Raw genomic sequence first — 369,570 nt, 5'->3', positions numbered from 1 at the left:
GGGCCCGCCGCCCGCCCCCCCCCCCCCTCCGCCGGGGTGGGCGTCTTGGGGTGTTGTTTGGGGGGGTTGCTTTGGGGGGGGCGGCGCCCCCGCGCCCCCACCGCGGACTGCTTCTTCGTCACAGAGAAATGATTACTCTGCGTTCGCGTCGACCGCAGCAGAGGTCGCGGAGTTGTCCGAATCCTCGTCGATCGGAACCAGCGAGATCTTGCCGCGGTTGTCGATGTCGGCGATCTCGACGCGGATCTTGTCACCCACGTTGACCACGTCCTCGACCTTGGCGACGCGCTTGCCGTTGCCCAGCTTCGAGATGTGGACCAGACCGTCGCGGCCCGGGAGCAGCGACACGAACGCGCCGAAGGCGGTGGTCTTGACGACCGTGCCCAGGAAGCGCTCGCCGACCTTCGGCAGCTGCGGGTTGGCGATGGCGTTGATCGCGTCGATCGCGGCCTGCGCCGACGGGCCGTCGGTCGCACCGACGAACACGGTGCCGTCATCCTCGATGGAGATGTTGGCGCCGGTGTCCTCGGTGATCTGGTTGATCACCTTGCCCTTGGGTCCGATCACCTCGCCGATCTTGTCGACCGGGATCTTGATGGCGGTGACGCGCGGAGCGTAGGGGCTCATCTCGTCCGGGGTGGCGATGGCCTCGGCCATCACGTCCAGGATGGTGTCGCGGGCGTCCTTGGCCTGGTTCAGCGCGCCGGCCAGCACCTGCGACGGGATGCCGTCGAGCTTGGTGTCCAGCTGCAGGGCGGTGACGAACTCGCGGGTACCGGCGACCTTGAAGTCCATGTCGCCGAAGGCATCCTCGGCGCCCAGGATGTCGGTGAGGGCCACGTAGCGGACCTCGTCCTCACCCTTGTCGTTCTTCACGGTGTCCGACACCAGGCCCATGGCGATACCGGCGACGGGGGCCTTCAGCGGCACACCGGCGTTCAGCAGCGACAGGGTCGAGGCGCAGACCGAGCCCATCGAGGTGGAACCGTTGGAGCCCAGCGCCTCCGACACCTGACGGATGGCGTAGGGGAACTCCTCCTGCGAGGGCAGCACCGGCATCAGGGCGCGCTCGGCGAGGGCGCCGTGGCCGATCTCGCGACGCTTGGGCGAACCCACGCGACCGGTCTCACCGGTGGAGAACGGCGGGAAGTTGTAGTGGTGCATGTAGCGCTTGGAGGTCTCCGGGCCGAGCGAGTCGACCTGCTGGGCCATCTTCACCATGTCGAGGGTGGTGACGCCCAGGATCTGGGTCTCGCCACGCTCGAACAGCGCCGAACCGTGGGCGCGCGGCACCACGGCGACCTCGGCCGACAGCGCGCGGATGTCCGCGAGGCCACGGCCGTCGATGCGGAAGCTGTCGGTCAGGATGCGCTGGCGGACCAGCTTCTTGGTAACCGAGCGGAAGGCAGCGCCCAGCTCCTTCTCACGACCGGCGAAGGACTCGGCCAGCTCGGAGAGCACGGCCAGCTTGATCTCGTCGGTGCGCTCGTCGCGCTCCTGCTTGCCCGCGATGGACAGCGCTTCGTTCAGCTCGCGCTTGGCGGTGCCCTCGACGGCCTCGTAGGCGTCGGGCTGGTACGGCAGGAAGATCGGGAACTCTTCGGTCGGCTTGGCCGCCAGGGCGGCCAGGTCGGCCTGCGCCTTGCACAGGCGGGCGATGAACGGCTTGGCGGCCTCGAGGCCTTCGGCCACAACGATTTCCGTCGGGGCGGAGGCGCCGTCGGCGATCAGGGCCAGCACGTTGTCGGTGGCCTCGGCCTCGACCATCATGATGGCGACGTCACCGTCGACCACGCGGCCGGCGACGACCATGTCGAACACGGCGTTCTCGAGCTGCTCGACGGTCGGGAACGCGACCCACTGGCCCTCGATCAGGGCGACGCGCACGCCGCCGACCGGGCCGGAGAAGGGCAGGCCCGCGATCTGGGTGGACGCCGAGGCGGCGTTGATCGCGACCACGTCGTACAGATCCTTCGGATCCAGCGACATGACGGTCACGACGACCTGGATCTCGTTGCGCAGGCCGTCGACGAAGGACGGGCGCAGCGGCCGGTCGATCAGGCGGCAGGTCAGGATCGCGTCGGTGGAGGGGCGGCCCTCACGACGGAAGAACGAGCCGGGGATGCGGCCCGCGGCGTACATGCGCTCCTCGACGTCCACCGTCAGCGGGAAGAAGTCGAACTGATCCTTGGGCTGCTTGGAGGCCGTGGTGGCCGAGAGCAGCATGGTCTCGTCGTCGAGGTAGGCGACGACGGAACCCGCGGCCTGCTTGGCGAGGCGGCCGGTCTCGAAACGGATGGTGCGAGTACCGAAGGCGCCGTTGTCGATCAGGGCGACGGACTCGAAAACGCCGGGCTCGACCTCGGCGGCGGAACTGGTCTGGGTGTCGGACATCTTTGTTATCTCAACCTCTCGTCTTCGCCGGATCCGGCACGTGTTCGTTCACGTGCCCACCGGCAGGCAGCCGTACCCGGCATGGGCGCGTGGCAGCCCTCGTGGCTGCCGCAACGCACACCCGGCCGGTATCCCCTTGGATACGGCGACGCGGAGGCGGTCATCGATCGAAGCCCTCCGGGCGCGCATGGTTCATCTCATACTTCGCGCCCCGAAAAGCCACTACCGAAGACCGACGCCACGCGACGGGTGCATACGGCTCGTGTCGGCGTATATCCGGCCGTGTTCCCCCTCGTGGGGAACCTCCGGCCACATATACGAAAGGCCAACGAGAAGGATTCTATGCCTCCCCGTTGGCCGGTTCGTCAACTACCTCTGCAAACAGAGGTCATGTCCCTCGGCTGGCCGAGAGAGTATCCCTCGGCGGGCCGAGGGAACGCCACTGAATTCAGCGACGCAGGCCGAGACGCTCGATCAGCGAACGGTAGCGGTTGATGTCCTTGTCCTGCAGGTACTTCGACAGCCGCTTGCGACGACCGATCAGCGCCATCAGACCGTGGCGGGTGTGGTGGTCGTGCTTGTGCTTCTTGAGGTGCTCGGTGATGTCGGCGATCCGCTTCGACAGCAGCGCGATCTGCGCCTCCGGGGAACCGGTGTCCTTCTCGTGGACGCCGTACTCGGCGAGAATGGCCGACTTCTGCTCAGTGGTGAGAGCCACAGATACTCCTTGTTTCAGACCGCGCTCGGAAGTGACCGGGAAAACCCGGTTGGGCGCCACCGCGGACCGCAGCAAACCCGACGGGCCAGCTTACCGGAGCACCTGGTGTCGCGGAAATCGGCCCTGGCGTGCCCTACTCCTCGGCTTCGCCGCCGAGGACCTTGCGGGCCTGATCGCAGTCGCGGCGGATGGCCTCGACCAGTTCCTCGATCGACTCGAACTTGCGCATGCCGCGCAGCTGCTCGACGAAGTCGACCGCCACGTGCTTGCCGTAGAGGTCGGCGTCGAAGTCCAGGATATGGGGCTCGACGGTGCGGTTGCGGCCGTCGAAGGTCGGGTTGGTGCCGACCGAGATCGCGGTCATGTGGCGGGTGCCCGCCAGCGGGTCACCGGGCTCGAGGACGGTGAACCAGCCCGCGTACACGCCGTCGGCGGGGATGGCCGCGTGCATGGTGGGGGCCACGTTGGCGGTCGGGAAGCCCAGGCCCTTGCCGCGGCCGTCACCGTGCACGACCACGCCCTCGACGCGGTGCGGTCGGCCCAGCGCCTCGGCGGCGGCGCCCACATTGCCCTCGGACAGGCAGCCGCGGATGTAGGTGGAGGAGAAGGTGACCGCGTGCTCGCCCAGCAGCTGCACGCCGTCGACCTCGAAGCCGTAGCGGTTGCTCAGCTCGCGCATGGTGTCGAGGGTGCCGGCGGCCTGCTTGCCGAAGGTGAAGTTGTCACCCACCACGACCTCGGACACGTGCAGGCGGTTCACCAGCAGTTCCTCGACGTACTCCTCGGGGGTGAGCTTCATGAAGTCGCGGGTGAACGGCATCACCACGAAGACGTCGATGCCGAGTTCCTCGACCAGTTCCGCGCGCCGGTCCAGGGTGGACAGCTGCGGCGGATGCGTTCCCGGGCGCACCACATCCACCGGATGCGGGTCGAAGGTCATCAGCACCGACGGAACGCCGCGCACCGCAGCGGATTTCACCGCGCGGCTGATCAGCTGGGTATGCCCGCGGTGCACGCCGTCGAACACCCCGATGGTGAGGACACACCGGCCCCAGTCCGCGGGCATCTCCTCGAGGCTTCGCCATCTCTGCACACCGGAAGCCTACGCAAAGCGCGTCTCGGACAATATTCCGCCGTGCGGAAGACCACGGCCCGAAGCATGCCCGTCACCGTGTGTTCACCGGTCCGGGGCGCTCGGCGGCGGGTGCCTCTACCAGCGAGCGCGCCGATGTGTGAAACCGCGCGGCATGTGCCTAAGCTCGGTTACGTGCCCGGAAAACGAGACATCGCCACCCGCCGCGAGCTGGCCGATCCGTCCGCACCTTCCGAATCTCACGGGACCACCCTCACCGCCGCGAGCGGGGCGTCCAGCGTGGCGCCGGTGCTGTCGTCGGTGGCCCAGGACTATCTGAAAGTGATCTGGACCGCGCAGGAGTGGTCGCAGGAGAAGGTGTCGACGAAGCTGCTGGCCGAGAAGATCGGCGTGTCGGCGTCGACGGTGTCCGAGGCGGTCCGCAAGCTGGCCGATCAAGGGCTGGTCGAGCACGCCCGGTACGGGGCGATCACCCTGACCGAGGACGGACGGCGGGCCGCCATCGCCATGGTGCGGCGGCACCGGCTGATCGAGACCTTCCTGGTCAACGAGCTCGGCTACGGGTGGGACGAGGTGCACGACGAGGCCGAGGTGCTCGAGCACGCGGTGTCGGAGACCTTGATGGAGCGGATCGACGCCAAACTCGGGCATCCGGACCGGGATCCGCACGGCGACCCCATTCCGTCGGTGGACGGGGCGGTGCCCACTCCCCCGGCGCGACAGCTCAGCGATTTCGGCGCGGGTGAATCCGGGCGGGTGGCACGGATTTCCGATTCCGATCCGGCGATGCTGCGGTACTTCGATTCGCTGGGGATCGCGTTGGATACGCCGATCGCGGTGGTGGAGCGGCGCGACTTCGCGGGAACCATCGCGGTGCGGGTCGACGAGCGGACCATCGATCTGGGCAGCATCGCCGCCGAAGCCATCTGGCTGAGCGAAGCCCACTAGTTCGGCACGGACACCGCCGGTCAGTACTCGCCCTTGATGACGAAGAAGGACCCTCGAATGGTGCCCGCCAGCTTCGACTTCTGACGGGCGAATTTGAACGAGTCCAGCTCCTCGGGGATTTCCATGCCGTCGGAGAGTTTGAATCCGACGGCGCGCTTGCCGGAGTCCTCGAGGGTGTACATCACGTTGATCGACAGGCCGCTCTCGTAGAAGACATAGGCCATGCGAATGCCCTCGACCTCGAATTCCGTTGCCTCGAGCGGCGTCGACTCGATGACGATCCCGCGTTCGTCGGCGAGAATCTTGCTCACCCACGCGATGGTCTTCTTCGCCTTGCTCGCGGGCTCGACCGTGAAGACGTGGTCGTATTTGTTCTTGAAGTAGCGGGCTTCGTTGGCCCGCAGGCCCGCCAGGGCGGGTGCGACCGGGGACGACTCCAGGCCGACGGTCGAGACCGTGGTGAAATCCACCGCATAGGACATGCCGAATCTCCTGAACGTGTCGGTCGCTTCGTGCCGGACCCTGCTCTCGAATTCTGCGCAATCCTAACTTCTTCGGACGGCTGTCCCGGTTAACCCGCGCCCGGGACGTCCGATTAGTACTCTTTGCCGCGGCATCACCCAGATGCCGGTGCAGCACAGCCATATCCGAAGGACCCGTATGAAGCGCGTATTCGTCACCGGCGCGGCCGCCGCCGCCCTCACCCTCGGCACCGTGGCCTCGGCCGCCGCCGCTCCCCTGACCCTCGAGCCCGCCCCGGTCGCGGACAGCGGCAGCGTCGGGGGCGGGGGCGGCAGCGTCGGTGTGCTGGAGTACGCCTACCAGCACGGCGGCATCCCCGAGCTGGCGAGCAACCTGCTCAGCTACGCGCTGCTCTCCCCGTCCGCGGTGGCGTGCGGGCTGTCGGTGGACTGCACCCACATCACCCTCTGACGTGCGCCCGGCACCGGCTCACACCAGCCGGTGCCCGCCGTCCACGTGCGCCACGGTCCCGGTGACGAACGCGCTGTTCAGGAGCGAAACCACCGCCACCGCAATGTCTTCCGGCTGCCCCAGCCGCCGCGCGGGCAACTTCTCCGCCATCGCCCGCCACCGCTCCTCCTTGTCCGGCCACGGCATCGCCTCCCAGATCCCGGTCATCACCCACCCCGGCGACACCGCGTTCACCCGCACCGGAGCCAACTCCACCGCGAGCGCCCGCACCAGTCCCTCCAGCGCCGCGTTCACCGCCGCCACCATCGCGCCACCCGCCGCGGGGCGATACGCCGCGATACCGGAAACGACAGTGAGCGACCCGTTCTCGCTGAGCCGCGCATGCTTCGCCAGCAACATCGACCCGATCAATTTCGTCTCGATGAACCCGCGCCCCTTTTCGAAGTCGAAAGTGGCGATCGGGCCGTACGCCCCCGCCACATCCGCCGCGGTGCTGATCACATGATCGACGGTCCCCACCGTCTCGAATACCCGCGAAACCTGCGCCTCGTCACCGACATCCGCCGCGACCGCGGTGACCTTCCCGTCCCCCAACTCCCGCACCGCATCGGCCAGCCGCTCCGGCGACCGCCCGACGATCACCACCTCGTAGCCCTCCGCGAGCAGCGATTCGGCAATGGCGAACCCCATTCCCGACCCACCCCCCACGACAACCGCACGCCCAGCCCGCTGCCCAAACCCGTTATCCGTCATGCCATTCAGCCAACCGCCGCGAGCACCCCCGGTCCACGACGCTCCCCCGAACCCGCCTTAGCCCCGACCTAACACCCCCGGTCACCCCGATCGAGGCAACCCGTTCACCTCGTGAAAACTGATCCGAGGCTCCCCGATGATCCCGACCCACCCGGCCACGTCACCGAACCGCACCGCCGAGAACCGCCGAAACATCTCCTCCGACTCCCACACCTCCGCAATCCGAATCCCGCTCTCCGTGGCCGCGACCCACCCGAACAATCCCCCGTCCGGCATCGGCCCACCCGCGGGCACCCCCAGCCTCCCCATCACCCGGTCGTACTGCTCGACGGTCACCCCGTCGACCTGAATCTCCACCCCGACCACCATGGCCGTCCCCCTTTCACCGCCGAACCCCATTGGGCCAGATTCCCCCCAGCCCAGCACGACCCCGAAACACGGGGCAACCGGCCGCCGCGCCGCACGCGAATGCCCCGAGCACCGCCGAGGTGCTGGGCCTGTGATCAGGACCGGGTGACCACACCGAGCTGTGGCACGAGTTGTGTTGCGACAGTGGAGACATGCTTGACGAACGCGGCGCGATCGGCGCCGAGGCTGCCTTCGGTCCACTCCACGAACAGGGAGATGATCGCCCCGAACAGCGCGGAGAACTGCATCCGGATCGCCGGGTCATCGGGTGATCCGGCGACGAGGTCGCCGAGCGCGGCGGTGGTGATCGCCGGAAGGGTGTCACGGACGTATCGGCGCAGGCGGGCGTCGGCGACGGGTTCCATCAGCAGGATCCGGCAGATTCGCGGGTCGGACTCCATCAGCCGGGCGGCCGCGTCGAACAGCCCGGCCAGATCGCGGGCCCCCATGGCGGGCCGGATGGCCTCCTCGAGTCGCACGAGCGCCGCCACGTACACCGCGTGCAGCAGATCGTCGATGTCGGCGAAGCTCTCGTAGAAGAACTTCTGGCTCAACCCGGCCGCGCGGCACACGGCCCGCATGCCCAGTGCGGCAACGCCTTCCGTTCCGACGATCGCGGTTCCGGCCTGGATGAGCCGGAGGCGGCGGTCCGCCACCCGGTCGTCGGTGCTGCGTCCGCCATAGCTTCTTGACACACTCGGACGATATCAGGAAGCATCTGCTTCAGAAAGCAGTTGCTTCCCGATGGAGTCGCGATGTTCACCGACCACCAGTTCCAGCAGGCCCTCGCACAATCCCGCCTGGCCCAGCCGATCCCGAAGATCCTGAGCAACCGAGCCGCCCCGGTCGAAGTCCTCGACGAGCAGGCCCTGACCGCCATGACCACCCGATGGTTCGACGAATACGAGCAGAAGATCGCGTTCTACGCCGACCACGGCCTGGACATCGCCTGGACCCTGGACTGGGCCAAGAAGTACTGGTGGAGCTGGCAAGCCCGCGACATGAGCTACAACCACGAGCTCTACACCCCCGACCTCCGCTACAAGGACGTCACCACCCTGGGCGCCACCATCGTCGGCCTCGACGAGTTCGTGGCCTACAACTTCGCCTTCTTCGACGCCATCCCCGACTGGCGCTACGACCCCATCCCCGGCCAGTCCTTCGTCGACATCACGCCCGGCGGCGAGGTGCGAATAGTGGTGCGCTACTACGGCAGCGGCCATCTCCGCGGGCCCTTGAAACTGCACCCGTACGGTGACGACGCCGTCTCCATCCCCGGCAACGGCGCCTTCGTCCAGTGCACCGCCGTGGACCGCTACCACTTCAACACCGACCATCTCATGTACGAGGGCGAAACCCTCTACGACCTGGTCGACGCCGTGCAGACGGCCGGCTTGCTGCCGGGCCCGAAGACGGGCTCCTTCCGGTGGATGATGCGCGGCGCGGCCCTCGCGACGCGGGCGGCGACGGCTCTCGGCCGCACTTCCCGATGACTCTCAGTTCGACGCGCCCCCGGCGGCGGGGAGTTGGATATTGCGCATGGTGACCAACGCGGTCGCGCACAAGGTCTCCTCGCCCTGGTCGACGCCGTAGACGTCGGCCGCCGCGACCGTGATCGCCTTGCCGGGCTTCACCACCCGCCCACGCGCCACGATCATTTCGCCGCGTGCCGGCGCGAGCAGTTTGACCGTGTAGTCGACGGTCATGTTCACCCACCCGGCCGGCAGCAGGGTGCCCGCCGCCGATCCGCCCGCGAAGTCCGCGAGCGAACCGATCACCCCGCCTTGAAAGTTGCCGTTGTGCTCGGTCAGTTCCGCGCGGTACGGCTGAATGATCTCCGCCTCCCCCGCGGCCACCCGGCCGAACGAGAACCCGAGGTGCTTCGCCGCCGGCATGCTGAGAACCACCGCCCGCACGGCCTGTAGGACTTCCGGATTCGCCGTCTGCCATTCGCTCATACCGCCACCGTACCGCCCGAATCTGACCTGAACTTGAACTCAGCGTCAAGTCTGGACACCCGACTCGGCGACGCCACAGCCCCGGCGTGGCACAACCCACACCCGCGCCCCGACCTGGATCCTCTATAAATGTAGAGGGAGCCCGATATCGATCGGGCGGGCGAAGGAGTTGAGCCGAATGTCGTTGCAACCGCTGGTCACTCACGTGTCCGACACCGCACGGTGGGTGGCCGCGCACCGCGCCATCGAGTCCGCCCGGCCGGACGCTTTGTTCCGCGACCCGCTGGCCGACCGCCTGGCCGGTCCGATCGGCCGCGAGATCGCGGCGGCCGCCGGGCAGTCGATGGCGGACGACTGGTTCCTGGTCACCCGCACCCGGCTGATCGACGACCAGATCACCGAGGCGGTCGCGGCCGGTTGCGATCTCGTGCTGAATCTCGGCGCGGGCCTGGACGCCCGGCCGTATCGGATGGATCTACCGGCCGAGCTGCGGTGGATCGAAGCCGATCTGCCCGGACTGATCGCCGAGAAGAACGCGCTGCTCGCCGCGGAGACGCCGCGGTGCCGGCTGACCAGGACCGCCCTGGACGTCACCGATTCCGCCGCCGTCACCACCTATCTCGACGCGGTACTCACCGATGTCCGCCAGGCGCTGGTGATCTCCGAGGGATTGGTGATGTACCTGCGCGAGGCCGACGTGACCGCGCTGTCCGCGGCGCTGACCCGGCCCGAGATCGCCGGATGGTGTCTCGACTTCAGCTCGGCCGGTGTCGCGCACCTGATGACCGACCGCAACGAAGGCCTGCTGCGGCGCGCACCGTGGACGTTCCTGCCCGCCGAGGGCGTCACCTACTTCGAGAACCTCGGCTGGGACGCGACCTACCTCGAGTCGATCGTCGTCGCCGCCGCTCGCTTCGATCGGCTCGCGCTCCCCGTCTCCCCCGAGGAACTCCAAGCCCAGCAGCCGGACCCGCGGGCGCCCGGCGACCAGCCCTACAGCGGCGTCGTCCGCCTGACCCCTGCTCGATCCGGGGCCCGCACTCGCTAGCGGCGGAACTCCTCCACGGGCGTGAATTCGGCCTCACGGTCGCCGACTTCGTTGCGGTACCACTGTTCTCGGCGGTGGCGCTGGACGCGGTCGGCGACCGCGTCGAGGCCGGGAATGGCGCGACGGAGGGTCTCCGCGCCGAATATCAGCGGTGCTTGGAGGATCGGGTGCAGGACCCAGGGGAATCGGCGCGGCATGGCGTGGCGGGCGTAGGTCGCCGGGGGCAGCCAGAAGGCCGTGTAGCCGATCTGGATTCGGTAGTTGATGTGGTCGCGCATTCGCTTGGGCCAGGGGCTGTCCGGGTTCGGTTCGAAGGCCGGGAGGTAGGACTCGACCAGCTCCGCCCCGTCCGCGCCCGCCGTGTACGCGCGTTTGACGAAGGCGGCGAACATGATTTGCACGGACTCCTGGAAGTCGCGCGGATACCAGGTGGGCTGCACGCCCAGGAGGTGACCCACGTAGCGCCAGAAGTGCAGGGTGGCCTCGATTTCGGTGATGGTGGTCTGGTGGCCGATGCTCCACAGTCCGAGGCCGGGGACCACGCTTCCGGCCAGCAGGGTGAGGGTGGCGTCGCCGATGCTGATCGGGACGCCCCAGGCGGCGTGGTCCCATTCGGGACGCCGCATGAGCTTGCGGCGGATGAAGACGTGCATGATCCGGACTCGCATGGCGGTCTGCCGGCCCCGGGCGCCCGGGTCGAGGCCGCCCGGGTCGGAGACGTCGATCCAGAATCGGACGGTTTCCAGTTGGCGTTTGTGCGCGCGGTCTCCGGCGTAGCCGCCGGTGTAGGAGAGCGGTTTGGCAACGGAGCTCTCCGAGTAGATCTCCAGGGTGCTGGTGGTGGCGAAGCTGAAAACCGATGTGCCCCAGCGGCGGAACACCTTCGCGCCCTGCGCGACCAGGTCGGGGTCGAGCCATTCGGGGTCGGTTTCGAACTCCTCGAACAAGCGGATCAGGGTCGGGGGCGCGTCCGGAACCGATTCGATGCCGTGGGCGAGGGCCTGGTCCAGCATGGCCCGCCCCGCTGTCGGGCCGATCTCGCCCAGGTACACCTCGTCGACGAAGGCTTCCGCGACCGGGTCGGCCTGGTAGTAGGACTCGCCGAAGGCGCGTACCAGGTCGTCGGCGGGCTGCGGGTCGAAGCGGAAGACGGTGCGCCAGGCGCGACGGGCGCGCTGGACTCGCGGATCGTCGAGCTGCTCCCAGTATCGGAATTCGGCCGGAATCGCGCCTGCCGCAGCAACATCGATGGTTGCCGGAACCTTGTCCCTGGTCATGGGGCCAGCGTAAAATGAGCTTGTGCTCACTTTCTACTCACTTCTGTGGCGGCGGGGTGCTCATGGCTGAAACCCCGGCTGTACGGCGCAAGAAGCCGAGCCAGGAGCGCGCCAGGGAGACCAAGGAGCGGGTTCTCGATTCCGCCGCTCATCTTTTCGCCGAGCACGGCGTCGCCGATGTGTCCACGAATCGCATCGCCGCGCACGCCCATATCAGTATCGGGTCGCTCTACCGATACTTCGATGACAAGGCCGCGATCGTCGATGTCCTGCGCAACCGGCTGCTCACCGAATTGGAAGAGTGCTTCACCGAAGCGGTGCTCGGCAGCCTGGGGCTTCCGCTGCGCGAGTCGGTGCAGAGCAGTCTGCGGGCCGTCATGCGCGCCTTGACCGCCCGGCAGGGTCTGGTGCGCGCGCTGGCCGCCGACGCCACCGTGGCGGGTATCGGTTTCGGCGGTCTGGAACGTCGGCTGCTGGTACTGACCCGCGGCTACCTGCTGCAGCAGCTCGGCCCGCGCCCCGACGACGAACTCGATACCCGCGCCTTCGTGATGGTGAATGCGGGCTTGGCCGCCAGCCTGCGGATCGCGCTGCATCCGCCCGAGGGGCTCGACCCGGACCGGCTCGTCGAGGAGACCGCGAACATGCTGGGCGACTGGCTAGCCGCTGGAATCTGATCGTCCGACGAGGCGGCGAGGGCGAATGTCGTTACGATCGCGGCATGGGGAGTCACAGTGTCGATCACATGTCCGGTGGGGCCGTGCGGCGTTCGGTTGTTCTGGGTGGGGGCGGTGTCCCCGGTTCGGCGTGGATGGCGGGATTGGCCGCCGAATTGCGCCGCCGGGGAATCGATTTGGCCGCGGCCGACTCGATCGTCGGCACCTCCGCGGGCGCGATCGTCGGGGCCGCGCTGATCGCGGGGCGGGATCTGGACTCGTTCGCCGACGATCCACGCCGTCCCGGCAGCGCGGAATCGCCGAACACGGTGACACCGGAGCTGATCGCCAAGGTCTTCTCGCTGATGGCGGACCGGTCGCTGGATCGCGAGACCGCGCGCCGCGAGATCGGCCGTCTCGCAATGACAGTCGAGCCGGCTCGGGCAGCGCATATCGCTCCGATGGAGTGGCTGGTCGGCGGCAACGACTGGCCGGACGACAGGCTGCGGATCGTCGTCCTGGACGCGGCGACCGGTGAGCGCCGGGTCTGGGACAGCGGCAGCGGTGTCCCCCTGGCCACCGCTGTCGCCGCCAGCCGATCGTTCCCGGGAACCTTCCCGCCCGTCGTCGTGGCGGACCGCTACTACATCGACGGCGGGGTCTGGTCCCCCACCAACGCCGACCTCGCCGCGGACTCCGACATCCTGCTGGTCATCGAACCGCTGGCACACCGATTCCCGCCCCAGCTGCTCCAGTCCGAACTCGCGACCACGGTGGCCGGCACCGTCGTGCGCTTCGTCCCCGACGCGGCCATGATCGAGGTATTCAACTCGGCCGCAACCAATCCGGACGTCCTCGCGAGCTGGCCGGCAGCGTTTCGAGCGGGTGTCCGCCAGGCCGAGGACCTGGCACAACGCTTGATCGACGCCGGCTGGCAGTCACCGAGGCTCTGATCCGTCCCGAGTCCGGTATCGGAGCGGCCGGTCGACGGCCCGGACGGTTCGCCCGTGATCGGGGCGGGGATCTCCGAATAGCGGTTCCCGGCGGAATGGCCGGTAACCTGCCAGGCATGAGCGCAGGCCTGTTCGGACTCCTCGATGACGTGGCCGTGCTGGCCCGGCTCGCGGCTGCTTCCCTGGATGACATCGGCGCGGCCACCGGGCGGGCGACCGCCAAGGCCGCCGGTGTCGTCATCGACGACACCGCCGTGACACCGCAGTACGTCCAGGGCATCACCGCCGACCGCGAACTTCCGATGATCAAGCGGATCGCGATGGGATCGCTGCGTAACAAGCTGGTCTTCATTCTTCCGGCGGCCCTGATCCTCAGCCAGTTCGCGCCGTGGCTGCTCACGCCGATCCTGATGGTCGGCGCCGGCTACCTGTGCTTCGAGGGCGCCGAGAAGGTGCTGGGCCGGTTCCTGCACCACGACAGCCACGGCCCCGACACCGAGGGCGCCGCCGATGAGAAGGCGATGACCGCGGGCGCCATCCGCACCGACTTCATCCTGTCCGCCGAGATCATGGTGATCGCCCTCAACGAGGTCGCCCACCAGTCGTTCGTCCCTCGGCTGATCATCCTGGCCATCGTCGCCGTGGTCATCACCGCCGCCGTCTACGGCGTCGTCGGCGTCATCGTGAAGATGGACGATGTCGGGCTGTCCCTGGCCCAGCGTTCATCGACGTTCGTGCAGGCCATCGGCCGCGGACTGGTGACGGGAATGCCCAAACTGCTGTCGGCGCTGTCGGTCATCGGCACGGTAGCCATGCTCTGGGTCGGCGGGCACATCCTGCTCAGCGGCACCGACACGCTCGGCTGGCACACGCCGTACTCGTGGGTGCACCACGCCGAGGAGGCGGTCCGCGACGCCGTCCCCGGCGTCGGCGGGCTCATGGCGTGGCTGACGAACACCGGCGCCTCGGCGGTCATCGGATTCGTCGTCGGCACCATCGTGGTGCTGATCGCGCAGGCGCTGAAACGAGTCTTCGAGGACCGGGCGCGGTAGTCTCCAGCTATAGCCGTTTTCACCAGAATCTTTGCGGCCGGATCGGGGTAAGCAAACACCGGATCAGCACTCGCCGAAAAGGGGTTCGTTATGAAAGCCAGCGTAGGTGACCAGCTTCTGGTTCACGGCCGGACCGTCGGACAGCCCGACCATACGGCCGAAGTCATCGAGGTCATGGGACAGGAAGGCTCGCCGCCGTACCGAGTCCGATACGACGACGGGCACGAGACCATCATGAGTCCGGGACCCGACACCACCGTCCGGCACATCAGCGGAGACGCGTGATGGACCCGATGGCATTCCTCGAGGGCGGACCGGCCGACCTTCCCACTCGAATCGTTCCGCTCCCGTCACCGGGTGAAGAGGTGAAGATTCAGCACCGCGGTGGATACGAGCATTTCGAGAATTCCCCCGGACATATCGAGACTCCCGAAGGCCGGTTGCCCGTCTATCTGTGGTGCCGGCGAACCGAGATCGCGGAGTAGCGGAAACCTCCGCGACCATCGGTTCCACGAGGAATTCCCGGTCGGCCGCTACAGGCTGAAGGCCAGGAAGCTGACTTTCTGCTGATTGCCCAGATTTCGGTCGGCGGCGGTGGCCTTCACGCCCAATTGCGGGGTGACCCCGATCTGCGGGCCCTGTTTGTCGGGCCGGTCCGTCTGGTAGTCGACGAAGACCAGGCCATCGGGCGTACGGCGCGCGAAGTTCCAATGCCCGGCCGACACGACGAGGACCGCGAAGACGCAGCCGTCGAACTGCGGTTGCAGCATCGCTTGCACCGCGTCCGGGAACGACAGCGCGACGGCTTGCCTGCCCTGTTCGGCTACCCCGAATTGCTGCGCCACATTCTTGATGCCCTCGGCCGCTTTGACATTCACCTCCACGGTCTTCGCGATATCGGCGATATTGTTGCCGCCCTGGAGGTTGCGGCCGAAGCTCACGAACGATTCCGGGTGCTGGTAGATCGTGGCATAGTCGCGGCCCTGCAGACCCGCCCGTGCCGCGTCGACCAGGGTCGGGGCCGGGTGGATCCTCCGAACCACGTCGGCCGTGGTCACGAAATTGCCGGTGACCGCGGTGATCACGGCCGCGGCGGTGCACAGACCGCAGTTGATGTCGGCCGGGACGGCCGCCCTGGGCCGGTTGTAGTACCACTTGTCGGCGACCAGGTTCCATTCCTCCGTGGCGCCGGCGTTCAGGAGCATGGCGTGGGTCATCTTGTGGTACATGATCCGGTCACGGATGGCCACGACGGTCGCCGCGTCATTGGTCCCGCCGAATTCCCGCAGGTAGGCGTCGACCGCGAGCAGTACCGCGTCAGCGTGCTGGAAGCTCGGATCGCCGGTCATGGCCCGGTCGGCCCGATGCACCGTCGTGAGCAGCACCCGGCCGATCTCGGCGTACGCGTCGTCGCGCACCCTGGTCACCGCGGCATTCCGCTGTTCGAGCGGGTGCTGGATGAGTTGCTGTTGAGCCCGCTCCCGCACCTGACGCAGCACCGGCATCAGGGCCTGGTCGTCCGGGTCGGCCTTGCTGGAGACCTCGTAGAGGTCCAGCGCGGTCAGGAGTTGTTGGTACTGCGTATTCGATGCCTCGGTGTTTCCGACACCGGGAACGTCCAGATTCGCCCTGGTCCAATTGAGCATGCGACCGCCCACCTCGAATCACCTTGGCCCGAGCGAGTTCTCCGACCAAGTCGGCGTACCGCGCGTTCACATGATGCCCTGGCGAACCCCTACCGTCCGCGGGAGCCTTCCACCCGGGACCGGATGTCGGCGCCGTGCGGCATTGCCACGCTCAAGTGTGGCACGCTCAATTCGCTTGGGACAGAACAACTGTCGAGAAAAAGAGGAACCGACCGGTAGCGATGCGATCAGTGTCGCGCCTGGTCGACGACCCCGCCACCCCTGACCACTCCCCCGCAAACACACTCGTCCGGCCGGATACCGCGGCGAGAAAACGCCGGGTCGATTCGGCCCGGGATGTAGTCCGTGTGAAGCTCGCCGTCGAACAGCTTCCAGAGGAAGTCGTTCATGGTTGCGGCGGCCGGGGCGTGGCGAGTCAGGATTTCGGCCACGGCGGGAGGGACTTCGGACGGGATATGACCGGCGGCGCACTGGATTACGTATTCGTTGCGGGCTACCGGTCCGCCGGTGGCTGGGGTCGGGATTCCGCAGACGTCGGTTACCAGCCAGTTGACCAGGCGCATGGCGATGTAGGCGGCGTCGTGGGTGACATGGCGTTCGACGAAGTCGCGTTCGTCGGGTGACAAGTCGAAATGTGGTGAGGTGACCAGGCCGAAGTCGGTGAGATAGAGCTGCTCACCGTCGGTACGTATGTTGCCCCAGTGGGCGTCCATGTGCAGGAGCTGGTGGTCTCGCAGGAAGGTCACGATCTCGGCGAGCTGGTGCTCGATCGTCGCGGCCTTGTCGACGGGGTTGTCGCTCAACATATTCGACGCCGCGTGGGGGATGTATTCGGAGAACAGGACCAGCGAGGACGGGGCTGCGGCCACCGCTTCCATACGGGTGCGCACCGCCGGCGACCCGCCCTGGGCGGCGACGACCTTGTCGATGTCGGCGTGTTCGGCTGCGATCGGCGGGCGGCCCGGCAGCACCCGCCAGTGGTAGAGCATCGGGAACGACTCGGTTTCGCCGGCCAGGATCGCGGTGGTGACCATGGTGTTCGCGGCCAGCTCACGCCATGCGTTGAAGCTCGGGCCGCCGATTCCGTATTGGCACTGCAGCGGGAGGTCGAAGAGGTTCGCGGTGGAGGCCGGATCGGCCAGTTCCCGCTCGGACAACGGGATGCGTTTGGCGAATACCGGTACGCCGTCGACGTCGAGGACTGCCGCACTGCCGCCCACTCCCACGCTGACGGGCCGACCATCGCCCATGAGCTTGGTCAGCTCGCTGTCACTTCGAGATCCCAGCTGATCCGAGAGTCTTTGGTGCCGCTCTTTTCTGGGGGCCGTCACCGGACAAGTCTGCCAGCGGTCGTGGCGAGGCTGCTGGATCGCACACAGAATGGGAGAGGTCGGTGGATCCGGGTGGAAGGAATTTCTGTGGCCAGCTCCTCGGCTCCGGCGCGCTCCGACACGATCGTTCCCGGCCGCGCCGTGGGTGCGCTGACCGCTCTTGCGCTGGCCCTCGTCACCGCGCTGGTCCTGGCTCCTCCCCTGCTGGCCGATACCGGGAACCGCGGCTTCGCCGATCAGGACCAGCTGCGGCAGGCTTTGCGTGATGGCTTTGTGGCGTACTGGAATTCCGGTGGTTCGACTCGGCCGCCTGCTCTGACGAGCGTCATCGACTACTGGTTCCGCTTTCATGTGGTCAAAGGCATGATCGCGGCGCTGCTGCTGGTCACGCTCATTGCCCTGGCGGTGTTGCTCTGGAAGGCGTACTTGCGCGCTGGTGGGCTCGGCGCAGGCCGGCAATCAGCGCTGGCGACGGCGGGTGCCTCGGTCAGCCTGTTCGCTTTCGCGGCGCTTCTGGTGGTGATCGCGAACATCCAAGGGGCAGTGGCGCCGTTCTCCTCCTTGCTGCCGATGCTGCCGTCCGGCGCGAACGACCCCGAGCTGGCCTCCGCCTTCGACCAGATTCGGCGGCAGCTGAACGAATCCACCAGCGCCACACCGCCGGTGGACGACATGGTCGGCGATTTCGCCCGCTACCACGTCACCGTGGCCGTCATCGCCGCGGTCCTCGCGATCACCGCCGTCGGCCTCACCATCGTGTCGTGGAGACGGTTCGTGCGATCCGCGAATACCCGGAGCAGGCGTCTCCTGTGCGCGTCCGGGATCGTCACCGCCTTGCTGTCGGCGGCCTCGCTCGTCCTGCTGGCAGCGAACACTTCGGCGGCGATGAACTCCACGACTGCGCTGGCCGCCTTCTTCGACGGCAGCTGGTGAGCACCGCGGCGCGCTCAAGAATCGGTGGTCGGGAACACCGTTGCCCAGTCGTCCCGCATGCTGACGGTGGTCCAACCCTTGTCGGCAGCGGTCCGCAGGGCCTGTTCGGCGCCGGTGTCATAGGCGAACTCCCGGTCGGCGTCGTCGTGGCGGATGAGCAGCCGCAGGGCGTCGTCGCGGGCGAACTCGAGCATGGGCAGGTCTCCGTTGGAGTTTCCCGCGACCAGCAGCGGTTTGCGCCCGACCCGACTCCAGATTCGCACCGGCTTCTCGGGCCCGTCGTCGAAGTAGCCCATTTCCGAGGTGTAGGTGACCGCACCGTTGGCATACTTCAAACCCAGGCTGCTGCCGATAACCCGCTCGCTCGGGATCCCGTACAACGCGGTGCCGGCGGGACGCATGAAGTCGCGATCTCCGCCCGAGGCGATATAGGTGGTGAACCGGTGCGATTCGAGGTAGCGCAGCAATTCCAGCATCGGCGCGAACACGCATTGTGTGAATGGAAGTCCCAGGACCGGATGGGTCCCACCATCGAGAAACGTCTTCGCCTGCGCGGCGTAGGCTTCGACATCCTGACCCGCGGAAGCCCGCACCACCCCCGCCATCAGCGTCTTCATATCGGTGTCGTCACCGTCGTAGTGTTTGTCGACCGCGGCCGAGAGCCACCCGAAGTCCTTGGATTCCACAGCTTTGAACGGCTGCTGCTCGGCAAGAGCCGGATCGGCGGCGGCCATCTTCGCCCACAGCGTGAAGATGAACTGCAATTGGATCTGCATGGGCTTCTCGGTCCACAGGGTGCCGTCGTTGTCGAACACCGCGACACGCTCCGGTTGCGGCACCGAATCGGCCTCGACGCGAGCGACGAAGTCGACGATCGCGGTCCGCGCCGGACCGTCGTGCCATGAGGCCAGTTCGGATTGCGTCATCGTGTCTCCTGATCGGTAGATGTCGAATCGACGTCCGAGCGCTCGGGGATGCGATCGCCGATCAGGACATCCATCCACCTGGTGGCCGGGTCGATGTCCAGCAGCAGCGCTTTGACCAGCAGCGACAGCGGTACCGCCAGCAGCGCGCCCAGCGGACCCAGCACCCAGCCCCAGAACACCAGGGACAGGAAAGTCAAGGTGACGCTGAGCCCGACGGCGTCACCGACGAATTTGGGTTGGATAACGGACTGCACAACAACATTCAGCACGATGTAGACGACGATCACCCAGATCATCAGCCCCACACCGCCATCGAGCAGAGCCAGCAGTGCGGGCGGGATCAACCCGATCACGAAACCGACATTGGGAATGTAGTTGGTGATGAACGAGAGCAAACCCCACAACACCGGCAGCGGAACTCCCATCAACCACAGCGCCGATCCGTCCAGGACCGCGACGATCGCGCCGAACACCGTGGTCACGAGCAGGTACTTGCGGGTACCCCGGGCGAAGGTGTCGAAGGCCCCCGCGATATCGGGTCGTTCCCGCCGCATCAGCTCCACGCGCCGGCCGATCGTCATGCCGTCGACCGCCATGAACAACAGCAGGGCCAACAGGAACACCACATTCGAGAACAAGCCGAGCAGTCCCCGCAGGGTGTGGTCCAGGACCGTGACCACCTTGCCGAGATCCACTCCGCTGAGCATCTCGTGCACTTTGTCGGAATTCACGCCGATGTCGGCGAGCAGGTCGCGCAGGTGGCCGAGCAGCTCGTCGAGGCGGTCGGAGTACTGCGGCAGTTCACCGGCCAGCTGTGCGACCGATAACACGAGTGCGCCGATCAGTCCGGCGATCATCAGGTTGACCGCGGTCAGCGCGGCCAGCATCCCGGCCCAGGCGGGCCATCCCCGACGCTGCGCCCAATTCTGTATCGGCTGAACAGCAATCGTCAGCATCATCGCCAGGAACAGGGGTGCGAGCACCGCCGCGAAAGCTTTCGCACCCGCGACCGCCACTACCGCGGCCGCCATCGCCAGTAGAACGATCAGCCCACGCGGAATCGCCCATACCGCACCATGCTCGGTGGAACCGGTCTCAGAAGTCATGGGCCCCTATCCCTGTCACACAAGTTCGGTCTTCGCTCCCGCAGCCACGTCCGAGCGAGGCGGCCGGACCGAGCTCTGGTGGCGCGGCGACATCGTCGCCCCTGGTTGTCGGGCCGGTGGGTCAGGATCATTCGGTCGTTGTGACACAGCGGAAGCCGATGTGGCTCATGCCGGTGTCGATCATCTGCGGTCGACGTGCGGCGGGGCGGTAGCGTCGGCAGTAGCTGTCGGCGCACAAGAACGAGCCGCCTTTGATCACCTTGCGAGGCACCGCGAATTGAGGTTGGCGCGCATCGAGACTCTCGGCCCGCGCGACGCCGCGCGGGTTGCGCGGTGCGCAGCACCCGGACCCGGTGTCGCGATGGCCTTCGGCGTACCAGTCGGTGGTCCACTCCCAGACGTTGCCGGCCATGTCGTGCAGGCCGTAGCCGTTGGCCGGGAAGGAGCCGACCGGGCTGGTGCGGCCGTAGCCGGGCCGCGCCCGCCAGGGGAACTCACCGTGCCAGTAGTTGGCCAGCGCGGTCTCCGATTCCGGGTCCGCGCCCCAGGTGAACTCGGTGTGCTCGAGCCCACCACGAGCGGCGGCCTCCCACTGCGCTTCGGTGGGCAGGGCACGCCCCGCCCACTCCGCGTAGGCCTGCGCGTCCTCGAACGCGATGTGCACCACCGGATGGTCCGGGCGGTCGGCCAGCGACGAGCCCGGACCTTCGGGGCGTTTCCAGTGCGCGCCCGGCACCCATGTCCACCACTGGTTGAGGTGGCGTAGGTCGACCGGGCCCGGGGTCGGGGTGAAGACCATCGATCCCGGCTGGATATTCTCGGCGGGCGCATCCGGGAACTCTGCCGGGTTCAAGGGCCGCTCGGCGACCGTGCGGTAGCCGGTTTCCCGAACGAACCGCGCGAACTGGGCATTGCTCACCGGGGCGGTCTCGATGCCGAACGCATCGAGGCCGACCCGGTGCGCGGGTGCCTCTTCTGGGTAGTGGTCGTCGGACCCCATGGTGAAGGTTTGCGTGGGAACAACTTTCACCTCAGTGAGGCACAGCGTTTTCAACGATTTCCTCTTTCTCGGGCTCAGGCCTCGGTGATGGAGGGCCTGCGCTCACTCAGGTACTCGTGCAGCTTCCGCACCGCCTGGTCGACGGTGAACGACGCCGCCTCCTGCCGCGGCGGGAACTCCTTGAACGTCTCGAGGAACTGGGTGACGATCGCGCTGGCGTACATGGTGATGTAGTCGTGATCGAGGAACCAGTCCCAATACGTGTTCGAGGTGATGTCGGCACGTTCGTACGGGTCGGTGCGCAGGTTGAACAGCTTCGGCAACCGCAGCGGAGTGAACGGTTCGCCCCAGACACCCAGGGTGCCCTGCATCCGTTGCTCCATGAACACGACTTTCCAGTTGTCGAACCGGACGGCGAGCACGTCGCAGTCGTCGGAGAAGTAGACCAGGCCCTTGCGCGGGGAGGTGTCCGCCTCGCCGGTCAGATACGGCAGCAGGTTGTAGCCGTCGATGTGTACCCGGAAGTTCTTGTCCCCGGCGGCGTAGCCCTTCTTGAGCTTCTCGACGATGTCGGGGTCACCGGCCGCGGCCAGGAAGGTCGGCAGCCAATCATGGTGCTGCACGATCTCATTGGACACCACACCGGCCGGGATGTGCCCGGGCCAGCGGATCACCTCGGGTACGCGGAAGCCACCTTCCCAGTTGGTGTCCTTCTCACTGCGGAACGGTGTGGTGGCGGCGTCGGGCCAGGTGTTGGCGTGCGGCCCGTTGTCGGTGCTGTAGATGACGATGGTGTCCTCGGCGATGCCGAGTTCGTCGAGGTAGTCGAGCACGTCACCGACATTGCGGTCGTGGTCGATCATGGTGTCGTGGTACGGGGATTGCCAGCGCCCGGCCTGCCCGAGGCTCTCCGGCTTGGTGTGGGTGCGCAGATGCATGTGGGTGGTGTTCATCCACACGAAGAACGGGGTGCCGGCCGCATGCTGGCGGCCGATGAAATCCTTTGTGTGCGCGGTGATGTCGTCGTCGATCGTCTCCATCCGCAGCTTGGTCAGCGGACCGGTGTCCTCGATGCGCTGCTTGCCCCACGGGCCGTAACGCTCGTCGACCTCCCCGGAGTCCTCCTCGGTCGCCCACGAGTGGATCACGCCGCGCGGGATCGCCATCTGGTGCAGCCGGGGGAATTCCTTCAGGTCCGGGTAGTCGGGGAGCTCGGGCTCCTCCTCGGCGTTGAGGTGGTACAGGTTGCCGTAGAACTCGTCGAATCCGTGCACGGTCGGCAGGTACTTGTTGAGGTCGCCGAGGTGGTTCTTGCCGAACTGGCCGGTGGCGTACCCCAGCGGCTTGAGTAGTTCGGCGATTGTCGGATCCTCCGCCTGCAGGCCGACATTCGCGCCCGGCGCGCCGACCTTGCTCATCCCGGTGCGATACACGCTCTGGCCGGTGATGAACGCGGCCCGGCCGGCGGTGCAGCTCTGCTCCCCGTAGGAATCGGTGAACCGCATGCCCTCGGCCGCAAGCCGGTCGATGTTGGGTGTCCGGTATCCCATCAAGCCATCGCTGTAGCAGCTGATATTGCTGATTCCAATGTCATCACCCCAGATGACCAAGATGTTGGGTTTCGAATCCGGCACAGCGCTCTCCTCGTCTCGGCAATCGCCTGCGGGTCGAGCCCGCCGTCGGCGCATACTGACGTCGATTACTGAAAGGTTGCTAGTCCAGTTCTACAGCCTTGGAGCCCCCGACAGCGTCAGCCTCACCGCCAAGAGTGAAATGGGAATCTCCGCCCGAGATTCGGATCCGGCCGAGACAGCGACGGTAGGCGATACTGCACCGTGGCTCGATCGTTGTGGCAGAACGAGATCGGCTATCGTCCGACTCACCATCAACGGCATGCATGTGAGGGAATGTGGCGAGCGAGGCGAGGCGGGCAACTCCGGCCGATACGGATCTGGATCCCGGGTTTTTCGACGGTGAGGCGCAGCAGTCCGCGGCGTGGCTCGCGTGGAGCGACCGGGCTGCGATCGAGGCGCGGATCGAGGCACTGTTCGACGAGACGTTGCCGAGGCTGGAAGCGGTGCGGGGCAGCGATGGCCGCCCGTCATTGGATGACCGGTTCAGCGCTCGTGCGTACGACTGGGTCGTTTCACTGATCGATGCGGCTGTGCTCGACGAGAACGGGCGGTACATAGCCGAAAACAGTTATCTCGCGGAGCAATTCATCACCTACGTCGGTGAGTGGATGGTGCGGCGAGTCGAGGGCGTTTGGTTCAACTCGCCGGGCAACGGGGAGCCGATCTTCGATGGGTTCGGCCCGGCGATCGGCTTCCGTTGGTCGCAGGAGTCCTCGAACGATCTGCTGGTGTTGCTGTTCATGATGGCCGTCGAAGCAGACGACGCGCCCTACGCGTACTTCGTGGACCTTTTGTACGGGCGCGCACTGGAGTTCGCGGAGGAGCGGGACCGGCCGGATCTGCACGAGGAGCTATTCGCCTGAAAGTGCGCAGACCTCGAATGGAGTGCGGCCGGCGGGCCCGCGATGAGCGCAGACCTCGCTGCGCGAACGAGGTCTGCGCCGGCTTCAGTGTCGTAGCGACACCAGCTTCCGCACCCACGAACGCTTCGGATCCTCATCCGGCTGGTCGGCCGTCACTGCCGATTCGACCGATGCGAAGGGGCATGGGGACCCCGCTGCATTCGCCTCCAGTGGCGCTCGCCGCACGAAGGCCGGCCGCAGCAGGGGGTCTGGCGGGTCGTAGTACCGGTGGAAGGTCGGGGTCAGACTCGCCGACAGCGGCGGGTTGATCCAGCTCCAATCAGCCGGACATGCGCGGCCCGCGTCCGCTTCGCGCTCGACGTGATCGATGAACTGCTTGGCGACCGTGTGGTGGTCGACCAAGTGGACGCGAGACTGCTTGTAGCTGTGCAGGATTGCACGACTGAGCTCGACCAGCGCGCGGTCGCGCCACAGCGTCCGCTCGTTCGAGCAGTCCATTCGCGCGTGCTCGGCGATCGTCGGGAGCATGTCGTAGCGGTCGGCATCGCCGAGGTTGCGGCCGATCTCCGAGGAGACGTACCAGCCGTTGAACGGCGCGCACGGATAGCTGATGCCGCCGATCTCCAGGTCCATGTTCGACACCGCGGGCACCGCGGGCCACTGCAAACCGAGATCGCCGAACCAGGCGTGGTCGGGATGCGTCAGCGGAACCTCGAGGATGAGATCCGCGGGCACCGGGAACAAGTGCACCTGCCCATCGGGCGACTGGATCAGCAGCGGGAGCACATCGAATCGTCCCTGGTTGCGAGGCCGCCATCCTCTGGCCATCGCGAGATCGGTGAGTTCGACATTCGCGGGATCACCGAGCAGGCCGCCGGGAACTCGATAACCCGCGTATCTGATGAGCTGGGAGTTGAGAATTCGGAATGCCCGTCCCTCGGGATCGGCGGGCGGCCCGACGGTGATGAAGCAGCGGACCGCGCCGCCATTGGTGGCACGGCGCAGATGCTGCCAGCACGCCTGCGCGATATCGGCCGCGGTGCGTGCGCTGCGCGCATCGAGGACTTCCAGTGCGCGCCAGTGCTTTCGACCGACGCAGCGCTCATGGTTGCGCCACGCCAGCCGGGCGCCGACGCGGAGTTCGTCCACGGTGTGCCGGTAGGTGCCGGTACGCCGGAACTCGCGCAATGCGGTCTTGACCCGGTCGGAGGGCAGGTGCGCCAGTTCGGGGTGGGCGAAGAACTCCGCGCACTCGCGCAGGCGCTCACCATCCGCGCCGGTAGCGGGGGGTGAGTCGGCGTGACCGACTACCGCATCCTCGGGCTGGCCGGTCGCGGGTGTTCTGCTCCGCCGTGATCCAGATACTGCGGTGGAGATCGTCATGAAGTTGTCGCCTTCGCGCTCGATTCAATCTCGCCTGATATCCAGCCTCGGCCCCTTCCTGACTTCCTTTCCCGCCGCTGAATATCGCACACTTCGGCCAGGGCGCAGGGCCGGTTGCTCACGAATCCACACCTGCCCGGGAAGAGATTTCGAGTGTGAAGGGTTGACCAGGCCCATGACTCTCACCGCCATATCCACGTTGCAAGCTCGCCCCGGCAAGGAAGACCTGGTGCGCGCGCAGGCACTGTCGCTGATCGAGCCGTCACTGGCCGAACCCGGATGCCTCGGTTACCAGCCCTATCAGCACCCGACCCGATCCGGCAGCTGGGTCGTCATCGAAACCTGGGACAGCCGTGCAGCTTTCGAAGCACATCTGAACAGCCCGCATCTGCAGGAGGCGTTCGCGGCGGGGGCCGAGCTGTTGGCCGGACCGCCCCAGGAACAGGTCTTCGAGGTGCCCGATTCGCTCTGATCGGCTCGGCTTCATGGAGCTGGTCGTCAGGCGGCGCGCGAACACACCTTGCTCGGCCAAAGATAGAACACATGTTCGAACGTGGGGTATTCTCGGTCAGGTGAAGACACCTTCGACTGCACTGGCCCAGGGCGCTCCGGCACGGGGATGGTCGGACCTGGCTGATGTCGATTTGCTGCGCACCCTCGTCGAGACCGAACGGCACCGGCGTCGGCTCGGCGCGGCCATGGTCGCGGCCGTCGCCGAGGCCGAGCGGCGTGGTCTCGCCGCCGATACCGGGTACCGCGACACGGCGGAGCTATTGAGTGATCTGCTACGGATCAGTGCGTCCGAGGCGCGGCGGCGAATCGAATACGCCGCACCGCAGGTCCGCTCACGTTCCAGAAAGGCGTGGAGGGCGTTGACGGCGGCGGGCTGAGTTGTCGGCGTGGTCCGCGACGTCACCCACCGTGTCGCGGACCGACCGGATGCGTCACGCCAGACGGCCACCGCCGTCGACGTGCAGAGTTGTCCCGGTGATGAACGGGTTGGTGAGTGCGAGCAGTGCCGCGGCGGAGATGTCCGCCGGGGTACCGACCCGGCGGGCGGGGTTGCGTTCGGCGATGGCGGTGAGGAACGAGTCCTTACCGGGTCCGTCCCAGATGCCCGAGTCGACGATGCCGGGAGCCAGGGCGTTGACACGCAACGGCGCGAGTTCGACTGCGAGAGCTGCGGCGGCTGCCGCGGCGGCCGCGTTGGTCGCGGCCATCACTACCCGCCCGGGCGCCGGGCGCCACGCCGCGACACCGGAGAACAGCAGGATCGCACCGTCGGGCCGAAAGTGCGGAGCGAGGTGTTTGGCGAGCAGGATCGGACCGATCACCTTGGCATCGAAGGCGCGGTGGACGGCGTCATGGTCCAGCTCGGTCACCGGGCCGTTGGCATGGTCGGCGGCGAGTGACACCAGATAGTCCAGTTCGCCGACGCGCTCGGCGAAGGCGCGGATCGTCGCTTCGTCGGTGAGGTCGAGTTCCGGACGGCCGACCGAAATAACCTGTGCGCCTTGCGCTGTCGCGTCCGCGGCGATGCGCCTGCCGATACCCGATCCGGCGCCGACCACGACCATTTTCTTGTTCTGCAGTGTTGTCATGCTCGCTTCAGCACTGTGCCGCGGACGGATCATCCCTTCGCGACCTGAATGTATTCGATGCTTGCCATAGAATTTGCGAATGCCAACTTTGCGGGCAGTGGAATGCCTGGTCGCGGTCCTGGATGCCGGGTCGATCACCGAAGCCGCGGCAGCACTGCACATGTCACAACCGGCGTTGTCACATCAGCTGGCGGCGCTGGAACGCGAGATCGGGGCGCCGCTGCTGGAGCGCCTGCCGCGCGGGGTGCGAGCGACCACCGTCGGGCGGGCGGTGGAGGCCGACGCGCGCGCGGCCCTGGCCGCCGCCACCCGCATGGTCGGTGTTGGACGCGCCGCGGCGCGCGGCGAAGCCGGACGGCTGCGTCTGGCCTGCGCTGAGAGTCTGACCGTGAGTCTGCTCGCCCCGGTGCTGCGCGCCTGGCGGCGGCGCGCACCGGATATCGAGGTGGTGGTCGCCGAAGCCACCAGTGCCGACGCGCTCGCCCAGCACATCGAATCCGGGCGGGCCGACCTCGCGGTCGGACCGCAGCCGACGCGCTGGACGGGGGCGTCCGCGCTCATCGGCCTCGAGGAGATCGTGGCCGTCCTTCCCACCGATCATCCACTGTCCCACCACGATCGGCTCAGCTTCGAAGACCTGCGCGACCAGCCGATCGTGCACTACCACCGCGACAACGGTCTGGCCGGCTGGCTCGACACCGAAGCCGCCCGCCACGGCGTCACCCTCACCCCGATCATGCGGACCCGCCAGGCCGCCACCGCCGCACAGCTCGCCGCGGCCGGACTCGGCATCGCCTTGGTCCCGACCACCGCCCTCGCCACTGCCGTACCCGCTGACCTGAAACACTTCGATCCCAGGCTGACCCGAGAACTTGTGTGTCTCCTCGGCGCGCCCAGCGACCCATTGGTCCGCCGCTTCGCGTCCGACCTCACCGCCCGCGGCATACCCGTGCATCCACCGGTCAGAGCGAAACTCGGCTGACCACGGATCAGCCGCTGGTCCGATCCGAGCAACGATCGAGGCACAGCCGGTAGTTTCTCGGGTATGGACGACGAGAGACCCAGCCGGACGGCGCTCGTGACCGCCTACGCCCGTGCCTATCATCAAATTGCGGACCGGCCAAGGATTCTCACCGATCCACTGGCGGCACGACTGCTGGGTGTCAGCGCGGATGAGCTCACCGAATTCGGACAGCCCGCGGAGGATCGTCCGGGGACGGATGCGGGGGCCGGAATTCTGCGGCTCGGTGTCAGTGATCGACCGCGCCGCCTCTTCTTTGCCGCGCGTTCTCGTTTCGCCGAGGATCGTGTGACCGAGGCCGTCGCCGCCGGGGTGCGCCAGGTCGTGATTCTCGGCGCGGGCCTGGACACCTTCGCCTACCGCAACCCGCACCCGAGCCTGCGCGTGTTCGAGGTCGATCATCCCGCTACCCAGGCGTGGAAACGCCAACGCCTCACCGAATCCGGCATCGACCTGCCCGACCGATTGACTTTCGTGCCGGTCGATTTCGAAACCGACGCACTGGCAACGCGATTGGAAGCCGCCGGATTCGTTCGGACCGAGCCGGCCGTGTTCGTCTGGCTCGGTGTGGTCTTCTATCTGACTCCCGACGCCGCCCGGACCACCCTGGAATATATTGCCGGTCAATCGGAGCCGGTCGAGGTGATCTTCGACTACCTGCAGGCCGCGGACACCGAGGAGGATCGCGCGAAGCTGCGCGCCCGCGAACACCGAGCTGCGGCTGTCGGCGAGCCCTGGCTCAGCTATTTCACTCCCGACAACCTCGCCGCCCAGTTGCGCGCACTCGGCTTCACCGACGTCGAAGACCACTCCGCCACGGACCTCATCGCCGGATACCTCGATGAATCCGAGGAGTTCGAGGGCGAACCACCCCAGGCCCTGCGCCCGGTCCGCCTCCTGCGGGCAACCCGAAACCGCACCCCTGCCTGATCTGGCGATCGGTGCCCGAGTGCCTCTAAAATAGAGGCATGACGGACAGTCTCATACTGTCGATGTGGCAGTCGAAAGACTCCACGCGACTGCCGGACCTGCTCAGCGAGGAGGCGACCTTCTCGAGTCCGGTCGCCGACTACCACGGCCGCGCCCGCGCCGCACACCTACTGGCCACGATCGCGGCGGTGCTCGACTCGGTGCACCAGACCCGGCAATGGACCGACGGGCAGGAGAGCATATTCGCCTTCACCGCCCGATTCGCCGACCAGGAACTTCAGGGGATGCTGCGGGAAAAGCTCGCCGAGGACGGCCGCCTGACCCACATAACACTGTTCCTGCGCCCGTACCGCGCCCTGCGCGCGGCCATCACGGAAATGGCACGGCGACTGGAAGATTCACCCGCACCGCAGGAGGCGTGATCATGCCGACCGGAACACCGCGCCCCGGAATCCCCGTGCGCGGATCCACCACCGGCCGCCCGATCATGGCCCTGTTCGACCTGATCGGACGGCGCTGGATACTGCGAGTGCTCTGGGAACTCGACCGAGCCCCAACCCCCCTCACCTTCCGCGAACTCCGCACCGCCTGCGGCGACCTCTCCTCCAGCGTGCTGACCCGCCGGCTGGCCGAGCTCGTCGAGGCACGCCTCATCGAACATGAGGAGGGCTACCGACTGACCAACGCCGGGCACGCACTCGTCGAGCGGCTCGCCCCGCTGACGCAGTGGGCGAACGAGTGGCAAACGACGATAGCCGAGTCACCACCCCAAGCTGACCGGTAGCCCGGCGACACTGAACGTACGCTCATGCCGAGTTGAGTGCCTTCGAGGATCCCTATTGGGCGCGTCCTGACCGAGAACGCGGAAGGTGTCCGGTAGATACTGGCATCGCCCAGTTGGAAGGTTGAGAGCGTTGAAACGCTATCCCGAGGCGGACTTTCGCGTCTACGTGACACCCGAATGGGGGGAGGTCGACGTCGCAGAGGAGGAACGCGAGCTGTTTCACGGGGTGTACAGCGTGAATCTCAACGACCACATCGACATTCGCTTCGTCCCTGATGTGTCGGAGGTCGCTCCCCCGTGGGGTATCCATGTCTTCGGGGAGAACCATCCGATCGCGACTCCGATGCGTGCGCGTGTGTGGAGCCTGCGCACTGCGTGGGACTACTGCGTCACGCCGAACGTCAACCTGGCCGGTACCGAAGAACAGATTCCGTTGCTGGAGTACGAACCATGTGAACCTGGCGATCCCACCACGACAACGCTCTGGTACGTCGGAACCCCCGAGTGGACTGCGTTGGAGAACCAGCTGAGTGATCTCGTCGAACGTACCGGTCGTTACCACGTCGTGCGTTTCTCCGAACTCGGCCAGAGCCCGCTAGCGCGATTCCTGAACGAACGATTCTTGCCTTCGAATCACCTGACAGACCGAACCCTCGAAATCCTTTGCCGAACCCGGTGACGTCCAGCGTCGCCGCTGACGATGGGAAGTAACAAGCTCCTCAGCTCGAGACACCCTGTAATGCCGCTTACAAGGCCGTTCGGACCGGCCACCGCGGGCATCGGAAGGTCAACGGGTCGGAGTCGATGAGGCAGCACTGATCTGCCGATCAGCGCCTGACATGAGGGTGTCCTGGCTCGGGTTCGGGGCTGTTGTGGACCAGTGCACATTCACGCGAGGCGACGTTGATCTCTGGGTGACGCGTTGACCTGGTTGTCGGACTCGTTCGCTAGCGTTCAGCCGCGTGAACAAGCTTTTTCGTTTCGAGTTCTGGGTTTGGGAACCGCTCACCACTGAGCAGGCCAACCTCGTACTGCCCGCCGTCCGTGCGCTTTTGAAGCGGGAGGGGCTGGAGCCGAATCACGGAGAGCTTACGCCCACCGACGACGGGCAGTGGATGATGCGTGGCTCGACAGCCAACCTTGACTATGACGCCCTCCTGAAACGTCACATCGGAAGCGCAATCTACTACTGGCAGGAGTCGGTGGAGGCTGCCCTCAAAAAGATAGTGATGGACGCGAATTCGACAGCCAGGGCTTCCAGCTCTTGGCTCTACTCGGATGACGACGACTTCTACGACGAATGACCGGTGTTGACGAACTGCGGCCAGCGCATTGGCGACGATGCCGCGATAGATGCCGGCCGTACTCGTCCGAGAAGCTGGTCGCGGCCAATTGCCCTGTAATAGCCGCAACCCGAGCGTTGGTCGCCCGTCCAAACGGATGGGCCGACAGTGCTTCTGGGTGCGCGGTACTGCCTGCGGGCTCAGGCGGTCGTCGGCCTTGGAAAAGAGGCAGCTGGCTCCGGCCGGTACTGCTCGGCAACCTCAGTCGTCAGTCCTGGGTCGTTCGGCCACCGCGACTGTCACCAGTCACCTGCATGGTATTTCGCCTCGGCGTCGGCGGTTGCCTGCCACTCCCAACTGACGAGATGGAGACGAATGTCGCGCACGCCGACCTCGAGCCTGATCCAGACACGGTGGCGGTCCCAGAGCAAGGTCCCGTCTTCGTCCGGTTCGCGGCGGGTTGGCGGGCCCAGAGCATCGATCAATCGATCAGCGAACGCTCCGAACGTGTCGACGAGAGCTGTCCGCACCTGTTCCCACGGCAGCGACTGATCGAGCCGGTCGGTGACGGGGATCCAAATGTCATCGAACATTCGCTTCACGAACCCGACTTTTGCTGATCGCGATTGGATACGAAGATCGGTACGCAGGTCGTCACCGTATTCGGCGGACCCCGTGATCGACCACCCGGCGGCATCGCAGAAACGCTGCAAATCCTTTTCGATGTACCACGTCCAGTCGAATCCGGCAGCCAGCGTTGCGATTCGCACGGCACCGTCGTAGTCGGCCGACAGCCGCAACTGGTTCTCCGCGCTGCAACTCTGGGCCGCCGACGGCATGTCCTCCCGCACCGATTCGATCGTTCCATCGTCGTAGTACTGTTCGGAGCCCGATAGCCAACCCTGCTTGTCCACGCCATACCCTTCGCCAAAAGCCCGCTGCCAGAACAATAGATACCTGAACCGGCCGACAGTCGCGCTGCCCTGGACGTCCAGGCGAAGCCGCACAACGAACCGCAGCAGACGCACGCTCATGCCGCTGATCGTGTTGATCGATGGCAGGGCCCCGGTGTTGTTACCGCCCGACAGGGGTGTGTTGTCCGCGCAGTGCTTCTAGCGCTCCATGCGCACCGCCCCATGCTGCCGAACGGGCCGACCGCGCCGATGTCGGAACGTTCCCGCTTCATCGCTGCCGAAGCTGCGCCGACCGGGGTTCTCGCCGGCGACCTGCCGCAAGGTCGTCGCCCTCGTCGCCGGTTCCTTTGTGCGCCAGTACTATTCCGACGGTGGGTCGGTGGGTATCGACGTTCGTTGAGGGAATCGCCGGGCCGTTCAGTGGCTGCTGATCCTGGTCTCTCCGGGGACGAGGTAGGGGTTGTCCGCGGGGTTGGCGGCGGTGAAGAAGGCGTTCCATTGCGCCGTGGTGGAGGTCTGGTCGCGGGGCAAGGTCGGGGTAGCGAACCATGCGCGGGGTATGGCGGCTTCGCCGCTGTAATCGAAACTTGGTGCCCGGCGTACGAAGTCGGGGCTGCACGGATCGGTCACGGCCAGTGCGGTCAGCGCCCGCTCCAGCCAGGCTTCGAAGCCGCTGTCGGCTGGGAGGACGTGTCTGGCCAGCAGTGCGCAGTGGCCGGACTTGGTGCTCAACTGCGGCTTGCCCTTGCGATACAGCAGATCCAGCATTTCCAGACGCATCAACGCCTCTTGCAGCGGGCCCGCGGGGTCGCCGGGTACGCCGAGGTCGTTGCGGACGCTGTCGAGACCCAATGGGCGCGAGCAGGTTACGGACACCTGCGTCGCCCAGGCGGCCTCGACCCGATGTAACGCGTCGCGCACATCGGCCCACCCCGACAGGCGCCAGATCACCCACTCCAGACAGGCCAGACCGAGTGCCATTCTGGCCTTGTATCCGATCATCGCCAGCGCGCTGCCCAGATCCGGTGGCACGGCGTCGAAATCGTCGAGGCGCATGCTGATCTTGTTGCTCCACGGGAAGTCGAGCGGGGCGCGGGTGAGGGCGGCGGGGATGTGAGCGGGACGCTCCAGCATGCTTTTGTTCCAGTTCGACACGGTGGCGGGCAGCTCCGAAGATATCAACCGGAAGGGCGCGGAAGAGGGCGCGGATGTCGTCGGTCAATTCGACCGGCGCTGGACGGCCGCGGCGCCCGCCGGCGAACACACTGATCTGCTGAATCTGGGAACAGTTCCAGGCCGCGATCGACGCTGGGGCGGCCATCTTCGATTGGGCCGGAATCCAGCAGTTCGCGGACGGTTTGATTCAGATGATCGATGGCCACATCGTCGCCACCGATGCGAATGGCACGGTCGTGGTGATGGTCGATGCGCTGGACAGCACCGAGTACGAGATCGCCATCGACCCGGCCTCGAGCGACGCGACTTTCCTCGCTCGGCCTGGTGCTCCTGTCGACCAGTACGAACTGTGCCGGGTCCAACGCAACGGTCGGGGTCACTCCGCGCTGTTGCTCCGATCAGGTGACCGGGATACCCAGAACTGACAGGTCCGGGTCGTCGGCCTGGGAGTAGCAGTTGTAGCCGTAGACGGTCAGCTCGGTGGGTGAGTCGATCTTCGATGCACGCAGTCCGATCACGACCTGTTCGGCGAACTGTCGGTACGTGTCGATGTACCGGGGATAGCGCGCTGGCAGGCGGTATTCCCACACCGGGCCCCAGGATTCGTCGTGTGGAGACCAGCCGTGCTCGGCCAGAGCCTCGTCGATTTCCGGGGAGTCGCGTGTTTCATCGTCACGGAGAGATTCCACGATCAAGGCACCCTGTTCGTCGGTGAACTGGATTCCTCCGCGACTGCAACGCACCACCGCCATCGTGCCGACGGGACCGCCGTCCAGCAGCGCGACGATGTTCTCGGCGAACCGTTCCCACTCGGTCATGGCCTGACGCCGCTCCTCGGCGCGGCGCCGAAGCTCGGCCAGCTGGTGCGGGCCATGCTCGGAATTACCGCCTAATCTGCTCAGCGAGCCTTCACAGACGATCGACAGCAGCGGTGCGGCTTGGGCCACCAAATCAGCGTTGCGCTGCCAGTACTCGGCATCGACGAACCCGACAGCGTGATTGTCGGCACGAGTATCGAGGCTCACCATGACCATGCCTGCCCGCTGGCAATGCTCGCCGATAAGTTCGAGGAGCCGATCTATGCCATCCGAATGGTCCAGGAACGGAAGCTCGCTGACGTAGTCGCGGTACCAGCTCCAATCCATATCGCGCGGATAGCTCGACAGCGCACGAATATGGTCCAGGATCGCGCCGTGACAGTCGTCCAGGAGCACGAAGGTCAGGATGTCGTTGACCCACAGCAGGTCTGCCAGTCCGTCGGGGCTGTCGTCGGACAGCTCGGTACCGGGGGCGAGTAGTCGAAGGACGGCCCGCTCGGCGGCTGTCCGCTCGATATCGAATGACATGAAATCCCTTAGTTGGAAACAACTCTGCAGCGAGTCAGCCGTAGCGGGATCACACCGCGACAGGCTATATCGCTTCTACGACATCATGATCGACCGGAACCGCGGTGACCGTCAGTAGTCGACCTGAATCCCGGTAATCGCCGCCTCTTCAGCGACGATGGCGAGGTCGATGCCCGGATTCAACCGATAGACGAGATCAGTCGTGATCGGTGCGCCGTCCATGATCGCTTGCAGTGCACCATGATCAGGGGCAGTCGGCAGATCGAAATAGCGGAGGTAGTGGTCGGCTTTCGCCTCCGCGGACCAGTCGATGAGCTGGTCGAACAGCCAATCCGAGCCGTCGCCGTTCAAATCCTCATCGTCATAGTGAACGGTCTGGCTTGTCTGCCAGTCGCTGTCGGTGGAGAGTCGCCAGAGACAAGCGGTCATCGTCGGTTCCTCGTCGAGCCGGAAGGCCGCCTCGGTGACATAGGGGCGAAAGGGCGCGGGGAGCCCGTCGGTCAGCCCAGACCACAGCTCACCGGATTCGCTCTGGCCGTGGGTGTTCAGCTCGGAATGGTGATCGAACCCGCGGACGTATACACCTGCGTTGCTGAACACGATGGAGTACTCGTCACCGGCGCCGTTGTCCATCGAGGCCAGCGATTCCCCAGGGCGCCAGTCCTCGACGTAGCGGTACGTCCTGGTCGGATGCGTGTGTGCCATGCCGCCCAGGACGCAGTCCAGCAGCGCCAGTACGCGGGACCTGTGCCGCAGTTGGTCGGGTGCCGGAAGTGTCTGCAGTACAGCGATTTCAACCACGGTGGGACTGTAGCTTTCGCGGCCGACAGGCAGCCGTCGCCCAAGGCTTGCGCTTCGTGATTCGCGTCGTGCCGATCGGCGTGACAACTTCGATTACGTCGGCCATGCCAACGAGCGGGGAGGGCGGAGAGGCTGAGGCGGACGGCTTCGGCGCCGTAGTCGAGCAAGGCCACGAGCCGCGTGAGGCTGTAGGTCCCTCGGAGAACGTCCGGAACTGCCGCCGATCGAGCCAGCCAGCGCGGGTCGACTATCGACCGGTCTGCTGGCGCAGCTGACTCGGCAGAAGCCACCACCAATGGCCGTCGGGCAGGCCCTGCGGAATCTCGAAGTCGAGCAACGGCTCGACCTCCGGTGCGCGTTCACGAAGCATGTCGCTTGCCTCCGCGAAGACCTCGACCATCTCCGGATCGGCGTCGAACAGCTCGTCTGCGCCAGGATAGTCGTCGCGGAGCAACTGTAGGGCGGACCTGCTCAGGCAGGCCGGACCCCACCCGTCATCGATGGAACCGATTGCCGCATACAATGATTCAACGACATATGGCCAGAGTCCCCTGGTATTGGCCGCGATCGCGGCGACAACATCCCGGCGAAACTCAGCAGCCTCCGCATCCGAGAACATCTCGCCCGCCGCAACTCTGACCTGCACGCCGACCAGGATCTCCATCCCCCTCTCGAATGCAGCCTGGCGTCCCATCTGATTCTCGGGCTGATTGATGTTGAGCTCGAGCGACAGCCGAAATTCTTTCAGCGCGCCGCTGGCATAGCTGCTCAGCGACTCATGGTCGACAACCATTCCTGCATCGATCTCGGTCTGCACTTGCGGCATTCGGATCCGAATCGCATGCGCAATTCGGTGTAGCATCTCGGACCGCCACTTTTCCTCATCCTCAACCTGCTCGACAGCGATATCGATGAACTCGACCACGGCGCCGAAAAGTGCGTTCCGGCATACTGGACAGGTTCTGTGAACCGAATGAGCGCGCCATGTTTCGAGGTCGTAGAGGACGTGGGCGTGGCTACACAGGGTGAGTACCCGAAGCTGCGCACCGCAGGCGGAGTGTACGAAATGAGATTCGTGCCCCACCACTGCCCCGACGAAATCAGCCTCGCTCGCCCTGCCTGCCGTTACCAGTTCATCCAGGGCCGTCAGATCGATACCGGTGTCCCAGTGCAAGTAGTAAGCGAGAAGCGGCCCGTCGGGACGGGGGCGTATCAGGATCCGACGCACCCTCGGATGGTCGGCGAACAATTCCTGGGCATACCGCTCGTAGCAGCCGTGGATCGGTTCGGCCACGTCCATGGACTCCCCGGCGGAGAAGTACCGTACATCCCACCTACCGAGTCGCACCGTCGAACCGCCTGGGAGCGCGATCGGATCGGGACCGACCTCCGCCTCCAGCCGACCACCCCGGAGTCCGAGCGCTGACTTCACACCGTCAGTGATGAGCCGCCCGAACTGCGTTGCCCTACCCATGGTTTCGTCCCGCCCCTCAACATTGCCGAGCCTCGAACGGTACGGCGGAATGATCACGGTGTCGACAGCTAAGCCTTGCCATGTCGGGGGCCTATTCCGTTGTCTCACATAACGTGTGCGCGCACCATAGCGATGACCACCGACACCGGCCAGCTCGATGCCTGCCTCAGATTCGAACGCACTATTTTGCCGCATACCGCGCTGACCGAACCGGCCAACGTGGGGCATCGGAAGATCAACTGGCCGTGCCGATCCAAGGCCGGCCGAACGCACCATAATGCCGAAGAGCGGACAGGCCGAAAATAGCCCATCGCCCTCAGCGTCATTGCGGTTTGGCCTGGCAACAGGTGGTCCCTGGGATCAGCGAGGTAATCAGGACTTCTGATAGTCCGCTACAACCGGGTGCCCTCTTTGGCCTTTGCGATCGCCCATAGCAGCAGATCGACAGGAACCTCATTTACTGCCGGGCTGATGCGCACCACCGCATCGTTCCATGTTCCGTCGTCTGGGACTACAACGGCGAAGTGGGAGCCGGGCGCGGGTATGGCCGGGTCAGTGAACTCGAAGGCTCGCTGATCCACACTGAGATCGTCGACATCGAGTATCTGTATCTGTCGCCCCTGGAAGATATTGCCAGTCATGGTGTTAGTCCTCGATCAGTTCATCGACGTGGAAGTAGCCAACAATCTTCAGCCCTTCGGTGATGACAACTACCGAGCCGACCTGGATCGTGTATGCGCCGGTGTTCTCGACTATCAACCATGCCGCGCCCGCAGGTGAGCGCCATGCTGATCGGTCCTCGACTTGGAGGACGAACGACGCCAGCCCTTCCGCCGGATTATGGGGAGGTACGAAGGCGGTGGCCGCATAGTCATGGTCGGGTGGCGTGAGCGGTGGTCCTGACGAACGGCCGCCTTGATCCGGCGTGAGCCACAGTATCCAGCCGCGGAACGGGAGGCTGCCAGAAAAGCGCATGGGTGAGAGTCTGTCTCAGAGATGGCTACAAGTGCGAACGCCCGCTATTGCCGCTGATCGATCGGTTGTAAGGACTCCAAGAGCGTCACAGGGTTCTGACGCATTGCGTAGATGTTCACCTCGTGGTGAACGAGATCCCGGACCACACGCCTGCGCCCGCTGGGGGCCTAGATTCGGCCGGCCAGCAGCACCACACGGTCGGCGGCGGGGTCGAACCCCAGTACCGGGAATCGAGAGTCGAAGGAGTCGAACTCTGAGCACATGAGCACAGGTTTACGCAGCCGCCGCCCGATCGCGCACAGCACATCGCACAGAATGTCCACCCCGGCCTGGCCCTGCAACTCGCGAAGGTCGACATCGAAATCGATCTCGCCAGGCCAAGGCCGAAAGATCATCCGCACGTTCGAGACTGGCCAGACCCGCAGTGTGACGCAGTCGGCATCGTCCGGGCGGGACAGCACGTGCACGGCAGCGGGCAACTCTCGCTTGCGGTCACCCTCGTAGTACTCCCACGCCCACCCCTGCGTCCGAATCAGATCGAACACCGCCTGCCAATCCTCGACCGATGCCTCCCGGACGTACACATCCGGTAGGGAACCCATCGTGTCGGGGTCGAACAGCTCCTCGACGTCACCCCACTGCAAGTCCGGCATCCCGACATGCTGCCAGCCAGCGCATCGAAGCGCAGCCCGAAATCGTGGTCAGACGAGGGTATCTCGTTCTCCGCCACCCTCTGACCGGCACCCACGAAGCACCGGCTCCATGCCTGTACTTCGAACATCCTGTATTGCCGCGACCCGGGCATTGGTCGGCCGTCCAAATTAGTTGGCCGGCAGCGCTTCCAGCGCGCTCATGCCGAGAATTGCGTGAGCTGAGAACGCACGCTTCGGAATCGTCCAATCGCGATCCAGACGGCTTGGAAGATTTGGGTTGCGATCATGTGCGCGTCGTTCAGCGCGAACGTCGTCTCGAACGGCCGAGCATCTGGAATCCCGTCCAGCATCAGATCTCCAGTCGCCCGAAGAAGCGCAACGGAACGAAAAGTTACGCCAGGCGTTGATCTGGAGGCGTGCGGTGTGCGGAACGCTATGTGAGCGCCGATGGCGGAGATGCGATGGCTCAATCTCGTGGCGCCGAGATGTACATGCGAGCAGACTTTGTCAGGCGACAATGGCGGACGGCGGTACCTCGGTGTAAGTGACTTGTGGCTACTGTCGGCGTAGGTGCCGGAGATAGACGGTGGGTGTGACTCCGACGACGTGCTTGAAGTCGTTCAGGAGGTGCGTCTGGCTGCTGTAGCCGGTATCGGCGGCCAGGTCGGCCCAATCCGGACGTGCTGTGCCGGCGGTCGTGCCGATCGCCTTCAGTAGCCGTTGGCGTTTCAGGAGCCATTTGGGGCCGACGCCGACATGCTCGGCGAAGGTCGCCTGGAGGCTGCGTTCGCTGCGGAAAAGCTCTGCGGCAAGGGCTCTCACGGTGGTGGGGCCGTCCTCTCGCATGATGGCATCGACGGCGTCCGCGATGAGCTGTAGGTGCTGGAGGGAAGGCTGGACCGGCCTGGAGCGCAGGAGTCCGTCCAGGGCATCCGCAATCTGCTCCTCGGGCTCATGCAGGAGCTCGCTGTACAGACGCGTGCCGACGTCCGGGAACACAGTGCTCAGGTCGATGTGACCGCCGCGCAGCTGTCTCATGGGTTTACCCCAGTACGGCGCGAAACCGCCGGGCTTGAACGCGATGCCGGCCATGGCACCGACACCAGCCGTGTCATAGCTGAGGGCGCCGTCGGTGATCCCGTGTACGAAAGCGCCCTCTGCGGTGACGAAGGCGTGCACCATCGGCGTGGGGAGCACCTCGACCGGTCGATAGCTCACGTCGTAGGGCAGCCGCCATCGCATGACCCAGTAGTGCGACACGCACGCTGCCATGTCGGCGGCGGGCTCGAACGCTCGAACGGAGAAGTAGCGGTCGAACATATCCGGCTCCAGCAGCCCGCCCTGCAGCAAGACCCTGTTGCGGTCGGGCGAGCCTGCGGATTTCTGAGATATCTCACCCACTCGTTCTTTCTACCGTAGGAGGCATCATCCGAGACGAGAGGAAACCACGATGAACGACACCAGTCCGGCCCCGGCACCCAGCCCGGCCATGCAGTCGCTGGGCCGTCTGATCGGCACCTGGCAGCTCTCCGGCGACAGCACCGGCACCGTCAAGTACGAGTGGATGGAAGGCGGCTTCTTCCTCCTCCAACATGTCGACATGCACTTGTTCGGCAGCGATGTGAAGGCACTCGAGGTCATCGGCCACCTCCAGCCCTTCGGTGAGCCGCCGAGCCCCGAGGTCCGCTCGCGCGCATACGACACCCGGGGCAACACACTCGACTACGTATACGAAATGGACGAAGACGTCCTGACCATCTGGGGCGGCGAGCCCGGTTCTTCGTCCTACTACAAGGGCACCTTCGTCGACGAGAACACCGCGGTCGGCCAGTGGACCTTTCCCGGCGGCGGCTACACCTCGACGATGCACAGGATCGCCCGCTGAGCATCAGCACCTCTCCTGGCAGACCAGCACGACGGAGTGATCACCATGTCCACTACCGCAACCAGCCGCACGACCCTTCCTGCACCGCCCGACCAAGACCGCTCGAACCGTTCGAGTCTCGTCCGGTTCATGCTCGGCTGCGGTGCTGTCGCCGGCCCGCTGTTCCTGACAACCGTCCTGCTCCAGGAGGCGAACCGCGTCGGGTTCGACCCGTCTCGCCAGCCGCTCAGTGCCCTCAGTCTCGGCGACCTCGGCTGGATCCAGACCACGAACTTCATCGTCACCGGGCTGCTCGCCGCGACAGGCGCCCTCGGTGCCCGGCGAGCGCTCGACGTCGGCCACGCACGGACCTGGGGCCCTCTCCTGCTGGGCATCTACGGCCTCGCCCTCGTCGCAGCCGGCGCTTTCGTCACCGACCCTGTTGCCGGCTTCCCCACCGGCGCCGGGGCGGTGGCGCCGTCGTGGCAGGGGCAGGTGCACAACACAGCGGCCCTCGTCTCCGGGCTCGCCCTGGACGCAGCAAGCATCGTCTTCGCTCGAAGGTTCCTCAGCCGCGGCCAGCACGCGTGGGCGGCGTACTGCATCGTCGCCGTCGCCGCGGACCTGACCGCGGCCGGCATGGCAGCCACGACCGGCGACTTCCGGTGGTTGCTTCTCGGTGGAGCGGTCACCTGGACCTGGGCCTCCGCCGTCAGCCTCACACTGATGCGCCCGCGAAGACAGCTGGCAGGCGAAGCCCCTTTCGGCTGGTGCTGGAGGTGATCTCATGGCATCCGGAGTTCATCGAGCCGTTCACCCACTGTTGAGTCGCGACGATAAATGGCACTGATGGGGACCGATCTGGGTCAGGCCGATTGACCAGTGAGGAACGTCAGGCTGGTGACGACCTCGTACTCCGGCTGGCCGCTCTCGCCTACTTCGCCCGCTTCTCCGTAGTCTCGCGGATCCACACCAAATCCGATCTGCGGTGGATGCAGGAAGTGCGCCGCTTCAAACCCGCCACCGTCGCCCGCCGCTTGGCCGTCCTGGCGGGCTTCTACTGCACCTGCGTCATCGGCGGCGTCCTCGACAGGTCGCCCGCGGACTACGTGCGACGGCCACGCGTGTCGAACGAGTCACCGACACTGGGGCTTTCGCACCTGCAGTTCGAAGCCCTGCTGTGCGCGGCCCGGGACTCGGACAACCCGCCGGACTTCGCGCTGGTCGCCATGCTGGGCCTGCTCGGGTTGCGGATCAGCGAAGCGTGCCGCTGCGACATCGACGATCTCGGCGAAGAACACGGGCACCGCGTGCTGCGTACCGTCGGCAAAGGCACGAAGAGCGGGCGTAGATCTGCGCGATGTCCAGATCGCCGCGCGCCACGCCGATCCACGCACCACCATGCGCTACGACCGCGCCCGCACCAACCTCGACCGGCACCCGAACTACATACTCGCGGCCTACATAGCCTCTGCCACATGACATCTCAACCATCCGCACATGCCGAATGCCGTGTGTCGAGCGGACCCTTCAGGAACCTCGCAGCCCGCTGAACCTAGTCGTCGTCTTCCTCTTCGTCCTCGTCGTACATGAAGTCGCGAGCGCCCTCTTCGTCCAGGTCCCGCTGATATCTCGGGTTGACCAGGTCCAACTGGACGAAACCGTCGTACGCGGCAACAGTGATGACCACTTTGGGGAGTCGCCAGTAGTCGTAGTCCAGATTCTCTCCGAAGACGTACTCGGATACCGGCCCCAACTCCTTGACCAGACGGTCCCGGAGTTGATGGTGAAGCGCCGTGGACTGGGCTTTCGTGGGGTTCGCCTGTCCGGAATCGGCGACGTAGATTTCTATCTCGTCGATTCCTCCGCCACCTCCGCCCTGCCGGTCCATGAACCGCCTGGTGAAGACAACGTGACACCGAGGATGATGAATGTCGAGGTTGGTCTGAAGGGTGGGGCCGCTACCCCGCGCTCCGTCCACGATGCTCCACTGTGTGGCTTCACAGAAGCGAGCCACGTCCCGATCGGTCCACGTCCAGCGGAATTCGCTTGCGATGCGGGCAATGCGGGCTGCCCCATCGATATCTGCTTTCACGTGTCAACTCATACACAACACAGCTCGGCGGGGAACGTCGAGTATCCGCCCATGCCGCATACCGCGCTGACCGAACCGGCCAGCGCGGGGCAACCGAAGATCAACGGGCAGAGTGCCGTACGGCTGTCGGCTGTGCGCGCTCACGCCGATGAGCGGAAGTCACTGCTGTGCGCGGATGGGTTACCTACACCAATCGGGCCGAGTTGCCTTGTCAGTGGGTCGTTTTAGGATGCCGCCATGAGTTCCATCATGACCGTGTATTTGGTCGACCGCGCTACCGTCGAGTCCGCCATCGGTTCGAAGGATCAGTCACTGTTCGAGGCGATCACAGAACGCTGGCATGAGTCCGAGGAGGACGGCGAGCGCGTGTGTGGGTGTGGAGACGTGGCGCTCGATGCCAAGAGCGCGTTGCGTGCTGTCATCAACGGCGGGCCGTATACCGAGGACTGCGGATACGCCTACTTGGACGCCTGCGAGCGAATCTGTGCGTATTTCGGCGAGGACATCGATGAACAGGACTTCCACCACTCCTTCCAAGAGAGGCTCGACAAGGCTTTCGGGAAGTTGGGGATGGATGACGAGGGCAGGATCGATCTGCTCTACAGCTTCGCGTCACGCCATGGCCTGCCCGAACCCGACGGGGCCAATGGTGGCAGTTGGGGCAAGCAGCTGTGTGCCGACCAGCTTGAGCGGTGGGAAAGTTCGGATCCGGCGATGCGTGCCAGGTTGCGTGTCGACGTGCGCGAAGATCTCGAATCACGCATCAAGTGGATGCGCGCAGCGGAGGCCGCCAACAAAGACGTCATGGTGTTCTGGGCGGGATAATTCTCCGCACCGGCAGCAGCTCACTTTGGCTGACCGAAGTGAGCTCTCATGCCGCTTACAAGGCTGTTCGGACCGGCCACCGGCGGACTCTGCCACTGCGCCCGGAATGTGGTGTCCTATATGCCTTCGGAGTCCGCCGCCACCGGAGCAGTGGGATAGACCAGGTCGTAGACGAACGAGCGATCTCCCTTGAAGCTCACCCAGACTCCTTCGGGCGGAAGGGCACCCCGCCCGGCATCGTCGAACGGGCGACTCGACACTGCGCCCTCCGACGTGCACACCGCCCATCCGAAATCGGGCAGGCGCAGGCACCGGATGTCGAGGTCGACTCGCTTGTATGACGGGTAACCGTATGCGTCCCCGTCGCGGACGAACTCGTAGGTCAACCCGTCCACCCGGCGCACGAAGCGTATGCCCTGCATCAAGCCATCTTCGGCGGCGAGCTCGGCCGAGTTCAACCGCGTATTGGCATCTCAGCCGCATGTCCGGCTTGGCTTCGGCCAGGCCACGAGTTTGCCGGTAGATTGCTCCAACGCACGGCGGTATCGTGAATGCGAGCCTCCGCCGTTGGATGGGAGAGCACCGTGAGCGACGATCCGGCCCGCAAGAAATTCTCCGAGCTCAAGAAGCGCGCCGGACAGCGTCTGGTGACCGGACCACGGCGATTCCTCATCCCCGACGCCGACCTCGACGAGTTCTGGGCCACGCTGGAGCCCGCGACCGTCGACTTCATGATCGGTGAATGGGAGGGTGGCGAGTTCGACACCGGCCATCGAGAGAACGGAACGCTGGCCCAGATCAACTGGTTCGGCAAGACCTTCCATTCGGCCACCGACGTGCAGCCTCTGATCTGCGTGGACGCCGACGGCAACAAGTATTCGAACACCGAGAACGGCGAAGGCAGCCTCTGGATGGAGGAATTCCGTGGCGAGGTCACCGCGACGATGGTGTTCGACGGCCAGCCCGTTCACGACCATTTCAAGAAGATCGACGACGACGCCGTCATGGGCATCATGGACGGCAAGAACGCCCTCGACAACGGCCGGTACGCCTACTTCTATCTCGAGCGAGTCTAGGCGCGACCGGCGCGCATCGAATCACGCGGTGGCCGTGGCCCGCTCGAACATTTCGGGATCATGCGAGCACACCATCAGCAGGTCCGGGCCACTCGATCGATAGAGGTCGGCCAGGCGCGCGTGATTGTTCCGGACCAGCTCGCGGTCGTGGGCGAGCATGTTTTCCGCGGCGGCAAGCATCTCCGGCACCGGGGAGCGACCATCCACGGCGCCCGGGTGCAGGAAGGCATCACCGCAGTGCATGACCCAGCGGTGTCCGGCATCGACCGCGATCGCGGTGTGGCCGCGGGTGTGGCCGGGCATGGGGATCATCACGATGCCGGGGCTGATATCGGTCAGCTCCTGGGCCGTGAATCCACGCCAGCTCTCCCCCTCCGGCCGGTACTCGACGATCGTCGGATCGTGCTCCCACAGCATCGGATTGAACCGGAGTCGATCCCCCTCGGTCGGCCGGCGCATGGCGAGTGCCTCGGCCGCGGTGAGATGCAGTGTGGCGTGCGGAAAATCGGCGAGCCCGCCGACATGGTCGGAATCGAGGTGGGTGGCGATCACGTGCCGGACGTCCTCGGGCTCGAACCCGAGCGCCCGAATCTGATGCACCGCGGCCTCACTGGGATCCAGCACCGGCCGAATCAACATGCGCTCCACCCCGACCCGCCCCACGGGATCGGCGATATCCAGCAGCCCGAAGCCGCTGTCCACGAGCACGAGTCCTTCGTCGGTTTCGATCAGCAGCACATGACAGACCAGCGTCGCGTTGGGTGCGGACATGGTGCCGCAGTTCAGATGGTGAACCTTCATGAGATGAATTCTGACTCGACCGGTGTCAGCGTGCACCGATCTGGACAGTGCAATCTCAGAGTGCTACTCATGGTCTACGGTGCGTATGAGCCTGCACCGCAGCAGATTTCGGGGGAAATTGATGTCAGCATTCGTTCGGGAAGGTGCCGGCGAACCGGTACTACTGCTGCACGGGTTCACCCTGTCGCACCATGTATGGCGTGCCACGGCGACCGAGTTGTCGGCCGAGTACGACATTCTCGCGCCAACCCTGCCCGGCCACTGGGGCGGATCACCCCTGTCCAAGCACGACGGAGGTGTGCGCGGGATCGCCGATGGCATCGAGCGCCAGCTCGACGCCATCGGCTGGGAAACCTGCCATATCGTCGGGAACTCACTCGGCGGACATATCGCCTTCGAGCTCGAACGCCGTGGGCGTGCACGCTCAGTGGCCGCGATCAACTCCGGCATCGGAGCGAAGCGGTTCGACACCAACGGAATCCGTGTCGGCCTCTTGTTCACCCTGCAATTTCGCCTCGTCCTCGCGACCCGCATGTTCGGCGACCGAGTGGCCACTGATCCACGTTTTCAGAAACCGGTGCTGGCCAACAGCGCTCACGACCTGACCGCGGTCGACCCCGACGACGCTGCGGACATGGTGCGCGCCATCGCGTACTGCCCGACATACTTGTCCTCGATGCTGGCGTTCGCGCGTGACGGTCTCGTCGTCGACCTCGACCAGGTCCGTGCACCAACCTCGATCATGCTCTCCGAGTTCGACATCTACCCCAACCACGCACCGCGCATTCGCCAGATCCTCGACCACCTCCCCAACCACATCCGCGAGGTCGCACTGCCTGGCGTCGGACACATCCCGATGCTCGAGGCACCCACACAAATCGCGACGGCTCTACGGCAGCACTTCAGCTTCGCCAAGGCCAACACGCCACCAGGCTAGGACTCCCACCCGCCACTACACATCACTGCACTACAGCGCAGGTCGCGTACCAGCCGCACCCCGTCCCGCACTTCGGCCCGCCCCTACCGCCGCCGCGCAAGCGACACCTGGCCCGTCGGCTGTTGCGGCGGACCTATCGGTCCAGCTGACCGGACTTGATGAGGAAAGCGACGAAATCGCGGACAGACTGCTCCATCGAGTGCGGCTCGTAGCCGAGTTCGCGCTTGGCTTTCGAGTAGTCCACCCGCGGCGCAGCCGACAGTAGCCCTGGTCTTCGGATTCGGCATCGACTGGCTGGCTCAGGCGGTCATCGCAACACTTCGTCGAGTGCTTCTGATGGTGTGCGGAATCCGAGGGTTTGTCGAGGCCGGCCGTTGAGTTCGTCGGCGATGGCATCCAGGTGACTGTAGGCGCGTAAGTCGAGGTGGCGGGGAAGGTATTGGCGGACAAGGCCGTTGGTGTTGTCGTTGCTGCCGCGCAGCCAGGGCCTTTTGGGGTCGCAGACGTAGACGGGGACGCCGGTGGCGACGGTGAAGGCGGCGTGTTCGGCCATAGTGCACGCACATGCCGAGGCGCGCATGGCCGCTGGGCACGGGTCGGCTACGAGACCCGGCGGGCGACTCCGTCGGTTGCGGACTGCTCGATGGCGGCGAGGAGTCGGTGGTGGCGCAGGGCGGTCTCGAAGCTGGGATGTGGTTGCCGGGCTTCGGAGATGGCTTGGGCGACTTCCTGGTAGAGGGACGCGATGTTGGCGGGCGGGCCGTATCCGACGTCGGCGGGGGCCGTTCGGTAGGTCTCGGGCACGGCGAGGGTCTCGTTGTCGATTCGGATGTCCCAATCGCTCCAATGAATGAAGGCGCCGGGTTCGACGGGGGTGGCGGTCAGTACGCCGTCGCTGCCGATCAGTTTGAGCTGGAACCCTTCTGAGGCGGGTCCGTTGCCGCCGTGGATGGCAACCGACGCGGTGGCGCCGCCGGCGAGCAGTCCGTGCAGTAGTACATGGCTGGGCGTGGTGTTGGGTACCCTGCGGTCGGTCCCGGCTACCAGTACGTGATCGTGTGTGCGGGGCAGCAGTGCGGTGACTTCGACAAGCGGGCCCGTGACCCGTTCGAGTGTGGCCAGGAAATGACCGGCCATGATGGTCAGGATGTTGGTTCCCTCGGCAGAGTCGAGGCCGAACACCAGGCTCGGCCGAATTCGACTCCCGCCCCATGGGGCGCCGTCGGCGGTCAGCACGACCGTTTCGAGCGTGCCGATTCGGCCGTCGGCGAGCAGGTCCGCGGTGAAGCGGGCGCTCGGGGAGTGGTGGCCTTGCAGGACGACCGCGTGCACGACGCCCGCGGCAGTGGCAGCTGCGGTCAGCTCGCCCGCTTCGTCATCGTCGATGCCCAGTGGCCATTCGGACACAACGTGTTTCCCGGCCTTCAGCGCCGCTTTGATCACGGCGGCGTGCCCGGAGGCTTTGACCGATACGACGACCAGGTCGACCTCGGGGTGCGCGGCGAGCTCGTAGGCGTCGGAGAAGGCGTGCGGTACGCCGTGTGCGGCAGCTGCCCGGGTTGCGCTGTCCTGGTTGGTGGTCGCGACCGCGGTCACGTCGAATTGTTCGAGCGCGGTGAGTGCGGGTAGGTGGGAGCTGTCCGCCCAACCGCCGGCCCCGACGACTCCGACTCGGATCATGGATGACACTCCTTAGTTGTGTACCTTTCGGTATGAAACTAAGGGGCTCGACGTCTGCGCGCAAGGGGTAATGTACCGATAGGTAAAAAACTTGGACGGAGCACGGAGGAAGGCATGCCTGGAGGACGCCCACGCTCGTTCGACCCGGACGCCGCACTCGACCGCGCACTGGAAGTGTTCTGGCGCAACGGCTATGAGGGCACATCGCTGACCGACCTCACCACCGCGATGGGCATCAACAAGCCGAGCCTCTACGCGGCCTTCGGTAACAAGGAGGAACTGTTCTCCAAAGTCCTCGCCCGCTACCTCGAGGGCCCCGGCGCCTACGCCACCGACGCGTTGGACGCGCCCACCGGCCGCGAGGTCGTCGAGCGACTGATCCACGGAGCCATCGACCTGACCGCGGGCGACACCACGCCCCCAGGTTGCCTGTGCGTCAAAACCGTTCAAGCCTGCGCCCCCGACGCTCACGCCCCCCACGAGGACGCCGTGAAGGTACGCCAAGCTGGTGAGACGGCACTACGCAGGCGGCTCGAGCAGGCCACAGACCTCCCGTCCCATCACGATCCAGCGGTCCTCGCCGCACTTGTGCACACCATCTCCGACGGCATCGCCGTCCAGGCCGCCGCCGGGCGCAGCCGCGAGGCGCTTCGACAGATCGGCAACTCGGCGTTGCACGCCCTCTGGGGCGAAAGCGCGGATGCCGAGCAACGATGACCCGGTGCGTCAGGTTCGGTGAAGCACCGGTTGGGTGTCCCAGTTGGATCGACCGGGTTCGGCGATGCGGAGATCTTGCCGAAGGGTTGGGATCTGCACAGTGCGAAGATTCTCGCCGTGGATGCCCCGACACTCGTTGAACGCCGCTCGCCCTGGGTTGTCGTGTCCGCTGCCGCCGACCCCTGGGTGGCAACCGAACTCGCGGCGCTCGGTGCACAGGACGGGATCGTGATTCGTCTGGATGCTCGGGAATTGATGGAGCCGTTCGAGCTCTTCCGTACGTTTGCCCGAGATCTGTACTTCCCCAGCTACTTCGGCCACAACTGGGATGCTCTGGCCGACTGCCTGAAGGATCTCCATGGTCCTTGGCACGGTGACCGCGATGTCGCGGTTCTGATCGACCACGCCGATCTCCTGCTGTCGGCCGAGTATCTGGGCTTGTTCGTCGAGGTGCTCTGCCAGGCGGCGTGGCAGGTAAACCTGCGCCTGGACGCGGACGGTGAGCCGCAGGACGAACCGCCCTTGGCCCTGCATTTCGTCCTACTGCTCGACCTGATGGCCGCCGACGTGTTCACAGTCCCACTCCGTCGCCGGCCTGGCCTGGTGATCACGACCGCAGCGGGGCGGCTTCTGGCAACCTTGCCAGACGACTGGTTTTGACCGGCTGGCTACCGACGTGGCCACCAGCGAGTGCTGCTCTGAGCCGGCTGGCCATGAGGACACGTGCTGTCGGGATCGACTGTGGCCTTTGATGAATCGAACGATGGGTTGGCCCGCTCGAGTTTTTCGAGGGTTGACCCGGCCATGGAAAGCGGCAGGTCACCAGCCCGGGCGGGTGCCGGAACGAACTGGCCGCGCCGACGAGCCTGGAGGAGACCCGAGCTGAGCATCGCCTCTGCCAGCGCGCCTTCTTGCTCTATTGGCGATGCGATACCGAAGGCTGCTGCAAAGCTCAGCACATCGACACGGTCGCTGGCAGATCAGATCTCCACAAGCGCACCAATCTGCCGCATACCGCGCTGACCGGACCGGACAGCGCACACCGTATCGGTTTGCCCGCGGGCTACCGACTATGCCGATGAGCATGCAACTCGAAGCTGCCGCACCGTTCCAGTGGAAGCTCAACGGCCTGACAACCGCATGAGTATCAGGTGCCGAGTCCAGCTGCAGCGGCTGACCTCGGTGATGCCTGACCACCCGAGACGGAGCCCTCTTCCCGGGTTTCGTCGTCCCTGTCCGGCGCGGTCAGGGACGCGGTTGCCATCGCCAGGAGGTTCTGTTCGAACGCCCTCGCGCTGAGCGGTAATTCACCACCCTTGGCCAGATCGCGTGCGCGAGCCGACAGCATCGATGTCGTCAGTCGCAGGACCGTCCGCACACGCTCTTCCACCACCGGGTCGGGTAGGTGATCGATTGTCTGACCCATCAGCCTCACTGCACGCGCCATGCTCGGGTAGCTCACCGAGATGTAGTCCATCTGCGCCTGATCGAACCGATGGATCATCTGACCGAGGATCTGCAGATAATGCCGGCCCGATGCACTTTCGAGCTCTTCGGTGAGAGGGGCGACGATCAACACCACCGCGTCGCGCGCGGTACCTGGACCAGGCTCGGGCCACTGGGCGAGCAGCTGCGCTCGCCGTTGCTCCACCGCGCCCAGGTGCATGCTGAGGATTGCCTGCAGGACACCGTCCCGGGAACCGAAGTGGTAGCGCAACGCTGACGGGTTGCGTTGCCCCGCCCCCTGGACGATGTCACCGATCAGGGTCGCGTCCACCCCTCTTTCGGCGAATAGCTGCTCGGCAACGTCGAGGAGCTTGTCTCTCGTCGAATGCTCTCCAGAAGACATGCGGGCTATGGTACCTTCCCCGATCGTTAATACTAACTATTAGTAGGAAAGGTGCGACTGCATGCTCAAGCACGGCATGAGTTCCCTCGCCGTCATCGCCGCGGCATCACTTCTCACAGTGGTCGGCGCCGGGTCATCAGACGCAGGCGTCGGCAACCGCCCGCTTCCCTACGCCGACACCGGCTGGGTCACCCTGCACGGCGACGCCGGTAACCGTCGCGAGCAAATGAGCGCGACGCCGGCGGCGGACTACTCCCGCTGGACCGCACTCGAGGGAGCGACGCTGTTGACCGCCCCGGTGATCGCGCCGAACGGCAACATCGTCGTCACCACGGGAAAGGCCGAAGGCAACGCGAACCTCCACATGCTCGACCGCAACGGTGCGACCGTGTGGGACTCGCAACCATGGAACGGAAAGGCCGGCGTCGATTCCGGGGCCGTGATCTCGAGCCCGATCGTCGACGAGAACGGCGATATCTTCATCAGCGATTCCGACCAGCTGTGGTCGTACTCGAGCGACGGCCGGGTCCGATGGGTCATCGACCTTCCGCCGGCCCCCACACCCAACCCCTTCGCGGCCGGCTCCCGCTCCATCAACCCCTTCGTCACCGCGATCTTCACCAAAGACGGTGCGGTGATGGGGACGACGGCATTCGGTCAGGTCGTAGTCGCCGACCGCGCCACAGGAGCCCTTCGCGCCCCGGTGTTCCAGCTACCCGGAACCATTGCCGCACGGTCGACGGCGCAACCCATGTCACCGAGCCTGTGGTCGAACGGGCTCATGGACCCCGCCATCATCGACCCCATCTATCAAATCATCTTGGGCAGTATCGTCCGCAGCGCCAACACCCCTGCAATCGATTCGAAAACGGGCCGTGTATTCATCGCCGCCACCGCCGCGAACGAAGGTCGGGGCGCACTCTACGGTCTCGACGTGACCCCTCCACGAGGCCAGAAACAGGGGGAAGTCAAGATCGCCTTCGCCACCGAAATGGGGCCAGGAAGCGGATCGAGCCCCGTCCTCTCGCCCGACGCGAGGCGCGTTTACACCTGTGACGACGCCGGCGTCGTCTACGCCTTCGACACCAAGACCGGCAAAACCATCTGGACGGCGCCCTCGGACGGCACCGCCGCCGCATTCTCCGTGGCGCCCAACGGATCGATCTACGTGCTCACCAACCCGGGAGTGCTGACCGCGTTCAGCGACACCGGCACCAAGCTCTGGGACGCCGATCTGTCCGCGCAAGCTGCCGCCGCCCTCCCGGTCAACGACACCTACGGAAAGCCCATCGTGCGCGGTAACGGAAACCCCACCGTCGTGAACGGCGCCGTGCTGGTCCCGGTCTTCTACGGCTACGAAGTCCCAGCCATGGGGCACCAGGTCTCCGCCCCAATCAAGTCCGCGATCGTCGAGATCGATCCCACATCCGGCAAGGGACGCCGAGACCTCGCCTACGCAACCGACACCTCCGAGGGCATCATCGCGGTCGCTCCCGACGGCAGAATGTTCGCCACCATGGGCTCCATCACCTCATCGTCGACGGCCTCACTCGCTGCACTGGCCAACGCCCACCTGCCCGCCGACCTGCAAATGATCAAGCCGACCGGTGGACTGAACGGATTCACCCCGCGCGCAAAGGGAACCGGCAGCGCATCCTGACCCAACGGCGCATCCCGGCACCGAGCCCGGGGCTCATGCACCCCGGGCCAAATCACGACATGCACGAGAAACCCCCGGCAGGTCAATACCCAGATACCGGGAAACCTCACCCAGCGCGCGAGGCCGGCGAAAGACTGAGCCCCCACCCGAATATCGGAGGGGGCTCAGCAGAGTCTCTACCAGGCATCTTCGAGGATTGCGCCACGCAACTCGAGGTTGTGCGCAGCCCAGTCTGTCTTGCCGTTCGGTTGCAGGTGCGTTGCGATCACCCGGGTGATCGCGGAACGGACTTCCTGGTCGTCGCGCCGGTATGACCGGAGGTAGCCGCACAGGCTGTCGAGGCAATCTCAGTAACACGTGACAGACCAACGTCGGACATAGTGCCGCAGTTCAGATGGTGAACCTTCATGAGAAGAATTCCGTGACTTTCCGTGGTTGGTGTCATGCGGCGTTGAGACAAGCTGCGGCCCAGGCTTTCTGGATGCCGGCCGGTTGAACGTAGGTAACCGAACCAGCAAGAGGCGGGCCTCGGCCAAGAACCTGGTGCGGTTCAGAATGTCCGCTATTCCGATGAGCGTGACTCCGGCGCATCTCGCGTTGGTTCTAGAAGTGAACCCGCCGGTGGGTGTTGGCCACTGCGGTGACGGACGAAACTCCGAGGACGCCGAATTCGTCATAGAGCGTGGCGGAACCGACGGCGACACCGGCCGCCGCGTGCTGACCGTTCGATTCCAGACCCAAACCATCGGATTCAGGCATCCGGCAAAGGTTCAGAGTGACATCGGCGTTGATGAAAGGCACGCCGTCCTCGCTCCAGTTGGTGACGAAACTCGTGGCCTCGGCCAGAGTGGCGACGCGAGTGAAGGGGGTTGCTTTCTCGCCCGCGATGGCGGGAATCATCGTCGCGGTCCACATCCGTTTGCGGGCGTTGTTTCGGTGGTCGGCGAAGTCGGCCGACCAGTCGTCGGGGTATCCCGCGCTGCTGATCATCGAGGCCGATGTGGTTGGCACCGCCGGATCCGCAACGATGCCGGGACGGGAGAAGTCCGGGGCGGGTGTCCAGGCGTTGCCGTCGGCTTGGTCCGCCTCCAACGGGCGCACGAATAGCGCTGATGCTCGGACAACGACGTGATCGGACTGGACCAGGTCCAGATGCAGGAGCGCCAGTCGCGTGCTCGATCGGATGATTTCGGTCCGGGCTTGGATCGCGTCGAAGGTGGTGGGTCTGATGAAGTCGAGGGTTAGACGGCATCCGGCCGACTCGATCGGACAGTGTCGTTCCAGTTCCCGAGCCGCGAGCGCGGTCAGGGCTTGGCCGCCGATGGAGTCGGGTCTCCACGGTCCTCGTGCTGTTTCGAGTGCAGCGAACCCACCCTCGAGAGATTCAAAGAATCCAGTCGCCAAGTCAACGGCATTCGACATCCCACACGCCCCCTGTCACGTTCTGTATCGCCACGATACACATCGACGCTAGAACACGTTTCACTACGTCGTTGGGGTCGAAGCTTGAAGGCCCTGCAGCACAACGAAATCCGGATGCTGCATCGCCTTGTCGGCACCGCGTGGGAAACGCACGACCTTGCCGCATACCGCACTGACAGAATCGGCCAGTCGGGGCGCCAGCGGCCGGAACCTGGTGCGGTGCATAACGTCCGCTACGGCCGGTCGGGGTGTCCACTGACATGGTTGCGTGGCTGGACGGGTCGTTCGGCGGCGAGGAAGGGGATCAGGAGGTCGAGCAGGGCGTGTGGCCTGTCCAGCGGGATGATGTGGCCGCAGTCTGGAATGAGGTGGCCTGCGAGGTTATCGGTGATGGGGCGGAGTTGCTGTTCCAGGGCGGCGCCGACGGGGTGGGAGCCGATGGCGAGGGTGGGGGTGGTGAGGCGGTTGGATGCTGCGGCTCGAGCGAGTTGGTGGGCTGTGGTCGGAAGGGCGCGGTAGTAGGAGAAGGCGCAGCGTAGGGCGTCGGCTCCGGTGTAGGCGTTGGTGAATGCTTCGTGGATATCTGTGCGCACGCCTCGGCCGCGGGTGCCGGTGGTGAGGAACCATTCGATGTAGCGCGCCTCGTGGCCGAGCAGGACCGTTTCGGCGAGATCGGGGACGGCGTGGAATCCGAACCACCATGGCGGGCCCGCGGCGAGGAAGTCCTCGGCGCCGGGAAGACTGCCCAGCAGTGCCTCCATGACCACCAGCCGTCGCACTCGGGCGGGGTGGCGCAGGGCGAGCAGGACCGCGACGGGGGTGCCGGCATCGATCGCGACCACGGCGGCGGTGGGTTCGCCCAGCGCATCGAGGATTCCGGCGAGATCGGCGGCCAGCGTGCCGGCGTCGTAGCCGTCCGGCGCGCGGGTGGTGGCGCCGAACCCGCGGAGGTCCGGGGCGATGACCCGGTAGTGCGCGGACAGCGGGCCGATGATCTCGCTCCAGACTCGCCAGGTGTGTGGAAAGCCGTGCAGCAGAACGACTGCGGGACCGGAGCCGGCAATGGCGACATTGGCGCGGATGCCGTTGGTCTCGATCCGGCGCAGCTCGATGGACGCGGTACGGGGCGGCGACGTGCGGGACATCCCAACCTCCTGGTGGTTACCTTTGGTTACCAGAAAACGGTAGGTAACCTCAGTTGCCCTGCCAAGAAGGCACTTTGAACACAGGTGGTGAGGTCCAGGTGACTACTCGATCAGCGCATGCGAAGGCACCGGATCGCGGTGATCTGTTCGATCGCCAATGCCCGACACGCCAGTTGCTGGACCGCATCGGAACGAAATGGACGTCGATGGCGGTCAAGGTCCTCGCGCAGGCCGCCCCGGGCGAGGTGCGGTTCGCCGAGTTGCGGCGGCGGATGCCCGGTGTATCCCAGAAGATGCTGTCGGTGACCCTGCACAATCTGGTCCGGGACGGTCTGGTCATCCGCCGAGTGGAGCCGACAGTGCCGCCGCGCGTGCACTACCGGCTCACCGAATTGGGCTTGTCCCTGGAGATCCCGTTGGCGGCATTGCGCACCTGGGCGGAGGATCACATGGCCGAGATCGACTACGCCAACACCGTCAACGACGCACGAGCCGACCCGAGCGCCACCGAATAGCTCCTGTTCCCTGACCGTCAGTGCCGTGCTGCCACCACCTCGGTCGCCACCTCGAGGAATTTCGGGTCGGTGACGGCCGGGACCAGGATGAACTCGTCGCAGCCGGCCCGCTCCGCACCGTCGAGAATGTCGGCGAGCACCTCGGGGCTCGACGCCCGCGTCGAGGCGGCGACCGCCTCGGCCAGCTGGGGTCCGAGGAAACCGAGGTAGCGAGCGGTGAAGGAGCGCAGCGCCTCCGGCGCGTCGGCGACGCCCAGGGCGGTGAAGCAGCCGCTGACCTTGCGCGGGGTCGTCGCACGACCGGCCTCGGCCCAGCACCGGTCGGCGAGCTCGCCCGCCTTGGCGATCTCTTCGGCATTGCCCGCGACGCTGAAGCCGGAGATGCCGTCGGCCCATCGCGCCGCCCGGCGCATCGCCTTCGGACCCATCGCGCCGGCGAGGATGATCGGTCCGCCCGGCTGCACGCACGCCGGGCCGACCGGGTCCGCACCCTCGAATGGCGGCTCGCCGGCGAGCAGTGACTTCAACTCGGCGACCTTGTCGTCGAGCTGCTGGTGCCGTCCCTTGAACTCAGCGCCGAGAGCGCGGTAGTCGTGCTCACGACCGCCGACGCCGACGGCCACCTCGAGGCGGCCGTTCGAGAGCTGGTCGAGGGTGCCGATCTGTTGGGCGACCATCGCGGTCGGGTGCTGTGGAAGCACGAAGAGGTTCGCCAAGACCTGCACCCGCTCGGTCACCGCCGCGCAGGCGCCCAGCGTCGCGACCATCTCGGGGTTGGAGAACGTCACCCTCTCGCCCACCGAGACGCTCGAAAACGGGCCCGCGTCGATGCGCCGGGCCCAGTCGAGCGTCGTACCCGGTCCGTAGCCGGGAGCCATCTGCGGAAGTGCGACACCGATCTTCATGTGGCGACCTTCGCACGATTCCTTGGAGGACGCATAGTAGTGATCAGGCATGGGAAGGGGCGGAGTTGCGTATCGGAGTTTCCGGACCACACGGGACCGGCAAGACGACCTTGGTCGAAGAGCTGTGTGCGCGATTGGAACCCCGGCACACGGCGGTCGAGGAACCGTACGTACTGCTCGAGGAGCAAGGATACGAATTCGCGTATCCACCTGTGGCCGAGGACTATCGGGTGCAGTTGCGCTGCGCGACGCGTCTGCTCGGTGATCGCGCACCCGCCGCGGTATTCGACAGGACACCACTCGACTTCCTCGCTTACCTGGCGGCCGTCGGCGTCGATCCCGAAGCCGGGATCGACGAATCCGCGATACGCACCGCGCTGGCCTCCCTCGATCTGCTGGTGATCGTTCCGATCACCGCGGAGACCGAACGTGCACTACCCGCGCCGGAGCTGACCCGGCTCCGCCGGAGCGTGAACGATGCTCTGCTGGAACTGGTTTACGCCGACGCCATGGAACTACTCCAAGGCGTGCCCGTTCTCGAGCTGACCTGCCCGCTCGACGAGCGCGTCCACGCGGTGCTCGAAGCGCTGACAGGTCGCCGCGGGAATCCGCGGCAGTGATCGGGTGGCGTCGAGAATTCGGGCTGGGCTGACCGATGAATTCCGGAGGCACACGTCGTCGACACCTCTGGATACACCGACAGCGGTGGGCCGGGGCAGAAGCAATCGATCCGGGCAGTGGTCCGGCCGAGCGAGCGGGAGGCGCAGTGAGCGGAACGACGGTGTTGGTGGCGGGGGCGAGTATCGCGGGACCCGCGTTGGCCCACTGGTTGTATCGGCGGGGCGCCGCGGTGACGGTGGTGGAGCGGGCATCCGGACTGCGACCGGGCGGGCAGGCGGTCGATGCGCGCGGGGTGGCCAAGGAGGTCATCCGGCGCATGGGGCTGGACACGGAAGTGCGCGCGGCGCGCACCGAGACCGCGGGCGCGTACACCGTGGACGCGGACGGGACAGTGCTGGAGACGTTCCGCGCGGAGGACGACGGCGGCGACGGGTACATCGCGGACATCGAGATCCTGCGCGGGGATCTGTCGCAGGTGCTCCACGACGACACCCGCGACGGTGTCGACTACATCTTCGGCGACCGGATCGCCGAGCTCACCCAGGACGCGGACGGGGTCGACGTGACCTTCGAGAGCGGCGACCGGCGGCGGTTCGACCTGGTGATCGGGGCGGACGGACTGCATTCGTCATTGCGGGAGATGGTCTTCGGGCCGCATGAGCGCTTCGTCCGTCATCTCGGGCTGGCGCTGGCGTTCTACAGCGTCCCGAACGAGTTCGAGCTGGATCGCTGGCTGATCGACTGCCAGCAGCCCGGGCGTTCCGCCGGCCTGCGACCCATCCAGGACGCCACCCGCGCGATGGCCATCTTCTCCTTCACCGCAGCCGATCTCGACGTCGACTATCGCGACATCGAGGCCCAGAAACGCCTGCTGCGCGAGCGAATGTCCGGTATGGGCTGGCTGACCCCGCGCATCCTCGCGCACCTCGACGACACCCCGGACTTCTACCTCGACCAGGTCGCCCAGGTGATCATGGACCGCTGGTCGACCGGACGCGTCGGCCTGCTCGGCGACGCGGCGTTCAGCTCCTCACCGATGTCCGGGCAGGGCACCGGTCTGGCCCTGGTCGGCGCCTACCTGTTGGCCGGCGAGTTGGCCGCGGCCGGATGGGATCCCGAGGCCGGGTTCACCGCCTACGAGGCCCGCATGCGTTCGTTCGTCGAAGCCAACCAGGAAATCGGGCGGCTGCACGCGCACAGCCTCACCGCCCCCGCACCCGACTCCGAGCCGAGCGCCGAACCCGAGTGGGACCTCGAGCTGATCGACCGCGCGATCAACGGCATCGAACTGCCCGACTACGCAGACCTCCCGGACCGCAGGGCACCGGCCGGAACGCCGACCACCTAGTCGGACAACCGATTCCGGTGCGCCGACGGCAGGAGGTCAGAGTTCGGACCAGGCGATCTCGGACCAGGGGGCGATGCGGCCGGCGTGCAGGTGGAGGTGGAAGTCGGGCCCGTCGTGGGTCCGGTCTTCTTCGGGGTCGGTGAGTTGGGTGATGGTGCAGATGTAGTCGCCGTTGGGGAGTTCGATGCTGGAGCCGTAGATTTCCTTGTCGTCGTCCACGGCGGAATCGGCGTACTGGGCGGCCATGGTGACCGTGTCGAGGTTGACGACGACCAGCTCGCCGCCGGTCACGGTGATGGGGCCGGCGGTTTGCCTGATGATCGGGAGTCGGGGATCCACAGGCGAATCCGAGAGGTCGATTCGCCACTGCTCCTCGCCGCCGGTTCCCCAGAGCAGGATGGACTGCTGGGGCAGCGCTGATTCGATGTGTTCGAACAAGCTCTCCAACGTCCAGTCCTCGCCGACGAACGAGGTGTAGGCGTGAGGGTCGACGAGGCCGAGAAACCCTGATTCATCGGTTATTTCGTCGATCTGATGGTGAAGCTGCGCCATGCCGTAGGTCCTCCCGGATTGATCACCGGAACCATACCGGCACGCCGTACCGACCTGGCTGGTCGGTGCGGCATGGCGAGGCGGCGTAGCGAATTCACGCCGCGTGCAGGGCGGTGACGGCCGACTGACACGGTCACTGATACGCGGCGGGCTCGAATTGGGCAAGCATGGCCTGCAGCGCGCGTTGATCCGGTCCGACGAAGGCCGGTGCGCCGGGGGCCGTCACCGCCATGTCGAAGAGGCGATCGTTCATGCCCAGGGCCGGGGGCAGGTGGGTGCTGTAGACGCCCGAGGGATCGAGTCGGCGGATGGGATCGACTGTGGACAGATACTTTTCGGTATCGACCAGGTGGATCCAGGGGCTGTCGACCGATGCCCACAGCAGTTGGGCCGGGTTCAGGTCGCCGAGGGCGCGAGCGTCGGCGGAGGTCGCCAGTTCGGCGGTGGGCAGGGGCGCGCCGAAGCAGTCGGAGCTGAAGAACGCGCCGGAACCGGTGTCGAAAACGCCTACGGTGGCCGGGTTGTCGAACAACGGCGGCCGGACGCCCGTCAGTCGGCGGTCGCCGACGTCGAGGTGCTCACCGGGGTTGAGGAAGTAGATGCGGTCCATGGGCATCTCCCACTCGCAGGACATGAGGCCCATTCCGATGAAGGTGGTGACCAGCCGGGCGTGCGGGGCGGCGTCGAGGAGCCGCCACAGGCCTCCGGTGTGATCGCGGTCCGGGTGGGTGAGCCAGATCCAGCGCACGTCGGCGGGATCGAGGACGCGAGCCAGGTCGGTGACGAAATCCTTTCCGGGGGTGCTCAATCCGGTGTCGATGACGACCGGTTCGGCGGCGTGCAGCACGTAGGCGTTGGCCGGGACGAAACCGAGGCCCGGCGCCTCGATGGCGTCGCTCAGCACCGTCACGTCGGGGGTGATCGAATGAATGTTCATGGCGACTCCTGAAGTGGTCGGATACGGCCTCGGTCTCGGGGAATGATCAGAACGGGACTTGGGTGCCGAGCGGAGCGTCGAGGGAGCCGCGGCCCGACAGGGCACGGCAGAACTCGATCGCGTCGAGTTCGAAGGCGTCGCCGCCGCCGGGCGACGACCAGTCGCCGCCGGCGGGTCCGGTGAGGGTGAGGCGGTACGGCTTGCCATGGCGGGCAGCCCATTCGCGCACCACGTCGTCGACGATGCGGCCGTCGTGGTCGGCGGTGAGGGCGAGCGGGCGGCCGGTCGCGCGGCTGAGGTCGATGCGGTGCATCCACGGGTCGCGGGTCAGAATGACGTCGATGAGGTAGCCGAGGGTCCAATGTTCGCGCTCGCCGTTGACCAGCTCGGTGCCGCCCATCGCGCGGCGGCGCAGGAATCCGGGCGTGCGGCGGCGGCCCGTGGCGGCCTTGGGGCCGATCCGGCGGAGGTCGGTCACCAGCTCCGCCGGTGTGCGCCGGCCGAATTCGCGGACCTGCAGGGCGGTGAGCGCGTCGACCATTTCGGCTTCCCCTCCCAGCCGTTTGTCGGCGATGCGCATCTGGCGGCGGCTCTCGAAGGGCGAGGAGGCCATGGCGGCCATTCCCACGATGTGCGAGACCAGTTGGCGCACGGTCCATTCCGTGCATTCGGTGGGCCGTTCCCAGTCGCCCGGGGCGAGAGCGGCGACCGCGTCGGCGACTCTGGCGTATTCGTCGGCCGCCAGACGCATCGCGTCCGGGCGGGCGATTCCGGGCTGCAGCGGCGTCTCGACGGCGCCGCGCACGGTGGTCTGGTTGTCACGCATGGCTTCCCCTAATGCGGTTCGGGCCCCAATGTTTCGGAGTCCGGCGGCAGGCCCACGCCGTCGGCCCACATCTCCACGGCCCGATCCAGCAGGCGGCGACGGGTGTCGCCGCCGGGATCATTGGCCAGCTGCTGATCCACCAGGCCACCGATGATGGCGAAGAGGATCTCCACGTCGTCGCGGTCCACGACCCCGGCCGACCCCAGCAGGTCGATCGCCTGCTGGACGGTCCGCACCGAGGGCGCGAACGCCTCCTCGGACGGTACGAAGCCGGGGATCGTGCGCTGATTCATCAGCTGGTAGCGGGCCAGGTCCGCCACCGAGAACTCGAAGAACGATCGCGCCATGGCCCGCACCCGGCCCCGCGGGGAGTCCGGCAGGCGCCGCAGCTCCCGCCCGGAGACCTCCTCGTACTCCAGCCAGGCCGAACCGAACATGGCGTCGTAGATGGCGTGCTTGGAGGCGAAATGGGTGTAGAGCGAGGGCGCGCGCATCCCGACCCGATCGGCCACGGCCCGCAGCGTGAGCTGTGCCAGCCCGTGCTCGCGGGCCACCGACCACGCGACATCGAGAATCTCCCGCCGAGTCGCCTCACGGCGTTCGGCTTTCCTATCGCGCGTAGTTTCGCCTAACACAGTTAGGAGTGTGATCCGGGTCACATCAGAAGTCAATAGCCGAACGACATGATCGGAGCTCGGCGGTGTCGAGACCGGTCGGAATCAGTCCGGCGCTCAGCCCTCCGAACGCTCCGAGGTGAGGCGCAGGCCACCGGCGAGCACGTCGGCCATGGTGTGCAGCAGAGGGTTTCGGGTGGCGGCCCGCCAGGCGGCGGCGTAGGTGATCATCAGCGGCCGCGGGTCCAGTGGACGCCACACCAGCCCGGGAACCGACGCGGTGCGCGACGAGCCGACCCCGATGGCTTCGGGGCGCAGGGGCAGCAGTTGCAGCATCTGCGCGTGACTCATGGCGCTGTCACTGAGCACGACCGACGCCCCGCGATCACGCAACTGGGCCAGCACCGAGTCGTGTACCTCGGGGGCGGCGTCGCGCGCGAACATGATGAGCTCGTGGCTGCCGATGCATTCGGCGGTCACCGAACACGCTGTGGCGAGCGGGTTTTCGCGCGACATGACGATGCCGAGTTCCTCGTCGGCGATCGGCGTGGACGTCAGGTGCTCGGCAAGTCGCACCGGTAGCCGCACCACGGCCAGATCGACCTGGTCGCGATCGAGCAGCCGCGCCTGATCGCCGCTCGTGCCGGTGGTGAGCACGACCCGCACTCCGGGTTGTCGCGCCTTCAACAGCGCCTCGATCCGGCCGGGCAGCCAGGCGGGCGCGCCGTTCACGATGCCGAGCCGGAACACCGCATTGCCCGGCTGGGCGACCGCGCGTGTCTGGCTCAGCGCGTTCTCGGCCGCCTCCAACACATTTCGCGCCGTCGCCAGCAGCACCTCGCCGGCGGCCGTCAACTCCACCCCGTGATTGCCGCGAATCAGCAGCGGCCCGCCGACCTCGCGCTCGACGGCGCGGATCTGCTGGCTGAGCGTCGGCGTGGAGATGAACAAGCGCTCGGCTGCCCGCCGAAAGTGCAGTTCCTCCGCCACCGCCACGAAGTACCGTAACTGCCGCAATTCCACCACTGAACTGTAGGCGGCGAGCCCCGTGAGCCGGTAGCGCGACAGACCGCGCCGACCGACAGACCACAAGGTCTGTACGGCGCGCGCTGGTCCACGACCGGGCCGCCCACGATCCCCGAGCGGCCCGGCTCACGCCCAGCCCGCGTGGGGTGCGGGCGCGGTGACGGTCGCCCAGCGTTCGGCGATGCGGCGGCCTTGGAAGCGCCAGAGGACGAAACCTTGGAAGGTCATGGGCTGACCGGTCGCCTTGTCGGTCCAGCGCCAGATATTGCGGCACATGACCTTGTCGCCCTCGGCGAGCATGTCGACCACGGTGACGTGCAGGCCCGGCAGCGACTCGTACATGCCGAGCATCATCTTCTCGTCACCGATCAGGTCGGTGGGTTTCCCGCCGGGACCGTCGTGATCGAGGAAATCGGGGGTCATATTGCGATGGATGACGGCGGCGTTGCGCCGGTTGACGAACTGCTCGAAATGATCCGCTACGAACTGCTTCATGGAATCGAGGGAGAGGTCGGTGGGCATGTTCGCCTCCTCTGCACGGCCGGACGACCCTTCCATGGTGCCGCCCGATCGCTCACGCCGGTAAGCGATTGGGCGGCAACAGGTCAGAGGTTGGGCAGTGTCAGAGGTTGGCCGGTCGGACGACCATGACGGAGGAGGCGCGTTTGCCGGACTCCTGGAGGAGGGCGATGGCGTGGCCGGCGGGGTCCAGGGCCGCGTAAACGCCTGGGATACCGACCGGTTCGAGCCAGCGGCCGTTGCGGAGGTCGTTCGCCTGGTCGTCGGTGATGTCGCGGACCGGGAAAGCGGTGAGGACCGCGGCGTCGATGTCCAGATTGAGAACCGGTTCTCCGGCCTCGGCGGCGGCCTCGACCTGGGCCAGCGTACGGGCGTGGTCGAGGGTGAAGGGGCCGACCGCGGTGCGACGCAGAGCCGTGAGATGGCCGCCCACACCCAGCTTTTCACCGAGGTCGCGGGCCAGGGCGCGAATATAGGTGCCCGAGGAGCAGTCCACGGCGACGTCGAGATCGACGAAATGGGTGTCGCCGGTGTCGATGTCGCGGCGGGCCAGGATTTCGAAGCGGCTGACGGTGACCGGGCGGGCCGCCAATTCCACCTCCTCGCCGGCGCGGGCACGGGCGTAGGCGCGCTCGCCGTTGACCTTGATGGCGCTGACGGTGGCGGGGACCTGCTGGATATCACCGGTCAATTCGGCTACGCGCGCGGCGATCTCGGCGTCGGCGAGGTGCCCGGCCGCCGTGGTCGCGGTGACCTCGCCCTCGGCGTCGTCGGTGATGGTGGACTGACCCAGGCGGATGGTGGCCGTGTACGACTTGGTGGTCAGGATGAGCTGGCCGAGCAGCTTGGTGGCGCGCTCCACGCCCAGCACCAGCACACCGGTGGCCATCGGGTCGAGGGTGCCCGCGTGACCGACCTTCTTGGTGCGCAACAGCCTTCGGCTCTTGGCGACCACGTCGTGACTGGTCCAGCCGCCCTCCTTGTCGACGATCAGCAGACCGCCGAAGGCATCCACCAACGGCGGCAGCTTCTCCCGCTTGGGACCGGGCTGGCCGCGACGCTTCGCACCGCCCCGGGCCGCCGGCGCGGCCTCACCGTTCTCCGCCGCGCCGACCACGATCGATTCCTCGCCCATCAGGCCGTCACGATCGCGGTGAGGATGAGGCCGTCGCTGACGACCCAGCGGCCGTCGAACGAGGTCAGCGGGGTGCCGCCGTCGGTGACGGGGCCGGGGATCAGAAGATCGCTGTGGAAGGTGCCCGCGCCGCCGCCGGCCGACTCCTCGTCCACGGTGAAGGTGATGTGGGCGTCCTCGAAGCCGAGCCACAGGCCGGTCAGGGGGAACCACGCCTTGTAGGTGGCCTCCTTGGCGCAGAACAGCAGCCGGTCCAGGTGCAGGCCGGTGCCGGGGAGCACGGCGGAGAGCCACTCGCGTTCGGGCTCGAGGCTGACCGAATCCAGGACCCCGTCGGGCAGCTGACCGTGCGGTTCGGCGTCGATCCCGATCGAGCGGAAACGGAGCTTGTGGCCCAGAGCCGCGGCGCGATAGCCGTCGCAATGGGTGAGGCTGCCGACGATGCCGCGCGGGAACACCGGTTCGCCGGTGCCGCCCTTGCCGATGGCGACGGCGGGCTCACCCAGCTGGGTCAGGGCCTGGCGGGCGCAATAGCGGGCACCGATGAAATCACGGCGGCGCTTCTCGACCGCGCGAGCGATCAGATGCTCCTCGCCGGGATGCGGTTTCAGATCCTCCGGGTAGGCCGTCAGCTCGGCCGCCGCGACCCCGCTCGGGAGAATTCTGCCGAGTATGCGCGCCGACTCCGTCGCCGCGACTGCCCGCTCCTCGATGACCCGCCTCCTGCTCGCTTCCACCAACTGCCGCATCGAGCCTACCGGGCAGGCCGGTCACCGACCGCTTCGCGCGGACCTCCGCGACCCGGCCCGGCAGGCCGCGACGGATCAGACCAGGCCGCGACGGCGCTCGGCCTGCTCCTTCATCTTCACCGCGGCCGCCTGCATCTCCGGGGTGATCTTGAAGTGGCCGCCCCACTCGTTGAGGGTGTCGCCGTAGTCGGGGACCGGCAGGATCTGACGCAGCAGCTTGTCGGGCAGGCCGCGGCGCTGCCACTCGCGCGGGTAGCCGAGCGACACCTCCTCGAAGCGGACGCCGTCGTACCAGGTGGTGCGCGGAATGTGGAGGTGGCCGTAGACGGCGCAGACCACGTTGTAGCTGGTGTGCCAGTCCGCGGTCAGGTCGGTGCCGCACCACAGGGAGAACTCCGGGTACCACATCATGTCGACCGGCTTGCGCAGCAACGGGAAGTGGTTGATCAGGACCAGCGGCGTGTCCGTGGGCAGCGCGTCGAGGCGGCGCTGGGTGTACTGGACGCGGGCGTGACACCAGGCGTCGCGCGTCAGGTACGGCTCGGCCGACAGCAGGAACTCGTCGGTCGCCACCACATTGCGGTCGCGGGCGATGGCCAGGCCCTCGGCCTTGGTCTTGGCGCCCTCCGGCAGCCACGAGTAGTCGTAGAGCATGAACAGCGGGGCCAGGGTGACCGCGCCGCCGAACTCCTCCGCGCCCGCGCCCTCCCACACCGGGAACGGGTCCTCCGGGGTGACGACGTCCAGATCGCGGCACAGCGACACCAGGTAGTCGTAGCGGGCCGCGCCGTGCATCTGCACGGGATCCTTTGCGGTGGTCCACAATTCGTGATTGCCGGGCACCCAGATGACCTTGGCGAAGCGGCCGCGCAACGTCTGCAGGGCCCAGCGGATGTCATCGGTCTTCTCGCCGACGTCACCGGCCAGGATCAGCCAGTCCTCGGGGGAATCCGCGTGGATCGCCTCGACCACCGGCTTGTTGCCCTGATGACCGACATGGATGTCGCTCACCGCCATCAACTTCGGAATCACCCGGTTCCGCCTTCCTGTTCACGACCGTCCTGGCAGCAACCATCCCGGCCTCCACCAGATTCCCATGCGCGGGAGAAACCGACGTCACCGCACCCAGCGAAGGCGAGCCGCGGCACCGAATCCGGCCGCGACGGTGAGGGTTCCGGACGGCTCCCGGCGACACGACGCCACCGCCACATGGCAGGGGCGCGGGATCTCGGCGGGAATGCGGACGCCGCCCTCGATCTCGTAGCGCATATTGGTGACCTTCCAGCGCTGCGCCTGAGGATCGTCGGGGGTGATGGGCGGGGCGTCGGCGCGGGCCACCACCATGACCTCGGTGATACCGGTCGGCCACTGGAAGACCAGCAGGCCATTGCGCTCGGCGAGGCCGCGCACGGTCGGCAGGCCGGTGGGATCGGGACCCGCGGCGGTGGGCGTGCCGGCCCCGGCGGTCCGGTCCGAGCGGGTCATGTCCGAGGCTCGTCCCGAGATGGAGGCGACCACGCCGTACACCGGTACCGGTCCGGCGGGCGCGCCGCCGTCCTCCATCGCGACGCCGCGGGTGCGGCCGACCACGCGCCAGGAACCGTCCGCGAGCAGCCGGGTGATGCGGTACTCGGCCTGATCGGTGGTGGACGGGGTCCAGGTAATGACGACCGTGCCGTCCGGTTTGCGGCTGACGGTGACGTGTTCGGGCGCGGCGACGCGGAGTTCGGCCAGGGCCGCGCGGGCCTCGGCGTGGTCGGCGCAGACCTCGAGGACTTCGCGCACCGCCTGCATGCGCAGGCCGGGATCGGCGGGGAGGGCCTCGAATAGGCGGCCCGCCTCGACCACGGCGGCCCGCGCCCGGCCGATCAGCAGTTCCCGGCTCGCGCCGCGCGGATCCGGATTCGCGACATCGGCGGCTCGCCGGTCCAGGAAGTCCAGGTGCTCGGCCAGCGCCTCCACGAATCGCCGCCCCGCACAGCAGGACACGGCGGCCCGCCAGTGCACGACCGCCTCGGCGAGCACCCGCTCGACGTCCTCCCCCACCGCGCGCACCGAACGCGCGGCCGCCGCGTCATCGCCGACCAGTCGCCGGGCGTCGGCGATGAAAGCCGCCGCCTCCTTGGGCTTTCCGGCCCGCAGCGAGGCCCGCGCCGCCCGCAACGCGGCCTCCCACGGCCGCCCCGACTGGTTCGTGTCGTCGTAGGGCCTCCGCTGCCAGTGCTCGGGCTCCGGAGCTCGCGAGGAGTCCGCGCCGCCGCGCAGCGGCACGCCACCGCCCGAGGGCCCTTGCCCGCCGGCGGTTCCGGCCGCGCCGCCCGCCGATGCCGTGGCACCCGAGCTCGGATCACCGTGTGCCCCAGTGTTTCCCGCCGAGGGCTCGCCCGACGCGCCGCGACCGGACGTCGGCGTCGAGTGGGCCGACGATGTCGCGGGGTTGCCGGACTGCGCCGCACCCGCGGTTCGAGGCGGGGACGCGAGGTGCTCGCGGCCCTCGACGGTGGTGCCGAGTTCATCGGCGAGGCCGATGAGGATGCGTTCGGCGTTGGCACGGTCGAGACCGCCGGCGATGGCCACGCCCAGCAGGTAGTCGAAATCCGGTGCGACCAGGAGGTCTTCGACGAGCACAGCCGCGCGGACCTGCGGGCGCAGCTGGTCGGTGACGGTCTCGGTGATGGTCAGCAGGTAGGCGTCGACCAGCGGGCCGCCCGGCTCGAGCAGGTCGCCGATGTGGATGAGGAGTTCGTCGAGGACCACGCGCAGGCGGCCGGGCGGGAGCTCGCGGGTGCGGGCGCGCAGGGCCTCGGCGCGCAGGCGGATCTCGTTGCTGCGGTGGGCCGCCGAGAAGTCCATGTCGAGCAGCGACAGCAGGGTGGGCACCGGGTCACCGGCGAGGAGCCGCTCGTATTCGGCCAGCAGCGACCGGATCTGGCGGCGACGCTCGGTACTCAGCGCGGGCGCGGCCGGGGGCGGCGGCGCGGCGGGGGCCTCGTCGATGATGCGGTGGCGGCGCACCCGGGCGGCGACCTCGGCGACCGTCAGCCCACCCAGGCGGCCGATGTCCTCGAGGCCCGCGATCTTCCCGGCGGGAATGCCGTGGTGCCGCTGGATCAGCCGCTCGATGGCGGCATCGAGCATCTCGTAGCGTTCGGCGTCACGACGGTCGCGCAACTGCTTGACCCGGTCGGCCTCGATCAGCCGGGAACCGGTGTGCAGCAGCGGCTCGGACAGTTCCTGATGCGCCTCGACCAGCAACCCGGCCAGCACCCGGAACTTGGGGTGGTCGCGCAGCTTCTGCCACAGCGCCCACACCTGCTCGACGCGCGCGGCGACGTCGGCGTCACTCAGCCGGGACGCGTCGGTGAGCGGAATGTCGTACAGCTCGAAGGCATCCGACTCCGCGAGGCCGCCGCGGCGTTCGACGGCGGCGAGGACGCGTTTGCGATAGTCATTGGGATCGAAGGCGTGCATGGCTTTTCGTCGGACAGCGTATACCGGTCAGGAATTGCGGCGGCGGGTGCGCTGCAGCTGATCCAGCTCGCGCTCCACATCCGCCTGCGACAGGGTGGCCCCGGTCTGCACCGACAAGGTCAGCGGCAGATCGGCGTCCACATGGTAGGCCGTCACGTGCAGTACACCGTCGAATCCCATCTCGAAGGTCACCCGGACTTCACTACCCTCCGGATACCCCGGCGGAATATCGCGAATCCTGCCCTCCACCAGCACCTTTGTGTCCTCGGGCCGGGTCGAGGCGGCCTGCCCCTGCTGCTCGACGATGGTCAGCTCGATCTGCTCCTGGTTCGCGCGCACCGTGCCGTAGGAGCGCCGCACCTTGATCGGCAGCGTCTGGTTGCGGTGCACCAGCCAGCTCGCCGCCAGCCCGTTGAACGGATCCAGCGCCAGCACCCCGAACCCGCGCGACACCACGGTGTCGACCTGGATCTCGATCATGCGGCGCACCAGGCTCACCGGCTGGCCGAAGGACGCTGCCACCCGCACCAGCGAGCCCTCCAGGTCGCCGGGATCGGCGTCACCGAGCGGCGCTCCGTCGCGGAGCCGCCCGCGGGTCAGCAGGTCCGCGGCCACCAGCCGCTCCATCTCCAGCTTCTCGCCGTACAGCGCGGCGCCGCGGGCCACCGACAGGTCGGGGTCGCGCAGTTCGCCGGTGAGCCCGAATTCCTTCTGTAGCTGTTCGGCCACCATCGGCATGCGCGAGGAGCCGCCGACCAGCAGCAGCCGGTCCACCTGCCGCACCCCGCGCTTCTCGGCGGCGGCCAGCACGGCTTTGGTCAGGTCCAGGGTGCGCCGCATGAGCGAGGCGGTCAGCGATTCCAGATCGGAGCGGGTCAGCGGGATCACCGCCCGCGCGCCGTCGTGCGCGATCACCACCTCGGTGGCCTCGGCGGTGGTGAGCTCCTGTTTGGCCTGTTCGGCGGCCAGCACCAGCAGCTGGGAGCCGACCGAATCGTCCAGGGGGTCTTCGGCATCCGGGTTGGCCGCGCAGAACTGCTGCGACAGGTACAGCGCCAGCCGCTCGTCCCAGTCGGCGCCGCCGAGCTGATGGTCACCTTCCACCGCGAGCACCGAGATGCGGCGGTCGGCCAGTTCGATGACGGTGGCGTCGAAGGTGCCGCCGCCGAGGTCGTAGACCAGCACGGTCTCGCGCGTGGGTTCCTTGCCGAGGTCGATACCGCCGTCCAGGCGCCCGAATCCGTAGGACAGCGCGGCCGCGATCGGCTCCGAGAGCACACCCGCCACATCGAATCCGGCGTAGGTTCCGGCCTGGATGGTGGCGCGGCGCTCCTCGTCACCGAAGTAGGCGGGCACCGTGATGACCGCACGCCGCACCGGTTCACCACCGGAGAACTCGGCATCGGCGGCAAGGCTTTTCAGGATGAGCGCCGACACCGCGGGCGCGGACCACAGCTGCCCGTGCGCGCCGAACCGCCACTCGGCGTCGCCCATGCGGCGCTTCACCAGGGTGCACACATTGTCGGGGTCGAGCCGGGCCTGCCGGCGCGCGCCTTCGCCGACCACATGGTCGGTCGCGGAGGCGAACAGCACAACGGAGGGAACGGTCGGTTCCCCCTTCAATCCGACCAAGACCTGCGGCCGGCCATCTGCGTCAATTGCCGCAATTGCCGAATTCGTTGTGCCCAGATCGATTCCATAGACCCCCATGGCGGCGATGGTAGCAGTCACCGGCGACAGCTGGGTTTATCGTTCGTGCATGACCGATCCAGCCCCGGCGGCCACGATCCCCCTGGCGCCCCCAGCGACCGCGGAGGAGTCCGCCCCGACTCTCGACCGCATCACCGAACGCATCGACGACCTCGCCCGGGTCATCGCGCGTCAGGCTGCCACCATCGAGCGACTAGCCGACGCCGCCAAACTGAAGATCCGCGACGAGCGCGCCGAGGCCGACGCGCCACTGCTGCGCGATCTGTTCGCCCTGCACGGGCTGGCGCAGACCTTCGTGTCCACCTCGAATTCGGAACCGGACCGGCAGGGCTTCGAGGCCATCAATCGCCGGGTCGAGCGCATGCTGGCCGAGCGCGGCGGCGAGCTGGTGACGCCGTTCCGGGGCACGGCGTTCGATCCGGAGACCATGGAGGCCGCCGAGATCGTCGGCACCGACGACCGGGAGGCGGACAAGACCGTGGAGTCGGTCATCCAGCCCGGCCTGACCATAGGGGATCGCTCGATCCGGCCCGCGAAAGTGGTTGTGCGGCGGTATCGAGGGGCCTGATTCCGGACCAAAACTGACACGTGTTCTAGTAGGCTGCGAAGTGCACGGACTGATCGATCGCGGAGGACGCAGATGAGTCAGCACTATCGCAGCATCGATGTCGGCGAACCGATGACGCGGTTCGCCCGGGGGTGGCATTGCCTCGGGCTCGCCGAGAGCTTCCGGGACGGACAGCCACACTCGGTCAACGCCTTCGGCACCAAACTGGTGATCTGGTCCGACAGCAAAGGCGAATTGCACGCCCTCGACGGCTACTGCCGGCACATGGGCGCGGACCTCGCCTACGGCAGCGTCAAGGACGACAATATCGCCTGCCCCTTCCACGATTGGCGGTGGCGCGGCGACGGCAAATGCGCCGCCATTCCCTATGCGCGGCGCGTTCCGCCGTTGGCGCGCACCCGGTCCTGGACCACCTGCGAGGAGAACGGCCAGTTCTTCGTGTGGAACGACCCGGAGGGCAATCCCCCGCCGCCCGAGGTCGCCATTCCGCACATCGAGGGCATCGAGACCGACCAGTGGAGCGACTGGGACTGGAACTCACTGCTCATCGAGGGCGCGCACTGCCGCGAGATCATCGACAACAACGTCGACATGGCGCACTTCTTCTACATTCACTTCGCGTACCCCGTGTACTTCAAGAACGTGTTCGAAGGGCATGTGGCGACCCAGTTCCTGCACTCCAAGGGCCGGCCGGACATTCACGCCAAGTCCAACTATTCGCAGGAAATGTCGCTGCTGCGTTCGGAGGCCTCCTATTTCGGGCCGTCGTACATGATCAACTACCTGCACAACGACTTCGGTGACAACACCGTCGAGGTGGCGCTCATCAACTGCCACTACCCGGTTACCCACAACTCGTTCATGTTGCAGTGGGGCGTGAGCGTGCAGCGCATCCAGGGGCTGCCGCCGGAGAAATCCGAGAAACTCGCCAAGGCCTTCGGCAAGAGCTTCGGTGTCGGATTCCTCCAGGACGTCGAGATCTGGAAACACAAGACCCGCATCGACAATCCGCTGCTCACCCAGGAAGACGGGCCGGTCTACCAGCATCGCCGCTGGTACGAGCAGTTCTACGTCGACGTCGCCGACATCAAGCCGGAAATGACGGCCCGCTTCGAATACGAAGTCGACACCACCCACGCCAACGAGAACTGGCAGGCCGAGGTCGCGCAGAACCTCGAGAAGCAGGCCGCCGCCCAGGCGAACGGCGCCGCGGACTAGGCGAACCCCTGCCGGGACGGGCTACGAAACCCGTCCCGGCACCTCGGCCCCGACCCGCGCCCAGCGTCCCGACAGCGCTCGCCAGGTGACCGCGATCAGGCGCAACAGCATGAAAACGACCAGGCCCGTCCAGATTCCGCCGATCCCCCAGTCGTAGGCCAGCGACAGCCAGATCAGGGGCAGGAAGCCCACCAGCGCCGACCCCAGCGTGGCATTGCGCAGGAACGCGGCATCACCCGCGCCGAGCAGCACGCCGTCGAGCGCGAACACAACCCCGGCCACCGGGATCATGGCGACGAAGAACCACCACACCACGTGGGTGCGATCCAGGACCGACGGGTCATCGGTGAACAGCCGCGGGATCACCGTGTACCCCGCCGCGAAGACGCCGGCCAGGACCAGCGAGAACACCGTCGACCACCCGGTGATCCGGCGCGCCAAACCCTGTGCGCCCCGCGCGTTTCCGGCTCCCAGGGCCGCGCCCACCAGCGTCTGCGCCGCGATCGCCAGCGAATCCAGGGTCAGCGCCAAGAAATTCCAGATCTGCAGCACCAGTTGGTGGGCGGCCACCGACGCCGCCCCGAATCGGGAGGCCACCGCAGCGGCCGAGACGAACGACGCCTGGAACGCCAGACTCCGCACGATCAGATCCCGCCCCAGCACCAACTGCGCCTTCATGATCGCCGGGTGCGGCGCGATCGGCACGTGCGCCCGCCACAATGCCCGGACGAACAGCGCGCCCGCGACCGACTGCCCCGCCAGATTCGCGACCGCGGAGCCTTCGAGCTCCAATCGGGGCGCGCCCAGCAGGCCGTGCACCAGCACCGGACACAGGATGCCCGAAACCACCAGCCCCGCAACCACGTACAGCAGCGGCCGCCGCGTCTGCTGCACCCCGCGCATCCACCCGTTGCCCGCCATGGACAGCAGGATCAACGGCACCCCGAACAATGCGATCCGCACCCACGACTCGGCCTTGTCGGCGATATCGGCCCCACCCGCGATGGCCCGGGTGATCGGCCCCGCGAACAACTGCACAACCGCGACGATCGCCACCCCCGCGCCCACCGCGATCCAACTGGCCTGCACCCCCTCGACCACGGCGCCACGCTCATCCCCCGCCCCGTGCCGCCGAGCCGCCCGCGCCGTCGTCCCATAACTCAGGAACGTCAACTGCGAACTGACCTGCGCCAGAATCAAACCGCCGACCGCGAGCCCCGCCAGCGCCAATGCCCCGAGCCGCCCCACCACGGCCATATCGAACAGCAGATAGATCGGCTCGGCGACCAGCACGCCGAGGGTCGGCACCGCGATTCCGAGAATCCGCCGCGGCCCCGCGGCCGCCGCCTCCGCACCACGAGCCTCCACCCGCGCACGCCTGGCCGCGTCATCCCCCGCCGATGCCGGGGATCCGGGATCCTCCCCGCCATCCGCCACGATCTCCGCACCGCTCATGGGCCCACCATCCCACACGGGAGCCGGCCGCCGCGCCCGCCGAGAGCCGTGAACGGGCAAATATATGAGGTGGAACGCGGACACGCTCGGCGGGCAATGTTAGATGCGCATGTCCGCATTTGGACATGCCGCCCTGCCGCCGACCGATCGATGACAGCGCGCGCCGGACGCCGGGAGTGCCCGACGTTCAGGGACGGATCATCGACGCAGCCGAATTCGCCGGGTTGCCGACCCGTAAGCAGAAGTCCCGGTACGCCGAAGGCGGCCACTCCCCCGAACTTGGCCGCCGACGGCTTCATTCATCGGCGAGCGCGCCACCACAGTGCCGCAACGATGACGGCGGCAGCGGCGAGCGCCGGGCGGGTGTACGGGGAGCGCGAGCGGGGCGGGGTGTCGCCGCGGATGGCGGACGCGAGCTGCGGGGTCGGGTGGACGGGCCGTAGTTCGAAGATGCGGAAGGCGCGGCCGCCGGAGAGGTCGTGTTCCATCTCGTAGCCCGGCCAGAATTCGACGGCGGTGTCCCAGGCCCGTTTTCGTTCGACGCCGGTGATCTGGGTGACCGTGACCGGGAAGCGCCGGCCGCCGACGTGGACGGTGGCGGTGGTGGCGGAGCGCAGATTGGCCGACCACGACGGGTGGTCGGAGCTGCCCCAATTCGAGCCGATGAGCAGGATGCTGTCGTCATTGGGGACGTAGAGCAGCGAGGTGGTGCGGGGGAGGCCGGTCTTGCGGCCGATCACGGTCAGTTCGAGGGAGGGCAGGCCCGCGATATCGAGAACGCCGTTGCGCCCCCGGGTGATTCGCCGGACCGCGCGGTCGGATGCGAGAATCGTGCCGGACGCGTGCATGACCCAGCGCTGGGTGCCGAGACGGCGGGCGATGCGGGGCAGAACGGTGGACGCCATGGGAATTCCTCACCGGTATCGGGAGTTCCGCGAACGCGGTCGCGCATGCCTTCGCCCACTTCGAGAATGCTGAAACGTCCTTGTCATCAAGCGTATTCGCGCGGAAGCCCCGGACTGTTCCCCCGGCAAGCCGTCGGCGGAGGATGGTTGTCGCATCCACTGTAATCACAAAGCCTTAACCGCGTGTGGCGAGCCGGAAATCGGATCAGGCCGACCGCCGCGAGGCCGTCGGAGGGCCGGGGATCGCAGCGGCCAGGCCATTGGCGAAGGGGATGCCTCGAACGCTCTGGAACAGGACGTAGCTTGTGGTGTTCTCACCCATGTTCGGAAACCGCATTTGATCGGTCATGTAATCGTGACGCCACCATCGACGGCGAGAGTCTGTCCGGTGACGTACCCGCCCGCATCGGATGCCAGCCAAACCAGTGTTGCGGCGAGTTCGTCCGGGTCACCCGTCCGCCCGAGAACGATCCGAGGTGCCAGGCTGTCGAGATAGCCGTCGTGATACTGATCGGTCATCTCGGAGGCGAAGAATCCCGGAGCGATCGCGTTGACGCGAATACCCTTGCGCGCGCCCCACTGTTGGGCCAAGTCTCGCGTCAATCCCAGGATGCCGGCTTTGCTGGCGCTGTATGCGGCCTGCGGGAGGCCGGCAGTCGTGAGTCCCAGGATGCTGGAGATGTTGATGATGGAGCTGCCGGGCTGCATCACCTTTCCGCATGCCTGTGCGGCCCAGTAGGAGCCTGACAGGTTGATGTCGATGACGGAACGGAACTGATCCGGGCTTTCGCGGGTTGCGGGAACCGCGGTTCCGATTCCGGCGTTGTTGACGAGAATGTCGATGCGCCCGAACTCCGCCATGGCCGCGTCGACCATAGCGGTGCACTGGTCCGGGTCGGCGACGTCTGTTGCAACCGGGAGCGCGCGGCGTCCGCTCGCTCGAACCAATGCCGCAGTGTCATCCAGCTTGTCGATGCGCCGTGCCGCGAGCACGACATGTGCGCCGGCCTCGGCGAATGCCTTCGCGAAGGCGACGCCGAGCCCGGACGACGCGCCGGTGACGATGGCTACGCGGTCGTCGAGGCGAAATTTATCGAGAACACTCATTCCGGTCACCAGCCGTTGACGTGTAGCACCGTCTCGAGCGGAGCACGCTTGGCGGGTTTGAACTGCGTGCCTTTCGTGTACGCCACCGGCAGCAACACACCCTGCCGAATGTTCGCCGGGATGCCCAATGCGTCCGCGACCTCACGCTCGTACTCCAGATGCAATGTCGTCCACGCCGACCCCAGGCCACGCTCGCGCAATGCCAGTGCCAGACTCCATGCCGCCGGCAATAACGAACCCCACAACTGCGCCTGATTGCCCTGCGGGAACTCACCGCCCGGCACGTGGATGGCGCCGATCACCAGGGCCGGCACCCGCTCCATGATCTCGGCCAGGTATGTGGCGCTGGATGCCACCTTCTCCGCCGTCTCGAGGTCTTTCGGCGGCTTCGCTGACCGCGCCGCCGCACCGGCCTCGGCGTAGGCGAAGTAGGACTTCCGGTAGTACTCCGCCACGATCTTCTTCGGCTCCGGATCGGTCAACACGATCCAATGCCACGACTGCATATTGCTGCCCGACGGCGCCTGCAGCGCCACCTCGAGCGCGTCCTTCACCACCTCCAGCGGCACCGGCCGCTCCAAGTCGAGACGCTTGCGCACCGACCGGGTGGTGGTCAGGACGTCATCGGCGGACAGATCCAGATGCGGGAATTGTTCGGCCATACTGTTTCCTTCATGTGCTCGGTATCAGAACCCTCGCGGGCCTATTTCCAGGGCTAATGCGTTGTGTATCGTGCGAATTGGGAGTCGGGGAGATGAAGGGGCCGCCATCCCCGAGGGCAGCTCGCATGGCGCCCCGAGGTGACAGCGTCGGCCGCTATCGTTGGCGTTCGCGGGCCGATGCTCCGGCGCTGACCACAACCTGATCGTGCGCGACCGCGTGGTGGTCATGACTGCATTCGACGACCACCCGGACCGGGGCGCCGCAGTCGGCGTGGCGGACGTTGAGAAATGGCCCTTCCGGGTCGGCGGCGTGCTTGTCGCCCCACTGCATCAAAGAAACGATGATGGGCCACATATCCCACCCTTTGTCCGTGAGCACATATTCGTGGCGGATACGCCCGCCCGCCGGTCGATAGGGCCGAGTTTCGAGGATCTGCGCCGCTACGAGCTTGCGGAGCCGGTCCGCCAACACCGCCTCGGACACGCCCAGATGATCGCGGAAGTCATCGAACCTGCGGACGCCGTTGATCACCTCTCGAATGAGCAGCAGACTCCACTTTTCTCCGACGACCTCGAGCGTTCGCTTCACGGGGCAGTTCTCGGTGTCCAGGCTGAGCCAGTCCACGATGCACCTCACTTCGGTATTGACAGCCAGCCCCACTATAGCTAGCTTTCATCGCAGAAGCCAACCCTCGGGACGAGCCTCTCCGGATGGCAGGTCGCCGACTCAAATCTCTTGTGCAAGAACGATTCCCGAGAGATGCATGGCTTCTCACAGCATCGAAGCAACCAGGAGCCACCATGTTCGAGACCATCACACATCGCATCGACGACGGCATCCTGACCATCACCCTGAACCGTCCCGACAACCTCAACGCCTTCGTTCTCACGATGGGTGACGAGCTCGAGCGATCGTTTCGCGAAGTCAACGACAACGACGCCGTCCGCGCGGTGATCGTCACCGGCGCGGGCCGCGCGTTCTGCGCGGGAATGGATCTGAGTGGCGAGGGAAACGTGTTCGGGCTCGACGAGTCCCGAACTCCCGGCTTGGGCGACATGGCCGACCTGGAGGATCCGAACATCGCACGGGTGCGCGATCCCGGAGGCAGGCTCACGCTCGCCATTCACGATTGCCGCAAGCCGGTCATCGCCGCCATCAACGGTGCCGCCGTGGGTGTCGGCGCGACGATGACCCTGGCGATGGATCGCCGGCTCATATCCACCGAGGGGCGGATCGGACTGATCTTCGGACGGATCGGGGTGACCCCCGAGGCGGCCTCCACCTGGTTCCTCGAGCGGATCGTCGGCCAGTCCGCGGCCTTGGATCTGGTGCTGCGCGCGGACATCATCGATGCCGCCGCCGCGGCGGCCGTCGGTCTCGTGGACGAAGTCGTGGAACCAGACGCCCTGCTCTCCCGCGCCACGGAGGTCGCAGACGCGTGGACACGCAACCGCTCCCCGATCGCCGTCGCCCAGGCCAAACAGATGGTGCGTCGCAACGGAGCCCTCGCTCATCCTGCCGACGCTCACCGCATCGAATCCCTCGCGCTGTTCTGGGCCAGTGTCGACGACGCGAAGGAAGGCGTAGCCGCCTTCCTCGAGAAGCGAACGCCCGAATTCACCTCCCGCGCGTCCGAGCTGCCCGCCTATTACGAGGAATGGATCACCCAGCGCGCCAAATAGATTGCAGCGTCTTGCGCCGCACTCGTCCCAGCCACCCTGTGTGTCAACACTTCCGGTCGACACACAACTCCAGAATCCGGTACCAGAATGAGCGCTCCGAACAATCACAACACCCTGCGGGCGGGAGATCTGCTCGTCCAAGCCACGGACTTCGAAGACACGGGTGGCTGGGTACTCGATTCCCAGTTCCAGGCCCAGATGGGTGCTTCCTATCTGCTGGCCCACGGGCTCGGAATTCCTGTCGCTGACGCCAGCGCGACCGCCCAGATCCAGCAGCCCGGGGACTACCGCATCTGGGTGCGCACCAAAGACTGGGTGCCGTCGCACCATCCGGGGCGTTTCACCGTGACGATCGGTGGCCACACACTGGCGAAGGAGTTCGGAGCCAGCGGTCAGGATTGGGCATGGGAACGCGCGGGAACCATCCATCTCCCCGCCGGCGCCACTCGCATCGACCTTCACGATCTGACCGGCTTCGACGGACGATGCGACGCGATCTACTTCAGTCTCGGCGATGTTCCCCCGCCCGAGGGCAACGACGCCGCGGCACGGGCGTGGCGTCGGCGGCTGCGCGGGCTGCCCGACATCCCAACACCGGCAGGAGATTTCGATGTCATCGTGGTCGGCGGCGGCGTCACAGGCGCCGCAGGAGCCTTAGCGGCCGCACGGTTGGGGCTGCGCACCGCGCTCATCCACAACCGCCCGGTTCTCGGCGGCAATGCGAGCGTGGAGATCGGTCTCACGCCTCGCGGGGAGACCGGTCCACTCGTGCACGAACTGTCGCGACGCCACCCCGACGGTGACCTGATGGCGCGCGATGTCCTCGAAGCCGAAGAGAACGCCACCGTGTTCACCGAGCACGAGGTCTTCGCCGTGGTGGTCGAAGGGCGGCGAGTGACCGCGGTCGATGCTCGCGATACACGAACCGGACTGGAGTACCGGTTCTCGTCGCCGATCGTGATCGATTGCAGCGGAACAGCAATCGTGGGTTTGCTGGCCGGCGTGCGCACCCTGTTCGGGAACGAGTCGGCGGCGGAGTACGGCGAGCCTTCCGCGCCGGCCGAGCACCTCGACCAGCACCACGGTCACACCGTCTTCTTCAGGACGCGGGAATCCGACGGCCCGACTCCGTTTCCGGATGTTCCCTGGGCGCAGGAGATCGCCAAGGACTACGCGAACCTCAACGGTCAGCTGGTCAAGCCCGGTCAAGACAATGCCCCCGGTCCGGTCGCCGGTCGATTCCGTACGCCGGATCCGGCCATCCGCAGGCGAATGCTGGTGCCCGCCACACACTTCTGGGAGTACGGCCAATGGCTGGACCCCTACACCCAGGGCGAACACATCCGGGACCACCTGCTGCGCGCCATCTACGGAACCTTCGCCAACGTCAAGACGATCGAACCGGACACCTACGCGAACCTCGCGCTCGATTGGGTGGCTTTCGTCGCCGGACAAGGTGAGTTCCGGCGATACCGCGGCGATTACGTCCTCACCGAGAACGACATTCGCGAACACCGACACTTCCCGGACGCCGCCGCGATGAACTCCGGCGCGTTCTGCCTGCACTATCCGATCGACGAGGACTACGACTTCCGGCTCAAGGACTGGAAGTGGGATACCCGCGATGGACTTCCGTTCGAAGTGCCGTTCCGCTGCCTGTACTCCGCAGACCTCGACAACCTCATGATGGCCGGCAAACACATCAGCGTCACACACATCGCCGGTTCAGTCACGAAATTCATGGGCAACGGCGCCCAACACGCAATCGCCACCGCGGCAGCGGCATCGCTCTGCCTCGAATACGACCTCACACCACGACAGATCTGCACCGACCGCATGGACGAACTCCGCAGGACAGTGGCCAGCGTCGCCGAAACAGACCACCCACACACCGGCGCACACCACGTATAGCCGCCCGGTTCGACAAAAGGAAGACGATCAATGACGATCACCAATATCTGCCCCGCCGACCTGACCGCGATGTCTCACACGGAACTGGTCGAACTGTTCGTAACCTTGGACGCGCCAAGTCTTTCTGAGATGACCGGCGAGTTCGCCGGTACCGCGCTGCGGCAGCCGAACCTGTTTCGCAGCGCGGTGGCAGCGGTGAAAGTACGCAACCCGCTGCACCTTTGGAAGACCAAGGGATTCAGGCAAGTCGACGAGACTTCCGGCCGCGGCTACAACATCTATCAGTGGGCGGGCGGTCGGCTGGCGTATCGCGATCCGATGACGACCCGAATGGCGCTGTCCCACATCGATAACCGGCCAGCTTTCCAACTCGACTATCGGACATTCGACACGGTGAACGGGTTCGCGAACCTGGTCGACGATGTGCGTCTGGCCGCGCCAGGGCTGTATCTGGGATTCGGAATGTGGGGATTCACCGACCGGCAGCGTTCAGTACTCCAACCTTTCATGCTCGAGGCGACCTCGCGGCCGTACGCCGGCGATGTCGGTTCGCTGCGTAGCGAACAACGACACGGTCAGCAGAGGGGTCACTGACCCGGCAGCGATCACCTTCAGCACACCGGCAACGACGTTTCGACCTTGGCTCGTCGCCCCTTGCATCGATGTGAGCAAGGGGTATCGGTTCGATCCATACGTCGGCAACCTCGGCACCCCTGCCGCTTGATTCCCATTTCTTCCACGAAAGCACCAGATCCCATGAGTAAGTCGACCTGGACCCGTAGTGATGTCAGTTTCCCTTCCGGGGAGACCACCTGCGCTGCCTGGCTGTATTCGCCAGCCAGCCAGGAGCCCGACCTGACCACGCCGATCATCGTCATGGCTCATGGCCTGGGTGGGGTGAAGGAACAACGTCTCGACGCGTTCGCGGATCGCTTCGTGGACGCGGGTTACGCATGCCTCGTCTTCGACTACCGATACTTCGGCTCCAGCGGCGGCCAGCCACGCCAGCTGTTGGATGTGGCGAGCCAGCGGGCGGACTGGAAGGCGGCCATCGCCTTCGTCCGCGGCCTGCCGACGGTGGACCCCGATCGTGTTGTCGCCTGGGGCAGTTCATTCGGCGGCGGGCACGCAATCGTCACGGCGGCCCAAGACAAGCGGATCGTCGCCACGATCGCGCAGTGTCCCTTCACCGACGGTCTCGCCTCAGCTAAAACGACCGGCCTGATCGACGTGCTCAAGCTAGCCACCCTGGCGGTCCGTGACGAGATCGGTAGCCGACTCGGCCACGCGCCGGTCATGGTGCCAAGCTACGGGCCTCCCGGGTCGACCGCGCTGATGAACACGCCCGACGCCGTCTCCGGAATGGAGGCGCTCACACCTGTTGGTACGTCGTACCCGAAGGATGTAGCGGCCCGGATCGCCTTGCAGATTCCGCGAAACTTCCCCGGCCGCCACGCCAAGGACGTCCACTGCCCTCTGATGGTGGTCGTCTGCGAACGCGACACCGTCGCCCCGGCGAAGCAGACCGAGAAACACGCTGCCAAGGCGTCGAAAGGCGAGGTCAAAGTGTACGACACCGGCCACTTCGACATCTATGTCGGGGAATGGTTCGAACGCGTCGTCAGCGACCAGCTCGACTTTCTCGCACGCCACGTCCCCCTCGACTGAACGACCGCACCGACCAGATCGAAAACGTGTGCCTCTGTATAGCAGAGCCGTCCGCACCGCTATATACACGCTCCCTTCCAGGCAACCCACCACAGGAGTTCAGCTGTGCCGCATTACAAGGCGAACCTGCGCGACATGGAGTTCAACCTCTTCGAGGTACTCGATCTCGCGCACCTGCTCGACAAGGGCGCCTACGGCGACCTCGACACCGACACCGCCCGCAGCATCCTCGACGAGATCCGGCACCTCGCCGAAGGCCCGCTGGCCGAGTCGTTCGTCGACGCCGATCGCAACCCGACCGAATTCGACGCCGCCAACCACGCCGTTGTAGTCCCCGAGCAGCTCCACAAGACCGTGGCCATGATCAACGACGCGGGCTGGTCGGCACTGGGCATGCCCGAACCGATGGGAGGCGTGGCCGCGCCTCGCGCTCTGGTCTGGGCCGCTCATGAAATGCTGATAGCGGCCAACAGTTCGGCGGCCTTCTTCAATATGGGTCCCATAATGCATGACGTGCTGTTCCGTGAAGGCACTGCGCAGCAGCAACGGTGGGCGACCCATGCCTGGGAACACCGATGGGCCGGCACGATGGTGCTGACCGAGCCCGACGCCGGCTCCGATGTCGGAATGGGCCGCACCAAGGCCATCGCCCAACCCGATGGCACCTGGCATATCGAGGGAATCAAACGCTTCATCTCCGGCGGCGACGTGGGTGACACTGCCGACAACATCTTCCACCTGGTCCTGGCTCGGCCGGAGGGCGCGGGACCGGGCACCAAAGGACTGTCGTTGTTCCTGGTGCCGAAGTTCCGATTCGACCCCGACACAATGGAATTGGGTCCACGCAACGGTGTCTTTGTCACCAATCTCGAGCACAAGATGGGGATCAAGTCCGCGCCGACGTGCGAGCTGACGTTCGGCGGCCACGGCCTGCCGGCTGTCGGCTGGCTCGTCGGCGAGGTCCACAACGGGATCGCTCAGATGTTCCAGGTCATCGAGAACGCCCGGATGCTGGTCGGCACGATGTCGTGCGGCACGCTCTCCAGCGGGTACCTCAACGCTCTCGAATTCGCGAAGACCCGGGTTCAGGGTGCCGACATGGCCCAGATGTTGGACAAAACCGCTCCGCGCGTGACGATCGTCAATCACCCTGACGTACGGCGCAGCCTGATCCTGCAGAAGGCCTACGCCGAAGGACTGCGCGCGCTCTACATGTACTGCGCGAGCTACCAGGACACCGATGTCGCCGCCGCCAACTACGGCATCGACCCCGAACTGGCCATGCGGGTCAACGACCTGCTGCTACCGATCGTGAAGGGCGTCGGCTCCGAGCGGTCCTACGAGATCCTCACCGAGTCTCTGCAGACCTTCGGCGGCTCGGGCTACCTGCAGGACTATCCGATCGAGCAGTACATCCGCGACGTGAAGATCGACACGTTGTATGAGGGCACTACCGCCATCCAGGCGCTGGACTTCTTCTTCCGCAAGATCGTGCGCGATCAGAGCGTCGCGCTGGACCACGTCGTCGAGCAGATCGAGAAATTCGTGAGCGACGGCCCGATCGAGGATCCGCTCGAAACCGAACGCACCCTGCTGGGTTGGGCACTGCAGGACGTGCTCGCGATGATCTCGTGCTTGACCGGCTACACCATCACCTCAGCGACGGACACGGCCAAGACCTCCGAGATCTACAAGGCCGGACTCGGCTCGGTGCGACTGTTGAACGCCGCGGGCGAGTTGATCATCGCCTGGCGGCTGCTGGTCCATGCACGCATCGCCTTGACCGCTCTCGCCGCTGAACCCGACGCCACCGACAGCGCGTTCTACACCGGAAAGGTCGTCACCGCGCAATGGTTCGCGGCGAACCATCTGCCACTGCTCGCCGGTATGCGCACGGTGCTCGAAACCCTGGACCTCGGTGTGATGAAACTCGACGAAGCCGCCTTCTGACGACGCCCCGTCAAGGTGCCGGTCCTCATGAACCAGCACCTTGATTCGGCTCACTATGTCGAAATAGATTGTCCTGCAGTGGTTCTCTCGCGTTCCGACGGGAACGCCCTGCTGGTGCACCGATGCTAACGGTTGTGTCGAATGTCGAGGTCACGGCCCGTGTCGGGAAGCACGTGCCCGTGTTCGCATCGCAGTGTCGCCCGGACTGTGGCGCCGCAGCCGGTATGAGTGACAGTCAAAGGCGGGCCCTCCGGGCCGGCCAGATGCCTGTCACCCCACTGCATCAGCGCGGTCAGGACCGGCTGTAGTTCGCGGCCGGCGACGGTGAGCTGGTATTCGTGACGCGTGCGTGACCCCGGTTCCCGGTACTCCACCCGTTCGAGCACCCCCGCCTCGGTGAGTCCACGCAAGCGCGCACCCAGAATCGCACGGGACGCGCCGGTGGCTTCCTGAATCGCGTCGAAGCGCCGCACACCCAGAGCTACCTCCCGCAGCACCAGCAGCGACCACTGCTCACCTACCACCGCCAGTGCCGCCGCGACCGAGCATTCTCTCGCCATTGCCACAGTCTATCTGAGTATGGAATCCGAACTCAGCGATGCTAGGGTTCCGGACATGACGACCCTGAGCACTCCACACAGCCCGGCCATCGACGCTGTCCGAAGCAAGACGGTGTCTTGGAACGACCCGAAAGCCACCGCCGAAGCCGGCCGCCATTACTCCGGACTGGAATTCCTCACTCGCTGGATGCGCGGCGAAGCCTCGGGCGCCCCGATCGGTGAGCTGATGGGCTTTCGTCTCGCCAGCGTGAAGGCGGGAGAGGTCGTCTTCGCGGGCACCCCAGACGAATCGGTCTACAACCCGATCGGGATGGTGCATGGCGGTTTCGCCTGCACGTTGCTGGACTCCGCGGCGGGGTGCGCGGTCCATACGACCCTTCCCGCCGGGTTCGGTTACAGCTCGATCGAAATCAAGGTCAACTTCATGCGTCCCATCCACGCCCACACCGGCGAGATCCACGCCCGCGGTTGGGTCACCAAGCCCGGCAAACGCGTCTGCTTCGCCGAGGCCGACCTCCGCGACTCCACCGGCACTATCCTCGCGACCGCTACCAGCAGCTGCCTGATTGTTCCCGCCTGACCTCGGGTGGTCATGGAACCACTGGCGATCGATATGTGTTTGCCGGTCATCAGATGTACTTGACTCTGGTGAGACACAACGCCAAAAATATGGACTATCGGCAATGAAACGATTCTGGTGATGCGGTTCTCGGCCCAACACCATCAGACCCATGTAGCACGGTCGTCTCAGCCAGAGCGAAACCGATTGGGCCGACGTGGCCGAACGAATCCACAGTTGGCTGCAGTCCGGTTCGCGGAAGGGCGCGCACGGTGACCGGACAACCGGGCTCGCGGCCCGAATCGAGGGCACAGGGGCGACAACCCGTCGAGGGAGTCTCGGACACCGCGATGGTGCTGATGGGTGATCTGCCGGTGCTGGCGGGGGAACTGGCGTCGGTCATCACCGAGGTGTTCACCCGCGACGCGGAACTGTCTCCGGCCATGGATCGCATCATCTCCGAGGGAGTGCTCCGGTCGGCGTGCCAGGCCATGGCGACGCTCGTGCTCGACTACCTGAGCCGCGCCGTCCCGTTGGAGTCGTTTCGCCCCACCGCCGAGATGCTGGTCCTGACCAGGGACATGGTGCACCTGGGTGTTCCGCTGGATGACGTTCTGCGCGCCTACCGCGTCGGCATACCCCACTTCATCGACCGGTGGGCCGCCGCCGCGGAAACCGTCCCTGCCGCGCGGCCCCGCGTGGTCGACGTCGTGACGGCCGGATCCACTTACATCTTCGGTGTGCACGACGCGATCGTCCGTCGACTGTCCGAGGAGTACCGCGCCGAGGACGAGCGTCTGGCGCGCGACCGCGCCCTCGTTCGCGTGGAGGCGGTGCGTCGTTTCCTCGCGGATCCGGAGTCGGACGCCGACAACGCCTCCCGCAGCATCGGATACCGTCTGAACGGTTCCCACACCGCGGTCGTCATCCGCAGCCGCGGCGGCGAAAGCCCCGATCCCGGCGGCTCCCACGACGCCGCCGTGCGCCGCATCGTCGCTGGCGCAGGAGCAGACGCCCATCTGGCCATCCGGGCCGACGTCCGCACCACCTGGTGCTGGCTCAGCGGAACCCCCGACACCGCCCTGAACATCGCGGACCCGGTCGAGGCGGTCGACATCGCCGTCGGACACCGCGGTGACGGACCGGCGGGCTTCCGCCGCAGCCACGCGCAGGCCCTCGATGCGTTGCGGATCGCCGAGATCGCAGGCTCCCCCACGCCGCGCGTGACCCTGTTCGACCAGGTTCACCTGGCCGTGCTGTGCGCGGTGGACATCGAACGGTGCCGCGAATTCATCAACGGTGAGCTCGGTCGACTGGCCTCCGACGACCCTGAGGCGCGAAGGCATCGCGAGACCCTCGCCGCGTACTACGCCGCCGACGGCAACTACCGTGCCACCGCGGCGAGTCTCGGCGTTCACCACAACACCGTGCGATACCGGGTGAGTCAGGCCGAACGCCTCGCCGGACGAGCGCTCGACAAGCGGTGCCTCGGCGTCGAATTGGCGCTCCATCTGGCCGATCTGATCAACCCGTGACTCTGATCAACCGGTGAGTTGATCCATCCGGGACCGCGCACGGACCACACAGCGCGCCAAACGGTCAAAAATTCGTTCGCGAATTGACCGGATGTCCGATGACATGGACCACACCCCCGCCGATGATTGTCTCCAATGTCGGCCCGGAAAAGTACTGAGCCGCAACGCATCGGAGGTGACCCCGCGCCATGAGCACCACAGACCATGACGCCGTCGTCATCGGCGCCGACTTCGCCGGCGTCTAGCCGCGCACAAGCTTCGCGACGTACTCGGACTCGACGTCGCCGGATTCGAACAAGCCGCCGAACAACACCAAAACCTATCCGAAAACCACGCGGCAACCCAGTCCGCCGCCAATACAAGTGGAGCACAGTAATGAGCGCGCACCCATATAGCCCGGCCTACCACGTCGACGGGTTTGGATTTGTCTCGGGCGCATTGTCTGTTGACCGTGACGGGGTGGCGGTATCCGGAGATCTGCCAGCCCTCGAGGCCGCCATGGCACGCCTCGAGGAACGGTTGAGCACGATCGATATGACATTGGCGGACATCGTGAAGACAACCTATTTCGTCACTGACATCGCCCTACGCGATCTAGCCAATGAACATTATGCCGAAGTATTTGCCGAGCCACGTCCGGCTCGTTCCTTTGTCGCGGTAGCGGACCTACCCTATGGCGCCACCGTAGAAATCGAAGCCATCGCATACCGACGTCCGCCCGCCATCTTCAGGTGACTCTCTTCAACGATGAAAGGTGGTCGGAGGTGACTTCCTCGTACCGCTTCCCTGCTACCAAGATTTCATATGCGCGACCAGAGGTCGATGCTGTGGTGGCTAACGCGCGCTCGGCGTTCGAATCCGGCGTGACACGGTCTCTGGCGAACCGATTGCGCAACCTGGAGGCACTGCGCCGAATGCTCCAGGAGCATCGTGGAGCATTCGAGGCGGCGCTCCAGGCCGACCTCGGAAAGAGCCCGCGTGAGGCAGGTCTGACAGAGATCGACGCGGTTCTCGGCGAGATCGCTCATACCCGTCGCCACCTGAAGCGGTGGACGGCACCGCGGCGTATTGCAACGCCGGCGACGCACTGGCCCAGCTTCGCACGTATCGTCCCGGAGCCCCTCGGCGTGGTCTTGGTGATCTCTCCGTGGAACTACCCGGTGAACCTCACACTGAACCCCTTGGTGGGTGTGCTCGCGGCCGGGAACAGCGCGGTGATCAAGCCCAGTCCGGACTCGCCGCACTCGTCCGAGGTCATGGCGCGGCTGAGTCCCGAGTACTTCCCTGACGGTGCGGTCCAAGTCCTCACGGGCCCGATCTCAGTGGCAGTGCAGCTGTTGGAGCAGCAGTTCGATCACATCATCTTCACCGGTTCCGGCCCAGTGGGGAAGCTCGTGATGGAGGCCGCGTCCAAACATCTGACCCCGGTGACACTCGAACTGGGAGGCAAATCGCCGGTCTGGTTCGACGACGATGAGCGCATCGACGCTGTCGCGCGCCGGTTGGCCTGGGCGAAGTACACGAATGCGGGGCAGACGTGCGTGTCTCCCGACTACGTGCTCACCACACCCGAGCGCGTACCGGCGCTGGTCGAGGCCTTGCATCGCGCCGTCGTCGGTCTTTGGGGTGACGACCCCGCACAGGGTGAGTACGGGCGCATCATCAACGAACGGAACTTCGACCGCCTGGTGGGCTATCTGGAGGACGTGGACATCGCGTTCGGTGGCGAGCACGACCGTTCGAACCGGTACATCGAGCCCACGGTGGTGACCATTCCGTCTGGGGAGCAGCCGGTGGTCGGCCCCGAGTCCTCGCACGCTGTCCTGCGTGAGGAGATCTTCGGTCCCATCCTGCCGATCGTTCCTGTCGCGTCGAAAGAACAGGCGGCACAGGTGATCAACGGCTGGGGCAAGCCCCTTGCGCTCTATGTATTCAGCGCTTCCAAAGACACACGACGGTACTTCGAACAGCGCACCTCATCGGGCACCTTGGTCTACGACGCCGCTTTGATCCAGGCGGCGGCCACCGGTGTGCCCTTCGGTGGCGTCGGTGCCAGCGGTATGGGGCGCTACCACGGTCGCGCCTCCATCGAGACCTTCTCCAATATGAAGACCGTGCTGAGCAAACCGCTGCGCCCGGACACTCTCCGGCTGGTAGCACCCGGCACGAACCATCGACTGCAGGCGGTGCTGTCGAAAATTCAGCGGCGGGGCTGATCGCGCCCGCACCACGCACGATCGGGCCTTGCACCCCAGTTCATCCACGCCGCTAGGCACACCATCGAGAGGCACAACGCAGTGCAAAAACACTTGGTACAAGTTCGCTCGGTCAGAAAACTCGGCACCGACATCTTGGGCTTCACCTTTGCTTCTGCCACTGGGCGACCGTTGCCTGAGTTCGAACCCGGAGCGCATATAGACGTCCAGCTTCCCAATGGAGTGAGCCGCCAGTATTCGCTGTGCAACACCTACGAACCAGGCGGCACCTACCAGATTGCTGTAAAACTTGAACCGGCCTCTCGCGGCGGCTCCACCTTCCTTCACAAGCAGATTGTCGAAGGCGACATTCTTCAGATTAGTTCACCCAAAAACCTGTTTGCGTTGGATCCTAGTGCACGCCATGCGCTTTTGCTGGCCGGAGGGATTGGGGTTACGCCGATCCTGAGCATGGCCCAGCATCTTTCCGCGAAGAATCAGCCGTTCGAATTCGAGTATTTCATTCGCTCACGCGAGGATGCGGCGTTTCTGGACAAGCTCGAGAAAGATTCGACTCTTGGATCCAACACAAACCTGAACATCGGGTTGACTCCCGAAGAAACCACCTCTCGGTTGGCTGACATCCTCGCAGAGCAGGTCGACGGGACACATGTCTACTTCTGTGGACCCGGGGGGTTTGTTTCAGCCGTTCGTAAAGCCTCGGAACATTGGTCATCAGATACGGTGCATTTTGAAAGCTTTTCGGCTGCAGAATCCCCCCACAGCGAGCAAGAGGATGCGTTCGAAGTAATCCTCGCGAAAACCGGCAGAACTATACAAGTTGACGGTGGTCAAACGCTTGCTGATGCACTGAAAGCTGAAGGGCTTTCGATTGAAACGTCATGTGGGCAAGGTATTTGCGGAACCTGCCGTACTGTCGTTCTGGATGGCTCCCCAGATCACCGAGACATGATCCTGTCAGACTCGGAAAAGGCTTCCGGCGACGTGATCATGGTCTGTGTATCTCGCGCCACCGGCGGAACGTTGGTGCTGGATCTATGATGCAAAGCACTCCGTCCAAGCTGCCCAAGTTGGGGTTTATCGGTTTCGGCGCCATCGGCAAAACCACTTTTCGAGCATTGCGCGGCACCTTGCCAGAAGCTCATCAGCCAGACGATTTTGTTGCCGGGGTGCTATTGCGCCAAGGGTCCAAGGCTTCAAATGACTCAGGTTTGAAAAAAGGGTCTTTCCTTACGAATGCAGAAGATCTGATCGCACGTCATCCAGAACTGGTAGTCGAGTGCGCCGGCCACGAAGCTGTGAACCAGTACGGCGCAAAAATTCTGGACGCAGGGATCGATTTGCTGATCGTATCCAGCGGGGCGTTAGCTGACGCCGGCCTTCTAAACGAACTCAGTACAACGGCCAGACACACAGGTTCCAAACTACTTATCGCTCCTGGCGCGATTGGCGGTTTGGACTGGCTGAGTGCAGCGGCAATCGCAGGGTTGGAAAAAGTAGTCTATAAATCCCGAAAACCGCCAACAGCATGGGATGGAACCGAAGCTCCGAAGATGGTCGAAAAAGCCGAGGTCTTCTACAGATCAAGCGTACGTGACGCGGCGCATCGGTTCCCGAAGAACGTCAACGCTGCGGTGACGGTTGCCCTTGCAGGCATCGGGCTGGACGACACCCACTTGGAGCTGATCTCGGACCCAAATATCACTGAAAATGTGCACGAGGTCTACGCCGAAGGCACGGCCGGGACACTCGAGCTAAGGCTTCGCAATGCTGCTGAACCTGGAAATCCCAAAACGTCACTCATATCTGGTTTCAGTCTGGCGCAATGCATCAGACACCGCAGCCTGACTGTCGTCACATAGATCAACCTCGAGATTGGAGAATAGAATGACAAACGGATACTTCGAAACTTTGGGTTTCGGACCTCACGGTGTATATCGGGCCGCGGACGAAGGCCACGATTACAAATGGGGCGATGCGACGGTCTCGGTGAAGCTGTCGCCCGAAAACACGGATTTCGTGAATTTTGCGTGCTGGAAAGTGAGCATCCCGGCCGGCAAGTCCGTCGACTTCATGGCACTGTCGGCCGTTGATCGTGCCTACTACTGCACCGCAGGCCATGGCCAGGTGCTATTCAATGACCACCCATTCGATGTTTCCGCCGGCGACGTGATCTTCTGCGGTCGTGGCAACAGCCTGGAATACCAGAATGCCGGCGAGATCGATCTGGAACTGATGGGGTTCAGCATGCCTGCTGTGCCGGAAGTGCGCATCGATATTCTGCCAGAAGGCTACGAGTTGGATCTGGAAAGGTTCTCCGAGGATACACGGCGCGCCTTTGGACTACTGAGCAAAAGCGAAGCTTCGAGCTTGGAACAAACCCGTCGCGGTGAAGTGTATGTGATGGGCCCGGACGACGGAGAGTCGTTCTGGCAGCCGCAGCCGAGCGTGGGATATGTGACAATCAAAACCAAGCCCGATTATTCACGCAAGAACAATTTTGGCGTTGCCTTGCAACAACTAGAGCCTGGCGCCTTTGTTCTGCTGCATGGGCATGTGCGAACCGCCGAAATGATCGTCTGCGTCAAAGGCGAAGGCACCGTTTACGTGGAAGGCGAGGGCGAAAAGGAGTTCACTCCAGGTGCGATTGCCATGGTCGGGACGCGTACATTGCACAATTTCACGAACACCGGAGACGGCGAGCTGATCATTGCAGCCCTCGCATCGCCAACAGAAATCGGAGAAGCGCTTTTCGAGATTGGCATCCGCCGTACCCCGGGAGAAACCGCTCCCGACTACATCGAACGTGACCTGGGCAAAATCATGGTTCTAATCCAGAAGTACGGATTCATTCTGCCCGGCCTGACCGACCAGGACGGAGGAAATTGACCGTGAAAGACACCGATGTCGCACTGCTAGGCGATCGCCTGGTCATCTTGGGCGCTGGTATTGGCGGCTGTTATGCAGCCCTCCTGTGCGCACCATTCTTTGCTGAAACTATAATCATTGACCGCGATGAAATCGCGGACACACCACAACAACGGCCCGGTGTACCTCAATCGACGCACATTCACGCGCTGCTTCGCGCGCCTTTGAATGTTGCGAACGAGGCAGCGCCGGGGTTTGAAGAAGACCTTGTCGCGGCAGGTGCGCTCAGCTTGCCCGCAGGAACACGGGCAAGGTACCACGAGTACGGGAACTGGCAGACCCAGCGTGATTTGGGTTTCAATGTTTCTGCTCAATCACGAGTTCTGGTTGAACACGAAGTACGCAAACATGCGCTACGAAACCCCGGTGTGAAGTTGCGGGACAAGGTTGAGCTCGTCGACTATGTGATTGTGGATGGCGTGACGACCGGGGTCGTGGTGAAGGACTCGACAGGTCGAATCGAAATCATCAGTTCGGATTTGGTTGTTGACTCTACAGGTCGCGCCGGCCCGATTCTCGGTCTTTTGGAACAGCACGGCTACGATGACGTGCAGAGGACGGAGATGGGTGTCGATATCTCCTATACCTCCGCCTATTTCACCCGCGGTCAGAGTGACGAGGAAGCGTTCGGGGCAATCGTCCGCTCGAACCCGCCCAGAGTACGAAGCGGGGTACTGTGGCCAATTGAAGATCATCGATGGGTGGTTAGCCTGTCGGGTCGTTTCGGCGATTTTCCGCCGATCGATGAGGATGGGTTTGCCGAGTTCGCCAAAAGTCTGGAAGATCCACTGCCTTATGAAATCATCAGGAAAGAGCGGAGGCTCAGCGGATTTTCGCGCTTCATGATCCCGCGCATTTACTGGCGTCACTACGAGAACATGAAGAAGTTCCCAGAGCGGTTGATCCCGATCGGGGACACCGTGCAAGCATTCAATCCCGTTTACGGTCAAGGCATGGCCGTCGCTTCTCTGCATGCGAGAGAACTCCGAGAAGTACTGAAGGAGATCTCCGAAAATGACCGCAATTTGGACGACGTCAGCATGAGGACGCGTCCAAGAGTAGCCGGGATCACCCAATGGGCGTGGGATCTGACTGAACCAGTAGATTTGGTGTACGAAAAGACAGAAGGCACCCGCCCGGAGGGATTCGCCGAACGTCTCGCCTTCGGCCGATTCATCAGAGAAGCAGCGACCGACTCACCGGAAATTCACGCCGGCCAAGCTCGGGTAATGAACATGATAATCCGACCTGAGGAGCTCCTCATGATCGCCGCCAAAAATGGCGCCCTTGATCATATTGGAGATGATGATGCCTGAATTCTTGATACTCCCTGAGAACGGCGCTCAGCTGCACTACGAAGTCTATGGCGACGAAGGCCCCTGGTTGATTTTTGTCTCCGGCCTCGGCGGACATGGAGCATTTTGGCGTGCCCAAGTCGAGCACTTCAGCAAGACACACAGAGTTGTCATCTACGATCACCGCGGTCATGGCGAAAGTACCGGCGGTGACGAAAGAAGCGGAATCGGGCAATGCGCTGACGATTTGAGATTGTTGATCGAAAGACTGGGCGCCGAGCGTGTCAGGCTTGTTGGCCATTCCATGGGTGGCATGATTGTCCAGAAGTTTGTGCTGGAATACCCCACAAAAGTCGAGGCTTTGGCGATCAGCGGCAGCGGCGCTCGTTTGGATGTTCAAGCGCGCCTGCTGATGAAATTCCGCCGGAGAATTCTGCTGGAACTTGGACGTGAAGATTTCTGTCGACTGCAAACCATCATTACAGTTGGACAGATCCCGCCCGAGACGACAGAGGACATGGTGCTGGCCATGGAGTCCGTGGCCTTGTCAAAGCTTCCACCAAGCGAACTTGTTTCTGCACGGATCAGTTCGATCACGAAGTTTGACAGTTCAGCAGACCTACCCAAGGTCCTGACTCCGACGCTCATCCTGTCTTCGACAGATGACCACACAGCACCGCCAAAGGGCGGCGAGGATCTGCACGAACTGATCCCGGGCAGCCGATACAAACTCGTCTCATCCGGGGGGCATTTCTTTCCTCGCACAAATCCGGCCGAGTACAACGAAATCCTAGAGGCATTTCTCGTTGGAGAAGAAGACCGATGATTCAATCGACGATGCAGCAGGGTGAGCTATCAATCGCCCGTCTGGTCGAGTACAGCCGCCGGGTTTTCGCCGAGGCCAAGGTCCGGACGTGGACCGGCACCGAGTTCAACGACATGTCCTTCGCGACCGTCGGAGATAAAGCCGCACAGTTGGCCAACGCACTCGCCAAGCTGGGTGTGCGGCGCGGCGATCGCGTCGCCACCTTCATGTGGAACAACAACGAGCATCAGGTCGCCTACGCGGGTGTTCCGGCGATGGGCGCCGTGCTGCATACGCTGAACCTGCGACTGTCCCCCGAGCAGGCCGTCTACATCATCAAACACGCCGACGACCGCGTCATTCTGGTCGACGCGTCGGTCGCGCCGATGCTGTCGCGGTACGTCGCGGCGACCCCCAATGTCGAACACGTCATCGTGACGAATGGCCCGGCGTCGGCATTCACCGCGCCCGACGGCGTCGAGGTGCACCAGTTCGACGAGTTGCTCGCTGACGAACCGACGATCTACTTGTGGCCCGAGATCAACGAGAACGACGCGGCCGTGATGTGCTACACCTCCGGAACCACCGGCGACCCGAAGGGCGTGGTCTACTCCCATCGCAGCATCTGGCTGCATTCGATGCAGGTGTGCCTCCCCTCGAGCATGGGACTGTCGACCGCCGACTCGGTTCTGGCGATCGTCCCCATGTTCCACGTCATGTCGTGGGGTCTGCCGTTCGCGGCGATGTTGTCGGGTATCACGCTGATCATGCCCGACCGCTTCTTGCAGCCCGAGCCGCTGCTGGCGATCATTGCCGCAGGCCGGCCGACGTTCGCGGCCGCGGTGCCGACCATCTGGCAGGGTGTCGCCGCTCAGCTCGACGCTGTGCCACAAGACATCTCGCATCTGCGAGAGGTCGTAGTCGGTGGCGCGGCGGTGCCTCCGTCGATGATTCGCAAGTTCGACGGCCACGGCGTCCCGATCGTGCACGCGTGGGGCATGACCGAGACTTCGCCGCTCGGTTCCGTTGCCCGCCCGCCGTTCGGCATCGACAACGAGGACGACGAGTTCGCCTACCGGGTCACGCAGGGACGCTTCCCGGCACCGATCGAGGCGCGCCTCATCGCCGACGACGGTTCCGAACAGCCGTGGGACGGCGAGGCTTTGGGCGAGCTCGAGGTGCGTGGTCCGTGGATCGCCGGCGCGTACCACTCCCCCGACGGCCCCGTCTCCGATCCCGCCAAATTCCACGACGGCTGGCTGCGCACCGGCGACGTCGCGTCGATGAGCGCCGACGGATTCATGACGATCGTCGACCGTACCAAGGACCTCATCAAGACGGGAGGCGAGTGGATCTCATCGGTCGAGTTGGAGAACACGGTGATGAGCAATCCGACCATCGCCGAAGCCGCTGTGGTCGCCGTACCGGATGAGAAGTGGGATGAGCGTCCGTTCGTGCTCGCCGTCGTGAAGGACGCGGCCGACGCCGACATCGCCACACAGCGGGCATTCCTGGCCGACATCATTCCCCGCTGGCAGATCCCGGAGCGGTGGGCCTTCGTCGCGGAGGTCCCCAAGACCTCGGTCGGCAAGTTCGACAAGAAGGTGATCCGGGCCCGTTACGCTGACGGTGATTACGACGTCGCCGAATCGCGCGACGCAGCTCGTGTCCGGCCGGACTCTAGCGCGGAGGGCAACTAGACATGATGCGTGATCCCCGGCGTCGGCTGTCCGAATTCGTGACCCTGTCGATTCTGCGGCCTCCGCGAGCGCGAAATCCGCTGCGGCGACACACCGAACAGCACGCCGACCTCACAGGCAAGCGGGTGCTGATCACCGGCGCGTCGTCCGGCATCGGCGAGGCGACGGCCGAGTTGCTGGCCGGGCACGGGGCCAGGATCGCGGTGGTCGCCCGCCGAAGAGAACCACTCGACGCCCTCGTGGCCCGGGTGAACGCAGCGGGCGGCGACGCGACCGCCTTCGACTGCGACCTGTCCGACCTCGCCGCCGTCGACACTCTCGCCGCCCGCGTCGAGGAGCACTTCGGGGGAGTGGATGTCCTGATCAACAACGCGGCGCACTCGATTCGGCGGCCGCTGGCCGAGTCCCTGGACCGTTGGCACGACGTGGAACGCATGATCCAGCTCAACTACTACGCACCGCTCCGGCTGATCCGCGCCCTCGCTCCGGGCATGCGGCAACGCGGCGACGGCCACATCATCAACGTGTCCACGTGGGGCGTGATGATGGAGTCGACGCCGTTGTTCGGGGTCTACAACGCCTCGAAGGCGGCGCTGTCGTCGGTGAGTCGCATCGCCGAGACGGAGTGGATCGAGGACGGTGTTCACACCACCACGCTCTACTATCCGCTCGTCAAGACCGCGATGTCGGCTCCCACCAAGGCGTTCGAGGGCCGCCTCGGGCTGAGCCCGGCGGAGGCGGCGGGATGGATGCTGACCGCGGTACAGGAGCGTCCGGTGCGCATCGCACCGCGCATCGCGATCGCGGCGCAGGCGATCAACAGCGTCTCGCCACCGGCGGTCGACGCGTTCATCAAACGGCGATGGGCCGCCCCGAAGAAGTGATCGGGTCGGTTACATGGAGTGCCGAGCTTGCGGCTCGGTGGTTACCAGGTAGGCGGTCGCGCGAGCACCCAGGTACAGCTGGGTGAACGGGCGCGGCATGCGGCGATCGATGACCACCTACGCCGCCAGCAAGGCCGGGGTGGCCGCACTTGCCACCGCTGGGCACGGCCGAGTCTGCGGCCAGGGCGGTGGCGGCGGTGGAGGTGGCGATCGCGGTGGTGATCGCCAGGGCGAGGGTGAGGCGCGAAACCTACTGCGGCACAAGGAGATCCGCAACCAGCGCTACTGCGCTGGACCAACCGTACGGTGCGGCGATTCACGACCCGACCGGGCCGTGGGCTCAGTCGCTCAAGCGGGATTTCAGTGTCTCGAGCAGGTCGTCCTGCGATCCGGTCGCGCTGTATCCGGCGGCGTAGCGGTGGCCGCCGCCGCCGAGCGATACCGCCACCCGGGCCACATCGACGCCGGGTGTGCCGTCGGCGTTGGCGTGGGAGCGCAGGGACACCGTCCATCGGTCCGGTTCGGTCCGCGATTCCTTGAATACGGCGGCGACCTGCGCCTCGGCGGCGGTGCGGATGAGGTCGATGACGCTCTCCACCTCCTCGGACCGGACGGCCTCGGTGTCCTCGCGGCGGACCACCGCGTAGACCAGGCCCGCTCCCCCGGCCGCGTCGGGCAGCAACTGCGCCGACCCGAGCACCCGAGACAGCATCGGCAGCCACGCGAAGGGATGGGTGTCCATGAGGGTGCGGGTGATGGCCGCGCCGTCGATGCCGGTGGCCAGCAGCCGTTCGGCCAGGGCGTGCGAGCCCGGCCGCACCCATTTGAACGAGCCGGTGTCGGTGACCAGTCCGGCGTAGAGGCAGTGCGCGATGTTCGCGTCCAGCGGCTCGGACCAGGAGTCCAGGATGCGGGCGATGACACCCGCGGTCGACTCGGCGGACTCGTCGACGATGTTCACCGCGCCGAAGCGGGTGTTGGAGCGGTGATGATCGATCACCAGAGTGGTTGCGGCACCGGCCAATCGGTCCCGCAGCACACCGAGCCGATCCGCGCTGCCGCAGTCCACCGTGACCAGCACATCCGTCTCGGCCGGGACCTGATCGGGCCCGACCAGCAGATCGGTGCCGGGCAGCGACCGCATGGACACCGGCAACCGGTCCGGTTCGGCGAAGCAGACGACGACCGGGACCCCGCGCCGACGCAGGACCTGCGCCAACGCCAGCCCGCTGCCGACGGTATCGGCATCGGGCTGGATATGGCACAGGATGGTCACCGACTTCGCGGCGTCGAGAATCTCGACCGCCGGGGTGACGTCGACGGGGGTCACCGGGGGTCAGGCTTCGTCGTCGTCTTCGTCCTCTTCGCTCTTGTACGGGTCCTCGTCACCGGCGTAGCTCGCGCCGACGGCGACCTGCGCGACCCGCGCGTCGCTGGCGCGGGCCTTGGACAGCAGCTCTTCCATCTCGCGCGCCGCGTCGGGCACGGTGTCGAGCTTGAACGCGAGGGTGGGGGTGAACTTCACCCCGGTGCCCGCGCCCACCTTGGACCGCAGGATGCCGGCGGCGGCCTTCAGACCGGCCGCGGCTTCCGCGTAATCGGGTTCGGCGTCGATGGTTTCACCCATGACGGTGTAGAAAATTGTCGCCTCGCGTAGATCCCCCGTCACCTTGGAATCGGTGACGGTGACGAACCGCAGTCGCGGATCCTTGATCTCGTACTCGATCGCCGTGGCGACGATGGACGAGATGCGCTTCGCGAGTCGGCGTGCTCGGGCTTGGTCAGCCATGAGAGCGCTCCTCACTTCTTCAGTCTTCGGGTCCGAAGATGCGGCGGCGTACCGACAGCAACTCTAACTCCGGACGATTGGCGACGTGCCGTTCACACTTGTCCAGCACCTCGGTCAGGTGGTTCATGCCGTAGCTGACCATTGCCACACCGAGCAATGACCGTCGATAACGGTCATGATCTCCGCCCTCGGTGACACTCACATCGAACCGTTTCAGGTCCGCGAGGATGGGGCGGATGACAGAGCGCTTCTCTTTCAGTGAATGCACATCACCGAGCAAGATATCGAACTCGAGCGCTCCGAAGAACATCTTTTCAGTCATATGAACGCGCCCCGGGGAATGCGCGCACAGTTACCCGGAAAGGTAAGGGGCACAACCCCGCCGGACCCGAAGGTCCGGCGGGATCGCGTACTGCTTTCGCCTAGTCGCGCGGCTTCTCGCGCAGCTCGTAGGCCTCGACGATGTCGCCTTCCTTGATGTCGTTGTACCCGACGGTCAGACCACATTCGTAGCCTTCGCGGACCTCGGTCACGTCATCCTTCTCACGACGCAGCGACTGGATGGTGGTCTCGGCGACCACGACGTTGTCGCGGATCAGGCGCGCCTTGGCGTTGCGCTTGACCGAACCCGAGAGCACCCAGCAACCCGCGATGTTGCCGAACTTGGAGGAGCGGAAGATCTGGCGGATCTCCGCCCGACCCAGCTCGTGCTCCTCGTAGATCGGCTTGAGCAGACCCTTGAGGGCCTTCTCGATCTCGTCGATCGCCTGGTAGATGACCGAGTAGTAGCGAATGTCCACGCCTTCGCGGTTCGCCAGCTCGGTCGCCTTGCCCTCGGCGCGGACGTTGAACCCGATGATGATCGCGTTCGACGCCGACGCCAGGTTGACGTTGGTCTCGGTGACGCCACCGACACCGCGGTCGATGACGCGCAGACGCACCTCGTCGCCGACATCGATACCGAGCAGCGCCTCTTCGAGGGCCTCGACGGTACCGGAGTTGTCGCCCTTGAGGATCAGGTTCAGCTCCGAGGTCTCCTTCAGAGCGGCATCCAGATCTTCCAGGGAGATCCGCTTGCGGCTGCGCGCGGCCAGGGCGTTGCGCTTGCGAGCGTTGCGGCGGTCGGCGATCTGACGCGCGATGCGGTCTTCCTCGACCACGAGCAGGTTGTCGCCTGCGCCCGGCACCGAGGTGAAACCGATGACCTGGACGGGCCGCGACGGCAGGGCCGCCTCGACGTCGTCACCGTGCTCGTCGACCATGCGGCGCACGCGACCGTAGGCGTCGCCCGCCACGATCGAGTCGCCGACCCGCAGGGTGCCGCGCTGGATGAGCACGGTCGCCACCGGGCCACGGCCGCGGTCGAGGTGGGCTTCGATGGCCACACCCTGCGCGTCCATGTTCGGGTTGGCGCGCAGATCCAGGGCGGCGTCCGCGGTCAGGACCACGGCCTCGAGCAGCGACTCGATGTTGGTGCCCTGCTTCGCCGAGATGTCCACGAACATGGTCTCGCCACCGTATTCCTCGGCGACCAGACCGTATTCGGTCAGCTGCTGGCGAATCTTCTGCGGGTTCGCGCCTTCCTTGTCGATCTTGTTGACCGCCACCACGATCGGCACGTCCGCGGCCTGCGCGTGGTTGATGGCCTCCACCGTCTGCGGCATGACGCCGTCGTCGGCCGCGACCACGAGGATCGCGATGTCGGTGGCCTTCGCACCACGGGCACGCATGGCGGTGAACGCCTCGTGACCGGGGGTGTCGATGAAGGTGATGGTGCGCTCGTCGCCGTTGACCTCGGCCTCGACCTGGTAGGCGCCGATGTGCTGGGTGATACCGCCGGCCTCGCCCTCACGGACGTTGGCCTTACGGATGGTGTCCAGCAGTCGGGTCTTACCGTGGTCGACGTGACCCATGACGGTCACGACCGGCGGACGGACCTGCAGGTCTTCCTCGTCGCCGTCGTCCTCGCCGTAGGTGAGGTCGAAGTTGGCGAGCAGCTCGCGGTCCTCGTCCTCCGGGGAGACCACGTGCACGACGTAGTTCATCTCCGAACCCAGCAGCTCGAGGGTCTCCTCGTTCACCGACTGGGTCGCGGTGACCATCTCACCGAGGTTGAACAGCGCCTGGACCAGCGAGGCCGGGTTGGCGCCGATCTTCTCGGCGAAGTCGGACAGCGACGCGCCACGGGCGAGACGCACGATCTCACCGTTGCCGCGCGGCAGCCGCACGCCACCGGCGATGGGCGCCTGCTGGTTCTCGTACTCGGCGCGCTTCGCCCGCTTCGACTTACGGCCACGACGCGGAGCTCCACCCGGACGTCCGAACGCACCCGCGGCACCGCCGCGACCGCCACCGGAACCCGGACGGCCACCGCCGCCACCACCGGGACGACCCCGGAAACCACCGGGAGCACCCGTGCCGCCACCGGCACCGGCACCGGCGCCAGCGCCGCCACCCGCACCGGGAGCGCCGCCACCGCGGTAACCGCCGCCACCGCCACCGGGACGGCCGCCGCCGGCGCCCGGACCACCCGGACGCGCCGGACGGCCTGCGCCACCCGGACCGGCCGGACGCTGAGCGCGAGCGGGCATGGCACCCGGGTTCGGCCGCGGGGGCATCGAACCGGGGCTGGGACGCGGACCGCCGGGACGGGGACCGCCCTGACCGGCAGCGGCCGGACGGGGACCACCCTGGCCGGGACCGGGGCGCGGACCGCCCTGGCCGGGACCCGGACGGGGACCGCCCTGACCCGGACCCGGACGCGGGCCGCCCTGCGGCTGACCCGGACGCGGGCCACCCTGGCCCTGACCCGGACGCGGACCACCCTGCGGCTGACCCGGACGAGGGGCCGGACGCGGCGCGGGACGCTCGGGCGCGGAAGAGAAGGGGTTGTTACCGACACGCGGCGGCTTCGGACCCGGCTTCGGGCCACCCGGACGCGGGCCGGACTGCGGGGCGGGGGCGCCGCCCTGCTGCGCCGGACGCGGGGCCGGAGCGCCCGGACGCGGAGCGTCGGTACGCGGGGCCTGCGGAGCCGGAGCGGACGGCGCCGGAGACGCGGAAGCGGCTGCCGGAGCAGCGTTTTCGCGAGCCGCGGGCTTCACGGCCGGCGCCTCTCCGGGCCTGCCCGGAGCCGGACGCGCTGCGGGAGCGGCCGGGGTCGCGGGCGATTCGGCACGGGCGGCCGGAGCCACCGGTGCGGCGGGGGCCGGAGCCGGAGCCGCGGGGGCCGGAGCCGCCGGGGTCGGACGCGGGCCGGGACGGGGACCGGCACCCGGGGTGGCCGGCTTGGCGGCCGGACGCGGGGTGCTGTCACCACTGGGCTTGGGGGCCGCCGGCTTGGCGGCACCGGAGGGGGCGCTCTTGGGTGCGAGCGACTCCCGCAGTCGGCGCGCGACAGGTGCTTCCACCGTCGAGCTCGCCGACTTCACGAACTCGCCCTGCTCCTTGAGCCGCGCGAGTAGTTCTTTGCTCGTGACACCGAGTTCTTTTGCCAACTCGTGCACGCGGGCCTTGCCTGCCACTGCTCTCCTCACTCAGAGGCCGAGCGTGACAGCCCGCTTACAACGGGGCGTCCGCACGACCTCGACTAATTTCGAAGGCCGATCATTTCTGGGACTTCACGGTGTGCTCATGAGTGCTCGTGCCTGTTCTCTACGTAATGCTCCAGGGCTGAGATATCCAGATGTCCGGACACTCGTAGTGCTCTGCCGATTGCTCGGCGCCGAACTGCTTGACTCAGACAAACCGAAGAGGGGTGCAACCAAGCACCCCTTCCGGGAAGTCTGCGCCGCGGATCCGGAACGACCACAAGGGTTTGCCCACTCTCGGCAGACCCTTGCGCCACGACCCGCATCAGATCGGCAGCCAGCTCGCGTCTGCGACATCCGATGCAGGTCCGGACGGGTGCTGATGGTGCCGGCACCCGCTCGGCGCGCGGAGAAGTCGAAGACTCGCGCTGAGCCTGCGTCCACTCTACCGCTCTCACGTCCCGATCTCCGCATCCGTACCCCTTGGAAGTTACCAAGCTGTCATCCCAGGGGTCTGTTTCACAAATCCATTTCCGACCGGGCCGGACTCATCGAGCAAGATCAGCCCGGTGTCGGACGGCCGTGACCGAGCTACCGTGGCGCCTCGATCCCGGCCGTCGCGACCCTCAGTTGCGGTGCGTGTCGGAGCCGCCGGTCGCCGCCGCGGGACGCGCGCCGCCCTGCGGGTCGGCCGCCGCGTCCGAGCGGATGTCGATCCGCCAGCCGGTGAGCCGGGCCGCCAGGCGGGCGTTCTGGCCCTCCTTGCCGATGGCGAGGGAGAGCTGGAAGTCCGGGACCACCACGCGCGCGGCGCGGGCGTCGGGGTCCACGATCGTCACCGACACAACCTTGGACGGGGACAGCGCATTCCCGACGAAGGCGGCCGGGTCCTCGGCGTAGTCGATGATGTCGATCTTCTCGCCCGCCAGCTCGCTCATGACGTTGCGCACACGCTGACCCATCGGGCCGATGCACGCGCCCTTGGCGTTGACGCCCGGCACGGTCGAGCGGACCGCGATCTTCGAGCGGTGCCCGGCCTCGCGGGCCACGGCCACGATCTCGACCGAGCCGTCGGCGATCTCGGGGACCTCGAGCGCGAACAGGCGGCGCACCAGGTTCGGGTGGGTGCGCGAGAGGGTGATCTGCGGGCCGCGGGGGCCGCGGGAGACGCCGACCACGTAGCACTTGATGCGGTCGCCGTGCTCGTAGGTCTCGCCCGGCACCTGCTCGGCGGGCGGGATGACGCCTTCGGCGCCATGGGCCTCCGAGCCGATGCGGACCACGACGGTGCCGCGGGCGTTCATGCGCGCGTCGCGCTGCACCACGCCGCCGACGATGTCGCCCTCGTGGGTGGAGAACTCGCCGAAGGATTTCTCGTTCTCGGCGTCGCGCAGCCGCTGCAGCACCACCTGGCGGGCGGTGGTGGCGGCGATGCGGCCGAAGCCCTCGGGGGTGTCGTCCCATTCGGAGATGACATTGCCGTCGGCGTCGACCTCGCGGGCCATCACGCGCACGACACCGGTCTTCTGGTTGATGTCGATGCGGGCGTTGGGCTGGTGGCCCTCGGTGTGCCGATAGGCGGTGAGCAGCGCGGACTCGATCGCGGAGATCACCGTCTCCATCGAGATCCCCTTGTCGGCGACAATCGCGCGCAGGGCTTCGATTTCGATGTTCATTCCACGATCCCTTCGGTCAGTGAATCGGATTCTGTTGTTTCGGTTTCGTTGTCCTCCCGGGCGCCCGGCTGGGGACGGCCCGGCGCTACTCCCCCCGCGAGCTCCAGCTCGGCCACGCCGGGCGGAGTGAATTCCACCTGGACGACGGCCGAGTTGATGTCGGCGAGCGGCACCGTCACCCGGTGTGGCTTCCGCTTGCCGCCGAGGACCAGGGCGATGTCGGTGTCGGTGAGGACGCCGACCCTGGCCTCGAACGTGGATTTGCCCTTCTCCTCCGGTGATTCGGCGCCGGGAGCCAGGGTGATCTTGACCTTGCGGCCCTGCGCGCGTTGCCAGTGCCGCGGGGTGGTGAGGGGCCGGTCGATGCCGGGGGTGGTGATCTCCAGCAGATACGGGGTCTCGCCGAAGTCACCGGCGTCGTCGAGGGTCTGCGAGATCTCCGAGCTCAGTTCCGCGACCGCGTCCAGGTCCGGGGATCCGTCGCTGTCGACGGTCACCTTGACCTTGCTCGCTGGACCGGCAGCCGAGATCGCGACGCCTTCGAGGTCGAATCCTCGGCGTTCGACGAGCTCAGCAACTAGCTGGCTCACCCTTTCCTCGGTCGGCATCGGCATATGGGGCGGCTCCTGGTTCAGTTGTCACGGGTTGAGTTGTCTGCTTCGGCGAAATACCGGGCCGAAGGTCTAGCGTAACGCGCTGAAAGAGTGTAAAGGACCAGCCGACCCGCCTGAGTTCGGCATGGTCGGCCGTGCGGTGCCGCTGGCGCGTCGAGAGCGACGCGCCCAAGACGGTTGCCCGTCGTCGCTGATCACAGCCTATCCGACCGCCCTCGCGCAGCAAGCTGTCCGCGACGGCTGGCACCATGTATCCGTGCCCAGCAGTCAGAGCGGCCTCGTGGCCGATGTCGTCGGTCTCACGGTCCAGCCGGACCGAACCGGCTCCGCCCCCACCCCGATTTCCTCACCCCGGTCCGACGCCGCGGTGAATCGGCGCTCCGCGCTGCGGCTGGCCGGGGGCGGTCTGCTGGTGGCGGCCGCCGCGGGCGCGTCGGCCGCGTGTACGAAGAACGAGCAGCCGGCCGCGCCGGATCCACTGCTGGCGCAGGAGACCGCGGCGCTCACCGATGCCGCCGCCGCCACCGAGGCCATCGCGACCACCCCCGATCGGGCGGGCGCCCTGAAGACCATCGCCGATCAGCGCACCGCACACGCGCAGGCGCTGCGCACCGAAATCGACCGTGCCATCGGCGTTTACGGCGACGGCACCACCCCCAGCCGCCGCACCCCGCCGCCCACCGCGATCGCCGTTATCAGCCCGACGTCGGTGGCGTCGCTGCGCACCCAGCTGAGCGCCTCGCAGCGTTCGGCCGCCGACCTGTCCATCTCCCTCTCCGGATTCCGCGCCGGGCTGCTGGCCTCGATCAGCGCCTGCTGCGGCACCCACGCAGGAGTCCTTCTCGCATGACCACCCTCGATCAGCAGGCGCTCATCGATGCCCTGAGCGCCGAGTACGCGGCGGTCTACGCCTACGGCGTGATCGCCGCCTACGCCAACCACGACCGGGACAAGCTGGTGGCCGAGTTCACCGCCGCGCACCGGGCCCGGCGCGACGCCACCATCGACGCGTTGCGGGCCGACGGCGCGACGGTTCCCGAACCGGCCGCCGCCTACACCGCGCCGTTCCCGGTGAACGATCCGATCCCGGCGGCGAAGCTGGCGGTGACCGTGGAATCCGACGCCGCGGCCTCCTGGCGGGCGGTGGTGGAACGCGCCACCGATCCCGGCGTGCGCCGCACCGGGATCGACGCGCTCACCGAATGCGCTGTGCGCCTTGCCACTTGGCAGTCCATCCTGGGCGCGAGCCCGGTGACCGTGCCGTTCCCCGGTAAGGCCTGATCGGATACCGGGAAACCGGTCCGCAGGGTTACCGGGAATTCGCCGCGTCCGCACCTTCCGTTTCCGTTCTCGATCACCGGGCACAACCCGGGATCGATAGGGTCTGTGCGGCGCGGCTCTTTTCGCATTTCTTCTTGCCGTGCAACGACATTCGGTGTGAGGTGAGAGGGAGATGCTGTGGCGGTCGGTGCTGCACCGGAAGAAAAGGCCGTACGCGAAGAGAAGGCGCTACGCGAGGTAACGAATCGCCTGGTCGACGCCTATGGCGAGGCGCATCCGCCGGAGCGGGTCGAGGCCGTGGTGGGTGCGGTGCGCAAGCGGTTCGAGGGGCATTCGGTGCGAGATTTCGTTCCGATTCTCGTCGAACGGATTGCGCGTCGGGAATTGGATCCGAAACGCTCCAAGAACACCGCGGGCCAGATCGATCTGAGCAAGTCCGAGCCGGTGGCCGAGACCGGGGAGAAGGATTCGCCCGACGGCCACGCGGCGGACACCACGAGCGTGTTCGCGGCGGTGGCGGGGCGGTTCGTGCCCGCGCGGCTGGTGGAGAACAAGAAGGTGCTGGGGGTCGCGGCGGCGGGGGTGGCCGCGGTGACCGCGCTGGGCGTGATCCTGGCTGTGCAGCAATCGGATTCGCCGGCCGAGGGCGGCACGGCCGCGCCCGCGCTGACCACCGTGCGCGGGGTCGTCGGGTCGGAGAAGTCGGCGTTCTTCGACGATCCGAAGGTGGTCGACGCGCTGGGCAAGCACGGATTCAAGGTCGATGTCGAGCCCGCGGGGTCGCGGCAGATCGCGACCTCGGTGGATCTCGGCAAGTACGACTTCGCGTTTCCGTCCAGTTCGGCCGCGGCGGAGCGGATCCAGCGCCAGCGCGGGGTGAGCGGCAAGTACGTGCCGTTCTCCTCCCCCATGGCCATCGCCACCTTCAAGCCGATCGCGGACCTGCTGACCCAGGCCGGGATCGTGCAGCCCGGCGCGACAACGACTTTCGACGTCGAGAAGTATCTGTCGCTGGCCGAGAAGGGGGTGCAGTGGACGCAGCTGGACGGCAACACGGCCTACTCGGTGCCCAAGAACGTGCTGGTCTCCACCACCGACCCGCGCACGTCCAACTCGGCCGCCATGTACCTGGCCGTGACCGCCTACGTGGCCAATGACAACACCATCGTGCGCGGCGCGAAGGCCGAAGACTATGCGGTGTCGCGGGTTTCACGCCTGTTCACCCGTCAGGGTTACACCGAGTCCTCCAGCGATGGGCCGTTCAAGGACTACCTGGCCAACGGCATGGGCACCGTCCCGATGGCCTGGATCTACGAGGCCCAGTACGTCGACGCCGCGGTGCACGACCAGCTCAAGCCGGACATGGTGCTGATGTACCCCAAGCCCACGGTGATGTCGCAGCACACCGTCGTCCCGTTCAACGACAAGGGCGACCGGCTCGGCAAGCTCCTCACCACCGACCCCGACCTGCAGCGCCTGGCCGCCGACCACGGCTTCCGGCCGACCGACGTGAGCCTGTTCACCAAAGCCACCGCCGCCCACCAGGTCCCGGTCGACCCGAACCTGGTGAACCAGGTCAGCCCGCCCGACTACGACACCCTCGAACACCTCCTCGACGGGGTCGCCAAGTCCTACAACTGAGCCGAGAACGAGGAGGGCCCGCCTGAGATCTCAGGCGGGCCCTCCTCGTTCGTCAGCGCCGCGCCGGGCCGCCGGAACGATCGGCGCATTGCGCCCGGAGCCGGGCGATGGTCGCGTTGTCGAGCGTCCGCGCGGTCGGGGTGACGAGCAGACGGGCGAGGCGGCGGTGGAACTCCTCGGGGGTGAGCCCGAAGCGCACGAACGCCGCGTCGTCGTTGCCGCCGTAGGGAGCCCACTCGGCGGCGAATTCGAGCATCTCGATCTCGAACGGGTGCACGGGGTTCATCTTCCCGCGGTGTCGGCGACCTCGCTCGCCTGCTGGACGAGGGCGTCGATCTGGGTGAGAGTCGGGGTGCCCGCGGCGGATTCGTTGTGCGCCTCGTCGAGCGCCCGGCGCCGCACGCCCTCGGCGATGATGGCCAGCTTCCAGAGCCCGAGTGCGTGCCAGTAGCGCAGCGCCGCCGGGTCACGACCGGTCTCGTCGAGATACAGTCGCGCCATCTCCGCGCGGTCGGGGAATCCCGCCAGGGTCGACGCTTCGAGGATGCCGAACGACGGCTCCCCGGGTTCGGGCCAGTAGGTGAGCAGGCTGCCCATGTCGGCCACGGGATCGCCCAGCGTGGACAGTTCCCAGTCCAGCACCGCGGTGATCTGTCCGGTCGCCGGCGCGGTGATCAGGTTGCGCAGGTGGAAGTCGCCGTGCACCAGGCTGATCTCGCGTTGTTCGGGGATGGCCGACGCCAGTCGCCGGGTGAGCGTGTCCAGTGCGGGCGACTCGCGGGTCTTGGACGATTCCCATTGGGCGGCCCAGCGTTTGAGCTGGCGCTGGGCGTAGGGCCGGTGGGCGGCGAGATCCGTCAGTCCGGTGGCGGCGAGGTCGACGGCGTGGATCCGGGCGAGTGTGGCGGGCATCGACCGGGCGATGCGCAGGCGGTGTTCCGGGGACAGCGCTTCGGCGGCCGCCATCGTGTCGACGATGACGCCGTCGACGAATTCCATCAGGACGACCGGTACATCCGCGACCTCCGAATCGACTGCGACGCCGAGGATTCGGGGGGCCGGGACGCCGGTGTCGGCCAGTGCCGCCATGATTCGGGCCTCCCGTACCACGTCGTGTGCGGTGGTCAGGAGGTGGCCGAGCGGCGGGCGGCGCAGCACCCAGGCTCGGCCTTCGGCGTCGGTGAGGCGGTAGGTGAGGTTCGAATAGCCCTGGCCGATTCGCCGCAGGCGCAGCGGCATCGCGTACTCGATGCCGAGCGTCGCCAGCCAGCGGGCGACCGCCTCGATATCGACTGCGACCGGGGCATCGACGGCGGCCGGGGCGCGGGTGTCAGGCATGGGCCGGCGCCTCGGCCCGGAACAGCACGGCGTCGCCGAGGCGCTGTCCGCCGTCGATCACGAAGGTCTCCCCGGTGACCCAGCTCGCGGCGTCGGACACCAGGAAGGCGACCGCGGACCCGATGTCGCCGGGTTCGCCGATCCTGCCCAGCGCGGTGCTCGAATTCAGCTGTCCCTCATACTGTTTCCACAACTGCTCGGCCAGCTTGGTACGGACGACGCCCGGTGCGACCGAGTTGACCCGCACTCGCGGCGACAGTTCCAGCGCCAGCTGTTTGGTGAGGTGGATCAGCGCCGCCTTGGACGCGTTGTAGAGGCCGAGATCCGGTTCGAAGCCCAGGCCGCCGATCGAGGCCATATTGACGACGGCGCCGCCGTGCTCGCCCATCCACGCCCGGGTCGCGAGCCCGGTCCACAGCACCGGCGCCCACAGGTTGACGTCGAAGGTCTTGGCGAAGCGGGCGTGGTCCTGATCGATGACCGGGCCGTAGGCCGGGTTGGTTCCGGCATTGTTGACGAGAATGTCGATGCTGCCGAACCATTCGAGGGCGAGGTCCATGCAGCGCCGCGCCCCCTGCTCGTCGACGGCGTGTGCGGCGATGCCGAGCGCGGTACCGCCGACTTCGGCGGCGGCGGCGTCCGCGGACTCCTGGGTGCGCGAGGTCAGGATGACGTTTCCGCCGGCCGCGGCGATCGCTTTCGCCACGGCCAGTCCGATGCCGCGGGAGGCTCCGGTGACGATCGCGGTGCGACCGGTGAGATCGAGTCGGGTCACAAGTGTTCCTTCGTGGGTGTTCGGACGGCTAGCGCAGCGGTGCGCCCCAGCGCACCTGCCCGCGCAGCTGGTTCTTGAGGAGTTTGCCGCCAGGGTTACGCGGCAGCGGTTCGGTGTGGATGGCGGCGAACTGTGGAATCTTGAAGTCGGCCAGATGGTTTCGGCAGTGTCCGAGCACCGCGTCGAGGTCGATGTCCGCCTCGCCGCCGAACAGGACGGCGCCGACCTTCTCCCCCATCACCTCGTCGGGTACCGCGAGCACGGCGGCGTCGGCGACGCCGGGGGCCGACAGCAGCACGGCCTCCACCTCGACGCTCGAGACGTTCTCGCCGCCGCGGATGATGATGTCCTTGACCCGGTCGACGATGTGCACCCGTCCGGCCTCGTCGACCCGCACGATGTCGCCGGTGTGCAGCCAGCCGTCGACGAGCGCGTCGGCGGTGGCGGCGGGCTTGTTCCAGTACCCGGAGGTGACGTTCGCACCCCGGACCACCAGTTCGCCGACGGCCGGGTCGGTGTCGATCGGGACGATGCCGAGGTCGACCGACGGGACGGGGTACCCGACGGAGTCCGCGTGCGCGGCGGCGTCGTGGTGGGGCAGCACGGTGATCAGCGACGCCGTCTCCGTCATCCCGTAGCCGTTCAGCAGCGACGCTTGGGGGAAGGCCGCTGTCAGCGCTCGCACCAGCGTGGGCGCGATCGGCGCTCCGCCGTATCCGACGATGCGGACGGCGGACAGGTCGGCGTCCGCGAAGTCCGGATGCCGGAGCAGCAGCGAGTACACGGCGGGCACGGTCACGACGAACGAGATCCGCTCGGTCTCGAGCACCTCGATCAGGGTGGGCAGATCCAGCGCGGGCAGGATCACGGAGGCCCCGCCCGCGTACGCGGTGACCAGCAGCTGCGAATTGCAGGCCGTGACGTGGAACAGCGGGACCGAGATCAGGGTGCGCGGTTCGGGCCCGCTGTCGCGGGGGATGCCGAAACAGCGAATCATGTTCTCGGCGTTGGTGATGAACGCCTCGTGTGTGGTCGAGACACCCTTCGGATGCCCGGTGGTGCCGGAGGTGTGGAACATGGCCGCCACGTCGTCCGGTTCGAGATCGTGCGCGAAGTACGGCTCGCCGTCGGGCAGTGGGGATTCGGCGGTCAGTTCCACGGTCGCGCCCGCGTCGTCGAGGACGTACCGGACCTCCGGCTCGGTCGACCTGGTGTTGACCGGCACCGCGATACCGCCGGCCAGCACGGTGCCCCAGAACGCGAGCACCCAGTTCACGCCCGCCGGATAGCGGATGGCGACCCGGTGCCCGCGCCGCACGCCGCCGGCGTACAGACCACCGGCCACGCGCACAGCGCCGTCCCACAGTTCGGCGTACGTCAGTCGCCGGCCGCCGACTTCGACGACCGCCTCGGCATCGGGGCGCGCGTCGACGTGCGCCCGCAGCACATCCACCAGTGTCGCGGGCAGGTCGGTGTAGCGCCGGACGCCCGCTGCGTCGAGAGCCACGCCGGATTCTTCGAAGGGGTTGTGCGAGCGCGCGAGACGGATCGGGGTGCGGGTCATGCGCGGACCTCGCGGGGGCGACGGGAAGGGCTCATGGTGAGGTTCTCTCTTGCTTCGTGGTCGGCGTGCCGGTGGTCAGCCGCGCAGGGCGGAGGCGAAAATCCCCGGCAGGGCGGCGAATCCGGGCTTGTGCGCGAAGCCGGTCAGGCGTCGCAGCGTCGTGGCGCCGGTGCGGTTGGTGACGAACCAGGGCGGCTTCGGGGACAGCGCGAACTCGCCGTGGACCAGCGATCGCGGGGCCGGACGGAAGGGACCGCGCACGACGGTGCGTTCGGGGTCCTCGATGAGTAATCCGTTGTGCACCACGCCGATTCCGCTCTGGATGTCGGCGAGGGTGTGCCCCGGGAACGCACCCCAGGTGGCGCGGGCGGTGAGGTAGCCCAGGCCGGTCCAGGCATTGATCGCGACGGTCCCGTACCGGAGCGCGGCGACCGCGGCTTCGAATCGGGCTCCCAACCGGCGGATGGTCGCGGGGTCGGCGATGAGGTTCACCCCGAGCGTGCCCTCGATCTCCTCGTTGCAGACCTGAACCGCGCGGTCCAGGAATTCCGCCGCGGCGCCGGGCAGTTCGAGCACGCCGAGCACCGGTGCGAAGTACTCGGTGTGCAGCAGCGGTTCACCACGATCGGGCGTGATGCCCTCGATGAGGACCCGCGCACCGATCCGCTGCGCCCGGGGATACGCGGCGCACGCGTCGGCCACCCGCTCGGGCGAGCCCGGATAGTAGGCGGGCCGCTGCGGCGCCCGTTCGATCGCGGCCCGCAGTTCGTCGAGGAATCGGTCCTTCTGCGGCCAGTCGGCGGGGATCACCACCACCTGCGCGGCGACGCAGTTGTATCCGTTGTTGTGCAACCGCTGGGTCGCGACGTGCTCGGCCTGGTAGCGCAGGTCGGCGTCCGACCAGCGGCCCGGCACCACGATCGCCGGTGAGACCCCGCCCAATTCGCTGGTGATGGGTTTGTCCAGCAGCGGGGTGCCCGCCAGGCGATTGCGCGCGCCCTCGGTCCCGGAGCCGAACACGATCGTGTCGTGGGTGACCGCGCTGCCGGTCATGTGCACCGCGCTCACGCCCGGATGGTGGACCAGCGCCGACCCGACCTCCGGTCCGCCGGTGACGATCCGCAGGAAGCCGCGTTCGATCAGCGGGGCGAAGATCTTCTCGAAGACCGGCAGCAGCGGATCGGTGAGCGGGTTGAGCTTCAGCGCCACCACCCGGTTGTCGGCGTAGAGCTGGTACAGCACGTCCAGCGGGGCGATGGAGAAGATATTGCCCGCGCCGAGCACGACGCCGATGCCACCGGTGGCGGTCGGGGTGCGCTGCCCGAGACCCGCACGGGCCCGCACGGTGTCGGCGTCGACGCCCGGACGGGTCCAGACCTCGGCATGGAAACCGTTGAGCAACAAGGCGTCGAACAGGCCGTGCGGGAACACCGCGACAGCCGTGCGATCACCGGGCGCCGGGTGCGTCGGGTAGCCGTCGATCGGACTGTCGCCCTGCTCCAGCGCCAGCAGTGATTCCGCCAGCGCGGTGGTCGCGGTGAGCAGCGAGTAGGGGCCGCTGACCCACTCCTCGCCGAGCAGTGGGGAATCCTCGGGCAGCTGCTTGATGCGGGCCGCGGTGTCGATCCATTCCCGGGCGAACCTGGCGGTATTGGCGTGGATCTGGTCGAGCAGTACGCGCCGGGCGGACAATGCGGTACGCGCCCATTGGATCTCGCCGTTCCGCAGGGCGGTGACGATCGTGTCGGCGGTGGCGGTGGTCGCGGGGTTCACGCGTCGCCTCCCTCGGAGGCGGCGTCCTCGCCGATCATGGCCGCGGCCTTCTCGGCGATCATGATGGTGGCGGCGTTGGTATTGCCCCGGACCACCGAGGGCATCACCGACGCGTCGGCCACCCGTAGACCGTCCACGCCGAGCACCCGCAGCCGCGGGTCCACGACGGCGCCGATGGCGCAGGTCGAGGTCGGGTGGTAGAGGGTCTGCGCGGTGCGGGCTGCGAAATCGAGCAGCTCGGCGTCGGAATCGCCTGCCGGAGTGAGGAATTCGCCCGTGGTGAGCTCGCGCAGGGCGGGCTGTGCGGCGATCTCGAGGGCCGCGCGCAGGCCCGCGATCAGCGCGGCGCGGTCCGCCTCGGTGGCGAGGTAGTTGTGGTGGATGCGGGGCGCGGTCGTCGGGGACGCGGAACGCAGGGTGAGCGTGCCACGGCTCTCGGGGCCGACCAGGCACGGGCCGAAGGCGAAGCCGTGCTCGGACGCGACGCCCATGCCTTCGCCGTGGAAGAGCACCGGGGCCATGTGGAACTGGATATCGGGGCCCGCCAATCCGGTTCGGGTCTCCACGAATCCCCCGGCCTCACCGATATTGGAGGTCAGCGGCCCGCGGCCCGCCGACTGCAACAGGCCGAGATTCTCCGGCGTGAGCGCGGTCATCAGGGACTCGCGATCGGTGCGGTAGTTGAGGAACACCGACAGGTGGTCCTGCATGCCCTGCCCGACCGGAAGGTCACGGACCACATCGAATCCGAACGCCGCCGACTGCTCGGCCGGGCCGATGCCCGACAACAGCAGCAACTGGGCCGATCCGTACGCGCCCGCGGTCAGCACGACTTCCCGGCGCGCCGCGATGACCTCCGTGCCGCCGCCGCGCCCGACCACCACACCGGTGGCGCGACCGTCCTCGACCACGACCCGATGCACGAGGGCATCGGTGAGCACGGTCAGGTTGGGACGGACCGCGGCCGGATGCAGGTAGGCGACCGCCGCGCTACAGCGCATGCCATTGCGCTGGGTCAGCTGATAACGCCCGACGCCCAGCTGGGTGGCGCCGTTGAAATCGTCGTTACGCCGATGCCCGGCCTGTTCGGCGGCGAGCAGAAACGCTTCCGCCAGTGGATGTTCCGAGCGGCTGTCGCTGACCGAGAGCGGACCGCCGGCGCCGTGATAGGTGTCCTTGCCGCGCTCGTTGTCCTCGGCCTTCAGGAAGTACGGCAGCACCTCGTCGTAGCTCCAGCCGTCCGCGCCGCCCGCGGCCCAGGCGTCGAAGTCGGCGCGCGCCCCGCGAATGTAGATCATCGCGTTCATGGAGCTGGACCCGCCGAGCACGCGCCCGCGCGGCAGGTAGGCCCGGCGGAGGTGCAGTCCCGCTTCGGGTTCGGAGTCGAAGTCCCAGTCCAAGGCGCCCTTGAACAGGGACGGGAAGGCGATCGGCAGATGGATCTCCTCGGCGGTGTCCGCCGGCCCGGCCTCGATCAGGGCCACGGTCACCGTCGGATCCTCGGACAATCTGCTGGCCAGCACGGATCCGGCGGACCCCGCGCCCACGACGACGTAGTCGTACACGATCGGCACCTCTCTCGATTCATCCCTGACATCGGGGATCTATGACCCCGGTCACTGTCGAAGTCGATACTGCGGGTCCAACGCGGCGGACACCATGTGCCATCGCTAATGGGATGGCACGGATCTTGTGCAGCCGCACAGTCTCGAGGAACGGGTAGCGCCTGGGTCACATTCCGCACTATCCTGCTCTAACTCGAACTCGAATCGAGTACGAGAAATCTGGCCCGCGCGTGGCCCCTCTACCCCCAGGAGATTTCCATGGGCACCAAACGAATCGTCTTCATCGGAGCAGCCGGAGAGATGTGCCGGCTCGCCATCGAACGCTTCGCCGTCGCGGACGGGGACTGGGAGCTGGCCCTGTACGACATCCGCCCCGAACTGCTCGACGAGCTGGTGCGACGACTGCCGACCGGCCTGGCGACCGCCGGTCGGCTCGATCTCTATGACCGCCAGGGACTTCGGGACGCCATCGAGGGCGCCGCTCTCGTGGTACTCGGCGCCGGTCCGTACAACCGCACCGCCCCTCCGGTCATGGAGGCGTGCCTACAGGCCAAGGTGCCCTACCTCGATTTCGACGACGACATCGAGAGCACCCTGCACGCCCTGTCCCTGCACGACGACGCCCGGGCCGCCGGGGTGCCCATGTACATCGGCTGCGGCGCGTCCCCCGGGATCACCAATGTGCTGGTCGCCGACGCGGCCGCCGAACTCGACCGGGTCGACAACATCGACGTGTACTGGGTGGTCGGCGATGAACGCGGATCGATCGGCCGCGCGGTGCTCGACCACATGCTGCGCGTCGCCGCGGGCCCCTGCGTCACCTGGGAGCACGGCGGCCCGGTACTGCACCAATCGTGGATGGAGACCCGCTGGACCGAGCTGGGTGGCGGGCTGGGGCTGACGCTGGTGCACGAGACGGCGCACCCCGAACCGGTGACGCTGCCGCGAAAGTACCCGGACGCCAAGAATATTCGCTGTTTCGGCGGGCTGGACCCGGCGCCCTACAACGGCCTGGTCCGCGGCGTCGGCCTGGCGGTGCAGCGGGGGCGGATGCCCATGTCGAAGGCCATCGACTTCCTGGAAGCCCTGATGACCAACAAATTCGGCAGCCTGAAGGGCTGGCGCAACGCCCTGTCCGGATTGCGAAACCTGGTGCGCACCGGGGAGGCGACACGCACCGAGCTGATCAAATTCCTGGCCCTGTCAGCGGTGGGCCACACCTTCCCGCACAAGACCGCACTGAAGGTCGAGGTGACCGGCCTGCGCAACGGCCTGCCCGCGGTGGTCGGCCGCCGCACCACGGTCAGCGGAGACGGCACCTATCTGTTCACCAACATGGCCGCCGCGACCGGAACGGCCTGCGCGGCCTTCATGGTGGTGGCCCTCGATGACCAGAACGAAAGCCGCGCGGGCGTATTCACGCCCGAGGACTGGGCGGAGCCGGAGCAGTTCTACAAGGCCCTCGAACGGGTCGGCACGCCACGCGACGAGATCTTCGACGCCTCGCACTGATCGCCCATTCCCGAACGTCAGATATCGATCCCCAACACAAGGTTTCATCATGGATCTCAAAACAACACTGTACGCACTCGCCGATCTGTTCATGATCGGCGCCGGATTCACCCTGGGGTGGAAGTTCATTCGGAACTACCGCAATTACCTGCTCGGCCTCGAATGGATCATCGTCGCGAGTTCGGGCACCAATTTCCTCGTCTACGGACTGGTCGGAGCGAACGAGACCAGTCCCATGTTCCACATCGCCTTCTTCTTCGACGCGTTCTCCCGATCGTTCGGAATCACCGTGATCCTCGTTCTGGGCCTGATGAAGGTGACCCACGGATTCAAGCCCTCCCTCGCGGTGGACATCGCCGTCTTCGGGCTGGCCATCGTGGGCGGACTGGTCATGTCGGCCTTCGCCGAGGAGCTCGGCGTGGCCGGAGCGGTCTTCTACGTCGTGATGAACGCCCTGACCACGCTGTTCCTGTTCTATTTCGCCTGGCGGCTCTGGAATATCGGGGAGCATGGACACGCGATCGCCGTCGCGGCGGTGTCCTCCGCCGCGGCCGCGATCGCCGGAACGTACGACTTCTATCGCATCCCCGGCGACGACGAGCACCACACGATCTTCTACATCCTGGCTCTCACCACGTGGGCGTGTCAGATGGTCGTGTACTACTTCGGTTATCGCGCGCTGCAGAACAGCAATGACCGGATCTCGGCGGCCCGTCCGCTTCAGTTCTCGGGCGCGAAGGATCCCAGGTAGACCGAGACCAGCCGTCGCGCCTGCTCGAGCGTGACATCGTCACCGGCCGGAGCCTTGCGGAAGGCGACATCGAAGATCCGGTCGCCGGCCTCGAACGCGAGCTCGACGACGAGTGCGGGCGTGTCGGACCGGATCAACCCCCGGTCCACCAGGTACCGCCACAGCCGCGTCGCCTGCGACACGTCGAAGCTGCTCGCCAGCTCACCGAGCGTCGAACTGCGCCCCGCGTACCAGAGCACGGCGAAACTCGGATGCTCGCGGAAGTAGCCGAGATACACGTCGACGATCGCGTCGCAGACCGCCGCCAGCGTGGCGGGCGCGGACTCCAGCATCGCGCCGACGCGAGCGTCGAGCTCACGCAGATGTCGTTGCGCGAGTTCGACTTCGACCTGGCCCCGGTCGGCGAAGTAGTGGTAGACCGAGGCGATCGGGATGCCGGCCCGCTCGCCCATCGCCTTGAGGGTGGCGGCCTGGTAGCCCTGCTCGGCGAGCAAGGCCTCCCCCGCGTCGAGAATCGCCTGGACGCGCTCCACGCCGCGGCGTTGCACCGGAGCGGGGCGCGTGGACGTCCGTGACGTCGGCCGATTGTCGAACACGATTCGAGATCGTAACAAGTCGGGCCCGTCGGCCGGGCAGCGCACCACCGTCAGGCGACACCGCCGGTCAGCGCACGAGCGCCGAGCCGATGGGCGATCTCCAGGGCGAGTTCGACGGCGAGCCTGCGCTCGCCGGGCCGGTGACCGAGTAGTTCCGTGGCGCGGGCGACCCGCTGCAACACCGTGTTCCGGTGGGTGTGCAGCCGTGCCGCGGCCCGCGGGGCGTTCTCGGCTTCCTCCAGGAACACCCGCAGCGTCTCGCGCAACCGCGCGGCCGCGGGCGTGTCCCGAGCCAGCGGACCGAGCGTGTCGGCGACGAATTCGGCAGCGCGGGAAGGGTTCTGCGCGGCCAGCGCGGTGACCTCCAGATCGCGGTAGAGGGTGACGCGGGCGGCGTCGGGCTGACCGGCGAGCAGATTGTGCATCCCCAGCGCGGCCTCGTGCGAGCGCCGGAATCCCTCGATGCCCGGACGCGGCGGGCCGACCGCCACCCGGATCCCGGGATGGGCCGCGGTCAGCGACCCCCGCAACTCGTCGATGGCGGGCAACGTGTCGCCGCTCATCCACGCCCACAACGCGGAGCTGCCCGCCGCGAGGGTCAGCAGCGGGCGCCGCCCGGCCGCCCGCGCCAGCAGGGTGGCCGCCGATTCCAGCGCGCCCTGCACCTCACCGACCGGAGTGGACCACAGCACCAGCGCGATATGGGATCGGGACAGGTCGTAGCCGAGCCGTTCACCGGCGCGGCGGCTGTCGATCGGCGCGCCGTCGAGCAGCAGGCGGATGATCTCCACGCGCCGCGCCAGCGCCCCGCCGAGGATCTCCTCCCGTTCCCGCTGCGCGACCGAGATGACCCGCGCGAGAACCTGATCGACATAGCCGAACATGCGTTGCGCGGACAGTTCCAGCAGCGGCACCAGCAGCGGGCCGGTTCCGGCGATACGGGTGGCGTGGGTCAGATAGTGCCGCCATGCGATGTTCTGACCGCGCCGGTAGGACTGGAAGATAACGTCGAGATCCAGGCCGCGCCGGGCGACCGTCCGGGCCACGTCGAGCGCTTCGGGCGGGACGTCGATATCGGAGAGCGGAGACTCCCGGCGGGCGAAGATGGTCAGCAGCCGGGCGGCATTGGCCCGATTGCTCGCGGACATGTCGGCCACCAGCGCCGCGTCCGCACCGACCATGGGCGTCAGTTCGATCTCCGCGGCGTCCATCTCGGCGACCACCGCGTCGAGGTCGTCCAACATCAGCTCGGCGACTCTGCCCATGAGTTCCACGAGTTCGGGCCCCGGGGACGGACTGCTCATACCGGCAAGTGTGCCGCAGCACATATTCGAGGTCAAAGTGCGGTTGTACGGACATACCCGTGCGGCGATCACCGCCCTAACGTGAACCAGATCACAGCCCGCCCGATCAGGAGACCTCACGTGACCAGAAGATCCCGCAACACCAGCGCCACCGCTGTCGATGTCCTGATCATCGGCGCCGGAGTATCCGGCATCAGCGCCGCCTGTCACCTCGCCACGCGTCGCCCCGGAACCACCTTCGCGATACTCGAGGCGCGCGACTCGGTCGGCGGCACCTGGAGCCTGTTCCGCTACCCCGGCATTCGCTCGGATTCGGACATGCCCACCTACGGCTTCGGTTTCAAACCGTGGGCCCATCGCCAGTCGATCGCAGACGGGCACCTGATCCTGGACTACCTGCGCGACACCGTCACCGAAAACGGCCTGTCCGAACACATCCGGCTGGGCCATCGGGTGATCGAGGCGCGATTCGACTCCGCGACCGCGCGCTGGAACGTGCTCGCCGAACAGGGAGACGGCCGACAGGTGCGGTTCGTCGCGCGATTCCTCTTCCTCGGCACCGGCATCTACGACCACCGGGCCGGTTACACTCCCGATTTCGCCGGGGCCGAGGACTTCGACGGCCCGATCGTGCACCCGCAGCACTGGCCGCAGCAACTGGACTGCACCGGTAAGCGGGTCGTCGTGATCGGCAGCGGCGCGACCGCGGTCACCCTCATCCCCGCGCTCGCGGGCCGCACCGCCCACGTGACCATGTTGCAGCGCTCGCCGAGCTATGTGTTCTCGATGCCCGCCGAGGACGTCATCGCCAATGTGCTGAATCGGCTGTTCGGCCACGAGCGGGCCGCGAAACTGATCCGGCGCAAGAACATCGCGATGACGCGCGGCATCCACAAGGCGTGCAAACGGGCTCCGCGAACGGCCCGCCGCGTGCTGATCGGCCTGGTGCGACGGCAACTGCCCGCGCATTTCGATGTGGACACCCATTTCACGCCCCGTTACAACCCGTGGGACCAGCGCCTGTGCATGGTGCCCGACGGCGACCTGTTCAAGGCGATCGCGAGCGGACGCGCCTCGGTGGTCACCGATCGGATCGAACGCTTCACCCGGACCGGGATCGACCTGGAATCCGGACAGCATCTGGACGCCGACATCATCGTCACCGCAACGGGTTTCACCATGTCGCCGCTGGGACGCATCCACCTCGAGGTCGATGGGCGCACGGTCGATCTGCCCGCCACGACGGTCTACAAGTCCATGATGCTGTCCGAGGTGCCGAACCTGGCGTTCGTGGTCGGCTACACCAATATCTCCTGGACGCTGAAGGCCGATCTGGTCAGCGAACACTTCTGCCGTCTGCTCGACCACATGGACGCCAACGGTTTTCACACCGTCACGCCGTCGGCCGCCGATCCGGACATGCCGCGCGTGCCGCTGGTGGGGGACCTGAGCTCCGGATACGTCCAGCGGGGAGTCGCCGCCTTCCCACGGGCGGGGACGAGCGGCCCGTGGTCGGCGGATATGGCCTACGAACTCGACGCCGAGCGTCTGCGCGAAGGACCGGTCCAGGACGCCGCCCTGCGTTTCATACCCGCGACGCCATCCGCGTCCGGGACCTCCGAGCTCGCGATGGCGACGGGTGGTCAGCGATGAGGAACATCACCTTCTACAGCCACGGAACCCGCTGCGCGGCATGGCATCTCACCGGCAAGGGAGAACTGCCCGGAAGGGCGTGCGTGGTCATGGCGCACGGCTTCGGCGGCACCCGCGACACCGGGCTGCTGGGATACGCGGAACCGTTCGCCGCCGCCGGATACGACGTCCTGGTCTTCGACTACCGCGGCTTCGGAGACTCCGAAGGCAGTCCGCGGCAAGTCGTTTCGTACCGGCGACAGCGCGAGGACTATCACGCCGCCATCTCCGCCGCACGGCAGTTGCCCGGCGTGGACCCCGACCGCATCGTCCTGTGGGGGACCTCGTACTCCGGCGGGCACGCCGTCGTGGTCGCGGCACAGGACCTGCGCATCGCGGCGATCACCGCGATCACGCCGGCCATGGATGGAGCCGCGACCCTCGCTCATCTCGCGCACCGCGGCGGCGTCGGCCCGCTCGCCCGCTTGACCGGGCACGGGCTGCTCGACCTCGGCCGCGCCGCCATCGGCCGGTCCCCGCATCATCTGCCGATCGTGGGTGCGCCCGGATCGGCGGCCATGATGACCAGTCCGGGCGCGGTGGAGGCCGTCGTCCCCGTGGCCGGGCCGACCTGGCGCAACGAGGTGTGCGCCCGTGCGGCGCTGGAGGTCGGATTGAACCGGCCCATCGGCTTCGCGAGGCGGATCCCGTGCCCCATCCTGATCCAGGTCGGCACGAACGACAGTGTCGCGCCGCCCGCGGCCGCCCGTCGCGTCGCGGCGAAAGCCGGGCGGCGGGCGAGTGTGCGCGAGTACCCGGTGGACCATTTCGACGTCTATGACGGTCCGTGGCAGAGCCGGGCGGTCGCCGACCAGGTGGCCTTCCTCGCCGACGTTCTGGCCTGATTCCGCGCCGGCGATTGACGGGGATCACACCGGGTCGTAAAGTCGAATTCGAATCGAGTTTGACTTTCCCATCCAGGAGTTCCCATGGCCACGCACGAAACGCAGGAAGAAACCGTCGAGGTCGTAGTCGTCGGCGCTGGAATCGCGGGGTTGACGGCCGCGACCACGCTGGCGCGCGACACCGGCGTGGTGGTTCTCGAATCCAGCGATCGCACCGGCGGCCGGGTCGAGACCGCCCGGCAGGGCGACTACTGGATCAATGTCGGCACCCAGTTCACCGAGGGCACGGGCGCGCTGATCGACGCCCTCGACCGCCACGGCATCGAACGGGGATCGCTCGCGGGCAAGAGCGTCGCGCTGTACCTCAACGGCGGAATGGTCGACACCTCGAACCCGATCGCCCTCATGTTCCGGACCCGGATGTCCTGGACGGACCGGATCGGACTGGCCGTCGTCGGCGCGCGCATCCTGGCGGTCACCCCGTTCCTGGAGTCGCAGAGCCGTCTCGCACGACGGGTGCGCGCCAAGCTCGACGCCAAGCCCGCGTCGTATCTGCTGAAGGGCGTCCGGTCCGAGCTGGCCGCCGAGATCGTCCGGTCGTGGTCCGCGCAGTGGATGGGCTGCGAGGTGGGAGAGACCGCCGCGACCCAGTTCGTCACCTCGGTGGGCATCGCCTTGACCGACCCGGAGAAGGTTCCGAACTTCTCCCTGCCGGTCGGCGGCAACCAGACATTGACCGACGTGCTGACCGAGGAGCTCGGCGACCGGATCCGGTTGAACACGACCGTGCGATCGGTCCGGCAGGACGGCGACGACGTCATCGTGGACTACCTCGACGGCGATCGCCCGGCGCGGCTCCGAGCCCGGCGCGCCATCGTGACCGCGCCCGCCGACATCGCCGACCGGATCATCCCGGATCTCCCCCGCACCTACCGAAACGCCTTCGGCGACATCGCCTACGGCCGCTACCTGGTCGTCGGATTCTTCACCGACGAGGTCGGCCCGCAGCGCTGGGACAAGTACTTCGGCGTCTCGACCCCGCAGCTCTCCTTCCAGGCGATGTTCAACCACGCCGCGGCCATGCGCACCGGCGACGATCGCAAACCCGGTGGCGCACTGGCCTGTTTCGCGGGCGGCGCGCACGCCGACGCGTTGTTCGCGCTCTCCGATCAGGAGGTCGTGGCCCGCTTCACCGAGGACCTGATCACGGTGTTCCCCGAACTCGAGGGAAAGCTAGGCGAGGGCATCGTGCGCCGCCACCATCGGGTCGTGCCGTTCTGGGCTCCCGGCCGGAAGTCATCGCTGCCCGCCCTGCGCGCCCCGCTCGGCAACATCTACCTGGCCGGCGACTACCAACTCGAACTCCCCTCGCTCGCCGACGCGGCCGAATCCGGCGAGCAGGCAGGCAAGGCCGTCCTGGCAAGTCTGCGCAGGAAGCCGTGACCAACCCTTCGAACAGCGGAAACGCCGGTCGGATGGCTATGCGAGGTTAAATTACGCGCTGTCATTGACAGCGTGTAATTATCGCCCTAGCCTGTGACCATGACCACAGCAAAGAGAATCGTCTTCATCGGCGCAGCCGGTGACATGTGTCGCGTGGCGATCGATCGCTTCGCCAGGACGGCCGGGAACGACGACTGGACGTTGGAGTTGCACGACATCCGGCCGGACGCACTCGAGGAGTTCGCGGCCACCTTGCCGATCGCCGATGTGCGGGTCGGCTCGTTCGACCTCTTCGACGGAGCCGCTCTTCGGGCGGCCATATCGGGCGCCACCCTCGTGGTGCTCGGCGCGGGACCGTACAACCGGACCGCCGAGCCGGTGATGCGGGCGTGCATCGAGGAGCAGGTGCCCTATCTCGACCTCGACGACGACGAGGAAAGCACCCTCACCGCAATGGAACTCGACGCCCGGGCGAAGCAGGCGGGCGTGGCGATCTTCGTCGGCTGCGGTGCGTCACCGGGTCTGACCAATGTGATGGCCGCCGACGCGGCTCGCGACATGGACGCCGTCGAACGCATCGACGTGTGCTGGGTGACCGGTGACGAGGGACCGGTCCCCTACGGCCGCGCGGTGCTCGATCATGCGATTCGCGGCTATGCCGGGCCTTGTCACACCTGGGAGCAGGGACGCTCGGTGACGCATCAGACCTTCCTCGAAACGGATGTGTTCTCGCTGGGCAATTCGCTCGGCGATTCCTACCGGCTCTACGAATGCGCGCATCCGGAGTCGGTGACGATGCCGCGGCGGTGGCCCGGCGCCGATCGGATTCGCGTGCTCGGTGCGCTCGATCCGCCGCCGGTGAACGGCATCATGCGCGGCATCGCCGTGGCGGTGCAGCAGGGCAAGATCTCGATGGACCAGGCCATCGACTTCGTCAACGATGTGATGACGGACAAGACGGGTTCACCGCGGGTGTGGCGGCACGCGCTGTCGGGGTTGTGGGGCACGATTCGCCGCGGCGAGATCGGTGCGACCGAGGTGCTGAAGTACCTGGCGACCGCGGCGGCAGGCAAACACCCCGAGTTCCGCGGGACGAACTACGTGCGTGTGACCGGCACTCGGGACGGCGAACCGGTGGTGTCGATCCGCCGGGTACCGGTCAGCGGGCCCGGGACCGCCTGGACCGACATGGCCTCCGCGACCGGTTCGGCGACCGCGGCCTTCATGGTGCTGGCCGTCGAACAGCTGGACGGGCTGTCCGGCGTTCTGGCGCCCGAGGACTGGGCCGATCCGGAGCGCTTCTATCGGATGCTCGCCCGGACCAGTGGGTCACGAGCCCATGAGGTCGTCGAAGCGCTGGTCTCGCCGAGCACCGCGGTGACGTCGCGGAAGGCCGATATGTCGGCCGCGCAGGGCGGGCGGTGACGGACATGGAACTCTTGACCGAAACCGGCTGGGCCGCACCGCCGATCACCGCCACGCCCGCGCTCGCCGACCACATCACCTGCGATGTCGCCGTGATCGGTGGCGGAGTCGGCGGCATGACTGCGGCACTGCGTCTCGCCGAGTCCGGCGCCGACGTCGTGCTGCTCGAGGCCGAGACCTGCGGCTGGGGACCCAGCTCGCGCAACGCCGGTTATGTCACGAACTCGATCGCCGCCGATCCCGCGCTGTTGGCACTGCTGTTCCGCCGCAGCAAGGTCCGCGCACTGTTCCAGTTCGCCGAGGCCGCCGTCGAATTCACCCAGGAAGCCATCGCACACCGCGCCGTCGACTGCGAGTTCGAGAAGGTGGGAATCGTGCAGGCGGCGGTGTCGCGTGGCCAGCTTCGCAAGGCGCGACGGAACGCGAGGATCATGGCCGAGGCCGGGTCGTCGGCCGAGTTCGTCGACGGGCCGGACGCGGGTCTGCCGGCGGGCTTCCTCGGCGGCATGCGGGAAGGCATCGGCGGAACCTTGAATCCGGCCAAGTACGTCGGTGGCCTACGCGGGGCCGTCATCGCCTCGGGGGCAAGGGTTTTCGAGCACACTCGCGTACAGAGTGTCGTCGACAGCGGCGAGCGGGTCACCATCGAATCCGAGCATGGCCGGGTGGTCGCCGAACAGGCGCTGCTCACAACCAATGCCTACGGCAAGGACCTCGCGATCACACCACGCCGATTGGTCTCCCCCGTATGGACGTCGCTGGTGGAGACCGAGCCGATCGCCCCGGAGCGCTTGGACGAAATCGGCTGGACCAGCCGGGCTCCCCTGGTGACCTCGCACATGATCCTGGAGAGCTACCGCGTCACGCCGCGGAACTCGATCGTCTTCGGGACCCGGCGGCTGGAGACGACCAGCGGTTCGTTGCCTGCCAGGACCGCCTCGGCGCGAGTCGTCGACGATCTGGTCCGGGGCTTCCGCGAACGCTTTCCCGGACTGCACGATATTGCGCCACAACGGGCTTGGGGCGGCTGGATCGGCATGAGCTCCAGCTGGCTGCCCGTGGCCGGAGCGGCGTCACCCAATGTGCTGTATTCGCTGGCATGCAACGGGCACGGGTTCGCACAGGCCCAGTACGTCGGCCACCTGTTGGCGGGTCGCCTCCGCGGCGATTCCATGCCCGAGGACCTCGAAACCATCTGGCACGGCCGAGGCGGATTCTGGCCCAGCTTCGTCAGCGGACCGGCGCTGGAACTGGGGTGGCTCGGAGACCGCCTGGCCGATCGACTGGCGCGCCACTGAATCCGGCGGCCCGCAGTCCCTCACACACAAGAGATCACCATGGATATCAAGAACTCACTGCTCCTGCTCGCCGACCTCTGGATGGTCGCCGCCGGATTCACCTTCGGCTGGAAGTTCATTCGGAACCACCAGAACTATCTGCTGGGCCTCGAATGGGTCATCGTCGCGACCTCCGGCACCAACTTCTTCGTCTTCGCGTTGACCGGCGCTCATCGGACCAGCCCGATGTACCACATCGCACTCTTCTTCGATGCCTTCTCCCGGTCCGTCGGAATCACGCTGATCCTCGTCCTGGGGTTGATGAGGGTGACCCATCGCTACAAGCCTTCGCTGCCGACCGATCTCGGAGTCTTCGCGCTCGCGACTGTCGCGGGTCTGTACCTGTCGATATTCGCCGACCGCCTCGGTGTCGCCGGCGCGACGTTCTACGTGGTGGTGAATGTGGCCACGTCCGTGTTCCTGCTGTACTTCGCGCGGCGGCTGTGGGACGTCGGCGAGCGAGGACAGGCGATCGGCGTAATCGCCGCTACCGCCGCGGGTTTCCTCATCGCCGCGATATACGACTTCTATCACCTCCCCGGCGACGACGAGAACCACACGCTGTTCTATATCGGCGCGCTCGCCACCTGGGGATTCCAGATGACCATGTACTACTACGCCTACCGAGCCCTGCACCGGGCCGACACGGTCGAGGGCAGCCTCGCGAAGTCATCAGGGCTCATGATGTAGTGGAAACACGATGAGCAGACGCCCGAAGCACGATCCCAAAGAGTCGGAACGCGAGATCCTCGAGGCCGCGAAGAAGTTCTTGAGCGAGCGGCCGTTTCGCGAGATGAGCGTCGACTCGGTGATGAGTCTGACCGGACTCAAGCGTCCCGCGTTCTACGTGCACTTTCGCGACCGCCACGATCTGGCGCTGCGGATCGCCGACGAGCTCGGACAGGAAATCTCCCGGGTGCTCGACCGCTGGCTCACGGGGACCGACCTGGCCAACGATGCCCGGTCCGCGTTCGAGGGACTGACCGAGGTCTACCTCGAGCACGGCGCGGTATTGAGTGCGCTGTCCGATGCCGCCGGCAGCGACGAGAAGGTCCAGGCCGCCTACCACGGACTCGTTCAGCGCTTCATCGACGCCACCGCCAAGCGCATCACCGATGATCAAGCCGAAGGCCGTATCCGCTCGGATCTCGACGCCGTCGAGACAGCCCGCGCGCTGGTCTGGATGGACGAACGCTATGTGACCCAGGCGTTGGGTCGACCACCGCGAACAGATCCGAAGCTGGTCGTCGACGTGCTCTACAACATCTGGATGTCCGCGCTGTACTGACGAGCGCGCGGGAAGGATGACCGGAGGCTGGTCAGCTCTTGAGCCAGTCGATGGCGATGGCGATGAGTGCGGCGTTGAAGAAGAAGCTGACGATGCTGTGCGTCATCACCCGCCGGCGCATGGATCGGGACGTGACGGTGACGTCGGAGACGGCGAACGAGGTGCCGATGGTGGCTGCGAAATAGAGGTATTCGGTGAATTGCGGGTGGGGGCAGTTCGGGAAGTCCAGGCCGCCGTCGACGGTGTGCTCGCGGGCGTAGATCTGGGCGAAGGCGGAGTGCAGCAGCAGCCAGGACAGCAGGATCGTGACGACCGCCAGACCGGGCAGGAAGGGGTCGCCTCGGACCTCGTCGCGGTTCGCGCTGACGATGAGGCCGGCCGCCAGGCCGATACAGCTGACGAGCACCGCGAGGAACTGGGTGTACCAGCGCGGGGCGATCGCCTCGGACATGTCGTCGGCCGGTGCGGGAGTCAGCTCGCGGCCCATCGCCACCCAGGCGGTGGCCATGTAGGCCGCGGCGGCCACGTTCCACCCGAGCAGCGGTATCGCCCCGTGCCCGGTGCGCACGAACTGCACCAGCCAGCCGACACCGAGGATCGTGAGGACCAGCTCCAACACCCACAGGAGTGTCCGCATCCTGCCCGCTCCTCCGCCGAATCCCGGCAACGCATAATCGTCGGCCCGACGTTACCGCGACCGATCGCCGCGACCCGGTAGCGACGGTGCGGGGATTCCGCGTTCGCCGATGTCCGCGGCGAGGCGCGGAACAGCCCGTCGGCGGGCGACAGGGCGAGATCGGCTCGGCTCGAGGTCAGCGGCCGCCGATGGCGGGTTCGAAGATGGTTGCGGCGTTCTGTGCGCTGACGCAGGTGTTTCCGTCGGCGTACGAGACCTCGACGCCCATGACGCCGGTGGCGGTGCGGAGGCTGACCGTGCATCCCAGGATGGTTTGCGGCCCGTAGAACGCGTCGCGGCCGTTGATCTTGGTGACGGTCGGCGCCTGCCCGCCCGGGCTGTTGACCGCGGACTGGGCCGAGGTCAGGTATCCCTCATAGGTTCGGATGGGAGCAGCCGCGCTGGGGTGTTCGAGAGACAAGGTCTCATGACCGCTGAACGAGGTGAAACGGCATTTCACCGAGTAGTCGCCGATCGTCGGTACGTCCTTCTTGGTCTCCGGGTCGTATCCGGCGCTGCGAAGAGCGCTCTTCCGGATTTCCTTGCACGGGTCGAACATTCCCGCCGGCGAACTGTCCGAGCCCGAGCAACCACTGACCACACCGGCCGCGAGACCAGCCACGATCACGCCGATCAACTTCGTCCGCACACTTCCCCCGTAACGCCTTCACACACGGCCACCTCAGCCGAGCAGAACGGGACTGTACCCGCCGGGAAGCCAGAACGGCGGGCCGGAGGCGTCGGCGGGCGACGATAGCCTCTGCCGAACGCACACCTGCTCGAAGAATCCGCCTGACCCGCTGGAGCGAGGTCGACTCCTGGCCACGAAGCCCCCGTCGGGAAATCCGTACGGGGGCTTCGCCGTTCGCAGAGATGTCAGCGACTCCAGATGCCGCTTTCGATGAAGCTCGTCCACATGTCGGCGGTGAAGGACAAGATCGGCCCCCGGCCGTGGTCCTTCGTGTCGCGGACCCGCGTGATGTCCAGGTCGTGCCGGACCTCTACGCAGTAGTTTCCTCCGTCGGACCTGGTCGACTTGTACCACACACTCTCCGGCGGGTTCTTCACGCCTTGTACTCCTTCGCAGCTTGCACCATCAGATCTCTGGTGCATTCCTCCGTCAACGCTACCTTTCCGAGGGCTTCGATGGCCTCCTCGTACTTCGTCAGGACGTCGTCTTGCTCGTGGTAGCCAACACTGAACGCGCCTTCGACGTACACCACCGGCGGCTTGGTGAGTCCGCTTACCCCACGGGCGAATTCGAGTCTCGTGAAGGGTTGGATCGTCAGTCCGCGGTGTGACACCACATCGAGTTCGATGATTCGAATGCTGACGTTCTCGCGTTCACCGAGGTCAGCGAGCCACCTCAGTTGAGCTGCCATGATCGCCACGCCCCCGACGCGGTGCCGGACGACCGCTTCGGACATCAGGACTCGTACATGAAATTCCTTCTCGTTCAAACGATTCTGCCGCCTGGCGGTGAGTTCGAGTCGGCGATCGACGTCCGTGGCGGACAGGTTGGGATTGTCGATTCGAACGATCTCGCGCCGGTAGTCCGGTCCCTGCAGAAGTCCGGGAACAATGACCGGGTGGTAGGCGACGACATTGCTGGCGAGCTCCTCGAGGCGGAGGAACTTCGAGAAGTTGGGCGGCAGTTGATCCGTGTACTCGGTCCAGAACCCCTTCGCCCCACCCTCAGCTTTGGCGACCTTCTCCTGCCGCTTGATGTCCGCCCAGATTGCCAGCGCCTCTTCCCGCTCCCGATCCGTGGCATCGTAGAACCACAGCAGGCTCTCGATCTGCGGCGTGGTGAGCTTCGTCGGCGTGCCTTCCTCGAGGCGCCCGATGACGAAACGAGATACCTCGCCCAGGTGTAGTCCGGCGACGGTGGTGTTCTTACCGGCACGCTTGCGGAGCCGTTGCATGAAATTGCCGAAATCAAGTCGAGAAACGGATGACTTCGCAGAACCAACCATTTCGTTAGCCTCGCAATCAAGGTGAATGTTCGCCGCGCACAGGTGCTTTCCGCACACCAATCGTATTCCACGAACAGAGCGCCGCGCGCAGTTCGCCACCAATACCGTGGTAGTTGCCGAACAGAAAGTACCTGGACACTAGGGGTCGCGATGCCATGGGACGCTTGGGCTTTGACGTTCTTGTCCGTAGCCGGGGCAACAATTCTGATCGTCTGCCTGGTCGAGGATTTGAGAAATTCCGGTCGGTATGGAAATAGGTCCCGCGGCCGTCACCGCCGGGGGCGGAACGGAATGCGCTCGCGGCGGGAGGTGAATTCGCCGTGGACTCCTACGACCGATTGGAAGACTGCGACGTCGGCGACGACGAGCCGACGATGAACTCCACCGAGGCCATGGAATCGCTTGTCCTGCATCGTGACTGCCTCACGGCGCTGTGTGAGCGGAAGATGGCGGCGAGTCAGATCATTCGGATCGCGCCCGAGCGGCGGCAGTCCGCCAAGGTCATTCAGTTTCCTGCTGCTCGATCGGAGTCGAACCGTGCCCCGCGTGACCGGTGACCGACACCGCGCACCCCGCCTCGCTCCGGCGACCCTCGTCGAGGCGAAGGCCGGGCTCGATCGCCACCGGGCGTGCGCCGAGGACTGTAATGCCAAGCGGCACTATGAATCCGCCGTCCAGCGGATGGTGCGCGGCCGCGGCCCCGGCTGGAACATCTGGTCTGCCGGGGATCGGCCGCGCCCCGCCTAACGTCCGGCGAGTGCGGCCACGACCGGAGCGAACGTGTCCGCGACATGAGCGCCGAACACGAAGTAGGAGAACCCGAGCTCCTCGCGCCGCCGCTGGATCTCGTCGATCACGGCCGCCGGATCATCCGGCAGCGCGGCCATCGCGTCGGCCGCATGCCAGGCGGCGGTGTCGGTGGTGGGCGGCGCCATATGCGGCGCGACCGTATCCCCGACCACCGGCACGGCCAGCGCCAACTCGGGCCCGTCGGCGGTGCGGAACTCCGCTACCAGCTTCTGGACCTCCCCGCGAGACTGAGTCCCCAAGGCGAACGTGACCGTATCCGCCAACTCAGCCGCCAACGCCCGAGCCTTCGGCCCGAATACGGCCATGGCGACCGGCGTACGCCGGTCGGGCCCATCCAATTCCCGCAGCATCCGCACGGCCTCCCGCATCTCCCCCAGCCGCTGCCCCGGCGACGGCACGCCCTCGACCCCCTTCCCCGCCAACTCCTCCGCGATCCCGGGCCTCCCGACCCCGATCCCCATCTCGAACCGCCCCTCGGTCACCACCGACAGCGAGTGCGCCTCCCAGGCGGTCAGCCACGCGGGCCGCAGCGGTGACGCGTAAACCCAGGTCCCCACCCGCAGATCCGTCTCCGCCGCCACCGTCGCCAACATCGGCCCCGGCGCCGGCTGCAGCTGCGGGAAGTCCGGCATCAACAACGTCGAATACCCACTCCCCGCCACCCGGCGAGCCTGCTCCCGCCACGCCTTGACCTCACTCCTGAGCGGCGCAACCACCCCGAACCGAAACGGCCTCGACATCCCGATCTCCTGTCTGTAGGTCTACCCACAGGATTCGACGCCGCGGCCCCCCGAAATTCATCGCCCACCCGAGCAATCCAGCCGTGAACGCCGGGCCGGCGTCCGGCAGGCCCGGCGACCGTCTGGTCGGCCCGGCGCTGCGCCGGTGCGTTACCCGGACCCGACGAGATCGGCTGAGGCGGACCACAGTTCATCGATGAGGCGGCGGTCGTGGGCCTGCGGCGATTCCGGGCCGCGCGCCCGGTGTCGATGGAAGTAGACGCCGTTGATTTCCGGGTCGGCTCCTCGACGGGCCAGTTCGATCAGCGGTTCGGCTCCGCGGACCGGATCGATGGTGCCGAGGTGACGGAGCGGGGTGCGGTAGAGCAGGCCCACCGCCCGCGAGTCCCGGCCGAAACTCGATGTCACGGGGCCGGGATGCACTGCGGCGGAGACGATTCGGTCAGCGGACCAGCGTTGCGCGATGCCACGGGTGAACATGATGTTCATCAGCTTGCTCGTGCCGTAGGCGCGCCACCCGAACGCCTGCCGCCGCCGGTAGTCCAGATCGGAGATATCGACTCGGCCGAAGAGATTGCCGACGCTGGCGGTGTTGAGCACGAGCGCTCCCTCCGCGGCGATCAGCCGATCACGGAGCTGGTGGGTGAGCAGGAATGGCGCGAGGTGATTGATCTGGAAGTTGGGTTCGTGCCCGTCGGCGGTGCGGTGTCGCGGATCGAACAGGCCGCCCGCGTTATTGAGCAGCACGTCGATCGCGCCGACTCGTTCGCTGATCCGCGCCGCGAGTTCCCGCACCTCGTCGAGGACGGCGAAATCGGCGGCGAACGCGGTCGCGCCGGTGTCCTCGGCGACGGCGGCGAGTTTGCGGGCCGACCGGCCGGCGATGATGAGATTCACCTCGGGCGTCGCCAAGGCCCGCGCGGCCACCGCCCCGATGCCATCGCTGGCGCCGGTGATGACGATGGTTCGCCGGGCGTTCGGTTCCGAACGACTCTCGGTCACTGCGTCTCCTTCAGGGGCGAGCGCGCCGCGCTCAGTCGGCCAGCTCGCAGATGACCACGGGAATTTCGCGGGTGGTCCGGGTCTGATAATTGGCGTAACCCTTGTAGGCCTTGGTGATCCGGGGCCACAATTCGGCGCGCTCCTGCGCGTTCGCGGTGCGGGCGTGAACCTTGTGCCGACGGCCGCTGATCACCACCTCGGCCTCGGGATTGGCCTGCAGGTTCCGATACCAGTCGGGGTGTCGATCGTCGCCGCCCTTCGAGGCGACGAGCACTATCCGTTCGCGATCGTGCACGGGTGCGGTCAGGTAGCACGACCGCGGCTGTCCGGACTTGCGTCCGACGGTGTGCAATTCGACCACCGGCATGCCGAAGGGATTGGCCAGCAACCTGTTTCCGCTGACGGTGAGTACTACCCGGTGTGCGAGGTTCATCAACTTCGCGCCGATGTCCGCGAGCGCATCTCTGTCCACCACGTGCCCCTGTCCGAAGTGTTCCGCTGTTGTCACGGTCGACTCGCGAGCGGTCCGTTGACCGGCCCCAGCGAGTTAACAGTGCATACATTAACAAAAATGTGAGCGACGTCAACATTCAAAGGCGGCACCTTCGACGGTAATGTAAGCAGCGTACACATACCGGCGAGCGAGAGGTTCCATGATGTATGCGATGACGCTGGACGGCTTCGGCGGTCCCGAAGTGATGAAGTGGGCGCGGGTCGAGGACTTGCCCGCCCCCGGGCCAGGTGAAGTCGCCATCGAGGTGGCCGCCGCGGGCGTCAATCGCGCCGACGTCATGCAGCGTGCCGGCTTCTATCCGCCGCCGCCGGGCGCCAGCGAAATCCTCGGCCTCGAGGTATCCGGCGTCATCGCCGAGGTCGGCGCGGGCGTCGATCACTGGGCGCCCGGGGATCGGGTGTGCGCGCTGCTGGCCGGTGGCGGATATGCCGAGCGGGTCAATGTCGCGGCGACGCAGGTTTTGCCGGTCCCCGAGGGGGTCGGCCTCACCGCCGCCGCGGCGCTGCCGGAGACGGCCGCCACGGTCTGGTCGAACGTGGTGATGACCGGCGGACTGAGCGCGGGTCAGGTGCTGCTCATCCACGGCGGCGGCAGCGGGATCGGCACCCACGCCATCCAGGTCGGTCGCGCGCTCGGCGCGGAGGTCGCGGTGACCGCCGGGTCGCGGTTCAAGCTCGAGCGATGCGGGGAACTGGGCGCACAGACCCTGATCAATTACCGCGAACAGGATTTCGCGGAAGTCATGACGAGCGAATACTCCGGCGCGAACGTGATTCTCGACATCATGGGCGGCAGCTACCTCGATCGCAATGTGACCGCCCTGGCCGAGAACGGGCAGCTGACCATCATCGGGCTCCAGGGCGGCGCGAGCGCCGAGGTGAATCTCGGTGCGCTGCTGTTCAAACGCGGCTCCATCCACGTCACGAACCTGCGTCGCCGACCCGAGACCGGGCCCGGCTCCAAGGCGGAGATCATCGGCGAGCTGCGGAGCAAGCTGTGGCCGCTGATCGCCGAGGGCAGCGTGACTCCGGTCGTGTCCGCCGAAGTACCGGTGACCGACGCCGCGCGGGCACATGCCCTGCTGGACTCCGGCGATACCGTCGGCAAGGTCGTGCTGACCATCGGTGACGCCTGAGCCGTCCGGTTACTCCGGAACGCGCCCTGTCGCCCGCAGCACCGCGCCCACCGCCGTTTCGACCTGGTGCGCCACGGCCTCCGGCGAGGAGGCGTCCAGCTTGCCGTCGAGGTGCAAGAAGGCCAGACCGTGCACCAGAGCCCAGACCGCGACAGCCATCGGCTCCGGATCGGAGTCCGGAAAGGCCTGCCGCACAAGTGATTCGAGGTACCCCTTGATGGCCTCGGTAGCCGCGACACGCTCGGGGGCGGCCGGATCGCACGGTTCGGCGAACATCACCCGAAACATTCCCGGTCGCGTGAGAGCGAAGCGGACATAAGCCTTCGCGATGGCGATCAAGCCCTCCGGCGTGGCCTGTGCCGGATGCGCTGCGACGAGCTCTTCGGCCAGTTCCCGGTAACCCACCGCGGCGACCGCCGACAGCAGCGCATCACGGTCGGAGAAATGACGATAGGGCGCCGCGGTGGATACCCCCGCCCGGCGCGCTGCCGCACGCAGCGACAACTCCGAGGCCCCGCCTTCCTCGAGTAGCTCCACCGCGGCACGCACCAGGGCGTTGGGTAGGTCGCCGTGGTGATACGACGTGGTCGAAGCAGCCATAATTCACCAACCCTAACAATGTTGACCCCGCTTACATCCTCCCCTAATGTTAGCGCCGCATACACGACGTGTTCGATGCCAACATTCCGATTCCAAGGAGATTCGCCGATGCCCAGCGCTTCAGCACACAACGGACTCTTCGCACCGGTTGCGCTGCGGCCAGGCCTGTTGCTGCCGAACCGAATCGCGAAAGCGGCCATGGAAGAAGGACTCGCCGGACCGGGACAACTCCCCGACGAACGAACCGTCGCCGTGTACCGGCGGTGGGGTGCGGGCGGCGCAGGCCTGCTGATCACCGGAAATGTGATGGTGCACGCCCGCGCGTTGACCGGTCCCGGCGGCATCGTCCTGGACGCCGCGGCACCGCTCCAGCCCTTCGCGGCCTGGGCCGCGGCCGGCAAAGCGGGCGGGGCGGCGATGTGGATGCAGATCAGCCACCCGGGCCGGCAGGTTCAGGCGAATATGCCCGGAGTGGTCTGGGGCCCTTCGGATATCGCCGTGAATCTGGGCCGCCACTCCAAGCGATTCGGCAAACCGGTCGCCATGACCGGCACGCAGATCCGCGAGACCATCGACCGGTTCGCCATCACCGCCCAGCGCGCCGAGCTGGCCGGATTCGACGGGGTGGAAGTCCATGCCGCCCATGGCTATCTGCTCTCCCAGTTCCTGTCCCCGCTGGTGAACAATCGCACCGACGAGTGGGGCGGGTCGCTCGAGAACCGCGCCCGGTTGCTGCTCGAGATCGTGCGTGCCATTCGCTATTCGGTGGCACCCGAATTCGCCGTAGCGGTGAAGCTGAACTCCGCGGACTTCCAGCGCGGCGGCTTCGACGCCGCGGACGCGCACAAGGTGATCGGGATGCTCGCCTCGGCCGGAGTCGACCTGGTCGAGGTCTCGGGCGGCAGTTACGAGAGCCCGGCCATGAACGGCCGCCCGGTAGACGGGCGCACGGCCGCCCGCGAGGCCTACTTCCTGGAGCTGGCCGCCGACCTGGCCAAGACCAGCCCGATCCCGCTCATGCTGACCGGCGGAATCTCCCACCCCGACACCGCCGAACGCGTGCTGTCGAAGAATGTCGCCGTGGTCGGGATGGCGACCGCGCTGGCGGTCACCCCCGATCTCCCGCTCCGGTGGCGCGAGGACCTCGGCCCGGCCGGAACGCTGAAACCCGTTCGCTGGTCGGACAAAACGCTCGCCTCCGCCACCGAAATGGCGCAGGTCCGTTATCAGATCCGCCGCATGGCGGCCGGAAAACAACCGGCTCCGGGTGTCCACCCCGCGCGGGCACTGGTCGCCGATCAGCTCGTACAACGCCGCGCCTTGCGCAGCTACTCCCGGTGGCTGGCGTCCGGGCGGCAAGGCCGCCGAGCACAGACCTTTTCGAACACAAACCATTTCAATGCAGGCGCAGGAGGCGCCGTGAAATGACAAGAGTGCCATTCGTACGCAGTGTTGACACTGCTTACATTGCTGATTAGCCTGAGATTCACCGCCATTTCCACTCGAATGAGAGAGTGCAAAGATGCCGTCTGCGCGTACGGACACCGTCGAGGTCAGCCTCGGCGATCACACCATCGAAATTCCCAAAGGCGGCCTGTACGACCGCTATCGGATGCGGACCGATCTCGACGACGTCGCCCGGGATCCGCGGATCGCCACTGTCGATTTCTTCCGAACGATGCCCAAGACCGAGGTCGATTCCCGGATCGGCACGACGCTCACGCCGAACTTCTACTACAGCGTCTCGACCGCGCGCCTGGTGATGCTGGCCCGCACCCGCAATATCCGCGCCCGGCTGCCCCGGGAGTTGACGCCGCTGGAGATCGCGCCCGGCCTCGGGCTGGTCTCGGTCATCTTCTTCCGCTACGACGTCTGCGATATCGACTTCTACACCGAAGTCGGCATCGGCGTCGCGGTACGACCGGCCCGGCACGGCGGACCCGGCGTGATCGATCTACTCGCAGGTCTCGGGGACGACCACCTGCACTCGTACGTGCTGTCACTGCCGGTGAGCACCGAAATCGCCCAGATCCGCGGTCACGACGGCTATGGCTTCCCGAAATGGGTCGCCGATATGGATGTCGAGATCGGGACCAACCGCACCACCGCACGGGTCGCCGCCGAAGACGGATCCACCGATATCGCGTTCTCGGTCGCGACCCCCGCCCAGACCGCGTACCCCACCGGTCAGCGGGTGTCGACGCTGACCTCCTACACCCAGCTCGACAACGCATGGCACGCCACCAAGAGCCAGATCAACACGCTCGCGGCGGGCAGCGCGCTGCTGCCGCGCAACCTCGAACTCGAACTCGGGCACGGCCGTCTCGCCGAGGACCTGCGTTCCCTGAAGCCGATCAAGACTGTACGGCTCGATGTCATGACCGAGGGCCAGCTCGCCCTGCACATGCCCGTCCCGACCTCGGTTCCCCGTCGGGATTAGTTCCACCGCACCACCGAAGAGATCGATCGAGAAGGTACCGAGAACACCAGAGAAGGAGATCCTCATGACCGAGATCGAGCCGGTGCTCGAACCCCAGGCGGCGCAATTCGCCAAGGACACCGACGCCCCGCCGTTCCTGTTCCAGATGCCGCCGGCCGACGGGCGCAAGGTCGTCGACGAGGTGCAGTCGGGCGATATCGACAAACCCGATATCGACGAGGAATGGATCACCGTCGAGGGCGGGCCCACCGGCTCGGTCAAGGTCCGGATCGTCAAACCGGCGGGCAGCACCGGTGTGCTCCCGGTCGTGTTCTACATCCACGGCGCCGGTTGGGTTTTCGGCAATGCGCACACCCACGACCGCCTGGTCCGCGAACTCGCGGTCGGAGCGGACGCGGCCGTCGTCTTCCCCGAATACGACCTGTCCCCCGAAGCGAAGTACCCGACCGCGATCGAACAGAACTACGCGGCGGCGCAATGGGTATTCGCGCACGGCGGCGAGAAGGGCCTCGACGCGTCGAAATTCGCGGTGGTCGGTGATTCGGTGGGCGGCAATATGAGTGCCGTGCTCACCTTGATGGCCAAGGACCGCGGCGATGTCCGCATCGGCCAGCAGGTGCTGCTGTATCCGGTCACCAACGCCGATTTCGACACCGCGTCCTATCACCAGTTCGCCGAACACTATTTCCTGGCCCGCGAGGGGATGAAATGGTTCTGGGATCAGTACACCTCCAATGAAGCTCAGCGCGAGGAGATCTACGCCTCACCGCTGCGCGCCTCGGTCGATCAGCTGCGCGGTCTGCCGCCCGCGCTGATCATCACCGGCGAGGCCGACGTGCTGCGTGACGAAGGCGAGGCCTACGCCGCCAAGCTGCGCGAAGCCGAAGTTCCGGTCACCCAGGTCCGTTTCGGTGGCATCATCCACGACTTCATGATGCTCAACGCGTTGCGCTCGACGTACGCCGCGAACACCGCCATCAAACTCGCCCAGGACACGCTGCGCGCCGCCCTGCACTGAGGCCGCGTCTTCCTCGTCCGGCCCGCAGCTCCGGCCCGATGCCGGGGTTGCGGGCCAGCCCCCCACACATCCCATTCCTGCCTGCCACGGTTTCCGGAGATCCGTCATGACCATCGACCACGCTTCCCCCGCCCGCACCTCCGCCGCACCGGCGTCGGTGACCCCGAATCTCGTTCAGCGACTTGCCTCCCGGGTCTCGGCCGACGCGGACGCGCCGACGGTCAGCAAGACCGCGCCCTATACGGGCTCGGAATTGGCGCGGCTGCCGGTCTCCACTCCCGCGGATGTCGACGCCGCGTTCGTGCGCGCCCGCGCCGCTCAGAAGCTGTGGGCGGCAACCCCATTGCGTGAACGCAAGCGAATCGTGCTGCGCTTCCACGATCTTCTGCTCGAGCGCCAGAGCGAGGTGCTCGATCTGATGCAGGCCGAGAGCGGCAAGACCCGCCGCGACGCCTTCCTCGAGGTCACCGACATCGCCATCTGCTCGCGCTACTACGCCCGCCGCGCCGCCTCGCTGCTCGCGCCGACCCGTCGGCGTGGGGCCGTTCCGCTGTTGACGCACACCACCGAGATCCATCACCCCAAGGGGGTCGTCGCTGTCATCTCGCCGTGGAACTATCCGTTGAGTATGGCTGCGGGCGATACGATTCCGGCGCTGCTGGCCGGTAATGCCGTCGTTCAGAAGCCTGACACGCAGACCGCTCTGACCGCGTTGTGGGCGTTGGATCTGATGTCCGAGGCGGGTCTGCCCGCGGATGTGTGGCAGATGGTGGTGGGCCGCGGCAGTTCGATCGGCGAGACCCTGTTGAACAACGCCGATTACGTCATGTTCACAGGCTCCACCGACAGCGGCCGCCAGATCGCCCGCGATGCCGGCGAGCGGCTCATCGGCGCGTCATTGGAACTCGGCGGCAAGAACGCGATGCTCGTGCTCGACGACGCCGACATCGACCGCGCCGCCGACGGCGCCGTCAACGCCTGCTTCCCCTCCACCGGGCAGCTCTGTGTCTCCATGGAACGGCTCTACGTCGCCGAATCCGTTCGCGAACGGTTCATCACCGCGTTCGTCGAGCGCACCCGGAAACTGCGACTCGGCGGCGCCTACGACTTCACCGCCGAAGTGGGCTGCCTGACCACCCCGGCCCAGCTCGAGACCGTCAGCGCCCACGTCGAGGATGCCGTGGCCAAAGGCGCGACCGTCCTCGCCGGCGGACGCGCCCGGCCGGACCTGGGCCCGCTGTTCTACGAGCCGACCATCCTCACCGACGTCACCCCCGACATGACGCTGTACGCGCACGAAACCTTCGGGCCCGTCGTATCCATCTATCCCTTCCGCGATCTCGACGACGCGGTCGCGCGAGCCAATGCCACCGCCTACGGACTCAACGCCAGCGTCTGGACCCGCGACGGCGCCAAGGGCCGAGCCGTCGCCGCCCGCCTGCACGCCGGCACCGTCAATGTCAACGACGCCTTCGCGGCGGCCTGGGGCAGCATCGACTCCCCCATGGGCGGCATGGGCGACTCGGGCCTCGGCCGACGCCACGGAGCCGACGGCATCCTCAAATACACCGAACCCCAAACCGTTGCCCACCAACGGCTCATGGGTTTCACCCCGCCCGCCGGAATCCCCTACCGCGCCTGGGCATTCATCCTGACCTCCTGGCTGAGGATTCTGAAGCGAGCCGGAGCCCGGTGAATCTGCTCGGCGCGAAGTGATGGACGCGGGTGGGTGCCGCGATGGTGGTGCTGGCGGTAGCCGGCGCCGGGCTCGACATCGACTCCTGCCGCGCCGGCGGGTCCGAAGTTCGTCGAAACTCTTCGTCGAACTAGGACCGTAGCGGTCCTATATCCGCGACATACTCGAACTATGAGCGAAATCGAATCGACTGCGGGACAGCCGGATCAGGCCGACATCACCGACTACGACGATCCGAACGCGCCCTGGAACCAGGCGTGGGACCAGGAGGGCAGCATCGCCCACTGGAACGATGACGTGATCAAGGAGTTCCGGGAGAGCTCGGGCAAGGTGGGCGGCGCTTACGCGGGTGGGGACCTCATCCTGCTCACCACCACCGGGGCCAAGAGCGGCAAACGGCACACCACCCCGCTGGGACCTCTTTACCGGGACGGCATCATGTACGTGAGCTCGTTCATCGAGGACAAGTACCCGGCCTGGTGGTACAACATCAAAGCGAATCCGCGGGTCACCATCGAGCTCCGCGACGAGACCCACCAGGCGACCGGCAAGGTCCTCGAAGCCGAGGACTACGACGAGTTCGCAACCTGGGCGCTGGCCAACAACCCGCTGCTCGCGGATTTCCAGTCCAAGATCGACCGCCCGATCCCCCTGGTCGTGCTGACCTTCGGCAGCGAGGTATGAGCGCGCCGCGGCAATACGGACGGCATGGTCTACCGGCCTCAGGACTCCTCGCCGAACAACGGGATCTGCCGCGAGGGGGCGGGGCCGCCGAGGCGGCGGAGGCACCGCGCGCAGGTGACGTCGGCGCGGGTCGGTTCCAGTGCGGTGGGGTCCCATCCGGCGATGCCGGTGTGGCACAACAGTTCCGGGACTTCCTCGCCCGCGACCCACTGGCCGAGACTGACTGCGTGCACGGTGCGCCCCCGCCGAACAACCGCGTGCACACCCGGCGAGCCGAAGGTGGCCCGGGTGGAAGCGGCCAGGGGCCCGATGTCGGTCATGTGCCCAACCGTAAGGGCGGGTACCGACAACCACGGGGCGGCGGATCGGTGAATGATGCTCGAGCATCGTGCAGCTTCTTTCGAGCTATCTATGACTTATCGTGCCGACGGGCTCTCGATGCGTGTCACTCGCCAGGGAATCAACCTGCTCGGATCTCGGGCGTGACTATCGTTCGGCGAAGGTGGGGTTGATTGGGGAGCGCGGAGCCCGCTCGGGTTCGGTTACTCCGTCGCGACCGTTTCACCTCGCCTGCCGGAGCTGAAAACCGCACAGCTCCGGACACGATGCCCACTCGACCAATATCGTGCAGACATCGTGGTTCGACGGCCGGGTGGAACGCACAGACTCCCGTTCCACCCGGCCCCGCGCCTGCGGTCTCTCCCGGTCCTCATCGCGAGGAGCGTGCGAGGCGGGTGCCCGCCCTTCGGTGAACCACACGGCGCGCGCTACGGGGCTCGGAAGCCGCCGATCTTCTGCTCGAGCAGTTCGGCCAGGCGCAGTAGGGTGCGGTCCTCGAACATCGGGCCGATGAGCTGTACGCCCACCGGCAGGCCCTCGGGAGACCGGCCCGTCGGTATGGCGGTGGCGGGCAGGCCCGGCATGGTGGCCATGCCGGCCCAGACGAGCTGGTCGAAGTACGGGTACTCGACGCCGTCGATGTCGATGTGCCGGTTCTCCAGGCTGCCGTTGTGGTCGTGCGGGAACGCGGGAGTGGGCGTGATCGGGCACACCACGGCATCGAACTCGGTGAAGAACCGCCGCCAGCCGTGGCGGTGGAGTTCGCGGCGGTTGTTCGTCTCGACCCAGTCGCGGTGGCTGAGCACCATGCCGCGCACCCGCGCCGCATCGAGGCTCCGGTCGTCCGCGCTCAGGGCGGCGGCACGGGTTCGCAGCTGTTCGTACACGTCGACGGGGAGACTCGTAGCGGCGTTCGACAGCATCAGCTGCAGGTAGACCGTCGCCGCTTCGGTCGGGTCGGGCAACAGCGGGCTGTGCCGTTCGACGCGAGCGCCCGCGTCGGCGAGGGCGTCGGCGACCCGGTTGATGCCCGCCCGCACCGCCGAACCGGTCGGGATGAGCGGATGGTCCTCGATGATCAGGACACGGAAGTCGGCCAGCCGCTCGTGGCGTGCGGGCGGCAGGGCGAGGTCGTAGGCGACGCCGTGGGTCAGCGGGTCCGGTCCGGCCATCACGTCGAGCAGGAGCGTGAGGTCGCGGGCGGTGCGCGCCATCGGACCGACCACAGCGAGGTCGAGGTCGATCGGCAAGGCCGGCGTGGGCGGCGGGACCATGCCACGGGTCGACGCCAGGCCCAGCGACGGCTTGTGCGCGTAGATGCCGCAGAAATGCGCGGGGGTGCGCAGCGAACCGGCGAGGTCGGAGCCGATGGACAGCGCGCCGAACCGGGACGCCAGCGCCGCCGCCGAACCGCCGGACGACCCACCCGACGTGCGGCTGTGATCCCACGGATTGTTGGTGGTGCCGTAGATGTCGTTGAAGCTCTGGATATCTCGCAGCATCACCGGCACATTCGTCTTGCCGAGCAGCACCGCGCCCGCGGCCTTCAGCCGCGACACCTGAACCGCGTCCTCGGCCGGAATGTAGTTCGCGTACTGCGGAATACCCCAGGTCGTAGGCAGCCCCGCCATGTTGTAGGACTCCTTGACCGTCACCGGAATGCCGAGCAACGGCCGATCCTCGCCGCGAGCGCGCGCCTCGTCGGCGTGGCGCGCGGCAGCCCGCGCACGCTCGAAATCGGGCACACAGATCGCATTGATCGCCGTGTCGTCGCGCTCGATCCCGGCGATCGCCTCATCGGTCAATTCCACCGATGTCACCGCACCGGCACGCATCGCGGCCACAAGTTCTTCGGCAGACTGAAGATTCCACTGCATGAATACGACGTTATTTGCCTGCCGCACAAGACATAAAATGTCGTTCCTCGCAAACAGGAATAGTCGAACGGGCGACCTTCGCGCGCCTTGGCGGACCCGTTCAGCCATGTCCCAGGTCACAGTGCCGGGCGCTCTGAATGAGTTGGTGCAAGCCATGAAATGCTGTTCAGCACAACGGGATAGATGTCACAACATCGCTGGTGCTCAGCGCCGAGAACCGCCACCGCGTCGACATCGAATTCCTGCTCACCATTCACTCCACCAGGTGGCTGGTACTCCTAATGACCTTCGTCGTTTCTCCGGCGTCCTCAGCCGACGCGGCCGCTGACCTCCCTCGCGACCGCGGCACCGTTGTCGAAGGTGATCCCCGCCGCGGCGACCCTATAGCGCGGGTCGACGGCGTCCCACGCCTCGGCGAGGGGATCGGCCGTGGTGAACGCGACCGGGGTGAACTGGTGGTTCGGCTCGATGGTGACACCGTCGGACTGGTAGGTGGAGAACATGATCCAGTTGTTCAGGTCTCCCGCCTGAGCGTCGAGGCGAACGTGCACCGGCGGCGCATCACGGTCGCCGGTGGCGGCCGCGTTGATCGACGCTATGACCCGCTGGGTGCTCAGTTCGAGTGCGACCGATATCCGGGGCGTGTTGATCGGTGGGTCGGGCTCGTATCGGGTTGCGGCAATGTGGGAGTCGAGCTGCGCTTCGGCGAGTGCGCCGTGCAGCGGGACCGAATGGTCACCGTTCGCGATGACGATCCCATGGTGGTCGGCGATCACCGCCGGGTAATGCCGCAACTCGTCGTGCGGGCCGTCCTCGGTGGAGCGTGCCCGCAACACGACATGGCCGTCCCGGGTTGGATCGAGCACCCGAGCCTTCGACGCCCGGCTGCGGCCGGTCAGCACGACGAGCCCCTCCAGGCGCCCCCGGCCATCGGACCGGAATCCGATCACCCTCCCCGGGTATGGGTTTCGGCGCATGAACTCCCGGATATCGATCGGCATCGCACTCCCTACTGGTCGCCGACTACGTAGCGCTGCATCAGGACGGTGTTGAAGGGGCGGGTCTCTACCAAGCGGAGGGGGATGCGTTTGTCGAGTGGCGGGAACATCGGGGTGCCGCCGCCGAGGATTATGGGTGCGACGAACAGTTGGTATTCGTCGATGAGGCCGTGCGGGATGAGGGAGGCGGCGAGGTTCGCGCCGCCGACCTCCATGACGCCGTCGCCCTCGGACTTGAGCTTGCGGACCACCTCGACCGCGTTCTCGCTGACCAAGGTGCTGTTCCAGTCGACCTCGGTGAGGGTTCGGGAGAAGACGTATTTGGGCTTGGAGGTCCAGAGTTCGCCGAACTCGCGCATGATCGGGCCTTCGTCCTCAGAGACGTGGGGCCAGAAGTCCGCCATCAGTTCGTAGAGGCGGCGGCCGTGCAGGGCGATGTCGATGTCGCGGTATCGGTCGTTGTGGAACTGGTGGAGTTCCTCGTCCGGGTCGGTCCAGTCGATATTGCCGTCACGATCGTTGATGTAGCCGTCCAGGGACACGCTGATGCCATAGATCAGTTTCCTCATAGCCGAGTAGACCTCCTCCACGCTCGAAACTCATCGGTTCCAGCCAAAGCGATGGCATGGGAAAAAGCCAGGCGACTTGCCGGGGCGCGCGGTCAACCGGTGGTGGAGATCTGGATCGAGCCGAGGTAGCAGTGGGCGTGCCCGCCTTCCGCATAGGTTTCGGAGATACAGTCCCACCGTCCGCTGACGTCGACGACGCCACTGACGGCTGCGCCGCTGCCCTGTGCCTTGCCGTTCTTGACGTCCAAGTAGTACTGGGTCAGTACTGATTTCACGTTCGTGCAGGAGATGCTACCGGCGTCGATCATGGTGTCGATTCGCTTGCCGTTCGGCATGTTCACTGTGCCGCAATGGGTTCCGGGCCCCGGCAGAATCGGGGCTTGCGTCGTCGTGACGGCTGTCGTGGCCGGTATCGATGAGGGAGCCGACGTCGTCGCCGGCAACGGCGATGTGGTGGTACTCGGAAGGGCCGCATTGCCTTCGGATTGGTCCTTCATGAACGCCGCACCGGCCACTACGCCAACCGCAGCGAGGCCCATGAGGGCAAGCGCCGTGAGCACCCGCCGGATGATCATCCGCCGCGACGGATCGGCGCGCGACCCCGGATCGATCTCCGTGGCGGCCGGTGCGGGTGCGCCTTCGAGGGCCGAGAGGCACGCGGCGGCAAGCTCACCCGCGGTTCGGTACCTCTCCTCCGGGTTCTTCGCCATCCCGGTCGCCACAACGTGGTCGAGAACCGTCCCGATCTGAGGACGCGCCTGACTCGGTTTCGGCGGCGGCTGGGTCAGATGGGCCGCGATCTGCTGCTCCAACGCGGTCGCCGGGTACGGAGTCTGCCCCGTCAGACATTGGTACAGCACGCAGGCCAGGGCGTACACGTCTGAGCGGGCGTCCGCGACACCGGTGCTGAATCGTTCCGGAGCCATGTAGGCGAAGGTGCCGATCGTCGCCCCGGTGGTGGTCAGCGCGGTCTCGCCGACGGCCCGGGCGATGCCGAAATCGATGAGATACACGAAATCTCGGGCCGTGACCAGGAGGTTCGAGGGCTTCACGTCGCGGTGCATGAGCCCCTCGGCGTGCGCGTCGTCCAGTGCGGCGGCCGCCTGCGCCACCACCGACACCGCCCGCGCCACCGGCATCGGGCCCGATTCGGCCAGCACCGCATCCACTCCGACACCGGTGACGAACTGCATGCAGATGAACAATCGGTCCTCGACCTCGCCGAAGTCGAAGATCGGCACCACATTCGGGTGCACCAGCCCGGCCGCGGCGCGCGCCTCGCGCTGGAATCGCTCCCGGTACACCGGATCGGCCGCCATATGCGGGTGCAGCAGCTTCACCGCGACGATCCGACCGGTCTGGCTGTCGTGCGCCCGGTACACCTGCCCCATGCCGCCTTCGCCGAGCAGCTGTTGCAAGTGGTACCGGCCGAACCGCGTCCCCTCCACCGACACTCTTCCCTCCCCGCCGAGCGCGGCCTCCAAAAGTCGAGCCGCGCTTCGTATCCCGGCCATCATCGCATCGCGCGGCGGTGGCCGGGATGTTCGGCGGGGATGGGAATCACTCGGGTTGGAGGTTGATGGCGCTGGTGCCGGTGGTGACGTCGTAGGGGACGGAGACCTGGTCGTGGGCGATGAGCCAGGTGTTGTCGAGTTTGCGGAGGCCGTAGGTTACGCGGACCCACATGCCGGGGATTCGGTCGCCGGAATTCGTTGTGCCGGAGAGGCGGGCGAAGGCGTGGCCGTAGGCTACGTCGGCGCCGATGGTGAGGGTCAGGTCGCGGAGTTCGTAGGTGACGGAATCGAAGAACTGGAAGACCTTGGACCAGTTCGCGAGTTTGGCTTCGATGCCGACGTGCTGGAGTGGGGGTTCTACGTCGAAGGAGATGACGTCGGGGGTGTAGGCGCGGCGGATGGTGTCGAGGTCCTTGGCGTGCAGCGCATTCAGGACGCTGTCGATCTGCCCGCGAATCGCGGCCTCGTCGGAGGCGACGCGGTCGGAGTGAATATCGGTGGATGCGTTCATGATCGGCTCCTAGACGAGGGTGGATTCGGTGGACCGCAGCGGCGCGAGCGCACCATTCCAGGCGATGACCTGATCGAGGGTCTTGCCGAGAGCAGCGGCATGCAGGGCGCTCGGCACGAAGGTGGTGTGGTTCTCGAAGTCGGTGAGAAGCGAGATCCCGACCTGGTAGCCGACATCCGCCATGCCGAGGGTGCTGCACACCGCCCGCAGCTGCACCACGGCGCGAGCGCCGCCATTGACGCCGTACGAGACGAATCCGACCGCCTTGTTGTTCCATTCGGCGAACAGGTGGTCGAGGGCGTTCTTCAAGACTCCGGGGTATCCGCCGTTGTACTCCGGCGTGACGATCACGAACCCGTCGCAGGCGGCGATGCGTTCGCCCCACGCGCGGGTGTGCTCGTTCGCGGAGGGGCCGAACATGGGCGGGACGGGCTCGTCGAAGTGCGGGAGCGGGTGGTCGCGCAGGTCGATCAGGTCGTAGTCGGCGTCGTCGCGCGTCGAGGCCTGGTCCTGGACCCAGTGCGCGATCTGCTCGCCATTGCGGTTGGGCCGGGTACTGCTGAGGATGATGCCGATTCTGGTCATCGCCGAACTCCTGCTCTACTGAACGTTGTTTGCCCTACCGACGAAGCAGGCATCCGGAATGTCAGGCCGCCTCCGCTCCCACCCCGGACCGGCGACGGTTCGCGCAGCTCACATTCTTTGCCACTGAATCGTCGATATCGGTAATGGCACGCAGACCGAAGGAGCCGACCATGACCGACCCGCAGCTGCCCGCGGTGATGAACGAACGCCGCCAGCTGATCAACCTCGCCTACCGGCTGCTCGGGTCGCTGGCCGAGGCGGAGGACGTGGTGCAGGAGACCTACGCGCGCTGGTACGCGCTGACCGAACCGCAGCGGCAGGAGATCGAGACGCCCGGGGCGTGGATGACCACCGTCGCCAGCCGCATCTGCCTCGACCTGCTCGGGTCGGCCCGTGCCCGGCGGGAACGGTATGTGGGCGAATGGATTCCGGAGCCCGTGCCCGGCCGGACCGACTGGTTGGACGGGATCGCCCCCGCCGATCCCGCCGACCGGGTCACGCTCGACGAGTCGATCAGCATGGCGTTCCTCGTCGTACTGGACTCCATGACGCCCGCCGAACGGGTCGCCTTCGTGCTGCACGACGTGTTCCGGTACTCGTTCGCCGAGGTCGCCGACATCGTCGGCCGCTCCCCCGCCGCCTGCCGCCAGCTCGCCTCCAGTGCCCGCCGCCGCATCGACACCTCCCGCGCGCCGTCCGGCAGCGAACGTGCCGATGTGGTCCGGGACTTCAAAAAGGCTTGGGAGACAAAGGATATCGAGGCGCTCATCGGGCTGCTCGACCCGTGCGCGACCGCCACGGCCGACGGCGGCGGCCGCGTGCTCGCCTTCCTCGAACCGATCATCGGGCGCGACCAGATCGCGCGGGCATGGATGGAGATCGCCGCACGCGGGCTCCCGATGACGCTGATCGAACGCACCGTCAACGGACAGCCCGGTCTGGTCGCCGAGCTCGACGGCGTTGTCGTCTCGGTCTACGCCTTCGATATCGCCGACGGGCGGATCACTCATATCTGGGTGATCCGGAATCCGGAGAAGTTGCGGCCCTGGACATCCGGGCGCGCCTGACGACGTCGCCGGGCCGACAGAGGATGTCGGCCCGGCGACCATCCGCTACTTCAGATGCCGGTCGAAGAAGCGGTTCGCCGCTTCCCCCGCATGTTGCGGCACACCGGTGTGACCGCCCATATTCGCGTTCAGCGTCTTCTCCTTGGACCCGAACGCGTCGAACAGGTCCAGGGCCATCTGCCGGTCGTTCCCCTCGTCGTCCCACTGCAACAGGACATGCAGCGGGATGGTGACCTGGCGAGCCTCGGCCATGATGGCCCGGGGTACGAAACTCCCCGCGAACAGGACGGCGGCCACGATGCGCGGCTCGACCACCGCCAGACGGGCGCCGATGGAGATCACCCCGCCCGAATACCCGACCGGGCCGCCGATCTCGGGCAGGTCCAGGAGGGCGTCCAGGGCGGCCTGCCATTCCGGGACCGCCTGGTCGACCAGCGGGAGGATGAGCCGGTCGACGATGTCGTCGGTGACCGGCTCACCGGACCGCAGCGCGCGCTGCAGGTCAGCGCGGGCCTGATCGACGCCGGCGGAACGGGGTCGCACTCCGCTGCCGGGGAGCTCGAGGGCGGCCGCCGCGTAGCCCGACGCCACGGCGGCTCGGGCCCTGCCCAGCAGTCGCGGGTACATCGTCGGCAGCCCGGCGGCGGAATGCCCGATCAGGATCAGCGGAGTCGGCGCGGAGATGGATGTGGGCGTCCACAGGATGCCGGGGATCTCGCCGAGAGTGAATTCACGCTCGAGAATGGAGTCGTCGAGCCGCTTTTCGGAAACGAATTGCATGGTCGTGCCTTTCGGAGTGCACAGAACGGCGCTCCCGGACGACCTATCGCCCGACCATGACTCCGGAGGGGAGCACCCATGTCGATACTGCGTTCACGGGTATCACCTCCTCGTCCTCTGGCACGGTCCCCGGAAAAATAGCAATGGTCGCCCGGGTCGTCAAAGGGTTTTCTCCACGGCTCCGGCGAGGTCAGAGCAGCGCGGCGACCTTCTTGGCGGTCTCCTTCGCCGACCCGGGATTCTGGCCGGTCACCAGGTTGCCGTCGACCACGGCGTAGGAGACGAACGGCAGCATGGCCTTCTCGTACAGCGCGCCCCGCTTCTTCATCTCCTCCTCCGCGTTGTACGGCACCAGCTTGTCGACGCGCGCGAGAACCTCCTCCTGCCAGGCGAATCCGGTGAGTTTGCGGCCCGCCACCAGGTAGGAGCCGTCGGAGAGGCGGGTATTGAGCAGGCCGCAGTAGCCGTGGCAGACCGAGGCGACGATGCCGCCGCGTTCGAAGATCTCGCGGGTGATGCGTTGCAGACCCTCGCTGTCGGGGAAGTCGTACATGACCGCGTGGCCGCCGGTGAAGTAGATGGCGTCGTAATCGGCCGAATCGATGTCGCCGGGGGCGGCGGTGTTCTCCAGCAGGGTCATCCGGGCCGGGTCGGCGCGCCACGCCTTCGCGGTGCGGTCGTAGTTGGGGAACTTCAGTGACCGCGGTTCCAGCGGGGACGGCCCGCCCGCGGGGCTGATCAGGGTCTGATCGAAGCCGTGCTGTTCGAAGACGTGCCAGGCGTGGGTGAGTTCGGACAGCCACAGGCCGGTCGGATGGGCGGGATCGTCGTAGTGGCCGACATTGGTCACGACATTCAAGATGCGCTTGGACATGCTCGAAACTCCTTCTGGTCGTGGATCATTCGGGTACGTCGGAGGAACTCTCGGCGGAGGCCGCGCGCGGGCCGCCGTGACGGCAGCCACGCCACACTGATATTGACACCGCTTACATCTCCTACCCCTCGATGTTAGCAATGTAAACAAACCGCGTTCAGGAGCAAGTTGATGTCACCGGTCTTCGATCCGTTCACGCTACCCAACGGCGGCGAGGAAACCGCCCTCCAACGCCGAGCCCTCCGCCGCTACCGCACCTGGCTCACCACCCGTGCAGCCCTGGCGGATTCGGTGCACTGACACGCACCGACGCGGCCATCCAGCGACCCGCACGGCACCGAATTCTCGTGGATTGGTGGCCATCAGGGGAGTTCATGACGAGCGATCATCAGGACTATGCGGTAAAGCTGCGCAATGCGGGGCCGGCATCCCCTGGTACTGGGAAGTCATCCTCGACCGAGATCCGCTACGGATCTCCCTAATTCGCGTCTATGGCCTGGAAACCGGTCATGCCAGCCTGCCGGAAGGCGTGACGTCGCTGCGGCCCGCCAACTACATCGTGGCGGGCGAGTGGAATTCCGGCACGGCGGCGGCCATCTCCTTCGACCACCCGTTCCCCATCCACATCGCTTGGGGCGAAATCGAATTCTGATTCGGTGGGGCCATGCCGTTCGTGTCGGATGAGCCCTCGGCCATGACGTGGAGGACGAGGATGGCGGCGATCAGGGCGATGAGGAAGCCCAGGGCTGCGCCCAGGAGGATCCAGGCTGCGTCTCCGAGTTTGCGCCGCATCGGGGCCCCTTCAGGGATTCGGGATCGAACCTGACGCTATCGGGAGTGCGTGGAGCGGGCGGGTGTTCGTGGGGATCTGCGCCGGGGGAGTTTAGCCCGAATTCTTCTACCGCTCCGGGACCTACCTGGTGATTCTCCAGCTGTTCCGCTACCGGCCATGCTCGTCGTCATCTCCGTGTCGGCACAGCGCGGGGACACGACGCACGGCAGAGATGACACACAAGTGGCGCATCACCAGGAGGTGATGCGCCACTCGGGTTGGTTGGGTCAGCCGCGGATCTTGGCTGCCACGGTGGCTACGGCGGAATCGGCGGGGAGTTCCTCGGCGGTGCCGGCGAAGCGGTCGCGGAGTTCGATCTTGCCTTCGGCCCAGCCACGGCCGACCACGACGATGTAGGGCATGCCGAGGAGTTCGGCGTCCTTGAACTTCACGCCGGGGGACGCGGTACGGTCGTCGAGGAGGACCTCGAAGCCGAGGGAATCCAGTTCGGCGGCAACCTGTTCGGCGCCCGCGCGGGCCGCGTCGTCCTTGTTGGCGATGACGACGTGGACGTCGAACGGGGCGACCTCGCGGGGCCAGCGCAGGCCCTTGTCGTCGTGCTTCTGCTCGGCGAGGACCGCGACCATGCGGGAGACGCCGACACCATAGGAGCCCATGGTGAGGCGGACCGGCTTGCCGTTCTCGCCCAGGACATCCACCTGGAAGGCGTCGGTGTACTTCTGGCCCAGCTGGAAGATGTGGCCGATCTCGATGCCGCGGGCCGCCTCGAGCACACCGCGGCCGTCGGGCGACGGGTCGCCGTCACGGACCTCGGCGGCCTCGATGGTGCCGTCGGCGGTGAAATCACGACCGGCGACCAGACCCACATAGTGCTTGCCGGGCTCGTCGGCGCCGGTGATCCAGCTGGTGCCGGACACCACGCGCGGGTCGACCAGGTAGCGGATGCCGTTGTCGAGCAGGGCCTTCGGGCCGATGTAGCCCTTCACCAGGAACGGGTTGGCCTTGAAGTCGGCCTCGTCGAGCAGCTCCACCGAGGCCGGCTCGACCGACGCCTCGAGGCGCTTCTCGTCGACCTCACGGTCACCGGGGACGCCGACGCCCAGCAGCTCGGTCTTGCCGTCGGGGTAGACCAGCTTGACCATGACGTTCTTGAGGGTGTCGGCGGCGGTGACCTCACGGCCCAGCACCTTGTCGATACCCGCGCCGTTCGCCCACTCCACCAGGGTGGCGATGGTCGGGGTGTCGGGGGTGTCGTGGACGGCGGCCTCGGCCTGGCCCTCGATCGCGATGGCGGGCGGCGCGGCGGTGACCACGGCCTCCACGTTCGCGGCATACCCGGACTCGCGGCAGATGACGTAGGTGTCCTCACCGACCGGGCTGTCGGCCAGGAACTCCTCCGACGCCGAACCGCCCATGGCGCCCGAAGTGGCGGCCACGATCACGTACTTCACGCCGAGACGGTCGAAGATCTTCTGGTAGGCCTCGCGGTGGGCGTTGTAGCTGTTCTTCAGCCCGTCCTCGTCGAGGTCGAAGGAGTACGAGTCCTTCATGACGAACTCGCGACCACGCAGGATGCCCGCGCGCGGACGGCCTTCGTCCCGGTACTTGGTCTGAATCTGGTACAGCGTGACCGGCAGATCCTTGTACGAGTTGTACTCACCCTTCACGGTGAGCGCGAACAGCTCCTCGTGGGTGGGGCCGAGCAGGTAGTCCTGACCCTTGCGGTCCTTGAGCCGGAACAGGCCGTCGCCGTACTCGGTCCAGCGGTTGGTGGTCTCGTACGGCTCGCGCGGCAGCAGAGCCGGCAGCGAGATCTCCTGCGCGCCGATGGCGTTCATCTCCGCCCGGACCACGTCCTCGACCTTGCGCAGCGTACGCAGGCCGAGCGGCAGCCACGAGTAGACGCCGGGCGCGATGCGACGCACGTATCCGGCACGCACCAGCAGCTTGTGGCTGGGCACCTCGGCGTCGGCGGGATCGTCGCGCAGGGTGCGCAGGAACAGGTGGGAGAGGCGGGTGATCACGGATGAACACAGTAGCCGCTGCTAGCGAACAGTTCCCAAGGCATTACCGTGTTGGCTCGTGCTGGTGCTGCTGCCTCCCTCAGAAACCAAGTCCGACGGTGGTTCGGGCGGTCCCCTGGACCTGGATTCCCTCGTGATGCCGCAGCTCACGGCGGTGCGCGACAAACTGGTCACCGAAGTGACCGGATTGGCCGCCGACGCCGACGCCTCCCGGGCCGCGCTCGGGCTGGGCAAGGGGGCTGACGCGGAGATCGCCCGCAACGCCGCCCTGCGCACCTCCGCCACCCGCCCGGCCCTGGACCGGTACACCGGCGTCCTCTACGACGCGCTCGACGCCGCGGGCTTCACCAAGGCGCAGCGCGCCAAGGCCGAAGCCCGCCTCGGCATCGGCTCGGCACTGTTCGGCGTGGTGCGCGCCGGCGACCCGATCCCCGCCTACCGGCTCTCGGGCGGCTCCAAACTGCCGGGACTGCCGACGCTGCAATCGCTGTGGAAGCCAGTGCTGCCGGAGGCCTTGCGCGCCGAGGCCGCCGGACAGCTGGTCGTGGACCTGCGCTCGGGCACCTACCAGAACCTGGGCCGCATCCCCGGCGCGGTCACCGCCACCGTCCTCACCGAACGCCCCGACGGCAGCCGAACCGTCGTGAGCCACTTCAACAAACACCACAAGGGCCTGCTGGCCCGCGCCCTGGTGCTGACCCGCACCGAACCGTCCACCATCGACGCCCTGGCCAAGGTCGCCGAGAAGGCCGGGCTGCGCACCGAGATCGCGTCCCCGACCGAGCTGCTCATCATCACCAACTGACCCGAGCCTCGATAGAGTGGCCGGGTGGAACCCAACGAGCTCTCCCCCGAGGTCCTCGAACTCGCGAGCAAGATCTTCGACCTCGCCCGCACCGGCGACGCCGCCACCCTGGCCGCCTACCTCGACGCCGGCGTCCCGGTGAACCTCACCAACGACAATGGCGACACCCTGCTCATGCTCGCCGCCTACTACTCCCACCCCGACGCGGTCACCGCCCTCCTGGACCGCAAAGCCGACCCCAACTTCGGCAACGACAAGGGCCAAACCCCGCTCTCCGGAGCCGTTTTCAAGGGCTCCGACGAGATCGTGAACGCTCTCCTCGCCGCCGGAGCCGACCCGAACGCGGGCAGCCCGTCCGCCCGCGACGCCGCCGAGATGTTCGGCCAGACCAAGTACCTGAAGCTGTTCGACGCCTGAGTTCGACACCCGAGCCCACCGGATCGACACGAAATCCCCACGATTTCACCGGCATGATCCCGGCACACTCCGCCGATAATGTCGATCCGGTGATAAGCAGCGACAGAGCTGATTTCGAACAATCCGCCGAACCACCAGAGGACAACGACCCGGCCGATACACCCTCGAGGATCAGCGACGTCCTGGCGGTCGCACTCGGCATGCTGATCGGCCTGCTCGTCTTCCTGGCCCTGCTCATCGCCTACATCCAGATGCTGTTCGAGGCCTTCGGTTCCGAGAATGCCGCCGGTCTCCCCGACCCGACGGTGACCCGGGTTTCAGCGATGCGATGAATTCGGGCGGACGGCGGCGTCCATAGAGGGGAATGTGAACCGAGCTGGGAGGTATCCCGAGTGTCGAAGACGTCTTCTCGTGACGAGTTGTGGGCGATGGTGCGGGCCGAGCGCGGGGCGCTGGCCGAGGAGCTCGCGGGGTTGAGTTCCGGGCAGTGGAGTGAGCGGTCGCTGTGTGGGGATTGGACGGTGGAGGAGGTTGTCGCGCACTTGACCGCCGGGGCCAGTACCGGGCGATTGCGGTGGATGGTCAGTGTGTTGCAGAGCCGGTTCGACTTCGGTCGACACAATGACCGGCAGCTCGCGGCGCATCGAGGGAACACGCCTGAGGAGACGTTGGCGCGGTTTCGGGCGGTGGTGGACAGTACGGTCGCGCCGTCGGGGCATACGGCGGCATGGCTCGGGGAGGTGGTGGTGCATGGGCAGGACATTCGGCGGCCGTTGGGGTTAGCGAGGGAACCGGCGATCGAGGCGGTGACCGAGGTGGCTCGGTTCTTCGCGAGTCGGGACTTCACTGTCGCGGGGCGCAGTGCGATCGAGGGGCTGCGGTTGGAGGCCGGCGATGGGCCGTTCACCGTGGGAGAGGGGCCGGTGGTCGGGGGGACGACGCTCGCGTTGACCATGGCGATGGCGGGGCGGGCGGTGTATTGCGATGAACTCGCGGGGCCGGGGGTGGACGTACTGCGCGGTCGGATCTGAATCGAGTCCAATTGCGTTTCGGCGGTTACGCATTGGGGGTGGTCCGGGCGATTCATAATTCGTGATGGGAATCGTTCGGGGGACCGCCACGCGGCGGACCGTGCTGGCGGGGGCCGGGGCCCTCGCGTTGGGGGCTGTGGCGGGGTCGACGGTGGGGTGTACGCCGGAAACCGCGTCGATGCCCGCGCCCGCGGAGAGCGGGATCGACCACATCATCGTGGTGATGATGGAGAATCGGTCGTTCGATCACTACCTGGGGTGGCTGCCAGGGGCGAACGGGAAGCAGGATCTCACGTTCGCCGATCGGAACGGTGTGGCGCGCAGGACATTCCATCTCGCCACCACGCAGGGGTGTGAGTATCACGATCCGGATCACTCGTTCGAGGGCGGGCGGGTCGAGTTCAACGACGGCAAGTGCGACGGGTGGTTGCGGGCCGGGAGCAATGACGAGTTCTCGATCGGGTATTACCGGAAGGAAGATCTCGGGTTCTACGGGAACGCGGCGCCGGCGTGGACGGTGTGCGACAACTACTTCGCGGCGATCATGGCCGAGACGCTGCCGAACCGGTTGTATCAGCATGCGGCGCAGACGGATCGGATTCACAGTTCGACCGACATCTCGAAGCTCCCGACCATCTGGGATCGGTTGAAGGAAGCCGATGTTCAGGCCCGCTACTACTTCTACGACGCGCCGTTCCTGGCGCTGTGGGGCACGAAGTACATCTCCATCGCGCGCCGGTTCCCGGCCTTCCTGTCCGACTGCGCCGCCGGGACGCTGCCCGCGGTGTCCTTCGTGGACCCCAAATTCCTCGACGAAGCCACGGGGACCTCGGCCGATGATCACCCGCACGCCGATATCCGTGCCGGGCAGGCGTTTCTGAACCAGGTGTATCAGGCCGTCACCAAGAGCCCGGCCTGGTCGAAGACGCTGCTGATCATCAACTACGACGAATGGGGCGGATTCTTCGACCATGTGCCGCCGCAAGTCGCGCCGGACGCCAACCCGGACTGGGGATTACGCGGATTCCGGGTGCCGTGCCTGGTCATCTCGCCGCGCGCGCGGCGCGGGCACGTCGCGCATCAGGTGTACGACCACACCTCGGTGCTCAAGGCCATCGAATGGCGTTGGGGCCTACAGCCTCTGACTCCTCGCGACGCGGCCGCCCGCAATATCGCCGAGGTGCTCGACTTCACCGGGGCGCCCAGTCTCGATGCCCCGCAATGGAACGTCCCGCCCGTGACGCCCGGCAGCTGCGGACCCGTCGCGGCCGACTTCGAGCAGTGGAACATCCTGCGCAAACTGGCCGCGACGGCGGGGTGGAGCCTGTGACCTACCGGGCCTTTCGGTGACCTACTGCGCAGAGTGACCCGGCAGCACGCAGACCGCGTCCAGGCCGAGCACGTGGTTGAGGCGGCCGAAGGCCAGCCAGGAGCCCAGGCACATGGACAGTTCCACGATCTCGGCGTCGGTGTAGTGCTTCTTCATACGCTCGAAGAACTCGTCGTCGAGCGCGTGGTGGTCGAGGGTGTAGACCTCGGCGTATTCGGCGGCCAGGCGGACGCGGTCGTCGAAGTTCTCGGTGGTGCGCCAGTTGGTGACGTCGTCGGCGAAGGACTCCTCGACCTTCTCGCCATTGCGGTCGGTGCGCCAGTCCAGGCAGAACAGGCAGCCGTTGATCTGCGCGATGCGCAGCCGCGCGGCCTCGAACTCGCGCAGGCCCAGGGTGCTGTGCGAGTACACGGCGAGGGAGAAGTTGGAGGCCGCGACACCGATGCCGGGGACCATCTCGCCCCACACGTAGCCGATGGGGTCCTTGCCCTCGGGAATGTCGATGATCATGCGGGCTCCTTTGAAAGTTGCTGTCTTCCGAGAGTGCCGAACGGCAGGGGCACGTCGAGTGCGTCGTACAAACCGGGTTCCGCGGTGGCCAGCCAGGGGAGCGCGTTCACCAATCTGCCCACCGCGGTGGCGTTTCCGCCCGCGGAGTGATTGCCGTCCTCGTCGGTCGCCTGCACGGTGATCTCGATGCGGGGACGACCCTCGATGATGACGCGGTGCGCGCCCGCGCCGCTGGGCGGCTGCGGCCAGTCGGGGGCGCAGCTCGCATGGATGCGGGTGACGTGCTCGATGACGATGCGCGGGCTGCCGTCGACGATGCCCTGCACCTCGAAGCGCACCGCGCCCTGGGTGCCGGCGTCGAACTTGCCCATCAGCTCGGTCTCCACGGTCTCCGCGAGCGGAAGGCGTTCCACCACCTCGCGAATGTCGGTGAGCGCCACGCCCATTCCGCGCGCGATGAGCCGAATCTGCCCGCCCCACACCATGGTCGGGATGGTCGGGGCCAGCATGGGCGGCTGATAGTCCATGGGCTGACCCATGCCGACCAGGTAGCGCACCGAATCGGGCTGGTCGTAGGTGGTGTAGTCGAAGATCTCCTGGCAGCGCAGCACGTCCACGGTGCTGCCAAGGCCGCTCATCAGCAGCGGCAGGATGTCGTTGCCCCAGCCCGGGTCGATGCCCGAGACGAACAGCGTGCCACCGCCTTCCGCGGCGGCGGCGGTGACCCGGTCGCGCAGTTCGGCGGGTGCGCTGCGGTGGTCGTAGAGGGCGTAGAGGGCGGGGGTGACCACGACGGCCCCGGCGCGCAGGGCCCGTTCGATATCGGCGACGGCGTCGTCGGGGCGGATGTCACCGGAGGCGGCGTACACGACGGCCCGCGGGCCCGCGGCCAGCGCGGCGTCGATGTCGTCGACGGCCGCGACCCCCAGGTCGACGTCCAATCCGGCGAGCGCGCCCGCGTCGCGGCCGACCTTGTCCGGATTGTGGACCAGAACGCCGGTCAGCTCCAGTTCGGGATGCGCCGCGACGGCCCGGATGGCCGCACGGCCGACATTGCCCGTGCCCCAGACCAGGGTGGAAATCATGTCCGAAACGTAGCAAACGCTTGGTAGGTTGGTGTCCGATTCGGCTACATTGCGGTATGGATTTCGCAGCACTCGAATCGATTCGCGCACTCAAGTACCGCTACCTCCGCACCCTCGACCTCAAGCAGTGGGACGAGTTCGCGGACACGCTGTGCACCGACATCGTCGGCTCCTACGGTTCGCCCTCGGGCGGCCTGCCCGCGCAGTTCACCAGCCGCGACCAGATCGTCGACTACATGCGGGGCGCGCTCAGCGGCAACATCATCACCGTGCACGTCGCCAATCACCCGGAGATCACCGTGGACGGCGACACCGCCTCGGGCAGTTGGTGCCTGGAGGACACCGTCATCGCCGCCGACTACGGCCTGCTGATCCGCGGCGCGGCCTACTACCACGACACCTACCGCCGCGAGGACGGCGTGTGGCGCATCGCCAGCACCGGCTACCAGCGCATCTACGAGTCCAAGATGTCGACCGCCGAACTGCCCGGCTACGCCCTCACCGCCAACCGCTGGGCTCCCGCCGCGGAGTCGCGCTAGCGTCCCCGCACCCGATGCCGGTCATCCCAGGGTGATCGCATCCAATCGGGTGCGCAGGAATTCGGCGGAGACCACCGGCGCGAGGCCCGTGACGCGGCCGATGGGCGGCCCGAGCGGGGTCACCCGGGCGTCGTGGTCGAGTTCGTAGAAGTAGATCAGGGAGACCAGGTCCTCCTCGGGAGCGACGGCCTGCGGCGGCAGCACGCGGTGCCGGCCCGCGGGCCAGCGGTGGCCGCTCCAATAGGCCAGCAGGTCACCGATGTCCACGGTGAGCGCGGCGGGGTCGTAGGGCGCGTCGGCCCAGCCGCCGTCGTCGGTGTACACCTGCAGCCCGCCCGCGCCGGGCTCGCGGTCCAGGACGGTGACGGTGCCGAAGTCGGTGTGCGGGCCGATGCGGTACTGGCCGGGTTCGGGCGGGCCGATCTCGGTCAGCGGCGGGTAGTGGTTGATATTGCAGGTCCAGGTGGGCCGGCCGGTCAGGCTCTCGAAAGGGTTGTGCCGCAGGCCGAGTGCCGCGGCGAACAAGGCCAGCAGCTCATCGGAGAGGACGCGCACCGCGGCGGTGTAGGCGAGCAGCAGCTCCCGCAGTTCGCGCACTTCCTCCGGCCACACATTGTCGAGGAACCAGACCCGGTCCACCCGCGGATCGCCGGTGCGGGTGTCCGCGCCGACGGCGAAGGTCTCCTTCAGATCCGGCGGCGTCTCGGTGCCCTCGGAGTAGCCGTTGGCCTCGAGTCCCGGACCGATCCAGCCGCGGCCGCCGACCGATACCGCGTAGCGCTGTTTCACCGCCGGCGGCAGCGCGAAGAAGCGGCGGGCCGCCGCCCGCAGGTCGCCCGGAAGTCCTTGCGGCACACCGTGCCCGTGCACCAGCAGGAATCCGGCGCGCCGCAGGCCCGCGTCCACGTCGCGCAGCACCGCCGCCGCGGATTCGCCGCCCGCCCGCCAGCGGTCCAGGTCGATGGTCGCGATGGGTGTCATCGCGGCACTCCGATGTCCTCGTTCCAGAGGTCGGGGCGTTCGGCGATGAAGCGCGTCATCATGTCCACGCAGGCCGGATCGTCGAGCACGGTGACCGAAACCCCGTGCTCGGCAAGCCAATCGTGGCCGCCGGTGAAGGTCCGCGACTCCCCCACGATGACCGCGCCGATGCCGAACTGGCGGACCAGGCCGCTGCAATACCAGCACGGGGACAGCGTGGTGACCATGATGGTGTCGCGGTAGTCGCGGCGGCGACCGGCATTCCGAAAGGCGTCGGTCTCGGCGTGCACGCTCGGATCGTCGTCCTGGACGCGGCGGTTGTGGCCGCGGCCGAGCAGCGTGCCGGTGCTGTCGAAAAGGGCCGCCCCGATCGGGATTCCGCCCTCCCGCAGGCCGAGTTGCGCCTCGTCGTAGGCGGTGATCAGCAGTTCCCGCGCATTGATCATGCCCACCATGCTGCCATGGATCTGACTTCAGTTTAGTAAATCCAGCCGCTAGGGTGAGTTCATGGACAACGCCTTCGCCCGCGACCTGTGGCGCGTGATCGAACCACTGCACGCCGTCACCTATTTCGCCGCCGACTGCCGTGCCGCCAACAAGGCCGCCGGCCTGCGCGGCTACTGGATGGGCTACTTCGCCGCCCGCTCCGCCCCGCTCGGCGCGGTCGGCCCCTCGGTCGTGGAGGCCACCTTCTACAACTTCCACCCGGCCATGATCCGGCGGGCGATCCCCGACGCCTGGGGCTACACCACACCCGAGGCCATCATCGCCACCCGCACCATCGCCGCGGCCGCCGTGCTGCGCGGCATCGTCCCCGATATCGCGGCCGTCGCCGCCCGCACCGTCCCGCACCTGCAGCGCGCCATCGAGGCCGCCCCCGCCGCGGGCCGCCCGCTCTTCGCGGCCAACCGCGACCTGCCCACCCCCGGCGACTCGGTGCACGCGCTCTGGCAGGCCGTCACCACCCTGCGCGAGCACCGCGGCGACGGCCACGTGGCGTGCCTGCTCGCCGAGGGCATCGACGGCTGCGAGGCGCACATGCTGTTCTCCGCCTCCACCGGCGCGCCCGCCCAGCTCTGGCAGGAGAACCGCGGCTGGACCGAACCCGACTGGCTGGGCGCCCACGAACGGCTCACCGCCCGCGGCCTGCTCGACGCCGACGGCATCACCGACGCCGGGCGCGCGCTGCGCGAACGCGTCGAAACCCGCACCGACGCCCTCGCCATGGCCGCCTACCGCGACGTTCCGGGCATGGTCGAAACCCTCGCGGTCCTCGCCCCCGCCGCCCGCGCGGTCGCCCGCAGCGGCGAGGTCCCCTACCCCAACCCGATGGGCGCGGACCCCGCCTGAGCCGCTCGATCAGCGGGAGTCGTCGGCGGCGGCCAGATCTCGGATGAGCAGGGCCGTGTGCAGGGAGGTGCGGGTTTCGCCGTCGTCGAGGTCGACGTCGAGGATGCGCTCGATGCGGGCCAGGCGGTCGTAGAGGGTGGGACGGCTGATGGCCAGGTGTTTCGCCAGCTCGGTCTTGTTGCCCGCCAGGTCCAGGAAGCGGCGCAGGGTGGCGGTGAGATCGGTCGCGTGGCGGATGTCGTGGCGGAGCAGGGCGCTCAGTTCGGTTTCCGCGAAGCGCTGCACGCCGGGCTCGTCGCGGATGAGGGAGAGCAGTCCGCGCAGCCGGACGTCGCCGCTGCGGTAGAAGGGGCGCGGGGTCGACGTGGTCAGGGAGAGCGCCACTTCCGCGACGTGCGCGGCCTGACCCAGCTCGCGGGCGGTGTCGAGCAGGGAGTCGGATTCGCCGCCGACACCGATGACGGCGCGACGCACACCCGGCACGCGGCGGACCTCGCCGAGCAGGGTCGTACAGATGCGGGTGAGGGCGGCATCGAGGTCTCCGGTGCGGGCGACCGCCAGGACCATGGCGACCCGGTTACCGTGGTCGGGCGCGGCCAGGGCGGTCGCCTTGGCCAGCGCGATGCCGTGCAGGACCGCGTCCAGCAGCGCGGCCGTACGGCGTTGGCGCGCTACCGGATCCGCTTCGTCGACGGCCGCGACATCCACGGCGATCGGGACATAGCGGGCGCGGCGAGCCAGTCCGAGGGCGGCGGCCAACGCCACCGCGTCCCGCTCGTCGGTGAGCCGGCCGTTGACCATGTCGTCGATGAGCCCGGTCTGCGCCTGCCGGTGCAGGCCGAACCGGTCGCGCTCGATCATGCGGTGCAAGGTCAGGGTCTGGGCCGCGCGCTCGAGCACCATGCGGGCGCGGGCGCCGGGCGCGTGGTTCGGGCGCAGGATGAGCCGGCCCCAGCGTTGCGTATGCGGGCCCACCGGAACCACATTCGGGTCGGCGTCGGGCAGCAGCCGGGAGGTGGCCTCCCACCGGTCCAGCAGCGCCGAGGCCGCGGTGTGGCGCGCGGTCATGGCCAGCACGCGATGGCCCAGGTCCTCGAGCACCACCGAGGCGTCCAGCATCCCGGCAGCGGTCTTCACGATCTCGGCCAGTGAGGCCCGGCGCACGCTCAACTCGGTGAAGGTCTCGTGCACGGTGCGCGCGAACTCCAGCTCCTCGTACTGGTCGGCCACGATCACCCGGTGCACCGCCTCGGTGATCTCCACGAACCGCACCACCTCGTGCAGCGCCACCACCGGCAAACCCAGGCGATCCGCCGTGGCCCCCACGATCGGCGGCAGTTCCCGCACGTAGGTGCCCAATTCGACGACCAGCCCCGAGACCCCGGCCGCGGCCAGCGATTCCAGGTAGGCCACGGTCGCCGCGTCGCTACCGGTCAGCGCCTGCCCGGTGGTGAGAATCAGTTCCCGGCCCACCAACAGGGTCGCCACATCGGGCAGTTCGCTCACGTGCACCCACCGCACCGGCCGGTCGAGCGGACCGCCGCCCGCCACCTCGGGCCGCCCGGCCCGGACGACCGGCATGGCCAGCACGTCGGCTACCGAAGGGATCACCGACAAATCGTAATACCGAACGGGAAATCACTGACAGAACGTCGGGCGTCAACCGGCGGGTAATGCCGCATGGTGAGGACGGACGAACCCCGGCGTGACCGGCGGGATCACGGAATCGAGGAGATATGCAGACCATCGCGCACTGGCTCGACGGCAAGACCTTCACCGGATCCAGCACCGACACCGCGCCGGTCACCGATCCGGCCACCGGCGTGGTGACCGGACAGGTGGCCCTGGCCACGGCCGAGGACGTCCGCCGCGTCGTCGACGCCGCCGCGGCCGCCTTCCCCGCCTGGCGCGACGCCTCCCTGGCCACGCGCACCCAGGTGCTGTTCCGCTTCCGCGAACTGCTCAACGAACGCAAGGCGGAGCTGGCCGCGATCATCACCGCCGAACACGGCAAGGTGCTCGCCGACGCCCTCGGCGAAGTGTCACGCGGACTGGAGGTCGTCGAATTCGCCTGCGGCATCCCGCATCTGCTCCGGGGCGGCTACACCGAGAACGCCTCCACCAAGGTCGACATCTTCTCGGTGCGGCAGCCGCTGGGCCCGGTGGCGGTCATCTCGCCGTTCAACTTCCCGGCCATGGTGCCCATGTGGTTCTTCCCCGTCGCCATCGCGGCCGGGAACACCGTGGTGCTCAAGCCGAGCGAGAAGGATCCGTCGTCGTCGCTGTGGCTGGCCGAGTTGTGGCAGGAGGCCGGGCTGCCCGACGGGGTGTTCAATGTCGTGCAGGGCGACAAGATCGCCGTCGACGAACTGCTGCGCAATCCCGCGATCAAGGCGGTGTCGTTCGTCGGGTCCACGCCGATCGCCCGGTACGTCTACGAGCACGGGACCGCCGCCGGGAAGCGGGTGCAGGCACTCGGCGGGGCCAAGAACCACATGGTGGTGCTGCCCGACGCCGACCTGGACCTGGCCGCCGACGCCGCCGTGAACGCGGGCTTCGGCTCGGCCGGGGAACGCTGCATGGCGATCAGCGCGCTGGTGGCCGTCGGGGATATCGCCGACGACCTGGTAACGCGAATCACCGAGCGCGCCAAGACCATTCGCACCGGCGATGGCACCCGCGGCTGCGATATGGGCCCGCTGGTCACCGCCGCGCACCGCGACCGGGTCGAGTCCTACATCGCCGCGGGCGAATCCTCCGGCGCCACCGTGGTTCTCGACGGCCGCGCGGTGGCCGCCGACGGCGCGGCCGGCGGATTCTGGCTCGGCCCCACCATTCTCGACCACGTCACCCCGGAGATGACCGTCTACACCGACGAGATCTTCGGACCCGTCCTGTCGGTGCTGCGGGTCGACAGCTACGACGAGGCGCTGGCCCTGATCAACGCCAACCCCTACGGCAACGGCACCGCCCTGTTCACCAATGACGGCGGCGCGGCCCGGCGCTTCCACAACGAGGTCGAGGTCGGCATGGTCGGCATCAACGTCCCCATCCCGGTTCCCATGGCCTACTACAGTTTCGGCGGCTGGAAGAACTCCCTGTTCGGCGACTCGCACGCGCACGGCGCCGACGGCGTGCACTTCTTCACCCGCACCAAGGCGGTCACCACCCGCTGGCTGGACCCCAGCCACGGCGGACTCAACCTCGGCTTCCCACAGAACCACTGAGCTTCCCGAGAAGGACGACGCCATGACCCTGCCCAACGGCCTGACCCCCGAGGCGGCGCGCGAACGCGCCGCCCGCGCCTACGAACTCGACCGCGAGCACGTCTTCCACTCCTGGTCCGCGCAGAAATCCCTGCGGCCCATGGTGATCACCGCCGCCCAGGGCTGCTACGTGTGGGACGGCGACGGCAACCGCCTGCTCGACTTCTCCTCGCAGATGGTGAACACCAATATCGGACACCAGCATCCGAAGGTGGTGGCCGCCATCCAGGCGCAGGCCGCCACGCTGTGCACGATCAGCCCGGCGTTCGCGAACGACGCCCGCTCCGAGGCCGCGCGCCTCATCGCCGAACGCACGCCCGGGGAGCTGAACCGGATCTTCTTCACCAATGGCGGCGCGGACGCGGTCGAGCACGCGGTCCGCATGGCGCGGCTGCACACCGGGCGCTACAAGGTGCTCGCCCGCTACCGCTCCTATCACGGCGGCACCGAGACGGCGGTGAATCTCACCGGCGACCCGCGCCGCTGGCCCAACGACCACGGCAATGCCGGAGTCGTGCACTTCTTCGGGCCGTTCCTGTACCGCTCGGAATTCCACGCGAGCACCGAGGCCGAGGAGACCGAGCGGGCGCTGCGGCATCTCGAGCAGACCATCGCCCTGGAAGGGCCGGGCACCATCGCGGCGATCATCCTGGAATCGGTGCCGGGCACGGCGGGAATCATGGTGCCGCCGCCGGGATATCTGGCGGGCGTGCGGGAATTGTGCGACCGGTACGGGATCGTGTTCATCGCCGACGAGGTGATGTCGGGCTTCGGGCGCACCGGGAAGTGGTTCGCCATCGAACACGCCGCCGACGCGCGCGGCGCGGTGGCGCCGGACCTGCTCACCTTCGCCAAGGGCGTCAACTCCGGATACGTGCCGCTGGGCGGCGTCGCCATCGCGCCGCACATCGCGGCCACCTTCGACGACCGGGCCTATCCGGGCGGGCTCACCTACTCGGGCCATCCCCTCGCCACCGCCGCCGCGGTCGCGACGATCACCGCCATGAGCGAGGAGCACATCGTCGAGAACGCCGCCGACATGGGCGAACGGGTCATCGGCCCCGGCCTGCGCGACCTGGCCGACCGGCATCCGAGTATCGGCGAGGTGCGCGGGCTGGGCGTGTTCTGGGCGGTCGAACTGGTCCGCGACCGCGCCACCCGCGAACCCCTCGCGCCCTACGGCGGCACCAGCCCGGCCATGACGGAGACCGTCGCGGCCGCCAAGGCGGCGGGACTGCTGCTGTTCGTGAATTTCAATCGTCTGCACGTCGTTCCGCCGTGCACCATCACCGAGGCCGAAGCCAAGGAAGGACTCGCGATTCTCGATCACGCGCTCACCGTCGCGGACGGTTTCCTCGGATAAACCGTTTCGTCGGATAAACTGGTCGGACACGTCAATTCCGACCAACATTCGTGGTGGTAACCGTGGAAACCCGCTCCGCCGGGTTGGACCCGAGGCTGCAAGCCGCAGCCATGAGCATCGCCGGGCAGCTGCGCATGCGCCGCCGCTGCGACGATCGCGCCGCCACCAGCTGACTCCCTCCCAGCCGCCGACTGATCCGGCCCACCGCCCCGCGGTGTCTCCGGATCATCGGCGGCTTTCTCGTACCCAGCCGCCCGGTAGAGAAGGAGTTGATCGGCCATGTCGGCCAAGGAGAGCAAACGGTGGGCGTCGGCGCTGGCGGATGCGGCGCCGACGCCGTACTGGACCGACCGGCCCGAGCGGCCGGCCCCCACCGACCCCCTCACCACCGCCGTCGACGCGGGGCTGGCCGTCATCGGCGGCGGCTACAGCGGGTTGTGGACGGCACTGCTGGCCAAGGAACGCGATCCGGAAACCGATGTGGTGCTGGTGGAATCGGGGCTGTGCGGGCACGCGGCCTCCGGGCGCAACGGCGGATTCTGCTCCGCCAGCCTCACCCACGGCCTGGCCAACGGGCTCGAACGCTTCCCCGACGAGATCGGGCAGCTGGAACGACTGGGACGCGCCAACCTCGACGACATCGAGAAGGCCCTCGTCCACTACGGCATCGACTGCGACTTCGAACGCACCGGGGAACTCGAAGTCGCCACCGCCCCACACGAACTCGCCTGGCTGCGCGAGAGTCACGACGCCGCCGAGGCGCTCGGCCACCGCACCCAGCTGCTCGACGCCGGGCAGGTCCGGGGCATGGTGCACTCCCCCACATATCTCGGCGGCTGGTGGGACCGCGACGGCGTCGCCATGCTCGATCCGGCGCGACTGGCGTGGGGATTACGGCGCGCCTGCCTGGAATCGGGGGTGCGGATCTTCGAAGGCACTCCCGTGCAACGCATGTCGAAATCGTGCGGCGGACTGACCCTGCACACCCCGCACGGAGAGGTGCGCGCCCCACGGGTCGCCCTGTGCACCAGCGCCTTCGCGGGACCGCTGCCCAAGGTGACCCGGCACGTGGTCCCGGTCTACGACTACGCGCTGATGACCGAGCCGCTCACCGCCGACCAACTCGACAGCATCGGCTGGGGCACCCGCACCGGCGTCGGGGACGCCTCCTACCGCTTCCACTACTACCGGCTGACCAGCGACAACCGGATCCTGTTCGGCGGCTACGACGCCATCTACCACTTCGGCAACCGCATCGCGCCCGGGCTGGAATACAACGAGGCCACCTTCGAGACGCTGGCGCGGCACTTCTTCCAGACCTTCCCGCAGCTCGAGAGCGTACGGTTCACCCATCGCTGGGGCGGGGTCATCGACACCTGCGGCCGGTTCTGCGCCTTCTTCGGCTCGGCGTACAAGGGCCGGTTGGTGTACGCGGCCGGATACACCGGGCTCGGGGTCGGGGCGACCCGCTTCGGCGCGGAGGTCATGCTCGATCAGCTGTGGGGCCTCGACACCGAACGCACCCGGTTGCGCATGGTGCGCTCGCGGCCGTTGCCGCTGCCGCCGGAACCGTTGCGCTCCGCGGGAATTCACCTCACCCGCTGGTCCCTGGCCCGCGCGGACGCGCGGCAGGGGCGGCGCAATCTGTGGCTGAAGACCCTCGACTACACGGGACTGGGGTTCGACAGCTAGTCGACGGTGGCGCCCGGGCGGATGCCCAGGCGAGTCGACAGCAGTTCCAGGGCCGCGAGCACTTCGGCGAGGGCGGCGGGATCGGCGTCGCCCAGGGCCGCGGCGAGGGTGTCGTCGATGCTGGTGGCCCGGACCTGGGACACCCGCTCGGACAACTCCCGGGCGGGGTCGAGCAGCGAGCGGCGGCGGTCGTGCGGATCGGTGCGGGCCACCACCGAACCCGTCTCCCGCAGCCGGGCCACGGCACCCGAGACCGCGCTCTGCGGGAGCCCGGTGCGGGCGGTCACCTCGCTGATGGTGGTGCCCGGGTGTTCGAGCACGTCACCGATGACGACCAGTACCGCACGGTTTCCGGTGCGCTCGCCCGCGCCGGGCAGGGCCTGCTCCCCCATCTTCATGAGGGCGCGACCCAGCAGGAACAGCTCGACTCCGTTCATACGGCGACGATACATCAATTCAGATACATCACTCTTGATACATCAGAAAAGATGGATTATGGTGATGGCATGACCACGATCGAGACCGCCACCCTCCCCGTCGACGGCGCCGAGCTGTACTACGAAATCCGCGGCACCGGACCGATGCTGCTCATCTCCCAGAGCGGCGAGGGCGACGCGCGCCGCAGCGAGGGCCTGGTGCGGAACCTGGAGAACGAATTCACCGTCGTCACCTACGACCGACGGGGGCTGTCGCGCAGCCGGATTCACGAGCCGAACGCGCGGCCGAGCGTCGCCGCCCACGCCGACGACGTGCACCGGCTGCTCACCGCCGTTACCGACCAGCCCGTCCTGATGCTCGGGTGCAGCATGGGCGCGTCCCTCGGATTGCATCTGGCCGCAACGCATCCCGAACAGGTACACACCCTCATCGCCCACGAACCGGTCTCGCCGTGGCTGCTCGCGGCCACCCAGCGCGCGCACCACCAGCGCGAACTCGAGGAATGCCAGCAGGTGTGCCGCGCCGAGGGGTGGCGGGCCGCGCTGGCCCCGATGGCCCGCACGCTCGGCATCAATCCCGCCGACCAGGAGATCGAGGAGGGCGTGCAGCTGCCGCCCATCACACCCGAAAGGGCCGCGAACTTCACCTATTTCATCGAGCAGGACTTCACGGCCATCCGCGAGGACTGGCTCGACGTCGACCGGCTGGCACGGACCAGCACCCGCATCCTGCCCGCCATCGGACGCCGCACCCCGGCGCAGGTCTTCGACCGTCTGTGCGCGTTCGAACTGGCCGAACTGATGGGCGTCGAGGCCACCGAATTCCCCGGCGGCCACAACGGCAACCTGACCCACCCGGCCGCCTACGCCGAATCCCTTCGGCGACTGGCGGATCGGTAGATCAGCGGGGCGAACGCAGGATCAGCAGGGTGATCTCGCTCGGGGCGAACAGTCGCAGCTGCGGACCCCAGAAGCCGGTGCCGCGGCTGGTGTAGAGCTGAGTGCGCTCGCCGTGGCGGCTCAGGCCCGCCACCACCGGCTGCTCCAGCCGGACCAGGTAATGGAACGGCCAGATCTGACCGCCGTGGGTGTGACCCGAGATCTGAAGGGCCACATCCGACGCCACCGCGTCGGCGACCTGGCGGGGCTGATGCGCCAGCAGGATCACCGGCAGGTCCGGGTCCGCGCCGGCGAGGGCGGCGGGCAGATCGGGGCCGTGACCGGTCAGGCTGGTGCCGGTCGGGTCGTCGATGCCCGCGATCACCAGGCTGTCGCCATCGCGGGTGATGACCTCGTGCTCATTGCGCATCGGCCGCCAGCCCAGGCCCGCCATGTGCTCGATCCAGCCGGGAGCGTCCCCGAAGTACTCGTGATTGCCGGTGATGTAGAAGCGCCCGTACTCGGCTTCGACCTTGCCCAGCGGATCCACCTGCGCGCCCCGCTTGGCCACCGAACCGTCCGCGAGATCGCCCGCGTGGCAGGCGATGTCGGGGCGCAGGGCGTTGACCTCGGCCACCACTTTCTCCGACCAGCGCAGCCGGTCCGTCGCGGCGAAATGGGTGTCGGTGACCACGGCCAGCCGGAAACCGTCCAATCCCGCACCCAGGCGCGGAATCTCGACCTCGACCGTGCGCACCTTCGGTACCTTGCGGGCGCTGTAGATCGCGTACGCGGTCAGCACCACCGCGACCGTGAGCACGCCCGCGGCCACGATCCGGGAGCGGGCCGGATCGTCCACCCCGGCCACCGCCAGGGCGCCGCGCACGACCGCGCCGATCGCCGACCAGCTGAACACCACCCACATCACCCCGAGCAGGGTGTCGCCCACCAGGGCCGCCGCATCCGACTGCCGGGGCCCGTGCCCGAGCAGCATGCCCGCGGGCAGCGCCAGGTATCCGAGCAGGAAGACCGCGGTGCCGAGCCAGAACGCCGCACCGGAGAGGGTGGTGTAGACCAGCAACCACCACGGGAGCAGGAACAACAGCGCGGGTACGCAGAGGAACAGAACCGCGCGGGGAACGTACTTCACGGGAGATCATCCTTGTCGGACCGAATGCCGCCGGAGAAGGCGTGCTCTCCAACGTACCGGGTTTCTCGGGAAGGATGATCACACGTGACCGACCAGACCTCCGGACGCGGCGCCCCGCACCTCGACGACATCTCCAAACGCATCATCACCGAACTGCAGGAGGACGGGCGGCGGGCCTACGCCACCATCGGCAAGGTGGTCGGGCTGTCCGAGGCGGCGGTGCGGCAGCGGGTGACCAAGCTCGCCGACGCCGGCGTCATCCAGATCGTGGCCGTCACCGACCCGCTGCAGGTCGGACTGTTCCGGCAGGCCATGCTCGCCATCACCGTCGACGGGTCGGTGCAGCCGGTCGCCGACGCGCTCGCCGTGATCGACGAGATCAACTACGTGGTGATCTGCGCCGGACGCTACGACATCCTCTGCGAGGCCGTCTGCCCCGACGACGAAGCGCTGCTCGACCTGGTCTCCAACCGCATCCGCGCACTCGCGGGCGTCCGCCACGCCGAGATCATGGTCTACCTGAAGCTCCGCAAACAGACCTACAGGTGGGGCACCCGCTGAGCCGGATGCGCTATTCGCCTGTGAGCGCGGCTATTTCGGCGGCGAGGTTGGCGCGGGCCGCGGCCTCGTAGCGCTGCAGCGCGGTCGGGGTGCGGAAGAGGGCGGGGCCTTCCGCCAGGGCGGCGAGGACCGCGGCGCGGCCGGTGCGGAACAGGTTGTCGGGGACGTGGGCGTATTCGGCGCGGACGGCGGCGGTGTAGGCGGCGTATCCGGCGGGGTCGGCGGCGAGGATGGCCAGGTCGGCGTCGCAGAGGACCGCGCCGTTGCGATCCGCCGGGTCCGGGTGGTGGCCGCCGGTGAGGCGAACCAGGCGGGCGACCTCGGCGACCTGTTCGGGCGCGACTCCCAGTGCGGGCAGCGTGGTTTCGGCCAGGCGGGCGCTGGCCTCCTCGTTGTCGGTGCCGTCCATGGCGTACACCGCGTCGTGGAAGAACGCCGCGTAACGGACGGCGTCCAGGTCGTCGGCGTCCGCGGCCAGGTCGTCGATGACCGCGAGCATGGCGGCCAGGTGTTCGACGGTGTGATAGCGGCGGTGCGGCTCGCGATAACGGCGGACCAGGTCCTCCCCCACCGCCTGTGCCTGCGGCCCGGCCAGTTTCGTCCAGCGGTCCAGCAGTTCCGTGTCCAGGCTCATCCCCATCCGGGCAGTGTGCCGAAAGTTCGGGCCGGTGAAAACCCCTCGAGAACAGTGGCTTTCACCACTCGGCGGGTCAGGCGGACAGGTAGCGCTGGATGGTGGGTCCGATCTCGGCCACGATCTGCTCCTGAGTCAGCGCCACCACCGGCGGCAGCCGCAAGATGTAGCGGCACAACGCGAGTCCCAGCATCTGCGCGGCGATCAGGCCCGCGCGATGCGGCGCGTCGGCCGGGTCGCCGAAACCCAGCACCGCGGGCATCAACTGCTGGGCGAAGATGCGCCGGGTGCGTTCGGCCACCCCCTCGTCGGTGAGCGCGGAGCGCAGCAGGGTCAGCAGGATCTCGCTGGTCGGCGGCTGCTCCCACAGTTCCAGGAAGCGCGCCGCCAGCAGGCCGCCCACCGAATCCGGCGCGGCCGCACCGAGATCGGGCAGGGCCAGGTCGACATCGAGTGCGGCGTCGAACAATCCGTCCTTGTTGCCGTAGTACCGCATCACCATCGACGGATCGATGCCCGCGTCGGCGGCGATGGCCCGGATGGTCGCCTTGCGGAAGCCGTCCTCGGCGAACCGTTTGCGCGCCGCCTCGAGAATCGCGGCGCGGGTGGCGTCCGAGCGCCGGGGACCCGTCTCCACAGTCATGCCCACAAGTGTAGGCCAACACATGTTGACACCCAAGCGACCCCGGACGCCGGGCTCAGTTCTTCTGCGCCTCGTCCTGCGCGTGCTGCGCCTGCGCCAGCTGCGCGGGCGTGTACCGCAGCGTCAACGCCAGCAGGCCCATGAGCGCGGTGCCGATGGCGCACACCAGCAGCACCAGGGTGTAGCCGCTGCCCAGCGCGTCGATCTGATGCTGGGTCATGGTGCTCACCTTGCCGGTCGCGCCCTTGTCCAGCGACAGCGTGCGCGACAGCGCGACCGGGCTCAGGATGCCGACCGCGAACGGCGTGCCCATGTTCATGAACATCTGCCCCACCGCCGACAGCGGACCGATGTGGGCCATGTCCACGCCGACCAGCACGCACAGCGGCAGGATCACGATGGCCGTGCCCACGCAGAAGCCGACGATCGACATCATGACCAGCAGCGTCGGGAAGTAGTCGGCCGAACTGTCCAGCGTGGAACCGAAATACAGCGCGCCCGACAGCACCACCGCCGCCGCCAGCAGCAGCCAGCGCGCCCGCACGTACATGCACGCCTTCGAGGCCACCGCGGTGCCGACACCCGCGCCGAGGGTGAACGGGATGCTGGCCAGACCGGCGTGCAAAGGGCTGTAGCGCAGCACGTTCTGCAGGAACTGGGCCACGAAGAAGGTGGTGGCGCCGAGCACGCCGGAGGTCAGGAAGATCGCGACGAAGGTGATCACGCGGTCGCGGCTGTCGAACAGCGACCACGGCAGCAGCGGGTTCTCGACATCGCGCTCGGCCAGGACGAACACCACCAGCAGCACCAGACCGCCGATCACCGAACCCAGGATCACCGGGTTGGTCCAGCCCATCTCGGGCCCCTCGGTCGCGCCGAACACGATCGCCACACAGGCCAGCGTGCCCAGCACCGCGCCGCGCACGTCGAGCGAGATGCGGTGGTGCACGGTGTCGCGCAGCTGGGTGACCGCGCCCCACACGATGAGCAGGCCGATCGGCACATTGATCCAGAAGATCCAGCGCCAGTCGACCTCGGTCAGCGCGCCGCCGATCACCAGACCACCGACCGACCCGACACCGACCATGGAACCGAAGATTGCCACCGCCTGATTGCGGGCCGGTCCGGGCGCGTAGGTGCTCGCCACCAACGCGAACGCCGTCGGCGCGGCGATGGCCGCACCCGTGCCCTGCAGCGCGCGAGCCGCGATCAGCCACGCCTCGTTCTGGGCGGTGCCGCACAGCGCCGAGGCCACCGTGAACAGTCCGACACCCATGATGAGCATGCGCTTGCGCCCGAACGAGTCACCGAGCCGTCCGCCCAGCAGCATGAGTCCGGCGAACGGCAGCCCGTACGCGGTCACCGTCCACGCGCTGCCCGCGTTGGACAGGCCCAGCTGCTCCTGTAGTCGGGGCAGCGCCAGGATCATGACCGTGCCGTCGAGCACGACCATCAGCTGCAACCCGCTGAGGACGAGGATCGCGAGCCCGAACGCCCGCTTGGTCACCGGATACTGCATCGTCGCAGCGGGGTTATCGAGCACGGGCCCACTCTAGAGGATGCATTGACCGGGGCAACCGTCCTCATCACGCTCGTCAGGAGTTGGCCAGGTCCGGAGCTCCGGCGGTGAACCCCGCGGTGGGGCCGATGACGATGATGGCCGGCGGGCGGATGCCCTCGGCCCGAACCCGTTCGGCGACGGTGGCCAGGTCGGCGCGCAGGATGCGCTGGGTGCGCAGGCTGCCCTCCTGGATGACGGTGACCGGGGTGTCGGTCGCGCGGCCGCCGGAGATCAGGGCGTCGGCGAACTTCTCGATCCGCTCGACGGCCATGAGCAGCACGATGGTGCCGCGCAGCCGGGCCAGGGCGGGCCAGTCGACCAGGGAGTCCGGGTGATCGGGGGCGACGTGGCCGCTGACCACCACGAACTCGTGGGTGACGCCGCGGTGGGTGACCGGGATGCCGGCCAGCGCCGGAACCGAGATGGCCGAGGTGACGCCGGGAACCACGGTCACCGGGATGCCCGCGTCGACGCACGCCTCGAGTTCCTCGTAGCCGCGGCCGAAGACATAGTTGTCGCCGCCCTTGAGCCGGACCACGAACTTGCCCGCCTTCACGCCCTCGATGAGCGCGGCATTGATGTGCTCCTGCGCCATGGCCCGGCCGTAGGGGATCTTGGCGGCGTCGATGACCTCGACGTCGGGGCCCAGCTCGGCCAGCAGCTCCGGCGGCGCGAGCCGGTCGGCGACAACGAGATTCGCGCGGGCCAGCAGGCGGCGGCCGCGCACGGTGATCAGGTCCGGGTCGCCGGGGCCGCCACCGACCAGGGCCACGCCCGGGGTGACGGGGGCCGAATCATCGGTCACCACACCGGATTGCAGGGCCTCGAGCAGCGCGTTGCGGACCGCGGCGGAACGGCGGTGCTGCCCGCCCGCCAGCACGCCCAGGCTCATGCCGTCGTAGCGGGCGGTCGCCGGGGTGACCGCGGTGCCCAGGCGGGCGGTGTCGGCGCGCACGCAGAAGATGCGGCGACGCGTGGCCTCGGCGACGACGGCGGCATTGGTGTCCGGTTCGTCGGTGCAGGCCATGGCGTACCAGGCGCCGTCGAGATCGCCGTCGGCGTAGGCGCGCAGCTCGATGGTCAGCTGCCCCATGGTGCCCATGCCTTCGACCGCCGGGGTGACCTCGCGGCTGATCACGTGCACGTCCGCACCGGAGGCGATGAGCAGTCCGAGCCGCCGCTGGGCGACCGTGCCGCCGCCGACCACGACCACGCGGCGGCCGTTCAGATCGAGGCCGACCAGGTAGTTCGGGTCACCGGTCTCGGCCCGGGACGCGGGAACCGGCTGGTCATCGGGGGTGGCTGCGGGGTTCTGCACAAGGATTCAGGGTACGGCGTGCCGGGCCGCGCACGACAATCGCCTGGCGGCCGTGCAGCAATCGATAGGAAGTTCACGATCCGCGCGGACGGTGCGCGGCGGTCCGCGTAACTTGCGACGGAACCGGCCCGCCGGTTCTTATGCTTGATAGCTATGACACGCAGGGTCGTCGTGGTCGTTCGCAGTCTCCTGCTCGCCGCGCTCCTGGCGCTCGGCCTCGCCCCGGGCACCGGCCACGCGGATCCGCCTGTGGAGAGCGCGTATTCGCAGCCGGGGCCCTGGCAGGTGACCGAGCGCACGGCCTTCACCTGCTGCGATTCCACCGGGGCGGCCTACGACATCTGGTACCCGACCGACCTGGGGGCCAGGGGATTCCGGCATCCCATCATCACCTGGGGCGACGGCACGGACGCGCACCCGGGCCAATACGACTACCTGCTGCGGCATTTCGCCTCGTGGGGGTTCGTGGTGATCGCCACCGAGAACGCCGCCACCGGCTCCGGCGTGGACATCGCGGGCGCGGTGGACAAGCTGCTGAGCCTGGCCGAGGACCCCGGCAGCGTGTTCCACGGCAACCTCGACCCGGATGCGGTGGGGGCCGTGGGACATTCGCAGGGCGCGACCGGAGTCCTCAATGCCATGGCGCATTCCGGCGGCCGGATCACGACCGCGGTGCCGATCGAACTGCCGATCCAACTGCTGTGCGTCTTCGGCGTGTCGTGCCCCGATATCCGGGCGTTGACCGCAGGTTCGGTGTTCTTCGTCAACGGCGCGGCCGACACCCTCATCTCGCCGTCGGATCAGCTGTTGCCGGCGCAGGCCATCGGGCTGGAGTCCATGCGGGCCTATTACGACGCGGTGCCCGCGGGAATCCCGAAGGCCTGGGGCACCCTGGTCACCCCGGATCACAATGACGTGCAGGGCCAACCGGATTGCGACCGGGCGGCCTGGCCCTGCGCGACGGGTGTGCACGGCTACCTCGGGTATCCGACGGCCTGGCTGGCCGCCCACCTGCTGGGCCGTTCCGACGCCCAGCAGGCGTTCGTGCGGGGCGGCGGCGAGTTCCTCGCGCCGAATCCGCTGTGGGACAACCAGTGCAGCACCGTCGGGGTCAGTTGAACCGCGGGACGTCCTGGATCAGGTGAATCCCGCCCTGCCGCAATCGGATACCGCTCTCGTCGACGCGCTGCAGGGTGAGGGTCACCGGATGCCCGGACATCTCGCCGGTCAGTACCAGGCGCTCGGACTGCGGGCGGTCGAAGGTGAAGGTGGCCAGCGGATGCGGCCCGTCCGAGCCCTCGCCGCCGGGGGCGAGCAGTGCCAGCGTGTGCGCGGAGGCGTCGATCTTCGCGCCGACCATGGTCAGCGTGTCGTCCATCGACTGGTAGGACGCCGCCTCGGGGTTGTCGAACACCAGTCGCCGCCAGCGGGTTTCATCGGTCACCAGCGGCGGCACGGTCTGGCCGTCGCGGGTGAATTCGGTGACCGTCCAGATGCCGTACAGCTCCGACTTCGGCCGCCCCGGGCCCCACTCGTGGTAGGCCCGCGTCTGCTGCACCGCCTGCGCGATCAGGAACCAGACGAGCAGCACCACCTGCCCGATCGCGAGAATCCGGCGGCCCCTGACGCTCGAGACCGGCTCCGGGGTGTCCGCGGGTCCCGCCGCGCGGCCGGTCAGCACCGCGGTCAGGCGTCGCGCCTCCGGGACCAGCAGCACCAGGCACAGCAGCATGAGATGGAACGACAGCAGCTTGACCGGGATGTCGAAGGTCATGTTCAGCACCCACACCTGCGCCATGCTCACCAGACTCAGCAGCACGCCCGCCAGGGTGGTGCGTGGCAGCAGCAACAGGATGCCGCCCAGTACCTCGGCCCCGCCCAGCAGCATCTCGTAGACCGGCGAGGTGCCGACCTGCAACCACAGCATCGACGAGTGGGTGATGCTGCCCAACGGCTGGACCAACGCGTCCAGCGGCGGCACCGGCATCTGGGTCGGAACCAATTTGGCGAAGCCGTAACCCAGCATCTGCCCGGCCAGGCAGAGCCGGATGAACAGCAGGAACCAGCCCGCGAGACGGCGGTATTCGGTGCGGCGGCGGTCCAGCACACTCCAGACCAGGGTGCCCGCGACGGCGACCACCAGCACACAGAAGACCAGCACCCACAAATACGCCTGATCGCCGCTGCCCGATTGCGTATTCAGCGCGACCTCGGCGCCGAATACGGTACGCCCGACCCATTCGATCGGCGCGTGATACCAGTTCACCATGGTGATCTGCATATTCTCCGGCAGCCATTCCTGGATGACGCCGAGAAAGGCGAAGATCGGCTGCGGATAGAAAACGCAGAACAGTACGAAATAGAGAAAGCCGAATCGGAACAGAATCCGGGTGGCCGGTTTCCAGCCGGCGCGCTCCCCCGGCGTCCGCGCCGCCAGATCGGTTCCGTCCTCGGCCGTCAGCAGGCTCATCCCACATCCCCTCGTCGTCGATCCGGACCTTCGACGCTAGGTTCCGGGCCCCGCGCGGCGCCTCCGTGAAGACCCTGAGCCGACCCGGAATATGCCTAATCGGAAGTCCTCCCAAGGGATTACGGGACAGCACGGGTCCACACCCCCGACCAGCGGTCATCCCGGTCAGCGGTACTGCTTACACCAATCGCCGGGAGTACTTCCCACCCCCCACTAGAACCGGTTACATTTTGGGCACGTGTTACTCAGACCACATGGCTGACGCCGATGCTGGTGCGCTAGAAGGGACGGCAATGTCCGCCGACGACCTCAATGAGAAATGGGAATTGACGGTCTCCGACCGCGATGACGACGAGCTCGCGACCAGATTGACCCAATGGCTGTCCACCAAGGTCGAATCGGACACCCCGGCGCGGGTCACCTCGCTGACCCACCCGCAGGCCGGCGGCATGTCCAGCGCCACCCTGCTGTTCGACGCCGAATGGACCGAGAACGGTCAGCCCGCGGGCGGCTCCTTCGTCGCCCGGCTCGCCCCCGAAGCCGACTCCTTCCCGGTCTTCGAGAAATACGATCTCGGCGGCCAGTTCGCCACCATGGCGGGCGTCACCGAGGCCACCGACCTGCCGATCCCGCCGCTGTGCTGGTACGAGGCCGACGAGAGCATCCTCGGCTCGCCGTTCCTGGTGATGCGCCGCGTCGGCGGCCAGGCGCCGTCCGACAACCCGCCCTACGTGTTCACCGGCTGGCTCTACGACGCCACCCCCGAACAGCGCCTGGAGATCACCCGCAACACCGTGGACGTGATCGCGCGCATCCACGCCATCGACAAGCCCGCCGAGCGGTTCCCGCACCTCGACGGCGAGGGCCCCGCGCTGCGCCGCCACCTCGACGCCCAGAAGCGTTGGTACGCCTGGGCTCTCACCGACGACGGCTACCACATCCCGATCCTGGACCGCGCCTTCGCGTGGCTCGAGGACAACTTCCCCGAGCACCCGAGCGCCGACGTGCTCAGCTGGGGCGACGCCCGGCCCGGCAACATCATGTTCGAGGGCCTGACCCCCAACGCCGTGCTCGACTGGGAAATGGCCGCCATCGGCCCGCGCGAACTCGACGTCGCCTGGACCCTGCTGATCCACCGCTTCTTCCAGGACATGGCCACCAAGTACGGCCAGCCCGGCGTGCCCGACTACATGCGGCGCTCCGACGTCGAGAAGCTCTACACCGAGGCAACCGGCCACACCCTGGTGGACCTGGACTGGTATCTCACCTACGCCGCCCTGCGCCACGGCGTCGTGATGGCCCGCATCTGGCGGCGGATGATCCACTTCGGCGAGACCACCGAACCCGAGAACCGCGACGAATTCGTCATGCACGCGGATCTGATCGAAGCACTGCTCGACGGCACGTACAACTGGGATTGAGAGACGAGGACATGATCGGTCCGCTGGACGAATACCCCATCCACCAGACCCCGCTGCCGATGGCGCGGGTGGTGAGCAGCGATCGCAACTTCTACGACCGCAGCTACTACAACGCCATCCAGACCGGCGGCGACACCATGCTCATCACCGGGTTCGGCGTCTACCCGAACCTGGGCGTGACCGACGCCTTCGCCACCGTGCGCCGCGGCGACACCCAGCGCGCGGTGCGGTTCTCCGACGCGCTCGACCAGCGCGGCCTGGACCTGGCCGTCGGCGGGTACCGCATCGAGGTGATCGAGCCGCTGCAGAAGCTGCGCGTGATCTGCGAGCACGACGACCTGTCGTTCGACCTCACCTGGGAGGGCTCCTTCCCCGCGGTGGCCGAGCAGCCGCACACCATCATCACCAAGCTGAACCGGCCCATCATCGACGCGCAGCGGTTCGCCCAGGTCGGAACCTGGTCGGGCACACTGAATGTCGACGGCGACGACTTCGCCATCGATCCCGCCGTGTGGTGCGGCACCCGCGACCGCTCCTGGGGCATCCGGCCGGTCGGCGAATCCGATCCGGCGGGGCGCGTGGCCGACGAGCCGTCGGAGGGCTTCTGGTGGCTGTACGTGCCGCTGAAGTTCGACGACTACTCGATCATCGTCATCGTGCAGGAGGAGCCCAACGGCTTCCGCACGCTCAATGACGCCACCCGGGTCTGGAACGACGGGCGGGTCGAGCAGCTGGGGTGGCCGCGCGTGCACCTGACCTACAAGTCCGGCACCCGCATCCCCACCGCGTTGCGGCTGGAACTGTCCACGCCCGACGGCAAGCCGCTCGAGGTCGAGGTCGAGGCCGGAACGTTCATCGCGCTCAATGCGGGCTGCGGCTACGGCGGCGACCCGGACTGGCTGCACGGACAGTGGAAGGGCCGCAACTGGTCCGAGAGCAAGCTCTACGACCTGACCGATCCCGCTGTGGCCGGGCGGATTCCGTTCGGCGTCATCGACCACGTCGGCAAGGCGCGCTGCGGCGACGACGAGGGCTGGGGTCTGTTCGAGCACGGCACCATGGGCCGGCACGATCCGACCGGATTCGCCGATTGGGGTTCTGTCGCGCCCTGATCGCGTGCAGTCGCAGCCCTCGCCGATACCCAACCAGTCGGCGGGGGCTGCGGCGTTTCAGCCGTTCGGCCACCAGTAGTGGTAGACGACGAAGAGGCTCAGGAGCAGGCCGGGGAAGAAGATCAGCCCGCCGATCGGGATGCCCAGGGACGGCCGCCAACCTCGCCTGCGGGCCATTCTGGCGAGCTGCCAGGTGACGGCTCCGCCCACCGCCCACACGTACATCGGGAACGCGCCGATGGTGAGGGTGATCCACGGCGGGCAGGGGTGCCGCCAGCCGCAATAGGCGGGGACGCCGTCCAGATCACTGATGATCAGGAACGTCAGGAAGGCCGAGCCGCAGAAACCCAGGATGCCCCAGAAGCGCCACCAGGTCAGGAAGGTGCGCCAGCGGTCCGGGGTGAGGGTCAGGGTGGGGTCGGCCACACGGCAAAACATAGAGAACAAAAGCCCCGGCGCCAAAGACCGAAGACCCCGGGGCGCGCCCAGGCCCTTCGGGCGCGATTGTTCAGACTATTCTGAATACAGATTCCGATGTACCGTGAGGGTGTGGACGCACTGCTGCACCGTGATGCGCTGGCCCGGTTCGGGCACGCCCTGTCGGATCCGACCCGCACTCAGATCCTGCTGAGCCTGCGCCGGGAGCCGGGTTATCCGTCCGATCTGGCCGAACGGATCGGGGTCTCCCGGCAGATCCTGTCCAATCACCTTGCGTGCCTTCGAGGTTGCGGGCTGGTGGTGGCGGTGCCGGAAGGGCGGCGGTCACGCTACGAACTGGCCGACGCGCGGATCGGGCGGGCGCTCGACGATCTGACCGGGCTGGTGCTGGCGGTCGATCCGGCCTGCTGCCCGGACTCGGCGACCGAGGAGTGCTGCTGATGACGAACTCACTGGGGATGCCGTCGCTGCCCGGAACAGTCACGAGGGGGCCCTCGCCGCAGCGTCGGGCGCTGCTGGGACGGCGGATCCGCTGGTTCGTCGCCGCCACGATCACCTACAACGTCATCGAGGCGATCGTCGCGTTGAGCGAGGGCGCCCGCGCCTCCTCGACCGCGTTGATCGGGTTCGGCTTGGACTCGGTGATCGAGGTGTCCTCGGCGGCGGCGGTGGCCTGGCAGTTCGCCGGCTCCGACCCGGAGAAGCGGGAGAAGATCGCGCTGCGGATCATCGCGTTCTCCTTCTTCGCGCTCGCCGCCTACGTCGCCGTCGACTCGATCCGCGGACTCCTCGGGGTCGGGCACGCCGAGCATTCCCCGATCGGCATCACCCTGGCCGCCGTGAGCCTGGCGGTGATGCCCGTCCTGTCGTGGGCGCAGCGCCGCGCCGGGCGGGAACTCGGATCCGCCTCGGCGGTGGCCGATTCGAAACAGACCCTGCTGTGCACCTATCTGTCCGCGGTGCTGCTCGTCGGCCTGCTGCTCAACAGCCTGTTCGGCTGGTCGTGGGCCGACCCGATCGCCGCCCTGGTCATCGCGGTCATCGCGGTCAAGGAAGGCGTGAACGCCTGGCGCGGTGACACCTGCTGCCCGTCGCCGGCCGCGCTCGGCGCGAATGCCGCGGCAGCCGGGCACGAGTGCGATTGCTGCGACGACTGAGGTCCGGCGAGCCCTACGACTCGAATTCCACGGCAGCAATGACGATTCCGGACACCACGGTCTTGGCGAGCACCAAATCCCCGCCCCGACCGGCCAATACGGCTGCGGCCTCCGCGACACTCGCGGCACCGACGGCGTCCGTGACCCGGCCTGACGGATTGGGAACGGGAACGGCCGCCAATTCCACCGCCGAGAACCCCACGGCCACCGCGTTCAGCCGCGACGCCGCCTCGAGAAACCCCGGTTCACCGGCCCGCCGATCGATCGTGGCCAACCGGCTGATCGGCCTGTCCCCCACCGCTTCCCACACCGCCGCGACGAGAGAGTCGGCGGTCGTCCCGGGACGCAGCCCGACACCGACCGCCAGGTCAGACCGTGACATCGGTCCGGGCGAAGTCGGCCGCCGCGGCGACGAACCGTCCGACGGCCGCCGGGTTCCCGGCCGGGTGCGTGTGCAGATAGGAGGCGTGGACGCGGTGAAGCACCGTGCCTTCGCGGACCGTCTCGCCGGCGGGTGAGCGCCAGGCCCACGCGGCGTCCGCCGAACCGGCGTCGATCAGCCGGGTGCGGTGAAACTCGTGGCCGCGGACGCGGTCGCCGGCGCTCCAGAGCGGAGAGTCGGTGAGCGCCACCGCGTCCCGGTAGCCGAGGGTGAGGCGCGGGCCGAACTCGGCGTCGACGTCGAGGACACCGGCCATGCGGTGACCGTCGAGGGTGCGGGTCAGGTACAACAGACCCGCGCATTCGGCGTGGATCGGGAGGCCGCGGCGGGCCTGGTCGGCGATGGCCGCCAGCAGCCCGGTATTGGCCGCGAGATCGGCGGCGTGTTCCTCCGGGAAGCCGCCGGGGATGACCAATCCGGCCGTGCCGGAGGGCAGTTCGTCGCGCAGCGGGTCGAAGACGCGGACCTGGGCTCCGGCCGCCGCGAGCAGCTCGCGGTGCTCGGCGTAGCCGAAGGTGAAGGCCGGTCCCCCGGCGATGGCCACCACCGGTCCGGACTCCTGGACCGTCACTTCCTCGGCCGGATCCCACGCTCGGCCCCGCACGGTGGAGGCGGCCAGGGCGGCCACCGCGTCCAGATCGATGTGCGCCGCAACGAGATCCGTCATGGCGTCCACGGCGGCCTGGGCGGCGGTGCCGTGCTCGACCGCCGGGATCAGGCCGAGATGCCGTGAGGGCACGGCCAATTCGGCGAGCCGGGGCAGGGCGCCCAGCACCGGCAGGCCCACGCGGGCGCAGGCGGCGCGCAGGACCTGTTCGTGGCGTTCGCTGCCCACGCGGTTGAGAATCACTCCGCCGAGCCGGATTCCGCTGTCGTAGGTGGCGAAACCGTGCAGCAGGGCGGCCAGGCTCTGGCTGTGGCCGCGCGCGTCCACCACCAGGATCACGGGTGCGCCGAGCATGGCCGCGATCTGGGCGGTCGAGCCCTCGGCGACGGGGTCGGTGTGGTGTTCGTCGATGCGGCCGTCGAACAGGCCCATGACGCCCTCCACCACGGCGAGATCGCTGTCGCGGCTGCCGTGCAGGTACAAAGGCGCGATGCGGTCCGCGCCGACCAGGACCGGGTCCAGGTTGCGGCCCGGGCGGCCGGCGGCCAGGCCGTGATAGCCGGGGTCGATGTAGTCCGGGCCGACCTTGAACGGCGCGACCCGGTGCCCGGCGCGGCGCAGGGCGCCGATCAATCCGGTGGCCACCGTGGTCTTTCCGCTGCCCGAGGCGGGCGCGGCGATGACGACGGCGGGGGTGCTCACCACTCGATCCCGCGTTGGCCCTTGCGGCCGGCGTCCATCGGATGCTTCACCTTGGTCATCTCGGTGACCAGGTCGGCGGCGTCGATCAGGGCCTGCGGGGCGTCGCGGCCGGTGATCACCACGTGCTGATTACCGGGCCGGTTCCGCAGCGTCTCGACGACCTCGTCCACATCGACCCAGCCCCACTTGAGCGGGTAGGTGAATTCGTCGAGCACGTAGAAGCGATGCTGTTCGGTCTCCAGCCGTCGCCGGATCTCCTTCCAGCCCGCCGCGGCCGCGGCCGCGTGGTCGTCGTCGGAGCCCTGCTTGCGGGTCCAGGACCAGCCCTCGCCCATCTTGTGCCACTCCACCGCGCCGCCCGCGCCGGTGTCGTCGTGCAGCTGCCCGAGCGTGCGGAACGCCGCCTCCTCCCCCACCTTCCACTTCGCGCTCTTCACGAACTGGAACACCGCGATGTCGAAGCCCTGGTTCCACGCCCGCAACGCCATTCCGAACGCGGCCGTCGACTTCCCCTTGCCGGGTCCGGTGTGCACGGCCAGCACCGGCTGATTGCGCCGCTGCCGGGTGGTCAGACCGTCATCGGGAATGGATTCCGGGAGGGGAACACCCTTCGGCATCGGTGGAGGCTCCTTTCAACGCGGGCTGTTTCATCTTGCCCTCCGCTTCGCTCCGGGCTGTTCGCGGCCCCCGAAGTCTCGTTCTTCCCTCCCTCCGCTCCCCCGCTTCGCTCCTCCGCTCCACTCGGTCCAGAACGAGACGGGCCGCGAACTTTCATGCTGTACCGCGCGTTCCCACCGTGTCTACGCAGCCCGGCTCGCGCGGACGATGCCTGCGACGGCGTCGCCGGTGAGTTCGCTCAGTCGCAGGTAGCCGCCGCGCAATTCGGCGGCGATGTCGCGGGCCAGGCCGAGGCGGATCATGCCGCGTTCGCAGTCGACGACCATGGCGGTCACGGAGTCGTTGGCCAGCATGCGGGCGGCGGCGCGGGCGCGCGGGACCGGGTCGGCGCCGCCGGTGGCGCGGCCGTCGGTGAGCAGGACCAGCAGGGGGCGGCGGTGGGGGTCGCGAGTGCGTTCGCGGCGGATGAGGTCGCGGGCCTTCAGCAAGCCTTGCGCGAGTGGGGTTTTGCCGCCGGTGCGCAGGTCGGCGAGGCGGCGGACGGCGATGTCGACCGAGGAGGTCGGGGGCAGGACCAGGTCGGCTTCCTGGCCGCGCATCGTGATGACGGCGACCTTGTCGCGGCGCTGGTAGGCGTCGCGGAGCAGGGCCACGACGGCGTTGGTGACGGCGGAGAGGCGGTCGCGGGCGGCCATCGAGCCGGAGGTGTCCACGACGAAGACGACCAGGTTGCCCTCGCGGCCTTCGCGATACGCGCCGCGCAGGTCGTCGGCGGCGAAGGCGAGGGGGCCGGTCAGGCGGCCGCGCTCGAACTGGCGGGGGGCCGCGGCGAAGATGGTGCCCAGCAGGTGCAGGCCGGTGGAGGTGTCGTCGGTGGCGCGGACGATGCGGCCCTGGCGGGTGCGGGCGCGAGAGCGGCGGCCGGGAGCGCCCTCACCGACGCCGGGGACCTCCCAGCGCGGGGGCTTGGGGAGGGTGGCGGTGGGGGCGGCGGCGCTGCCCTCGCGGGCGGGGCGATCGGCCGAGGGGTTGCGGTCGGCGCGGTCGTCGGAGGGATTCCGGCCTCCTCCAGGAGGATTCGGTCCGCCGGGGAAATCCGGGCCGTCGCCCGGCGCGTCCGGGCCGGGATCGTGCGAGTCCGGGCCGTCGGGACCGTCCGCCGAGGCCGAGTCGGCGGGCTTCGCGTCGGATGGATTCTGTTCGGCAGCAGGCGAATCGGCGTCGCGCCCCTCGCCTTCCGCCGGATCCTGCGGTCCCGCGCCGTTCGGCGGGACCGCCTCACCTTTTCCCAGGCCGTCAGCTCCCTGCTGCTCGGCGCGGGCGGCTTCGTCGGCGGCGTTCCGCATGGCGTCGTCGAGTTGTTCCTCGCTGATGCCGGGTTCGTCGAAGGGGTCGCGGCGGCGGCGGTGCGGCAGCGCGAGTTCGGCGGCGACGCGGACGTCGGACTCGGTGACCGCGGTGGCGCCGCGCCAGGCGGCGTGGGCGGTGGCGGTGCGGGCCACCACCAGGTCGGCGCGCATGCCGTCCACGTCGAAGGCGGCGCACAGGGCGGCGATGCGGCGCAGCTCGACATTGTCGAGGCTGACCTCGGCGAGGTGGTCGCGGGCGGTCAGAATGCGTTCGGCCACCTCGCGATCCGCGGTCGCGTAGCGGTCGGCGAAGGCGGCGGGGTCGGCCTCGTAGTCGAGGCGGCGGCGGACCACGGCCATGCGCGTGTCCACGTCGCGGGAGGCGACGACGTCCACGGTGAGGCCGAAGCGGTCCAGCAGCTGCGGCCGCAGCTCGCCCTCCTCGGGATTCATGGTGCCCACCAACACGAATCGCGCCGGATGGGTGTGCGAGACGCCGTCGCGCTCGATGTGCACCCGGCCCATGGCGGCCGCGTCGAGCAGGACGTCCACCAGGTGGTCGTGCAGCAGATTCACTTCGTCGACGTAGAGCACGCCGTGATGGGCGGCGGCCAGCAGGCCCGGCTTGAACGCCTGCTCCCCGTCCCGCAGCACCCGCTCCAGGTCCAGCGACCCGACCACTCGGTCCTCGGTCGCACCGACCGGCAGTTCCACCAGCCGCGCGGGCCGCGCGCCGGACTCGTCCACGACCGGGGGCAGCAGCTGCGCGAGCGCGCGCACCACGGTCGACTTGGCGGTCCCCTTCTCCCCGCGCACCAGCACCCCGCCGATGCCGGGATGCACCGCGCACAGGATCAACGCCAGTTGCAGCCGCTCCTGCCCCACCACCGCGGAGAACGGAAACCCGGCCTCGTCACCGGCCGCGCGAACACTCTCGGAGTAAGCCAAAGGAACAGACACGCCCCAACTCTATGCGCGCCCCCGCCCCCACCCCCCACGACCCCATCCCACCCCGCCCCACCCCCGCCGAGTGGCACATCTTGGAGGGGATTTGCCCGATTCGACCTCCAGGATGTGCCGCTCGGCGGAGCGGGGGGTGAAATGGCCGCGCCCGCTGTGGGTTTCACAGCGGGCGTGGAAGGGTGCGGGGCGGGGTCAGCCGCGGCGCATGGGGATGTGCGGGATGCCGTCTTCGATGTACTCCGGGCCGTCGACCTTGAAGCCGTGCTTGGTGTACATGTCGAGCAGGTAGGTCTGGGCGTTCAGGCGGACCGTCGCCGAACCCGCCTCGGCCAGCGCGGCCTGCAGCAGGCGGGTGGTGTAGCCGTGGCCGCGGGCCTCCGGGGTGGTGCAGAGCCGGCCGATGCGGAACGACTTGACGCCGTCCTCGTGCTCCTCCATGAGACGGAGGGTGCAGATGGTCTCACCCTCGTCGTCGAGCCAGAAGTGACGGGTCTCCGGCAATAGATCGAACCCGTCCAGTTCCGGGTAGGCGCACTTCTGCTCGACGACGAAAACCTCCACGCGAAGTTTCAACAGCTTGTACAGCGTCGTGGTGTCCAGGTCTTGGGACCACGACCGTTTGAGAGCAACCGTTGACATCATCGCGTCTTGCTATCACATCTACGCGTGAGAAGCGATATCCGCGTGCTTCGGCGTGTTGGCGGGGTCCAGCTGCAGGGCCTTGGTGGACCAGTCCCACACCTCGCGGAACAGGGCCTGGTTCTCGGAGAGCTTGACGCCCAGCGACGGCACCATTTCCTTGAGTTTCGGCTCCCACGTGGAGAATTCGCGCGGGAAGCACTTCTTCATCACGTCGAGCATGGCACTCACACAGGTGGACGCGCCCGGCGAGGCGCCGAGCAGACCGGCGATGGTGCCGTCCTCGGCCGCGACGACCGCGGTGCCCAGCTCCAGCACGCCGCCCGCGCCCTTGCGGCGGATGACCTGCACGCGCTGACCGGCGATGATCAGCTCCCAGTCGTCGCCGTCGGCGCGCGGGATGAACTCCTCCATCGCGCCGATCCGGTCGTTCTGCGAGTTCAGCAGCTCACCGACCAGGTAGTTGACCAGGCCCATCTCGGTGACGCCGACGCCCAGCATGGAGAACAGGTTGTTCGGCTTCACCGACTTGATCAGGTCGGTCAGCTTGCCGTCCTTGAGGAACTTCGGCGTCCAACCGGCGTACGGGCCGAACAGCAGGCCCTTCTCACCGTTGATGACGCGAGTGTCCAAGTGCGGCACCGACATCGGCGGCGCGCCGACCGAGGCCTGGCCGTACACCTTGGCCTCGTGCTGGGCCACCAGCGTCGGGTTGGTGCAGCGCAGGAACAGACCCGACACCGGGAAGCCGCCGAAACCGGAGATCTCCTTGATGCCCGACTTCTGCAGCAGCGGCAGCGCGCCGCCGCCCGCGCCCACGAACACGAACTTGGCGTTGATGACGCGCACCTTGTTGCTGCGCAGGTTGCGCACCTTCACCAGCCAGGAGCCGTCGGACTGCTTGGTCAGGTTGACCACCTCGTGGCCGAACGCGATGTCCGCGCCGGACGCGCCCAGGTAGGCCAGCAGTTCCTTGGTGAGCTCACCGAAGTCGATGTCGGTGCCGTAGTCGGTCCAGTTCAGGCCGACCGGGTCGGAGAAGTCGCGACCCTTGGACATCAGCGGTAGTCGCCGCGCGAACTCGTCGGCGTCGTCGATGAACTCCATGCCTTCGAACAGCGGATGCCGCGACAGCGCCTCGTGACGCTTGCGCAGGTACTCGACGCCGTCCTTGCCGTGGGTGAAGCTCACGTGCGGGATGGGGTTGATGAAGTTCGACGGGTTGGCCAGCACGCCGTTCTCGACCGAGTAGGACCAGAACTGGCGCGAGACCTGGAAGCGCTCGTTGATGTCGATGGCCTTGGCGATCTCCACCGAGCCGTCGGCGTTCTGCGGCGTGTAGTTCAGCTCGCACAGGGCCGAGTGGCCGGTGCCCGCGTTGTTCCACGGGTCGCTGCTCTCGGCGGCCGCGGCCTCGAGGCGCTCGAAAACGGTGATCGACCAATCCGGCTGCACCTGACGAAGAAGGGCACCGAGGGTGGCACTCATGATGCCGGCACCGATGAGTACTACATCGGTCTTTTCAATCGTGGCAGCGTTCGACACGGCGGGGATCGACTTCCTTGTCTTTTTTGGGTCACCAGGTGGGGGTTAGGTTACCCGTCGTTCACTTGGACTCAATTCTGCCCCTGACCATTCCCGAATCCCGCTTCGAAATCCCCGAATGTGAGAGATCCCTCCCAAATAGACATCCACGCACCGCGGTCTATGTTGAGCGGGTGACCCGCGAAACGTCCTCCACCACGTCTTCGACCACCGCCTGGCAGCCCGACGTCCTGGGCGCCGACTATCAGCAGCTCACCCTCGCCCTGGGCCCCGATCCCGACGGCGAGGGCGACGCCGTCGCCACCCTGGTCCGCTACACCCCCGACGGCATCCCGGCCCCCACCCGTGCGGTGCTCTACGTGCACGGCTTCACCGACTACTTCTTCCAGGAGCATCTGGCCCAGCACCTGGCCGCGCAAGGGTTCGCCTTCTATGCGCTGGACCTGCGTAAATGCGGGCGCTCGCGCCGCGCCGGGCAGACCCCGCACTATGTCAGCGACCTGGAGCTCTACGACGAGGAGCTGAACCGCTCGCTCGAGGTCGTCCGCACCGAGACCGGACTGCCGGTGGTGATCATGGCGCATTCCACCGGCGGCCTGGTGACCTCGCTGTGGCTGAACCGGTTGGAGACCGCGGGCGGGGTGCGCGCCCAGGGCATCACCGGCCTGATGCTCAACAGCCCGTGGTTCGACCTGCAGGGGCCCGGCTACTACCGCTCGGTGGGCACGCCGCTGCTCGAGGGCCTGGGCCGGTTGCGGGCCTTCGCCAAGCTGCCGCTGGGCGTGGCCACCACATACGGCGACAGCCTGCACCACACCCAGTCCGGTGAATGGGACTACAACCTGGACTGGAAACCGTTGAGCGGCTTCCCCGTTCACGCGGGCTGGCTGCGGGCCATCCGCCGCGGGCACCTGCGCCTGCACAAGGGCCTCGACATCGGGGTGCCCGCGCTGATCCTGCGGTCGAAGGTCACCAAGTTCATGCGCAACTACGGGCCCGCCGCCGACGTGTCGGACGTGGTGCTGGACGTGCGGCAGATCCAGCGCTGGTCCGGCTGCCTGGGTACGCGCACCAATATCGTGCCGATCGAGGGCGCGCGGCACGACGTGTTCCTGTCGTCGGAGACGCCGCGCACCGCGGCCCTGCGCGAACTGGACTCGTGGCTGAAATGGCTCGCCGAGTCACCAGAAGCTGGTGCGTAGCACGACCTCGGTGGCCAGTTCGTGGCCGGCTTCGGCGGCCACGGCGGTCACATCCATGGGGACCAGCCGGAATTCGCCGTAGACGAACCGGGCGGAGCCCTCGGCCACCTCGCGCGGGAAGGGCTTGGTGGCCAGCAGGGTGGTGGGGATCTCCACCGGCGGGCAGGAGGCGTCGCGGACGGTGCCGTCCACGCCGGGCACCGCCGGGTGGCCGCCACCGGCCACGATGAGGCTCATGAAATGGCTGAAGTGGCGGGCGGCCAGTTCCCAGGCCAGGTCCGCGCCCGCGCCGATACCGACCAGGTTGACGTACGGGACCTTCAGCTGGCCCAGGATGTCGACCACCGTCGCGGCGTCGAGGCCGTCGATCGACTCGATGGCGATGGTGTGCAGGTCCGAGGTCTGCAGCCGTTCGCAGACCTGGTCGTAAACATCGGCCGGATCACCCGCATCGGGCAGCAGCAGGACGTGGTGCCGGGTGTCGGGCCCGCCGACTCGCACCGCCCACTCGCGGTCACCGACCGTGATCCGCCGAGATTCCATGGTCGATCACGCTACAGGAGGGGTGTGGCGACCGACCGCGAGTCGGTCGGTTCACCGTCACCGGGGTCACCGTCCCACGGTCAGCGTCGGGAGATCCGGGGGCGCGCCCGCGTCGATCAGACGCTCGAGCGCGTCCGGATCGAGGTGCTTCTCCATCAGGTCCGCGAGCAGGTCGAGCTGGGCGGCGCGCACCTCGTCGACCGAGACATCCTCGGCGACAACGAAATCGGCGCGTCCCGCGCGCTGGGCGACCTCGCGCAGCCAGGCCCGGCGAAACTCGTCCGCCGCCAGGGCGCCATGCAGGTGCGTGCCCCACACCGGCGCGCGCACACTGCCTTCCGGCGTGCCGTCGAGCTCGAACCAGGGCCGGTCGGCGGTGCGGGTGACGCGGCCGTGGTGGATCTCATAGCCGTGCACGGGGAGATCGGCGTCACCGGCGCGATCCAGGACCCGGCCGCCGGAGCGGCGCAGCACCTTCGGATCGGCGAACTCGATGTCCAGGTCCAGCAGGCCCAGGCCCGTGACGGTCCCCGCGTCGGACTCGACGCGGTCGACGATGGTGCGGGCCAGCATCTGGTAGCCGCCGCAGATGCCCAGGATGGGGCCGCCCGCGGCCGCGCGGGCGGTGAGGGCGTCGGCGATTCCGGTGCGGCGCAACCACTCCAGGTCGCTGACGGTGGATTTGCTGCCGGGGATCACCACCAGGTCGGCCCCGGCGAGGCGGGACGGGTCATCGGCCCAGCGCACCGAGACGCCGGGCTCGCAGGCCAGGGCCTCGACGTCGGTGGAGTTGGAGATGCGCGGCAGGCGGATGGCGGCCACGGTCAGCCAGTCGCGGCCCAGCGGCGGCCGGGAGCGGCCCACGGGGGCGTCGGCGACGGTGCCGAGGGAGTCCTCGGCGTCGATCCACAGGTCCTCGGCGAAGGGGATGACGCCGAGCGTGGGCCGGCCGGTGAGCGCGGTGAGCTGATCCAGGCCGGGCCGCAGCAGGTCGAGGTCGCCGCGGAATTTGTTGATGATGAATCCCGAGATCAGTTGCTGGTCTTCGGGTTCCAGAATCGCGACGGTGCCGAAAAGATGGGCCAGCACGCCGCCGCGATCGATGTCGCCGACCACCACGACCGGAAGATCGGCGGCGCGCGCCAATCCCATATTCGCGAGATCGGTTGCCCGCAAATTGATCTCGGCGGGTGAACCCGCGCCCTCACAGATCACCACATCGAATTCGTCACGCAGCGCGGCCAATTCCTCGGCGACGACGGTTCGCAGTTCCCGTCGATGCCGGAAATAGTCCTTGGCCCCGACGGTGTCGACGGCTTTGCCCCGCACCACGAGCTGCGACCGCCGATCACTGCCCGGCTTGAGCAGGATCGGATTGAACCGCACGCTGGGTTCGAGCCCGCAGGCCCGCGCCTGCAAAGCCTGCGCCCGCCCGATCTCGCCGCCGTCGAGGGTGACGACGGAGTTGTTGGACATGTTCTGCGCCTTGAACGGCGCGACCCGCACCCCGCGCCGCGCCAGCATCCGGCAGAGCCCCGCCACCACAACGCTTTTGCCCGCGTCGGAGGTGGTTCCGGCGACCAGCAGCGCACCCTTCACTCGCGCCGACTCACGGCGTGCTGTACTCCGCCCGCGGGCGGTAGACGTAGTGGTCGCGGCCGCTGCTGGTGTAGGCGTCGCGGTTGTCGTAGTCGCCGCGGGTGTCGGCGACGACGTCCTGGTTCTCGGCGTCGTCCACCGGCCGGCCGGCGGAGAGCTCGACGTGGCGGCGCATGGTGGCGCGCAGGGCGCCCAGGCCCTCGTCCCGGGGGTTCGGGGGCAGGAAACGGGAGGGCTTGCGGCGAGGGCCGCGGGAGCCGATGCCGCGCGTGGTGACGCCCCGCTGGGGCATGGCGATTTTCACGGCAGCGTCAGGATCTCTGCGCCCTCGTCGGTGACGACGAGAGTGTGCTCGAACTGGGCGGTCCACTTGCGGTCCTTGGTGACCACGGTCCAGCCGTCGTCCCAGATCTCGTAGTCGATACCGCCCAGATTGATCATGGGCTCGATGGTGAAGGTCATGCCCGGCTCGATGACCGACTCCACGGAGGGCTGGTCGTAGTGCAGGATGACCAGGCCGGAGTGGAAGGTGGGCCCGACGCCGTGGCCGGTGAAGTCGCGGACCACGCCGTAGCCGAAGCGGTTGGCGTAGGCCTCGATGACGCGGCCGATCACATTGAGCGCGCGACCCGGCTTGACCGCCTTGATGGCCCGCTTGGTGGCCTCCTCGGTGCGCTCGACCAGCAGGCGCACCTCCTCGTCCACGTCACCGGCGAGAAAGGTCTTGTTGGTGTCGCCGTGCACGCCGTGGATGTAGGCGGTGACGTCGATATTGACGATGTCGCCGTCCTCGATCACGGTCGAGTCGGGGATGCCGTGGCAGATGACCTCGTTCAGCGAGGTGCAGCAGGACTTGGGAAATCCCTTGTAGCCCAGGGTCGACGGGTACGCGCCGTGGTCGAGCATGTACTCGTGGGCGATCCGGTCGAGCTCGTCGGTGGTGACACCCGGCGCGACAGCCTTGCCCGCCTCTTCCAGGGCCTGCGCGGCGATCTTGCCCGCGATCCGCATCTTGTCGATGGTCTCCGCGGTCTGCACCCAGGGTTCGCGGCCTTCGTTGACCGTCTTCTTCCAGACGTACTCCGGCCGTTCGATGTTCTTGGGGACCTCGCGAATGGGCGACTGCGTGCCGGGTGCGAGGGGCTTGCGGGTGCGCACAGACATGGGTACCAGACTATCTGCCGGTCCGAATGGTGGGATTCCCAGGTCCACGCCTGCGGGAATTCTTCCGGACCATGGTCCGTTTATCCTCACAGTTGACTTGGCAACAAGACTCGAGAGGGGCAAACGCCGTGGAACTGGGACTCACGACATTCGCCGAAACACATCCCGTCGGCGGCGACGGACCCGTGCCGACCGCGGGCGAACGACTGCGGCAGGTGGTCGAGGAGGCCGTGGCCACCGAACAGGCCGGGCTGGCCGTCTACGGCGTCGGCGAGCATCACCGCAAGGATTTCGCCGCCTCCTCCCCCGCCGTCGTGCTGGCCGCCATCGCCTCGCGCACCGAGCGCATCCAGCTCACCAGCGCGGTCACCGTGCTCAGCTCCGCCGACCCGGTGCGCGCGTATCAGGACTTCGCGACCCTGGACGGGCTGTCGAACGGCCGCGCCGAATTGATGGCCGGGCGTGGCTCGTTCATCGAATCGTTCCCGCTGTTCGGCTACGACCTGAACGACTACGACGAGCTCTTCGAGGAGAAGCTCGCGCTACTGCTGAAGCTCCGCGAGGACGAACCGGTCACCTGGTCGGGCAAGTTCCGCGCGCCGCTGGACAACGCCATCGTCTATCCGCGCACCGAGAACCGGCCGCTGCCGGTGTGGATCGCCGTCGGCGGCAGCCCCGAATCCGTTGTGCGCGCGGGACTCCTGGGCCTGCCGCTGGCCATCGCCATCATCGGCGGGCAGCCGGCGCGGTTCAAGCCGCTGGTGGACCTGTACCACCGGGCGCTGGCCGAGGGCGGGCACGAGCCGCAGCCGGTGGCGGTGCACGCGCACGGCTACATCGCCGACACCGACAAGCAGGCAGTGGAGGACTTCTACGGGTCCTACGCGCGGGCCATGACCGGCATCGGGCGCGAGCGCGGCTGGGGTCCGATGACCCGGCAGCAGTTCGACGCGCTGCGGTCGCAGAGCGGGTCGCTGTTCGTGGGCACGCCCGACTACGTCGCCGAGAAGATCGCCGAGGTGCGCGACACCCTCGGACTGGACCGGTTCATGCTGCACACCAGCGTCGGCACGCTGCCGCACGAGAAGGTGCTGCACAGCATCGAGCTGCTGGGCGCGAAAGTGGCTCCGCAGCTGGGCTGATCGCGGGCTCAGTAGTCGGTGAGCCTGGCCTGGAAGGCGATCCGGTCGCCGCGGTAGAGCGAGCGCACGCGTTCGATCGGCACGCCCTCCCCGTCGATGCTGCGGCGGTGCAGCAGCAGCATCGGCAGGGCCGTGGTGCATTCCAGCAGGGCGGCCTCGCGCGGGGAGGCCAGCACCGTCTCGATGCGCTCGGTGGCTCCGGCGTAGACCACGCCCATGCCGCGGGTGGCCGCGTACAGCGAGGTCTGCGGGTCGTAGAACTCGCGCAGCACGGCGAAGCGGTGCAACGGCATCCAGGTGCTCTCCAGGCCGATGCGCTCGCCGTCGGCGAGCAGGATCCGCTCCAGGTGCATGACCTGGGTGCCCGGCCGCACCGCGAGGTCGTGGGCGGTGTCGGGGTCGGCGGGAACGTCGGACCAGTCGACGAGCAGCCGGCCGGGCTTGCGGCCGAACTTGATCGCGCCCTCGGTGTAGGAGCGCAAGGACAAGGGCTGCACCATCTTCGGGCGCGAGACCACGGTGCCGCGGCCCTGCCGGCGAATGCGGCCCTCCACCAGCAGTTCCCGCACGGCCTGGCGGACGGTCTCGCGGGCGACGCCGCAGCGCAGCGCGAGTTCGCGTTCGGAGGGCACCGGGTCGCCCTCGGAGAGTTCACTCAGCAGCGCCTCCAGTTCCGCGCGCACGCGGTACGACTTGGGCATGCGGCCCGCGGGCGCGGATTCCGTTCCCGCACCGGCGTTTCCGGTTCCCGAACGACCGTGTCCCACCTGGTCTTCCACCCCGGCGGCCTCCCTCGTGTCCATGGCTCCAGCGTACACAATATTGGTCTATACCAATTATTAACCCAGCGTTTCCATGGGCAACACCCCACGGTCTAGACCATTGCCCACGATGACTCCCATGCGATTGGTCATCATCGGCGGAGGGATCCTCGGTACCGCCCACGCTCTCGCCGCCATCGGGCGCGGCCACGAAGTAGTCCACCTCGAACGTGAGGTGGAGGCGCGCGGGGCGACCGTGCGCAACTTCGGTCTGGTGTGGGTCTCGGGACGCAGCGCCAACGAACTGGAACTCACGCTGCGATCCCGGCAGCTGTGGGAGGAGATCGGCGGCAAGGTGCCGGGCGTGGGCTTCCGGTCCGCGGGCTCGATCACCCTGGTCCGCAGCGAGAACGAGCTCGCGGTCGCCGAGGCCGCCCTGGCGAACCCCTCGGCCGCCGAACGCGGCTTCGAACTGCTCGACCCGGAGCGGGTGCGCGCGCTCAACCCCGCGCTGCGCGGCAAATTCCTCGCGGGCCTGCACTGTTCGACCGATGCCGCCGTGGAGTCCCGGCAGGCGCTGCCCGCGCTGCGCCGCTACATGGAGGCGAGCGGCCGCTACAGCTTCTTCGCCGGCACCGAGGCCCGCACCGTCACCGGCACCACCGTGATCGACGACCGCGGCCGCCGCCACGAGGGCGACCTGGTGCTGGTCTGCCCGGGCGCGGCGCACACCGGCCTGACCCGCGAACTCGTCGGCGACATCCCGGTGCGCCGGGTGCGGCTGCAGATGATGCAGACCGCTCCCCTGGGCGAACCGCTCACCACCGCCATCGCCGACGGCGACAGCTTCCGCTACTACCCGGCCTTCGCCGGACCGGAACTGGACCGGCTCAATCGCGAAGAGGCGCAGCCGTTCACGGCCGCCCAGCACAAGATGCAGCTGCTGGCGGTGCAGCGCCTGCACGGCGGGCTCACCATCGGCGACACCCACGAATACGACGAGCCGTTCACCTTCGACGTGGACGAGGCCCCCTACGAGCACCTCACCGGCGTGATGGAGGAGCTGCTGGGCCGCAAGCTGCCGCCGATCGTGCGGCGCTGGGCGGGCGTGTACAGCCAGTCCATCGATCCGGGCACCATCGTCACCCGCGCGCAGGCCGCGGACGGCGTGTGGGTCATCACCGGTCCGGGTGGGCGCGGGATGACGCTGGGCCCCGCGCTCGGCGAACAGACCGCCGACCTGCTCGAGCTCTGAACGAACCTCACCAAAGGAATCATCGTGTCCGACAAGCAGATCGAACTCGCCGTCTTCGACATGGCGGGCACCACCGTGGCCGACGACGGGCTGGTGGAGCAGGCGTTCGAGGTGGCCGTCACCGCCGCGGGCGTGCCGGCCGAGGGCCCGGAGCGCGAGGCCGCCCGGAAGTTCGTGCAAGACACCATGGGTCAGTCCAAGATCTGGTGCTTCCGCACGCTGCTCGGCGACGAGGAGCGCGCCCAGGCCGCCAACCGCGCCTTCGAGACCGCCTACACCGAGCTCGCCGAGGCGGCCGGGGTGACGCCGATTCCCGGTGCCGCGGAGGCTATTTCCGCGTTGCGGGCCGCCGGGATCAAGGTGGCGCTGACCACCGGGTTCAGCCGGGAGACGCAGGACAAGCTGCTGAACGCGCTGGGCTGGAACGACATCGCGGATCTGACCCTGGCGCCCTCGGACGCCGGTCGCGGCCGCCCCTACCCGGACATGGTGCTCACCGCGGTGCTGCGGCTGGAGATCGACGCCGTGGATCGCGTGGCGGTGCTGGGCGATACGTCCAGCGACATCGCCACCGGTCTGGCCGCGGGCGCGCGCATCGTCGCGGGCACGCTCACCGGCGCGCACACCGAGGAGCAGTTGCGGGCCGCGGGCGCGACCCACGTGCTGCCCTCGGTCACCGAGTTCGCGCAGCTGCTGCTCGCCGAGCGCGGCTAGAGAATTCCGCGGCCCCGGCGCGCCTCGCCGGGGCCGCGGACCACCCCCAGTTCCTACGATCCGTCACGTCCCCTGAACTGAAAGTTGCAGTCACCGTGCGTAATCCGAACAACCGCCTCGCACGCACCATCGCCCGGACCGCCCTGATCCTGACCTCCGCCACCGCGGTCGCCTTCAGCCTGACCGCCTGCGGCGGCACCGGCGCCGGCGACACCGGGGACAAGACGGTCACCGTCTACTCCGCCGACGGCGTCGGCGACTGGTACAAGACCCAGTTCGCGAAGTTCAAGGACCAGACCGGCATCGCGGTCAACCTGGTCGAGGCCGGCTCCGCCGAGGTCGTGAGCCGCGTCGACAAGGAGCAGTCCAACCCGCAGGCCGACGTGGTCGTCACGCTGCCGCCGTTCATGCAGAAGGCCGACAAGTCGGGTCTGCTGCAGGCCAGCGGCGTGGACACCGCCGCCGTCGCGGCCACCGACAAGGACGCGAACGGCAAGTGGGTGACGCTGGCGGGCAACTACCTGTGCTTCATCGCCAACCCCTCGGTCGACTCCACCAAGCTGACCTGGGACGACCTGCTGAAGCCGGAGTACAAGGGCAAACTGCAGTACTCCACCCCCGGTCAGGCCGGTGACGGCACCGCGGTGCTGATCCTGCTGCAGCAGCTGATGGGCAAGCAGGGCGCGCTGGACTACCTGGGAAAGCTGCAGGCCAACAATGTCGGCCCGTCCTCCTCCACCGGCAAGCTGCAGGCCAAGGTCGACAAGGGCGAGATCCTGGTCGCCAACGGCGATGTGCAGATGAACATGGCCACCGTGAAGGAGAAGGGCTCGAAGTTCAACGTCTTCTTCCCGGCCGCGGCGGGTGGCAAGCAGTCCACCGTGGCGGTGCCGTACCTGATGGGTCTGGCCAAGGGCGCGCCGCACTCGGACGCGGGCAAGAAGCTGATGACCTTCCTGCTGTCGGCCGACGCGCAGAAGTCGCTGCCGGACTCCTACGCGGTGCCCGCCCGTCAGGAGCTGAAGGACGCCGCGCCGTCCGCCGCCGGCGCGCAGTCGCCCGCGCAGGTGATCAAGAACGTCGAGATCGTGCACCCGGACTGGACCAAGGTCCTCGACGAACTCGACGCCGACCTGGCGGCCTACACCAAGGCCACCGGTAGCTAACCCACCCACAGGAGCAGCAGCCATGTCCTCCGCGTTGACGACATCCACGGTGGTCACCGACACCACCGCCGAACCGGCCATCGTGTTCGACCGGGTCGGTGTCACCTACGGCCGCGGTCGCAAATCGACTGTCGCACTGGCCGATTTCAACCTGCGCGTCGCCGCGGGGGAAACGGTGGCGCTGCTCGGTCCCAGCGGCTCCGGCAAGTCCACCGCGCTCAAGGCACTGGCCGGATTCGTCCGGCCCACCTCGGGCGCGGTGCGACTGGCCGGCCGCGACGTCACCGACCTGTCCCCCGCCAAGCGCGGGATCGGGGTGGTGGTGCAGTCCTACGCGCTGTTCCCGCACATGCGGGTGCGCGACAATGTGGCCTTCGGGCTGAAGGCACATCGGGTGGCGCGCAACGAGATCGGGGGGCGCGTCACCGAAGCCCTCGACATGGTCGGCATGGGCGGCTACGCCGACCGGCTGCCGCGCGAACTGTCCGGCGGCCAGCAGCAGCGCGTCGCCATCGCGCGCGCCCTGGCCATCCGGCCCAAGGTGCTGCTGCTCGACGAGCCGCTCGCCGCCCTGGACGCGCAGCTGCGGCAGAACATGCTCGGCGAACTGCAGCAGCTGCGACAAGCGTTGCCCGACACGGCGATGCTGTACGTCACCCACGACCAGTCCGAGGCGCTCGCGCTGGCCGACCGCATCGCGGTCATGCGCGACGCCCGGCTGGTCGACATCGACACCGCCCGCAACCTGTGGCAGCGGCCCGCGACCGAGTTCACCGCCTCCTTCCTCGGCGGCGCGAACCTGATCGCCTGCGAGGTCAAGCACGTCTCCGGCACCGCGGCCCTGGTCACCGCCGGAGAGCACACGCTGCGCGCCGACGCCCCTCCGCCCGGCATCGGCCGCCCCGACTGGGTCCCGAACGCCGAAGCCCAGCTCTGCGTCCGTCCCCACACCGTGCGCATCGTCCCGCTCACCGAACGAGACGCCCTGCGCGCCACCGTGATCACCAGTGTCTGGAAGGGCGCCTCGACCCGCCTGCACCTCGATATCGCGGGCCTGCCCGCCGAACTCGCCGCCGACATCCTCGGCCACACCGACATCGCCCCCGGCGACCACGTCGGCGTCCGCTTCGCCGACCCGGCGGGCGTCCTCATCCCGCCGGGCATCGGCACCGCGGCCGCCGCGGACGCTCCCGAGGTGCGGGCATGACCGCGCTGCTCGAATCCTCCGCTGCCGCAGCGCCTCCCGAGCCGCGAGCGCCGGGGCGGTCGTGGCGACCGGTGCTGTGGACCCTGCCGCCGGTGCTCATCGTGCTGTTGATCGCGGTGTATCCGATCACGCGGGTGCTGCTCGAGTCGACCGAGACCAAGTCCGGACGCGGGGCCGGGACCTGGTCGAAGGTGCTGGCCGAGGAGTCGTTCCGGAATGCGCTGTGGCGCACCGTCACCATCGCGGTCAGCTCGACCGCGGGGTGCGTGGTGCTGGGGACGTTCCTGGCGATCGTGCTGGCGTTCGTGCCGTTTCCCGGATCGCAGGTGGTGGGGCGGCTCATCGATTCGGTGCTGACGCTGCCGTCGTTCCTGGTGACGCTGGCCTTCACGTTCCTGTACGGGACGGCGGGCGCAGTGAACGCGTTGATCAACCAGATCACCGGCGGCACGAAACCGGTATTGGACTTCCTGAGCACGCCGTGGGGCGTGATCCTGGCCGAGGTCACCTTCTTCACGCCGTTCGTGGTGCGGCCGCTGCTGGCGGCGTTCGCCCAATTGCCCAGGGAGCAGCTGGATGTGGCCTCCAGTCTCGGGGCCTCGCCGTGGCGGGTGCTGCGGCAGGTGGTGCTGCCCGAGGCGTGGCCCGCGCTGGCGGCGGGCGGCAGCCTGGTGCTGCTGCTGACGCTCAACGAATTCGGCATCGTGCTGTTCACCGGCGCCAAGGGCGTGATCACGCTGCCCGCGCTGATCTACACCCGCGGCATCGTCACCTTCGACCTGCCCGGCGCGGCCGTGCTGGCCTCGGTGCAGGTGCTGTTGTCGCTGAGCCTGTACCTCGGATACCGACTGCTGTTCGCGCGCCTCACCGGCGCGCGCAAGGAGAGCTGACCCATGCTGGTGTGGACGCGACGCGGGCGGGCCGCGGTGCTCGCGGTCTTCGGGATCGTCGTCACGGTGGTGTTCGTCGCGCCCATCGCGACCGTGGTGGCCGCGGCGCTGGCCGGGCACTGGACCGGGCCGCTGCCCTCGGATCTCGGCTTCGCCAACTTCGATCGGGCGCTCTCCGGCGAGGAGTCCGCCAGCCTGTCCGTCAGCTTGCAGACCGCCCTGCTGGCGAGCCTGTTCTCACTGATCCTCGGCACCTGGGCGGCGCTGGCCGCGCTGGCGGCCCCGGCCTGGCTGCGGCGGCTCACCGACGCGGTGTTCCACGTGCCGGTCGCGGTGCCGTCGGTGGCGATCGGGCTCGGGGTGCTCATCACCTTCAACGAGCGCCCGCTGCTGCTGGGCGGCACCAAATGGATCGTCATCCTGGCCCACACCGTGCTGGTGCTGGCGTACGCGTTCAGCGGCGTCTCCGCCGCCCTGGACCGGCTCGATCCGGGCTACCGGCAGGCCGCCGAATCCCTCGGCGCGGGACCGGTGCGCGTCCTGCTGCGGATCACGCTGCCGCTGCTGCTGCCCGCGCTCGGGGCCGCGGCCGGCCTGGCCATCGCCCTGTCCATGGGCGAACTCGGCGCCACCATCATGGTGTACCCGGCCACCTGGAAGACGGTGCCGGTGAGCATCTTCGCGGCCACCGACCGCGGCGCGGTCTTCGACGCCGCCGCCAGCACCACCCTGCTGGTCCTGGTCACCCTCATCGCCCTGGTGCTGCTGGGCCGCCTGAAAGGACGTGCGGCGCTGCGCTGAACGGCGCGGCCGCACCCACACCGCTGACCGGGTCATGAGGGGACGGTCAGCGGTGTCTTGCGTCGAGGCCCGGGCGTGGCGACGCCCGGGCCGGTAAACTCGCCTGGAACTCAGGTATCGGGCGGGGGCTGTTCGATGGTGGTTGTCACAGGTCTGTCCGGCGAGTCCTACGACGTCGACGGCGAACCCTTCTATGCCGCGGGCGCGCGCTCGGTGCTGTACCTCTGCCGGGATCCACGCGGGCAGCAGCGGCTCTACAAGCTCTACCGGACCCCGGTCACCGCGCCGGACGCGATCGAATGGGCCCGGCAGGCCATGCTTTTCGGGCGGCAGACCGGGCTCGCCGCCACCACGGGCGGAGCGTCCGGGGCGGCGGAGGCGGTGAACTGGCCGATCGACCTCGTCCAGCACGACGCGGCGCTGATCGGCGCGATCCTGCCGCTGATCCCCCGGGACTATCTGCAACCCGACGGCAGGCCGCGCACCCTGGATCAACTCTGGGCCGCGCCGGGCCAGACCACGCCGTATCTCCGTGCGGGACTGGCGGTTCGGCTGTGCGAGGTCGTGCGGGTGCTGGACGAACGGCAGCTGATCCACGGGGATCTCTCGGGCAAGAACGTGTTGTGGCAGCCCGCCGCGCCGCTGATCCACCTCATCGACACCGCCGGGCTGATGCCCGCCGACCGGGCGCGCGATCGGTACCAGGATCGGTACGACCTGGCGGCGCTGCTGTACCGGACCCTGCTGCCCGACAGCGCGGGTCCGCCCGGCGCGCCGTGGCAGCCGGGTGGCGTGCCGGCCGATCTCGATCCGCGGGTGCGGGCGCTGTTCGACCGGGCCTTCGGCAATGGCGGGTTCGGGCCCGACGCGCGGCCGTCCGCGCAGGAGTGGGGGGACACGCTGCGGGCGGTGTATCCGACGCAGGCGGGTGTCGGCTCGTTGACGGCGCCGTTGCCGCCGACCCACACCTCACCGACCGGTTGGTCCGCGCCGCAGCCACTGGTGACGCATCAGGGTGCACCCCAACGGGATTCGACCAATACCGCCCTCAAGGTGATCCTCGGCGTCCTGCTGGTGGTCCTCGTCATCGCCATCGGCGTGGGCGTGGTCGTGCTCTCCGGCGACGACAAGACCACCGACGACGCCAAGCGCTCGAGCTCCACCACCGCCGCACCGACGACGACCACCACCACCACCAGTATCGCCCCGTCCACCGCCGGAACCTCCGAGGTCGACAAGGCCACCCTCAACCAGCAGGGCACCGACAAGACCCCGTTCACCGCCGACGCCCTGCTCCCGTCGAGCTTCACCGACAGCAAGGGCGTGGTGTTCACCCGCCGCTCCTCCGGCGTGAAGGACTGCGTCGCGAGCAATATGTCGCAGAACGTGAAGACCGCGCTGCAGGCCAACAAGTGCGTGCAGATGGTGACCGGCACCTACATCGACAAGTCCGACAAGCTCATGACCTCACTGGAGGTGTTCGCCTTCCCCTCCAGCACCGAGGCCGAGGCCATCTACACCAGCCTCAAGGGCCAGAAACAGACCTGGGACGTGTGGTGCCCCACCCAGGGCATCGGCGCCAGCGTCTGCCAGTCCGACCTCGATACCCTGTGGGCCGCAACCTATTCCAGCTGGGGTCGCTGGCAGTACCGGTACCTGTACGAGGCGTATTCGCTGTCGATCGACCTGAAGGTCGACACCTCGCTGCAGCCCAGCCTGGACGCGCCCTCGCGCACCATCCTGCAACTGGTGGGACCCGACAACTACTGGAAGCCGCGCTGATCCAACCGCTTTCGATCGAGCGGGGTGCGGGTCAGAGTCCCGCGGCGGCGCTCAGGAGGGCACGGGAGTGGGTGTCGTCGGTGGCGCGGATGAGGCCCGCGGCGAGCAGGTAGGCCGCGGCCATGTCCTCGGCGGAGCTCCGCAGCGCGGTGAGCGTGCCGGTGAGGTCGCGGCCCTTGCGTTCGAAGCCGCGCCGCAATTGCCGGGCGGACCCGAAATCGCCGAAGCCACCGAGGGTGTGGACTCGGTGGCTGCGGTCGATCTGCGGATCCAGCATGGCTGCGAACCGCAGGAAGGTTGCGGCGCAGTGGCGCGCGGTGGCGACGTCCAGCCGGAAGTCGCCGGTGCGGGCCCGTCGATACAGGTCGGTGGCGGCGCCCTCGCCCGGATTCATGTCGAACTCCCCCCTCAGAGTGCGGAACGCTGTATTTCACTCGCACGGTCGTGAATTCGAGTCGCTGTGAATGAAAGACTGCACGAATAAAACACCGGACGGTTGGTTCTAAACGCTTCCCACTAATTCAGGGCGGGCGTGCCGCGCCAGTCGACCACGCGGCACGCCGGGCGGGGCGCCCCGTTGCGCCCGCCGTCTACGGGCGGGACGAATCAGCGACTCGGCGGCAATACATCAATTGTGTCAATGCATTCGGAATCACTGTTCCGGTAAACGGCGACGGCCACCGGCCACGTCGAATACGAGATCAGTGTAGCCGTCAACCAGTTCGGCCAGGTGGTACCAGTGTTTATGGGTGTTGTCACTGGAAGCGCCCTCGTGATCGATCACCTGGTTGGCTTCGACCCAGCTCCGGGCCATGCGGTCCACCACGGCGCCCAGGCTCTCGGTGTGCATGGTGGCGCCGTTGCGGTGCTGCGGCAGTTCCTGCTCCACCCAATCGTTGATATCGTCAACGAGTTCACCGCGGCGGCAATCGATCTCGCTGACCATCATGGGATCCCGCACCTGAGCGCGACGTTCGTGCAGTTCGGCGAGTGCGTGCGCGGACCTCAGCAATACTCGATCTTGAAATCGCCTCCCTTGGAACGCACAGAGCAATTGCGGAGCGGTCGGCAGAACGCCGGCTATCGACATGGTCATCGAGACTCCCTATACGCACCCGACAGCATCACTAATCGCACCAACATGATTGGTCTCCGGATTCAGCTATACCGGTCATCGGATCGGTTGTTCACGAATAGGCTAGCTGGATCATGCTCTTACAAATGCAAGAACGCAATACTGCGTTCTAGCAAGTGCGCCAAGGGAAAGGGTCGTCATGGCAGGCAAGCGCACCGTGCTCACTGTCCGTTTGCGGAGGCTGGCCGCGATGCTCCACGAGATGCGGGAGAGCGCCGGGCTCAGCAAAGAAGTGGTCAGCGCCAAGACCGGCATCAACGTCACCACGCTGTACCGGATCGAGACCGCCCAGGCCAGGCCGCAGCGCCGCACCCTGACCGCCATGCTGGACCTCTACGGCATCGGCGAACCGGGGCGTTCAGATGCCTTACAGTTGCTGGTCGACGCGTTACGTCCCGGCATGGCAAGGTCTTTCGAGGATGCGGTGTCGGAGGTCTACGGCGCATACATCAACTTCGAGGCCGAGGCGCTCTCGGCGCGGTTCTTCCAGTCCACCTACGTCCCCGGCCTGCTGCAGACCGAGGCGTACGCCAGCGCGGTCTACCAGACCACCATGCCCAAGGTGTCGGATCAGGTTATCGAGCAACGGATTCGGGCTCGGCAGGAGCGTTCGAAGGTGCTCACCAAGGACAACCCGCTGGAGCTGTGGGTGGTGCTCGACGAGGCCGTCATCCGCCGCATGGTCGGCGGCCCCGAGGTGATGAACCAACAGTTCAGCCAGCTGCTCGACCACACCAACAAGCGGAACGTGATCCTGCAGATCCTGCCCTTCGACGCCGGCGCGCACCCGGGCATGCTGGGCTCCTTCACCCTGCTCGACTTCCCCGACCCCGCCGACCCGGAGCTGGTGTACGTGGAGGGGATCGCCAGCGACGAGCTGATCGAGGGCCACCCGGAGGTGCGTCGCTACGGGGTGATGTTCGATCAGCTCCGGGCCATGGCGCTGAGCCCGCGCGACTCGATCACCATGATCTCGGAGACCATGGACGCCCTGAACGGCTGATCTTCCACCCACCCCAGGGTGGGACAACACGCACCCTCGGAGCGGATTCCGGCAGCACTGTGGTCGCTACCGGCGGGGGCTCGCGGCGGCGACAGTGGATACATACCGAACGCCACCGCAAGCGGCCCCTCCGAGAGGATGATGTTCATGTGCAAGACGGTCGAATCGCCCGCGGCTCCCACGGCCATCGCGGTGACCACCGCCGACTGCGACCTGAGCTACGCCGAACTGGATCGCTGGAGCAACCGGGTGGCGCGCATGCTGCTGGCTCTCGGGGTCCACCCCGGGGCCAAGATCGTGATCGCGGAGACGCCGCGACTCGAGGCCGTGGTCTCCCGCCTGGCCATCGAGAAGACCGGCGCCACCCCCGTCCCGGTGTCCACCGAGTCCACCGTGGCCCGCGCCGACTTCGGCATCACCACCAAGGCCGGGCTGGACCTGGTCACCGACCGGAGCCGCTGGCTGGTGCTCGATGACCGCAGCACGCTGGTGCAGTACCTCACCGGCTCGGACGCCCCGCTCAGCGAGGCCGAACTGAACCTGGCGCGGAAGGCCTCCTGACCGCGTCGAAGCCGCCGCAGCCCGCAGAAGGTTTCCGCAGTATGGCTTTCAGCAGTCCCCTGCCCTCCACCCCTGACACCTCGGCGGCTTTCGCCCTGTCCGCCGCACAACGCGGTATCTGGTTCGCCCAGCAGCTGGCCGGGGACACCCCCGTCTCGATCGCCCAGTACGTGGAGCTGACCGGGCCGATCGACGCCGAACTGCTGGCCGACGCCGCACGCCGGGCCGGACGCGAGTTCGGCACCGGCTACCTGCGGCTGATCGAGATCGACGAACTGCCATGGCAGCTGGTCGACACCACCCTCGACGACGCCATCCGGACCGTGGACTGCAGCGGCGCGCCCGACCCGCGCGCCGCCGCCCAGGAGTGGATGCGCGCGGAGTACACCGCGCCCCTGGACCTGACCCGCGACCGCCTGTGCTCCATGGCGATGCTGCGGCTGGGCGAGGACAGCTGGTACTGGTACTCGCGGTTCCACCACATCCTGCTCGACGGCGTCGGCGCGCTCACCATGCTGCAGCGCACCTCGGAGATCTACAACGCCACCGTCACCGGGCAGGAGGTCCCGGCCGGTAAGGCCGAACCGTTGCAACGCATCGTGGAAGCCGATGCGGCCTACCGGAATTCGGACAAGCTGCAAGCCGACCGCGACTACTGGCGCGCACACCTGGCGGGGATGCCGGAGCCCGCGCTGCTGGGGCGGCGCACCGGTGCGGTCGACGCCCACCCGCGATTGCTGAGCGGCGCGCTGCCCGCGGAAACAGCGGCCCTGCTGGATTCGCTGACCGCCGCGCAGTCCACCAGTCCGGCGCCGGTCGTGGTGGCCGCCTTCGCCGCCTACGTGGGAGCCATGACCGGGGCGGGCGAGATCGTGCTGAGCCTGCCGGTGTCCGGCCGCACCACCGCCACGCTGCGCCGATCCGGCGGCATGGTCGCCAATGTGGTGCCGTTGCGGCTGCCGCTGTCCCCCACCGCCACCGTCGGCGACCTGCTGCGCGCCACCCAGGGTGAGCTGACCGCGGCGCTGCGCCGCCAGCGGTACCGGCAGGAGGACATCTTCCGCGACCTGGGCTGGGCCATGGACGAGGTCGCCGGCTTCGGGCCGACCGTCAATCTCATGCTGGCCGACACCCGCATCCACTTCAGCTCCGCTGATTCCGGCGAATCCGGCGGGGTGACCGGGCAGCTGCACGTGCTGACCTCGGGCATGATCGACGACCTGTTCGTCAACGTGTACCCGGGCACCGGCGGCGAACCCACCCACATCGACTTCCAGGCCAATCCCAACCGCTACGACGAACCCGAGCTCGCGGCGCTGCACGCCCGGTTCCTGGACTTCCTGCACCGCTTCCTGGCGGGCGGCGTCGACCAGTCGCTGACCGCGGTGACCGCGCTGTCGGAGGCCGAACGCGCCGCGCTGGCCCCCGCGCGCGGCCGCGACGGCAGCCGGCCCCACACCCTGCCGGAGATCCTGGCGGCGGGCGCGGCGAAGGCGCCCTCGGCCATCGCCCTGCGGGTGGACGGCACCGCCTTCACCTATCGCGAGCTCACCGAATACGCCCACCGGCTGGCCCGGGTGCTGATCGCCGCGGGCGCGGGACCCGAACGCGCCGTGGCGATCTCGATTCCCCGCTCCGCCGAGTCGGTGCTGGCCATGTGGGCGGTCGCGGCGACCGGCGCGGCGTTCGTGCCCGTCGATCCCGGCTATCCGATCGACCGGATCGAGCACATGCTCACCGACAGCGGCGTGGTCGCCGGCGTCACGGTGGCGGGCTCGCGGGCCGCGCTGCCGGACCGGGTGCGGTGGCTGGTCCTCGACGATCCCGAGACCGAGAAGACCATCGCGGCAACCGATTCCGCGCCGATCACCGATGCCGACCGGACCGCGCCCGTGCGCCTGGACCAGGTCGCGTACCTCATCTACACCTCCGGCTCGACCGGTCTGCCCAAGGGTGTCGCGGTCACCCATCGCGGTCTGACGAATCTGGCGACCGGGTCCGGGGCGGCGTTCGGGGTCGGCGCCGACGCCGTGGTGGCGCACGCGGTCTCCCCCAGCTTCGATATCTCGGTGGAGGAGTTGCTGGTCGCGTTCGCGGTCGGCGCGACGGTGGGCGTGGTGCCCCCGGCCGCCTACGCCGGCGACGAGCTGGCGCGGGTGCTGCGCAAGCTCGAGGTCACGCACCTGAATGTGACTCCGGCGGTGGCGAATTCGCTGGAACCGCAGACCCTGCCGCGGCTGCGGACCGTGGTGGTGGGCGGCGATTCCTGTCCGCCGGAGCTGCCGGTGCGGTGGGCCGGGCGGTGCGTCATCAACGGGTACGGGCCGACCGAGGCGACCGTCACCGCCACCCTCAGCGCGCCGCTGACGCCGGGCGAGGCGATCACCATCGGCGCGCCGTCGCGCGGGGTGGGGGCGCTGGTCCTCGACCCGTGGCTGCGGCCGGTACCGCCCGGGGTGGTCGGCGAACTGTATTTGAGCGGTGCGGGTCTGGCGCGCGGCTACCACCAGCGCATCGGGCTGAGCGCCGGGCGGTTCGTGGCCAGCCCCGTCGATCCGGGCGCGCGGATCTATCGCACCGGCGACCTGGTGCGCTGGCGGCGGCGATCCGGCCGCTGGGAGCTGGAGTATCTGGGCCGCGGCGACACCCAGGTGAAGGTGCGCGGCTTCCGCATCGAACTCGGCGAGGTGGACGCGGCCGTGGCCCGGCACCCGGGCGTCGAGATGGCGGTCACGATCGGCGCGACCACGCCCGGCGGGGCGACCGCGCTGGTGTCGTACGTGCTGGCGGCCGACTCGGTGGTCGCGCCCGAGGACGTGAAAACCACTGTCGCCCAGCAGCTTCCGGCGCACATGGTGCCGTCGGTGGTGATGGTGCTGCACACGCTGCCGCTGACCCCCGCGGGCAAGGTGGACCGGCGGGCGCTGCCCGCGCCCGACTTCGGATCCGGGCCGCGGGCCGGACGCGCACCCTCGACCGACGCCGAACGGGCGCTGGCCACGGTGTTCGAATCCGTGCTGGGTGTGGAATCGGTGTCGGCCGACGACAATTTCTTCGCCCTCGGCGGCGACAGCATCGTGGCCATCCAGCTGGTGGCGCGCGCCAAGGCGGCCGGGCTGGGGCTGCGGGCCCGGGATGTGTTCGAGCACAAGACCGTCGCCGCGCTGGCCGCCGTCGCCACCGAGGTGACCGCACCGGTGATCGAGGAGCTGCCCGGCGGGGCGGTCGGCCCGGTGACCCTGACCCCGATCGTGCACGAGATGCTCGAGCAGGGCGACACCTGGCCGAGATTCGCACAGGCCGTGCTGATTCCGCTGCCGCACGACATCGACCGGTCCACCCTCACCACGGCCGTCCAGGCTCTGCTCGACCGCCACGACCTGCTGCGCAGCACCCTCACCCACGAGCCCGGCACCGGCGAGCACCCCTGGGTGTGGCGGGTCGGCGAGCCCGGCATGGTGGAGGCCGGAGCCCTCATCGACACCGTCACCGCCGAACCCGACAGCGACGGCGAGGACGAATTGCAGCGCGCCGCCGACCTGCTCGACCCGTCGGCCGGGGTGGTGGCCCGGTTCGTGTTCATCGACCGCGGCGAGGCCCTGCCCCTGTTGTGGGTGGTGTTGCACCACCTGGTCACCGACGGCGTCTCGTGGCGCATCCTGCTGCCGGACCTGGCCACCGCCTGGGCGGGCGGCGCCCTCGCACCCGTCGGCACCTCCTTCCGGCGCTGGGCGCACGGGCAGTCGGAACAGGCCCCGGCCCGCGCCAGCGAACTCCCGTTCTGGCGCGAGGTCCTCACCGCGCCGGACCCGCGGCTGGGCACCCGCGCCCTGGATCCCGAGCTCGACACCGTGGCCACCATGGGTCAGCTGCGCACCGTCATCGACCCCGATACCGCCACGGCCGCACAGGAACTCATTCCGGCGCGGTTCCACTGCGGACTCGACGACGCGTTGCTGACCGCTCTCGCCCTCGCCTCGAGTCAGCTGCGGCAGACGCGGCGGACCCTGCTCACCGTCGAAGGCCACGGCCGCGAGGAAGCGGTGCTGCCGGGCGCGGACATCTCCCGCACCATCGGCTGGTTCACCAGCGTGTTCCCCGTCGCCCTCGACCTGGGCGAACTCGATCTCGACGACGCCTTCCACGGCGGGCCCGCGGCGGGCGCGGCGCTCAAGGCGGTCAAGGAGCAGCTGCGCGCGATCCCCGACAAGGGCGTCGGCTTCGGCATGCTGCGCCGGCTCGACCCCGCGACCGCGGCCGACCTGGAGGGCGCGCCCACACCGCAGATCAGCTTCAACTATCTCGGTCGCACCGGCGCGGGCGTGGAGCATCCCGGCGGCGCGGAAACCCCGTGGGTGCCCGCCCGATTCGCCGCCACCCAGGACGACGCCGCGCCGCTGGCCGCCGTCATCGACATCAATGCCTTCCACACCGCCGCCGGTCTCGAAGTGACCTGGGCCTACGCGTCGCGGGTGCTGTCCGCCGAGCAAGTGGAGGAATTGGCGCGGCTGTGGGGGCTGGCGGTGACCGCGCTGGTCACCCACGCCCGGCACGCCGGAGCGGGCGGGCACACGCCCTCGGACTTCCCGCTGGTGGCCGTCGAGCAGGCGCAGATCGACGCCTGGGAACGCGAATATCCGGACCTCACCGAGGTCTGGCCGCTGTCGCCGTTGCAGTACGGCCTGCTCTTCCACGCCCGCTACGACACCGACACCGCCGACGGCTACACCGTGCAGACCCAGCTGAATCTGGCCGGGCGCGTCGACTCCGCGCGGCTGCGCACCGCGGCGGCGGCCCTGCTGGACCGGCACGAGGTGCTGCGCGTCGCCTACGTCGAGACGCCCGACGGGCCCCGGCAGCTGGTCCTCGGCCGGGCCGAGATCCCCTGGCAGGAAATCGATCTCACCGGCATCGCCGAACCGGCCGAACGGCAGCGGGAACTGGCCCGCCTGATCGCGGTGGACGCGGGCACCCGCTTCGACCTCGCCCGGCCGCCGCTGCTGCGCTTCAGCCTCATCCGCACCGACGCCGAGGCGTACACGCTGCTGATGACCAATCACCATCTGGCGCTGGACGGCTGGTCCACGCCGCTGGTGGTGCGCGAACTCCTCGCGGGCTATCTGGCCGCGGTCACCGGGCACGAGATCCCGCAGACGCCCGCCCACTCCTATCGCGAATTCCTGGCCTGGCTCGGCGACCAGGACGACGCCGCCTCGCTGGCCGCCTGGACCGAGGCGCTGGCCGGGGTCGACTCCCCCACCCGGGCCATCCCCACACTGGCGGGCATCACCTCCACCGAATCCGGCATGGTCTCCGCCGATTTCGGCACCGCGAAACTCGAACAGCTCACCGAGACGGTGCGCGCCGCCGGGGCCACGGTGAACACCGCGGTGCAGGCCGGATGGGCGCTGCTGCTGGCCATGCTCACCGGGCGCACCGACGTGGTCTTCGGCGGCACCGTCTCCGGACGCCCGCCGCAGCTCAACGGCGTCGAGGAGATGGTGGGGCTGTTCATCAACACCCTGCCGGTGCGGGTGCGGCTGGATCCCGGTGAGCGCGTGGGCGACCTGCTGGCGCGGGTGCAGACCGAACAGGCGCGGCTGCTGGACCATCAGCACGTCGGGCTGGCCGCCATCCACCGGGCCGTCGGGCTGCCGGAACTGTTCGACACCCTCACCGTGTTCGAGTCCTACCCCATCGACCGCGAAACCCTCTCGCGGGCACTGGATATCGCGGGCATGCGAATCCTCGACGTGTCCGGCACCGACGCCACCCCCTATCCCCTGAACCTCATGGTGATCCCGCAGCGCGCCGCCGACGGCAGCGAAAGCCTGCGCATCACCGTCAAATTCATGGCCGACGAACTGCCCGAGGCGGCCGCGCGGCGACTGCTCGACCGGTTCCTGCTGCTGCTCGACCAGATCGCCGAACACCCCGAACGCCGCACCGCGCAGCTACAGCACTGCGACCCGCTGGAGCGGGCGCAGCTGGTGCCGGTCCGCGGCGGCACGCCCACGCCGCTGCGCACCCTGCCCGACATCCTCGCCGCGGGCGCGCGCGTCAACCCCGAGGGCGTCGCGATCAGCTCCGGCAGCGTGACCATGACCTATCGCGACCTCGACGCCTGGTCCAACCGGTTCGCGCGAGTCCTGTTGCGCCGCGGGGTCGGTCGCGAGACCTTCGTCGTGCTGGCCCTGACCCGGTCGGTGGAATCGGTGGTCGCGGTGTGGGCGCTGGCCAAGACCGGTGCGGCGTTCCTGCCGCTGGACCCCAACTATCCGGTCGAGCGCATCGAGCACATCCTCACCGACTCACGCGCACCCATCGGCGTCACCGTGTGCTCGGTCGGCGAGACCCTGCCCGGCAGCATCGACTGGCTGCTGCTCGACGACCTCAACACCATCCGGCGCGTCATGACCGTCTCCGACGCGCACATCACCGACGACGAACGCGGGGGGCCCATCAACCTCGCCCAGACCGCGTACCTCATCTACACCTCCGGCTCCACCGGCAAACCGAAGGCCGTACTGCTCAGCCACCGCGGACTCGCCAATCTCGTGGCCTCCCAGCAGAGTCTGCTCGATCTCGACGAGAACTCCAGCACCCTGCAGGTGGCCTCGCCCAGCTTCGACGCCTCGGTGCACGAGCTGCTCATGGCGCACGGCGCGGGCGGACGGCTGGTCATCTCGCCGCCCGACGTCTACGGCGGCGACGCCCTCGAGGAACTGCTGCGTACCGAAGGGGTTACCCACGCGGTCATCACGCCGTCCGTGCTGGCCACCATGAACCCCGCCGGACTCGACGGCCTGACCTGCCTGTCGGTCGCCGGTGAGGCCGCCGGACCCGAACTGGTCGCGGCCTGGTCGGCCGGGCGGCGCATGGTGAACCTGTACGGGCCCACCGAATTCAGCGTGTGGGCGACCGGGCCCGGCGAACTGCGGCCCGGCGAACAGATCACCATCGGCGCGCCCGTGCGCGGCGCCGCCACCCTGGTGCTCGACAGCTGGCTGCGGCCGGTGCCGCTCGGGGCGACCGGCGAACTGTATCTGGCCGGACCGGCGCTGGCCCGCGGCTACTTCAACCGGTTCGGGCTCACCGCCGCCCGCTTCGTCGCCAACCCCTTCACCGCGCCCGGCGCGCGCATGTACCGCACCGGCGACATGGTGCGCTGGGTGGAGGTCAAGACCGCCGACGGCACCCAGCTGGAGCTGGAATACCTGGGGCGCAGCGACTTCCAGGTCAAGATCCGCGGCCTGCGCATCGAACTCGGCGAGATAGACGCCGTGCTGGCCGCCGACGAGCAGGTCGACTACGCCGCCACCCTCGGCTGCCCGGGACCCGGCGGCCAGACCGTGCTGGTCTCCTACGTGGTCGCCGCCGCCGGCGAGCGCCTCGACACCGAACTGCTGCGCACCCGCATCGCCGCGGCGCTGCCCGGCTACATGGTGCCCAGCTACCTCATCGAACTCGACGACGTGCCGCTCACGCCGGTCGGCAAACTGGACCGGAACGCCCTGCCCGCACCGGATTTCGCGACCCTCGACCAGCAGTACCTCGCCCCGCGCACCGCCGTCGAGACCGCCGTCGCCCAGGTGTTCGCCGACGTCCTCGACACCGACCAGGTCAGCATCGACCGGTCCTTCTTCGAACTGGGCGGCAACTCCCTCACGGCCACCCGCGTGGTGGCCCGGGTCAACGCGGCCCTCGGCGCGACCGTCGCGCTGCGCGACCTGTTCGACGCGCCCACCGTCGCCCAACTGTCCGCGCGCATCGTGCCCGGCGCGGAACTGCCCGGCCTGCCGACCCTGGCCCCGCGCATCCGGCCGGACCGGATCCCGTTGTCCCCGGCCCAGCAACGCATGTGGGTGCTCAACCGGCTCGACCCGAACTCGGCCGCCTACAACATCACCGCCGCCCTGCGCCTCACCGGGGAACTCGACATCGCCGCGCTGCGGCGGGCGGTCGCCGACGTGGTGACCCGGCACGAATCGCTGCGCACCATCTATCCCGCCGACGCCGACGGCCCCCGCCAAGTCGTGCTCGGCGCCGACGCCGCGGCCCCCGAGATCAGCTTCGCCGACACCGACGACGGACCCGACCTGCACGCCGCCATCGCCGAGAACACCGGGACCGGTTTCGATCTCACCCGCGAAGCCCCGCTGCGCGTGCACGTCCTGCGCCTCACCCCGCGCCCCGGCGAACCCGCCGAACACGTGGTGGTGCTGGTGGTGCACCACATCAGCGCCGACGGGGCCTCCATGGCGCCGCTCGCCACCGACCTCGTCACCGCCTACCTGGCCCGCACCCACGGCGCGGCACCCGAACGGCCGCCGCTGCCGGTGCAGTACGCCGACTACTCGATCTGGCAGCGCGAACTGCTCGGCGACGAGAACGATCCCGAATCCCGTGCCGCGCAACAGGTCCGGTTCTGGAAGGAGCGTCTCGCCGCGACACCGGACGTGCTGGAACTGCCCACCGACCGGCCCCGGCCCGCGGTGCAGAGCCTGCACAGCCGCGACCTCGAATTCCGCATCGACGCCGGCACCCACGAAGCGCTCACCGCCTTGGCGGCGGCCACCGACACCAGCCTGTTCATGGTGCTGCACGCCTCGCTGGCGGTGCTGCTGTCCCGGCTGGCCGGAACCCCGGACGTCCTCATCGGCACCGCGGTGGCCGGACGCGGCGAGGCCGCCCTCGACGACCTGGTCGGCATGTTCGTCAACACCCTCGCGCTGCGCACCCCGGTCGACCCGGCCCTGGGGTTCCGGGACTTCCTGGCGCAGGTCCGGACCGCCGACCTCGACGCGTTCGCGCACGGCGACGTGCCGTTCGAGCGACTCGTGCAGGTCCTGGACCCGCCGCGATCCACCGCCCAGCACCCGCTGTTCCAGGTCTCGCTGTCGCTGCAGAACTTCGAACCGCCCACCGTGGAATTCCCGGGCCTGCGGGTCGAGGTCGAACCCATCGAGCGCGACGCCTCCCAGTTCGACCTGACCTTCGATCTGCGCGCCCCGCTGCCCGGCTACGACGAATCCGGGCTCGACGGCACCCTCACCTTCGCCACCGACCTGTTCGACGAGACCACCGCCTCGCGGCTGGTCACCCGGTGGCGGCGCGTGCTCACCGCCGTCACGGCCGACCCGGGCATCCGGCTCTCCGACATCGAATTGCTCGATCTCGCCGAACGCGCCGCCCTGGTTCCGGTACATGGGCCCCGGACCAGCGGAATCACCACCCTGGCCGAGGTTTTCCGGGCCGCCGCCACCGCGCACCGACTGTGCCCGGCCGTCATCGCCGACGGGCGCGCGGTGTCCTACCGCGAACTCGACACCGCCTCGCAGCGGCTGGCCATGCAGCTCTCCGCCGCCGGCGCCGGATCGGAAACCGTGGTGGCGCTGGCCCTCTCGCGCGGCGCGGAACTCATCACCGCGATCTGGGCGTGCGCCAAGGCCGGGGCCGCGTTCCTGCCCATCGATCCGCGCCATCCCCTCGACCGTATCGACCACATGCTCGCCGACTCCGGCGCGGTGCTCGGGCTCACCACCGGCGCGCACCGGGAGGCGCTGTCCGACCGGATCGGCTGGCTGGTGCTCGACGACCCGGCCGCCTCCAGCGTGCGAATCCCGCTCGGGGGCGGGCGGGTTCGCGCCATGCCCAGCCACCCGGACCAACCCGCGTGGCTGATCTACACCTCCGGGTCGACCGGCACACCCAAGGGCGTGTCGGTATCGCATCGCGGCATCGCCGATCTGGTGCGCGCCCAACAGGAACTGCTGGCGCTGGGCGAGCACTGCCGCGTCCTCCAGGTCGCCTCACCGAGTTTCGACGCCTCCGCCTTCGAGGCGCTCATGGCCTTCAGCTCCGGCGGCACCGCCATCGTGGCCCCGCCCGACGTGTTCGGCGGCGAACCGCTCACCGAACTCATCGCCGCCCAAGGGGTCACACACCTGGTGATCACGCCGTCGGCGCTGGCGACCCTCGACCCGGACGCGGTGTCGAGCGTGCGGGTGCTGGCCGTGGCGGGCGAGGCCATCGGACCCGACCTGGTGGCGCGCTGGGCCACCGGACGCACCCTGATCAACCTGTACGGGCCCACCGAATTCACCATCTGGGCAACGGCTTCCGATCCACTGGTGGTAGGGCAGCCCGTCACCATCGGCGCGCCGATCCGGGGCGCGGCCACCCTCGTCCTCGACGACCGGCTGCGACCGGTCCCCATGGGCGTCGCCGGCGAGCTGTACCTGGCCGGGCACGCGCTGGCCCGCGGTTACCACGATCGCCCCGGCCTCACCGCCGCCCGCTTCGTCGCCGACCCCTACGGGCGGCCCGGCGAACGGCTCTACCGCACCGGCGATCTCGTGCGCTGGACCGGCTACCTCGACGAACCGCGCCTGGAATACCTGGGACGCACCGACTTCCAGGTGAAGGTGCGCGGACAGCGCATCGAACTCGGCGAGATCGACGCCGCACTGTCCGCCGCCGACAATGTCGAATTCGCCGTCACCCTCGGCGTTCCCGGCCCCGGCGGGGCCACCGCCCTGGCCGCCTACCTGCTGCCCGAACCCGGCCGCGAGATCGACCTCGCCGAGCTGCGCGCCCACGCCGCCGACCGGCTGCCCGGCTACATGGTGCCCTCGGCGTTCGTGGTGCTCGACGCCATCCCGCTCAACGCCGTTGGCAAACTCGACCGGCGGGCGCTGCCGGCGCCGGTGTTCGAGGCCGAGACCGAATACCGCGCGCCCAGCGGCGATCTGGAGACCGCGCTCGCCGAGATCATCGCCGAACTGCTGGGCCGCGACAAGGTCGGCGTGCACGACTCGTTCTTCGCCCTCGGCGGCGACAGCATCCTCGCCATCCAGCTGGTGTCGCGCGCCAAACTGCGCGGCATCGAACTGACCCCGCTGCAGATCTTCGAACACCGCACCGTCGCCGCGCTGGCCGCACTCGCCGCGGCCGGCGGCGACACCGTCGTACTCGAGGAACTGCCCGGCGGCGGCGTCGGCGACCTGCCGCTCACCCCGATCGTGCGCTGGATGCTCGAACGCGGCGGCGACCACCGGCGATTCGCGCAGACCGCGGTCCTGGAACTGCCGCAGGGGATCAGCCGCGAACAACTCGTCGCCACCGTCACCGCCGTCGTCGACCACCACGACGCCCTGCGCGCCCGGCTCGCGCCGGAGGACGGCGAGTGGCGGATGAGCATCGGGGAACCGGGCTCGGTCGATGTCGACGCCCTGCTGTACCGCATCGAATTCGACACCGCCGACGCGGTCGACCTGCGCGAATACGCCATCACCGAAACCGATTCCGCGCTCGGCCGCCTAGACCCCGCCACCGGCACCGTGCTGCAACTGGTGTGGCTCGACCCCGCGCCCGGCAGCCCCGCCCACCGGCGCGGCCGCCTCATCCTGGTCGCCCACCACCTCGTCACCGACGGCGTCTCCTGGCGCATCCTCATCCCCGACCTGATCGCGGCCTGGGCGCAGATCAGCGGCGACGCCACCCCGATCCTGCCCGAGACCGGCACCTCGCTGCGCCGCTGGGCGCACGCCCTCGAGGAGGCCGCGCGGCGCGAAACCCGCACGGCCGAACTGGATTACTGGCGCGAGGTGACCGCCACCCCCGACCCGCCGATCGGGCCGCGCGAACTGGACCCGGCGCTCGACCGGGTCCCCACGGTGCGCGCCGTCGAGATCGAACTCGACCCCGAGATCACCGACACCCTGCTCACCACCCTGCCCGGACTCTTCGACGGCACCGTCGAGGACACCCTGCTGGCCGCACTCGCCCTGGCCGTCATGCGCTGGCGCATGGACCCGTCCGAGGCGGTGCTGGTCCGGCTCGAAGGACACGGACGGCAGCAGGAGATCGTGCCGGGCGCGGACCTGTCACGCACCCTCGGCTGGTTCACCACCGTCTACCCGGTGCGACTCGCCCTGTCCCACATCCCGATCCGGGACGCCTTCGCGGGCGGACCCGCCATGGGCGCGGCCATCCGGGCCGTCAAACACCAGCTGATGGCCGTGCCGGACAAGGGCATCGGCTACGGCCTGCTGCGCTACCTCAACCCGGAGACCGCCGCGGCCCTGCCGCACCGGGTACCCGGCCGCATCGGCTTCAACTACCTCGGCCGCTACGCCACCGCCGACATCCCGGCCGGGCTCGAGGACCTCGGCTGGCTGCCCACCGACGAATTCGGCGACCTGCGCACCACCGAACACGCCGACGTGCCCGTCACCGCCGAGATCGAGATCAACGCGGTGGTGGCCGGCGACCGATTGCAGGCCAGCTTCACCTTCCCGCAGACCCTGCTGCCCCGGCACGAGATCACCATGCTGGCCCACCTGTGGACCGACGCGCTCGCCGCCGCGGCGTACTTCGCCACCTCACCCGCCGCCGAACTCGCGGCCGAGGCCGAACGCAAGCACATGGCCGAACTGCGTGAGCAGCAGGCGGCCGCCGCGCTGGCCGCCTCGCGCGCCGAAGCCGGTCCCGGACTCGGCCTGGACGTGGTGCTGCCCATCCGGCCCGGCGGCGACGAGCTACCGCTGTTCTGCATCCACCCCTCGTCCGGCATCGCCTGGACCTACCTCGGATTCGCCGAAGCCCTGGCCCCCGGACGGCCGATCTACGGCCTGCAGGCACCGGACCTTTCCGGCGAACCGCACGCCCGCAGCATCGGCGACTTCGCCGAACGCTACGTGGCCGAAATTCGCAGACTCCAACCGAACGGGCCTTATCATCTGCTCGGATGGTCATTCGGCGGCCTGATCGCGCACGCCGTCGCCGCCCAGCTCGAGGCAACCGGAGACGAGGTCGCCACCCTGGCCCTACTCGACGCGGACAGCACCGATATCGACGGTGACAGCATCGACAAGCTCACCGCCGGTTCCTTCGTCGCGACCTTCGGCTCCGTCTTCGGCATCACCGACATCCCCGCCGACACCACCGCCACGCAGGCCGCCGCCATGATCCGCGACCGCATGGGCGGGGCCGACCTGGTCGACGCCACCACCCTGGAACGGATGGCCGCCTCCTACAACGCCTCCGCCGCCACCCGCACCGGCTACCAGCGGCCCGTCTTCCACGGCGACGCCCTGTACTTCAGCGCCACCGTGCACACCTCCGACATCTTCGGCCCCGCAGGCTGGCGGCCCTGGATCACCGGCACCATCACCAACCACGACATCGACGTCAGCCACGACGAACTCACCGCACCGCACGCGCTCGCGGCCATCGCCCGGATCCTCGACAAGCACTGGACCCGGAATCTCGACGCACCCCAGGGAGAGACACCGTGAACACCGACACCGGCAGAGCCGAGACCACCGACCTGAACGACACCTCCGGCGACGGGGTGGTCGTCGAGGGCGTCGTGAAATCCTTCGGCGCGGTCCAGGCCCTGCGCGGCGTCACCTTCAAGGCCGCGCCCGGCGAGGTCCTGGGCATCCTCGGGCCCAACGGCGCGGGCAAGACCACCATGGTCAACATCCTGTCCACCCTCATCTCCCCCGACGCCGGGCGGGCGCTGGTCGCCGGGCACGACGTGGTCACCGACGCCGCGGCCGTGCGGCGATCCATCATGCTGACCGGTCAGTTCGCCGCCCTCGACGACGCCCTGTCCGGCTACGAGAACCTGGTCATGTTCGGCCGCCTCATGGGCCTGCGCAAACGCGCGGCCCGCGCCCGCGCCGACGAACTCGTCGAGGAATTCGACCTCACCCAGGCCGCCGGACGCCGGGTCGGCACCTACTCCGGCGGTATGCGGAGGCGCATCGACATCGCCTGCGGACTGGTCGTCCGGCCAGAAGTGGTGTTCCTCGACGAACCCACCACCGGCCTCGACCCCCGCAGCCGCCAAGGCGTCTGGGACCTCGTCGGCGGCTTCCGCAAACACGGCATCACCACCCTGCTCACCACCCAGTACCTCGAGGAAGCCGACGCGCTCTGCGACCGCATCATCGTCATCGACCAGGGCCTGGTCATCGCCGCCGGCACCGCCGACGAACTCAAGGCCCGCACCGGCGGCAGCTACTGCGAGATCGTCCCCTTGCGCCTCGAGGACATGCCCGCCCTGATCAGCACCCTCGGCGACCTGCTCCCCGCCACCAGTCGCGAAGCCCTGACCGGGGATTCCGACCGGCTCGCCATCCCCGCGCCCGAAGGCGCGAAAACCCTCGCCGAAGCCCTGCGCCGACTCGACGCGGCCGGACTCGAACTCGTCGACATCGCGCTGCGGCGCCCCTCCCTCGACGACGTGTTCCTCGAGCTCACCGGGCACATGGCCAAAACCGAAGAACCCGAGGAGGACTCCCCCTCGGTGCGCTTCCGCACCGGCGAGGGACGCCACCGCGCCGACAGCGATCGGACCCGCGCATGACCGCCACCACCGCGCCCGCCACCACCGGCTGGCTCACCGACGTCCGCGCCACCCCCGGCACCCTCGCCCAATGGTGGGTGCTCACCGTGCGGCTCATCGTGCCCTCGGTCAAGACCGGCGAGATCATCACCGCCATCGCCGCACCCGTCACCTTCACCGCCAGCTTCTACATCCCGCTCAACCGCGTCATGTCCTTCGCCGGACTGGGATTCAGCAGCTACGCGCAATTCATGGCGCCCATCGTGATCCTGCAGGCCTGCGCGTTCACCGGCGTCTCGGCCGCCTTCCGAGCCGCCACCGACGCCGTCTCCGGACTCGACCGCCGCTTCGACGCCATGCCCATGCACCCGCTGGTGCCCGCCGCGGCGCGCATGTCCTCCAATGTGTTCCGGCTGTTGATCGGACTCGTCGCCGCCGTGATCAGCACCCACGTGGTCGGGTTCCGGTTCGTCGAGGACTGGGCGCACACCCTGGGATTCCTGGCCCTGGGGCTGGCCATCGGCATCACGTTCTGCCTCGGCGCGGACGCCATCGGCACCTACACCCGCAGCCCCGAGGCCACCAGCCAGATGCTGGTGCTGCCACCGCTCATCCTCGGCATGCTCTCCACCGGTCTGGCCCCCGCCCACCAATTCCCGCGCTGGGTCCAGGGATTCGTCCGCAACCAGCCGGTTTCGCAATACGCCGAGGGCCTGCGCGCGCTCGGCGGCGACACCCTCGGCAAGGCCCACCCCGTCACTTGGTCGCTCATGATGCCGCCACTGCTGTGGCTGGTCGGCACCTTCGCGGTGGCCTGCTACTTCATCGCCCGGCAGAACCTGAAGAGGTCGTGATGACCACTCTCGAACGCCCCGACACCGCCGACATCCTGCTGTACGGCGAGACCTCCGTCCCGGCCCTGTTGCGGCACACCTGGATTCAGACCCAGCGGCTGCTGGTCCGGTGGCTGCGCGACCCGGTCACCCTGCTCGAGACCCTCGTCGTGCCCTGCCTGCTGCTGCTCATGCTCGACATCGTGGTGGGCTCGCAGATCGAGAAGTTCTCCGGCCGCAGCGCCCTCTACGGATCCACGCCCATGGTGACGCTGGTCGGCGCGCTGTCGGGCACGGTGGCCAGCGGCGTCATGCTCGGCCGCGAACGCGAGGCGGGCGTCCTGGCCCGCTTCTGGGTGCTGCCCGTGCACCGCGCCTCCGGACTGGCCGCGCGGATCATCGCCGAGGGCTGCCGGATCTTCGCGGGGACGGTCGTCATCATCTGCTTCGGCATGGCGCTCGGCTTCCGCTTCCGGGAGGGGCCCTGGCAGACGTTCGCGTTCCTGTGGATCCCGGTGCTGTTCGGGCTGGCCTTCGCCACGATGGTGACCGCCATCGCCGTGTTCACCGCCAAGTCCACCCTGGTCGAGGCGGTGGCGCTGCTGTCGTCGCTGCTGATGTTCTTCAGCACCGGGTTCGTGCCGCTGGCGGCCTACCCGAAGTGGATTCAGCCGGTGGTGGAGCACCAGCCCATGTCGGTGGCCGTCGACACCATGCGGGCGCTCGCCGAGGGCGGGCCGGTCGCGGGACCGTTGCTGCGGACCGTGGCGTGGTCGGTCGGGTTGATCGTGGTGTTCGCCATCCCGGCGGGCCTCGGCTACCGCCGCGCCAGCCGCCAATGATCAATACCCCTTACCGGGAAAGTCGGCGCGCGGACGCCCCGACCTCCCGCCGGGGCGCGGCGAGCGGATTAAGCTGTCCGCCGTGCTCGAACCCGAAACCGCCGTCGCGCCCCACCCCGATATCGCCCACCTGGCCCCGTTGCTGGGCACGTGGCGCGGCCGCGGCCGCGGCGAATACCCGACCATCGACTCGTTCGAGTACCTGGAGGAAGTGCACTTCGGCCATGTCGGCCGTCCCTTCCTGACCTACCGGCAGCGCACCCGCGCCGCCGACGGCAGCCGTCCCATGCACAGTGAGACCGGCTATCTGCGTGCGCTGCCCGACGATCGGATCGAACTGATCCTGGCCCACCCCACCGGCATCACCGAGATCTGCGAGGGCCGGCTGGTCCGCGAGGACGGCGAGCTGCGCCTGGAACTCGACTCCACCTCGATCGGGATGAGCAGCACCGCGAAGTCGGTGACCGCGCTGGGCCGGACCATTTCCGTCACAGGCGACACTCTCGACTACTCCTTGCGCATGGCTGCCGTCGAGCAACCTCTCACGCATCATCTGGCAGCAACCCTGCAGCGCACGAACTGAAAGTAAACTTTACGGTCGGATAGCGGCCGCGACCTGCCGTTCTTCGCCGCAAGCGGAGTGCGGCAGCACACATACGCCTTGCCTCGGCAAAAGTCACCGATTACCGTTTCATGCATCGGCAAACACTCAGCCAACTCCTAATCGAGGACCGGATCACCCAATCCACACCGTTCGGGTCTCCTTACTCATCCCAAAACAAGGGAGCGGGATATGAAGCGCTCGGCCCTTTTGCTAGTCACCACCGCGGGCATGATTCTCGCGGGCGCCGGCGTCACCGAGATGCTCGGTGACGGATCCGTCGAGGGACCACCCGTCAGGACCCTCGCCGACCAGCGATTCGTGACCGACAATGTCGGTGAGATCCAGTCCGCCGCATGCGTGAAGGTCGACGGCCGCTACACCGGACGCTGAACCTCCTCGACAGCCATTCTCAATACCCTTCGGGCAGGGCAGCGACCATATCGCGGGTCACCGCCACGGCGTTGTCGGAACTGCCGCCTCGCACCACCAGGGTGGCCCAGGCCAGATCACCGCGGTATCCGATGAACCACGAATGCGAACCGCCGTCCACCTCGGCCTCACCGGTCTTCCCGTACACCTCGCCCTGATCGACGATGCGCTCGGCCGTACCGCCGAGCACCACCTTGCGCATCATCAACCGCAGACCGTCGATCACCTCCGGCTTCAACTGCGGCCGGTCCCCCGACACCTGGGTCTGATGACCCGCGATCAGATACGGCGTCGGCGCCGAACCGTGCGCGACCGTCGCCGCCACCAACGCCATCCCGAATGGACTGGCCAGCACCTTGCCCTGCCCGATGCCGTCCTCGGCGCGCTGCACCAGATCGTGGTCGGCGGGCACCGAACCCGAGGCCGTCGGCAGGCCCGCGATCGTGTAGTCGAGACCGAGGCCGAGCGCGGCCGCGGCCGTGCGCAGATCGTCGCCCTCGAGTTCGGAGGCCAGCTTCGCGAAGGACGTGTTGCAGGACCGCTCGTAGGCGGTCGCCATGGCCACGCTGCCGACACTGAACAGGTCGTAGTTCGGAATCGTGCGCTCCCCCACCACGATCTGGCTCGGGCACGGGACCACGGTGTCGGGAGTGGCGTGGCCCGCGGTCATGGCCGCGGCGGCGGTCACCGTCTTGAACGTCGAACCCGGCGGGTACAGACCGGTCGCGGCCACCGGACCGTCCTTGTCGGCCGCCTCGTTCTGGGCGACCGCCAGGATCGCGCCCGTCGAGGGCTGCACCACGACCATCATGGCCTGTTCCTTGCGGACGTCCACCGCGTGCTGCGCCGCGTTCTGGACGTAGCGGTCGACACTCAGCGAGAAGGACGGGGAGGTCTGCGGATCCACCTCCTCGAGCACGTCGGTGTCGACACCGTTGGCGTTGACGGTCACCACGCTCCAGCCCGCCTTGCCGTCCACCTCGTCGATGACGGTCTTGCGGATCTGGGTCATGAGATCCGGGGCGAAGTGGCGGTCGGTGGGGACCAGGTCGAATTCCTTGTTGAAGGTGACCCCGGACAAGCCCATGAGCACCGAATTGACCTCGCCGAACTCCCATTCCGAGAGCTGGGCGACCGTGTAGGGGCCGTCCGCGCGGCGCGCGGTCCGCAGCAGCGTGGCGGCGTCGATCTTCTCGTCGAAGCGGCGCAACGCATTCGCGAGCGCGACACTGACGCCGTTCGGATCGGACGAAGCGGACGGTTTGAACTGCACCCGGAACAGCGCGCCCGGCACCAGCACGTCCCCGCCGGAGCGTTCGTTCACCCGGGCCCGCGGCGCCGGATTCGAACGCAGTTGCAACGTCTGGGTATTGCCCAGCTGCGGGTGGATGTCGGCGGCCGACCAGCGCACCTGCCACTGGCCGCCGGCGCGGCCCATCTGCAACTGGCCCTGGTAGGTCCAGACGCGATCCTTGGGCAGATGCCATTCGTAGGTGTAGTCGACGATGGCGGTGTCGCCGGTGATCCGCGCCGCGCCGGTGGTCGCCACCAGCTTCTCCGCCTGCAGCTGGTCCCACGCCGAACCGAGTGCGGCACGGGCCTTTTCGGGCTGGCTGGTGCGGTCGGCGGCCGCGTCCACATCGTGGTCGGCGAATTCGGAGACGAAGGCCTCGGCGGCCTGGGCGGGCCCCTGGGGACCCGAGGAGCAGCCGGCCGCGGCGACCGCGACCGCGGCGGCGATCAGAGTGGAGAAGACCCGAGTTGACATCGGATCCGATGCTAGGAGCCAACTACTGGCAAACCGGTGCGACACACTGCACCGGAACGGATTTCACGCCGACATCCCGCTCCGGCCACCCCGCGCTCGAGATTCGGTCAATCCAGCAGCACTGTCGCGAATGTGCCGATCTGCCGGAAACCGACCTTCGCGTAGGCGCGGCGCGCAACCTCGTTGTAGCAGTTGACATACAGGCTGGCCGTGCGCCCGGAGGACACCACCACATTGGCCACGGCGGCGGTGCCCGAGGTCCCGTACCCTTCGCCGCGTTTATCCGGATGGACCCAGACGCCCTGAATCTGCCCGGTGCGTCGCGACAACGCGCCGACCTCCGCCTTGAAGACGACCTCACCGTCCTCGAAACGCGCCCAGGCCCGTCCGGATTCGATGAGCCCCGCGACCCGGCGGCGATAACTCCGCCCACCGTCCCCGGTACGCGGGTCGACGCCGATCTCCTCGGTGAACATGGCGATGGCCGCCACCAGGTACCGATCGATCTCCGCGGGCCGCACCCGGCGCACCCGCAAATCCGGGGCGATGCCCGCGGGCCGATCCAGCGCGAGCAGCGGCTGATCCGCGCGCAGCTCCCGCGGCGGCCCCCAGTGCCCGGCCAGCAACTCCCACAGCGGCAGCGTCAGCTCGCGTCGCCCCACCACCGACGAGCACAGCCGGGGGTTCTTGATCGCCTTCTCCGCGAACGCGCGCAGATCCTCGCGACCGCCGCGCAGCGGCACCAGATTCGCCCCCGAGAAGCACAGGGAATCCCCGGGCCCGCCCCGGCTCCACAGTTCGCCGTAGACGCCGCGTTGATCCAGCCCGAACTCCTGCAGGCGCGCGGCCACCATGCAGGTCGCCACGGGATCGGTGTCGAGCACACGCAGAACCTGCGTCAGGTCGCGGTTCGCGAGCTGACGGGCCCCGGATGTCCGGCCCCGGCGAGTCGGCTCCAGCACACTCCGCACGCTCACAGCCTGCCAGAACTTCCCGCCGCGCGCCGCAAGATTGCCACCAGCCGCCCGGCGACCAGCGAAAATATCACGCGCCCAGGGGGATCGGAGACGGCGACGGCCCGGTCCCGCGCGATTGTCGCGCGGGCCGGGCCGTGTCGATCGGGGTGGGTCAGCTCGCGGTGACCACCGGAGCGCCGGAACCTGCCTCGTCGCCCATCTCCTCGGCGATGCGCAGGGCCTCTTCGATGAGCGTCTCGACGATGAGGTGCTCGGGCACGGTCTTGATGACCTCACCCTTGACGAAGATCTGGCCCTTGCCGTTGCCGGAGGCGACACCCAGGTCGGCCTCGCGGGCCTCGCCGGGGCCGTTCACGACGCAGCCCATGACGGCCACGCGCAGCGGGACCTCCATGCCCTCGAGGCCCGCGGAGACCGCGTTGGCGAGGGTGTAGACGTCGACCTGGGCGCGACCGCAGGACGGGCAGGAGACGATCTCCAGCTTGCGGGGGCGCAGGTTCAGCGACTGCAGGATCTGCGAGCCGACCTTGATCTCCTCGGCCGGCGGGGCCGAGAGCGAGACCCGGATGGTGTCGCCGATGCCCTCGCTGAGCAGCGCGCCGAAGGCGACGGCGGACTTGATGGTGCCCTGGAACGCCGGACCGGCCTCGGTCACGCCCAGGTGCAGCGGGTAGTCGCACTGGGCGGCGAGCTGGCGGTAGGCCTCGACCATGATCACCGGGTCGTTGTGCTTGACCGAGATCTTGATGTCGCCGAAGCCGTGCTCCTCGAACAGCCCGGCCTCCCACAGCGCCGACTCGACCAGCGCCTCGGGGGTGGCCTTGCCGTACTTCTCGAGCAGCCGCTTGTCCAGCGAACCGGCGTTGACGCCGATGCGCAGCGGGATGCCCGCGTCACCGGCCGCCTTGGCGACCTCCTTGACGCGGCCGTCGAACTCCTTGATGTTGCCGGGGTTGACGCGCACCGCGGCGCACCCGGCGTCGATGGCGGCGAAGATGTAGCGCGGCTGGAAGTGGATGTCGGCGATCACGGGGATCTGCGACTTCTTGGCGATGGTCGCCAGGGCGTCCGCGTCCTCCTGACGCGGGCAGGCGACGCGCACGATGTCGCAGCCGGAGGCGGTCAGCTCCGCGATCTGCTGCAGGGTGGCGTTGATGTCATGGGTCTTGGTGGTGGTCATCGACTGAACCGAGACGGGGAACTCGCTCCCCACTCCGACATTGCCCACCATCAGCTGGCGCGTCTTGCGCCGTGGTGCGAGGACGGCCGCCGGTGCGGCCGGCATCCCCAATGCGATGGCACTGCTCACGATCGGCTGCCTACTTTCCACTGATTCCTCACCCTTACCGGCTCCGAGCTTACCGAGGCTCGAATACCGGTCGCCCTGTGACGGCGGCGACAACGGTACCCGCGCCGGAAGCGGGACTCGGAAGCGGCCGGGACCTACAGTTCATATTCGTAGCAATCGACGCGAAGGTTTACGCTCCGAGAAGTGAAGGTAGCGAATCCCGGCGACTGGCCGTCCACACCGGAACAGGCAGTGGCACTTCAAGATCGGCTACGCAACGCGGTGATTCCCGCGAATCCCCGGCCACCGCAGTTCCGGACGGTTGCCGGCCTCGATTCCGCCTACGACGACCACGGCAATGTGGCCGCCGCCATCGTCGTCCTCGACGCAACCACCCTGGACACCGTCGAAACCGCCACCGCCCGCGGCACCACGACCTTCCCGTACGTCCCCGGCCTACTCGCCTTCCGCGAACTCCCCACCACCGTCGCCGCCCTCGAAACCCTCACCACCACACCCGATCTGATCATCTGCGACTCCCAGGGCCTGGCCCACCCCCGCCGCTTCGGCTTCGCCTGCCACCTCGGCCTCCTCACCGGCATCCCCACCCTCGGCGTCGCCAAGAACGCCTGGGGCGACTACGACGAACCGGGCCCCGAGCGCGGCTCCTCCAGCGTCATCACCATGGACGGCGACCCGGTCGGCCGCGCCCTGCGCACCCGCACCGGCGTCAAACCCGTCTTCGTCTCGGTGGGCCACCTGATCGACCTGGACACGGCATGCGCCCAGGTCCTCGCCCTCACACCCGAGTTCCGTCAGCCCGAAACCACCCGCCGAGCCGACCACCTCTGCCGCCAGCTCCTCCGCGAATGTGCCGCCGATGCGGACCCGGCCGCACCGAATCGAGTTTCGAATTCATGAATATCTGCTATTGCATCAGGAATGCCGGAAAATAGCCGAGCTGCCTCTCTTAGCGGAAATCTCACACAGGCCGACTACCACATTTTGTCCGAGTGACCAAGATCATATTGAAGCGCAAACGTTTCACCTATCCATTCGGGATATGTACGGTTCCAGAGCGGTCGAGAATTTCCCTGGCCAATATCCGAAGAGAGATTCAGTCACGTGAAGAAGATCTGGTTGGCGCTGCTGGTCGCGGCGCTTTCCGTACCAGCCGTAGCGGCAATCCCCGCCGCTGCCGAACCTGACAAGCACAAGCCGAAGGTTCCCGTAAGCCAGGCAGAACCGGGTAAGGGCATCCCGGATATCTATATCGTCTCCATCAAAGATGGGGCGAACCTCGACGCGGTTCTATCGAATGCGAAGATCCACGATCCCGGCGTGAAGTCGACCGCGCTGCGGTCCTTCAGCGCGAAACTTTCGAAGCATCAGCTCGAAGCGCTCCAGGACGATTCCGACGTTGACATGATCCTCGAGGATCGGAAGATTTCGACCACCTCGGCCATCAATGGCTACACCCCGACCGACGAGCCGGGCCCGGGGTGGGCATTGGATCGGATCAATCAGGCTGCGCTGCCGCTGGACGGAAGCTACACCGCGAATGCGACCGGCGAGGGCGTCACGGCCTATGTCATCGACGGTGGCATCGATGTGAACCACCCTGACTTCGAGGGACGAGCCTCCGAGGGCATGTCGCGGATCAGCACCCCGCCGACTCTCGATTGCGCGGCTTACCAGCACGGCACCGGCGTCGCGGGCGTGCTGGGCGGCGCTAAGTTCGGCGTGGCCAAGAAGGTGAAGCTGGTGTCGGTCCGGATGGCTGGATGCGATGGGACAGCAGATCTTTCATCCTTGCTCGCCTCCTCCGACTGGGTGCAGGCGAATCACCACAAGCCCGCGGTGGTGAACCTGTCATTCAATATCAATGGCACAAACGCGTGGTGGGATCTCGCCACTAATGCTTATCTTCGTGGCGTATTCAATGCACTTGCCGACTCCGGCCTGTTCATCGCGAATTCCACGAGCAATCGCAATATGGACGCATGCTTGGGCGCGCCCGCCGATGCAGCCGGAGTTGTGGCGGTCGCGTATACGGATATCACCGACCACGCTACCCAGAACTCGGACTGGGGACAGTGCGTTCAGCTGTATGCGCCCGGCCAAGCCGTTCCCTTCCCGGCAATCGGTGGCGGATACGTGAAGGCCAGTGGTTCATCATTCGCCTCGCCGATGGTCGCCGGGGTCGGGGCTCTGTACAAGGCCACTTACGGCGACGCCCCCTGGCAGACGGTCGCCCAGTGGATCAAAGACAAATCCACCAAGGATGTGGTGCTGCCCAAGCTCAACCCCGCTCCTGGTACTACACCCACGGTGAACCGACTACTCAATACCGGCGGCCTGTAACCGCCACATGCAATGTTGCAGTGCGTCGTGCCCAGCGTCGGGCACGGCGCACTGCCGCGTAGCCATCACATTCTACGCCATGACTATCCGAAATCCCTTGCAGTATCGGACATTTCGGGCAGCAGACAGGTCATGTCGCCCCGCCGGTTCTTCCGGTGACCGCTGAAGCTTTGCCGCCGGGGATATCTCTCGGGATCACGTGCGCCACATCATGGGATCGGCCGCGACATCCTCGTCCGATTGGATCCGGACGGGAAGGTCGTCTCCGAAGCGCTCTCGATGCTGCTGCGCGTCGGGATCGGCGTGATGCCGGGCGGCCGACCCACGATTGCGGAAGAGAAGACAGCACGTAGCCCGTGCCTACCTTCCCGCACAGCGGACCTCGGCCATGGGTGGTGATGTGGTGGTCGACAACGGGCCGATTCCGCCCTGGCCCTTCGGCGGCACAGGCTCATCGTTCTGAACGCGGAAAAGCTGGTTCAGTACAGTGCGTCCGCGTGTGAGTGTCGGCGCGGGCGGTCGTGTCGAGCGCTCCGACTAGTCCCAATCGAACCAATCGAAGAACTCGAACGGCAGTAGCTGCTTGATCCATCCCGGAGGGATTCCCCAGCCCGGAGGGAACAGGAAGCGCTTGCTCTCCCAGCTGTGGTCCCCGTGCTGATCGACAGGGGTGGGGGCGTAGTTGTCAACCACATCGGCCTGGGTCGGGACGGTCACGGCGGTGACCGGAGCCACCGCAATCGCACCGGCGAAGACGGCCCGGGCCACCGTTTGCCTGGTCATTGCGAACATTGCTGAACCTTTCTGGTGGTCGAACGCCCGACGCCGGGTCTCACCGGGCGGGCTGGATTCGCAACTCGCGGCGGCGGTGTACGCCGAGGTCGACCGCGCGCGAGGAATGCCACGAAGGCCCAGGGGCAATGCCGAGGGGTCTGCCCCACGCAGAGGGGGCCGACGTGCGCCATGGTAGGCACTCGAGGTCAACGGCGGGCTACGTTCGAGCCGATTCTCGGATTCGCGACCGGGAAATCCAGTCCGGATCAAGACCCGCTGGACGTTGGGCGACCGCGGCCGCTGTTGTCGACCACGGCGCTCAGGTAGTCGATGCCCGTCAGGTAACTGGGCTCGAACGTGTCGGGGTCCTTCTCCATCGGAGGCGAGTTCCAGGTGCCGTCGGAGTTCTCGGGGTAAACCCGGAATTTCGGCCTCCGTCGGCGCGAAGGATGACAACTCCAACCGGGCCACCGCTTCAGAAGGTGAACCGGTCGCCGTAGGCGGTGGTCTGCGCGAGTCCCACGGCGGTGCTCACCGTGGTGGTGACGAACGGGACGGCCGACACCGGCGAGGCGCATTGGGCGATATTGAGCGCGGCATTGTTGAACGCGATGCGAAGCGGGAACGTCGTGGTGGCACGCAGGCGGGCCGCCTCCGTTCTCGCGATAGTGACCTGACCGGGTCCCAAGTTCGCGAACACGCCTTCGGCCACACCCAGATTCCCGATGACAGCGGGCCCGATGATCTCGGCGGGAATTATCGTGCCCAGCTGTTGATAGGCACCGAGATCGGCGTCGAAGCCGCCGTCCACACTGATCCCGCAGCCGAGGATGAATCCCGCGACCGCCTCACCCGAGGTGATCGGGCCGCCGTCCACGGTGACCGAGTAATCGCCGGATATCTGCGCGGCATGCGAGAACGTCATGAGGACGTTCGGTGTCCGGTCACCGGGCGGGCTCGCCTCGATGCTGTCGACCGACGCCGTCACATGGACTCCCCCACCGAAGGCTTCCGTGCCGGGCGGCTGAGCGCGACCGAGTCCGGCGCCGCCGGCCCACAAGCCCACCCCGGCCAGATTCGCCGCGACCGTAGCGACCACGGCGCCGGTGAACGAACGTCGCATGCCTGGAGCCTTCCGGTTCGCGATGAGCGACTCGACAACACATGGGGCAGACCCACACGGAGGGATACCGTTTGGCAAGCCTAGACGGCGCCACCATCCAGGCGGTGTCACCGCAAGGCGTGTCCACCACACCGCGTCGACACCGACGGGCATCGACACCGAAGCCGAGTACCGCGACTTGCGACTGGTCAGTCGATGAGGCGGCGGAGCAGGGCCAGTGTCTCCGATACGCGGGCCCGCTCGGCGGGGGTCATGCGTTCGTCGAGGAGGTCGGCCAGGTGGCCGGAGCCGGCCTCGCGGCGTTCGGTCAGCAGGACGCGGCCGGCGGGGGTGAGTTCGAGGAGTTTGCGGCGGAGGTCGGTGGGGTCGGTGGTGCGGCGGATCAGGGCGCGCTCGATGAGGGTGGATGCGGCCGTTGCGACGGACTGGTGACGGATCTTGTCGGCCCGGGCGAGGTCGGCGACGGTGGCGGGGCCGTCTCGGTCGAGGCGTTTGAGGATCGACACCTGGGACAGGGAGATGGCTCGGCCGGGTGAGGCTGCGCGCATGCGGCGAACCAGGGCGCCGACAACGGATTGGAGGTCGTCGGCGAGTTCCGCTGGATCGCTTGTCAGTTCGCTCACGACTCCATAAAGTACAGGACGACTGCGCAGTTGGACTGTATTAATCCGGAGAGGGTCCGATGGTGAATGGCATGGTCACGGCCGAACTGACGGTGGGCGGGCGGGAGCGGACGGTTCTGATGCGGCCGCCCAGCGATGCCGGTCGGCCGCTCGTGCTGGTACTGCACGGCAATCAGTCGGGGCGTGAGAAGCGTGAATGGCGGGACTGGACCACCTTTCGCACCAATGCCGACCGGTGGGGAATCGGGGTCGCGTTTCCGCAGGGGTGGTCGGGGTGCTGGGCCGACGGGCGCGGGGTGACGCTCGCCGATGAGGCGGGTGTGGACGATGTGTCGTTTCTGCGCGCTGTGATCGAGTGGAGCGCCGAGCGCTATGACACGGTGGCCGAGCATTCGATCGTGGCCGGAATTTCCAACGGCGCGTTCATGGCTCACCGTGCGGGGTTGAAAATCGGGGATCTGGTTCCAGTGTTCGCGGCGGTCGCCGGTGGACTGCCTGCCGATCTGGCGGGAGTGGATCCGACCCACGCGGTCTCGGCCATCCTGATCAATGGCGATGGCGATCCGTGGGTGCCGATCGAGGGCGGGCACTCCCGCCATCGCGGGCCTGACGGTGAACTACGCGGCCGCACTTATGGTTTGACCGAATCCGGGCAGCATTGGCGTGGGCTGAACGGCTGTACGGGAGCGAGTGAGACCATTCGCACCGACCGGTCCGAGCGCGAGCTGTCCGGGCTGGGCATCGGCGGGACTCGCGTCCTCGAATGGACGGTGTTCGGTGGCGGCCACACCTGGCCCGGCGTCGTGATATCCGCCGAGCATGCGGGCGTGCCGGGCACGAATTCGACGATGGAATTCGATGGGGCCGAGGAGATCTGGCGGTTCGCGGAACCACTGCTCATCTCCCCCGAAGACCGCAAGCTCTGAAACCCACCAGCACACAGGGAGAACCGAATGGCACTGCTCGGCAAACTGCTGAAGAATCGGCGCGCGGGCGACGCGGGGCTGGCCTGGAATCGGCCGGGACTGTCCGCGTCCGCGGAAATCACTGTCACCAGTGCAGATTTCGCACACGAATCGACCTTGCCGGACGTCCATACCGGGAAGCGGATCGGGGGCAGGGACGAGTCCCCGGCACTGTTGTGGTCGACCCCGCCCGAGGGCACCGCGCAACTGCTTCTGGTCATCGAAGACCCGGACGCCCCCGGGTCAGCGCCCTTCGTGCACTGCGTCGCATTGCTCGAGCCGACAGTCACCGAATTGCCGCGCGGCGCACTGGGTAAGGCCACGGCACCGGCCGAAGTCCGACTGCTGCGTTCCGACTGGAGCCGCGGCTACATGGGCCCCTCCCCCATCAAGGGACACGGCCCACACCGCTACGCGTTCCAGATCTTCGCCCTGACCGAACCCCTCACCGAGATCGAAGGCAAGCCCATCGATTCGGTCAAGCCGAAGAACGTCCTGGCCGCCGCCCGAGCCCACGCCCGCGGCCGAATCGACGGCTTCTACGAACGCTCGTGAGGGATCCGGTTGCGGCCGGTCACCTCTCGCGTCTCGGTTCAGCGAGCTCCGCGCCACTGCGCCGCCGCAGCATGGACCTGCTGCGGCGGTCAGACGCTCGCGCTCACGTTCGGGTGCGGAGCCAACCCGTCAGGGGAACAGCTTCACCGGGTTCACGATGTCGGCGACCAGGGTGAGGATCATGTACGCACCGCCGAGCACCACCACGACGTAGGTGGCGGGCAACAGCTTCAGGTAGTCGACGGGGGCGCCATCGGGGAGACCCTTGCGGTTGCGGAACACGTTGCGGAGCTTCTCGTAGATGACCACCGCCATGTGGCCGCCGTCGAGGGGCAGTAGCGGGAGCAGGTTGAAGGCGCCGAGGAAGAAGTTCAGGCTGGCCAGGGTCAGGATGAACATGGACCAGAGGCCGTGTTCGGCGGTTTCGCCGCCGATCTTGGAGGCGCCGTAGACCGAGACAGGGGTTTCCGGGTCACGGGTGCCGCCGGTCACGGCGTGCCACAGGTCGACAACCTTGGACGGCATCTGGGCCAGGGACTCGACGGTGCGGACCGCGATCTGGCCGGTGAAGGCGCCGGCGGCGGGGATGGCGGCGAGGACGTTGTACTGGACCGGGCCGTAGAAGTCCTGGCCGACGCCGACCTTCGCGACCGTCTTGGGGGTGCCGTTCTTCTCCGGGTAGACGACCGCCATCTTGGGGGTGACCGGGGCGGTCATGGTCTTGCCGTCGCGTTCGAAGGTGTAGGTGAACGGACCGGTCTGCTTCTCGGTCTCGGCGCGGAATTCCTTCCACGTCTTGATCGGGACGTCGTTGACCTTGGTGACCTTGTCGCCCTGCTGGAGACCGGCCGACTGGGCGGGACCGGTGCCGGTGCAGTCGATCAGCTTCTGGTCGGCGGTCATGTCGGAGACACAGCCGAGCTTGCCGAGCTGGGTTTCCGCCGGCTGATCGAAACGGGGCAGACCCCAGCCGACAGCCAGGATCACGATGAGGATGTAGCCGATGAGGAAGTTCATCAGGATGCCGCCGGACATGACCAGCAGGCGCTTCCAGGTGGCCTGCCGGTACATGGCCCGGTCCAGGTCCTCGGGCTCGAGCTCGTCGAGGGCGGTCATGCCCGCGATATCGCAGAAACCGCCCAGCGGCAGCGCCTTGAGACCGTATTCGGTCTCGCCGCGCCGCCACGAGAAGATCTTGGGCCCGAAACCGATGAAGTAGCGCCGCACCTTCATGCCGGTGGCCTGCGCGGTCCACATGTGACCGCATTCGTGCAGGGCGACCGAGGCCGTGATCCCGAGGGCGAACAGTGCGAAGCCGATCGCGTAGACCATCCGGTTACGAGCCCTCTCCTGCAGTCAGCCGCGCACGATCGTGCGAGCGGTGTCGCGCGCCCACGTATCGGCCGCGAGCACCTCGTCCAAGCTACCGGGTTCGGCGGCCCAGCGGTCGGCGGACTCCACGACGCGCGCAACGGTTCGCACGATGTCGGGGAATCGGATGAGACCGTCCAGGAACGCCTGCACCGCGATCTCGTTGGCGGCGTTGTACACGGCGGTCACACAGCCACCGGCCTTTCCGGCTGTGCGGGCCAGCTCGACGGCCGGGAACACGGCGTTGTCGACGGGCTCGAAAGTCCAGGTCGAGGCGGTGGAGAAGTCGCAGGCGGCGGCCGCGCCCGGCACCCGGTCCGGCCAGCCCAGGGCCAGCGCGATGGGCAGCTTCATATCGGGCGGGCTGGCCTGGGCCAGGGTCGAACCGTCGGTGAAGGTGACCATGGAATGCACGATCGACTGCGGGTGCACGGTGACGTCGATGTCGTCGTAGCCGATGCCGAACAGCAGGTGCGTCTCGATCAGCTCGAGGCCCTTGTTCACCAGCGACGCCGAATTCAGCGTGTTCATCGGGCCCATGGACCAGGTCGGATGGGTCTTGGCCTCGGACGGGTTCACCGACTCCAGCATCTCGGTGGTCCAGCCCCGGAACGGCCCGCCCGAGGCGGTGAGCACCAGCTTCGACACCTCGTCGGCGCGCCCGCCGCGCAGGCACTGGGCCAGCGCCGAATGCTCGGAGTCCACCGGCACGATCTGCCCCGGCGTGGCCGCCCGCGTCACCAGCGAGCCGCCCGCCACCAGGGATTCCTTATTGGCCAGGGCGAGTCGCCGCCCCGATTCCAGGGTGGCCAGGGTGGGTCCCAGTCCGAGCGAGCCGACCAGCGCGTTGAGCACCACGTCGGCGTCGGTGCGGCGCACCAGCTCGGTGGCGGCGTCCGGACCGGCCAGCGCCACACCGAGTTCGGCGGCCGCGGCCTCGTCGGCGACCGCCACATTGGTGGTGCCGGTGGCCGCGATCTGGCTCGCCAACAGGTCGGTGTTACCCCCGCGCGCCGCGAGCCCCACCACTTCGAAGCGGTCGGGGTTGGCGGCGATCACCTCCAGTGCCTGCGTACCAATCGAACCGGTGCTGCCCAGCAGCAGAACTCTCACAACGTCGGACACGCGCCTATTGTCCCCCGCCCCCTGGTCGCTACGACGCTGGGTCGTATGTCACGATATTGGCCAGCAATCGATTCGAGCCGTAAAGGAGCCACAGTGGCCGCCACGGAACTGGAACCCGCGCACCCCTCTGAGGTCGTCACCAAGGTCGACACCGCCGAGGTTCCGTCCGCAGCGTGGGGCTGGAGCGGCGAGTCCCGCCGGACCTTCCGCATCGCCGGCTGGGTCGTCGTCGTGATCCTGCTGACCATGCTGTTCGAGAACCAGCAGGGCAGCTCGTCGGGTACCGGCAATGTCGGCTACATCGCGCTCGTGCTGTTCGCGGCCGGCCTGGCGGTCATCCTGATCCGCGACTCGATCCTGTCGCGTCGCCCGCGCTAGTCGGGTAGCCCCACAACGACATTCGGTCCGGATCGCCCCTGAGCGATCCGGACCGAATTGTATTGTCCGCCGGGTTCTCACCGCGGCGTGGAGGCGAGGAGCCTCAGCTGGCCGGGGTGGAGTCCGGCGCGTTCATGCGGTTGTAGAGGCCGATGCCGACGGCGATGGCCGCGGGCACGCCGGTCAGCACCAGACCCGAGGCGGCGCCCAGCGGGATGCCGATGGCGGCACCCGCGACACAGCCCGCGATGCCGGTCGGCACCGACATGATCACCACACCGGCCACCGCACCGCCGACCGCGCCGATCGCGCAACCGGCGACACCGCCGACGACGGTGCCGAGCAGGGTGCCCATGGAGGTGGACAGGCCGAACTGGTTGACCGCGGCCGACATGGCGGCGTCCTGGTCGGCCTGGCTGGCGACGTTGTGCAGCGCGGGAGCGGGCAGCGCCGGGGCGGTGAAGGCGGCGGCCGGGTCCATGTTCGGGGTGAAGGTCGCGGTGTTGCCGTCGATCTGGGCGGCGACCGGGTGGGCCACATCGCCGGTCACGTAGCTCAGCGGGAACTGGGTGACGACCGCGCCGTCGGCCGCGCGCACCTGGAACTGGCCGTTCTCGGTGGTCAGCGAACCCGCGTCCGTCTTCAGAACGACGGAAGCACCCTCGATCTTGGTGTCCCAGTGAATACCCTCGGGGGCGGCCGCCGGGGCGGCGTTGGCGGTACCGGCGGAGATGCCGACGGCCGCGATGGCGAGAGCCGAGGTGGCGGCAAACTTCTTGAAACGCATTACTTTTCGTCGCTTTCTAGACTGGGCGCTTCCCTCTTGGGAGCGAGGTCCTCATCGAGCACCCGAGACAAGATAAGTCAGCAAATGTTGCCTATTTGTTGCCAAATCGTGGCGAAAACGGTCCTGAACGTATGTTTTACGTAAAGACGGCGTTTGCCGATCATATGTTCGGTGACTCGAGCAACTTTCCAGAACGCGAAGCGACCCGCGTCACACCCCTACCGAGGGGCATGGCCGCGGGCCGCGGTGCGCGAACTACCGGCTACTGCTCGGCCGGGTTGTTGATGCGGTTGAGGAAGATGATGCCGACGATGATCGCGGCGGGCACGCCGACCAGCACCAGACCGGCCGCGGCGCCCAGCGTGATGCCCGTAGCGGCGCCGGCGAGCGCGCCGGGGATGGACAGCACGCCGCCGCCCGCCAGGCCGCCGATCAGGAAACCGAGGGTGCCGCCGATGACGGTGCCGACCAGGGTGCCGATGGCCGTGGCCAGGCCGAGCTCGGTGGCCGCGGCCGAGACCGCGTCATCGAAGCTGGCCTGGTGGTCGCTGGTGACCTGATGCAGCGGCAGGTTGGTGGGGCGCGCGGCGGCCCGATCGGTGCTCGGGGTCAGGGTGGCGCGCAGGCCCTCGACACCGGCCTGGATCGGGTAGTCGAGATCGTCGATGGTGAACGACAGCGGGACCGCGGCGACCACGATGCCGTTGTCGTCGCGCACCTGGAGCTGGCCGTTGTCAGTGGTCATCGAACCGTGGTCGGTGTCGACGACGACGGAGTTGCCCTCGATGTGGGCGTTCCAATGGATGGCGGGAGCCACCTGGTTGATGCCCTGGTTCACGCCGTCGATCAGCGAGGGCAGGACCGGCACGGGGGCCGGGGCCGGAGCGGGGTCGGCGTAGGCGACACCGGCGGTGACGCCGAGAGCCGAGATGACCAGCGCGGAGGTGGCGGCAATTTTGCTGAACTGCATGGCTTCTGGCTTTCTTACGGGCGGGCTTCCACCGGGTTGGCCCGGAAGATTGGAAGTGGACGCAATTTCGAGCATCCTGATCACGCGTCCAATAAGAAACTACTGAGAAATAGCCGCAAATGCTCCTTTCATAGCGAACATCACTCAGTGCCAGAACTGGTGACACAGGCCACAATTGGCCGTTCGATCAGCGGCGGAAGCGGTCCCGCAGCTGCGGATCGTTCTCCCACCACAGTCCCGTGGAGACCGGTTCCTCGGCCTCGACGGCGTCGAGTTCGGCGTCCAGCGCACCCGCCTCCCGCTTCTCGTCGTCGGCGAAACGCCGCATCACGACCAGGGAGTAGATCAGGCCGAGCAGATCCCCGAGCAGCCACAGAATGCCCGCGCCGATCGTCTGATCCAGGCGGACGTCCGGTCCCCAGGTGCGGCCGAGGGACCCGTAGTACCCGGCGGCGACGAGCGGGCCCAGCCACAGCACGATGCCCAGGATGCCGTCGGCGAGCGATTCGCCGACCGTGATGAGCAGCGACAGCCCCTGCGTGAAATGCCGTGGCACCGGATCGATCTGCAAGCGCGAGTAGAAGTACAGAAACCCGAGGGCCACCACCAGGATTCGCGTGACCGCGTCGACCGCGCCGTGCCGCAGCACCGCCTCGTACCAGGGCGAGAGGAACAACGCCCACGGCAGCAGCAGGATCAGCATCGACGCGGTGGCCGGATGGGTGAGCAGCCGGGCCGCGTCGCCGGACAGCATGGCGTCCAGGCGTTTCCGCCCCGTCTCGCCGAGCGCCGCGCGCAATACGGTGAACGGCGCTCCGGCCGCGAGCGCGAACGGCACCACGTACAGCAGCAACAGCACCTGCAGCGCGCGCACCCAGAACAGAGTGTCGGAATACACCCCGGGCATCCCGAGCCCGGTGTACAGCCACACACCCAGCCCGGCGACGCCGAAGTACACGGCCCGGCTCACCGGAAGCTGTTCCCCGCGACGGCGGCCGAGCACGAAGCAGGTCGCGTAGGCGAGACCCAGCAGCGCGACGACCAGCGCCGTCGAGGCGTCCCAGCGCCACGCGCTCACCAGTCCGCTCAGTCGCAGCGGTGTGTCGATCCGAAGCACGGCCCCAGTATGCGCGGTGCGGTCACGGCGTTCCCTGGGAGATCGCTGGGAATCAGTCGGTCTCGGGGGTCATCGGGCTCGCATGGGAGACCTCGTAGTCGGCCTCGAACGAACGCTCGCGGCGGCGTTCCCGCAGCTTCCACACGATCAGCGCGACCACCACGATCGCGGCCGCGCCCAGGGCCAGATCCCGGCCGACCGTCTTGGCCACCGCCTCGTACGACTGCCCCGCGACGAAGCCGAGCACCACGAAGATTGCGCCCCACACGATTCCGCCGACCGCGTTGAAGATCAGGAAGCGGCGGTACGGCATCCGGGAGGTGCCCGCCAGCGCGGGCATCATGGCCCGGAAGAAAGCGGTGAACCGGCCCAGGAACACCGCCCAGCCGCCGCGGCGAGCCAGGTATTCCTGGGCGCTGTCCAGGCGGCCGCGATGGCGGTCCAGGATCGAGGCCTGCAACAGCTTCGGGCCCACCTGCTTGCCGACCTCGTAGCCGACGCTGTCGCCGATGATCGCGGCGGCGATCACGAGCACGATCATCAGCCACAACTGCACGTGGCCCTGGCTGGCGGCGACGCCGCCGAGCACCGCGGCCGTCTCGCCGGGAATGACGAAGCCGACGAAGATCGCGTCCTCGGCGAACACCAGCAGCGCGACGACGAGGTACACCCAGACCGGCGCGATATCCAGGATCCGGTGCATCAGCGAATTCATGTCCGCCACGGTACCGACGGGGCCGGTCAGCCGCGGGGCCGGTCGCACGATCCGGGCGGGCGCAACGATTTTCGGGCGGCTCCGGGCGGTTCGCGGTCCGGCTCAGCGGGTCACGTCCGCGCCGAGGAACGCGTCGAGCAACTTCGCGGTGGCCTCGGCCGGGATGCCGTGATCCGCGCCACCGGGCACCTCCGCGTAGTGGGCGCGGGCGAGGCGGGCGGGCAGGGCCTCGGCGGCGGAGCGGACGCCCGGCCAGGATTCGGGGCTGCTGATCACCAGGGTCTCGATATCGATGCTGGCCATCTCCTCGGTGGGCAGGTTGGGCGGGCGGCAGATGGCGGCGTCGTAGACCACCGTCTGGGCGATCGCCTCCAGGTGTGGCCGGATCGGTGACCGCTTGACCTGCTCGACCACGGCCGGGGGCAGGCCGATGCCTTCGAGCTGCATCAATTCCACGGCGGCGCCGCGCTCACCGCGGGCGATCAGGTCGGCCAGTCGTTCGGGCAACCGCCTCGGCGTGTGATCGGCCAGGCCGCCCAGCGCGAACGGCGGTTCGTAGAGGGCCAGGCGGGTGATGCGCGAGCCCGCGGCGGCGGCGCGCAGGGCCAGGATGCCGCCGGAAGAGAAGCCGAAAACCGCTGCGCTGCCGCCGATCTCGGCGATGACTGCGTCGAGGTCCTCGATCTCGCGACGCACGTCGTAGCGCGCGGCGTCGTCGGGGGCGAGGGCGTCGGTGCTGTCGCCGCGACCGCGGCGGTCCGGTCGCACCACGGTGTAGCGGTCGGCGAGCCGCTCGGCGAGGGCCGCGCAGGTGGCGCTGTCATTGAAGGCGCCGGGCAGGAACACGATGGCCGGGCCGGCGCCGGCGCGGTGATAGGCGATGGTGGTGCCGTCGGCGGAAGTCACGGTGGGCATGATCGTCTCCGGTCTGTGGGTGGACTCGATACCGGATCGACGAACGGGAATCCCGGCGATGGACAGCCGCGGTCGGCATAGTGATGTCCATCCGCGTCCGTCCCGTTCGTCGTGCGGGGGAAAGGAGACGACCATGCGATATCTCTTGCTGATCAGCGCCGACGAGAGCCGGGTCGACGAGCACCGCACCGACGACGGGATGAGCGAGTTCCGGGCCTGGCTCGACGACCTGCTCGCCCGCGGCGTGCTCACCGCCCACGAGGGCCTGCATCCCAGCCACACCGCCACCACGGTCCGGGTGCGCGGGGACGAGGTGCTGCTCACCGACGGGCCGTTCACCGAGGCGAAGGATCAGATCGGCGGGTTCGCGCTCATCGAGGTCCCGGATCTGGACGCGGCCATCGAGATCGCGGCCCGGCATCCCGCCAGCCGGTTCGGGCAGATCGAGATCCGGCCGGTGCTGACGCCGTGACCGAGGTCGACGCCGCGATCACCGCCGCCTTCCGCACCGAATGGGCGCGGCTGGTGGCCACCCTGATCGGCGGGCTCGGCGACTGGGACCTGGCCGAGGAGTGCGCGCAGGAGGCGTTCGCGCTGGCCTGGCGCACCTGGCCGCGCGACGGCGTGCCCGAGCGGCCCGGCGCGTGGCTGCTGACCGCGGCCCGGCGCCGCGCCGTCGACCGGCTGCGCCGCGAACGCGTTGGGGCCGGGAAGCTGCGGGAACTGGCCCGCACCGAGATCCCCGATGCGGGAGAGGCCGTGTCCGGCACCGACATTCCCGACGATCGGCTGCGGCTGATCTTCACCTGCTGCCATCCGGCGCTGGCGTTCGAAGCGCAAGTGGCGCTGGCGCTGCGCACCCTGACCGGGCTGACCACCGCCGAGATCGCCCGTGCGTTCGGCGTTCCCGAGCCGACCATGGCCAAACGGCTGGTGCGGGCCAAGCAGAAGATCCGCGACGCGGGCATCCCGTATCGGGTGCCGCCCGCGCATCTGCTGCCCGAGCGCACCAATGCCGTGCTCGGGGTGATCTATCTGCTGTTCAACGAGGGCTATCTGGCCGGGGCGGGGCCGGATCTGCAACGGCCCGATCTGGCGGCGGAGGCGCGGCGGCTGGCCGCGCTGGTGGTCGAGTTGATGCCCGACGATCCCGAGGCGGGCGGACTGAATGCGCTTGTCCTGCTCCAGCAGTCGCGGGCCGCGACCCGGACTCTGGACGGGGTGCTGGTGCCGCTCGAGGAGCAGGATCGGGGTCGGTGGGATCGGGAGCTGATCGCGGCGGGGCTGGCCGAGTTACGGCGCACCGCGCGCCGGGATCGGCTGGGGCCGTATCAGTTACAGGCCATGATCGTCGCCTGCCATGTCACCGCCGCGGGCCCGGAACAGACGGATTGGGCGCGGATCGCCGAACTGTACGAGGCATTGCGGGCCCGGATCCCCTCCCCCACGGTGGCTTTGAACCGGGCCATCGCCGTGGCCATGCGCTCCGGGCCCGAGGCGGGTTTGGCGTTGCTCGACTCGGTGGCCGCTCCGGCCGGGTCGGAGGTGGCCCGGCAGGTCACCGCGACCCGGGCCGATCTGCTGCGGCGGCTGGGCCGCGATGATTGCGCGGCAATCGAATACCGGGCCGCCCTCGACCTCACCGTCAATGCCGCCGAGCGCGACTACCTGCGCCGCCGGTTGGCCGAGGTCGAGGGCTGAGGGTCAGTCCGCCCGCGTGCGGGTCAGCAGCAGCAGGGGGCGTCCGGTCGAAACCACCCAGTGCTCCCAGGCATTCAGGCCGACCAGGACCGCGGTCACCGCGGCCAGCGTCACGATCTCCGGCAGCAGCGCCGAGGCGAGGGTCAGGGCCGCCAGCACCAGTGCGGCGATGAACCGGCCGAGGGTGGCCGCGCCGAACATGCGCCAGCGGGTGAACAGGAACGTCGACACGTACAGCGTCGCGCCGATCGGCAGCAGGAACGCGTTGACGCCGTGCGCGGTCTCGGTCGGATGCTCGACCATGCTGCGCGCGCCGACCGCGACCCCGACCAGGCCGATCACCAGCAGAATGTGGCCGTAGCTGAGCACATCCCGCACCACCGCGCCGCGAACCTGGTTGGTGCGCAACGAATGCTCGACCGCGGAGAACCCGTAGGCGAAGTACAGCCACCACAGGCCGCAGCCGAGCACGAAGATCAGCACGACCGCGATCCACGACATCACGCCCAGATGCGCTTCCGCCGCTTCCGAACCCACCGACGCGACCGTCTCGCCGAGCGCGATGATGACGAAGGTGGCGAACCGCTCCGGCAGATGCGTCGCGCCGAACTGCACCGACTCCATCCGCCGCGCCAGCAGCGCCGGGCCGCCGAAGGCCAGCAGCACCGCGACGATCCAGAGCGCGTCGCGCGCCCCGCCCTGCGGAACCAGCGCCGCGATCACCAGCAGCACCGCCGCGACCAGGGTGATCGTGAACGGATTGACCCAGCTGACGAACACGCCCGCCTCCGAGAACGCCCGCTTGCGCCGCATCTCGGCCCACAGCAGCAGCCGCAGCACCAGATGCGCCACCGCCAGGATCAGCGGCAGCGCGCGTCCGATGAACGCGTGCGGCGCGGCGATGGCGATCACGAACATGCACAGTCCGCACGCGAACAGGAAGATCCGCTGCCGATTCGAGTCCTCGACCCCGTGGACCGACAGCGTCGTCCCCACCCACGACCACCACATGATCGCCAGCAGCAACACCGTCTGCCCGACGGCTCCCCAGCTCTCCCCGGCCACCGCCACATGCGCGGCCTGCGTCACCGCGAACACCAGCACCAGGTCGAAGAACAACTCCGCCCAACTGGCCCGCTCATGCGCCTCACGTAGAGGTTCAGTCACACCCGTAATCCCTGCCTAGCACCATTTCCAGCGCGTTCACTCTAGCCACACCCCATGACCGTTTTGTCCGACCTGCACTCCGCGTCGATCACACCCACCGATCACACCGATCACACCGGGCAGACCACGTCGAGCGCCGAGCCGGTCACGCCGAGCCGTCAACCGGATCACCGCCCGCCGGAGGGCCCGAGGCGATCCCCGCGCACCCGGGCCCGCCCGCGCGGCCCGCGCCCGGCGAACCGCCGCCGCGCGTCGTCGAGCCAATCGGGCCGTTCCCGCCGTAGCCGCCGCACCTCTCCCACGGTCCAGCCACCACCCAGCTCCGGCAGATCGGTGACCGCGATATCCAGCCGGGCCGCCGCGGCGGCCCGCTTCAACGGCCGTGTCGCCGAGTCCATTCGGCTTCGTTGTGCGTTCATGCCATCCAGGCTGCGCCGCGATCCAGCCACCCCGCGCCAATACCAGAACTTCGCACCCCGCCACCCGACCCAGCCGCTCGGACCCCGATCACGGTCGCCAAATGGACTCCGAGTCACCGTGCGCCGCATTCGGATCCAGCTGGAGTCGGTCGATGGACTCGCCTACCGGAGGTCCGGCGGGAGCGCACCCGGAAAGGGCGGCGCGAAGCAGCGGCTCCGCACCGCCCTCGGCGACCGTGTCCCGTCAAGGCCGCCAGTCGACGCACCGCAGCCACGCCGCCAGATCCAGCAGCCCCGGGTGCTCGGCCCGCAATTCCGCCAGGTCCAGCGGCCCGTCCGGGCTCTCGTTGAAGTGCGTGAATATCTGCCCGACGTGCGGATCGAACGCCCGGACCTGCTCCAGCGGCACCACCCTGCTGTGCAGGGGCAGCCCGGCGTGCGCTCCGATGATCTCCGCGATCTGCGGCGGGGTCAGGTGGTCCCCGGCCAGCGGCACCGTGCGGCCAAGGAACTCCTCGGGCCGGTCGAAGGCGATCGCGGCGAAGGCGCCGATGGCGCGCGTCGAGATCAGCGCATCGCCACCCTGCTCGCCGACTGAAGCATGCCGCCAGACCACTCAACTCACTGACATCGCAAATTCTCGGTTTCCACAGAAACCCATTTCGACGCCATAATTCACATTTCACATAGCACACCGATTCGACAAACTAACAAACCGACCGACAGTTTTTGTCAGCAATTCCGTCAGCGGTTGCCCGGAGAACCTATCGATGCCTACAGTTGTCCGATCAGCTGGTGGTGCAGGCGTTTTCAGGGGGAGGATCGTGCTCGACGCACGAAATCATCAGGGGAAGTTCGGGGCCGACTACATTCGCGTTCTAGCGTCGGCGGCAGGGCTCATCTGGTCGCAGGACGACGTCGACCTCGACGGCGTCGATCTGTGCCTGAAGGCTCCCGGGCTCACCCCGCGGGGCTTCTCGCCGCGAATAGAAGTCCAGGTCAAGACGGTCGCCAAGCTCCAGGTCCGGCACGGATCGATCGATTTCGACAACCTGGACCAAGCGCAGTACAACAAACTCGCCGGTCAGGATTTCACGGTGCCGCGTTACCTTTTCCTGGTCCACGTTCCGGCCCAGTCCTCCGAATACGCGGACCTGTACACATCGGGACTTCTGCTCCGGCACATCGGATACTGGCTGTCGCTCGATGACCGCGAGCCGTTGACCACCTCCGATCGGCGCCGGAAGGTACGGGTGAAAATACCGGTCAGCAACGTACTCACCGCTGCCAGTCTGCGCGCCCTCGTAGCCAGCAGCTCCGCGGTTCCCGCCTGATAGCGACCGCCTCATGCACAATAACCCGCCGATCGACGACGTCGTCCGCTATCTGAGCGCTCACGGCTGGACGGTCTCCGGCCGATGGCGCAACGGAAGTATCTGGAGTCTCGGGGATTTCGAGGTTCTGGTGCCACCGTCGGACTCGATGATCGACACCCGCAGCAGGTTGCGGGAGTTGACGCTCTGCGTCGCCGACGCGGAGGATCGGTCCCCGGAGGCCGTGTGGCAGGACCTGAGGGCTCCGGCCCTTGACGTCCTCTCGTACCGAACGGCTCAGGATGCCGAGTCGATTGAGTTCTCAGCAGCGTCCCGGACCGTTCTAGCGCTCGGTGAACTGATCTCCGTCTGCGCCGCCGAGGTGATCGACGGAGCCCGTTCATTGATTCCAGGTGTCACCACCACTCGTGATCGGGTTCGCGAGCTACTGAACGAATCCCGGCTGTCGATGACCGGCAAACCGCTGACCCTGAAAGTCGGTTTCCCGATCGGAGACGGCGATCCGAACCATGTGAGCCGACGTACGACGGTGCGGATCTCAACGATGTCGGCCGCAGTGCTCCAGGCAGCGGATGTCCCCGAGGCCCACTCGACCGAATACCTCGCGCGCCACGGTGTATCCGCGGCCGAGTGTCGTGCGTTCGCGGAACTTATCGGACCGGACAACCCCCAAGCTTTCGAACTCGACTTCCATTGGTCATGGCTTGCGCCTCGCCCCGACGAAACCGTGTCGGTCCCGGCAGAAGCGGGCGAGCGGGTCCGCGGACTGAGCAACCGTCGTGCCCGTCAGCAGCCGGAGCCGGTGTCCGGAGTCGTGCGGGGATCGATCATCGCGCTGTCCGACGATCCCGGCGGCGCTCGGCGCCGCATCAAGATCCGAGGGACGCTCGAGCTCGACGGCGCAGCCGCCGAGGGAATTCGCACCGTCACGGTTACAGCACCCGACGACAGGACCTACGCGACCGCGTTGTCCGCCCATCGCGACGGCCACACGGTTCGCGCGGCGGGGTCCACCACACGTCATCGCCGCGGGACGGAAATCACCGTCGCGTCGGATGGATTCACTGTCATCGACGACGCACTCTCATGAAAACCATGGAAAGGTACCGGAACCCAGATGTCCATCGACCGTCTGTCGCTGAATGAGCGCTGTGTCCTGTTCGTATTGATGGCGGAAGCGCGAGAGCTCACCAACGCCGAGCTCCACGATGCGGCGGGCATCAAACTCGACGGCAGGAACCGCAGACATCTCAATGACCTCGACCTGGTCGCCAGCACGATGGTAAATCGCGCCTTCCTGCACGAACTCACCGACCGGGGCGCGGTGTGGTGCGCTGAGGAGCTGTCGCGCGAACGGCCGGACAAGTCCGGGAGCGCGGGCGGAGCCCTGTACTCCGTGCTGGCCGGGCTGCGTCGGCACCTCGACGATACCGGGCAGTCCTTGGCCGATGTCTTCCGTCCGGATGTGGCCGGACAAGTCGAAGCGGCCTACCTGGAACTGACATCCGGGGACGGCACCGCGCTGCGGTTGACGCAATTGCGCGAACGGCTGAACGAACTGCCCAGGGGAGAGATCGATAGGGCGCTCGAACTGCTGTCGCGTCGCGACGACGTCCACATCCGTGCGGAATCGGACCAGCGGACGCTCACCGATCGGGACCACACCGATGCACTCGTACTGGGCGGCACCGCAAGGCATCTGCTCGCGATCGAGGTGTCACGGTGAACGAGGAGCAGTACCACGCGCTCGCCTCGGTTCAATTCAGCAGCGCGCTGGGGCCAGACGCCGTGTGGAGCCCGATGACCTACCACGTCGACGGCTTGCATTCGCGAGCGATCGACGCCATCACCCGCGCCGTCGCAGCCGCCAGGAACCGGCCCGGCATCTCTCCGACCGGCATCGCCCTCACCGGTGACGCCGGTGTCGGCAAGACGCACATGCTCGGCTGGCTCAGACATCATGTGCAGCAACAGGGCGGTTCGTTCTTCATGCCCAAATTGCTCGACGGCCGATCGTTCTGGACCGGTGCCGTACACGGGGTCGTGACCCGCCTGTCGGACTCCGATGGCGGACAACTCGGCAGGATGCTGGATCTCCTGGTCGAGCGAACCCAGTGTGGTTCCGAGCTCCGGATGCGCCTGCGGGGCAACATCCCCTTGAGCCGCGGGGACCTCGACACGTTCGTGGAGCGGGTAGCCGATCTGGATCCTAGTGTCGCCCTTGAATGTCAGGACACGCTGCGCGCCCTCGTCCTCTTCCAGGCGAACGGGAAGGAGCAGAAGGAGATCGGCCGCAGCTTCCTGATCAATGAGGAAGGCATAGAAGACGGCGAACGCGCCGTCTGGGGCTTCCGCGACGGTGCGCGGATCCCGCAGCTGGTCTTCAACGACCTGTCCCGACTGTTCGCCCTCACCGGCCCGATCGTGCTGGCCGTGGACCAAATCGACAGCGTGATAGCCAGATCCGGGCAGTCCGGCAGGGACGAACTCGCCAATCAGCTGGCGGATGGGCTCATGCGGATGCGCGAGGAAACCACGCGGACCCTGATCGTGGCCGCGTGTATTCCGAGGTCGTGGGAGCTCATCGCCACCCGCGCGGTGAACTCCGCGGTCGACCGTTTCTCGCAGGTCGAACTGTCGACCGCGATGCCGTCCGCCGCCGTCGCCCGGGCGATCGTCGAGCGCCACCTCGGAAGCATCTACGGTGAGGCAGGTTTCGAGCCGCCGTACCCAACCTGGCCGGTACGACCCGTGGCGTTCGATGATGTCTCGGTCCCCAGCTTCACTCCACGCAGGCTCCTCCAAATGGTGGAGGAGCACGTGCGGCGATGCCTGGACGAGAACGCGGTCAGCGAGCTCGAACAGTTCGGCAAACCATCCCGGGACACCGCACGAATCGCAACACCACCGACCGCCGGCGAATTGAGTCTGTGGGACGACCGATTCGCTTCCCTGCGTGAGATGGCGGACATCCTGAACCCGCTGGATCCGGAACGCGAGGACGAGCGGATGCCCGCGCTGATGGACGCGGCGCTGCGCTGCTACATCCGCGAACAAGATGCCAGCGGTTCCGCGCTGACGATCGACCCGCGCACCAAGGTCCAGCCCGCCCTCCACGGCCGATTGCGCCGCACACTCGACGAAGCAACAGAGGACGAAGAGCACTGGAGCTTCCGAGCGATCGCGCACGGCCATCACTCCGCGGTGCTGTCCCGCCTGCGGTCCGCCTGCCTCGAAGCGGAGATCGAGCCGGGCAGCCCGAAGCGGCATCTGGTGGTCCTGCGCAACACCCCGTTCTCATCGGGCAAGGCCACGGTGAAGGCGGTCGCCGAGCTGGAGGCCGCGCATGGAGTCGCGATCCCGATCTCGGAGGACGACCTACGAACCTTCACCGCACTGGAATCCCTGCTCACCGATTTCCGGATGACACCGGGGTTCGGAGATTGGCTCGAGGCGCGGCGCCCGGCGACCCGAACCCACCTGTTCAACCAATTCCTCACTCCGGCGCCTTACCGAGTCGATGTGCCCGCGCCGCCTCGGAACGGCGCCACGAACCCGGGCATCGAACCGTTGAAGGACGACCAGCAAGCCCCCACGGTCACCCGCGACCCGTCGGTCGAGCCATCGATACCCCTGGGCCGGGATGCCAAGACCGGCGCGGAATTCCAGATACCGCTGATTCAGTTGCGCAAGCACACGGTCATTTTCGCGGGCAGCGGGTCGGGAAAGACCGTCCTGCTGCGGCGACTCGTGGAAGAAGCGGCTTTGCAGGGTGTTTCGTCGATTCTGGTCGACACCAACAATGACCTCGCCCGTCTCGGCGATCCGTGGCCGTCGCCGCCGGGAACCTGGTCCCAGCACGACCCCGAACGGGCAACGCGCTACTTCGACGACGTCGAGGTGGTCGTCTGGACGCCACGCCGTGAGGCCGGACGCCCGATAGCACTCAACCCGCTGCCCGATTTCGAGGGAGTGGTCGACGATCCCGATGAGTTCCGGACCGCCATCGACGCATCGGTCGCCGGCCTCCTACCGCGGACCGGCCTGGCCGGACGCAAACTCCCCACCGGAACCGCGGTCCTGACGGAGGCACTGACCTACTTCGCCAGGCGTGGCGGCAAAGAACTGGCCGACTTCGTGGCACTGCTAGCCAACCTTCCGGACGATGTCAGCACGGTCCGGAAGGCCGCCCAGCTGGCCGAGGAAATGGCCGACCAATTGCATGCGGCCATGATCAACGATCCGGTATTCGGCGGGGCGGGCCAGCGCCTCGATCCAGGAGCGCTGCTGACCCCGGCAGGCGGCAGCAGAGCGCGTGTGTCGGTGATCAGCTGCATCGGACTCGCGACGCCCGAGCAACGGCAGACGTTCGTCGGGCAGCTGGAGATGGCGCTGTTCGCCTGGATCAAGCGCAACCCGGCGACCGACCGCCCGCTCGGCGGACTCCTGGTTCTGGACGAGGCTCAGACCTTCGCACCGTCACGCCAAACGACGCCGTCCAGCGCGAGTACACTCACGCTCGCGACCCAGGCCCGCAAGTACGGGCTGGGGCTCGTGTACGCGACCCAAGCACCGAAGGCCCTGCACCCCTTGGTCACCGGCAATGCCGCCACCCAGATAATCGGTCTGCTCAACGCACCGGTGCACATTCAGGCCGCCCAGGAACTGGCCCGCGCCAAAGGCGGTCGGCTGGACGATATTTCCCGCTTGCCCGCCGGGCGCTTCTACGGCGCCACCGAGGGAGTCGGCTTCACCAAAATCGATGTGCCGATGTGCCTCAGCCATCACCCGTCGAGCGCTTTGACCGAGGAGGAGGTGCTGAGACGCGCTCGCGGTGAGCGTTGAGGTGCCTCAGTCCAGACCTATATCCAGTCGATTCCAGCTGATCGTGACGTCGAGTGGGTCGGCGACGTCGACAGCCAACGCGTCGCCGCGCGCCCGCAACGACACGGTCTCGCTGATATACGTGCCGTCCGCGGTCAGCCTGAGCATTTCGATGGACGCGGCAGGGCCGTCGTCCTGGACCATGCGGACGATCCAGTAGGAGGGGATTCCGAGTCTCGCGTACTCCGCCCGTTTCTCGACGAGGTCCGCGGTCACGGTGTTGGGGGACACGACCTCGACGACCAGCAAGGTGTCCGAAGCCATCGGCTTCGTCTTCCATCTCCCCCGCGGCTCATCGATACAGCGGTACACGATGGCGTCGGGCCGCTTGTAGTGGAACGGGACCTCGGAGATCAGCATGTCGAGTTCACCGCTGGCCCGCAGGCAGGGTAGATCGCCGGATCGTTTGGATACCGCCTCGCGCAGGGCGCCTTTGATGTTGTCGCTGATCGCAACATGATTGGGCGACGGAGACTCACAGTGCACGATCATGCCGTCGCGAATTTCCACTGTGCGGGCGATGTCCTCGGGCATGGCCAGATACATGGCCATATCGACGATCGGGATCGTCGTACGCAGCCACGACCAGTCGTCCGCCTCGCTCACGCGCCACAGAATACTCCAGCGACCGCTGCGACAACCCCTCCCACGAGACCGTCCACCCAGGGTCGGTGGGCCGAACTCGATAACGATTCCGCCAACTGACCTACTGGGCGGTAGGCCATCTTCTAGGGTCGGCGGGATCCCCTCCCCGCTGCACCACCAGGACTCTCTCGTGAAACTGAAACACTGCCTGTCCGCAATTGCGATGATCGTTGCCGCCGGCCTGACCGGCATCACTCCGGCCGGTGCCGACAGCGGAAAGTATGTGGCGCTCGGCGATTCGTATGCGGCGGGGGTGGGTATCTCGAACATTCTCGACAAGACCTGTTCGCGGTCGGATCGCAATTACGCGCATCTGTTCGCGGCGCAGCGTGGGTATGCGCTCACCGATGTCACGTGCGGTGGGGCGACCATCGACTCGGTGACCAGCACTCAGCTGTCGGCCGTCACTTCGGACACCACCCTCGTCACGCTGGGGGTCGGCGGCAATGATGTCGGGTTCGGGCAGTTGGTGAAGGATTGCGTGCTCGCGGGCACGATCGGAACGGGTAGCGGGACAGGGAGTCTCGCCACCGGTAGCGCCAGCGGCAGTGCCGGGGCGGTCGCCGAGCTGGTGGCCGGCTGCAAGAACAAGTACGCGGCGGCGATGCCGGGGCGGTTGTCGATGACCGCGGCCAAGCTCGCGCAGTTGCTCGCCGCCATTCGGACGCAGGCGCCGCAGGCGCGCATCGTGCTGGTCGGGTACCCGAAGATCCTGCCCGACAACGCATCTCTGTGCGCGGGCCGCCAACCGGTGCTCGCCGCCGATGTCGACTGGATTCGGGACGGCGTGATCGGTGGTCTCAACACCATGCTGCGCTCGCAGCCGGGCACCACGTACTTCAGCACCTACGAGCTGTACGACGGCCACGATGTCTGCGAAGCCGTTCCGGACCGCTGGGTCAACGGCACCTCCGTCGACAATGGCGAAGGCGCGCAGTTCCATCCGAACCAGTACGGCCACGCCGCCACCGCGCAGCAGATGATCGCCGCCCTCTGATCGCGTCAGGCGGCCATGTGCTGGAGGTTCTCGCAGACCAATGTGACGCTGTTGTACAGCATTTCGCCGGGGCCGTCCCGCAGGGCGGAGACCTCGATCTTGGACGGCCACGCGTGCTCGAGCAGGTAGCTCGGAACCGGGGTGCCTTCGCCGTCGTACATCGTCAGGGTGCAGTCGCGGCGCGCCACGGCCATCTGGCCATTGCGCGCCGACTGGTGCCAGGCCCACAGGTCGGCGGTGCCGGTGCGACCTCGGCACAGCGTGACCTGGGGCGGCTTGACCCTACCGGGCAGTTGGATCGGACCGCCGCCACCGCCTTCGAGGTAGGCCACCGGTTCGATTTCCGACACGATGCCGCCCAGTTCCGCGAAGGACGCGATCTGGAGGCCGTCTATGACGATGACGAAGGATGAAATGGTCGTGAGTTGCGGCATTGGCATCATGCGCTCCTCGGCCGATCGGACGCCCGGCAAGCATCCGCCTTCGATCCAGTGTAGGAACCACGGGACGCCCGGCAACAGCGAATCGATCGCATAGCTACCTTCAGGCAACATGCCCGCCGGTCGGGACGCTATTCGAGAATTCCGGTCGGACGCGCGATACCGGCGACATCGCAGAGCGCGAAGTAGGCGTCCTGGATGGTCTTCGAATCGACCACACCCGCCACATTGCCGTCGGCGTCGAGGTCGATGAACGCGCCCTCGACGATGAACAGGACATCGGAGTCCTCGGCGACGGTGAGGGTGTGGACGGACCCGGCGGGCTCGTGGATGAACGTCCCGGCGGTGTAGTGGATGCCCTGCTCGGCGTAGAACCAGTCCCCGGAGAAGGTGTACGCGTTCACCGCACCGGTGTGCTTGTGCGTGGGCAGGCTGAACCCGGCCTTGAACCGATTGCGCAGCACGAAACCCGACGGCGAGACCCGCAGCAGCTGCAAGCCGACGTCACCCGCCCACACCCAGGGGATATCGGCTTCGTTCACGTGGCCTACGAGCGGTTGCTGCAACATGAAGCAAACGCTAGGTCAAGAACCTTGCGCCGGAAGCAAATCCGACATATCGGGAACGTGGCGTTCCACACTCCGACGATTGTCCGTCGGCGCCGAACTGGGCGGACAGCACCCCGGGCGGCGCCCATTCCGGCTATGGCTTCGACGCGGTTTCGGGGGCGCCGTCGGCATCGCGAATTCGGTCCGGCAGGGACAGTTTCACGATGGTGCGCAGAGTGAGCAGATACTGCACCACGATACTTCGGCAGGTGTAGGGCAGCCCGTACTGTACGGCGAGGCCCCGGACTTGCCGGGAGACGGCCGGCAGACGGTTACTCGGCAAGTCCGGGAACAAGTGGTGTTCGATCTGGTATCCCAACGACCCGGTCAAGATTCTCCCGACCGGACCGGACGGGAAATTCGCGCTTCCGAGGAACTGCCGCAGATACCACTCCCCGCGGGTCTCGGTGGCCAGATCGCGTCGGGTGAATTTCTCGGCGCCGTCGGGGAAATGGCCACAGAAAGTGACGATCTGCTCCCAACTGTTCTTCGCGACGTTGGCGGCCAGGTTGGCGCGGATCGTCGACTTCCAATTCCGCCTCGACAATGCGGGGAAGGCGACGTAGTCCTTGAAGAGCTGTTTGCTCGCCTTGCGGAATATCTCGACGCCGGCCGCCCGCAGCTCCTGCGGATCCTTGCGGCCCGCCACGACCTTCGGGATCTCCAGATGATAGATGCACATCCCGAACTCGTAGAGCATCGAGATCGGCACGACGTACACCGCGTTGCCCAGATGGTAGGGGCGCCAACGACGATCGCGAGTGACGCGCAGCAGCCCGTACCCTTCGTCCGGATCCATCCCGATCACGTTGGCGAAAACATGATGCTGGTAGTTGTGCGCCTTCTTCCAGTGCGCCGCCGGCATCGAGTGATCCCATTCCCAGGCGGACGAATGTATCTCGGGGTCATTCATCCAGTCCCACTGGCCGTGCATGACATTGTGTCCGATTTCCATGTTCTCGATCACCTTGGACAAGAACAACAGTCCGGTGCCGAGCCACCAACTGCTCCTTCTGCCGGAGTCGAGGAGCACCAGCCGCGCGCCGACCTCGAATGTCCGCTGGACCCTGATCAGGTTCCTGATGTAACGCGCGTCCCGCTCACCGAGGTCGTGCTCCACCGATCGTTTGATCTCGTCGAGCCGGTCTCCGAACTCGCGAACATCTTCGGATGTCAGATGGGTGTAGGCCGCTACGTCGGTGATGGCCATCAGTGCGCCCCGGCCGATCGCAGTCGACCGAGCAAACGTGATTCGGACAGTGCCATCAACGCTCCAATCTGCGGTGAGATCGATCTGCATCGAAAGGTGCTGCAAGGGTGAACCCGTCTGCCCACGTCGCGCCGTTGCTTGCGACGACAAACTCGCGGACGCCGGGCCGGTCCAGCCTGTCAGAATACCGCGTGAGGCGCCTGCCACGTGATAACCCACTATTCGCTGGCACGGAATGTCATGCGGGATACCCGACTTGGTCGAGGATCCGCTACGACCCGACGGGCCCGGCCTGCCGATCGGCACCCGCCGCACGCCCGTTCACCACGAGCGTCATCACACCGACGTGTGGTCAGCCTTCCGCGGCGAGCTGGCCGCAGGCGGCGGCGATCTCCTGGCCCCGAGTGTCACGGACGGTGCAGGTGACGCCCTGCGCCTGGACACGCCGGACGAACTCGTCCTGGACCGGCTTCGGGGACGCGTCCCATTTGCTGCCCGGTGTCGGGTTGAGCGGGATCAGGTTGACATGAACCAGGGGGCCGAGGGCCTTGTGCAGCTTCTTGCCCAGCATGTCGGCGCGCCAGCCCTGATCGTTGATGTCGCGGATCAAGGCGTACTCGATCGACACCCGGCGACCCGACTTGTCCGCGTAATAGCGTGCGGCGTCGAGGACTTCGGCGACCGGCCAGCGATTGTTGACCGGTACCAACGTGTCTCGCAGCTCGTCGTCGGGGGTGTGCAGCGAGACTGCCAGCCGCACCGACATGTCCTCGTCGGCGAGCTTGCGAATAGCCGGCGCCAGCCCGACGGTGGAGACGGTCACCGAGCGCTGCGAGATGCCGAAGCCCTCCGGCGACGGGGACGTGATGCGGCGGACCGCGTTCACCACGCGCTTGTAATTGGCCAGCGGCTCACCCATGCCCATGAACACGATGTTGGACAGGCGGCCGGGTCCACCGGCGACCTCGCCGTCGCGCAGGGCGGCCGCGGCGGCCCGGACCTGATCGACGATCTCGGCGGTCGACAGGTTGCGGTTCAGGCCGCCCTGACCGGTGGCGCAGAACGGGCACGCCATGCCGCAACCCGCCTGCGACGAGATGCACAGGGTGTTGCGGTCGGGATAGCGCATGAGCACCGACTCGAGCAGGGTGCCGTCATTGGCGCGCCACAGCGACTTGCGGGTGGTGCCGTCATCGCATTCGATGTGCCGGATCTCGGTCAGCAGTCGCGGGAACAGCGCCTCCGCGACCTTGGACCGCATCGCCTCGGGCAGATCGGTCATCTGATCCGGGTCGGCGACCAGGCGGCCGTAGTACTGGCGCGCGATCTGGTCGGCGCGGAACTTGGGCAGGCCGAGCTCCTCGACCACCGCCTTGCGCTCCCGCGAATCGAGGTCGGCGAGATGCCGCGGCGGCATACCGCGACGAGGGGCGTCGAAAACGAGGGGCAACGGGGTAGTCATAACCCTTCCAGTGTTCCATCCGAAACACGCGTCCGGAGCCGCGGGGTGCGATGCGCTCGTCACATACGGGGCTGGTCGGCGGCTACGCGATCGGTCAGAGCAGGGCGGTCAGCACCAGCCACGCCACGAAAGCCGACGGCAGCATGGAGTCGAGCCGATCCATGATCCCGCCGTGCCCGGGCAGCAGCGTGCCCATGTCCTTGATGCCCAGTTCCCGCTTCACCTGCGATTCGATCAGGTCGCCGCTGGTCGCCACCAGCACCAGCCCGACGCCGAGCAGCACGCCGATCATCGAATTCGCCTGGAGCAGCAGCGTCACCGTCAGCAGACCGCCGATCACGCAGAACACCAGCGAACCGCCGAAGCCCTCCCAGGACTTCTTCGGGCTGATGTGCGGCACCATCGGGTGCTTGCCGAACAACACGCCCGCCACGTAGCCGCCCACGTCGGAGCAGACCACCAGGATCATGAAGGTCAGCACCCGCAGGTTGCCCTTGTCCTCGGACAGCATCAGCACCGCGAACGAGGCCAGCAGCGGAATCCAGGTGAGCGTGAACACCGAGATCGCGGTGTCGCGCAAGTAGTTTCGCGGGGTGGCCGTCAGGCCGTGGTCGAACAGCCGCCACACCATGAGGGTGAGCGCCGTCGCGCCGAACGCGCCCAGCACGCCCTCCGGTCCGACCGGCCAGGCCAGCCACACCACCGCCTGCCCGCCGACCAGCAGCGGGATCCGGGGCACCAGCACGTCGGCCTCACGCAGCCGCTTGGTCACCTCCCAGGTGGCCACCGCGACCGCGACCGCGATCACGCCGACGAGCACCTTCGGGGCCCACAGCAGGATCGCGATCAGGGACAACCCCAGCCCGAATCCGACGCCCAGCGCCGCGGGCAGGTTGCGGCCCGCCTTCGACGCGGGCGCGCTCGGCTTCCCATCCGAGGCGGCCCCGCCCGCATTGTCCGGCGTGGCCGAATTCGCGGCCGGCTGCTCGGCCGGCGATGCGGTGGCTTCCTCCGGCAGCTCGCCGGTGGAGGCAGTCTCTTCGGCCACGATTGTCCCGTCGCTCACTTGTCGTCCGTTCCCTACCCCCGGCCGAAGCTCGGCCGTCCTAGACCTCGAGCAGTTCGCCTTCTTTGTGCTTCACCAGCTCGTCGATCTGCGCGACGTACTTCTGCGTGGTCTTGTCGAGTTCCTTCTCGGCGCGACCGACCTCGTCCTCGCCCGCCTCGCCGTCCTTCTGGATGCGGCCCAGCTCTTCCATGGCCTTGCGGCGCACGTTGCGGATCGAGATCTTCGCGTCCTCGCCCTTGGACTTGGCCAGCTTGACCATTTCCCGGCGCCGCTCCTCGGTCAGCTGCGGGATCGAGACCCGGATGATGTCACCGTTGTTGGTGGGGTTCACCCCGAGATCCGAATTGCGGATCGCGGTCTCGATCGGCTGCATCTGCGCCTGCTCGTACGGCTTGATCACGACCATGCGCGGCTCGGGCACGGTGATCGAGGAGATCTGGGTGATCGGCGTCATCGAGCCGTAGTACTCGACCACGATCCGCGCGAACATACCAGGATTCGCGCGACCGGTCCGGATCGAGGCCAGGTCGTCCTTCACCACCGAGACGGCCTTCTCGAACTTTTCCTCGGCGTCGAAGAGCGCTTCTTCAATCACGGCGTTTCCTCCACTGCGTCATGGTTCTTGTCGTCGGTCACGACCGGACCAGGGTGCCGATCTTCTCACCGGCGACGGCGCGGGCGATATTTCCCTTGGTCAACAAATTGAACACCAGCATCGGCATCTGGTTGTCCATACACAGGCTGAAAGCGGTGGCATCGGCGACCTTGAGGCCCCGCTCCAGCGCTTCCTTGTGGGTGATCTGGGTGAACATGGTGGCGTCGGGGTCCTCCCGCGGGTCCGCGGTGAAGACGCCGTCCACGGCCTTGGCCATCAGCACCACTTCGGCGCCGATCTCCAGGGCGCGCTGCGCGGCGGTGGTGTCGGTGGAGAAGTAGGGCATGCCCATACCGGCGCCGAAGATCACGACGCGGCCCTTCTCCAGGTGCCGCTTGGCGCGCAGCGGCAGATACGGTTCGGCGACCTGACCCATGGTGATGGCGGTCTGCACCCGGGTGTCGATGCCCTGCTTCTGCAGGAAGTCCTGCAGCGCAAGGGAATTCATGACGGTGCCGAGCATGCCCATGTAATCCGAGCGGGCCCGCTCCATGCCGCGCTCCTCGAGCTCGGCGCCGCGGAAGAAGTTGCCGCCGCCGATCACCACGGCCACCTGGACGCCGTCCTCGACGACCTCCGCGATCTGCTCGGCGACCGCCTGCACCACATCCGGGTCGAGCCCGACACGGCCACCGCCGAACATCTCGCCACCCAGCTTGAGGAGCACTCGGCGATAGCCCTTGCGATCGGGGGCGGTATCCGGGTCCGTCATCGGTCTCCTTGTCCAGACGTTCGAGCGTGCGCAGGCACATGAAAGGACCATCCCGGCCGACGAATTGCACGGGACGGCAACAAAGCTCCGTCTATCCTGCCTCACGACCGGCGGCGGCCGTGAGGCGACCCTCGTATCGGCCTACCGGTTCGTAACATTCCGGGCGCGCGTGGGTTCGGTCGGCAACCGCCGGAGCAACCGGGGAGCAATGCCGCGGAAAGAATGACTCCGGCATGACAATGAGGTGCCACCAAGAAACCAGGGGCACGCATTCAGATTTAAAGCACTAGCATTTCACATACTGTCGGCGCGTGAACACCAAGCACCGAGCGGTCCGAACCGGACTCGCCGCCCTCGCCATCGCCGGCTCCCTGGCCGCCTTCACCGGCCCGGCCGCGGCCGACATCCCGCTCGAGACGCCCGTGGCGTCCACCCCCACCGATATCGCCGGACTCGCCACCGGAAGCGGCGGGAAAGTGGACGGCACCGAGGGTGGCGGCGGCACCGGCTCGGCCTCCGGTTCGGTGACCGGCAGCCAAGCGCCGTTCAACAGCCTCAGCTCGATGCCCGTCGGCGGCAATCCCCTCGCGTACACGGTTCTCAAGGCCCTCGGCTACGTCCCCTGCGCCCAGATCGACGGCCCCTCCAGCACCATCATCGGCAGCATGGCCGCCATGCTGATCATGCTCACCTCCGGCATCAGCTACGACGTCGGATGTGCGTCATGACCGGGAACCGCGCGGTCCGCGCCGGACTTGCCACCCTCGCCCTCGGCGCCGCGCTCACCGTCGCAGCGGGCCCCGCGGCCGCAGCCGGAATACCGCTCATGCCTGTCGGCGACAACTCGGCGACACCGGTCTACAGCCCGCTCGATCTCCTGTCGACCGGCAGCGGCGCCCTCTCCTACCTGCTCAACCCGCCGAAGCCGTCGACCGACCCCTGCCGCGGGATGTGCGGCTGATCGAGCACGAAAAAGGCCCCTCGCTCATCGGAAACCGATGGGCGAGGGGCCTTTTCGAGCTTTCAGGCGATTACGCCTGGCCGACCTCGAAGCGGGCGAAGCGGGTGATGGTGACACCGGCGTCGTCCAGCAGGGCCTTGACGGTCTTCTTGGAGTCGGTGACCGAAGCCTGCTCCAGGAGGACGACGTCCTTGTAGTAGCCGTTGACGCGGCCTTCGACGATCTTCGGCAGCGCGGCCTCCGGCTTGCCCTCTTCCTTGGCGGTCGCCTCGGCGATCTCGCGCTCCTTGGCGACGAGCTCGGCCGGGACGTCCTCGCGGGTGAGGTACTTGGCCTTGAGGGCGGCGACCTGCATGCCGGCGGCGCGGGCGGCGTCGGCGTTGTCACCGGTGTACTCGATCAGCACGCCGACAGCGGGCGGCAGGTCGGTGGCACGCTTGTGCAGGTAGACGGTGGTCTGACCGTCGAAGTCGGCGACGCGACGCAGCTCGAGCTTCTCGCCGATCTTGGCGGCGAGCGCCTGGAGCAGCTGGTCGGCGGTCTGGCCGTCGACGTCGACCGCCTTCAGGGCGTCCAGGTCGGCCGGGCGGGCCTTCGCGGCGGCGGCCACGATGGCGTTCGCGACGTCCTGGAACTCCTGGTTCTTGGCCACGAAGTCGGTCTCGCAGTTGATCTCGATCAGGATGCCGTCCTGCGAGACGACCAGGCCCTCGGCGGTGGCGCGCTCAGCGCGCTTGCCGACATCCTTGGCGCCCTTGATGCGCAGGAACTCGACGGCCTTGTCGAAGTCGCCCGCGTTCTCCTCGAGCGCCTTCTTGCAGTCCATCATGCCGGAGCCGGTGAGCTCGCGGAGCCGCTTCACGTCGGCGGCGGTGTAGTTCGCCATCTCGGGCGAGCCTCCCTGTGTGAGTGAAAGTCTGTGGTGGTCACACCTTGCCGACCGTCATCGAACGACAGCGGTCGGCAAGGTGAACAGATGCCTGGCGGCGGTGGATCAGAAGTCGGCCGGGGTCTTGGTGGCCGGGTCTTCCTTCAGCTCCGCCTCGGCAGCGGTCTCCACGGGGGCCTCGGCGGCAGCCTCGGCCGGGGCAGCCTCGGCCGGAGCAGCCTGCGACAGCAGCTCCTGCTCCCACTCGGCGAGGGGCTCGCCCGCGCCGGCCTCCGGCTTCGAGTCGCCACCGGCACGCGAGGCACGAGCCTGCACACCCTCGGCGACGGCGGAAGCGACGACCTTGGTCAGCAGCGCGGCCGAACGGATCGCGTCGTCGTTACCCGGGATCGGGTAGTCGACCAGGTCGGGGTCGCAGTTGGTGTCCAGGATCGCGATGACCGGGATGTTCAGCTTGCGAGCCTCGCCGACGGCGATGTGCTCCTTGTTGGTGTCGACAACCCAGATGGCCGAGGGAACCTTGGCCATGTCCCGGATGCCGCCCAGGGTGCGCTCCAGCTTGTTCTTCTCACGCGTCAGCATGAGGATTTCCTTCTTGGTGCGACCCTCGAAACCGCCGGTCTGCTCCATCGACTCCAGCTCCTTCAGGCGCTGCAGCCGCTTGTGCACGGTCTGGAAGTTGGTGAGCATGCCGCCCAGCCAGCGCTGGTTCACGTAGGGCATGCCGACACGGGTCGCCTCAGAGGCGATCGACTCCTGGGCCTGCTTCTTGGTGCCGACGAAGAGGACGGTGCCGCCGTGGGCAACGGTCTCCTTGACGAACTCGTAGGCCTTGTCGATGTAGGTCAGCGTCTGCTGCAGATCGATGATGTAGATGCCGTTGCGGTCGGTGAAGATGAAACGCTTCATCTTCGGGTTCCACCGGCGGGTCTGATGACCGAAGTGCGCGCCGCTGTCGAGCAGCTGCTTCATTGTTACGACAGCCATGGCTCCGTAACTTCCTCTCGTTGCTGGTTGACACAGGAATCGGCGATCCCTGCCCTGGCGCCCACGGCCACCGGAACCCTCCGAGAACGAATCAGGGGGACCAGCCGGCGACACTCACTGTGGGCGCGCGAAGTCGGTCCGCGTTAACGCAAACCGCTGAATCAGTTTACGCAGCGGTTCCGTCAGATCGAAATCGGGCCCGGAACAGAGGCGGATCCGAACCCGTCGACGCAGGTCAGAACGCTGCGCGTGTTCTATTCACAGTACTGAATTTCATCCACACTCGCGGGGCGGGAGGGGCTGGACGACGGTTGCGGGGCGCACGCTGATTCGCATGTCCGCGAACTACTTCGACCCGGAATGTCGCCGCGCTGTTTCGTCGGTCGCGATGGTGGTTATGACGGTCGTCCTGGCCGCGCCCGGGGCGGCCGCGCCCGGCGGGGAGTTCGGGTGGCCGCTCGCGCCGCGGCCCGCCGTGGTGCGAGCGTTCGACAAACCCGAGCACGACTGGCTGCCCGGACATCGTGGCGTGGACCTGAGTGGGAGCCGGGGGCAGGCGGTGCTGGCGGCGGGTGACGGGATCGTGGTGTTCGCCGGAATCGTGGCCGGGAAGCCGGTGGTCTCCATCGATCACCCGGGCGGGTTGCGCACCACCTACGAGCCGGTCACCGCGTCGATCCCGGTGGGCCGCAGGCTGACTCGCGGCACCGTGATCGGCGTGCTCGACGACGGACATCCACCCTGCTCCCCCTGCCTGCACTGGGGTGCCCGGCGCGACGGTGAATACGTCGATCCGCTCGGCCTGATCCATCGCGGGCCGATCCGGTTGAAACCGCTCACAGATCCGTCCACCGGGTCACGAGGCGGGCCATGATGGATCGATGTCGCAGCAGCCCTTCACCTATCCCGACGTCGGCGCGACCGCGGGCGAGTTCCCGGCGGGGTACCACCACTTCCGGCTGCGGCGCCGAATCGGTTCCGGCCGTGCGTTTTTCGACGAGGCCGCCGAACAGGTCCGCACCTACCGCATGCAACGCGGCAGCGGCGTCTTCCAGAACGCGTCGACGCCCGAGGCCCGGCCCGGCACCGACATCACCGTCCGCATCGGATTCGGCCCGATCGGCTTCACCGCGCCCTGCCGTGTCGTCTATGTCGTCGACGAACCGAATCGCCGCGGATTCGCCTATGGCACGCTGCCCGGCCATCCGTTGCGCGGCGAGGAACTCTTCGCCGTCGAATACGACCCCGCCGACGACTCCGTGTACGGAGTCATCGCCTCGTTCTCCCAGCCCGACCCCTGGTACGCCCGCCTCGGCGCACCGGTCGTCCGCCTGGTCCAGCGGTGGTTCTCCGGTCGCTACATCGCCGCGCTCGAGCCCCACTGAGCGGCGCGGACTGCCCCGCATTCGACCGGATCGTGATCGGTCAGCGGTTCGGCATCGCTGACGGCGACGTCAACCTTTGAGGTGAGCGGCGAGGGTGGCGGCCTCCGCGCGGAGACCGGCGGCGCGATCGGCTCCACTCTCGAACTCGGCGTATTCCCTTGCGGCGGTGAGACGTTCGTCGATCTCGGCCCGGACGATGGCGACGACCTGTGCTTCGGTCAGTTCGCGGCGGGGGCGCTCGGCCGCACCGGCGCCGACGGCGCTGCTCTCGATCGCTCCGGCCCGCGCCTCGGAACCGTCGACGGCTTCGGCATTGTCGATCGCGGCCAGCGCCGAGCGCAGGGCGGCGGTGGCATGACGGTCCCGGACTTTCATGGCGGCGCGGAGTGCTGCGCGGAGGCGTTCGCGTAGGGCGGGGGTCTCGGCGGGCGGCGTCGTCATGCCATTCGACGCTACCCGCCGAAATGCCCCAAACCGGATCTCAGCGACCGGGTGTCGCCAGCGGCGATTCGGGTGCCACACGCGGAACCCGCCGGTCAGCGGGGCATCGCGAACCCGCCCCGCCGCTACGCGATCGGTTGAACGGCTGCGGGCGTAGCCTTTTCGCGTTCGGCCAGTTCGGACTTCCAGGTGCGGAAGCCCTCTTCGGTGCGACCGCGTCGCCAGTAGCCGGAGATGGAGGACGCCCATTCGGCGGGGACGGCGCGCTCCTTGCGGATGTAAGGGCGCAGGTCGTGCATGACCGCACGGGCCTCGCCGTGGATGAAGACCTGGACCCGGCCGTCTCGCCAGGGTGCGGAGCGGACGGTGGCGGCCAGCCGATCGCCGGGTTCGGCGTCACCGCGGTGGATCCAGGTGAGGTCCACCCCCTCCGGGTGCGGGAAGGCGAGTTCGTCCGACGGGCCGCCGACCTCGACGAACACCTGGCCGACGGCGTCGGCGGGCAGAGCCGCGCAGGCGGCGGCGATGGCGGGGAGGGCGGATTCGTCGCCGGCGAGCAGGTGCCAGTCGGCGTCGGAGCGCGGGGCGTAGCCGCCGCCGGGGCCGGACAGGTCGATGGTGTCGCCGGGCTGGGCGGCGGCCGCCCAGGGGCCGGCGACGCCCTCGTCGCCGTGGTGGACGAAGTCGATGGCGATCTCCTGGGCGGCGCGGTCGACTTCGCGCACGGTGTAGGTGCGCATGACGTCACCGTCCGGGCCGGGGAAGATCAGTTTGACGTAGGCGTCGGTGCAGTCGTTGGGCTGGAAGGACGTGAAGCCCGGGCCGCCCAACCGGACCCGGATCAGGTGATCGGTCAGGTGAACCGCGTTCTGGACCACCAGCGTGATGCGTGTGCGTGCCAAAGGACACCTCCATGGTCAGTGCATAATTAGGGTTACCTAACTGACGCTAGCACGGGTGTCGATAGGTCGTCGATAGCTTTTCGATAGGCCGTAGATCACCCACCGATTCCCGGGTGCCGACGAACGGGCTGGTCAGGCGCGTGGGTGAGCCTGGTCGTGGACCTTCTTGAGCCGGTCGATCGAGACGTGGGTGTAGAGCTGGGTGGTGGCCATGCTGGCGTGGCCGAGGATCTCCTGCACCACGCGCAGGTCGGCGCCGCCCTCCAGCAGGTGGGTGGCGGCGGTGTGGCGGAACCCGTGCGGGCCCATGTCGGGTGCGCCGGGAATCGCGGAAACCACCTCGTGCACCACGGTTCTCGCCTGCCGGGGGTCGATGCGGCGGCCGCGGCGGCCCAGCAGCAGCGCCCGGCCCGAGTCCGGTGTAGCGAGGGCCGATCGACCGAACCGGAGCCACGCCTCGAGGGCCTGTTCGGCGGGCCCGCCGAACGGCACCGACCGTTCCTTGTTGCCCTTGCCCAGCACCCGCACCAGCCGCCGTTCCCGATCCACGTCCTCGATGTCGAGGCCGCACAGCTCGCTCACGCGAATCCCGGTGGCGTACAGCATCTCCACGATCAGCCGGTCCCGCAACGCCATCGGATCCTGCTGCGCCGCACCCGATTCCGCCGCCTCCATGGCCGCCCGGGCCTGCTCCTTCCCCAGCACCGACGGCAGCACCCGATGCGCTCGCGCCGATCCGAGGCGCGGCCCTGGATCCACCGCCAGCCGGCCCGTATGCGTCAGCCACGCGGTGAATGTCCGCGCCGACGAGGCTCGCCGCGCCATCGTGGTCCGGGCTGCTCCCCCCGCCGCCTGTGCCGCCAGCCACGACCGCAGCAAGGCCAGATCCACTTCCCCCACACCGGAATCCACCGCCCGCGCCAGCAAATGCTCCAGCAATCCGCGAGCATCCCCCACATAGGCCCGCACCGTATGCGCCGACCGATTCCGGCCCAATCGCAAATGCCGGCCGTACTCGGCCAGCAATGCCTCCAAATCCTCGGGCAACCCACTCATCCCCCCACGCTGACCGCATTCCGCCGCCTTTTCAAGCACCCCCGCCGCGCGATCGCGCCACACCGATGCCGGCGGACGCGATCACCGATGCCGTTCATGGGTGGCGGCAATGGCCGCGGCCCCGGAGACCCCCGGCGACCGCATCCGATACCACCCGTCCCCAGCGCAGCCGACGAGGCCCGCGATCTCCAACGCGGACAAGGTGGCTCGCACCGTGGGCAATGCCAGCCCGGTGTCGGTGACCACCGCCCGCGGCAGCCGGGAACCGGTGGCCGGCAGCGCAGCCAGCACCAGCGCCTCGTCCCCGGACAGGTTGTCCTCCGGATCGGCCGGAACGGCTCCCGGCAGCGACAGCCGCAACGGCCCGGCCTCGTCGAGAATGTCCTCGGCCCGAGTCACGATGAACGCCTCCCCCTCCCGGATCATCCGGTGACATCCGATCGAGGCGGCCGAGGTGATCGGCCCCGGCACCGCCATCGCCGGACGCCCCAACCGCCGGCACCACTTCACCGTGTTCCGAGCCCCACTCCGCACCCCCGCCTCCACCACCACAACCCCATCCGCGAGCCCCGCGATCAGCCGATTCCGGGCCAGGAAATGATGCTTCCGCGCGGCCGCCCCCGGCGGATACTCGGTCACCACCAACCCCCGCTCCGCGATCTCCCCCAACAACTGGTCGTGCTGCACCGGGTACGGCCGATCCGGCCCGCACGCGAGCACCGCGACCGTGATGCCACCCACCGCCAGCGCGGCCCGGTGCGCCATCCCATCGATCCCGAACGCTGCCCCCGACACAACCGTCCACCCTCGCGCGGCCAGCTCCCCCGCGATCTCCCCCGTCGCATGATTCCCGTACCCGGTGCTGCACCGAGCCCCCACCACCGCGATCGCCTTCTCGGTCGCCGTCACCAACGACTGCTGCCCCCGCACCCACAACACCAGCGGCACAGCCGCATCCGCGTCATGTCCCGGATCCAACTGCCCCAACCCCAACATCCGCCAGGCGGGCCACTCCCCGTCATCCGGCGTCACCACCCGCCCACCCAATCGCTCGATCAACGCCAGATCCTCCTCCGCCCGCTCCACCCCTCGCCGCAACTCGGTAGGCGCCCGCAACACATCCGGCAACTCCCGCTCCCGCACAGCCCGAGCCGCCTCCACCACCCCCACCGACTCGATCAACGCCGACAACGCCGCACAAGGCCCCTCCACCACCCGAGACAAATAGACCCAAGCCAACCGCCGCTCATCCGCGTCACCGGACCCCGCCGGACCATTCGAGGGCTTGTTCGCGTTGTGGGACATGCCGGTCCACCCCGAGCCGCGACCGAACCGGGTGTGACCGGGGACGGCACCGGTCCGGCCGGAACCAGGACCGACCTCCGCGTCAATCTGCCGGTCGATCGTCCCGTCGGTCCCGCCGACCATCGCCTCCGCGGGCGGGAGGTCGGTTGGATTCGCAATCGCCGCACAGCCTGCGGCAGAGTCGGATTCGATGTCATCGATCCTCGGCCGGGTGGAGCCGGGGTCGTTCGTCATGTCGCTCATGCTCCTCCTCGTTGCCGGAAGCTCAAGGCCTGCAGGACGTCTTGGGCGCTGGGTATGTCGCCGCCGCGCAAGTCGCACACGGTCCAGGCGACTCGGATGGCGCGGTCGGCGCCGCGGGCGGACATGCGGCCGTGTTGGAGGGCGTTCTCGACCGGGGCGAGGGCCTCCCGGGGCAGCCGGAAGCGTTGCCGTAGAACATGGCCGGGGACTTCGGCGTTGGTGCTCATGCCGAGTTCGACCCAGCGTTCGGCGGCTGCCGCCCGCGCCGCGGTGACCCGGGTGCGGACCACCTCGCTGCTCTCCACCTCGTCGCCGGTGAACGCTCCGGCGGCTTGGGCGTGCATCTGCACCGCGATATCGATGCGGTCCATCAGCGGACCCGACAGTTTGCCGAGGTAGCGGCGGCGGGCCAGGGGTGCGCAGATGCAGTCGATATCCCGCGCGGGCGCACACGGACACGGATTGGCCGCGAGGACGAGCTGAAATCTCGCCGGGAAGCGGGAGACGCCATCGCGGCGCGCGATGCGAACCTCGCCCTCCTCCAAGGGAGTTCGCAGAGCCTCGAGGACCTTGGCGCCCAGCTCCGCGCATTCGTCGAGGAACAGAACTCCGCGATGGGCGCAGCTCACCGCGCCCGGTCGCGCGGAACCCGAACCGCCGCCGATCATCGCCGTGACCGACGACGAGTGGTGGGGCGCGACGAACGGCGGTGCGGTGATCAGCGGTGCGTCGCCGGAGAGCGTGCCCGCGACCGAGTGAATCGCGGTCACCTCCAGGGAATCCCGCTCGCGCAGGGGTGGCAGCAGGCCCGGGAGGCGTTGCGCCAGCATGGTTTTCCCGATGCCGGGCGGGCCGGTGAGCAGCAGATGGTGCGCACCGGCGGCGGCCACCTCCAGCGCCCAGCGGGCCTCGTCCTGGCCGACCACCTCGCTGAGGTCGCCGATCGGTGTGTCGGCCACCGGCGGGACCGGATCCGGGACGGTCAGGTCGCCGCCGCCGCGCAGCCAGTCGAGGAGTTCGAGGAGGGTGGCGGCGCCGAGGACTCGGATGCCGTCGACGAGGCCGGCCTCGGGGAGGGCGGCGGTGGGGACTATGACGGTTCGGCGGCCGGCGTTTCGGGCGGCGAGGACGGCGGGGAGGATGCCTCGTACTCGGCGGACGCGGCCGTCGAGGGCCAGTTCGCCGAGTAGGACGGATTCGGCGAGGCGGTTGGAGGGGATGGCTCCTGCCGCGTCGAGGACGGCACCGGCGAGGGCGAGGTCGTAGACGCTGCCCACCTTGGGGAGGGTGGCCGGCGACAGGGCCAGGATCACTCGGCCGTCGGGCCATTTTTCGCCGGTGTTGGATACGGCGGCCCGGACTCGGTCTCGGGATTCCTGGAGGGTGGTGTCGGGGCGGCCGACCAGGTGGACAGACGGGAGGCCCTGGCCTATGTCGGCTTCGATTTCCACGAGTTGGCCCTCGACGCCGTTGACGGCGACGGAGTAGGCCCTGCCGAGGGGCATGTCAGAACGCCGCCTTCAGGTGCAGGATCTCCGGTGGGCGGCCGGGGCGCAGGATGACGGAGACGACGTCGAAGCGGATGCGCTGGAAGGGGCCGGGGTGGGCGTGCAGCCAGTGGCGGGCCACGGTGCGGATGCGCTGCTGTTTGAGGAGGGTGACGGCCTCCTCGGGGCGGCCGCAGCTCAGGTTGCGGCGGGTTTTGACTTCGACGAAGGCGGTGATGTCGCCCTCACGGGCGATGAGGTCGAGTTCGCCGTAGCGGCATCGCCAATTGCGGGCGACGATCGACATCCCGGCCGTGCGGAGATAGTCCGCGGCCAGGTCTTCTCCCTGCGCTCCCAGCGCCAGATGCTGTGCCATTCAGCCAGCATGGCCGCGCCCGTACCGGAGGCGGCCATGCCGACCTGGGAAAACAGCGAGGCTGGGGATAACCGCCAGCCTGTGGATCAGTCGGGAAGCCGCAGGTCGGTCTTCTCCAGCTCTTCGATATTCACGTCTTTGAAGGTGATCACGCGAACGTGCTTCACGAAGCGGGCGGGCCGGTACATGTCCCACACCCATGCATCCGACATCCGAACCTCGAAGTACACCTCGCCATCGGCGTTCTGCGGACGCAGTTCGACGGAATTGGCGAGGTAGAAGCGACGCTCGGTCTCCACCACGTACGAGAATTGCCCGACGATGTCCTTGTACTCGCGGTACAGGGATAGCTCCATCTCGGTTTCGTACTTCTCGAGGTCCTCGGCGCTCATCGGGTGGAACGTCCTCCTTGTCGCCCAACTGGGTGTAGAGACATCATCCCGCATACGCCGTGTCGGTAGCCACTCGGCCGGTCTCCCGGACGTTTCGCCACGATCGACGGTGCTCGGGCGTGATGCCGAGACGGGTCAGCGCCTCATTGTGCTCGGGGGTGTTGTAGCCCTTGTGGGCCGCGAAACCGTAGCCGGGATACTCGCGGTCCATCTCGACCATCATGCGGTCGCGGGTCACCTTGGCCAGCACGCTGGCGGCGGCGATGCAGGCCGCGGACGCGTCGCCGCCGATCACCGGCAGCGAGGGCACCGGAATGCCCGGCACCCGGAAACCGTCGGTGAGCACGTAGCCGGGCACCGGATCGAGTCCGGCCACCGCCCGCCGCATGCCCTCGATATTGGCCACGTGGATGCCGATGGCGTCGATCTCCCAGGCCGGGACCACCACCACCGACCAGGCCAGCGCGATCCGCTTGATGATCGGGAACAGCTGCTCACGGGTGTTCTCGGTGAGCTTCTTGGAATCGTCGAGACCGGCCAGCGAGGTGTAGGCCTTGGGGGGTAGCAGGCAGGAGGCGACGACCAGCGGTCCGGCCGAGCAACCGCGCCCGGCCTCGTCCACGCCCGCGACCGGGCCCAGTCCGCTGCGGATCAGCGCGGCCTCGAGCGTGCGTAGCCCGCCCGCCTGCCGCATCACCACGCGCGGCGGCCAGTCGCCGCGGTCGATCCGCTGAATCTTCTTGCCGCCGCGCTCCTTCCGGCGCGCGCCGGCGGCTCCGCCTGCCATCTTCCCCACCGGTCGATTATCTCGCGATTCTCAGTTCGTCTGCGGGTTCTCGGCCCGGACCGGACCGATGCGGCTGGGCGGCCAGATCTTGAACACCGCCTTGCCGCGCACATCGTCGACCGGGACGGTGCCGTTCAGCTCGTCGCGCATGTGATAGCGGGAGTCGGCGGATTCGGCGCGGTTGTCGCCCATCACCCACAGGTTGCCCTCGGGCACCTTGACCTCGGGGAACGCGCGGCCGCCGGCATTGAACTGGATGTCGGGGTTCTGCGGGTTGAACGGGTTGTTGTGCAGCACGTACGGCTCGTCGAGCGGCTTCCACTCCGAACCGGGGGCGCTGTCCTTGACCAGGATGCGGCCCTGCGCGTCACAGCATTTGACCGACTGGCCGCCCGTCGCGATGACCCGCTTGACCAGGTCGTTCTCGTCCGGCGGCACCAGGCCGAAGAAGGACAGGAAGTTCTGGACGCCGCGGACCGCGGTGTTCGACGAGCGGATCGACTTGTAGTGCCGGTTCCAGTCGTCGGTCGGGCCGACGAAGACCACCACGTCGCCCGGCTCCGGGTCGCCGAAGTAGTAGCTCAGCTTCTGCACGTAGATGCGGTCACCGGTGCAGCCCGCGCACCCGTGCAGGGTGGGTTCCATGGACTGCGACGGGATCACGTACGGCCGCCCGATGAAGGTCACCAGCAGCGCCACGATCAACGCCGCGAATCCGATCAGGATGGGCAGCTCTTGCCAGAACGGGCGCTGCTTCTTCTTCGGCTTCGGCTGCAGGGGTTCGGGCTGGGACCCATTGTCATCGCCCGACCCGGACTTCGTCACCGACTCGCTCTCGTCTGCCACCGGAACAGAGTAGCCCGGCACCGCGAAGAACCATGCGGTGCCGGGCTACTCGGCGTCGGCGAGCCGACAATGAAGCATTGTGGCGAGCCGACAATGAAGCATTGCGGCGAGCCGACGGTGATGCTCTGTGAGAACCGATCCCCGACGAGTCGGGGGCGGTCGCTACCTCAGCGCTTCTCCTTGATCTTGGCGGCCTTGCCGCGCAGATCGCGCAGGTAGTACAGCTTGGCGCGACGCACGTCACCGCGGGTCACGACCTCGATCTTGTCGAGGTTGGGGCTGTGCACCGGGAAGGTGCGCTCCACGCCGACACCGAACGACACCTTGCGCACGGTGAAGGTCTCGCGGATGCCACCGTTCTGGCGGCGGATGACGACGCCCTTGAAGACCTGGACTCGCTCCTTGTTGCCTTCAATAACCTTCACGTGCACGTTGACAGTGTCACCCGGGCGGAAGTCCGGGATGTCGTTGCGCAGCGAGCTTGCGTCGACGAAGTCGAGGGTGTTCATGTCCGTCCTTATTGGTTTTCGCGCGAACAGAGGAACCTGGCGGCTACCCGGGGAGGGTGCTCTACCGGTTCGTGCTCCGGATAATTGGGCGGTGCCCGGGCGCGGTGCGCCCAAGGCAACCTGAGCATTGTGCCAGACGACGCGGCCCGGACGGGAATCGGGGTCGAGCGATCGGCGGCCGACCGGCGGGATCCGCCGACACCGGTCCCGGCAAGCTACGGGCTATCGACCGGTTCGGTCGGGCGCTCGAAGGGCTTGCGGCCCGGCATCAAGTGTAGGTGGGTGGGCGGCGGCGCCGGCGGGGCCGGGACCACGGTGCGGCTCAGCTCCTCCTCCGCGGCGCGCAGGACGTGCTCGGCGTCGGGCTTTCCGGCCAGCACATCCTGCACGAAGATCTTGGCGCGGATCATCGGGCGGCGGTAGCGGCGTTCCCGCACCATGGCGCGGCGCATGAGACCCGAGCGGGTGCCGTAGCGCCAGCGGGCCCAGGGCGCACCCGGGCGGCTGAGTCGCAGGGCGCCGATGAAGAGCAGGGGCGGGAAGAACATGCCGAACAGACCGGTCCAGATCTTGCCCTTGGCGATGACGATCGCGGCGAGCAGCAGGTTCATCAACGCGAACGCGATCGTGAACAAGCGCTCGGGCACATTCGGATCGGACCGCAGCTCGCGCAGGTCCCCGATGTCGAGCAGCCACAGCGGATGGAAACCCAGCAGCAGCAAGCCCGTCACGGCCAAGGCGACGAACACCGCGTCGACCGAGGTGCGGCCCTGCTCCTCCCAGTACACGTCGCGCAGGTAGTAGATGAGCGCGAACTCGTCGAGCACCAGGGCCGCGCCGAGCCCGAAAACCGCGGCGAGCGCACTGATCACGCCGACCGTGCTCTGATACAGCGCGACCAGTCCCATGCCGGACCCGAGCACCAGCACCACGCCGAACACCATGTGATGGATGTGCACGTCGCCCGCGCGGACATTGCCCGGCCACCATCGCACCTGTTTCCGGATGAGCCGCACACTGATCCGGATCAACAGGAATCCGACGATGAACCCCAGCAGCAGGCATGCCAGCGGCAATCGGCCGTGCGCCACCACGACATCTTCCCACCACCGCCGCACATGCATGCCCGTGTCGCCTCCGGAATCCTCACGCGAACCCCAACCCCCGCCACGCTACCCGGGTCCAAGATCGGCACGCCGAGATCACGAACACGCGGCGACGCGACGGAGCTATACCCTGGCGACCATGCGACTGAGTACACGAAATCAACTCGATGGAACGGTCACCCAGGTCACCCGCGGCGAGGCCATGGCCGTCGTCCGCATCCGCCTCGCCGGCGGCGACGAGATCACTTCTTCCATCACCCGCGACGCCGCCGACGACCTCGGCCTGGCCGACGGCACGCCCGTCAAGGTCCTGATCAAATCGACCGAAGTCTCGCTCGGCGTCGAATAGCCGCCCCGGAACGGCCGAGGCGGGCCCGATCCGCCTCCGCCGCTCCGCTTTTCACCACCCCGCTCGACCTGCGACGACAGCCGGACTGCCGGTCCACACCGGTTGGCGACCCCGACGGCACCCTGCACCACGTCGGCTCCCCGATCCCGGAACAGCCGTCCGGCCGCGCCCCGGGGTGGGCACGGCCGGATGGGTGGTTCGGAACAGGTCGGTCAGCGACCGAAGCCCGCGCGGCGCAGGGCGTCGGCCATGCTGCCGCTGGCGGCGGGCTGGTTGCGGTTGCCGCCGCCCTGATTGCGGTTGCCGCCCTGGCGGTTTCCGCCGGACCGGTCGCCACCCTGACGATCGCCGCCCTGGCGGTTGCCGCCGCCGCGCTGGCCGCCGCCCTGGTTGGCGCGGGGGCCGCCGCGTTCGGGCTTGCCGGCGCCGGGCTCGTCGTCGAGGCGCAGCGACAGGCCGATGCGCTGGCGCTGGACGTCCACTTCCAGGACCTTGACCTTCACGACATCGCCGGACTTCACGACCTCGCGCGGATCCTTGACGAAGTTGTGGGACATGGCCGAGACGTGGACCAGGCCGTCCTGGTGGACGCCGATGTCGACGAACGCGCCGAAGGCGGCCACATTGGTGACGACGCCCTCGAGCACCATGCCGGGCTTCAGGTCGGCGACCTTCTCGATGCCCGCGGCGAATTCGGCCGTCTTGAACTCCGGTCGCGGGTCGCGGCCGGGCTTCTCGAGCTCGGAGATGATGTCGGAGACGGTGGGGACACCGAACTGCTCGTCGGTGAAGTCCGCGGGACGCAGGGCGCGCAGCGCGGAGGTGTTGCCGATGATCTCCTTGATGCCCTTGCCGCTGGCGTCGAGGATGCGGCGGACCACCGGGTAGGCCTCGGGGTGCACGCCGGAGGTGTCGAGCGGGTCGTCGCCCTCGCGGATGCGGAGGAAGCCGGCGCACTGCTCGAAGGCCTTGGGGCCCAGGCGCGGGACGTCCTTGAGCCCGGCGCGGTTACGGAACGGACCGTTGGCATCGCGGTGGGCCACAATGGATTCGGCGATCGAGTTGGAGATGCCCGACACCCGCGAGAGCAGCGGGACCGAGGCGATGTTCACGTCGACGCCGACCGCGTTCACCGCGTCCTCGACCACCGCGCCCAGCGAACGGGCCAGCAGGGTCTCGGACACGTCGTGCTGGTACTGGCCGACGCCGATGGACTTCGGGTCGATCTTCACGAGTTCGGCCAGGGGGTCCTGGAGGCGGCGAGCGATGGACACCGCGCCACGCAGCGACACGTCCATGTCGGGCAGCTCCGCGGAGGCGTACGCGGAGGCCGAGTACACCGACGCGCCCGCCTCGGAGACCACGATCTTGGTGGGCTTGTTCTCCGGGATGCGCGAGATCAGTTCGGTGGCAAGGGCGTCGGTCTCGCGGGAGGCGGTGCCGTTGCCGATGGCGATCAGCTCCACATTGAACCGGGCGACCAGTGCGCCGAGCACGGCGAGCGACTTCTCGGTCTGCCCCTGCGGCTTGTGCGGGTAGATGACCTCGGTGGCAACGGCCTTACCGGTGGAGTCGACCACGGCCACCTTCACACCGGTGCGGTAGCCCGGGTCCAGGCCCATGGTGGTGCGGGTGCCCGCCGGGGCGGCCAGCAGCAGGTCGCGCAGGTTGGCGGCGAACACGTCGACGGCATCGCGTTCGGCGGACTGGCGCAACCGCATCCGGGTGTCGATACCCAGGCTGACCTGCAACTTGGTCCGCCACGCCCAGCGCACGGTGTCCAGCAGCCAGCCGTCGGCGGCCCGGCCGCGATCGGCGATGTCGAACTTGACGGCGATGCGGCCCTCGTAGATCGAGCGCTGCCCGTCCTCGAGTTCCTCGGTGTCGGGTTCGAGGTGCAGGTTGAGCACCTCCTCCTTCTCACCGCGCAGCAGCGCCAGGATGCGGTGCGAGGGCAGCTTGGAGAACGGCTCGGAGAATTCGAAGTAGTCGGCGAACTTCGCGCCCGCCTCCTCCTTGCCCGCACGCACGGACGAGGACACCTGGCCGCGCTCCCACATGAGTTCGCGCAGTTCACCGACCAGGTCGGCGTCCTCGGCGAAACGTTCCACCAGGATGGCGCGGGCGCCGTCGAGCTGTTCGGCGTTGTACTGCGCGGGATCGGTGGCGGGGTCGCCCAGCAGCGCGTCGGCCACCGGCTCGTGCCCGGCCTCGCGCGCGATCTGCGCCTTGGTGCGCCGCTTCGGCTTGAACGGCAGGTAGATGTCCTCGAGGCGGGCCTTGGTGTCGGCGAGCATGATCTGCGTGTGCAGCGCGTCGTCCAATTTGCCCTGGCCACGGATGGATTCGATGATCGAGCCCCGGCGCTCGTCGAGTTCACGCAGGTAGTGGAGGCGCTCGTCGAGGGTGCGTAGCTGCGCGTCGTCGAGTCCGCCGGTGACTTCCTTGCGGTAGCGGGCGATGAACGGCACGGTCGAGCCGGCATCGAGGAGTTCGACGGCGGAGCGCACCTGCTCCTCGCGCACGCCCAGCTCGTCGGCGATACGCCGGCCGACGCTGGCGAGGCGGACGGTGCCGGTGGCACCTGCGGATGCTGCGCTGACGGTTTCGGAGGCTGTCGTCACGCCCGCAGACACTACCGCCGTCGCCCGACGCCCGGTGCAACGCCCACGCGCGATTCGGTCCGTTCTGTCCCGCGAGTCTCGGATCGGCGCGCCGCGAGGCCGGTGGCAGGATCGACCCCCGTGCCGATCCCGACTCTGCGCGAACGTGTTCCACGTCGAGTGTTCCGGGCCTGCGCCCGCGTCGCCCTGGCGGCGGGGCTGGCGGCGGCCGCGGCGGGCTGCGGTTCGAGCGGTTCCGCCTCCACCACGAACGGATCCACGGTGCCCGACCTGGACCTGAGCGCGGTCAAGACGCTGTCGCTGGGCCGGAGCGAGTCCTTCGGGGTCACCTCCACGGGGGTCTACACCCTGGCCGACGACGGGATCACCGGCGTGGACATCCATACCGGACAACAGCTTTGGAAGATCGCGTCGACCGGAACTCCGCCCGAGCAGGGCAAGATCCAGGTGCTGGACTCCGGGCATGTGCTGCTGGCCGGATGGCAGGGCGCCCCGGGCCTGACCGCCTACGACACCGGAACCGGCACGCGGCTGTGGGACACCCCCGCCGAGCAGTGGTTCGAGTCGGATTCCAGCACCGGGCAATTCGTCCATTTCGATCCGCGCACCGGCGAGCAGCGCTGGTCGATCGATCCGGGCGCGCTCGGTTGCGCCACGCCATTACCGAAGGACCTTCCGGCCCTGTTCGATTCGGATGTGCCCAGCCTGGCCGACGGTCCCGGCGTGGTGGTGTTCCGCTGTGCCGCGGCGGGCGGCCGGACCATCGTCGGCGGCCTCGATCGCACCACCGGATCCACGGTCTGGCATCGCGACATCCCCGCGAAGGGCACCTTCCTGCGCGGTCCCGGCCGGATGGCCATCGTGGTGACCGACGGCGGCATCGACACCGTCGACATGGCCGACGGGTCCACACTCGGCAGCCGGAAAGCCGCCTCCGACAAGGAATTCCGCGCCCTGCTCGCCGACGGTTCGTCGCTCACGATGGACAGCTACGTCATCGCCGACGACAAGGACATGCGGCTGCAAGCCCCCGACGGCAGCGTCCGCTGGCGAGTGCCGCTGGACGCGCACCAGGAGGAGATACAGCCGTCGATGGTGAGCAGCCGCAACGCCGTCTTCCTGCTCATGCGGGAGAGCAGCGGGTCCAAAGCATGGCTGGTGGCCTACGGCACCGAGAACGGCAAACGGACCGTCGTCCTCGGCCCGGGCCCGACCACGGCGGGCGAAAAGCCCACGCTCACCATGAATCTGGACATCTCGCACACCCGGCTCTATCCCGCGCCGTGGGGCATCCTCGTCACGGGTTCGGACGACAGTTACGCCGCCATCCCGAAACGCTGAGCGGTCTCAGCCGAGTTCGGTCGGCGCGACGTCGGGCAGCAGGTCGGGTCGGCGCGCGGCCGTGCGTTCCAGCGACTGCTCGTGCCGCCACTGCGCGATCCTGGCGTGATTGCCGGACAGCAGGATCTCCGGCACGTCCAGTCCGCGCCAGCTCACCGGCCGCGTGTAGGACGGCCCCTCGAGCAGACCGTCGGAGAACGAATCCTGTTCGTGGGACTGCTGATTGCCGAGCACGCCCGGGATCAACCGGACGAACGCCTCCGTCATGACCAGCACCGCGGCCTCGCCGCCGATCAGCACGTAATCGCCGATGCTGACCTCCTCGACGCGCACGCGCCGCGCGGCATCGTCGAAGACCCGCTGGTCGATGCCCTCGTAGCGGCCACACGCGAACACGATGTGCTGTTCGCCGGACCAGCGTTGCGCGGTCTCCTGTGTGAACGGCACGCCCGCCGGGGTGGGCACCACCAGCAGGGCATCGTCCGGGCACACCTCGTCGAGGGCGTCGCCCCACACGGTCGGTTTCATGACCATGCCGGGGCCGCCGCCGTAGGGGGTGTCGTCCACGGATTTGTGCACGTCGTGGGTCCAGCGGCGCAGGTCGTGCACCTCGACCTCGAGCAATCCCTTGTCGATGGCCTTGCCCAGCAAGGCCGCTCGCATCGGCTCGAGGTATTCGGGGAAGATCGTGACGACGTCGATACGCATGCCGCTACTCCGGGTCCAGCAGGCCCTCGGGCGGGTCGATGACGATCAGCCCGTCGGCAACCGACACGGTCGGCACCATGGCCAGCACGAACGGCACCAGGATCTCCCGGCCCGCGGGCGGGAAGGCGTCCCCGGCCTTGATCGAGAGCAGTTCTCCCGCAGCGGAATGCAGCACTTCGTTCACGGTGCCGACGAGGGTGCCGTCGGCGAGTTCGACGCGGAGCCCTTCGAGCTCGTGGTCGTAGTACTCGTCCGGATCCTCGGACGGCGGCAGGTCCGCGGTGTCGACCACGAACAGCATGCCGCGCAACGCATCCGCGGCGGTGCGATCGACGAGCCCGTCCAGACGCAGCAGAAGCCGGCCCGAGTGCTCCCGGGCCGACTCCACTACGAATTCCTGCGTCTGCTTCGCGCGCGGCAGCTTCCCCGTGAGGACGCTGCCGGGCGCGAACCGCAGATCCGGCTCGTCGGTGCGGACATCTACGACGAGTTCGCCGCGCACACCGTGCGATTTGGCGACCCGCCCGACGACCAGTTCCATCTACTGATCCGTGTCGACCACGTCGACGCGAATGCCCTTGCCGCCGATGCCGGCGACCAGGGTGCGCAGCGCGGTCGCGGTACGACCGCCGCGACCGATCACCTTGCCCAGATCGTCGGGGTGCACGTGCACCTCGACGGTGCGGCCACGACGGCTGGTGATCAGCTCGACGTGGACGTCGTCCGGATTGGCGACGATGCCGCGAACCAGATGTTCGACAGCATCAGCCACGACGGCACTCATTACTCGGCGGCTTCGGTGGTGGCCTCAGCGGCCTCGGCCTCGGCGGCCTCGTCCTTCTTGGCGGCCTTCTTCTTGGGGGTGACGGCCTCGGCGACCGGCTCGTTCTCGGCGGCGGCCAGCGCGGCGTTGAACAGGTCCAGCTTGGACGGCTTCGGGGCCGCGACCTTCAGGGTGCCCTCGGCGCCCGGCAGGCCCTTGAACTTCTGCCAGTCGCCGGTGATCTCCAGCAGACGCTTCACCGGCTCGGTCGGCTGCGCGCCGACACCCAGCCAGTACTGGGCGCGCTCGGAGTCGATCTGGATGAGCGAGGGCTCCTGCTTCGGCTGGTAGATGCCGATCGACTCGATGGCGCGGCCGTCACGACGGGTGCGGGCGTCGGCGACGACGATGCGGTACTGGGGGTTGCGGATCTTGCCCAGACGGGTCAGCTTGATACGAACAGCCATGAGCTGCTTCCTTTCAAAGGTTGGTCACGTCGCAATTCAGCGACCCACTCGCGGTGGGCCCGGTTTTGCGTCAAGTGCTGTGACCGCCGCGCGGTACGGAACCGGAGACGGGCTGACACTGTCCTCGATGAGGACGGTCGTTCATTCTGCCAGACCCCCGTCCGGCCGGAGAAATCGCCCCGCAACCCCTGGAAACGGCGACAGCCCACCGGAGGGTCCCGATGGGCTGTGACCGTACCCGCCGCTAGTTCGGGGTCGAGCTGCCCGAGGTCAGCAGCTTCACGATCAGTCCGGCCAGCACGCTGATGGCCAGGGTTTCGATGGAACCCACGGTCGTTCTCCTCATCAGGGGTCGAGAAATGAAACGTGTGAAGCATGCACGATTCACTATCCCTGCGCAGGGGAATCGGCAGAAGAGTCCTACCGGCGGCGCATACAGATGGTGAGCCCCGCGGTGGTGCCCGGACCGTAGGTCAGACTGACCGCCGTGCCGGAGGGACACGCGTTGTCGTTCGAGTCGTGGCGATCGGTCACCTCGTAGCGGGCCCCGGGATCCCCGCAATCGATCCGGTGCGTGGCCGACGCCGAGGTCGCGTGGACATTGTCGTCGGTGATGCAGTCACCGATCACCGCGTACCGCGAATCACCCAGATCCGCCGGGCCCATGCAGACCACCAGCACCAGATCCGTCTTGTCGTTGCCGCGGGTGAACACCGAGTTCGCCCCCAGATCGTCCGAGCACTCCGGGTGCGCGGGCTTGCCGTGGACGGTGCGCACCGACAAGACCCGCTGCGAGGCGCCCGGAGCGGTGCAGGCCACCTTCTTCATGGTGTTGCGGTCGCCGCAGTCACCGAGTTTCGCGGTGCCCATCGAGGTGGCGTCGGTGTCGTTGGCGCACACCACGATCGCGCGCCCGCCCAGCGAGGACTGCGCGAACGCCATCCGCGCCGCCGGATACTGCTTGCACGCCTGATCGGTGACCGGGACCTTCGTATGCAGTTCGATCGCAACGACTTTCGCCGGTGCGGGGGTCATGCCGCAGTCGACACGGGTCAAGGTGTCCCCCGCGCCCTTCACGTCGACGCAATCCTCGGCCTGCAACGAGCCCGGGTCGGTGAGATTGAACCGGGTCGGGGCCAGGCACAGGACGGTGCTCGTCTGCTTGCCCGACACCGGCCACTCGGTCACCGCGCGGGTGGCGTCGGGGTACTTCGCGCACGCCGTTTCCAGCGGGAACACCAGATCCTCGCGGGCCACGATCTTGTACAGCGAGTACTCGTCTCCGCACTCGTGCACGACGGGTTTGACGGGCGTCTCGAGCGCGACGCACGCGCCGACGGGGAACGCCACCGGATCCGGGCGGGTGAGCACCCACCCGAACAAGGCCGACGCCGCGCCGACGATCACCACCGCGAGCACCGCGCCCCACACCCACCACCGCCGCTTGCGTGGGACCGAGGTGGGAATCCCCGGCGTGTCGGCCGAAACCGTCGGCCCCCAGCCGGGATTCGCCTCGCCCGGCTGCCCGGGCGACCGGTCCTGCGGCGGCGCGACGGGGGCGACGGGATCGGATGGTTCGAGCATGGTTCCCTCCCACGGACTGCTGCGGAAACTCTCCGCGACAATGCAGGGGGAGATCGTAAGACCCGGCATTTCTTATGCCGGGTGACGGATTGGGATACCTATTCGCCGTGGATATTCGAGCGGGATCAGCTCAGCGGTACGCGGTCACCGGGTCGCGGCGGTCGTAGACGCGGCCGCGCAGCACCACCCAGGAGGGGGTGGCGAGGATGCGGAGGTTGACGCGGGGGTCGTCCTGGTAGACAACGAAATCCGCGGGGGCGCCCGGGCTGATGCCGGGGTGGCCGAGCCACTTCCGGGCGTTCCAGGCGGACGCGCCCATCGCGTCGTGGGCACGGAAACCGGCCTCGGTGAGGGCGATGATCTCGTCGGCGATACGGCCGTGGCGGATGGAGCCGCCCGCATCGGTGCCGGTGTAGACGGGCACCCCGGCGTCGTGGGCCTTGGCGACGGTGTCGCGGGAGCGGCGGTGGAGGTCGCGCATGTGGGCGGCGTAGGCGGGGAATTTGGCTGCGCCGTCGGCGATTCCGGGGAAGGTGTCGATATTGACGAGGGTGGGGACCAGGGCGGTGCCCTGCGCCGCCATGGCGGCGATGGTGTCGTCGGTGAGGCCGGTGCCGTGCTCGATGCAGTCGATGCCCGCGGCGAGCAGGCCGGGCAGGGCGTCCTCGCCGAAGACGTGGGCGGTGACGCGGGCCCCCTCGCGGTGGGCGGCGTCGATGGCGGCCTTCAGGACCGGATCCGACCACAGCGGCGCGAGGTCGCCGACCGCGCGGTCGATCCAGTCGCCGATGATCTTGACCCAGCCGTCGCCGCGGCGAGCCTGCTCGGCCACGATGTCGGGCAGGTCGCGCTCGTCGTCGAGTTCGATGCCGAGTTCGCGGATATAGCGTTTGGGGCGGGCGATGTGGCGGCCCGCGCGGATGATGCGCGGCAGGTCGGCGCGCTCGTCGAGGAAACGGGTGTCGACCGGTGAGCCCGCGTCACGCAGCAGCAGCGCCCCGGCGTCCCGCTCGACCTCGGCCTGGGCGATCAGCCCATCCGAATCCTCGTGCCCGCCACCGTATTTGATGCCGACATGGCAGTGCGCATCGACCAGGCCGGGCAGGATCCAGCCGGAGGCGTGCACGGTGTCCGCGCCGGGCACCGGCTCGGCGGACATCACCCCGTCGCGCACCCACAGATCCCGGAGTTCACCGTCGGGCAGGACGAACCCACGGAAATGCAGCCGCATGGGATCACTATCGCACGGCCGCCGAATCGATCCGTTTCGAAGAAGCCTCCGGCGGCCACCGCTTCCTAGCATGGGAAGGGTCCGAATCGAGACCGCCGACGGAGGAAACCGACATGGCCACGAAGCAGGGCAGCACCGCGAAGAAGAAGTCCGCACCGGCGTTCACCGCCGAGGAACGCGCCGCGATGAAAGAGCACGCCGCCGAGGTGAAGAAGGCCAATGCCCGCGGCGGCAAGGCCACCAAGGCCGACGGCACCCAGGACGTCCTCGACAAGATCGCCGAACTCGATGGCGCCGACCTGCGCATCGCCCAGCGCCTGCACGCCCTCATCACGGCCGCGGCCCCCGACCTGGTCCCCCGCACCTGGTACGGCATGCCCGCCTACACCCGCGACGGCAAGAACGTCTGCTTCTTCCAGCCCGCGACCAAGTTCAAGAACCGCTACACCACCCTCGGTTTCGAGGGCGCGGCCAATCTCGACGACGGCGGCATGTGGGCGACCAGCTTCGCCATCGTCGAGTTGACCCCCGAGATCGAGGCCCGGATCACCGCGCTGGTGAAGCAAGCGGCGAGCTGAGACTCAGGACTGCGCGAAAGCGGCCAGCAGGGCGGGTAGATCCTCGCGGATCGGCAGCCCGTGCCCGGGCACCAGCACCTCGGCCCCCAGGTCGGCGAGGCTCCGCGCGCTCGCCAGCGTCCCCGGCTCGTCGTGGTTGAACACGCCCGGCAGCAGCTGCAAACCGGTCCCCCGCGCGATCGGGTGACCGGTGACCAGGGCGTCCCCGGAGAACAGCACGCCTTCCGACGGCATGAAGTACGCGGTGTGACCGTTCGTGTGACCGGGCGTCGGCACCGCGACGAACCCGCCCGGCAAGGCCGCCAGGGTCCCCGCGTCCGCCGCCACCGCGGTCGGCACGCTCATCCCGATATGCCCCACGCAGGCCCGCAGCGTCTGCGCCACCCACACCGCGCCGCGCCGACTCCCCAACTGCCCGACCATCTGCCGCGGCGTGATCTGCTGCAGATACTCCCGCTTGGCGTGCCGGACCTCCTCGGCCCCGGTGTACACCGGCACCCCGGCCCGCTCGACCAGGGCCGGAATCGCCCCGATGTGATCCAGATGCGCGTGGGTCACGAGGACCGCCGCGATATCGCCGAGCCGGCGCCCGATCCGGGACACCGAACTCAGCACCGCGGCGGTATCGGCGGGATACCCCGCGTCCACCACGGTCACACCACGATCATCACTGACCAACGCCCAGTTGACGTTCGTCCCCGCCACGACGTACACGGAATCGGAAACCTGATCGATTTTCACGACCGAACCGTACCGACCATCCCGGCCCCGCACAGGGCGACGCGAGGCCCGCTGTCATTCCGTCAGTTCTTGGGGAAGTTCAGCTTGCTCAAGTCGAAGCCCTCGAGGCCCGGGGGCAGCTCGTTGAGGCCGGCCGGGAGGTTGGACAGGTCCGGCATGCCGCCGGGCATACCGCCCGGGAGGCCGGGCATGCCGGGGAAGCCGCCGCGCACCTTGGGCGGGGTCGGACCGCGTCCGCCCTTCTTGCCCTTCTTGCCGCCCTTCTTGGTGTTCTTGCCGCCCCGGTTGCCGCCGGGGAAGCCGAACTGGCGGCTCATCGCGCCCATCATCTTCTTCGCTTCGAAGAAGCGGTCCACGAGCTGGTTGACGTCGGAGACCGCGACACCCGAGCCGTTGGCGATGCGCAGGCGGCGGGAGGCGTTGATGATCTTCGGGTTGGCGCGCTCGGCGGGGGTCATGCCGCGGATGATGGCCTGCACGCGGTCGAGCTGCTTGTCGTCGACCTGCGCGAGAACATCTTTCATCTGGCCCGCGCCCGGCAGCATGCCCAGCAGGTTGCCGATCGGGCCCATCTTGCGGATGGCCAGCATCTGCTCGAGGAAGTCCTCGAGGGTCAGCTCACCGGACCCGATCTTGCGGGCGGCCTCCTCGGCCTGCTTGGCGTCGTAGACCTGCTCGGCCTGCTCGATCAGGGTGAGCAGGTCACCCATGCCGAGGATGCGCGAGGCCATACGGTCGGGGTGGAAGACGTCGAAGTCCTCGAGCTTCTCACCGGTGGAGGCGAAAAGGATGGGCTGGCCGGTGATCTCACGCACCGACAGCGCCGCGCCACCGCGGGCGTCACCGTCGAGCTTGGTGAGCACGACACCGGTGAAGCCGACGCCGTCGCGGAAGGCCTCGGCGGTGGAGACCGCGTCCTGACCGATCATGGCGTCGAGGACGAACAGGGTCTCGTCGGGGTTGACGGCGTCGCGGATGCCCGCGGCCTGCCGCATGAGCTCCTCGTCGATGCCGAGGCGGCCGGCGGTGTCGACGATGACCACGTCGTACTGCTTGGTCTTGGCCTCCTCGATACCGGCGCGCGCGACGTCGACCGGATCGGATGCCGAGACGCCCAGCGGGTTCTCGCCGCCGCCGATGGAGGTGCCCGGGTGCGGCGCGAAGACCGGCACCCCGGCCCGCTCGCCGACCACCTGCAGCTGGGTGACCGCGCCCGGACGCTGGAGGTCACACGCGACCAGCAGCGGCGTATGGCCCTGCCCCTTCAGGTATTTGGCGAGCTTGCCCGCGAGGGTGGTCTTACCGGCACCCTGCAGACCGGCCAGCATGATGACCGTGGGCGGGTTCTTGGCCAGGCGCAGCCGCCGGGTCTCGCCGCCGAGGATCTTGATGAGCTCCTCGTTGACGATCTTGACGATCTGCTGCGCGGGATTCAGCGCCGCGGAGACTTCCGCGCCCTTGGCGCGCTCCTTGACATTGGCGATGAAGCCGCGCACCACGGGCAGCGCGACGTCGGCCTCGAGCAGCGCCAGGCGGATCTCCCGAGCGGTCGCGTCGATGTCCGCCGGCGACAGGCGTCCCTTGCCACGCAGATCCTTGAGGGCACCGGCCAACCGGTCGGAAAGGGATTCGAACACCGATGCTCTCCTGGTATCTCGAGGGACGTCACTCGAGATACCAGGGTAGTGGCTATTCGAGCGACCGCGGCCGGGGGCCGGGGCGGCGCAGGTCGTGCTTCTCGATGGCAACCATGCCGACCGCCTCGCGGGCGGTGAGGCCGAGCTCCAGGGCGAGCCCGTCGAGGATCGCCCAGCCGGCGTCCGACGGGCTCTCGTCGGTGACGGCGGAGGCGATGGTCATGGCGGTCACGGCCTGCTGCCCGGTGAGGGTCCGGCCGGGCAGCCAGGAGACCACCCAGCGGTCGCCACCGACACAGCGGGCGATGTGCGCGGTCAGATCGCTTGTCATCATCGACGCGGAAACGACTTCGATTGCCACCGACTCACTCCCCTCGTGTTCGCGACTCGTGACGGACACGTGCACGCGGAATACTAAGGTGTGACACCGGTCACTCGGCCGCCATACAGCAAATCTCCTGCAACATTCTGATCAACGGGCAAACGCCTGGTTTGCCAGTTACTTCCGTCGCCTGGTCTCCAACCGGAAAACCGCTGGAAGATCCGATTCAGCTGTCCGATTCAGGCGATTTCTTCGGTTGTTGGGGCGGCACCACCGCGAGCACCGCCGCCGAGATCTCGGCTCGCCGCCCGGGCGTGTCGGTATCGCCCAGATCCAGGCAGAACGTGTCGACGACCGCGGAACCCAGGGTCACCACCTTCGCCCACGACACGTTCACCCCCGATTCGGCCAGCGCCGCGGCCAACCGGTTCAGCAACCCGATCCGGTCCTCGGCCCGCAGTTCCAGCAACACCCGCCCCGGCTCGGCGGTCTCGTGCCAGAACACCCGCGGCCGCGCCTGCGCGAACGGACTCGGCTGGGTGCCCACCGCATCGCGCTCCTTGCGGGCCAGCACCGATGCCAGATCCAGATCGCCGTTGATGGCGCGGATCAACTCCTGCCGCAGCAGACCGGCGTCCGGCGGATCACCGAACCGCGGCGCCACCACGAAGGTGTCGATCGCCGCCTCGCCCACACTGGCCAGCTCGGCCGACAACACCCGCAGCGAATGCACGGCCAGCACGCCCGCGGCCTCCGACAGCAGGCCCGGACTGTCCGGGGCGACCACGGTGACCACGTGGTGGTAGCGCCCGTCCCCCGGCTTCAGATCCACGTGCACGCCACCGGATTTCGCGCGGGCGCGCAGTTCCTCGGGGATCGGGGTCGGCTCCGGCAGCGGGTCGCCCGCCATGGCGTGGCGGCAGTTGCGGACCAGATCGCCGATCAGCGAGGCCTTCCAGTCGTTCCACACCCCGGGCCCGGTGGCCAGCGCGTCGGCCTCGGCCAGGGCGGCCAGCAGTTCCAGGAGATGCGGGTCGCCGTCGAGGGCGTCGATCACCATCTTCACGGTGTCGGGGTCGGAAGTGTCACGGCGCGTGGCGGTATCGGGCAGCAGCAGGTGGTGGCGCACCATGGCGGCCATCGTCTGCACGTCGGAAGGCCACAGCCCCAGGCGATTTCCGATCGACACGGCCAGTTCCGCGCCGACCAGGCTGTGGTCCTCGGTGCGGCCCTTGCCGATGTCGTGCAGCAGCGCGCCCAGTAGCAGCAGGTCCGGGCGGGAGACGCGGGTGGACAGCGCACCGGCCCGGGCGACGGTCTCCATCAGGTGGCGGTCCACGGTCCAGGTGTGCATGGCGTCGCGCGGCGGCAGGTCTCGCACCACGCCCCACTCCGGAAACAGCCTGCCCCACAGGCCCGTTCGGTCCAGTGCCTCGACGGCGTCGACGGTGCCGCGGCCCGCGCCCAGCAGCACCAGCAGGTCGTTGAGCGCCTCCTTGGGCCACGGCTCGCGCAGCTCGGGCGCGTCCTCGCCGAGGCGGTTGAGGGTGGTGGCCGACATCGGTAGCCCGGTCTGCGCCGACGCCGCTGCCACCCGCAGGATCAGGCCGGGATCGCGCTGCGGGCGGGCATCGCGGGCGAGCACCACTTCTCCGGAATGCTCGACCACCCCCTCATCGAGTGGTCGGCGCACCGGAACACGGCGCAAGCGCGCGAGCCCGCGGCGGGGCAGCGCGTTCCCGGCGGTCCGCAGCCCGACATCGGTGGAGTAGCCGATGGTGCGGGCCGCGTCGCTGAGCGTGCGGGCCAGATCGAAGCGGTCACCGATCCGCAGGGCCGCCCCGATCTCGTCGGCGTCCTGGGCCCGCAGCTGGTCGCGGGCGCGGCCCGCCACCCGATGCAGCTCGGTGCGCACATCGAGCAGGCGGCGGTGCGCCTGCTTCAGCCCGCCGCCCGGCACTTCCGGACCGAGCCCCGGCATGGCGTCGGTCAGTTGTGCGATGGCGAGGGCGTCCAGCAACTGGATGTCCCGCAGTCCGCCGCGCCCGTTCTTGAGATCGGGTTCGGCGCGGTGGGCGACGTCTCCGCTCCGGCGCCAGCGGGTGTGGGCCTGCTCGATCAGGGCGTCGAAACGAGACCGGATCCCGGCCCGCCAGTCCCGGCGCACCCCGCCGATGAGCAGGTTGCTCAATCCGTCGTCGCCGACGATGTGCCGGGCCTCGAGCATGCCGAGGCCGGCGGTGAGATCGTCGGCGGCCACGCGCAGCGCCTGCGGGACGGTGCGCACGCTGTGATCGAGCTTGATGTGGGCGTCCCACAGCGGATACCAGAGCTGATCGGCGACCTCGGCGACCCGGGCGGGGTCGACGTCGTCGTAGAGCAGCACCAGATCCAGATCGGAGTAGGGCAGCATCTCCCGGCGGCCCAGTCCGCCCACCGCGACCAGGGCGAGCCCGCTGTCGGCGGTGATGCCGACCTCATGGCCCTTGGTGGTCAGCCACAGGTCGTAGAGGTCCACCAGGGCCTCACGCAGGGCCTCGGCGTCGAGCCGGGCGACGCGGCCGTTCGAGCCGTGCTCGGCCAGCAACTGGTTGCGGGCCCGGACCAGGTCCGAGGCGCCGCCGGAGACCTTGGTGTCCTCGGCCTTGTCATCGCGTTCCTGCTGGAAACCCACAACCCGCCCCTCTCGATTCAATTCACTTCGCCGCCCCGGCACGGGGACGGCCCCGTCACCGCCGGTTTCGACACCGACGGGGCCGGGGCCGCCACGAGGATCCCGCTCGAATTACAGAGCGTCGGAACCGCGTTCGCCGGTGCGCACCCGGACGATGGCGTCGACCGGGGTGACCCAGACCTTGCCGTCGCCGATCTTGCCGGTGCGGGCGGCTTCGACGATGACCTCGACGACCTTGTCGACGGAGGCGTCGTCCACCACAACCTCGACCCGGACCTTCGGGACGAAATCCACCGAGTACTCGGCGCCGCGGTAGACCTCGGTGTGGCCCTTCTGGCGGCCGTAGCCCTGCACCTCGCTGACGGTCATGCCGAGCACGCCCGCCTGCTCCAGGCCGGTCTTCACGTCCTCCAGGGTGAACGGCTTCACGATCGCAGTGATCAGTTTCATGTTCGTCATGCCTCCTTGACGGCGGCGGTGCGCGCCGCACCACTCACAGCAGCGAAATCGTATGCCGATTCTGCGTGCTCGGACTCATCCAAGCCCTGGAACTCGGCTTCTTCGCTCGCCCGGAGACCGATGGTGTACTTGATGGCGAGCGCGATGATCAGGGTGCCGACGGCCGAGAAGGCAAGCACCGCACCGGCTCCCACGGCCTGCTTGATCAGCTGATCGAAGCCGCCGCCGTAGAACAGACCCTTGACCGCGGCCGGAGCCTCGGGGGCGGCGACCAGGCCGACCATCAGGGTGCCGGCGATACCGCCGACCAGGTGGACGCCCACCACGTCGAGCGAGTCGTCGAAGCCGAACTTGAACTTCAGGCCCACCGCGAGAGCGCAGAGCGCACCGGCGACCACGCCGATGGCGAGCGCGCCGATCACGTTGACCGAGGAGCAGGAGGGGGTGATGGCGACCAGACCGGCCACGATGCCCGAGGCGGCGCCCAGGGAGGTGGCGTGACCGTCGCGGATCTTCTCCACGAGCAGCCAGGCCAGCATGGCCGCGCCGGTGGCGACGGTGGTGGTGACGAAGGTGGCGCCCGCGATGCCGTTGGAGCCGACGGCCGAACCGGCGTTGAAGCCGTACCAGCCGAACCACAGCAGACCGGCGCCGAGCATCACGAAGGGCAGGTTGTGCGGACGCATCGGGGTCTTCGGCCAGCCCTTGCGCTTGCCGAGCACGATCGCCAGGACGAGGCCCGCGACACCGGCGTTGATGTGGACCGCGGTACCGCCGGCGAAGTCGATCGCCTTGAGCTTGTTGGCGATCCAGCCGCCGTGCTCACCGGTGACGCCGTCGAAGGCGAAGACCCAGTGCGCGACCGGGAAGTAGACCACGGTGGCCCACACGGCCGAGAACAGCACCCACGACCCGAACTTCAGGCGGTCGGCAACCGCACCGGAGATCAGGGCGACGGTGATGATCGCGAACATGAGCTGGAAGGCCACGAAGACCGTCGCCGGCACGGTACCCGCCAGGGGGATGGCCGACTTGATCGTCTGGTCGGTGCTGCTGGCCAGGTAGGTGCCACCGAACAGCGACTTGAGCCCGAAGTACTGGGTCGGGTTGCCGATCAGGCTGCCCTTGTCGTCACCGAAGGCGACGGAGAAGCCGTACAGCACCCATAGAACAGTGACCACGCCCATCGAGGCGATGCTCATCATGATCATGTTCAGGACGTTCTTCGAGCGGACCATACCGCCATAGAAAAACGCCAGTCCGGGTGTCATCAGAAGCACGAGTGCTGAACTCGCCAGCATCCATGCGGTATCGCCGGTGTCGGCTGCACCGATTACGGGAAACGCCACCTTTTGTCCTCCTCATCTCTGGCCCCGCAGCAACCTGCGCATAAGCCTGCAATGAGATTCGTCAGTCGGTGTTTCCTCCGTGATCCTGCGGCGTTTCGCGTAGGTGAACGGATGAGATTGCAGTGTTGCGGTCACGTTTCCGGTCCCGCACCACTGTTACGACGACATTGTGAGGATGATGTTGATCTCGATATCGACGCAGTTCAGTGGGGGTTAACCCAGCAGAGCGTCGACGAAGGCGCCGGGTTCGAAGGGAGCAAGATCATCCGCGCCCTCACCCAAACCGACCAGTTTGACCGGTACGCCCAGCTCATGCTGCACCTGGAACACGATGCCGCCCTTGGCGGTTCCGTCCAGCTTGGTCAGCGCCACACCGGTGATGTCGACGACGTCGGCGAAGACCCGCGCCTGCATCAGACCGTTCTGGCCGACCGTGGAATCCAGCACCAGGATGACCTCGTCGACGGCGGCCTTCTTCTCGACCACGCGCTTGACCTTGCCCAGCTCGTCCATCAGGCCGGTCTTGGTGTGCAGGCGGCCCGCGGTGTCGATGAGCACCACGTCCACGCCGCGATCGATACCGGCCGACACCGCGTCGAACGCCACGGCCGCGGGGTCCGCGCCCTCCTTGCCGCGCACGGTGTCCGCGCCCACGCGCTCACCCCAGGTCTGCAGCTGATCGGCGGCCGCGGCCCGGAAGGTGTCGGCCGCGCCCAGCAGCACGCGGCGGCCGTCGGCGACCAGCACGCGCGCCAATTTGCCGGTGGTGGTGGTCTTTCCGGTGCCGTTCACGCCCACGACCAGCAGGATCGACGGGTGGTCGGCGTGCGGCAGCGCGCGGATGGAGCGATCCAGCTCCGGACGTAGCGCGTCGACGAGCACCTCGCGCAGCAGCGCGCGGGCGTCGGCGGCGGTGCGGATGCTGCGCCCGGCCATCTCCTCGCGCAGGCGCTCCACGATGGCGGCGGTGCTGGCGGTGCCCAGGTCGGCCATGACGAGGGTGTCCTCGATCTCCTCCCAGGAGTCCTCGTCCAGATCGCCGCCGCCGAGCAGGCCCAGCAGGGACTTGCCGACGGCGTTCTGGGAACGGGACAGGCGGCCGCGCAGCTTGGTGAGACGGCCCGCGGTGGGTTCGATCTCGGCGATCGCGGGAGCCGCGGCGGCGGGCTCGGCCGCGGCGGTGGCCTCGGGGGCGTGCGCACCGGCGTGGGCGGCGACGGCGGCCTCGGCGCCCGCCGCGATCTCGGCGGCGGCGACAGCGGCCTCGGCGGCCTCCTCGGCGGCGGCCTCCTGCGAGAGCGGCTGCTCGGCGACATCACCGGCGGCCTTGCCCGCGGCGATCTCCCCGGCGGCTTCGGCGGCCTCGACCGCCGCGGCGCGGGCCGCGTCGTCGGCCGACTCGGCGGGGACATCGGTGGCGGGCGTGACTGCCGCGTCGGTGGGAGCGGTCTCGGCGGTGGTGTCGTCCGCGGTCACGGGGTCGTCCGCGGCGGGCGTGACGATCTCCGCGGCCGCGGCGGGTTCGGGCCCCTGGACAGGTTCCGGGAGACGCACTTCGTGGATGCTGCGCTTGCCGGAGTCACGCGGAATGGCCGCGTCGTCGCCGATGTGCGGCTGACCCTCGTCGTCGGTGCGCTCGGGCGGGAGCGGCACCGGTTTGTTCTTGGTGGCCGGGACCTGGTCGCGTTCGGGCGCGGAGGTGCCCTGGCTGAAGCTGAATCCGCTCGCGGCCTGGTATCCGCCGGACCTGTCGGTCAGCTCCTTGGACTCGGTGACCTCCGGGGTCAGCGAGATCCGGCGGCGCTTGTTCAGGGCATATCCGGCAACCAGCGCCACGAGCAGCACCGCCGCGATGGCGGCGATGAGAATCCAAACTTCTGCAGTCGTCACGTCCCCATCCTTTCAGAGGTGGTTGCCATGTCGGATTCACGCACCTACCGTCGCGTCGGGGGCCGTGGCCGATATCACAGGGCAGGGCCGTGTGATGCATCGACACGCCGGGGTTTGGTTCGAAAATCCGACCATCTACCAACCGGTTTGCTCGACTACGTGCCACAGTGCGGAAGGAGCGGCGAATGCGACACCGAGACAATAGGATCGGCGACGTGACCGATCGAAATGTGCTTGGGGGACCGCTGGAGGAGTGTGGCACCGATCCTCTCACCGGCTTCTACCGGGACGGATGCTGCAGCACCGGTCCCGAGGATTTGGGTAGCCACACCGTCTGCACGGTGGTGACCGCGGAATTCCTGGAGCACCAGAAGTCGATCGGCAACGACCTCGTCACCCCGCGGCCGGAGAACAACTTCCCCGGCCTGCAACCGGGCGACCGCTGGTGCGTGGTGGCCGTGCGCTGGCTGCACGCCCACGAGGACGGGGTGGCCGCACCCGTGGTGCTGGCCGCCACCCATGAGAACGCCCTCGAGGTGGTGCCCATGGAGACGCTGCGCAAATACGCCGTCGACGTCCCCGACGACGTCAGCGACCTGCTCTAGTCGTCGACGCCCTTGCGCAGCAAAGCCTCGGTGGCGCTGCGCAATTCGACACGGGCCGCGAACAGCCGCGGATCGGAGGCGAAGGCCACCCGGTCCGCGCCGGCGTGCAGCGGGCCGTTGAGCACCTGCAGGGTGATGGAACCGGCGATGGCCCCGAAGAACAGCGCCACCAGCGCGGGCCGCTCCCCCGCCAGGGCCAGGGTGAGCGCCGCCTGGCCGCCGAACACGGCCGCGGTGGCCGCCGAGATGACCAGCGAGTGGGTCATGTCCGCGCGCAGCGCCTCACCCTCGTCGTAGGCGTCCAGCACCGCGATGCCCAGGCCCAGCACCACCAGGTCGGCGGCGGTCACCGACAGCATGGCCGTGCTGGGCAGCACATTGAACCCGAGCAGGATGAGCGCCGCGCTCATCCCGAGCAGCAGCGCGCCCACGGTGAGCAGCCCGGCCGCGGAACGCCGTGAGTCCTCGGACCATTCGGCCTGCTGGCCGAGCATGGCCAGCATGGTGCCGAGCAGGGCCAGCAGGGTGACCGCGCCCAGCAGATAGCCCGCCGGCAGGAAACCGCCCGCGGCCGGCATGGCCAGCACCGCGCACAGCGGCACCAGCCCGACCCGCCACCAGCGGTCGACGCGTTCCACCCCGGCGGGCAGCAGTCGCACGAAGACACCGCTGAAAGCCAGTACGGGGGCGCACACCAGCACGATGCGCACACCGTCGAACCAGGGACTCCCCCCTGCCATCCGATCCGCCACCACCGCGGCGGCGAACGCCAGCAATCCGATTGCCGCTCTGCGTAACAACAGCTTTCGCGGATCCCGCGCCAGTAGATACAAACCGAGCCACCATGCGGCACCGAACGCCGCGGCCGACACCCAAACCACGCAGGGAGCGTACTGCCCCGCCGGCGGTTCGCGGGGGCATACCGCAACGCCGTATATGGCCTTCTACCAGTATTTTTCACCGATTTGACGCCCTCGTCACACCTTCGCATCCGTTTGGGCACACGCAGGTCACGAAGGGCCCCAACGGCTTTCATCGGGGGCCGGGCGGCGGGGTCAGGCGGGTACCGCGTGGCGGCGGCGGTGGGCCTTCTGCCGGCAGGCTGCCGAACAATAGCGGGCGGGGCGGCCGGTGCCGGTCGGCTGGATCGGGGTGGCGCAGATCGGGCAGTGCGGGGCCGGGGTTTCGTCACGGATGGCCGTTTCGTCACGGGCGGCGATCGCGTTCCGGCGTTTCGTTACGGGCTGCACCGAGGGCCGGGCACGCAGGGCGTCCAGGACCAGGGCGGCGGGGCGGGACAGTTCGCGGTCCGGGGACAGGCGTTGGATCGCAACGCATCCCGTGAACAGGGCGAGGACGTCGGGAACGGTGAGGTCGGCGCGGACGGAGCCCTGCCGCTGGGCGGCGATGAGCAGGTCGCCGAGGGCGGCGTGGAAACGGGCTCCGGCGTCGCGCACCAGTTCACGCGGCCAGCCGTCATTGTTGACCATGTCGCACACGGCCTGGTTGCGATGGCTGGAGGTGATCACCTCGGCGCAGAAGCCGAAGAAGGCGGCCCCCGCGTCGGGGGCGGCGCGCAGCCGGTGGGCCAGACCGGTGAGCCGGTCGATGCGTTGCTGCATAACGGCTTCCAGCAGCGCGGTCTTGGTGGGGAAATGGCGGTACACGGTGCCCGCGCCGACCCCGGCGCGGCGGGCCACCTCGGCCAGGGAGACCGCGAGCCCGCCTTCGGCGAGAGCGCGCTGGGCGGCGGCCAGGACCAGGGCGCGATTGCGGCGCGCGTCGGCCCGGGCATTCGGGGCGAGGCTGGTGGTGGGTGCGAACATTTCGTTACGCGCGTCCTTTCCGGTGCTGGCCAATGGAAACGCGGCGGTCCTAGCGTTCATATCCGGGTCGACCGACCCGAATACTACCGAACGAACGGGTGACAATGTCCTCTCGTAATGACCTGATCCTGGTGACCGGCGCGACCGGCAAGCAGGGTGGCGTCACCGCGCGCCGGCTGCTCGACACCGGCCGGTCGGTGCGCGTCCTGGTGCGCGATCCGGAATCGGCTGCGGCGCAGGCCCTCGCCGCGGCGGGCGCGGAGCTCGCCGTGGGCGACTTCGACCGACCGGAGACCCTGGCCCCGGCGCTGGTGGGCGTGGGTGCGGCGTTCCTGGTGCCGCCCGCCGCCTACGGCCCGGACGGCTGGGATGTCGGCCTGGAGGTCGCGCGCGGCAGCGCTTTCATCGACGCGGCGGTCGCGGCCGGGGTCGAGTACATCGTGTTCACGACCGTCGCCTCGCTGACCGAGGACGGCCAGTGGGGTGCGCAGGGCAAACGCCGTGTGGAGGAGGCGCTGCGCGCGAGCGGCCTGCACTGGACGATCCTGCGTCCGGTCCGATTCATGGAGAACTACTTCATGCAGGGTTTCCCCGTGGACGGCATCAACGACGGCGTGCACCGGCATCTGTTCCCGGCGGACAGGCCGATCCAGTCCATCGCGATCGAGGACATCGCGGTGATCGCGCAACTGGCCTTCGACGATCCGGCCCGCTTCCACGGCGAGGTCCTGGAGTTGGCCGGTGACGCTCTCACCATGACCGAGGCCGCGGCGGCCATCACCGCCGCGACCGGCCACCGGGTCCGCTACGTGGAGGCGTCGCAGGCCGACGCCGAGGCCATGGGCCCCGAGGTCGGTGTGGTCTGGCGGCTGTCCCGGGAGGGCCGGGGCTGGCACGCCGATATCCCGGCGGTCCGCGAGATCCATCCCGGCCTGCGGACTTTCGAGGCATGGCTCGCCGAATCCGGTGCGGCGCGGCTGAAGTCGCTGCTGGATTGACGAGCTCGGGCTCGATCGGGGTCCGGGTGGATCAGTTCAGCGCGCCGTTGTAGTCGGGCAGCTTGAAGGTCTGCTGGGCGTGGCCGCCGGACAGGTCGGAGGCGCTGTTGCCGATATTGGCCACGATGGTGTAGCCCTGGGCCTCGATCGAGGCGCGGGTGGCGGTCTTGTAGTCGGCGAGCGCGCCCGCGCCGGAGGAGCCGGTGGTGAGGCCGCCGCCGTAGAGGCCGTCGACCGGGTAGCCGACCGTGGTCAGGTTGATCTGGCTGTAGATGTTCATCACCGAGGGGCGGCCGGTCACGAAGATGATCGCCGCGCCTTGGCTTTTCGCCCACTTGGCCAGCGCCAGCATGGGCGGGATGGCCGGGGTGATGGGTGCCGCGTGGTAGCTGGTCTCCAGCGAGGTGTTGTCGATGTCGAGGACGACGGCCGGCTTGGTGACGCCCGGCAGCGCGGTGGTCAGGTAGGCCTGGGCGGCGTTGGCGACGGTGGTGACGTCGCTGATCCACTGGCTGTAGGGCGGGAGGTTGGCGTTGCTGCCGCCGGAACCCGACAGGGATCCCGTGCCCGAGCCGGACCCGGCGGATCCGGTGTCGGCGAGGGCGAGCGGGAGCGGAGCGGCGAGGCCGACGGAGAGTCCGGCGGCCAGGACGGCGAGGGAGCGCTTCATGGGGCCGGACGCTAGCGGCAACCCAATGGGACGCGCAGGTGTTTCACTCTGACATCGGGATGAATTCCCGCTCAGCGGGACACAGCGGCGAAGCTATGGTGTCGCGCCGACCAGGTTCTCCCCGCGCATCCGCTGCGAGATCACCTGCGTGATGCCGTCACCGCGCATGCTGACGCCGTAGAGGGCGTCGGCGATCTCCATGGTCGGCTTCTGGTGGGTGATCACGATCAGCTGGCTCTTCTCGCGCAGCTGCTCGAACAGTCCGATCAGCCGGCGCAGGTTGGTGTCGTCCAGCGCAGCCTCGACCTCGTCCATCACATAGAAGGGCGAGGGCCGGGCGCGGAAGATCGACACCAGGAAAGCGACTGCGGCCAAGGACTTCTCGCCACCGGAGAGCAGCGACAGCCGCTTGACCTTCTTGCCCGGCGGGCGGGCCTCGACCTCGACGCCGGTGGTGAGCATGTCCGCGGGATTGGTGAGCAGCAGCCGCCCCTCACCGCCGGGGAACAGGCGGCCGAAGACGCCGGTGAACTCGCGTTCCACATCCTCGTAGGCCTCGGTGAAGACCTGCAGGATGCGCTCGTCGACCTCGGCGACCACGTCGAGCAGGTCCTGGCGGGCCTTCTTGACGTCCTCGAGCTGGGTGTTGAGGAAGGTGTAGCGCTCCTCGAGGGCCGCGAACTCCTCCAGCGCAAGGGGATTCACCTTGCCGAGGGTGACCAGGTCCTTCTCGGCGCGCTTGGCGCGGCGCTCCTGGGTCGCGCGGTCGTAGGGCATGGGCTGCGGTTCGCTGACCGTGTCGCCGCGCTCGCGGGCCTGCTCGTACTCGATCATCTCCAGCGCGGTGGGCGGCATGGGGACGTCGGGGCCGTATTCGGCGATGAGGTCGTCGAGGCTGACGCCGAACTGTTCGGAGATGGTGGTCTCGACCTGCTCGATGCGCAGCGCGGCCTGGGCGCGAGCCACCTCGTCGCGGTGCACGGCGTCGGTGAGCTGGGCGAGCTGGGTGGTGAGGGCGCGCGAACGCTCCTTGGTCTGATCGACCTGGGCGGCGTATTCGCCACGGCGGCGCACCAATTCGTCACGGCGGGCGGAGGCCTGGGCCACCACCTGCTCGAGTTCGGCGGCGATCTTCTCCGCCGACGCGGCGACCACGGCGGCCAGCGCGGCGGCCTGGCGGCGGGCGGACTGGGCGCGTTCGGCGCGGGCCCGGTTCTCGCGTTCGGCGCGGGCGGCGCGGCGCAGCGAATCGGCCTTGCCGCGGACCGATTCCGCGCGTTCCTCGGCGGTGCGCACGGCCAGGCGGGCCTCGACCTCCATGGAGCGGACCTCGGCGAGGGCGGCGGCGGCCTCCTCGCGGGCGTACCCGGCGGTCTCGGTGCCCGCGGATTCCGGGTCCAGGTCGGCCTGTTCGTTCTCGGCGTGACGCAGCCGGTCCTCGAGCTCGGCGAGCTTGGCGAGGGTTTCCTCGCGGCCGGTCTCGGCGTCGGCGCGCTGGGCCAGCAGCCGATCGCATTCGCGCTGGGCGCCGCGGGCGGCGTGACCGAGGCGGCCGAGCCGGTCGTAGATGGCGACCAGGGCCTGGTCGGATTCGTGCAGGGCGAGCAGGGCGTGGTCGACGGCTTCCTTGCGGTCGGTCTGCTCGGCGAGCGCACCGGCGAGCGCGGCTTCCAGTTCCTCGGCCTGCCGCTGCCAGGACGCCAATTCGGCGGTGGCGGAATCGATGTCGGCCTGCACCTCGAGCTGGCTGGGGGCGCGGTCGGAGCCGCCCAGCAGCCAGCCGCTGCCGGTGATGTCGCCGTCGCGTGTGACCACCCGCAGTTCCGGGCGCGCGGCGATGACCTGCGCGGCGGTGGCGAGGTCGTCGGCGACGGCGATGCCCGCGGTGAGGGCGGCGATCGCGCCGCGCAGGTTGGCGGGGCAGTCGACCACGTCGGCAAGCCAGCGGGCCGAGCCGGGCAGCGGTGAATTCGCCTGCGCCGCAGGGAGGGCCGCGGCGTCGGCGTAGACCAGGGCGGCGCGACCGCCGTCGGTCTCCTTGAGCGCGCGCACCGCGGCGTGCGCGGCGGGGCCGGTGTCGGCGGCCACGGCGTCGGCCAGCGGGCCCAGGGCCGCGGCGACCGCGGACTCGAAGCCGCCGTGCACGCGGATCAGGCCGGACAGCGGGCCCAGCAGTCCGTCGGCGCGGTGCTCGAGCAGCCAGGCCGCGCCGTCCTTGCGGCGCAGGCCCATGGCGAGGGCTTCGATGCGGGCGGTGAGGGAGGCGACGCGTTTACCGGCCTCGCGGTCCTGTTCGCGCAGTTCGGTGACGCGCTGGTCGGCCAGGGCGAGGGCCTGGGCGGCGTGCTCGTAGGCGTGGTCGAGGCCTTCCTCGCCCGCGTCGAGTTCGTTGAGTTCGCCCTGCACGGCCTCGAATTCGGCATTGGCGTCCTCGCCGCGGCGGCGGGCCTCGGCGATGGCGGTGGACATGCGGGCCACCTCGCCGTCCACGGACTGGGCGCGGATGCGCAGGGTGTCGACCTGGCCGGAGAGCCGGGCCAGGCCCTCGCGGCGGTCGGCGACGGCGCGGACCGCGGCGAGGTGGGCCTGCTCGGCGGCCTTGGCGGCCTGCTCGCGTTCGTAGAGTTGCTCGCGGGCCGCTTCCAGCGTCTCGGTAGCGATTTCGACGGCTTCGCGCAGTTCGGCCTCTTCGGCCTCGACCCGATCCGCTTCGCGCTCCAGCTGTTCCGGGTCGCGGCCGGTGCCGGTCGGTTGCTCGATGGTCAGGTTGCGCGCGCGATCGCGCGCGATCCGGATAGTGGCGTTGACGCGTTCGGTCAGCGCGGACAGCTGGAACCAGGTCTGGGCAGCGGCCTCGGCGCTGGGCGTCAGCTTGGACAGCTCGAATTCCTGCTGTGCCAGTGCGGCATTGGCGGCGTCGAGTTCGGCCTGCACGGTGACGTGCTGCTCCCGCGCGTAGGCCTCCTTGCTCTGCTGGCTCTCGAGTTCGCGGCGGCGGCTGACCAGATCGTCGGCGGCGAGCCGCAATCGGGCGTCCCGCAGTTCGGACTGGACGGTCGCGGCGCGACGCGCCACCTCGGCCTGCCGGCCCAGCGGCTTGAGCTGCCTGCGCAGTTCGGTGGTGAGGTCGGTGAGGCGGGCCAGATTGGCCTGCATGGCGTCCAGCTTGCGGACCGCCTTCTCCTTGCGCCGCCGGTGCTTGAGCACGCCCGCGGCCTCCTCGATGAAGGCCCGCCGATCCTCCGGCCGCGATTCCAGGATGGCCGAGAGCTGCCCCTGACCGACGATGACGTGCATCTCCCGGCCGATGCCGGAGTCCGACAGCAGTTCCTGCACGTCCATCAACCGGCAGGAGTTGCCGTTGATCTCGTACTCGCCGGCGCCGTCGCGGAACATGCGGCGCGTGATCGACACTTCCGAGTACTCGATGGGCAGTACCCCGTCGGAGTTGTCGATGGTCAGCGTGACTTCGGCACGACCGAGCGGGGCGCGGCCCGCGGTACCGGCGAAGATGACGTCCTGCATCTTCCCGCCCCGCAGCGCTTTCGCGCCCTGCTCACCCATCACCCAGGTGAGCGCGTCGACGACGTTCGACTTGCCCGACCCGTTGGGCCCCACCACACAGGTGATCCCCGGCTCTAATCGCAACGTCGTCGCGGACGCGAAGGACTTGAACCCCTTCAACGTCAGACTCTTCAGGTGCACAGCGGCTCAGACTACCCGTTCCCCGAAGATTGCCCCGAGTATGCCGACCCCGCGTCCCTTCTGCGCCACGACGCGATCCGGACCGCGGGTCAGCGAGCGCGGTAGCGGTTCCACGCGGTGGATTCCCAGCCCATGACGACGCGGAAGATCAGCACCGCGCCCCAGGGGCCGATGACCCAGATGGGCCAGGGGTAGGTGAATTCGCCTGCGGCCACCGAGATCGCGGCCCAGATGAACAGGCACAGCAGGCTCGCGCCGAGCCAGGCGCCGCCCTCGATCTGCTGCCAGACGGGCAGGCGGGTGCGCGAAGCGGACTGCGGCGCAACGGTCTTCGAGAGCTTCGGCAGGTCCTGCAGGACCCGCTGGAGGTCTTCGCGGGTGGCGGTGGCGTAGACGCGGGCCAGGCGGTCGTCGTATTCGGCGAGGTCCAGGCGGCCTTCGGACAGGTGGCGGCCCAGGAGCTCGGCGATCTGGGCGCGCTCGGCGTCGGAGGCGCGGGTGCCGGTGGTGATGTCCATGTCGATCCTTAACGGTCGGGCGCTGCCGGATATTCCATTGTGGAACGTTTATCCAGGATAAACCTCCACATTGGAATGTTCAAGGGATTCAAGTGAGGGCGGGTGCCAGCACATTTGCCAGCAGGGGGGATGCGGTGAGATGGTTGGTGCCAGTTCTCGGACAAGGAGTCATCGTGGACCTTGACTGGTCGCCTGCTGATCTGGCGTTTCGTGATGAAGTGCGCAGCTTTCTCGACGAAAAGTTAACCGACGATCTACGCCGAGCGGGACGGTTGGCGACCAGCGTCTACCCGGACCACGAGGCCAGCATGGAGTGGCAGCACATCCTGCACGAGCGCGGCTGGGCCGCCCCGGCCTGGCCGGTGAAGTACGGCGGCTGCGACTGGAGCCTCACCCAGCACTACATCTTCGGCCGCGAATGCACCCTGGCCGGGGCGCCGAACCTGTCCCCCATGGGGATTCGCATGGTCTCGCACGCGATCATGGCGTTCGGCACGAAGGAACAGAAGGACTTCTTCCTGCCGGGCATCCTCACCGGCGAGGTCTTCTTCTGCCAGGGCTATTCCGAGCCCGAGGCCGGGTCGGACCTGGCCTCGCTGTCGATGACCGCGGTCGCCGACGGCGAGGACCTGGTGGTCACCGGCTCCAAGATCTGGACCACCCACGCCACCGAGGCGAACTGGATCTTCGCCCTGGTCCGCACCTCCAAGCAGGCCAAGAAGCAGCAGGGCATCACCTTCCTGCTCATCGACATGCGCACCCCGGGCATCGAGATCCGTCCGCTGGTCATGACCTCCGGCGAGCAGGTGCAGAACCAGGTGTTCTTCGACCAGGTCCGGGTGCCGCAGGCGAACGTGCTGGGACAGATCGACGACGGCTGGACCGTGGCCAAGTTCCTGCTCAACTTCGAGCGCGGCGGCGGCGCGGTGGCCCCGGCCCTGCAGGTGATGGCCGAGGAGCTGGCGCAGGCCGCGACCGAGCAGGTCGCCCCCGGCGGCGGCGCGCTCATCGACGATCCGGCTTTCGCCGCGAAGCTGGCCGATGCCCGGCTGCGCGCCGATGTGCTGGAGATCCTCGAATACCGCACGCTCGCACTGGTTTCCAGCGGCAAGGACCCGGGTCCGGCGGCGTCCACGCTCAAGATCCTGGGCACCGAGCTGAGCCAGGCGCTCACCGAGCTGGCGCTGGAGGCGGCGGGTCCGCGTGGCCGCGCCTATCAGCCGCACGCCACCATGCCGGGCGGCCCGATCGCCGACTTCACCCCGCCCGCCGACGGTTTCGTGGCGGGCGAGGAGTGGCAGGCGGTAGCCCCGCTGCGGTACTTCAACGACCGCGCCGGCTCGATCTACGCCGGCAGCAACGAGATTCAGCGCAACATCATCGCCAAAGCCACCCTGGGACTGTGACATGGACTTCTCTTTCACCGCGGAACAAGAACTGCTGCGCGACACCGTCACCGAGTTCCTGACGGCCCGCTACCCGCTGGAGGCGAGCCGGGCCGCGGCGCGCACCGGGGCCGGGTGGCAGCCGGAGATCTGGCGCGGCCTGGCCGAGGAGGTCGGGATTCTCGGCGCCAGCCTGCCGGAGTCGGCGGGCGGCATCGGGGGCGGACCGGTCGAGACCATGATCATCGCCGAGGCGCTGGGCGCGGCCCTAGTGCTGGAGCCGTACGTGGACACCGTGGTGGTGGGCGGCGGCCTGCTGCGCCGCGCCACCGGCAAGCGCGCCGAGGACCTGCTGGCGGGCATCGCCGCCGGTGAGGTGGTGACCGGATTCGCCGCGCTGGAACCGCGATCCGGCTACGACTACACCGCGGTGGCGGCCACGGCCGTGCGCGACGGCGACGACTGGGTGATCACCGGCGAGAAGACGGTGGTGACCGCGGCCCCGCTGGCCACCCACCTGCTGGTGACCGCGGTCGCGGACGGCGAGATCGCGCTGTTCGCCGTCGATGTCGATCCGGCCGCGCCGCCCGCGGGCCTGACCGCCCGCGCCTACCGCACCATCGACGAGCGTCAGGCCGCCGACCTGACCTTCGACGGTGTGCGCGTCCCCGCCGACGCCCTGCTGCTCGCGTCCGCCGGTGAGGCCATCGCCGCGACCGTGGACGAGGCCATCGCGGCGGTATGCGCGGAGACGGTCGGGGCCATGCGCAAGGTGGTCGACGACACCGTCGCCTACGCCAAGCAGCGCCGCCAGTTCGGCGTCGCGATCGGCAGCTTCCAGGCCCTGCAGCACCGCATGGTGGACATGCTGCTGGAGCTCGAACAGGCCGTGGCCGCAACGTATCTGGTGACCCTGAAGCTGGACGCCCCCGCCGCCGAGCGGGCCCGCGCGGCCTCGGCCGCCAAGGCCACCGTGGGCCGCGCCGCCCGCAAGATCGGCCAGGAGTCGGTGCAGTTGCACGGTGCCATGGGCATGACCGAGGAACTCGCCATCGGCCACTTCTTCAAGCGCCTGACCGCCGTCCAGTACGAGTTCGGCACCACCGACCAGCACATTGCCCGCTACGCCTCACTGACGCGGCCGTAGCGGGCGCTCCCGCGCACCGGCTCAGGGGTGACCGGTGCCGGATCGGGTTCCGGTGGATCGCGTGACCGATCCACCGGAACCCGATTCATCCGCGCCACGCCGGAGTTCGGCGGCGACATGCCGGGTGGACCTCCGCACCGCGGCCACGATGACCAATGCCATCGCGGGTCCGGTGACGAAGCACAACAGACTCAGAGCGATCAGTAGAACGGTTCCCACGTGCGGATTATTGTCTGCCAACGGGCGTTTCAGCCAATTCGGCAACTGTGAGGCAATGGCAACGCGCGCCGCCACTCACACGATTTCACTCGCTTCCTTCGCGGGCTCCACGCCCGTCGCCACATTGTGGGCGTGCATCGCGCGGTAGGCGAGGAAGTAGATGAACCCCTGGGTGCCCCACGTCGCCAGCGCGGCGGTGTAGAAGATCGTGCGGTTCTCGTCGTCGAAGGGCCAGGGGAAGAAGTCGTAGGTGATCGCGATGGTGGACGCCGCCACGGTGACCGCGGCGGTCCAGACGGCCAGCGGTTTCGCTCCGATCCCCCAGAGCCGCTTGACGAAGTACGCCAGGAACAGCGCCGTGAGCAGATTGACCACGACGAAGAACGTCGCGGGAACGACGTGGAGCGTCTCGTCGTGGAACTGCCGCAGGTACAGCCCGCCCGCGATGGCGAGCGCGAACACACCGATGTCGACGGCCGCGGTCGGCTTGTACCGATGCGTGACGGCCATCAGACCCATCACGAGAATGAGCGTGATCCCGACCGAGCGCGAGAACGCGTCGAAGAAATACGCCACGCCGTAGAGGACGCTGCCCTCGTCACCGCTGAACAGTGACCAGAGCAGAAAGTTGGTGCCCGACGTCGCCACCACCATCCATTCCAGGCCGAGCAGGTAGTTGCCGTAGCGCCGGATGAACCGCCATCCGAAGTAGTAGCCGACGAAGATCATCCAGATATCGGACGCGATGAAGAAGAGGTCTTTCACCGGACCTACTGTCGCCACCTATGAGCCAGGTCACAACGACGCGGTGCACCTGCTTTGCCTGGAATCGGTGCACCGTGCACTCCGCCCGGCGGAAGGCTCACCACCTCCGGAGGATCGGGGCAGACTGCTCGATATGGAGGAATTGTGGCCCCTGCCGACCGCCGAGGCCGCTGACGCCATCCGGTCGGTGTGCGAGCGGCTCCTGGCGGACGCGGACGCCTTGGCCGACGCCATCGCGACGCCCGCCGTCACGGCGCACAACGATCCCGCCCTGCTGTCGGACGCGTCGCTGGTCGAGGAGGACCGGCATCTGAATCGTTCCGACCTGGTCCAATGGCTCACCTCGAACATCCAGCAGCCGGGGCGAAGGGTGGAACCCTATGTCGGCCCGAGGATCACGGCGTACATCCGCACCCTGGTCTCCCGCGGCATCGCACCCGATTTCGCCGCGGGGTGGCGGGTGGCGCTGGGTGTCGGCTGGCGCCGATGGCTCGAGGAATCTGCGGCGTACTGTTCGAACACCGACCTCCTGGTGGAGGTCCTCGACGTGTCGGCGAAGTCGTTGGTGCAGTACGCCCTCGACTCGGTCGCGGTCCTGCGCGAGGTGAGCCTCGCCGCGGCGATGGGCAACGCGGATGCCGACGCGATCGCCCTGATCCAGCTGATCGCCAGTGGCGCGCCCGTGACCGAGGACTTCGCCGAGGAGCGCCTGCGGTACCGGATGGCCCGCTCGCACGTGAGCCTCGTCCTGTGGACCGACGATCCGCAGCGGGCCGGCGCGTTGGAGGAGGTGGTCGTGGCCGTGCGTTCGGCCGCGGTGGGGCGGAGTGCCCTGGTGGCCCGTGCGAGCGCGACCGCACGGTGGATCTGGCTGTCCGGCGACACCGGCCAGGACCTTCCCCTCGTCGAGAAGATCGTGACGTCGGCGGAAGACGTCCGGGCGGCCGTCGGCCGGCCGGGCGACGGACTCGACGGGTTCAGGTCCAGTCATCAGGACGCCCTCGCCGCCCAGGCCATGGTCATCCGGCTCGGCTCCGCCCGGCGCTGCACCGCGTACGCGGACGTCGAGCTCATCGACAACCTCACGAAGGACCGCGCCAGTGCACGACGTTTCGTCACCAAGACGCTCGGTCCGTTGGCCGAAGCCGATGAGACGTTGCGGCAGGCACTCCTGACCTACGTGCAGTGCGGCTTCAACACCACGCGTGCGGCGGCCACCCTCTACGCCCACCGGAACACCGTCGAGCGCCGGGTCTCGCGTGCCAATGAACTCTCCGTGGTCAAAGTGGAGGACAACCCCGCACACGTCGCCGCCGCGCTCCTGGTGCTGGAGATCGCACCCGATATCGCGGCCTCCGCCCCCTCGATTCGATAGCGGGATGTTCTCCACGACTCGGCGTTAGGGTGGGAGTTGTCGAAAGTGCGTCGCTGATGGTCGACAATGATCCGCTCGAAACTCAGCGTGACGCGGGCCCGGTGGTCGCGTCGGACTTGAGCGCGGCCGGATTCGAGGACGCCGAGCAGATCGGTCACGGTGGTTTCGGCGCCGTCTATCGCTGTCGGCAGGTGGGCCTGGACCGCACGGTCGCGGTGAAGGTGTCGGCCGGGGAACTGGACGAGGAGAACCGCGCCCGGTTCGTGCGCGAGCAGCGGGCGATGGGCCGATTGACCGGTCATCCGAATATCGTCACGGTGCTCGAGGCCGGTGTCACCGGCGGTGGGCGGCCCTATCTCGTGATGCCGTACTACCCGGACTCGCTGGACGCGCGGATCCGGCGAACGGGTCCACTCGCGGTTGATGACGTACTGCGGATCGGGGCCGGAATCGCCGAGGCACTCGAGTTCGCCCATCGGCTCGGCATCCTGCACCGCGACGTGAAGCCGGGCAACATTCTGCTCACCGATGCCGGTGAACCGGCCTTGACCGACTTCGGGATCGCCCGCATCGCAGGCGGATTCGAGACCGCCACGGGTGTCGTGACGGCCTCGCCGGCGTTCACCGCGCCGGAGGTGCTCGAAGGTCGGACCCCGACCCCGGCCGCGGATGTCTACGGGCTCGGCGCCACCCTGTTCTGCGCGCTGACCGGACATGCCGCCTACGAGCGCCGCAGCGGCGAACAGGTCGTCGCGCAGTTCGTGCGGATCAGCACACAGCCGGTACCCGACCTGCGGGAACACGGCATCCCCGCCGACGTGTCCGGCATCGTGGAATCCGCGATGCACCGCGATCCGGAACAACGACCCTCGGCCGCCGACCTGGGCACGGCGATCGGGCAGATACAACTGCGACGCGGATATCCCGTGCGCCGGACCGCATCTCGGAACAGTCCGGCCGCGGCGCGCGAGCTCGAGAGCGGGCCGCGAACCGCCGGAGACCACGGCCTTCCCGGCGAGCTGACCAGTTTCGTGGGCAGGCGCGCCGAGCTGACCGAACTCAAGAATCGGCTGACCGCATGCCGGTTGGTGACACTGGTCGGTCCGGGTGGCGTGGGCAAGACCCGGCTGGCCCTCCGGGCGGCCTCGGCGACGCGGCGGGACTTCGCCGACGGGGTATCGGTGATCGAACTGGCCGAGGTACACGATCCGTCATTGGTGGCCGACGTCGTCGCGGCCGCCGTGGGTGTTCGGGTGGACTCGTCCCGGCCGGCCCAGGATCTGCTGGTGGAGTCGCTGCGTTCCCGCGAAACCCTGCTCGTCGTGGACAATTGCGAGCAGATCGTCGACTCGGTGGCCGAGTTGGCCGAATCGCTCCTACGGGCGTGCCCCAGGGTCAAGATTCTCGCCACCAGCCGCGAGCCGCTCGACATCGGCGGCGAGACCGCTCAACGGCTGCCGCCGCTCGCCGTGCCCGCGCGCCACGAACCAGCATTGCGAGAGCTGCCGAAATACGATGCGGTGACCTTGTTCTCCGAGCGCGCGGCGACGGTGGTGCCCGGGTTCGTACCGAACGAGCGGAACAAGGACGCGGTGGTCGGGATCTGTTCCCGCTTGGACGGATTGCCGCTGGCGATCGAGCTGGCGGCCGCGCGGATGCGGACCATGTCACCGGAACAGATCCTGCAGCGGCTGACCGATCGGTTCGACCTGCTCACCCACGGCAGCCGGACGGCACCCACCCGGCAACAGACGCTGAGCTGGTGCACCGACTGGAGTTACGAGCTGTGCACCCCGGCCGAGCAACGGCTGTGGGCCCGGCTGTCGGTCTTCGCCGGTGGATTCGAACTGGACGCCGTCGAATTCGTCTGCGGCGCCGAGACCGCTCCGGCGGAGCTGCTCGATGCGCTGTCCGGATTGGTGGACAAATCGATCGTCGTCCGGGAGGAACACGAAGGCGCCGTGCGCTTCCGAATGCTGGAGACGGTGCGGGACTACGGGCTGGCGAAGCTGCGGGAGAGCGGTGAGGAAGCGGACCTGCTTCGCCGGCACCGGAATTGGTGCCTGCGGCTGGTGCTCGACGCCGAGGCCGACCTGATCAGCGACAGACAACTCCCCTGGCTGAACCGGGTGCAGCACGAAGAGCCGAACCTGCGTGCGGCGCTGGAGTTCTGCGAGTCCGACCACACCGAGGAATCGGCGGCGGCCGGGCTCCGCACGACGTCCGCCCTCTATGTGTTCTGGAGCGTCCGGGGGCAATTCGGCGAGGGCCGGCGCTGGATCGACCGGCTCCTGGCCCACCCGTGTGCCGCTGCCACATCCGACCGGGTCGGCGCCGTGTACGCCGATATCTCCATGGCGGCGATGCAACGGGACCTGCCGCGAGCTGTCGCCCTGCTGGAGCAGGGGCACGCGCTCGTCGAGCAGGACCGTACGCCCTGGAACGAGGCGCTGATCAGTTATGCCGAAGGAACCCTCGCCATCTACCTCGACGAGCCCGAGCGCGCGGTGTCGTGCGTGGGTCGTGCGATCGCGGTGTTCGGGTCGGACAGTCGAAGCTGGTTGTCGGTATCCGCGTTGTCGGACCTCGGCGCCGCGCATGCCCGGCTGGGCGACATCGAGCAGGCGATCGAGTGCTATCAGCGGATGTTGTCCATCACCGAGGCATACGGTGAGTCGTTGTTCCGGTCACTCGCGGTGTCGGCGCTCGGGCTCGCGGTGTGGCAGCAGGGTGATCGCCGACGCGCACAGGAACTGCAACGGGAAGCGGTACGGATCAGTCGGCAGGTGCGCGGTCCGATCAACGCGGCGCTCGGCCTCGAAGCGCTCGCGTGGATCGTGGCCGATTCCGACGGTGAGCGCGCCGCGGTGCTGATGGGCGCGGCGGACGAGCTGATGTGGTCGGCCTCCGGCGGCATCGTCTTCTTCTATCCGGAATTGGATCAGTACCACCTCGATACCGAACAGCTGGTACGGAAAACCCTCGGCGACAAGCGTTTCGATGCCGCATGGCACCGTGGTCGATCGATGGGATTCGATGCGGCGGTCGCCTACGCGCTGGAAGAACCGGCGGCGGAAACGTCTTCCACGGGAGCGGCGACGTTGACCAAGCGTGAACGCGAGGTCGCGGACCTGGTCGCCGAAGGGCTGACGAACAAGCAGATCGCGACGCGGCTGGTGATCTCCCAGCGCACCGCGCAGGGCCATGTCGAGCACATCCTCACCAAGCTCGGCTTCACCTCACGCGCGCAGATCGCGGCGTGGGTCGCCGAGAAGTCCGGCTAGGCCGAAGGTTCGACGTCGATCAGTGCCCCGACATACCGCCGTCGACGGCGAGGGTCGTTCCGGTGATGTACGAGCTGGCCGGGCTGGCGAGAAACACCACGGCGGCGTCCAGTTCGTGCTGTTCACCCAGCCGGCCCAGGGGGCTGTGCTGCCGGACGAAGGGCATGAGCAGGTCCTCGGGAACGGTGGCGGTCATCTCGCTGGCGAAGTAGCCGGGCGCGATGGCGTTCACTCGAATACCGCGGCGGCCCGACCACTGCTGGGCCAGGTCGCGGGTCAGCCCGATGAGACCCGCCTTGCTCGCGGAGTAGGCCGCTTGCGGGCCATAGGATTTGATGAGGCCCAGCACGCTGGCGATATTGACGATGCTCGAACCCGGGGTCATGTGCCGTCCGCACGCCTGCGCGGTCCAGTACGCCCCGTTGAGATTGAGATCGATGACGCGCCGGAACTGTTCGGGGCGCTCCTTCAACGCGGGCACGGCGGTACCGATACCGGCGTTGTTGACCAGGATGTCGATGCGACCGAACTCGGCCATGGCGGCCGCGGCCAGATCGTCGCACTGCGCGGGATCGCTCACGTCGGCCTCGACGACCAGGGCGCGTCCACCGAGGTCGCGCACGCCGCGCGCGACCTCCTCCAGTTTGTCGGCGCGGCGTGCGGCGAGCACGACATCCGCGCCCGCCTGCGCCAGTGCCCGCGCGAATCCCGCGCCCAGGCCGGAACTGGCGCCGGTCACGACCGCGACCTTGTCGTCGAGGCGGAAGAGGTCGAGTACATGGTTCATGGTCGGTTCCTTCGAGGTGTCAGACCGCGGTTCGGACCGCGTGCTCATGCCGATTTCCCGTGCAGCGCACGCAGACCCGCGGCCATGAACTCCGGGGTGCTGTCCGCGGCGCGCAGCGCGTCCCCCGCGTCCGAACCCCGCAGCGCGCGGTGGGTGATGCCTTCGGCGATGACGCCGAGTTTGAAATTGGCCAGCGCGAGATAGAAATTCCAGCTTCCGAGGTCGCGGCCGGACAGGGTCGCGTACCGCTGGGCCAGCGCGTCCGGAGACGGCAATCGCGGACTGGTCCACGCGGCTTCGACACCGAGGACGACATCGAAGATCGGCGAACGGTAGACGCACATCAGCGCGATATCGGTGAGCGGGTCGCCCAGCGTCGACATCTCCCAATCGATGACGGCGCGAACGATATGGGGCGCACCGGAATCCAGGATCGCATTGTCGATTCGGAAGTCGCCGTGCACGATCGCCGACTCGGACGTTCCCGGAATCGCGTCGGACAGCGCCGCCCCCAGCGCCGCGACATCGGCCAGTTCGCGGGTCTTGACCCGTTCCCACTGCCGCGCCCACAGGGCGACCTGACGGGCGACGAAGCCCTCCGGGCGACCGAAGTTCTCCAGTCCGACCGCCCGATAGTCGACCGCGTGCAGTTCGGCGAGCGTCGCGACCAGCGCGTCGGCGGCGGATTCGAGCTGCGGGTCGGTGAGCGCCCCCAACTCGGACCGGTCCCGGAACACCGTGCCCTCGATGTATTCGACGACAGTCATCGGCGCGCCCAGCGCGACGCCCTCGGCGTCGAAGGTGATGTTGCGCGCGACCGGCACCCGGGTGCCCTGTAGCCCGGCGGTCACGGTGTACTCCCGCGCCATATCGTGCGCGGAGGGCGTGAGTCCGCTGGTCGGCGGACGGCGCACCACCCAGGTGGACACGTCGTCGTAGGCTTTGAAGGTCAGGTTCGACCGGCCGCCACTGATCAGCTCGACCCTGAGCTCACCCTCGACTCCGACGCCGGCGGCCTCGAGATGTGCCCGCAGTGCGTCGACATCCATTCCCGGCAAGCTCATTCGGCTTCCTTCGCGGCTCGTTTCGCGGCACCGATCACTCGTTTGGCGATGGCCCAGCGATGCACTTCCGAGGGGCCGTCGTAGATCCGGAACGGCCGCACCTCGCGTGCGAGCCGAGCCAGCGGCAGATCGTCGGAGACGCCGAGACCGCCGCACATCTGGACGCTGCGGTCCACGATGCGGAAGATCGCCTCGGAGGCAAAGGTTTTCGCGATCGACGTGGAGTTCGAGGCGGCCTGCCCCTGATCCAGTTCCCAGCACGCCCTGGTCAGCAACGCCCGCGTGGCCGCGATGTCGATCTCGTTGTCCGCCACCATCTTCTGGATCATGCCGAGATCGCCCAGGGTGGATCCGAACGCTTCCCGTTTCGCGACCTGGGCGACGGCGATGTCGTGGCCGCGGCGGGCCGCGCCGAGCCAGCGCATGACATGGGTCATGCGGGCGGGCCCGAGGCGCACCTGCACGTACTCGAACCCGCGATCGACCTCACCGAGCACCCCGGAGTCGGGCACGAACAGGTCCTCGAAGAACACCTCGCAGTGCCCGCCGAGCATCGATTTGTCCAGCGTTCCGATATGCCGGCCCACGTGCAGACCCGGCGCGTCGGCCGGGGTCAGGAACATGGTGGCGCCGCCGCGCTGCCCGGGTTCGCCGGAGGTGCGGGCGAAGATGATGAAGAAGCCCGCCCCGTCGGCGCCGGTGATGAACCATTTGTGCCCGGTGATCCGCCAGCCGCCGTCGACCCGTTCGGCACGGGTGTTCAGCGCCGCCGGATCCGAGCCCGCGCCCGGTGCCGGTTCGGTCATCGCGAAGGCGGATCGCACATCGCCCCGCGCGAGGGGTTCGAGGAACTGCTGCCGCTGCGCCGCGTCCGCGACATGGGCGAGCAGATGGACATTGCCCTCGTCCGGCGCGGCGATGTTCAAGGCCGTGGGTCCGAACAGCGAGTAGCCTGCTGCCTCGAAAACCGGTGCACGCTCGGCCATGGTCAGCCCGTGACCGCCGTACTCGACCGGCGCGTGCGGTGCGAAGATTCCCGCCTTCCGCGCCTGCTCCTGCAGCTCGACGCGGGTCGCGTCGCCACCGGCCGCGGTGATGTCGCCGAGGTGCTGGTCCTCGAGGGGCAGCACCACGTCGGCGATGAAGGCGCTGGTTCGTTCGACCAGCTCCAGCACCAGTGGTGGATGAGAAAGATCGATGGACATCCGCTACTCCTCGACAGGTGACAGTCTCTACTCCCCCGAACGATCGTTCGGTCCGAACTGAGGGCTACACTCACATATTCAGGACAAATAGTCCAAGAGTTCGGAATTGCTGAACACTCGCAGCCGAACAGCCGAGATCGGAGCACGTTCAGATGCCGATACCCGTACCCCAGGCGGTTCGCCGCGCTCGCCGCGCGGCGGGAGTCTCACAGCGCGAACTGGCGAGACGGATCGGCGTCAGCCCGGCCACGATGAACGCGATCGAGGGCGGGACGACCGGGCTCAGCGTGGATCGGCTGCAGGTGATCGCCCAGGCCCTGCACATGGACGTGCGCGAATTGCTCGACGCCACAGAGGAAGCGGCGAGGGATGCCGACCCCGGAAGCCGGGCGACCCCGCCGAGCCGATCGGACGGACAGCCCGATTGGCGGGATTTTCCGCCCCTCGATATCGACCCCGTGCTGCGCGCCGCCCTCGAATTGTTCGTCGCCACCGGCTATCACGGCGCCACCATGCGCTCGCTCGCGCATCGCGCCGGGATGAGCGTCCCCGGGGTGTATCACCACTACCGCGACAAGCAGACCCTGCTGGTCCGAATCCTCGACCTCACCATGGACGAATTGCATTGGCGTGTGGGCGCGGCGCGCACCGAGGGCGACACCGCCGTCGCGCGGGTCGCCCTGATCGTCGAGGCGCTCGCGCTCTTCCACACCCACCGGCAGGACCTGGCTTTCATCGGCGCGAGCGAGATGCGCAGCCTGACCGGCGAGAATCTTCGCCGAATCACCGCTTCCCGCAACGGTATCCAGCACCTTCTCGACGAAGAGATTGCCGCCGCGGCAGCAGACGGCCAGCTGCGCACCCCGCACCCGGGCGTCGCCGGTCGTGCCATTGCCACCATGTGCACGTCACTGCCGCAGTGGTTTCGCACCCACGGTGCGTACACCCCCGAGCAGATCGCTCGCGTCTACTCCGAATTCGCGCTCGGCCTGCTGGGACTCGGTGACACGGCAGCGCTCCCGCGATGATCGCGGGAGCGCCGGCCGCGAGCCGGTCAGCCGGTCATCGATCGGCCGTCGATCACTCCTGGGTGAGGCCACCGGCAGTGGCGGGTACCGGCGAGCGATCCGCGGGAATCGCGGACCCGAGCAGGTCACGGATACGCAGGCGCTCGGTTTGCCGGCCACCCTCGAGCCGGTACAGCTCGAGTCCGCCGCCGCCGACGCTGACGCGCCGCAGGGTGGCGAAGAAGTCTGCCGGAGTGATCATTTCGGGCGTCAGGACCCCGGTCCGGTCGATCAGGCCCTCGGCCAGCAGCACCAGTCCTGCGGCGGCCGGTACGCCCGTCGCCTCCTCCATCGTCGTCGTGGCCCCGGAGGTGAACCGCAGCCCGTTGCCGTCGGTGTGCACGTCGATCTGCAGGCCGCTGCCGATGCGCGTGCGATCCGGGCGGGTGTCCCGATAGGCGGCCAGCACCTTGATCGCGTCGTCCATGCGCGGGGCGTTGGCCGGTTCGCGGTGCGCGTCCACCGAGAAGGCCAGTGCCCAGCTGACCCGCATCGCCTCGATGGGAGTGATCGCACCGTAGTTCGTCGCCTCAGCGACCGGCAGCGCGAGCGGAACGGTGATGGGTTCGGGATGCGCGAGCCGCACGACGGTCTGCGTCCCCACCGTGCCGGGGAAGGTGACTTCCCGCGAGTCCAGGTCCTCCCACGTCGGGACCGGGTGCATGGTTCCGTCCGGATCGACGACATTGAAACAGTGGAAGATGTGGCGGGTCGCGGCGTCCGTGCAGTCCGCGACGTCGACCGTCCAGCTGATGTCCACCTTGTCGACGGGACCCAGATGATCCACGGCGGCCCGGATCAGGATATTGCTGGTTCCCGGCGAGGATCCCATGCCGACGACGGCGGTGATGCCCGCGTCGGCCGCGGCGCGGCGTCGTTCGAGCATCGGCAGCGTCACGTCGGAGTCGTCGCAGATGTCGAAGTAGTCGGTGCCATTGGCGATGGCAGCGTCGAGCACGACGGTCCCGGTGCGGTAGTACGGCCCGGCGAAGTTGGCGACGATTTCGGTCTCGCGGAGCAGCTCGTCGAGCCGACTGCCGTCGGACAGGGGATCGCACGTCGTGGTGGCGATTCCCAATGCCTCGGTCGCCTGCCGGGCCTCGGTCCGCCACGCCCGGTCCACGGCGAGCCACCGCGAGACGTCGGCGCCGCGCGCGGCTGCCCGCAGCATGGCCTGCGCCTGGGCGCCCCCGGCGCCGATGACGATTACTGAGTGTGTACGCACTGATTGTTCTCCTCGTGGTAGTCGCGCGCGATCGCACGCCGGTCTGATTTGCCCGATGCGGTTCGGGGCAGTTCGTCGTAGACGACCCAGTGCTCGGGCACCGCGTAATCCGGCAATTGGGTGAGCAGCTGGGCTCGCGCCCCGTCGATGTCGAGGTCGCAGCCGGGCCTGAGGACGACGGCGACGCCGACCCGCTCCTGCAGAACCGGATCGGCGATCGCGAACACGGTCGCCTCGACCACCGCCGGCAGGGCCGCCACGGTGGATTCGACATGGCTGGGCAGGACTTTCTCGCCACCGCGATTGATGACGTCGTCCACCCTGCCGGTGAGCCAGAGCAGCCCGTCGGCGTCGGTGTAGCCGAGGTCGCCGGTGCGCAGCCACTGTCCGCGGATCTTGGCGGCGGTCAGTGCGGGCTGCTCCCAGTAACGGGTCATCCGGGTCGGGCCCTCGACCCACACCTCGCCGATCTCGCCCTCGGCGGCGGGCGTCTCGTCGTCGCGAGTCACCTGAATTCGCACCCCCGGCAACGGCAGTCCGACCGACTCGCCCTTGGCCCCGATCAGCTCCGGAGGCAGCGCGGTGCACGCCGCGGTGAATTCGGTCATGCCGTAGCCGTGCAGCAATGTCAGATGCGGCCAGTGGTCGAGCAGCTCCTCGGACCAGGCCGCAGGCATCGGACTGCCGGCGAACAAGACGACCCGTGCGCGCTCATAGGCGGCGTCGGCGTCCTCGGCGACCATGAGCAGGCGCAGGATGCTGGGAACGGCCGTCAGGTAGGTGACCGGACGCTCGCGCAGCTCCGCCAGCGCCGCCGCCGTCCGGAAGCGAGGCAGCAGATGGGTACTGCCTCCGGCGACGAGCAGGGCGCCGAGCTGGTCGTTGAATCCGGTGTTGTGGAACAGCGGAACCAGGACGAGCGTGCTGTCACCGGGCCCGAGTTCCACGCAATCCGAGATCATCTGGGCGGCAATGCCGATCGCCTCGTGGGACAGCACCGCGCCCTTCGGCGCGCCGGTCGTTCCGGAGGTGAAGCTGATGACCGCGTCATCGTGGGGCTGTGGCCAGGGATGCTCGCCGCTCAGCCCTGGCCCGCCGCCGGCAGCGAGGTCGTCGAGCAGGTGCGCGGGCCTGCCCGAGGCGGCGGCCAGGTGCGCGTGCTCGGCGTCGTGGGCGACGATCCGGGCGTCCAGCAGATCGCACTGCCGCCGGAACTGGTCGAGGTCGATCCGGTTGTTGGCCGGTGACACGACAGCGCCGATACGGAGTCCGGCGAGGTAGGTGAGCACCCAGCCGACGCTGTTGTGTCCGACGATGACGACGCGGTCCCCGGGTTCGACGCCGAGCTGGACCAGCCGAGCGGCGACCCGCTCGCACCGCTCGCGCAGTTCGGCGTAGGTCGAGCTCCAATTCCCTTGCACGAGAGCGATATCGGAAGGACTATTCGCGGCATGAGCCCAGACCGCGTGGGCGAGCGTCGGGTGCGCTGGTTCGTGGTTCACAGCGCGATCCAGGTCGTCTTGAGCTGGGTGTACTTGTCGAGCGCGTAGGCGCCCTTGTCGGCGCCGTGCCCGGACAGCTTCCGGCCCGGGAACGGTGTCGCGGGCACACCCTCCTCGTACGAGTTGACCCAGACCGTCCCCACATCGAGGCCCCGCGACATCCGGTGCACGCGCGACACGTCCCGGGTCCAGATCGACGCGGCCAGACCGAAATCGGTGTCGTTCGCCAGTCGGAGGGCGTCGCTCTCGTCCTCGAACGGCTGGATGCAGACGACGGGACCGAAGATCTCCTCGCGAGCGATCCGCATCGACGGGTCGGTTCCGACGAAGACCGCGGGAGCGATCGCGCAGCATTCCGCGTCGACCGCCCTGTCACTGCCGACAACCAATTCGGCGCCCTCGCGCAGGCCCGACTCGATGTACTCGAGCACGGTGTCGAACTGGGCGTGGCTGCTCAACGGCCCCAACGTCGTCGCGGGGTCCAAGGGGTCGCCGATCCGGAGCGCTCGCGCGCCCGCGCAGACTCCGTCGACCACCTGGTCGTACACGGAACGCTGCACGAACAAGCGGGTGCCCGCCGTGCACATCTGGCCGGTGTTGTAGGTGAAAGCCCAGACCGCGGTGCGGATCGCCGCGTCGAGATCGGGCGCGTCGGCGAAGATGATGTTGGGCGACTTGCCGCCGAGTTCGAGCGATACCGGCTTTCCGTTCGACGCCGCGGCGTCGCCGAGCAGCCCCAGACCGACCTCGGTCGAACCGGTGAAGGTCACGCACGCGACGGAATGGTGCCGGCTCAATGCCGTGCCGACCGTGGAACCGCGCCCGGAGACCACATGGAAGACTCCGTCGGGAAGGCCTGCGAGACTGCCGAGTTCGGCCAGCCGCAGCGAGGACGCCGAGGTCTGCAGCGCCGGCTTGAGCACCAGGCTGTTACCCGCCAGCAGCGCGGGCGCGATCTTGAACATGGCCAGGCCGAGCGGGAAGTTCCACGGGGTGATGGCCGCCACCACGCCCACCGGTTCGCGGGTCACCAGCGCCACGGCGTCGGGCAGCCCGCGCGGCGACTCGTCCATGAGCTTGTCGGCCAGCTCGCCGTACCAGCGCAGCAGTCTGGTGGCGGAGGCGGTTTCGACATCGTGGGCCTCGCGGGCGGGTTTACCCATCTCGCGCGAAACCAGCACGGCCAATTCGTCCGCGTGCTCGTCGATCAGATCCGCCCAGGCGATGAGGACTCGACCACGCGCGGCGGGCGCCAGGCGCGACCAACTGCCGCTGTCGAACGCGGCCCGCGCCTTCTTGACGATGCGATCGACATCGGCCCCCGAGGCGGCGGCGACGCTGGTGAACTGCTCCCCCGTCCACGGGTCCCGCAGCGGAAGAGTCTCGGAGTCAAGCGCATCGGCCCAATCGCCGCCTTCCCACAGTCCGTAGGAGGTGGGAATGGCGGCGGCCAGTGCGCGCCAGTGCGCGCCGACCCCATGTTCCGGGGTTGTTGGTTGTGACATGACATACCTCGCGTCTGAATCACTTGACTTAGTCATTTGATTACACGGATAGTGATGCTGTCATGTCAAGACCTCGGGGAGAAAGGTTCGGATGGGACTACCCAAGGCGACGACGCACGACGACTGGACCGGCCGTGCGAACCAGCCGGTCCAGCCATATCTGTTCGGGCTACTGCTCTTTCGCGCCTATCGGCCCGAGGCCACAGGGGCCGGGTCGGGGGCGGTGACCTGGTTGGTGAAGTCGATCAGGGCCGCGATGCCGACCGGCACGCCGACCAGGATGATGCCCGCGGCGGACCCCAGAGCGGCGCCGATCGCGGCGCCCGCCAGGCACCCGCCCAGCGCGCCCGCGAAGAAGACGGGGAAGGTGACAGTTCCCACGGTCAGCGCCCCCGCGACACAACCCAGCGGGACGCCGATGAGGGTGCCGATCAAGGTTCCGACGCTGATGGCCAAACCGAATTCGGTGGCGGCCATGGCCATCGCGTTCTGCCAGTCCGCCTGGGACGCGACCGGCCGGGGAAAGTCCACCGGGGTGGCCGGGCGGGCCGACGCGGGGTCGGTGGCCGGAGTCAGAATCGCCGTATTGCCGTCGATCCGCGCGGCGATGGGCCAGTCCCGTTCGTCCTTGCGGTAGGTGAGCGGGAACCCGGCGGCGAGATTGCCCTGGGCGTCGAGGACCTGGAACTGGTTGCCCCGCACCGTGAGCGAGCCGCTGTCGGTGCTGATCCGAACCGAGCCGTCGACAATGCTCGAGGTGTAGTTGATGCCGGACAGGACCGATGTGTGGATGCTCGCGTCCGGCGGAATCGTGGGGTTCGCGGGTGCGGGGTCGGCGCACGCGACAGCGGTAGTGAGGCCGACGGTGAGTGCCGACAGACACGTGGTCGCGACCAGCTTTTTGATCTTCATGGGACCCGATTTCTGTTGTGTGGATTGATTTTTCGGGGATCTATGGGCTCAGCACCGGCGGCGGATGCCGAGCAGCGCCGGCACCGCCAGCAGGGCGGCGGCCGCTCCGAACGCGAACAGCAAGTGGTAGTTGTTCGGGCCGTCTACGCCGAGGAGAACGGGCGCCACCAGCGGCGCGACCATCAGGGCCGCCGACTGGGTCAGCACCACCAGTCCGAGATCGCGCGACGCGTTCTCCCACGAGGTCATCGTCGACGCCGCCAAGGCCAGCATCTGCCCGATCAGCAGGCCGTATCCAATACCGAAAATGAAGCAGCCCATGAGGAATTCGGGCACCCCGGTGACGATGTCCATCACCGCGCAGCCGCCGGCGACGAGCAGGCCGGCGGTGGCGAACACCGGTTTACGCTTGCCGATCCGGTCGGCGATGCGGCCGCCCAGCGGGCTGATGATCGACGCCGTGCCATTGATGATCAGGGTGGCCTGGAAGACCGTGGGAAGCAGCGACGCCTCGTCGAGCTTCAGCTCGTTCTGCATGAAGTAGACCAGGAAGGTCGCCACCACCGCGGCGCCGACCGTCACACCGAAGATGGAGGCCAGGCACCAGGCGAAATCGGGCGCCTTTCGCGGATCGAAGTACAGGGTCCGGACGAAATCGCGGAAACCGAACGCGGGTCGAACCTGCCCCGCGAAGTCGGTTTCCCGAAGGACGGCAACGAATATCAGCACGAGCGCGGCGCCCAGCACCGCCGGAATGAGGAGTTCCGCGGTCATTCCGGGTGTGATGCGGACGATGAAGGTGCCCGCGATGAGCCCCACACCTTGAGCCGCACCGGCCAGACCCGCCACGAAACCCGCGCGTTCGGGCGGAATGGAATCGGCGAGCATGGACCACAGCACCGTCAATCCGATGGTGCCGGACACCGATACGATGATCCATCCGGCGATCAGCCCCGCCATGCTGCCGGACATGGCCACGATCAGGTTGCCCACGATGATCGAGGTGGCGGCGACCACCAGCCACGGTCGGCGTCGGCCGAAGCGCGACATGGTGATATCGGCCAAGCGCCCGAAAAACGGTCCAGCGGGCAGTGATACGAGCGCACCGATGGCCGCGATCGCCGAATAGGCCACGGAGGCGTTCTCCGGGACCGCCTGCGCGACCCGCAGCGCCAGGGTGATCATCGTGGGGGTCAGAACGGCCGTCCATACACCGAAGATCGCGAGTATGTACGCCCAGATGAATGCGGTGCCGGTGCGATTGAGCGTGACGGCCACCGGTGCGGCGTCGTCGAATTCGCCGGAATCGCTGTCCGTCTCTACCGCAGGGGTCGGCGAATCTGGAACTGTCATAAGACTTCAGAGCTTTCGTGAATCGCGAATGCGCGGAGTACTGCCGAGATTCGGCAATCGATGAGTTCGCAGCACGCGGCACAGACAGCGGCGTGCTGCATTGTCGGGCCCACGGGCGGCGGGCGCTGCCGGGCGGCAGTCCCGCCCGCCCGTCGGGGTGTCGCTAGGCGGAACGTGCGGAGATCTGCTGCAGGACTCGTTCCAGGAGCACCGCCGTTTCCTGGATGTCGGCCGGCGTGTGCGCGGTGCTGAGGAAGATCTTTCCGGACGGCATGAAGACGGCGCCCGCCTCGACCATGCCGGCGGCGATCTCGGTCCAGAGCCCGTCGGTGCCATGCAGACTCGTCGTCTCATCGCGCGGAACGAACTGCAGCAGCGACCCGACGCGCCGGACGCTGCCGGGCGCACCGGCCGAGATCAGCACGTCCGTCACCGCCTGCTCGAAAGCGGCTCCCAGATCATCGAGCTCGTCGAATACGCCGGGCGCCGCGGACAACTCCATCGCGGCTTTCACCGCCGCGAGCGCCACGGGATTGCCGTTGAACGTTCCGGCGTGGGTGACGCCGTGCTCCACGAGATCGATGATGTCCGCGCGTCCCACGACCGCGCTCTGGGTGAACCCGCCCGCGATCGCCTTGCCGAACACCGAGAGATCCGGTCGTACGCCGAACTTCTCGGCGGCGCCGCCGCGCGCGATCCGGAACCCGGTGATGACCTCGTCGAAGATCAGCACGACGCCATGCTGGTCGCACAGATTGCGCAGCGATTCGAGGAAGCCGGGCTCCGGCGCCAGCACACCCGCATTGCTCATGATCGGATCGATGAGCACGGCGGCTATCCGACGTTCCTCGGCCTGGGCGAGCAGCGCCGCGATGGCTGCGGTGTCGTTGAACCGGCTGATGATCAGATCGGCGTAGGCCTGGGGGCTCTGCCCGCGGCTGGCGGGGGCGGCGACCTCACCGGTGTCGTCGGCGCTCATGCCGGCGTACACACTGTCCTGCCAACCGTGGTACGCCTTCGCGAATTTCACGATGCGGTGCCGCCCGGTCGCCGCTCGGGCCAACCGCAGGGCGACCTGCACCGCTTCGGTTCCCGAGTTCGTCCACACCAGACGCTGTGCGCCCGGCACCGATTCGAGCACCGCCTCCGCGGCTTCGTACTCGAGGCGGTGGCCCATCCCCACGACCTGCATCGATCTCATGACCCGCGCTACCGAGTCGATGATGTGCGGGTGGCTGTGACCGTGGACCAGCGGTCCCCACGCCATCACGTAATCGAGGTAGCGGTCACCGTCGAGGTCCCAGAGATGCGCGCCGCGGGCGCCCTCGACGAAGAGTGGAACCGGCCGCATCGCGGCACGAAGGCCCGAGCTGACGCCGCCGCCGAGACTTCGACGGGTGCGCTCGAACGCGGTTCTGGAGGAATCGATTGCCATACTTGGTCCTTGCTGGCTGCGGGGGTGGACAGACACGCCGACCGGCGTCTCAGAGATCGAGGTAGTCCCCGAGCTCGCTGTAATCCACCTGCCAGAGGCCGGGCGATCCGATGGGGTACTGGGAACGGAAGCCGAGAATCCGCTGCACCCGCGGCGAGAGCTGCTTCGCGATCTCCCGGTCGACGAGGAACGGGTACGCCTCCTCGCCGGTGAGGAAGCCGACGTTGAAAGCGAAGGCCACTCCTCGTCGGTACTGGTCGGTCGTTACGTTCGCGCCGCCGCCGTGCACGGTCTTCCCGCTGTAGAAGAACGCGTCTCCCGCCTTCATGGCGGCGGGAATGGTGCCTTCCGGGGTACCGCGATCCTCGAAGTCATCCCACTTGTGGCTCCCCGGGATGACCCGCGTCGCGCCGTTCTCCTCGGTGAAGTCCGTGAACGCGATGATGAAGTTGACGGTCACCTCGGGCCCCTGCGGACCCATGCCGACGAACGGGTACCAGTTTTCGAGGTCCCGGTGCAGGAACTGAGCCCGGTTCCCGGGGCCGATCTCGATGACCTGCGCCGTGGTCATCCAGTAGGTACCGGACTCCTCGAGGAACGTGGCGTCACAGAGGGAGTGGACCAGGTCCTGCTCGAGGATCTCCTCGCGGAAGGTCTTGCTGTGCGTCACCAGGTTCGTCAGCCGCTTGGTATTGCGCCCGTGGAACTCGGCGACAATCTCGTTCTCGTGGGTCGAGCCGGGAGCCAGCGCCTCCATGGGCTGCTCGATCTCGGCGTTGAACCGTGCGATCTGGTCCGCCGACAGGAAGTCCTTGATGATCACGCCGCCGTCTTCCGCGACGATCTCGAGGATCTCGGCGAGGGGGGTCGTCACCGCCACCGATCGCAGGGTGGCCTTGGCTTCGGTATTCATAGCTCCTCGTTTCCACGATTGACCAACCGTCTTGGTCATTTGATCTGATCATTTGATTCGATCGGATGATCTGATTGTGTTGTGGAGCACACGTCGTGTCAAGAGAGGAGCCGAGGATTGCCGAAAAGGTCAGCCCCGGCGACGGGGGGCGCGCTGGCGTGAAGCGACAACTTGTACGCTTGACTTGATCAAACAATCAAGACGCCCACGTGCGTGAACGAGCGAATGAGGTGGACGAGTTGGCCCATGTGTCGACAGAGGACCGGTCAGTACAGTTCATCGACGCGGCGGTCCGGGTCATCGCCGAGCACGGGGTGGCGAGCGCGACGACCCGCAAGATCGCCGACGCGGCCGAGGCTCCGCTGGCAGCGCTGCACTACTGCTTCCGGGACAAGGACGGCCTCTTCCGCGCGGTCTTCGAACATCTCGCCGCCGAGGTCACCGAGCAGGCCACGGCCATCGAACCGGCCGAACTCGACGCGACCGCGGCGGAGATCCTCCGGCTGTCGGTGCGCTGGGCCACGGAGCATCCGGACTACGCGTTGGCTCAGGTGGACCTGTACATGTGGATGGTCCGGCAGCGGCCGGATCTGGCGGCGCAGGCGAATGCCATCTACCTGCGGGCGGTAGCGGACGTCCTGCGGCGCGCGGCCGGGCCGTCCGCGCCGGCGGAAGCCATCGAGGATCTCGCCTCGGTGCTGGCCGGCGCCACCGATGGCCTTGTCATGCAATGGGCCTCGCACCGGGATCAGGGGCGGGTCGAGGCCTATGTCGAGGCCTTCTGCGCGGGAATTCCGGCGATGTGCCGCCGGATCACGGGGTAGATCTCCGGCGACTCCCGAAGCTCCGGTCGCGAGCTTCGGGGCCGGTCCGGTCATCAGGACGGATGGTGCTCCGCAGCGGCTCGGGTGCGCAGCAGATACTTCTGGGTCTTGCCCGTCGACGTCTTGGGCAGCGGACCGAAGAGCACCCTGCGGGGAGCCTTGTAGCGCGCCAAGCGCTGTTTGACGTGCTCCACGAGCTCCTCGGCCGTGGCGTCGGCGCCGGGTACGAGGTGTACGAACGCGACCGGGATCTCACCCCAGCGGGGATCCGCGGTTCCGACCACCGCCGCCTCGAGCACGGCGGGGTGCTCGGCGAGGACGTGCTCCACCTCCACGCTGGCGATGTTCTCGCCCCCGCTGATGATGATGTCCTTGCTCCGATCACGGAGTTCGACGTACCCGTCGGGATGGCGCACGGCGAGATCGCCGGTGCGGAACCAGCCGTCCGGTATCGCCTCCCGGGTGGCGACATCGTCATCGAGGTATCCGAGCATGACGTTGTTGCCCCGTAACGCGATCTCACCGACCGTCGTGCCGTCGGCGGGCACGTCATCACCGGCGGCATCGACCACCCGCGGCGGCAGCGACACCATATTGCCGACGCCTTGGCGCGCCTTCAGTCGAATCACGGTCTCGTCGTCGAGATCCCGCCACTCGGGCACCGGCTCGCAGATGAGTGCGGGCCCGAAACTCTCGGTCAGCCCGTAGAGATGGGTGACGTCGAAGCCGAGGCGCGTCATGCGGCGCAGCACCGCGGGGGCGGGCGGCGCGCCGCCGGTACCCACCGACACGGCGTGGGACAGCGCTGACGCGTCGTCGAAGTGGGCGATCATGTCGAGCACCGCCGGAGCGCCGTTGAGGCTGGTGACCCGCTCCTGCTGGATCAGTCGCCAGATCTCGGCGGGCTCGACCTTGGGCAGGCACACGTGCGTACCTCCGGCCGCCGTGACGGCCCAGGTGAAACACCAACCGTTGCAATGGAACATGGGCAGCGTCCACAGGTGGACCGAGTCCGGGCCGAGCGCGAAGTGACTCGCCATCGCCAGCGACTGCAGGTAGGCGCCCCGATGGTGATACATCACCCCCTTCGGCGCTCCCGTGGTGCCGGAGGTGTAATTGATTGCCAGCAGCGATCTTTCGTCGGTGATCTCGCGCCGGAAGGGTGCCGCGCCCGCGATCAGGTCCTCGTAGCCGGACCCGGCACCGCCTGAGCTGATCACCACCGGGGGCCGCTCCAGGACCGCGCAGACCTCACCGACCAGGTCGGCGTGGCGGGCGTCGCAGATGATCACGCCGCTGCCCGAATGCTCCAGGATGTAGGTCAGCTCCCGTACCCCGAGCCGGGTATTGAGGGCCACCAGGGGAACCCCGGCCCACGGCACCCCGTAGTGCGCTTCCAGCAGCACATGGGTATTGGGCGCCAGGACCGCCACGGGCCGGCCGTCGGCGATCTCTCGCAGTCCGCCCGCGAGGCGGCGGCACCGGTCGCGGAATTCGGTGTAGGTCCACCGCGCATCGCCGTCGACGACCGCGATGCGCGATCCGTGCGCGGCCGCTGCCCGATCGAGGAAGGCCGTGGGCGTCATCGCGGCCCACGCGTGTGTTCCGTCGTTCATCGTTCCATCAGACATAGCGGAGCACGCCATCGTCGACCGATTCCAGCAGTCGGATGGTGTCGGCGTAGTTCTGCGGGTTGAGCCAGGGCGCGTGGTCCCCCTGAACGGGCATGTGCCGGGCGGCTCTCTGCATGTACCCCGAGGTCACACCCGCGGTATAGGGCAGCCGCGGCATCGGGTCGCCACCCGACGCCGGTGTGGGCGTCACTCGTGCCGCGCCGACTGCGTCCATATGGTCGAGGACCCGGCACCAGAAGTCGTTGACCGCTTCGATCCGCAGCGTCCAGGACGAGTTCACGAACCCGAAGGCGTAGGTCAGGTTGGGCACGCCGGAGAACGCCAAACCCTTGTAGGTCCAACGGCTTCCGAAGTCGACGGGCTCCCCGTCCACCTCGAATTCCGCCTCGCCGCCCATGACGACATTGAGCCCGGTCGCCTTCACGATGATGTCGGCGTCGACCCGCGTGCCGTCCGCCATCACCACGCCGGTCGGGGTGAGACGGTCGATATGGCCGGTCACCACGTCCGCCGATCCGTCGCGGATGGCCTCGAAGAGATCGGCGCCGGGCACCACGCACACGCGCTGATCCCACGGCTCGTAGGTCGGAGTGAAGTGGGCTTCACGGACCTCGACGCCGACCACCTCGTCGATGGCGTCGAAGATGGCCTTCTTGAACTCCTGCGGATACTGCCGCGCGTTGCGGTACGTCTCCTGCTGGGCGTGCAGATTGCGCAGGCGGATCTGGTGGAACGCGGCCTCGGCGCCCACCTCCTCGCGCAAACGCTCGGCTTCGGGATCGACGGTCGGCGCGATGTAGACGTAGGTGGGCGACCGCTGGATCATGGTCACCTTCGACGTCTCCCCCGCGAGGCTGGGAACGAGGGTCACGGCGGTGGCTCCCGAACCGATCACCGCGACCTTCCGGTCCCGGTAGTCGAGGTCGTCCGGCCACTCCTGCGGGTGCACCACTCGCCCCTCGAACGACTCCTCGCCAGGCAGCGCGGGATTGAAGCCACCGCGATAGCTGTAGTAGCCGGTGGCCAGGTGCACGAACCGGCAGCGCAGCTGGGTGTCGCCCTCCGCGTCGCGCAGGCCGAGGGTCCAGGCGTTGTCCGCGCTGCTCCAGGAGGCGGAGACCAGCCGCGTTCCGAATCGGATCTGCTCGGTGATCCCGAACTGATCGGCGGTCTCCTGGAGGTAGTTCTTGATCGCTCCCCCGGCCGCGATCGCCTCGCGTTCGGTCCACGGCTTGAAGCCGTAGCCCAGCGTGAACATGTCGCTGTCGGAGCGGATGCCCGGGTATTTGAACAGATCCCAAGTGCCGCCGAGGGATTCGCGCATCTCCAGCACCGCGAAGCTCTTGCCGGGACAGTTCTGCTGCAGTGCGACAGCCGCGGCGATTCCGGAAATACCTGCGCCGACGATGACGACGTCGATCTCAGCCGGGCCGTTCAATTCCAACTCCTCATCATTGCGCTCGCCGATCGCAGCCGTGCCTGCTCGACGAGCCAGGGAAAGCACGGGTCGAGCGCGGCATTGGCCTCGGGATGCCACTGGACGCCGAGGACCGCGTGACCGGCCAGCTCGATGGACTCGACCACGCCGTCGGGAGCCTGACCGGAGACCAGCACGCCGTCACCGGGGCGATCGACCGCCTGGTGGTGCCAGGAGTTCACCCGGCTGCGTGATCCGTACAGCGCCGCGGCCAGGGTGCCCTCGGCGAAGTCGACCGAATGCTCGCGGTCCGGACGCCGGTCCGGGAAATTCTCGAGCGAGTAGTGCCGGATCCCCCGGTCGCTCAGATGCGGAATCAGCGTGCCGCCGAGCGCGACATTGAGGACCTGCAGGCCACGGCACACGCCCAGCACCGGTATCCCGCGCTCGATCGCGTTGCGTACCAAGGCGATCTCATAGTCGTCGCGCCGCCGGTCGATGGCCAGCGTCTGTCCGCCGGTCGCATTGGGGAGCGGCGGCGGGCCGCCCCAGATCTCGGGGTCGACGTCCTGGCCACCGGTCACCACGAGCGCGTCGACGCGGGCGATGACCTCGGGCCCCGCGCTCTCGTAGGGCAGCTGGACGGGAATCCCGCCGGCCTCGGCGATCCACATGCCGAACTCCGCCCAGAACATGTCGACTGTGCATGCCGCCCAACGGCTGTCGACGCCGACGAGCGTTTCGGCGGAGATCCGCCTGCCGGTGATGGCGATAACCGGTTTCACGCGTCACCCCCGATGCGCACCAGCACCCGCGTGCCTCCGGCGTTCTTCATGAGTTCGAACCCCTCGTTGATCTGATCCAGGCTCACGATCGCCGACAGCATGTCGTCGAGCTCGAGCCGGCCTTGCTCGTAATACCGGACGTAGCCTGGGATGTCGGTCGGGAACTGATTCGAGCCCATCAGCGCTCCCTGGAGCCGCTTCTCGAGCAGGAACAGCTCCGAGGCACGGATCGATATCGGCTGGCTGTCGGGCACCAGGCCGACCACGGTGGCGGTGCCACCGGGGCCCAGCATCGCGAACGCCTGCTCCACGGTGGCGGCGAAACCGACTGCCTCGAAGGAATAGTCGACGCCGCCCTGAGTGAGCTCGCGCACCGCCTCCACGCTGTCGACCAGCCCGGCCTGCACGGTGGCGGTCGCGCCGAACTTCACGGCATCGGTCAACCGGGCCTCGACGGCGTCGATGGCGATGATCTCGCGAGCACCGGCGAGACGAGCGCCCTGGATCGCCGCGATCCCGACGCCGCCGCAGCCGAGGACCGCGACCGTCGACCCGGGCTCCACCCGAGCACTGCGGAACACCGAGCTCAAGCCGGTCACGACGGCGCATCCGAGCACCGAGGCGGCGGCCAGGGGCATGCTGTCGGGAATGCGCACCGCCGAGTGTTCGTGCACCACCATGGCTTCGGCGAACGCTCCGAGCCGCGCGGTCGGATGGACGGACTGTCCGCGCGCGTTGACCAGCACAGGCCGCGACCGGCTCCCCAGAGAGCCACGGTGAGGACACAAGGTCATCCGGCCGGACAGGCAGAACCGGCATTCCCCGCAATAAATGCTCAGGCAGGTCACGACGTGATCCCCCGGGCGCAGGGTGCGGACCCGATCGCCCACGCGCCGAACCACTCCGGAAGCCTCGTGCCCCAGGACGGTCGGGCAGGTGGCCGGCCAGACGCCTTCGATCTCGTGGAGATCCGAGCGGCACAAGCCCGCGTACTGCACGTCGATGAGCACTTCGTCCGGACCGGGGTCGTCCAGGACGAGCGGTTCCAGTTCGAGCTTGCCCGGTGCCCGGTTCAGCACCGCGGCGGTGATATTCACTGGCATGTAGATCTCCTAGAGAGCGATCCAGGTCGTCTTCAGCTGGGTGTACTTGTCGAGGGCGTAGGCGCCCTTGTCGGCGCCATTGCCGGACAGCTTCCGACCCGCGAAAGGCGTTGCCGGAACGCCACCCTCGTACGAGTTGACCCAGACGTTCCCGACATCGAGGCCGCGTGCCATCCGGTGGATCCGCGACACGTCGCGGGTCCACACCGACGCGCCCAGGCCGTAGTCGGTGTCATTGGCGAGACGGAGCGCTTCGCTCTCGTCCCGGAACGGCTGGATGCAGACGACCGGTCCGAAGATCTCCGCGCGGGTGATCTGCATGGAGGCGTTGGTGTCGACGAAGACCGCCGGCGCGATCAGGCAGCGCTGCTCGTCGAGCGCCTGTTCGCTGCCCGTCAGCAGCGTGGCTCCCTCGCGCACACCGGATTTGATGTATTCGAGCACGGTGTCGCACTGGTTACGGCTGCTCAGTGGGCCGAGCACGGTGTCCGGGTCGAGGGGATCGCCGATCGTCAGCGCCGAGACCTGATCGCAAACGCCTTGAACCACTTCGTCATACACCGACTGCTCCGCGAACAGCCGCGATCCGGCGGTGCACATCTGCCCGGTGTTGTAGGTGAACGCCCAGGCCGCGGTGCTGATGGCCTGCTCGAGATCGGGTGCGTCGGCGAAGATGATGTTCGGCGACTTCCCGCCGAGCTCGAGCGACACCGCCTTCCCGTTGGACACCGCCGAGTCGCCGAGCAGCCGCAAGCCGACCTCGGTCGAACCGGTGAACGTCACGCAGGCAACGGAATTGTGCCGGCTGAGTGCCGTGCCGACGGTCGAGCCGCGTCCTGTGACGACCTGAAGCACCCCGTCGGGAAGCCCGGCGAGACTGCCCAACTCGGCCAAGCGCAGCGAGGACACCGAGGTCTGCAGGGCGGGCTTGAGGACGACGCTGTTTCCGGCCATCAGCGCCGGCGCGAGCTTGAGCATGGCGAGGCTGATCGGGAAGTTCCACGGGGTGATGGCCGCGACCACGCCCAGCGGCTCGCGCGTCACCAGAGCCACGGCGTCCTGCAGGCCGCGCGGGGAGTCGTCCATCAGCTTGTCGGCCAATTCGCCGTACCAGCGCAGGTTTCGCACGACGGAGGCGACATCGAAGTCGCGGGCCTCGCGGGCCGGCTTGCCCATCTCGCGGGAGACCAGGACCGCCAGCCGATCGGCATCCCGCTCGATCAGGTCGGCCCAGGCGATCAGGACCCGGCCGCGTGCCGCCGGCGCCATCCGCGACCACACACCGCCTTCGAACACCGATCGCGCGGTCTTGACCATGCGATCGACATCAACGGGTCCGCCCGCGGGCACGGTGGTGAACTGTTCGCCAGTCCACGGATCACGCAGCGGGAGCGTCTCGGAGCTGGTCGCCTGGGTCCACTCGCCGCCCTCCCACATCCCGAAGGACGCGGGGACGGCGGCGGCCGGCGCCCGGAAGGGTTCGCCGCCGGTCATGCGAGCTCGAAGTAGCGCAGGGACTCCCAGACGGAGATCTGGGCATCGTCGCGCTCGGTCTCGGTGTGGAAGGAGAGCCATTCCCACCGGCGCAGGCCGATCCAGTAGTCGATGAATTCGTCCCCGAGATACCAGCGCAGCTGATCGTCGGCTTCCAGCGCGACGATGGCGTTGTAGAGGTTCTTCGGGACCGGCGGAACGACGCCCGGCGCCAGCGCCCAGGCCATCTGCTCGAAAGGCGGAGGCGGCGTGGACTTCTCGTCGAGTCCGAGCAGGCCGCCGGCCAGGAACGCGGCCAGCGTGGAGTACATGTTGGAATCGGCGGACGGCAGCCGATATTCCAGCCGGGTGGCGGAGGCGCCCGCCAGCACCGCGCGCACGGCACACGACTTGTTCGCGACGCCCCACGTCTGGGTGGTCGGGGGGCCTTCGAGCTCCAGCAGCCGCCGGTAGGAGGTGATGGTCGGCAGGGCGAAGCTGGTCGACGCCTCGAGGGTCGCCATCACGCCACCGAGGAAGTGCAGCATGCGCTCACTCGGCTCGCCCGGCTTGTTCGCGTCGAAGAAGATATTGCCGTTCTCGTCGCTGACCGAGACGTTGAGGTGCGCGCCCTGCCCGTACGCCGCGGACCACTTCGCCATGAAGGTGACCGATCGGCCCAGGGAGTAGGCGACCTCACGCATGACCTGCCGGGCGCGCGCCCAGCGGTCCGCGGCCGTGACCGGATCGGCGGGGGCGATATTGAATTCGATCTGACCGCTCGCGGCCTCGTCGGAGTAGGCCTCCCAGGGAATCCCGATCTCGTCGAAACGAGCGGCGACGGCCTCCACGTACTCCACGTAATCCGGAGACTTCGCGTGCACCAGCGCGGCGCCGGAGCTGCCGCCGAGCGGCGTCAGGTTCTGGTACTGCTGGGCGCGAGCCTGCTCGATGGACTCCTGGAAGACGGTCGCCTCGATCTCGACACACGCCAGGATGTTCAGCCCGCGCTTGGCGTACGCGGCCACGATCCGCTTGAGCGCCTGCCGGGGGTCCGCCTGCACGGGCTCGCCCTGCAGGGTCCACAGGTCACCGATCACCGAGGCCATGCCGGGCTTCCACTCGATCAGAGTGTTCTCGTCCGGACGGAGTTCGATATCGGTCATCAGACCATTGCGCCGCCATTCCGGAAAACCGAAACCGAGGGCGGAATGGTTGTTGAGGTCCAACCCCAGGGCCAGATCGGGCAGCGCGATGCCCTTCTCCCGACACGATCGGTATTTCGCCGGGGAGAGCGTCTTGCCGATCAGGACGCCGTCATGGTTGGTCGCCTCGACGCGTACGCGCGAAACGGAGGTCATTGCATCGAAACGGTCAGAGCTCACCGCACACCACTTTCAGATTGGCGCCGATGAGCGCCGAGAGGTCGGAAATAGAGCCATGGAGTGCGAGCTCGCCGCCCTCGAGTTCTTCCATGACCAGCGAACGGCCCCCGAACATGCGCGACAACGCAGCCGACGAGCCGAGGAACGAATAGGCGTTGTTCTCGCCGTCGCCGAAGGAGGCGAATTCGTTCTCGTCGAAGCAGTAGATATTCAGACCTCCCGGCATGCCCCGGAGTTCGCTCACCCGAGCCCAGAACGTCTCCGCCGCGGTGCGCCAGTCGATGTCGGGACCGGCCAGCAATACCTGGACCTCTTTCGCGAAACCGCCCAGCGCCTCGCTGTCGATCTCGGCCGGCGCCGGGTCGGGCCAGCGCACGTCCCAGGTGAGGTCCGGCTCCTCGGCGCTGTCCGCGGAGACGGTGATCTCCGGTCCGGCGAAAGTGACGAAGGCCTGCTGAGCGTCGGTGGTCGACGACAGCCGGATCGTCCTGGCGGCGTCGGTCGCGGTGAACGTCGCACCGCGCTCGAACGCGTCGCGCAGACGACGCGCCACCGACAGGACCATCGGGGTGGGGCGTTCTATCGCCGCCACGTTGCCAGTCACCTCGTGACGTGTTGAACCAGACATGTCGGCCTCTCTGTGAGCTTGGTCATTTGACTCAATCATGTGATTCAATCGCATGATCTGTCAATACCTGCGACGCGCTGATCGCACAAAGCGGCAGGTGATCCGGAAGGAAACATCGGATGGGTTTGTCCGTGACCGCAATGCTCGACATGCTCGATGAGGACGCACGGTCGTTCGCACAAGCGCTACTCGAGGGGGCGCCGGCACCGCCGTATGCCCGATACGGAGTGGATGGCGTGCGGTCGATCTTCGACACAGCCGATTCCACTCGACCACCGATACGGCCCGTGCACAGCGTGGAAGAGCGGACCATCCAGGGCCCTGGGGGCTCGCTCCGAATGCGTTGTTACCGACCGTCTTTCGCGGCCGAGCGACCCGCTGTGATCTATTTCCACGGCGGCGGCTTCGTCGTGGGGACACTCAACGGCGTCGATGACGTCTGCAGGTCGCTGTGCGTCGAGGCGGATTGTGTCGTCATCTCCGTCGACTACCGGCGCGCCCCCGAACACGTCTTCCCCGCGGCCGCGGACGATTGCCTCTGGACCTACGAATGGGTCCGGCGAGAGGCCATCGCACTGGGCATCGACCCGCATCGCATCGCGCTGGCCGGTGACAGCGCGGGCGCCAACATCGCGCTGTCGGTCTGCACCGCCTTGGCCGAAGCCCGCCGCGACCTGCCCAGGTCGCTCGTCCTCGCCTACCCGCCGACCTCGAACGCCCACACGGGCCCTTCCTGGGAAGCCTTCGAGCACGCGCCGATCCTCGGCAAGGCCGACGCCCTGTGGTTCTGGTCGAACTACACCGAGGGCAGCGGAGCGGACCTGGATCCCCGGGCCGTGCCGATCCTGTCGACGACGCTCCACGCTCTTCCGCCGACCTTCCTCATAGCCGCCGAGGTCGACGTATTGCGTTCGGACTACGAGGAGTTCGCCGCCATGGCGTTGTGCGCCGGCGCCGAGGTGGAGCTTCACCAGTACGACGGCGTGCCCCATGGCTTTTTCACCGAACCGGCCGCGATCGGCAAGGCGAGGCGCGCCGTGACCGACGCGGCCCGTCATCTCCGGACGCACTTCGGCCCGTCACTGTGATCGAGGCCATAGCCGCATGCCCGTCACGTCCGCGGGGCCTGTCTCGTCCAAGGGGTACACACGATCCCAGGAAGGACGACACCATGTCGCGATTGACCATGCACGAGGCGGCTCCCGAGGTCTACCAGGCCTGGCTCGCCGCCGAGACCGCGATCCGGCGGGGCCCGCTCGACGCCACCGTGCGCGAGCTGGTGAAGATCCGGGTCTCGCAGATCAACGGCTGCCTCTTCTGCATCGACATGCACTCCACCGAGGCCCGCAAGGAGGGTGAGACCGAGCGCAGGCTCTGGCACCTCAACGCCTGGCGCGAGTCGGCGCTGTTCACCCCGGTCGAGCGGGCCGCGCTCGAATACGCCGAGGCCGCAACGCAGCTCGGCCCGCACGGGGTGAGCGACGAGATCTGGGCGGACGTCGAGAAGCACTTCGACGACGGCCAGCGGGCCGGTCTGGTCGCGGTGACCGCGCAGATCAACCTGTGGAACCGCATCGGCGTCCCGTTGCGACTGGAACCCCTGGGCGAGTAGCGCCGGACGGGGTCACCACCAGCCTAGGATCGGGCGCAGTTCGCGCCCGATCTCGGGGGCCAACGAGCGTGAATAGCTTGCGGTCAAATGGTGTTCGTCGTGGTAGACGAGGATGTTGCCCTCGACGACCGCGCAGACGGTGGGCTCGCAGACCGCGTCGTTGGGGTCGATCAGATGCATGTTCGGGAACGCGGAGGCGGGACCCTCGGCGGGGTTCAGGGGCGAGAGGGCCTCGGAGCGCTTCAGACCGCAACTGACCCGGTCGCCGCCGCTGGCCAGGCAGTCGATGGCGCGGTAGCGGATGCCGTTGCGGCGCAACCACGGGGTGTCGCGGATGCCGATGACCTCGAGGCCGCGATCGGACAGGGCCGACCAGACGTCGATGTAGTCCTGCGGGGTCTCGTCGCCGCCATTGTCGCTGGGACGGGTGGCGGTGGTGAAGACGTAGTCGGGGCGCTCGATGCCGAGGCGGTCGATGACCTCCGCGGACCAGTCCCGGCAGTCCGGGTTGTGCTGGCCCTTGTACATGGGCTCCTCGGCCACCGTCAGCGGACAGCCCATCTTCAGATAGACGACGACACGGAAGCGATGCTGCTCGCCGAGCAGTTCCAGCGCCGGAATCCAGTGCTCGGCATGGGAATTGCCGACCACCGCGATGGTGCGGTGGGCGTTCTGGTCACCGTAGGTGCAGGTGATCACCGCGCGGGTGTCGAAGTCGGAGATGCAGCCGTCGCGCGTGGGGTACGCGATATCGGCGGGGGCTTCCTCCGTGGTGGGGCGCATGGGTGCGCGCGGCACCAGGGCGTGATCGGTGAGCGCCGCCGCGCCCGGGTACTTCGCGGGATCCAGCTGGCCGACCGCGTGCGCCTTCGCGCCGTTGTTCCATTGCCACGCCACCGTGGAACCCAGCAGCAGCACACCGACAGTCGTGACCGCGATACCGGTGAGCAGACTGCCCCGCCCGGCGAGCAGACGGAACGGGACCGCCAGCGCGCGACCGGCGAATCGGCCGTCCAACAGACGGGCCAGTACGGTGGCCACGCGACCGCGCTCCGGGGCGGCCGCGGGTTTGGAACGCTCCCGCAGCGGCTCCTCCACCAGATGGTGGGTGCCGTAGGCGAGCAGCAGCGAGACCACGATGATGACCAGACCGTCCAGCGCTCCGGCCCGGCGCTGATGCTGTTCACCCAAATAGAAGATCAGAATCGGCCAGTGCCACAGGTACAGCGCGTACGCGAAACCACCCAGTTGCACGATCGGGCCGGTGGCCAGCAGCCGGTTCACCACCGGCTGATCGGCGGTGTCGCGGCCCGCGCCCGCGAGAATCAGCGCGGCGGTGGCCAGCACGGGGATCAGGGCGGCGGGACCGGGGAACACCAGGACGCCGTTGACGACCCAGCCGCAGCAGGCGATCACCGCGATTCCCATCCAGGCCAGCGCTTCCCGCGCGGGGGTGGGCAGCCGGATCAGGGGCGCGCAGAGCGCGAGCAATGCGCCCGCCAGCGGTTCCCAGGCGCGCGCGAAGGTGTCGTAGTAGTTCCAGCCCTGCTGGGTCGAAACACCCTCGGCGGCATAGCTGAACGAGATCACCACGGCGATCGCGAACACCGTCGCGAGTGCCAACCGCAGCATCCCGTCCCGGCCCAGCCGCCGCACGATCGGATGCGCGGCAGCTCGTTTCCAGCTGTGCGCGAGCCGCAGTGCGGTCGCCACCAGCGCCACCACCAGCAGCAGTGCCAGATACATCTGCCCCTGCACCGACATCGACCACAGATGCTGCAACGGGCTCACCGACGGATCCGCGGCCAGATAGTCCGACCAGGACGTCGCCAGATACCAGTTCTGGTAGTAGAACAGCGAAGCCAGCGTCTGCCCCGCGATGTCGGACCAACGGGTGTGGGGGAGCAGCACGACCGCGGCCACCACCACCGCGGCCAGCACCACCACCATGGCGGGCAGCAGTCTGCGCAGGGTGCGCCGCACGGTCCGTAGCACGCCCACCGAGCCGGTGTCGGCGCGCCGCACGAGCATGCCGGTGAAGAAGAAGCCCGACAGCACGAGGAACACGTCCACGCCGCCCGAGACCCGTCCCGCCCAGATATGGAAGGCGACCACGAGGGCGATAGCTACGCCGCGCAGGCCGTCCAGATCGTGTCGGTAGGAGCCGGGCCGGACGGGGGCGCCCGAGACCGGCTGGCGGTCGCGGTCGGGCGCGGTCGGGTGATCGGTACTGGATATGGACATGGCGGCTGCCATTGTCGGTCAGGGTCCGCGAAAAACCCCAATCGCCACACAGAAGATGTCCGGAATGCACCAGTTTGCACTGGTCAGGCGAATGCGAAATAGCGCAGCCACAGATAGGGAGCGGCCACCGCAATAGTGACAGCGGTCACCAGAATGCCCTTCCGCGTGAATTCCCAGAACGAGATCGGATGGCCCGAACGGCGCGCGATACCGAGCATCACCACGTTCGCGCTGGCCCCGACTGCTGTGAGATTGCCACCGAAATCCGCACCCAGTGCCAGTGCCCACCACAGCGCGTCCGCCCGGCCCGGCTGGTCGACGTGCGCGGCCAGCTCCGCCACCAGTGGGCTCATGGTCGCCACGTACGGGATGTTGTCGATGACCCCCGACAGCACCGCCGACACCACCAGTATCAGCATGGTTGCCACGAGCGCGTTTCCGCCGGTGAGTTCGGTCGCGAATTTCGCCGCCCGGCCGATCACACCGGTTTTCACCAGCGCCCCGATCATCACGAACAAGCCCGCGAAGAACAGCAGGGTCTCCCATTCCACCGCGCCCAGGTAATCACGTTGCGGCAGACCGGAAATCAACACCAGCGCACCCGCGCCGAGTAATGCCACCAGGGACGGCTCGAGGTGGAAGATCGGATGGCCGAAGAATCCCGCGAAAACCGCCGCCAGCACAATTCCGCACTTGATCAACAGTTTCGGATCGCGAATGGCCTCACGCTCGTTCAGCCCCATGATGTCTGCCGCCCGCTCGGGATCGACGTCGAACGAGCCCCGGAACAGCCGCGGCAGCAGCAGCGTGAACACCGCCAGTTCGATCAGCACGATCGGGGTCAGATTCAGGAAGAAATCGTTGAACGACAACCCCGCCCGGCTGCCGATGATGATGTTGGGCGGATCGCCGATCAGGGTGGCCGCGCCGCCGATATTGGAGGCCAGCACCTCGGCGATGAGGAACGGCGTCGGCGACACCTCGAGTCGCTCGCACACCAGCAGGGTCACCGGGGCGATCAACAGCACGGTGGTGACATTGTCGAGAAATCCCGACGCGGTGGCGGTGATCAGGACCAGCAGGATCATCACCCGCAGCGCGGAGCCCTTGGCCCGCTTGGCCGCCCAGATCGCGACGTATTCGAAGATGCCGGTGTGCCGCAGCACGCCGACGATGATCATCATCCCGAGCAGCAGGTAGATGACATTCCAGTCGATGCCCGTCTCGTGCGAGTAGAAGACGTCGTCGGCGTCGACGATGCCGACCGCCACCACGGCGCCGCCACCGACCAGGGCCGCGGTCGTCTTGTGGACGCGTTCGGAGGCGATCAGCACGTAGGCGACCGCGAAGACCGCGAGGGCGAAGGCGACGTTCACGGTCGCCGCCCCGGCGGACTCAGTTCGCCAGCGCCACCTCGAGCAGCCGCGACGAGGTGATCACGCCGAGCAGCCGCTCGCCCTCCTGCACCGCCACCAGCGGCGACTTGTACTTCGCCATGAGCGCCGCGACTTCGACGATATTGTCGTCGGCCTTGGCCGCCGGGATCTTGGTGAGCCGTTCGGGGATGACGTCGCGGACCTTCTTGCCCCGCAACCGTTTCACCACCTGCCCGCACATGGACTCGTTCAGCACCCCCGCCAGCGACGGGTCGTCCTGGACGTAGGTCGGCACGATGAACAACACCACCTGCGAGGCGGGCAGCACCGAATGCGGCGCCCCGTCGGCGTCGGTCACCAGAATTCCCGGCAGCCGATGCTCGGCCAGCAGCCTCGCGGCGTCGATGGCGTCGGAGTCCAAATCGATCACCGGGTAGTCCTCGGCCATCTGAGCGGCATGCATAACTGCAGGATACGACGATGGGCCGGGCATTCACGGCAGCAATATACGTCAAGATCGAAAATGGACGCCGCATCGAAACTCCCAGGTCGGAACGTACAGCCCGAGGTTTCGGACCGGCCGACCAGACTTCCCGGCGCACCGTGAGTACAGATTGCGTAAAAGGATACCCGTAGCGGGTTTACCGGTCGCCGACGACGGGCAGCTCGTACACCCGATAGGCCGCGCGGATGACCGGGTGGGAGACATTGCGGACCTCGACCCCGGCGGGCGTGCGACCGAACTCGGTGCCGCCGTGGGCGTGTCCGTGGATCGCGAGGCGCGCGCCGCCCGCTTCCACGGCGTCGGCGAGCTCGGAGCAGCCCAGTCCCGGATAGATCTTCGGCGGTTCGCCGACCAGGGTGTCCACGCACGGGGCGAAGTGCATCAGGGCGATGCGCAGATCGCAATCGAGGGATTCCAGGGCGGCACGCAGGCGGGCGGCGTCGGCGGGGCCGCGGCGAAAGCGCGCCCGGTGCTCGGCGCTGCCCTCGCCGGGATTGCCCGGGTGGCCGGGGAATCCGCCACTGCCGCCCATCACACCGGCGATGCCGAGCCGAATATCGTTGACGGACAGGGTGATCGCAGTGCCGTCAAGTATGTGGACACCGATCTCGCCGAGCCGCACCGCGATCCGGAACCCGAGACGTCGGTCGTGATCGTGATTACCGAGGACCGCGACCACCGGCACCGGCAGGTCGGCGATCTCCCCGCACAGCACCTCGGTGTCGCGCAGCGTGCCGCTGTTGGTCAGGTCACCGGCCAGCAGCAGCACGTCGGCGCGTTCACCCAGTTCCAGCAGGGCGGGGCGGAAGCGGCCGCGCAGGGTTTCGCGCAGGTGCAGATCACCGACCGCCGCTACCCGGACACGGCCGGATCCGAGATCGCCGCGGCCGGTTTCCGCGGCGCGTTCTTTCCCGTGAGCACGGCCCATACGGTCAGCCAGCCACACGAACATCGGGCGTGTCAACGCCATTCGACCGCGGTAGCCGCGCTCCGGGTGCTCCGGTCAGTCGATATCGGTGAGCCGGGCGGTGAACCGGGCCAGGCGGGCGCGGACGGTCGGGTTGTCGACCAGGGCGGCGGGCGCCGCCGGTTCCAAGCGAACATAGTGCGCGCCGGAGACCAGTTCGGTTGCCGGATCACAGAGCCGGATGATCTCGGCGGCGACTTCGGCGGCCGGCCGGCCGACGTGACCATAGAACGGGAGCATGCCGGTTTTCATGTTCCCCGGATCCACGCTGATAGCAGTCACCGAGCCGGAGAACGCCTCGGCGAAGGTGCGGCTGAAGATGGTCAGGGCAAGTTTGGATTGGGCGTAGACCGGCAGCGACAGGTAGTAGCCCTTCTTCCGGTCCAGGTCGGACCAGCCGATCGCGCCGGCCTTGTGCATGGTCGAGGAGACGTTCACGACCCGCCCGCGGGATGCGGACAGGGCGGGCGCGAGAGCCTTGGTGAGCACATAAGGCGCGAGATAGTTGACCTGGAAGGTGATCTCGGTGCCGTCCAGGGTCAGGGTGCGGCGCTCGGGCCCGCGGATCGCGGCATTGTTCACCAGCAGATCCAGACCGGTCCGGGTGCGAGCCAGCTCTCCGGCCAACGCCACGATCTCGTCCATCCGCGAGAAATCAGCCGTCATCAGCCGTAGCCGCAGCGGTTCGGCGCCGCCTTTGACCAAGTGTTCCAGCGCGGCATCACCGCTGTCCTGGTCGGGGGCGTGCAGGATCACGGTGGCGCCGCCCTCGACCAGGCGGCGGGCCAGTTCCAGCCCGAGACCACTGGTGGCGCCGGTGACGAGCGCGGTACGGGAAGCAAACGGAGACATCGACCATCCATTCGGAGAATGCGTGAGGGCACGCGAAAGCCCGCCTCACGAGTGAGATTCGGTGGGATCACCGAAGAAGGTGCGGCCGGATTCGACCGTCAGAACAGGCGGAGACCACGCGACGGCGGTTCGTCCTCGCCGCCGAAGCCGAAGCGTTCCAGCGCGGTGGGCGCGGGCTCCGGACGCATGTCTGCCATGCCTCCATCAGAACCGCAGCTCGGCACCCGGGACAAGATCCGGCGGCCACCTTGACGAAAAATTACCGGGCCACCCCCTCGACCCCACTCCCCCGCATGGGTTACTGGTTCGAGCATGGGATCGTCATCACCGCGCGGCACCACGCCCGGGCCGTCCGCTTCGACGAGATGCGGGTGTGGCGGCGGGTCACCGAAGCCGTGGAAGGCACTGCGCTGACACCGATGTCACTGACCTACCGGGTCGGGACTTCGGCCGGTGACGCGGCGACGATCCCCTCCGGGATGCCGTGCATGAAGGGCTGATCGGCGTGTGGGTGAACCGGGGAGGTAAAGATGTTCTGCTCCAGGCATATCCGACCGAACTGGTGAACGACATCGACCTGCTCCGGGCTCTGTCACGGGAACTGCGGTCGAAGTGAGATCCCTTCCACCGCACCGATTTCGTCAAGAGACCGCACGAATACCGTCAGGGGCACGTTAATTCGCCACCCGAGCCCTTCTCGAAGCGGAATCGGGCTGCCAACCTCGGAATCCGGTCGAGGAGTGGAAGAGGTGCGTGGGTGGCGGCGAAAGTCGGTGTGACGCCGGGGCAGTTGCGGGGCGCGGCCGGGAAGATGGCGGATCTGCGGGATCGGGTCGACGAGATCCGCGCCGCGTTGGAGAAGTCGCTGGCGGCCAAGGGATCCGCGTGGGGCGGCGATGGTTACGGCAGCACGTTCGCGGACGGTGAGCAGGGGTATCTCGCCGCGCACACGAACCTCGCCGAGGGGCTGTCCAATACCGCCGACACCTTGGATTCCTACGCCGACGGCCAGAACAAGGCCGCAGATCTGCTGGCTCACACCGACAAACGCAACGGCGACGGCTTCCGGTAACCCGTGTCGATCGATATTCCCGGCGAGCTGGAATGGCTCGGCTGGGTCGCTGGATCCGATTGGCCCGACGGCGACGAAGACGATATGTGGGGTATCGGCAGCGACTGGCGCACCGCCGCCGCCGAGCTGCGCAAGCTCCTCCCCGACCTGCGGGCCGCCAAGACGGCGACGATCGACGCCTACCCGTGGGGTGACGGTCTCGAGGCCATGACCAAGGCGCTCGACGCGCTCGACCACGGCCCGGAGTCCCTCGAACATCTCGCCGAGATCCTCGATGCCGTAGCCGAATCCGCCGACGGCCTGGGCACCGAGATCGAGTACACCAAGATCCTGGTCATCTCCTCGCTGGCCATGCTGGCGGTGGAGATCGCCGCCGCCTGGCTGTTCCCGCCCACCGCGCCCCTGTCGGAGGCCCTCGCGATCGGGGCCACCCGGGTGGCGGTGCGAGTGCTGGGCGAGCGCGCGGTGAGCGCGATCGCCCGCTTCGCCGCCAAGACCGGCCTCGCGGCCCTGACCAAGTTCGCCGCCAAGCACGTGGTCTTCAGCACCGTGCTCGGTGCGGGACAGGACCTGGCCATCCAGGCCTACCAGGTCGGCGCGGGCCACCGCGACGGCATCGACTGGGAACGCGTCGGCACCACCGCCTACACCGCCGCCGCGGCAGGCGCGGTCGGCGGGCCCGCGGGTTCCCTGCTCGGCAAAGCGGCGAACCGAATTCACCCGCCCGGCGGTCGATTCGGCGACGCCGTCAAGGGCGCGGCGGTCGGCGCGGGCTCCGGCATCGCGGGCGGCCTCGGCGCCTGGGGCATCGGCGGCTTCGCCAATGGCTGGACCTGGGACCCCCGCATCCTCACCAGCGCCGGCGCCTACGGCATCACCGTCGGCGGCAGCAAGGGATTCCGCCACTCCCCCGCCGTGCACGGCCCGGGAACGCGTCCGTTCAACGCCGCGGACCCCGCCCTGCACGGCGGCGAAGCCTCGCACGCACCCGTTCACGGCGGCGACGGCAGTACGCCGCCCCCACGAACCGCCGGAGACAACGGCGAGGGTCCGCGAACCGGCGAACCATCCAACACCCATGGCGCTGAGCCGCGCGCGGGCGACCCGGCGAACCCCGGCGCGGGCGAATCCCACCCGGCGAACGCCGCGAACCCGGGCGCAGAACAGCCACGAACCGGCTCACACGGCGCGGAGGAGCCTGCACCGCAGTCCACTCCCCGGTCGGGCGGCCCGGACGGAACAACGCCGCGCCCGCAGAGTTCGGCCAGTGGTCCGGAAGGCCATGCGGGCGGCGAGAATCGCAGCGCGCCAGGGGCCGAATCGAACCATCGGGCGGACACGGGAGAGGGCCCTGTGCCCCAGGGCGAAGCGGGGCCGGCCTCGGCAGGAACCCCGCCAGGGCAGCAGAGCGTCCTTTCGAACGCGCATGCGTCGGATCCACTTGTCCAGGTGCGGGATTCGCTGCGCTCGATGGGCGTGGACCCCGACGGCATGAGTCCGCGCGAATTGGAGCGGGCGTCGACCGACGCGATCATGCGGCGGGTCGGGGAACTCACCGCGGCCGCCGACGACCTCCCCAACCAGAACCTGGGTCCGGCGGAGTATTTCGCGCGGCGCGACGCGATTCAGCTGCAGATCGCCGACACCATGGCGCTACGGGGACAGCTGCGTTCGCTGTTCGAGCAGCATCACGCGGGAACCGGCCCGGCGGCCCCGGCCGCCTCGCCGAATCCCGCGCATCACCCCACGCTGCAGCCGCACACCGCTCCCAAACCCGCTGCCCCGAGCGCGCCGCAGATCGAGCCGAGAACCGAGATCCGTTCCACGGGAGAAGGACTCGATGCCGCCCGGGAGAAGATGCGGCGACTCGGCGTCGACCCGGACGGAATGAGCCCGGAGCAGATGCGCGCGGCCGCGGAGGCCGCGTTCGGGCAGAAGGCCGATGAGTTCGCGGACCGAACCGCCGCGCTGGAGGGAGCCGGACTGCGGCCCGGGGAGTTCCGCGTGCAGAGGATGGAGTTGCAGAAGCAGATCGACGAGTTCCTCGGCCTACGGCGCGAGATTCGGGCCGGGCTACCCGATGCCGGGAACACCCCGGGCACACCCGCGAACACCGTGGCCGAGCCCGCACCAACCCCACAACCGGCCCCCGAGCCGACGGCGCCGCCGCCGGTCGAACCGAGGACGCCGCTGCCGGTCGAACCGCCTCCTGCGGGACCAGAGCCAGAATCCGGGGTCGGCGGGCCCGGGCCGTCCCCACGCATCGCACCCGAACCGGACGAGTTCCCCGACACCACCTCGAAGATCCCCTACACGCCGAGGTACTTCGGCCTACCCCCGATTCCTCAATTCTCCGCCGCCGCACCACCACCCGACGCCATCTGGGAGCCGCCCACGGCCCCCGAGCCGGAACCCACGCCGGACCCGACGCCGGAACCCGTACCCAGCCCAAGGCCCGACCCGATCCCATCGCCCAAGCCTGTACCCACACCTGCGCCACATCCACCCACGCCCACACCACCCACGCCGACGCCGACACCCGAGCCACCCACACCGACACCGCCGCCGCCAACTCCCGAGCCCCCAGCGCCAACGCCGGATCCACCTTCACCAACCCCTGAACCGCCCACTCCCACACCAGAACCGCCTACCCCCACACCCACACCCGAACCACCCACCCCTACACCCACGCCCGAACCGCCGACGCCCACGCCGCCAACCCCGGACCCCACGCCGACCCCGATACCTGACCCCACACCCACGCCCGAGCCGGACCCTCCGGCCCCCTACCCGCCAGGACCGGTGGGCGCGGGATGAGTTGGACGGAGAGCCGTTCCGTCACCGATTGCCAGACCTAGGAAGGACGAAGTTCATGTCGAACGAACACGCCAAAGCGGATATGGCGCGATTGCTGGACGAAATGCGTGAGCAGGTGCGGGAGGTGGCGCGGATTCAAGGGGAGCGGGCGCGGATCACCGGGCGGGCGACGGTGCGTAAGCGGGTGACCGTGACGACCGACGCGAACGGGATGGTGACCGAGGTCCGATTCGGTTCGGAGATAGCCGATTTGAGCTATCCGGAGATCGCGGACGCGTGCTCGCGGGCGGCGTCGGCGGCCGCCGCGGACGCGGCCCGCCAGGTCCGTGAGCTGATGGCCGGGTTCCAGCACCAGCGGTCGGGTCTGGCCGCGCTCAGCGATCTCATCCCGGGTGCTCCGGACATCCGCTCGGTGCTGCCGCCACTGACCGGGGAGCTTCCGCCCCAGCAGGATTCGCGGCCGTCGGAAGAAGAGGAGACCGGCTACCGCGACCCGGGCGCGATGTTCCGCGAATCCGGTTGGTGACGCTCCGACTGCCCCCAGCGTAAGGAAATCGGAAATCCGGTGTGGGCGGCGGTAATGGATGCATCAAGGCCGCCCGATGTCCCCCGCGGCGGCGGTTGAATCGAAGGTCTCAGTCAAGGACCAGTAGAAGAGGCCATCATCATGGGCATCATCGATATGGATGTCTGCCTGTCGTCTTTCCAGGTGTCGCAATCGCCGGACGGCGCCTTCGTCGCGCTGTCCGATCGATATCCCGGCGTGGTCGTCCGCAACGAGTTCTCCTCCCTGGCCGCCGTCGACGAGCTGATCGATCTGATCGACCACATCGAACAGCAACGGCGGCAGGATCGTTCGGCCGGCCGGCCGCCTAGACCTCGATGTGCGAGCCCATGGTGACCGTGCGGTCGCGGGGCAGGGCGAAGTACTCGGCGGCGTCGGCGGTGATGTGGGACGTGGCGATGAACAGGCGTTTCCGCCACGGCGCCATGGTGGGCTCGTCGCCGCGGCGCAACTCGATCTTGGACAGGAAGTACGACGCCTGATCCAGGTCGAGCACGCCCTCGGTGTCGGCGGGGTCGAGGAGCCGCAACGCCGCCGGAACGTCGGGCGCGTCCATGTATCCGTAGGTCGCGGTGACGTGGATGATGCCGTCGTCGGCATAGCCGAGGTGGTCGACCGAGATGCGTTGCGGCGCGGCCACCCGCGGCACCAGGTCGGTCTGGAGCGTCAGGATGACGACCTGCTGATGGCGCACATGGTTGTGTTCGACATTGGCGCGCATGGCCAGGGGCGCGGTCTCCTTGCCGCGGTTGAGGAAGATCGCGGTGCCGGGAACGGTGACCACGGTCGAGCGGTCGGCGCGGACCTGGTCGACGAACTCCCGCAGCGAGCCCTCGCGACGTTCGCGTTCGGCGGTGACGATCACCCGCCCGCGCTGCCAGGTGGTCATGATGGTGAACGCGATGACGGCGATCAGCAGCGGCAGCCAGGCGCCGTGCACGAGCTTGGTCAGGTTCGCGGCGAAGAACAGCAGATCGACGGTCAGCAGCGGGATCGCGCCGAGCAGTATCAGCCACAGCGGCGTCTTCCATTTCGCCCGCGCCACATAGAAGAACAGCAGGGTGGTGATGGTGATCGTGCCGGTGACCGCCATACCGAAGGCGTAAGCCAGCGCCGCCGAGGTGCGGAACGCGAACACCAGCGTCAGCACCGAGACCAGCAGCAGCCAGTTGATCCACGGCACGTAGATCTGGCCGATGGTGGACTCGGAGGTGTGCGCGACGCGCAGCCGGGGCAGGTAGCCGAGTTGCGCGGCCTGCGCGGCCACCGAGAACGCCCCGGTGATCACGGCCTGTGACGCGATGACGGTGGCCGCGGTGGCGAGCAGCACGATGGGAAGCCGCCCCCAGCCGGGCGCGAGCAGGAAGAAGGGTGCACTGAGATTGGCGGGATCGTCCAGGATGAGCGCGCCCTGGCCCATGTAGCTGAGCACGCAGGCGGGGAACACGAGGAGCAGCCAGCTGCGCGTGATCGCACTGCGCCCGAAATGCCCCATATCGGCGTAGAGCGCCTCCGCTCCGGTGACCGCCAGCACGATGGCCGCGAGTGCGAAGAACGCGATGCCGAAGTGCCCGAACAGGAATCCGAGCGCGTAGGTCGGCGACAAGGCTTTCAGAATCTCCGGATGCCGGGTGATTCCCGAGATCCCGCACGCGCCGATCACGAGGAACCACGCGATCATCACCGGACCGAACACCCGCCCGACCGCCGCCGTGCCGCGCCGCTGCACCAGGAACAGCGCGAGAATGATCACCGCGGTGATCGGCACGATGAAATCGTCCATCCCGGACGACACCGTCTTCATGCCCTCGACCGCCGACAGCACCGAGATCGCGGGTGTGATCATGCTGTCGCCCAGGAACAATGACGCGCCGAAGATGCCCAGGGCAGCCAGCATCATGGCGGTCCGCCGCCCACCCGGAATGGTCCACCGCCGGAGCAGGGTGATGAGCGCCATGATCCCGCCCTCGCCCTCGTTGTCGGCGCGCATGGCCAGCAGCACGTAGGTGACGGTCACGATGATCATCACCGACCAGAACACCAGCGATACCACGCCGAAGATATTGTCGCGACTGACCGGAACCGGGTGCGGGTCTTCGGGATTGAATACCGTTTGCAGGGTGTAGATCGGGCTGGTGCCGATATCGCCGAACACCACCCCCAGCGCGCCGACCGTCAGGGCGAGCCGCGATCCGGTGTGCGCACCGGTCGCCGGCGCCGCGGATGCGTCTCCCACCGGGGTGCTCGGGGAAACCGTCACGCCATCCTCCTCCGCGCGGATTTCGGTCGGAGGTCCGCGCCATCGCACCGGAGGTTACCGGCCGGTCGCGCGCTTTTCCCGGGGGCGTGCCGGGCGGTCGGTTGGCTCAGCGGTCGCGGACCGAGTCCGGCTGCTGGTAGAGCGCTTCCCACACGGTGAAGCTGGACAGCAATTCGGCGATGCGCCAGCCGCTCCCGGTCAATCGCACGGGTCCGGTCAGCTCCAGTGGCTCGTCCCAGCTGCCGACCGAATCCGCGGTGACCACGCCGTACGCGGCCAGCAGTCGCACCACCCGCGACACCCCGGGCCGGCGCATGCCCAGTGCCGCGCACAGCTCTCGCACCGTGCGCGGTGCGCAGGCCAGCTGGTCGAGGACCTCCACCACGCCGCGGTGATTCACCAGCTCACGCAATGCGGACAATTCATCCGCCGGGTTGTTCATCGAACCGACGCCTCGCCTTTCGACAGCGGAATACTGCTGCCATCGACGCTAGGCCGACCGACCGGTCTGGAAGCCCTATCTTGACGCCCCCTGTTCACCGCGCCCCGCCTTCTTAACCCGATCCATACAGCTCTAGGCTCGAGCGGCAGGGCTGGAGGACAACAGAATTCGGGGTTTTCGGTGAACGGTTTTCCCCTCGAGATCGTGCTGGCGGTCATCGGTATCGCGGTGCCGATCATGGCCTTCGTCTGGGAATTCGTACTGGTGGGGCGCAAGCGGCTCGGATATCGGGTGCAGATGGACACCCCGGTCACGGGCGAGATCGAGTCGGTCTTTCCGGGCGTGCTACCGCAATTGCGGCCCGAGGGCGACGGGGCCGCGCCCGATCTGCAGGACCTCTCGGTGGTCCTGGTACGGATCGAGAACAACGGGCTCACCGATGTCGACAGCACCGACTACGCGTCGCCCGAGAGCGATCGGGTCGGGATGCACATCCATTTCCCGCATCGGCGGGTGATCGGCATGGCCGTGACCGAGCTGTCCGATGACGCGATGGGTGACAGCCTGAAGCCGGACACCGGGATCGGGAGCCGGGAGGACACGCAGCATCGGGTCGGGATCATCGATCTGCCCAAGGTGCCGATGGATCGCGGCGATCACTACAAGATCCTCGCCATCCTGCAACGGACCGCCGGGGCCGGGGAGTATCCGCCGCCGGTGGTGCGGGCCAAGCTCAAGGGCGGGCGGGTGTCGGAGACCCGCAGCCGGATCGGCGCGTCACCGAAACTGCTGGCGCTCATCGGGTTCCTGGTGGCGGTCATCGCGGTGCAGTTCGCGATCGGGCTCGACGACCCGAAGACGAAGAACGCCGCGGACTGCGTGGCGGGGAAGCTCACCCTGGTCGGATCCACGGCCTTCGAGCCGACCATCCGTGATGCCGCGGCCGCGTATGCCACACAGTGTTCGACGGCGGCGTTCGACTTCGAATTCGACAGCAGCGACCGGGGTTTGAGCCGACTGGACGAACAGGGCAGGAACGAACCCGGGCTGCTCGCGATCACCGACGGCCCCAAGGGTGTCGGCTACCCGACGCTGCTCCCCCGCCCGCTCGCGCTGTCGCTGTTCACCATGATCGTCAATCCCGGTGTGGGCGTTCACGGTCTGACCACCCAGCAGATCCGCGACCTCTACGCGGGCCGGATCGACAACTGGCAGCTGGTCGGCGGCCCGGATCTGCCGGTGCGCGTGGTGAATCGAATGCTCGGCTCCGGCTCCCGGGAAGCGTTCCGCCAGCATGTGCTCGGCGACGACCAGCCCCCCGCGCCGGCCGCCACCAGCTGCCGCGCCATCGCCGCCACCAAGCCGCCCGGTCCCGCGTTCTGCGAGGTCCCGGTGACCAATGACATGCTGAAAACCATTGCCGACCTGCCGGGTTCCATCGGCTACAGCGAATTCTCCGACGCCGCGAAGGCCACCGGCGTCAAGCCGGTGACCATCGATGGGCACACGCCTACCCGGGAACAGGTACTCGCCCACGCCTACCCGTTCTGGAGCGTCGAATACGCCTACAGCAATGGCGAACTCCCGGCCGATTCACCGGCCGCGGCGTTCCTGCGCTTCCTCACCGGCGGGACCGGCAAGGACGTGCTGCGCTCGAGGGGCAATACACCGTGCGGCGAGTTGCCGAACCCGACCACGTGCTCGCCGTAGGAAAGACCAAGGGGCCCGGTCACCTTCGTGAGCGAAGCGACCGGACCCCAGGAATCGGCTGATCAACCCTTGAACGGGAACTTACTGTCCAGGTCGTAGTTCAGCTCGACGACATTGACCGTGGGCTCCCCCAGGAAGCCCAGGGCCCGGCCGCTGCGGTGGGCATCCACCAGCGACTTGATCTGGTCGGCGGACACATTGCGCGCCTTGGCGACCCGCGCCACCTGGATGGCCGCGTACTCCGGGGAGATCTGCGGGTCCAGGCCGGAGGCCGAGGCGGCGACGGCGTCGGTCGGCACCGGGGTGTCGGCCGAGGCGTCGCCCCGGATCGGGACGATCTGACCGGCGGAGTAGTCCTCGCCACGCTTGGCGCACTCCACCTTCACGCCCTCGTACGCCTGCTGGAACGGGGTGGTCTCGTTCTTCGGGTCGGTCGAGCACGCCTCGTTGACGCTGATCACCCGGGTCGGGTGGGTGACCAGGCCGTGCGCGTCACGATCGCCCATGACCGCGAGCACCGAGCCGACGCCGCCGGAGGTGCAGTACGGGCGGCTGCCGTCCACGCCCTCCAGCTTGCCGACGGCCATGCTGCGCGAGCACACCGTGCTCAGCAGGCTGAGCTTGTCCTTGCTGGGGTCCGCCGCGTCCAGGGTGTCCACGGTGGACTCCGGGCCCATGTTCCCGAAGGCGGAGTTCAGCGCGTTGTAGCCGTCCGGGCTCGCGTCGTCGCCGGACCAGGCCGCGTTGGAGGGGCGGGTCTGGAAGTACTGCGCCAGCGCATTGCCCTTACCGTCGGTGAACGCCTGCCCGATCAGGCTGGAGCCCACCACCTTTCCGTCCTTGGTGATCAGCGACCCGTCCGCCTTGTCCTTCAGCCCGGGAATCTGCGCGACACCCAGAACCACGGCGGGATAGACGATTCCGGTGATCACCGTGAGCACCAGCAGCGCTCGCAGCGCCGCGATGTGTTGCCTGATCCAGGCCGACATACGCATTAGGACATCCCGGGGAAGAATTGAATGACAAGGTCGATGAGCTTGATCCCGATGAACGGCGCGACGATGCCGCCGAGGCCGTACAGGGACAGGTTGCGGCTCAACAGTTTCGACGCGCTGGACGGCCGGTAGTTCACGCCGCGCAGCGACAGCGGGATCAGCGCCACGATGACCAGAGCGTTGAAGATGACCGCCGACAGGATCGCCGACTGCGGCGAATGCAGCCGCATCACGTTCAGCAGATCCAGGCCCGGGAACATCGACACGAACAACGCGGGAATGATCGCGAAGTACTTGGCGATGTCGTTGGCGATCGAGAACGTGGTCAGCGCGCCACGCGTGATCAGCAACTGTTTGCCGATCTCGACGATCTCGATCAGCTTGGTCGGGTCGGAATCCAGGTCCACCATATTGCCCGCCTCTTTCGCGGCGGACGTTCCGGTGTTCATGGCGACGCCCACGTCGGCCTGCGCGAGCGCGGGCGCGTCATTGGTGCCGTCACCGGTCATGGCGACCATGCGGCCGCCGGCCTGTTCCTTCTTGATGAGCGCGAGCTTGTCCTCCGGAGTCGCCTCCGCGAGGAAGTCGTCCACGCCCGCCTCGTCCGCGATGGCTTTGGCGGTCAACGGGTTGTCGCCGGTGATCATGACGGTGCGGATGCCCATGCGGCGCATCTCGTCGAACCGCTCCCGCATGCCCTGCTTCACCACATCCTTGAGGTGGATGACGCCGAGCAGCTTGGCGGTGTCCTTCTTGATCTCCGCGACCACCAGCGGGGTGCCGCCGGACGCGGAGATGCCGTCGACGGTCTCACCGACCTGACTCGGGATCTCGCCGCCGTGCGCGCGCACCCATTCGGTGACCGCGCTGGCCGCGCCCTTGCGCAGCTGATGCCCGTCGGACAGGTCCACACCCGACATGCGGGTCTGGGCGGTGAACTCCACCCAGGTCGCGCCGGTGAGCTCACCGGCGGTGCGCTCACGTTTGTTGAACGCCTGCTTGGCGTACACCACGATGGAGCGGCCCTCGGGGGTCTCGTCCGCGAGGCTGGAAAGCTGTGCGGCATCGGCCAATTCGTCAGCGCTGACGCCCGGCATCGGCACGAAGTCCGAGGCCTGGCGGTTGCCCAGGGTGATGGTGCCGGTCTTGTCCAGCAGCAAGGTGTTCACATCGCCCGCCGCCTCCACGGCGCGACCGGACATGGCCAGCACATTGCGCTGCACCAGACGGTCCATGCCCGCGATGCCGATGGCCGACAGCAGCGCGCCGATGGTCGTCGGGATCAGGCAGACGAGCAGCGAGACCAGCACGATGCCGGTGACGCCATTGCCGTCCAGCGCCAGATTGTCCAGCACGCCAGGGTTGTTGGCCTTGGAGAAGATGGCCGGCGGCTGCAACGTCGCCACCGCGAACACGAAGATGATCGTCAGGGCGGCCAGCAGGATATTGAGCGCGATCTCGTTCGGCGTCTTCTGCCGTGACGCACCCTCGACCAGCGCGATCATCTTGTCGATGAACGAGCCGCCCGGCTCCTGGGTGATCTGGACGACGATGCGGTCCGACAGCACCGTGGTGCCGCCGGTCACGGCCGACCGGTCACCGCCGGATTCGCGGATGACAGGGGCGGACTCACCGGTGATGGCCGATTCGTCCACGGAGGCAATGCCTTCCACGACGTCACCGTCACCGGGGATGACCTGGCCCGCCTCGACCACCACGTAGTCGCCACGCCGCAGTTCCGGAGCGGCCACCCGCTCCTCGACGACGCGCGCACCCGGCGACCAGTTCGCCAGACGGCGAGCGACCGTGTCGGTCTTGGCCTTTCGCAGCGTGTCCGCCTGTGCCTTGCCGCGACCCTCGGCCACCGCTTCGGCCAGGTTGGCGAAAATGACCGTCAGCCACAGCCAGACGACGATCGCCCAGGCGAAGAACGTCGGGCTGGCGATGGCCAGGATGGTGGTCCAGACCGCGCCGATCTCGACGATCAGCATCACCGGGTTGCGCCACATGATGCGCGGATCCAGCTTCTTCAAGGCGTCCGGCAACGACTTGATCAGCATCTTCGGGTCGAACAACCCCGCTGACACACCGCGTTTCGGGTTGCTGTGCGCGGTCTTCACCGGCGCGGAATCGATAGTGGGAGTGCTCATGAGTGGATTCCTTCAGCGAGCGGGCCGAGCGCCAGCATCGGCAGGAAGGTGAGCGCGACCAGGATGACGGTGACGCCCGCGACCATGCCGACGAACTGCGGCCGATGCGTCGGCAGCGTGCCCTCGGAAGCCGGGGTGTGTCCCTGCGCCGCCAGCGAACCGGCCAGCGCCAGCACGAAGATCATGGGGATGAAGCGGCCGAAGACCATGGCCAGGCCGAGTGCGGTGTTCCACCACACGGTATTGCCGGACAGACCGGCGAAGGCCGAGCCATTGTTGTTGGCCGCGGAGGTGAAGGCGTACAGCACTTCCGAGAGCCCGTGCGGACCCGAGTTCGCCATACTCGCGCGTTCCCCCGGCAGGGCCATCGCGACGGCGGTTCCGGTCAGCACGATCAACGGCGTCACCAGGAAGTAGGCGGCGGCGAGCTTGATCTCCTTCGGAGTGATCTTCTTGCCCAGGTACTCCGGGGTGCGGCCGACCATCAGGCCCGCCACGAACACGGTGATGACCGCCAGGATCAGCATGCCGTACAGACCCGACCCGGTACCGCCGGGCGCGACCTCACCGAGCTGCATGTTGAACATGGTCATCATGCCGCCGAGGCTGGTGTACGAGTCGTGCGCGGAGTCCACCGCACCGGTCGAGGTGAGCGTGGTCGCGGTGGCGAAGGTCGCCGAATTCGAGACGCCGAACCGGGTTTCCACGCCCTCCATGGACGCGCCGATGGCACTGGGGACGGTGCCGTGGTGCTGGAGCTGGAAGAGGTTCATCACGGTCAGGCTGAGCACCGCCAGGGTCGCCATGACGGCGGCGATGGCCACACCCTGCTTCGGCGATCCGACCATGCGCCCGAAGGTGCGCGGCAGCGAGAAGCTGATCACCAGCAGCATGAAGATCTCGACCCAGTTGGTCCACGCCGTCGGGTTCTCGAACGGGTGCGCGGAGTTCGCGTTGAAGAACCCGCCGCCGTTCGTACCCAGCAGCTTGATCGCCTCCTGGCCGGCAACGGGTCCGCCCGGCAGGGTTTGCGAACCGGTGTTGCCCACCGTCTGAGCGATCTGGTCGTACACGTGCAGGTTCTGGATCACGCCGCCCGCGACCAGCACGATGGCGAAGAACACGGCCAGCGGAAACAGAATTCGGGTGGTTCCCCTCACCAGATCCACCCAGAAGTTGCCGAGCTCGCCGGTCCGGTGCCGGGCGAAACCGCGCACCAGCGCGACCGCCACGGCCATGCCGACCGCCGCCGACACGAAGTTCTGCACGCTCAGGCCGACAGCCTGAACCACATGACCCATGGTCGATTCACCGGCATAGTTCTGCCAGTTCGTATTCGTGACGAAGCTGATGGCGGTGTTCCACGCCAGATCCGGGGTCATCTTCGTGCCCGGATCATTCAGGTGCCACGGCAGTTTGCCCTGGATCAATTGCAGGAAGAACAGGAACAGCACGCTGATGGCCGAGAAGGCGAGCGCGCTGCGCGCGTAGACGGCCCAGGTCATCTCGACGCCCGGCTGCACGCCGATCAGTCGATAGATGCCCCGCTCGGCCTTGTTGTGCTTCTCGCTGCTGTAGACCCGGTACATGTAATCGCCCAGCGGCACATGCACCGCGGCCAGCGCGATGATCAGGGATACCGCGAACAGGATCCCCGCTGTTGTCGTGCTCACTCAGAACCTCTCCGGATACAGCAGTGCCACCACCAGATAGATGGCGATACCGACGGCCAGAACCAGACCGACAATGTTCTGAGTCACAGCCGTTCCACCCCGCGTTGGATCAAGCCGAACAGGGCGAAAATCGCCACCGTCAGCACCGTGAACACCACGACGGACATCTCTCGAACCTCTCTCTGAACGGCACGTCCCAAGACGCGCCGGAGTGAGTCAAGCGCCCGATAAGGGGATATTCGAGGACCTTTACGCCTTCTTAGCGTCCCATGGGGTCGCATTGACGCTCCGCTTACAGCGTCGCCCCGCGCGTCGCACAGATGTCGTCGACAAGTCGCCCGATTCCATCAAAAAACCGTCAGGACCTGCGGTCTCAGGCCACCAGGCAGACCCGGGAGCTAGCGTCCCAGCACTCTGAGGATGGTGCCGTCCAGGCCTGCGGATACGTATCCGCCGTCGCTGTACTCGTTGGAGATGTAGACGCGAAGGACCGGCCGACCATCACTGAACGTCCCGTCGGTGTCGACGATGATGTAGCGAGTCGTCGGGTTGGGGACTTTCAATTGCTGGGCAGCCTCGGCCAGGAGGCCCGGGAGAATATCCCAGTTGATGGAACTCAGATCGATGGTTTTGCCGGTCAGTTGGCCGCCTACGCCATCACGCTTGGCTGCACCGTCGCGGTAGCTGAAGTTGTCGTAGTGATTGGGCTGGTTCGCGACGGGGGCGCCGGAGGACACGTGTTCGGGATAGATCGTGGTTTCGGTGAATTGCTTTCCGCCGGAGACTTTCTCCAATGCCGCGATTGCCTTACGGACTCCGTCAGGAGTCAGTAGATCGACGGCGGGCGCGCCCTTGACGGTGGTGGGCGCGATGATCGTCGGCGGCACAGCCCCGCTGCTCAGGATGATGCCGGTGGGATCGGTCTGGCCGGTCGGCAGGCTCGACCCGCCCTGGCTGTCGGACGAGGGCCACAGGGCGATGGCGGCGGCCACGGCGACCGCCAGGCCCACGGCGACACCCGCGAAGATCCACGGGCGCGCATTGCGTTGCGGCGTAACGGGTGTGGGGTTCGGCGGCATCGGCACGAACGCCTGCGGAGCGGTGAAGCCGCCCGGGTGCGGGATGGTCGGCGCGAATCCCGGCGGGGGCGTCGTCGGAAACGGCTGCGGCTGGGCCGCTGTCGCGAACGGCTGAGGCTGCGCCACCGTCGCGTACGCCTGGGGCTGCGGGGTCACCGGAAATGTCTGAAACGCCTGGGGCGGCGGGGTCAGGTCCTGCGGGGAGGTGACCGTACCGTGCGGGCCCGAGAACTGGTGGTGCGCAAGCTGTTCCGGGGCGGTGTCGCCGGTGGCGATCACCTGGGAGAGCATGCGGTCGATCTGGTCGGCGGGTGGGCGGTGGCCCGGGTTGGGGACCAGGAGGGCTTGCAGGACCGGGGTGAGCGGTCCGGCCTGACGCGGCGCCGGGACCGAGCCCATCAGGACGGCGGCGAGGGTCGCGACGTCGGTGTCGCGACGCATGGGCTGGTAGCCCTCGACGGCGGCGAACAGCACCAGGCCCAGCGACCAGAGGTCGGAGGCGGGGTTGCCCTCGTGGCCCTGGAGGCGTTCGGGGGCGACGTAGGGCAGCGACCCGACGACGCTGCCGGTGGAGGTGAGCCCCGTCAGGTCGTTGACGGCGGCGATGCCGAAATCGGTGAGGACGGGCGAACCGTCGGTGCGCAGCAACACGTTCGGCGGTTTCACGTCGCGGTGCAGGACGCCCACGGCGTGGGCGGCGCGTAGACCGGCGAGGATGCCGCGCCCGACCAGAGCGGCGTGCGCGGGCGTCATGGGCCCGTCGCCGAGCCGGTCGGCGAGCGAGCCGCCCGCGACCAGTTCCATGACGATCCACGGATGCTGCTCGGCGGGCGTGTCCACGATGTGGTGGATGGCAACCACATTGGGGTGGGCGATGCGGGCCAGGGCGCGGGCTTCGCGCAGCACGCGCTCACGCTGGACCTCGGCGGCGGTCGCCTCGCCCTCCGCCTTCACTTCCTTCAGCGCCACCTCACGGTGCAGGGCCACGTCGTACGCGCGCCACACCGTGCCCATGCCACCGCTGCCGAGTGGTTCGATCAACTCGAAACGCCCGTCGACCATTGACCGCCCGGAATTCACGGACGTCAGCTTAGGGTTCCCACACTGCCGACGCGAGATCTGGTACCGGTTGGTCTTTTCCGGCCCGCTCGCTCAGCCGCCCTGCAAAGCGTTGCCGATCCCGGTGGCGGCGCCGAGCTCGTAACCGACGGCCGCGCAGATGGCGCCGATGGTGACACCGGCCACGATCGCACTGAGCACGGCGCCCACCACGGCACCGACGCCGGCCCCCGCGAGAGCGCCGCCCCCGATACCGATGGGCGCACCCATTCCCAGGGTCGGAACACCCATGGCGAGACCACCCGCGACCCCGCCGATGGCCGCACCGACCGCGGCCCCGACGAGCGCTCCCGGCACGGCCCCGATCACCGCACCCGACGCGGTCCCCGCGACCGCGCCGATGATGAGACCGGCGGCGCCACTATTCACGTTCAGGTTGGTCGCGTTTTCCGAGTAGCCGATGGGGGCCGCGGCGTTCTTCGCCTGATCGAGGATGGCGGCGGGAATCGGCGGCACGCCGGGCGGCATCGGGACGAGCTGAAGCTGCTCGACGAGCGCGGGGGCCGGGTCGCCGGGTTGCGCAGCGGCCTCAGCGGTGGCGATGGAGCAGGTCACGGCGGCGGCCAGTGGTATCGCGCCGACGATCGGCAACAGAGCGCGTCGCGACGCGCTGGTCCGGGATCCTCCATACCGACGAGCCATTCGATCGACCACCCTCTCGCTGGATTCGACTTGGAAACGCTCCCCTGACTACCGGTGATGGGCATGTGCGTTTCGAACGATAGCTGACCGATAGCTGTTTCCGGCCGAACGCCATGGCCTGTCTCGAATCCCGTGCGTGGATCCTGCCAACAAGACGGGACACGGCCGTATCTCGGGCAGGCCCCGGCTGAGTTGCTAGACCACCCGCTCGAGCGCGCGCAAGTCTGCGTGCAGCTTGCGGAACAACCAGTAGACGGCGACGAATGCGAGCCCGGAGGCCGCGCACAATCCCAGAACCGAATCACGCACGATCGGAAGCTCCTCGGGTTCGAGGGTGGTGAATCCGGCCAGCACCCCGACCAGCGGCACTGATGCCGTTACCGCGAGATAGGCCGTGGTTCTGCGACGCAGCGCGCGAAGATCGGCGGAGTCATCCGCCGTGGTGCGGCCGCGGTGCAAGTAGATGGGATAAACACAGCGGACGACGTAGAACGTCGAAAGGAAGAAGGTGTAGGCAACCGAGACGGTGCCCATCACCAGAACGGTCGTCACCGCATGGACCACCATCCGCGCCGGGAGGTCGGTGAACCGGATGAGCAGCGCCACCCCCATCGCGGTGCCGAGAACCGCGAACAGGAGAGTGTTCATCGCACACAGGTCGCCCCAGAACAGTGTTCGCGACCGCACCCGCGCGAGCATTACCTCGTCATAGCGTCTGCCATGGCGCAAGCCGCGCGGAACCGCGAGCAAATCACGCGACATGTACACGTAGACGAGGACGGAGAAGGGCAGGGCACAGAGCTCGAAAACGATGACGCCCCTGAGGAGCTGCGCCATGGTGGCATCGGTCAGGTGGTCGGCGAGCAGTCCCCGCATGTGCAAGCCCCCATAGATATGAGCCAGGCTGACGCCGACCAGCGAAGATGACCACAGGACGAGGGTGGGCTGTCGGGAAAGTCGTGCCCGCCAACTGTTCGGCGGCGGGTAGACCAGGTCACGGGCCCTGTCCTCGAGGCACAAGTCGAGCTGCTGAGCCAATTCCGTGCCGCACGAGTAGCGGTCTTCGCGCTCGGGCGACAGACACTTCAACAGCACTCGGCGCAGCGCCATCGGGCAATCCGGCGGCAGCTCCGACAGGAACTCCGGCTCGACGGGTCTGCGCCGCAGCTCGAGCATGCGGGCCAGCGACGTCTCCGACTCGCCGGCCGCTGCTTCGTCCGCGAATGGGCGGCGGCCGGTGAGAAGCTCCCACAGCATGACACCCAGCGCGAAGATGTCGCTTCGAGTGTCGAGGTCGGCGGCGGTCGCCGGCAGGTCCGGATGGCAGGCCTCGAGCTGTTCGGGCGACATGTACGCCAGCGAACCGCCGAAGTACGCCAGGGGGCTCGTGCCCTTGATCCGGTTGCTGGAGCTGACATTGAAGTCGGCCAACTTGGGGATCCCCTCGGCACTCAGCAGCACGTTCGCGGGTTTGATGTCTCGATGCAACACCCCTCGTTCGGCCGCATGCTGCAACGCGTCCGCAAGTCGGCGGCCCAGCCAGGCGACGGTCTCCGGCCACGTCAGTGCCGCGGTCCGGGTCCGAACGGCGGATTCGGTGGGCCGAACCTCGCCCTTCGCCGCGAGTACCTCGTCGATGGCATCGAGCAGCAGCTGCCCACTGCGGTGTTCCGCGGGTCTCGCGCGCTGAAAGCGCAGCACATCGAGCAGAGTTCCTCCGGGTAGGTACTGCATGTAGAGCAGCTTCAGCTCGCCATCGGCGATCAGCCGCTGGTCGTAGATGCGCACGATGTAGTCGTGGTCCAGTTGGGCGAGGGTCTGCGGCTCGATGCCGTGATTGTGGGAAATCTTGACCGCGACCAGTCGCTGCATCGATTGCTGCCGAGCGAGATACACCTGGGCGAAGGCACCGGATCCGATCCTCATCAGGAGGTCGAAATCGTCGATACGCTCGCCGACATCGATGGCGTCGAGAACTACTTGGGCACGGGGACGAGCAATCATCGTGCTGCGGTAATCACTCGTGAGCCATGCCGGTTCAGGGCCGGCCATGGCAGTGGCCTCGACACGCGGGGCAGCCCCATCGGCGGCGGCGGAACCGCGGCGCATGGCGTGGAACTCCTCGTAGACCAGCTCGGCCGGCAGCGGACCATTCTGCAGCTCCGCGAATTCCGCACGATATTCGGTCAGTCGTTTGGGAAAGTGATGACGAAGCCAGCGGTATTCGAGGTCGATCTTGATCAGTTCGATCAATATCGTCCGCCGATCGACCGGTTCACGGGGTAGATATGCCGACAGGTCGGGTGGGAACCCGGTTGCCCAAGCCTCTGAGAACAGTGCCACGACAGTGGCGAGCGCTGTGCGGGTTCGTTCAGCTGAATCGACCAGATCGATCGGCTCGTGCATCGGCGGCTCGAGATCAGCCCCAGGCGATTGCACGGCGGCTACCGCGCGATGCGACCTCGTACCGGAGTCGCCCCACATCGTCTCCTTTCCACCAGACCTCCTGTTCAAGGGTATCGCTCCGAAACGAGCGCATGGGCGGCACGAGTAGGGAGCGGCCGCGGCAGACGTACTCGCTCGGATGACGTCAACAACCCGACACACCCCCGTAAAGAAACCGTCAGGATCGGTGACTTGACCAGCATCGGAGGTATGAAGTGGGGAGCCCGGCCACGGCCGGGGCGATCGCCGTACACATCCAAGGAGAAACCGTGCCGCACGTCGCCGTCACCCTGATGGTGATCTTCGGGTTCATCGGCTGCGCGCTCATACTGCGCGCCATGGCCAACGCCGAAGCCCGCCGTGAACCCGTCCGCATGGCACAGCAGGGCATCCGCGCACCTCGCGCGATGATGGACGAGTGAAGCGCGGTCAACTACGGATCTATCTCGGTGCCGCCCCCGGCGTAGGCAAGACCTACTCGATGCTCGCCGAAGCCCATCGGCGACTCGAGCGCGGTCGCGACGTCGTGGCCGCCGTCGTGGAGACCCACGGCCGCAGCAAGACCGCCGAACTGCTCGCCGGAATCGAGCGCATCCCACCCAAGCTGGTCGAGTACCGCGGCGCGACCCTGCCCGAGCTCGACGTGGAAGCCGTACTGCGCCGTCGGCCCGCGGTGGTGCTGGTGGACGAGCTGGCGCACACCAACATTCCCGGCGGCAAGCACGAGAAGCGCTGGCAGGACGTGCAGGACCTGCTGGACGCGGGCATCGACGTGGTGTCCACGGTCAATGTGCAGCACCTCGAGAGCCTCAACGACGTGGTCGAGCAGATCACCGGCGTGGTGCAGCGGGAAACCGTGCCGGACTGGGTGGTTCGCGCCGCCGACCAGGTCGAGTTGGTCGACATCACGCCGGAAGCGCTGCGGCGCAGAATGTCCCACGGCAACGTGTACGCCGCCGAGAAGGTCGACGCCGCGCTGCGCAACTACTTCCGGCCCGGCAATCTGACCGCGCTACGCGAACTCGCGCTGCTGTGGCTGGCCGACCAGGTCGACGCGGCACTCGCGAAATACCGCGCCGACCACCACATCACGACCACCTGGGAGGCGCGCGAACGCGTCGTGGTGGCGGTGACCGGCGGCCCGGAATCGGAGACCATCGTGCGGCGCGCCAGCCGCATCGCCGCCAAATCCAGCGCCGAGCTGATCGTGCTGCACATCGTGCGCGGCGACGGCCTGGCCGGAGTCTCGACGCAGCGTCTCCACCGCCTGCGCGACCTGGCCACCGGACTCGACGCCGAATTGCACACCGTCACCGGCGAGGACGTCCCCACCGCGCTGCTGGATTTCGCTCGGCAGGTCAATGCCACCCAGCTGGTGCTGGGCACCTCCCGGCGGTCGCGCTGGGCGCGCATGATCGACGAGGGTATCGGCGCCACCGTGGTGCAGGAGTCCGGCAAGATCGACGTCCACATGGTGACCCACGAGGAATCCAACAAAGGCGGCTTCCGCTGGTCCGCACTGACCCGGGGCGAACGCAAACTGGGCTCCTGGTCGGCGGCGGTCCTCGTGCCGTCGCTGATCTGCGCGGTCATCTACTTCTGGTTCGACCAGCTGCTGGACCTCAGCGGCGAGAGCGCCCTGTTCTTCATCGGCGTCATCGCGGTGGCGCTGCTGGGCGGTGTCGCCCCGGCGGCGTTGTCCGCCTTGCTGTCCGGGGTGCTGTTGAACTGGTTCTTCACCCAGCCCCGCTACAGCCTCACCATCGACCAGCTCGACAACTTCCTCACCATCGTGGTGCTGCTGCTGGTAGCGGTCGCGGTGGCAGCGCTGGTGGATGTGGCGGCCAAGCGAACCTTCGAGGCGCGCAAGGCTTCTCGTCAGGCCGAACTGCTGACCCTGTTCGCGGGCTCGGTGCTGCACGGCGCGGATCTGCAGGCGCTGCTGGAACGCGCACGGGAGACGTACGGCCAGGACGCGGTCAGCCTCGTCACCGACGACGAGGTGCTCGCGTCGGTGGGAGATCAGCCGCCGACCAAGGTCGGCGACGCCGAGACCGCTGTGGAGGCGGGCGATGACATGCATTGGCTGCTCTTGCGAGGACGAGCTGTGACGTCCGGGGACCGCTTGGTGCTGGGCGCGGTCGCAAATCAGGCGGCGGGACTGGTGCAGCAGAAACAGCTGCGCGCCGAGGCCAGCGCCGCCCAGGCGGTCATGGAGGCCGACAAGCTGCGCCGTGCGCTGTTATCGGCGGTCAGCCACGACCTGCGCACCCCGCTGGCCGCGGCCAAGGCGGCGGTATCGAGTCTGCGCAGCGACGATGTGGAGTTCTCCCCCGAGGACACCGCCGAATTGCTGGAGACCATCGAGGAATCGGTGGATCAGCTGACCGCCCTGGTCGGCAATCTGCTGGACTCCTCACGCCTCGCGGTCGGGGTGATCAAGCCGCAGATGCGCAAGGTGTACCTCGACGAGGTGGTGCATCACGCGCTCATGGGCATGGGTACCCGCGGCATGCGCCGCACCACCATGGACCGGGTGAAGGTGGACGTCGGCGCCATCGCGGTGCACGCGGATTCCGGTCTGCTGGAACGTGTCCTGGCCAACCTGATCGACAACGCCGCCCGCTACTCCCCCAGGGATTCGATGGTGCGGGTCGCGGCCGAGCAGGTCGGCAAGCGGGTCGCGATCACGGTGGTGGACACCGGGCCCGGCGTGCCGACCGGCTTGGAGGATCAGCTTTTCGAGCCCTTCCAGCGCCTCGGCGATCGCGACACCTCCACCGGCGTCGGCCTGGGCCTGTCGGTGGTGCGCGGATTCGTCGACGCCATGGGCGGCACGGTGCACGCCGAGCCCACCCCGGGCGGCGGACTGACCATGGTGATAGACCTGCCCGGGGGCCACGAACCCGCGGACACGACCGAGGAGAACAGGTGACCAACGCGGCGGCAGCGCCGATCAAAGTGCTGGTGGTCGACGACGAACCACAGATCCTGCGCGCCCTGCGCATCAATTTGTCGGTCCGCGGATACGAGGTGACCACCGCCTCCACCGGCGCCGCCGCCCTGCGCGCCGCCGCCGAGAAGCACCCCGAGGTCATCATTCTCGACCTCGGCCTGCCCGATATGGACGGCATCGAGGTGCTGGGCGGCCTGCGCGGCTGGACCACCACCCCGGTCATCGTGCTGTCGGCCCGCACCGACTCCTCCGACAAAGTGGAGGCGCTGGACGCGGGCGCCGACGACTACGTCACCAAACCCTTCGGCATGGACGAACTGCTGGCCCGCCTGCGGGCGGCCGTGCGCCGCTCGGCCGTCACCGCCGACACCCCGGAACCGGTCATCGAAACCGCCTCCTTCACCGTCGATCTGGCGGCCAAGAAGGTCACCCGCCACGGCCGCGACGTCCATCTGACCCCCACCGAGTGGGGCGTCCTGGAGATGCTGGTCCGCCACCAGGGCAAACTGGTCGGCCGCCGGGAACTGCTGCGCGAGGTCTGGGGACCGTCCTACGCCACCGAAACCCATTACCTGCGCGTCTATCTCGCCCAGCTCCGGCGCAAACTCGAGGACGACCCCTCACAGCCCAAGCACCTGCTCACCGAGGCGGGCATGGGCTACCGCTTCCAGCCGTAAGCAGATCAGGGAGCTCCCCGGGAGCTCCCTGATCCTGTTCGCAGCCCCGAGGATCGGCAGGGCCGGCGTGGGTTCGGGTCACGGCGGCGAATTCCCCGGGGTGTGGCCAGATTTGCCGGACCGGGTGACGGCCGGGCGTCCGCACGGTGATGGGCGCGCGAACAGTGGCCGGGGATTCGCCGCGTGTTCTGCGCGTCGGTGGCGTGGCGCTCACCGGGTCATGCGCACCGGCAACGACTTGAGGCCATTGTTGAGGTTCGAGCGGATGCGGCGAGCGTCGCCGGTCTGCTCCAGCTTCGGGAAGCGGGCCAGCAGTTCCTCGAAGAACACCCGGCCCTCCAGCCGCGCCAGGTGCACGCCCAGGCAGAAGTGCTGCGCCAGACCGAAGGACAGGTGCGGGTTGGGGTTGCGGCGGATGTCGAAGCGGCCGGAATCGGCGAACACGTCCTCGTCGCGATTGGCCGAGGTGTACCACATGGCCACCTTGTCGCCCGCCTTGATCGGGACGCCGCGGATCTCGGTGTCGGCGGTCGCGGTGCGGCGGAAGTAGTGCAGCGGGTTGGCGAAACGCAGGATCTCCTCCACCGCACCGGGAATCAGCGACGGATCCTCGCGCAGCGCCGCCAGCTGCTCGGGGTGCTGCATCAGCAGTTGCAGCCCGGAGGACAGCATGGTCTTGGTGGTGTCGTTGCCCGCGGTCACCAGCTGGGTGAAGAAGCTGCCGAACTCCAGGTCCGACATGGCGTTCCCGCCGAAGGAGCCGGCCAGGATGAGCGAGGTCAGGTCCTCCTTCGGCGGCTCGGTGCGCCGCGCCATGGAGAACTGGATGGCGTAGATGGCCATATTGGTGAGCTCGGCGGTGACGTCGAAATCGCCGACCAGATCCGGATCCTGTTGGCTGACCGACTGTTCGGCCCAGCGACGCAGGCTCGGCCAGTCCTCGGCCGGAATCCCGAACAGCCCGCCCACCACCTGGCTGGGCAGCACGCCCGCCACGTCGTGCACGAATTCCACATCGCCGTCGACACTGTCGAGCAGGGCGACGGTGAGCTCGCGGACGCGGTCCTCCATATCGCCGACCACCCGCGCCTTGAAATGCTCGGCCAGCGGCTTGCGGTACTCGGTGTGCCGCGGCGGATCCATCATGAGCAGCATGTTGCGGGTCTGCTCGAGCCGTTCGGGCGGCTGGTTCTCCAGGATCACGCCCTCGACCTCGGCGGAGAACAGCTCCGGATTGCGGGCCACGTGCGCCACGTCCGCGTGCTTGAGGATCGCCCAGTACCCGGGCTCGCCGGGCATCTCCTGCCAGTGCACGGGATCGGTGCGCCGCAGCTCGGCGAAGATCTCGTGGATCGGTCCGGCCACATACAGCTCGGGGTCATAGATGTCGCTGACCGTGCCCACGGTCCACCTCGGTATTCACTTGCGGGTATGCCTGTTCCGCTTCGGACGCTAATCCCGGACGCGACCCGGCGGCGCGGTTCCGGAGGGCGGTCCCAGTCAGTGGACCGCCATGAACCACCATGGACGCCATGTCTGTTGCCGCGATCGTGTTCGACATGGACGGTGTGCTCATCGACACCGAACCCATCTGGGAGGAGGTGCGGCGCGAGTACATCGACGAGATGCGCGGGCGCTGGCTGCCCGACACCCAGGACCGGTTCATGGGGATGAGCACCGCGGAATGGTCGCGGTACCTGAGCGAGGACCTGCTCGACGGCCGTCGCACCCCCGACGAGGTCGCCGAGGACGTCATCTCCCGCATGGCCGCCCGCTACGCCGACCACCTCCCGCTCATGCCCGACGCCGTCGCATCCGTGCGCCGCCTGGCCGCGAGCTACACCCTCGGCCTGGCCAGCTCCTCCCCGCGCCGGCTCATCGACGTGGTGCTCGACCACATGGGCGTCACCGACCTGTTCGCGGCCACGGTGTCCACCGAGGAGGTCGAGCGCGGCAAGCCAGCCCCCGACGGCTACCTCGAGGCCGCCGCCCGCCTCGGCCTGGACCCGGGCCGCTGCGTGGCGATCGAGGATTCCAGCAACGGCCTGCGCGCCGCGCACGCCGCCGGGATGACGGTGATCGCCGTCCCGCACCCCAAATACCCGCCCGCCGCCGACGCCCTCGCCGCGGTCGCGTACGTCGCCGACGACCTGACGCAGGTCACACCGGAATTGATCGCGGAATTCCGCTGACCACCTCGGTGTTCCGAACGATCGGCAACCGGATGGTTGTCCCGGGTGACCCAATGGGAGGATTTGTCCTATGTCCGAACAGACCGCCGCACCGCAAACGCCCGCCCTCGACCCGGCGGCCGAGCCGGTCAAGCTGTGGGCCGAACGCACCGGCACCCGCGCCTACACCGGCCGCAACAACCGCGGCGGCGAGGTGCTCATCGCGTCCGCGGGCGTGCCCGGCGCGTTCACCCCGGGTGAGCTGCTGAAGATCGCGCTCGCCGGGTGCACCGGTCTGAGCGCCGACTTCACCCTCGCGCGCCGGCTGGGCGACACCTTCGACGCCACCGTCCACGTCTCCGGCGACGCCGACCGCGAGAACGAGCTCTACCCCGAGCTGACCGAAGAGGTCGAGCTGGATCTCAGCGAGCTCGACGAGGAGTCGCGCCAGCGGCTGCTGGTCGCCGCGCAGCGCGCCATCGACAAGGTGTGCACCGTCGGCCGCACCCTGAAGGCCGGCACCACGGTCAACCTGACCTTCCGCGTCGATTCATGAGCGATGCTCCGGTCCGGCTCAGCGCCTGGGTGCACGGCATGGTCCAGGGCGTCGGCTTCCGCTGGTGGACCCGGTCCCGCGCGCTGGAGCTGGGCCTGACCGGATACGCCCGCAATCACCGCGACGGCCGCGTGCACGTCATCGCCGAAGGTCCCCGTGATGCCTGCGAATCGCTGCTCGGCCTGCTACGTTCCGGTACGACACCAGGTCGGGTAAATCTGGTGGTGGAAGACTGGGGTCCCGCCGCGGGCGGAATGACAGGATTCGAAGAACGCTAACGCGCGGCGAGCCCACGGAGTCGACGAATGGCCACTGATCGTCCCGGCGGTCCGGACAACCCGGATCGTCCCACCCCCGACCCCGCGCACCCGTCCGAACGACCCGGTCCGCCAAGCGAATCCGCCGATTCCGGCAATCCGGCCGAGCCGACGCCGGACGCCCCCACCCCGCCGCGCAGCGACCGCAACGCGCCGACCATCCGCGCGAGCCGGGCGTCCGACCCGACCATTCCGCCGCCCGGCGACGAGCCCGCAGCCACGCCAGATTCGCCCGGTGAGTCCGGTTCCGAGCCTTCGGGTCCCACGCCGACGCTCCGGTTTCCCGCTCAGGAGCCCGGCGGGAATCAGCCCACACTGCCACTATCCGGCGCATCCGCGACCCCGCCCGATGCGAGCGAACAGCACCCGCCCCATCCGCTCGCCGGTGAATCACATGGCGGCGCAGGCGCTTTCGGCAGTCCCGGCGCCGCACCGCTCGGCGCGGTCACCCCGCCGCCCGGCGTCGAGCCGCCGTTCACCCTGCCGATGCCGTCGCTGGAACCCGACGTCCCGCCGGTGCCCGCGGTTCCGGAACCCCCGCGGCGCGGGAGCATCATCTCCCAGCAAGCGGGGATCACGCAGCCGCGTCCGCCGACGGTGGCCGAGGTGCGAGCGCGGGAGAAGGCCCGCAAACGGGCCGAGGAGCAGCAGCAGGCCGAGGCGGAGGCCGCGGAAGCCAAGCAGCGCAAGAAGAAGCGGGTCCTGATCGGCGGCGCCGCCGTGGCGGGCATCGCGGCACTGGTCGGCGGCGGCTACCTGGTGGCCTCGGCCTGGAGCGGACCCGACGTGACCGCGTCCTGCACGGTGGTCGCCGACAAGGGCGAGATCGTGCCGATCGGCAACGGGCAGTCCGTGACCGCCGACCGCGACAACCAGGAGATCGTGGTCCCGGACAACTACTGCTCGAGCGCCACGTCCAGCGGGAACCCCGGAACGCACACGAGCACCTTCATCTACCTGGGCCATTCCTACCGCTACTACTACGGCGGCAACACCACCATCGGGCACGCGCCCACCGGTGGCACGACTGTCGCCCCCAAGGGCGCGACAGTGAAGACCAAGAGCGGCAGCACGATTCAGCGCGGCGGCCTCGGAGCGAAGATCGGTGGAGGTTCCTAGTGCGGCGGGTTCGCAGCACTCCGCGGCCGGGCTGGCAGCGGATCATCGAGGGTCAGGGTCTGGTCTACGGCTCTCCGGGGCAGTACGCCGACGGTCAGCCGCGGCCCTACTGGGACGAATCGGTGCACTACGAGTTCGACATGGATGAGATCCTCGCCATGGAGGCGCAGGTCGAAGTGCTGCACTCGATGTGCCTGCACGCGGTCGAACAGGTCGTCCTCATGGAGCGTTTCGCCGATTTCGGTCTGCCGCAATGGAGCTGGGAGCACATCACCAAGTCCTGGCACCGCTCCGACCCGCACGTCTACGGGCGCTTCGACCTGCGCTACGACGGCCGCGGCCCGGCGAAACTGCTGGAGTACAACGCCGATACGCCCACCTCCCTGCTGGAGGCGGCGATCGTGCAGTGGCACTGGCTGACCGACACCCACCCCGACGACGATCAGTGGAATTCCCTGCACGAGAAGCTGGTCGAGCGCTGGGGTGAGCTGCGCGGGAACCTGCCGGGCAGTCAGCTGCACTTCACCTGGTCGGGTTCGGACGGTTCCGGCGAGGACAACGTCACCACCGCGTACATGCAGGAGACCGCCGCGGAGGCCGGATTCGACACCATCGCCCTGCCCATCGAGGAGGTCGGATTCGACACGGAGCTGGACCGTTTCGTGGATCTGGCCGAGGCCCCGATCGAGGCGATCTTCAAGCTGTACCCGTGGGAGTGGGCGCTGGACGACGACTTCGGCCGCCGCGTGGTGGAGTCGCTGCCCGAAACCATGTGGATCGAACCGCTGTGGAAGACACTGCTGTCGAACAAGGCGATCCTGGCGGTGCTGTGGGAGATGTACCCCGGCCACCCCAATCTGCTGCCCACCTACCTCGACGATCCGCACGAGCTCACCGAGTACATTCGCAAGCCCAAACTGGGCCGCGAGGGCGCGAACATGACCATCGTCGGCGCGGGCCTGGAAACCGCCACCGGCGGCGTCTACGGCGACGAGGGCTACGTCTACCAATTGCTGGACCCGCTGCCCGAATTCGACGGTATGCGACCGGTACTCGGTGCTTGGATCGTGGGCGACACGTCCGCGGGGCTGGGCATCCGGGAGACCGTCGGCCTCATCACCGATGACAGCTCCACCTTCGTCCCGCACCGCATCCCGCAGTAACCACACCTCGGAGGACCACCGATGACCACCGCTCTCGCCCTCGAAGCCGGGTACTGGCATTCACTCGGCCGCGGCGTAGGCGCCATCCTGGCCTATGCCCTGCTCGGCCTGGTGCTCATGCTGATCGGCTTCCAGGCCGTGGACGTGACCACTCCGGGCCCGCTGCGCGCCATGGTGTCGCGCGGCCTGCCCAACGCCGTCGTGATCAGCGCGTCGGCCATGATCAGCATGGCGCTGATCGTGGTGCTGGCCATCTACGCGCAGGCGGGCAAGCTGTCCGAGGGGCTGCTGGCCGCCACCGTCTACGGCCTGGTCGGCATTGTGGCCCAGGTGATCTCGGTGCGCGTGCTCGAATTCGTGATCGGCATCGATATCGGCGAACTGCTGAAGAAGCCGGAATTCAGCACCGAGTCCCTGGTGGTTGCGGCCGCTCAGTTCGCGATCGGCCTGGTGGTCGCGTTCGCGATCCTCTGACCCGTCAGCGGACCCGGCTGTACTTGATGAAGGCCACGCCGTCCTCGAAGATCCGGCTGGTGAGCACCCGGAACTTGGCCGGTTCGGGCAGCCGTCCGGCGGCTCCGAACAGCGGCCGCCCGTGCCCCAGCACGATCGGGTACAGCTTCAGGAACACCTGATCGATCTCCGGCAGCAGGGTCTGGGCGAGCTCGCCGCCACCGCACAGCCAGATGCCGAGTCCCTTCTCCCGCTTGAGCTCCCGCACCCGCGTGAGCGGATCCTCCGAGATCAGGTCCACCCCGGCCGCGGGGCTCTCGGGCAGCGTCGTGGACACCACGAACTGCCGCAGATGCGAGTACGGGCTGGACGTGCCGGTCCGCACGCCGAAGTCGTGGGTCTTGCGGCCCATGATCACGGTGTCGAAGTTCTGGCACGGTTTGTCGACGCCGAGCACCTGACGAACCTTGGTCGGCAGCGTCTCGGGATACTGCGCCATGATCGCGGGCCCGTGATCACCCCCGACCGGGAAGAAGTCGACCGAGCCGTCATCGGTGGCGATGAATCCGTCGATGGTGGCCGCGACGTAGTAAGTCAGTTTGCGCATGTGTTCCTCCAGCCGGCACCACGTGTGCCGCTACTGAAAAGGTAGCGCCTGAACCCGAGGGATTTGCCGGGTCCGCAAGATCAGATCGCCCGACCCCGAAGAAAACCTGCTGGTCTCAGCCTCGCGGCCGAGGCTGACAGCGCGGGCACGAGAAAGACGAACGATTCATGAACTTCTCCCGGCGCATGATCGCGCCGCAGCGGCGGCAGGGCTCGTCCTCGCGGCCGTAGGCGTTGAGGGAGCGTTCGAAGTAGCCCGATTGGCCGTTCACGTTGACGTAGAGGGCGTCGAAGGAAGTGCCGCCCGCGCGCAGGGCCTCGTCCATGACGGTGCGGGTCTCGGCGAGCAGGGTGTGCAGCGCGGGGCGGGTCAGCTTGGCCGCGGGACGCTCGCCATGGATCCTGGCTCGCCACAGCGCCTCGTCGGCGTAGATATTGCCGACGCCGGAGACCACGGTCTGGTCGAGCAGGAGGCGCTTGATCTCGGATTGCTTGCCGCGCAAGGTCTTCACCACGGAATCGGCGTCGAAACGCTCGTCCAGGGGGTCACGGGCGATGTGGGCCGCGGATTCCGGCACCCAGGTGCCGTCCACCTCGACCAGGTCGGAGAGCTGCCAGCCGCCGAAGGTGCGCTGGTCGACGAAACGGAGTTCCTGGCCGTCGTCGAGGGTGGCGATGATGTGCGCGTGCTTCTCGAGCGGCGCGGAGGCGGGCTGGACCAGCATCTGCCCGGACATGCCGAGGTGCACGACCAGGGAGGTATCGGGCTCGTCGAAGGTGAGCCACAGGAATTTGCCCCGCCGATGCGCGGCGTCGACGCGCAGACCGGTCAACCGGGCGGCGAGGTCGTCCCCGCCGAACGCGTGCCGCCGCACCGAACGCGGGTGCTTGACGGTGACGCTGTCCAGGACGCGGCCCACCACATGCTCGGTGAGTCCGCGCCGGACGACTTCGACCTCGGGAAGTTCGGGCATCTAGCTCAGCGAGCCGTCGGCCGAACCCTCGGGCGCGTTCTCGGCGTTCAACGCCTTGTAGGCCGCGCCCGCTGCCTTCTGTTCCGCTTCCTTCTTGGAGCGGCCCACCCCCTGGCCGTAACCCTTCCCGCCGATCACCGCGGTGGCGGTGAACTCCTTGTCGTGGTCGGGTCCGGTGGAGGTGATCTCGTAACTGGGCACGCCGATACCGCGCTCGGCGGTCAGCTCCTGCAGGCTCGTCTTCCAGTCGAGCCCGGCCCCCATGCGGGGACCGCGCTCGAGCAGAGCGGCGAACAGGCGCAGCACCACTTCCCGCGCGACATCGATGCCGTGCTGCAGGTGCACCGCACCCAGCAACGACTCCATGCCATCGGCGAGAATGCTGGGCTTGTCCCGGCCGCCGGTGAGCTCCTCGCCCTTACCGAGCAGCAGGTGGCGGCCGAGACCGCCGGCGCCCAGCCCGCGAGCGACCTCGGCGAGCGCGTGCATGTTGACAACGCTCGCACGCAGCTTCGCCAGTTCGCCCTCGGACTTGTCCGGGTGCTCCAGATACAGGCGCTCGGTAATGCTCAGGCCGAGCACCGAATCGCCCAGGAACTCCAGGCGCTCGTTGGTCGGCAGGCCACCGTTCTCATAGGCGTACGACCGGTGCGTGAGCGCGAGGCGCAACAGCTCCGGCTGTACGTCTACGCCGAGCGCCTCGAGCAGGCTGGCATGGTCGGCGGCGTCACCTACGGCGGGAATATCCGCCGCGTCCTTGCTGGCGGTCACGGTGGGCTATACGCGAATCAGATCGCGGAGGTGACCTGACGGCCCTTGTAGGTGCCGCAGCTGGGGCACGCGATGTGCGGCAGGGTCTGCTGACCGCAGGCGCGGTTCGGGCAGGTGATCAGGGTCGGCGCGGTGGCCTTCCACTGGCTGCGACGCGCGTGGGTGTTGGCACGGGACATCCGGCGCTTCGGAACGGCCACGACTAGCTCTCCTCTGTCTTACTTGCGGCACCGTTGTGTCCCGCAAGGGTGGAATCGGTTGATGGGTCCGACGCAGTGTCTGCATCGGTGGACTCAGCGGTGAAATTCGCGAGCCCGGCCCAGCGAGGGTCAAGTATCTCATGACCGTGGCCGGAACCCGCAATCGCCATCTTGACGCCGCATTCCGGGCACAAACCCGCGCAGTCCGGCTCGCACAGCGGCTGCAGCGGCAGCTCCATGCCGACGCCGTCGACGATCACCGGCTCGAGGTCGATGAAATCGTCCACCAGACGCGGGATCTCGTCTTCCTCGGTGGTCTGCTCGGTCGCGCTGTCCGGGTAGGCGAACAGCTCGGTCAGCTGCAATTCGAGCGTGTCGGTGAACGCGTCGAGGCATCGCGAGCATTCGCCCTCGATGGGAGCGGTGACCGTACCGGTGACGAGCACGCCCTCGGAGACGGACTGCAGCGTGAGATCCAGCTCGACCTGCGCGCCTACCGGGATGCCGACCATTTCCAGGCCGATCCGATCGGGGGTGGCGAAGGTGCGCTGCAGCTGCTTCATCGAGCCGGGCTTGCGTCCGAGACTGCGTACGTCCAGCACGAAGTCCGCGTCCGTCAGCTTGTGACGATGGCGCGAACCATTACCGGAATCGGCGGACATCTCTGACACTCACCTTCACGATCGGCTGGGGATGGGCAACCACCCCACAATACCGAAAGCCCCGCTCGCGACCCAAATGGGCCGAAGCGGGGCAATCGGGCCGTCTATCAGCGGCGGAAGCCGGGCGACTCGGTGCGGAACTCGGCGGCGTAGTCCGGCACGGGCGAGCCCGAACGCACCTGGTGGCGGCCCCGGCCGATGATGCGCAGGGTGTTGTGCAGGGTCTCCTCGAAGTCGGCGAGCTTGCCGTCGACGTAGTCGTCGCATTCGGAGCGCAGGCGGTCGGAGTCGGCCTGGGCGGTGTCGATGAGCCGGGCCGATTCGGTGTGGGCGGCGCGGACCACCTCGGTCTGGGAGACCAGGCGATCCTGTTCGGCCTTGCCCTCGGCGACCGAGCGGTCGTAGGAGGCCTGACCGGCGGCGGCGAGACGGTCGGCCTCGGCTCGGGCGCGGCCGGTGAGGGAGTCGTACTCCTTCTGACCGTCGGACACCGTGCGCTCGGCCTCCTCCTCGGCCGAGGCGACCAGGTGGTCGGCGTGGGCGCGGGCCTCGGCGACCATGCGGTCGGCGTGCGCCTTGGCGTCGGCCAGGATGCGGTCGGCCTCCTCGCGGGCGGAGGACACGGTGTGGTGGGCCTGGTCGTTGGCGGTCTTGACCGTGGTCTCGGCGCCGGTGCGGGCGTCGGTGACGATCTTGTCGCGGTGATCGAGCACGTCCTGGGCGTCGTCGAGCTCGCCGGGCAGCGCCTCGCGGACGTCGTCGAGTAGCTCCAGCACCTCGCCGCGCGGCACGATGCAGTTTCGGGTCGGCGGGATGCCGCGGGCCTCTTCGATGATGGCCACCAGTTCGTCGAGCGCTTCGAATACCCGGTACATGTGCTACCCCACTCTCCTGCCAGGACTCACGGCGAGACTCTCCGCTTCCGCCAGTCTGCCAATCTCCGCGCTGTCAACAAGGTCCGACACGGCGTGTCGCGGGTTTTCCGCAACATGGCCTGTTTCACAGATCCGGCAGGAAAAACAAGTGGAGGAAATAGCTCCACTTGGTTTACCGTTGAGGAGCAAGACAGATAACGGCGTGTTCGGATGGGGTAGACGATGGCTGTCCACGAGATTCCGGAGCGGGCGACGATGCCCGTCCCCGGGCTGGTGCACACCTATACGTTGGGCTCGGAGGCCATCGCCTACGGTTCCGAGGCGCTCGCCCAGAGCACCGACGCCCTGCGCGCGACCGGCGTGCGCTGGTCGGCCCGGATCGGGGCCTGGCTGCGCGGCGACGCCGCTTTCGCCCAGTTGATTCGCTTCGCCCTCGTCGGCGGTCTCAGCAATGTCGGTTACATCCTGCTGTTCCTCGCCCTCTACGGCGGCGGCCCGCAGGTGGCGAACCTCGCCGGATCCGTGGTGAGCACCGCACTGGCCAACGAGATGCACCGGCGGCTGACCTTCCAGGCGGCCGACCGGGTGCGCTGGCACACCGCGCAATTGGAGGGCGGGGCGCTCGCCCTGGCCGGTCTCGCCATCACCTCCGGCGCGCTGGCCGTCCTCGAGGTCACCGCCCCCGGCATGGGCGATATCGCCGAAGCCCTTGCGGTACTGGCGATTACCGCCGCAGTCGGCACCATCCGGTTCCTCACCCTGCGGCTCTGGGTGTTCTGAGCCCCACACCCCCACATGTTCTCCGCGAACGCGGGAACCCCTTTCGGCGCGTCGACGTCCAAGCCAGTATCGACGACGAAAGGGGTTCCGACATGGACCGTGGGCGCGGATGCCTTGGGGGACGGCGGGATACGAGCGGACCACGGCCCCAGCGGCCCCCGGGACGGCGGTGCGGATCGTGCGTGCGGCACCGGCGTCCGCGGCCGCCCCGGCAGGAGGGCTGATGACCGCTACGACGAACTCCGCCACCGATGCGACTGTCGGGGACGCCACGGCGACCGGCTCGGCCGAATTCCCGGTGACCGGCTCGGCCCGGACCACCAGCCGGGTACCGGCGAGGGTCGATGGTGGACGACATTGCGGGGCACGGGAATCCCGGAAGGCGCTGCTCGCGGGGTGTGGCGCGCAGCGGGGCCCGGGACGTCACTCGGGCACCGGACCGCGGGGCAGATCCGGGCAGCGGGCGCACGAGCCGATGCCGACCGCGCCGGACCGGCGCGAGCAGCATCGGCAATTGATCGGAGCCTTGCTGCCGGAGATGGCCGCGGGCAGCGTGGTGAGTCATCAGTCGGCCGCCGTGCTGTACGGGACCACCTTGTGGCGGGCGCCGCTGGATCGGGTGTGCGTGACCCGCAATCGCAAGGGCGGCGGGCGGACCCGGCCGTTCGCGAAAGTCCATGGCTCGCCGGTGGATCGCGCGGTCGAGGTCGACGGACTGCCGGTCACCACCCCGGCGCGGACCGTGGTGGATCTGGCGCTGACGCTGCCGTTCGAGGCGGCGGTGGTCGCCGGTGACGCGCTGGCCGGCAGGTTCGGACTGAGCACGGCCGAACTCGGCGAGGAGATCGCGAAGGCCAAGGGCCGCTACGGCATCGGCCAGGCGAAGGAGGTGATCGCCCTGCTCGACGGCCGCAGCCAGAGCATCGGGGAATCGGTCAGCCGCACCATGATCGAGCGGCACGCGCTGCCGCGGCCGAGCTCCCAGGGCAATGTGCTGACCCCGGACGGCCGTTTCGTGGCGCGCGTCGACTTCTACTACGAGTCCGCGGGCGTGCTGTGCGAGTTCGACGGGCCCACCGAATACGGCCGCCTGCTCCGCCCGGGCCAGGACTTCGCCGCCGCCATCCGCCGCGAGCGAATCCGCGAAACCTACCTGCGCGCCCTGGGTTTCGAGGTGGTCCGCTGGACGTGGGACGATCTCGTCCGCGACCGCGCGGCCCGCCGCCTGCGCGCCGCGCTGTCCCGCTCCCGGCCCCGACCCGACGGCCGAATCGAGCCCGCCGCCGCGGTACCTGCCCATCCGGCCTCGATCCGCGTGTTGTGACACAACGCGGCGGCCGAGATGCTCGGGACGGCCGCGCACGACACGGCGTCGCCGAACAGCCGCGCTGGGTTGAGCGGAAGGCTCGAATCCGCGCACCCGCTGGGCCGTATGGGGTTGCGGCCCAGCGGGATGCGGGGTTCGTCAGGCGTCGGCTTTGCGTTCGGCGATGCGGGCCATGAGCCGCTTGTGGACGGCCGGGGGCAGCAGGTCGGCGATGTCGCCGCCGAGCGTCGCCACTTCCTTGACCAGGGAGCTGGAGACGAAGCTGTAGGCGGGGTTGGTGGCGATGAAGTAGGTGTCGACGCCGGTGAGCTTGCGGTTCATCTGCGCCATCTGGACTTCGTAACCGTAGTCGGTGGCGTCGCGCAGGCCCTTGACGATCGCGGTGATGCCCTCCTGCTTGGCGAAGTCCACCAGCAGCCCGCGCCAGGATTCCACGCGCACGTTGGGCAGGTGGGCGGTCACCTCGCGGATGAGCTCCATGCGTTCCTCGACGGTGAACATCCCCTGCTTGTTGGGGTTCACCACCACGGTCACGACCACCTCGTCGAATTGCTCGGCGGCGCGGGCGATCACGTCGAGATGTCCGTTGGTCACCGGGTCGAAGGACCCGGGGCACAGTGCTCCAGCCATGGCCGCACGCTACCGCATTCCAGGGTGCCACCCACGCCCACCCCAACCTTCGCACAGCGGATACACCTGGTCAGCTACGGTTTCGCGACCGCTTGGGCCGGACCGGCGCACCGGGGACGGTCAGGCCGGATAGCTGTGGATCTCGGTGGCTTTCACCGCGGCCCACAGCCGCAGACCGGGTTGCAGGCGCAGCTCGGCGACGGCCGCGGGGGTGACGTCGGCCAGCACGGACGGGGTTCCGTCGAGTCGGACGCGGGTCGTGTTGGCGTGTTGTTCCACGCCCGCCACGGTGACCGGCCACGTATTGCGGGGACTGCCGGACGGCTGCTCGAGGTGCAGGCTGACCGCGGTCGGCGGGAAGGCCAGGAATACCGGGCCCGAGGCCGGGTCGGCGACGGCGAGCACGCCCCCGCCCTCGACAGCCACCGAACCATGGTCGGCGGTGCCGCGAAACAGATTGAGGCCGACCAGGTTCGCGACATAGTCCGAACGGGGACGGCGGGCGATCTCGACGGGCGCGCCCTGCTGGACCACCGCACCGCGCTCGAGGATCACGAGCCGATCGGCCAGCACCATGGCATCGAGCGGATCGTGGGTGACCAGCACGGTGTGCCCAGGATAGTCACGCAGATGGTGGGCGAGATCGCTGCGTACCTGCAGCCGGGTACTGGCGTCCAGGGCCGCGAGCGGCTCGTCGAGCAGCAGCAGTTGGGGGTCGGTGGCCAACGCGCGGGCCAGCGCCACCCGTTGGGCCTGACCGCCCGAGAGCGCTCGGGGCGTGCTGTGCGCGTGGTCGGCGAGGCCGACCCGGTCCAGCCATGTCTCGGCGCGAGCGCGGGCCTCGGAACGACGCACACCCCGCGCGCGCAGACCGAATGCCACGTTCTCCCGCGCCGAAAGATGCTGGAACAGTAGATAATCCTGGAAGACCACGCCCACTGCGCGGCGTTCGGCGGGCAGGAAGATCGCGGGCGGCGCATCCCAGACCCGGTCGGCCACCGCGATCCGGCCGCCGGTGAGCGGCAGCAGACCGGCCAGTGCCCGCAGCGCGGTGGTCTTCCCGGCCCCGTTGGGACCCAGCAGCGCGACGACCTCACCGGGCTCGACGGTCAGGTCGACGTCGAGGCGGAATCGGTCCCGCTCGACACGGAGTTCGGCGCGCAGTGTCACACCGCACCTCGAATCCAGCGTTCCCGCAGCGCGACCAGCACGGCGACCGACACCACGAGCAGCACCAGGCTGAGCACGATCGCGGCGTCCGGATCCGTCTCCAGTGCGAGATAGACCGCCAGCGGCATGGTCGTCGTCTTCCCGGGGAAGTTGCCCGCGAAGGTGATGGTGGCGCCGAACTCACCGAGCGCCCGCGCCCAGCACAGGACACCGCCCGCGATCACCCCCGGCAGCACCGCGGGCAAGGTGACGCGGCGGAAGGTGTACCAGGGGGAAGCACCGAGCGTGGCGGCCGCCTCCTCGTACCGGGTGTCGGCGGCGCGCAGCGCGCCTTCGACCGAGATCACCAGAAAGGGCATGGCCACGAACGCCTCCGCGACGACGACCCCCGGGGTGGTGAACGGCAGCGACACCCCGAACCAGTCGTACAGGTATTGCCCGAACAGCCCTCGACGGCCGAAGACCAGCAGTAGCGCGACACCGCCGACCACCGGGGGCAGTACCAGCGGAACGGTCACCAGTGCCCGGATCAACCCGCGTCCCGGCACGTTCGCGCGGGCCAGCAGCCAGGCCAGCGGAATCCCCAGCACGAGACAGATCACCGTCGCCAGGCTCGCGCACAGCAGTGAGAGTCGTAGTGCCCGAGCGACTTCGGCGCTGAAGAGCCGTGTGGTCAGCGTCGGCCAGGGGGCGCGCACCAGCAGCCCGATCAGCGGTGCGATCAGGAAGGCCAGCGCGCACACGGCGGGCAGCACGAGGACGAGGGGACGTCGCCCTCGTGCTGCCCGCCGACGCGGTGCGGGGGGCGGGACCGACGCGAACCGGAACGGGTGGGGGGGCGCCGCACGGGGGTTCGAATGCGGCGGGGGC

At 67.9% G+C, this 369,570-nt stretch carries 363 protein-coding genes and 1 pseudogene; 154 read left to right on the top strand and 210 right to left on the bottom strand.

What is annotated here, in order from left to right:
• Positions 1 to 132 precede the first annotated feature (132 nt).
• The 3 genes from ABZ382_RS25330 to ABZ382_RS25320 all read right to left on the bottom strand — a co-directional run bounded on the left by ABZ382_RS25330 (position 133) and on the right by ABZ382_RS25320 (position 4,205).
• On the bottom strand, positions 133 to 2,394 hold the full coding sequence (locus ABZ382_RS25330) for a polyribonucleotide nucleotidyltransferase (RefSeq protein WP_357093352.1): 2,262 nt from the start codon (positions 2,392 to 2,394) through the stop codon (positions 133 to 135).
• Between the two features lie 448 nt (positions 2,395 to 2,842).
• Complete coding sequence (rpsO, locus tag ABZ382_RS25325) at positions 2,843 to 3,112, bottom strand: 30S ribosomal protein S15 (protein WP_213556830.1); 270 nt, start codon at positions 3,110 to 3,112, stop codon at positions 2,843 to 2,845.
• A gap of 133 nt (positions 3,113 to 3,245) precedes the next feature.
• Positions 3,246 to 4,205 (bottom strand): bifunctional riboflavin kinase/FAD synthetase, encoded by a 960-nt coding sequence (locus ABZ382_RS25320; RefSeq protein WP_357093350.1) that lies wholly within the window; start codon positions 4,203 to 4,205, stop codon positions 3,246 to 3,248.
• Between the two features lie 174 nt (positions 4,206 to 4,379).
• Here ABZ382_RS25320 and ABZ382_RS25315 point away from each other — a divergent pair, with 174 nt between their 5' ends.
• Complete coding sequence (locus ABZ382_RS25315) at positions 4,380 to 5,153, top strand: metal-dependent transcriptional regulator (protein WP_357093347.1); 774 nt, start codon at positions 4,380 to 4,382, stop codon at positions 5,151 to 5,153.
• Between the two features lie 20 nt (positions 5,154 to 5,173).
• On the opposite strand, the gene ABZ382_RS25310 is transcribed toward ABZ382_RS25315, so the two are convergent.
• The gene (locus ABZ382_RS25310) at positions 5,174 to 5,635 is read right to left on the bottom strand and encodes a phage tail protein (RefSeq protein WP_357093345.1); all 462 of its coding nucleotides are present in this window, start codon (positions 5,633 to 5,635) and stop codon (positions 5,174 to 5,176) included.
• Between the two features lie 178 nt (positions 5,636 to 5,813).
• On the opposite strand from ABZ382_RS25310, the gene ABZ382_RS25305 reads away from it, so the two are divergent.
• Positions 5,814 to 6,086, top strand: a complete 273-nt coding sequence (locus ABZ382_RS25305) for a hypothetical protein (protein WP_357093342.1) — start codon at positions 5,814 to 5,816, stop codon at positions 6,084 to 6,086.
• Positions 6,087 to 6,104: 18 nt separating this feature from the next.
• On the opposite strand, the gene ABZ382_RS25300 is transcribed toward ABZ382_RS25305, so the two are convergent.
• The 3 genes from ABZ382_RS25300 to ABZ382_RS25290 form a co-directional block, all read right to left on the bottom strand.
• Positions 6,105 to 6,839 carry an SDR family oxidoreductase gene (locus ABZ382_RS25300; protein ID WP_357093339.1) on the bottom strand — a complete coding sequence of 245 codons (735 nt, stop codon included), beginning with the start codon at positions 6,837 to 6,839 and terminating at the stop codon, positions 6,105 to 6,107.
• Positions 6,840 to 6,920: 81 nt separating this feature from the next.
• The gene (locus ABZ382_RS25295) at positions 6,921 to 7,208 is read right to left on the bottom strand and encodes a hypothetical protein (RefSeq protein WP_357093337.1); all 288 of its coding nucleotides are present in this window, start codon (positions 7,206 to 7,208) and stop codon (positions 6,921 to 6,923) included.
• A 134-nt stretch (positions 7,209 to 7,342) separates the two neighbouring features.
• On the bottom strand, positions 7,343 to 7,942 hold the full coding sequence (locus ABZ382_RS25290) for a TetR family transcriptional regulator (RefSeq protein ID WP_357093335.1): 600 nt from the start codon (positions 7,940 to 7,942) through the stop codon (positions 7,343 to 7,345).
• A gap of 60 nt (positions 7,943 to 8,002) precedes the next feature.
• Here ABZ382_RS25290 and ABZ382_RS25285 point away from each other — a divergent pair, with 60 nt between their 5' ends.
• A complete protein-coding gene (locus ABZ382_RS25285) occupies positions 8,003 to 8,740 on the top strand; it encodes a nuclear transport factor 2 family protein (RefSeq protein WP_357093333.1) in 738 nt (245 codons plus the stop codon).
• A gap of 3 nt (positions 8,741 to 8,743) precedes the next feature.
• On the opposite strand, the gene ABZ382_RS25280 is transcribed toward ABZ382_RS25285, so the two are convergent.
• On the bottom strand, positions 8,744 to 9,205 hold the full coding sequence (locus ABZ382_RS25280; RefSeq protein ID WP_357093330.1) for a PaaI family thioesterase: 462 nt from the start codon (positions 9,203 to 9,205) through the stop codon (positions 8,744 to 8,746).
• A 178-nt stretch (positions 9,206 to 9,383) separates the two neighbouring features.
• Here ABZ382_RS25280 and ABZ382_RS25275 point away from each other — a divergent pair, with 178 nt between their 5' ends.
• On the top strand, positions 9,384 to 10,253 hold the full coding sequence (locus tag ABZ382_RS25275; protein WP_357093327.1) for an SAM-dependent methyltransferase: 870 nt from the start codon (positions 9,384 to 9,386) through the stop codon (positions 10,251 to 10,253).
• On the opposite strand, the gene ABZ382_RS25270 is transcribed toward ABZ382_RS25275, so the two are convergent.
• On the bottom strand, positions 10,250 to 11,530 hold the full coding sequence (locus ABZ382_RS25270) for an oxygenase MpaB family protein (protein WP_357093324.1): 1,281 nt from the start codon (positions 11,528 to 11,530) through the stop codon (positions 10,250 to 10,252). The two genes, ABZ382_RS25275 and ABZ382_RS25270, sit on opposite strands and share 4 nt — an antisense overlap.
• Positions 11,531 to 11,592: 62 nt before the next feature.
• Between ABZ382_RS25270 and ABZ382_RS25265 the strand changes: the two genes are divergently transcribed.
• From ABZ382_RS25265 to ABZ382_RS25245, 5 genes are all read left to right on the top strand, one after another.
• Positions 11,593 to 12,207 carry a TetR/AcrR family transcriptional regulator gene (locus tag ABZ382_RS25265; RefSeq protein ID WP_357093322.1) on the top strand — a complete coding sequence of 205 codons (615 nt, stop codon included), beginning with the start codon at positions 11,593 to 11,595 and terminating at the stop codon, positions 12,205 to 12,207.
• A 44-nt stretch (positions 12,208 to 12,251) separates the two neighbouring features.
• Positions 12,252 to 13,139, top strand: a complete 888-nt coding sequence (locus ABZ382_RS25260; RefSeq protein ID WP_357093319.1) for a patatin-like phospholipase family protein — start codon at positions 12,252 to 12,254, stop codon at positions 13,137 to 13,139.
• A gap of 116 nt (positions 13,140 to 13,255) precedes the next feature.
• Positions 13,256 to 14,191, top strand: a complete 936-nt coding sequence (locus ABZ382_RS25255) for a DUF808 domain-containing protein (RefSeq protein ID WP_357093316.1) — start codon at positions 13,256 to 13,258, stop codon at positions 14,189 to 14,191.
• Positions 14,192 to 14,281: 90 nt separating this feature from the next.
• A complete protein-coding gene (locus tag ABZ382_RS25250) occupies positions 14,282 to 14,476 on the top strand; it encodes a DUF1918 domain-containing protein (RefSeq protein ID WP_357093313.1) in 195 nt (64 codons plus the stop codon).
• Complete coding sequence (locus ABZ382_RS25245) at positions 14,476 to 14,676, top strand: DUF5988 family protein (protein ID WP_357093310.1); 201 nt, start codon at positions 14,476 to 14,478, stop codon at positions 14,674 to 14,676. Before ABZ382_RS25250 ends, ABZ382_RS25245 begins: the two co-directional genes overlap by 1 nt.
• A gap of 48 nt (positions 14,677 to 14,724) precedes the next feature.
• Here ABZ382_RS25245 and ABZ382_RS25240 read toward each other — a convergent pair whose 3' ends face one another.
• Both ABZ382_RS25240 and ABZ382_RS25235 read right to left on the bottom strand, forming a co-directional pair.
• Positions 14,725 to 15,849 carry a hypothetical protein gene (locus ABZ382_RS25240; RefSeq protein ID WP_357093307.1) on the bottom strand — a complete coding sequence of 375 codons (1,125 nt, stop codon included), beginning with the start codon at positions 15,847 to 15,849 and terminating at the stop codon, positions 14,725 to 14,727.
• A gap of 215 nt (positions 15,850 to 16,064) precedes the next feature.
• Entirely contained in the window at positions 16,065 to 17,168 is a 1,104-nt protein-coding gene (locus ABZ382_RS25235) for a serine/threonine protein phosphatase (RefSeq protein WP_357093305.1), read from the bottom strand.
• An 87-nt stretch (positions 17,169 to 17,255) separates the two neighbouring features.
• Here ABZ382_RS25235 and ABZ382_RS25230 point away from each other — a divergent pair, with 87 nt between their 5' ends.
• Positions 17,256 to 18,101, top strand: a complete 846-nt coding sequence (locus ABZ382_RS25230) for a hypothetical protein (RefSeq protein WP_357093302.1) — start codon at positions 17,256 to 17,258, stop codon at positions 18,099 to 18,101.
• Positions 18,102 to 18,115: 14 nt separating this feature from the next.
• On the opposite strand, the gene ABZ382_RS25225 is transcribed toward ABZ382_RS25230, so the two are convergent.
• From ABZ382_RS25225 to ABZ382_RS25210, 4 genes are all read right to left on the bottom strand, one after another.
• Complete coding sequence (locus ABZ382_RS25225; protein ID WP_357093299.1) at positions 18,116 to 19,027, bottom strand: HAD family hydrolase; 912 nt, start codon at positions 19,025 to 19,027, stop codon at positions 18,116 to 18,118.
• Positions 19,024 to 20,133 (bottom strand): AI-2E family transporter, encoded by a 1,110-nt coding sequence (locus ABZ382_RS25220; protein ID WP_357093297.1) that lies wholly within the window; start codon positions 20,131 to 20,133, stop codon positions 19,024 to 19,026. Before ABZ382_RS25220 ends, ABZ382_RS25225 begins: the two co-directional genes overlap by 4 nt.
• A 127-nt stretch (positions 20,134 to 20,260) precedes the next feature.
• A complete protein-coding gene (locus ABZ382_RS25215; protein WP_357093294.1) occupies positions 20,261 to 21,187 on the bottom strand; it encodes a formylglycine-generating enzyme family protein in 927 nt (308 codons plus the stop codon).
• Between the two features lie 20 nt (positions 21,188 to 21,207).
• Complete coding sequence (locus tag ABZ382_RS25210) at positions 21,208 to 22,767, bottom strand: arylsulfatase (protein ID WP_357093291.1); 1,560 nt, start codon at positions 22,765 to 22,767, stop codon at positions 21,208 to 21,210.
• A gap of 275 nt (positions 22,768 to 23,042) precedes the next feature.
• Here ABZ382_RS25210 and ABZ382_RS25205 point away from each other — a divergent pair, with 275 nt between their 5' ends.
• Positions 23,043 to 23,630 carry a hypothetical protein gene (locus ABZ382_RS25205; protein ID WP_357093288.1) on the top strand — a complete coding sequence of 196 codons (588 nt, stop codon included), beginning with the start codon at positions 23,043 to 23,045 and terminating at the stop codon, positions 23,628 to 23,630.
• A gap of 84 nt (positions 23,631 to 23,714) precedes the next feature.
• Here the strand turns inward: ABZ382_RS25205 and ABZ382_RS25200 are convergent, their stop codons facing one another.
• A complete protein-coding gene (locus ABZ382_RS25200; RefSeq protein WP_357093285.1) occupies positions 23,715 to 25,013 on the bottom strand; it encodes a nitric oxide synthase oxygenase in 1,299 nt (432 codons plus the stop codon).
• Between the two features lie 175 nt (positions 25,014 to 25,188).
• Between ABZ382_RS25200 and ABZ382_RS25195 the strand changes: the two genes are divergently transcribed.
• Positions 25,189 to 25,485 (top strand): putative quinol monooxygenase, encoded by a 297-nt coding sequence (locus ABZ382_RS25195; RefSeq protein WP_357093282.1) that lies wholly within the window; start codon positions 25,189 to 25,191, stop codon positions 25,483 to 25,485.
• 100 nt (positions 25,486 to 25,585) lie between these two features.
• The gene (locus ABZ382_RS25190) at positions 25,586 to 25,903 is read left to right on the top strand and encodes a DUF222 domain-containing protein (protein WP_357093279.1); all 318 of its coding nucleotides are present in this window, start codon (positions 25,586 to 25,588) and stop codon (positions 25,901 to 25,903) included.
• 54 nt (positions 25,904 to 25,957) lie between these two features.
• On the opposite strand, the gene ABZ382_RS25185 is transcribed toward ABZ382_RS25190, so the two are convergent.
• Positions 25,958 to 26,614, bottom strand: coding sequence for an SDR family oxidoreductase (locus tag ABZ382_RS25185; protein WP_357093276.1), 657 nt, complete (start codon positions 26,612 to 26,614; stop codon positions 25,958 to 25,960).
• Positions 26,615 to 26,693: 79 nt separating this feature from the next.
• On the opposite strand from ABZ382_RS25185, the gene ABZ382_RS25180 reads away from it, so the two are divergent.
• From ABZ382_RS25180 to ABZ382_RS25155, 6 genes are all read left to right on the top strand, one after another.
• A complete protein-coding gene (locus ABZ382_RS25180; RefSeq protein WP_357093274.1) occupies positions 26,694 to 27,596 on the top strand; it encodes a LysR family transcriptional regulator in 903 nt (300 codons plus the stop codon).
• Positions 27,597 to 27,659: 63 nt separating this feature from the next.
• The gene (locus tag ABZ382_RS25175) at positions 27,660 to 28,565 is read left to right on the top strand and encodes a class I SAM-dependent methyltransferase (RefSeq protein WP_357093271.1); all 906 of its coding nucleotides are present in this window, start codon (positions 27,660 to 27,662) and stop codon (positions 28,563 to 28,565) included.
• A gap of 38 nt (positions 28,566 to 28,603) precedes the next feature.
• Positions 28,604 to 28,987, top strand: a complete 384-nt coding sequence (locus ABZ382_RS25170; RefSeq protein ID WP_357093268.1) for a nuclear transport factor 2 family protein — start codon at positions 28,604 to 28,606, stop codon at positions 28,985 to 28,987.
• A gap of 2 nt (positions 28,988 to 28,989) precedes the next feature.
• On the top strand, positions 28,990 to 29,349 hold the full coding sequence (locus ABZ382_RS25165) for a helix-turn-helix domain-containing protein (protein WP_357093265.1): 360 nt from the start codon (positions 28,990 to 28,992) through the stop codon (positions 29,347 to 29,349).
• A gap of 130 nt (positions 29,350 to 29,479) precedes the next feature.
• Positions 29,480 to 30,028: a hypothetical protein gene (locus ABZ382_RS25160; protein ID WP_357093262.1), complete on the top strand. Its 549-nt coding sequence runs from the start codon at positions 29,480 to 29,482 to the stop codon at positions 30,026 to 30,028.
• Between the two features lie 283 nt (positions 30,029 to 30,311).
• The gene (locus ABZ382_RS25155; RefSeq protein ID WP_357093259.1) at positions 30,312 to 30,653 is read left to right on the top strand and encodes a hypothetical protein; all 342 of its coding nucleotides are present in this window, start codon (positions 30,312 to 30,314) and stop codon (positions 30,651 to 30,653) included.
• 278 nt (positions 30,654 to 30,931) lie between these two features.
• Here ABZ382_RS25155 and ABZ382_RS25150 read toward each other — a convergent pair whose 3' ends face one another.
• Together ABZ382_RS25150 and ABZ382_RS25145 are read right to left on the bottom strand one after the other, a co-directional pair.
• Positions 30,932 to 31,666: a DUF6301 family protein gene (locus tag ABZ382_RS25150; protein WP_357093256.1), complete on the bottom strand. Its 735-nt coding sequence runs from the start codon at positions 31,664 to 31,666 to the stop codon at positions 30,932 to 30,934.
• A 297-nt stretch (positions 31,667 to 31,963) separates the two neighbouring features.
• Positions 31,964 to 32,680 (bottom strand): hypothetical protein, encoded by a 717-nt coding sequence (locus ABZ382_RS25145; protein WP_357093253.1) that lies wholly within the window; start codon positions 32,678 to 32,680, stop codon positions 31,964 to 31,966.
• A 224-nt stretch (positions 32,681 to 32,904) separates the two neighbouring features.
• Between ABZ382_RS25145 and ABZ382_RS25140 the strand changes: the two genes are divergently transcribed.
• The gene (locus ABZ382_RS25140) at positions 32,905 to 33,147 is read left to right on the top strand and encodes a hypothetical protein (protein WP_357093251.1); all 243 of its coding nucleotides are present in this window, start codon (positions 32,905 to 32,907) and stop codon (positions 33,145 to 33,147) included.
• Here ABZ382_RS25140 and ABZ382_RS25135 read toward each other — a convergent pair.
• The 3 genes from ABZ382_RS25135 to ABZ382_RS25125 all read right to left on the bottom strand — a co-directional run bounded on the left by ABZ382_RS25135 (position 33,121) and on the right by ABZ382_RS25125 (position 36,163).
• On the bottom strand, positions 33,121 to 34,068 hold the full coding sequence (locus ABZ382_RS25135; RefSeq protein ID WP_357093248.1) for a hypothetical protein: 948 nt from the start codon (positions 34,066 to 34,068) through the stop codon (positions 33,121 to 33,123). The two genes, ABZ382_RS25140 and ABZ382_RS25135, sit on opposite strands and share 27 nt — an antisense overlap.
• Before the next feature lie 111 nt (positions 34,069 to 34,179).
• The gene (locus ABZ382_RS25130; protein WP_357093245.1) at positions 34,180 to 34,869 is read right to left on the bottom strand and encodes a hypothetical protein; all 690 of its coding nucleotides are present in this window, start codon (positions 34,867 to 34,869) and stop codon (positions 34,180 to 34,182) included.
• A gap of 247 nt (positions 34,870 to 35,116) precedes the next feature.
• Positions 35,117 to 36,163: a hypothetical protein gene (locus ABZ382_RS25125; RefSeq protein ID WP_357093242.1), complete on the bottom strand. Its 1,047-nt coding sequence runs from the start codon at positions 36,161 to 36,163 to the stop codon at positions 35,117 to 35,119.
• A 312-nt stretch (positions 36,164 to 36,475) separates the two neighbouring features.
• Here ABZ382_RS25125 and ABZ382_RS25120 point away from each other — a divergent pair, with 312 nt between their 5' ends.
• The gene (locus ABZ382_RS25120; protein ID WP_357093239.1) at positions 36,476 to 36,649 is read left to right on the top strand and encodes a hypothetical protein; all 174 of its coding nucleotides are present in this window, start codon (positions 36,476 to 36,478) and stop codon (positions 36,647 to 36,649) included.
• A gap of 86 nt (positions 36,650 to 36,735) precedes the next feature.
• On the opposite strand, the gene ABZ382_RS25115 is transcribed toward ABZ382_RS25120, so the two are convergent.
• The 4 genes from ABZ382_RS25115 to ABZ382_RS25100 all read right to left on the bottom strand — a co-directional run bounded on the left by ABZ382_RS25115 (position 36,736) and on the right by ABZ382_RS25100 (position 39,372).
• Complete coding sequence (locus ABZ382_RS25115) at positions 36,736 to 36,984, bottom strand: hypothetical protein (RefSeq protein ID WP_040814762.1); 249 nt, start codon at positions 36,982 to 36,984, stop codon at positions 36,736 to 36,738.
• A 4-nt stretch (positions 36,985 to 36,988) separates the two neighbouring features.
• The gene (locus tag ABZ382_RS25110) at positions 36,989 to 37,318 is read right to left on the bottom strand and encodes a hypothetical protein (RefSeq protein ID WP_357093235.1); all 330 of its coding nucleotides are present in this window, start codon (positions 37,316 to 37,318) and stop codon (positions 36,989 to 36,991) included.
• 167 nt (positions 37,319 to 37,485) lie between these two features.
• Complete coding sequence (locus ABZ382_RS25105; protein ID WP_357093232.1) at positions 37,486 to 37,971, bottom strand: hypothetical protein; 486 nt, start codon at positions 37,969 to 37,971, stop codon at positions 37,486 to 37,488.
• Positions 37,972 to 38,526: 555 nt separating this feature from the next.
• The gene (locus tag ABZ382_RS25100; RefSeq protein WP_357093229.1) at positions 38,527 to 39,372 is read right to left on the bottom strand and encodes an AraC family transcriptional regulator; all 846 of its coding nucleotides are present in this window, start codon (positions 39,370 to 39,372) and stop codon (positions 38,527 to 38,529) included.
• Between the two features lie 49 nt (positions 39,373 to 39,421).
• Here ABZ382_RS25100 and ABZ382_RS25095 point away from each other — a divergent pair, with 49 nt between their 5' ends.
• The 3 genes from ABZ382_RS25095 to ABZ382_RS25085 all read left to right on the top strand — a co-directional run bounded on the left by ABZ382_RS25095 (position 39,422) and on the right by ABZ382_RS25085 (position 41,388).
• Complete coding sequence (locus ABZ382_RS25095; protein ID WP_357093226.1) at positions 39,422 to 39,856, top strand: hypothetical protein; 435 nt, start codon at positions 39,422 to 39,424, stop codon at positions 39,854 to 39,856.
• A gap of 45 nt (positions 39,857 to 39,901) precedes the next feature.
• Positions 39,902 to 40,618 carry a DUF998 domain-containing protein gene (locus tag ABZ382_RS25090; protein WP_357093224.1) on the top strand — a complete coding sequence of 239 codons (717 nt, stop codon included), beginning with the start codon at positions 39,902 to 39,904 and terminating at the stop codon, positions 40,616 to 40,618.
• Between the two features lie 92 nt (positions 40,619 to 40,710).
• Positions 40,711 to 41,388: a hypothetical protein gene (locus tag ABZ382_RS25085; RefSeq protein ID WP_357093221.1), complete on the top strand. Its 678-nt coding sequence runs from the start codon at positions 40,711 to 40,713 to the stop codon at positions 41,386 to 41,388.
• A gap of 2 nt (positions 41,389 to 41,390) precedes the next feature.
• On the opposite strand, the gene ABZ382_RS25080 is transcribed toward ABZ382_RS25085, so the two are convergent.
• Entirely contained in the window at positions 41,391 to 41,930 is a 540-nt protein-coding gene (locus ABZ382_RS25080; RefSeq protein WP_357093219.1) for a DUF6301 family protein, read from the bottom strand.
• 237 nt (positions 41,931 to 42,167) lie between these two features.
• Between ABZ382_RS25080 and ABZ382_RS25075 the strand changes: the two genes are divergently transcribed.
• Positions 42,168 to 42,755: a hypothetical protein gene (locus tag ABZ382_RS25075; protein WP_357093215.1), complete on the top strand. Its 588-nt coding sequence runs from the start codon at positions 42,168 to 42,170 to the stop codon at positions 42,753 to 42,755.
• Between the two features lie 116 nt (positions 42,756 to 42,871).
• Here ABZ382_RS25075 and ABZ382_RS25070 read toward each other — a convergent pair whose 3' ends face one another.
• Positions 42,872 to 43,213, bottom strand: a complete 342-nt coding sequence (locus ABZ382_RS25070) for a hypothetical protein (protein ID WP_357093213.1) — start codon at positions 43,211 to 43,213, stop codon at positions 42,872 to 42,874.
• Positions 43,214 to 43,306: 93 nt separating this feature from the next.
• Here ABZ382_RS25070 and ABZ382_RS25065 point away from each other — a divergent pair, with 93 nt between their 5' ends.
• Complete coding sequence (locus ABZ382_RS25065) at positions 43,307 to 43,831, top strand: DUF4334 domain-containing protein (RefSeq protein ID WP_357093210.1); 525 nt, start codon at positions 43,307 to 43,309, stop codon at positions 43,829 to 43,831.
• Between the two features lie 21 nt (positions 43,832 to 43,852).
• Here the strand turns inward: ABZ382_RS25065 and ABZ382_RS25060 are convergent, their stop codons facing one another.
• A complete protein-coding gene (locus tag ABZ382_RS25060) occupies positions 43,853 to 44,632 on the bottom strand; it encodes an MBL fold metallo-hydrolase (protein ID WP_357093207.1) in 780 nt (259 codons plus the stop codon).
• Between the two features lie 85 nt (positions 44,633 to 44,717).
• Between ABZ382_RS25060 and ABZ382_RS25055 the strand changes: the two genes are divergently transcribed.
• Positions 44,718 to 45,569 carry an alpha/beta hydrolase gene (locus ABZ382_RS25055; RefSeq protein WP_357093206.1) on the top strand — a complete coding sequence of 284 codons (852 nt, stop codon included), beginning with the start codon at positions 44,718 to 44,720 and terminating at the stop codon, positions 45,567 to 45,569.
• A gap of 307 nt (positions 45,570 to 45,876) precedes the next feature.
• Here the strand turns inward: ABZ382_RS25055 and ABZ382_RS25050 are convergent.
• Positions 45,877 to 46,122, bottom strand: a pseudogene (locus tag ABZ382_RS25050) (IS30 family transposase); the annotation flags it as partial.
• 47 nt (positions 46,123 to 46,169) lie between these two features.
• A complete protein-coding gene (locus ABZ382_RS25045; RefSeq protein WP_357093202.1) occupies positions 46,170 to 47,249 on the bottom strand; it encodes a Gfo/Idh/MocA family oxidoreductase in 1,080 nt (359 codons plus the stop codon).
• 114 nt (positions 47,250 to 47,363) lie between these two features.
• Here ABZ382_RS25045 and ABZ382_RS25040 point away from each other — a divergent pair, with 114 nt between their 5' ends.
• Positions 47,364 to 47,966 carry a TetR/AcrR family transcriptional regulator gene (locus ABZ382_RS25040; RefSeq protein ID WP_357093200.1) on the top strand — a complete coding sequence of 201 codons (603 nt, stop codon included), beginning with the start codon at positions 47,364 to 47,366 and terminating at the stop codon, positions 47,964 to 47,966.
• 18 nt (positions 47,967 to 47,984) lie between these two features.
• Positions 47,985 to 48,626 carry a barstar family protein gene (locus tag ABZ382_RS25035; RefSeq protein ID WP_357093198.1) on the top strand — a complete coding sequence of 214 codons (642 nt, stop codon included), beginning with the start codon at positions 47,985 to 47,987 and terminating at the stop codon, positions 48,624 to 48,626.
• 487 nt (positions 48,627 to 49,113) lie between these two features.
• On the opposite strand, the gene ABZ382_RS25030 is transcribed toward ABZ382_RS25035, so the two are convergent.
• Positions 49,114 to 49,815 (bottom strand): helix-turn-helix domain-containing protein, encoded by a 702-nt coding sequence (locus tag ABZ382_RS25030; RefSeq protein ID WP_357093195.1) that lies wholly within the window; start codon positions 49,813 to 49,815, stop codon positions 49,114 to 49,116.
• A 61-nt stretch (positions 49,816 to 49,876) separates the two neighbouring features.
• Here ABZ382_RS25030 and ABZ382_RS25025 point away from each other — a divergent pair, with 61 nt between their 5' ends.
• A complete protein-coding gene (locus tag ABZ382_RS25025; RefSeq protein WP_357093191.1) occupies positions 49,877 to 51,475 on the top strand; it encodes a PQQ-binding-like beta-propeller repeat protein in 1,599 nt (532 codons plus the stop codon).
• 603 nt (positions 51,476 to 52,078) lie between these two features.
• On the opposite strand, the gene ABZ382_RS25020 is transcribed toward ABZ382_RS25025, so the two are convergent.
• Both ABZ382_RS25020 and ABZ382_RS25015 read right to left on the bottom strand, forming a co-directional pair.
• The gene (locus ABZ382_RS25020) at positions 52,079 to 52,897 is read right to left on the bottom strand and encodes an acyl-CoA thioesterase domain-containing protein (RefSeq protein ID WP_357093188.1); all 819 of its coding nucleotides are present in this window, start codon (positions 52,895 to 52,897) and stop codon (positions 52,079 to 52,081) included.
• Positions 52,898 to 53,130: 233 nt separating this feature from the next.
• Entirely contained in the window at positions 53,131 to 54,042 is a 912-nt protein-coding gene (locus tag ABZ382_RS25015) for an alpha/beta hydrolase (protein WP_357093185.1), read from the bottom strand.
• A gap of 98 nt (positions 54,043 to 54,140) precedes the next feature.
• Between ABZ382_RS25015 and ABZ382_RS25010 the strand changes: the two genes are divergently transcribed.
• Positions 54,141 to 54,557 (top strand): helix-turn-helix domain-containing protein, encoded by a 417-nt coding sequence (locus ABZ382_RS25010; RefSeq protein ID WP_357093183.1) that lies wholly within the window; start codon positions 54,141 to 54,143, stop codon positions 54,555 to 54,557.
• Positions 54,558 to 54,574: 17 nt separating this feature from the next.
• Here ABZ382_RS25010 and ABZ382_RS25005 read toward each other — a convergent pair whose 3' ends face one another.
• Entirely contained in the window at positions 54,575 to 55,462 is an 888-nt protein-coding gene (locus tag ABZ382_RS25005; protein WP_357093180.1) for an LLM class flavin-dependent oxidoreductase, read from the bottom strand.
• 65 nt (positions 55,463 to 55,527) lie between these two features.
• On the opposite strand from ABZ382_RS25005, the gene ABZ382_RS25000 reads away from it, so the two are divergent.
• Together ABZ382_RS25000 and ABZ382_RS24995 are read left to right on the top strand one after the other, a co-directional pair.
• The gene (locus ABZ382_RS25000) at positions 55,528 to 56,082 is read left to right on the top strand and encodes an AAA family ATPase (protein WP_357093177.1); all 555 of its coding nucleotides are present in this window, start codon (positions 55,528 to 55,530) and stop codon (positions 56,080 to 56,082) included.
• A gap of 146 nt (positions 56,083 to 56,228) precedes the next feature.
• The gene (locus ABZ382_RS24995) at positions 56,229 to 57,431 is read left to right on the top strand and encodes an FAD-dependent monooxygenase (RefSeq protein WP_357093174.1); all 1,203 of its coding nucleotides are present in this window, start codon (positions 56,229 to 56,231) and stop codon (positions 57,429 to 57,431) included.
• Between the two features lie 36 nt (positions 57,432 to 57,467).
• Here the strand turns inward: ABZ382_RS24995 and ABZ382_RS24990 are convergent, their stop codons facing one another.
• The 11 genes from ABZ382_RS24990 to ABZ382_RS24940 all read right to left on the bottom strand — a co-directional run bounded on the left by ABZ382_RS24990 (position 57,468) and on the right by ABZ382_RS24940 (position 68,970).
• Positions 57,468 to 57,983 (bottom strand): hypothetical protein, encoded by a 516-nt coding sequence (locus ABZ382_RS24990; protein ID WP_357093171.1) that lies wholly within the window; start codon positions 57,981 to 57,983, stop codon positions 57,468 to 57,470.
• Between the two features lie 133 nt (positions 57,984 to 58,116).
• A complete protein-coding gene (locus tag ABZ382_RS24985; RefSeq protein ID WP_357093168.1) occupies positions 58,117 to 58,920 on the bottom strand; it encodes an MBL fold metallo-hydrolase in 804 nt (267 codons plus the stop codon).
• Between the two features lie 46 nt (positions 58,921 to 58,966).
• On the bottom strand, positions 58,967 to 59,746 hold the full coding sequence (locus tag ABZ382_RS24980; protein ID WP_357093165.1) for a maleylpyruvate isomerase family mycothiol-dependent enzyme: 780 nt from the start codon (positions 59,744 to 59,746) through the stop codon (positions 58,967 to 58,969).
• Between the two features lie 8 nt (positions 59,747 to 59,754).
• A complete protein-coding gene (locus ABZ382_RS24975; protein ID WP_357093162.1) occupies positions 59,755 to 60,381 on the bottom strand; it encodes a TetR/AcrR family transcriptional regulator in 627 nt (208 codons plus the stop codon).
• A gap of 96 nt (positions 60,382 to 60,477) precedes the next feature.
• Positions 60,478 to 61,383, bottom strand: coding sequence for a LysR family transcriptional regulator (locus tag ABZ382_RS24970; protein ID WP_357093159.1), 906 nt, complete (start codon positions 61,381 to 61,383; stop codon positions 60,478 to 60,480).
• Positions 61,384 to 61,512: 129 nt separating this feature from the next.
• Positions 61,513 to 61,908 carry an ester cyclase gene (locus tag ABZ382_RS24965; protein ID WP_357093156.1) on the bottom strand — a complete coding sequence of 132 codons (396 nt, stop codon included), beginning with the start codon at positions 61,906 to 61,908 and terminating at the stop codon, positions 61,513 to 61,515.
• Positions 61,909 to 62,008: 100 nt separating this feature from the next.
• Positions 62,009 to 63,040 carry a tRNA pseudouridine(55) synthase TruB gene (gene truB / locus ABZ382_RS24960; RefSeq protein WP_357093154.1) on the bottom strand — a complete coding sequence of 344 codons (1,032 nt, stop codon included), beginning with the start codon at positions 63,038 to 63,040 and terminating at the stop codon, positions 62,009 to 62,011.
• Positions 63,040 to 63,714 (bottom strand): 4'-phosphopantetheinyl transferase Npt, encoded by a 675-nt coding sequence (gene npt, locus ABZ382_RS24955; protein ID WP_357093401.1) that lies wholly within the window; start codon positions 63,712 to 63,714, stop codon positions 63,040 to 63,042. The genes truB and npt overlap by 1 nt, the downstream gene beginning before the upstream one ends.
• Positions 63,715 to 63,864: 150 nt before the next feature.
• The gene (locus tag ABZ382_RS24950; protein ID WP_357093151.1) at positions 63,865 to 64,821 is read right to left on the bottom strand and encodes a metallophosphoesterase; all 957 of its coding nucleotides are present in this window, start codon (positions 64,819 to 64,821) and stop codon (positions 63,865 to 63,867) included.
• An 84-nt stretch (positions 64,822 to 64,905) separates the two neighbouring features.
• Positions 64,906 to 67,260 (bottom strand): Ig-like domain repeat protein, encoded by a 2,355-nt coding sequence (locus ABZ382_RS24945; protein ID WP_357093148.1) that lies wholly within the window; start codon positions 67,258 to 67,260, stop codon positions 64,906 to 64,908.
• A gap of 27 nt (positions 67,261 to 67,287) precedes the next feature.
• Positions 67,288 to 68,970, bottom strand: a complete 1,683-nt coding sequence (locus ABZ382_RS24940) for an Hsp70 family protein (RefSeq protein WP_357093145.1) — start codon at positions 68,968 to 68,970, stop codon at positions 67,288 to 67,290.
• Positions 68,971 to 69,019: 49 nt separating this feature from the next.
• Between ABZ382_RS24940 and grpE the strand changes: the two genes are divergently transcribed.
• Complete coding sequence (gene grpE / locus ABZ382_RS24935; RefSeq protein ID WP_357093142.1) at positions 69,020 to 69,538, top strand: nucleotide exchange factor GrpE; 519 nt, start codon at positions 69,020 to 69,022, stop codon at positions 69,536 to 69,538.
• Between the two features lie 72 nt (positions 69,539 to 69,610).
• Positions 69,611 to 70,756 (top strand): Rieske 2Fe-2S domain-containing protein, encoded by a 1,146-nt coding sequence (locus tag ABZ382_RS24930; RefSeq protein ID WP_357093139.1) that lies wholly within the window; start codon positions 69,611 to 69,613, stop codon positions 70,754 to 70,756.
• A gap of 21 nt (positions 70,757 to 70,777) precedes the next feature.
• On the opposite strand, the gene ABZ382_RS24925 is transcribed toward ABZ382_RS24930, so the two are convergent.
• The 5 genes from ABZ382_RS24925 to ABZ382_RS24905 form a co-directional block, all read right to left on the bottom strand.
• Entirely contained in the window at positions 70,778 to 72,211 is a 1,434-nt protein-coding gene (locus tag ABZ382_RS24925) for an MATE family efflux transporter (protein WP_357093136.1), read from the bottom strand.
• 299 nt (positions 72,212 to 72,510) lie between these two features.
• A complete protein-coding gene (locus ABZ382_RS24920; RefSeq protein WP_357093133.1) occupies positions 72,511 to 73,116 on the bottom strand; it encodes a nitroreductase family deazaflavin-dependent oxidoreductase in 606 nt (201 codons plus the stop codon).
• Between the two features lie 345 nt (positions 73,117 to 73,461).
• Entirely contained in the window at positions 73,462 to 74,223 is a 762-nt protein-coding gene (locus tag ABZ382_RS24915; RefSeq protein ID WP_357093130.1) for a glucose 1-dehydrogenase, read from the bottom strand.
• A 5-nt stretch (positions 74,224 to 74,228) separates the two neighbouring features.
• Positions 74,229 to 74,885 (bottom strand): nitroreductase family protein, encoded by a 657-nt coding sequence (locus tag ABZ382_RS24910; RefSeq protein ID WP_357093127.1) that lies wholly within the window; start codon positions 74,883 to 74,885, stop codon positions 74,229 to 74,231.
• A gap of 154 nt (positions 74,886 to 75,039) precedes the next feature.
• Positions 75,040 to 75,510 (bottom strand): helix-turn-helix domain-containing protein, encoded by a 471-nt coding sequence (locus tag ABZ382_RS24905; protein ID WP_357093124.1) that lies wholly within the window; start codon positions 75,508 to 75,510, stop codon positions 75,040 to 75,042.
• A 176-nt stretch (positions 75,511 to 75,686) separates the two neighbouring features.
• Between ABZ382_RS24905 and ABZ382_RS24900 the strand changes: the two genes are divergently transcribed.
• From ABZ382_RS24900 to ABZ382_RS24880, 5 genes are all read left to right on the top strand, one after another.
• Complete coding sequence (locus tag ABZ382_RS24900) at positions 75,687 to 76,568, top strand: crotonase/enoyl-CoA hydratase family protein (protein WP_357093121.1); 882 nt, start codon at positions 75,687 to 75,689, stop codon at positions 76,566 to 76,568.
• An 87-nt stretch (positions 76,569 to 76,655) separates the two neighbouring features.
• A complete protein-coding gene (locus ABZ382_RS24895) occupies positions 76,656 to 78,479 on the top strand; it encodes an FAD-dependent oxidoreductase (RefSeq protein ID WP_357093118.1) in 1,824 nt (607 codons plus the stop codon).
• Positions 78,480 to 78,509: 30 nt separating this feature from the next.
• Complete coding sequence (locus ABZ382_RS24890) at positions 78,510 to 79,073, top strand: hypothetical protein (RefSeq protein WP_357093115.1); 564 nt, start codon at positions 78,510 to 78,512, stop codon at positions 79,071 to 79,073.
• 162 nt (positions 79,074 to 79,235) lie between these two features.
• A complete protein-coding gene (locus tag ABZ382_RS24885; RefSeq protein WP_357093112.1) occupies positions 79,236 to 80,147 on the top strand; it encodes an alpha/beta fold hydrolase in 912 nt (303 codons plus the stop codon).
• A 105-nt stretch (positions 80,148 to 80,252) separates the two neighbouring features.
• A complete protein-coding gene (locus ABZ382_RS24880) occupies positions 80,253 to 82,097 on the top strand; it encodes an acyl-CoA dehydrogenase (RefSeq protein WP_357093109.1) in 1,845 nt (614 codons plus the stop codon).
• 125 nt (positions 82,098 to 82,222) lie between these two features.
• On the opposite strand, the gene ABZ382_RS24875 is transcribed toward ABZ382_RS24880, so the two are convergent.
• Positions 82,223 to 82,657, bottom strand: coding sequence for a helix-turn-helix domain-containing protein (locus ABZ382_RS24875; RefSeq protein ID WP_357093106.1), 435 nt, complete (start codon positions 82,655 to 82,657; stop codon positions 82,223 to 82,225).
• A gap of 55 nt (positions 82,658 to 82,712) precedes the next feature.
• On the opposite strand from ABZ382_RS24875, the gene ABZ382_RS24870 reads away from it, so the two are divergent.
• From ABZ382_RS24870 to ABZ382_RS24820, 11 genes are all read left to right on the top strand, one after another.
• Complete coding sequence (locus ABZ382_RS24870; RefSeq protein WP_357093103.1) at positions 82,713 to 83,237, top strand: PaaI family thioesterase; 525 nt, start codon at positions 82,713 to 82,715, stop codon at positions 83,235 to 83,237.
• A gap of 329 nt (positions 83,238 to 83,566) precedes the next feature.
• On the top strand, positions 83,567 to 84,751 hold the full coding sequence (locus ABZ382_RS24865; protein ID WP_357093100.1) for a helix-turn-helix domain-containing protein: 1,185 nt from the start codon (positions 83,567 to 83,569) through the stop codon (positions 84,749 to 84,751).
• Between the two features lie 375 nt (positions 84,752 to 85,126).
• Entirely contained in the window at positions 85,127 to 85,486 is a 360-nt protein-coding gene (locus ABZ382_RS24860) for a RidA family protein (RefSeq protein WP_357093097.1), read from the top strand.
• A 29-nt stretch (positions 85,487 to 85,515) separates the two neighbouring features.
• Positions 85,516 to 86,967, top strand: coding sequence for an aldehyde dehydrogenase family protein (locus ABZ382_RS24855; RefSeq protein ID WP_357093094.1), 1,452 nt, complete (start codon positions 85,516 to 85,518; stop codon positions 86,965 to 86,967).
• A gap of 81 nt (positions 86,968 to 87,048) precedes the next feature.
• Positions 87,049 to 88,008 (top strand): PDR/VanB family oxidoreductase, encoded by a 960-nt coding sequence (locus tag ABZ382_RS24850; RefSeq protein WP_357093091.1) that lies wholly within the window; start codon positions 87,049 to 87,051, stop codon positions 88,006 to 88,008.
• Entirely contained in the window at positions 88,005 to 88,829 is an 825-nt protein-coding gene (locus tag ABZ382_RS24845) for an aspartate dehydrogenase (RefSeq protein WP_357093088.1), read from the top strand. The genes ABZ382_RS24850 and ABZ382_RS24845 overlap by 4 nt, the downstream gene beginning before the upstream one ends.
• A 25-nt stretch (positions 88,830 to 88,854) precedes the next feature.
• Positions 88,855 to 89,856: a cupin domain-containing protein gene (locus ABZ382_RS24840; protein ID WP_357093085.1), complete on the top strand. Its 1,002-nt coding sequence runs from the start codon at positions 88,855 to 88,857 to the stop codon at positions 89,854 to 89,856.
• 2 nt (positions 89,857 to 89,858) lie between these two features.
• Entirely contained in the window at positions 89,859 to 91,211 is a 1,353-nt protein-coding gene (locus ABZ382_RS24835) for a hypothetical protein (protein WP_357093082.1), read from the top strand.
• Complete coding sequence (locus ABZ382_RS24830; protein WP_357093079.1) at positions 91,183 to 92,016, top strand: alpha/beta fold hydrolase; 834 nt, start codon at positions 91,183 to 91,185, stop codon at positions 92,014 to 92,016. Before ABZ382_RS24835 ends, ABZ382_RS24830 begins: the two co-directional genes overlap by 29 nt.
• Positions 92,013 to 93,695, top strand: a complete 1,683-nt coding sequence (locus ABZ382_RS24825; RefSeq protein WP_357093077.1) for a long-chain fatty acid--CoA ligase — start codon at positions 92,013 to 92,015, stop codon at positions 93,693 to 93,695. Before ABZ382_RS24830 ends, ABZ382_RS24825 begins: the two co-directional genes overlap by 4 nt.
• Before the next feature lie 2 nt (positions 93,696 to 93,697).
• Entirely contained in the window at positions 93,698 to 94,579 is an 882-nt protein-coding gene (locus ABZ382_RS24820) for an SDR family oxidoreductase (protein WP_357093074.1), read from the top strand.
• A 340-nt stretch (positions 94,580 to 94,919) separates the two neighbouring features.
• Here the strand turns inward: ABZ382_RS24820 and ABZ382_RS24815 are convergent, their stop codons facing one another.
• The 7 genes from ABZ382_RS24815 to rimP form a co-directional block, all read right to left on the bottom strand.
• On the bottom strand, positions 94,920 to 95,909 hold the full coding sequence (locus ABZ382_RS24815) for a bifunctional oligoribonuclease/PAP phosphatase NrnA (protein WP_357093071.1): 990 nt from the start codon (positions 95,907 to 95,909) through the stop codon (positions 94,920 to 94,922).
• Between the two features lie 6 nt (positions 95,910 to 95,915).
• Complete coding sequence (gene rbfA / locus ABZ382_RS24810) at positions 95,916 to 96,368, bottom strand: 30S ribosome-binding factor RbfA (RefSeq protein ID WP_357093068.1); 453 nt, start codon at positions 96,366 to 96,368, stop codon at positions 95,916 to 95,918.
• Between the two features lie 19 nt (positions 96,369 to 96,387).
• Positions 96,388 to 96,678 carry a DUF503 domain-containing protein gene (locus ABZ382_RS24805; RefSeq protein WP_357093398.1) on the bottom strand — a complete coding sequence of 97 codons (291 nt, stop codon included), beginning with the start codon at positions 96,676 to 96,678 and terminating at the stop codon, positions 96,388 to 96,390.
• 112 nt (positions 96,679 to 96,790) lie between these two features.
• Positions 96,791 to 99,892, bottom strand: a complete 3,102-nt coding sequence (gene infB, locus ABZ382_RS24800; protein WP_357093065.1) for a translation initiation factor IF-2 — start codon at positions 99,890 to 99,892, stop codon at positions 96,791 to 96,793.
• A gap of 107 nt (positions 99,893 to 99,999) precedes the next feature.
• Complete coding sequence (locus tag ABZ382_RS24795; protein ID WP_357093395.1) at positions 100,000 to 100,293, bottom strand: YlxR family protein; 294 nt, start codon at positions 100,291 to 100,293, stop codon at positions 100,000 to 100,002.
• A gap of 231 nt (positions 100,294 to 100,524) precedes the next feature.
• Positions 100,525 to 101,574, bottom strand: coding sequence for a transcription termination factor NusA (gene nusA, locus ABZ382_RS24790; RefSeq protein WP_357093062.1), 1,050 nt, complete (start codon positions 101,572 to 101,574; stop codon positions 100,525 to 100,527).
• On the bottom strand, positions 101,571 to 102,182 hold the full coding sequence (gene rimP / locus ABZ382_RS24785) for a ribosome maturation factor RimP (protein WP_357093392.1): 612 nt from the start codon (positions 102,180 to 102,182) through the stop codon (positions 101,571 to 101,573). Before rimP ends, nusA begins: the two co-directional genes overlap by 4 nt.
• A 262-nt stretch (positions 102,183 to 102,444) precedes the next feature.
• Here rimP and ABZ382_RS24780 point away from each other — a divergent pair, with 262 nt between their 5' ends.
• The 3 genes from ABZ382_RS24780 (at position 102,445) to ABZ382_RS24770 (ending at position 105,110) form a co-directional block, all read left to right on the top strand.
• Entirely contained in the window at positions 102,445 to 103,038 is a 594-nt protein-coding gene (locus ABZ382_RS24780) for a hypothetical protein (RefSeq protein WP_357093059.1), read from the top strand.
• Entirely contained in the window at positions 103,035 to 103,469 is a 435-nt protein-coding gene (locus ABZ382_RS24775; protein ID WP_357093056.1) for a ferritin-like domain-containing protein, read from the top strand. Before ABZ382_RS24780 ends, ABZ382_RS24775 begins: the two co-directional genes overlap by 4 nt.
• 177 nt (positions 103,470 to 103,646) lie before the next feature.
• On the top strand, positions 103,647 to 105,110 hold the full coding sequence (locus ABZ382_RS24770) for a three-helix bundle dimerization domain-containing protein (protein WP_357093053.1): 1,464 nt from the start codon (positions 103,647 to 103,649) through the stop codon (positions 105,108 to 105,110).
• Positions 105,111 to 105,162: 52 nt separating this feature from the next.
• Here ABZ382_RS24770 and ABZ382_RS24765 read toward each other — a convergent pair whose 3' ends face one another.
• The 6 genes from ABZ382_RS24765 to ABZ382_RS24740 form a co-directional block, all read right to left on the bottom strand.
• Positions 105,163 to 105,387 (bottom strand): DUF3263 domain-containing protein, encoded by a 225-nt coding sequence (locus ABZ382_RS24765; protein ID WP_357093050.1) that lies wholly within the window; start codon positions 105,385 to 105,387, stop codon positions 105,163 to 105,165.
• Between the two features lie 5 nt (positions 105,388 to 105,392).
• Positions 105,393 to 106,448: a phosphotransferase family protein gene (locus ABZ382_RS24760; RefSeq protein WP_357093048.1), complete on the bottom strand. Its 1,056-nt coding sequence runs from the start codon at positions 106,446 to 106,448 to the stop codon at positions 105,393 to 105,395.
• Positions 106,441 to 107,223, bottom strand: coding sequence for an SDR family oxidoreductase (locus ABZ382_RS24755; RefSeq protein WP_357093045.1), 783 nt, complete (start codon positions 107,221 to 107,223; stop codon positions 106,441 to 106,443). The genes ABZ382_RS24760 and ABZ382_RS24755 overlap by 8 nt, the downstream gene beginning before the upstream one ends.
• A 28-nt stretch (positions 107,224 to 107,251) precedes the next feature.
• The gene (locus ABZ382_RS24750) at positions 107,252 to 108,787 is read right to left on the bottom strand and encodes an AMP-binding protein (RefSeq protein ID WP_357093042.1); all 1,536 of its coding nucleotides are present in this window, start codon (positions 108,785 to 108,787) and stop codon (positions 107,252 to 107,254) included.
• 75 nt (positions 108,788 to 108,862) lie between these two features.
• Positions 108,863 to 110,560 carry an aldehyde dehydrogenase family protein gene (locus ABZ382_RS24745; RefSeq protein ID WP_357093039.1) on the bottom strand — a complete coding sequence of 566 codons (1,698 nt, stop codon included), beginning with the start codon at positions 110,558 to 110,560 and terminating at the stop codon, positions 108,863 to 108,865.
• Positions 110,557 to 112,125 carry a GMC family oxidoreductase N-terminal domain-containing protein gene (locus tag ABZ382_RS24740; RefSeq protein ID WP_357093037.1) on the bottom strand — a complete coding sequence of 523 codons (1,569 nt, stop codon included), beginning with the start codon at positions 112,123 to 112,125 and terminating at the stop codon, positions 110,557 to 110,559. Before ABZ382_RS24740 ends, ABZ382_RS24745 begins: the two co-directional genes overlap by 4 nt.
• 258 nt (positions 112,126 to 112,383) lie before the next feature.
• Between ABZ382_RS24740 and ABZ382_RS24735 the strand changes: the two genes are divergently transcribed.
• Together ABZ382_RS24735 and ABZ382_RS24730 are read left to right on the top strand one after the other, a co-directional pair.
• Positions 112,384 to 113,637, top strand: a complete 1,254-nt coding sequence (locus ABZ382_RS24735; protein WP_357093034.1) for a saccharopine dehydrogenase NADP-binding domain-containing protein — start codon at positions 112,384 to 112,386, stop codon at positions 113,635 to 113,637.
• A gap of 49 nt (positions 113,638 to 113,686) precedes the next feature.
• Positions 113,687 to 114,388 carry a transporter gene (locus ABZ382_RS24730; RefSeq protein ID WP_357093032.1) on the top strand — a complete coding sequence of 234 codons (702 nt, stop codon included), beginning with the start codon at positions 113,687 to 113,689 and terminating at the stop codon, positions 114,386 to 114,388.
• On the opposite strand, the gene ABZ382_RS24725 is transcribed toward ABZ382_RS24730, so the two are convergent.
• Positions 114,358 to 114,984: a TetR/AcrR family transcriptional regulator gene (locus tag ABZ382_RS24725; protein WP_357093030.1), complete on the bottom strand. Its 627-nt coding sequence runs from the start codon at positions 114,982 to 114,984 to the stop codon at positions 114,358 to 114,360. The genes ABZ382_RS24730 and ABZ382_RS24725 overlap by 31 nt on opposite strands.
• Positions 114,985 to 115,034: 50 nt before the next feature.
• A complete protein-coding gene (locus ABZ382_RS24720; RefSeq protein ID WP_357093028.1) occupies positions 115,035 to 116,288 on the bottom strand; it encodes a helix-turn-helix domain-containing protein in 1,254 nt (417 codons plus the stop codon).
• Between the two features lie 120 nt (positions 116,289 to 116,408).
• Between ABZ382_RS24720 and ABZ382_RS24715 the strand changes: the two genes are divergently transcribed.
• The 7 genes from ABZ382_RS24715 to ABZ382_RS24685 all read left to right on the top strand — a co-directional run bounded on the left by ABZ382_RS24715 (position 116,409) and on the right by ABZ382_RS24685 (position 124,318).
• On the top strand, positions 116,409 to 117,941 hold the full coding sequence (locus ABZ382_RS24715) for an NAD(P)/FAD-dependent oxidoreductase (protein WP_357093026.1): 1,533 nt from the start codon (positions 116,409 to 116,411) through the stop codon (positions 117,939 to 117,941).
• Positions 117,938 to 118,825: an alpha/beta fold hydrolase gene (locus tag ABZ382_RS24710; RefSeq protein WP_357093024.1), complete on the top strand. Its 888-nt coding sequence runs from the start codon at positions 117,938 to 117,940 to the stop codon at positions 118,823 to 118,825. The genes ABZ382_RS24715 and ABZ382_RS24710 overlap by 4 nt, the downstream gene beginning before the upstream one ends.
• A gap of 84 nt (positions 118,826 to 118,909) precedes the next feature.
• Positions 118,910 to 120,268, top strand: coding sequence for an NAD(P)/FAD-dependent oxidoreductase (locus ABZ382_RS24705; RefSeq protein WP_357093023.1), 1,359 nt, complete (start codon positions 118,910 to 118,912; stop codon positions 120,266 to 120,268).
• A gap of 99 nt (positions 120,269 to 120,367) precedes the next feature.
• Positions 120,368 to 121,693, top strand: coding sequence for a saccharopine dehydrogenase NADP-binding domain-containing protein (locus ABZ382_RS24700; RefSeq protein ID WP_357093021.1), 1,326 nt, complete (start codon positions 120,368 to 120,370; stop codon positions 121,691 to 121,693).
• Between the two features lie 5 nt (positions 121,694 to 121,698).
• The gene (locus tag ABZ382_RS24695) at positions 121,699 to 122,991 is read left to right on the top strand and encodes an FAD-binding oxidoreductase (protein WP_357093020.1); all 1,293 of its coding nucleotides are present in this window, start codon (positions 121,699 to 121,701) and stop codon (positions 122,989 to 122,991) included.
• 39 nt (positions 122,992 to 123,030) lie between these two features.
• Positions 123,031 to 123,720, top strand: coding sequence for a transporter (locus ABZ382_RS24690; RefSeq protein ID WP_357093018.1), 690 nt, complete (start codon positions 123,031 to 123,033; stop codon positions 123,718 to 123,720).
• 10 nt (positions 123,721 to 123,730) lie between these two features.
• Positions 123,731 to 124,318, top strand: a complete 588-nt coding sequence (locus ABZ382_RS24685) for a TetR/AcrR family transcriptional regulator (RefSeq protein WP_357093016.1) — start codon at positions 123,731 to 123,733, stop codon at positions 124,316 to 124,318.
• 31 nt (positions 124,319 to 124,349) lie between these two features.
• Here ABZ382_RS24685 and ABZ382_RS24680 read toward each other — a convergent pair whose 3' ends face one another.
• The 4 genes from ABZ382_RS24680 to ABZ382_RS24665 form a co-directional block, all read right to left on the bottom strand.
• A complete protein-coding gene (locus ABZ382_RS24680) occupies positions 124,350 to 124,955 on the bottom strand; it encodes a DUF1345 domain-containing protein (protein WP_357093015.1) in 606 nt (201 codons plus the stop codon).
• Positions 124,956 to 125,130: 175 nt separating this feature from the next.
• Positions 125,131 to 125,643, bottom strand: a complete 513-nt coding sequence (locus ABZ382_RS24675) for a DUF3558 family protein (RefSeq protein WP_357093013.1) — start codon at positions 125,641 to 125,643, stop codon at positions 125,131 to 125,133.
• A gap of 227 nt (positions 125,644 to 125,870) precedes the next feature.
• On the bottom strand, positions 125,871 to 126,062 hold the full coding sequence (locus ABZ382_RS24670; RefSeq protein ID WP_357093012.1) for a DUF397 domain-containing protein: 192 nt from the start codon (positions 126,060 to 126,062) through the stop codon (positions 125,871 to 125,873).
• The gene (locus tag ABZ382_RS24665) at positions 126,059 to 126,970 is read right to left on the bottom strand and encodes a helix-turn-helix transcriptional regulator (RefSeq protein ID WP_357093009.1); all 912 of its coding nucleotides are present in this window, start codon (positions 126,968 to 126,970) and stop codon (positions 126,059 to 126,061) included. Before ABZ382_RS24665 ends, ABZ382_RS24670 begins: the two co-directional genes overlap by 4 nt.
• A 320-nt stretch (positions 126,971 to 127,290) precedes the next feature.
• Here ABZ382_RS24665 and ABZ382_RS24660 point away from each other — a divergent pair, with 320 nt between their 5' ends.
• Positions 127,291 to 127,527, top strand: a complete 237-nt coding sequence (locus tag ABZ382_RS24660) for a hypothetical protein (protein ID WP_357093006.1) — start codon at positions 127,291 to 127,293, stop codon at positions 127,525 to 127,527.
• Positions 127,517 to 127,717 carry a hypothetical protein gene (locus tag ABZ382_RS24655; protein ID WP_357093003.1) on the top strand — a complete coding sequence of 67 codons (201 nt, stop codon included), beginning with the start codon at positions 127,517 to 127,519 and terminating at the stop codon, positions 127,715 to 127,717. The genes ABZ382_RS24660 and ABZ382_RS24655 overlap by 11 nt, the downstream gene beginning before the upstream one ends.
• Here the strand turns inward: ABZ382_RS24655 and ABZ382_RS24650 are convergent.
• The 3 genes from ABZ382_RS24650 to ABZ382_RS24640 all read right to left on the bottom strand — a co-directional run bounded on the left by ABZ382_RS24650 (position 127,714) and on the right by ABZ382_RS24640 (position 129,994).
• Positions 127,714 to 128,520, bottom strand: coding sequence for an LLM class flavin-dependent oxidoreductase (locus ABZ382_RS24650; RefSeq protein WP_357093000.1), 807 nt, complete (start codon positions 128,518 to 128,520; stop codon positions 127,714 to 127,716). The genes ABZ382_RS24655 and ABZ382_RS24650 overlap by 4 nt on opposite strands.
• Before the next feature lie 150 nt (positions 128,521 to 128,670).
• A complete protein-coding gene (locus ABZ382_RS24645; protein WP_357092996.1) occupies positions 128,671 to 129,522 on the bottom strand; it encodes an SDR family NAD(P)-dependent oxidoreductase in 852 nt (283 codons plus the stop codon).
• A 31-nt stretch (positions 129,523 to 129,553) separates the two neighbouring features.
• Positions 129,554 to 129,994, bottom strand: coding sequence for a nitroreductase family deazaflavin-dependent oxidoreductase (locus tag ABZ382_RS24640; RefSeq protein ID WP_357093389.1), 441 nt, complete (start codon positions 129,992 to 129,994; stop codon positions 129,554 to 129,556).
• 184 nt (positions 129,995 to 130,178) lie between these two features.
• On the opposite strand from ABZ382_RS24640, the gene ABZ382_RS24635 reads away from it, so the two are divergent.
• Entirely contained in the window at positions 130,179 to 131,171 is a 993-nt protein-coding gene (locus ABZ382_RS24635; protein ID WP_357093387.1) for an NAD(P)H-quinone oxidoreductase, read from the top strand.
• Positions 131,172 to 131,180: 9 nt separating this feature from the next.
• Here ABZ382_RS24635 and ABZ382_RS24630 read toward each other — a convergent pair whose 3' ends face one another.
• A complete protein-coding gene (locus ABZ382_RS24630) occupies positions 131,181 to 131,771 on the bottom strand; it encodes a TetR/AcrR family transcriptional regulator (protein ID WP_357092993.1) in 591 nt (196 codons plus the stop codon).
• Between the two features lie 108 nt (positions 131,772 to 131,879).
• Between ABZ382_RS24630 and ABZ382_RS24625 the strand changes: the two genes are divergently transcribed.
• From ABZ382_RS24625 to ABZ382_RS24605, 5 genes are all read left to right on the top strand, one after another.
• Positions 131,880 to 133,199, top strand: a complete 1,320-nt coding sequence (locus ABZ382_RS24625) for an NADH:flavin oxidoreductase/NADH oxidase family protein (RefSeq protein WP_357092990.1) — start codon at positions 131,880 to 131,882, stop codon at positions 133,197 to 133,199.
• A gap of 94 nt (positions 133,200 to 133,293) precedes the next feature.
• Positions 133,294 to 134,211 carry an acetoacetate decarboxylase family protein gene (locus ABZ382_RS24620; protein WP_357092987.1) on the top strand — a complete coding sequence of 306 codons (918 nt, stop codon included), beginning with the start codon at positions 133,294 to 133,296 and terminating at the stop codon, positions 134,209 to 134,211.
• Positions 134,212 to 134,275: 64 nt separating this feature from the next.
• Positions 134,276 to 135,229 carry an alpha/beta hydrolase gene (locus ABZ382_RS24615; protein WP_357092984.1) on the top strand — a complete coding sequence of 318 codons (954 nt, stop codon included), beginning with the start codon at positions 134,276 to 134,278 and terminating at the stop codon, positions 135,227 to 135,229.
• 106 nt (positions 135,230 to 135,335) lie between these two features.
• Positions 135,336 to 136,925: a succinic semialdehyde dehydrogenase gene (locus ABZ382_RS24610; protein WP_357092982.1), complete on the top strand. Its 1,590-nt coding sequence runs from the start codon at positions 135,336 to 135,338 to the stop codon at positions 136,923 to 136,925.
• 171 nt (positions 136,926 to 137,096) lie between these two features.
• The gene (locus ABZ382_RS24605) at positions 137,097 to 137,609 is read left to right on the top strand and encodes a nitroreductase/quinone reductase family protein (protein WP_357092979.1); all 513 of its coding nucleotides are present in this window, start codon (positions 137,097 to 137,099) and stop codon (positions 137,607 to 137,609) included.
• Between the two features lie 38 nt (positions 137,610 to 137,647).
• Here ABZ382_RS24605 and ABZ382_RS24600 read toward each other — a convergent pair whose 3' ends face one another.
• From ABZ382_RS24600 to ABZ382_RS24570, 7 genes are all read right to left on the bottom strand, one after another.
• Complete coding sequence (locus ABZ382_RS24600) at positions 137,648 to 137,929, bottom strand: hypothetical protein (protein ID WP_357092976.1); 282 nt, start codon at positions 137,927 to 137,929, stop codon at positions 137,648 to 137,650.
• Between the two features lie 447 nt (positions 137,930 to 138,376).
• Entirely contained in the window at positions 138,377 to 139,825 is a 1,449-nt protein-coding gene (locus ABZ382_RS24595) for an amidase (RefSeq protein ID WP_357092973.1), read from the bottom strand.
• A 308-nt stretch (positions 139,826 to 140,133) separates the two neighbouring features.
• Positions 140,134 to 140,826, bottom strand: a complete 693-nt coding sequence (locus ABZ382_RS24590) for an IMP cyclohydrolase (RefSeq protein WP_357092970.1) — start codon at positions 140,824 to 140,826, stop codon at positions 140,134 to 140,136.
• 8 nt (positions 140,827 to 140,834) lie between these two features.
• Positions 140,835 to 141,392: a dihydrofolate reductase family protein gene (locus ABZ382_RS24585; RefSeq protein WP_357092968.1), complete on the bottom strand. Its 558-nt coding sequence runs from the start codon at positions 141,390 to 141,392 to the stop codon at positions 140,835 to 140,837.
• Positions 141,393 to 141,484: 92 nt separating this feature from the next.
• On the bottom strand, positions 141,485 to 142,846 hold the full coding sequence (locus ABZ382_RS24580) for a serine/threonine-protein kinase (protein ID WP_357092965.1): 1,362 nt from the start codon (positions 142,844 to 142,846) through the stop codon (positions 141,485 to 141,487).
• A 106-nt stretch (positions 142,847 to 142,952) separates the two neighbouring features.
• Positions 142,953 to 143,417 carry a nuclear transport factor 2 family protein gene (locus ABZ382_RS24575; RefSeq protein ID WP_357092962.1) on the bottom strand — a complete coding sequence of 155 codons (465 nt, stop codon included), beginning with the start codon at positions 143,415 to 143,417 and terminating at the stop codon, positions 142,953 to 142,955.
• A 9-nt stretch (positions 143,418 to 143,426) separates the two neighbouring features.
• A complete protein-coding gene (locus ABZ382_RS24570; RefSeq protein ID WP_357092959.1) occupies positions 143,427 to 144,002 on the bottom strand; it encodes an NAD(P)H-dependent oxidoreductase in 576 nt (191 codons plus the stop codon).
• A 170-nt stretch (positions 144,003 to 144,172) separates the two neighbouring features.
• Here ABZ382_RS24570 and sigJ point away from each other — a divergent pair, with 170 nt between their 5' ends.
• Entirely contained in the window at positions 144,173 to 145,069 is an 897-nt protein-coding gene (sigJ, locus tag ABZ382_RS24565; RefSeq protein ID WP_357092956.1) for an RNA polymerase sigma factor SigJ, read from the top strand.
• A gap of 45 nt (positions 145,070 to 145,114) precedes the next feature.
• On the opposite strand, the gene ABZ382_RS24560 is transcribed toward sigJ, so the two are convergent.
• Both ABZ382_RS24560 and ABZ382_RS24555 read right to left on the bottom strand, forming a co-directional pair.
• Entirely contained in the window at positions 145,115 to 145,849 is a 735-nt protein-coding gene (locus ABZ382_RS24560; RefSeq protein ID WP_357092953.1) for an alpha/beta hydrolase, read from the bottom strand.
• A gap of 190 nt (positions 145,850 to 146,039) precedes the next feature.
• Positions 146,040 to 146,723, bottom strand: a complete 684-nt coding sequence (locus ABZ382_RS24555; RefSeq protein WP_357092950.1) for a type 1 glutamine amidotransferase domain-containing protein — start codon at positions 146,721 to 146,723, stop codon at positions 146,040 to 146,042.
• A gap of 171 nt (positions 146,724 to 146,894) precedes the next feature.
• Here ABZ382_RS24555 and ABZ382_RS24550 point away from each other — a divergent pair, with 171 nt between their 5' ends.
• Positions 146,895 to 147,023, top strand: coding sequence for a hypothetical protein (locus ABZ382_RS24550; RefSeq protein ID WP_357092947.1), 129 nt, complete (start codon positions 146,895 to 146,897; stop codon positions 147,021 to 147,023).
• 55 nt (positions 147,024 to 147,078) lie between these two features.
• On the top strand, positions 147,079 to 147,375 hold the full coding sequence (locus ABZ382_RS24545; protein ID WP_357092944.1) for a hypothetical protein: 297 nt from the start codon (positions 147,079 to 147,081) through the stop codon (positions 147,373 to 147,375).
• Between the two features lie 407 nt (positions 147,376 to 147,782).
• Here the strand turns inward: ABZ382_RS24545 and ABZ382_RS24540 are convergent, their stop codons facing one another.
• Positions 147,783 to 149,540: a proline--tRNA ligase gene (locus ABZ382_RS24540; RefSeq protein ID WP_357092941.1), complete on the bottom strand. Its 1,758-nt coding sequence runs from the start codon at positions 149,538 to 149,540 to the stop codon at positions 147,783 to 147,785.
• Between the two features lie 58 nt (positions 149,541 to 149,598).
• Between ABZ382_RS24540 and yaaA the strand changes: the two genes are divergently transcribed.
• The 5 genes from yaaA (at position 149,599) to ABZ382_RS24515 (ending at position 153,123) form a co-directional block, all read left to right on the top strand.
• A complete protein-coding gene (gene yaaA, locus ABZ382_RS24535) occupies positions 149,599 to 150,345 on the top strand; it encodes a peroxide stress protein YaaA (RefSeq protein WP_357092938.1) in 747 nt (248 codons plus the stop codon).
• 24 nt (positions 150,346 to 150,369) lie between these two features.
• Positions 150,370 to 150,762, top strand: coding sequence for an ankyrin repeat domain-containing protein (locus ABZ382_RS24530; RefSeq protein WP_357092935.1), 393 nt, complete (start codon positions 150,370 to 150,372; stop codon positions 150,760 to 150,762).
• A 53-nt stretch (positions 150,763 to 150,815) separates the two neighbouring features.
• Positions 150,816 to 151,094 carry a hypothetical protein gene (locus ABZ382_RS24525; RefSeq protein ID WP_357092933.1) on the top strand — a complete coding sequence of 93 codons (279 nt, stop codon included), beginning with the start codon at positions 150,816 to 150,818 and terminating at the stop codon, positions 151,092 to 151,094.
• 96 nt (positions 151,095 to 151,190) lie between these two features.
• A complete protein-coding gene (locus ABZ382_RS24520; RefSeq protein WP_357092929.1) occupies positions 151,191 to 151,793 on the top strand; it encodes a maleylpyruvate isomerase family mycothiol-dependent enzyme in 603 nt (200 codons plus the stop codon).
• A gap of 64 nt (positions 151,794 to 151,857) precedes the next feature.
• Entirely contained in the window at positions 151,858 to 153,123 is a 1,266-nt protein-coding gene (locus ABZ382_RS24515) for an alkaline phosphatase family protein (protein ID WP_357092926.1), read from the top strand.
• A gap of 21 nt (positions 153,124 to 153,144) precedes the next feature.
• Here ABZ382_RS24515 and ABZ382_RS24510 read toward each other — a convergent pair whose 3' ends face one another.
• Both ABZ382_RS24510 and ABZ382_RS24505 read right to left on the bottom strand, forming a co-directional pair.
• A complete protein-coding gene (locus ABZ382_RS24510; protein ID WP_357092923.1) occupies positions 153,145 to 153,633 on the bottom strand; it encodes a carboxymuconolactone decarboxylase family protein in 489 nt (162 codons plus the stop codon).
• Positions 153,630 to 154,718, bottom strand: coding sequence for a dihydrodipicolinate reductase (locus ABZ382_RS24505; RefSeq protein ID WP_357092921.1), 1,089 nt, complete (start codon positions 154,716 to 154,718; stop codon positions 153,630 to 153,632). Before ABZ382_RS24505 ends, ABZ382_RS24510 begins: the two co-directional genes overlap by 4 nt.
• Positions 154,719 to 154,774: 56 nt before the next feature.
• On the opposite strand from ABZ382_RS24505, the gene ABZ382_RS24500 reads away from it, so the two are divergent.
• Positions 154,775 to 155,257 carry a nuclear transport factor 2 family protein gene (locus ABZ382_RS24500; protein ID WP_357092918.1) on the top strand — a complete coding sequence of 161 codons (483 nt, stop codon included), beginning with the start codon at positions 154,775 to 154,777 and terminating at the stop codon, positions 155,255 to 155,257.
• Between the two features lie 21 nt (positions 155,258 to 155,278).
• Here the strand turns inward: ABZ382_RS24500 and ABZ382_RS24495 are convergent, their stop codons facing one another.
• The gene (locus ABZ382_RS24495) at positions 155,279 to 156,238 is read right to left on the bottom strand and encodes a 2-oxoglutarate and iron-dependent oxygenase domain-containing protein (protein WP_357092915.1); all 960 of its coding nucleotides are present in this window, start codon (positions 156,236 to 156,238) and stop codon (positions 155,279 to 155,281) included.
• Positions 156,235 to 156,684 carry a nucleoside deaminase gene (locus ABZ382_RS24490; protein WP_357092912.1) on the bottom strand — a complete coding sequence of 150 codons (450 nt, stop codon included), beginning with the start codon at positions 156,682 to 156,684 and terminating at the stop codon, positions 156,235 to 156,237. Before ABZ382_RS24490 ends, ABZ382_RS24495 begins: the two co-directional genes overlap by 4 nt.
• A 61-nt stretch (positions 156,685 to 156,745) precedes the next feature.
• On the opposite strand from ABZ382_RS24490, the gene ABZ382_RS24485 reads away from it, so the two are divergent.
• A complete protein-coding gene (locus ABZ382_RS24485; RefSeq protein ID WP_357092909.1) occupies positions 156,746 to 157,588 on the top strand; it encodes a hypothetical protein in 843 nt (280 codons plus the stop codon).
• 9 nt (positions 157,589 to 157,597) lie between these two features.
• Here ABZ382_RS24485 and ABZ382_RS24480 read toward each other — a convergent pair whose 3' ends face one another.
• Positions 157,598 to 159,199 (bottom strand): PucR family transcriptional regulator, encoded by a 1,602-nt coding sequence (locus ABZ382_RS24480; RefSeq protein WP_357092906.1) that lies wholly within the window; start codon positions 159,197 to 159,199, stop codon positions 157,598 to 157,600.
• Between the two features lie 125 nt (positions 159,200 to 159,324).
• On the opposite strand from ABZ382_RS24480, the gene ABZ382_RS24475 reads away from it, so the two are divergent.
• From ABZ382_RS24475 to ABZ382_RS24465, 3 genes are all read left to right on the top strand, one after another.
• Entirely contained in the window at positions 159,325 to 160,815 is a 1,491-nt protein-coding gene (locus ABZ382_RS24475; protein WP_357092903.1) for a CoA-acylating methylmalonate-semialdehyde dehydrogenase, read from the top strand.
• Between the two features lie 22 nt (positions 160,816 to 160,837).
• The gene (locus ABZ382_RS24470; protein WP_357092900.1) at positions 160,838 to 162,217 is read left to right on the top strand and encodes an aspartate aminotransferase family protein; all 1,380 of its coding nucleotides are present in this window, start codon (positions 160,838 to 160,840) and stop codon (positions 162,215 to 162,217) included.
• Positions 162,218 to 162,496: 279 nt separating this feature from the next.
• The gene (locus tag ABZ382_RS24465; RefSeq protein WP_357092897.1) at positions 162,497 to 163,909 is read left to right on the top strand and encodes an FAD-dependent oxidoreductase; all 1,413 of its coding nucleotides are present in this window, start codon (positions 162,497 to 162,499) and stop codon (positions 163,907 to 163,909) included.
• On the opposite strand, the gene ABZ382_RS24460 is transcribed toward ABZ382_RS24465, so the two are convergent.
• Complete coding sequence (locus ABZ382_RS24460; RefSeq protein ID WP_357092894.1) at positions 163,906 to 164,346, bottom strand: helix-turn-helix domain-containing protein; 441 nt, start codon at positions 164,344 to 164,346, stop codon at positions 163,906 to 163,908. The two genes, ABZ382_RS24465 and ABZ382_RS24460, sit on opposite strands and share 4 nt — an antisense overlap.
• 69 nt (positions 164,347 to 164,415) lie before the next feature.
• Here ABZ382_RS24460 and ABZ382_RS24455 point away from each other — a divergent pair, with 69 nt between their 5' ends.
• Positions 164,416 to 165,246, top strand: coding sequence for an alpha/beta hydrolase (locus ABZ382_RS24455; RefSeq protein WP_357092891.1), 831 nt, complete (start codon positions 164,416 to 164,418; stop codon positions 165,244 to 165,246).
• Position 165,247: 1 nt separating this feature from the next.
• On the opposite strand, the gene ABZ382_RS24450 is transcribed toward ABZ382_RS24455, so the two are convergent.
• Positions 165,248 to 166,375, bottom strand: coding sequence for a metallophosphoesterase (locus tag ABZ382_RS24450; protein ID WP_357092888.1), 1,128 nt, complete (start codon positions 166,373 to 166,375; stop codon positions 165,248 to 165,250).
• Positions 166,376 to 166,459: 84 nt separating this feature from the next.
• On the opposite strand from ABZ382_RS24450, the gene ABZ382_RS24445 reads away from it, so the two are divergent.
• The gene (locus tag ABZ382_RS24445) at positions 166,460 to 166,936 is read left to right on the top strand and encodes an Lrp/AsnC family transcriptional regulator (RefSeq protein ID WP_357092885.1); all 477 of its coding nucleotides are present in this window, start codon (positions 166,460 to 166,462) and stop codon (positions 166,934 to 166,936) included.
• Between the two features lie 10 nt (positions 166,937 to 166,946).
• Here ABZ382_RS24445 and ABZ382_RS24440 read toward each other — a convergent pair whose 3' ends face one another.
• The 4 genes from ABZ382_RS24440 to cobA all read right to left on the bottom strand — a co-directional run bounded on the left by ABZ382_RS24440 (position 166,947) and on the right by cobA (position 171,017).
• Entirely contained in the window at positions 166,947 to 167,576 is a 630-nt protein-coding gene (locus ABZ382_RS24440) for a metal-dependent phosphohydrolase (protein ID WP_357092882.1), read from the bottom strand.
• A gap of 70 nt (positions 167,577 to 167,646) precedes the next feature.
• Entirely contained in the window at positions 167,647 to 168,213 is a 567-nt protein-coding gene (locus tag ABZ382_RS24435; RefSeq protein ID WP_357092879.1) for a TetR family transcriptional regulator, read from the bottom strand.
• A gap of 55 nt (positions 168,214 to 168,268) precedes the next feature.
• Positions 168,269 to 169,732: an MFS transporter gene (locus tag ABZ382_RS24430; RefSeq protein ID WP_357093384.1), complete on the bottom strand. Its 1,464-nt coding sequence runs from the start codon at positions 169,730 to 169,732 to the stop codon at positions 168,269 to 168,271.
• A 76-nt stretch (positions 169,733 to 169,808) separates the two neighbouring features.
• Complete coding sequence (cobA, locus tag ABZ382_RS24425; protein ID WP_357093381.1) at positions 169,809 to 171,017, bottom strand: uroporphyrinogen-III C-methyltransferase; 1,209 nt, start codon at positions 171,015 to 171,017, stop codon at positions 169,809 to 169,811.
• Positions 171,018 to 171,245: 228 nt separating this feature from the next.
• On the opposite strand from cobA, the gene ABZ382_RS24420 reads away from it, so the two are divergent.
• Positions 171,246 to 172,211 (top strand): hypothetical protein, encoded by a 966-nt coding sequence (locus ABZ382_RS24420; RefSeq protein ID WP_357092877.1) that lies wholly within the window; start codon positions 171,246 to 171,248, stop codon positions 172,209 to 172,211.
• On the opposite strand, the gene ABZ382_RS24415 is transcribed toward ABZ382_RS24420, so the two are convergent.
• Positions 172,204 to 173,562, bottom strand: a complete 1,359-nt coding sequence (locus ABZ382_RS24415; protein WP_357092874.1) for a DoxX family protein — start codon at positions 173,560 to 173,562, stop codon at positions 172,204 to 172,206. The genes ABZ382_RS24420 and ABZ382_RS24415 overlap by 8 nt on opposite strands.
• 293 nt (positions 173,563 to 173,855) lie before the next feature.
• On the opposite strand from ABZ382_RS24415, the gene ABZ382_RS24410 reads away from it, so the two are divergent.
• Together ABZ382_RS24410 and ABZ382_RS24405 are read left to right on the top strand one after the other, a co-directional pair.
• Positions 173,856 to 174,983, top strand: coding sequence for a phosphotransferase family protein (locus tag ABZ382_RS24410; RefSeq protein WP_357092871.1), 1,128 nt, complete (start codon positions 173,856 to 173,858; stop codon positions 174,981 to 174,983).
• Between the two features lie 11 nt (positions 174,984 to 174,994).
• On the top strand, positions 174,995 to 176,095 hold the full coding sequence (locus tag ABZ382_RS24405) for a hypothetical protein (RefSeq protein WP_357092868.1): 1,101 nt from the start codon (positions 174,995 to 174,997) through the stop codon (positions 176,093 to 176,095).
• 57 nt (positions 176,096 to 176,152) lie between these two features.
• Here the strand turns inward: ABZ382_RS24405 and ABZ382_RS24400 are convergent, their stop codons facing one another.
• Positions 176,153 to 176,521: a hypothetical protein gene (locus ABZ382_RS24400; RefSeq protein ID WP_357092865.1), complete on the bottom strand. Its 369-nt coding sequence runs from the start codon at positions 176,519 to 176,521 to the stop codon at positions 176,153 to 176,155.
• A 123-nt stretch (positions 176,522 to 176,644) separates the two neighbouring features.
• Here ABZ382_RS24400 and ABZ382_RS24395 point away from each other — a divergent pair, with 123 nt between their 5' ends.
• The gene (locus ABZ382_RS24395) at positions 176,645 to 176,974 is read left to right on the top strand and encodes a metalloregulator ArsR/SmtB family transcription factor (RefSeq protein ID WP_357092862.1); all 330 of its coding nucleotides are present in this window, start codon (positions 176,645 to 176,647) and stop codon (positions 176,972 to 176,974) included.
• Positions 176,974 to 177,690, top strand: a complete 717-nt coding sequence (locus ABZ382_RS24390) for a cation transporter (RefSeq protein WP_357092859.1) — start codon at positions 176,974 to 176,976, stop codon at positions 177,688 to 177,690. Before ABZ382_RS24395 ends, ABZ382_RS24390 begins: the two co-directional genes overlap by 1 nt.
• Positions 177,691 to 177,703: 13 nt before the next feature.
• On the opposite strand, the gene ABZ382_RS24385 is transcribed toward ABZ382_RS24390, so the two are convergent.
• From ABZ382_RS24385 to mqo, 6 genes are all read right to left on the bottom strand, one after another.
• A complete protein-coding gene (locus ABZ382_RS24385) occupies positions 177,704 to 178,072 on the bottom strand; it encodes a cobalamin biosynthesis protein (protein ID WP_357092856.1) in 369 nt (122 codons plus the stop codon).
• On the bottom strand, positions 178,059 to 179,444 hold the full coding sequence (locus ABZ382_RS24380) for a cobyrinate a,c-diamide synthase (protein WP_357092854.1): 1,386 nt from the start codon (positions 179,442 to 179,444) through the stop codon (positions 178,059 to 178,061). Before ABZ382_RS24380 ends, ABZ382_RS24385 begins: the two co-directional genes overlap by 14 nt.
• Positions 179,438 to 180,058 carry a cob(I)yrinic acid a,c-diamide adenosyltransferase gene (gene cobO / locus ABZ382_RS24375; RefSeq protein WP_357092851.1) on the bottom strand — a complete coding sequence of 207 codons (621 nt, stop codon included), beginning with the start codon at positions 180,056 to 180,058 and terminating at the stop codon, positions 179,438 to 179,440. Before cobO ends, ABZ382_RS24380 begins: the two co-directional genes overlap by 7 nt.
• 183 nt (positions 180,059 to 180,241) lie before the next feature.
• On the bottom strand, positions 180,242 to 182,368 hold the full coding sequence (locus ABZ382_RS24370; RefSeq protein WP_357092848.1) for a magnesium chelatase subunit D family protein: 2,127 nt from the start codon (positions 182,366 to 182,368) through the stop codon (positions 180,242 to 180,244).
• 195 nt (positions 182,369 to 182,563) lie between these two features.
• The gene (locus ABZ382_RS24365; protein WP_213556935.1) at positions 182,564 to 183,013 is read right to left on the bottom strand and encodes a GNAT family N-acetyltransferase; all 450 of its coding nucleotides are present in this window, start codon (positions 183,011 to 183,013) and stop codon (positions 182,564 to 182,566) included.
• Positions 183,014 to 183,031: 18 nt separating this feature from the next.
• A complete protein-coding gene (mqo, locus tag ABZ382_RS24360) occupies positions 183,032 to 184,555 on the bottom strand; it encodes a malate dehydrogenase (quinone) (RefSeq protein WP_357092845.1) in 1,524 nt (507 codons plus the stop codon).
• A 173-nt stretch (positions 184,556 to 184,728) separates the two neighbouring features.
• Here mqo and ABZ382_RS24355 point away from each other — a divergent pair, with 173 nt between their 5' ends.
• Positions 184,729 to 185,757 (top strand): alpha/beta hydrolase, encoded by a 1,029-nt coding sequence (locus ABZ382_RS24355; protein ID WP_357092842.1) that lies wholly within the window; start codon positions 184,729 to 184,731, stop codon positions 185,755 to 185,757.
• On the opposite strand, the gene ABZ382_RS24350 is transcribed toward ABZ382_RS24355, so the two are convergent.
• The 4 genes from ABZ382_RS24350 to map form a co-directional block, all read right to left on the bottom strand.
• A complete protein-coding gene (locus ABZ382_RS24350; protein WP_357092839.1) occupies positions 185,737 to 186,300 on the bottom strand; it encodes an alpha/beta hydrolase in 564 nt (187 codons plus the stop codon). The genes ABZ382_RS24355 and ABZ382_RS24350 overlap by 21 nt on opposite strands.
• A 66-nt stretch (positions 186,301 to 186,366) precedes the next feature.
• Positions 186,367 to 187,899 (bottom strand): cobyric acid synthase, encoded by a 1,533-nt coding sequence (locus ABZ382_RS24345; RefSeq protein ID WP_357092837.1) that lies wholly within the window; start codon positions 187,897 to 187,899, stop codon positions 186,367 to 186,369.
• Between the two features lie 10 nt (positions 187,900 to 187,909).
• Positions 187,910 to 188,203, bottom strand: a complete 294-nt coding sequence (locus tag ABZ382_RS24340; protein WP_357092834.1) for a hypothetical protein — start codon at positions 188,201 to 188,203, stop codon at positions 187,910 to 187,912.
• Positions 188,200 to 189,063, bottom strand: coding sequence for a type I methionyl aminopeptidase (gene map / locus ABZ382_RS24335; RefSeq protein ID WP_357092831.1), 864 nt, complete (start codon positions 189,061 to 189,063; stop codon positions 188,200 to 188,202). The genes ABZ382_RS24340 and map overlap by 4 nt, the downstream gene beginning before the upstream one ends.
• A 128-nt stretch (positions 189,064 to 189,191) precedes the next feature.
• Between map and ABZ382_RS24330 the strand changes: the two genes are divergently transcribed.
• Positions 189,192 to 190,205: an LLM class flavin-dependent oxidoreductase gene (locus tag ABZ382_RS24330; RefSeq protein WP_357092828.1), complete on the top strand. Its 1,014-nt coding sequence runs from the start codon at positions 189,192 to 189,194 to the stop codon at positions 190,203 to 190,205.
• A gap of 8 nt (positions 190,206 to 190,213) precedes the next feature.
• On the opposite strand, the gene ABZ382_RS24325 is transcribed toward ABZ382_RS24330, so the two are convergent.
• Complete coding sequence (locus ABZ382_RS24325) at positions 190,214 to 190,906, bottom strand: GntR family transcriptional regulator (RefSeq protein WP_357093378.1); 693 nt, start codon at positions 190,904 to 190,906, stop codon at positions 190,214 to 190,216.
• 199 nt (positions 190,907 to 191,105) lie between these two features.
• Here ABZ382_RS24325 and ABZ382_RS24320 point away from each other — a divergent pair, with 199 nt between their 5' ends.
• The 7 genes from ABZ382_RS24320 (at position 191,106) to ABZ382_RS24290 (ending at position 198,781) form a co-directional block, all read left to right on the top strand.
• Positions 191,106 to 192,221 carry a TIGR03364 family FAD-dependent oxidoreductase gene (locus ABZ382_RS24320; RefSeq protein ID WP_357092825.1) on the top strand — a complete coding sequence of 372 codons (1,116 nt, stop codon included), beginning with the start codon at positions 191,106 to 191,108 and terminating at the stop codon, positions 192,219 to 192,221.
• 24 nt (positions 192,222 to 192,245) lie between these two features.
• On the top strand, positions 192,246 to 192,935 hold the full coding sequence (locus tag ABZ382_RS24315) for a phosphonatase-like hydrolase (RefSeq protein WP_357092822.1): 690 nt from the start codon (positions 192,246 to 192,248) through the stop codon (positions 192,933 to 192,935).
• A 128-nt stretch (positions 192,936 to 193,063) separates the two neighbouring features.
• Positions 193,064 to 194,101 carry a 2-aminoethylphosphonate ABC transporter substrate-binding protein gene (locus ABZ382_RS24310; protein WP_357093375.1) on the top strand — a complete coding sequence of 346 codons (1,038 nt, stop codon included), beginning with the start codon at positions 193,064 to 193,066 and terminating at the stop codon, positions 194,099 to 194,101.
• A 22-nt stretch (positions 194,102 to 194,123) separates the two neighbouring features.
• Positions 194,124 to 195,308 carry an ABC transporter ATP-binding protein gene (locus ABZ382_RS24305; RefSeq protein ID WP_357092819.1) on the top strand — a complete coding sequence of 395 codons (1,185 nt, stop codon included), beginning with the start codon at positions 194,124 to 194,126 and terminating at the stop codon, positions 195,306 to 195,308.
• Positions 195,305 to 196,198, top strand: coding sequence for a 2-aminoethylphosphonate ABC transporter permease subunit (locus ABZ382_RS24300; protein WP_357092816.1), 894 nt, complete (start codon positions 195,305 to 195,307; stop codon positions 196,196 to 196,198). The genes ABZ382_RS24305 and ABZ382_RS24300 overlap by 4 nt, the downstream gene beginning before the upstream one ends.
• A 3-nt stretch (positions 196,199 to 196,201) precedes the next feature.
• On the top strand, positions 196,202 to 196,999 hold the full coding sequence (locus tag ABZ382_RS24295) for an ABC transporter permease subunit (protein WP_357092813.1): 798 nt from the start codon (positions 196,202 to 196,204) through the stop codon (positions 196,997 to 196,999).
• Between the two features lie 135 nt (positions 197,000 to 197,134).
• Positions 197,135 to 198,781, top strand: a complete 1,647-nt coding sequence (locus ABZ382_RS24290) for a hypothetical protein (RefSeq protein WP_357092810.1) — start codon at positions 197,135 to 197,137, stop codon at positions 198,779 to 198,781.
• Between the two features lie 31 nt (positions 198,782 to 198,812).
• Here the strand turns inward: ABZ382_RS24290 and ABZ382_RS24285 are convergent, their stop codons facing one another.
• Complete coding sequence (locus ABZ382_RS24285; protein WP_357092808.1) at positions 198,813 to 199,175, bottom strand: hypothetical protein; 363 nt, start codon at positions 199,173 to 199,175, stop codon at positions 198,813 to 198,815.
• A gap of 258 nt (positions 199,176 to 199,433) precedes the next feature.
• Entirely contained in the window at positions 199,434 to 199,877 is a 444-nt protein-coding gene (locus ABZ382_RS24280) for a DUF4254 domain-containing protein (RefSeq protein ID WP_357092805.1), read from the bottom strand.
• 178 nt (positions 199,878 to 200,055) lie between these two features.
• Between ABZ382_RS24280 and ABZ382_RS24275 the strand changes: the two genes are divergently transcribed.
• From ABZ382_RS24275 to ABZ382_RS24240, 8 genes are all read left to right on the top strand, one after another.
• Positions 200,056 to 200,919, top strand: a complete 864-nt coding sequence (locus ABZ382_RS24275; RefSeq protein ID WP_357092801.1) for a helix-turn-helix transcriptional regulator — start codon at positions 200,056 to 200,058, stop codon at positions 200,917 to 200,919.
• Positions 200,920 to 201,066: 147 nt separating this feature from the next.
• On the top strand, positions 201,067 to 201,480 hold the full coding sequence (locus ABZ382_RS24270) for an AMP-binding protein (RefSeq protein ID WP_357092798.1): 414 nt from the start codon (positions 201,067 to 201,069) through the stop codon (positions 201,478 to 201,480).
• A gap of 41 nt (positions 201,481 to 201,521) precedes the next feature.
• Entirely contained in the window at positions 201,522 to 214,781 is a 13,260-nt protein-coding gene (locus tag ABZ382_RS24265) for an amino acid adenylation domain-containing protein (RefSeq protein WP_357092795.1), read from the top strand.
• Between the two features lie 32 nt (positions 214,782 to 214,813).
• Complete coding sequence (locus ABZ382_RS24260; protein WP_357093372.1) at positions 214,814 to 215,860, top strand: ATP-binding cassette domain-containing protein; 1,047 nt, start codon at positions 214,814 to 214,816, stop codon at positions 215,858 to 215,860.
• Positions 215,857 to 216,693, top strand: a complete 837-nt coding sequence (locus tag ABZ382_RS24255; RefSeq protein ID WP_357092792.1) for an antibiotic transporter — start codon at positions 215,857 to 215,859, stop codon at positions 216,691 to 216,693. The genes ABZ382_RS24260 and ABZ382_RS24255 overlap by 4 nt, the downstream gene beginning before the upstream one ends.
• Positions 216,693 to 217,514 (top strand): ABC transporter permease, encoded by an 822-nt coding sequence (locus tag ABZ382_RS24250; RefSeq protein ID WP_357092789.1) that lies wholly within the window; start codon positions 216,693 to 216,695, stop codon positions 217,512 to 217,514. Before ABZ382_RS24255 ends, ABZ382_RS24250 begins: the two co-directional genes overlap by 1 nt.
• An 82-nt stretch (positions 217,515 to 217,596) precedes the next feature.
• Complete coding sequence (locus ABZ382_RS24245) at positions 217,597 to 218,097, top strand: peroxynitrite isomerase (protein ID WP_357092786.1); 501 nt, start codon at positions 217,597 to 217,599, stop codon at positions 218,095 to 218,097.
• 210 nt (positions 218,098 to 218,307) lie between these two features.
• Entirely contained in the window at positions 218,308 to 218,508 is a 201-nt protein-coding gene (locus ABZ382_RS24240) for a hypothetical protein (protein WP_357092784.1), read from the top strand.
• Between the two features lie 19 nt (positions 218,509 to 218,527).
• Here ABZ382_RS24240 and ABZ382_RS24235 read toward each other — a convergent pair whose 3' ends face one another.
• The 3 genes from ABZ382_RS24235 to ispG all read right to left on the bottom strand — a co-directional run bounded on the left by ABZ382_RS24235 (position 218,528) and on the right by ispG (position 222,601).
• A complete protein-coding gene (locus tag ABZ382_RS24235; protein ID WP_357092781.1) occupies positions 218,528 to 220,315 on the bottom strand; it encodes a penicillin-binding transpeptidase domain-containing protein in 1,788 nt (595 codons plus the stop codon).
• A 107-nt stretch (positions 220,316 to 220,422) separates the two neighbouring features.
• Positions 220,423 to 221,286 (bottom strand): GNAT family N-acetyltransferase, encoded by an 864-nt coding sequence (locus tag ABZ382_RS24230; protein ID WP_357092779.1) that lies wholly within the window; start codon positions 221,284 to 221,286, stop codon positions 220,423 to 220,425.
• Between the two features lie 157 nt (positions 221,287 to 221,443).
• Positions 221,444 to 222,601, bottom strand: coding sequence for a flavodoxin-dependent (E)-4-hydroxy-3-methylbut-2-enyl-diphosphate synthase (gene ispG / locus ABZ382_RS24225; RefSeq protein ID WP_357092776.1), 1,158 nt, complete (start codon positions 222,599 to 222,601; stop codon positions 221,444 to 221,446).
• A gap of 183 nt (positions 222,602 to 222,784) precedes the next feature.
• Between ispG and ABZ382_RS24220 the strand changes: the two genes are divergently transcribed.
• Positions 222,785 to 223,501: an endonuclease V gene (locus ABZ382_RS24220; protein WP_357092773.1), complete on the top strand. Its 717-nt coding sequence runs from the start codon at positions 222,785 to 222,787 to the stop codon at positions 223,499 to 223,501.
• A gap of 204 nt (positions 223,502 to 223,705) precedes the next feature.
• Positions 223,706 to 224,944, top strand: a complete 1,239-nt coding sequence (locus tag ABZ382_RS24215) for a S8 family serine peptidase (RefSeq protein ID WP_357092770.1) — start codon at positions 223,706 to 223,708, stop codon at positions 224,942 to 224,944.
• 537 nt (positions 224,945 to 225,481) lie between these two features.
• On the opposite strand, the gene ABZ382_RS24210 is transcribed toward ABZ382_RS24215, so the two are convergent.
• From ABZ382_RS24210 to ABZ382_RS24200, 3 genes are all read right to left on the bottom strand, one after another.
• Positions 225,482 to 225,736 carry a hypothetical protein gene (locus ABZ382_RS24210; RefSeq protein WP_357092767.1) on the bottom strand — a complete coding sequence of 85 codons (255 nt, stop codon included), beginning with the start codon at positions 225,734 to 225,736 and terminating at the stop codon, positions 225,482 to 225,484.
• A 457-nt stretch (positions 225,737 to 226,193) separates the two neighbouring features.
• Complete coding sequence (locus ABZ382_RS24205; protein WP_357092764.1) at positions 226,194 to 226,841, bottom strand: MspA family porin; 648 nt, start codon at positions 226,839 to 226,841, stop codon at positions 226,194 to 226,196.
• A 188-nt stretch (positions 226,842 to 227,029) separates the two neighbouring features.
• Complete coding sequence (locus ABZ382_RS24200; RefSeq protein WP_357092761.1) at positions 227,030 to 227,464, bottom strand: MarR family transcriptional regulator; 435 nt, start codon at positions 227,462 to 227,464, stop codon at positions 227,030 to 227,032.
• Positions 227,465 to 227,535: 71 nt separating this feature from the next.
• Between ABZ382_RS24200 and ABZ382_RS24195 the strand changes: the two genes are divergently transcribed.
• Positions 227,536 to 228,390, top strand: a complete 855-nt coding sequence (locus tag ABZ382_RS24195; RefSeq protein WP_357092758.1) for a hypothetical protein — start codon at positions 227,536 to 227,538, stop codon at positions 228,388 to 228,390.
• 27 nt (positions 228,391 to 228,417) lie between these two features.
• The gene (locus ABZ382_RS24190; protein WP_357092755.1) at positions 228,418 to 228,984 is read left to right on the top strand and encodes a YbhB/YbcL family Raf kinase inhibitor-like protein; all 567 of its coding nucleotides are present in this window, start codon (positions 228,418 to 228,420) and stop codon (positions 228,982 to 228,984) included.
• A gap of 129 nt (positions 228,985 to 229,113) precedes the next feature.
• Here the strand turns inward: ABZ382_RS24190 and ABZ382_RS24185 are convergent, their stop codons facing one another.
• A complete protein-coding gene (locus ABZ382_RS24185) occupies positions 229,114 to 230,316 on the bottom strand; it encodes a M50 family metallopeptidase (protein ID WP_357092753.1) in 1,203 nt (400 codons plus the stop codon).
• Between the two features lie 24 nt (positions 230,317 to 230,340).
• Positions 230,341 to 231,480 carry a 1-deoxy-D-xylulose-5-phosphate reductoisomerase gene (gene dxr / locus ABZ382_RS24180; protein ID WP_357092750.1) on the bottom strand — a complete coding sequence of 380 codons (1,140 nt, stop codon included), beginning with the start codon at positions 231,478 to 231,480 and terminating at the stop codon, positions 230,341 to 230,343.
• A 93-nt stretch (positions 231,481 to 231,573) separates the two neighbouring features.
• On the opposite strand from dxr, the gene ABZ382_RS24175 reads away from it, so the two are divergent.
• A complete protein-coding gene (locus tag ABZ382_RS24175) occupies positions 231,574 to 231,858 on the top strand; it encodes a DUF2631 domain-containing protein (protein WP_357092747.1) in 285 nt (94 codons plus the stop codon).
• Between the two features lie 103 nt (positions 231,859 to 231,961).
• Here the strand turns inward: ABZ382_RS24175 and ABZ382_RS24170 are convergent, their stop codons facing one another.
• The 5 genes from ABZ382_RS24170 to ABZ382_RS24150 all read right to left on the bottom strand — a co-directional run bounded on the left by ABZ382_RS24170 (position 231,962) and on the right by ABZ382_RS24150 (position 236,362).
• A complete protein-coding gene (locus ABZ382_RS24170) occupies positions 231,962 to 232,645 on the bottom strand; it encodes a hypothetical protein (protein ID WP_357092745.1) in 684 nt (227 codons plus the stop codon).
• A gap of 262 nt (positions 232,646 to 232,907) precedes the next feature.
• Positions 232,908 to 233,615, bottom strand: a complete 708-nt coding sequence (locus ABZ382_RS24165; RefSeq protein ID WP_357092742.1) for a hypothetical protein — start codon at positions 233,613 to 233,615, stop codon at positions 232,908 to 232,910.
• Positions 233,616 to 233,802: 187 nt separating this feature from the next.
• Positions 233,803 to 234,732 carry a cytochrome c oxidase assembly protein gene (locus ABZ382_RS24160; RefSeq protein ID WP_357092739.1) on the bottom strand — a complete coding sequence of 310 codons (930 nt, stop codon included), beginning with the start codon at positions 234,730 to 234,732 and terminating at the stop codon, positions 233,803 to 233,805.
• A 52-nt stretch (positions 234,733 to 234,784) separates the two neighbouring features.
• The gene (locus tag ABZ382_RS24155; RefSeq protein WP_357092736.1) at positions 234,785 to 235,447 is read right to left on the bottom strand and encodes a DedA family protein; all 663 of its coding nucleotides are present in this window, start codon (positions 235,445 to 235,447) and stop codon (positions 234,785 to 234,787) included.
• A gap of 102 nt (positions 235,448 to 235,549) precedes the next feature.
• Positions 235,550 to 236,362, bottom strand: a complete 813-nt coding sequence (locus ABZ382_RS24150; RefSeq protein WP_357092733.1) for an alpha/beta hydrolase — start codon at positions 236,360 to 236,362, stop codon at positions 235,550 to 235,552.
• Between the two features lie 133 nt (positions 236,363 to 236,495).
• On the opposite strand from ABZ382_RS24150, the gene ABZ382_RS24145 reads away from it, so the two are divergent.
• Together ABZ382_RS24145 and ABZ382_RS24140 are read left to right on the top strand one after the other, a co-directional pair.
• Positions 236,496 to 236,834 carry a YciI family protein gene (locus ABZ382_RS24145; protein ID WP_357092730.1) on the top strand — a complete coding sequence of 113 codons (339 nt, stop codon included), beginning with the start codon at positions 236,496 to 236,498 and terminating at the stop codon, positions 236,832 to 236,834.
• The gene (locus ABZ382_RS24140) at positions 236,831 to 238,063 is read left to right on the top strand and encodes a DUF6596 domain-containing protein (protein WP_357092727.1); all 1,233 of its coding nucleotides are present in this window, start codon (positions 236,831 to 236,833) and stop codon (positions 238,061 to 238,063) included. Before ABZ382_RS24145 ends, ABZ382_RS24140 begins: the two co-directional genes overlap by 4 nt.
• Before the next feature lie 3 nt (positions 238,064 to 238,066).
• Here ABZ382_RS24140 and ABZ382_RS24135 read toward each other — a convergent pair whose 3' ends face one another.
• From ABZ382_RS24135 to ABZ382_RS24125, 3 genes are all read right to left on the bottom strand, one after another.
• Positions 238,067 to 239,230 (bottom strand): low temperature requirement protein A, encoded by a 1,164-nt coding sequence (locus tag ABZ382_RS24135; RefSeq protein ID WP_357092724.1) that lies wholly within the window; start codon positions 239,228 to 239,230, stop codon positions 238,067 to 238,069.
• 167 nt (positions 239,231 to 239,397) lie between these two features.
• Positions 239,398 to 239,649 carry a hypothetical protein gene (locus ABZ382_RS24130; protein WP_357092721.1) on the bottom strand — a complete coding sequence of 84 codons (252 nt, stop codon included), beginning with the start codon at positions 239,647 to 239,649 and terminating at the stop codon, positions 239,398 to 239,400.
• 244 nt (positions 239,650 to 239,893) lie between these two features.
• A complete protein-coding gene (locus ABZ382_RS24125) occupies positions 239,894 to 240,265 on the bottom strand; it encodes an NmrA family NAD(P)-binding protein (protein WP_357092718.1) in 372 nt (123 codons plus the stop codon).
• Between the two features lie 208 nt (positions 240,266 to 240,473).
• Here ABZ382_RS24125 and ABZ382_RS24120 point away from each other — a divergent pair, with 208 nt between their 5' ends.
• From ABZ382_RS24120 to ABZ382_RS24105, 4 genes are read left to right on the top strand one after another with little or no spacing between them, the layout of a single operon-like run.
• The gene (locus tag ABZ382_RS24120) at positions 240,474 to 240,983 is read left to right on the top strand and encodes a DUF4365 domain-containing protein (RefSeq protein WP_357092715.1); all 510 of its coding nucleotides are present in this window, start codon (positions 240,474 to 240,476) and stop codon (positions 240,981 to 240,983) included.
• Between the two features lie 13 nt (positions 240,984 to 240,996).
• Complete coding sequence (locus ABZ382_RS24115; protein WP_357092712.1) at positions 240,997 to 242,073, top strand: hypothetical protein; 1,077 nt, start codon at positions 240,997 to 240,999, stop codon at positions 242,071 to 242,073.
• A 27-nt stretch (positions 242,074 to 242,100) separates the two neighbouring features.
• The gene (locus tag ABZ382_RS24110; RefSeq protein WP_357092709.1) at positions 242,101 to 242,709 is read left to right on the top strand and encodes a hypothetical protein; all 609 of its coding nucleotides are present in this window, start codon (positions 242,101 to 242,103) and stop codon (positions 242,707 to 242,709) included.
• The gene (locus ABZ382_RS24105; RefSeq protein WP_357092707.1) at positions 242,706 to 245,828 is read left to right on the top strand and encodes an ATP-binding protein; all 3,123 of its coding nucleotides are present in this window, start codon (positions 242,706 to 242,708) and stop codon (positions 245,826 to 245,828) included. The genes ABZ382_RS24110 and ABZ382_RS24105 overlap by 4 nt, the downstream gene beginning before the upstream one ends.
• A gap of 6 nt (positions 245,829 to 245,834) precedes the next feature.
• On the opposite strand, the gene ABZ382_RS24100 is transcribed toward ABZ382_RS24105, so the two are convergent.
• A complete protein-coding gene (locus tag ABZ382_RS24100; RefSeq protein ID WP_357092705.1) occupies positions 245,835 to 246,473 on the bottom strand; it encodes a Uma2 family endonuclease in 639 nt (212 codons plus the stop codon).
• Between the two features lie 202 nt (positions 246,474 to 246,675).
• Here ABZ382_RS24100 and ABZ382_RS24095 point away from each other — a divergent pair, with 202 nt between their 5' ends.
• Complete coding sequence (locus tag ABZ382_RS24095) at positions 246,676 to 247,509, top strand: SGNH/GDSL hydrolase family protein (protein WP_357092702.1); 834 nt, start codon at positions 246,676 to 246,678, stop codon at positions 247,507 to 247,509.
• 5 nt (positions 247,510 to 247,514) lie between these two features.
• Here the strand turns inward: ABZ382_RS24095 and ABZ382_RS24090 are convergent, their stop codons facing one another.
• The 7 genes from ABZ382_RS24090 to pyrH form a co-directional block, all read right to left on the bottom strand.
• The gene (locus ABZ382_RS24090) at positions 247,515 to 247,949 is read right to left on the bottom strand and encodes a phage tail protein (protein WP_357092699.1); all 435 of its coding nucleotides are present in this window, start codon (positions 247,947 to 247,949) and stop codon (positions 247,515 to 247,517) included.
• A 131-nt stretch (positions 247,950 to 248,080) separates the two neighbouring features.
• Entirely contained in the window at positions 248,081 to 248,518 is a 438-nt protein-coding gene (locus tag ABZ382_RS24085; protein ID WP_357092696.1) for a 2,4'-dihydroxyacetophenone dioxygenase family protein, read from the bottom strand.
• 133 nt (positions 248,519 to 248,651) lie between these two features.
• A complete protein-coding gene (locus tag ABZ382_RS24080; protein ID WP_357092693.1) occupies positions 248,652 to 249,857 on the bottom strand; it encodes an acyl-CoA desaturase in 1,206 nt (401 codons plus the stop codon).
• A 262-nt stretch (positions 249,858 to 250,119) separates the two neighbouring features.
• Entirely contained in the window at positions 250,120 to 251,229 is a 1,110-nt protein-coding gene (gene rlmN, locus ABZ382_RS24075; protein WP_357092690.1) for a 23S rRNA (adenine(2503)-C(2))-methyltransferase RlmN, read from the bottom strand.
• Between the two features lie 94 nt (positions 251,230 to 251,323).
• On the bottom strand, positions 251,324 to 252,121 hold the full coding sequence (locus tag ABZ382_RS24070; protein ID WP_357093369.1) for a phosphatidate cytidylyltransferase: 798 nt from the start codon (positions 252,119 to 252,121) through the stop codon (positions 251,324 to 251,326).
• 214 nt (positions 252,122 to 252,335) lie between these two features.
• The gene (gene frr, locus ABZ382_RS24065) at positions 252,336 to 252,893 is read right to left on the bottom strand and encodes a ribosome recycling factor (protein ID WP_213556998.1); all 558 of its coding nucleotides are present in this window, start codon (positions 252,891 to 252,893) and stop codon (positions 252,336 to 252,338) included.
• A 37-nt stretch (positions 252,894 to 252,930) separates the two neighbouring features.
• Positions 252,931 to 253,665 carry a UMP kinase gene (gene pyrH, locus ABZ382_RS24060; protein ID WP_357092686.1) on the bottom strand — a complete coding sequence of 245 codons (735 nt, stop codon included), beginning with the start codon at positions 253,663 to 253,665 and terminating at the stop codon, positions 252,931 to 252,933.
• Positions 253,666 to 253,976: 311 nt separating this feature from the next.
• On the opposite strand from pyrH, the gene ABZ382_RS24055 reads away from it, so the two are divergent.
• Positions 253,977 to 254,393 carry a hypothetical protein gene (locus ABZ382_RS24055; RefSeq protein ID WP_357092684.1) on the top strand — a complete coding sequence of 139 codons (417 nt, stop codon included), beginning with the start codon at positions 253,977 to 253,979 and terminating at the stop codon, positions 254,391 to 254,393.
• Positions 254,390 to 254,626: a hypothetical protein gene (locus tag ABZ382_RS24050; RefSeq protein WP_357092681.1), complete on the top strand. Its 237-nt coding sequence runs from the start codon at positions 254,390 to 254,392 to the stop codon at positions 254,624 to 254,626. The genes ABZ382_RS24055 and ABZ382_RS24050 overlap by 4 nt, the downstream gene beginning before the upstream one ends.
• Before the next feature lie 70 nt (positions 254,627 to 254,696).
• Here ABZ382_RS24050 and tsf read toward each other — a convergent pair whose 3' ends face one another.
• Positions 254,697 to 255,512: a translation elongation factor Ts gene (tsf, locus tag ABZ382_RS24045; RefSeq protein WP_357092678.1), complete on the bottom strand. Its 816-nt coding sequence runs from the start codon at positions 255,510 to 255,512 to the stop codon at positions 254,697 to 254,699.
• A 108-nt stretch (positions 255,513 to 255,620) separates the two neighbouring features.
• Positions 255,621 to 256,502, bottom strand: coding sequence for a 30S ribosomal protein S2 (gene rpsB, locus ABZ382_RS24040; RefSeq protein ID WP_357092676.1), 882 nt, complete (start codon positions 256,500 to 256,502; stop codon positions 255,621 to 255,623).
• A 388-nt stretch (positions 256,503 to 256,890) separates the two neighbouring features.
• Here rpsB and ABZ382_RS24035 point away from each other — a divergent pair, with 388 nt between their 5' ends.
• Both ABZ382_RS24035 and ABZ382_RS24030 read left to right on the top strand, forming a co-directional pair.
• A complete protein-coding gene (locus tag ABZ382_RS24035) occupies positions 256,891 to 257,376 on the top strand; it encodes a M23 family metallopeptidase (RefSeq protein WP_357093366.1) in 486 nt (161 codons plus the stop codon).
• 7 nt (positions 257,377 to 257,383) lie between these two features.
• A complete protein-coding gene (locus ABZ382_RS24030) occupies positions 257,384 to 257,887 on the top strand; it encodes a DUF1990 domain-containing protein (protein WP_357092673.1) in 504 nt (167 codons plus the stop codon).
• A 69-nt stretch (positions 257,888 to 257,956) separates the two neighbouring features.
• Here the strand turns inward: ABZ382_RS24030 and ABZ382_RS24025 are convergent, their stop codons facing one another.
• The 11 genes from ABZ382_RS24025 to ABZ382_RS23975 form a co-directional block, all read right to left on the bottom strand.
• A complete protein-coding gene (locus tag ABZ382_RS24025) occupies positions 257,957 to 258,328 on the bottom strand; it encodes a hypothetical protein (protein ID WP_357092670.1) in 372 nt (123 codons plus the stop codon).
• 125 nt (positions 258,329 to 258,453) lie between these two features.
• Positions 258,454 to 259,230, bottom strand: coding sequence for a siderophore-interacting protein (locus tag ABZ382_RS24020; RefSeq protein WP_357092667.1), 777 nt, complete (start codon positions 259,228 to 259,230; stop codon positions 258,454 to 258,456).
• A 132-nt stretch (positions 259,231 to 259,362) separates the two neighbouring features.
• The gene (locus ABZ382_RS24015; RefSeq protein WP_357092664.1) at positions 259,363 to 260,286 is read right to left on the bottom strand and encodes a tyrosine recombinase XerC; all 924 of its coding nucleotides are present in this window, start codon (positions 260,284 to 260,286) and stop codon (positions 259,363 to 259,365) included.
• A gap of 81 nt (positions 260,287 to 260,367) precedes the next feature.
• Positions 260,368 to 261,591: a DNA-processing protein DprA gene (gene dprA / locus ABZ382_RS24010; RefSeq protein ID WP_357092662.1), complete on the bottom strand. Its 1,224-nt coding sequence runs from the start codon at positions 261,589 to 261,591 to the stop codon at positions 260,368 to 260,370.
• A gap of 239 nt (positions 261,592 to 261,830) precedes the next feature.
• Positions 261,831 to 263,339, bottom strand: coding sequence for a YifB family Mg chelatase-like AAA ATPase (locus ABZ382_RS24005; protein ID WP_357092659.1), 1,509 nt, complete (start codon positions 263,337 to 263,339; stop codon positions 261,831 to 261,833).
• A 1-nt stretch (position 263,340) separates the two neighbouring features.
• Entirely contained in the window at positions 263,341 to 263,697 is a 357-nt protein-coding gene (locus ABZ382_RS24000) for a YraN family protein (protein ID WP_357092656.1), read from the bottom strand.
• An 86-nt stretch (positions 263,698 to 263,783) separates the two neighbouring features.
• Positions 263,784 to 264,089 carry a DUF2469 domain-containing protein gene (locus ABZ382_RS23995; protein WP_040859817.1) on the bottom strand — a complete coding sequence of 102 codons (306 nt, stop codon included), beginning with the start codon at positions 264,087 to 264,089 and terminating at the stop codon, positions 263,784 to 263,786.
• A 43-nt stretch (positions 264,090 to 264,132) separates the two neighbouring features.
• Positions 264,133 to 264,876, bottom strand: coding sequence for a ribonuclease HII (locus tag ABZ382_RS23990; protein WP_357093363.1), 744 nt, complete (start codon positions 264,874 to 264,876; stop codon positions 264,133 to 264,135).
• A 30-nt stretch (positions 264,877 to 264,906) separates the two neighbouring features.
• Positions 264,907 to 265,653, bottom strand: coding sequence for a signal peptidase I (gene lepB / locus ABZ382_RS23985; RefSeq protein WP_357093360.1), 747 nt, complete (start codon positions 265,651 to 265,653; stop codon positions 264,907 to 264,909).
• A 236-nt stretch (positions 265,654 to 265,889) separates the two neighbouring features.
• Entirely contained in the window at positions 265,890 to 266,231 is a 342-nt protein-coding gene (gene rplS / locus ABZ382_RS23980) for a 50S ribosomal protein L19 (protein ID WP_120737548.1), read from the bottom strand.
• Positions 266,232 to 266,446: 215 nt separating this feature from the next.
• On the bottom strand, positions 266,447 to 267,355 hold the full coding sequence (locus ABZ382_RS23975) for a hypothetical protein (protein ID WP_357092654.1): 909 nt from the start codon (positions 267,353 to 267,355) through the stop codon (positions 266,447 to 266,449).
• A gap of 121 nt (positions 267,356 to 267,476) precedes the next feature.
• On the opposite strand from ABZ382_RS23975, the gene ABZ382_RS23970 reads away from it, so the two are divergent.
• Positions 267,477 to 267,686, top strand: a complete 210-nt coding sequence (locus ABZ382_RS23970) for a TOBE domain-containing protein (protein ID WP_213557048.1) — start codon at positions 267,477 to 267,479, stop codon at positions 267,684 to 267,686.
• Positions 267,687 to 267,898: 212 nt separating this feature from the next.
• Here the strand turns inward: ABZ382_RS23970 and ABZ382_RS23965 are convergent, their stop codons facing one another.
• Positions 267,899 to 270,310: a Tex family protein gene (locus ABZ382_RS23965; protein ID WP_357092651.1), complete on the bottom strand. Its 2,412-nt coding sequence runs from the start codon at positions 270,308 to 270,310 to the stop codon at positions 267,899 to 267,901.
• Positions 270,311 to 270,430: 120 nt separating this feature from the next.
• Between ABZ382_RS23965 and ABZ382_RS23960 the strand changes: the two genes are divergently transcribed.
• Complete coding sequence (locus ABZ382_RS23960) at positions 270,431 to 271,651, top strand: PQQ-binding-like beta-propeller repeat protein (RefSeq protein WP_357092649.1); 1,221 nt, start codon at positions 270,431 to 270,433, stop codon at positions 271,649 to 271,651.
• 6 nt (positions 271,652 to 271,657) lie between these two features.
• On the opposite strand, the gene trmD is transcribed toward ABZ382_RS23960, so the two are convergent.
• From trmD to ABZ382_RS23930, 6 genes are all read right to left on the bottom strand, one after another.
• On the bottom strand, positions 271,658 to 272,359 hold the full coding sequence (gene trmD, locus ABZ382_RS23955) for a tRNA (guanosine(37)-N1)-methyltransferase TrmD (RefSeq protein WP_357092647.1): 702 nt from the start codon (positions 272,357 to 272,359) through the stop codon (positions 271,658 to 271,660).
• 4 nt (positions 272,360 to 272,363) lie between these two features.
• Positions 272,364 to 272,900 carry a ribosome maturation factor RimM gene (rimM, locus tag ABZ382_RS23950; protein ID WP_357092644.1) on the bottom strand — a complete coding sequence of 179 codons (537 nt, stop codon included), beginning with the start codon at positions 272,898 to 272,900 and terminating at the stop codon, positions 272,364 to 272,366.
• Positions 272,901 to 273,143: an RNA-binding protein gene (locus tag ABZ382_RS23945; protein ID WP_029930032.1), complete on the bottom strand. Its 243-nt coding sequence runs from the start codon at positions 273,141 to 273,143 to the stop codon at positions 272,901 to 272,903.
• The gene (gene rpsP / locus ABZ382_RS23940) at positions 273,143 to 273,589 is read right to left on the bottom strand and encodes a 30S ribosomal protein S16 (RefSeq protein ID WP_357092641.1); all 447 of its coding nucleotides are present in this window, start codon (positions 273,587 to 273,589) and stop codon (positions 273,143 to 273,145) included. Before rpsP ends, ABZ382_RS23945 begins: the two co-directional genes overlap by 1 nt.
• A gap of 420 nt (positions 273,590 to 274,009) precedes the next feature.
• The gene (locus ABZ382_RS23935) at positions 274,010 to 275,173 is read right to left on the bottom strand and encodes a hypothetical protein (protein ID WP_357092638.1); all 1,164 of its coding nucleotides are present in this window, start codon (positions 275,171 to 275,173) and stop codon (positions 274,010 to 274,012) included.
• A gap of 130 nt (positions 275,174 to 275,303) precedes the next feature.
• Entirely contained in the window at positions 275,304 to 276,404 is a 1,101-nt protein-coding gene (locus ABZ382_RS23930) for an amidohydrolase family protein (protein WP_357092635.1), read from the bottom strand.
• A gap of 113 nt (positions 276,405 to 276,517) precedes the next feature.
• Between ABZ382_RS23930 and ABZ382_RS23925 the strand changes: the two genes are divergently transcribed.
• Positions 276,518 to 276,982: a DUF1801 domain-containing protein gene (locus ABZ382_RS23925; RefSeq protein WP_357092632.1), complete on the top strand. Its 465-nt coding sequence runs from the start codon at positions 276,518 to 276,520 to the stop codon at positions 276,980 to 276,982.
• Positions 276,983 to 276,985: 3 nt separating this feature from the next.
• Here ABZ382_RS23925 and ABZ382_RS23920 read toward each other — a convergent pair whose 3' ends face one another.
• The 7 genes from ABZ382_RS23920 to ftsY form a co-directional block, all read right to left on the bottom strand.
• A complete protein-coding gene (locus tag ABZ382_RS23920; protein WP_357092630.1) occupies positions 276,986 to 277,723 on the bottom strand; it encodes an MBL fold metallo-hydrolase in 738 nt (245 codons plus the stop codon).
• Positions 277,724 to 277,785: 62 nt separating this feature from the next.
• Entirely contained in the window at positions 277,786 to 279,360 is a 1,575-nt protein-coding gene (gene ffh / locus ABZ382_RS23915) for a signal recognition particle protein (protein ID WP_357092628.1), read from the bottom strand.
• Positions 279,361 to 279,412: 52 nt separating this feature from the next.
• The gene (locus ABZ382_RS23910; RefSeq protein WP_357092625.1) at positions 279,413 to 279,721 is read right to left on the bottom strand and encodes a hypothetical protein; all 309 of its coding nucleotides are present in this window, start codon (positions 279,719 to 279,721) and stop codon (positions 279,413 to 279,415) included.
• A gap of 187 nt (positions 279,722 to 279,908) precedes the next feature.
• The gene (locus tag ABZ382_RS23905) at positions 279,909 to 282,356 is read right to left on the bottom strand and encodes a [protein-PII] uridylyltransferase (protein WP_357092622.1); all 2,448 of its coding nucleotides are present in this window, start codon (positions 282,354 to 282,356) and stop codon (positions 279,909 to 279,911) included.
• Positions 282,357 to 282,467: 111 nt separating this feature from the next.
• Positions 282,468 to 282,806: a P-II family nitrogen regulator gene (locus ABZ382_RS23900; protein ID WP_040859831.1), complete on the bottom strand. Its 339-nt coding sequence runs from the start codon at positions 282,804 to 282,806 to the stop codon at positions 282,468 to 282,470.
• A gap of 5 nt (positions 282,807 to 282,811) precedes the next feature.
• Positions 282,812 to 284,164: an ammonium transporter gene (locus ABZ382_RS23895; RefSeq protein ID WP_357092619.1), complete on the bottom strand. Its 1,353-nt coding sequence runs from the start codon at positions 284,162 to 284,164 to the stop codon at positions 282,812 to 282,814.
• A 213-nt stretch (positions 284,165 to 284,377) separates the two neighbouring features.
• The gene (gene ftsY / locus ABZ382_RS23890) at positions 284,378 to 286,054 is read right to left on the bottom strand and encodes a signal recognition particle-docking protein FtsY (protein ID WP_357092616.1); all 1,677 of its coding nucleotides are present in this window, start codon (positions 286,052 to 286,054) and stop codon (positions 284,378 to 284,380) included.
• Between the two features lie 215 nt (positions 286,055 to 286,269).
• Here ftsY and ABZ382_RS23885 point away from each other — a divergent pair, with 215 nt between their 5' ends.
• Positions 286,270 to 286,659: a DUF2237 domain-containing protein gene (locus tag ABZ382_RS23885; RefSeq protein WP_326357779.1), complete on the top strand. Its 390-nt coding sequence runs from the start codon at positions 286,270 to 286,272 to the stop codon at positions 286,657 to 286,659.
• On the opposite strand, the gene ABZ382_RS23880 is transcribed toward ABZ382_RS23885, so the two are convergent.
• Both ABZ382_RS23880 and ABZ382_RS23875 read right to left on the bottom strand, forming a co-directional pair.
• Positions 286,656 to 287,540 (bottom strand): hypothetical protein, encoded by an 885-nt coding sequence (locus tag ABZ382_RS23880; protein WP_357092612.1) that lies wholly within the window; start codon positions 287,538 to 287,540, stop codon positions 286,656 to 286,658. The two genes, ABZ382_RS23885 and ABZ382_RS23880, sit on opposite strands and share 4 nt — an antisense overlap.
• A 174-nt stretch (positions 287,541 to 287,714) precedes the next feature.
• Positions 287,715 to 288,485 (bottom strand): helix-turn-helix domain-containing protein, encoded by a 771-nt coding sequence (locus ABZ382_RS23875; RefSeq protein WP_357092610.1) that lies wholly within the window; start codon positions 288,483 to 288,485, stop codon positions 287,715 to 287,717.
• 104 nt (positions 288,486 to 288,589) lie between these two features.
• Here ABZ382_RS23875 and ABZ382_RS23870 point away from each other — a divergent pair, with 104 nt between their 5' ends.
• Complete coding sequence (locus ABZ382_RS23870; RefSeq protein ID WP_357092608.1) at positions 288,590 to 289,483, top strand: NmrA family NAD(P)-binding protein; 894 nt, start codon at positions 288,590 to 288,592, stop codon at positions 289,481 to 289,483.
• Positions 289,484 to 289,514: 31 nt separating this feature from the next.
• On the opposite strand, the gene ABZ382_RS23865 is transcribed toward ABZ382_RS23870, so the two are convergent.
• From ABZ382_RS23865 to ABZ382_RS23855, 3 genes are all read right to left on the bottom strand, one after another.
• A complete protein-coding gene (locus ABZ382_RS23865; protein WP_357092605.1) occupies positions 289,515 to 290,153 on the bottom strand; it encodes an HAD family acid phosphatase in 639 nt (212 codons plus the stop codon).
• A 93-nt stretch (positions 290,154 to 290,246) separates the two neighbouring features.
• Positions 290,247 to 293,858, bottom strand: a complete 3,612-nt coding sequence (gene smc / locus ABZ382_RS23860; RefSeq protein WP_357092602.1) for a chromosome segregation protein SMC — start codon at positions 293,856 to 293,858, stop codon at positions 290,247 to 290,249.
• 89 nt (positions 293,859 to 293,947) lie between these two features.
• Positions 293,948 to 294,376 carry a DUF1707 domain-containing protein gene (locus ABZ382_RS23855; protein ID WP_357092599.1) on the bottom strand — a complete coding sequence of 143 codons (429 nt, stop codon included), beginning with the start codon at positions 294,374 to 294,376 and terminating at the stop codon, positions 293,948 to 293,950.
• Positions 294,377 to 294,549: 173 nt separating this feature from the next.
• On the opposite strand from ABZ382_RS23855, the gene ABZ382_RS23850 reads away from it, so the two are divergent.
• Positions 294,550 to 295,782, top strand: a complete 1,233-nt coding sequence (locus tag ABZ382_RS23850; RefSeq protein ID WP_357092596.1) for an acyl-CoA dehydrogenase family protein — start codon at positions 294,550 to 294,552, stop codon at positions 295,780 to 295,782.
• A 1-nt stretch (position 295,783) separates the two neighbouring features.
• Positions 295,784 to 296,908: an acyl-CoA dehydrogenase family protein gene (locus tag ABZ382_RS23845; RefSeq protein ID WP_357092593.1), complete on the top strand. Its 1,125-nt coding sequence runs from the start codon at positions 295,784 to 295,786 to the stop codon at positions 296,906 to 296,908.
• A 21-nt stretch (positions 296,909 to 296,929) separates the two neighbouring features.
• Here ABZ382_RS23845 and ABZ382_RS23840 read toward each other — a convergent pair whose 3' ends face one another.
• Together ABZ382_RS23840 and ABZ382_RS23835 are read right to left on the bottom strand one after the other, a co-directional pair.
• Entirely contained in the window at positions 296,930 to 297,127 is a 198-nt protein-coding gene (locus ABZ382_RS23840; protein WP_357092590.1) for a hypothetical protein, read from the bottom strand.
• Between the two features lie 75 nt (positions 297,128 to 297,202).
• Complete coding sequence (locus ABZ382_RS23835; protein ID WP_357092587.1) at positions 297,203 to 297,892, bottom strand: transporter; 690 nt, start codon at positions 297,890 to 297,892, stop codon at positions 297,203 to 297,205.
• 133 nt (positions 297,893 to 298,025) lie between these two features.
• Here ABZ382_RS23835 and ABZ382_RS23830 point away from each other — a divergent pair, with 133 nt between their 5' ends.
• Together ABZ382_RS23830 and ABZ382_RS23825 are read left to right on the top strand one after the other, a co-directional pair.
• Complete coding sequence (locus tag ABZ382_RS23830) at positions 298,026 to 299,267, top strand: helix-turn-helix domain-containing protein (RefSeq protein WP_357092585.1); 1,242 nt, start codon at positions 298,026 to 298,028, stop codon at positions 299,265 to 299,267.
• A 56-nt stretch (positions 299,268 to 299,323) separates the two neighbouring features.
• On the top strand, positions 299,324 to 302,551 hold the full coding sequence (locus tag ABZ382_RS23825; protein WP_357092582.1) for a protein kinase: 3,228 nt from the start codon (positions 299,324 to 299,326) through the stop codon (positions 302,549 to 302,551).
• A 19-nt stretch (positions 302,552 to 302,570) separates the two neighbouring features.
• Here ABZ382_RS23825 and ABZ382_RS23820 read toward each other — a convergent pair whose 3' ends face one another.
• From ABZ382_RS23820 to ABZ382_RS23810, 3 genes are read right to left on the bottom strand one after another with little or no spacing between them, the layout of a single operon-like run.
• Complete coding sequence (locus ABZ382_RS23820) at positions 302,571 to 303,338, bottom strand: glucose 1-dehydrogenase (protein WP_357092580.1); 768 nt, start codon at positions 303,336 to 303,338, stop codon at positions 302,571 to 302,573.
• A gap of 44 nt (positions 303,339 to 303,382) precedes the next feature.
• Positions 303,383 to 304,402 carry a phosphotransferase family protein gene (locus ABZ382_RS23815; RefSeq protein ID WP_357092577.1) on the bottom strand — a complete coding sequence of 340 codons (1,020 nt, stop codon included), beginning with the start codon at positions 304,400 to 304,402 and terminating at the stop codon, positions 303,383 to 303,385.
• Entirely contained in the window at positions 304,399 to 305,607 is a 1,209-nt protein-coding gene (locus tag ABZ382_RS23810; protein WP_357092574.1) for an acyl-CoA dehydrogenase family protein, read from the bottom strand. The genes ABZ382_RS23815 and ABZ382_RS23810 overlap by 4 nt, the downstream gene beginning before the upstream one ends.
• Positions 305,608 to 305,759: 152 nt before the next feature.
• Here ABZ382_RS23810 and ABZ382_RS23805 point away from each other — a divergent pair, with 152 nt between their 5' ends.
• Positions 305,760 to 306,635, top strand: coding sequence for a TetR family transcriptional regulator (locus ABZ382_RS23805; protein ID WP_357092571.1), 876 nt, complete (start codon positions 305,760 to 305,762; stop codon positions 306,633 to 306,635).
• Positions 306,636 to 306,687: 52 nt separating this feature from the next.
• On the opposite strand, the gene ABZ382_RS23800 is transcribed toward ABZ382_RS23805, so the two are convergent.
• The 7 genes from ABZ382_RS23800 to ABZ382_RS23770 form a co-directional block, all read right to left on the bottom strand.
• Positions 306,688 to 307,899: a saccharopine dehydrogenase NADP-binding domain-containing protein gene (locus ABZ382_RS23800; protein ID WP_357092568.1), complete on the bottom strand. Its 1,212-nt coding sequence runs from the start codon at positions 307,897 to 307,899 to the stop codon at positions 306,688 to 306,690.
• The gene (locus ABZ382_RS23795) at positions 307,881 to 309,401 is read right to left on the bottom strand and encodes a class I adenylate-forming enzyme family protein (RefSeq protein WP_357092565.1); all 1,521 of its coding nucleotides are present in this window, start codon (positions 309,399 to 309,401) and stop codon (positions 307,881 to 307,883) included. Before ABZ382_RS23795 ends, ABZ382_RS23800 begins: the two co-directional genes overlap by 19 nt.
• Positions 309,398 to 310,906 carry an aldehyde dehydrogenase family protein gene (locus ABZ382_RS23790; RefSeq protein WP_357092562.1) on the bottom strand — a complete coding sequence of 503 codons (1,509 nt, stop codon included), beginning with the start codon at positions 310,904 to 310,906 and terminating at the stop codon, positions 309,398 to 309,400. The genes ABZ382_RS23795 and ABZ382_RS23790 overlap by 4 nt, the downstream gene beginning before the upstream one ends.
• 186 nt (positions 310,907 to 311,092) lie before the next feature.
• Positions 311,093 to 311,818, bottom strand: a complete 726-nt coding sequence (locus ABZ382_RS23785) for a hypothetical protein (RefSeq protein WP_357092559.1) — start codon at positions 311,816 to 311,818, stop codon at positions 311,093 to 311,095.
• 48 nt (positions 311,819 to 311,866) lie between these two features.
• Entirely contained in the window at positions 311,867 to 313,171 is a 1,305-nt protein-coding gene (locus ABZ382_RS23780) for an MFS transporter (protein WP_357092556.1), read from the bottom strand.
• Positions 313,172 to 313,334: 163 nt separating this feature from the next.
• Complete coding sequence (locus ABZ382_RS23775) at positions 313,335 to 314,606, bottom strand: aminotransferase class III-fold pyridoxal phosphate-dependent enzyme (RefSeq protein ID WP_357092554.1); 1,272 nt, start codon at positions 314,604 to 314,606, stop codon at positions 313,335 to 313,337.
• A gap of 49 nt (positions 314,607 to 314,655) precedes the next feature.
• Positions 314,656 to 315,519 carry a phytanoyl-CoA dioxygenase family protein gene (locus tag ABZ382_RS23770; RefSeq protein ID WP_357092551.1) on the bottom strand — a complete coding sequence of 288 codons (864 nt, stop codon included), beginning with the start codon at positions 315,517 to 315,519 and terminating at the stop codon, positions 314,656 to 314,658.
• A gap of 230 nt (positions 315,520 to 315,749) precedes the next feature.
• Between ABZ382_RS23770 and ABZ382_RS23765 the strand changes: the two genes are divergently transcribed.
• A complete protein-coding gene (locus ABZ382_RS23765; RefSeq protein WP_357092548.1) occupies positions 315,750 to 316,343 on the top strand; it encodes a TetR/AcrR family transcriptional regulator in 594 nt (197 codons plus the stop codon).
• A 53-nt stretch (positions 316,344 to 316,396) separates the two neighbouring features.
• On the opposite strand, the gene ABZ382_RS23760 is transcribed toward ABZ382_RS23765, so the two are convergent.
• Genes ABZ382_RS23760 through ABZ382_RS23730 form a run of 7 tightly spaced genes read right to left on the bottom strand, consistent with a single transcriptional unit; the run spans position 316,397 to position 324,822 of the window.
• Positions 316,397 to 317,959 carry an AMP-binding protein gene (locus tag ABZ382_RS23760; RefSeq protein ID WP_357092545.1) on the bottom strand — a complete coding sequence of 521 codons (1,563 nt, stop codon included), beginning with the start codon at positions 317,957 to 317,959 and terminating at the stop codon, positions 316,397 to 316,399.
• Positions 317,960 to 317,966: 7 nt separating this feature from the next.
• Positions 317,967 to 319,415 carry an NAD(P)/FAD-dependent oxidoreductase gene (locus ABZ382_RS23755; RefSeq protein ID WP_357092542.1) on the bottom strand — a complete coding sequence of 483 codons (1,449 nt, stop codon included), beginning with the start codon at positions 319,413 to 319,415 and terminating at the stop codon, positions 317,967 to 317,969.
• The gene (locus ABZ382_RS23750) at positions 319,412 to 320,179 is read right to left on the bottom strand and encodes a gamma-glutamyl-gamma-aminobutyrate hydrolase family protein (RefSeq protein ID WP_357092539.1); all 768 of its coding nucleotides are present in this window, start codon (positions 320,177 to 320,179) and stop codon (positions 319,412 to 319,414) included. The genes ABZ382_RS23755 and ABZ382_RS23750 overlap by 4 nt, the downstream gene beginning before the upstream one ends.
• Positions 320,176 to 321,282 (bottom strand): Zn-dependent alcohol dehydrogenase, encoded by a 1,107-nt coding sequence (locus tag ABZ382_RS23745; protein WP_357092536.1) that lies wholly within the window; start codon positions 321,280 to 321,282, stop codon positions 320,176 to 320,178. The genes ABZ382_RS23750 and ABZ382_RS23745 overlap by 4 nt, the downstream gene beginning before the upstream one ends.
• A 9-nt stretch (positions 321,283 to 321,291) precedes the next feature.
• Positions 321,292 to 322,776, bottom strand: coding sequence for an aldehyde dehydrogenase family protein (locus ABZ382_RS23740; RefSeq protein WP_357092533.1), 1,485 nt, complete (start codon positions 322,774 to 322,776; stop codon positions 321,292 to 321,294).
• Complete coding sequence (locus ABZ382_RS23735; protein WP_357092530.1) at positions 322,773 to 324,116, bottom strand: glutamine synthetase; 1,344 nt, start codon at positions 324,114 to 324,116, stop codon at positions 322,773 to 322,775. The genes ABZ382_RS23740 and ABZ382_RS23735 overlap by 4 nt, the downstream gene beginning before the upstream one ends.
• Positions 324,117 to 324,129: 13 nt before the next feature.
• Entirely contained in the window at positions 324,130 to 324,822 is a 693-nt protein-coding gene (locus ABZ382_RS23730) for a hypothetical protein (protein WP_357092528.1), read from the bottom strand.
• Between the two features lie 65 nt (positions 324,823 to 324,887).
• On the opposite strand from ABZ382_RS23730, the gene ABZ382_RS23725 reads away from it, so the two are divergent.
• The gene (locus ABZ382_RS23725; protein ID WP_357092526.1) at positions 324,888 to 325,856 is read left to right on the top strand and encodes an alpha/beta hydrolase; all 969 of its coding nucleotides are present in this window, start codon (positions 324,888 to 324,890) and stop codon (positions 325,854 to 325,856) included.
• 83 nt (positions 325,857 to 325,939) lie between these two features.
• Positions 325,940 to 326,380 carry a carboxymuconolactone decarboxylase family protein gene (locus ABZ382_RS23720; RefSeq protein WP_357092523.1) on the top strand — a complete coding sequence of 147 codons (441 nt, stop codon included), beginning with the start codon at positions 325,940 to 325,942 and terminating at the stop codon, positions 326,378 to 326,380.
• A gap of 12 nt (positions 326,381 to 326,392) precedes the next feature.
• On the opposite strand, the gene ABZ382_RS23715 is transcribed toward ABZ382_RS23720, so the two are convergent.
• The 5 genes from ABZ382_RS23715 to ABZ382_RS23695 form a co-directional block, all read right to left on the bottom strand.
• Positions 326,393 to 328,624: an acyltransferase family protein gene (locus ABZ382_RS23715; RefSeq protein ID WP_357092520.1), complete on the bottom strand. Its 2,232-nt coding sequence runs from the start codon at positions 328,622 to 328,624 to the stop codon at positions 326,393 to 326,395.
• A gap of 83 nt (positions 328,625 to 328,707) precedes the next feature.
• Positions 328,708 to 330,000 carry an ArsB/NhaD family transporter gene (locus tag ABZ382_RS23710; protein ID WP_357092517.1) on the bottom strand — a complete coding sequence of 431 codons (1,293 nt, stop codon included), beginning with the start codon at positions 329,998 to 330,000 and terminating at the stop codon, positions 328,708 to 328,710.
• A 19-nt stretch (positions 330,001 to 330,019) separates the two neighbouring features.
• Positions 330,020 to 330,463: a CBS domain-containing protein gene (locus tag ABZ382_RS23705; protein WP_357092514.1), complete on the bottom strand. Its 444-nt coding sequence runs from the start codon at positions 330,461 to 330,463 to the stop codon at positions 330,020 to 330,022.
• A 178-nt stretch (positions 330,464 to 330,641) separates the two neighbouring features.
• Positions 330,642 to 331,475 (bottom strand): metallophosphoesterase, encoded by an 834-nt coding sequence (locus ABZ382_RS23700; RefSeq protein ID WP_357092511.1) that lies wholly within the window; start codon positions 331,473 to 331,475, stop codon positions 330,642 to 330,644.
• Between the two features lie 33 nt (positions 331,476 to 331,508).
• Entirely contained in the window at positions 331,509 to 332,324 is an 816-nt protein-coding gene (locus ABZ382_RS23695) for an SDR family NAD(P)-dependent oxidoreductase (RefSeq protein WP_357092509.1), read from the bottom strand.
• Between the two features lie 293 nt (positions 332,325 to 332,617).
• Between ABZ382_RS23695 and ABZ382_RS23690 the strand changes: the two genes are divergently transcribed.
• The 5 genes from ABZ382_RS23690 (at position 332,618) to ABZ382_RS23670 (ending at position 337,114) form a co-directional block, all read left to right on the top strand.
• Positions 332,618 to 332,824, top strand: coding sequence for a hypothetical protein (locus ABZ382_RS23690; protein ID WP_357092507.1), 207 nt, complete (start codon positions 332,618 to 332,620; stop codon positions 332,822 to 332,824).
• A 257-nt stretch (positions 332,825 to 333,081) separates the two neighbouring features.
• A complete protein-coding gene (locus ABZ382_RS23685) occupies positions 333,082 to 333,396 on the top strand; it encodes a WXG100 family type VII secretion target (protein ID WP_357092504.1) in 315 nt (104 codons plus the stop codon).
• Between the two features lie 3 nt (positions 333,397 to 333,399).
• Positions 333,400 to 336,213: a hypothetical protein gene (locus tag ABZ382_RS23680; RefSeq protein ID WP_357092501.1), complete on the top strand. Its 2,814-nt coding sequence runs from the start codon at positions 333,400 to 333,402 to the stop codon at positions 336,211 to 336,213.
• A gap of 55 nt (positions 336,214 to 336,268) precedes the next feature.
• The gene (locus ABZ382_RS23675) at positions 336,269 to 336,739 is read left to right on the top strand and encodes a YbaB/EbfC family nucleoid-associated protein (protein WP_357092499.1); all 471 of its coding nucleotides are present in this window, start codon (positions 336,269 to 336,271) and stop codon (positions 336,737 to 336,739) included.
• Positions 336,740 to 336,880: 141 nt separating this feature from the next.
• The gene (locus tag ABZ382_RS23670; protein WP_357092496.1) at positions 336,881 to 337,114 is read left to right on the top strand and encodes a hypothetical protein; all 234 of its coding nucleotides are present in this window, start codon (positions 336,881 to 336,883) and stop codon (positions 337,112 to 337,114) included.
• On the opposite strand, the gene ABZ382_RS23665 is transcribed toward ABZ382_RS23670, so the two are convergent.
• Together ABZ382_RS23665 and ABZ382_RS23660 are read right to left on the bottom strand one after the other, a co-directional pair.
• Positions 337,086 to 338,957, bottom strand: coding sequence for a KUP/HAK/KT family potassium transporter (locus ABZ382_RS23665; protein WP_357093357.1), 1,872 nt, complete (start codon positions 338,955 to 338,957; stop codon positions 337,086 to 337,088). The two genes, ABZ382_RS23670 and ABZ382_RS23665, sit on opposite strands and share 29 nt — an antisense overlap.
• A 187-nt stretch (positions 338,958 to 339,144) precedes the next feature.
• A complete protein-coding gene (locus ABZ382_RS23660; RefSeq protein WP_357092492.1) occupies positions 339,145 to 339,480 on the bottom strand; it encodes a helix-turn-helix domain-containing protein in 336 nt (111 codons plus the stop codon).
• A gap of 180 nt (positions 339,481 to 339,660) precedes the next feature.
• On the opposite strand from ABZ382_RS23660, the gene ABZ382_RS23655 reads away from it, so the two are divergent.
• Complete coding sequence (locus ABZ382_RS23655) at positions 339,661 to 341,190, top strand: substrate-binding domain-containing protein (protein ID WP_357092490.1); 1,530 nt, start codon at positions 339,661 to 339,663, stop codon at positions 341,188 to 341,190.
• A 62-nt stretch (positions 341,191 to 341,252) separates the two neighbouring features.
• Here the strand turns inward: ABZ382_RS23655 and ABZ382_RS23650 are convergent, their stop codons facing one another.
• From ABZ382_RS23650 to ABZ382_RS23620, 7 genes are all read right to left on the bottom strand, one after another.
• Positions 341,253 to 342,185 (bottom strand): potassium-transporting ATPase subunit C, encoded by a 933-nt coding sequence (locus ABZ382_RS23650; protein WP_357092487.1) that lies wholly within the window; start codon positions 342,183 to 342,185, stop codon positions 341,253 to 341,255.
• Positions 342,185 to 344,335 (bottom strand): potassium-transporting ATPase subunit KdpB, encoded by a 2,151-nt coding sequence (gene kdpB, locus ABZ382_RS23645; RefSeq protein WP_357092486.1) that lies wholly within the window; start codon positions 344,333 to 344,335, stop codon positions 342,185 to 342,187. Before kdpB ends, ABZ382_RS23650 begins: the two co-directional genes overlap by 1 nt.
• On the bottom strand, positions 344,332 to 346,008 hold the full coding sequence (gene kdpA, locus ABZ382_RS23640) for a potassium-transporting ATPase subunit KdpA (RefSeq protein WP_357092484.1): 1,677 nt from the start codon (positions 346,006 to 346,008) through the stop codon (positions 344,332 to 344,334). Before kdpA ends, kdpB begins: the two co-directional genes overlap by 4 nt.
• Complete coding sequence (kdpF, locus tag ABZ382_RS23635) at positions 346,009 to 346,095, bottom strand: K(+)-transporting ATPase subunit F (RefSeq protein ID WP_357093355.1); 87 nt, start codon at positions 346,093 to 346,095, stop codon at positions 346,009 to 346,011.
• 311 nt (positions 346,096 to 346,406) lie between these two features.
• A complete protein-coding gene (locus ABZ382_RS23630; RefSeq protein ID WP_357092482.1) occupies positions 346,407 to 348,167 on the bottom strand; it encodes a protein kinase in 1,761 nt (586 codons plus the stop codon).
• 72 nt (positions 348,168 to 348,239) lie between these two features.
• Positions 348,240 to 348,848: a hypothetical protein gene (locus tag ABZ382_RS23625; protein WP_357092479.1), complete on the bottom strand. Its 609-nt coding sequence runs from the start codon at positions 348,846 to 348,848 to the stop codon at positions 348,240 to 348,242.
• Between the two features lie 195 nt (positions 348,849 to 349,043).
• Positions 349,044 to 351,254, bottom strand: a complete 2,211-nt coding sequence (locus ABZ382_RS23620) for a serine/threonine-protein kinase (protein WP_357092477.1) — start codon at positions 351,252 to 351,254, stop codon at positions 349,044 to 349,046.
• Positions 351,255 to 351,562: 308 nt separating this feature from the next.
• On the opposite strand from ABZ382_RS23620, the gene ABZ382_RS23615 reads away from it, so the two are divergent.
• Genes ABZ382_RS23615 through ABZ382_RS23605 form a run of 3 tightly spaced genes read left to right on the top strand, consistent with a single transcriptional unit; the run spans position 351,563 to position 354,926 of the window.
• Entirely contained in the window at positions 351,563 to 351,715 is a 153-nt protein-coding gene (locus ABZ382_RS23615) for a hypothetical protein (protein WP_357092474.1), read from the top strand.
• Complete coding sequence (locus tag ABZ382_RS23610; RefSeq protein ID WP_357092471.1) at positions 351,712 to 354,228, top strand: sensor histidine kinase KdpD; 2,517 nt, start codon at positions 351,712 to 351,714, stop codon at positions 354,226 to 354,228. Before ABZ382_RS23615 ends, ABZ382_RS23610 begins: the two co-directional genes overlap by 4 nt.
• Positions 354,225 to 354,926 (top strand): response regulator, encoded by a 702-nt coding sequence (locus ABZ382_RS23605; protein ID WP_357092468.1) that lies wholly within the window; start codon positions 354,225 to 354,227, stop codon positions 354,924 to 354,926. The genes ABZ382_RS23610 and ABZ382_RS23605 overlap by 4 nt, the downstream gene beginning before the upstream one ends.
• Positions 354,927 to 355,136: 210 nt before the next feature.
• Here the strand turns inward: ABZ382_RS23605 and ABZ382_RS23600 are convergent, their stop codons facing one another.
• Complete coding sequence (locus ABZ382_RS23600) at positions 355,137 to 356,330, bottom strand: cytochrome P450 (RefSeq protein ID WP_357092465.1); 1,194 nt, start codon at positions 356,328 to 356,330, stop codon at positions 355,137 to 355,139.
• A gap of 128 nt (positions 356,331 to 356,458) precedes the next feature.
• On the opposite strand from ABZ382_RS23600, the gene ABZ382_RS23595 reads away from it, so the two are divergent.
• The 6 genes from ABZ382_RS23595 to ABZ382_RS23570 all read left to right on the top strand — a co-directional run bounded on the left by ABZ382_RS23595 (position 356,459) and on the right by ABZ382_RS23570 (position 360,726).
• Positions 356,459 to 357,118 carry an HAD family phosphatase gene (locus ABZ382_RS23595; RefSeq protein WP_357092462.1) on the top strand — a complete coding sequence of 220 codons (660 nt, stop codon included), beginning with the start codon at positions 356,459 to 356,461 and terminating at the stop codon, positions 357,116 to 357,118.
• Between the two features lie 70 nt (positions 357,119 to 357,188).
• On the top strand, positions 357,189 to 357,653 hold the full coding sequence (locus ABZ382_RS23590; protein ID WP_357092459.1) for an OsmC family protein: 465 nt from the start codon (positions 357,189 to 357,191) through the stop codon (positions 357,651 to 357,653).
• Positions 357,650 to 357,931, top strand: a complete 282-nt coding sequence (locus tag ABZ382_RS23585) for an acylphosphatase (protein ID WP_357092456.1) — start codon at positions 357,650 to 357,652, stop codon at positions 357,929 to 357,931. Before ABZ382_RS23590 ends, ABZ382_RS23585 begins: the two co-directional genes overlap by 4 nt.
• Positions 357,932 to 357,958: 27 nt before the next feature.
• Positions 357,959 to 359,089 carry a hypothetical protein gene (locus ABZ382_RS23580; RefSeq protein WP_357092453.1) on the top strand — a complete coding sequence of 377 codons (1,131 nt, stop codon included), beginning with the start codon at positions 357,959 to 357,961 and terminating at the stop codon, positions 359,087 to 359,089.
• Positions 359,089 to 360,252: a glutathionylspermidine synthase family protein gene (locus ABZ382_RS23575; protein ID WP_357092450.1), complete on the top strand. Its 1,164-nt coding sequence runs from the start codon at positions 359,089 to 359,091 to the stop codon at positions 360,250 to 360,252. The genes ABZ382_RS23580 and ABZ382_RS23575 overlap by 1 nt, the downstream gene beginning before the upstream one ends.
• A 21-nt stretch (positions 360,253 to 360,273) precedes the next feature.
• Complete coding sequence (locus ABZ382_RS23570) at positions 360,274 to 360,726, top strand: DUF350 domain-containing protein (protein ID WP_357092447.1); 453 nt, start codon at positions 360,274 to 360,276, stop codon at positions 360,724 to 360,726.
• Positions 360,727 to 360,730: 4 nt separating this feature from the next.
• On the opposite strand, the gene ABZ382_RS23565 is transcribed toward ABZ382_RS23570, so the two are convergent.
• The 6 genes from ABZ382_RS23565 to ABZ382_RS23540 form a co-directional block, all read right to left on the bottom strand.
• Complete coding sequence (locus ABZ382_RS23565; RefSeq protein ID WP_357092445.1) at positions 360,731 to 361,312, bottom strand: dihydrofolate reductase family protein; 582 nt, start codon at positions 361,310 to 361,312, stop codon at positions 360,731 to 360,733.
• A 115-nt stretch (positions 361,313 to 361,427) separates the two neighbouring features.
• Complete coding sequence (gene mutM / locus ABZ382_RS23560; protein WP_357092443.1) at positions 361,428 to 362,285, bottom strand: bifunctional DNA-formamidopyrimidine glycosylase/DNA-(apurinic or apyrimidinic site) lyase; 858 nt, start codon at positions 362,283 to 362,285, stop codon at positions 361,428 to 361,430.
• Complete coding sequence (gene rnc, locus ABZ382_RS23555) at positions 362,286 to 363,056, bottom strand: ribonuclease III (protein ID WP_357092440.1); 771 nt, start codon at positions 363,054 to 363,056, stop codon at positions 362,286 to 362,288. It lies immediately after the preceding gene.
• Positions 363,057 to 363,073: 17 nt separating this feature from the next.
• A complete protein-coding gene (gene rpmF, locus ABZ382_RS23550) occupies positions 363,074 to 363,256 on the bottom strand; it encodes a 50S ribosomal protein L32 (RefSeq protein ID WP_033088742.1) in 183 nt (60 codons plus the stop codon).
• Positions 363,257 to 363,258: 2 nt separating this feature from the next.
• Positions 363,259 to 363,918: a DUF177 domain-containing protein gene (locus ABZ382_RS23545; protein WP_357092436.1), complete on the bottom strand. Its 660-nt coding sequence runs from the start codon at positions 363,916 to 363,918 to the stop codon at positions 363,259 to 363,261.
• Between the two features lie 107 nt (positions 363,919 to 364,025).
• The gene (locus ABZ382_RS23540; protein WP_357092434.1) at positions 364,026 to 364,793 is read right to left on the bottom strand and encodes a DivIVA domain-containing protein; all 768 of its coding nucleotides are present in this window, start codon (positions 364,791 to 364,793) and stop codon (positions 364,026 to 364,028) included.
• A gap of 222 nt (positions 364,794 to 365,015) precedes the next feature.
• On the opposite strand from ABZ382_RS23540, the gene ABZ382_RS23535 reads away from it, so the two are divergent.
• Together ABZ382_RS23535 and ABZ382_RS23530 are read left to right on the top strand one after the other, a co-directional pair.
• On the top strand, positions 365,016 to 365,573 hold the full coding sequence (locus tag ABZ382_RS23535; RefSeq protein ID WP_357092431.1) for a GtrA family protein: 558 nt from the start codon (positions 365,016 to 365,018) through the stop codon (positions 365,571 to 365,573).
• Positions 365,574 to 365,796: 223 nt separating this feature from the next.
• Positions 365,797 to 366,897 carry a hypothetical protein gene (locus tag ABZ382_RS23530; RefSeq protein ID WP_357092429.1) on the top strand — a complete coding sequence of 367 codons (1,101 nt, stop codon included), beginning with the start codon at positions 365,797 to 365,799 and terminating at the stop codon, positions 366,895 to 366,897.
• Between the two features lie 141 nt (positions 366,898 to 367,038).
• On the opposite strand, the gene coaD is transcribed toward ABZ382_RS23530, so the two are convergent.
• The 3 genes from coaD to modB all read right to left on the bottom strand — a co-directional run bounded on the left by coaD (position 367,039) and on the right by modB (position 369,455).
• The gene (coaD, locus tag ABZ382_RS23525; RefSeq protein WP_357092426.1) at positions 367,039 to 367,530 is read right to left on the bottom strand and encodes a pantetheine-phosphate adenylyltransferase; all 492 of its coding nucleotides are present in this window, start codon (positions 367,528 to 367,530) and stop codon (positions 367,039 to 367,041) included.
• A 120-nt stretch (positions 367,531 to 367,650) separates the two neighbouring features.
• Positions 367,651 to 368,700: an ABC transporter ATP-binding protein gene (locus ABZ382_RS23520; RefSeq protein WP_357092423.1), complete on the bottom strand. Its 1,050-nt coding sequence runs from the start codon at positions 368,698 to 368,700 to the stop codon at positions 367,651 to 367,653.
• Positions 368,697 to 369,455: a molybdate ABC transporter permease subunit gene (gene modB / locus ABZ382_RS23515; RefSeq protein ID WP_357092420.1), complete on the bottom strand. Its 759-nt coding sequence runs from the start codon at positions 369,453 to 369,455 to the stop codon at positions 368,697 to 368,699. The genes ABZ382_RS23520 and modB overlap by 4 nt, the downstream gene beginning before the upstream one ends.
• Between the last annotated feature and the right edge of the window lie 115 nt (positions 369,456 to 369,570).

The sequence above is a fragment of the Nocardia sp. NPDC005825 genome (assembly GCF_040630175.1).
Taxonomy (GTDB): domain Bacteria; phylum Actinomycetota; class Actinomycetes; order Mycobacteriales; family Mycobacteriaceae; genus Nocardia.
The sequence above is the reverse complement of the archived record's forward strand: the minus strand, read 5'-3'. Positions and strand labels throughout refer to the sequence as shown.

Excerpts from the sequence above, each read along its gene's own strand:
- ABZ382_RS25330 (WP_357093352.1), bottom strand. The coding sequence starts at position 2,394 with ATGTCCGACACCCAGACCAGTTCCGCCGCCGAGGTCGAGCCCGGCGTT.
- ABZ382_RS25310 (WP_357093345.1), bottom strand. The coding sequence starts at position 5,635 with ATGTCCTATGCGGTGGATTTCACCACGGTCTCGACCGTCGGCCTGGAG.
- ABZ382_RS25305 (WP_357093342.1), top strand. The coding sequence starts at position 5,814 with ATGAAGCGCGTATTCGTCACCGGCGCGGCCGCCGCCGCCCTCACCCTC.
- ABZ382_RS25300 (WP_357093339.1), bottom strand. The coding sequence starts at position 6,839 with ATGACGGATAACGGGTTTGGGCAGCGGGCTGGGCGTGCGGTTGTCGTG.
- ABZ382_RS25295 (WP_357093337.1), bottom strand. The coding sequence starts at position 7,208 with ATGGTGGTCGGGGTGGAGATTCAGGTCGACGGGGTGACCGTCGAGCAG.
- ABZ382_RS25285 (WP_357093333.1), top strand. The coding sequence starts at position 8,003 with ATGTTCACCGACCACCAGTTCCAGCAGGCCCTCGCACAATCCCGCCTG.
- ABZ382_RS25280 (WP_357093330.1), bottom strand. The coding sequence starts at position 9,205 with ATGAGCGAATGGCAGACGGCGAATCCGGAAGTCCTACAGGCCGTGCGG.
- ABZ382_RS25275 (WP_357093327.1), top strand. The coding sequence starts at position 9,384 with ATGTCGTTGCAACCGCTGGTCACTCACGTGTCCGACACCGCACGGTGG.
- ABZ382_RS25270 (WP_357093324.1), bottom strand. The coding sequence starts at position 11,530 with ATGACCAGGGACAAGGTTCCGGCAACCATCGATGTTGCTGCGGCAGGC.
- ABZ382_RS25265 (WP_357093322.1), top strand. The coding sequence starts at position 11,593 with ATGGCTGAAACCCCGGCTGTACGGCGCAAGAAGCCGAGCCAGGAGCGC.
- ABZ382_RS25260 (WP_357093319.1), top strand. The coding sequence starts at position 12,252 with ATGGGGAGTCACAGTGTCGATCACATGTCCGGTGGGGCCGTGCGGCGT.
- ABZ382_RS25255 (WP_357093316.1), top strand. The coding sequence starts at position 13,256 with ATGAGCGCAGGCCTGTTCGGACTCCTCGATGACGTGGCCGTGCTGGCC.
- ABZ382_RS25250 (WP_357093313.1), top strand. The coding sequence starts at position 14,282 with ATGAAAGCCAGCGTAGGTGACCAGCTTCTGGTTCACGGCCGGACCGTC.
- ABZ382_RS25245 (WP_357093310.1), top strand. The coding sequence starts at position 14,476 with ATGGACCCGATGGCATTCCTCGAGGGCGGACCGGCCGACCTTCCCACT.
- ABZ382_RS25225 (WP_357093299.1), bottom strand. The coding sequence starts at position 19,027 with ATGACGCAATCCGAACTGGCCTCATGGCACGACGGTCCGGCGCGGACC.
- ABZ382_RS25220 (WP_357093297.1), bottom strand. The coding sequence starts at position 20,133 with ATGACTTCTGAGACCGGTTCCACCGAGCATGGTGCGGTATGGGCGATT.
- ABZ382_RS25200 (WP_357093285.1), bottom strand. The coding sequence starts at position 25,013 with ATGACGATCTCCACCGCAGTATCTGGATCACGGCGGAGCAGAACACCC.
- ABZ382_RS25195 (WP_357093282.1), top strand. The coding sequence starts at position 25,189 with ATGACTCTCACCGCCATATCCACGTTGCAAGCTCGCCCCGGCAAGGAA.
- ABZ382_RS25185 (WP_357093276.1), bottom strand. The coding sequence starts at position 26,614 with ATGACAACACTGCAGAACAAGAAAATGGTCGTGGTCGGCGCCGGATCG.
- ABZ382_RS25180 (WP_357093274.1), top strand. The coding sequence starts at position 26,694 with ATGCCAACTTTGCGGGCAGTGGAATGCCTGGTCGCGGTCCTGGATGCC.
- ABZ382_RS25175 (WP_357093271.1), top strand. The coding sequence starts at position 27,660 with ATGGACGACGAGAGACCCAGCCGGACGGCGCTCGTGACCGCCTACGCC.
- ABZ382_RS25170 (WP_357093268.1), top strand. The coding sequence starts at position 28,604 with ATGACGGACAGTCTCATACTGTCGATGTGGCAGTCGAAAGACTCCACG.
- ABZ382_RS25165 (WP_357093265.1), top strand. The coding sequence starts at position 28,990 with ATGCCGACCGGAACACCGCGCCCCGGAATCCCCGTGCGCGGATCCACC.
- ABZ382_RS25150 (WP_357093256.1), bottom strand. The coding sequence starts at position 31,666 with ATGAGCGTGCGTCTGCTGCGGTTCGTTGTGCGGCTTCGCCTGGACGTC.
- ABZ382_RS25145 (WP_357093253.1), bottom strand. The coding sequence starts at position 32,680 with ATGCTGGAGCGTCCCGCTCACATCCCCGCCGCCCTCACCCGCGCCCCG.
- ABZ382_RS25135 (WP_357093248.1), bottom strand. The coding sequence starts at position 34,068 with ATGTCATTCGATATCGAGCGGACAGCCGCCGAGCGGGCCGTCCTTCGA.
- ABZ382_RS25120 (WP_357093239.1), top strand. The coding sequence starts at position 36,476 with ATGACCACCGACACCGGCCAGCTCGATGCCTGCCTCAGATTCGAACGC.
- ABZ382_RS25115 (WP_040814762.1), bottom strand. The coding sequence starts at position 36,984 with ATGACTGGCAATATCTTCCAGGGGCGACAGATACAGATACTCGATGTC.
- ABZ382_RS25110 (WP_357093235.1), bottom strand. The coding sequence starts at position 37,318 with ATGCGCTTTTCTGGCAGCCTCCCGTTCCGCGGCTGGATACTGTGGCTC.
- ABZ382_RS25105 (WP_357093232.1), bottom strand. The coding sequence starts at position 37,971 with ATGCCGGACTTGCAGTGGGGTGACGTCGAGGAGCTGTTCGACCCCGAC.
- ABZ382_RS25095 (WP_357093226.1), top strand. The coding sequence starts at position 39,422 with ATGAACGACACCAGTCCGGCCCCGGCACCCAGCCCGGCCATGCAGTCG.
- ABZ382_RS25090 (WP_357093224.1), top strand. The coding sequence starts at position 39,902 with ATGTCCACTACCGCAACCAGCCGCACGACCCTTCCTGCACCGCCCGAC.
- ABZ382_RS25075 (WP_357093215.1), top strand. The coding sequence starts at position 42,168 with ATGAGTTCCATCATGACCGTGTATTTGGTCGACCGCGCTACCGTCGAG.
- ABZ382_RS25065 (WP_357093210.1), top strand. The coding sequence starts at position 43,307 with ATGCGAGCCTCCGCCGTTGGATGGGAGAGCACCGTGAGCGACGATCCG.
- ABZ382_RS25060 (WP_357093207.1), bottom strand. The coding sequence starts at position 44,632 with ATGAAGGTTCACCATCTGAACTGCGGCACCATGTCCGCACCCAACGCG.
- ABZ382_RS25055 (WP_357093206.1), top strand. The coding sequence starts at position 44,718 with ATGAGCCTGCACCGCAGCAGATTTCGGGGGAAATTGATGTCAGCATTC.
- ABZ382_RS25045 (WP_357093202.1), bottom strand. The coding sequence starts at position 47,249 with ATGATCCGAGTCGGAGTCGTCGGGGCCGGCGGTTGGGCGGACAGCTCC.
- ABZ382_RS25040 (WP_357093200.1), top strand. The coding sequence starts at position 47,364 with ATGCCTGGAGGACGCCCACGCTCGTTCGACCCGGACGCCGCACTCGAC.
- ABZ382_RS25030 (WP_357093195.1), bottom strand. The coding sequence starts at position 49,815 with ATGTCTTCTGGAGAGCATTCGACGAGAGACAAGCTCCTCGACGTTGCC.
- ABZ382_RS25025 (WP_357093191.1), top strand. The coding sequence starts at position 49,877 with ATGCTCAAGCACGGCATGAGTTCCCTCGCCGTCATCGCCGCGGCATCA.
- ABZ382_RS25020 (WP_357093188.1), bottom strand. The coding sequence starts at position 52,897 with ATGTCGAATGCCGTTGACTTGGCGACTGGATTCTTTGAATCTCTCGAG.
- ABZ382_RS25015 (WP_357093185.1), bottom strand. The coding sequence starts at position 54,042 with ATGTCCCGCACGTCGCCGCCCCGTACCGCGTCCATCGAGCTGCGCCGG.
- ABZ382_RS25005 (WP_357093180.1), bottom strand. The coding sequence starts at position 55,462 with ATGAAGATCGGTGTCGCACTTCCGCAGATGGCTCCCGGCTACGGACCG.
- ABZ382_RS24990 (WP_357093171.1), bottom strand. The coding sequence starts at position 57,983 with ATGGCGCAGCTTCACCATCAGATCGACGAAATAACCGATGAATCAGGG.
- ABZ382_RS24985 (WP_357093168.1), bottom strand. The coding sequence starts at position 58,920 with ATGAACATTCATTCGATCACCCCCGACGTGACGGTGCTGAGCGACGCC.
- ABZ382_RS24980 (WP_357093165.1), bottom strand. The coding sequence starts at position 59,746 with ATGCGTGACAACCAGACCACCGTGCGCGGCGCCGTCGAGACGCCGCTG.
- ABZ382_RS24965 (WP_357093156.1), bottom strand. The coding sequence starts at position 61,908 with ATGCCCACCGACCTCTCCCTCGATTCCATGAAGCAGTTCGTAGCGGAT.
- truB (WP_357093154.1), bottom strand. The coding sequence starts at position 63,040 with ATGGGCGAGGAATCGATCGTGGTCGGCGCGGCGGAGAACGGTGAGGCC.
- ABZ382_RS24945 (WP_357093148.1), bottom strand. The coding sequence starts at position 67,260 with ATGCACGCCTTCGATCCCAATGACTATCGCAAACGCGTCCTCGCCGCC.
- ABZ382_RS24940 (WP_357093145.1), bottom strand. The coding sequence starts at position 68,970 with ATGGGGGTCTATGGAATCGATCTGGGCACAACGAATTCGGCAATTGCG.
- grpE (WP_357093142.1), top strand. The coding sequence starts at position 69,020 with ATGACCGATCCAGCCCCGGCGGCCACGATCCCCCTGGCGCCCCCAGCG.
- ABZ382_RS24930 (WP_357093139.1), top strand. The coding sequence starts at position 69,611 with ATGAGTCAGCACTATCGCAGCATCGATGTCGGCGAACCGATGACGCGG.
- ABZ382_RS24925 (WP_357093136.1), bottom strand. The coding sequence starts at position 72,211 with ATGAGCGGTGCGGAGATCGTGGCGGATGGCGGGGAGGATCCCGGATCC.
- ABZ382_RS24920 (WP_357093133.1), bottom strand. The coding sequence starts at position 73,116 with ATGGCGTCCACCGTTCTGCCCCGCATCGCCCGCCGTCTCGGCACCCAG.
- ABZ382_RS24915 (WP_357093130.1), bottom strand. The coding sequence starts at position 74,223 with ATGAGTGTTCTCGATAAATTTCGCCTCGACGACCGCGTAGCCATCGTC.
- ABZ382_RS24910 (WP_357093127.1), bottom strand. The coding sequence starts at position 74,885 with ATGGCCGAACAATTCCCGCATCTGGATCTGTCCGCCGATGACGTCCTG.
- ABZ382_RS24900 (WP_357093121.1), top strand. The coding sequence starts at position 75,687 with ATGTTCGAGACCATCACACATCGCATCGACGACGGCATCCTGACCATC.
- ABZ382_RS24895 (WP_357093118.1), top strand. The coding sequence starts at position 76,656 with ATGAGCGCTCCGAACAATCACAACACCCTGCGGGCGGGAGATCTGCTC.
- ABZ382_RS24890 (WP_357093115.1), top strand. The coding sequence starts at position 78,510 with ATGACGATCACCAATATCTGCCCCGCCGACCTGACCGCGATGTCTCAC.
- ABZ382_RS24885 (WP_357093112.1), top strand. The coding sequence starts at position 79,236 with ATGAGTAAGTCGACCTGGACCCGTAGTGATGTCAGTTTCCCTTCCGGG.
- ABZ382_RS24875 (WP_357093106.1), bottom strand. The coding sequence starts at position 82,657 with ATGGCGAGAGAATGCTCGGTCGCGGCGGCACTGGCGGTGGTAGGTGAG.
- ABZ382_RS24870 (WP_357093103.1), top strand. The coding sequence starts at position 82,713 with ATGACGACCCTGAGCACTCCACACAGCCCGGCCATCGACGCTGTCCGA.
- ABZ382_RS24865 (WP_357093100.1), top strand. The coding sequence starts at position 83,567 with ATGGTGCTGATGGGTGATCTGCCGGTGCTGGCGGGGGAACTGGCGTCG.
- ABZ382_RS24860 (WP_357093097.1), top strand. The coding sequence starts at position 85,127 with ATGAGCGCGCACCCATATAGCCCGGCCTACCACGTCGACGGGTTTGGA.
- ABZ382_RS24845 (WP_357093088.1), top strand. The coding sequence starts at position 88,005 with ATGATGCAAAGCACTCCGTCCAAGCTGCCCAAGTTGGGGTTTATCGGT.
- ABZ382_RS24840 (WP_357093085.1), top strand. The coding sequence starts at position 88,855 with ATGACAAACGGATACTTCGAAACTTTGGGTTTCGGACCTCACGGTGTA.
- ABZ382_RS24825 (WP_357093077.1), top strand. The coding sequence starts at position 92,013 with ATGATTCAATCGACGATGCAGCAGGGTGAGCTATCAATCGCCCGTCTG.
- ABZ382_RS24820 (WP_357093074.1), top strand. The coding sequence starts at position 93,698 with ATGATGCGTGATCCCCGGCGTCGGCTGTCCGAATTCGTGACCCTGTCG.
- rbfA (WP_357093068.1), bottom strand. The coding sequence starts at position 96,368 with ATGGCTGACCAAGCCCGAGCACGCCGACTCGCGAAGCGCATCTCGTCC.
- ABZ382_RS24805 (WP_357093398.1), bottom strand. The coding sequence starts at position 96,678 with ATGTTCTTCGGAGCGCTCGAGTTCGATATCTTGCTCGGTGATGTGCAT.
- nusA (WP_357093062.1), bottom strand. The coding sequence starts at position 101,574 with ATGAACATCGAAATCGAAGCCCTGCGCGCGATTGTCGCCGACAAGGGG.
- rimP (WP_357093392.1), bottom strand. The coding sequence starts at position 102,182 with ATGCCGACCGAGGAAAGGGTGAGCCAGCTAGTTGCTGAGCTCGTCGAA.
- ABZ382_RS24775 (WP_357093056.1), top strand. The coding sequence starts at position 103,035 with ATGACCACCCTCGATCAGCAGGCGCTCATCGATGCCCTGAGCGCCGAG.
- ABZ382_RS24760 (WP_357093048.1), bottom strand. The coding sequence starts at position 106,448 with ATGCCTGACACCCGCGCCCCGGCCGCCGTCGATGCCCCGGTCGCAGTC.
- ABZ382_RS24750 (WP_357093042.1), bottom strand. The coding sequence starts at position 108,787 with ATGACCCGCACCCCGATCCGTCTCGCGCGCTCGCACAACCCCTTCGAA.
- ABZ382_RS24735 (WP_357093034.1), top strand. The coding sequence starts at position 112,384 with ATGGGCACCAAACGAATCGTCTTCATCGGAGCAGCCGGAGAGATGTGC.
- ABZ382_RS24730 (WP_357093032.1), top strand. The coding sequence starts at position 113,687 with ATGGATCTCAAAACAACACTGTACGCACTCGCCGATCTGTTCATGATC.
- ABZ382_RS24720 (WP_357093028.1), bottom strand. The coding sequence starts at position 116,288 with ATGAGCAGTCCGTCCCCGGGGCCCGAACTCGTGGAACTCATGGGCAGA.
- ABZ382_RS24710 (WP_357093024.1), top strand. The coding sequence starts at position 117,938 with ATGAGGAACATCACCTTCTACAGCCACGGAACCCGCTGCGCGGCATGG.
- ABZ382_RS24705 (WP_357093023.1), top strand. The coding sequence starts at position 118,910 with ATGGCCACGCACGAAACGCAGGAAGAAACCGTCGAGGTCGTAGTCGTC.
- ABZ382_RS24700 (WP_357093021.1), top strand. The coding sequence starts at position 120,368 with ATGACCACAGCAAAGAGAATCGTCTTCATCGGCGCAGCCGGTGACATG.
- ABZ382_RS24695 (WP_357093020.1), top strand. The coding sequence starts at position 121,699 with ATGGAACTCTTGACCGAAACCGGCTGGGCCGCACCGCCGATCACCGCC.
- ABZ382_RS24690 (WP_357093018.1), top strand. The coding sequence starts at position 123,031 with ATGGATATCAAGAACTCACTGCTCCTGCTCGCCGACCTCTGGATGGTC.
- ABZ382_RS24685 (WP_357093016.1), top strand. The coding sequence starts at position 123,731 with ATGAGCAGACGCCCGAAGCACGATCCCAAAGAGTCGGAACGCGAGATC.
- ABZ382_RS24680 (WP_357093015.1), bottom strand. The coding sequence starts at position 124,955 with ATGCGGACACTCCTGTGGGTGTTGGAGCTGGTCCTCACGATCCTCGGT.
- ABZ382_RS24665 (WP_357093009.1), bottom strand. The coding sequence starts at position 126,970 with ATGGTTGGTTCTGCGAAGTCATCCGTTTCTCGACTTGATTTCGGCAAT.
- ABZ382_RS24650 (WP_357093000.1), bottom strand. The coding sequence starts at position 128,520 with ATGTCGAGGCCGTTTCGGTTCGGGGTGGTTGCGCCGCTCAGGAGTGAG.
- ABZ382_RS24635 (WP_357093387.1), top strand. The coding sequence starts at position 130,179 with ATGTATGCGATGACGCTGGACGGCTTCGGCGGTCCCGAAGTGATGAAG.
- ABZ382_RS24630 (WP_357092993.1), bottom strand. The coding sequence starts at position 131,771 with ATGGCTGCTTCGACCACGTCGTATCACCACGGCGACCTACCCAACGCC.
- ABZ382_RS24625 (WP_357092990.1), top strand. The coding sequence starts at position 131,880 with ATGCCCAGCGCTTCAGCACACAACGGACTCTTCGCACCGGTTGCGCTG.
- ABZ382_RS24620 (WP_357092987.1), top strand. The coding sequence starts at position 133,294 with ATGCCGTCTGCGCGTACGGACACCGTCGAGGTCAGCCTCGGCGATCAC.
- ABZ382_RS24615 (WP_357092984.1), top strand. The coding sequence starts at position 134,276 with ATGACCGAGATCGAGCCGGTGCTCGAACCCCAGGCGGCGCAATTCGCC.
- ABZ382_RS24610 (WP_357092982.1), top strand. The coding sequence starts at position 135,336 with ATGACCATCGACCACGCTTCCCCCGCCCGCACCTCCGCCGCACCGGCG.
- ABZ382_RS24605 (WP_357092979.1), top strand. The coding sequence starts at position 137,097 with ATGAGCGAAATCGAATCGACTGCGGGACAGCCGGATCAGGCCGACATC.
- ABZ382_RS24600 (WP_357092976.1), bottom strand. The coding sequence starts at position 137,929 with ATGACCGACATCGGGCCCCTGGCCGCTTCCACCCGGGCCACCTTCGGC.
- ABZ382_RS24595 (WP_357092973.1), bottom strand. The coding sequence starts at position 139,825 with ATGCAGTGGAATCTTCAGTCTGCCGAAGAACTTGTGGCCGCGATGCGT.
- ABZ382_RS24590 (WP_357092970.1), bottom strand. The coding sequence starts at position 140,826 with ATGCCGATCGATATCCGGGAGTTCATGCGCCGAAACCCATACCCGGGG.
- ABZ382_RS24585 (WP_357092968.1), bottom strand. The coding sequence starts at position 141,392 with ATGAGGAAACTGATCTATGGCATCAGCGTGTCCCTGGACGGCTACATC.
- ABZ382_RS24575 (WP_357092962.1), bottom strand. The coding sequence starts at position 143,417 with ATGAACGCATCCACCGATATTCACTCCGACCGCGTCGCCTCCGACGAG.
- ABZ382_RS24570 (WP_357092959.1), bottom strand. The coding sequence starts at position 144,002 with ATGACCAGAATCGGCATCATCCTCAGCAGTACCCGGCCCAACCGCAAT.
- sigJ (WP_357092956.1), top strand. The coding sequence starts at position 144,173 with ATGACCGACCCGCAGCTGCCCGCGGTGATGAACGAACGCCGCCAGCTG.
- ABZ382_RS24560 (WP_357092953.1), bottom strand. The coding sequence starts at position 145,849 with ATGCAATTCGTTTCCGAAAAGCGGCTCGACGACTCCATTCTCGAGCGT.
- ABZ382_RS24555 (WP_357092950.1), bottom strand. The coding sequence starts at position 146,723 with ATGTCCAAGCGCATCTTGAATGTCGTGACCAATGTCGGCCACTACGAC.
- ABZ382_RS24550 (WP_357092947.1), top strand. The coding sequence starts at position 146,895 with ATGTCACCGGTCTTCGATCCGTTCACGCTACCCAACGGCGGCGAGGAA.
- ABZ382_RS24525 (WP_357092933.1), top strand. The coding sequence starts at position 150,816 with ATGATCCCGGCACACTCCGCCGATAATGTCGATCCGGTGATAAGCAGC.
- ABZ382_RS24520 (WP_357092929.1), top strand. The coding sequence starts at position 151,191 with ATGGTGCGGGCCGAGCGCGGGGCGCTGGCCGAGGAGCTCGCGGGGTTG.
- ABZ382_RS24515 (WP_357092926.1), top strand. The coding sequence starts at position 151,858 with ATGGGAATCGTTCGGGGGACCGCCACGCGGCGGACCGTGCTGGCGGGG.
- ABZ382_RS24510 (WP_357092923.1), bottom strand. The coding sequence starts at position 153,633 with ATGATCATCGACATTCCCGAGGGCAAGGACCCCATCGGCTACGTGTGG.
- ABZ382_RS24505 (WP_357092921.1), bottom strand. The coding sequence starts at position 154,718 with ATGATTTCCACCCTGGTCTGGGGCACGGGCAATGTCGGCCGTGCGGCC.
- ABZ382_RS24500 (WP_357092918.1), top strand. The coding sequence starts at position 154,775 with ATGGATTTCGCAGCACTCGAATCGATTCGCGCACTCAAGTACCGCTAC.
- ABZ382_RS24495 (WP_357092915.1), bottom strand. The coding sequence starts at position 156,238 with ATGACACCCATCGCGACCATCGACCTGGACCGCTGGCGGGCGGGCGGC.
- ABZ382_RS24490 (WP_357092912.1), bottom strand. The coding sequence starts at position 156,684 with ATGATCAATGCGCGGGAACTGCTGATCACCGCCTACGACGAGGCGCAA.
- ABZ382_RS24485 (WP_357092909.1), top strand. The coding sequence starts at position 156,746 with ATGGACAACGCCTTCGCCCGCGACCTGTGGCGCGTGATCGAACCACTG.
- ABZ382_RS24475 (WP_357092903.1), top strand. The coding sequence starts at position 159,325 with ATGCAGACCATCGCGCACTGGCTCGACGGCAAGACCTTCACCGGATCC.
- ABZ382_RS24470 (WP_357092900.1), top strand. The coding sequence starts at position 160,838 with ATGACCCTGCCCAACGGCCTGACCCCCGAGGCGGCGCGCGAACGCGCC.
- ABZ382_RS24465 (WP_357092897.1), top strand. The coding sequence starts at position 162,497 with ATGTCGGCCAAGGAGAGCAAACGGTGGGCGTCGGCGCTGGCGGATGCG.
- ABZ382_RS24460 (WP_357092894.1), bottom strand. The coding sequence starts at position 164,346 with ATGAACGGAGTCGAGCTGTTCCTGCTGGGTCGCGCCCTCATGAAGATG.
- ABZ382_RS24455 (WP_357092891.1), top strand. The coding sequence starts at position 164,416 with ATGACCACGATCGAGACCGCCACCCTCCCCGTCGACGGCGCCGAGCTG.
- ABZ382_RS24440 (WP_357092882.1), bottom strand. The coding sequence starts at position 167,576 with ATGGGGATGAGCCTGGACACGGAACTGCTGGACCGCTGGACGAAACTG.
- ABZ382_RS24435 (WP_357092879.1), bottom strand. The coding sequence starts at position 168,213 with ATGACTGTGGAGACGGGTCCCCGGCGCTCGGACGCCACCCGCGCCGCG.
- ABZ382_RS24430 (WP_357093384.1), bottom strand. The coding sequence starts at position 169,732 with ATGCAGTATCCGGTGACCAAGCGGGCGTTCGGGCTCGCGATCCTCGTC.
- ABZ382_RS24420 (WP_357092877.1), top strand. The coding sequence starts at position 171,246 with ATGACACGCAGGGTCGTCGTGGTCGTTCGCAGTCTCCTGCTCGCCGCG.
- ABZ382_RS24415 (WP_357092874.1), bottom strand. The coding sequence starts at position 173,562 with ATGAGCCTGCTGACGGCCGAGGACGGAACCGATCTGGCGGCGCGGACG.
- ABZ382_RS24410 (WP_357092871.1), top strand. The coding sequence starts at position 173,856 with ATGTCCGCCGACGACCTCAATGAGAAATGGGAATTGACGGTCTCCGAC.
- ABZ382_RS24405 (WP_357092868.1), top strand. The coding sequence starts at position 174,995 with ATGATCGGTCCGCTGGACGAATACCCCATCCACCAGACCCCGCTGCCG.
- ABZ382_RS24390 (WP_357092859.1), top strand. The coding sequence starts at position 176,974 with ATGACGAACTCACTGGGGATGCCGTCGCTGCCCGGAACAGTCACGAGG.
- ABZ382_RS24385 (WP_357092856.1), bottom strand. The coding sequence starts at position 178,072 with ATGTCACGGTCTGACCTGGCGGTCGGTGTCGGGCTGCGTCCCGGGACG.
- cobO (WP_357092851.1), bottom strand. The coding sequence starts at position 180,058 with ATGCCGAAGGGTGTTCCCCTCCCGGAATCCATTCCCGATGACGGTCTG.
- ABZ382_RS24365 (WP_213556935.1), bottom strand. The coding sequence starts at position 183,013 with ATGATGTCAACGGTTGCTCTCAAACGGTCGTGGTCCCAAGACCTGGAC.
- ABZ382_RS24350 (WP_357092839.1), bottom strand. The coding sequence starts at position 186,300 with ATGGAATCTCGGCGGATCACGGTCGGTGACCGCGAGTGGGCGGTGCGA.
- map (WP_357092831.1), bottom strand. The coding sequence starts at position 189,063 with ATGTCTGTGCGCACCCGCAAGCCCCTCGCACCCGGCACGCAGTCGCCC.
- ABZ382_RS24325 (WP_357093378.1), bottom strand. The coding sequence starts at position 190,906 with ATGCCCAAGTCGTACCGCGTGCGCGCGGAACTGGAGGCGCTGCTGAGT.
- ABZ382_RS24320 (WP_357092825.1), top strand. The coding sequence starts at position 191,106 with ATGCGATTGGTCATCATCGGCGGAGGGATCCTCGGTACCGCCCACGCT.
- ABZ382_RS24305 (WP_357092819.1), top strand. The coding sequence starts at position 194,124 with ATGTCCTCCGCGTTGACGACATCCACGGTGGTCACCGACACCACCGCC.
- ABZ382_RS24300 (WP_357092816.1), top strand. The coding sequence starts at position 195,305 with ATGACCGCGCTGCTCGAATCCTCCGCTGCCGCAGCGCCTCCCGAGCCG.
- ABZ382_RS24295 (WP_357092813.1), top strand. The coding sequence starts at position 196,202 with ATGCTGGTGTGGACGCGACGCGGGCGGGCCGCGGTGCTCGCGGTCTTC.
- ABZ382_RS24290 (WP_357092810.1), top strand. The coding sequence starts at position 197,135 with ATGGTGGTTGTCACAGGTCTGTCCGGCGAGTCCTACGACGTCGACGGC.
- ABZ382_RS24285 (WP_357092808.1), bottom strand. The coding sequence starts at position 199,175 with ATGAATCCGGGCGAGGGCGCCGCCACCGACCTGTATCGACGGGCCCGC.
- ABZ382_RS24280 (WP_357092805.1), bottom strand. The coding sequence starts at position 199,877 with ATGACCATGTCGATAGCCGGCGTTCTGCCGACCGCTCCGCAATTGCTC.
- ABZ382_RS24275 (WP_357092801.1), top strand. The coding sequence starts at position 200,056 with ATGGCAGGCAAGCGCACCGTGCTCACTGTCCGTTTGCGGAGGCTGGCC.
- ABZ382_RS24270 (WP_357092798.1), top strand. The coding sequence starts at position 201,067 with ATGTGCAAGACGGTCGAATCGCCCGCGGCTCCCACGGCCATCGCGGTG.
- ABZ382_RS24265 (WP_357092795.1), top strand. The coding sequence starts at position 201,522 with ATGGCTTTCAGCAGTCCCCTGCCCTCCACCCCTGACACCTCGGCGGCT.
- ABZ382_RS24255 (WP_357092792.1), top strand. The coding sequence starts at position 215,857 with ATGACCGCCACCACCGCGCCCGCCACCACCGGCTGGCTCACCGACGTC.
- ABZ382_RS24250 (WP_357092789.1), top strand. The coding sequence starts at position 216,693 with ATGACCACTCTCGAACGCCCCGACACCGCCGACATCCTGCTGTACGGC.
- ABZ382_RS24240 (WP_357092784.1), top strand. The coding sequence starts at position 218,308 with ATGAAGCGCTCGGCCCTTTTGCTAGTCACCACCGCGGGCATGATTCTC.
- ABZ382_RS24235 (WP_357092781.1), bottom strand. The coding sequence starts at position 220,315 with ATGTCAACTCGGGTCTTCTCCACTCTGATCGCCGCCGCGGTCGCGGTC.
- ABZ382_RS24210 (WP_357092767.1), bottom strand. The coding sequence starts at position 225,736 with ATGTTCGCAATGACCAGGCAAACGGTGGCCCGGGCCGTCTTCGCCGGT.
- ABZ382_RS24205 (WP_357092764.1), bottom strand. The coding sequence starts at position 226,841 with ATGCGACGTTCGTTCACCGGCGCCGTGGTCGCTACGGTCGCGGCGAAT.
- ABZ382_RS24195 (WP_357092758.1), top strand. The coding sequence starts at position 227,536 with ATGGTCACGGCCGAACTGACGGTGGGCGGGCGGGAGCGGACGGTTCTG.
- ABZ382_RS24190 (WP_357092755.1), top strand. The coding sequence starts at position 228,418 with ATGGCACTGCTCGGCAAACTGCTGAAGAATCGGCGCGCGGGCGACGCG.
- ABZ382_RS24185 (WP_357092753.1), bottom strand. The coding sequence starts at position 230,316 with ATGGTCTACGCGATCGGCTTCGCACTGTTCGCCCTCGGGATCACGGCC.
- ABZ382_RS24170 (WP_357092745.1), bottom strand. The coding sequence starts at position 232,645 with ATGCGTTTCAAGAAGTTTGCCGCCACCTCGGCTCTCGCCATCGCGGCC.
- ABZ382_RS24165 (WP_357092742.1), bottom strand. The coding sequence starts at position 233,615 with ATGCAGTTCAGCAAAATTGCCGCCACCTCCGCGCTGGTCATCTCGGCT.
- ABZ382_RS24155 (WP_357092736.1), bottom strand. The coding sequence starts at position 235,447 with ATGAATTCGCTGATGCACCGGATCCTGGATATCGCGCCGGTCTGGGTG.
- ABZ382_RS24150 (WP_357092733.1), bottom strand. The coding sequence starts at position 236,362 with ATGCCCACCGTGACTTCCGCCGACGGCACCACCATCGCCTATCACCGC.
- ABZ382_RS24145 (WP_357092730.1), top strand. The coding sequence starts at position 236,496 with ATGCGATATCTCTTGCTGATCAGCGCCGACGAGAGCCGGGTCGACGAG.
- ABZ382_RS24130 (WP_357092721.1), bottom strand. The coding sequence starts at position 239,649 with ATGAACGCACAACGAAGCCGAATGGACTCGGCGACACGGCCGTTGAAG.
- ABZ382_RS24115 (WP_357092712.1), top strand. The coding sequence starts at position 240,997 with ATGCACAATAACCCGCCGATCGACGACGTCGTCCGCTATCTGAGCGCT.
- ABZ382_RS24110 (WP_357092709.1), top strand. The coding sequence starts at position 242,101 with ATGTCCATCGACCGTCTGTCGCTGAATGAGCGCTGTGTCCTGTTCGTA.
- ABZ382_RS24095 (WP_357092702.1), top strand. The coding sequence starts at position 246,676 with ATGATCGTTGCCGCCGGCCTGACCGGCATCACTCCGGCCGGTGCCGAC.
- ABZ382_RS24090 (WP_357092699.1), bottom strand. The coding sequence starts at position 247,949 with ATGCCAATGCCGCAACTCACGACCATTTCATCCTTCGTCATCGTCATA.
- ABZ382_RS24085 (WP_357092696.1), bottom strand. The coding sequence starts at position 248,518 with ATGTTGCAGCAACCGCTCGTAGGCCACGTGAACGAAGCCGATATCCCC.
- ABZ382_RS24080 (WP_357092693.1), bottom strand. The coding sequence starts at position 249,857 with ATGCAGATCGATCTCACCGCAGATTGGAGCGTTGATGGCACTGTCCGA.
- rlmN (WP_357092690.1), bottom strand. The coding sequence starts at position 251,229 with ATGACTACCCCGTTGCCCCTCGTTTTCGACGCCCCTCGTCGCGGTATG.
- pyrH (WP_357092686.1), bottom strand. The coding sequence starts at position 253,665 with ATGACGGACCCGGATACCGCCCCCGATCGCAAGGGCTATCGCCGAGTG.
- ABZ382_RS24050 (WP_357092681.1), top strand. The coding sequence starts at position 254,390 with ATGACCGGGAACCGCGCGGTCCGCGCCGGACTTGCCACCCTCGCCCTC.
- tsf (WP_357092678.1), bottom strand. The coding sequence starts at position 255,512 with ATGGCGAACTACACCGCCGCCGACGTGAAGCGGCTCCGCGAGCTCACC.
- rpsB (WP_357092676.1), bottom strand. The coding sequence starts at position 256,502 with ATGGCTGTCGTAACAATGAAGCAGCTGCTCGACAGCGGCGCGCACTTC.
- ABZ382_RS24035 (WP_357093366.1), top strand. The coding sequence starts at position 256,891 with ATGGTGGTTATGACGGTCGTCCTGGCCGCGCCCGGGGCGGCCGCGCCC.
- ABZ382_RS24030 (WP_357092673.1), top strand. The coding sequence starts at position 257,384 with ATGTCGCAGCAGCCCTTCACCTATCCCGACGTCGGCGCGACCGCGGGC.
- ABZ382_RS24025 (WP_357092670.1), bottom strand. The coding sequence starts at position 258,328 with ATGACGACGCCGCCCGCCGAGACCCCCGCCCTACGCGAACGCCTCCGC.
- ABZ382_RS24015 (WP_357092664.1), bottom strand. The coding sequence starts at position 260,286 with ATGAGTGGGTTGCCCGAGGATTTGGAGGCATTGCTGGCCGAGTACGGC.
- dprA (WP_357092662.1), bottom strand. The coding sequence starts at position 261,591 with ATGTCCCACAACGCGAACAAGCCCTCGAATGGTCCGGCGGGGTCCGGT.
- ABZ382_RS24005 (WP_357092659.1), bottom strand. The coding sequence starts at position 263,339 with ATGCCCCTCGGCAGGGCCTACTCCGTCGCCGTCAACGGCGTCGAGGGC.
- ABZ382_RS24000 (WP_357092656.1), bottom strand. The coding sequence starts at position 263,697 with ATGGCACAGCATCTGGCGCTGGGAGCGCAGGGAGAAGACCTGGCCGCG.
- ABZ382_RS23995 (WP_040859817.1), bottom strand. The coding sequence starts at position 264,089 with ATGAGCGCCGAGGACCTCGAGAAGTACGAAACCGAGATGGAGCTATCC.
- ABZ382_RS23990 (WP_357093363.1), bottom strand. The coding sequence starts at position 264,876 with ATGGCAGGCGGAGCCGCCGGCGCGCGCCGGAAGGAGCGCGGCGGCAAG.
- rplS (WP_120737548.1), bottom strand. The coding sequence starts at position 266,231 with ATGAACACCCTCGACTTCGTCGACGCAAGCTCGCTGCGCAACGACATC.
- ABZ382_RS23975 (WP_357092654.1), bottom strand. The coding sequence starts at position 267,355 with ATGCATGTGCGGCGGTGGTGGGAAGATGTCGTGGTGGCGCACGGCCGA.
- ABZ382_RS23970 (WP_213557048.1), top strand. The coding sequence starts at position 267,477 with ATGCGACTGAGTACACGAAATCAACTCGATGGAACGGTCACCCAGGTC.
- trmD (WP_357092647.1), bottom strand. The coding sequence starts at position 272,359 with ATGCGTATCGACGTCGTCACGATCTTCCCCGAATACCTCGAGCCGATG.
- rimM (WP_357092644.1), bottom strand. The coding sequence starts at position 272,900 with ATGGAACTGGTCGTCGGGCGGGTCGCCAAATCGCACGGTGTGCGCGGC.
- ABZ382_RS23945 (WP_029930032.1), bottom strand. The coding sequence starts at position 273,143 with ATGAGTGCCGTCGTGGCTGATGCTGTCGAACATCTGGTTCGCGGCATC.
- rpsP (WP_357092641.1), bottom strand. The coding sequence starts at position 273,589 with ATGGCTGTTCGTATCAAGCTGACCCGTCTGGGCAAGATCCGCAACCCC.
- ABZ382_RS23935 (WP_357092638.1), bottom strand. The coding sequence starts at position 275,173 with ATGCTCGAACCATCCGATCCCGTCGCCCCCGTCGCGCCGCCGCAGGAC.
- ABZ382_RS23930 (WP_357092635.1), bottom strand. The coding sequence starts at position 276,404 with ATGCGGCTGCATTTCCGTGGGTTCGTCCTGCCCGACGGTGAACTCCGG.
- ABZ382_RS23925 (WP_357092632.1), top strand. The coding sequence starts at position 276,518 with ATGGCCACGAAGCAGGGCAGCACCGCGAAGAAGAAGTCCGCACCGGCG.
- ABZ382_RS23900 (WP_040859831.1), bottom strand. The coding sequence starts at position 282,806 with ATGAAACTGATCACTGCGATCGTGAAGCCGTTCACCCTGGAGGACGTG.
- ABZ382_RS23875 (WP_357092610.1), bottom strand. The coding sequence starts at position 288,485 with ATGTTCGCACCCACCACCAGCCTCGCCCCGAATGCCCGGGCCGACGCG.
- ABZ382_RS23870 (WP_357092608.1), top strand. The coding sequence starts at position 288,590 with ATGTCCTCTCGTAATGACCTGATCCTGGTGACCGGCGCGACCGGCAAG.
- ABZ382_RS23865 (WP_357092605.1), bottom strand. The coding sequence starts at position 290,153 with ATGAAGCGCTCCCTCGCCGTCCTGGCCGCCGGACTCTCCGTCGGCCTC.
- ABZ382_RS23855 (WP_357092599.1), bottom strand. The coding sequence starts at position 294,376 with ATGGACATCACCACCGGCACCCGCGCCTCCGACGCCGAGCGCGCCCAG.
- ABZ382_RS23845 (WP_357092593.1), top strand. The coding sequence starts at position 295,784 with ATGGACTTCTCTTTCACCGCGGAACAAGAACTGCTGCGCGACACCGTC.
- ABZ382_RS23830 (WP_357092585.1), top strand. The coding sequence starts at position 298,026 with ATGGAGGAATTGTGGCCCCTGCCGACCGCCGAGGCCGCTGACGCCATC.
- ABZ382_RS23825 (WP_357092582.1), top strand. The coding sequence starts at position 299,324 with ATGGTCGACAATGATCCGCTCGAAACTCAGCGTGACGCGGGCCCGGTG.
- ABZ382_RS23820 (WP_357092580.1), bottom strand. The coding sequence starts at position 303,338 with ATGAACCATGTACTCGACCTCTTCCGCCTCGACGACAAGGTCGCGGTC.
- ABZ382_RS23815 (WP_357092577.1), bottom strand. The coding sequence starts at position 304,402 with ATGAGCTTGCCGGGAATGGATGTCGACGCACTGCGGGCACATCTCGAG.
- ABZ382_RS23810 (WP_357092574.1), bottom strand. The coding sequence starts at position 305,607 with ATGTCCATCGATCTTTCTCATCCACCACTGGTGCTGGAGCTGGTCGAA.
- ABZ382_RS23805 (WP_357092571.1), top strand. The coding sequence starts at position 305,760 with ATGCCGATACCCGTACCCCAGGCGGTTCGCCGCGCTCGCCGCGCGGCG.
- ABZ382_RS23790 (WP_357092562.1), bottom strand. The coding sequence starts at position 310,906 with ATGTCACAACCAACAACCCCGGAACATGGGGTCGGCGCGCACTGGCGC.
- ABZ382_RS23785 (WP_357092559.1), bottom strand. The coding sequence starts at position 311,818 with ATGAAGATCAAAAAGCTGGTCGCGACCACGTGTCTGTCGGCACTCACC.
- ABZ382_RS23780 (WP_357092556.1), bottom strand. The coding sequence starts at position 313,171 with ATGACAGTTCCAGATTCGCCGACCCCTGCGGTAGAGACGGACAGCGAT.
- ABZ382_RS23775 (WP_357092554.1), bottom strand. The coding sequence starts at position 314,606 with ATGGCAATCGATTCCTCCAGAACCGCGTTCGAGCGCACCCGTCGAAGT.
- ABZ382_RS23770 (WP_357092551.1), bottom strand. The coding sequence starts at position 315,519 with ATGAATACCGAAGCCAAGGCCACCCTGCGATCGGTGGCGGTGACGACC.
- ABZ382_RS23760 (WP_357092545.1), bottom strand. The coding sequence starts at position 317,959 with ATGAACGACGGAACACACGCGTGGGCCGCGATGACGCCCACGGCCTTC.
- ABZ382_RS23745 (WP_357092536.1), bottom strand. The coding sequence starts at position 321,282 with ATGCCAGTGAATATCACCGCCGCGGTGCTGAACCGGGCACCGGGCAAG.
- ABZ382_RS23740 (WP_357092533.1), bottom strand. The coding sequence starts at position 322,776 with ATGACCGGCGGCGAACCCTTCCGGGCGCCGGCCGCCGCCGTCCCCGCG.
- ABZ382_RS23735 (WP_357092530.1), bottom strand. The coding sequence starts at position 324,116 with ATGACCTCCGTTTCGCGCGTACGCGTCGAGGCGACCAACCATGACGGC.
- ABZ382_RS23730 (WP_357092528.1), bottom strand. The coding sequence starts at position 324,822 with ATGCGATTGAATCACATGATTGAGTCAAATGACCAAGCTCACAGAGAG.
- ABZ382_RS23725 (WP_357092526.1), top strand. The coding sequence starts at position 324,888 with ATGGGTTTGTCCGTGACCGCAATGCTCGACATGCTCGATGAGGACGCA.
- ABZ382_RS23720 (WP_357092523.1), top strand. The coding sequence starts at position 325,940 with ATGTCGCGATTGACCATGCACGAGGCGGCTCCCGAGGTCTACCAGGCC.
- ABZ382_RS23715 (WP_357092520.1), bottom strand. The coding sequence starts at position 328,624 with ATGTCCATATCCAGTACCGATCACCCGACCGCGCCCGACCGCGACCGC.
- ABZ382_RS23705 (WP_357092514.1), bottom strand. The coding sequence starts at position 330,463 with ATGCATGCCGCTCAGATGGCCGAGGACTACCCGGTGATCGATTTGGAC.
- ABZ382_RS23700 (WP_357092511.1), bottom strand. The coding sequence starts at position 331,475 with ATGGCGTTGACACGCCCGATGTTCGTGTGGCTGGCTGACCGTATGGGC.
- ABZ382_RS23695 (WP_357092509.1), bottom strand. The coding sequence starts at position 332,324 with ATGTCTCCGTTTGCTTCCCGTACCGCGCTCGTCACCGGCGCCACCAGT.
- ABZ382_RS23690 (WP_357092507.1), top strand. The coding sequence starts at position 332,618 with ATGGGTTACTGGTTCGAGCATGGGATCGTCATCACCGCGCGGCACCAC.
- ABZ382_RS23675 (WP_357092499.1), top strand. The coding sequence starts at position 336,269 with ATGTCGAACGAACACGCCAAAGCGGATATGGCGCGATTGCTGGACGAA.
- ABZ382_RS23670 (WP_357092496.1), top strand. The coding sequence starts at position 336,881 with ATGGGCATCATCGATATGGATGTCTGCCTGTCGTCTTTCCAGGTGTCG.
- ABZ382_RS23660 (WP_357092492.1), bottom strand. The coding sequence starts at position 339,480 with ATGAACAACCCGGCGGATGAATTGTCCGCATTGCGTGAGCTGGTGAAT.
- ABZ382_RS23650 (WP_357092487.1), bottom strand. The coding sequence starts at position 342,185 with ATGCGTATGTCGGCCTGGATCAGGCAACACATCGCGGCGCTGCGAGCG.
- kdpB (WP_357092486.1), bottom strand. The coding sequence starts at position 344,335 with ATGAGCACTCCCACTATCGATTCCGCGCCGGTGAAGACCGCGCACAGC.
- ABZ382_RS23625 (WP_357092479.1), bottom strand. The coding sequence starts at position 348,848 with ATGGCTCGTCGGTATGGAGGATCCCGGACCAGCGCGTCGCGACGCGCT.
- ABZ382_RS23620 (WP_357092477.1), bottom strand. The coding sequence starts at position 351,254 with ATGCACGAGCCGATCGATCTGGTCGATTCAGCTGAACGAACCCGCACA.
- ABZ382_RS23595 (WP_357092462.1), top strand. The coding sequence starts at position 356,459 with ATGTCTGTTGCCGCGATCGTGTTCGACATGGACGGTGTGCTCATCGAC.
- ABZ382_RS23590 (WP_357092459.1), top strand. The coding sequence starts at position 357,189 with ATGTCCGAACAGACCGCCGCACCGCAAACGCCCGCCCTCGACCCGGCG.
- ABZ382_RS23585 (WP_357092456.1), top strand. The coding sequence starts at position 357,650 with ATGAGCGATGCTCCGGTCCGGCTCAGCGCCTGGGTGCACGGCATGGTC.
- ABZ382_RS23580 (WP_357092453.1), top strand. The coding sequence starts at position 357,959 with ATGGCCACTGATCGTCCCGGCGGTCCGGACAACCCGGATCGTCCCACC.
- ABZ382_RS23570 (WP_357092447.1), top strand. The coding sequence starts at position 360,274 with ATGACCACCGCTCTCGCCCTCGAAGCCGGGTACTGGCATTCACTCGGC.
- ABZ382_RS23565 (WP_357092445.1), bottom strand. The coding sequence starts at position 361,312 with ATGCGCAAACTGACTTACTACGTCGCGGCCACCATCGACGGATTCATC.
- mutM (WP_357092443.1), bottom strand. The coding sequence starts at position 362,285 with ATGCCCGAACTTCCCGAGGTCGAAGTCGTCCGGCGCGGACTCACCGAG.
- ABZ382_RS23545 (WP_357092436.1), bottom strand. The coding sequence starts at position 363,918 with ATGTCCGCCGATTCCGGTAATGGTTCGCGCCATCGTCACAAGCTGACG.
- ABZ382_RS23540 (WP_357092434.1), bottom strand. The coding sequence starts at position 364,793 with ATGTACCGGGTATTCGAAGCGCTCGACGAACTGGTGGCCATCATCGAA.
- ABZ382_RS23535 (WP_357092431.1), top strand. The coding sequence starts at position 365,016 with ATGGCTGTCCACGAGATTCCGGAGCGGGCGACGATGCCCGTCCCCGGG.
- ABZ382_RS23530 (WP_357092429.1), top strand. The coding sequence starts at position 365,797 with ATGACCGCTACGACGAACTCCGCCACCGATGCGACTGTCGGGGACGCC.
- coaD (WP_357092426.1), bottom strand. The coding sequence starts at position 367,530 with ATGGCTGGAGCACTGTGCCCCGGGTCCTTCGACCCGGTGACCAACGGA.